Origin of the sequence: Clostridium sp. JS66, from assembly GCF_033561535.1 — a bacterium.
In the GTDB taxonomy this organism is placed as follows: Bacteria; Bacillota; Clostridia; order Clostridiales; family Clostridiaceae; genus Clostridium_AM; species Clostridium_AM carboxidivorans.
In genome coordinates this window covers 2825905-3287277 of record NZ_CP131467.1, presented here as the reverse complement: position 1 = coordinate 3287277, position 461373 = coordinate 2825905, and the positions used below count along the sequence as shown (strand labels likewise).

The following is a 461373-nucleotide window of genomic DNA, read 5'->3' as shown; positions in this document are numbered from 1 at the left end:
CTGGATATGATTCTGATTATAAAGAAAGTGATTATGCCAATTGATTTTAACATGTAAGGAGTAAAATTAAATGGATACTGAACTAACTATTGAAAGTAAAGCTTTGAAATATGTTAAAAATAAAAACTTATGTTTTGTAATAAAGCTTATAAGTAGATCTGTAGAATGTGAATGAAATGGTACTAGGACTCAGGCTAGGAGTCTAAACGTAAAAATTTACTATGAAGATGAAATTGAAAAAGAAAATTATGATGTTTTTGAATTTGAAGATGTTAAGATATTTGTATCTAAAGAACTTAAAATAAAGGAAAATATATCTATTTATAGGAAATTAAAATTGCCTTTCATGCAGCCAATATTTGGAGTGAAAGGTGTGGATTTGTATTAAGCACAAAATTTTAAATATAGTTATTGCATATATTGTCATTATATGAGATTATATATTTAAACTACTTACTTTAACTTACAATATAGAAAAGCTAAAGTTGTTTTGTAATTTTCAATAATACTAAAACGGAGAGAGGGATAAAATTATGAACACAAATATATTATTAGAAAGTGGTACTGGAGAAGTTGAAATACTAGAATTTGTAGTAAATAATAAGCATTATGCAATTAATGTTATAAAAGTTAAAGAAGTATTAGAAGTAGATAATTTAACCAAATTGCCACAATCACATCCTGCAATAGGCGGACTTATATTATGTAGAGATGAAATAATAACATTAATAAATTTAAAATACATATTAGAAAAACAAAGTGAAATAGAAGAAAAATCTAAAGTTATAATATCTGAATTTAATAAAGTTAAAGTAGGCTTTAACATAGATGATATTTTAGGAGTCCATCGTATTAGATGGGAACAAATAATGAAACCAGATGATATATCTGCAAATTCCTTAGTAATAGGAAATATTGTTTTAGATAATAAGATAATATTATTGCTTGATTTTGAAAAAATAGTTACAGATATCAATCCAAGCACAGGTATAAGTGAAGATAAAATTGTAAAAGTGGATTATAAAGATAGATCAAATGTTAAAATAGTCTTAGCAGATGATTCAGCTTTAATAAGAAAATTATTGAAGGATACGCTTACTAAGGCTGGATTTAAGAATTTATTAATGTTTGATGATGGTAAACAAGCTTTAGACTATTTAACAAACTTAGTAGAAGAAAAGAAAGATAAATTTGTAGATGATGTTCAAATGTTGATTACAGACATTGAAATGCCACAGATGGATGGACATACTCTTACAAGAAAAATTAAAGAACATCCTCTTTTGAAAAAATTGCCGGTTGTAATATTCTCATCATTAATAACAGGTGATTTGAAGCATAAAGGAATTTCTGTAGGTGCTGATGCTCAGTTGAGTAAACCAGAAGTAGGGGAATTAGTAAATGTTATAGATGATTTTACAGAACGTATAAAAGCAAATAAGTAAAAATTTAATTATTATGGAATGGTATAACTAACAATCATAGGGGATTATGAATATGCAAAAATTATTTTTAAGCATAGCTATGAAAAAAACCAGATGATTGTTAGTTTAATTTTTGGACATATTATAATATATCCATTTAATATCCTCATAAGTAAGAAGTATCTTACCCATGAGGATATTTTTAAGGCGTCTGAAATAAAATAGACTAGCAGGTGGACTTATTATTTTTGAAGATGCCTAAGAAGGAGGAGAAATAATGGCAACAATTATAGGATATATCTTAGTAGTTTTAGTTATAGGAACTATAATTACTTTAGGATCAAATTTTAAAGAAAACAAGGAAATTAAACATAGAATAGAAAATGAATGGGGAAAGGATGTAGAAAGAAAATATAGTGAAGATGATTTTAAAACTGTTTCTGAATATTTTAATAATAAAAAAGAAGATGAAAAAGATAAGTTTTTTATAGATGAAATTACATGGAATGACTTGAATATGGACAGCATATTTAAAAAAATAAATTCTACCGAAAGTAGTCCTGGCGAACAATATTTATATAATATGTTGAGAGAACCTTTATATGATGAGAAAGAACTCAAATTGAGAGATAGATTAATTAAGTTTTTTCAAAGTAATGAAAAGGAAAGAAAGAACATACAATATTTGCTTGCTAAATTAGGTAAAAAGAGAAGTTGTTTTATATCAGATTACTTTTACAACAAAGATAAAAAAAGAAATTCATCTTTAGTTTATTATAGAATTCTAGCTGCCGTGCCTATTATATCATTAGCTATTACATTTATAAATCCTCGCATTGGTTTTTTCATAATGTTTGCAGCTGTAGCTATAAACATGTTTACATACTATAGTGAAGAAAAGAAGATTAAGTATAAATTAGAAGCTTTTAAGTATATAGTGAAAATAGTTAAGTATGCACAATTGATTTCAAAAGAAGAGGTAGAAGAATTAAAGGATTATAATGAAGAGTTAAAGGAAGCTATTAAATCAATGAAGTCTATTAAAAAGGCATCATTTAATTCAAGTAATAGTGCTACAGATATGGGATTAGTAATGGAATATGTAAGCATAATATTTCTTACAGATTTAATCAATTATGAAAAAGTATCCAATATGCTTGTAGAAAAAAGTAGAGAATTTAAAATTATATTTGAAGCTATAGGTACTATAGATAGTTGTATATCCATTGCATCTTACAGGGAGAGAATTGGACAATATGTTACTCCTGAGTTAATTAATTGTAGTAAAAAGACAGAACAAATTAATATTTTTAAAGATATCAATCATCCGCTTATAAAGGATGCAGTAGTTAATTCCATAGAAATGCCAGATTCTATTTTGATTACAGGATCCAACGCTTCAGGAAAATCAACTTTTTTGAAGACTTTAGCTATAAATATTATTTTTGCGCAAACTATATATACCTGTCTTGCTAAGGAATTTAAATGCTGTTATTTTAAAATATATACTTCTATGGCGTTGAAGGATAACATATTTAATAATGAGAGTTATTATATTGCAGAAACTAAGTCGTTAAAGAGAATTATTGATAGTTTAAATGAAGATATACCAACTATATGTTTTGTAGATGAAATTTTAAGGGGAACCAATACTGTAGAAAGAATATCAGCTTCTTCACAAGTTTTAAAATATTTAACTTTAAATAATTGTGTATGTGTTGCTGCAACCCATGATGTAGAACTTACTCATATACTTGAAAGATATTTTTCAAATTATCATTTTCAAGAAAATATTGCAGATAATCAAATAACTTTTGATTATAAAATACATGAAGGAAGATCAACTACCCAAAATGCTATAAAGCTTTTAGGAATTTTAGGGTATACCGATGATATTGTTGAAAAAGCACAACAAAAAGCAAATACATTTTTAAAAGATGGTGTTTGGGAAGCAGAATAAATTTCTGCTTTTTTTAATGGAAATTTAAAATTTTTTATTTTTGAATTATAAATACTCTGGAAAGTTTAAATAAGTTTATATGATTTTTGCTTAAAATATCCACTTTAAATATTTAAGGATATTTTAAGTTTTGTTTAATGTTTAAGAAATAATAGTTATATAAAATTTAAACATAACAAACAGGAATCATAATATGAAATTTAATAAAATTGGATAAAGTGAGGACAAAAAAATTCTTCTAATATTTTTAAACTATAAAGAGTTTATTAAGTTTATTTAAAGCACTATAAAGTAATATATAATAAAAAATAAATGAGGAGTATCAAAAATACTCAAATGAATATGCTTCTAGATACTATATTACATGATGATATTTAGTGCATAAATTATATTTATTAATTCAAGGAGGAAAGCATGGAACAAGAACACAAAATTTCAAAGGATGCTGTTAAGGTTTTTAGAATTAAAGAATTTATTGGGGTAGTTATAATATTTTTAGTATTTGTAGCATTTTTTAAATTTGTACCTCATTTTAAATTTAAGAACATTGTATCAGGTATTTTTATTATAATTATAGTATTGAATTTTGTAAGTGCACTAATTTTTCCAAAGATAGAGTATAAAAATTGGTCATATTACATGGAAAAGGACAAGGTAATACTTAGATATGGAGTACTCATAATAAAGACTGTAGTAATTCCTATAAAAAGAATACAGTATGTGGATACATCTACAGGACCAATACTTTCACATTTTGAACTTACAAATTTAGCTATATACACTGCAGGAGGTAGGTATGAGATTCCAGCTTTAGTAGATGATATAGCAAAAGAACTTCAAAATGCTATAACTAGTTCTGTAGTAAGGAGTTTAGATGAAGATGAAATATAAGAAACAACATCCATATTTTTTTATAAGTAAAATAATTAATAATTTAAAGGAATATATAATTTCATTTTTAATTGTAATAGGTGCTGTAATTACTAAAGGAAAGAATGCTAAAATCTTATTTTTAATAATTGCTTTAATTGTACTAGCTATTGTAGTAACGACTATAGTAAGTTGGAAAAAGAATATATATGGTTTTGATGAGACTGGTATGCATGTTAAAGAAGGTCTAATAAGTAGAAAATCTAGATTTATACCTAAAGATAAAATACATACTATGGATATAGATTCTAAATTTGTTCAAAGGTTATTTGGAGTAGTTACACTTAAAATTGATACTGCAGGTGGTGGAAAAGAAACTGAGGTTAACTTAATTTTAAGTAAGGAAGAAGCAGAAAATATTAGGGAAGTTTTATTAAGCAGCAATAATATTGAGAAAAATGAAGAAGAAAAGGTTATAACAGGGCAGCAACAAGAAGAAATTTTTCATGATGATATAAAGTATAAGGCTTCAGTCATGGATTTGATTATTACTGCTATAACATCAAAATATATAATGGGGGGCATATTATTTATTTTTGTATTATATGACAAAATAAATAATATGATTCCAAAGAGCTTTAAGAATAAGCTTGATAGTTTTGAAAATAAAAGTGCTGAAAGTATAATGGCTTATAAATCAATTCAGTTAATAGCAGCACTTATAATAATAGCACTTGTAATAACATTTATAGTATCTATTATTACTACAGTTATAACATATTATGATTTTACTATAAAAAGAAACAGCAATAAAATAAATATAACTTATGGATTATTTGATAAAAAGTCAATTATAATTCCTGTTTATAGAATACAAAGCATATCCATTGTAGAAGGAATACTAAAGAAGCCTTTTAATGCTGTGTCTATTAACATTGAAAGTATAGGGTATGGTAAGGAAAAGGGTGAATCTACTATTTTATGTCCACTTCTTAAGAAAAGTCAAATAGATAAGTTTTTTAAAGAAGTTTTAACTGAAATAGAACCAAAATTTGAATTTTCTCATTCATCCAATAAATCTATTATGGGTTATTTAATTAGAGCTAGTATATTCCCATTAATAATAACACTTTTTATTACTTATAAGTTTAAATATGGTTTTTTTAGTTTGTTAATTTTACCTTTTTTCTTTCTATTAGGTTATTATAGACAAAAAAATGCAGGAATATGTATAAAAGAAAATGAATTAATTATGCAATTTAGGGTACTAGCAAAACACATAGTAATAATACAAAAGAAAAACGTTCAAAGTTCAATGAAGTCACAGAATATTTTTCAAAGAAGAAGTAATTTAGTTAACATAAAAGCGGCAGTTCAAGGGGAAATTGCTCAAAAGGAGTATGTTGTAAAAGGCATGAATAATTCTGAGTTTATAAAATTACAAAATTGGTTGCTAGAATAAAATGAGTAAAAGTATTGATATAAATACAATATAGTAATATAATTTAATAAAATATTATAGGTAAAGGGAAAGGAAAAAGTATGAAAGTAACTATTGATGAAAAAACAGTTGAAGTTATAAAAAATATGTTAAAAGAACAGAATAAGACTGCAGTAAGAATTGCTAAAACAGGCGCTGCTTGTGGTGGAATACAAAAGGAAATAGTTATGGATGAAGAAAAAGAAAATGATGATGTAGTGGTAGATCATGACATTAAAATTGTAGCAGACAAAAGTATTTCTTTCTTTTTTACAAGTGCATTAATAACACATAAAGAAGGCATTAATGGAATAAGGTTTAAAATAGTATAAAATTTAGTATTGACAATATGAATAAAACGGTATAATATATAAAACAAGTTAATTGTTTAAAACCGATGAGAAGAAAGAGTAGGTATAAGAAGTTTAGTTTAAGCGAGTTTGGAATGGTGAGAGCCAAATACTGTAGTCTATATTGAATGGGTCTTCAAGGTGTAATGCGAAATGGTAGTAGCAGTAGCCGGTAGTCTACCGTTAAAAGGACAGGGTATCGAGTAAAATCTGTACCTGTATGAGATAGTTTTGTATTTAGGTGGCATAACGAAATTTAGCATTTCGTCCTTTATGGATGAAATGTTTTTTTATTTTTCACTATAAATATAAGCTAATTTGGGTGGCACCACGGTCATTTCGTCCCATTTTTAGGATGAAATGGCCTTTTTTGTATTGAAATTATAATTAAAATCAAGAGAGGTGGTATAAAATAATGAATTTATCAGAAAAAGAATTTTATCATTATAAGAATTTGAAAAAAACTTTTCCTCTATTTATGAAAGTAAATGGAGATGAGATTACCCCCATAGGAATTTATTATAACTTAAATGGAAGAAATAAATTTTTGCTTGAAAGCATATATTCTGAAAATGAAATAGGAAGATATTCTTTTTCAGGAATGGATCCTTATATGAAGGTGAAGAGTTATGGAAAAAGCATAGTTGTAGAAGATGAAAGTGGATTAAAAAATGTAAAAGGCAATGTATTAGAGTATATAAAAAAATATTTAAATGAGAGCTATGAATCACTAGGACTTGATATACCATTTACAGGAGGAGCCATAGGATATGTTGGATATGACGTAATAAGACAGTATGAGAGACTACCAAATGAAAATGAAGATACCATAAAAACTCCAGAAACTTATATTATGTTTTACAAAGCTTTCATTTGCTATGATCATTTTAAACATGAAATTTATTTAATTTATAATGTTACTGCAGATGAAGAAAAGGATTATAAAGATATAGTAAGTTATTTAAAAAGGCTAAAAGATATTATAGTTAGGGGTAATACAATACATGAATTAAAGGAGGCAAATAATGAGAAAGATGTAATTTCCAATGTAACAAAAGAAAAATATTGTACTATGGTTGAAAAGGCAAAGGAATATATAAAAGCAGGAGATATATTTCAAGTTGTATTGTCACAAAGACTTAAAATAAAAAGCACATCAAAACCCTTTGATGTATATAGAAGATTGAGAACTAAAAATCCTTCACCTTACCTATTTTATATAGATTTTGAAGATTTTAAAATAGCAGGTTCATCACCAGAAAGTTTAGTTGCAGTAAAGACAGGAAGAGTAATTACCAACCCTATAGCAGGAACGAGAATCAGAGGAAAAAATGCAAAGGAAGATTTAAAATTAAAAGATGAACTCTTAAAGGATGAAAAAGAAAAAGCAGAACATTTGATGCTAGTGGATTTAGGAAGAAATGATATAGGAAAAATAAGCAAGTTTGGCAGCGTAAAATTAGATAAATTTATGGATGTAGATTTTTATTCCCATGTTATGCATATAGTTTCAAAGGTTTCAGGAAATATAAGAGATGATTTGCATTATTTAGATGCCTTAACTTCCTGTTTACCTGTAGGTACAGTATCTGGAGCACCAAAAATAAGGGCTATGGAGATAATTGATGAATTAGAAAATACAAAACGAGGAATTTATTCAGGTGCAGTTGGATATTTTTCACTTAATGGAAATATGGATACCTGTATTGCAATAAGGACCATATTGTTCAAGGATAGTTATGCATATGTTCAAGCTGGTGCAGGTATTGTTTACGACTCTATACCTGAAAAGGAATATGAAGAAACATTAAATAAGGCTATGGCTATGATAGAGGTGATATAGTGATACTTTTAATAGATAATTACGATTCGTTTACATATAATCTTTACCAATATATTGGTGAAATATATGAAAACATAAAAGTTGTTAGGAATGATGAAATATGTTTGGAGGATATAGAAAGCTTAAATCCACAGGGAATTATATTGTCACCAGGACCTGGAATTCCAGAAAACGCTGGAATATGTATAGAGACAATAAAAAGATTTGGTGAACGAATTCCTATTTTAGGTATATGCCTTGGGCATCAAGCTATAGGATGTGCTTATGGAGGAAAAGTAGTAAGAGCTAATAACATAATGCACGGAAAGACTTCTAAAATAAGCATAAAGCAAAATAAGTTGTTTGAAGATTTGGAAAGCTCTATAACAGTTATGAGATATCATTCTCTCGTAATAGAAAAAAATACATTTCCAGTAGAACTTGTTATAACAGGTGAAAGTTTAGATGATGGTGAAATAATGGCAATTAAACACAAGAAATACGAAGTTTATGGACTTCAATTTCATCCAGAATCAATTCTTACTGAAAATGGTAAAGTAATGATAAAAAATTTTGTAAAGGAGATTTGTAATGTTACAGGAAATAATTAAAAAGATTATAGCTCAGGAAAATTTAAAGGAAAAAGAAGCTTATGATGCTATGAATGAAATTATGTCAGGTAAGGGAACTAATTCTCAAATAGGAGCTTTTCTTGCAGGTCTTAGAATGAAAGGTGAAACTACAGAAGAAATAACTGGATTTGCAAAAGCAATGAGAGATAATGCAATTACTTTAAAACTCGAGTCAAACTATGTTATTGATACTTGCGGAACTGGAGGAGATGGAGGAAAGACCTTTAATATATCAACAGCAGTGGCATTAGTTGCTGCAGCAGCTGGAGTAAAGGTAGCCAAACATGGAAATAGAGCAGTGTCAAGTAAAAGTGGCAGTGCAGATGTACTTGAAAAATTGGGCTTTAACATAAGTTTAGAGCCTGAAGCAGCAAAAAACTGTATTAATGAAAAAGGAATGACATTCTTATTTGCTCAAAAGTATCATAATGCTATGAAGAATGTGGCTGCTCCAAGAAAAGAATTAGGTATAAGAACAATATTTAATTTATTAGGGCCGCTTACAAATCCTGCTTTTGTTAAAGGACAAGTTTTAGGAGTATATGATAAAAGCTTAACCCATACTATGGCAAAGGTACTTTTTAATTTAGGTTGTGAAAGGGCTATGGTAGTTTGTGGAGAAGATGGACTTGATGAAATAACTACTACATCACTAACTTATGTAAGTGAATTGAAAAATGGAGAAATATCAGATTATACAATAAATCCAGAAGATTTTGAAATAAGTCTAAGCAGCAGTAATAATATTTCAGGAGGCAGTTCCGAAGAAAATGCAGTAACAATACTTCAAATTTTACAAGGAAAGAAAGGTGCTAAAAGAGATATTGTAATACTTAATAGTGGAGCAGCTTTGTATGTTGGGAAAGTGTGTGAAAATATGAAGGAAGGAGTAAAAATGGCAGAAGAACTTATAGACTCAGGAGAAGTTTACAAGAAGATGAATGAATTAAAAAATTACAGTAATAAATTTTTGGGTTGACAATGAATATATATAAAATTAATTAAGTATCTGGAAAGGATTGATACAACAATGATACTGGATGAAATAGTAGCATATAAAAGTAAACAGATAGAATTAGAAAAAGAAATTATGCCCTTAAATAAAGTTATGGAAGGATGCAGTGATGTAGTTATACGAGATTTTAAAAAAGCAATTAGCAATGAAGATATATCAATTATTGCAGAAATAAAGAAAGCATCTCCTTCAAAGGGAGTTATTTTAGAAAATTTTAATCATATTGAAATAGCTAAAATATATGAAAACATAAGTATAGATGCAGTGTCAGTGCTTACTGAAAAGAATTTTTTTAAAGGAGATGATAGTTACATAAATGATGTTAAAAAAGTAAATTTAAAACCTATTTTAAGAAAGGATTTTATAATTGATGATTATCAAATATATCAATCAAAAGCTATAGGTGCAGATGCTATCTTGCTTATAGTTTCTATATTAAAGCATAAATTAAAAGAATGCTATGATTTAGCAAGGAGCCTTGGACTTCAATGTTTAGTGGAAGTGCATAATGAACAAGAACTTAAAATAGCTGTAGAAAGTGGTTGTTCAATTATAGGCATAAATAATAGAAATTTAAAAGACTTTACAGAGGATTTAAAAAATACAGAAAAACTTATAAAGAATGTTCCTTCTGAAATTTTAGTAGTATCTGAAAGTGCTATAAAGACTTCAGAGGATATAAGATATTTAAAAGGATTAGGTGTAAATGCAGTACTTATAGGAGAAACCTTTATGAGGAATATTGGAAATGTAAACAAGTTAAGTGAGTTTATTGAGCAGTCAAAAAAATTACTTTAGTGTATTTAGAAAAGGAGTATCATATGACTTCAGTAAAAGTGTGTGGAATAAGACGAATTGAAGATGTAGAATTTTTAAATGAATTAAAGCCTGAATATGCAGGACTTGTATTTTGCAAAAGTAAGCGGCAAATTAATCTAGAACTCGGAGCACAGCTTATAGAAAAATTAGATAAAAATATAAAAAGAGTTGGGGTTTTTCAAAATAATCCTTTGGAAGAAGTAAGAAATACAGCAGAAGTTTTAAAATTAGATGTGATACAGTTACATGGCATGGAAGATGAGAATTATATAAAGAAACTATTTCCATTTAAAATATGGAAAAGCATAAGTATTGATGTATCTCATAATCTAAAAGATGATGTTAAGATTAAGTTTTATGAAAATAAAATAAATAAAATATGCAGATATGATGTTGAAGCAGTAATTATAGACAGTGGTGTGAAGGGAAGTTCTGGTGGTACAGGAATGAGCTTTAATTGGGAGATACTCAATAATCTAAATATAAATAAGAAAGTAGTTTTAGCAGGTGGATTGAATTTTTATAATATTACTCAGGCTATAAAAATTGTAAAACCTTATGCAGTAGATGTATCAAGTGGTGTAGAGGAAAATGGAATAAAAAACTTTGAAAAAATAAAACAATTCATAGATAAAGTTAGAAAACATGGTATAGGAAAAGAAATTTAATATAAACATAAATGAAAGTGAGGAATTTTTATGAATGGAAGATTTGGAAAATTTGGAGGACAATATGTACCAGAAACTATAATGAATGCTCTTATAGAGTTGGAAAGAGAATTTAATGAAGCGGTACAAGATAAAGAATTTATGAATGAATATAAGTATTATCTTAAAGATTATGTAGGAAGGGAAAATCCATTGTATTTTGCAAAGAACTTAACTAAGGAGTTAGGAGGAGCTAAGATATATCTTAAAAGGGAAGATTTAAATCATACAGGAGCACATAAAATAAATAATGCTTTAGGACAAGTTTTACTTGCTAAAAGAATGGGTAAGAAGAGAGTTATAGCTGAAACAGGTGCTGGTCAACATGGTGTGGCTACAGCTACAGCAGCGGCTATGTTTGGTATGGAATGTGAAATATTTATGGGAAAAGAGGATATTGAAAGGCAAGCTCTTAATGTATTTAAAATGAAGATATTAGGTTCTAAAGTAAGTTCAGTAACCACAGGTACAGGTACTCTTAAGGATGCAGTAAATGAAGCTATGAGAGATTGGGTATCAAATATAGATAATACATTTTATGTAATTGGTTCTGTAATGGGACCACATCCATATCCAACTATGGTTAGAGATTTTCAAAGGGTAATTGGGGATGAAGCTAGAAAACAAATATTAGAGAAAGAAGGCAAGTTACCTGATTATGTGGTTGCTTGTGTTGGTGGTGGAAGTAATTCTATGGGAATTTTTTATCCCTTTGTATGCGATACTTCTGTAAAATTAGTAGGAGTAGAAGCCGCTGGTAGAGGTTTGGATACAGATGAACATGCAGCTACTATATCAAAAGGTTCTATAGGAGTGATACATGGCATGATGACTTATGTATTACAGGATGAAGATGGACAAATACTTCCAGCCTACTCAATATCTGCAGGGCTTGATTATCCAGGGGTAGGTCCAGAACATGCATATTACTATGATAGTAAAAGAGCAAGTTATGAAGCTGTGACGGATAAAGAAGCACTAGAAGCTTTTAATTATTTATCGCATATTGAAGGAATAATACCAGCTCTTGAAAGTTCTCATGCAATAGCTTATGTAATGAAATTAGCACCTAAGCTCAATAAGGATAATATCATTATTGTTAATTTATCTGGAAGAGGAGACAAGGATATAAACACTATAGCAAATGTAATGGGGGTAGAATTGTAATGAATAGAATAGATTTAAAATTTAATGAATTAAGAAAAAATGGAGAAAAGGCATTAATACCATTTATAACAGCTGGAGATCCTGATTTAGATACTACTATAGATATTGTACTTGCTATGGAAGAAGCTGGAGCAGATATAATAGAACTTGGAATACCTTATTCAGATCCTTTGGCTGATGGAGTTACAATACAAGCGTCTTCAAATAGAGCACTTAAAAATGGAGCTAAAATAGTAAAGATAATGGATACAGTAAAAAGAATAAGAAAAAAAACACAAATTCCTCTAGTATATCTTGTTTATTACAATTCAATATTTAAATATGGTATGGAGAAATTTATGAAAGAATCTAATGAGAGCGGCATAGATGGTATTATAATACCTGACCTCCCTATAGAGGAAAGAAAGGATATTATAACTATAGGAGAAAAATATGACGTGGATATTATTCCTCTTGTAGCACCTACGTCTAAAGAAAGGATAAAAAATATTGTTAAAGATGCCAGAGGTTTTGTATATTGTGTTTCTGTAAATGGAGTTACAGGTGTAAGAAATGATATAAGTACAAACGTGAAAGAGTACATGAATACAATTTCAGAATATACAAATCTTCCTAAAGCATTGGGTTTTGGAATATCATCATCAGAAATGGCTGCAGGATTTAAACCATATTGTGAAGGAATAATTGTAGGAAGTGCAGTAATTAAAAAAATAGAAAATGGAAAAAATAAAGAAGACATAATAAGCCATGTAAGAAAGTTTGTTGAAGAATTGAAGATGGCTTAATATATTAGTGATATCTTAAAATTAGCAATGAGCTGCAGTTGAAATCAATTGCAGCTCTATTTTGCTTTAGTATAGTCGTTATTTTATATACAAACAAATTAAAAAATAACAATAAATATCAAGAAAATATAGAATCTTTGTTAAACATGTTTTTACGAATATGTAAAATGAAATTATTCAAGAATACAGAAAAATGAATAAAATACACGAATAATAGTCATTATTACTATTACAAAAAATGCATAAAAGTGATAAATATTACCTATAGTGGACATTACAATTGTTAAAAAAATAACGATAAAAAAGTAAAAAATAGACGTAATTTGTAGAAAAATATACAAAAACAATGTTTTTTTCAAAAAAATAAAAAAATATTTGACAAATAATAAACTATAATGCATAATAATAAACAGCAAAATAAATGTCATAAAAAAGCAAAAATCATAAAAATGAATTAAAGTAAAACACATTACTTTTAATTAAAAGACTATTCTGAAAATATTTTGTTAAAAATAAGAAAGAGGTGTCCTTGATGAAAGTTACAAACGTTGAAGAATTAATGAAAAAAATGGCAGAAGTAAGAAGTGCTCAAAAGAAATTTGCTACTTACACTCAAGAACAAGTTGATGAAATTTTTAGACAAGCATCTATAGCAGCAAATAATGCTAGAATTCCGCTTGCTAAAATGGCAGCAGAAGAAAGTGGAATGGGAATAGTTGAAGATAAAGTTATTAAAAATCACTTTGCTTCAGAATACATATATAACAAGTTCAAAGACTTAAAAACTTGTGGTGTTATAGAAAGAGATGAAGCCTTTGGTCTTACTAAAATTGCAGAACCAATAGGAGTTGTTGCTGCGGTTGTTCCAACAACAAATCCAACATCCACGGCAATCTTTAAAGCTTTAATAGCATTAAAGACTAGAAATGGTATAATTTTTTCACCTCATCCAAGAGCAAAAAAATGTACTATAGCTGCAGCTAAGATAGTACTTGATGCGGCAGTTAAAGCTGGTGCTCCAGAAGGAATAATTGGATGGGTAGATGAACCAACAGTTGAACTTTCAGGAGTAGTAATGAAAGAAGCTGATATAATCCTTGCAACAGGTGGTCCAGGAATGGTGAAAGCTGCTTATTCATCAGGTAAACCAGCATTAGGTGTTGGTCCTGGTAATACACCAGCTATAATTGATGATTCGGCTGATATTAAAATGGCAGTAAACTCAATACTTCTTTCAAAAACTTTTGATAATGGTATGATTTGTGCTTCTGAACAATCAGTTGTAGCGGTTGATTCAGTATATGATAAGGTGAAAAAGGAATTTGAAGATAGAGGGGCTTATATTTTAAAGAAAGATGAAGTGTCTAAGGTTGGAAGCGTAATATTAATAAATGGAGCTTTAAATGCTAAAATTGTTGGACAACCTGCTTACAAAATAGCTGAACTTGCAGGAGTAAAAGTACCTGAAACAACTAAAGTTCTTATAGGTGAAGTTGAGTCAGTTGGACTTGAAGAACCATTTGCACATGAAAAGTTATCTCCTGTTTTAGGGTTGTACAGAGGTAAAAACTTTGAAGATGCACTTGCAAAAGCTAAAATACTTGTTGAACACGGTGGATATGGACATACTTCATCATTATATGTGGATGATATGAAAGAAAAAGATAAAATAGCAAAATTCGCTGCTACTATGAAGACTTGTAGAACATTAATAAATACTCCTTCATCACACGGTGGTATAGGTGATTTATTTAACTTTAAGTTGAATCCTTCACTAACATTAGGTTGCGGTACATGGGGAGGAAACTCTGTATCGGAAAACGTTGGACCACAACACTTAATAAATGTTAAGAGTGTAGCTGAGAGGAGAGAAAATATGCTTTGGTTTAGAGTTCCAGAAAAAGTTTACTTCAAATATGGATGCCTTCCGATTGCATTAAAAGAACTTAAAGAATTAAATAAGAAGAAAGCATTCATAGTAACAGATAAAGTTCTTTATCAATTAGGATATGTTGATAAAGTTACAAAAGTTCTTGATGAAATAGGTGTTGCTTATAAAATATTCACAGATGTTGAACCAGATCCAACTTTAGCTACAGCTAAAAAAGGTACTGAACAGTTATTAAGTTTTGAACCAGATACAATTATAGCTGTAGGTGGTGGATCAGCAATGGATGCTGCTAAAATTATGTGGGTAATGTATGAACATCCAGAAGTAGCCTTTGAAGACCTTGCTATGAGATTTATGGATATAAGAAAGAGAGTATTTACATTCCCTAAGATGGGTGAAAAATCTATGATGATATCAGTAGCAACATCAGCTGGTACTGGTTCAGAAGTTACTCCTTTTGCAGTTATTACTGATGAAAAAACAGGACAGAAATATCCATTAGCTGACTATGCTTTAACTCCTAATATGGCTATAGTTGATGCAGAATTAATGATGGGTATGCCAAGAGGATTAACGGCTGCATCAGGTATAGATGCATTAACACATGCTCTTGAAGCGTATGTATCAATAATGGCTTCTGAGTTTACAAATGGATTAGCATTAGAAGCTATAGAAACAATATTTAAATATCTACCACTTGCATATAACGAAGGTCCAACTAATAAAGAAGCAAGAGAAAAAATGGGTCATGCTTCATGTATTGCTGGTATGGCGTTTGCTAATGCATTCTTAGGAGTATGTCACTCAATGGCACATAAGCTAGGAGCACAGCATCACGTACCACACGGAGTTGCTAATGGATTATTAATAAATGAAGTTATTAAATTTAATGCAGTAGATAATCCAAGAAAACAAGCAGCATTCCCACAATATAAATATCCAAATGCTAAAGCTAGATATGCTAAAATTGCTAACTTCTTAGGATTAGGTGGAAAAACAGATGATGAAAAAGTTCAATTATTAATTAATGCTATAGATGATTTAAAAGCAAAGGTTAATATGCCAATGACTATAAAAGAAGCTGGAGTTACTGAAGAAAGTTTCTATGCAACTCTTGATGATATGTCAGAAAAAGCTTTTGATGATCAATGTACAGGAGCTAACCCAAGATATCCATTAATAAGCGAACTTAAACAAATATATATAAATGTTTTTGATAAAACTGCAGCACTTAAGGAAGTTGCAGTAACTAAAGAAAAAAGAAAAAATAAATAAGTGAATATAAAATGGTGTTTTAAAGAAATTTTAAAACACCATTTTTGTTGTTCTTTAAATGAATAACAACAAATAAGGAGAGAAACAATAAATTTGTATTAATTAAAATTTATTCATTTACATGATAATTTTATCTTACATTTAAGTAGAAAATGAGATTACAATTTTTTATTGTGAAAGAGGTGTTACTGTGAAAGTAAGCAATGTTGAAGAATTAATGAAAAAATTACAGGAAGTGAAGCTTGCTCAAAGAAAGTTTTCTAATTATACTCAAGAACAAGTAGATGAAATTTTTAGGCAAGCAGCTATGGCAGCTAATAATGCTAGAATAAAACTTGCAAAAATGGCAGTAGAAGAAAGTGGAATGGGAATTGTGGAAGACAAAGTTATTAAAAATCACTTTGCTTCAGAATATATATATAACAAGTACAAGGATGAAAGAACCTGTGGAATATTAGAAGAAGACAGAGCTTTTGGTATAACTAAAGTTGCAGAGCCAATAGGAGTTATTGCAGCAGTAGTCCCAACTACCAATCCAACATCAACAGCAATATTTAAGGCGCTAATAGCTTTAAAAACTCGAAATGGTATAATATTTTCACCACATCCAAGAGCAAAGAATTCAACTATAGCTGCAGCTAAGATAATACTTGAAGCAGCAGTTAATGCTGGGGCTCCAGAAGACATTATTTCATGGATAGATGAACCATCCATTGAACTTTCACAAATAGTGATGAGAGAATGCGATTTAACACTTGCAACTGGAGGTCCTGGAATGGTAAAGGCTGCTTATTCATCAGGTAAGCCAGCAATAGGCGTTGGTGCTGGAAATACACCAGCTATAATTGATGAAACTGCACATATAAAAATGGCAGTGAATTCAATATTGCTTTCAAAAACCTTTGATAATGGAGTGATTTGTGCTTCTGAACAGTCAGTAATAGTATTGGAATCAATATATGATGAAGTTAAGAAGGAATTTTATGAGAGGGGAGCATACATACTTGATAAAAACGAAGTAGACAAAGTGAAAAAAATAATATTAATAAATGGAAGTATAAATTCTAATATTGTTGGTCAACCAGCTTATAAAATAGGTGAAGTTGCTGGAATTGAAGTCCCTAAAACGGCTAAAGTACTTATAGGAGAAGTAGAATCGGTAGAACTTGAGGAACCTTTTGCTCATGAAAAATTATCACCAATTTTAGCTATGTATAAAGCTAAAAATTTTGATGAGGCTCTACTTAAGGCAGAAAGACTTGTAGAATTAGGTGGGTTCGGTCATACATCAGTGTTATATGCAGATGTTATGACATCAAAGGATAAAATAAAAAAGTTTGGTATAACAATGAAAACAGGAAGAACAATAGTAAATATGCCTTCATCACAAGGAGCTATTGGAGATCTATATAATTTTAAATTAGCACCTTCATTAACATTAGGATGTGGTTCTTGGGGTGGAAATTCTATAGCAGAAAACGTTGGACCAAAACATTTACTAAATGTAAAGAGTGTAGCTGAGAGGAGAGAAAATATGCTTTGGTTTAGGGTTCCACAAAAGATTTATTTTAAATATGGCAGTTTAGCTGTGGCTCTTAGAGAGTTAAAAGATATGAATAAGAAAAAGGTATTTATAGTTACAGATAAGGTACTTTATCAATTAGGATATATTAATGAAGTTGTATCTATTCTTGAGGAAATAGATATTGATTTTAAAGTGTTCATAGATGTAGAGCCAGATCCAACTTTAAAGACAGCTGGAAAGGGTGCTAAGGAAATGATGAATTATAATCCAGATACTATTATAGCAGTTGGTGGTGGATCAGTTATGGATGCAGCTAAAATTATGTGGGTACTGTATGAACATCCAGAAGTAAGATTTGAAGACCTGGCTATGAGATTTATGGACATAAGAAAAAGAGTATATGCTTTTCCTAAGATGGGTGAAAAAGCAATGATGATTTCTGTTACAACTTCAGCCGGCACAGGTTCGGAAGTAACTCCATTTGCAGTAATAACTGATGAAAAAACAGGGGTTAAATATCCACTAGCTGATTATGAATTAACTCCCAATATGGCTATAGTTGATGCTGAGCTTATGATGAATATGCCAAAAGGATTAACAGCAGCATCAGGTATAGATGCATTAACTCATGCTATTGAAGCTTATGTATCAGTTCTTGCATCAGAGTATACTAATGGTTTAGCACTAGAAGCCATTAGATTGATATTTAAATATTTACCTCAAGCTTATGAAGAAGGTACTACTAATATAAAAGCAAGAGAAAAAATGGCTCATGCCTCAACAATGGCTGGTATGGCTTTTGCTAATGCTTTTTTGGGAGTATGTCATTCTATGGCTCATAAATTAGGAGCAATGCACCACATACCTCATGGAATTGCTAATGGGTTATTAATAAATGAAACAATAAAGTTTAATGCAGTGAATGCTCCAGTAAAGCAGACAGCATTTCCTCAATATAAATATCCAAATGCTAAATGGAGGTACGCTAGAATAGCTGATTATCTACATTTAGGTGGAGATACTGAGGATGAAAAAATTAAATTATTAATAGAGGCCATAGATGAATTGAAATCAAAGGTAAATATTCCAAAGACTATAGAGCAAGCAGGAGTTACACGAAAAAGATTTTATGATACTTTAGATGAAATGTCAGAAGAAGCTTTTGATGATCAATGTACAGGAGCAAATCCAAGGTATCCACTAATAAGTGAAATAAAACAAATGTATGTAAATGTTTTTTGATGAGAGAGAAATAGTAATTATACTAAAAAATGTATAAAATACACCCTGCAGGATAGCACTAGTATATGTCTATCTTACAGGGTGAAGTTTTTTACATTATTGATATTAACAGTATAATTTTCTAAAGTTTAAATATCTTTATACTGTTTTCCAAATCTCCCGCTAAAGTTGAAAGATCTTGCACATTACGGGATATTTCTTGAAGTGCAGCAGATTGTTCTTGAGTAGATGCTGCTATTTCTTCTGTACTTGCAGCAGTGTTTGTAGATATATTTTGAATTTCATCTGCATTTTCATTTACTTGATTTATGCTATTGGTTGATTCTTCTACCATCAAATTAACTTTTTCAAGGTACTCTTTTGTATCATTAAAGGATTTTAGTATTTCGTGTAGAGATTCTCCTACTACTGTTACAATTTCTTCTCCTCTTATGGATTCCTTAGTTCCTTCTTCGATGGAGGAAAGAGCTTTTTCTGTTTTACTTTGAGTTGCAGCTATTAATTCTTTTATATTATTAGAAGATTTCATTGATTCTTCTGCAAGATTTCTTACTTCATCAGCAACTACAGCAAAGCCTTTACCAGCTTCTCCAGCTCTGGCTGCTTCAATTGAGGCATTTAAAGCAAGTAAATTAGTTTGATCAGCTATACCATCTATAAGTTCTACTATATTTCCTATTTGTTTAGAAGTTTCTTGAAGTTCTATAATTACCTTTGATGAATAAAGAACGCTATCTTTTATGACACCTATTTGGGTTACCATACTATTCATTTTGTCTCTTCCATCAGAAGCAAGATTGCTTGTATTTTCAGAAAACTCTACTACTGATTTAACTTGATCCCTTATAGATGTCATATTATCTACAGCTTTTTTTAAGGAAATAGATATTTCCTCTGTAGCTTTAACTTGTTTTTCTGCACCATCAGCAACTTCTTCTGTGGAGCTTGAGATTTCTTCTGATACTTCTGCTGCTTGCTGTGCAGATGACAAAAGATTGCTTGATGATGCTGCAATATTTTGTGACATGTTATTTATCTTATTATTAATATTTCTTAAGTTTTCAATCATGTTGTTAAAACTTGCAGCTACCATTCCTATTTCATCCTGTGACTTAATTTCTACGGATTTAGTAAGGTCTCCTTTTGCTGCTTCTTCTGCAACTTCAGCAAGTTTAGCTAAAGGCTTTAGATTATTAGATACTATTGTTATTATTATAAATCCTCCTAGTATAACTGCCAATAATGCTACCACTAAGGAGATTATAGCTATGTTTCTTAATGCTGCATTTTGGCTTGCCAAGGAAATTCCTATTTGTACAGCTCCTGCTACATTTTCACCACTATGTAATGGGATTGTAATATCATACACTCCATGTCCATTATAACTTTTCACATAAGAACTTATTTTTCCTTCTTGAATTGCAGATTTACTTCCTGTATCTGCTAAAATGGTTCCAGTTTTACTCTTATCACTATGGGCAGTAACCTTTGCATTTTTATCCATAGTAGCAGCATAAACTATATTTGAACCTTTTAATAATCTGTTAACAAGATTTTGTTCACTTATAGAATCATTAAGTTTTGCTATTTCGTTTGCTATAATACCTATTTGAGCTATTCCGCCGCCAGGTATGGCTACTTCACCATATTTATAATAGTTACCATCACCTATATATGAACTTTTTCTTATAGCTTCTACAGCTTTTTCCTGCTTTCCTTTCAATATTGCTTGCACATTGGCGTTATCTTTGTAATTGAAATTAATATTAGCAGGCATATTAGAATGTGTTATAATTCCTTGAGCATTAGCTATGTCTATTTCTTGAACACCTATTTTTGAGGCTATTTCCTTTAAATATTCATCGGATATTGATGGATTTTGACCTATTAAATAGCCTACTGAAGTCATTTTATCACCTAAAACAGTATCTATTTGATTTGACATAGCCTTATTAGTTTCCATTTCTGAAGTTATTTCTTTAACTAAGCTTATTCCTTGCTGTTCAACTTCGCTCTTCAGTTTGTTACTTGCAACATAAAAAATTATAGTAGTTAATATTGCTATAGCTACTAAAAGCACAACAACTGCACTGGCAGTTATTTTGACTTTCAATGAATTTTTTTTTGCCATACTTCCATTTTCCACAAAATCACTCCATTTTCATTATAGTATTGAATAATTTGTCATAATTGGACAAACACAAACTATATTTTACATCAACTATACTCAAAATTCAATAAGTTTAATTTTAAGTATAATTTAATTTTAAGTTAAATTATATTTATTTGCAGTATTGAGTGTATTACATTGTAATTTTTGTAAAAATAATTTTGTTCCAGAAAATGTTTTGTATGTTTAAGCAGATAACTATGATGAAAGTTTTGACAATAATATGTTTGTTAATTGATTTATAATATCCATAACCATATTAATTTCTTCAACTGTTATATTGTCAATATGAATACCGCAAGTTACAACTACATTTTTATTTAATTTTGAAGAAATGGTATGAGATACATATCTTGCAGCTTCATCATCTTTATGTCCCAATAAATTTAAAATAGATGTTGTTGCACTATTCTTATTAAAATCCGATAAACTAGGCCTAGGAACACTTAAAGTTACAGAACCTATGTGAGGGCTATCTCCGCCTGAAATTATAATACATAAATCTTTTCCTATTAAAATAGCTTTTAAGTTAATTTTTATTCTACCTTTTTCTATACTTAAATCGTACACTTATTAACCTCCGAATATTTAATAGATGGCGTTTTCTCCCCATCTATTAAATCCATTTACCTCAATGTGAAATTTATCTAGAATTTTACCAATAATGTGTGTATTCAAGTCTTCTATGCTAGCAGGTTTATTATAATATGACATCATTGGAGGTACAATAATTGCACCTAGTTCAGATAAGGAAAGTAAATTTCTTAAATGAATTGTACTTAGGGGACTTTCTCTAGGTACTAATACTAATTTTCTTCTTTCCTTAATAGTAACATCTGCAGCTCTCAAAAGTAAGTTGTCAGAATAACCACATGCAATACCGGCAGCAGTTTTCATACTACAAGGAATTATCACCATACCTTCAGTTCTAAAGGTACCACTAGCTATGCTTGCACCAATATCTTTTGGTGAATAAGTTTTATCTGCGAGGTTAATTACATTTGTTAATTTGTAATTTGTTTCTTCAAGTATAGTTTGTTCTGCACCTCTAGAAATTACTAAATGACTTTCCCAATCAGGATATTTTTTTAGTGTTTTTAATATTTCAATGCCTAATATGGCACCACTTGCACCACTCATACCTATTACTAGTCTTTTTTTATTAATTTTTAGATTATATTCCATAAATTTAAACACCTTTTTAATTAGTTTTTTAAAATTATTATTTTATATTTTTAAATAATTCTGGAGCAAAACGTCTTGGATCCACATCTTTAAATTTGGCTCTTTGGAATTTGTCTTTTAAATTGTAAGGTACTGTGCAATCAAAAATTACTTTACAAGAAATACCTTTATCTTTAAGTAGTGGATTATAATAAGGATTTTGAGAAGGATCTAATGGATGACAACGTACGCCGGGGATAAATACTGTATCAATATCACCTTGATAACGTGTATTAAGAGCCCACATTACATCATTACTGTCAAATGGGTCGACATCTTCATCAACCAAGATTACATGCTTAAGTTCAGAAAATGCTGAAAATGCCAATAATGCAGCTTGCCTTTGACGTCCTTCATCACTTGGTTTACTTTTTTTAAATTGTAAAATAGTCATATATTTGCCACCACCTGATGGATGTGCATAAACATTTAAGAGCCTGCCTGGCATGGCTTTTTCTATCATTTGTAGTATACTTGCTTCTGTTGGAATACCAGCCATACTAACATGTTCTTCACTTGGTCCAATACAAGTTTGCATTATTGGATTTATTCTATGAGTAACAGCTTTTACTTTAATTACTGGCAGTTCACTGCAAGCCGGTCCAGTGTATCCAGGAAATTCTGGCATGGCTTTTCCTGTATTTGTATTTTGATCTTCTCTAACACGTACATTAGGAAGTAGTTCTCCTTCTATAACATACTCTGCATTAGCAATAGCTTTTTCGTTAATTGTTAAACACTTAGTTAGTTTAACAGGTAATCCTCTAATGGCACCAGCAATGCTTAATTCGTTAAAGCCAAGAGGAGTTGTTGGTGGTTCAAAACATGATGCGATTTCAATAGCAGGGTCAACACCTATACTAATAGAAATTGGCAATGGTTTATTTAAAATTTCTGCTTTTTCGCGAAACACTTCTAAATGACGAGCACCTGGTACGAAGTACATTGAAATTTCATCCTTACTTTGTAAGCATAAACGATGTATTGTAATATCGGATTCACCACTTTCTGGATCAGAAGCATAGCACATGCCCATGGTGATATATGGACCAGCATCTTCTTCTGTATTAGTTGGTGCAGGTATCAATTTTCTAATATCAAAGTTTGGATCATCTGCATAATGAACAACTTCTTGACAGACTGCTTCAGTTTGAGGAATTGTTACAGGTGTAATTGGTTTTTTTACAGCTTCATTCAATAGAAATCCCAATTTTTCTGGTTTTGAATCAAGCATAAGGCCAACTCTCTCACGACTGGCTAAAAGTCCAATAATAACTCTTACATTTTTATGACCTTTAACATTATTAAAAATCATAGCAGGTCCAATTTTTGTTGGACGCATTACTGTTCCGCCAGCACCAATATAACGATAGACGCCAGATAGTTCTGCATGAGGATCTACAGGCTCATTAGTTTCAATTAACTGTCCTGGTGTTGATGCTAATAATTTTATGGCAGAACGCAAATCAGTTACTTTGTTTTTTTCATTCATATGTAATCCTCCTAAAATTAAAATATGTTAAATTTACCAAATTTTTTCTACAGGAATTTGTAATTGACAAAAGTCAACGTTTGTATTCTCATCATAAAAAGTAGTATCCAAAAGACACATATCAATTATATTTCCTGTAATTTTATAACTATTATCATTAATCCATTCTATTAATTGGTATAAAAACTTAGTATCATAAGGCATCCCATATTTATACATGCAAACATACTTTCCAGGTGGAAGAGTAATAATGTTTTCCATGTTATCATTATCAGAAGATATTATTGAAAATACTCCAGCACCCTGAAATATGTATTTTTTATTTAATTGATTTTTCATTATAATAGTACCAAATTTTCTGGGAGAAAGTATTCCGATTTTATTTAGAATATTGCATGCCTTCATACTAGTAAAGTGTAGTTCCTTTTTAGATATTTCATTTTCAAAAGGAATAAATAGTGCTTTTCTTTCACCAAATTCTTCTATTATAGGTTTGCAAAGTTCATCTTTAAATTGATCAACATTTGTATATACATTTAATCTTTGTTTAATAAGTTCACGAATGGATAACAAGCTTTTAATTTCTTCATCTACAAATTCTTTATGGTATTCCAATAAGGAAATAGCTGAAGTAAGATTTCTATGTTCTATATGTTTTTTTATATCATCAAGCTTAATGCCTATAAATTTTAGAAAACAAATTTCTCTTAAGAATGGAATCTGATAAGGACTATAGTATCTGTAGCCTTTGTCATCAACATCATTTGGCTTAAATAATCCTATTTTGTCATAATAAATAAGAGTTTGTCTTGAAATGTTATGTATTGAGGCCATTTCACTTATTGATAGATACTTTTTCAATATACTGCTCCTTTCTTTTTAGCTGCTTACTTAAGATTTTAAGGTGTATAATAACTATATAGTCAATACTAATTTTCAATTTCTTTCATATTCTGCTTCTGCAATTTAAAAATTATGCGATATAAAGGTACAGTGGAAGTTTGAATTTTAACTTTTACTTCATGATATATGATAAGTGTGTCATCACGGCTAAATGTTTTAATTATTCTAAAGTTCTAAGTTTTGGAAAGCCTAAGAACTTTGTCAAACTCGGTTCCCTCAGACAGGACTAAAGTTCTAAGGCTTTCCAAAACTTAGAACTAAGAATAATACTAAAACAATTTAGCTAATGGGATGACACACTTATCATATATCACTGCATAAAAGTTAAAATTCAAACTAGCAAGTTCAAGTGTACACATCTAATTACATTGTTATAAGTAATTTTAGTAAGCCAAATTATATTTATAATCATAAATTACAACGCCTAAAGATTAAGGCGCAGCCTGCTGTTAGTAATATATTTAGTTTGAAAAGCAGTTGCTTTCTATTATGTTGAAGTGTCTTATAAGATACTTATTATTTTTGCAGACTGTGACATAGGATACTATTAAAATAGCTGAAATATATGTAAACTAGATAATGAGCATTATAAAATCTACACTTTTTTCTGGAGAGCTATAATTATAATGTATTATAAGCAATTTATCATATTAGAATTACAATAGTTACTACACAACTTTTTAGGCATTAGAGCTCCTTAATGAACGGTTGGCTTTTATATACACCATATATTCAATGTGGACTCCACCTAAAAAGTTGTGTTGCAATATGCTTATATTAACCCCAAATTATATATGATAAAGTTGAGTTAATAATTATTTAATAGAGATAATATCTCCTTTTGTTATTTCAACTAAAATTTTTGGAGTTAATTTAAAAACAGCGTTAGGTGTACCAGCAGCAGACCATATTTCATCATATTGCATTAAATCTTCATCAATTAATGTAATAATAGAATCTTTATGACCGATAGGGGGAATACCACCTATGGCAAAACCTGTGTGTTCTAAAACAAAGTCAGCATCTGCTTTTTGAAGTTTTTCGCCTATATGTTCCTTAATGACTTTTTCATTTACTCTATTTGTGCCGCTTGCTATAATTAAGATAGGTTTTTGGGAAGCCTTACCTTTAAAAATTAATGACTTAGCTATTTGACTTACTGTGCAACCTATAGTATTTGCTGCTTCCTGCGCAGTACGAGTAGAATCTGATAACTCAACTACATTAAGTTCAAATCCAAATTCATTGAGTACATTTTGAACTTTTTGAGCACTTTTCTTTAAATTAGATGACATAAAGATTACCTCCTTTAACTTTAATTGTTATTTTTATGTTAAATCATTCTAGTAAATATTAAAACAATTATGTATAATATATTATACATATATACAATATAACAAACAATACATTGGAGGAAAAAAATGAAAGATTTTAATTTAATAATAGGAAAAAATTTAAACAATATTAGAAGACAAAAAGGATTGAGCCTAGATAAGGTTGCTGAACTTACTGGAGTAAGTAAGGGAATGCTAGCACAAATAGAAAAAGGTATTTCAAATCCAACAGTAACTACATTATGGAAAATAGCTACAGGATTGAATGTATCTTTTTCATATTTTATGGAAGAAGAAAATAGAGAAATTGTTTATGTTTCTCATAATAATATTAAACCAATAATAGAAAATGATAAAAAAATGATGGTGTACCCACTGTTTGCTTATGACAATACTAGGAGATTTGAAGTGTTTACTATTGAATTAGAACCAGGATGTGATCATAAATCTGTACCACATAATGAAGGAACAGAAGAATATATTGTTGTTGCAAAAGGAAAGATGGAAGTAGTGATAGGTGGTCTAGTGTATAAACTATCCTATGGAGATGCAATAAGATATTTTGCGAATAGATCTCACTGTTATAGAAATACAACAGATGAAACAGTAATTTTTCAGCATATAATTTATTATTCCAAATAGATATTTAAATTTACAATTATATAAAACAAGTTAAGGATATTATAAATTGAACGAAAATAATAGGAACTATATCTGAAAATTCTGTAAAACATGCTTCTGACATTTTTTATATAAAAGAAAATTTTAATGAATTTGGTAAAAGTATAGAAAATACGGCTAAAATGATGGACGAATTTGATATAATGGCAATTGATATTAAAGAAAGTAATAGTAAATTAAACTTATTGACAGATTCAATAAATGATATATCGTATCAAACTAACTTACTTGCATTAAATGCGTCTATAGAAGCATCTAGAGCAGGAGAAGCTGGAAGAGGATTTAGTGTTGTAACAGATGAGATTAGAATTCTTGCAGAACAATCAAAAATGTCCTCTCAGAATATTAGTGAACTTTTAAAAAATGTTTCTAAACAAAGTAGTAATGTTGTAACTGATACTAAAAATGTAGATTTTCAATTTTCAAATCAAATAGGTATTGTAAATAGTATTGCCAGTTCCTTTAGTGAAATAATTAGTGATATTGAAAAGTTGTTGCCAGGAATAAGTTTGGTTAATAAATCTATCATTGAAGCTAATAATAAAAAAATCTATAATAATAAATAGTTTAGAAAATTCATCTTCTTCTGCAGAAGAAATTTCTACATCTTCTAGAGAAATAGCTGCTCTAGCTGAAGAATTAAGCAGTTCTACTGAGGAAGTTGCTAATGCTTCTGAAAAATTGTTGCATATGATTGATAATGTAATGAACAATGTAAATAAGTTCAAAACATTAAAAGAAAATGAAAAATAAAGAAAGTTCTGTTGACAGAGAAATTGTTTGTTAGTATAATACAAATAATAAATTGAAAATTTGTTTATCAAGAGTGGTGGAGGGACTGGCCCAATGAAACCCGACAACCAGTATTATTTATAATACATTGGTGTCAATTCCTGCAGCTTAAGCTGAAAGATAAGGACAACGCTGTTTATTTAGTTCAAGGCTTTCCTTGAACTTTATTTTTTGTAAAATAATTACATAAGGGAGGATAAAAATGAGCACTTTAGGTAAAAAAATTGGATTTATTGGAGCAGGACAAATGGGAGAAGCTATAATGAGAGGGCTAATAAAAGCAGATCTTGTATCTTCTTGTGATGTATATGTTATGGATATTTTGGATTCTAGACTTCAATATATTAAAGAAAAGTTTGATGTAGTTAATTCAAGTAGTGATAAAAGTACAGGTTACAGTTATTTGGTAGATAACTGTGATATTATATTTTTATGTGTTAAACCACAAGTTATAAAGGAAGTTTTAGAACTTATACAGGATTGTAATTGGCATAAGGAAAATCAGCTTGCAATTTCAATTGTTGGAGGTATAAGTACTTCATTTATTGAAAAATATTTAAAGGAAGTCCCTGTGATTAGAGTAATACCAAATACACCTATGTTAGTTAATGTTGGAGCTTCAGGGGTGGCAAAGGGCAAAAATGCAAAGAATGAACATTCAGAATTAGCTCTTAAAATTTTTAAAGCTCTAGGAGTAACTTATTTAGTGCCTGAAAATTTAATTGATTCTGTAATGGCTATAAGTGGTTGTGGACCTGCATATGTTTATATGCTTATCGAGGCTATGGCCAATGGTGGAGTAGAATTGGGAGTTCCTCGTGAAATGGCTCAAACTTTGGCAGCACAAACAGTTATGGGAGCAGCTAAAATGGTTTTAGAAACTTGCGAACACCCAGGAAGTTTAAAGGATAAGGTTTGCTCTCCAGGAGGATCTACTATTGCAGGAGTTAGAGCTTTAGAACAAGGTGCATTTAGAGGTACCATCATGAATGCTATTGAAGCTGGCAAAGTACGTATGGAAGAAGTTGCAAAAAAATCAGAATAATGATCATGCTTTAAATAATGAAATAATTTAATAATATGGAAGGAAGATAAATTATGGGCAAAATAAGAAGTACCGATGAACCAGTAGGAAGAATGGCGAAGCTTATGGCTGAATTGCATTATTTTATGGCAAAGGAAATGATAGATAGATTAGGTGAAGAAAAAGGAAAAGAAGCAGTTAGAGCTGCCATAACTAAATTTGGTGAAGCAAGAGCTGAAGTTATGCTAGAAGAAGCTAAAGAAAAAGGACTTGAAATAAATGCAGAAACCTTTTCCAAGATAAAAGATATGCCATCAATTTCATGGGAAAAAGATCCAGAAAATCCTTGTGATATGACATATTGTCCTATGCATGATATGTGGGAACAATTAGAAGCTGAAGATATTGGAGCATTATACTGTGAAATAGATGATGTTTTATATAATAAGTTTAATTTAAATTTTGAAAGACCTTTGTGCAAAACTAATGGAGATAAATGTTGTAGATTTATAGTTAAAGATAGAAAATGATCATATAAAATTTATTTTTTAAAGCCAATAAATAAGAACATTATTTTTAAAACTTAAATAAATGCGGTTAAAGTTGGAATTTAAGTTGAAAAATATGTTCTTATTTTGTTTTTAAATAATTTATAGAAACTATTATATTTAAAATTCTATTTTATGTATTTAAAATCTTTATTTATATCTTCGATTTTATCTTTTAATCCTGATGAAGTATATATTTTATAATCAGATGTAGTAATTTCACAGTTTACTTTTGGTAAGTTTTCTACAAATTGAATACCTTTTTCTCTTCCTAATATAAATACAGTTGTTGACAGAAGGTCACAAATCATAGAATTATCATTAAGATTTCCATCAGCTATTATTGTATCACTGATAACACCATTATCTGCAGGATATCCTGTATGTGGATCAATTATATGATGATATCTTTTGCCATTTTTTATAAAATATCTTTCATAGTCGCCTGACGTAGATAAAGCTTTATTAGATATCTCAATGGTTCCAAGAAAATTATCACTGCTATTACTTCTAGGATGTTGAATTGCCACAGACCATGGAGACTTACTTTCATTTTGACCAACAGCGTATATACTGCTATTTCCTAAGTTTATAAGACCATTTTTTATATTGTACTTTTTATAAATTTTTAATACTTCGTCACAAGCAAAGCCTTTAGCAATACCTCCTAAGTCTATAGACATACCTGCCTTTTGAAGCATAATACTGCTGTCAGCTTCATTAATACTGATTTTGTCATACCCTACTAAAGTTAACTTGGATTTTATTTCAGAATCAGAGGGTACTCTCTCGTTTTGAGTTCCAATACCCCATAGTTTTATTAAAGGGCCAGTGGTTATATCCCAGGCACCGTTACTCAATTTTGAGTACTGAATTGATGCTTTAATCATTTTTAGTATCTCAGGATGAACTTTTACATAATTCTTACCAGCAGAATTATTAATCTTACTAACATCGCTAGTATTAATATTGGGGCTTGCCATTTTGTCTAATTCATCTATTTTTTTCAAAGATTCTTCAACTGCAATTTTAGCATTAGGACCATAAGCTTTTAAATCCATAAATGTATCCATTTTAATAGCATTTTGTTCATATAGAGTATTGTTATTAGAGCATGAAGTTAGAGAAAGTGTAATGAAAATACATACAAGTAATAGTGCACTGATTTTTTTCATATTATATATCCTCCTGGTTAAACAAGTTTAGTGAAAATTAGTCATATATGCTCCTCAATTATAGAAAAAGTATACAATTAAGTCAATGGAATTTGTTTAGTAAAAACTTAACTTTTGAAGTTTTTAAAAGAAGTTGCTTCATATTCATACTCATTATATTAAGTTAAAATTTTGTATGTGCGAAAGTTGAGTTAAGAATAATTGAATAAAATTGAGGGATTGGAAAATATATGTTATAATTTCACTTAAAGTAGCATTTGTATATGTATACTAAAGATATTTTTTATTATAAGCATTTTAATTATAAAGAAATTATTAAGTTTTATAAAATACAAAATACAAACTATATAATTAATATGTATGGGAGGAACTAATAGTGAAGGAAAAGCTACTAATAGTTGAAGATGATGAAGCAATTGCAAATATTCTAAAAGAACATCTTGAAAAAGAAGGTTATGAAGTTAATTGGTCATCAACTGGCAAGGAAGGATTGGAGGATTTTAAGAAGTATAAATTCGCATTAATAATGGTAGATATAATGCTGCCGGAAATGGATGGATTTACTCTTTGTAAAAATATAAGATGGATTAATGAAGATATACCAATAATGATACTCAGTGCAAAGCAAACAGATATGGATAAAGTAAAAGGATTAAAACTTGGCGCAGATGATTATATAACTAAACCATTTAGTTTAACTGAAGTTTCTGCAAGGGTAGAAGCGCATTTAAGAAGATATAGAAAAATGGACAAAACTTTACCATCAAATGGTACTTTGAAGTTTAAAAAAGATCTCATTATAATACCAGAAGAAAAGAAGGTTACTATAAATGGAGAAGAAATTCAAATGACATTAAAAGAATTTGAATTGTTACAACTTATGGCTCAAAATCCCAACAAGGTATTTTCAAAGGAAGAACTATATCATCACATATGGAATAGCATGGATTTGGATGGAAATAATACAGTAACAGTACATATTAAAGAAATAAGGGAAAAAATGGGAGATAGCAGTAAAAATCCAGTCTTTATTCAAACTGTGTGGGGGACAGGATATAAATTTATAGGAGAAAAAATATATTAAAAATATAAATAAGGGGGACAAGATAATGAAAGTATTTCTAAAAAAATCTAGCATTTTTATTTTAGCATTTTTTATGTTATTTTCTTCCTGTAATATAGCATTTGTAGGACAAACTGTTTATGCAGCAAATGAAGATATTACAACTACTGAAGTAGGTAAAAACTATTATGGATTCCAACTTACTTCAGTTAAGGAAGAGCCAAAGAGTAAATCCACTGTTATGATGTTTACTCATATAAAAACAGGTGCAAAGCTTATGTATATTAAAAATGATGATACACAAAGAGTTTTTGATATTACATTTCGCACACCTGTTACAGACAATACTGGAGTGAATCACATTATTGAACATTCAGTTCTTGATGGTTCTAAAAATTATCCAGTAAAATCTCCATTTAAAGAAATGCTTAAAGGATCACTTGGCTCATTTATCAATGCTATGACTAGTACTGATTATACTACATTTCCTGTAGCAAGTACTAATGAACAAGATCTTAAAAATCTTATGGGAGTATATTTAGATGCAGTATTTTATCCAAAACTAACTACTGATCCAAATATATTCAAACAAGAAGGTTGGAGATATGAGCTTCCATCAAAGGATTCACCTCTTTCAGTCAATGGAGTTGTGTATAATGAAATGAAAGGTAATTATTCTAATCCTCAGTGGCTTTTGCGTAGCGCAATAAATCAATCACTTTTCCCTGATACATCTTCTAAGTGGGACTCAGGTGGAAATCCAGATGTTATTCCTAATCTTACAAGGGAACAATTAATTTCAACTTATAAGAAAAATTATACACCTTCAAATAGTTATATATATTTATATGGTAAATTGGATGTAGGAGAATATTTAAAATTCATTGATAACAACTATTTAAGTAAATTTGATAAGGTTAATGTGGACACTTCCATTAAAACTCAAAAACCTTTATCTAATATTCCTGAGAAGGTAGTATCTTATCCTGTACCTAAAGATGGAGATACAAAAAAGAAAACATATCTTTCACTAAATTTTGTTACAGGTAATATAGATGATAAGGAAACAAATGTGGCACTTAGCTTTTTAGATTATTTGCTTATGGGAACAGATAATGCTCCACTAAAAAAAGCACTTAATGATGCTGGTATTGCAGAAAATGTAAGCTGTTCTTTTAGTATGGAAGGAGCTCAGCCTATATTTTCAATTAGTGCTATTAATTCTGATGAAGCTTCAAAAGAAGTTTTTCAAAAGACAATTTTTAATACTTTAGATAGTATTTCAAAAAATGGATTTGATAAAGATTTTCTTAAATCTGCCATGGCATCCTATGACATAAGTAATCGCTCTGAAAAACTTGCGACTCCTATGCTTGGTGGAAATGGATTCATTTTATCACAGACTGCACTATCTACATGGATATATGATAAGGATCCAGCAATGTATTTTGAAACAGATAGTGTTATGAAAAAAATTAAGGAAACAGATCAAAATAAGTATTTCCAAAATTTAATTAATAAATGTTTACTTTCAAATAACTATCATTCACTAGTTGTGTTAAAACCTGAAGCAGGACTTGAAAGTAAAAATGCTGAAAATATAGCTAAAAAGCTTGAAAGCTATAAGAGCCAAATTGGTGAAACAGGGGTTGCTTCTCTTTTAAAAGGTACTGAAGATTTCAATGTATGGCAGAAAACTGAAGATTCCAAGGAAGCACTTGAAACTTTACCAAAGCTTTCTCTTAAAGATGTTAAACCTGAAATGCCAAATTTGAATTATAGTGTTGAAAATCAATCAAGCATGAAGGTACTTACACATAATTCAGATTTGAATGGACTTTCAATTATAAATTTTTACTTTGATACATCTAGGGTTCCTCAAGATAAATTACAATATTTAAGTTTGCTTTGTTCATTACTTGGAAATGTAGATACTAAGGAACATAATTATAAAGGACTTTCAAATGAAATGTTGCAATATACAGGAGGAAATATAAGTTTTGTTCCTTCAGCAGTAGCAAATAGTAAAAGTCCTGATAATTACAATCCTAAAGTTACAGCATCGATTTTAGTACCACAGGATAGTATTTCAAAATCCTTTGATATGATTAGCGAAATCATAAATAGCAGCAAGTTTGAGGACAAGCAAAGAATAAAACAAATTATTGAGCAGAACAAATCAGCTCTACAAATGCTTTTAACATCGGGTTCAGGCAGTGCTGCAATTATGAGAATGAATGCATATATGAATGAAAGTGGAAGATATAGTGAAGCAATTACAGGACTTTCATACTATAAATTTTTGCAGGACTTAGACAACAATTTTGATGCAAAATGGGACAGTATTTCCAAAAATCTTAAGGATACATGTAATCTTGCATTTAATAGAAATGATCTTGTAGTAAGCTATAGTGGAAGTGAAGATGATGCTAAAGTATTTAGTAAGGAACTAGACCGTATAAGTCCTAAAATTAATTCACAAATACTTCCTCATCAAAAATATACTTTTGCTCAGCCTAGTAAGAATGTTGCTTTTTCTTCTACTGCAAAAGTACAAACAGTAATACAAGGAGGAGATTTAAAAAAGGCAGGATATACTTACAATGGAAAAATGATGGTACTTCAAAATGTATTGGATATGGGATATTTGTGGAATAAGGTGAGAACAACTGGTGGTGCTTATGGAGTTCAAAGTGCATTTTCATCTGATGGCAGAGTTATACTTGCTTCAATGAGAGATCCCAACCTTAAAGAAACTTTAGAAGCTTTTAAGGGTACAGTTGACTATCTTAAAAACTTTAAAGCTACAGACAGTGAAATGAATAATTATATTATAGGTGCTGTTAGACAATATGTTAACTTAAAAAGTAATGGACCCATTATGGAAAGTTCACTTTGTGATTCAATGTATCTTACTAATTCTTCTGTAAATGACTTGCTTGAGTATGAAAAACAAGCTCTTTCAACTACACCAGAGGATATAAGAAGCTATGGAGATATGCTTGATAAGATTTTAAGACAAAATATGTATTTTGTAGAAGGCTCTAAAGAAGCTATTGAACAAAATAAGTCATTGTTTAATGAAGTTATAGATACCGGAAAATAAAGGTGGTTATTGAAGGAGGAATGTTTTTCCTCCTTTAATATATTTGCAGATTTTTAAGGTAACCTTAAGATTTTAATAAGTTTAAATAAATGATATTATTATAAAATTAAAATAGAAAGCTGATAGGAGGATAAATGTGAATAATATAATAAATATATGTTTTACAGAAGGTGCAGGAGGGAAATTTAGAATTGCTATTAAGATGAATGAACTGGATAGCAAGCAAAAGGTTATAGTTCTTTCTGATGATCTTTCACATGGACCTATAAAAGTTGGAATAAATATTGAAGAGAGAATTAATTGGTGGAGAATTGCTAATGGAGATGAATATTTTCTTGAGTATGGTGCAGATGAGTTAAGAGAAAATTATAATACATTTCACAATGAAATTTCAAAAATAGATAGAAGCGATATTTTATACTTATGGTATGGTTCTAGTCAGGAGTTTTGTGGAATGTTATATGCCTTAGAACTTTTAAAGAATAAGGATTTAAATATATATTTAATAAATGTAACAGATACAGTTGTGGAGCATAAAGGAAATGTATATTTATCTAGAGATACTGGATACATTGTACCACAATATATAGAGAAATATGCAAGTGTAAAGCAAAAACTGGATTCAGATAAATATAGGGAACTTCTTAATATCTGGGAATTATTAAAAAGTGATAATTCAATGTTACGTGTTTTTAAAAATGAAAGGATAAGAAGTGTAGATGAAAATTATTTTGATATGGATATACTGAAATACGTTCCAAAAGAATTTAAAAATTCAGCTAAAATTGTGAGGTTGGTAGTAGATAACAGTGATGTGGAAATTTCATTTGATTATATAATCTGGAGAATAAAAGAATTAGTTAAGTTAGGAAAAATTGATTGCACATATGATAAAGTTTATCATGGTAAATTTGAGAGCCTTAAAATGAATATAAAAATAACAGAAGAAGGATTAAAGTATCTAAGCACTGATGAGAAGGCTATGAGTATTTGGAGAAATAGTAAAAAAGATTTAAATTCAGAAGAGTATATGATAAATGAATACATAGAAGAAGGTAGGCTGGAAGAGAAAGTGAATATAGCCCAAAGATTAAAAGATGTATTAGATGCAGAAACCATAGCAGAAAAAACAGGCTTAACTGTAGGGCAAGTTAAAAATTTATAATATAGAAACTGGCGTGTTTTAATAAATAATATCACAAAATTAAAAGTCATAGGGGGATAAACATGAACAGGATAATTAACATGTGTTTTTCAGAAAGTGCAGAAGGAAGTTTTAAGCATGCTATTAGTACTAAAATACTTAAAGGTAATCAAGAGATAATATTTTTTCTTGATGATCTTTCACAGGGATCTATAAAGGATGAAATAAATATTGAGGAAAGAACTAACTGGTATAATACTTTTACGAGAGAAAATCAATTAAGGCCAGTTGTTGATTATGATATAGATGATTTAAAAGAAAATTATAGCACATTTCATAATGAAATTTCTAAAGCAGATCATAGTGATATTTTATATTTATGGTATGGTTCTAGTAGAGAGTTTTGTGGAATGTTATATGCTTTAGAGCTGTTGAAGGATAGAAATTTAGATATATATTTAATAAATGTAAAGGACACAGTTATTAAACATAAAAAAATTGAATTTAAGGCTAGGTCTACTGGAGAAATTATACCAGAAGACATAGAAAAGTATGTAGCTGCTAAAAAGAATCTGAATTTAAATGAATATAGAGAACTTCTTGATAAATGGGAATTACTAAAAAAAGATAATTTTATATTACGTGTTATTAAAAATGGAAATTTAGAAAGTGTAGATGAAAATTATTTTGATATAGATATACTGAAATACACACCAAAAGAATTTATAAATCCCATAAGAACAATAGGAGAGGTATTAGGCAAAAGTGAAGAAAGAATTTCAGATGAATACATATTTTGGAGAATAAAAGAATTAATTAAAACAGGAAAAATAGAACACAATGGTAAATTTGGAGTTATAGGAATGGAAATAAAAATAACTGAAGAAGGACTAAAACATTTAAGTACTGATAAAGATGCCATGAGGATTTGGGAAGAGGATAGAAAAGAATCAGAAGAGGAAGAAGAGATTAGAAAAAAATATAGACAGCAAGGTATCATGAAAGAAAGAATAGATATAGCAAAAAAATTAAAAGATGTTTTAGATGATAAAACTATAGCAGAGAAAACTGGTTTAAGTATGGAACAAGTTAAAAGTTTGAAAGAAAGTTAATTAAAAATAAGTGTCTGAAGAAAAAATAAGTATGAGGGTAAAATTAAAAGGAGTAAAATTATGAATTATAAAATTGTTTTGGTGATTGCAGCTGTAGGGGTTATAATGTGGATATCAGCTGCTATAAGTCAGATGAGAAATGACAATATGAGAATGAATGCAACTTTAAATAAGATTGCTAGAAAAGTTGGAGCATTTGATGAATTAACAACTGAATTAAAAAAACTTATTTCAGAGCATGAAACCATTAAAGCAATTAGATTATATAGAGAGACTACGGGGTGTGGATTAGTTGAGGCTAAGGAATATATTGACTCCCTAAAAGAAGAATTAAAAATAGGTGAATAATGAAACAAGATTTATATTAAGTTTAAATTAGGTAAGGAGTTTTGAAAATTAAAAGCTGCTTGCCTTTTGTGTTGTTAAGAAGCATTTTCAAAGTAATCTATTTGCTATTTAAAATTTATAAAGAAACTATTAAGTCTAACAAATAGACAAAGAGTTCATATATAATGTACATATGAGATTATAAAATTTTGCAAGAAATTGAAGATTTTATGAGAGGATAAGTATAAAAAATAACAAATATATGAGGAATTATTAGATACATTAAAAGTATTAAATTAAATAGCTTAGGGGAGGAGTGTACATGAAACTTAAAAAGTGGCTTATATTGTCTCATTTAACAGTTATGCTGACACCAGTGATTTCAGGTTTGTTATTATATATAATTATAGGTAATTATAATAACAATAATCAAGTTTCAGATTATATATCTGCTATGAATAAATTTAAAACATATGAGCAACAATTGGACAATCCTGATATATATACTGAATACCCTTTAAAAGATAAAAAAATTATATCTAGCAAAGACAGCAATTCTATAAAGATAGAATTATACAATGCTGTAGGTCAGGAAATATATTCTTCAGATGATAATATAGCTGGTTTTATTTCAAAAGAGGTTGCATTTTCAGATTTATATAAAATACAAACAGGAGCTAGAGCATATACGCTAAAAATGGCTGTATTCAATAAGGATAGCGTACTGGTAGGGTTTTATAAAATAGCTATAGCAAGGGAAGATTTTATTCAAGGTATAAATTATAGAACCGTTATTACAGTTTTATTTTTTATAATTATAGTTTTGTGCATTTTTATATCAGTAGGACTTCTTTTAAACAAAAAACTTAATAGGCCCATTAAACTTCTAGTAGAAGGAATGAATAAGTTCGCTTTAGGAGATAAAAACATAGTAGATTATAAATACAGTGATGAGATAGGTGAGCTTATAAGCCATTTTAATGATATGAAGAAGGATATTGAAGAGAAAAGAGAGATTATTGAGCAGCAGCAAAAATCTAAGGAATATATGATATCTGCCATATCCCATGATTTAAAAACACCATTAACTGCAATAAGAGCCTATGCTGAAGCTATGATTAATGGTGAAAGTTTAGATATAAAGGATAATAAAAATAAGGCTTTAGTTATACTGAATAAAAGTGATTATATGAAAAATATGATAGATGATTTAATGATGTACAATCTTCTTACTACAGAGTATAAAATGAATTTTGTAGAACTTGAGGGTTCAGAGTTCTTCGAAATGCTGTTTTCAGGGTATGATGAATCCTGCGCACAAAAGAAAATAAAACTTACCATAGATATAAATGTTCAAGGTAAATACAAGGTAGACGTAAGGCAGATGACAAGGGTAGTAGATAATTTGATGGCAAATGCTTTAAGATATACGCCTGTAGAGGGGGATATATGTATGAGTGCAGTTTCACTAGATAATGAAATGCCAGATTGGTTGAAAATAGGCACAGAAAATAAAATAATTACCTGGAAAAAAGATGGTTTACTAATTGCAGTTAAAAATCAAGGTTATGGCATTATAGATAAAGAAAAGGAAAAAGTATTTATGCCATTTTACCAAAGTGATGATTCTAGGAATAAAAAGTTATGGAATGGTGTAGGACTAGGGCTTAGCATTGTTAAATTAGTAATTGAAAAGCATTATGGTGAAGTTAAAGTATTTTCAGAAGGAAACAGTACAATGTTTGTATGCTGGATACCCATAGACAGTTAAGTTTAGGTATATAAAAAAATGATAAGCCTACCTGTTAGTTTATTTTGTGTCATGCGGCATGGGAAGAACCCTTAATTGAAATTCATAATTTTAATATTATAAAGAAATTATTAAGTTTAATAAAAATAGAAAAAGTATTTATATAATGTATGCATAAGGTTAAAAAATTTAGTAAGAGATTAAAAGGAGATGTTTTATTGTGAAGAAGAGAATATTAGCAATGTTTACAGCAGCTTTAATAACAACAAGTTTATTTCAAGGTTGCAGCAGTTTAAAGAAGGATACAATAATACCAGGCGAGGTTATAAATAAAGCTATGAGTGCTTATGAGAAACCTAAGTCATATTATGGTGAAGCAAGGATGGAAATATATGAGAATAATAAATTAGATGAAACAGCTGCTATAAAGGAATGGGTAGACAACTCATCAAATAAAATAAGAAGACGTTATGAATCAAATTCTAATATTAGTGGGAAAACTATATTTACTAACGATGGTAATAAAGTGTTAGTATATATGGAAAAAAGTAAAAAGGCTATGTCTATGAAGGTAGAAAATAATTTATCAGAGAATAATAATGATTATAAATCTATACTTATGAAACAACTTAACAGCATATCAAAAACACATGATTTAACTTATAAAGGAGAAGAAAATATTAATGGATTTAAAACTTACCATCTTTATGCTAAACCAAAACAGAAAAATAGCATTTTAGGTGATATGAACTATTGGATAGATGAGGGCAGCTGGTTTGTTATAAAGTGTACATCGGAAAGTTCTAACGCGAAAACAGGTATAGAATATACAAAGATAAAATTTTCACCTAAGTTAGATAATAGTTTATTTACTCAAAATATTCCTTCTGATGTTAAAATAGAGGATATGGATAACAACAGTGAACTTAAAGAAAATAAAATTGATATGAAACAAGCAGAAAAAATAGCAGGAAAACCTATTTTAACATTAAAAGAAACATCTGGGTACAAGCTAAAAAGTGTAACTTATATGGATGCACCAGGAGTAAAGCATAAGGAAATAAATCAAACTTACGAAAAAAACGGGGCAGATCAATTAATTCTTACAACTATAGTTCCATATGATGATAAAGCTATTGAAAATGATGATACAAAAATTGATGGTGAAAAAGATATTACTGTAAGAGGAAAAAAAGGAATGTCTATGGAAGAACCTATAAAAACTATATCATGGAGTGAAGATGGATTTAATTATAATTTGTTAATTCAAGATCCTACATTAAATGTAGATAATGGTAAAAAACTAGTGGAAAGCTTACAATACTATAAGTAACAAATTGTTAGATAACTCAACTTTTGCAATTAAAAAATAATGTGACACAACTTTTCAGAGGGCAATTGTACTCTGAAAAGTTGTGTCGCAATGTGCTTATATTAAGCCGAAAAATTATATGTAAAAAATTCAATTATAAGATGATTGCATGGTTATCGAAGAGATTTTAATTTGCTTACCTCAGAATAAGGTATTTTTCGAAAGCCTTTATCTGTTCTATAAGCCTTAACCAAGCCTTTGTCACACCATTTAATCACAGTAATAGGAGCTACACTAAATATTTTTGCAAATTCAGAAGGTGTGAGCATTTCTTTTAATTTTTTATCTGTATAGCTCTTATATTTTGTAGTATATCCAAGTAATTCATCTATTTCTTTAGCAATGTAACCTTGCTCTTTTAACTTAAGTTTATAAAAGTCCCTTAAAGTTGATAAGGTAATATTAGTATAAGGACAATTTTTCCTAAATATCCAGCGTAGTCCAGCAGTTGTATATTTAGTACCTCTTTCATTTATAAAAAGATATTCTTCCATGGTGTATACTTCTTTTAAATACAACTTTAAGGAATTTTCTATACTAGAGTTCATAGGGACCTCTCTTTCATAAGAACCAGTTATATTCATAACCCTTTCATCAAAATCTAAATCTTTTAATTTAAGTTCTATAATCTCAGCAGATCTTAATCCAGAATATGCAATTAAACTGAGCATTGTATAATTTTTTATTCCATCATTGCAGCAAATTTGTTGAAGCAAGTTTTCTATGTATTTTTCATCTATATAATTGCTCTTCTTAACTTTAACTTTTGAAATTTTCACTCTCAGAGAATTATCTATTACCATTTTTTCTTGAATACCTTCACTTATTAAAAAGTTATTATAAGACTTAAAGAAATTAATGTAATTATTTATAGAACTTTCACTTATATTTAAGGAAATACTGTTAATATATTTTTTTACAGTATTTTTTTCTAATGCTCCAAATGGAGTTTTTATAACTTCCTCATACCATTTTAAGAATTTCCTTAAATAATATATGTACAAATATATAGAGCTGTCCTTCATATTTTGTTTTAATAAATAATTATTATATTTATAAAAATTCTTCATTTTTTGCTCCTAATTTAAGTATACTTTAATATAAATTATAACAAATTATTGCATGAAGAAAAATATGATATTTTGCACTAATTTAAAATAGAATTAAAATTCAAAAAATAATATATTGACAACTAATAGCAAATATTGCTATAATGTTCACAATTAAATAAAAAACCTTCTTATCAAGAGAGGCTGAGGGACTGGCCCTATGACGCCCGGCAACCTGAATATTTACTATTTAATGGTGCTAATTCCAGCTGGTTATATACCGGAAGATGAGGAGCTATATGGAAATTTGATCTTCTTGTAGTTCTATCTACAAGGAGATTTTTTTATATTAATAAATTTGGAGAGGAGAAAAGATATTATGAAAAAATTTACTTCAAAAGAAATAGTTGATATTGCACTTAAATGTGGAGCTTCATTAGCAGGAGTTGCAAATGTGGAAGATTTAAAAAAGGCACCAGCTTTTACTGTTGTATCTAAAATGCCTGAATATAACGGTGTTGGAACTTATATGAGAGGAAAAGATGATTCATTTTTGACAGGGGTAGTATGGCCTGAAGGAATAAGAAGTGTAGTTGTTTTAGCTTATCATCATCCTGTAGATGATCCTAAAATGGATTACTGGGTTGAAGGGGTTAATAATACAATAGGAAATAAGGAAATTATAGAAGTTGGAAAGAAATTTAAAGCTGTTATGTTAGATGCAGGAATTGATACATATTCATTTAATTATCATATAGAAAAAGGAGGAATATTTTTAAAGGATTCTTCGGTTGTAGCAGGACTTGGATGCATTGGAAAAAATAATTTATTGGTTACTCCAGAATATGGTTCTCATGTAAGGTTAAGAGCAATAGGTTTGAGTTTAGATTTACCATCAGATGGTCCTTCAGGTTATGATCCATGCTCTTCATGTGAAATAAAATGCTGGGAAAAATGTGCGAAAAGTGCTTTTGCAAAAAAAATATATTTTGAAGAGAAGCTTGGAAGAAGAGAACTTCCAGGAAGAATAGGAAATTTTGATAGAACTTTATGTAACATAGAAATGAAAGAAAATGAAGCTAATATGGAGCCTATGGAAGTATCAAAACTCACTCCTAATGGCCCTGAAAATACTATAAAGTATTGTAGAATTTGTGAATATTCATGTCCAATAGGAAAGTAATTGTAATAAAAATAAGTATAGAATTTTAAGACAAGCTTCATTATAAAAGCTAAAAATGATTGGGGGGCTATTATGAACACTAATTTGGAAACAAAAGATGTAGAAACAAAAGCTAAAGGACAGCTTCAGAGAAGCTTAAAAGCAAGGCATATGAATATGATTGCTATTGGTGGAGCAATTGGAACAGGTTTATTTTTTGCAAGTGGAAGTGCAGTTAGTACTGCAGGACCAGGAGGAGCATTAGTTGCATATACAATCATGGGGATTTTAGTTTATTTTTTAATGACATCACTAGGTGAAATGGCAACATTATTACCTATATCAGGCTCTTTTGAAACCTATGCTACAAGATTTGTAGATCCAGCTTTAGGATTTACTCTTGGATGGAATTACTGGTTTTGTTGGGCTATATGTGTTGCAGCAGAACTAGTTGCAGGTTCGCTTATAGTTAAGTTTTGGTTTCCAAATACAAATACTACTTTATGGAGCGTACTTTTTTTAATAATTATTTTTGCTTTAAACATTTTATCTGCAAGAGCTTATGCTGAGGGAGAATATTGGTTTGCAAGCATTAAAGTTGTTACTATAATTATATTTCTTGTAGTAGGTGTCCTCATGATATTTGGTATATTAGGAGGAAAATCACCTGGATTTTCTAATTGGGTATTAACAGATAACTCTGGTAAAAAAGGACCTTTTGTGGGTGGTATATTAGCAATTATCAATGTTTTTTTAGTTGCAGGTTTTTCATTTTCAGGAACAGAAATAGTTGGACTTGCTGCAGGAGAATCAGAAAATCCTGAAGAAAATGTTCCTAAGGCAATAAAAACTGTTTTCTGGCGTATTTTATTGTTCTATATGGGGGCAATTTTAGTAATTGGATTTTTGATTCCTTTTACTGATCCTAATCTTTTAAAAAGTGGTGCTGACAATATTGCATACAGCCCATTTACTATGGTATTTCAAAAGTCTGGATTAGCCATTGCAGCTAGCCTTATGAATGCAGTAATTTTAACTTCTGTTCTTTCTTGTGGAAATTCTGGACTCTATGTGGCATCACGTATGCTTTATTCTTTATCAAAGGAAGGTAAAGCACCTAAGTTCTTATCGAAGGTAAATAAAAGAGGGGTTCCCATGAATGCATTATATATTACAACCATAGTTGCTTGTTCAGCATTTTTTGCATCATTAATTGGTGATGGAAAGATATATTATATACTTTATAATGCTTCTGGTATTACAGCATTTTTTGCCTGGTTAGGTATAGGTATATGCCATTATAGATTTAGAAAAGCATATATTGCTCAAGGTAAAAAATTGGAAGATTTAAAATACAAGGCTAAATGGTACCCATTAGGACCTATTATGGCTATTATATTTTGTACAATTGTTATATTTGGATCTAACATATGGATTTTTCAAGCTGAAAAATTTAGTTGGTTTGATTTTATAACAAATTATGTATGTATTCCTGTATTTATATTATTGTATTTCGGATACAAGAAAGTTAAAAATACCAAAATAGTTCCTTTAAATGAATGTAATTTTGAATACAGTGAAGAAGAAAAAGTGAAAAGTTAGTAAAATGATAAAAGTATCCCTAATAATATAAATTTTAAACATTTGTGTCATGTGATATAATAAAAGGGTTAAAATTTAAGTTATTAGGGAGAAAATATGTTAAGAGAAGATATGTTGTTACAAATATTTAATGAAGAAACTAGTGGTAATAACTACAGCAAAGGTCAGAGAGTTTTAAGTAATGATTTAGTTTCTTCTATAGATATTACAGATTCAGATAATTTAATTCATATAGATGGTAATGTAATTTCAGAAAATCTTTTTAATGAATATAATACGAAAATTGAAATAGACACAGAGAAAAAAAGCATTTTTTCTACTTATTGCAGTTGTCTTGATTATGAAAAAAATGAGTTAAAAAAGAAAAATTATTGTTGCAAACATTTGGTGGCAACATTTTATAAGGCTTTACCTAGGTTAGCGGAGTATTCTATTTTAGATGAAAATGCATCCGATAAAGAAATTGTATTCAAAAGAAAAAGTAATATACTATCTATGCTTTTAGATGATAGTAAAAATAAGGAAAAAGTAAAAATAGAAGTATATATAAATAAAAATGGATGGACTGATAAACTTAAAGTTGAGTTTAAAATAGGATTGAATTTTATGTCTTCTAATAGTCTTTATGTTTTAAAGGATATAAATCAATTATTATTATGCATTTACAATAATATTCCTATAAAGTATAGTAAGAACTTTACTTTTAATATAAAAAATCAAAAATTAGCTACAAAGGATAGAAGACTTATAGATTTTATAAAAACACTAAAGGATATAGAGGAAAAGAACAATCTTGTTACTAAGAATAGGGAGAACTTTATAGAAGGAAAATATATAAATATTCCAGATTATTTTGTTAGAGAGTTTTTTGAAATTATAAAGGAACATAGAGTTTACTTAAATGAAGGATTTTTTTATAGAACTGTGGAAACGGAAATTTTGCATGATGTTCCACCTATAGATTTTGATTTAAAGAAGATAAAAGATGAATATATACTAAAATCCTCAGGAGGAATGCCAATAAGCTTGGATTCTAAAAATGAGGCTTTTTTATATGGAACAACTATATATCTTCCAGATTATGATTTTTGCTATAAGATAAGTCCATATCTTCAAATATTTAGCCAAAATAAAGTTATAACAATGGAGGATACTGAGGAGGAAATTATACTAAGAAAACTAATTCCTCATCTTAAACTTTTAACAGATAATATAAGTGTATCTAAAAATATAAAAGATAAGATAGTAATAGATGAGTGCAGTTTTAATTTTTATTTTGATAAAGAAGAAGGAAAAGTTACATTACTAGTAAAAGTAAATTATGGGCAATTTGAGTTTAACATTTTTCAGGACTATAAAGAAAAAATAATATATAGGGATTCTAAAAAGGAAAATGAGGTTATACAAATTGTAAGAAGCTTGGGCTTTGAAGAAATAGATGAAAAATTTTATTTTTTGAAAGATGATGATTATATGTTTAAGTTTTTTAAAAGCGAAGTTGAAAAGCTTCAACAAATGGGTGATGTATATTATTCTGAAAACTTTAAAGGAATAAAGCATTTAGGTACAAAAGGAATAAAGGGAGAAATTAAATCAGGAAAATACGATTATTTTCAAATGGATTTTAAAATATCGGATATAAGTCCACAAGAGACCAATGAAATTTTAAGAGCATTTAGGGATAATCTTAAATATTATAAATTGAAAAGCGGTGAATATCTTGATTTACAGGAATTAGAGCTTAATAAATTTTTAAAACTTTTAGATGTAATTTCTTATAATGAAATAGAAGAAAATTGTATAGAAATACCTAAAAATAAGAGTATTTTCTTAGAAAGCTTTATGCAAGAAAATAAAATTAGATACATAAAGGGTAAAAATCAATTAAAAGAGGTAAAAGATAAGTTTCATGATATAAAAAATATGAAATTTCAAATTCCAAGTGCTTTAAAGGGAGAGTTAAGAAAGTATCAAAAGGTAGGGTATAATTGGTTTAAAACTCTTCAATATTTAGGTTTTGGAGGCATTTTGGGAGATGAAATGGGCCTTGGTAAAACAATTCAAACCATTGCATTTATAGTATCTAATATAGAAAGTAAATCTTTAATTGTAGCACCTACATCACTCATATATAACTGGATAAGTGAGTTTGAAAAGTTTGCGCCTACTGTTAAGGTGGGGGCTGCATATGGTATAAAGTCGGAAAGAGAGGAAGTTCTTAAAAATATAGAAAACTATGATGTTATTATAACAACCTATAATTTATTAAAGAAGGATTTAGAAAGTTATGAGGTATTAGAATTTGACTTTTGTATATTAGATGAAGCACAATACATAAAAAATTCAAATTCTCAAAATGCAACAGCTGTGAAGAAGATAAAGGCACATAATAGATTTGCGCTTTCTGGTACTCCAATAGAAAATTCTCTTATGGAGCTGTGGTCTATATTTGATTTTATAATGCCAGGGTATCTATATGATGAAAAAAGATTTAGTGTGAGATATCACAAAAGGCTTAATGAAGCCCCAGAAGTTATAGAGGAATTGAATAAACTTATAAAACCTTTCATACTTAGAAGAAGAAAGAGTGAAGTTATAAAAGAACTACCTTCTAAGATTGAAAAAAGATTATTTGTAACACTGAATGATGAGCAGAAAAAGATATATAAGACTTATGCTAATTATGCTATGGAACTTATTAAGAAAAAGGTAAAGGATTTTGAATTCCAAAATAGTAAAATAGAGATATTAGCCTATATAACGAAACTAAGACAGTTGTGCTTAGACCCTAGAGTAATAATAAAAGATTATAATGGCGAAAGTGCCAAAATAGAAACACTAGTAGAGCTTTTAAGTAAAAGTATAGGGCAGGGGCATAGAATACTTGTGTTTTCACAATTCACATCTGTTCTCAAAAACATTGGAAGAAGAATTAATAAAGAGGATATACGTTTTAGTTATTTAGATGGCTCCATACCTTCAGAAAAGAGAATAAATTTAGTAAATGATTTTAATCAAGGTGAAAATTCAGTATTTTTAATAAGCTTAAAGGCAGGGGGAACAGGATTAAATTTAACGTCTGCTGATGTAGTAATTCATTTTGATCCTTGGTGGAATCCAGCAGTAGAAGAACAGGCTACAGATAGAGCTCACAGAATAGGCCAGAAGAAGGTAGTAGAGGTTATAAAGATAGTAGCTAAAGGCACCATTGAAGAAAAAATTATATCCTTGCAAGAAGAAAAGAAAAAACTTATAGGATCTCTTATAGAAGATGAGTCCTTTAATGGAAAGAAATTTTTAAGTTTAACAGAAGAAGATATAGTTGAATTGTTTAGTATGTAGTATAGAAATGTACAATTAAATTTATAATTATTTGATATTTTTAAGGAGAATTTGCAGGAATTTGGCAATAAATATTGAAATATATAATTTATAAATAATGCTTAAGAATAATTTCTGGAGGTGGACAGTATGAAACAATATTCAGAGTTGACAAGAAAGGATTTAGAGCTTCAATTTGAGGAAATGCCGGATTTTGATACTACTTGTGATGTAGAAAGTTATAATATGGTAATAGGTCAGAAAAGAGCAGTAGAATCCATAGAACTTGGATTAAACATGGATAGTAAGCAGTATAACATATTCATATCTGGTAAAACTGGCACAGGTAAAACAGGATATATTGTAAGAAAAATAGAGGAATATGCGAAAAAGATGCCTACACCACAGGATTGGTGTTATGTTTACAATTTCGAAAATTCCAATAATCCTATTTCGATTTCTCTTAATACAGGAACCGCTATTAAATTTAGGGAAGGTATGAATTCATTTATTAAATATATCATTAAAGAAGTTCCAGTTTATTTTGATTCTGAAAATTATGAAAACGAGAAAAATAGTATAATTGGCAAATACGAAACGATGCTTCTAGATTTATCCAGAGGGCTGAATATTGAAGCAAAAAAAAGAGGGTTTGCAGTAAAAAAGACATCAACAGGGGAATTTGTTTTTATTGCGTTAAAAAATGATAAGCAGTTAAGTGATGATGAATATGAAAATTTAACAGATGAAGAAAGAAAAGTTATAGAAAATTCAATAAATGAACTTAGAAATATATCCTCTGATATATTTAAACAGAGCAATCAAGTTCAAAAAAAGTTAGAAAGTGAATTGAAATATTTAGATGATAAAATTGCTGAAAATATAATTTCTGAAAAAATAGAAGAATTAGTGAATAGTTATGGATGCAGTGAAAAGGTTATAAACTATTTAAATGCAGTAAAAAAAGATATAATTGAAAATATATCCTATTTCTTTGAAGAAGATGATAATAATGAAGAAGTCAAAAATGTAAAAAAATTGTTTTTAAAAAGATATGAAGTTAATGTTTTAGTTGATAATAGTGAAAGTGAAGGAGCACCAGTTATTTTTGCAGATTCAGCTGCTCAGGGTAAAGTTTTTGGTAATATTGAATATGAAAATAAAATGGGTAGTCTTATTACTGATTTTACATTAATAAAGCCAGGTTATTTGCATAAAGCCAATGGAGGATATATTATAATTAAAGCACAGCAGCTATTAACTCAACCTTCTTCTTGGGAATTACTAAAAAAATGTATAAATCTAGAAAATATATCTATTAATAATTCAAAATACAATATAGAGGTACTTCCTATTTCAACACTTAGTCCGGAAGAAATACCTTTAAAAATTAAAGTAATATTAATTGGAAGTAATTATATATATTCAGCACTCTTAAATAATGATTTAGAATTTGAAAAGATATTTAAAATAAAAGCTGAATTTGACAATGAAATTGAAAAGGATAGAGGTAATATAAGTAATCTTGTAGGTTTACTAAACTATTATATCAATGAAAATAATCTTAAGCATATAAGAAGAGAGGGAGTTAAAAGACTACTGCAATTTTCTTCTAGACTTGCAGAAAATAAGGATAATTTTTCTGCTTCTATGAGTAATCTTTTTAAAATAGTTGATATTGCAAATTATTACGCTAAAAAAGATAACAGTGAAATTGTTGAAGATAAACATGTTGCAGCAGCATTAAAGGAACAAGAATCCATGCATGGACTTATCAGAAAGAAAATTCTTGACATGTATAAAAAGAAAAAATATATAACTGTGTTAAAAGGAAAAAGGGTTGGTCAAATTAATGGACTTTCAGTTTCAGATTATGGTGATTGTGTAATTGGGCAGCAGCATAGAATAACTGTTTCAACTTTTGCAGGGAGAAATGGAATAATAAACATTGAAAGAGAAGCTGATATGAGTGGAAATATTCACAGTAAAGGTGTAATGATCTTAGCTGGTTTTGTAGGGCAGCTTGTAGGAAGGGATATTCCCATATCCTTTAATGCCAATATTGTGTTTGAACAGCTTTATTCAGGAATAGAAGGAGATAGTGCTTCAGCAGCAGAATTATTAGCATTATTATCAAGCTTATCAGAAATTCCAATAAATCAGAGTATAGCAATAACTGGTTCAGTTAATCAAAGAGGAGAAATACAGCCAATAGGAGGAGTTAATGACAAAATTGAAGGCTTCTTTGACATATGTTCACTTGATGGTCTTGATGGAACACATGGTGTTATAATACCAAATACTAATGTGGATGATCTTGTGTTAAAGGAAGAAGTGTTAGAAGCAGTGGAACAAGGAAAGTTCCATATATATTCAGTAAACACCATTTGTGATTGTATCCAGATATTATTTAATGATAAAAATATAAATGATTCTAATAAAAATATTCTAGAATATGTAAAAAAGAAAATGATGAAGACTTTAAAAGAATATAATAATATTTTAAAGGAAGCTAATATTAATTAAGAGGAAATAGGCACTAATTTGAAAAAATTGGTGCCTATTTTATTAAAAGAAAATAACCGTGATTGTATAATATATTATATTTAAATTACAAGGTTAATATGTTATTGTGCTACATTTACAATTCTTCCAGATAAATCATCATTTGAAGGAATATACTGGTAAAAATCTCCAGATAAACCATGGTTACTCAAAAGGCAAATTGTATTTTTACATTTTACATTAATGGAGTTTGTTAACAATGCATAATTTTCGTTAGTGGATTTAAAATTAAATACAAGTGTATTTCCGGTTATTTTTACTGAGTCGGCTAGTAGATTTTTGCCATTGGTGCTTGTAAATATAAAATCATCGGGCCTTAGGCCGCTGGAAATGTAGAGAGGAGTATCATATGTTATATAAACATTTACACCATCAGATTCTTTTGTTGCACTCCAGTAATTTGGAGCAGTTCTTGGAGGTAATTCATCATCATATATTTTAGATTGCTCATCTGAAAGAGTACACGCCACGCTAGCACCAGTTTCATCTACTAGGCTGTTAGGATTTATAACAAGTTTAGCAGATGGACCTTGAGCTTTTATAATATCTATTTTAGTTGGACTAGTATTAGTTTTTCCGTTGGCATATGTTACTGGATGAGCTGATATTTCTGAAGCAGTAGGTAAAGATTCAGGTACAAATCTAAGTATTAACCTATCGTCAACTACAGATGCAGCATCTGGTCTTACACCGCCAAATGTAAAGTCCCTTGAAGTTATATCATCTAATTCCCCACTAAATGAGACATCAATAATTAAGTCATCTTTATCATAATAACCTTTAATGGAGTTGCTTTTTACATATGTGTCATATAATTTTGGCTCAGAAATTGTGCCTTTGTATGATGTATCCTTTAATATGTTTTGTGATGCATCTTTGACATTGGAAACTGTTAAGCCAATTATATCATTGGAATTACCAGTTTTTTGAGTAGTATTGGTTGATATATGATAAGAGGAAGGAAATTCTATTCTTGCACTTTTAGAAGTTTTCCCAATTATTATATTTGCAGCTTCTGGTAATGGATTCACATTTCCTAATCCATCTATAAATTTATAGTTATTTCTATTTGCAATTGTATCTACATCCATGGCTTCGCTAAAGTAAACAATAATTTTATTGCTAGTACTTGATGATATATTTTTATACATTCCTGTTACAGAAGGAGCTGAAAAATTAGCATCTAATATGCACGTATAAGTATCCATTGCATTGTGTATTGTTGATGTATCAATTATATTTTCTATTACAAGTGTGTATTTAGAGTCAACTAATTTCCAATCTTCATTTTTATTATATGGATTACAATCTTTTAATTTTATATCATAAGTATCTGTGTTTTGAGTATCAGACTGGTTTTGTGAATTGTAAATACCACTAATATGATTACTTATATCTATATTACCTGTATCTAAACTATTCAATAATTTATAGTTTGTTACATTTGTGGCATAATTATAATCAACTTTTTTGTTGAAACATACACGAATAGTTTTATTGTCAATTACTTTTACACTTTTAACAGTAGGTTTTTCAGATACTGTTTGTCCATTAATTAACAAATTACCAAAGCTATCAGTTGATACTGTATTAGTAGTCAATTTTATAGCTGGTGTATTAGCAGATTCAGTAAAGGAATTTAAATCAAAAGAAGTACCTTTTTGCATACAATTAGCTATTTCTTTAGATATGGTATCGGATTCTATATAGGATTTTTTTTTATCATCATAATAAGCTCTAACAGTCATTTTCCTCTGAAGAAAATCATTATACAATTTAGCACCTGGATAATTTGATCCATGGATTGATTCAGACACTAAAGATGCTTTTAATGCATCATATTGGTATTCATATATTTTACCATCAGTACTATTTACAGCTATTGCTGTAGTTTTTGCAAATGCTGTTGAATTTATTGTTGATATTAACAAGCCTGTTACTGCAGCAGTTGATAATACAGCAAGTATTTTTTTGTTTTTATACATTTTTACATAACGCCTCCATACTTCTAATTCTGTAATAAAAATAATATGTCAGAATATTGACTTCTATTATTCATATATATTATATGACCATATAATAGGAAAATCAACATTATATGTAATTTGCTAAATATATTTGTGTATAATCCTTATATATCTAATTATGTTAAAATTATAGGAAACAAAAGCATATAAATACTTTTATTAAAGTGAAAAATGTTATTATATTGAGTAATTATAGCAAGGATAGTAAAATGTTAAACAAGTGAATAGCAAAGTTAATAAGTTCATAGATAACTCAAATAACATTGTAGAAATACAAGCAAAGAGTCAACAAATAGTTGCTGATTCTAACAAATTAATAAGTAATGAAAAATAAATTTTTTATAATATATTCAATTACAAAAATACTGCATAATTAACAAAAAATAGTTGTACGTACAAGTTATGGGTAGTATAATAAACTTGTACATAATATTTTTGTTGAATTTTTAATTATGGGGGGTGGAATTTAAATGATTAATATTCCAAAAGTAAAGTTGGGGATTGTAGCTGTAAGCAGGGATTGTTTTCCTATAGAACTTAGCAAAAAAAGAAGTAACGCAGTAGTTGAAGCTTGCAAAAAAGAGAAAATTGAAATTTTTCAAGTTGAGACAATTGTGGAAAATGAAAAGGATTGCTTAAAAGCTTTAAAAGAATTAAAAGATGCAAATGTGAATGCTTTAGTTGTATACCTTGGAAATTTTGGGCCAGAGGGTCCAGAGACAATATTGGCACAAAAATTTCAGGGACCAACTATGTATGCTGCAGCATCTGAGGAAGCAGCAGATGGTCTCGTAGATGGTAGGGGAGATGCATATTGTGGTATGCTTAATGCATCTTATAATTTGGCATTAAGAAAATTAAATCCTTATATTCCACAATATCCTATAGGTACGCCAAATGAAATTGCTCATATGATTTCTCATTTCCATCAAGTAGCAACAGTTATACTTGGTATTTCCAAGCTTAAAATTTTCAGCTTTGGTCCAAGACCTCAAGATTTCTTAGCATGCAATGCACCAATAAAGCCTTTATATGATTTAGGTATAGAAATTATGGAAAATTCAGAACTGGATTTATTTGAAGCATTTAATAATCATAAAGATGATACAAGAATTAAAGATATTGTTAAAGAAATGGAAAATGAATTAGGTGAAGGAAATGCATATCCTGGTATACTAGCAAGGCTTGCACAATATGAAATTACGTTAAAGGATTGGATGGAAAATAATCTTGGAGCTTCAAAATATGCAGTGTTTGCAAATAAGTGTTGGCCTGCATTTCAAACGCAATTTGGCATGGTACCTTGTTATGTTAATTCAAGACTTACTTCTCTAGGAATTCCAGCAGCTTGTGAAACAGATATTTATGGAGCTCTTAGTGAATATATTATAACTTGTGCTTCAGAAATGCCTGCAACATTACTTGATATAAATAATTCAGTTCCACAAGACATGTTTAATGATAATATTGAAAGCTTCAAAGGGTACAAGCTTAACGAATTATTTATGGGATTTCACTGTGGAAACACTCCAAAATGCTGTATGAAAGATGCAGCTATGAAATATCAACGCATTATGCATAGACAATTGGAACCAGGCAAGGAACCCGATATTACACGAGGAACGTTAGAAGGCGTAATAAGACCTGGGGATATAACCTTATTTAGACTTCAAAGTACAGCAGGAGCACAGCTTAGAAGTTATGTTGCACAAGGTGAAGTAATAGATGTAAATCCTAATTCATTTGGAGGAATAGGTATATTTGCAATCAAGGATATGGCGAGATTTTACAGATATGTATTAATAGCAAAAAGGTATCCTCATCATGCAGGTGTAGCCTTTAAACATATAGGAAAAGTTTTATTTGATGCTATGAAAATGTTGGGGGTAGAGGATATTTCATTTAATCAACCAGAAAATATGCTTTATAAAAATGAAAATCCATTTAAATAGTTATAAGATCATAAAAGCCAAATTTACGATTTAAGTTAAATTTGGCTTTATTTACATAATAAAAATTATTTTATAGCCATATTATTATGCTTGGGATTTTTAGAAACTTTATTAATTGATTGAATAAGTTGATTTAATACATCTGTTGTAAATTGATATTCTAATTCATTCATTTTTGAATAAAGTATCCCTTTTTGAGAAGCAACATATAAAGGCATGAATTTATTTAAAGTCAAAGCTTTTATATCATCTATGCATTTTTCACAGGTGCATATATTTGGATATTCTTTTAAAACCTTTGGAAGCATTTTATTAATAATTTCTTCCATGTAATTTTCAATCATTTTTACCCTCCGTAAAGTTATTTAGTTAGCAAATTTTATATATGATAGCTTGTATGATTAATAGAATTAAAATAAAATTTTTAATTAAATATAAGTGCTTTAAAAATTGTCAACATTGGAATTATTTAATATAATATATATCGGCGAATTTATAGCATTATTTAGATATAATTAAAAAAATAATTAAACATTGTAAATTGTGAATGAAATATATTTTAAAAGTATCCTTTTAAAATATGATATTAACTTTGTAAATAAAAAAAGAATCATTTTAGATTCTTTTTTATTTACAGAAATTAGTAATCAGATCTTATTAAAGTTAATTGCTGAAGGTCTTCAATTAGCTTTCTTTTTTTGGCTGCAGAGGCTTTCAAGTTTTGTAATTCCTTTTCTAGGACAAGGTTTTTACACTGTACATCTTTCAATTTTAAGCTTAAATTCTTATTTTCTTTCATTTTTTCTTGCATTATTGGAAGATACATAGTATCTATAGCATTTTTATTTTTTAGAAAAATCTTGTAATATCTTATAATATATAATTTTAATCTTTTAAGAGCTTTTAAGAAGTTAGTTGTTGTTGATTCTCTTTTATTCATTTTGACATCCCCCTTATGTTATTTTATACTAATTTTAAGTAGAAATGCAAGGAGGGCAAAATGAAAAAAAAATATGGTTTATTATCCAGATACATAAGGTCTTACAGTAAATCTAAAAAGAAACAAATTAGTGAATTGGATAATAAAAAAGAAAATATAAAGGTTAAACTTGAAGAAGAATTAAGTAAATTTAATAATCTTCTAAATTTAAGAGAAAGGTTTAAAAAGGAAAATGAAAAATATAATGATGTATATAATTCTTTAATAGAAATATTGAAATCTAGAGGTATAATTTTCAATATAAACAATAAATCAGAGCTTCAGGAGTGGGAAAAATTGATTATAAGGGAGGTTAATTCTCTTTATGTATTAGTAAATAAGAAGGGTGAATCAGTACATAGTATAGATAAAAACTATAGCGATACAATAAAGTACATAATTAATAACTATTATTATAGTGTGACAGTTATAAGGAAAGATGGTAATTTAGTAAAAGCTCAGTTGAGAATTTTAGAAAAACTAAATTCAAAATAAAGGGGGAAAAGCTTTGCGTAAAGTAGTATTAACATTTTTATTTGTATTATTGATATTTATTGTTCCTACAAAAGTTATTGCTGAGGAAAAAAATTATACTATAGATAAATTAAATACTGTTGCAGAAATTACAGAAAAAGGAGATGCAGAAGTTCAAGAAGAGATAACTTATACTTTTAATGGAAGTTTTAATGGTTTTTATAGGAATCTTTCTAAAAATAAAACTGATGGATATGTAATATCAAAAGTAGCCATGAAAGATAAAAATGCTAATGTAACGCCAATTTCTCCTGGCAGCAACTCAAAAAATAATACATATGAAATTATTGAGTCTGATAATAACACTCAAATAAAAGTATTTTCAAAAAGTGTCGATGAAAAGAAAACTCTAATACTTAATTATACAATTCAAGGTGCTGCAAATAGATATAAAGAATTTGGAGAGCTTTATTGGAATTTTTATAAAGTTGACAGCAGCAAGTCAATTAAAGATGTAAATCTTGACTTATCATTAAAAAATTCAAAATTTGATTTGAACAAATTTAAGTATTGGGTTTATGTAGATGGAGGAGAATTTAAAACGAATTATGATAGTAGTAGTATTAATATAAAGGGAAGTAATCTTACTTCAATTTTAGGGGTAAAGATTCATTTTCAACCAGAATTTTTAAAAATTGATGAAAAAACCTATAAAGAAAATATGAAAAATAATAATGAAGGTACGGATCTAAAAGAAAGTAAAAAATCTAATAAAGAAGATTTTGGATTTGTTTTTTTTGGTGTTATTGTAGCATTATGTGCTTCTTCAATTATATTTTTTCATAATAGAAGTAATAAAAAGTTCAAACAAGCACTTCAAAAATATAGAGAAAAATTTCGGTTTTTTGAAGGAGAGACTTTAAATACTAAACCAGAAGATGTTCCTCCAGCTATGGTAAATTTATTATATCATGAAAAACATATTTCTAATTCTACTATTCCTTCTACACTATTTTATTTATGCAAAAAAGGATTTTATACTTTGGAAAAGGATAAAAGTTTAAGATCAAAAGCATCAAAGGAAAATAAAGAAGAAGACTTATGCTTTTTAAGAAATGCTGATATTACAAGCCTTAATTATTCTCATTTAAAATATTTTGTGGAATGGATGCAAGCTTATGAAGAAAATGGATTTTTAACTCTAAGATATATTAAAGAAAAAGTAAGTTCTAGAGAAGGTGCCTTAGAATTCAAAAAATGTTTTTCAAAATGGGAAAAATTAATAAAGGAAGAAGGAAAAAGACTAAATTTTTATACTACTATAGAAGGTAAGCAAGTATTGAACAATGAAACTTACAATGAGAAAATTAAATGGAATGCTTATAAAAAATACATTTTAGATTATCTTTCAAACCATGAAGAATATAAGAATGAGCTTAACAATGAAGATATTCTAATATATGCTTCAGCTTTAGAAATAGATAATAGTTATTTAGAAAAGTTTCATGAAAAACTTAATAACCTTTATTATAATTCAGGAGATTCTAACTATTATTATATGTATAATGATTATTCATATTACCTCATGAACTTATATCTTTGGGACAGTATAGATGATAATATATATAATAACACTAAAAATAATAATGACAGCAGTGGTGATGGTGGTTTTGGAGGCTTTTCTGGAGGAGGAGATTTTTCCGGAGGAGGCGGTGGAGATTCAGGAGCATTTTAAATTACTTTTTTACAAAATAAAAATATTGCGAAGCAAAGTTTCGCAATATTTTTATATTATTAAATTTAAGTTGACAATAAAAAGTCTTTTAAAACTTCCTCATACTTTTTTGGATACATAAAATATGAACCTACATGAGTTGAGTCAGGAAAGCTAACTAATTTGCTTTTACTGTTTTTGAAAGATTTTTCTATTTTTAAGCTTTCAGTATAAGGAATTGTAGTGTCTTTTTTTCCATGTATCAAAAGTATAGGTATTTTAGATTTACTAACGCTGTTCACAGGATTTACAGTATTGTAGTCAACTCCATAAATGAGCTTAAAATTCAATAGTACCATGGGTACGAAAGGAAAGTCAGGAAGACCTGTCCAAATCTTCATATTAGAATGTAAATAAGTTTTTAAATCACTAAAAGGTGAATCTGCAATAACAAAATTTATATCGTTTGTTTTATCTATAGAGCTTAATGCAGTAGCTGCTCCCATAGAAAATCCTATAACCCCTATAGTGTTTCCAATACCCTTTGATTTTATAAAATTTACAGCTCCTAAAAGATCTTGCTGTTCCTTAAAACCAATAGTAACACCATCTCTTCCAGCATAATCACCATGACCTCTGAAATCAAATAAAAAAGTGTTATATCCTTCCTTTAAAAATATATTGGATAGCTGAAGAGCATCTACTTTTACGGAAGAAGGGGTTCTTCCACCAACCATAAATTTAGAATCTCCATATCCATGGCATACTATAACAGTTTTTTTGCTATTGCCATTTTTTATAAGGTAGCCATTTAATTTCACATTGTCATTAAAACTATTAAAATTTACATTTTCATAATTTTTTATTCCATAGCTTTCAATGTTAGGATGAAGATTTATTGATTTAGGATGACTAAATTTAATTACAATATAAACTGAAAAAGCTTCTAAAAATAAAATAGCAATTAATATGAAAATTAATACTATTTTTATAGTTTTATTTAAGCTTAAAAGTGGAATTAAATTTCCTTTTAATAATTCAGTTTTGTTTTCCATAGTTTATTACTCCTTTTTAAGCTTTGATTAATTATATTATAGTTCACATTTAAGATTATAGCATAAGGATTACGTATAGCGAACTAAATAATTATACGTGAAAGGCATAATTGAACAAGTAGTAATTTATGTGTAATATATTTACATAAACATTTAAGTTGGAAGGAGATTTTTATGAGTAGATATTTTATTGAAGTATTTGGAAGAGTACAAGGGGTAGGATTTAGGTATTTTGTAGAATATACTGCAAAAGCTTTTCAGGTAACAGGATTGGTAAAAAATTGTGAAGGTGGAAGTGTTCAGATAGAAGTACAGGGAATAAATGATAATGTGATTTTGTTTATAGATAAGGTTAAAAAAGGCAATAGATTTGCTAAAGTTGAAGATATAACCTGTAGAGAAATAGAGCCTATTAATAAAGAAAAAACTTTTAGAGTTATTTACTAAATACTGATATTGTAATACACAAAAGTATATATTATACTTAGAATTGAACAAAGTTTATTTTAGGTGATTTTTATGCAGATTATTTCAATTTTGAAAATTCCACAAAAGCAAGCAATACAGTAACATTATTGTATGGAGTTTTAACAGTTATTTATCAAAAAATATTAAATTTAAATGGAACTTTCACAGAGGAGTGTGGTTTGTATGAAAACAGAACAAGAAAAAATGTTTGAGAATGTAATTAACAAAAAAACGGAAAAATCACCAAAAAAAACAGAAACAAAAAAGACCAATATGTTATTAGCTGCTTTTATGATGTTTATTTTACCAATAATGCTTATATTTTTAGGTGTATTCTTGGGAGGATACATGGGAAAATCTATGGGAGCATCTATTAGAACTTTTCAAATTGCAGGGGGAGTAGTAGCTTTTATTCTAGCTGTTATAATTATAAAATTATTTGATAAGTCTGCTGTGATAGATAAGGATGCAGAAGTAATTCATTGGGATGATATGTAAATATATTATTGAGTTGAAAAGAGGCTTTATGGCCTCTTTTATTAAAAATAAATATCTTAGGAGGGATCAATATGAATTTGAAAATAAGATCAAAATTAATTTTGGCATTTGGAGTAATTTTAGTATGCTTTTTGCTTAATATTATAATCAGTATTAGCTTCCTTAATAATAATGATAAAAGTATAAGTAAAGTAAGAAATTTTACATATAAACAATTAAAATACTCATCTAATATAAATGTTTCAGTAATTGAGGTTCAGCAATTTTTATCAGATGCTTCTGCTACTAAAAACATGGACAGCTTTAAGGAAGCTGAAAAATGTAAGTCAACTTTTAAGGATTCATTAAAACAGCTTGAAAGCATAAATCCTAATATTAAAAATGAAACTGAAAAGATAGATAAAGATTTTGATAAATTTTACGAACTTGGAGTAAACATGGCAAATGTTTATATAAAAGAAGGTCCGGACAAGGGTAATGTATTAATGGCTCAATTTGATCCTATGGCAGCTAATTTGTCTAATGAAATTAATTCATTAAATGATAATGCTGAAGCTTCCATGAATTCAGATTTGCAAAACATACAAAGCACTATGAATAGGAATAAAGGATTTTCAATAGCATTAGGAAGTTTCTCTTTAATTCTGGCAATTATAGTTATAATCTTATTACAAGGTAGTATTTTAAAGCCAATCAATAGCATGTTTGTTATACTTAAGGATATAGAAAATGGACAAGGAGATTTAAGTAAAAGAATAAAAATAAAATCGGATGATGAAATAGGTATAATGGCTAAATCCTTTAATAATTTTATGGATCAACTAGTTAGCATGATAGAAAATATAAAGGAAAATTCTATGCTTGTATCAAAAAGCTCTGAAGTTCTAAATGAAGGAGCTGAAAAAAGTATAGAAAGCATAAGGCAAATAAATGAAAATATGATAGAATTGAATAATGGAAGTGAAAATATTTCTAATTCAGTAAGTGAAGTTGCTGCAAGTTCTTCTAATATTGCAGAATCAACACAAATTACAGCTGAAGAGGTTGAAAATATAAGCATAATGACAGGAGAAATTAATAATATTGCTATGGAAAGTGGTAAATTTGTAAAGAGTACTAGAGAAGAAATGAATAAAATTGAAAGCATCTCTTCAGCCAATATGGTTATAAATGAAAAATTAGGAGCTAAAGCAGAAGAAATTAGAAATATAATTGATACTATTAAATCAATATCGGATCAAACTAACTTACTAGCTTTAAATGCTTCTATAGAAGCTAGCAGAGCAGGAGAACATGGCAAAGGTTTTGCAGTAGTGGCTGATGAAATAAGGGAACTTTCTGAAAATAATAATGAATCATCTAAAAGCATTGAAAATATAATAGTGGGCATAAATGAGATGATAAAAAATACAATAGATTCAGCAGCACAAGAAGCATCTAACATAAAAAAGGGAAATAAAATGGTTGAAGAGGTAGTTATACAGATTGAAAAGATTATAGAAGGAATAAATAGTATAAACAGTAAAATCCAAAGTATAGCAGCATCAGCACAAGAGCAAAGTGCTTCAATTGAAGAGCTTACATCTACTATGGAAGCTGTAAGTAGTAGTAATTCAGAAATATCCACTGAGATAAAGTCTATATCTAATGGCGTTCAATTACAAACTGATATAGTATCAGAATTTGCGGAAATGGCCGAAAGTCTAAGCAATTCATCAAGTCAATTGAATGATTTAGTAGATAAGTTTAAGATTAAATAAAAAGTTTTATGGTATCTAAAAAGGTTGCTTTTATGTGGCAACCTTTTTTAAAATTAAAAAAATTTAAGATTAAGTTAAGGTAGACGAAATAATAATTATGTAAAATTGTAGTATTAAGGAATTTTGTCTAGTGTATGCCAAAAGACGATTTTACCTATAATATTTTTTAAGGAGATGAGAAAAAAGTTGAAAAATAATACATGGAAAAAAGCTTTAGGATTAATTCTATTTTCTATAGCAGCAATACTTTTTTTTGTTTTTGCACCAAGTTCTCAAGGAGAATTAGATTTTAATGTGAAAATGGATAAGAATCAAGCCATAAATGAAACAAAAAAGCTTGCAGAAAAGCATGGATGGTCATTAAAAAATTCTAGAGAAACTGCTTCATTTTCTTTAGATGAAAAAGCTCAAACCTATTATGAACTTAAAGTAGGAAATTTTCAAAAATTAAATTCTCTAATAAATAAGGAAGAAGGATATATACCAGCTACTTGGACAGTTAGTATTATACCAAAAGGAGGAAATGAAAAAGTTGATGTATATTTTACACCTTCAGGAAAGGTTTATGGATTTTATAAAAATGTACTTGATGATGTAAAGGGACCAGCATTAAGTGAAGATGCTGCAAAAACTATTGCCGAAAAAGAATCAGTAAATAACTGGAGCTTGAATTTAAAAGAATACAAATTAGTGGATAAATCACAAAAAATACAAAGCAATGGAAGGATAGATTATATTTTTAATTACATAAGATATATGAATATAGGAGAGGCAAAGGATAAGGTAGAATTACAGGTAAAGGGAGATAAATTAGTTAAAGTTCAACATTACCTTGATGTACCAGAAAGTTTTACCAGGAATTATGAACAACAAAGAAGCAGTAATGACAATATTGCAAATACATCATCTTTTATATTTTACATATTAATTTTTATAGTTGGATTTTTTTGCTTCTTTTATTTAAATAAAAGAAAAATGATAGCATGGAAAAATCCGTTGATTTTTGTTGTATTTTTGATTTTTATGACTCTTATCAATGGAATCTTTAATATGAAACAGGATTTGACTTATATGGATACTACATATTTAACTCCAACTTTATTTTATATAGTTAAAATATTTATATCTCTTATGACAGGGGTTTTAACAGGAATATTTACTTTTATTTCTATATGTATTGGTGAAGGATTATATAAGAAAACATTTCCTAACCATCTGAACTTTTGGAAGATGCTTTCTGTAAGAAATTTTGGTTCCTGGCAGTTTTTAAATAGAGTAATTATTGCATACGTATTTGTTGCATTAATGCTTATATATGAAACTATTTTTTATGGAACTATGAATCATTTACCTGGTTGGTGGCAGCCAGCTTCAATGATAACAGATCCTAATATACAAGGAAACTGGTTTGCATGGGTAGGAAGCTTTGCAGAAGCTCTTAATGCAGGTGTATTTGAAGAATTTGCTTTTAGAGCAATGCCTATTTGTATTGGTGTTTTAATAGGAAACAAATATAATAAGCGAAAATTGTGTATAGTGATAGCATTTGTGTTTGAAATATTGGTATTTAGTTCTGCTCATGCTAACTACCCTGGATTTCCTGCTTATGCAAGATTACTTGAACTTTTAATTGTAGCTCTAGGTTTTGGATTAATGTTTTATTTTTGGGGAATTATATCAGGAATAATAGCTCATTTTACTTATGATTTTATACTTATGTCTATGATGATCATGATAACACCAGGTAAAGCGCTTATGTACCAAAAAATTTTAATACCAACCATTGTAATTTTTCCATTAATTTTAGCTATATATGGAAGAATGAAAAATGGGTGTTGGATAGATATAGAAGAAAGTGTATATAATTCTGCAAATATAGAAGAATGTGTAGAAAAATCAAATAAAAATATAGAAGAAACTAGGAAAGAGCATGTTTTAGATATTGAAGAAAGAGAAGCTGATAAAATAGAAAGTTTTATTGAAACAAAGAAGAAAAATACAATAATTACAGTGATTACAGCATTTTTAGCTATTTTTGCTATAATATCGTTATTTACTATTGATTCAGTAATACCTAAGTTTGCTATTGAAAGGTTACAAGCTGAAAGCTTGGCAAAACAGGAAATTGAAAAAGAAGGTTTTAAACTTTCTAATGATTGGAAGGTTATAAGTAATGTACAAGTTAAAGATATATTTGAAAATGATAATGGAGTATTTGTATCTCAAGATTTTATTAGGAAAGAAGGAAAAGATAAATATAAATCTTTAATAGGAAATTATATAAACCCATTTAAGTGGAAGGTGAGATTTGTAAAGTTTAATGGTGATATTAATGAAAGAGCTGAAGAATTTCAAGTTACAGTTATTGATAAAAAGCATAATATAAATGTTAAACATATTCTTCCACAAAACAAGAAAGGAGAAAAACTTACTAAAGAACAAGCAGAAAGAGTACTTTATAATTTTATAAAAAATAAATATGCAATAAATAGAACAGATTTAAAAGAAATTTCAGCAAAAGAAAATAAATTAGATAACCGCACTGATTGGGCCTTTACTTTAGAAGATAAAACCACTAAGCTTAAAATTTATAAGCCTGAAATAAATGCAGTAGTTTCAGGAAATGAAGTATTGCAAATAAACAAAACACTGCAGGTTTCTGACAGCAATCAGAGCCAAATGCTAAAGAAATATGCTTGGATATTGATTGTTGTAATTATATTAATAATAGCCTTTGCTATACCAATAATATGGATAGGAATAAAAGCTATAATTGCTTGGAGTAAAAATCAAATATCTAAACCTATATTTTTTAGATTGTTTTTTATACTATTAATCTTAAATATAGTATCCTTATTTTTAAATATGCCTGAAAAACAAATGGAGTTTTCAACTACCAGTTCCTTTGAATCACAATTGATAACTTCTGTAGCAGGAGGAATGTTTGGAAAAGTAATTGTTTCATTTATTCAAGCGTCAATAATTGCATATGCAAAGAACTTTTATAAGAAAACTTTAAAACATAACTATTTTAATGTAATGGCGATTTTTTGTATCGTTTTGATCCTCTTTTCTATTTCAAATATTTTTACAGGAAGAAATGTACTAGAAGTGGATAGATCTATATATTGCTCCTTAGGAGCTTTAAATAAATTTTTAGGACAATTAACTGCTATGTGTACCTCATATATAGGTAAAATAGCCTTGTTTTTTGCAATACTTATGGCCGTTAAGAATCTTAAAAATAGATGCAGCAAGATAGCTTTGGGTATTTTACTCATAGTACCTTATGGAATAGCAAGTTCTTTTTCATCTTCATCACCAGCAATGTTAGTGTTCTCATTGTTATGCGGAGTAATTTATATTTTGCTTTATAAATATTTCTTTCAGTATAATGCTGCACTTAGTGCTGTTTTTATTGGAATAATGTACATACTATCAAATGTTAAAGGTATTGTTTTAAATCAGTATCCTACTTTAAATGTAAGCGTTGGGCTTTCTCTAATAATTACAAGTTTTTTAATTATATATACTTATAATATTTTAGAAAAAGAATTTTAAAAAATAGAATTACTATTGACTACCATACAGTTTCAGTGTACTATGTACATATAACACTAAGACATAAGGAGGTAGAAAAATGGATATAAAGTTTGATGATAAACTTCCTATATATGTTCAAATAATGAATAATATAAAAAGGGATATAGTTTCAGAAAATTTGAAACCAGGTGATAAATTGCCATCAGTAAGAGAAATGTCAGCAAAGTTTAAAGTAAACCCTAATACACTTCAAAGAGTTTATCAAGAATTGGAAAGAGAAAATATAACTTATACACAAAGAGGTACAGGTACTTTTGTTAAGGAGGATATAGGTATGGTAAGTAAGTTAAAAAAGGATATGGCAAAGGAAATTATAGATAATTTTATAAATGGAATGAAAAACTTAGGGTTTAGCAATGAAGAAATAATGCAGATAATCCAGAATAGAATACAGGAGGACTAATAAAATTATGGAAGACTTTATTTTAAAAGCTAATAATATTGAAAAAAGTTATTTCAATAAAAAAGCATTAAATGGATTAAATTTAGAAGTTAAAAAAGGAAAGATAGTAGGACTTTTAGGTCCTAATGGTAGTGGTAAAACTACTTTTTTAAAAATAGCTGCAGGTATTTTAAGACAAAGTAGTGGAGAAATATTTATAGATGGACATAAACCAGGAGTATATACTAAATCTATAGTATCCTATTTACCAGATAAGGACTATTTATTTAAATGGATGAAGATCAAGGATGCAGTAGAATTTTTTAATAGCTTTTATAAAGATTTTGATAAAGATAAAGCTGCAGACCTTTTAAAATTTATGAATTTAGATGAGAATTCTAAAATTACAGCTCTTTCAAAGGGAATGTGTGAAAAATTATATTTAACACTTACTTTATCTAGAAAAGCAAAGCTTTATATATTGGATGAGCCTTTGGGAGGAGTAGATCCTACTACAAGAGAAAAAATACTAGATGCTATATTAGATAACTATAGTGAGGATAGTTCTATGATAATAACTACTCATCTTGTAAATGATATTGAAAGATTATTTGATGATGTAGCATTTATATCAAATGGAGAAATAGTGTTAAGTGGTAATGCTGAGGAATTTAGAAATGAAAAAGGAATATCTATAGATGAATTATATAGGGAGGTATTTAAGGATGCTTAATCTAATAAAATATGAATTAAAGGGGTATGCAAAAGAACTTATTATAAGTCTTGGTATAATTATTGTACTTAATTTGTTATTGCTCACAAGAATAAAAGCATGGTCAAATGAAGGAATAGTTTCTTTATCATGCATGATAACTTTTGCCATACTTATTGTGGTTTTTGTATGGAATATAGCCTTATTTAGTAAGGATATGTATAAGGATAGTGGATATTTGTTATTTACTCTTCCAGAAAGCGGTTATTCTATTTTAGGAGCAAAGCTTTTAACAGCTTTAATTCAAAATATAATAGTGGGATTAGTAGCAATTCTTTTTAATTTTATTATATTTACACAAGTTGCAGATGATTGGAAAGAAATTTTATCAAAAGTTTCAGGTTATCTTAATCCTGGGTTTGTTATACTTATCGTTGTAAGTGCTGTAGTATATATTGTATATTTGCTAACAATAATATATTTTTCAATATCACTAAGTAGGGTTGCAATTAGAAATAGAAAACTAGGAAAATTAAGTGCTTTTGCAATATTTGTTGTTCTTTCAATTATAATAGGCCAACTTTTAAGAATAACATCTAAAATTTTTCCCGAAACATTCAATGTGAATATAGTATCATCTAAACTACAAAATGTTATGGTTATGTATCAAATGCATGGAATTGACATCAATATAGCATCTTTAATTTTTGAAGTTATAATACTTATAGTTCTTTTTATAATAACTTCTTATATTTTAGAAAATAAAATAGATCTATAATTTTATAGTATTAAAAACAGTACTCAAAATATTTTGGGTGAAGTTGTCAACTAAAAGTAGACAACAATAAAAGCAATATTAACCAAAGCCTCGTTCAGTTCGATACTGAATGGGGCTTTGATAACTTAATGCATATGCTGGTCTATCATTATTGTAATAATGGATGTATCTGTCCACAAATTCAAATAGATCATCTTCTTCCCAAAATCTAAAATCAACTGCCATTTCATCTTTAATCCAACCGTTTATTGATTCAATAACTGGGTTATCTGTTGGAGTTCCTGTTATTAAGCAATTTATTTGCTTAATAACAGGTTCAAAAAAAGTAAATTATAATAGCCTTTCTTTTTACGTCAGATTAAATAATCTGACACAAAAAGAATAAGATTATTTAATCTGACTATAATTTAAAAATATAAAAAAATTTTATAGGACTGAAAAAAGTGATAGAAATAATAAAGATGCCTTACGGCATAAGAAAATATAATAAGCTTAATAAGTATAATAGGTTTCCCATAAAATATGGATGCGAAGCATGCGGATATGAAGGAAAACTATATAGACATGGATTCTACTATAGAAATTTGATTACATTTAACAAAGCTTATAGAGTAGTTATCATTAGATATAGGTGCAAATCATGCCATAAGACGTACTCTCTTATTCCAAGTTTCATAATACCTTATAGACAATACACCTATCATGTTATATTAACTTGCCTTATTATTATGTTTAAATTTAATTACTCATTTAGCAAAATTATTAAGTTTGTTAACTCTATAAATTGTATGTTATCCATAAACAAAACTCATTTATCATTTTGGAAAAGCAGACTAATAACTTCTTTAACGGCTATTCGCCTATTTTTTGCACAACTTAAAATATTTTGCCCTGATACCAAAAATGTTTTTCCATCCAATTTACTTACAATGATTACTGATTTTTCACGTTTAAGATATGATTTTAATTTAAGATTTTTCTTAGATATGCCTAAATATTTTTTCTGTAAACCTTAATTACAGAAGCTTTAGTTTTTTTGCCCTTTATCAAATTAAACACTTCTTATTTTTTTAATGCTTATTTACTTAAAACTTGTCTCAACTTTTAAATTTTATTTTGAAGTTCTTATATTTTTCCACACAACTTTTAACGGTTAAGGCTGATTATTGAGGTACATAATTAAAAATGAAAATAAACTCAAAGTTGAAGGAGGCATTTAATTATGATATCTCATGAATTAAGCCAAAAAATAGCTCTGTTTAGATACTCTCTAATTGCACCTATAATCACTAATACTTTTACTCAATCTTCTGTTAAAGAATATTTATCAGAAATTGCTGCTAAATCTTATACTATGCCTAACGGCGGAAGAAAAGAGTATTCTCCGGCTACAATTAAAGGTTGGTTAACCTTATATAGGAAACATGGTATAGACGGTTTATATCCTAAAACAAGAGATGACAAAGGTTGTTCAAGAAAAATTTCGCAAGAAACAAAGCAGTTCATTATAAACTGCAAAATTAATTCCCCCAAAAAAACTGCTAAACATATATATCATGAAGTTATTGCCAAAGGATTTGAAAATGAAAACAATATATCTCTTTCTACAATAACTAGATTCATAAAACAGGCTAATATAGCACCTCAAAAGCTGGCGCCTCAAGATAGAAGAGCCTTTGAATTTGAATATGCGAATGAATGTTGGCAGTCTGATGTATCTGTTGGACCTTATCTCACTATTCAAGGCAGAAAATATAAAACTTATATTATAGCTTTCCTTGATGATGCTAGTAGGCTTATTGTTGGATGTAAAGTATTTTTTAAAGATGATTTATTGTCTCTTATGGCTGTTTTTAAAGATGCGGTAGCATCTAAAGGTATTCCTAAAAAAGTTTTTGTTGATAACGGAAAGATATATAAAAGTGAACAGTTTCAACTTATATGTGCTTCACTTGGGTCTATTTTAAGCTTTGCTAGGCCATATTCTCCTCAATCGAAAGGTAAAATTGAAAGGTGGTTTCAAACAATGCAAAAACAATGGATGAATTCAATAAACTGGGGTGATTTTAAGTCAATAGACATTTTGAATGAATCTCTATTGACTTATGTTAATCACTATAACAAAACCTTTCATTCATCAATAAATTCTACACCCTTTGATAAATATATGAATAATATTGAAAATTTAAGGTTTGTTTCCTCTAAAAGTGAACTTGATCATTTATTTTTATATAAAGTTCAACGTACTGTTAAAAATGACTCCACAGTATCCATAGGAACTAAATTATTTGAAGTTCCATTAAAGTATGTAAGAGAAAAAATAAATATTCGTTATGATCCTACTTCACTTGATAAAGCATACATCTTCTCTGAAGATGCTAAGCTTACAGATACTATTTTCCCACTAAAAAAATTGATAACTCAAAGGTTAGAAGATCTAATAATGATTCTGTTGATTTTTCTGCCTTTAAAGCTAACTAACCGGAGGTTGATATTATGTATAAAACTTTTTATGGGTTAACCTTTGACCCATTTGATAAAAATATTGATTTAACACACAGCTTTAAATTCCAAGACTTTAATCACGCATTAAGCAGATTAGAATTTTTAAAATCTGTTTTGGGCATTGGTGTACTTACTGGTGAACCCGGAGTAGGTAAGTCTTTCCTACTCCGTTATTTTGTAAATTCACTCAACCCCAATTTATATAAATGTATATATATTCCTATTTCGACCTTAACGGTCATGGATTTTTACAGAGCTCTTTGTGATGGTCTTGGAATAATTCCTGCCTGTAAAAAAGTTACTATGTTTAAACAAATACAGGAAGCTATATACACTTATAGTCATAGTAAAAATATAACCCCAGTCATTATATTAGATGAATGTCAGTTTTTAAGCAATTCCATCCTTGATGATTTAAGAATTATATTTAACTTTAATATGGATTCAAAGAATTATGCTATGCTAATTCTTTCAGGTCAACCTAACTTTTTACTTCAACTCAGCAGACAAATTCATGAAGCGCTGCGCCAGCGAATTTTAATGAATTATTGCTTACGAGGGCTAACGCCAGAAGAATGTAAACCCTACATAATTTCAATGCTTAAAGCCGCAGGCTGCATAGAACCTATTTTTACTGATGATGCATTTGAACTTATGTATTCAACCACAAATGGCTCTATAAGACCTTTAAATTCTCTAACGAGAATGTGTCTTATTTCTGGTGCTAATCAAAAACTTTCCTCTATTAATGCTGAAATAGTTTATAAAGCTCAAAGCGAAATTGACCTTACAATTTAATTTTAAACACTGCTTACTTGGCAGTGTTTTTTTATACCTATATTAATTGTCTAATTTTCATATTTTATACATTGTGGATATTGTGAAGAAAGGTTGATTTAATTTGACTTTTTACATATTTTTTTCTATCGTAAGATTATTTAATCTGCATTTTTACCATATTATTACTTAATTTAGGTTGAAATAATTTGACTTTGAATAGCTTAAATAATTTGACGCGTAACAAGTTCCTACTCGCGACATAGAGCGAATTATGTTACAATTATTATGAGCTTTTGCGAATGCTCTTGAAGAATAGACTGCTCCTTGATCCGTGTGCAAAACGACTGGAGTTGTTTGTTCTTCAATTTTTTTCTTTAAATCTTTCAAACATAAAAAGTAGGTACGTCTATCACCGGGTTTAGATGTGAGGTGATGTGCAATAATCTCATTGTTGTATGTATCCATAATATACGTTAATTCGTATAAGCGGCCTCTATGTTTAAGGCAAGTCATATCTGAAACTACTAATTCTAATGGTTTTGAAGCATTCCACTTTCCTTTAACTATGTTTGGATAAACGATATTTTCATTCCCAGGTCTCCTATATTTATAATTTCTAACTTTGGATTTGATGCCACTGATTTTACAGCACTTATGTGCAAGATTATCTGAAAACGACCACCCAGTTTCCTTGCGGATGACTGCAGCGAGTCTATGATATCCATATGATTTATGTTTGCTATGAGCTTCTTTCAGTAAATCTGTAAGTAGTTCCCTATCTTTCTCATATCGATTCTGTACACCCTGACGGGATTTCCACTTGTAGTACCCAGAACGGTTAACCTGCATTAAAATACAAAGAGCCTTAAGAGAATATTTAACTTTTAAGTTGTCAATTATTTCGTACTCGGATCTTTTATAGAAACGAACTCCTTGTTTGCACCAACTCCTTTCACCATGTACCCTTTTTTTAACCTTTCAATTTCGATTTCTTGTTTTGCTACAATTAAACGAAGTCGATCTAATTCCTTCATTGATTTGCTTCTATGTAATGCTGCAAACTTATTTCCTGATTTCTTTTTATTTTCTAAGCCAGCTTCACCTTCATTTAAATATTTATGAATCCATGTTGCAATCATACCACTTGCGATACCTTCTTCTTTTGCTAAAGTTGGCCGACCAATACCTTCATCAAAATATCTACGGACAATACGGAGTTTTTCTTCCTTAGACCATTTTTTATTTTGACCACCTTTTGTTCTACTCATCATAATCACATCCTTCTAACTTGATTTTAACATGAAAAAAGTAGACATGCTTTTTTCATGTCTACTTTTATCTTACAACTTCACTCAAAATATTTTGGGTACTGTTTTTGTTTTAGTTTCTGCCAATATATCTACATACTAAATATTATGTAAACTAAACTTAAAGTAAACAATCTATATTAAATCATAAAATTATAAATATCATTTCAATATAATAATAAAAATTGTTAAACAATAAATAAAATCACTTTAAATTGTATAATGCATTGATAAAAATATTTATATTACTAGAGTAAAAAAACTTTAAAAGAGAAAAATAGTAAGGTAAAAATTTTTAGAAAAGGAGAATTCATATGAAAAAATTTGTTTGTACAGTTTGTGGATATGTCCATGAAGGAAATGAACCACCAGAAGTATGTCCTATTTGTAAAGCTGATGCAAGTAAGTTTAAAGAGGTAAGCGAAAACTTATCTTGGGCAGATGAACATAGAATTGGTGTAGCATCAGAGGTTGATAATGAAATAGTAGAATCACTAAGAGCAAACTTTTTAGGAGAATGCACAGAGGTAGGTATGTATCTTGCCATGTCAAGGCAGGCAGATAGAGAGGGGCTTCCTGAAATTGGTGAAGCATATAAAAGAATAGCCTTTGAAGAAGCAGAACATGCATCAAAATTTGCAGAACTTTTAGGAGAAGTAGTAAAGCCTAATACTAAGGAAAATTTAAAGGCAAGGGTTGAAGCTGAATATGGAGCTTGTGATGGAAAGAAAAAACTTGCAAGTCTTGCAAAGGAAAAAAATTTAGATGCTATTCATGATACAGTTCATGAAATGTGCAAAGATGAAGCTAGACATGGCAGAGCTTTTAAAGGTTTGTTAGATAGATATTTTAAGTAAAAGAAAAGGATTCCTACTTGTAAAGTTAAGGAATCCTTTTTTTATAAGAAATTATTTGTTTTTAAAAGTTAAACAATTAGTTTCTGTATACAAATTCACATTATCACCATTGACTTTTATAGAATCTGCGTTGCATATATTATTGGAATTATGAGTACAAGTTACTACATTACAAGTAATTGAGTCACAGCTATCTTTTGGATTATTAACGTTATTTGTAAGATGACTGTAAACTACAGAATCTAAAAAAGAGGCACAACAGGTTCCAGAATCACTTTGAGCACTTTTTCCACCAACATTTACAACATTAGCATAACAAATTCTTTCATCATTGTGTGAACAATTTATAACATCACAATTAATTCTTGACATAATATATCTCCCTTCTTGATTGATATATTAAGAAGTTTAACCCAAAATAAGATAAATTATTTAATACTAATACAAATTTTTATTGAATTAAATAATTTTTTAATAAAATAAATAATTGATATTTGTGTATAAAGCTTAGAATTGGTAGTGTCATGAATTATATGATATATCTAAAAATTGTGACCATTTTTTAGATGTATCATATAATAGTAGAATAGGATGTTTTAAAGGAGATGTTTATAATTAATAATAAACCTATTGAATTAAGAACATTTGAAGATAAAAAGAAGATAGCAGAAAAATTTTATTGTAAAGCATATTATTCAATTTACGATGATGAAAAAATTAAATTTTATACAATGGCAATAAATATGAATTCTAAATATATAGATGCTTATTTTAATAGAGGAGAGGTATTTAGAAGCTTAAAAGAATATTCTAAAGCAATAAAGGATTTTATGAGGGTAATAGAATTAAATCCTAAAGATAAAGAAGCTTATAACAATATGGCGGTTGCTTATTATGAAAATAGAGAATATGAGAAAGCTTTAGATAGCTATACTAAAGTAATAGAATTAGATGATGAAAATTATAATGCTTATTTTAATAGGGGGTTAACATATAAGGCTCAAAATAAATATCATAAGGCAATAAAAGATTTTTATAAAACAATTGTTTTAAATCCTGAGGATAAAGAAGCTTATTGTAATAGAGGAATTATGTATTATAGTATTGGAGAATACAATAAAGCAATTGAAGATTATAATAAAGCAATTGCAATAGATAGTAAATATGAAGATGCGTATAACAATAGAGGAACAGCATTTTACTTAATAGGAAAATATAAAGAAGCCATTGAGGATTATATAAAGGTTATAAAATTAAATCCTAATAGTTCAGAAACATATTATAACATATCATTAATATGTGGAGAAAAAAATATGTGCAATATTATATGTGGTGAAAATAAAAAATGTATTATTTTAAATTTCAAAGATAGAATATAACATATCTTTGAAATTTACAGCAAATGATAATTAATATTTATATGATGAAGATTGATAGTATTATATTGAAAAACAAATTATAAAATTTAGATGTATATTTTACTATCAATTTTCATCTAGAAAAAAAGCTTTTAGCAAACTTTTAATATTTTTTTACAGTAAGGTTCAAGATTTAAAGTTATTATTCCATTTACTAAAGTGTATTCCTTATTATTATCTAGAATATCTACTAAGTAAGTTCTCCAATTAGGAATATTAAATTTAAAGGAGCTAATTTCCTTATCTGATAAGTTTAATACAACTAAAATGGTTTCTTTATTGTAAATTCTAGCAAAGACAATTTGTTCATTCTTTATAACAATTTCCTTATATATTCCAAACTTTAATGAAGGATAAGAAGTTCTTATTTTAGAAAGTTGAGCTATTAAATTAAAAATGTCTTCATTTAATGTTTGATTTTTTATTTCACTTAAGCTGGGTCTTAAAGTTAAATCAGAATTCTTTTCTTTTTTTCCTTTAATACCATATTCACTGCCATAGTATACAGAAGGTATTCCAGGTATTGTGAAAAGCATAGTATATGCAAGATAAATATGATTTGGATTATTTAATATACTTGATATTCTAGTTACATCATGATTATCAATAAAATTATAAAGATTTAAATTTTTGTATATTCCATGTTCTCCAAACTGTCTATTAAGAGAATAATTTATTTCAAAATAGTTTTTATCATTTAAACTTGAATAAATACCTTTATAACATTCATAGTTAGTGATAGAATCTAACATATTTTCATTTGCCCATATATTATAATCACCATGTATTACTTCACCCATTAACCAAAAATCTTCTTTTTTGTTTTTACAGTAAAATGAAAGTTCTTTTAGAAATTTTATATCTAAGCAATTGGCAGCATCTAATCTTAAACCATCAATATTAAAATTTTCTATCCAATAAGATATAGCCTTAAATAAATGATCTCTTACTTCGGAATCTTGTAAATTTAGTTTTACTAGCTCATAATGTCCTTCCCATGTATCATATGAAAAGTTATCTTTGTAAGGACTTTCTAAGTTAAAATTAATATTTGAAAACCAATTGCAGTATTTGGAATTTTGCTTATTTTTTATGATGTCTTTAAATGCAAAAAAGTTTCTTCCTACATGATTAAACACTCCATCTAGTACTATTCTAATTCCATTTTCATGTAGTGATTTACAAAGGTTTTTAAAATCTTCATTACTCCCTAGTCTTTTATCAATTTTATAATAGTCAGTGGTATCATACCCATGAGTATTAGATTCAAAAATAGGACCTAAATAAACTGTATTTATACCCAAAGATTTCATATGTGGAATCCACTGTTTAATTTTCTCTATTCTATTTACAATTTGAATTTCAGAATTATTTAAAATAGGAGTTTCACAAAATCCTAATGGATATATATGATAAAATATTGATTCATGTACCCAAGATTTCATTTTGAACATTCCTTTCATTGAAATATAAATTATAATAATGCTTACAATTAGCTGTAACTATATAACTTAGATTTATATATTACATATTGATTTATGGAGTAGTATAATATATATTATGCCTATCTATGGTAAAATGGTCAAACTTAAATTATAATTTAAATCAGGATTGTGAATAGTTTAAATGTAAAAGAATATATTTGGTATTAAAAATATTTAATAATTATATTTTTGCGGGGGATGATTTATTTTGGAATCAAATATTATGTTAATTGTGATACTTATTGCATCAGTAGTAGGTAAAGCAAATTCTGTAGCAATAGCTACCTGTATTCTTTTAATGATTAAACTTTTAAATATAGAAGGATATATTTTCCCATTTATAGAGAAGAATGGTGTAACTATAGGATTGATAGTACTTATAGCTGCTATATTAATTCCCATTGCAAAGGGAACTATTACATCCAATAATGTAAAAAGTGTATTTACATCATGGATAGGTATAATTGCATTAATCTTATCCTTTTTAACTACCTATTTAAGTGGTCTTGGTTTAAACTATCTTACTGTACAGGGACATGGAGATGTTATGCCTGCAATGATTTTAGGATCAGTAGCAGCCGCAGCTTTTTTAGGTGGAGTTCCAGTAGGCCCACTGATTACATCAGGAATGCTTGCAGTAATTGCAAAATTAATACACAAATAATGAGGTGTTTATCTTGGATTTGATTATATGTTTTATTGTTACATTTTTACTGTTGATTTTAAGTGTTTACAAAGGAATATTTGTTGCATATCCTTTGATTATAGGCTTAATGATGTTTTTTGTAGCAGCAGTAAAAAGGGGTTACCCTGCTAAGGATGTTCTAATAATGGCTTATAAAGGAGGAAAAAAATCTGTTTTAGTTATAAAAATATTTGTGCTTATTGGGGCTATTACAGCAGTATGGATGGCTTCAGGTACTGTGTCTGCAATAGTTTATTATGGAATAAAATTATTAAGACCTAATATTTTTATTTTATGTGCATTTTTAATTAGTAGTTTTGTATCATTACTTATAGGAACATCTTTTGGTACTGTAGGTACTGTTGGGATAGCACTTATAGTTATTGCAAGAAGTGGTAGGGTTGATATTGCAGCAACAGCAGGAGCTATTATAGCAGGTGCATATTTTGGAGATAGATGTTCTCCTATGTCTTCTAGTGCAAGTCTTGTTGCCTATATTACAGGAACAGATATTTATGATAATATAAAAAATATGTTCAAGAGTTGTATAGTGCCTTTTTTTATTTCAATTATTTTTTATGCTGCTATATCACAAATATTTCCTTTACATAAATCTAGCAGTGCTATAAATGATGAAATATTAAAAGTATTTAGTGTAAATATAGTTGTTTTATTGCCTGCTTTAGTAATCATTATTTTTTCCTTATTTAAAGTGAATGTAAAAATTTCAATGCTTATTAGTATAATTACAGCCTTTTTATTAAGTGTTATTGTTCAGCATAATACTATTGTAAATTCAATGAAATATATAATTTTAGGATACAGTATGGATAAGTTTAATCCACTTTATTCAATAATAAAAGGTGGGGGAGTTATCTCAATGTTAAAAACATCTTTAGTGGTATTTATATCTTCTGCTTTTTCTGGAATTTTTGAAGAAACTGGAATGTTGAATATCATTGAAAATATAACTTATAAGGCAAATTCCAGGTATAAGCTTTTTAGAAATATGGTTATCACAGGAATACTCTCTTCAGCATTTGGATGTAGCCAAGCTATTGCAGTTATATTGACACATATGTTGAATAAAAAGGCTTATGAAAAAAACAAAATGAATAATGAAGCTTTAGCTGTTGATTTAGAAAATACAGCAATAATTATTTGTGCTTTAATACCATGGAATATTGCATTACTTCTTCCAATAGTGAATTTAGGAGCAGATGCTTCATGTATACCATATTTATTTTATTTATATATATTGCCTATTTTTAATTTAATATTTTTAAAATTTAAATCGAAACAAAAGTATTTTCTTTGCAAACATTGCACTTAATTTGAACAAAATTTCAGTTAGCTTTAGAAAATTTATCTAACAAATGGAGGTAAAAATGAATAAGAAAAAAATCATAATATTATTGATGATAATAATTATAATTGGTGTTGCATTTCATGTTATTATGACTAATCCAGATTCTAGAGGATTTGTTAACAAAAATATAAATAAAATTGAGGGAAAAACGCTAAATGAAAAATTTCAAACAAAAATTAAATCAGGTAATTTAGCTACAGATTATAAAATCGATGAGGCTATAAGTGATGTAGATAAATTTAAGTTAAATACTTTAAATGTTCCTGTTGTTGTAAACATAAAAGATTTGTCATCTAGTGATATGACAGTAGATAAAGCTAGTGAAGAGAAGGCAAAAAATTTGATAAAGAAACTAAAAGGAAAGAAGATAAATATAATATTAGAACCTTATCCATGGATAGATAATGGAAGTAAATATGAAACAGCTTGGAAACCTAATGATCTAAATACTTTTTTTTGGAATTGGAAAAGTAAAGTATTAAAAACTTTAATTGATGATATTGCAGTACCATATCATGTAGATGCATTGAATATAGGTTCAAGCTTTGTAAACATGGAATTTGCAGAAGGTTATTGGTGTGATACTATAGATTATGTTAGAAAATATTATAAAGGATTAGTAACTTATAGAATGGGTTGGTGGTATACAGCTAAGTGGAAGCCAGATACAATTACTGCTTATGAAAACAAGTTAAATAATAAAATGTTTTCAAAGCTGGATTTCATTTCTATTGCAGCTTACTTTGAACTTACAAATAGCAGTACTAATACTGCAGAAAATATATTTAGTGCTATAGAGAGCACACAAATATATGATAGAAAACAGAATATAAAGCAAGAAATAAAAAACTTCCATGATAAGTGGAATAAACCTATTTTTTTTGGAGAATTAGGATTTCCAAAAACTAATGATGCTTCTGTACATCCATGGAATCCATATCAAAATGATATAACCAATAATGTAGAGCAAGCTAATTGCTTTGAAGGTTATAGAAGAGCATTTGAAAAAGAATCCTGGTTCTTAGGATTTTCTATATTTGCAATAGGAGAAAATAGTATAGATAAAAGATATTATCCTAGTGAAGAAAGTACAAGAGTTATTAATAATTGGTATCAAGATAGTAAAAAATAATATTATAGAAAGGACAAATCAAGTTATAATATGATTTGTCCTTTTGTTTAAGAATTTAATGTTTTTTTGGAGATTTATTTAAATGAAATGTTTTTAGAATTTCTTCTACTTTACCATATAATAAAATATTGTCCCCTTTTTCTAATACATAATCTCTCTTAGGAAAACCTATAAATTGATTACCTTTATCTATATTTAAAATTATCATATTTCGGGGTTTTAAATTAGAATCTTTTAATGCAACACCAACTAATCCGCTATTTTCATCTATGACAATGTTATATACGCCATAACCTTTAGCTCTAGTAACAAGCTTGTACATTTTAGTTGGAGATTTATATTTTGAATATTTTTTTAATATTATTTTTTCTATAAGGTTGTCCAAATAGCCTATAAGTAGTTTTTCTCTTAAAATTAACCACATGAATATGAAAAATATTATCAGTATGGGAAGATTTTTTATAGACATAGAATGTTTAATTATATCTACTAAAAAAGATATACCAGTAAGAAAGCCTACATATCCTAAAATCATAAGTATTTGTGCTAATCTTCTTCTAGTTGGATGTTGAGTTATGAGTTCAGCTTCTTTTGTGGTAAATCCAGATCCTGTAAGTAGAGATATGACTTGAAATCTTGACTTTTCTTCAGATAAGCCTGTAAGTTTAAAAAAAACAGTAATTATTTCGACTATTAGTAAGAAGAGCATTATAGATAGTAAAAAGTATAATAGCATATTGTGACCTGCCTTTCATTATAGTTATTATAAATATATTTATTCCACCTTTTTTGAAATATTCCTTTTAAATGTTTATATAAAAGATAAGTGGATTGAAAAAAGTTAATACTTTATTAATACTTTATTAAGTAATATTTGATACCATTTATTAAAATGATATGATATAATATATCATATAGTAAGAATACATTATTTAAAAGATAGTAAATTAAAAAATATCAAAAATGAAAAGAGGTTTGTTAATTATGGATTTTGTAAATAGAAATTTTTCAGGAATCTTTAAAATAGCAATTGGGATAATAGTTTTTGTTTTATTTATTAGAATTTTGCCTTGGGTAGCATTGATTGGTGTTGTTTTTTGGGCATGTAGAAAAGTTATTAAAAAGTTTAAAAATTGGAAAAATCAAAAAGATATAAAAGAAGAAACATTTGAGAGAAATAGCACCATATATGATGAAAAAGATGAATTTGACCTTTCTGAAAAGAAAATTGTGGATGTAGATTATAAGGAAGTATAGCATACTAAATTTAAGTGTTACATTGCAAAATTTTGAAAATTCATGTATTATAGGTTTAAGAATATTACATAAATCTAAAATATAAATTTTCATTGTTAGGTGGGGATAAAATGATAAAGACAGCTATAATTACTGTAAGTGATAAAGGATCTAGAGGAGAAAGAGAAGATGGAACAGGAGAAGCATTAAAGAATATATTAGATCCAAATTATTATAGTATAGATTACTATAAAATTGTACCCGATGAATTAGATAAAATAGTAGAAGAGTTAGTATATCTTTCAGATGATTTAAAAGTAAACTTAGTACTGACTAATGGAGGCACAGGTTTTTCAAAAAGAGATGTAACCCCTGAGGCCACAATGAAAGTGATAAAAAAATATGTACCTGGTATAGGAGAGGTTATGAGAAGCGAATCCTTAAAAGTAACTCCTAAAGCTATGCTTTCAAGAGCAATTGCAGGTATAAGAAACGATACTTTAATTATTAATTTGCCTGGCAGCCCTAAGGGAGCAGTGGAAAATTTGCAAGCAGTACTACCTGCACTTCCACATGGAATAGATATATTGACAGGTAAGGCCTCAGAGTGTGCAAGATAGTATAAAAAAGGAGGAAGGACATGGAACTTACACATATAAACGATGAAGGAAGAGCTAAAATGGTTGATGTAAGTGAAAAAAATGATACCGAAAGGGAAGCAATAGCAAAAGGCTCTATATATATGAAAGAGGAAACTCTTAAAAGAATTAATGATGGGGGAATAAAAAAAGGTGATGTACTTTCAGTGGCACAAGTTGGTGCTATAATGGGAGCTAAAAATACGTCACATATTATTCCAATGTGTCATCCAATTATGATATCAGGGTGTGACATTAGATTCAATCTAGATTTTGAAAATTTGAAGATAGATATTGAAGCAGTAACTAAAACTGTAGGAAAAACTGGAATTGAAATGGAAGCTCTTACTGCAGTTTCAGTGGCTGCACTTACTATTTATGATATGTGTAAAGCCATAGATAGAGGAATGGTAATATCAGATATTATGCTCATGCGAAAAAGTGGAGGAAAATCGGGAGTGTTTCAGCGCTAATTTTCAAATTATATATGGGGAGGAATGAGGAAATGGCTAAAGTTGTTGCTGTAAATATAAGTGAAGTTAAGGGAGTTATAAAAAAACCTATAGAAAGAGGCTTTTTTAAAGAAAATTATGGATTAGAGGGAGATGCTCATGCTGGGGACTGGCATAGGCAGGTTAGTTTACTTTCGAAGGAAAGTATTGATAAAATGAAAGCTATGGGAGTAGAAGGATTAAGTAGTGGTAAATTTGCAGAAAACTTAACTACAGAAGGAATAACTTTATATGAACTTCCAATTGGAACTAAGCTTAAAATAGGTGAAACTTTAATGGAAGTGACTCAAATAGGAAAAGAATGTCATAAAGGATGTGCTATACGTAGTCAGGTAGGTGACTGTATTATGCCAAGGGAAGGTATATTTACAAAAGTTTTAAGAGGTGGTTATATAAAATCAGGAGATGTAATAGAAGTAGTTTAAAATAATTTAAGCAATCCTTTAATAGATTGGCATACTATTAAGGGATTTATTCATGTAAAAAGTATTCAGAAAGTAGTAACTTTGGGGGATCTTAAAAAATTAATGGATTTGGGGTAAAACTACTTTCTGAATATAAATGGATTAAGTATATTATATACAGTTTAATAATAAATATCAATAGATATCTATTATTAAACTATATATGTTAAAAATAAAACTACACTTAATTAGTTCGATAATAGCAATATACGATGAAGAATTGGAGGAAATAATTAATATGAGATACATTCCAGTACTATGCCTTAAAGAAGGTATGAGGCTTGGTAAAAACATATATTCTACTGAAGGTGTTGTACTTTTAGCTGAAGATGTAATTTTAACTGAAGAATATATAGCTAGTCTTATAAAAATAGGAGTTAATGGTGTTTATATAGACGATAGTATATCTTCTGATATAGATGTAAAGAATATAATTTCAGATGAACTTAGAATTGAAGCAATTAAATCTATTAAAAACATATACAATAATTCACGTAATGTAGTAAGAACAATAAGTATGGTTGAAAACATAGCTAAAAGTATTATGTTTGAAATCTTACGCAATAAAAATATAATGATAAATATGATAGATATTAAAACTTTTGATGACTATATGTATACTCATTGCTTAAATGTAGGTGTATTAGCAGCTGTGGTTGGAGTAGGACTTAATTTTGATACTAAAAGAATAGAAAAATTGACTGCTGCGGGATTACTACATGATATTGGCAAGGTGTTTATATCTAAAGATGTATTAAATAAAACTGGAAAATTAACAGAGGAAGAAGAAAAATTATTAAGGAGTCATTCTGAGCTTGGGTATAGGTATATAAAACAATATTATACTATACCTGTTACGTCTTATGTAGGTGTACTTCAGCATCATGAGAGATTTGACGGCAAAGGATATCCTGATGGTAAAAAAGGAGATGAGATATCAAAGTTTGGAAGAATTATATGTCTTTGTGATGCTTATGATAAATTGGTTACAGAATCACCTACAAGAAAGGCATGTATACCTTCAGAAGCCATAGAATACATAATGGCTAATAATGGACAAATGTTTGATCCAAAGTTAGTAAAAGTATTTCTTAGAAGAGTGGCACCATATCCTGTAGGATCAATTTTAAGATTGAGCAATGGAGAAAAAGTTATTGTAGTAGAAAATAATGAAGAATGTTCTATTCGCCCTAAAGTTAGAAATGTAGAAACTCAAGAAGTATATGATTTAACTTATGATTGGAATTTAAGGAATGTAACCATTGTTGCTGTAGAAAATATATAATGGAAATTATGAAATTAATTTTATATAAAAGCTATGAAATAAGGAAATAATAAAAATGTACCTAAAAATAGATTTTTAAAATCATCTACTTCAAGGTACATTTTATTATATTTTAGTTTTATAGCTTTCATTTTGTAATAATTTTAAAATATAGTTCATTATGAATTTGTCTTAAAATAATATGATGAGCTAATCATTTACTTTTACATCAAGTAAATCCAATATGAACATTACAAGTGGAATACCTATAAGTAATCCCCATACTCCCATAAAATGTTCTGAAGCTATAAGAATTATAAAAGTAAAGAATATAGGCAATTCAATTTTAGCTGACATCAATTTTGGGTTTAAAACATAACTTTCAAGTGAATGAACTACTGCTACCATAATTAGCACATATAAAACCTTAGTAAATCCACCTATTTTAAATGCAATTAAGGAAAGTGGTATAAGTGAAATTATAACTCCTGCTACTGGAACTAAACTTAATATAAATATCATAAATCCCAATGAAATTAATTGAGGGAATCTTAATATAGAAAGCATAATAACAGAAATTATGGTGTTTGCAAAAGCTATTACAATTTGAGCTTGTATTACCTTACCAAAGGAATTTAAAAAATTATTTCCAAAAAAGCTAAAGTATTTAAACATAACACTTACTTTGCTTGTTTTAAATTTTTCTAAGAAAGTAATAATTTTTTTCTTTTCCAGCATAAAGAATAAACTTAACATTATAGCAAGGAATACATTGGCACTCCATTTTCCTATATTGGCAGCTAGCTGAACTGTAATATCAAAACCTGATTTTACATACTTTTGTAAGTCAATTTGTTGAAATGCACTTACTAAGTATTTTTGAATAATGTCTGAATTAGAATTAGTATTAAAATCAAATATAGGCTGATTTAACAGAGATTTAGTTTCAGTAATAAGTAAAGGTATATAATTTACTATTATTAAAATTATAGAAGTAAATAATAAAGTGTACAAAAGAATTGTAATAAGTTTTTCTTTTACAGGAGTAATTTTTTTTAATTGCTTTACAATTATACCTTGCAAACTATTCATTAAGTAAGTAAATAGAAAAGTCAACAATAACATATTTAATAAAGATTTCACCAAATACAAAATTATTATTAAAACAACAAAAAATAGAAATCTCTTAGTAGATTCTTTTGAAAAAAATTCTTTTAAAAAGTCCATAAAAAGTCTCCTTAAATTAAAGTTTTAGTTTTTCTTCCTGTATATTCTAATATAATGTTATTTTTAAAAAATTACAATATATAATTTGTAATTTAAAAGAAAAATATAGTGGCAATATTTCATAAGTAGCATACTTAAAATGCAATATTTGATATGGATGTTGTATTTTAACATTAATATAAGATGAATGCATGTGATCACCTATATTCCACTATTGATATATATTAACAATATGATATATAATATACTTGATAACAAGGGAGGCGGCTAATTATAATGACTAAAATTGCGTTAGTTACAGATAGTACATCTGATTTAGATAAAGATATAGTTAATAAGTACAATATAAAAGTACTGCCATTAAGGATAGTTTATAAGGATAAAGAATATATAGATAGAGTAAATATAACACCTAAAGAAGTTTATGATAATTTAGGAAAAGAAATTCCGCATACATCATTACCATCTATGCAGGATATGGAAAAGCTTTTTCAACAATTAGAAACTGAAGGATATACACATGCTATTATAGTACCTATTTCTTCAGGGTTATCAGGTACATATAGCACATTAAAGTTAGTAAGTGAAAACTATCCTAATATTATAACTACAGTTTTTGACTCTAAGTCTTTAACTTTAGGTGCAGGAGCTATATTGATAAAGTGCGGTGAGCTTTTAGAAAGTGGTAAAACTTATGAAGAAATAGTGGAAGCTTTGCCTAAAATAAGAGACAGTATATCTGTATTTTATGCTGTTGATACATTAAAATATCTTATTATTGGAGGAAGAATAGGTAAGGTTTCTGGTACTGTAGGTGAACTTTTAAATATAAAACCAATAATATCAATAGATTCTTCTGGAATATACTATACTTATGCAAAGGTTAGAGGAAATAAAAAGGCTTTAAATAAGTTGATGGATATTATAAAGGACATATTAGCTTCTTCAAAATGCAGAATTTGGGTTATGCATGGTGGTGCTGAAAATGAATGCAAAAAAATGTATGAAGCTTTTAAATCATTACCTAATATAACTTTTCTTGGTATGGGAGATATAAGTCCTGTGGCAGGAGTACATACAGGACCAGGACTTCTAGGACTTGTAATAATGAAAGAGTTGAATTTTTGAGTAGGAGTATATAAAAATACTGCTTAGAGTTAATAAAAAAGTATGCAGAATCATAAGCTATACACAAAAAAATAATTAGATAATGCATATTGAAAAATAGCTAGTTAGCGTAGTTTTATGCTTGACTTGCTATTTTTTATATATTTTAAAGAGTAAATAAATTATTGATTTATTACTTAAATGATGATAATATTGTAGAAAAAATTGGCAATAAGTTTAACGAAAGGATGAAACATTTATGAGAAATATGTTACTTAAGAATAAAGATGGATTAACTGAAAAGGAGTTTTTAGAAGGTTATAAACCAGGAAATTATGAAAAACCATCTAATACTGTTGATATGCTGCTTTTTACAATGGATGATAAATTAGTAGATGATGATATAAAAAAATCATCTGAAAAAGAGCTTAAAATTCTTCTAATAAAAAGGAAAAATCATCCTTATATGGAGTGCTTTGCAATTCCAGGTGGTTTTGTAAATATAGATGAAGCTTTAAATGAAGCAGCTTACAGAGAATTAAAAGAAGAAACAAGTGTAGAAAATGTATATTTAGAACAGCTGTACACTTGGGGGGATGATGTAAAAAGGGATCCTAGAATGAGAGTTATATCAATATCTTATATGGCCTTAGTAGATAAAAACAGTATAAAGCCTAAGGCTGGAGATGATGCTAGTGATGTAAAATGGTTTTCTGTAAAAAAGGAATTTATGTTTTCCATTAAAGAAAAAGATGAAAAAAAGGATATATATAATTTAATATTAACGTCTGATGATGAAGAAAATAAAATAATATATAAGGTTACTGAAAAGTATGTTAAAAATGGTATTATGCCTAACAAAGAATCAGAATATGAACCTTTAAGTTTTAGTAAGGAAGAATTGGCTTTTGATCATGTGAGAATTATAGATGCTGCACTAGAAAGGTTGAAAAGTAAAATAGAATATGCACCTATAGCTTTTATGTTTTTGCCAAAACGTTTTACATTAACAGAACTTCAGAAGATTTATGAAGTTATTTTAAACAGGACTTTACTTAAGGAAAGTTTTACAAAGAAAGTTTTACCTATGGTAAAAGAAACAGACTGGATAAAAGAAAATCATCATCATAGTTCTGAAAAGTACTATGAATTTAATAAAGACTGGAAACACAATTTTTTAAATGAGTAAAAAGTGTTTTTATTATGTATACATCTAAGGGAGTGATTACACATGACGTTTATAAGTACATCCATTTATGTTGAAGCATATTCTTTCATAAAGAAGATGAATTTAAAAAAGGATTTAGAATGCCACAAATTTCAAGTGTTTAAAAATGACGATGTGGTACTTATAATTACTGGAGTAGGAAAAGTAATATCTGCAGTAGCAGTTACTTATTTATTTTTAAAATATAAAATAAAATCTGATGACATATTTATTAATATTGGCATTTGTAGTTCAAAAAATAAAAATATACATATTGGAGATATATTTTTGTGCAATAAAATTATTGATTATGATACTAAAAAAACGTTTTATCCAGATATTATTTTAAAGCATCCTTTTAAAGAAGAAAATATTGAAACTATATCTAAAGTAATAAATGATGAAAATATGAAAATTCAAAGTGAAATAATAGATATGGAGGCTTCAGCAATATATGAAGCAGCTTTAATGTTTTTACAGCCACATGAAATATTTTTTATAAAGATTGTTTCGGATCATTTGAATAATGAAAAAATAGATAGTAATAGTATTACAAATTTAGTTGAAAGTAAATCGGAAGAAATAATAAAATGGATAAGTGATATTAAAAATGTTTTTTTACATAATAAAAGCATTCTAGACCAGGAAGAGCAAAGAATTGTGGAGGACATAATTAAAAAATTAAGATTAAGTGTTACTATGGCAAATCAGCTAAAGCAGCTTTTAAAATATTATAAATTGGAAAAAGGCAAGTTTTATAAAAATATAAAAATGTACAGAAATGTACAGTGCACATCTAAAAAAGAAAGGATTGATTATTTTGAACAACTTAAAAGAGAAATCATTTAATCCTTTTTTTTCACATATATATATTGAAAAAGGAGCACTAGAACATCCCAATACAAGAAAAATACTTAATCATTTTAATCAAGCTGAAATAATTGAGATAAATCACTATAAGGATGTGTTTTCGAGAAGTCATCAAAACTTTGTGATTCAAAAGAAAAGCCCAAAATTAGTACTAGCTGTTAAGAAGAAAAATTTATTATATAAGGGTGCAGAAGTTTGCGAAGACTTTGGTAATGACTATTTTTACTATACTTCAAATATGATGAATTGTATATATGATTGTGAATATTGCTATCTTCAAGGAATGTATTCTTCTTCTAATATAGTTATATTTGTCAATATTGAAGATATATTAAAGAAAACTGAAAAACTTTTGGAAAAGCATAAAGTGTATATTTGTATTTCATATGATACAGATATTTTAGCTTTTGAAAATGTAATTGGATATGCTTCAACTTGGATTAATTTTGCTAAGGACCATAAAAATTTAACTATTGAGCTTAGGACTAAAAGTGACAATTTTAAAGCTATTGAATGTATAAAATCTGAAGAAAATGTGATTTTAGCTTGGACGTTATCACCAGATGAAGTTATAAATACATATGAACATAGAACTCCTTCAGTAAGAGCAAGAATCTCAAATGTAAAGAGTGCTATAAATAAAGGATGGAAGGTTAGAATATGTTTTGATCCTATGTTATATGTGGAATGTTGGAAAGAAAAATATAAAAATTTAATAGACAATACTTTTAAGGAGCTTGAAGCAGAAAAAGTAAATGATGTGAGTATAGGAGTATTTAGAGTTTCAAAAGATTATTTAAAAAAGATGAGAAAGCAGAGAAATGATTCCATTATATTGAACTATCCTTTCCAGACTGTTAATGGAATATGCAGCTATTCAAAGGATATGTCAAAGGAAATGATAGAGTATGCATATGAGCTTACAAGGAAGTATATGCCAAAGGATAAAATATACATATGAAAGGAAAGATTAGATGAAAGCTGCAGTTGTTACAGGAGCTTCTTCTGGAATAGGTTTTGAAATAAGTAGAGTGTTAATAGAATTAGGCTATAAAGTTTATGGTATAGGCAGGGATTTTTCAAAGGTTGTCATAAATGAAGCTAATTTTATTAAAATAAGTTGTGATATGACAAAAATGCATGTTCTTATTGAAGAAATAAAAAAAATAAGAAATAAGGAAGATGTACATATAGTTGTAAATAATGCAGGAGTTGGCTATTTTGGACCACATGAAGAGTTAAATCCTAATAAAATACATGAAATGATAACTGTAAATTTAGAAGCACCAATGTTAATAACACAACTTATGCTTAGAAATTTAAAGAAAAATTTAGGCTTTATAATAAATATATCCTCTATAGAAGCAAAAAAGTCTAGTACTTATGGTTGCGTTTATGGAGCAACAAAGGCAGGAATAACAGATTTTTCTAATAGCTTGTTTGATGAGGTTAGAAAATATGGAGTTAAGGTAATAGCTATACATCCAGATATGACCAAAACAAATTTTTATAGAAATGCAAATTTTAAAGAAGGAGATATTCCTGAAAGTCACATTACAGCTAAGGAAGTTGCTAATGCTGTAAAAACCGTTATAACTCAAAGAGAGGGAATGGTTATTACAGACATAACTATAAGACCTCAAAAACATTTAATAGGAAAGAAGATTTAACAAAGTTTAAATTGTATAAAATGAGGTTTTAGTATGGAAATGGATTTAATTTGTTCGGAAAATCTTAAGAGAATTATAGAAGAAATTCTTAGTAATAGAAAAATAACGATTAGTAAGGATTCTAAAGTATGCATAATTGAAAGAGGATTTGAATTAGAGAAAGGCAAAATAGGAATATATTTTGATATGGAATCAATAAATGTTTTGATGGATTATTTGGAGTATATGGCCTCGAATAAAGAAGATTTTAAAAATGTAATCACAGGAAAATGTGATGATGATGAGCTTAAAGTATTAACTTATGATGATATTTACTATTTTGAAGCTATGGGAAATGACGTTTTTTGCAGGACGGTGGATAAAAAATATAAGGTTAAAGAAAAGCTTTATGAGCTGGAAGAAAGATTGCAAAGTAAGGGCTTTATAAGGATAAGCAAGTGCTTTATTGTAAATATAGTTAAAGTAGATCGAATTATTTCGTGGTTCAACAGCAAACTTATATTAAAAATAATGGACATAGATGAAGAAATTTATGTTACAAGAAAATATTTAACTGAATTTAAAAAATTTCTTGGGTTTTGAGGTGTTTTAGTTATGAAAGAAAATTTAAAGGATTTCTTATTTAATTTATTTGTATCTTCTCTTATTGGGTTATTTGTTGGTATGCTTGAAGTAACTATTACAAATATGAGTAGTATGGTAGCAGCTACATTAATTACTGATTCTTTAATTGGTGCCTTTATTGGAACAATTTCAATGTTTGCTTTTATATACATATTTGAGATGAAAGAAATGAATATAAAAATAGCATTTATAGTAGTGTTTATGATAATAGGAATTATTTCTAGTTCACCGTCTATTTATTTATATTTTATCCAAAATATTAATATCTCTATAGTAAGGCTAACGTCAATTGTAATATCAGCAGAATTTTTTGGTATGAGTCTTTGTTATTATTCTTATAAAAAATGTTTGAAATTAAATTTAAAACTTATAAATAAGAAAAAACAGTTTTCACAAAAGTAAGATGGTTAAAGAATATCAAGTGATTTTTAGCAATGGTAGCGATCGGATAAAGGCTGTGGAGTTGTCCACGGCTTTTATATTTAAGTAAGCATTTTTAAAAAGTTTTTCATGGTATTGGACATATAACTATTATTTAACCAAACTAAAAAGGTTTCGGTGACTAAATTGGGATTAGTAATTTCTCTATATGTTAAATTTATATTTGGAATAAGATTTATAGTAGATTTAGGAACTATAGCTATCCCCATACCTGTAGTAGACCAAGTTAGCATAGATCTTACATCATCAGTTTCACAAAATATATTTGGAGTAAAATTAAGTCCGCTGCAAGCATCAACTATCATGGATTTAAATCTAACATGTATTATTAAAGGTAAATTTTTAAGATCAATTAAGCTAATCCTCTTTTTCTTTGTTGAAGACAAGAAATTACTATGTATTGCGGCCACCATGTGTTCTTTGGATAAAGATTTGTACTTAAGATTTTTAGAATCAAAAGGACATCTTACAATTCCTATTTGTATAATTCCATTATTTAAAAGATCTAATATTCTAGTACTATTTCCTTCTCTTATTTGAAAATTTACTTTAGGATAGAGTTTATGAAAGTCATTTATCTTTTCGGGTAGGATTGAAGCTGTAGAAGCAATGGTTCCAATAGCTAAAGTTCCCTCAATGCCTTTGTTAAAATCTTTTAATTCTTTAAGAGTGGTTTCAACTAATTCAACGATTTTTTCACTGCGATTATATAAGAATCTCCCTGCATCTGTTAATTGAGATTTTCTAGTAGTCCTTTCAATTAATTTTATACCAATTTCATTTTCAAGCATTTTTAATTGATAGCTTAGAGGAGGCTGAGCTATATGAAGTTTTTTAGATGCATTAGTTAAAGTGCCTTCTCTGGCAATGGTTAAAAAATATTTAAGCTGCTTAATATCCATATTAGTAATCCTTTCTATAATATATATAATTTATATATATATATTATATATTATAAGTATTTTTTTTATAAGTAGTATTTTGCTATACTAAAATAGTAAACATAAATAATTAAGTATTAAAAATATTTAGAAAAAAGTTTGATGTTTTTATGAAAACAATATTTTATGTAGGGGGTAATTTTTGTGAAACAGGGATATGTTAGTATTATTTTAGCAACAATTTTATTTAGCAGTATGGAGGTAGCATTAAAGTTAGTTTCAGGTCAATTTAATCCAATACAGTTAACTTTTTTAAGATTTTTAATAGGAGCAGTAATACTTCTTCCAGCAGCCTTAAAAGGTTTAAAAGATAGAGAAATCTCATTAAAAAAAGATGACTTTAAAGTATTTGCACTTTTAGGATTTATATGTGTTGTAGTAAGTATGACTTTTTATCAATTAGCTATTTTATATAGTAAAGCATCTATTGTTGCAATATTATTTAGTTGTAATCCAATATTTGTAATACTTTTTGCTTATTTTATGCTTAGTGAGAAAATATACAAAACTACAATTGCATCATTAGTTATAAGCATTATAGCAATTATAACTATTATGAATCCATTTCATATGACTAATAATATGTATGGCATTTTGTTTACTATTTTAGCTGCTGTTACTTTTGCTTTATATGGTGTGATTGGAAAGAAATATAGTAAGAAGTATGGTGGTGTGGTGCAAACTTGTTTTTGCTTTGTTATGGGAAGTGCTGAAATGTTTTTGATCATACTAATAAGTAAAATAAGTTTTTTAGCACAAATAATCCAGCAGTCTAAATTTAAGGTTTTCTCGGATATACCAATTTTAAAGGGAATTACATTATCTAGTATACCTGGATTGATTTTTGTAGGAGTGTTTGTAACTGGTTTTGGTTATACTTTTTATTTGTTAGCAATGGAGAAAACGTCTGCAGCTACTGCTTCTTTAGTGTTTTATATAAAACCTGCATTAGCACCAATACTGGCTTTAATTATTTTAAGAGAGGTTATTAATTTAAATACAATTGTAGGAATTGTTTTAATTGTCATAAGTTCATCTATAACATTTATATCTAATAAGAAGCGAACAGGATTAGAAACTGCCAAAGTAAAGGAAGAATTGGTATAAGGCATCTTCAAAAGCTATTTATAAAATAAAAGAGATTGTTATTTTAATTATAACAGTCTCTTTTAAATGTCATATGATATAATTTACTTATATGGTAAAGATAGTGTGGAATAGAAGGTGATAAACTATGAAAAGATCAGAGGATATTATATTTAAGTATTTGTATGATAAATGTAAAGAACAAAAAAGAAAAGGATTGACTGAAGTTTTAGGGTGCAGCACTAAAGAAATTGCGGATAGTTTGTCTCTTCAAAGAACAAATGTAAGCAGTATACTAAATATGCTATGTAAACAAGGAAAAATTTTTAAAATAAAGGGAAAACCTATTATATATTCTATAAATTTGTATGAAGGAGAACATGAAGATGATAAAAAGTTTAAAAGAAATTCTGCAAATTTTAATACCCTTATTGGTGGAAATAGAAGTTTAAAAAAATGTATTGAACAAGCTAAAGCTGCTATTTTGTACCCTCCTAATGGACTGCATACTTTGCTTTTAGGTCCAACTGGTGTTGGGAAAACAATGTTTGCTGAAGTTATGTATAAATTTGCAATAGAAAAAGGAGTTATTCCTATAAATAGTCCTTTTGTAGCTTTTAACTGCGCAGATTATGCCAATAATCCTCAGTTAATACTAGCACATCTTTTTGGAAGTAAAAAAGGTGCCTTTACAGGTGCTGATAAAGATAAAGATGGTCTTGTGGATAAAGCTAATGGAGGAATATTGTTTTTAGATGAAATTCATAGGTTGCCTCCTGAAGGTCAAGAAATGTTATTTATGTTAATTGATAAGGGAATATATACACCTTTAGGAGATATAGAGAAAAAGAAAATTAGTAAGGTGCGTATAATATGTGCAACTACAGAGAATGTGGATAGTGTGCTTTTAAGCACATTTAATAGAAGAATTCCTATAACTATAAATATACCAATGCTTAAAGACAGAAGCTTGGAGGAAAGATTTGAACTTATTTGTGAATTTTTTAGGACAGAATCAGAAAGGATTGGAAGAGAAATATTTGTATCAACTAACACAATAAGAGCTTTGCTTCTTTATAATTGTACAGGTAACATAGGACAATTAAAAGGTGATATACAGCTTGGATGTGCCAATGCATTTTTAAAGTATGTGTCTAAAGGTAAGAAAAAAATAGAAGTACACAGCACAGACTTTTTGAATAATGTAAGACAAGGATTATTATTATATAAACAAAATTCAGAAGTATTAGATAAAATAATTAATGAAGATATTGAATTGAATTTTAATTCTAAGATAACCAAACATAAGATCAAAATAAATGACAAATCCTTACCTAATAATTTTTATGAAAGTATTGAAAAAAGGATACAGGAACTTAAAGAGCGTGGTATAGAGGAAAATGATATTAATTTTTTAATGGCTTTTGATATAAAAAAATATTTTAAAAAATACGTAGGTGAATTTGAACAAGAAGTAAAAAAAGAAGAGTTATCTAAAATAGTAGATAAGAGAATAATCAATATAGTAGAAAAATTTTTAGACACTGCATCAAAGAAAATGAAAAAGGTTTTTCCAGCTAAGATATTTTATGGATTATGCCTTCATATTAGTTCAAGTATTGAAAGGATAATTCACAATAAAAATTTAATCAATCATAATTTAAATGAAATAGTAGAAAAAGATAGCGAAGAATATGAATTAGCATTAATTTTAGTAGATAAATTAGAAAACGAATTTAATATTAAAATACCATCAGAGTAAATAGAATTTATTGCTATGTTTTTATGTGTAGATGATTTGGAAGGAGATAAGGTAGCTTATAAACCTATCATCGTAGTTGCCATGCATGGAAAAAGTACAGCTTCATCTATGGCTGAAGTGGCTAATAAATTGGTAGGTGGTGACAATGTATATGCTTATGATATGACGCTAGATAAAAATCCACAAACAGCTTATATAGAGCTTAAAGATTTTATAATAACAAATCATCAAGGTTCAGGAGTAATGCTTTTAGTAGACATGGGATCTTTAGGAATGTTTGGAGAACTTATAAGTGAGGAAACGGGAATTGAAATAAGAGTAATTGATATGGTGTCTACATTGCTTGTTATTGAATGTGCAAGAAAAGCTCTTACTAATAATAATATAAATATTATATGTGAAGAAGCTAAACAATCAGTAAGTTTTTTAAATAGTTATAACATAAGCTTAAGTGAAACCTATATACCAAGAAAGGATAATATAATAATAACAAATTGTATTACAGGTGAAGGTAGTGCTATTAAGGTAAAAAACATGATTGAAGAAAAAATAAATTTAGCATCAAAGGATATACAAATAGTTCCATTATCAGCTAGTGATAGAAAAGAGATGTATAATACTATAAATATATTATCTAAAAACAAGAAAATAATTGCTGTAGTTGGAACTGTAAATCCTAATGTGTATGGAATACCATTTATACCTGTTTCGGAACTTTTTTTAGATTCTAATTATACAAGACTAAAAGATATAGTAAATAGAGTGAAAACATTAGAGAACTTCTATAATGAAATATTTCAAAGCCTAGAAAGCGAACTCAAGGAATTAAGTATGAGCGATTTTAGGCCTTTATGCATAAATTTTTTAGATAATGTAAGAGAAAACATAACTGATAATATAGATATATATATGGTTTCAGGATTAATACTTCATTTAGCTTGTGCCATAATCAGATTGATTAATAAAGAAGATACACCTAAATGTAGAACAAAACAAAAAGTAATGAGTTATTCCAAAGAGTATAATTTCTTGAAGGAATCATTAAGACCAATAGAGAGGTTTTATAATATCAAATTTTCGGATGATGAATTTTGCCATATATTAATTATAATTTTAAATATAGTAAATATATAAAAATTAGTATGTGTATAAAAATAACCTTGTATAAAAATATAATGTGTATAAATAAATACTATACACATTAATAAAAAACATCATGTGTATAATATTTTGAAAATGTGTATAAAGAGTAAAGAAAGCATAGGGCAAATTCCCTATGCTTTCTTATTTGGCATGTGTTTTGCTATATAGATAAGCAAAGATAAAAAACATTATTTAGGGGGAATTATTATGAATATTTTATTAGCATGCTCATCAGGAATGTCTACAAGTTTAGTAGTAAAAAAAATGCAGGAAGCAGCAGCAAAGAGAAACTTAGAGTGTAAAATTTGGGCTGTTGCTCAAGACAAAGTAGAAGAAGAAATGAAAAAGGCAGATGTTTTATTAATAGGACCTCAAATGAGATTTTTAAAACAGAAATTTGAAACAATGGCAAAAGAAATAGGTATAAATATGGATATTATTAAACCAATGGATTATGGAAGATGTGATGGTAATGCAATTTTAGATGCAGCTATAGATCTTATAAAAGAATGATTTTCAAGGAGCAAATTGATAACGTTTAATAGATAAAGGAGTGAAAGTTCATGAAAAAGTTTATGGAGATTATCGACAAATATTTGATGCCGATAGCGGAAAAAATGAATAATAATGTATACTTGACAGTTATAAGGGATGCATTTATGTTAACGTTACCTTTAATTATATTTGGATCTGTATTTGTAGTTATAGCAAATTTACCATGGTGGTCAAAGGATCAAATGACAGTATTGGGCAATTATTTAGGAGCAGCTAATAATTCTACAATGTCAATCATGACATTGTTTGTGGTGTTTGGCATAGGATATAACTTAAGCAAGCATTACAAAATAGAAGCAGTTTATGGAGCAGCTGTATCAGTTGCTGCATTTATCATATTAACTCCTACTGTAGTTAAAGGAAAAAAGGAGATTGTAGATTCAGTACTTGCATTTGATAGACTTGGTGCTAAAGGATTGTTTGTTGGAATGATTGCAGCATTTATAGCAACTGAAATTTATAGAAGAATTGTACAAAAAAATTGGACTATTAAGATGATAGAAGGAGTACCAGAAGCAGTGTCAAAATCTTTTGCTTCACTAATACCAGCATTTATAACATTAAGTTTTTTCTTAATCATAAGAATAATATTCATGTTTACTCCTTGGGGTAATATGCATGATTTTATATATAGATTTATACAAACTCCTTTAATGGCATTAGGATCTAGTTTACCAGCTACTTTAGTGGCAATTTTCTTTACTCAGTTATTCTGGTTCTGTGGGTTACATGGACAAATTTTAATAAATTCTGCTTTAGATCCAATATGGAGATCATTATCTTTAGAAAATTATCAAGCTTTTACTGCAGGAGCAAAACATTTACCTCACATAGTTACTAAACAGTTTATGGATACCTTTACTGTTTCAATGGGCGGAACTGGTATGACACTTGCTGTACTTGTGGGAATATTAATATTTGCAAGAAGTAAACAGCTTAAGGAGTTAAGTAAAATAGCTACTCCACCAGGAATATTCAATGTTAATGAACCTGTAATATTTGGATTCCCAATAGTTTTAAATCCAATGATAATAATCCCTTGGATTTTAGCTCCAATGATAGTAACAGTTATTACTTATTTTGCTATGGCGACAGGAATAGTTCCACAAACTACAGGAGTAGAAGTGTCTTGGACAATACCGATATTCTTCAGTGGAATGTTAGCTACAAATTCACTTAGAGGTGGAATTTTACAGCTTTTCAATTTTGCAGTTGTACTTTTAATATGGTTACCATTTATACTTACTATAGATAGACAATACAAAAAGGCTGAAAGAGAAGTAAAAGGAGCTATTGAAAAGAATAAAAATGAAAGTATAAACAATAAAAACAATTTAACAACTTAAACATAAATAAAGAAAAATTAGAGGTGTGTGAAATGGAAGAATTAGAGAATGTACCATTTGAATTAATATTATATGCGGGAAATGGAAGATCTTATTCTATGGAAGCAATACAAGAAGCTAAAAAAGGTAATTATGAAAAAGCGGATGAACTAATAAAGAAAGCATCAGAAGAACTTGGAAAGGCCCATGAATTTCAAACTAAATTAATTCAAGCTGAAGCAAATGGTGAATCAAAACCAGTAAATATTTTACTTGTACATGCGCAGGATCACCTTATGACAGCTATGACAGTTAGAGATTTAGCAACAGAAATAGTGGAACTATATAAAGTTAAGGTAGGAGAGACAATATGAGTATTAAATATAAATTTCCAAAAGATTTTTGGTGGGGAAGTGCAGCTTCTGCCACTCAAACGGAGGGAGCAGGAAGAGAAGATGATAAGGGATTAAGTATATGGGATTTATGGTATGAAAAGGAACCTGATAGATTTTTTCAAGGTATATCATCAGAAGTTGCATCAGATTTTTATCATAAATATAAAGAAGATATAAAACTGATGAAGGAAATAGGGCATAATTCATTTAGGTTTTCAATTTCCTGGTCTAGATTGATTCCAGATGGAACTGGAAGAATAAATGAAAAGGCAGTAGCGTTTTATAATAATGTAATAAACGAATTAATAAAAAATGATATAGAGCCTTTTGTAACATTATACCATTTTGATATGCCTCTAGAAATGCAGTACAAAGGTGGATGGGAAAGCAGGGAAGTAGTAGATGCATATAGTGAATATGCAAAGACTTGTTTTAAATTATTTAGTGACCGAGTAAAGGTATGGATTACACATAATGAACCAATAGTTCCTGTAGAAGGTGGATATTTACACGATTTCCATTATCCCAATATAGTAGACTTTAAAAGAGGAATTCAAGTAGGTTTTAATACTATGGTTTCTCACTGTAAAGCAGTTAAAGAATTTAAAAGTTTAAATATACAAAATGGTAAGATAGGTATAGTTCTAAATTTAACACCATCCTATCCTAGAAGCAGTAATATAGCTGATTTAGAAGCGGCTAATATAGCAGATTTAATATATAATAGAAGTTTTTTAGATCCAGTAGTAAAAGGAGAATATCCTAAAGAACTTATAGCATTGTTTAAAGAAAATGATTTATTACCTTGTGTAGAGAATGGTGATAAAGAATTGATAAAGAATAATCTAGTGGATTTTCTTGGAGTTAACTATTATATGCCAAGGAGAGTAAAAGCAAAGGAAAATATGCCTAATCCTAATGCACCAATGATGCCAGAAACCTTTTTTGACAACTATGAAATGCCAGGAAGAAAAATGAATGTTTACAGAGGGTGGGAGATTTATGAAAAGGGTATATATGACATAATGATTAATTTAAAAAATAATTATGGGAATATAGAATGTTATGTATCTGAAAATGGTATGGGTGTTGAAAATGAAGAAAGATTTGTTAAAGATGGCATTATTGATGACAGTTATAGAATAGATTTTGTTAAGGAACATTTAAAATGGCTTCATAAATCCATACAAGAAGGCTGCAATATAAAAGGATATCACATGTGGACATTTATAGACAGTTGGTCGTGGAGTAATGCTTATAAGAATAGATATGGATTTGTGCAATTAGATTTAAAAACACAAAAAAGAACTTTAAAGAAAAGTGCTTATTGGATAAAAGAAGTTTCTAAAAATAATGGCTTTTAAAAATATATGTATATTAACGTAAGAAATCAAAATATCTTAAATAATAAGAGGTATTTTGATTTCTATTTTTTATATCACATATTTTGCTGGTTTACCATAAAATTTACAATGTTGTCATTGTCTTTTCTTTGTAGTAAAGTATTCTATGTGCTTAAACTGTATTCAATAGTGTTCTAAAAAACTTTCAAATAAATTATATAAGGAGTGAAATATAAGGTGAATTTCGGTGACATTTATTTTACAGCAATGGATCGAGGTATATTAGCAATAATTTTTGTATTTATAGCATTTATGTCTAATTGGTTATTTTTTATATATGCAGGTTTTGTATCTAAAAATAAAAGACTAATATATGTAGCATTAGTGTATGCTATACCTTTTATTCTGACAATGCTTGATCAAGGAGATATAGCTTATAAAATTTGGTATATTTTTTGGATTATTAGTTTTGTACATGCCTTAAAAGCAAAATCAGAATTCTTAAATAGAAGAAATACTATAAGAAAGCTTAAATATATGAAGAAAAATTAGTAGAGAAAGGATATCGTAATGTTAAAAGGAAGCAGACATGAAGAATTTAGATCTGGATTATTTAAAACAACAAAAAAGAAAAATAAAAAGAAAATCTCAAAAAAATCAAATGAAGATTTACAAAGTGAAGCATTATCTTTAAATATTGAAGATAAATGGATAAAAAAGAAAGATATAGTTATATTAATAAGCATTTTATTACTTATTATATGTGCAATTGTTAAGGTACATAAATCTACTTATTACAATAATACCATATATTTGGATAAGAAAGTTACCACTTTGAAGGAAGCGCTTAAAATTACTGATGCTGAAGCTTTAAAAATTAATAAAAAAGCTAAATTAAATGGAATCAATGGGTATATAAATGGTTCAGAAAATATAATTAGCAAAAAACCTAGATTGAGTATGGAATATGTAAAAATTAATAAAGGCTTGATTAATAATATTGAACATAGGATTAGTATACCTATAGATCTTGATAATCAACAAATTTCAGGAATTTACTGCAGCAGAAATAAGAGTTATAGATTTGAGAAATATGATTTTTCATATGATAAAAGTAAACTAGATATAAATGATATATATGATATTATAAATAAAAAAGTAGATATGAATAAAGTTCTGAGTGGATACAAGCCAAGTATAGATTTTGATATGTATAACAATACTTGTTCAATATATGTAACTTACTATAAAGACAAGGATGCAGAGCAGGCTAAGAACAACTCTAGTGTTCAATATAGAATAGAAGTGGATTTAAGAACAAAGGAAATTAAGAATTTTAGTAAAAAGGAATAATAAGAAGTACTCTTTGTGGAAAAATTTTTTTATCGTTTAAATTGTTTCCCAAAAAAGAGTACTTTTTATGTGTAAAAGATATTAAACCTTATTTTCAATTTTTACTTAATCCATAAAAGATAGAAAATGCTTTTTAGATTAATCTATAAATAGAGAAATTTCATCTATACTTTTACGTATTTTATTTCTAAGCTTTTTATCAGCAGAATAGCCAATACTTACTACTAATCTAATTCTTTTAGATTTTGGTATGCTTAATAGTGTTTTTAATTCTTTTTCATTAAACCAACCCATGATGCATGTAGATAATCCCAATTCAGTAGCTGCAAGACATAAGTGAGCAGTTGCAATACCAATGTCTACAGAAGAGTAATCTTGATTTTTAATAGTTCCTCCAATGCGAGCTTTAATATCCGATTTTTCTTCTAATATTATAATAAATGCTGGACACTTATCTGTAAATTTATTCATAACTAAGTTTTGAAGACATTTTGCGACTTTAGGTGATAGTTCTTTATTGTTTACAACTATGAATTTCCATGGCTGACCATTGCAGGCAGAAGGAGCAATTCTACATGCTTCTATGCAAGCTATTAGCTTTTCTTTTTCAACTGGTTTATCTATATAATTTCTGCAACTTTCCCTTTTATTAATTAAATCAAAATAATTAGTCATAAATATGTTCCTTTCACAATTATTTTAGCAAATTTTTATTTTCGTACAACTATATTTTTTTCAGCCCAATTTACTATATATTCTATAGCATGTTCGTCATTAGAACTGCATTTGTAATTTATTTCAGCTAACAGTTTTTTATTTCCATTTGCTACGCAGAATCCATAACCTGACTTTTTTAAAAGCTCAAAATCATTCATATTATCCCCAACTGCAATGGTATTAGAAATATCTATATTTACAATTTTACATAATTTTTGTAGAGCATGTCCTTTGGATGTGCCTAGGGGAAGTATTTCTAAATAATTTTCTCCACTTCTAACTATATTAAACTGCCCAAATTTTGAAACAAAATTATGTTCAAATATATCTAATTGATTTTCTTCACCTAAAATTAAAATTTTTGTCCAATTTTCAGTCCAGAAGCTTTCTGGTATATCATAGTGGACATCTGATCTATTAGAAGCAAATCTTTTACTAAATCGACAGGTATTAAATATATAAACATTTTCCTTACAATATATTTCTAATCCCAAATAGGAATACTGCCTTTTTATTTGTTTTAATATATTTTTAACTTCATCTTCTAAAAACAATTCGTATATGGTTTCTTCTTTGCTATAATCATGAATTTTTGAACCATTATATAATATTACAGGTACATTTACATTAACTACATCCAAGTACTTTTTGGCAGATTCCAACATTCTACCTGTAGCAAAAGTGAATATTCCACCTTGAGCTACAAATCTATTTATAGCTTCAATGTTATTTTTAGAAATTTTTTTATTGGAATTTAGCAAAGTGCCATCCATATCAGAAATTAAAAGATAACCTTTAAACTTTTTATTCATACGATTCCTCATCCTTCTAATTTTTTAAGCATATGAAGTACAAAAATAAACCTAGTAAGTCAATTTATTTTTTTATATTTGAATGCAAATATAATATATATTTTATACTAAAAATTTAAATTGTCCAATATGTCAATAAAGGCACTTACTAAAAAACTTTTTTAAGAATAAAAATTGCAAAAATTAAACACAGCAAAAATGAAGATATTATAACAGTAAAAACTTTAAATGTAAACATAAAAGAAGGTATCAAATTATAAAGTATAGATGGTATTAAATACAAAAAAATACCTAAAAGGATGTATATCAAAAGATCATTTAAATTTAAGTTTAAGTTAAAAGTTTTTCTTATTTCATACAAATTTAAGATTAAAGTTGAAAGAGAAGTTAATATTAAACTTATACCACATCCATATATATTTATCCAGGATATACCTGTAAGGACATATAAGAGAACTAGTTCTTCCAAGGATACAATTAATGAATTTCTAAGGATAATATTTTGCTTGCCTAACCCATTTAATATTGCAAAAGTTGTTACAGCAGTGTAAGTAATCGGTGCACAAAGGCAGGCAAATCTTATATAGTATCCTAAGTCTGTTCTGAAAAAAAATAGCTTGCCTAATTCATTAGGAATAGTCATACAAATAGCCATGGTAGTAATTCCAAGAAGAAAAGCAATTTTTATAACTTGAGTTATTCTAGTTTCTATTGACCAGTAATCCTTTTTACTTAGCTTTTCAGATAAATCAGGTACAAGTACTGTGGATATAGAATTTACAATTGTAATAGGAAAAAATATTATGCTTAAAGTCATAGACTTAAATTTACCTATCATAGATAAAGCTAGAGAATATTCTATTCCTGAACTAACAAGTCTTCTTGGTATTATTAAAGCTGATATTGCAGATAATCCTGTAGTCAAAAATCCATTTATACACAAAGGAAAAGATATAATAATTATATTAAATAGAAGTTGAAGTTTATCTTCTTTAGTGTTAAAGGTGATTCCAAGTTGTAATTTCTTTTTCTTATAAAAAATATAAAGCAAAATTAGACTTATGCCTTCACCTAATGTCAAAGTTACAAAAGCAGCTGTAACGGTAGTTGAAACTTCTTTAAGGAATAATGTGGTTACTATGCTAAGAAATATAACTATTCTTGCAAATTTTTCAAATATGTCTATAATAGCAGGTATTTTAATATCTGAAACACCATAAAAATAACCTTTAAGTATTGAAGAAAGTGCTATAAAAAGCATTGCAGGACAAAAGGCTTGTATACAATGTATAGTTCTAGAATCTTCTATTATATTATTACCTATGTATGAAGCAGATATAAATATACAGCAAATAACCATAATTGACCAAATAGAATCAAACAGCATAGATATGTCTACAGATCTGTTTAAATTTCTAAAATCATTTTTACTATAATAAATTGCAGCAACCTTTGATATAGCAGTTACCATACCGCCACAAATAAGACATATAAATAAGTCATATATAGGCATTACTAGCCCATAAAGCCCCATACCTTCAGCTCCCATTTTTCGGGAAAGTATTATGGAAAATGCAAAACCAAAAATACCAGTAATTAAGTTAGACAGTATTAATGTTAGTGAATTTTTTAAAAATCTATCTCTTACCAAAATAAAACCTCATTTACATCAAATTATTAGTATTTATATATATGCTTTTAATTTAAAAAGTATAATAAGTGCTAAATTTTATGCTATACTAAAATTGAAAGTTATTTAGAAGGGGATGTTATTTATGGTTAAAATGACTTGCATTGTTTGTGGTGTAGAAATAAATGAAAAAAATTATAATTTTAATAAGGAAGCATTTATAAATTCAAATAGTAATGAAAAAATTATGTGTTGCCCGTTTTGTGGAGCACCAATAGAATATTTAATAGAAAATGGAGAAGAAATAAAATATGATAGGAATAAATTAGATGAGAATGCTTTGAAAATAATAGATCATGCAGTTAAATTGGAAGTTTTTAATGGAGATTTTTATAAGAAGGCTTCAGATATAGCAAAGGATGAAAATGTAAAAAATATGTTTAAGGCTTTATCAAGTATAGAATATATGCATGCTAGAATTCATAAGAAAATAGCTGGTATTAAAGAAATGCCAGTACTTAGGAATATGGATTATTCAAAATACAGCACTGATGAAGCTTTGCTTGCTGCAGCCTGTCAAAGAGAAAAACATGCTGTAGAGTATTATAAAAAGTATGTAAAAGAAATTCATGAAGAAAACATTGTAAAGATATTTAATGTACTTTCTAAAGTTGAAGAAGAACATATAGTGCTTACAAGTGAATAATTGAAATTTAATTATGAGTTTTATTTAAAGTTTTAATAAATAGCTTAGGAATATACATATACAGTAAATTTTAAAAATATATATATCTTAAAGAAATCTTGTATGAGGGGATGTATGGTGAAAAAGTTTTTTAAAATTTTACTGTTGTTTTTTTGTATAATTTTTATAATTATTATGATAAAGAAGCATTATTATAATGATTATAGTGTTAAAAATTTAAATATGAATGTCAAGGAGTTAAAATATAACATAAAATATAAAGGTTTAAAATCATCAGTGGATTTTACCACGGACAATAATGGAAATTATTACATAGCATACAAGGATAAAATACAAATTATAAAAGCTAATGGTAAAAGCTACTATTTGTTTAAAAATAGTAATTTAAATATTTATAGTATAGAATACTTTAATAATAAGTTGTATTTTTCATCAGATACTAGGATATATTGTTATGATATTAAAAATGACAAAACTTTAGAAATAATTAAAGATATACCTAACTATGGAGATTACAAGAATAGTATTATAAAAATAAGGGGCAACTATCTTTATATAGCAGTAGGAGCAGCTACAAATTCAGGTGTAGTGGGTGAGGATAATAAATGGATTAAAGAAAATCCATATAATCATGATATATCTCCAAAGGACATAACATTAAAGGGTATAAATTTTGGAAAATTTAAAACGGGAGCATATCAAAGTTACAAAACCAAAAGTATAAGTGGTCAAATAATTCCAGAACATTTCCCAGGTAATTCCAGTATACTAATATATAATCTGAATACTGGAAATATGGAAACCATGGCTTGGGGCATAAGAAATGTAACAGGAATGGATTTTACAAGCGAGGGTAAATTAATAGCAGCAATAGGTGGAATGGAAGACAGAGGAGTAAGATCTGTTAAAGGTGATACAGATTATATATATGAAATAAAAAGAAATACTTGGTATGGATGGCCGGATTACAGTGGAGGAGATCCGGTTACATCTCCTAAATTTAAAGGAAAAGCAAATTCCATGCTTCAATTTGTATTAGAAAATCATCCAACTACAAATCCTCCAGCACCACTTTATCAGCATAAAAATTTAAGCAGTATAAAATCATTAGCTGTAGATAATAATGGGATTTTAAGTGCTAAAAATGCTATGTACTTTTATGATATAAGTAATAAAATACTATATAAATTTAATGGTGCAGGAGCTGTTGAGGGAGAAGCTAAATTTAATAAAGGTGATGTTTGTAACTTAAAATTTTATGAAAAAGGTTTGCTCCTACTTGACGGAGAAGAAGGATATTTATATAGTATAGAAAAAGGAAATATTAACAATGCCTTAAAAGTAAATAAAAGCATTTATTTTTATTTATTAGCATTGGTTGTTGTTCTTATAATAATTTTATTAAAAGCTGAAAAAAACTAAGTTAAATTTTAAAAACAAAAGGGAGATAGAGTTATAAATGAAAGACAAATTTGAAAGTACGTATGGTAACGCATTAAAAGGTATAATGCATGCAGTTAATCCTCTTAAAAAAAAGCTTTTGAAAACTTATTGTACTGTTCACAAGTTTATAATAATACAGGCAATTGAAATATTAAAAAATGATGGATATAAAGAAGAAGCTAGTTTTTTTAAAAAACACATAGTTAGTCTTAATAATGGTGTAACATGGGCAGATCAAGATTTTAAAAGTTCAAACCATTTTTATCATGTAACTAGAGGTAAAGGATTATATGGATTTTCGGATGCTTTAACAGAATGTAAAAAATATTACAATAGATCAATAGCATTTATTGATGCTGGTGATGTATCTAAAGCATTATTTTATTTTGGGGCTGCTTGTCACCTGGTGCAGGATACTACAGTACCACAACATGTGAATAATAAACTTTTAAAGAGCCATAGAAAATTTGAACTATGGATTATAAGTAGGCTTATGACGGACTATTCTTTTATAGCTAAAGATGGTACTGTAATATATGATGAAATAGAAGATTATATAGTTAATAATGCTATTATGGCAAATAGCACTTATATTAAGAACTTGGCAATACATTCTAGAGATGAAAGATATTCTAGAATAGCTACTACAATACTAAAAGAAGCACAAAGAACTACAGCAGGTTTTATGGTTAAGTATTACAAAGATATAAACAAATATAAAATTCTTCCTTAATTTGGAGGAATTTTTTTTCTTTTGCAGAAAGTATATAAAAGGTGGTGATTGTATGAAAAAAGAGATTTTTTTGAATATGGAAAACCAAATTTTTAAAGGCAATGTGCTTGATATAGGTTTTGAAAACAATGGAATCATATATAATGTATGTAAAGAGGGAAGTGAAGATATAAACATTAATTATATAACTGGAAAGGAAGAAGAGACAAATGTAAAGAATAATTTTTATGATATCTGTATTTTATTCTTTTCTTTTAGTAGTATATGGTTTAAAATGAACAAGAAAAGTTTTATAAAAAATATATATAATTATTTAAATAAAGATGGAATCCTTTATATATGGGATATAGATAAAGGATACAAAAAAACATTTTCTGGTAATATAAATGTAACAATACCAGGAAATAAAATTAAACAAATAAAAATTAAGGATTTAAATATATTTAAAGACAATTCTAAAGATAATACAGTTAGTATTTTAGAGAATTATTTTGATATAATAGAAGGTAATGCTTTAAATGACATTTATTATATTAAAGCGAAAAAGAAAAGTAAAGTAAAAATTAATGCTTACAAAAAAGAAAGCTTGCAGGAAGGAAATGAAAGAAAAGATGAAAGTAGTATTAACAGCGCTTAATTCAAAGTTTATTCATAGTAATTTAGCCATAAGGTATTTAAAAGCATATACTAAAGATTTAAATTATGAATGTATACTTAGGGAATTTACTATAAATGATAGAAGGGAAAAGGTTTTAGAGCAACTTATAAAGGAAGAACCAGATGTAATAGCTTTTTCATGTTATATATGGAATATAGAATTCATACAAGGATTAGCAAAGCTTATTAATCTTGTTAACCCAAATATAAAAATACTTTATGGTGGACCAGAGGTATCCTATGACAGTGTAAGTTTTTTAAGAGAAAATGTTGGAGAATATGTAATTGTAGGTGAAGGTGAGGAAACTTATAGAGAATTTATAAATTGGCAATTGGAACGTGAAAAAGTAGAGAAAAATAGCTTTAATGAAGAAACTTTAGAAAAGCTTAAATCTATTAAAGGATTGAGCTTTAAAATTGGAGAAAAAGTTTATTTTAATGGAGATAGAGAGCTTATGGATTTAAACAAGGTTATTTTTCCATATAATGAACAAGATAATTTACAAAATAAAATAGTATATTATGAAGCTTCCAGAGGATGTCCATTTAACTGTAAATATTGTTTATCATCAACAACTCATGGAGTTAGATTTTTTGATATAAATAGGGTAAAAAAAGAATTGAGATTTTTAGTAAATAAAGAAGCTAAGCTTGTAAAATTTGTTGATAGAACTTTTAATTGCAATGTGAAATTTGCTATGGATGTATGGAAGTTTTTAATAGAATTAGATACAGAAGCTACTTTTCATTTTGAAATTTCAGCAGATATTTTAACAGAAGAAGAAATAAAGCTTTTGTCTAATGCTCCAAAGGGCAGAATTCAATTTGAAGTTGGAGTACAAACTACAAATAATGAAATTTTAAAGAATATAAATAGAAATGTTAATTTTGAAGATATAAGAGAAAAAGTAGAAGAGCTGGAAAGTATAAAAAATATAAAGCAGCATTTGGATCTTATAGCAGGGCTTCCAGGAGAAAATATTAAATCCTTTAAAAACTCTTTTAATGATGTGTATTCTATAAGACCTGAGGAAATACAGTTGGGATTTTTAAAGCTTTTAAAGGGATCACCTATGAGAGAAGAAGCTCCAAAGTGGGGAATGGTATATTCACCTTATGCTCCTTATGAAATTCTTAAAACAAAGGATATAAGCTACAATGAGATAATTATATTAAAAAGAATAGAAGAGGTGTTGGATAAGTATTATAATTCTAGAAAATTTGATAATGTATTAAATTATTTTTTACCAAAGTTTGAAACTTCTTTTGATTTTTATAAGAGTTTAGGAGAGTTCTTTTATGATAAAGGATATTTAAACAGAAATATATCTTCTGCAGAATATTATAGAGTTTTTATAGAATTCAATGAAGAAAGCCTTAAAGAAAATAGTAATAAATTAAAAGAGATAATAAAATATGATTATTTGAAATTTAATAAGAAAAAGTGGATTCCAGAATTTTTAGTAAGGGAAAGAAATAAGGAAGAAGAGAGAAAAATAAAAGAAAAAGTTATAAATGAAGAGATAAAGTTATCTAAAAATTATCATATGGAAAAGTTTTTTTTGGATATAAATAAGTATATCAATGAAAATCAATTGGAAGAAAAGCAGTGTTATATTTTATTTGATGAAAGTGATGAAAATGAAATACAAATAGATATTTAACATTTAAAATGCTTTTAGAAATTTTGTAATCATTTAACTGGTAAAAACAGAATATTTAAGAACTCCAGTAAATATATGCAGGAGTTCTTATTTGATGTCATAAAGATTTGTATTAGATAGAAAATAATTTTTAAAAAAATATTAAAGAGGGGTAAGATTATGGCAGTAAAAAAAATATTGCAATTTGGAGATAATATATTAAAAAGATCAAGTAGAAGAATAGAAAAAGTAGATGAAGAATTATTAAACCTTGTGGAAGATTTAAAAGATAGTTTATATAATGGTACAGGAATTGGACTAGCTGCTCCTCAAATAGGAGTATTAAAAAAAGTAATATTTATAGATCTTAGAGATGAAACAGAGCCTATACTACTTATAAATCCTAAAATTATTAAGAAAATTGGAAAAGAAGATAGTGTGGAAGGATGCTTAAGTTATCCTGGTTATGAAGGAATAGTGGTAAGACCTAAAAAGGTTATAGTGGTAGGAAAATCACTAAAGTGGGAAGATGTAGAATATACAGCAGAAGGACTTTTGGCAAAAGCCTTTTGTCATGAAATAGATCATCTCAGCGGAATTTTATATACTGATAGAGCAAAAAAAATGTATAGAATTAAAGAGGAAGAGTAAGAAAAAGCTGTTGGATCTTTTTGTGCACTAACATTAAAAGATTCAACAGTTTTTTAAATATATTTAATGGAAATTCCTTTACTACTAAATATATTACCAAATAAGGGAAGCTTGATTTTATGGTAAATAAGAATATTGTCCTCTAATATTAACCCCTTTTCTATAAAAACTTTTACGCTGTCATATTCATGAACATTGTAATTACTATTTCCTTTAAAGTCCTTTAAAAATTCAACAGTAATACTTTTAACGTCCATATCACAGCATCCACCAGAAGCAGAAACAGTTTTTACAACGAAACATCCTTTATTTTCTTTAGCATATTTAAGAGCCTTTTCATCAATATTTAGCATAAAATCATCTCCTATTTTAAATATAGTCCACTACTAAATTAAGGTTTTTAATATTTATATATAAAATAAGGTGTAAATTATATATTTGTAAAATAAAAAAACATTTATGTATTTAAGTTCCATGTTAATTTATACCTATACAGTATGTTATATAATTTTAATATATAACAAGTTTATTGTCAACATCAATGGCTATAAATCTTGACAATTAAGGGGGATTTACATACTATGTAGAATTAAACTATTTACATGTGCAAATATATACTGTATACTTGTGTATATACAATAGTTAACTTGGAGGTGTAAAGTAAAAATGAAAAATATAAAGAAACTTACTTATGCAGGTCTTTTGACTGCACTTGCCATTGTAATTCCATTAACTTTTGGATTTTTAAAAATTCAAGCAGGACCTTTTAGTGCTACATTAGCAGCACATGTACCACTATTTATAGCTATGCTTTTAGGACCTTTTGCAGCAGTTATGGTAGGAGCTGGATCTGCCTTAGGATTTTTGGTATCAGCACCAGCAGTTGTAGCTGCAAGAGCTTTTATGCATACTTTTGTTGGATTAGCAGGTGCTTTGCTTATAAAAAAGGGAGTATCCTTCAGTAAAGTGGTTCTTATAACAGCACCTATACATGCAATTTTAGAAGCAATAGCTGTAATACCATTTGGATTTACTATGTACAAGGTACTTGTAGTAGTAGGGGTGGGATCATTCTTGCACCATATGGTGGATGGAATTATTGCATTTGCTTTAGTTAAAGCTTTAGCAAAAAACTTAAGATTAGATTTGAGAAAATCAACAATCTAAGTGTAATTATAAAGATCCAATGTAAAATAAAAATTATTTTACATTGGATCTTTTACTTTTAAGGAAGAATTTATATGGTTATTATAAATTTCATGAATTAATCAGTTCCTTTTTTACTACACCACAAGTCGTTTCCAGGTCTTGATTCAGCAAATTTTTCCATGACCTTTATCCATGAAATAAGGCATTCTTCTCCAAGTTCATTAAAAATATTTTTAAGTACTCTGCTTTGAACATAAGAAAGCTTTTTCTCTAGTTCCTTACCTTCTTTTGTAAGAGTAAGTTGTCTTACACGAAGGTCTTGTTTTGAAGGTACACTGGTAATAAAGCCTTTTTCAATAAGTTTTCTTAATGGACTATTAAGTGCTTGTTTACTTATTTCTAATAGTGTTAATAATTCATTGATGCTTATTCCTGGAAAGCGTGCAACGAAATAAAGTATGCGATGGTGCATACGTTGAATTCCGTATTTAACCAACATATGATCTGGTTCTTCAGTAAATGTTTTGTACGCAAAGTAAAATAAGGCTTTTATATCATCTAGTTTCTTTTCAGTTTCTACAGTCATATATAATCTTCCTTTCAGTATTCCTACTAATTATTTTGCTTTAATTTTATCATTTACTTGGGTATATTTCCAGAGTGATTTAGGCATCTTCAAAAAATAATAAGTTCATCTGCTAACATATTTTGTGTCATGCGGTGTTGGCAGACACACTATCTGATGAACCTGACGTCTTACCTGACGCAAAATATTCTCTGTATCTGGACTAATTATTTTCTTTCAGATGACTTAAATAAATTGGTCAACATTATTGACATATATTATTACAGTATGATATCATGATAATAGGTCAATTAAGTTGACGTATTAATGATAACGTTTTAATAAAAAACTTATTTAAGTTTAATACTAAATTCTATAATGAATATTCACAGGAGGTGGTATTATGAGTAGGATTAGAATTTTTACAGGACATTTTGGAAGTGGAAAAACAGAAATATCAATAAATTATGCATTGAGTTTAGCTAAACAGGGTAAAAAAGTTGCAATTGTAGATATTGATATTGTAAATCCTTATTTTTGCACAAGGGACTTAAGAAAATATCTCGAAGAAAATGGTATTAGAGTAATATCATCAGATCCTAGTCTTTCTAATGCAGAACTAGCAGTAGTTCCAGCTGAAGTTTTAGCTATATTTAATGACAAAAGTTATGAAGTAGTTATAGATATAGGTGGAGATGATCAAGGAGCTATTGTTCTTGGACAATATAATAAATACTTCAAAGAAGAACCTTATGATATGTACTTTGTAGTAAATAATAACAGGATTTTGACCTCTAACAGTAATGAAACAGAGGAATTTTTACATTCCATTGAAAAGGTTTCCAGGTTAAAAGTAACTCACTTAATATCTAATACTAATATGTCTTATGAAACAAAGGTGGAAGACATATTAAGAGGAGATAAAGAAGTTACAAAATTAAGTAAAAAATTAAATATACCATATAAATATACAGTATGTAGAAAAGATTTAGTAGAAGAAGTAAAAAATAAAGTTAAAGGTGAAGTATTTTCAATAGATATATACATGAAACCACCCTGGAGGTAAAAACTATAATAATTAGTTATCAATAAATTTTATATAAATATAAATTCAATTACTTTATAAAAATAATATTTAAGAAAAGTTTTAAACTACCAAAATTTAAGGAGGGAACTTTCTTATGGCAAAGGTAACTTTTAGAGAAGAAAGATGCAAGGGTTGTGGACACTGCATAGAAGCATGTCCTAAAAAAATAATAAGCTTTGCAGATAGACTGAATGCAAAAGGATATCATCCAGCCACTGTTACAGAAGAAAAAATGAAGGAATGTGTTGCTTGTGCATCCTGTGGAAAAATATGTCCAGATTGCGTAATAACAGTTGAAAAGTAATAAGGAGGGATTCTTTGTGGGAGAAAAAGTATTAATAAAAGGTAATGAAGCCATTGGTGAAGCTGCCATAAGAGCAAATTGTCAAGCCTTCTTTGGTTACCCAATTACTCCTCAAACAGAAGTTGCAGCTTATATGTCAAGAAAAATGCCTAAAATAGGAAGAGTATTTATACAAGCTGAAAGTGAAGTTGCAGCAATAAATATGGTTTATGGAGCAGCAGGTACTGGAGTTAGATCTATGACATCATCAAGCTCACCTGGAATAAGCTTGAAAGCAGAAGGAATATCATATATAGCAGGTGCAGAACTACCTTGCGTTATAGTAGATATAGTTAGAGGAGGTCCTGGACTTGGAAGTATCCAGCCAGCTCAGTCAGATTATTTTCAAGCAACAAAAGGCGGCGGACATGGAGACTATAGAATGCCAATATTTGCACCAGCATCAATACAGGAAATGGTTGACTTAATTCAAGATGCCTTTGATACAGCAGATATGTACAGAACACCTTGTATGGTAATGGGAGATGGAATGCTTGGCCAAATGATGGAACCAGTAGAATTCAAGGAAAGACCAGCAAAGGAACTTCCAGAAAAAGGATGGGCTTCCAATGGATTGAATGGAAGAAAAGAGCATAATGTAATAAATTCGTTATTCCTAGAGCCAGAAACATTAGAAAAACACAATGAGAAGCTTCAAGCTAAATATAAAACAATAGAAGAAAATGAAGTTAGATACGAAATGTTTAACTGTGAAGGAGAAACAGATTTAATATTAGTTGCATATGGAACAACCTCAAGAATATGCAAAAATGTAATAAAGATGGCTGCAAAGGAAGGAATAAAAGTAGGATTAATAAGACCAATAACTTTATGGCCTTTCCCATTTGAAGCATTTGAAAAGACTGTAGGTAATACTAAACATGGATATCTATCAGTAGAAATGAGCTGCGGACAGATGGTTGAAGATGTAAGACTAGCATCTAATGGAAGAAAACCTGTAGATTTCTATGGAAGATCAGGAGGAATGGTTCCAGATCCTACAGACATTCTTGAAAAAGTAAAAACCATAGTAGGGGGTGCAAAATAATGGCAATAGTATATGAAAATCCAAAGGCATTATTGGATGTGCCTACACATTATTGTCCAGGATGTACACATGGTATAATTCACAAATTAGTTGCAGAAGTTATAGATGAACTTGGCATATTAGATAAAACAATAGGGGTAGCTCCGGTAGGATGTTCAGTTTTAGCATATAACTATTTTGCATGTGATATGTTTGAAGCTGCACATGGAAGGGCGCCAGCCTGTGCAACAGGAATAAAAAGAACAAATCCTGATAAAGTAGTATTTACATATCAGGGAGATGGAGACCTTGCAGCAATAGGAACAGCAGAAATTGTCCATGCAGCAACAAGGGGAGAAAATATAACAGGAATATTTGTAAACAACTGTATATATGGTATGACAGGGGGACAGATGGCACCAACAACACTGCCAGGACAAGTAACAGAAACAACACCATATGGAAGAGATCCTAAAATAGCAGGATATCCAATAAGAGTTTCAGAAATGATTTCAACATTAACAGGAGCATGTTATGTAGAAAGAGTATCTGTAGATTCAGTTCCAAATATAATAAAAGCAAAAAAAGCCATAAAGAAAGCCTTCCAAAATCAGTTAGAAGGAAAAGGCTTCTCATTAGTAGAAGTATTATCAATCTGTCCAACTAACTGGGGATTATCACCTTCAGAAGCAATGAAATGGCTAAAGGAAAATATGATTCCATATTATCCGCTAGGAGTTAAGAAGGATAATACTGAGGAGGTGAAATAAAATGGCATCACAACAAATAATTTTCGCTGGATTTGGCGGACAAGGTATATTATCAATGGGTAAGTTCCTAGCATATGCAGGAATGGATGCTAATTTAAATGTTTCATGGTTACCATCATATGGACCAGAAATGAGAGGAGGTACAGCTAACTGTTCAGTAATACTAACAGATGAAGCAATAGGCTCACCAATAGTAACAAAGGCTGATACAATAGTTGTAATGAATAGACCTTCTTTAGAAAAATTTGAAAATATAGTAGAGCCAAATGGTCTTATAATAATGGATTCAGATTTGGTAGATATAGTTCCAAAGAGAAAAGATGTAAAGGTAATATCAATACCAGCCCAAACAATAGCAGAAGAAATAGGAAGTAAAAAGATAGCAAACATGATACTTTTAGGAGCACTAGTAAAGGAAACAGGAATAGTTTCCATAGAAGCTTTATTAGATTCACTAAAGGCACATGGAAAAGAAAAATTCTTCGAGTCAAATAAAAATGCTATTCAAAAAGGAATAGATTTTGTAAAATAAATTGTAAAATAAAAAACTACTTAGTACGCGTACTAAGTAGTTTTTTATTTTACAATTTATTATTGACATGCATTTAATTTAAAGCTTTTAGACATATTAAAGTATATAAAGACTTAGAAATTGAAAGAAATATGTTAAAGTAAGTCATTGGAATTCATAAGGGGTGCTGAATTTGAAGAAATCATTACTTATTATTATTTCAATTGTATTTATATTTTTTATAACGATTTTTATAAATATAAGAATAAAAACTAATTTATCAAAAAAAGTTAAACAAAATACTAAAGTAATTGAAGAAGAATCACCTTATAAAAAATATGGACACAATATAAATAATGCTTTATCAAAATATAAAGGTAAATTAAAAAATTCAAATACACAAAAGATAAGAATATATTGTATAGGTGAATCCAGTATGAGAGGAGAATATTCCAGTGATGAGGTAAATAAGTCCTGGGTTGGTATAATGAAATCATCACTACAAAAACAATTTGGAAATGCTGGAGAAGGTTTTATTAGTATTTATGAAGGTGCTCTGCCTTCTGGTACCAAACCAAGATGGACATTAGGAAAAGAGTGGAGTGTGCCAGGGGCCTCTAATACTTTTATGTCTAATGTAGGAGGTTTTGGTGGATGCTATGGAACATCTAATAAAAGTAGTTCACCTGCAATCTTAACTTTTACTGGAACAGATTTAGATTTAATATATTCTAAGAGAAAGGATGGAGGAACAGCTCTTATAACAATTGATGATAAAAAAGTAGATACCATAAATTGTTTAGGTGAAGAAACAAGTTTTTCATACAGAGCTTCTTATTATGGATTATCACAAGGCATTCATAAATTGATAATAACACCAAATACAACATCAAGTGTTTTTATAGAAGGTGCAATTGCTTCGTCAAGTAAAACAGGTATAGAGATAGATAAGATGGCAATTTCAAGTAAACAAGCAAATTATTTTACTACAGACTTAAGCAAAAAAATTTGGAATACTTCAAAAGAGCCAGATTTAGTGATTTTATCTTTTGGTATTAATGATGCAGGAAATCATGTTCCTGTTGAAAAATATAAAGAAAGAATGATAGATTTAGTAACCTACTGGCAGGGAAGGGGAAGTAATGTGTGTATAATAGCAAATCAAAAACCTACAGATTTATGGACAACAAACTGGTCTGCTTATATAACGGCATTATATGAAATAGCAGATACTTATAATACAGGACTTATAGATATCTATAAGGCTTATTTTAAGGATTATGCTACTGCACAAAAGGCAGGATTATTTGGAATGGCAATTAATGATTATTCAGGAGCTAGTGGAACAAATACTGCACATTCAAGTGATAAAGGTTATAAATATATTGGAGATATTATTTATGATAATTTAAAGTAAATTTAGATAGAGGTGAAGATATGTTTGTACCAAAAAGAATTATATTTGAAAAAGATTCTCTAGAATATAGCATGGCTAAGAATATTCTCAATAGGTTTAAAAATAAGGATGGTATTGAAATTATAAAGCTAACTTCCAATAAAATAAAACAGCATATTCCAGGTGAGGACTTATTTTCTTATTATAGGGAAGGTAAGAAGACTTTAGTTGTTGGAGTTAAGAAAAGCTTAAAATTTCAATCCTGTAAACCTTCAGCTCATTACCAGCTCCCTTTAGTATCAGGATGCATGGGTCAATGTGAGTATTGTTATTTGAATACTAAATTAGGTGATAAACCATTTGTAAAAATTCATGTAAACATAGATGATATATTAAATCAAGCACAAAAATATATAGATGAAAGATTACCTGATATAACCATATTTGAGGGAGCAGCTACATCTGATCCTGTATCTGTAGAACCTTATAGTTATTCTTTAGAAAAAGCAGTAGTATTTTTTGGAGAAAGGAAAAATGCTAGATTTAGATTTGTAACCAAATATAATGATATAGATTCATTACTTGATTTAGAGCATAATGAACATACAGAAATAAGATTTAGCATTAATACATCTTCAGTTATAAATAAGTATGAACATTTTACAGCTTCTCGTGACAAAAGAATAGAAGCAAGCATAAAAGCTATAGAGGCTGGATATCCAGTTGGTTTTTTAATTGCGCCTGTATTTATTTATGATAATTGGAAAGAGGAATACCATGATTTATTGCTGCAATTAAGAAAAAAGCTTCCAAATGATTTGAAATTTCCAATAACCTTCGAAGTTATATCACATAGATATACTACAACAGCCAAAAATATAATAATTCAAGTATTTCCTAAAAATGAATTACCAATGAATGATGAAGAACGTAAATTTAAATATGGACAATTTGGATATGGAAAATATGTATATCCCAAGGAAAGTTTAGATGAAATAAAGGAATTTTTTATGAAAGAAATAGAAGAATTATTTAACAACAAAGAAGTTAAGTATATCATTTAATTATTTATTTTTGTGTTAAAATATAAGTCGTTTATAATGTATTATAATGGGCAAACAATGAAATAGCTATTACTGCAGAAGACAAAGATAAAATTAAAGATAAAGTTTCAAAAAAGTAAAAGGATGCTTCTCGCAAAAGCATCCTACTATAAAGTAAATCATTTTAAACCATGAATTAATACAAAACTCTCAACAGCTTCTTATTGATAGTATACCATATTTTAATGAGAAATAAACTAAAAGTTTAAAAAAAGTGAAAATTGGGGTGATTTTAAAATGTATGGTAACATTATAGCGTTGATATGTGTAGCTATTGGGGGTCTTGCTGCAATATATTTCATTGCTGTACGTTGCCTTAGAAAACATTGATAGAATTAAATATTTTAGTTCAATATTTAAGATTAAATTGTTAGTATGTCTGCAATATGGAAATTTGTTAAAACATCTCCGTTATTAAATATTCATTTTTCTGAAAATCATCTATATTTTTCCGTGGTATATATAAATACTTCAAAAATTTATAATTTCAAATAAATTTTATATTAAAAACAACAACTTACTAATATATTTAAAAATATGGAAGGAAATCAAGAAATTATAAAAAGGTGGTTAACCATGTTAAATAAAAATACCATTAAAGAAGTTTTAGATATATCACTTCCAGCAGTAGGTGAAAGTACTCTTTATACATTTATGTCCATATTTGATACCATGATGATTGGCAAATATGGAGGAAGCATTGCTGTAAGTGCTGTGGGAATAAGTAATGAAATATTGAATACTTGTGTAAATATTTTTATAGTAGTAGGTATTTCTGTAGGAATAACTTCTTTTGTTTCAAGAAGCATAGGTGCAAAGGAGAAATCTTCAGCTCAGGAATATGCGTCTATAGGTTTTTTCTTAGGGGTAATATTTTCTATTTTTCTATGTTACATATTATTTAAGTTTAGTAGAAATATATTATTTTTGGCTGGTACAAAGGGAAAGGTATTGGATTTAAGTAATGCATTTACCAAAATTACTGTTATAGCTATATTTTTTAATATGATGACTAATGTTATAAATTCTATATTAAGAGGATATGGAAATACCTACACTCCATTTTTAATAGCAGCTTTTATTACTATAGTAAAGTTGCTGCTAGATGTAATATTGATATTTGGAATAATTGTTCCAGAGTTGGGTATCATGGGTTCAGCAATAGCTTCTATATGTTCTCAAGCTGCTGGATTTATTGTTGTATTAATTTATTTTATTAAAGAATCCTATGTAAAAATAAAACTTAGATACATTTTTTGTTTAAAAGTATCAAAAATAAGAAATATTTTATTACTTTCTATACCATCTTCAATGGAGGATGCTGCATTTGGATTAAGTAGGTTACTTTGTACATTTATTATTATGCATTCAGGAAATATTGCCTTTGCATCTAATCAAATTGCAAATACTATTGAATCCCTTTCTTTTATGCCGGGTATGGGATTTGGAGTAGCTGCAACTACTTTAGTAGGAATTAAAGTAGGAGAAAAAAATTATAAAAAAGCAAGGGAGTATACATATGTATGTGCAATAAGTGCAGTATTAATGATGGGCTTTTTTTCAGCAGTATTTTTAGTGATGCCAGGAATATTGGTAAATTTATTTATAGATGAAGGGGAAAAGAAAATTATATATTTAGCATCTTTATGTCTTTTCATAGGAGCCTTTGAGCAGCCATCTATAGCGATATCAACAGTATTTTCTAGTGCGTTAAAAGGTGCAGGTGATGCTAAAACACCTCTTATAGTCTCTCTAATGACTAGTTGGATTATAAGATTGCCTTTAATATTTTATTTTATACATTTTTTAAAACTTTCCGTAATTTATGTATGGTGGGTTACAGTCATACAGTGGGGAGTTGATGCAATATTGATGCTTATATTATTTGAGAAAAAGCTAAATAGTAGAAATAAATTATTTTTTTCAAAAATTCATTAGATAATAATATGGTAGTAATGTGAAAATGTTTGAAATTTATACTATTAGCCATATATTGAAGTATTATAGAAAACATGATAAACTTTGTAAATAGTATGTACATAAATTATAAAAGGAGGTGAATCTTAGAGAATTTATAAAATTATTGTAAGTAAATTCTCTATGGATAGCTTATGAATAATATTGAATTGGAAGACGACAGACAAGGAAGAGTTCCTTATGAATACATACAAAGTATATTTGAAAAAGAAGACCCATTTCAAATATCTGAGCAATCAGGAATTTATTATAATAAAGATGAACACTATTTTAAAGTAAAGATTATGGGAAGAAACTATATTGTAAAGCATCCCTATGGAACTGTATATGATATGAAAATACAGAAGGAAATAAAAGCATATACTATAAAAACTTTAGTTTTAAGATATCTTGTAAATTCAAAAAATGTGCCTGCTTTTAATCAGGACATAACTTATAAGGAAATACCAGGTGGATTAGTTTATTATAGAAATTTCTATAATAGGACTATATTGAAGTTGGCTAAGATTTTTGGTAATGACTTAAAAGAGCTAGAAGAGAATACTATATCTATAGGTGGCAAATTGATAAAAAAGGGTGATGCAGCTTGTAGATTTGAATTTATAAATAATGTATATATAACATTTATAGTATGGCAGGGGGATGACGAACTAGAAGCTTCCTCAAATATACTTTTTGATAGAAATATACAGTATTACTTTAATGCTGAGGATTTAGCTGTAGTAGGAGATGTGGCTATAGAATTGTTGAAAAACAAGGGGGAAATACCTAACTGGATAGGGCTTTATCAAAAGAAAACTAAAGATGGGTATGAAATAAATTAAGCTGTAATAAAAAAATGTTATACAGTATTTCCTAAAATCGCCGAAATATATGGTATAAGGTTCCTGTAAAGACAAGGTAATCATTAAATTCAATTTAAATGATAATTAGGATAAATATGTTTTAGGTGTTTTTCACAATCTTTTATTTTTGTATGAATAAGTTAAAAATGATAACGTTTAGAGAATTTTAAATATGGGGGAATAGATTATGAGCAAAAAAGAATCACTGTATAACACTGAGAGTATAGAAAAAATTGAAAGCTATTTTGAAATAAAATTTCCAAATACATATAAAGAAATAGTAATTAAAAATGAGCAAATGTATCCAGAAATTATAGATTATCAAGTAGATATTCCTGGGTATGGATTAATTACTTTTAATTTTCAGAGGATGATAGAAGAAGAATTTGTGAATTTTAGTAAAATGTTCAATGATAGAATATTAGATACAAAAAAAATTATTCCATTTGCATCAACTTTAAATGGGGATGTATTACTATTTGATTATCTAGGAAGTACAAATGAGCCAGTTATATTATATATGGAACATGAAGAAGCTTTATGCATTGAGGATATTACACCATCACAATTAAAAGAAAGATCTTTAGAAGAGTGGATGGAGGAGAATTTTAGCTTTGTATCAAGTTCTTTTGAAAAATTTCGTAATATGGTTTGCTATAGTAGAGAAAAATTATGTAAAAAATAATTAATGAAAAATAATTAATGCATAGAATGGGTGCTTTTTCTAGAGCATATTCTATGCTTTTTTATTTTTTTGACGTTATAATATAAGTGTATCAGCTTACATAATTTTATGTTGCTGTAGTAAAAGTTTAAGAAAACAAAAAGGTAATTTAAAAGGTATTTGCAAAGTTAATTAATAGAAAAGTGAGGGAAAGTTTTAATGAAGATAATTCATACAGGTGATTGGCATATAGGTAAAATGGTACATCAGGTACAAATGATTGAAGATCAAGAGTATATTTTAAAAGAGTTTATAAAATTAATTGAAGAGGAAAAACCTGATGTTATAGTTATTGCAGGAGATTTATATGATAGATCAGTTCCTCCAGTTGCTGCAGTAGATCTTTTGGATAGAGTTTTTACAAAAATACTTGTAGATTTAAATGTTCCTATAGTTGCTATTGCAGGTAATCATGACAGTGGAGACAGAGTTGGTTTTGCCAGTCAAATTTTAAAAAATAAAGGTTTATATATTTGTGGCAGGTTAAGAAAAAGTTTTAATCCAATAGTAATAAAAGATGAATATGGAGAAGTTAATTTTTACCCAGTTCCTTATGCAGATCCAGCAGAAGTAAGACATGTAATGGAGAATGAAGATATACACAATCATAATGAAGCTATGAAAAGTATAATAGGTTCTATAAAAGAAACTATGAATGCAAACAAAAGAAATGTACTCATAGCTCACGGATTTGTAATAGGTGCAGGTGAAAGGGATACTTGTGAATCTGAAAGGCCTCTTTCTATAGGTGGAACAGAATTTATAGATATAGAAAATTTTAATTCTTTTAATTATACTGCATTAGGGCATTTACATGGCGCTCAAAAGGTAGGGTGTGATAAAGTTAGATATTCTGGTTCATTACTTAAATATTCTTTTTCCGAATTTAAACAAAAAAAATCTATTACTATAGTTAATTTAGATAAAAATGGAGAAGTAAATATAGAACTTAAGAGTCTTATTCCTCATAAGGATATGAGGGTTATAAAAGGAAAAATGGAAGATTTATTAAATCCTGAGGTTTACAAGGATACAAATATCAATGATTATATTTATGTAGATTTAACGGATGAGTGCGAACTTATAGAGCCTATGAGCAAACTTAGAACAGTTTATCCTAATGTGCTTAAGCTTACAAGAAATTCTTTTAATAGAAAAGTGGAAAATGGAAGAAATTCAATACAAGAAGACTATAATAATAAAACAATGTTAGAACTTTTTCATGAATTTTATACAAATATAACAGGAAGAGAATTTACTGAAGAAAAAAAGGAAGTTTTAATAAAAGTATTAAAAAGTGTAGAAAAGAAAGGAGTGAAGTAATAATATGAGACCTTTAAAATTGACTATGACAGCTTTTGGACCATATGCCAAGAAGGAAGAAATAGATTTTACTAAGTTAGATGGAAGAAACATATTTTTAATAACAGGTCCAACAGGAGCAGGTAAAACTACAATTTTTGATGGTTTAAGTTATGCTATATATGGAGAAGCCAGTGGGGAGGATAGAGATTCAGAAAGCTTGAGAAGTCAATTTGCAGATATTGATACTTTAACTTCTGTAGAACTAGAATTTCATCTTAGAGGTGTTGAATATTACATAAAAAGAATACCAAAGCAAGAAAAAAGAAAAGCTAGAGGACAAGGAGTAACTGAGCAAAAAACAGATGCTGAGATGAAGGTATTTGAAAAAAACGGTGATGTTAAAGTAATTTCAGGAGTAAGTAACGTAAATGAAAAAATAAATGAAATTATGGGTATAAATTATGAACAATTCAAACAAATTATGATGATACCTCAAGGAGAATTTAGAAAACTTCTAACTTCAGAAAGTAAAGATAGAGAAAAAATACTTCAAAAAATTTTTGGCACAGAAGCTTACAAATTAGTGGAAATAAAACTTAATGAAATGGCTGGGAAAATTAAGAGAAATGTTAATGAGCTGGAGCATAAGCAAAATGAAATCATAGGTACTGTGCAGTGTAATGATAATGCAGTATTAGTTGAATTAGTGGAAAGCGAGAATAAAAATGTGTCTTCTATTATAGAGGAATTAAAGCTATATATCGAAAGTAATAATGAAAGAAAGAATATTATTGAAAAGTCTATAAGTAAAAAGGAAAAGCTTTTAGAAGAAAAACAGAAAGAAATTTTAGAAGCAATAGAAAATAACAAAAAGTTTAAAGAAAAAGATGCCATAGAAATTCATAAAAAGTCTTTAGAAGATAAAGAAAGTACCATAGAAGAAAAGAAAACTATACTTTTAAAGGCTAGAAAAGCTGGTGAAATAGTTGGTATAGAAGAAAATTGTATTGAAAAGGAAAAAAGATTAGAGTCAAAAAAACTAGAACTTTTACAAAAGCAAGAGGGTATAAAGTTAGATGCAGAAAATTTAAAGAAGGCAGAAGAAAGTTTTAAATTTGAAAGTTCTAGGGAAGAGGAAAGAAAAAAACTTTTAGAAGATACAGCTATATTAAAAGGACATATAAGTAAAGTTAAGGATTTTGAAAAGAAAGCAGAAAGTTTGAAGATTTTAGATAAGAACTTAAAGTTAATAGAACAAGATAAACTTTTAAAAAAACAGGAAATAGAAAAGTTAAAGAAGGATATAGATGATAATAACAATGAATTAGAATTAGCTAGAAAGTCCTCAGAAGAGTTTATAAAATTAAATGCACAGCTTGAAAAAATTAATGAAATATATAGTAAAATTCATACTTTGGATTCAGAAAATAAAAAACTTGTAAAAATTAGAGGCGATTATTTAAAATATAGAAACAAGGCCGCAGAGGATAAAAAAATATTAGAAGAAGCAGAACTTAATTTTAAAGAATTAGAACGACTTTTTAGAGAAGGTCAAGCAGGTCTTTTAGCAAAAAATTTAGAGGAGGGAATGCTGTGCCCTGTTTGTGGAGCAGTTCACCATCCTAAATTAGCACTACTTGAGAAAGGTGTGCCTACAGAAGCTGAGCTAAAGATAAAGAAAGATTATTTGGAGGAAACATTAAAAAAGTTTGAAAGTAGTAATAAAAGTTTTATGGAAGCGGATGTTGAAGGTAGATCCCAAAACAATATTGTAAATAGATTGAAAGAGGAACTTCAATCATTAATAGAGGATGATATAGTGACACTTTCAAAAGATGAATTAACTAGCTTTATAAAGGAGAAACTTTTATACTTTGAAGAAAATAGAAAAAGTTTAAGCATAGAAGCACAAAGGTTGGAGAAAGAAAAAAATAATCGTGATAATTTGCTGAAACTTTTAAATGAAAAAAAAGATTTACAATTGAAATTAGAAAAAGATTTGGAGAAATTAAATAATAAATATCAATTGAGTTTAAGCGTAGTTGAAAGAGAGAAAGGCACATTAAATCAAATAGAGCAAGAAATACCTGAAAAGTTTCGTGGAGAAAAAAATTTAATAAATGCTATAACAGAAATGGAATATAAGCAGACTACTATGGAAAAAGCATTAAAAGAGTCACAGGAAAGATTTAATAATTTAAAACTTAAGTATGAAAAACTTGTTATAGAAAAAGAAGGAATAATAAAAGCTTTAAAAGAAGAAGAAATTTCTCTAAAGGATTCAGAAAACAAATTAAATGAAGCAATAACTAAAAGAGGATTTAAAGATTTACAGGATTATAAGGAATCAAAACTTACGGAAAGGAAACAAGAGGAATTAAATAAGTATATAAATGATTTTAATGAGGAATTAAAATCTATAAAAGATAGATATATAAAAATACTGAAGGATATAGAAGGGAAAAGTTTAGTTAATGTAAATACTCTTGAAAATGATTATGAAATTATAAAGAAAGAAAGAGAATTACTAGATAATCAAAAGGTAGCACTTCATGCAAAGATAGAAATAAATAGTAATGCGTTTTTACGTATAAGAGAATTAAATAAAGAAATTAAAGATAAAGAAAAAGAGTACAGCATAGTTGGAGATTTGTCAGAGGCCGCAAAAGGTAATAATAGTGAAAGGATGACTTTTGAAAGATATGTACTGGCTTTCTTTTTTGATAATATTATAGAAGCGGCCAATATAAGATTTGCTAAAATGAGTGAAAATAGGTATGAACTAGATAGAATTAAACAAAAAGGTAAAGGATTAACTCAAAGTGGACTTGAACTTCAAGTATATGATAATTATACAGGAAAGTATAGACATGTAAAAACACTCTCAGGTGGAGAAGGTTTTAAGGCATCATTATCATTAGCGTTAGGTTTATCAGATGTGGTTCAATGTTATTCTGGAGGTATAAGTTTAGATACAATGTTTATTGATGAAGGCTTTGGTACTTTAGATCCTGAATCTTTAGAAAATGCTATACAGTGTCTTGTGGATCTACAAAATACAGGAAGACTTGTAGGCATAATATCTCATGTTCCTGAACTTAAGGAAAGAATTGATGCACGACTTGAAATAATACCTAGTGCAGAAGGAAGTACTGCTAAATTTAATATATTATAGTTTTGAAATCTAAAATTCTAATGAGTTTTAAGTGAGTTTAAAATGACATTTTAATTATCATATAAGTCTTACTTAAAGCTCATAAATTATGTTGAATATAGATACATATTAAATATTATGTTAACTAAAATAAAAGTAAACTTAAAAAATATTAAATATTCACAAATAACATGAATAATACGCTTTTTCTTCCAAACAATAAGATAGAAAATAAAATTAGTTTGGAGGATTAATATATGGAAAAAAAAGTTATGAAGACCATGGATGGAAATGCTGCAGCTGCATATGCTTCTTATGCTTTTACAGAAGTAGCAGCTATATTTCCAATTACTCCATCAACACCTATGGCAGAAGGCGTTGATGAATGGGCAGCACATGGAAAGAAAAATTTATTTAATCAAACTGTTAAGGTTTCAGAAATGCAGTCTGAGGCAGGTGCAGCAGGTGCAGTGCATGGATCTCTTTCTGCAGGTGCATTGACAACTACCTATACTGCATCACAAGGATTATTATTAATGATTCCTAATATGTATAAAATAGCAGGAGAACACTTACCAGGAGTTTTTCATGTAACAGCACGTGCAATTGCTGCACATGCTCTATCAATTTTTGGAGATCATCAAGATGTAATGGCTTGTCGTCAAACAGGTTTTGCACTTTTAGCTTCTTCCAGTGTTCAAGAAGTAATGGATCTAGGATGTATTGCTCATCTTTCTGCAATTAAATCTAGAGTACCATTTTTACACTTTTTTGACGGTTTTAGAACTTCTCATGAATATCAAAAAATAGAAGTTATAGACTATAAAGAATTAGATAAAATAGTAGATTATAATGCTGTTAAGGAATTTAGGGATAAAGCCTTAAATCCTGAACATCCTGTAGTACGTGGAACAGCACAAAATCCAGATATTTATTTCCAAGGTAGAGAAGCTTCAAACAAATTTTATGAAGCAGTACCAGATATAACAGAAAGTTATATGAGAGAGATAGAAAAAATTACAGGAAGAGTATACCATCCTTTTGATTACTATGGATCACCAGATGCTGAATATGTGATAGTTGCCATGGGATCTGTATGTGACACTATAGATGAAACTGTAGATTATCTCATGAATAAAGGAGAAAAAGTAGGATGTGTAAAAGTTCATTTATATAGACCATTTTCAAAAAAATATTTTTTTAATGTTCTTCCAACTACAACAAAGAAAATAGCTGTATTAGATAGAACTAAAGAGCCTGGAGCATTGGCAGAACCATTATATTTAGATGTAGTTCATTTATTTTACAAAAATGATAATAAACCTTTAATCGTAGGAGGAAGATATGGATTAGGTTCTAAAGATACTACACCATCTCAAATATTAGCTGTATTTAATAATTTAAAAAGTTCTTCTCCTAAGGATAACTTTACAATTGGAATCACAGATGATGTAACTAATACTTCACTGGCCAATGGAGAGCCTATAGAAACTACACCTGAAGGAACTGTAAGTTGTAAATTCTGGGGACTAGGTTCTGATGGTACTGTAGGAGCTAATAAGAGTGCTATTAAAATAATAGGAGATAATACTCAGCTTTATGCTCAAGCTTATTTTTCTTATGATAGTAAAAAATCAGGTGGAACTACTGTTTCTCACTTAAGATTTGGTAAAAAGCCTATGAAATCTCCTTATTTAGTTTATAGTGCAGATTATATAGCATGCCATAATAAATCTTTTATATATCAACAGGATGTACTAAAAGGATTAAAAAAAGGTGGAACTTTTGTACTTAATTGTCCATGGGATGATAATGATTTAGAAGAAAAACTTCCAGGAACAATGAAAAAATATATAGCTGAAAACAATATTAATTTTTACACTATAGATGCAGTATCAATTGCAGGAAAAATAGGTTTAGGTGGAAGAATTAATATGATTATGCAATCTGCATTCTTTAAATTATCAAATATAATTTCAATAGAAAATGCAGTAAATTATTTAAAAGATTCTATAGAAAAAATTTATGGAAAAAAAGGCGAAAAAATTGTAGAAATGAATAAAGCTGCAGTAGACAAGGGAATAGAATCTCTTATAAAAGTAAATGTTCCAGATTCATGGAAAAATGCAAGTGAAGATAAAGAACAGCCTCAGGTTGATAACAAGTTTGTTAAGGATATTCAAATACCGATGTCAAGACATCAAGGAGATAATCTTCCAGTAAGTGCATTTTCAGGAATGGAAGATGGTTCATTCCCATTAGGTACTACTGCTTATGAAAAAAGAGGCATTGCAGTTATGATACCTCAGTGGCAAATAGATAAATGTATTCAATGCAACCAATGTTCATATATTTGTCCTCATGCTACTGTAAGACCATTCTTATTGAATGAAGAAGAAGTAAAAAATGCACCGGATACCTTTGAAACAAAAAAAGCTGCTGGTAAAGGTTTAGAAACATTTGAATATCGTATTCAGGTAGATCCATTGGATTGTACTGGATGTGGAAACTGTGCAGATATATGTCCAGCACCAGGAAAAGCGCTTATTATGGAGCCAGCAGAACATGAAATTGAAAAACAAGCAGAAAATTGGGAATATACAAATAAGATTACTTATAAAGATACTGTTATGGATAAAGGGACAGTAAAAGGAAGCCAATTTGCAAAACCACTTTTGGAGTTTAATGGTGCATGTCCAGGATGTGGAGAAACTCCTTATGTAAGACTTATTACTCAATTATTTGGAGAAAGAATGATGATTGCAAATGCTACAGGATGTTCTTCTATTTGGGGTGCAAGTGCTCCATCAGTACCTTATACTGTAAATGCAGATGGAAAGGGTCCTGCTTGGGGAAATTCACTTTTTGAAGATAATGCAGAGTATGGATATGGTATGTATTTAGGAGTTAAACAAATAAGGGAGAAACTTAAAGATTTAATGGAAGAATATATAGCTTCTCCAGGAACTGATAAAATAAAGGATGCATTTAAAGAGTGGATTGGAGCCATGAATGATGGAGAAGCATCAAAGGCGGTTTCAGAAAATATACTTGAAATTTTAAATGATCATAATTACAACAGCAATGAAATAATAAAGGAAATACTAGATAAAAAAGATTTTCTAGTTAAAAAATCTCAATGGATAATAGGCGGAGACGGATGGGCATATGATATTGGATATGGAGGATTAGATCATGTTCTCGCATCAGGTGATGATGTAAATTTATTTGTAATGGATACAGAAGTATATTCTAATACAGGAGGGCAATCTTCAAAAGCAACTCCAACTGCTGCTGTTGCCAAATTTGCAGCGTCAGGTAAAAAAATAAGGAAGAAAGACCTAGGAATGATGGCTATGAGTTACGGATATGTATATGTGGCACAAATATCCATGGGAGCTAATATGAATCAAACTATAAAAACACTTATTGAGGCTGAAAAGTATAAAGGACCATCACTTATAATAGCTTATGCGCCATGTATTAATCACGGTATAAGATCTGGTATGGCAACTAGTGTTATGGAAGGAAAAAAAGCTGTGGAATCAGGATATTGGCATATGTATAGATTTAATCCAGAATTAAGAGCTGAAGGAAAAAATCCATTTATAATGGATTCAAAGGAACCAACAAAATCTTTCAAGGATTTTATAAATGGAGAAATAAGATATACATCTCTTATGAATGTATTTCCTGATATTGCAGAGGATATGTTTAATGAAGCAGAAGAGCATGCAAAGGAAAGATATGAGACCTATAAAAGATTAGCAGAACAAAAATTTTAATATATTATAAATAGAAAGGGAGTCTTCTTTAGTTTAAGAGACTCCCTTCTTAATTAAAGCTATTTATTTTTGATTTGAATCAACCCATTCTTTTGCATTTCTAGTTTCATATTCATTGGGAATAGAAACATTGCTAACAGGTCTGGTTTCAGTAATGTTTGCCCAAGCTGCAGTGTCATGCTTTTCAATAGGAGTTTTAAAAGAACTATTTTTTATTGTTTCATTATTCATTGTTATCACCCTTTCAACATTATTATTTTCAAATTTATAAAAATTATTAGTTCGAAAATTTGCATCAATATTGAGATATCAAAAATAGCATAATGTTTTTAAAACTGATAAAAATGCTTTTAATACTTACTATCCTCCTAAAGTAACATCTTGAGTACTATACCAATTTAACGCATCCATTAGTTGAGATTTTTTAAAATCAGGCCAATAATCATCAATAATATAAAAATCTGAATATACAGATTGCACAGGAAGAAAACCGCTAAGCCTCCTTCTGCCGCCCCATCTTATTATTAAATCTACTCTGTTTATATCTGATGATTTTAAATAATGTTTAGTATTATTATCTAAATTGTGTACAGGTGATAAATCCCATTCCCAACCATAGTTCACTAAAAAATTAATTTTCATAGTACCTTTACCAAAAAACTTCCTTTTTGTGAAAGGCAATAATTCACGTGGAAACATAGGAGAAGAGGAGTTTCCCACTACTAAAAGTGAAGCATCTTCCTTTGTAAGCATTCTAACAGCTTCTACACATGCTGCAGTAAAAGCTTTAGTCTGCACTTTGGGTCTTTTAGTATTATCTACAGTGAATCCATAATAAGTTAATTCCTTAATTCCAAGTTCTTTACAAATTTTGAATATTTCCATACCAGGTTGAAGTCCCCAAGTATAACCAGCTTCTTTTTCTAATCCATGATTAACAGCCCAACGTCTATTGCCATCAGGTATAATACCAATGTGATTTGGAAGTCTCATCTAAATTCCTCCTTCTAATACCAGATATTAATGTAATTATTAACATAAGTTAGAAGATTTATTCTAAAATAGTATAACTATTTTAACTATGTTGTATACTTTCACAAATAGTTTTATAATTTAATAGTAATTTTCAAAGGAGGTGAGCTTTATGGAAGAAAGACTACAAAAATATATGGCAGCTTGCGGAATAGCTTCTAGACGAAAATGTGAAGAAATTATATTGCAAGCTAGGGTTAAGGTTAATGGGAAAATTGTGAATGAATTAGGAGTTAAAATAGATGAGGAAAAGGACTTAGTAACATTAGATGGTAAATTAATAAAGAAAGAAAAGAACAAAGTATATATTGCACTTAACAAACCAAAGGGATATGTTTCCACAGTGAAAGATGAAAAGGGAAGGAAAACCATTTTAGATTTAGTAGATGTTACAGAAAGAATATATCCTATAGGTAGATTGGATTATGATACATCAGGATTGATACTTCTTACTAATGATGGTGACATATATAACAAAATAATACATCCAAAACAAGAAAAAAATAAGACTTACATAGCATTAATTAAAGGAATTCCTACAGAAAATGATATAAAAAAATTTGAAATAGGAATAAATATAGATGGATATATTACAGCACCAGCAAAATTTAAAGTTATAAAAAAATTTAAAGATTATTGTGAAGTTGAGATAATTATACATGAAGGTAGGAATAGGCAAATAAGAAAAATGTGTGATTTTATAAACCATCATGTATTAGAATTAAAAAGAATACAAATAGGTGATATAAAACTAGGAAATTTACCTTTGGGAAAATGGAGATATTTAAGTAATAAAGAAGTGGAAAATATAAAATAATTGCGTAGTTTAAGATTGTATATATTTTAAAAATTTTATACAATCTTAATTTTAAATGAAAAATAATATTAACATATTTTATATTATGTTAATTAAAAATAAAAGTAAACCAAAAGAAAAAACAATTAAAGTATACTCATTCAACATTCAATTAGATGTTATTAAAAACTATAAAAAAAATCTAAAGAAAATACTATACTAATAAATGATTCTCACGAAAATTTTAATGTACATATAAATGAAGAAATTGATTGCTTGGTTTACAATCTAGGATTTCTTCCAGGTGGAAATAAAAATTTGACTACTAAAGCTTCTTCAACTCTAACAAGTTTAAACTGTGGTTTGAATAAATTAAAAAAAGGCTGACTAGTAACTATTGCAGTTTACAGAGGACATGAAGAGGAAAAAAAGAAGAAGCTGCACTCATGAACTTTGTTAAGAATCTTCCAAAAGATAAATATGAAGTAATGCTTCATTCTTTTGTAAATAGGGATATAAATGCTCCCGTTTTAATTGTAATAGAAAAAAAATAAACTTAGGAGGCAAAAAAATGAAAGATAAATTGGAATTAATAGCATCAAAAGAATTTGTACACTATGAAGATATGTATAAAATTGTAGATTTTATGAACAAAAACTTAAGCGAATATAATATTGTTTTAGGTGTAAGCGAAAAAGAGAACAAGAGCATTGTAAATATTTACAAAGAAAAATGATTAACAATTGAAAGATCTATTGAAAGTTTGTTCAATAGATGTTAAAATGAAATAAATATTGCAAAAGTATGAAGATGAGAAGAAGGGATTGAATAGTTATGGAAGATAATAATAAGCAAGATTTAATGAGAACCATTCAAGTTAAGTTTCCAAGGTTAAGTAAAGGACAGAAACTCATAGCTGAATACATTTTAAAACATTATGATAAGGCAGCATTTATGACTGCAGCCAAGTTAGGTGTTAGTGTAGGAGTAAGCGAATCTACAGTAGTTAGATTTGCAAATGAGCTTGGATTTTCAGGGTATCCAAAACTTCAAAAGGCTCTTCAAGAGTTAATAAAAAATAAACTTACTACAGTTCAAAGAATTGAACTTTCTAATGACTTTGTAAGTGAAGAAAGTGCTTTAAAGGGTGTATTAAAATCAGATATGGAAAATATAAGAGCAACTCTTGAAAAAATAAACCATAAGACCTTTGAAGATGTTGTAAATAGCATATTTGAAGCTAAAAAAATCTATATAATAGGTCTTAGAAGTTCTACAGCACTTTCTGAATTTTTAGGATTCTACTTAAATCTTATTTTGGACAACGTAAAAGTAGTTAGTTACGGTATAAGTGATATTTTTGAGCAAATGATTAATGTTACAGATCAAGATTTGGTTATAGGCATAGGATTCCCAAGATATGCGGCAAGAACTATTGAAGCGCTATCCTTTGCACAAAGTAGGGGTGCAAAAGTTACTGCAATTACTGACAGCTTACTTTCACCATTAGCTGCTAGAGCTGACTATACATTAATTGCTCAAAGCAATATGGCTTCTTTTGTAGATTCATTAGTTTCACCACTTAGTGTCATTAATGCACTAATAATTGCAGTAGGATTAAGAGAAAAAGAGAAAATATCTAAAACTTTTGCTGATTTAGAAGGAATATGGCAAGAATACCAAGTGTATTCCTTTAAGGAAAATGATTTATAAAGAAGTAAAAGTTGTATCTCGAGCTTGATAATAAATTAAAAATTTCAAAAATCATAAATTTTTTTTAAAATAAGAAGGAAAAATGAATTTTTTGTTGAATATTATATAGAGTAAAGGATATCATATAAATATATTTTAATTATCATGGGGAGGGTTTATAATGACAAAAGAAAATGTACAAAATTATATCAATGAGGTACTAGAAAAAGTAAAAAAGAGAAATAGTAATGAACCAGAATTCTTACAAACAGTAGAAGAAGTTTTAGCTTCTTTGGGACCAGTATTTGAAAAACATCCAGAGTATGTTGAGGAAAATCTTTTAGAGAGATTCTGTGAACCAGAAAGACAAATTGTATTTAGAGTTCCATGGGTTGATGATGCAGGAAAAGTTCAAGTTAATCGTGGATTTAGAGTACAGTTCAATGGATGCATAGGACCTTATAAGGGTGGCTTAAGATTTCATCCATCAGTGTACATAGGAATAATCAAATTCTTAGGTTTTGAACAAATATTAAAGAATTCATTAACTGGACTTCCAATAGGTGGAGGTAAAGGTGGTTCTGACTTTGACCCAAGAGGAAAGTCAGATAATGAAGTTATGAGATTCTGCCAAAGCTTTATGACTGAACTTTACAGACATATAGGACCAGATGTTGATGTACCAGCAGGAGACATCGGTGTTGGCGGAAGAGAAATAGGATATCTTTATGGACAATATAGAAGAATACGTGGAGCATTTGAAAATGGAGTTCTTACAGGAAAAGGAATGTCTTATGGTGGAAGTTTAATAAGACCAGAAGCTACAGGATTTGGTGCAACTTATTATTGTTCAGAAATGCTTAAACACGAAGGAACAGACTTTAAAGGTAAAACAGTTGCAATATCAGGATTTGGTAATGTATCATGGGGAATATGTACAAAAGTTTCACAATTAGGTGGTAAAGTTGTAACACTTTCAGGTCCAGATGGATATATCTATGACCCAGAAGGAGTAACAGGAGAAAAAATTGACTATATGCTTGAAATGCGTGCATCTGGAAGAGATAAAGTACAAGATTATGCTGACAAATTTGGAGTTAAATTCTTCAAGGGAGAAAAACCATGGGGAGTTAAAGTTGATATCGTAATGCCAGCTGCTACTCAAAATGATGTACAATTAGAACATGCTAAACAAATAGTTGCAAACGGAATTAAAATGGTTTGTGAAGTTGCTAATATGCCATGTACAAATGAAGCAGTTGAATACTTCCAGAAAAATGGCGTTATAGTAGGACCTTCTAAGGCTGCTAATGCTGGTGGAGTTGCTACTTCAGCTCTTGAAATGTCACAAAATAGTGAAAGATTATCATGGACAGCAGAAGAAGTTGATGCAAAACTTCATCAAATAATGGTTAATATATACAACAATTGTAAAGATGCAGCTGAAACTTATGGCTTTGGATATAACTTAGTTGCTGGAGCTAACGTTGCAGGATTTGTAAAAGTTGCTGATGCAATGCATTCACAAGGAAACTACTAATTTTAAGCAAGTTTAGATTTAAGAGACGAATTCATTTGTTGGATTCGTCTTCTTTTATTTGATTATGAATAATCTAAATTAAATTTAAGGAACGCTTCATGATATCAAATCTTTTATTTCCAATTTGCATAAACTATTTTAATACATTAATATTATAATTGATTAAATTTAAGGTGGTGAATTTATGTCAACAGTTATAGTAATTGGTGGTGGTCCTGCAGGCATGATGGCTGCAATAGCTGCATCTAAAAAACATAATACTATATTGATTGAAAAAAACGAAAAACTTGGAAAAAAATTATACATAACAGGAAAAGGAAGATGTAATGTAACTAATGCTAAAGATATAAATGATTTTTTTGATTACATACCAGGTAATTCTACTTTTTTATATAGTGCTCTTTATACATTTACTAATGAAGACACAATGAATTTTTTTAAAAATTTAGATGTTGAATTAAAAGTAGAGAGAGGAGATAGGGTATTTCCAAAATCCGATAAATCTTCCGATATAATAAGTGCATTAGAGAAAGCTTTACGAAAAAATAATGTGGATATAAGATTAAATACAAAGGTTAAAAAATTTGTATTTGAAAATAATATAATAAATGCAGTACAACTTGAAGATGGTTCAACTATTAAAGGTGATGATTTCGTATTGTGTACAGGTGGAGTTTCTTATCCTCAAACTGGTTCCACTGGTGAAGGTTTTAAAATTGCACAGGGGCTAGGACATAATGTAACAAATCTTATGCCTTCATTAGTTCCTATCGAAATAGAAGAAGATTGGGTAAAAGAACTGCAAGGTCTTTCTTTGAAAAATGTAGAATTAACTATTAAGGATAGCAAAAAGAAAATTCTTTATAAGGATTTTGGAGAAATGCTCTTTACTCATTTTGGTATTTCAGGTCCTATAGTTTTGAGTGCAAGTAGGATCATAAACAAATCTAATAATTTAAAAGCTATTATTGATTTAAAACCTGCACTATCAAATGAAGAATTAGATAAGAGAATACAAAAAGATTTTTCTAAATGTTTAAATAAGGATTTTAAAAATTCTCTAGATGAACTTCTTCCCAAAAAACTTATAAGTATAATAATTGCTCTTTCAGGAATAGATCCAATTAAAAAGGTAAATTTAATTACAAAAGAAGAAAGAAAAAATTTAGTGAATTTAGTTAAAAAACTACCATTAAATGTAAAAGGCCTTAGACCTATAGCAGAGGCAATAGTTACTGCTGGAGGTGTAAATGTTAAAGAAATAGATCCTTCTACAATGAAATCTAAAATATTAAATAATTTATATTTTGCTGGTGAAATTATTGATGTAGATGCCTATACAGGTGGGTTTAATATACAGATAGCCCTCTCAACAGGTTATTTAGCAGGTACTAAAATAGATGAATAAAGAAATTATTTAAATACAAGTGCTTAAATGAGTATTAAGATTTAATAGGTTTTTATTTAATAAATTATGGAATAAAATAAAGGATTTTATATTTTTTTATAGAATATATATAAGATATGTGTTATAAAGCAAATGACAAAATATATATATTTATGTTACTTTTTAGAAAGGCGGAATGAAAATTTGAGTATTTCTGTAGCAATTGATGGACCTGCTGGCGCAGGAAAGAGTACAATAGCTAATATTATAGCTACTAAATTTAATTTAATGTATATAAATACTGGTTCTATGTATAGGGCTGTTACACTAATGTGCTTAAGGAATAATATAAATTATAAAGATGTTAATTCTGTATGTGCTCTTACAAATTCTCTGGATATGTATTTTAAAGGTGAATCACTGATAGTTAATGGTGAAGATGTAAGCGAAGAAATTAGAAACATTGAAGTAAGCAATAATGTATCTAATTATGCTGCTATACCTGAAGTAAGAGAAATACTTGTAAAACTCCAGCAAGATATAGCAAATAAATATGATGTGATAATGGATGGAAGAGATATTGGTACTGTAGTTTTAAAAGATTCTCCTCTTAAGTTCTTTTTAACTGCTAGTGCAGAAGAAAGAGCAAAAAGAAGATATGAAGAGCTTAAGGAAAAGTGCATTGCTGTAGAATATAATAACATACTAAATGATATACTAAAAAGAGATTATATAGATTCTAATAGGGAAGTAAATCCTTTAAGAAAAGCTCATGATGCTGTAGAAATAGATTCTTCCAAACTATCTATAGATGATGTAATCAGCGTAATATCTGGTTACATAGAAAACTATATAAAAAATCAAATATGATTGAAGGTGATTGAAGGTGAAAATTGTTTTAGCAGATGAAGCTGGTTTCTGCTTTGGAGTAAAAAGGGCAGTGGAAGAAGCAGAAAATGTGCAAAAAAAGTATAATAAGAAAGTTTTTACTTTAGGACCTTTAATTCATAATAGTGATGTAGTTAATTACTTAAAAGAGAAAAATATATATCCAATAGAATTAAATACTATAAATGATCTAAATAAAGACGATATAGTTATAATAAGATCCCATGGCGTTCCAAGAAAAACTATAGAACTGCTGCAAAGCAAGTCTTTAAACATAATTGATGCTACATGTCCTTATGTAGCAAATATACATAAAAAAGTTGATGAATACTATAAACTAGGTTATTCCATACTTATTGTAGGTGATAAAAATCATCCAGAAGTTGTAGGTATTAATGGATGGTGTGAAAATAAAGCAATTATATCTAAGGATGGTTCAGATTTAAAAAATTTGCCCTCAAAAATATGCGTTGTTTCACAAACCACTGAAAAACAGGAAAATTGGAAAAGAGTTTTAAGTATAATAGTTAAAAATTGTAAAGAAATTGTTGCATTTAACACTATATGTAGTGCAACTGAGTTAAGACAAAATTCGGCTGAAAAACTTTCTAAAAAAGTAGATTTTATGGTGGTTCTAGGTGGACGAAATAGTTCTAATACTACTAAGCTTTATGAAATATGCAAAAATAACTGCTCAAATACTATTCATGTTGAAAATTCAGGAGAAATACCTGATGATATAATTAATTCTAAAATAAATACTATAGGTGTTACAGCAGGTGCTTCAACACCTCACTGGATAATAAAGGAGGCAATTTCAAAAATGTGCGAAGGGAAAAATCTAGAAATGAGTGAGCAGCTAGCTTACATGGAACAAAATGATAGACAAATAATAGTAGGTCAAGTAATTACAGGTACTGTAATTACAGTAAATGAAAAAGAAGCATTTCTAAATATAGGTTATAAATCAGATGGTTTACTTCCTAAATCAGAAGTAACAAAGGATGATAATTTAAATTTAGCAGATTTAATTCAAGTTGGAAATGAATTAGAAGTTAAGGTTATAAGAAGAAAAAACGAAGATGGTTATGTAGTTCTATCTAAAATAGAGATTCAAAGAGAAAGTTCTTTTAAAGAAATTAAAGAAGCAAGTGAAAATAAAAATTCATTAAAAGTATTAGTTAAAGATGCAGTAAAGGGAGGACTAGTTGCAACTTATAAGGGTATAAGAATATTTATACCTGCGTCACATGTAGAACTTTTTCATGTAAATGATCTTTCTTCATATATAGGCAAAGAACTAGAAGTAAATATAATAGAATTTAAAGAAGAAAGAAAAGGAAGAAGAATAGTAGCTTCAAGAAGAGAATTATTAAAATCAGAAAAAGAAGTTAAAGAACAAGGAACATGGAATTCACTAGAAAAGGATACTGTTGTAGAAGGTGAAGTTAAGAGATTAACTAATTTTGGTGCCTTTGTAGATGTACAAGGAGTTGACGGACTTCTTCATGTATCAGAAATATCTTGGGGCAGGGTGGAAAAGCCTGAAGATTCGCTTAAAATAGGAAAGAAAGTAAAAGTTTATATACTTGATATAGACAAAGAGAAGAAAAAGCTTTCTTTATCTATTAAAAAGACTATAGAGGACCCTTGGACTAATGTAGATATTAAATATCCTGTAGGAAATATAGTTCTTGGAAAGGTAGTTCGTTTTGCTAATTTTGGTGCTTTTGTTGAATTGGAACCAGGTGTAGATGCTTTGGTTCATATATCTCAAATAAGTCACAAGAGAATAAATAAGCCTGAAGATGCCTTAAAAATAGGTGAAGAAATAAAAGCAAAAATATTAGAAGTAAATAAAGAAAATAAAAAGATAGGATTAAGTATTAAAGAAGTAGATGAAATTTAATATTTTAGAATAATTTTTGTAAAATGCGTGTAATATAAAATATAGAGCACGCATTTTTTATATACATGTTGAATAAACCCTATAGTATTTAAGAGAGATTTTTAAATAACAAGAGTTTTTTTATGTATATTATGAAAAAATACCTATATATATTGACTTTTTTATTATATTTGATAAAATTTAATTGTTATCATTTTATATAAGGGGGTAAATACGGATAATGAATGAATTAGGACGTCATATTTTAGCAGAAATTTATGGGTGTAGTTCCGAAAGCTTAAATAATAAAGAATTTATTGAAAAAGTAATGGTGGATTCTGCATTAAAGGCAGGTGCAGAAGTAAGAGAAGTTGCTTTCCATAAGTTTAGTCCTCAAGGTGTTAGTGGGGTTGTTATAATATCAGAATCCCATTTGACAATACACACCTGGCCAGAGCTTGGATACGCCGCTGTTGACGTATTTACTTGTGGTGATAAAGTAAATCCATGGGATGCATGTAATTATATGACTGAAAAATTAAATGCAAAGAATATGACCGCTACTGAGGTCAAGCGAGGAATATTTGAACAACCTGTGTCAGTTAAAGCGTCAAATATATAAGAGATCATCGATAAGATGGTCTCTTATTCGTTTAAGATTAAATAAATGTAATTAAATTTCATCTATTTTAATATATTATTGTATATATGTTTTATAGGTGGTGAAAATGTAAATGGAAAATAATGATATTACGGCTGAAAATAACATGTCAAAAAAAGAAAAAAATATGATAAATTCAGTTCTTGAAAAATATGATTTTGAAGTTATAAATTATTCTAAAGTTAGAAGTGCATATAAAATAGAAACTAACAACGGTAACGTTTGTTTGAAGAGAATAAATCATGGAAAATATAAGCCTCATAATGGGAGCTTTTTGGTAGAAGCTCTTTCAGATAAAGGGTTTTTTAATACAGCTAAATATTATAAAACTAAAACTCAAGGTAAATATGTTAAATATAAAGATATACTGTTTTATGCTACAGAATGGATAGATGGAGAAGAATGCGATTTAAGTAATATGGAAGAAGCTATAACCTGTGTAAAATTATTAGCTCAATATCACAAAGCAACAAGTGGTATAGATACTACAGAACTTAAAATACGCAATAATTTAAAAAATTGGCCCAAAATTTTTAAAGATAACTTGAGAGATTTAGAAAAGTTTGAAAGAATTGTGAAAAATAAAAAAATTAAAACTGAATTTGATTCAATGTATTCTAGCTATTTAGATAATATATACCATAGGGCAATGATATCTTTAAATTTTTTAAACACTTCCGATTATTATAAGTTATCCAGGCAAGCAGAAAAAAATAAAACTATATGTCATGATAGTTTTTATTACCAAAATATCATAAAAAAGAATAATGAATATTATATAATAGATTTAGATAGTATTATTATAGACCTTCATGTTAATGATTTGGGTAAACTTATAAGAAGGTTGATGTTCAAAAGTTCTTATGAATGGGATTTTCAAAAAGCTAAAACTTTAATAGAGGCTTATAACGAAGTTAATAAATTAGAAAAAAACGAATTAGAAGTAATGCTTGCTTTAATAGTTTTTCCACATAAGTTTTGGAAACTTGGTAGAAAAAGATATATCAAATATAAAAACTGGGATGAAAGCAAATATATTCACAAATTAAACAGACTTATGAAATATAATGATATGCAGAATAAATTTTTAGAAGAATATTTAAATTATATTGAAATTTACTAACAAGATTATTAGTAAATTTGACTAAAAATAACTTAGGAATTATACTTAAAATAAAGTGCTATTAATAATTTTCAATTATGAGGATAATTAACATGTTTCAATGCGTAAGACTAAATAAAAAGAATTTTGATATTTTCAAAAAACTAAATACAAGTAATTCTAGTTTTAATTCTTTAAACAAAGATTTCTTTGAAGCTTATGATAAATGTAATTTTGCTAGCCAAATGTTTTTGAAACGAAAAGTTAAATTACTAAAAAAACAAGATGATTATATAGGATACATTTGGTTTGAGATGGAAGATAAAAATAATTGTAATATAAATTCTTTAAATGTACCTAAAGTACATAATCATTTGCCTTACAAGTTTTTAATAGATGCTCTAAGGCGTAATTGTACTATTTCATATTTGTGTGAAAATAACAATTATAATTTTGAAGTTTTGAAGAGTATAGGTTTTTATAGAAAGGATGGAACTTTAATACTTTCATACTGTATTGAAGATCATATACCATTAATACAAAAAGAAGGCTTAGAGTTTCAAATTTTTAGATTAGGTGTTGATGAGAAATTAAGATGCGATATACAAAATAAAATATTTAAAGATGATTCTAGAATACCATTAACATTGGAAGATATATATTTTGATGAGATGCAGAATTATTACGTTCAGAATGGCTCTATATTCTTAAAAAGAAATGAGGAATACATTGGGTATGGTCAAATAATATTAGAGGATGATATGCCAGTTATAGTGAATTTTGGTATACTTGAAGAATATAGAGGATGCGGATATAGTAAAGTATTGCTTAGATATCTTTTTAATATAATTAAATGCAATAATTTTACTGAAGTAAAAATAAAAGTGAAATCTTCAAATAAAGTAGCATTAAATTTATATAAAAGTTTAGGTTCTAAAATAATAGGACAAATATATAAATGGCAATTAAAAAAATAATCTCTGTTATAATACAGAGATTATTTTTTTATAATATTTTCAATTGGAACATAAGCTGATTTTAATTGAAACATGGATTCACACTGAATTTGTTGGAAATAGTTCCTATCTCCAATACATTCACATCTTACTAAATCCTTATCTTTTTCAAGTTGATCTGATTTTTTCATATCATGCATAAAATAGTCCCTCCTTTTAAGAGTAGTTTACCCTAAAAGGAGGGATTTATTAATTAATTTTTTAGATATTTTAGTAATATTTAGCAAGAACGGTACCTAATCTCTTTACTCCTTCTACTATTTTATCCTCAGGCATACAAGAATAGTTTAATCTAAAATAATTTGGATGACCACCATTAGGGAAGAATGAACCACCAGGAACATATGCAACATTTTCTTTTAAAGCTTCTTTTAATATTTCTGCAGCATCAAGTCCTTCTTTTAATTTAACCCATGTAAATAAACCTCCATAAGGATTTGTATGAGTTACTTCTTTAGGGAAGTATTTATCCAAACATTCAAGCATTAAAGTTCTACGTTTTCCGTAAACTTTTTTTATACTTTCGATATGTTCATCTAAATTATAAGTTTCCATAAATAATGCTGTTGCTCTTTGATCTAATGTGCTGCATTGTAAATCAGCACCTTGCTTTACTACTATATATTTTTCTAGTATTTCAGGTGCAGCACATATCCAACCTAATCTTAAACCAGGACAGAAATTTTTTGAAAATGTTCCAAGATAAATGACCCATCCTTCTTTGTCAAAGCTTTTTATAGAAGGATGTCTTGTTCCTTCAAATATAAGATCTCCATAAGGATTATCTTCGATTACAGGAATTTTGTATTCTGCTGCTAATTCAGCAACTTTCTTTCTTCTATCATCTGACATAGTAATTCCAGTTGGATTTTGAAAGTCAGGTATAGTGTATATCATTTTAGCATTAGGATTTGCTTTTAATGCTTTTTCTAAATCTTCCATTATCATACCATGCTCATCCATTGGTACTTCTACAAATTTTGGCATATATGCTTTAAATGCATTAATAGCGCCTAAATAACTAGGACTTTCACAAATAATTACATCGCCTTCATTTACAAATACTTTAGCTGAAAATTCTATTCCTTGTTGTGAACCTGTTGTCATAGCTATATCATCAGCAGTAACACTTACTTTTGCAGGAGTCATTCTTTGTTTAGCGATTACTTCTCTTAAAGGTTTAAAACCTTCTGTAGAACTATATTGTAAAGCTACTTTTCCATCTCTTTCTAAGACTTTTTGCATGATTCCTTCCATTTCTTTAACAGGAAATAATTCAGGAGCAGGTAATCCACCAGCAAAAGAAATGATTTCAGGCATTTCTGTTAACTTTAAAAGCTCTCTAATTTCTGATGCCTTTAGGCCATCAGCTCTTTCTGAAAAACGTATATCCATAAAAATCCCTCCGAAAAATTATATAATATTTGGTGTCTATATTAATATCTATTCTATAAAAAACAAAAAAATCCTTTTTATTTTATAGAAAATTGCATATTGTTTCAAGCATATACTATAATTGATATAAAATTCAGCTAATTTAAAAACGTTTTCAGAGTGGACAAAATGCTTTTTTATGTTAATAATATTACAATTTTTCATTCACTATTTTACTGATAATAAAGATTAAATATGGTGTTTTTTAAACATTAGGTATTTAAATTTGAAAAACGTTTACACAGGCTTACATCAGGTTATTTATACTAAATATTAAAAAATAAGAAAAATTCAAAATTAAAAGATGCAAATGTTTGATAATGAGTACGCTTCAATGTGAACTTATTATTAGTGAAGTAGAATTCATTTCATTTTGTATTAATGTATTTAAATTTTAAAAATTTAGTAGCTTTTTATATATATAAATAATATAAAATAGATATTAGTAAAAAAATATAGTATAATGTAAAAGGTTAAGTATACAACAATGAAATAAGTAGCATAAATGTAGAGGTGAAATAATTGAACAATGAATTAAAAGTTAAAGAAAAGAATAATAAGCTATTTTTTATAGAAACTTGGGGCTGTCAGATGAATGAAGAGGATTCTGAAAAGTTATCTGGAATGCTTAAAAAAATCGGTTATGAAAGAACTGAAGTAAAACAAGATTCTGATTTAATAATATTTAATACTTGCTGCGTAAGAGAAAATGCTGAATTAAAAGTATATGGAAATCTTGGTGCACTAAAAAAGCTTAAGGATAAAAAACCTGATTTGATAATAGCAATATGCGGATGTATGATGCAGCAAGAAGGAATGGCAAAGGAAATAGTAAAAAGATTTCCTTTTGTAGATATTATATTTGGAACTCATAATGCATATAAATTCCCAGAGTATTTAAATAGAGTAAAACAAGAACAAAATTCTATAATTGAAATTCAAAATAAAGAAGATGGAATTGTTGAAGGACTTCCAATAGACAGAAAAAGCGATGTTAAAGCTTTTGTTACAATAATGTATGGATGCAATAATTTTTGTACTTATTGTATAGTTCCATTTGTAAGAGGTAGAGAAAGAAGCAGAAAACCAGAAGATATCGAAAATGAAATAAAAGATTTAATATCAAAGGGTTATAAAGAAATCACTTTACTTGGACAAAACGTTAATTCTTATGGTAAGGATTTAGAGCCTAAAATAAGCTTTGCAAATCTTTTAAGAAGAATAAATGAAATAGAAGGATTAGAAAGAATTAAGTTTATGACTCCTCATCCTAAGGATTTTACACAGGATGTACTAGATGCTATTGCAGAGTGTGACAATGTGTGTGAACAAGTACATTTACCTGTACAATCAGGATCAAGCAGGATATTAAAAAAGATGAATAGACATTACACAAAAGAACAGTATCTTGATTTAGTACGCAGAATAAGAGAAACGATACCTGATGCAGCTATAACTACAGATATTATAGTAGGTTTTCCAGGAGAAACAGAAGAAGATTTTGAAGAAACTTTAAGTTTAGCAAGAGAAGTACAATATGATTCTGCATTTACATTTATATATTCAAGAAGAAAAGGAACCCCTGCAGATGAAATGGAAGAACAAATAGATGAAGATGTGAAGCATGAAAGATTTAATAGGTTAGTAGAAATAATCAATGCTTCTAGTGCTAAAAATAATAAAAAATACGAAGGCAGAATTGAAGAAATTTTAGTTGAAGACTTGAGCAAAAATGATGATACTAAATTGACTGGAAGAACAAGAACAGGTAAACTTGTTAATTTTCCTGGCAGTAAAGATAATATAGGAAAACTTGTTAAAGTTAAAATTATTAAAGCAAATTCATTTTCATTAATAGGAGAAGAAATTTAAAGTGGCAAGGGGATATTATTTCCCTTGCCACATGGTTTAGAGGAGGTTTTTAATTTGGGTTTAACTCCAATGATGCAGCAATATTTAGATGCAAAAGAAGGATGTAAGGACTGCATACTTTTTTTTAGATTAGGAGACTTTTATGAAATGTTCTTTGAAGACGCGGAAATAGCTTCTAAAGAACTAGAACTTGTACTTACAGGCAGGGATTGCGGTTTAGAAAATAGAGCTCCTATGTGTGGTATACCTTATCATGCTGCTAATAGCTATATAAGTAGATTAATAAATAAAGGGTATAAAGTTGCCATTTGTGAACAACTTGAAGATCCATCTCAAGCTAAAGGAATAGTTAAAAGGGGAATTATAAAAGTAATTACTCCCGGTACATATACAGATGCTTCTTTTTTAGAAGAAAATAAGAATAACTATATAATGTCTTTATACTTAGAAAAAGAAAAAAATATGTGTGCACTATGTTTTGCAGATGTGTCTACAGGAGAATTTAACTGCACAGATATGGAATTTAATTTAGCAACTTTGCTGGATGAAATTTCTAAGTATTCACCAAAGGAAATATTGACACAAGATAATTTAGATGAAAAGATACAAAAGGATATAAAGGAAAGATTTAGTTCATCCTTTACAAGTCTTTCTGAAGAGTTTTTTATTTTAAACTCAAAAGAATTGTTAAGCAAACAATTTAGCAGCTTTAAAGAAGATGATTATAATGAAACTTTAGTCAAATGTTCAAATGGTCTTTTGAAATATATTGTTGAAACGCAAAAAACTTCATTATCGCATATTAACTGTTTTAATTATTATAATGTAGTGGACTATATGGCTATAGATATAAATTCTAGAAGAAATTTAGAATTAACTGAAACTTTACGTGATAAAAGTAAAAAAGGATCTCTTCTTTGGGTAATGGATAGAACAAACACAGCTATGGGAGGAAGGCAACTTAGAAAGTGGATAGAACAACCTTTAATAAATAGCAGTTCCATAAAATTAAGGCTTGATTCTGTAGAAGAGTTATTAAACAATTTATCTGTTCATGAAGATTTAAAGGAAGCTCTAAAAGAAATTTATGATATAGAAAGATTAGTTGGAAAAATATCTTCTAAAAACGTTAATGCAAAAGAGTTGATATCTCTTAAGGGTTCCATAAAAAAAATACCAATTATTAAAAAAATACTTTCAAATTTTGAAACTACCCTTCTTCATAATATGGGCGTTAAATTAGATGAACTGCAAGATATATATGAAATATTAGATAAGGCTATAATAGATACTCCTTCTATATCTTTAAAGGAAGGTAATCTTATAAAAGAAGGATATAATGAAGAAGTTGATGAATTAAAATTAGCAAAAGCACATGGTAAGGATTGGATTGCTTCTCTTGAAAACAGCGAAAGAGAAATTACAGGTATTAAATCCTTAAAGGTTGGATACAACAAAGTTTTTGGATACTATATTGAGGTAACAAAGTCTAATTTAAGTTCTATTCCTGAAGGAAGGTACATAAGAAAACAAACTTTAGCTAATGCAGAAAGATATATAACTCCTAGTCTTAAAGAAATGGAAGATAAAATACTTGGAGCAGAAGAAAAGCTTATTAATTTGGAATATGACATTTTTATTGATGTAAGAGATAAAATAGAAAAGCAAGTAGATAGAATGCAAGAAACTGCAAAAATTATATCTGAAATAGACTGTTTAAGTTCTCTTGCTACTATAGCTTTAGAAAACAATTACTGCAAGCCAGAAATCAGCAGCAAGGAAGATATTTATATTGAAGAGGGAAGACATCCTGTAGTAGAAAAGATGATATCTTCAGGAAACTTTATATCAAATGATACTGTTATAAATACTTCTGATGAACAGCTTTTAATCATAACAGGTCCTAATATGGCAGGAAAATCTACTTATATGAGACAAGTAGCTTTAATTGTGCTTATGGCCCAAATAGGAAGTTTTGTTCCTGCTAAAAAGGCAGTAATATCTGTTTGTGATAAAATATTTACAAGAATAGGCGCTTCTGATGATTTAGCTGCTGGTAAAAGTACTTTTATGGTTGAAATGTGGGAAGTGTCAAATATATTAAAGAATGCTACAAATAAAAGCTTGATATTATTAGATGAAGTTGGAAGAGGAACTAGCACCTATGATGGTTTAAGTATAGCTTGGTCTGTAATAGAGTATATTTGCAACAGCAAAAAACTTAAGTGTAAAACATTATTTGCTACCCATTATCATGAACTTACCAAACTAGAAAGCATAATTAAAGGTGTAAAAAATTATTCAGTGTCTGTAAAAGAAATTGGCAGTGACATTGTATTTTTGAGAAAAATTATACGGGGTGGAGCAGACCAATCTTACGGCATAGAAGTAGCAAAATTAGCAGGTCTCCCTGATAAGGTTATTGAAAGAGCAAAAGAGATACTAAATTCCATTGAAAATGAGAAAAGCAGTGATATAGATGTTAATGAAATTTCAAACAATAATGTTCAAGTAAATAAAGAACATATAGCACATCCACAAAAGGAATATATAAGTGTTGATGAAGATATGACATCTAAAAAATTAAAAGGTAATAATTTGACAATTAAAGAAAATAAAAACGTACCTCTTCAAATGGGTTTTACTGATATAGAAAAGGAAAATTTAATAAAAGAAATAACTTCTCTTGATGTATTAAGTATGACACCTATGGATGGATTTAATAAGCTTTATGATATAATAAAAAAAGCAAAGGAACTTAACTAGGTACGTATAAAATATAGAAACATTAAAAATAAGTAACTGGATTTTTAGTTACTTATTTTTAATAAGTCATGTAGGTGGTGAAAATGATATTTTGAAAAGAGTAAATGTATTGGATTTAGAAACATCTAATAAAATAGCAGCAGGAGAAGTAGTTGAAAGACCTTTTTCAGTAGTAAAAGAATTAGTTGAAAATAGCATAGATTCAGGAGCCAAAAATATAACTGTAGAAACCATAGATGGTGGACAGAAAAGTATAAAGGTTTTAGATGATGGAGATGGCATCCATGCAGATGATATAGAAAAAGTTTTTATGCCTCATGCTACAAGTAAAATAAAAAATATAGAGGATATCTATAGTATAAATACTATGGGATTTAGAGGAGAAGCTTTAGCTAGTATTGCTTCTGTATCAAATACTGTTTTAAGAAGTAGAGCAGAAGAATTTGATTTCGGAAAAGAAATTTCAATAAGTGGAGGAAATATAAATTATATTAAAGATGCAGCTTGTAATTTAGGAACTACCATAGAAGTTAATGATTTATTTTTTAATGTTCCTGCTAGGAAAAAGTTTTTAAAGTCTTCTAGTAGAGAATCTGCTTATATAACAGATATATTAAATAGGTTATCACTGGCTCACAGCGATGTTTCTTTTAAGCTAATCAATAATGGAAAAAAAGTACTTACAACTTATGGTACAGGAAATTTATTAGATGCTATAAGATGTGTATACGGAAAAACCATATGTGATAATGTACTAACCTTTGAAAGACATACAGATATAATGTCTATATATGGATACATTGGCAATTCTGAAATAAGCAGAGGAAGCAGAAACAATGAAAGTATATTTGTAAACAAGAGATACATAAAAAATAAGCTAATAACAGCAGCAGTGGAAAATGCCTTTAAATCTTTTTTGATGATAAACAAGTATCCTTTTTTTGTATTGTTCCTAGATATATTCCCGGAATACATAGATGTAAATGTTCATCCTACTAAATCTGAAATAAAATTTAGAGACGATAGAGAAATTTTTAAAATTATCTTTGACACTGTTCATGCAGCTTTAAGAGATAGTATTAAGGACTCCTTTAATATTCCTGTTGAAGAAATTAACAACGATTTACCTGATATAGGAGATAAAAATAAAGGTGAAGATAGTTTGCCAAAGGATAGTTTAGGAAAAGTAGAAAATAAAAAAGATTTAATACAGCTTCCTATTGATTTAAATTCAAAATGGCAGCACAATTATGAAAGTCCAAAACCTGTCCAGGATAAAAGTTATATTAAAAATCAGATACAACAATATAATAGTAAGGATTTTCAATTATGCAAAGAAAATAGCGAACTATTAAAAATAGATAGTAATTGCAAAAATGAAAATGATGAAAAGAACATTGAAATGGAAGCTAAGTTCCCTAAGCTGAATGTAATAGGGCAATTTCACAATACATATATATTAGCTCAATATGGAGATACTCTTTATCTTATAGATCAACATGCTGCTCATGAAAAAATACTATTTGAAAAATATAAAAATAGCATTAAAGAAAATGATGTGATAGCTCAAATTTTAATAACTCCTGTAATTATTGAATTATATCACGAAGATTTCTTATATTATACAGATAATAAAGAAATTTTTTCTAAAGCAGGTTTTAATATAGAGGTTTTTGGCGATAATACAATAAGTATAAGAGAAGTGCCTTTGATATTAGGTAAGCCTGATGTGAAAAATTTATTTATGGATATATTAGAAAATCTTAAGAACATGGGCTCTGGTGAAACTTGGGCGATAAAGTATAATGCTATAGCTAAGCTGGCATGTAAGGCTGCAATTAAGGCTAATGATAATTTATCTAATATAGAAATGGATGCTTTAGTAGAAGATTTAAGGTTTATAGAGGATCCATTTAATTGTCCTCATGGAAGACCTACTATAATAAAATTTACATTAAATGAGTTAGAAAAGAAATTCAAAAGAATACAATAATTATGTTAAAAGATTTATTATGAAAATGCACTTTATTTTAAAGGAAGGTTTAAGTTGTTAAGCTAAACATTACTTAACAATATGACATCCATGAAAAAGGGGGGATTTTATGAAGGATTTATTTATATTAGCAGGTCCTACAGCTGTAGGTAAGACCGATATATCCATAAAACTTGCTCAAAAATTAAATGGAGAGATAATATCTGCTGATTCCATGCAAATTTACAAGTACATGGATATAGGTTCTGCAAAAGTTACAAAGGAAGAAATGCAAAATGTACCTCATCATCTTATAGATATAATAGAACCTAATGTAAATTTTAATGTTTCTGAATATAAAAAAATGGCAGAAAAAGAAATAGAATGTATAACTTCTAAGAACAAGTTACCTATGCTAGTAGGAGGTACTGGTTTATACATTAACTCTTTAATTTACAACTATGATTTTACAGAAGCATCTACAGATTATGAATACAGACAATATCTTCATAATTTAGCAGAAACAAAGGGAAAAGAATATGTACATAGCTTACTCAAAGAAGTAGATGTTCAATCTTTTAATAGATTATATCCCAATGACTTAAAAAGAGTTATAAGAGCTCTGGAAGTTTATAAACTCACAGGAAAAACCATAAGTGAATTTAATTTAGAAAATGATATATACGATATCCCATACAATGTTTATTATTTTGTACTTACCATGAATAGAGAAAAGCTTTATGAAAGAATAAATATGAGAGTGGATATTATGCTTCAAAATGGATTAATAGAAGAAGTAAAAAAACTAAAAGAAATGGGATATTCTGCTGAAATGCAATCGATGAAGGGTATAGGATATAAGGAAATTTTATATTATTTAGATAATAAAATTTCTTTAGATGAAGCTATATATTCTATAAAAAAAGGAAGCAGAAATTATGCTAAAAGACAACTTACTTGGTTTAGAAAGGACAAAAGAGTTATTTGGATAGACAAAGATAAATTTAATGAGGATAGTGAAATCGTAGATAACATAGTAGATATTTTTGCATCATTAAAGAAATTATAATAATTAAAAGGAATTTATAATAATTTATAGAATATATAAAAATAAAACTTACGACGGAGGGTGTAGATAATATGAGTAAAACAGTTAGCAACTTACAGGATATATTTTTAAATGGTGCCAGAAAAAATAAAACTGCAGTTACTATACATTTAACTAATGGCTTTCAACTTAAAGGTAATGTAAAAGGCTTTGATAGTTTTACCGTGGTTTTAGATTGCGATGGTAAGCAAATGATGATATACAAACATGCAATATCTACTATTACACCAGCTAAAACCATTTTATTTAACAATGTTCCTTGTGAAGAGAACCAACCAGAAAAGTAAGAAAATAGGCATGTCATTGCCTATTTTTTTTTTATGTGATATTATAAACATTGTGTTATAGAGAATCTAATTGATTTATAGATAAAATTAAAAGGAGCTTGATAAAATGATTGAAATGACAAAACAAAAGTTAAAGGATTATTATGGTATAAGTGATAAAGTCATTACACTTTATGAACAAACCATAAATGATATAAAAGATGAATTTGCAAAATACGATGAAATAAGAGAATATAATCAATTAAAAGTTTTAAATGCGTTGCAACAGGAAAGAATAAGCGATTCCCATTTTACTAATTCTTCAGGATATGGATATGGAGATATAGGAAGAGATTCTTTGGATAAGGTTTATGCTAGAATATTCAACTGTGAAAGTGCGTTAGTAAGACCTCATTTTGTAAATGGTACCCATGCATTAGGAGCTGCTTTGTTTGGAAATTTAAGGCCAAATGACACTATGATGTGTATATGTGGTACACCTTATGATACATTACATAATATTATAGGAATAAATGAAAAAGAAAATATAGGTTCTTTAAAGGACTTTGGAGTAAATTACAAACAGGTTGATTTAACTTGTGATGAAAAATTTAACTATGATAAGATTAAAAATGAATTAGAAAATGATTCTAGCATAAGATTAATACATATACAAAGATCTACTGGTTACGGATGGAGAAAAGCTTTATTGGTATCAGAAATTAAAGAAATAATAGATTTTGTAAAAGGTATCAAACCTGAAGTAATATGTTTTGTTGATAACTGTTATGGAGAATTTATAGATATTCAAGAACCTACAGATGTGGGTGCTGACTTAGTTGCAGGTTCTCTTATAAAAAATATAGGGGGCGGAATAGCACCAACAGGAGGGTACATAGCTGGAAAAGAAGAATATGTTACACAAGCTTCTTATAGATTAACAATACCAGGAATAGGTGGAGAATGTGGTTCAACTTTTGGAGTTATGAGACTTTTATATCAAGGATTGTTTCTTGCACCACACGTAGCTATAGAGGCACTAAAAGGGGCTCTTTTCTGTGCAAGAATAATGGAGCTTTCTGGCTTCGAAGTACTTCCGTCTTATAAAGACAAGAGAAGTGATATAATACAAGCTATCAAGTTTAATGATAAAGAAAAATTAATAAACTTCTGTAAAGGCATTCAACAAGGATCTCCAATAGATTCTTTTGTACAATGTGAACCATGGGATATGCCAGGTTATGCTGATCAAGTAATAATGGCAGCTGGTGCTTTTGTTCAAGGTTCTTCTATCGAACTATCTGCAGATGCACCAATAAGAGAGCCTTATATAGCTTACCTTCAAGGTGGTCTTACTTTTGATCATGCTAAAATAGGTATATTAATTGCTCTTTCTAAAATAATTTAATATTAATTAAGATAAATTTAAACTGCAAAATAAAAATAGCACCTCATATATTTATGGGTACTATTTTTATTATGTGTGAAAATATAATTTTAATAATTTCTATAGAGTCCAACTAGTTTACCTAGAACCTGACAATTAGGTACAATTATCGGATTCATAGTTTTGTTTTCAGGTTGAAGTCTTATATGGTCTTTTTCTTTAAAAAATCTTTTAAGAGTAGCCTCATTATCTATTAACGCAGCAATGATATCGCCATTTTCAGCAGAATTGGTCTTTTCGATTATACAAAAATCACCATTTAGTATTCCTGCATCAATCATGCTTTCTCCACTAACCTTTAACATAAAAAGTTCCTTATTGCTTTTTACATAATCTACAGGTAAAGGAAAGGTGTCTTCTATATTTTCTACTGCTAAAATAGGCATACCTGCAGTAATAGTTCCTATTATAGGAACGTTTATCATTTCTTTTCTGTTCAAAGAATTTTCTATTACTTCTATAGTTCTAGGTTTTGTAGCATCTCTTTTTATAAGACCTTTTTTCTCTAATCTTTCCAAGTGGCCATGAACTGTAGATGTGGAACTTAATCCAACAGCTGCGCATATTTCTCTTACAGAAGGTGGATAACCTTTTTCTTTAATTTGTTCCTTTATGAATTCATAAATTTCAATCTGTTTATTGCTTTTGCGTCCTGACATAAAAACACCTCTTTAAACACCTTTATTTATCTGAATTATATCATATAATGCTGTATTTATCAAACTTATGTTCTGTGATTTTTTTGCTTATACTATTTATTTTTACAAAATTACCAAAAACATTTAATGATCAAATTATGGCAGTTGTAAACAAAAATGACTTGGAATTTAATTTATATTGTGTATAATAGTATTTAGGCTTTAAATTATTAAGCACCAAATATAATATTTTATGTTGAAAAGGGAAGGAATTAATTGATGAATAAAAAGTGTATATTTAACTCTAATAAAGATTGTACTAATTGCGGGGAATGCGATAGATGCGATTTAAATTCAAACAAGAAATGTACTAATTGCGGCAAATGTTTGGAGTTAGAAGGCTATGATATGAAGGCAATAAAAGTTGATGAAATATTAGAAGATAAAATTGATACAGAAGAACTTCAACAAGAAAACGAAAATCATTATCATTTACATGACAAGAAAAGTGAATGTACTTCTGAAGATAGCGATTTAGAAGATGATAAATTTGAAAATATGGATGATAAGATAGAATATATAGACGATATAGAAGGCTTGAGAGAAATTATCGAAGATGAAGGTGCTTTTAAAGATTTGACCTATGAAGAGTTCCCAGGGCTTATAAGGTTTAAAGGCGATGAGAGGGAATAGAAATAAAAGGCTTGTCCTAAAACAGGGGACAAAGCCTTTTGTTTTTTAATCATCTTCTTCTTGACTTAAAGGGTTGAGTTTAACAGCATCTCTCAACTTTTCATCATCTACATGAGTATAAATTTGAGTAGTAGATACATTTTCATGACCTAATATTTTTTGAAGGCTTCTTATATCCACATTTCCATACTTATACATGAGTGTTGCTGCTGTGTGTCTCAACTTATGAGGAGTATACTTTTCTGAATCCAATTCTGCATTAATTAAGTGCTTTTTTAGCATAACCTCTACAGTTCTTTTGCTCATTCTTGTATGGTTTTTACTTATAAAAAGAACATCCTTATCAATTATCTTATCTATATTTTCGCTGCGAACCTTTAAATAATTATTTAAAGCTTTAATACATGCATTGTTTAAATAAACAGTTCTCTCTTTATTTCCTTTACCTATAACAGTTAATATATCTCCTTTAATATTGGAAATATTGATGCCGCATAACTCAGAAAGTCTAAGACCACAGTTTAAAAATAAAGTTATTATACAATAATCTCTTTCCTTATTCCTGCCGGATACAGCCTTTAAGAGAGATTTACTTTCATCTAAGGTAAGATAAGTAGGGTTTCTTTTACTTATTTTTGGCGATTCTAAATCTACAGCAGGATTTTCATCTATAACTTTAGCTCTGCTGCTTAAAAATTTAAAAAAAGATTTTAATGTAGCAACTTTTCTAGCTCTAGCATAAGCACTATTTTCTCTATACTTTTCTGTAAATGATAAAAATGCATAAAGATCTGGCAAGGTTATCTTTCTCAAAAGGGAATTATCTATATCACCTATAGGAATTTCCTCAAAATCAAGAGTTTCATCATTGATTAGACCTTTATAAATTTTTAAAAATCTAAAAAACATAGTTAAATCAATTTTATAGCCTTTTATAGTATTTTGAGATTTACCTTTTATTGTTTCTAAATAGTTTAGAAAATCTATTAAACTTTGAGGTAAAGCGTTATTTCTTATTGATGCTATATTATATTTCATAGTATTAAACTCCTTCCACTTCTTTTAATATTTGTGCAACCACTTTTTTTAAAGCATCTTCTTTGTTGCTTAGCGTTAAAATAGTATATCCTTTCGCTCTACTATTCTTATCATGAGAATGCTTTTCAATTTCAATTAGGAATTTGCTCATTGTTAGAGATCTTAATATAATCACAGGTATATCTGTTTCGAAATCTGAGATTCCAAGAGCAGTTACACCAATTATAACTTCATATTTCTTGAGTTCTTGTTCAAGTAGCATATTTAATTCATATCTTATATTATTTTCGTGAGAACAACCAAGTAATTGAGTAGGCATAGTACTGCCTTTTTTTATGGATTTATAATCTCTTTTAATTACAGCTATTTTTTGAGCTTCTTTTTGGGTTCTGTTTAGACCTAATTCTTTTAACCATATTTGTATTGTTCGGGGACCAACACCATATATATTTGCTATATCTGTAGTACTTATGTTTCTTTTTATCATCAGTATATATAGATCCTTTATTATGTATTCGTAGCCTCTATGAACGTGTAAAGACTCATAATTATTATGTATTTTTTTTAATTCCATTTCATCCTTAGAATTTAAATCTATGGATAATAGTTTTTTTACATGTTCATCATATTCAAAATGCTTATATTTAAATGTTATAGTTCTACCTCTAGCCATAAAAACCTCCTAAATACATTGTAATCGTTGGTTCTATTATACTATATAACTTCGCATAATTCAATATACGAAGTTTAATAAATGTATATTTAGCGCATATAATTTTATATGTGATGAAATAGTGGTTTTCCTTATATATAAATAAGTACTATTTGTATATAATCATGCTGCTATTTAATAAAGTATTTACTTATATATTGTATTTAAAAATTACAAATTCAATATATATTAATTCTAATATTATATATAAAATGACATTTATAAAGAAAACATGCACAAAACATCAAAATACAAATGGAAGTTAATCTTTTGCACATTTTTGTAAAAAAATCTGTTATTTTTATACAACCGTATTTCAATTGATAACATTATCAATTGCTGTAGTAGGGGAAAGTTAACATTTTTTATTCATTTCTAATTTCATAACATTCATAATAAATGTTACTAGTTATTAATTTCATATATTTCCACAAACTGGTGATAATTGTGTGGATTCAATTTTTTATTATCTTTTCTACTTTTCGCAGCAGGGTGCAGAAGTTACTACATTTATCATCAATAAATATCAATTTATTTAAAAAAACAAAAAATAAAAAAGCTCCAAACACAGAGCTGTAAAGTTTGAAGCTTTTTAAATTTTATTTTTTCAACAGAAAGAGTCAGGAAAGTATTGTAAAATCCAAGCAATAAATCACAAGTAAAACTACAGATAAAAAAATAAGACCAGATTTTGCTGGCCTTAAAACATGGATCCATTCCATCCCCAATCTTTTACTTCGGAAAAGGTTATATAAACGCTATCCTTAGAAATAGAAAGTTCATTTTCAAATAATTCACATATTTTAGATGTAATAGCTTCTTTGTATTTTCTTTCAGCAGTTCCAAAGATTTTAACTTCTACAAAAGCTGCCTTATCCATTTTATTTCCTCTAAAGAAAAGAGAATAGTTATCATTAAATCCTACCATTAACCATTCTTCACTTTTTCCTGGTATCTCACTAATTATTTCACCCATTTTTGATTTTATAACTTCTTTCTTTTCTTCAGATAATTTTACAGTTAAAGTTGAATTTATATATGGCATTAAACTTCACTCCTTTATATTTTCTTATAATATATTTTGTATTGCAAATCAAAAAACTTCATTTTTAAAATATTATTCTAACATCATGTATTTTATCATATTAATGATATAATCTCAAATTTTAGTCCTTATTTAGAAATGATGACCTGGATATAGAATTATCTCCATACTTATTTTTTATATTATCTATAGTTTTATCCAAGGACCTATTTTTTTCTAATTTTTTTTCATAACTTTTATCATCAAACAAACTAATCTGCTTTATTCCTTCTTTGCACAAATCTCCTAAAGTCACTCCAATTAGCCTTATAGGTTCCCTCTTCCATAACTTATCAAAAAGTTCATAGCTGCATTTTATTATTTCATCTGTGCAGTCTGTAGCTATATTCATTTTTTTCTGCTTTGAATATACTTCAAAACTACTGTTTTTTATAGAAACAGCTATAACATTACATAGAAATTTATTATTTCTCAGCTTCATAGCCGTATTTTCACATAAAGAAAGTATTATTTTATGTGCAGCTTCCCTATTTGTTATATCATAAGTTAGTGTAGTGGAATTACTTATACTTTTTGCAGCTTCTTTGCTTCTAGATCCTAATTTGGATTTATCTATACCATTAGCATAATTCCATAAAAGTTCTCCATAGCTCTTAAATTTATATTTCAAAAACTTTAAATCATAATTAGCTAAATCGCCTATGGTAAAAATATTCATTTCATTAAGTTTAGGTAAGGTAGCTCTTCCTACCATAAATAAATTTTCTACAGGAAGTGGCCACATTTTATTTTTTATCTCATTAGGAAAAAGCGTATGAATTTTATCAGGTTTTTCAAAATCTGATGCCATTTTTGCTAAAAGTTTATTGCAGGATATACCTATATTCACTGTAAATCCTAATTCCTTTTTTACTCTATTTTTAATAATATGTGCAAGTTTTATATATTCTTTTTCACCTGTTAAATCTAAAAAACATTCATCTATAGAAAATTTTTCAACAACAGGTGTATACTCATTCAAAAGACTGAACATAGCTTTGCTATATCTAGAATAAACTGAAAACAAAGGAGGTATTACCAAAATATTTTCACACTTCTTCTTAGCTTTTGCAATAGCTTCCCCTGTTTTTATTCCATACTTTTTAGCAGAAATAGATTTTGCTAACACAACACCATGCCTTTTACTCTCATCTCCTCCTATTATAGAAGGTATTTCTCTTAAATCTATTTTTTCTCCTTGACTCAATTTATATACTGCACTCCATGAAAGAAAAGCAGAATTTACATCTATATGAAAAATTATTTTAGAATCCATATGCTAAATTACCTCACATTTAATGACATAATAAATTGATATTATTTTGTTAACTTTAATTTTTATTTAAATAATATTTATTATTTATACAAGATTAAAAAATAAGCCTAATAAGTATATTGTACTTATTAAGTTTATTTAATAGTAAAAGATCATTTAACTAATTTACTTTCATCAATTGGCTTTATTTTGATATATCCATCTTCTAATTCTTCTACTACATGATTATTTTGCAAATCAATTGAACCAGCCTTTAATAATCTTTCATAATAAGACATATGGCGAAATGGATCTGCTAAATCTTGACGAGATAATTTATTTTGTTTAATTTTTAATTTTTTCATAAAAATCCTTCTCCTTTATATTAATAGTTTTTTATAATCGTTTCTATTTTTTTAAAGGCATCAGTAATTTTTACATTAATTAAATCCCAATTTCTTATCCTTGCAACATCATTATCATTTAACCGTATTCTTTTACCATAAACATCATAAATACCACTACCCTTATTAACTAGTTCTATTGTATCGAAATGTGTTCCCTTTTTATTAAAGGTATACCACCTTTGCAAACAATTGTTCTCTTTAGTATTATATATCCAATTTGCATCTATTTCAATACTAGAAATTTCATTTATCATATCCAGTATTGTTTCATATCTTTCATCAACATTAATATTTAGTGCTTTATTGATAATTTTTCTCAATTTTATGGGGATGTGTGGTAAATAAAATTTTCTATTAGGAAAATTGCCTTCAGTAATTGCTTGCCTTGCTTGACCTTTCGTATTCCAATATTTAAACATACTGTGAAAAACTTTATTACCGTTGCACATTCTATACAAGGTTATTCCTGATTGATAAATATCAGCTTTATTTGAAAAATCAGTATACTTATTCACTTCTGGCGGCATATGCAAATTGTACAACTTATTAGGTCTTGCTAATCCATAAGAATCTATATATTTTGCAAGGCCAAAATCAGTAATTACTGCCTTATTATTATCATCTATCATTATATTAGTAGGCTTTATATCAAAATGAATCAATCCTTTTGTATGAATATAATGTACTCCACTAAGAAATTCTAATGAGTATTTTATTATTTCTTTTACAGTTAAAAATTTCTTGTTTAATAAATTATTTAAAGAACCATTTTTATAGTAAGGCATTGAAATATATATATATTGTTCATCTTCACTTGCATACTTTATCGGCATAACATTAGGATGTTTTACATCATTTAATAATCTTGATTCATTAAAGAAATTACTTTCATCAGTATTGTTATAATCTTCATTAATAGCTTTTTTAGAAATTTTCTTTACAATTAAATTTTCATTTAATTGGGAATCAAATGCTTTATATACTGTAGAATTTTTTCCTTCCTGTCCTATTGCTTCAAGTAAATCAAATTTCAATTGAGTATAGCATAATTCCATAAAAAATCCTCCTATATACGACTTGCTGCAACAGCAGCAATAATGCTTTCTCTTTCTTCCTTACAATAAATTGACCATTGACTAATATTTTCGAAAATTTTTTTATTATTAATGCAATAAGTAATTTCCTGAATATCCTTCTTTAATATTAAAGCAATTTTTGATTTTACACCAATAAAGTATTTTTCTATAGAACTATTATATATTAACTCCTGTATTACACCTTCAATATAAATTTCTTTGATATCATAATTGAGAGCTTCCTCTAATATTCTAATTCCTGCATTTTTAACTTTGTACTCTAATATTATAGAAAATAAACAATTTCTAATAAAACCTAACCTTTCTGGCATATCTAATGCTTTTGGAACAGTTAAATTCGAACATACCAGTACTTGAAATTTCATATCATCACTATTTACAATAGAATAATAAACTTTTGCTGCTGTTACTCTAATTCCAATGGAATTCATAAATCTGTCCCCCTATAAAATGTAACATCATTATTATAGTATTCATCTCTAGCATAAATAGTAAATGTTTTTATTAATATAAATTAAATGATTACACAAAAAAACATTAGAATTTTCATTTTATTCTAATGTTTTTTATTTGCTATATACATTAAATATATTTATTTTGATTTTGAAATTTTATAGTTTATTTGTTTACTTTAGATTTAATTTACATAATATTTATTATTTATACTATAGTCAAATACTTTATATAGAAATATCATTAATAAATGACTTCTAGTTTATAAATATTTGCTTATATTTTTTACATGCTCATTCTCTTCTTCTATTAATTGAGATAATATTTTATAATTAGTACTATTTACAGATAAACTAGTCTTTGCAATTTTCCCTTTTATGTATATGAGCAGTGCAACATTTTCTTTTTCAAAATTAAATATATCCTTTAAAAACTCTTTAACACTATATTTATTAAATTCATGTATTTTATTTACGAACTCATATATAAGTGTAGATATTTTATCATAAGTCAGAAAATCTATTTCTATATTTTCATCTGCTGATATATCATTTTTAATTTGTTTAAAATAAACAGCATGTCTTCTTTCCTCATTACACATTACCTTTGATAAAATTTTTAAATTCATGTACTCTTCATCAAATTGTAAATTTGAAATGTGTTCATATATCGATGTCATATTTATTTCTATTTCAATTAATTTATCTAAAACATCCTTAATTGTATAGTTCATAATGATTTTCCCTCCTTGATTGTTTACCTCATTAGCCATATGAATAATTTACGTATAATACATCTTTAATTCACATTTTATCACAAATTTAATATAAATAATAATACCTGGACATTTATTAAATTTGTATTGCTGAACAATGTCTCTAATTACTCTTAAACAGAAACTATTTCATTCAACTAACTTTAGAATTACTTAATAATAAGTGCCAGGTATTATCATATTAATTTTTTTCTGTATTTTTGTTATCTTTGTTCATTGTCTTTTCTTTTGAATTAGGTTTTCTCTCGTTTGATGAATTTGAATTTTTTTGATTTTCTTTAACATTAGTGTTTCTGTTAGATTTTTTTAAGTTATCTTTATTTGGTACATCTTTATTATTTCCTTCAATATTTTTCTCACCTGTGCCGCTATCTTTAATATTTTTATCATTGTTTACAGTACTTTCACTGTTTATTAAATTATTATTCGTATTACCTTCTCCATTGCTTTTAATAGGTTCTTTTACTTTTTTATCTTCAACATTATAATTTTTACCGCTGTTTGTTTTATTAAAAATTACAGTTCCATTTTTATCTATCCTTAAATTCAGTTTTTCCTTATCTATCTCCTTTTTAAATCCAGATAGATCAACGTCTTTTTTTCCTTCTATATTTAAGGTAACAATTTTATTTTCTTTAGTATACTCTTCATTTATAAACTTATCTTTTTCACTTCTTTCTAAAATTTCCATAAGAGCTTTATCTGCTACATCATTTTTTATATTTATTTCTTTTAATAGTTTAACTCCATCCTCATTTAATGCTTTTACATCTATTACTCTATCCCACCTGTTCAATTTCATTTCCAAACTAGGATTTATATTAACTACTATTGTAGAAACTGGAGTATAATAAGCATAAGCAGATCCTCCTGATAAAATCATAAAAAATATTAAACAAGCAGCTATATACTTAAAAAGATTACTATTAAATGTACCCTTCTTAGTCAACAGGCCTTCATATTCCTCTCCTATATAAGGAATGTTCCTTTTCTTATCTACATATACATTCAAAAATTCTCCATCACATGTAAGTATAGAAACAAATTTCTTTTCAACAGAAATAACTATGCCTTTTTTACTTTCCATTTTTATCACCTACCTTTATGTTTAAATAAGAAGTTATATAATAATAGCTTTCATTAGATATAATTATTATTAAAGATAAAATGTACCTTCTCCACTGTTCTATAAATTTTCTATTACATCCTATAGTAATGGAAATTTGTTTCACAGGCAGTTTTTTATATTTATGAATATAATTTAATATGGAACTATCTTTTGAACATGCAAATGAAACATCCAATAGCTTGTCTCTTGTATCTTTGTGAGAAGGAGAGTTATTGACTAGGTCCTTAAAACTTACATTATACCTTTTAAGTTCTTCAGTAAGTACCTTTATTTCTTCACTTCTCTTTAAATTTTCTTGCTTTATTTCATACTCTGTTAAGGAATTTTTTAAGAAAGCATCCTTTAATTCTTCATTTTCTTCACCAAAGGATAATTGATACTTATTAGAATTTTTTCTAAAATAGTCTATGAGAGCATTCTTTATAAGAACCTTTGAATAACTAAAAAAGTTTCCTCTAGTTTCAACATAACTGTTACAAGCATTATTAAAAGCAATAAGTGCCACACTTAATTCATCGTCATTTTCCCATTGAAGTTTTTTCTTACATATTGAAAAGGTAACATTATAAATAAACTTCTTATTTTCCTCTATAAAGGTGTCTCTGTCTTTAATTAAATTTTCCTGTAAATCCATTTAGTTAACCACCTCATATATTTGTACGAATTAATTTTTTAATTTAAAGGGGTCCTTAATATAACTTTACATTAATATTTAATAAATTCAACTGGGAAGTATTTGATAAATTTAAAAAGGATAATACCCGTCTTCCACTAATTTTTCTTCCGTAAAAAATTATACTTTAAGAATTGGTATTATCCATTATTTATTTTTTATAAATACTTGTAATTAATAAAAAAACACTTTATGGCATTTTATTAATAGAAATGCTTTTTAAAGATTTTTTTATACCTTCCCTACTTTTATTTATACTGCTTTCTACAGCTGCAGTTACAGCACCTTCAACTAAAGCAGCATCCAAAATTTCAACTTTTTCCTTCATGTTATCTGGAAGAAAATCTACAGCCATTTCTGCATTCATAAAGGCACTTCCAAGATCAAATAGAACTAATACTCCATCTTCAGAGTAAACTTCATTTATAGCATTACTTATCTTTTCCATGTCAGTACCTATCCTGCCATCTGAAGTTCCACCTGCTGCAGCCATAGGTACTTCTTCAGCCATTTGCAGGGCAAGTGCTTTTACTCCTTCAGCAATTTTTTCGCTATGAGATACTATTACAATACCAACCATTTTTTAATCTCCCTTACTATATATCCTTATCCTATATATTAACCAGCTATGAGTAAAATGTATTTTTAACAATACATAATTTTCTCAAGAGTTTCTTTTACTACTTAAAATTTATATAACTTCGCTATCTAAAGTAATAACACCATATTCTCTTAATAACTATTTTTGAGAAATTTCTTTAATACATTCATATATAGTATTTAACATTAAATAGCTTGATGTGGCACCTGGGTCCTGATGTCCTATACTTCTTTCACCCAAGTAGCTGGCACGTCCTTTTTTAGCTATAATCTCTTTAGTATGAAGAACTCCCTTTAAAGCTGAATCCTTAGCTTTTTCCAATGCAATAACAGTATCCTCATTTGAAGATACTGATTCATTTAAGGATTTAATGGCAGGAACGATGGCATCTACCATGGTTTTATCCTCTAATTCAGCTTTTCCTCTCATTTTTATTCCACCTAAAGCAGCATTCATTACATTTAAGAAATCCTTTAAATCCATGGTCTTTGCATCCTTAAGCTCTGCAGCAGCCTTCATAAAAGCTGTACCATAAAGTGGACCTGAAGCTCCTCCTACATTAGAAACCAATGCCATGCCAGCTTTCTTTAATACATCTCCTATAGCAGATTCAGTATCATCTTTAATTTTGTCACTAACTGCTAAAAAGCCTTTTTCCATATTTATTCCATGGTCTCCGTCCCCTATTGCTGCATCCAATTCTGAAAGAAAAGCTTTGTTTTGGGACATAACATCAGTTATTTTATTTAATATTTTTATTACTTCTGCTGTATTAATACTCATTGATTTCAATCTCCTTATTATTTCCTGTATATGCTATTAATCTAATTTCAATTATTTTATACTCTTAAAAGCTGGTGTATTTGCTGGCTCATCCAATAAAGCTTTTAATTCATCATCTAATTTTAATATAGTTACTGAATAACCTGCCATTTCAAGAGATGTCATAAATTCTCCTACAAAAGTTTTATGAATCTTTATTCCCTTGCTTTGAAGCATTTCATTAACCTTTTTATTTACTATATATAACTCCATTAAAGGTGTAGAACATAAACCATTTACCATAACGGCTACTTCTTCACCTTTTTCGATAGTAATATCATCTAATATTTTATTAACTAAATGTTCAGTTATTTCATCTGCAGTTTTTATAGTTTCTCTATGAGTACCTGGTTCACCATGAATACCCATACCTATTTCAATTTCATCTTCTCCTAAAGTAAAATTTGGTTTTCCAGCTGCAGGTACAATACAAGAACTTAATGCCATTCCCATGCTGCGTACATTGCTTATTACTTTTTCTGCTACTCTTTTTACTTTTTCTAAAGAAGCGCCTTGCTCTGCCTTAGCTCCTGCAATTTTATGAATAAACACAGTTCCAGCAATACCTCTTCTTCCTGCTGTATAAGTACTGTTTTCTACTGCTACATCATCATTTACAACTACAGATTCTACTTTTATACCATCCATATCAGCCAAATCTTTTGCCATATCAAAATTCATTACGTCACCGCTATAGTTCTTTATTACAAGTAAAACTCCAGCTCCACCATCTACTGCTTTAACTGCCTCGTATACTTGGTCTGGAGTAGGTGAAGTAAATACTGCTCCTGCTACAGCTGCATCTAACATACCAGTACCTACATATCCCCCATGTGCTGGTTCATGTCCACTTCCACCACCACTTACTATAGCAACTTTTCCTTTTATAGGTGAATTTTTTCTAACTATTACATTAGCATTATCTAATTTTCTTATATATTCAGGATGAGCTGCCACCATTCCATCTAGCATGTCCTCTACAACATTATTTGGATTATTAATTATTTTTTTCATGTACATTTTCCCCCTTTTTCATTAATTTACTTAATAAAGTAAACTATTCTTAATTTACTTTCTATTTTATCACATTTTCGCCATAAATATTGAATAATATTTCATGAATTAGAAAAAAATATAATATAGTATATATTCTAGTTTTACATGGATTTATTTGAATTAAAAGTATGTATTAACCAACTTAACTATCAGCATAAAACAAGGAGTGTTTAATTTGAAAATTGGCATACCAAAAGGCTTATTATATTGCAAGTACCACCCATTTATAAATACCTTTTTCACAGAGTTAGGTGCAGATATTGTAACTTCTCCTGAAACCAATAAAGATATTTTAAATATGGGAGTAAAATATTCCGTAGATGAAGCTTGCTTACCTATTAAAATTTTTCACGGACATGTAGCTTATTTAAAAAATAAATGTGATATTATGCTTATACCACGTATAATGTGTCTTAATAAAAAAGAGTATATTTGTCCTAAATTTTGTGGACTTCCAGAAATGATATTAAATGATGTACCTAATATGCCAAAATGCATAACTTACCCCATTTATGCTTTTTCACATAGCTATTTTAAAATTTGTATTTTTAAAATGGGCACATACATAACTAAAAATTATTTTAAAATACAAAAAGCTTATAAAAGAGCTATTGAAGCTCAAATAGAATATAAAAATGGTATAAAAGATACTGGATTTAAATTAAATGTAGCCCTAGTAGGACATCCTTATAATATTTATGATAAATTTGCAAACATGAATTTAGTAAAAAAGTTGAATAGTCTTGGCATAGGTGTAGTTACAGAAGATTTTATACAAAAGGATAAAATAAATAGCCAAATTAAAAGCTTATTTAAAAAACCTTTTTGGACTTTTACAAGAAATTCTTATGGATTCTCAAGATATGTGGCGCTGAATAAAAAAGTAAATGGAGTAATATACATTTCATCTTTTGCTTGTGGAATAGATTCTGTAACAATTGAATTAATAAAAAATCAACTATCACATTTTCCATTTTTAATATTAAAAGTAGATGAGCAAACTGGCGAAGCAGGCTTTTATACACGTTTAGAAGCCTTTGCAGATATGCTTGAAAGGAGGTACATTTAAAATGAAAGTTACCTTTCCTCACTTAGGTAATACATGCTTTGCACTTAAAGCAATATTTGATGGACTTCAAATAGATTATATAATTCCACCTTCTAGCAATAGAAAAGCCTTAGAAATAGGTTCAAAATATTCTCCTGAAGAAATATGCCTTCCATTTAAAATAATGTTAGGGAATTATATTCAAGGCATTGAAAATGGTGCTGATACTATACTATCTGTAGGAAGTTGTGGTCCTTGTAGATTTGGAGAGTATTCTGAACTTCAAATGAATATACTCAAAAATTTAGGCTATAATTTAAATTTTGTAGTTTTTGATAAACCAAGTTCTATAGGGTTTATGGAATTTATAAATAGATTTAATAAAATATCATCTCAAAGTTCTATAGGACTTAAAGAAAAATTAAATATACTTTATAAAGCTTATAAAATTATAAATATAATAGATAGCATTGAATCATATTGTAAATTAGCTGTAGGTTACGAAGTTACTAAAGGAATTTTCAAAAAAATTTTAAATCAATGTAAGGATGAAGCATTTTATTGTAATACGCCTGATAATATGTTAAAACATTTTAAAAGGTATAAAGCAATTATAGAGGATATTCCTTTAGACAAAAGTAAAAAACCTCTTAAAGTAGCTATAATTGGAGAAATTTACACTATAATAGAACCATTTTCAAATCTATATATTGAAGATAAACTTATGAATTACGGTGTGTCAAGCATTAGACAGCTTTCCCCAAGTTGGTGGATTAAAAATACTATATTAGGTATTTTTAAAGTGAATTCATTAGATATAAAAAAGATTTCAAAAAATTATATTCCCATACCCATTGGCGGATATGCAAAAGAATGTATTGGTGAAGCTTTGCTAGCTGAAAAAAATGGTTGCGATGGAGCTATTCAAATTATGCCTATGGGCTGTATGCCAGAAATTGTTTCTAAGTCCATACTACCTAATATTTCTAAGGATAAAAATTTTCCTATTATGACCTTAGTGGTAGATGAAATGACTGGTGATGCAGGTTATTTAACTAGAATAGAAGCATTTTTAGATTTATTAGAAAGGAGACAAAGAAATGTATTATATGGGAGTTGATGTAGGTTCTGTAAGTACTGATATTGTTATAGTAGATGAAAATATCAATGTAGTTGAATCTTTATATTTAAGAACTAAAGGTAAGCCTATAAATGCAATTCAAGAAGGTTTTAAAATTTTGCAAAAAAAATACTGCAATGAACAAATTAAAGCTGTAGGTACAACTGGAAGTGGAAGACATATATGCTCTTTCTTAATTGGAGCAGATGTAATAAAAAATGAAATAACTGCTCATGCTGTAGCTGCTCTACATGTAAATAATAATGTAAAAACCATCATAGAAATTGGAGGACAGGATTCAAAAATAATAACTTTAAATGATGGTGTTGTAACTGATTTTGCTATGAATACAGTATGTGCTGCAGGTACAGGATCATTCCTTGACAGACAGGCAGAAAGATTAGATATTCCAATTGAAGAGTTTGGAAATTATTCTTTACAATCCAAAAATCCTGTACGTATAGCTGGGCGATGTGCTGTTTTCGCAGAATCAGATATGATACATAAACAACAACTTGGTTATAGTGAATCAGACATTATAAGAGGACTTTGTGAAGCATTAGTTAGAAATTATCTTAATAATGTTGGAAAAGGAAAAGAAATACGTTCTGAAATATTCTTTCAAGGAGGAGTAGCTGCAAATATAGGAATGAAAGCAGCTTTTGAAAATTCATTAGATTTAAAAGTTACAATACCTCCAAATTTTAAAGTTATGGGTGCTATTGGTGCTGCAATTTTATCTAAAGAATTATTATCAAAAACGAATTTTAAAACTAAATTTAAAGGCTTTAATTTATCAAATATGAACTTTAATTCTAAAAGTTTTGAATGCAAAGGATGTTCTAATAGATGTGAAATAATAAAAATCCAATCTGATGAAGCTATTTTAGGTTGTTTTGGTGATAGATGCGGAAAATGGAGCAACAATTTAGCTGGTTAAAATAATTAATTTAAATAAAATTATGTAATTTTAGTAACATTTTTTGATTTGCTGCATATGATACTAATGTAGTTAAGATTTTTGGAGGTATATACATGAGCAGCAAAAATGATAATCAAGATACTAAAAAGGACATCGTTGAGGAAGAAAATAAACAAAACACCGATGGAGATAATCTGAACCGTAATAATGAGGAAGAAAACTCTTCTAAACAAACATTTTATTGTCCTTACATGAATTATTGTTCAATGATGCAAAATCAATCGATGTTTATGTACCCTAGAGAAGATGATGAATCTGATTCTGAACTTGAAGGATATAGACATAGACGTCGCAGGCACTGCTGCAATTGTTGTTATCCATACTTTGGATGTTACCCATATTACCCATGTTATTGCTGCAGGTAAATACATTGTATGTAAATGTTATACATTCAAATTTAAAAATATAACTGCATTTAGAATTTGCAGTTATATTTTTTTACTTTAAAAGTTACTTTAATATTATATATACAAATATACTTTAATAATTTGCCATTTTTATTTATGTTTTATATTTCTTTTATTTTCATTTAAAACTTTATAAATAGCTGTAGATATAACTATAAGTATTATTATTAAAACTATAAGAGTACTTAAAAGTGCTTTTAAAAGCATAAGTAAACCTCCTAGATTAATATCATATAACTACACGATACTAATAATATACTTCTCAAAGCCATTTTATGTACTACTTACATTATTGGTTACTATTTTAACTGCTGTATCTTTTCCCAAAGATCTGAATATTTCTTTTTTAAATTTACTATTTTAAAATCTTTATCTATAAAAGTTTGTGTTGTTTTTCCTTTAGCCAAAAGCTTTCCATCCAATTCCCTTATAACGTTGTAATTAAAAATAACTTTTACAGGAGTAATTTTTTCTATAGAAGTTTCAATTATAATATCATCTTCATATTTTGCTCCTTCGTAATACTTGCAGTAACTTTCCACTAAAGGCATCATAAGTCCCAAGCTTTCCATTTCACTGTATTTCATACCAATTTTTTTAATAAAGTCTCCCCTAGCTAATTCAAACCATGGATAATAGTTAGAATGATGAACTATTCCCATTTTGTCAGTTTCTACATATCTTACAGTAAGTTTTGTTTCACTTGTGTACATCTTATCTCTCCTATCATTATGTAAAATTCTATATTTTAGCAGCTTAAAATTTCATTATATACTTATTTTACTATTATTAAAAACTTTGTCCATAGTATAGAATTTTATATAACTTAGAGAAATATTTATATTTCATATTTTTTATATAATTCCCAAGTATTATTGTTCCACTTATATAGTGAAATATTATCAAAATAGCTTTCAAAATTACATTCATGTTGATTTACATATTCCCATATTTCCTTAAATTTATCCCGAATCCTTCTAGATACTATGGTGCAATGGAAAATTTTATTTTTTCCTTCATTAGGTTTGAACTCAATCCAAGATATTTTTGACAGCTCATCTATGAGTTCATCATGAATTTTTTTAGCTTCATCTGACAACTCTAAATTCATATATACTACATCTTCTCTAAACTTTCCAAAGCCATCTATTTTAATAGGTGCTTTTTTTCTATCCTTTGAAAACTCATCTAAAACTTTAATCATTTCATCTATGTTATCTGTTTCAAAAGGAGCCTTTATAGTAAAATGTGCTGGAAGCTTTTGAGGCCTTTTATTAAATTTATAGCAAACATCACTTCTTATTTCTTTATGAAAATTTAAAATCTCACCACCTAGTACACATACTAAAACATATCTATTCATTTACTCTTCCTCCTATTAATTATTTTATTTTTTATTATTGTTTAATTTTTATTTTATATTTATTATATTATTTTTTTAATTTTGTAGTTTACTTTTATTTAGTTAACATAATATTTAGTATGTTAATATAACTCCCTATTTTTAGCCCCAAAAGCATTTATCATAAAATTTAATACCTTTAATTTATATTTAACATAAAAATGTTTTGAAAAAAGTTTACATAAAGTATATAATCTTTGTAAGAAATTCTTTGAGGAGGTTCATATGATTAATTTATCTTATGGTCAAGTATACAACAAAATAGTTAGAAAACTTGCAAGTATAAAATGGCTTCAAAAATGGAATGTAGATAAAACCTTTATAGATAAACATATTAAAACCAAAGAGTTTATTGATGAATTAAAAACTATTATAGAAACTGGAGATTTTTCTGCTAAAGCAGCTTTAAATTTATGTAAAAATATGCTTGAAGAAATGGCTGGTGATACTTCCCCTTCTGATTGGATTAATTACATATATCAATATACTCTCAATAAAACCTTTCCTGAAACTGTTTCTATAAGTTTTATAGAGAAATTAAATTCTCCTTGTGAGGTTTATTTAAGAATTTTTAGAGTTATATGTGAAACTCAAAAAAGTTCTAAGGATAATAGTTGGCAAAGTATTTATCCAATGAATTTTTTAACTTTAGAAGAAGAAAATGAATTAGAATATCCAGAGGAATATAGAAAATTTATTAAAGCTTTCAAAGATGATTTCATTTATGAAATGATGAAAATAAATGGAGAAATAACAGGATTCAATACTTTAGATCATGTATGTGGAGTTCATTATCTTTCTCTTTTCATAGCTCGTCAACTAAAAATTATAGGAATGCCTGTAGATTTAGGAAGAGTTTCAGGTGCCGCAGCTGGTCATGACATAGGAAAATATGGATGCAAAGGTGCTGAACTTAAACGAGTTCCCCGTCTTCATTATTACTATACTGATCAATGGTTTCAAAAATATGGCATAAATTACATAAGAAATATAGCTATAAACCATTCTACATGGGATTTAGAGCTTGAAAATTTATCTTTGGAATCTTTACTTTTGATATATTCTGATTTTAGAGTTAAAAATGAATTTAATAATAATGTTCCAAACATGAAGCTTTTTTCTCTTGAAAATGCTTTTTATGTAATCTTAGATAAACTGGAAAATGTAGATGATGAAAAATGTAAACGATACAAAAAGGTTTATTCTAAATTAAAAGACTTTGAAGACTTTATATTAAGTTTAGGAGCTGACATAGAACCTAAGACAAACTTTAACATTATAAAAAAAGAAAAACAAAACTATGCTCTTCTTCAGGGAGATGATATAGTTCAAAATTTAAAATATTTATCTGTAAAGCACAATATTAATCTTATGCATCATCTTCGTGATGAATATTCTCTTGATATCATATTAGAATTAGCTCGTAGTGAAACTGATTGGAAAAACCTTAGAGAATATATAAGAATCTTTCAAGAATACTCCACTTACCTTACTCAAAAACAAAAAACACAAACTATTAGGTTTTTGTATGAAAACTTAATACATCCCGAAGATGATATAAGAAGGCATTGTGCTGAACTAATCGGAAACCTTATTGCTCTTTTCGACGAAGATTACAGAAAGGAAATTCCTGAAAATGTACAATTTCACTATGGTTCAATAAGCAGTATTGATTTATTAAATGAATACTTAAGTCTTATGTTATGTCCAGGTCATAAAATCATTCCTTTACATAAATTTAATATTGGATACAGTATTAGCATAATGGTAAATTCATTATTCATGAACTGTAAAAAGTCATTCATTAACCATTACAAAAAGGCCATATTGGAGTTTTATAAAAATGATAATTATAAAAGTACAGATTGTGAACTATTTTTACTTGAAACTACAAAGTGTATACCGCTAAGTGATGATAATGATAATATAGAAATAATTTTTAATTATATTTTTTCTAAAATAAAAAAGAGAAATAGTACCTTAAGATTGGAAGCTTTAGAAACTATTTTGTGCCTTATAGAAAAACTACCAAAGAATAACCTTTTTATAAGAAAATTAAGCGAATATTTTTCTGTTATAAACACCAAAAGTAAAATTCCAGCTGAAAATTTACTTTTGCTTAAAATAAGTACTGCATTAAATTTATACAATAACATAAGTTTATTCAAGCATTACTGTGAAATTAGCAATAAAGCAGTTACGGATATATTCTTAAATAATTTGAAAACCGCTACAGATTGGATAAGAAAGAGGAATCACGTAGAACTTCTTTTACGCCATGCACTTAAAGCTCCTCAATCCAGTAGACTTCATACTGCTATACATTTTTGTAATTTATTAAAGGTAAGCGCAATTGAAAGTGTAAGAAACTGTGCAGGAAGTGCTATTTTAGAAATTATGCCCTATTTAACTTTAGCTGAAAGAAATGAAGTTGCTGTAGAATTGATAAGAGCTCTTGAAATAGAAGGTAATAAATTTACGGAGTATATACCAAGGTATACAGGTCAAGCTATTTTATGGCTTCAACCTAAAGAATTAGATGAAATCATAGATGATTGTATAATTAAAGTTAAAAGCTCTAATTCAAATTTAAAATCTCTCATATTAAAAACTGTTGGTATATGTATATCAAATTATAATATTTACAAAAATCGTTTTTATGAAAATGAAATTTTCTATTATGAAAGATTAAATAAAATGCTTGGAATTCTTCTAAATGGACTTGGAAATTACGATCCACAGGTTAAACAATCTGCATTTAGTGTTATAGGTAAATATATTTTCGGAAGTTCTTTTATGAATCTAGAAAAAAAAGAATTCATATTTAAGCTCATTGCAAAAAAAGTTCTTACTCTAATTACAGGTAATGATAGACATGAATTATTGTTTTTAACGAGATCAGCTAGTTTAAATCATATTTATAGATTTATATCTGATTTTACTTTTTCTAAAGGAAGTATAAATATGCCTATTCCACCTAAGGTAGCATTTTTCCCTGGAACTTTTGATCCTTTTTCTTTAAGCCATATGGAGATAGCAAAGCATATAAGAGATTTGGGATTTGAGGTGTATTTAGCAATAGACGAATTTTCTTGGTCTAAAAAAACACTTCCAAGTCTTTTAAGAGGAAATTTAGTTAATATTTCAATATCATCTGAATTAAATATATATATGTACCCGGATATATATCCTACTAATATATCAAATACTGACAATTTAAAAGTTTTAAAGGATAATTTTCCAAACTCCAAGGTATATATATGTATAGGTAGTGATGTATTACTTAATGCTTCCAGCTATAAACTTCCTAAAACAGAAAATTCAATACAAACTTTTTCTCATATAATATTTGAAAGAGGAAAAAGTTCAAAATTTAATGATGCAGTAAAAAACATAGAAGGTGATGTACTAATTCTAACTCTTTCTTCTAAGTATTCAGAAATAAGTTCTACACAAATACGAAATTATATTGATGAAAATAGAGATATATCCAGTCTTGTAGACCCTATGTCTGAGCAATATATATATAGCAATGGTTTTTATCAAAGAGAATCTCAGGATAAATCCTCAATTAAATCATTATGGTTAGACGCTGAAACAATAGAAGATTTTAATGAGGATATAATTAATAAACTATGCAGTTACACTGTTAATGCAGATAGTACCTTCAAAAAAACGTTGATGGATATAACTCTTAAGCCATCTGCCAAGATAGTACTTCTTAAAAATACTGTTACAGGAGAAATACTTGGTTTTTCAATTGTTCACTGGATTCGATCTGCTATGCTTTATGAAGAATTTAAAAATTCTCAAGTATCTCAATATATACGTGAAAAAAGTTCAGGTAGAATTATTTTAATAAGCGGCATATTTATAAATAATTTTGATAAAAACAAGCAGTTAGAACAAACTCTTTTAACTCAAACTCTATCTTCATGTATAGCTGAAGATTATGAATATGCTATTTACAAAAATATGTTTAATAAGGAACTGGCTTCAGAAAATATTTATAACTTGCTAAAGCATTATGGATTTGTAAAGGTTCCTTTTTGCGATGACAGCAATCCTGTTTACGCTGTAAACATGAGCAATCCTTGTATATTAAACTTAGATATACAAAATATAATAAAAAGTCCTTTTAGAACTAATCCTAAAGTTAGAAATGTACTTAATCAATCACGAAAAAGACTTATGGAAGCTATAACCAAGCTTTATCCAGGAGAATTAGTTCTCCCTTTCGATGTGAATTTTGTATATCAGTGCATGATAAGAAAAATATGCAAAGAAAATTTAGTACCTACAGAAAATTTAGTACCAAGAAAACTTGGTGATGCTATGTGTGTTCCTTATGGAGATATACTTGAAAGATATGTTATACCTAATACAGTTACTAAAGCTCTTCACACTGAAAAATTATTTTATCCTGATATGAAAAACTTTAATATTGGAGAGTTTCCTCATTATTTAAATTTAAAAACCCAAGTAAAAATGATTAAATCCTTTAGAAAACCAGTAATATTAGTTGATAATCTACTACACAAAGGATACAGGATTAAAGCTTTAGATCCAATTTTTAAGGGTGAAGATGTAAAGGTCAAAAAAATTATTGTAGGTGTGTTATCTGGAAGAGGAAAAGATCTTATGGATATGCAAAGTAGAGATGTGGAAAGTGTTTATTTTATACCAAGACTAAAATTATGGTTTAGTGAAAATTCCTTATATCCATTTATAGGTGGAGATGCATTATGGCGTGGAGTTTATCCTGAAAGAAATCTCCTTCCATCTATAAATTTAATATTGCCATACACTTATCCTACATTTGTAAGGAATACTTCAAAATCTGCTATATTTAATCTATCTAAAATTTCTATTGAAAATTCTATTTCAATACTGGAAGTTTTAGAAGATGAATATCATATTTTGCATGAAAAGAACTTAACTTTATCTTCTTTAGGTCAGGTTTTCACCACACCTAGGTGCCCTGACCATGGTGCAAATATAGATTATAATTTAAATTTAAATCCTTCCAGCTACTTGAAAAATGATTTAGAATTATTGCTTAGAATGAATCTTGCTTTTGATAATTAAATTATAATACATCTAAAAAATAATGGATAAATATATTGATATATATTTAATCTATTATTTTTTAGATATACTACAAAAAGGAGTGTTTTTAATGAATACTAATTTGTTTTACTATATTCTAGATAATAAATTGCTTATATCAAATGAACCTTACAATTTAAATGAAGTTTCTGAAGACTATGCCTATAATTATAAAGGTCCTATGTTTGCTTTAAATAAATTAGATTCTAACAAATCAAGAAGAAACTTTTGTGTTAGTTCTGAAGAAAATTTATTTATAAAGGAAGAAAATTTAGATTCACTTAAAAATACTAATTGTGGCAGCTCAAATTTGCCCTCCTTCATTCAAAATGCTATTAAAGAAAGAAGAGTCATATCATTAAATACAAATTATGATAATTGGCATGAAGGTCTAAATGAATCCTTTCCCGTTAAGGATAAAAATCAACATTTTAAAAAATGGAATGTAACAATAGTTGGTTTAGGTGATGTAGGAGGCACCTTAATTACAGGGTTGCGACTTTTAGGAGGAGATTGTATATCTCAAATTAATGTATATGATAAAGATGAAAATAAAATTAAAAGATGGTATTTTGAATGCAATCAAATACTCTCTCCTGATCCAACAATATTCTACCCTCCTGTAGTTCCAGCAGATGAAAAAGATTTATTCAACTGCAACATGTTCATTTTCTGCGTTTCTGTAGGTGTACCTGAAGTTGGTAAGGAATCTTCTGATGTACGCTTAATTCAATTTGATGGTAATTCAAAAATAGTTAGATACTACGCCAAACTAGCTAAAGAAAAAAATTTTAAAGGAATTTTTTCTGTTGTATCTGACCCTGTAGATTTACTTTGCAAAGCAGCATTAAATGAACATCTTTTACCTGAACAAATTAGAGGCTATGGACTTGGTGTTATGAATGCCAGAGCTTCATATTATGCTTCACAAAGAAATGACTGCATTCAATATTTAAAAGAAGGAAGAGCTTTTGGCCCTCATGGAGAACACCTTGTTATTGCAGATAGTATAGATAACTATAATGAAGAAATTTCTAAATATCTCACTGAAAAAACAATAAAATCTAATTTAGAAGTTCGTTCTTTAGGTTTTAAACCTTACATAGCCCCTGCCCTATCTTCTGGTGCTCTTTCAATTATTGCGACTATTAAAAGTGATTGGCATTATAGTGCTACTTTCTTAGGAGGTGCTTTTATGGGCTGTCGAAATCGATTACTAACTTCTGGTATAGAACTTGAAACTTATAAAAATATGCCTTCTAAGCTTTTTAACAGACTAGAAAATACTTATAACAAATTACTTTCTTTTGAAATATCAAATAATCATTAACTCTACAAGTGTAAAAATTTTGTAGATAACTGTAACTTAAATTATTAATCCATTTTAATAAATATTTTGCGTTATCTACTTTAAATATAATTTTATAAAAAATTAATTATTTATTTTTTTGCTGATTGGGGAGGTTTAATTATGGGGACTTTATATGTTATATCACCAAATGATGATTTGTCAGATAGACTTAAACTTATGACTGAAAACTTTATAAAAAACTTTCACTCTATCAAGTATATAAAAAATCTTACACATTCATTAGATTTAAAAAATAAAAAATTGCTATTTTTACTTGAGCTAGATGTTAATGGCTTTGACTTACCTATGCTTACATTTTTAAAAAAATTAAAACTTAATGATAAAAATGCTTTTGAAAATTCTATAGGTACACTACTTATAAACAGTAATTCAGAACTGGGAACTAAAAGGGCTGCTCAAGATGTTATCTTTATTTCCAATAACTTAGGATGCAAATTTTTAGGCCATCCTATAATTGAAGCTACTAAAAGCTTAAAAAACTTTTTAAATTGGCAAAAAAACCTAAACATCCCCTTAGAAGAAATTTGTTTAAAGTTATCCTACGATCTTGGAAAAAGGCTTTCAGAATATGAAAAGCCTATACTTTTAACGGAACATAAGAAAAAGATTACAGTTTTATACTCTTCTACTCACAAGTTTTCTAACACTTTAGATTTATGGCATATGATATCTAAACACTTAAATAATTTCATAATAAAGGAAATACACATTGAAAACGGTAAAATACTTGATTGTAAAGGTTGTTCTTATAAATTATGTTTACATTATGGTAAACAAAATAAATGCTTTTATGGTGGCTTTATGGTAGACAATGTAATTCCAGCTATAGAGGAAGCTGATGGAATAGTATTGCTTTGTCCTAATTATAATGATGCTATTGCTGCTAATTTAACTGCAGTGATAAATAGAATTACAGTACTGTATAATAAAATGAGTTTCCATAATAAATCTATGTTTGGTATAATTGTATCTGGAAATTCCGGCAGTGATTCTGTAGCCAAGCAACTCATTGGTGCCTTAAATATAAATAAGGGATTTATGCTGCCTGCCCATGCCATAATTACCGAAACTGCTAATAACCCAAAAGCTATATTTAAAATAGAAAATATAACTTCTAAAGCAGAAAATTTTGCAAAACGTCTAATTAACGGAGTATAATGATATATACAGTAAATTTTAACAAGTAGGTGATTTCATTGTACAAAAAAGGAGATTTTCATTTACACACTACAGCTTCTGATGGGAATTTTTCTCCTAAAGAGTTAGTTAACATGGCTTCAAAAGAAAATATAGATATAATGTCCATTACAGATCATGATACTATATATGGAGTTCTTGAAGCAGTACTTGAGGGCGAAAAACTTGGAATTAAGGTAATACCTGGATTAGAATTGTCAACTTTATACTTTAAAGAAAACATTCACATTTTAGGCTACTTTAATGACATTACACAAATAGACTGTAAATTAAAAGATTATTTAAAAGATATGAATGAATATAGAACTTATAGAGGTAAAAAAATAGTTGAAAACTTAGATAAATTTTTCAACATAAAATTAAACTATGAAAAAATATTAGATGATGCTGAAGGCATTATAGCAAGACCCCATATTGCTAAAGCAATAATAGCTGCTGGTTATAACTATAAATGGGATTACATTTTTAAAAATTTCATAGGCGAAAATAGTCCTGCTTATGTACCAAATAAAAAATTGAGTACTGAGGAAGGCATAAAAATTTTAAAAGATCATAATGCTTTAGTAGTACTTGCACACCCTATTTTAATAAAAAATATAGATGTTGCAGAACTTTTAAATATGCCTTTTGATGGAATTGAAGCTATTTATTCTATGAATGAACCTAGTGACACAAAAAATTTTAAAGCTTTAGCTAAAAAATATAATAAAATAATTACAGCTGGTTCTGATTTTCATGGTATGACTAAGGATGATTCAAAACATGCTTTAAAAATAGGTCAAGTTTTTTTAGAAGAAGAAGACATTAAAATATTTTTGCAAAAACTTGAAGAGATATAATATAAGCATAATGCGAAGCACTTTTTAGAGGACAATTATCCCCTAAAAATATTGCTTCGCAATATTTTTATTTACTGTCTTTATTTTCTTCAGTTTTCTTGTCATCAAGATATCCTTTTGATTCAGTCTGAGGGTTGTTCAAAATTCCTGCTGTTACTAAAATTGCAAGCAGCGCATTTACTACATCACTATAGTTTTTAGGAAGAACATCTATGCCAAAACTATTTAAGAGTAGCGGAATAAATGCTGCTATAGAAACCCACAAGCCATAATTCTTAAATCTATTATTGTTCATAACAAACTTCCTCCCAATGCATTGTATTCATTAGGAAAAGCTTTTGTTACTAATTTGTATCAATACAATTTTTCTTTTAATACTTTAATTTTTTCTAACCTTGATGTGAACATTTCCATTTCAGATTGCTTATCAATTTTATCTTTCCATATATTTTTGAATACTTCTATAGCCTTATTTATTACTCTAATCTCATCATCATATTTTTCTTGTTTTTCATATAACTCCATCAACCTTTCATATGAAACTATTTCTGTAAATCCTTCTTTAATGTTTAATTCATACAAGTCTATAGCACTATTTATATCACCTTGTGCTTCAAATTCTCTAGCCTTACAATTTCTTTTAACTTGTTTATTAAATAAAATATCTTTATATTCTATAATTAAAGATTTTCCTTTATTTGAGTTTTTATTTTTTACATTATTTATATCTTCTTCCAATTCAAATATTAATTCATTGTCAAGTACCCTTTTAGCCTTTTTTAAATATTTTTCTGCCTTGTCTATTTTTAATGCCTGTAAATTGTGTACTGAAGCTGATATATACATTCTCTGCCTGCCACGTTTACTGATAAACATATATAATATTGGAATAATAGTAACAATTAAAAATATAGGATTAACAAATCCAAAAAACAATGAAATACATATGGAAATCGTTAATAAAATATGACCTTTTCTTGCATCGATAACGTTTTCTCTGAATTTATTATTTTTTCCTCCAGAGCTCTTAATTGTATGCTTTACAGTATTTTTTTTATATTGTATTATTTCTTTATTTGATACATTATTTTTATTTGTTTTAAATTTACTATGTTTAGCATCTTTAGAAATACTTATTCCACTATTTTTGTTAAAATTAATTACAATATCCTTACCTATTTTAATACTCTTTTTAAAATTTAATCCCATATTTTCTCACCTCTCATAATAATTATACCATATTATTCCAAGACAAAAATATGCTATTTTTTCTTTTATTTCTTTTGTATATGGAAAATGCACCTTTAAATGTTAAATATAAAGCCTAACATTTAGGTGCATTTTAAGTTTCAAGTGTTATATTTTTAATAATTAAACTGTTTAATCTTTAAATTCTTAACTTTTATTACTTATACCTTTTTCTATGCTTCCAATAAAAAAGAATAATAAGCACGCATAGTTTCATATATATCTGCTTTACTTGCTATTTCCCATGGAGAATGCATATTGTGAAGTGCAACTCCACAATCTATAACTTCCATATTATATTGAGCAAGTATATATGCTATAGTTCCACCGCCACCTTGATCAACTTTTCCAAGTTCTGATGTCTGCCATGAAACATTATGCTTTTCCATTATAGCTCTTATTTGTGCTATATATTCTGGATTAGCATCATTACATCCTGATTTTCCTCTTGCTCCAGTATATTTGTTAAATACTATACCTTTGCCAAAATAAGCACAATTCTTCTTTTCCATAGTTGATGGATAATTAGGATCAAAAGCTGCGCATACATCAGAAGATAACATTTTAGAGTTAGTAAGAGCCCTTCTTAATTTTAATTCTGTATAATCTCCAGAAAGGTTCATAACTTCAGCCACTGTATTTTCAAAAAATCTTGAATGCATGCCAGTTGAACCTACACTGCCTATCTCTTCTTTATCTACAAAAAGTGCTACGCACGTTTTATCACTTTTCTCTAATTTAAGCATAGCTTCAAAAGAAGTATATGAACATATTCTATCATCATGTCCATAAGCCATAATCATACTTCTATCTAAACCATAATCCCTAGCTTTTCCAGATGGAACTATTTCAAGTTCAGCAGAAACAAAGTCTTCTTCAACAATACTATACTTTTCATTTAATATGTTCAATATGTTTCGTTTGACTCTATCTTTAGCTTCCTTATCTTCAATTGGCATACTTCCAACTAATACATTTAAATCTTCACCTTCAATTACCTTGTTTGCCTTTTTTTCCATTTGTTCAGAAGCTAAATGCACTAAAAGGTCTGAAACACCTAATACAGGATCATTGTCATCTTCTCCAATTGCTACATTTACTTTTGTACCATCCTTTTTTATAATGACACCATGTATAGCTAAAGGAAGTGTAACCCACTGATATTTTTTTATTCCACCATAATAATGCGTTTCAAATAAAGCCATATCAGTATCCTCATATAAAGGATTTTGTTTTAAATCTAGCCTTGGTGAATCCACATGAGCCCCTAATATTCTCATGCCATCCTCAAAGCTCTTATTTCCTATAACAAATAATGCTAGTCCTTTTCCCTTATTATTTGCATATACTTTATCTCCTGGCTTTAAAGTGCCATTTTTTGATACAATATCTTCTAAATTTTTAAAGCCTGCTTCTTCTGCTCTAATTATAAATTCTTCTACGCATTCTCTTTCTGTTTTACATTTTGACATAAAAGTTTTATACTTATCTGACAAGTGAAATACATCTTTCAAATCATCTTTAGAATATTTATCCCATGCATATTCATATTTTTTTGTTAAATCCTCGTTCATAACTAAAATCCCCTCTCGATATCTAGCATTCAAGGAACATTGTTCCTCATAACAATTATGTTTATATATTATATTAATTTAAAAAGCTTTCTTAATATATTTTACCATAAAATTTAGAATAATGGTTAAAATAAATCATATTTTTAAAAATATTACTCAAAATACCAATTCATTGAAACTTGTTAAATATTTTGTTACTAAAGCCATTTTTTCTTCTTAAAAATTCCCACAAGTATTAAAGCTATAACTAACATTATTACTACCATACAGTGATAACCATTTTCCATCTTTTCAAAAGGAATCCCCTTCATATTCATACCATGCATACTGGTTATTAAATTTAAAGGTAAAAATATTGTTGCTATAATAGTAAATACTTTCATAAGCTCATTTGTTTTATTGGCAATTTCAGATTCAAAGGCCTCTCTAACTAAAGCTAAATCTTGAACCAGACTTTCAAGTGCCATCATTAATTTATCTATTTTTCTATTCAAATTTATAAAATATATAATATTTTCCTTTTCTAGCACCATATTATCATTACTTACTAAACTATCCCCTATATATCTTAATGGATTTAAGTATTTTCTTATTTTATATACTTGTCTTCTTAAGTTTATAAGATTGTCTATTTGTTCGTGTTTAGGTTCCTTCAAAATACTTATTTCTATTTCATCTACTTGAGCCTCTAAAGCAGCTATTATGTCATAATTCTTAACTATTATTCTATCTAAAATATAATAAAGTAATATACAAACTTTAGGTTTTTCTTTTATTACAAAACAGTTTTTAGAATCCTTAATATCTTGAATAAATTCTTCTATTATATCTATATCTTCTTTATAAACAGTTATTATGTAATCTTTGCTTAAAAAAACATTTAATTCTTTTGAATTAATTGTTTCATTACAATAATTTAATACATTTAAATTCATAAAAATATATCCATCAAAAAAGCTTATTTTGGATGGTTGTGCAAACTTGCTACACTCTTGTATGCTTTCTTCATCTAACAAAATAAAATTTCTAAGTTTCCTTAATTCATTTGCTTTTATTAGTACCCAATAGTGATTCATACCTAACTGCAAACTTTCTTTAATTTCTTTAAAGTTATTAGCTATATCCAATACTTTCATAAACACACCCACTCATTTAGTAAACTTAATGGGAACTTAAATTATTTATAGGCCTTTAAAGAAATGAAAATTGAGAATCATTAAAGTAACTCTCAATTTTCATTTCAAATCTCTATTTATAGTTTGTGTGCTTTAATCTGTAATTATTCCATTAATAAAAACATCATGTTCTTCCATTGGCACTTCAGGAAATACTTGAAATTTATAAGCCAGCCCTATTTTTTTAGAATTTTTTCTTGTTTTTAATAAAAATCTATCGTAAAAACCACCACCATAGCCTACTCTTCCACCTTTTCTATCAAATGCCAAGCCTGGTAAATATGATAAATCTATATTATTTTCTTCAATCTTTAATTCATTATTAGCAGGTTCTAAAATACCATACGCACCTTCTTTTAAATCCTCAAAGCTTTTTATTTGTACAATATCCATGCCTTCTTCTTTAGATATTACTTTAGGAACACATAAAATTTTTCCATCCCTTAAAGCCTGCTTTATAATTTTATGTGTATCTACTTCATTATTATAACTTACAAATATAAATATTGTATGTGAATTTTTATAGTCATCACTATTTATTACCTTATGAAATATTATATTATCTAAATTTTTTCTTTCATCTTTAGAGAGAACATCTTTTTTTTCTTGTACTAATTTTCTTATGGATTTTTTACTTTCCACCTGATTCCCTTCCTTCAGCTTCTTCATTAATTCTCTGATTTATTATATCTACAGGAGTAATATTTGAAATAAAGCTGTATCTAAAGTTTGCTGCTGCTGCTTCTATTATTACAGCTATATTTCTTCCTGGTCTAATTGGAATTGTCAATTTTTTCAAAGGCACATTTAGTATATTAACATATTCATTGTCAATTCCTAATCTATCATAATTTTCACCTTCCTTCCATTGCTCAATATATACAACAAGATTAATTTTTCTTATTTTTAGTATAGAACTTATTCCATACAAAGCTGGTATATCAATTATCCCCATTCCTCTTACTTCAATCATACCTGAGGTTATATATGGAGATGTACCAAATAATTCTCCATCAATTTCTTTGATGTCTACAGCATCATCAGCAACCAATCTGTGCCCTCTCTTAATAAGCTCAAGAGCAGTTTCACTTTTACCAATACCACTTTCTCCAGTAATCAAAATACCTATACCGTATACATCTACAAGTACACCATGCAGCCTAGTTTCTGGCGCTAATTTATCATCTAGATAATTCATGAGCTTACTTACAAACCTTGTAGAAATAGTATTTGTTCTTAATATCCACCTTTTATTTTCTATAGCACTGTCCATAAATTCCTTATGAGGTACCAATCCTCTTGTTACTATAGTACACGGATTATCAAATTCAAAATATTTTTTTAATCTCTTTTTTCTGAGTTCTGGCTGCATTGCATCTAAAAAACTCCATTCAGCTTTTCCAACCACTTGTATTCTTTCATTAGCATAATAATTATAAAATCCTGCAAATTGAAGTCCAGGTCTATTTATATCACTTATATCTATTTTATTAATTCTTTCCCCTTTATTTATAACTTCAAGGTTAAAATCCTTTATTAGTTCTTTTACTGTTACTTCCATTTTTTAATGTTAACTCCTCTCAGTTCAATTTTTCATTAGATGGAACTTTTTTTATGCCATCTAGTTGAGCTCTAAAATTTCTTTTGATTGAATCAATATAAATTTGTCTTAATTCTTTTTGTTTAATTTTTTCTTCTTCTGTAAGTCCTTCATTTTGACTTTTCTTGTATAAAAAATTTATTTGTTCTATTACTTCATCCATTTTCATTTTATTCACTCCTGCCAAATTACTTATTCTCATTCTATATTATACTAAAATTTATGTAACTTATAAACAAAATAAATATTAAAACTTATTTAATTAAGTTAAATATGGAAATTGAAGAAATATAAAATATAAATATTTTTTATTGAATAATTATTCAATAAAATATTTGTAACCATAAAAAAAGAATGATAAGTTAAATTTAAATCACTTCATATTTAACCTATCATTCACATTTGAAATTTATTTTATCCGATCGCTACCATTGCTAATACCCCATCTTCTTCAAATTGGGGATAAGCACTGCTACGCGCCTGGATAAGTTCTTCTAAGACTCAGAGGTATTCCTCACAAGCAAACTCCACCTGAGTCTAAGAATCACTTCATTTTACAACTAAACTACTTCTTTTTAAATCATGATGAGCTTCTATAAATCTTATAGTACCTGTTTTTGCTCTCATTACTACACTATGAGTAGTTGCCCAATCATTTTTAGAAAATACTACTCCTCTTAATAAATCACAATCAGTTATACCTGTAGCTGCAAAGTAAACTTCATCATCCTTAACAAGATCATTTATAAGTAAAACTTTATTTAAGTCACTTATACCCATACTTTTACATCTTTCTCTTTCTTCATCTGTATGTGGTTCCAATTTAGCCTGCATATCTCCACCCATACATTTTATAGCTGCTGCTGCAATAACTCCTTCTGGTGCTCCGCCTGTACCCATAAATATATCTACTCCTGTATTTTCAAAGCCACAAGCAAGTACTGCAGCAACATCACCTTCACCAAAAAGTTTAACTCTAGCTCCTACTTCTCTAGCAGCTTGAACAATGTAATCATGTCTCTCCCTTTCTTGAACAATTACAGTCATTTCAGTTATATCTTTATTCAGTGCTTTTGACACATTTATTATATTTTCTTTAGGACTTTTATTTATATCTATGGCACCTTTTGCTCCTGGTCCAACTGCTATTTTTTTCATGTACATATCAGGCGCATGAAATAAACTTTCCTTAGGTCCCATAGCAACTACTGCTATAGCATTAGGTAATCCTTTAGCTATTAAAATAGTACCATCTAATGGATCAACAGCTATATCCATTTCAGGCATATCAACATTTCCTACACCTACCGATTGTCCTATATAAAGCATTGGAGCATTATCCAATTCTCCTTCTCCTATTACTACAGTTCCTCTAACAGGCATCATAGCAAAAGCCTTTTCCATTCCATCTACTGCAGCTTGATCTGCTGCTATTTTATCTCCTCTACCCATAAATTTTGAAGAGCAAAGTGCTGCAGCTTCTGTAACTCTAGCTAATCCCATTGCAATATCTGTATTAAGCATATAATTTACCTCCAACTTATCTTATATTAAGTATATTAATTGCTATTATAATTAAATATACTGTTTATTAATATATACTATTTTATATTTTTGAACATTATAGTTAAATATTATATCATATTTAACAAATAAAACAAGTTTTAAGCTCTTATTATGTATACTAATTATTTGCATATACAATTTTAGTTTTCATTAAAATTTTCATTAAAATTTCACTATAAGTTAAAAAACTTTTAGACAGCATTCTCTTTTTACATTTTTTTACAAACATTCTATTTAAACGTTCTTCGGACATATTTTCATGTTTTGCACATTTTTTCCACACTATAATCCACACGTTATCTACAGATATAATGTTAACTTATGTAATTTGATGTATGTATTTGACTTACAAAACCTCTGCATAAATATATTTAATCTGTTAAAATGTAATAGTGTTAATAATTTAAATCAATAAAATTTTATAATATTATTAGCACATTTAATTAACATATACTTGTAAGTATAAATTATAATTATGGGGTAATATAATTATGAATATTGATTTAAAAATTTTAGATTTGGAAATTAATTATTTAAAAGAAACTTTATATATGTTGTTAAACTGTAAGGAAATTACCAATACAGATGTAATTCAATGCAGTGAAGAGTTGGACAAGCTTATTTTGGAATATGAAAAAATAAGAAAATCAGATAGATTTTCAATTTAATAATTTATAAAATGAAAAGCCAATCAATAAAAACCTACAGAATCATATTCTGCAGGCTTTACATCTAAATTTTTATACTTTTGCCTATTTCAAATGCTTTTCTTTTAATTTCTTCATTTTTTTCTATAGGAACATTGTCAGTATTTATCGCATATATTCTATGAGAAAATTCCGAACCTGTTATGGAAAAAAATTGTTTTATTGCATATTCTATTGGCTCAAAAACATTTTCCATATTAGATCCTGCAGTCATAATGAGAACTCCAACTTTTTTATTTAAATGTATCTTAAAATCCTTTCTTATAAATTTTCCACTCCAGTTTACCTGCAGTCTATCTATAACTGCCTTTAGAGGTGCTGGTACAAATGAAAAATATACAGGAGAAGCTATAACTATATTATCACTATTTTCTATTTTTTTATAAATGTTTGTCATATCATCCTTTAATACACATTCTTTATGTTTATGACAATACTTACAATCAATGCAAGGTTTTACATTTACATTATATACATCGATAATCTCAACTTCACCTGAAATACCTTTTAAAAAATGATTTAAAAGTACTGCAGTATTACCATTTTTATGCGGTGATGCAATAAAAGCCAAAGTTTTCAACAATATCACCTTTCCTTTAAATTCAAGTTAGGGTTTTATTTTAATTAATCTTCTAATTCATCTAAAATTTTATCTAAATCTACATCTTTACCTTTTTCATAAAAGGCTGCTACGAATTCATTATAATCATAATTTTCTTTATCTAATTCATAAGTAGTGTACTGTGCTTCTAGATTTATTTCTTCCATAAAATCCTCTATTATTTCTCCAACATTATCCACTGATAAATCACTTAGGTAAGGGAGAAAATAATCATAATACCATTTATCACTTTCTGCTTCTTCTTCACTCTCGTCATTTGCATATGCTTTTGCAGCACTAAGTTCCTCATCGTCAAAATCATAAAAAAATCTTAATACTACTGCTTCATCATTGCAGCTTAACTCCTGTATATCATTTAAACCATTTTTAATTAAATATTGAACTATTTTTTCTTTATCCATAATAACATCTCCTTAATATTTAGAATATAATTCTAGTGTAACCATTTTATCATATGTTAAATATTTTATCTATTATAAGGACTTAATAAATTTATGAATATTTTTCATGAAAATTAATATTTTTAATACATTGTCTTTTTCAAAACTATTTTCTAATTTTTTTTATTAGTATATAATCAAGTAACATACGGTATAATTCATATATGGAGGTAATTTTAATGAATATTAGTTTAATTGGTGTGCCAATATTTTTTGGTTCTGACAAAAAAGGTGTAGAATTTGGTCCTGACAAGCTTAGAGAAAAAGGTATTATAGATACTTTGACCAGAAATAATCATACCATATATGATTGTGGAAATCTCTACGTTGAAAATATAAGTGAAGAACAAAAATTTAATTTTCATCCTACTATGAAATATTTAAAGCCCATTATGGATGTAAATAAAAATTTAGCTCATCAAGTTTACAGTGCTCTTACTTCTGACAGCTTTCCTTTGGTTATTGGTGGAGACCACTCCTTAGGTCTTGGAAGTATATCAGGTGTTAGTAAGTATGATAGTAGCACTGCAGTTATCTGGATTGATGCTCATGGTGATATAAATACGCATGAAACTAGTATAACTGGTAATATACATGGTATGCCACTTGCTGCCGTTATGGGCATAGGATTTAGTGAACTTACAGACTTATACTATAAAGGTACAAAAGTGGACTCTAAAAATGTATTTATTATAGGCGCAAGAGACTTAGATGAAGGTGAAAAAGCCTTAATAAAAAGCAAAAGTCTCAATGTTTACTCTACAGAAGATGTAAAAAATATGGGTATGGAAAGAATATCAGAGGAAGTACATTCTAAAATTAAAGAAATTGGGATTGAAAGAATTCATTTAAGCTTTGATATAGACTGTCTTGACCCTAGTTTAGTACCTGGTACAGGTACTCCAGTTAAAAATGGACTGGATTTAGATCATGTTAAATATCTTTTGAAATATCTAATGGAAACTAAGCTTGTAAAGTCAATGGACTTTGTCGAATTAAATCCTGTTTTGGATAAAAATGATTGTACTGCAGATATGTGCATAGATCTTTTAGATTGGACATTTAAGTATTTAAAATAAATTAAATGATAAAAAAATCAAACTAACAGCAGCTAAGCTATTAGTTTGATTTTTTATTTTTATTTTAATATTGTCATAAATTTATCTACAAATTCATCAATCTTTTTAAATTCATCTTCACTTGGAACAAATTTAAATCTAGCTCCTTCTTGAACTACATTAAACTTTAATGATTTTAATCTTTCAGTCATCATAGGAACACCTTCTCCGCTCCATCCATAGGATCCAAATGCACCTGCTGCTTTTCCTCTATTAGTAATAGCACATACTAAAGATAATACATCCCATACAGGTTTAACAGCATCCTGATTTATAGTTGGTGAGCCCATTAATATTCCATTAGATTTTTCTATTAAAGCTACTATATCATTAGTATCCATAGAAGTTATTTCATGAGCTTCTGCTTTAACTCCCTTGTCATTTATTTTCTCTGCTATATAATTTGCAACTTTTTCTGTATTTCCATAAGCTGATATATAAAATATTTGTACATTCTTTTCATTGGATTTTTCTACTTCCGCCCAAGTTTTATAAAGTTCAACATATTTTTGTACATCATCTATATGTACTGGACCATGGCTTGGCGCTACTATATCTATATTCAAATCCTTTATTCTATCAAGACCCATAAGTACAAATCTTTTAAATGGTCCCATTATCACATCAAAATAATATTTCATTTCATCAAAATAATCATCTGAACAATTATCAGTTATAGAATTTTCAGGACAATAATGGCATCCAAGGAAATCGCAAGTAAATAACACTTGTTGATTTTCTGCATAAGTAAACATAGTGTCAGGCCAATGTAAATTTGGTGCACTTATAAACTTAAGATTAGTTTTTCCAAGACTTAATTCATTTGGTGCGACCTGATTTTTAAATTTCATGTTAGCTATTTCTTCAGCATACATTATAGCAGCTTTAGAAGCTATGACAGTAGCTTCTGGATAAGCTTTTAGTAATTTGCCTAATGAACCGCTGTGATCTAATTCTGTATGTTGAACAATTACATAATCAACCTTTCTGTCTCCAATTATACTTTTTATATTTGAAAGGAATTCATCAAAGTATCCATCCTTTACAGTGTCAACTACTGCTACTTTATCATCGTCTATTAAATAAGAATTATATGTAGTTCCCTTTTTAGTTTCCATTATTATGTCAAATACTCTTAATTCGGGATTATTCACTCCAACCCAATAGATGTTATTCTTTAATTTTACAGTACTCATAAAATATCCCCTCCATTTTTAAAATTTGACTTTTGTTATTTCCTATTCTACCATAAAACGAAAATTTTTCAATACTAATAATGATTATTTTTTAAAAAAAGTTATCAAATAAGTTCAGATATAGATTTATTATAAAAAATATACTGTAAATGCAGTGCTCTAGTGAGACAAACATATAATATTTTCTTGTCTAATTCGTTATCTTTATAGTTATCCTTATTACAATTATATATAACACTACAATCAAACTCTAATCCTTTTGTCATATATGAAGGTACTATTATTTTCTCCAATTTTAAATTTTTATCTGTTTCCTTAACAAGCTCCCATTTATAATTGCTGTATTTTTTTAAATACTCTTTTATCTTTTTGCATTCTTCGTAAGTTCTTCCTATAACTGCTATACTCTTTTTACCCATAGTTTTTACTTCTTCTACTATAGAATCTAATTTTTCTGCAAACTCTCTATTATTATTAAACTCAATAATTTCCGGACATTTACCATGCCTTAAAACAGGCATAGCAGGTTTTAACTTATTTTTTTGTTTCTTAAGCACTTTATTTGCAAATTCTATTATTTCCACTGTAGAACGGTAACTTTGAGTGAGCTGTATATAAATAGCTTTATTTTTAAATACATCCTCTACTAAGCTTTCCCATCTCTCTATACCCTTATAATAATATATTCCCTGTCCTATATCTCCTACTATAGTTAAAGAATTATTTAAAACCATTTCATTTATTACAGCTATTTGAAACATACTATAATCCTGTGCTTCATCTATAACTATATGTTTATACTTATATTTTTCTGGCACACCTTCTATTTTGAATTTTAAATACATCATAGCTGCCAAATCATCACTATCAAAAATGTCATTTTCAAAATTGTAACTTAGTTCCTTTTTCATATACAAAGCAAGTTTTTTAGGTATTTTATCCTTAATAACTTCATTAAAAATTTCCTCTTCATTAAATAAGTCAAAATAAAATCTTTTAGTATCTGTTATTTTCCACTTATCAAAATAATCTTCAAAATTTTTGATGCTTGCTTGCTTTATTTGCACTTTCTTATTATCTCTTGCATCATATAATTCTATTAATTTCTTTCTTCTTAAAGGACCATCTTCCATGGTTTTCTTTACTCTTGCTATCATATATTCATAAGAAAAATCTATTTTATCTAGTACATTTCTTATCTTTTCATCTATTTTTAATGTAAAATATCTTTTAATTTCATCTTTTCTATTATTTAAAGATAAATTTACCATATCCTTAGAATATAATCTTTTTATCTCTTTTTTATCGAAAAGCATGTAGTTTTCAACCTTTATATCCTCTATATCTAAGTCTTTTAACTCTACATACTCTATATATTTATCCATAAGCAGCTTATATTCCATTGTACCTTTAATGTTACTGCTTTCAGTGATATACTTTAAGTTTTCACTATCTTTTGCTTCTAATATATCTGAAAGCTTTTTATCCTTTGTAATTAGTTTTCCTTTAAGCTTTAGTACTTCAAGTGCTGTTTCTTCAAAAGTAATCTGTTTAACAGTATTTATTCCAAGGTCAGGTAAAACTTCTGATATATAGTCTAAAAATAACTTATTAGGAGCTACAACTAAAATATCTTCTCCTTTAAGTTTTCCATTATATTTATATATTAAATAAGCTAATCTATGAAGTGCAACTGTGGTCTTTCCCGACCCAGCTGAACCTTGAACTATAAGTGCTGTATTCTTTTCAGCTCTTATTATATCATTTTGCTCTTTTTGTATGGTGGCAACAACATCCTTTAATTTATTGCTTACACTTTGCTCTAAATTGATTTTTAAATATTCATCCATTAGAACATTTTCTCCACCACCTGCTGCTCTTAAAATTATTTCATTTATGCCTTCATCAAAAGCATTTATAAGTTTACCTTCTTTAATTAAAAACTTTCTTTTAAGAGTTAATTCACCACTAACTATTCCCATAGGTGCTCTATAAAAAACTTCTCCATAGGTTCCACTATAATATAAATCAGCTATTGGTGATCTCCAGTCTATAACCTTTTCATCACCAGTTGTCATATCCATAAGTCCAAACTTTCCTATATAAAAAATCTCATTATCCCTTTTATATTCTCTAAAATCTATTCTTCCGAAGTATGGTTGACTTTTAGCTTCATTATATTTTTCTAAATTTTTATGGGTTATTTTATATAACTTTTCCTTTGTTTCTAATTCTTCATTATATTTACCTTTAGATTGTTTTCTAAGACCATCTATCCTCTTTTTTAATTCATCATCATTTTCCTTAATTTTTATTTCTTCATTATGGATCCAATCTTCCATTTCACTTAAATTATTTTTTTCCAATATAATATCTTCATCATTTAAAGCCATTAGAACACCCCCAAATATATATACAAAAATTAATTTTATATTTAAGCATATGATATGTCAAGTATAGCAACATGCTAATGGAAAATTTTTACTTGATAAACACATAAATTAAATGGTATATTTTATATGCATTACTATATTACTCTTATTGTAAAAATTGTAAACTAAGGTAATATGCTAAAATTTAAATAATAGAAAGAAGAGAGACAATTGATTAAAACATTAAAAAAACTTTTAATATTTGCAGGCATTGTTATGGCATATCAATTAAATTCTCATAATACAGTACTAGCTTACAATGTGCCTTCTGCATCTGAAACTCAAACCATTTCAACTAACGATAAAAATACTACTAAATCACAAGAAGATGCATCTAAAGTTTCAACAACACAAGATACTTCTAAAACTCCACTACAAAACAATGTATCTAATTCTTCAAATGTTGAAAACACTTTTGCTTTTTCGACATCTAATGTAGATAACATTAGCAATGTACCTTTAGATAAAATTTGGACGATACAATTTAATCAACCTATAAATTTATCTTCTGCTGAAAGCAGTATAAAAGTTATAGACAAAAAAAGTAATACAGAAGTGCCCTTAAATATATCACTTACAAAAAACAACTTTTGTGTAACTATATCAACTGTATCCCAATATAATTCTAATAATGATTATTTATTAAACATTGACAATACTTTGATTTCCACAAGCAATAAACACTTAGAAACTCCTTTCAGTATGAATTTTAAAACTGCTTCAAAATCAGCTTCTATAGATAAAATAACCTCAGTGGATAATATAGATGTATCTATAAATCAAGGCGATAGCTATAAATTGCCAGATACAGTAACTGCTGTTATGTCTTCCGGAAACAAAAATCAAGTAAAAGTTATTTGGGACAAGCCTTTTGATTCCTCTAGTATTCCAGGAAACTATATTTTTGAAGGAACCATTGAAGGATATAATAAAAAAGTAATTTTGAGTTTACTTGTAAATGCTCCTAATAAAAATAATCTATCTAGCATTAGCACTACTTCTGCATGGATATGGCAGCTTCAAAACTTAGTAGATAAATATGGCAGCATAGATAATTTAATTTCAAAATTAAAATCTTTAGGTATAAACAATGTTTGTATTAAGTATCATGAAGGTTCAAATCCTAGTGGAGGTGGCATGAATTTTAGAGATGATTTTTTGAAATATGAAAATAATTTTAAACAAGCAGGATTTAAAGTAGGTACATGGGGTTTCAATCACTTTACTGATGTTGAAGCTGAATCCAATCTAATAATAGATGCTATTAATCATAGTGATTATTATGTTCTTGATGTAGAAGATGCTGTAATAGGTAAAACTTCTGAATCTGAACAAGTATGCAGCATTGTAAGAAGTAAATGTCCAAATGCTATTATTGGTTATACTTCTTATCCTATAGCAAGTTATCATCAAGATATACCATATTCAGTTTTCAATAAATATTGCGATTTTTCTGCACCTCAATGCTACTGGGGTGAAATGAAATGGCCAATAAAAAAATGTATGGATAAAATGATTCAAGACTATAAAGATTATAAGTTGGACAAGCCTATATATCCTTTAATACAAACCTATGATGTATATTATAGCGATTACGCTGATTATGCAGCATATAAATTCAAATGTTCTGGATTATGGTCTTTCGATGAATTAGATGCTAAATGTTTAGACTTTTTAAAGTGTGAAGGAAGCAAATTGAACAACTAAATTTTATAAGTATATATTTTCTATATTAATTGAAATAGCAAAACAGATTGCCCAATTATTTATTATGGACAATCTGTTTTTTACACACCTTCAATATTTTCTCTCTGAATATCTATTATTTCTGCATCAGTATTATATTCTACAAAAGTTATAATATTTTCCATTGTAGAATCTGCTTGTGAGGAGCTTCCGCATATTCCTGCAATACCTATTACTATTATTTGATGAATATCCTGCTCATCAACTTCTGCCACTGATATATTGAATTTATTCTTTAACCTTTGAACAATACTTTTTACAATCATTCTCTTTTCCTTTAAAGAATGTACCCAGGATGCCCCCAAAGTAATTTTTATAAGCAAAATCTTCACGTATTTTCACCATCTCTTTTTTCTATAAATATAATTTTGTTTCAATTCTTCTATCATAATCTGACCAATTATTAGGTTCTGTTTTATCTTTTATTTGACAAATCTTATTCATAGTAGCATCTATTGAATCAGCATAATTAACTATAAATGATTCTTCCATTTTCATTGTCCTTGGAGAACCAAATTCAAGCTTTCCATGATGCTGAACAATACACCCTTTTACTCTTGTTATAAAATCCTCTGAATAAAATTCAGGTTTTTCTCTAATTGCTTTATCTATTAATTCCACTCCAATGACAATATGTCCTTCCATTTCTCCTCTATTAGTATATTTAAAAGGCCCATCATAATATAATTCATAAACTTTTCCAATATCATGAAGCTTTGCCGAAAGCATGGCTATTTCTGTCCTCCTGCATCCATATCTTTCACAAAGTATAGCTGTTAAATACATGACATTTAATGTATGTTCTGCAAGTCCACCTAAATAATTATGATGCATGGAAACTCCACCTATTCCCTTTTTGAATTTATTCAAAAATATTTCATTCTTAAAAAAATAGTCATTTAAAGCCTTAGCTTCTTTTGAAACAATGTATTCATTAGTATATAGTTCAATTTCATCCATAATTTCTTCAATAGGTCTTTTTACCGTTGGAAGATAATCTGAAATATTATATTCCAAAATCACTTCATACTTTTTAACATCCAGGTTTCCATCCTTTATGCCTTCAATTTCTATTACTATTCCTTCTGTTATATCATTATTTTTATTTGGTATATTAGCTTTTATTTCTCCACTTTTATCTCCTAATATACATACTATTTTATCACTATCCTTAAATATTACCTTCATTACCATTAATGATACTTTTATGCTACTGCTGCTTTTTATATCATTTAAAAAGTTCTCTTTTTTAATCATACCTTTTCCTCCAAATTAAGCATATTAAATAAGTATTAAAAACAAAAATCTTATTTTAAAAAATTCACTTATTTGCTTTTAACATGTTGTAAATTTAGTATATGTAAAAAATTTATTTATACTTATAATCGTATTTTATCATAAACTTCCCCACATTAATTAATTGAACTTAACCATTTTATAAAAAAGTTTTTATTAACACCATTATTAACAATTTTCATTATCAATTAATAATAAAATTTGTGTAAAATATTTTTCAGAAATACCTTTACATTTTCTCAATCTTAGTATATTATAATAACACATTAAATATTATCAATTGATAATATTCATTACAAATATTTATGTTTAAGGAGGATTTATATGGGCATTTTTTCTTTTTTCTCAAGAAGTTCAAGCAGACATCATGGCAGCGATTATTACAAAAGGAAACATCATAAAAAATCTGGCTTCTTTAGTTCAATAATTGGAAGTGTGTTTTCTTCCAGAAGCCATTCTCACTCCCGCAAACATTATTCTCATTCTGACCACCATCAATATCATCATAGAAGGCATCACCACAGCTCATGGTCTTAAATTTTTTTAAAAGAGATAAAATATATTTGCCTGGTGAACAAATTGACAAATATACCATAGTAAAAATAATTGGCGAAGGCAGATATGGAATTTGTTATTTAGTATCTAATAACAATACAAATTATATATTAAAACAACTAAAAAAAGAAATGCTAAAAAAGATAGAAAAAAAAGTCTGCTTTGAAGAAGAAATATTGAGTTCGATTAATCATAACTGTATACCACGATTTATAGAAAAAATAGAAAAAGATAAATTTTCAGGTTATATTTTAGAATTTAAAGAAGGCAAAACCTTTGAAGAAATAATTTTTAAGGATGACTATATTTTTAAAAGAAAAGAAATATATAAAATTTGTTTTCAGTTAATCAGCATTTTAAAGTATTTGCATAGTATGGGTATTGTTCATAGGGATATACGAGTACCAAATACACTATATAATAATGGTAAAGTTTATTTATTAGACTTTGGATTAGCTAGATGGATTAATGATGAACGCTATACTATAGATGTGGATTTTTCATATTTAGGTGATTTTTTGCTACACTTATATTACACATCCTTTGAAATTGTAAATAAAAAAAGTAAACCTTGGTATGATGAATTAAATTTGTATAAAGAAGAATTAATGTTTTTGAAAAGACTTATGGGTATTGAAAAAAAATATAAAAGTTTAGATGAATTAGAACATGATTTCTTATGCTTTAAACACTATGAAATATAATTGACCACATATTTAAAATATGTTAATAGGAAATAATTAAAATGCGTTGGTTTAAAGCTCTCTCTTTTATACCAACGCATTAATTTTCTTTTATGCAGAATTTTTCATTTTGCATAAAGCTGCTTTTATAGCAGTATAGCTTACCTCTTCTGGCAGCATTTCTTTTATGTTTCTTAACTTTGTACTATCTGACTTTTCTATAGCTTGAAAAATACTTTCTTCATACTTCTTTGGTATGAAGAAATCTAAATCTACATCCATTCCTTCCATGGCACATCTCATTATATGATCCTCAATAGTCATAAATTTTAAATTTCTTTCCTTACTTATTTCTTCTAATGATTTTCCTTCATTAAACATATTTAAAGTTACAACATGACTTGGAACATCATGTTTTTTGCACACATCTTCCTTTAGCTCTTTCTCAGTTTTATGCGAAACTTTTTCTGAAGGATGTTCTTCTATATAAGCTCTTATGGTACTTAAAAATTCTTCACCATACTTTTGAAGCTTTGATTCTCCAACACCTTTAATATCAAGAAATTCTTCATCATTTTCAGGAAGTTTTTCACTCATATCCCTTAAAGCTGCATCTGCAAAAATTATATAAGGAGGCACTGCCTCTCTTTCTGATATAGTTTTTCTAACAGATTTAAGCAGCAAAAAAAGGGAGTTTTCTTGAACAACTTTCTTCTTAGCCTTATGAATTTTTTGGAATACCGTTTCTTCACCTTTAAGAACACTTACTGCTTTTTCCTTAAGTCTTACCACAGGAAATTGACTTTCAGTAAGATATAAGTATTCATCTGCTATAAGTACATTTATTAAATCCTTTATTTCCTTTACAGTATAATTTTTCATTATTCCATAAGTAGAAAGTTTTTCAAAGCCGAAGTCTAACACCTTTTTATCTTTTGAACCTCGCAGCACCTGTGATACTAAAACTGTTCCAAACCTCTGCTTCATACGAGCTATGCATGAAAATATCTTTTGAGCATCTACGGTTATGTCTGAAAGCTCTGTCTCATCCTTACAAACACTACAATTATCACAAAAATCTGGCACATCAGTTTCCCCAAAATATTCTAAAATAAACTTTCTAAGACATTTAGTAGTATGACAATAATCAACAACATCCTGAAGCTTTCTATATTCATTAATTCTTCTTTCTTCTGAAAATATGCTTTGTTCTATGAGAAATTTTTGTAGTATGATATCCTGAGCTCCAAATAATAAAATACATTCACTTGGTTCTCCATCTCTTCCTGCACGGCCTGCTTCTTGATAATACGCTTCCATATTCTTAGGTATATTATAATGTATAACGTATCTTACATTGGATTTATCAATTCCCATTCCAAAGGCATTAGTAGCCACTATTATATTTACATTATCATATAAAAAATCCTCTTGAGCTTTTGTTCTAGCTGTATCACTCATACCTGCATGATATTTTCCTACAGAATAACCTTTCTTTTTAAGAGATTCATAAATATTATCCACTTCTTTTCTAGTTCCTGCATAAATTATTCCAACTTGATCCCTATTATTTTCTAAATACTTAAGTAAATAATCCTTTTTATTTTCTCCCCTAACCACAGAAAAATATAAATTTTTTCTATCAAAACCTGTAGTATACACATTAGACTCTTTAAGGCCTAGAAGTTTTACTACATCTTCCTTAACCTCATTAGTTGCTGTAGCTGTAAAAGCTGAAATTATAGGTCTATGGTCTAATTTTTTTATTAACGGTGCAATAGACCTATAACTTGGTCTAAAGTCATGCCCCCATTGTGAAACACAGTGACATTCGTCTATAGCAATCATTGATATATTAAGTGTCTTTATAAGTTCACAAAAACTTTCAGATTCCAACCTTTCTGGTGCAACATATAAAAGTTTCGTATATCCACTTACTGCCATTAATATTCTTTCTTGAAGTTCATATTGGTCCAATGAACTATTTATAAAACTTGCTTTTACTCCTATATCATTAAGAGCATCTACTTGATCCTTCATAAGCGATATCAATGGAGATATAACTATTGTTATCCCCTTCATTAAAAGAGCAGGTATTTGATAGCATATAGATTTACCTGCTCCTGTAGGCATTATAGCAAAGGTATCTTTTTCTTCCAATATACTATTTATTACCTTTTCTTGACCTTCTCTAAAACTATCATATCCATAATATTTCTTTAATAAAACCTTAGCCTCTTCAAGCATTAAAAGACAGACCTCCTGCATTTATTTGTATATCTTAACAATAATACTAACCTCTATAAATTAAAAATATTCAAATTGTAATATTTATTTTCTATTTCTAATGACAATAATACATCATCAAATCTATAACATCAAGTCCCCCTATACATGGTGAGCATTTTATATCCACCACTTTTCTTTTATTTTTTTGCAATGAGACTTTCAAAATTGACCAAAATATAGTATACTTTTAAAATGTAATTCAATTCACTCAAAAACTAAAGAGTAATTTTTTTATTATAAAAAGGAAGTGTTAAAATTGAAAAAATACTTTTTTATTGGACTTGGAGGATTTTTAGGTGCTATTTTAAGATTTCTAGTTAAAACTGCTCCTATTAATAATTTTGGAAATATGATTCCTGTAAACACTTTATTTATCAATGTTACAGGAAGTTTCTTATTAGCTCTTATAACTACTGCAGCACTGGAAGGCTTTAAAATAAGTACAGATTTAAAGCTAGGTATATGTACAGGCTTTCTAGGTGCTTATACAACCTTCTCAACCTTATGCAAAGAAAGCTCTGAACTCATTTACAAATCACATTTCCTTTATTCCTTAACTTATATATTGTATTCAGCATTTTTAGGATTAACTGCTGCTTATTTAGGTGTAATTATAGCTAGAACTGCCGTATCTAAATTATATAATAGAAGTGTTGAAAACTTAGGAGAGAATTAAATTATGGAAATCTTGCTAGTAGGTATTGGTGGTATTTTGGGAAGCTTAACCCGGTTTTCTTTAGGAAAATTTATAAGTAAATACTCAAAATCACCATTTCCTATAGGAACTTTTATTATAAATATTACAGGTGCAATTTTACTTGGCATAGTTAGCTATATAGGCATAAATAAAAATATGTATCTACTTATAGGTGATGGTTTTTTAGGTGCTTATACTACTTTTTCTACATTTATGTATGAAGGCTTTAATCTTTTTGAAAAGAATTTTAAACTCAATGCTATTACATATATATTACTATCTTTTATTCTTGGTATAATTGGGTACATAATAGGTATGAAACTAGGTTTATTATTACATTAAAAATATTTAGTGAGTATGTAGATTAAATTACATACTCACTTATTTTACTTTATAATTATATTTTTAAATAATAAGAAACTTTTTAAAGAGTATATGAAATAAAATTAAAGCTATCAATGTAAATGATAAAATTCTATGTATCTTTAACCAGTGTCCTCTCATATTTCTATTTATAAAAAATCCGTATATACCAAGTAAAGCTACTACAATCATCACTATTAATGCTGTAAGTCCTGGTATGGATAATCCCTTTGTCATATACATTAAATACAAATGTCCTAGTACTGCTATAGAAGCTATAATTCCTGCCATTTTATGATATTTCACAACATATTTCATAACCATTCTGTAAAAATTAGAATAGCTTTTTTTATCCTTAGGAAGCTTATTTATGTACTTTTTATTAATATATTTCATAAAAAAATTAAGTAAAGCTATTCCATACCCCCAAAAGCTTATCCACCCCAACATTTTTCCAAATTCCTTCACTTTATCACCTCCTGTAAAATTTATGTATATTATATCATATAAAGTTATTTTCCACAAATACTCTTTATTATTTAATAATATATATCTCAATTATTTTTAAATCAAAATAGTTAATCAAAAATGCTAAAATTATACGTTTTTTAGCGCTATTTACTTCATTGTAGCATTTTCATTTGCTGAGCATATATTATTTAATAAAACATAAGTAATCTTGTAATACTTAAGGAAAACAGGAGGCTATACAAAATGAATAAAGAGAAAGCAGCTCTTTTATCTATAGTATCAAATTCTACCCTTGTAATTTTTAAACTTGTAGCTGCTATATCCATAGGTTCTATAAGTGTTATGTCTGAAGCCATTCACTCTTCTATGGATTTACTAGCAAGCTTCATAGCATTTATTTCTATAAAAAAAGCTGCTATGGCTGAGGATGAAGAACATCCTTTTGGACATGGTAAATATGAAAATGTTTCTGGTTTTGTAGAAGCACTTCTCATACTTTTTGCAGCAATTTTAATTATTTATGAAGCTTTAAAAAAAGTAATTTATAGCTCTAGTATAGAAAATGTTGGCCCTGGTCTGCTAGTGATGTTTGTATCTGCTTTTGTTAATTTCATAATTTCTACTGTACTTATGAAAATATCAAAGAAAACAAACTCTATTGCTCTAGAAGCAGATGCTCTTCATCTATTAACAGATGTAGCCACAGCTTTAGGTGTATTTTTTGGACTTATACTTGTAAAAATCACTGGACTTTCAATAATAGACCCTATAGCAGCTATATTAGTAGCTTGTTTAATTATCAAAACTTCTATAGATTTGATAAAAAAATCTTTAAATGATTTAGTTGATAGTAAACTTTCTGATGAGGATATACAAAAAATTGTAATAATCATAAACTCTCATAGAGACATTGCAGGTTATCACAGACTTAGAACAAGAAAGTGCGGAGAAAATAAACAAATAGATATTCATTTAATAATCAACAGAAATTTTTCACTAATAGAAGCACATGATTTATGTGATAAGGTTGAAAGTGAAATAAAAGTATCCCTGCCTAAATCTTATGTATTAATTCATGCAGAGCCTTCATATAAATAAATTCCTAATTAAAAAATGAAATTTACTTATTCTGTTATGCTTAAAAATTATTATTTAAAATAAAGGACTTAACACTAAAATCAATTTTAATGTTAAGTTCTATTTTAATGCTAGTCATTGACACCTTTATGAATCATTTCTTCCAAATTTTCCTTATTCACTGGATATCCAATTTCCCTAGCAGTATCCATCATAGTTTGTATATTTTCTAAAGGTGTTTCTACAGGAAGACTACATCCTGACATTATAACATATCCTTTAGGACTATCATAACCTTCCATAACGCTATTTATTACAGCATTCCTTACTTCATTTTTTGTACCTGCATACATAACATTGGATGGATCTATATTACCTATTACCTTCATTTTGTCTCCTATAGCCTTTTTACAATCCGAAAGGCTTACTATATTATCCATACTAAAGCCACCTACGCCTATGGATGCCATTTCTCCTATGTCAGGCCATATTTTTTCTGTCTTTCCACATATATGCAAAACACAAGTTTTACCTTTTGAATTAATAAATTCTAAGAGTCTTCTCAAATAAGGAAGACAGAAAGTTCTAAAATGTTTAGGACTTATTATAGTAGAAGAAGACAGAGGTTCTGAAATAGTAGGTGAAAGTCCTATATCCATTATAACCTTAACATACTCTATACAAGTTTGAAGTGAAATTTCACAAAGCTTATGTACTGCTTCTGGATTTTTAAAAAATAATTTTGTCATTTTTTCAACACCTACAAGAAAAAAAGCATTAGTAAATGGACCTACAATACCTCCTGAACAAGGAACCTCTTTTTCCAAAGCATCTGATAAGTATTTCATAGCTTCTACAAATACTGGAAGTCTTCCATCTTTATAGGGATTAGCTACTTTTATTTTATCAATATCTTTTATATCACTGATTGCAGGTTTCAAAAGATCTGCCGTATTATCTTCAGGAAATAGAATTTTAGTACCCATGGCCTCTGCCCAAACATAAAGATCAGTAAAAACCCTAACTCCATCCATTCCAAATCTTCTGTAAGCAGCTATTTGTGCTTCAGCTATAGCTTTACCACTAGTATTGAATTCTGAAATTTTACAACCATAAATTCGTGCTACTCCATTAGCTATATTAGGATTACAAGGCAGTCTGTCTACAGCTTCTCCTTTACTTAATGCTATAGCTCTCTCCACAGGAGTCATTTGATCCTTCATATTTAAGCCTCCTGTACTAATTTGCTATTTAAACCGTTATCTTTCATTTTACTTACCAAATCTTTTGCAAATTTAGCAGCTTTTGAAGCATCTGTAGTATATCCATCAGCTCCTATTTTATCTGCATAGCTTTGTGATATAGGTCCGCCACCTATCATAACTTTTATTTTATCTTTTAATCCCTGTGATTTTAATATATTTATGACCTCAGCCATACCATCCATAGTTGTAGTCATAAGAGTTGATAAAACTATTATAGATGCTCCTACTTCCTTAGCCTTTTCAACAAAATTTATTGGAGGTATGTCTCTTCCAAGATCTATTACTTCAAAACCTTCTGTTTCCATCATAATTCTAACTAAATTTTTTCCTATATCATGAGTATCTCCTTGTACTACTCCTATTACTACTTTTTCCTTAACTTCATTTTCATCTTTCTTCAAATGAGGTTTTAATACATCAAGTCCTGCATACATGGCATCTGAACACATTAACAATTCTGGAATATAATATTCTCCTTCTTCATAAAGTTCACCTGCCTTGTTCATACCATTAGCTAGTCCTTTATCTATAGCTTCATATGCATTTATATCATTTTCTACACACTGTTTTGAAATTTCTACAGTTTCATCTTCCTCCATATCAACAACTGCATCTGATAACTTTTTAATTAATTCTTCTTTCATACTTTCATCTTCCTTTCAAAGTTTATATAATTCTATTTAGTCCACATCTTTACCCAGCATTTTTATTTCTATATTTAATTATGTATAAATTCTGCACCCTCTTTCTAAAAATGCCCTAAATTAATTGTATTTACTTTTATACCAATTAAACAACAATTATTTGTAAATTTAATAGACAAGCTTTCTTCAATTATTGTTTGTTATAATCATTATTTAAAATATAAAGTAAAAAAACAGCCTTTAATAGTACTTAAAAGCTGCTTTTGTTAATATATTAAATTATGCAAAATTTACAGGCACCTTAATTTCAACTTGTGCTCCTCCTGTGATAGGTGAATTTTCAATATGAAGTTCACCACCATGTTGCTTTACAATAGAATTAGCTATATACAATCCCATACCATAATGTGTTTTAGATGTTCGGCTTTTATCACCTGTGTAAAATTGTGTTATGGCAAATTTAAGATCTTTCTCTGAAAAACCTTTTCCGCTGTCTATAATTTTAAAACAAATGTTATCCTGCAAATATTCTACTTTAAAATATATCTTACTATTATCCTTTGAGTAATCTACTGCATTAGAAATAACATTCATAATTGCTCTATACATTAAATTATGATCAATATTAATTTCCTCTGGTAAAGATTTTTCTTCAAATTCAACTTGTAATTTTTTTATACATGCAAGAGCATTTAATTGACTATAAATATTATTTACAAATTCCCTTGTATTAACTTTTTCTAGTTGTATATTGAAGCCTTGTTCTGCTTTGGAAAGTTCAATAAGTAATTTTATATATTTTTCAATTTGATTGGCATTTTTATGAATAAAATTTGTATATTCTTGTTGCTCTTCATTTAAAGGCGAATCTATTAGTAGCTCAGCATTTCCTTTAATAACTGCAAGAGGAGTTTTTATATCATGAGCAAGAGCTGAAATTTGCTCTCTTTTTGCTTGTTCAATGCTCCATTTTTCGCTTAAAGATTTTTTTAATTCCTCTTTCATATCCGAAAGTGATAATAATACATCATTAAATTCCTTAATTCTAGAATTACCTGTTTCAAAATCTAAATCCTTTTCTTTAATCTTTTCCACTGCTTCAAGCAAAGGCTTTAACTGCTTTTTTATTTTTTTCCCATAAAGTGTTGAAACTACAAAAATAATAGTAACACATAAAAAAATAAATATTAAAACAAACATTGCTTGAGGATTAGGTAAATTACTGTTTAAAAATTCAGGACTATACCTCATTATAATATAATACTGCAGTACACATACGCCATCTTTTCTTGGTATGATATAATACTGTTTCGTCCCTCCACGGTAACCATAACCTTCTCCCCGTGCATATTTTTTTGCTTTCTCTAAGTCCTCAGAATTTAAATCCGTTTTAATTACTTTATAATTTTTATCAAAGACTACAAACTTACATCCTTTAGGGATCATACTTTCTGTAACACTTTGTGCTGATTGAATTTGAGATTTTGAAGTTTTAGCCAACCCTTCACTATAATTTGCAGGCAAAAATACATTGAACTTTATAAGCAAAAAAATCAATTCAAAATATAATGCTAAAAAAACAATAAATGATATAATCATAGTTAATAAATATCTAAAGAAAATCCTCCTCATAGTAGGTACTTTTTTACTTATTCCCATTTGTAGCCAATCCCCCAAACTGTTTCAATTGGAGACAATTCAAAAACAGCAAGTTTTGCTCTTATGTTTTTTACATGTTCTGCAATACCTGAGCTGTCACTTTCTCTTTCATATCCGTATACAGCTTCATAAATTTGCTCTTTTGTAAATACCTGTCCTCTATTTCGTACAAGAAATTCGCAAATAGCATATTCACTTTTTGTCATGGGAACTTTTCTATCCTGTATTATGATTTCCTTACTTGCCAGGTTAAATTTCATACCAGAAACAGAAATCATGTTGTGCTTTTCCCTGTTTTCTCTTCGCAAATGAGCATTAACTCTGGCGCGGAGTTCTCCTGTACCAAATGGTTTGGTTATATAGTCATCCCCACCTATTCCAAGTCCAAACATTATATCACTTTCCATAGTTTTAGCAGTTAAAAATAATATTGGTGAGTCTACTAAGTCACGAATTTTTTTGCATAATTCAAAGCCATCTATATCTGGCATCATCACATCTAATAAAATCAGATCATATTTTGTGTAATCATTAACTGACAATTCCTTTGCATAATTAACAATTGTAATAATATGACCATCTTTTGCAAGAACATTTTTAACAAGAACTAAAATATCTTTTTCATCATCTATTACTAAAATTTTTGCCATAATGCCAACCCCTTTCAAACTAAAAGACTATTCATCACACTTGCGGCCTTCCCAAAACTTAAACCATAAAAGTTGTAATATCAATATTCCCAAAGTGTATGCACCTGTAATAAATGCTGCTTTCTGAAAGTAGTATGAAAAGTCAGGAATTTCTTTATGCATGGCTGCAGCCATAAAATTTAAAGCAACAAAATTGCAAAATCTTACACTCCATGCCCATGGAAGATACATCCAGCATCTATCTCCAAGTCCTGTAATCATTAGAGCAGCAATAAGCATTCCTGCAATTCCAAGAAAAATAGATGCACCTCTACCAAACTTCAAACTAACCCAAAAACTCAATATATAAATAAATATATTACCAAAAGCAATCCATACAAATGCTTGAAAATATAGTGAATATGGAATATTTGATACATGTAAAAACAATTTTAATCCTAAAAGTACTATACCAAGGGCTAAAAATAGTGAAAACATTCCCATAAGAATCAAATTAAGCAGCTTGCTTAAGCATGTAGTAATCCTTGATTTTGTACTCAGCAATACTTGAAATTGACCTGCTTGTTCCTCCTGTGAAACAACTATACCACAAATTATTCCAATTAGTAGTGGAAACAACATGCTAAGACATTCAAAATAAAGCACATGTTTTTCTATGGTTTCTACACTGTTAAATAAATTGTAGCACATTAAAAAAAACAATGCACCCAATACAGGAATTACAATATGAATCCAAAATGTTTGGGTATGTTTTAACTTTTGAAAATCAGCTCTTAAAGCTCTAAGTAATGATATCATATTATATCACCTCCTGATTTTTAAACCAACGTGATGTAGCAATAAGTATCACAACAAATAGAATAATAGACAACATAATTCCTATAGGAACTACACCTGGATTAAGCATATAATCTTTTGCTGCTGGCATCTGCCCATTGGGAAGTATTCCAAGCATAGGACACATAAGCCGGCTAGTCCAGCTGTAAGGACATATCCACCAGATGGATTTTACAGCCATCATGCTGTTAAGAGTTATACCTACTGCAACATTCAAAATAACTGGTACAAAAAATCCAAATTTTTTAGCTAAAAATAAACAAAGAGGAATTTGCCATAATGATGTTATTGCAATGACAATAGCTGCTGTTATTGCATTTACAATTGGAATAGTAACTATGGAACTTAAAGCAAAACTTGAAATAATCTTTGGTAAAATATATTTTCCTACTAAGGCTGCTCCTAATGGCAAAATACTGCAACAAAATAAAACATAAATAGCTATAAGCATAACTTTTGAAGTCCAAACTTTTTTTAAGTCAATCGGCATAGAAAAAACAGCTCTATATTTAATTTTCTTTTCTTCTTTTTGATTTACAAGTGCACAGAGAAGTGCAATATTTCCTGGAAGCATCATCATATACCACCAATTAAATGTATTTAACTCATAATAAACTCCTGACATAACACCAAAAAACAATGTAACAATTGGGAAAATTAAAACAAGTTTCTTTGTCATCGTCTTTTTTAACTTTAAATTTTCTGCCTTTAAATATGAACCCATTTTAATTACCTCATTTCCCTTTTACTTTTTTTAACTACTTCCATAAAGAGAGTTTCCAGGTCTTCACCTTGATTAATTTTTCCTTCATATCCTAAAATACCATTGCTTATAATGCCAATATGATCTGCAATAAGTTCTACTTCTGACAATATGTGGCTGGATAAGATAACCGTTATCCCCTGCTCTGGAAAAGAACGAATTAGCACTCTCAAATCTTGAATACCTATAGGATCTAGTCCATTGGTAGGTTCATCTAAAATCAACAGTTTAGGATGATTAAGTAGTGCAATGGCAATTCCAAGTCTCTGCTTCATTCCCATAGAAAACTGCCCTGCACGTTTTTTTCCTGTATTTGTTAAATCAACAATTTGTAGTACTTCATCAATACGGCGTTCCTTAAGTCCTAAAAGTGTCGTTCTCACTTTTAAATTCTCTCTTGCAGTTAAATTTTCATATAGTGGAGGTGATTCAATTAATGTACCAATATCATTCAAATCTTTTCTGCACCATGGGTGTCCCTGAAAAGTAATTTTTCCTGAAGTTTGGTGAAGCATTCCTGTAATCATCTTTAATGTAGTGGATTTTCCTGCACCATTAGGTCCTAGTAGACCATAAATTGAGTTTTCTTTAATAGTAAGTGAAATATTATTTACTGCTCGTTGCCCTTTAAAATTTTTACATAAATTTTCTGTTTTTAAAATATAGTTTTCCATTATTATCAATCCTCTCATTCAACTAGTTTCCAATCAAGTGATTCTTAGGTTCAGGTGGAGTTTACTTATAAGGAATCCCCTCTTCTGAACCTAAGAATCACTTAATAACTAGCAATCCATTATTTTCTAAGATGTCTTAATTCATGATTTATTATAAACATCAATTTTAAGGATTTTATAAGGATTTTATAAAAAAAACTGTTCACTAACAATAAACTGACCTTATCTAATAGATCTTGTTCAGCTTATTGTTAATGAACAGCTTTTTATTCAAACATTTATCTATAATCATTCTTTTATGTCATCATCAAACTTGTTCTCAAGTTTTTCACTTCTGCGTTTACTTAAAATATTTAGTACAAAGAAAATAGCAAATACCTCTAATATTGAAATAATAAAAATAGTACTTAAATCCATTATACTAAGGCTGATTCCATGCCTTTTAAAATTTAAAAATTCAGATACCACTGTATTTACAAGTCCAATTACAACACTATTAATAATTATCATCTTATTTTTTATGTGCTTATCGATTCCAAAAGGACTATTACCAGCTAAAATATTTCTAATCATAATATAAAATGATGCTCCAAAGAAGGCAATAAACTCTATGGCATATTCTGAAAATGAAGCTTTAAATATAAATTGTTTTACAAGCACTGATCCAATAAGAAATATCATAATAAATATAAAAGCCTCATTTGCTATTTTTTGTTTTTCTGCTGCCACCCTCTCGTCTTGTATTACATTACTTTTCATACTTATTCCTCCCAAAATAATTCATCTAGTGTCTTACCAAGTGCCTTGCATATGGAAACACATAATTTAAGAGTGGGATTATAATTGCCAGATTCAATCATACCAATAGTTTGACGAGTAACACCCACTTCTCTTGCTAAGTCCTCTTGTTTCATATCACATTGAATACGAGCCATTTTCATACGTTTGTTCTTCATTGAAATCCTCCTCTTATAGCATATTGTAATATATATGTAACCTAATGTCAAACATATATTGCATTTAATTTAAAAATCATCGTATATTAAACTAATATCCCTTTATAATTATCTTATCTGCATTCATATATTCATTGATACCACCACAAGCTATCCATAAACTCAAATTTTAAAAACTTCCTATATAAAATGATCCTAGTAATTTTTATATTACCAGGATCATTCTTAAGTTATTTTCTAATAAAAACCTTTTATCTATGTTCTATTATTTTTCCTTTGTACATATCTTTTAGATTTATTTTTATATTAAAAGTCTTCTCATATTGCTTAATTAACCCCTGCTCTCTTTCTGTAAATATACATATAGATTTGCCAGCCTTACCAGCTCTAGCTGTTCTTCCTGCTCTATGTAGATAATTATCAGTATCTTCTGGTATATCGTAGCTAAAAATACACTCCACATCCTGTATATCAAGACCTCTAGCTGCTATATCAGAAGCTACGAGTAAATTAATTTTACCTGCCTTGAAGTCTTCTAGAGCTCTTTTGCGTACTTCTTTATCTGCGGTTCCATATATAGATTCTGATTTTATTCCATGATAATTTAGCTTTTCAGTAAGTATTTCTATTTCATCAGGTTTATTTACAAATACAATGGCCTTTTTAGGATTTAATATGTGAAAAACCTTTCTTAAAATTAGTATTTTATCTCTTTGCTCACATTTAAAACACATATGTTCTATATTTTCATTCATAGAAGTTTTTCCCTGTGTTCTTATAACTTCATATTCTTTCATTAAAGTTTTTGCTACATCTAAAGTTCTTTCATCTATAGTTGCTGAAAAAAACATTAATTGTCTATCCTTTAATGTAGTTTTTATTATAGCCTTAACATCTTCTACATTGTTTTTATCTAGAAGTTTATCTGCCTCATCAACTACAATGGTCTTTATCATATGTGCTTTCATTTTTTTTAGCTTAATAAGTTGAAGTATTCTACCCGTAGATCCCACTACTATATGAGGTTTATTGTTTTTTAAATTTTCTATTTGTTTTTTTATATTTATATTTCCTATTATAGCCGCTGATTTAACTGGTATTTCTGAATCTTCAGCTAAAGTTTTTATCACATCATTCACCTGAATTGCAAGTTCATGTGTAGGTGTAAGTATAAATGCCTGCACTGCTTTACTATTTGTATCTATATTTTGAAATATAGGAGCTAAATACGCTAAAGTTTTTCCGCTGCCTGTTTCTGCTTCCCCTACTATATCCTTGTTCAAAATAGCCTGTGGAATTGCTTCTAATTGTATTTCTGTTGCATATTCAATGCCTTCTTTTTTTAAACCTTCTGTTATTTTTTCATTTATACCTAATTCTTTAAATAAAGTTTTTGTCATGTGTTTTTAACTCCTTTTTATTTACTAGCTAATTCTACTTTAACTTTTTTTCCTTTAATAGTACCCTCACTAAGAGCCTTTAATACCTTCTCACCATTTCCTTCTAGTATATCAATGTAAGAATGTGTATCATGAATATCTATAACTCCTATTGCTTCGACAGTAACATCTGTAGTATTTAGAATAGCTCCAACGATATCACCTGGTCGAATTTTCTTTTTCTTTCCTGCATTTATATATATTTTAGTTATTTCACTGTTTAAGTCTGCAGTTTTTTCCTTTTTTCGTGTAGGATTTTCTCTATTTTTATTTAAAAAAGCATCCTTCTTTTCTTGTACCTGTTCCTTTGTTGGAAGTTCAAATTTAGGTATTTCCATTTGAATATAATCTTCTATTTCCTTTAAAAATCTATCCTCATGAGGAGTAGCAAAAGTTATGGCAATACCTTTATTTCCAGCTCTACCTGTTCTGCCTATTCTATGAATATAACTTTCCTTTTCCATAGGCAAATCATAATTCATTACATGGGTAACATTATCTATATCAATGCCTCTAGCCGCTACATCTGTAGCTACAAGAAACCTAAACTCTCCTCTTTTAAATTTATTCATGGTTTCTAATCTTTCATTTTGAAGCATTCCTCCATGTATTTTGTCACAAGAAAACTTTTCTGATTTCATCCTGCTTGCAACATAATCTACATTATTCTTTGTTCTACAGAACACAATAGCAGTATCAGGATTTTCTACGTAAAGCAAATCTTTAAGTAAAGAAAATTTATTTTTATCATCTATTATATAACATTTTTGTTCTATTTTATCTACTGTAAGCTTTTCCGGAGTTATTTCTACCTTAACTGGCCTTTTCATATATTTCTTTGCTAAATTTTCTATAGCCTCAGGCATAGTGGCTGAAAAGAGCATGTTTTGCCTTTTACTAGGAAGCCTTTCTATAATTTCGCTTACTTCTTCTATGAAACCCATATTGAGCATTTCGTCAGCTTCATCCAAAATTAAAAACTTTATATTTTCTAACTCCAAATTTCCCCTTTTTATGTGATCTAAGGTTCTTCCCGGAGTTCCAACTACTATATGTACTCTTTGTTTCAATTCCTTTTTTTGAGTATCCATAGGCTGCTTGCCAAAGATAGCTGTACATCTTATTCTCTTAAACCTTCCTATATTGCTTATATCTTCTTTTATTTGAACTGCTAACTCTCTAGTTGGAGTAAGCACTAAAACCTGAGCTTCATTATCCTCTACTTCTATTTTTTCACATACAGGAATAGCAAAAGCAGCAGTTTTTCCGCTTCCTGTTTGCGATTTAACTATAACATCTTCTTCTTCCATAACCAAAGGTATTACTTTTTCTTGAACCTTAGAAGGCTTTTCATATCCTATATTTTTAATAGATTTTAGTATATCTTGCCCTATTTTAAAATCTTCAAATCTCATTTTAGCATTTTCCTTTCACCATTTATATTAAAATTAAAATTCTTTCATATATAGCTTTACTATTATATCACACAATCATATTATATGTAATTTTATCTAATATTTACGTTAATTAATATTGTTATATTGACAAAAATCATGAAATAGTTTATATTTATCTTATGGATAAATATTATTTGTAAGCTACACGTATCCGAAAATAAACTATACTAATTAATAAATAATATTAATAAATTATATTTGGAGGTTTTATAATGTCAAATAACAAAACTTGTAAATCAGCAGATGCTGTATTAGAAAATTTTATAAGCTCCTTAGATGTAGAAACTTCTCATCACAGAGTGGAAAATCAAAAGATTAAATGTGGTTTTGGACAACTTGGAGTCTGTTGTAAGTTATGTTCTAATGGTCCATGCAGAATAACTCCTAATTCTCCAAAGGGAATATGCGGTGCTAATGCTGATACAATAGTTGCTAGAAACTTATTAAGGGCTGTAGCTGCAGGCTCCGGATGTTATATCCATGTAGTAGAAACTACAGCTAGAAATGTAAAATCCATAGCTGAAACTGGTGGAGAAATTAAAGGAATCAATGCACTTAATACACTGGCAGAACAATTTGGCATAACAGAAACTGATCTTCATAAAAAAGCAGTACTCGTTGCTGAAGAAGTATTAAAAGATTTATATAAACCAAAATTTGAAAAAATGGACATAGTAAACAAAATAGGATATGCTCCTAGACTTGAAAATTGGAATAAGTTAGACATAATGCCTGGAGGAGCTAAGTCAGAAGTTTTTGATGCAGTTGTAAAAACGTCTACAAATTTAAACAGTGATCCTGTAGACATGCTTTTAAATTGTTTAAAACTTGGAATATCCACTGGCGTATATGGACTTACTTTGACTAATTTGTTAAATGACATAGTTTTAGGCGAACCAGCAATAAGACCTGCAAAAGTTGGTTTTAAGGTTGTAGATACTGATTATATAAATTTAATGATAACAGGACACCAACAGTCTATAATATCACACTTAGAAGAAGAACTTATAAAAACTGAAGTGGTACAAAAAGCTAAAGAAGTTGGAGCTAAAGGCTTCAAATTAGTTGGATGTACTTGTGTAGGTCAGGATTTACAACTTAGAGGAAAACACTATGATGAAGTATTTTCAGGACATGCTGGAAATAACTTTACAAGTGAAGCTTTAATAGCTACTGGAGGTATAGATGCAATAGTATCAGAATTTAACTGTACTCTCCCTGGAATTGAACCTATAGCAGATAAATTCATGGTTAAAATGATATGCCTAGATGAAGTTGCTAAAAAAGCTAATGCAGATTATTTTGAATACTCTTTTGAAGATAGAGAAAAGATAAGCAATTATGTAATAGACAAAGCTCTTGAAAGTTATAAAACAAGAAGATCAAAAGTTAAAATTAACGTTCCAGAAGATCATGGTTTTGATGATGTAATAACAGGTGTAAGTGAAACCTCTCTTAAAGCATTTTTAGGTGGAAACTGGAAAGCTCTAGTAGACTTAATTGCTGCTGGAAAAATAAAAGGTGTAGCAGGAATAGTAGGTTGTTCAAATTTAACAACTAAGGGTCATGATATATTTACAGTAGAACTTGCAAAAGAACTTATAAAGAGAAACATAATTGTACTTTCTGCAGGATGCTCAAGTGGTGGTCTTGAAAATGTAGGATTAATGTCACCATCAGCAGCTGAACTTGCAGGCGATAGTTTAAAAGAAGTATGTAAAACGCTTGGCGTACCACCTGTTTTAAATTTTGGTCCATGTCTTGCTATAGGAAGATTAGAAATTGTAGCAAAAGAACTAGCAGAATATTTAAAAATAGATATACCTCAACTTCCTCTTGTACTTTCTGCACCTCAATGGCTTGAAGAACAAGCACTAGCAGATGGATGTTTTGGACTTGCACTTGGACTTCCTCTTCATCTTGGTTCATCTCCTTTCATAGGTGGAAGTAAAGTTGTAACAAAAGTTCTTACAGAAGATATGGAAAGCCTTACAGGTGGAAAATTAATAATAGAAGATGACATAATAAAAGCCGCAGATGAGCTAGAACAAATCATACTTAAGCGTAGACAAAGTTTAGGACTTAGTTAAGTAGATTGGAAGGTGTGCTTTATGAAAAGGATAATGATAAATAAGGACCTATGTACAGGATGTTTAAATTGTACCTTAGCTTGCATGTCAGAACATAATGAAAATGGAAAATCATTTTTAGATTTGGATTTAGAAGATACTTCTCTTGAAAGCAGGAATCATATATCCTTAGATGAAAAAGGTAATAAATTTCCTATTTTCTGTCGTCATTGTGATGAGCCTGAATGCGTTATGACTTGTATGAGCGGAGCAATGACTAAAGATCCCGAAAGCGGCATAGTATCCTATGATGAAAATAAATGTGCCAGCTGCTTTATGTGTGTCATGTCCTGCCCTTATGGAGTTTTAAAGCCTGATTCTAAAACTAAGAGCAAAATAATAAAATGTGACCTGTGTACTAATAAAGAAATTCCTAGATGTGTTGAAAATTGTCCAACAGGCGCAATTTATTTAGAAAAGGAGGATGGCGACTTATGCAATATTTAATAATAGGTGCCAGTGCTGCTGGAATAAATGCTGCTAAAACCTTGAGAAATCTTGACAAAAATAGTGAAATAACCATTATTTCAAAAGATAGCTCTGTTTACTCTAGATGTATGCTTCATAGAGCACTAGATGGAAGCAGAACATTAAAAGAGTTAAGTTTTATAGAGGAAGATTTCTTTGAAAAATATAATATTAACTGGATTAAAAATGCAGCAGTTTCTAATATTGATATAGACAATAAAAAAGTATTAATTGAAGATAAAACTAGTTATAAATTTGATAAGTTGCTCATAGCTTCTGGAGCTTCTTCCTTCATTCCTCCTGTTAAAAATTTAAGAGAAGCTAAAGGAGTATATTCTCTTAGAAACTTTGAAGATGTTACTGCCATAGAAAATACACTTAAAAATGCAAAAAATGTGGTAATACTTGGTGCAGGTCTTGTAGGAGTAGATGCAGTTTTAGGTATTATGGAAAAAAACATTAAAATTTCAATTGTGGAAATGGGCGATAGACTTCTCCCACTCCAATTAGACAAAAAAGCTTCCTCTATATATGAAAAGCTTTTAAAAGAAAAAAATATTGATCTTTTTACTTCTGTTAAATTGGAAGAAGTTATTTTAAATGAAAGTGGCTATGCACGCAAGGCAGTATTATCTGATTCAACCACTTTAGACTGTGATATGATAATAGTTGCAGCTGGAGTTAGACCTAATGTAAATTTTATAAAGGATAATAGAATAAAGGTTGAAAAAGGAATTGTAGTAGATGAATACTGTAAAACCAATGCACCAGACATATATGCTGCTGGTGATGTAACCTTTACTGCACCAATATGGCCTATAGCTATAAAACAAGGCATCACTGCAGCCTTTAATATGTCAGGTAATAACAAAGATTTAACTGATAACTTCGGCATGAAAAATTCAATGAATTTACTTGGTTTAGAATGTGTTTCACTTGGAAATGTAAATCCTCCAGATAATACTTATGATGTAAATATAATTGAAGGAAAAGGAATTTACAAGAAAATAATTCATAAGGATGGAATAATTTATGGCGCATTACTAGTTGGAGATATATCCTACTGCGGAGTTTTAGGAGAATTAATAAAAAATAAAATAAATATAGAGCATATTCATAAAAACATATTTGATATCGATTATTCTAATTTCTATAACGTAGATTTAGATGGTCAATATAATTACAAATTAATTTCCAAATAAATTAGAAATATTGTAATAGCAATTAAGTAAAGGGTTTAGTACTAAAATTAACTTTATTAGTACTAAACCCTTTTTGTATATTACTAAACTATAAACATCTGTCTACCTTAACAAAGTCTTTTAACTTACTAGTAAAAGCATTTTGTTTACTCTAATCCTTTTTCATAAGCTTCTACCATTTTCTTAACCATGTTTCCACCTATTGAACCAGCTTCTCTTGCTGTCAAATCTCCATTATATCCTTGTTTTAAATCTACTCCTACTTCTCTAGCTGATTCCATCTTAAACCTATTTAAGCCTTCCTTAGCTTCTGGTACTAAAACTCTATTACTACTACTATTGTTTGACATAAAAACATCTCCTTTATAAAAAATTTAATATATTTATGTGTGTATTAAGAGTTTGCTCAATTTTGATATTAATACCCTATTAAACTATATACAAAAATAGAAAACTTTTTCATAAAAAATATTTTAATATTTTTATGTATAAAAAACTCTCGTGTGGTTAAACTTTACTATATATTCATTATGTAATAACTCCTTTATAAAGTTATTCTAAGTTTAGGTGAAAGTTTTCCTATGCTAAATTTCCCTAACCCTTAGAATAACTTATCCACTAATAAATATTTATATTTGTTCCCATATATAGTTCAATTTAAATAAAATAGCCGAGATTAAATTCGAGGCTATTTTACTTTATATTTTAAAGAATAAATCCTTTTTAACTTCTATTCCCTTAGAATTAATAAATTTAATTTGCTGAAATTTTTCATAATTAACTTTAATTCCATCATCTAAATAAATAGACATTTTCCTAGCTGATAAATATTCTAAAAATTCTTCATACTCCTTACATTCTTCTATTTTTTTAAAAACTTTTTCAATATCTTTTTTTGCACTATTTACATCCTTAATTGAATAATCTTCTGAAGAAACTATAGTATTTAACTTATTCATTTGCTTTGTATACTTTTCTACAATTAAATGAACATAATTTACCCTAACACTTTGTATAATATTTTCATTATATCTATGCATATATATTAATGCACTAAAACCTTCATTTTTACCAGACTTTAATAGCCAATAAATAGGTTTTTTCTTATATATCTTTAAATGATCCTTATAAAAGTCTCTTAAAAAATATCTTTTTATGCACTGCCTCGAAGTTTCAAAGGATTTTCTTCCTATAGAATCTGCAATAAAGTCTAAATTTTCATTTAAAGTTTCTTTGCCATATAAAGCTTTAACAAAATTAATGAATCTTAAAACTATATCATCCTCAAAACATTCTTCTTCTGTTATTGGAATAATAATACTATCATCTATTCTTCCAGCACAAATAAGTCCTTTTTTATAACCAGAATATCTTCCAAACATACAACCTACTGCAAAAGATATAAAAGATTTAATATCTCTTTCTCTATCCGCTTTTTTAATAGTTATATCCTTATCTTTAACTTCAGGTGTTAATTCTTCCTTAAATCCATATATTTCAATAAGCATTCTATTTAATTCTTCTTCATTTTTCTTTAATTTTTGAAATTGTTTATTTGTAAAGGACTTCCAAACATCAAATCCACATGATATGTATTTATTACATAAACTTTTTTCGGCTTCACTTATGTCTGATTCTAGTTCTCCATTCTTAATTAATAAAAATGGATGCCATTTAAAGTCCCAAGAAGTTTCAAATGAATCCCATTCATTTTTACTTATAATTATATTTTCATGAACTAAATTTTTAATCTTATAACTTATTTCTTCCTGGAGCATCTTTTTACTTATGGGAACATTCTTTATATCACCTACCTGTATATTGTAAGTTGGATTCATTATATCCAAAAACATTTTAGATATCTTGCTACATAACAATGCCAAAACTATATTAATTTGTTCCTCTTTTTCAGTGAAAATAGATGAACCTGCCACATCAAATATAAATCCATTTTGACAATACCTTGCTCCTATGTCTTCTGATATAAATGTGTAAGTTAACCCTTTTTTAAAATAAAACTTTTCATTTTTTATAGTTCTGCTATAAGATTTATACAATTTAGCTGCATACTCTTTTACTTCTTTGCCATCATTTTCCCAATTTATTATAAATTCATTATTTCCATACCACTTTCTATATTCTCCACCTTTATTATATGGAAACCACTTTTTCCCTGAATTTTGTGCTTCTTCTGAGTTATTAGCATCAAATTTGATTTTATTAATATCAACTTCAAACCATTGTCTTAAAAATCTCTTATTATCTGAAGTTGCCATCCCCTGTCTTGGTTTTGCCAATTCGCTTAAAGGCTTAAAAGAAGAAAATACCTTCAATATGTTTTCGTTAACCCAGTAAGCAAAAGGCTTACTAGGAATTATAAATAATTGTTTCAAAGCCAGTTCATAAATTTCTCTTTTTGAAATATTACTGCATATCTCTTTTAATTTAATATTTTTTTCTTCACTACTATTTTCCTTTGTAAGATTTATCACTTTAGTTTTATATGAATAATTAGAATAATTTCTACTTACATATGCTACATTTTGAACAATAGTTCCAACATTTTCTTCAAAAGCTCTAGTGCCCAAATGAAGCATATTTATGAAAGTAGATTTATCCAAAAGCCAATTTCTAAATTCCATAAAACTAGATAAAAACATCCATGAATGCTGATTAATCATAGACACTATTCCATATTTTTTACTGTATTTTAAACATACTTCCATATAAACAGAAAATAAATCATATTTTGATATTGGAAAATTATTAATTAAAAAATCTGCTAATTTACTGTTTATTCCCCTAAGTCCCATGTAAGGTGGATTAGTAATAACCACATCATATTTCATGCTCATTATTTTCCCTTGTTTTATGAGCAGAGACATTTTATCTAAAATCAGTTTTCTATAATCTCCAAATATGAAATTATCCTCTTTTTTTATTTCCTCTATTCTACTCTCTAATGCTTCAAAGTTAATTTTCCTTACCTCAAGTATAGATCCATATTCTTTAGCATTATTAAATGTATTTACTAAATATTCAACATCTTTCCTTAAGTTATATTCTTCTACTTTAAGCCTATCCTGACTTTTGCCTACCCTTGAGTTTTTTACTATGTTCTTTGGACTTTTAACTTTGACATTTATACTTTTTTTCAACACTTGTGAACTACAAAAGTAATCTATTACTTCTTTGCTTATTTCATTACTTTCTTCTATTGAACAAATGTTTAACTTTAATCCATCTCTTTGTATGTCTTTAAATAATTCTTTGTTATAATATCTTGCTTTCATTTTCAATGCAAAGGAAGATAGTTTAGTTACTTTATCATCTATGTCTAAACCATATATATTATTTTTAAGTATAAGTTCTGGTATTTCTCTTCTATTATAGCCTGCATCAATGTATATTTCGTAAAGCAAGTCAAAAGCATAAACTAATATATGTCCACTTCCCATGCAAGGATCTAGTATTCTTATGTTTTCTGGTGATATATTATTTTCATATTTTCTAATTTCATCTAATTCTTTTTCTACTTCTAATCCTTGCTTGGATTCTTCTAAATAATATTGCCATTTTTCCTTTAATAACCCTATATGTAACTTTCCACCTTTACTGCTAGTACATTTTTCATTATCTATGTATTCACTATCCCCTTTAAATTTATCAATCCATAATCTTCCCAATGAATTTTCTACCATATATTTTACAATCCACTTCGGAGTAAACAGTTGTGTAGCTGCCGGTATATTTTCCTTCTCTATTTTCACATTTTCTTTTAAAGCTGCAAAAACTTCATCCTTTTTTTCTGATATGTAGTATTGGTACATCCATCCTATAACTTCTACTCCACATAAACCTTTGTAATCCTGTAAAAAATTATTTTCTTCCTTTAAACATTCTTCTTCAATATCTTGTACTAATCTTTTAATTATAGAATCTCCGTTCAAAAGGTTATCTGGAATCAAAATTTCCATATAATCGCTCTTATTTTGAAATATCTCAGGAATAATTTTTCCTAACTCATTGCATTCTTTGATTAAAATATATTTATATAATTTTGGCATATATTTTTGTTTGTCAATAGGAAACTTTTCTAATGGCAGATCTATTATTTTTTCTGGAAGATAATTATTAACCTCCATATATCTCAAAGCAATAAATCTAAAAAACCATGTACAAGCAACTTCTTCTATTATTTCTTCAAAGCCTTTTTGTTTTATATTATCAATTAGAGTTTTTCTGTATCTAACAGGGAAATCAATTATTTCTTCTTTTCCTTTTATTTTGAATCCATGCTGAAATTCTTCTACTTCTGAAATACTATTTTTTTCCACCCCTATTTTTAAAGCTCTTTTTGCTACTGCTTTTATCAAATTTCTTCTAGCCCAAACTGAAAAGGATTTTACTTTAGTCTTATCCATAAATATTACCTTTCTTTATGCTATATTTTCATAACAAATAATCCATAGACAAATTAAACTATGCTATGGATCTTACTCATTTATTGATCTGCTATTTGTAAATGTTCCCCACTATGTCCAATATAAATACAATCATCCTCTTTATGATAAATAAAGTACATTCTGTTATCTCCAAGTTTTATATGATAGCTCATTTTTATCTTTTTTCCATTAATGGTGACTTCTCTTTTTTTGCCATATTTATTCATAGTTGAATCTGATTCATGTGAAAATTCTATTCCATTAGTCTGTTTCTTAAACTCTTCTTCTATACTATCTTCAAAAAATCCTTGTAACTTTCCTTTTAAAAATGGATATACTAATGTTTCCAGTACCCTAAAAATATTTAATAGTTTCATAAAACCATACTGCTTATATATATCTTCTCGTGAATTTGCCGTTTTATATGCTCTATCTGTAAATTTTATATGCGGGAATTCCAACTCCGCTTTTTTAAAAACTTCATTTATATTTTTAGGTGCAGGATTAAAAATCAAATATTCTTCCAATTTACTCTTTCCAATAATATTTTTTACTATTTCAGTTCTTTTATTAATATTAACCTTATACTCTGAATTTACTATTTCATGTTCATTAGCTGAAGATAATATTATATTATTATCATATTTATGACATAAACTCATTAACTCAATAAAATAATAATTATCAATGAATGGATCAACTTCATCACAGTCTATTGTATTAACTCCATAAGTTTCTATAGGATCTAAGTATTTTAAAAATACTAATAATGTACTAATGGATTTATCAGCATTCAAATTTTTATAATCTAAATCAAGATTATCCTTAATACACAGCTTATAATTTTTAACTTTTAATAAATCATAAAATTGCTTTATCTCTTTTAAATTTTCTGCTACATTTTCTTTATCTACAATTAAATTGTTTTCATTAAGATAAAAATCCATATTATAATAATCCAAAGTTATCCTCTATGGTTACTTTATCTACAAAGTCATCTGGCCATAGATCTAAACTTCCCGTATCCTCTATTTCTATTTTTTGTATACTAGATTTTAAACTGTGATTTTCAAAGAAATAAAGCGATGTTTTATCTTTTAATTTATTATCATTTTTAACAGATAATCTTACCCTATTAACAATTTCTAAACTTTGAGTTTCAATCAATATGTTAACTCCAAATTTAACAGCATAATAAAATAATTCAACTAAATTGGTCTTCCACTTTGGATGCAGATGAACTTCTGGATTTTCAATTATAACTAAATCTCCCTTTTTAGCAGTTAAAATAGTTATTAAAATAGGAAGTATTTGAGTATTTCCAAATCCTATTTGTTGAAGATCAAACTCTATATTATTTTCTAAAGAAACAATTTTTCGCTTATTTTCCTCTATTTTTAATTTGAAATTTGAATTTAATATTTTATTCGTCCAAATATAGAATGCATCTATTAATCTTGTTTTATTATCAAAAATTATATTTTCTTTAAAGTTATCCAAAATATCGGCCATATTACCATTACTTCTTAATGCAGGTATATACTTTATTGAATTTTCATTTATATTTCCTAAATGTGCATTTACAGTTAGCAATTCCTTAAAGCCTTGTTGTAAAAATTGAGGTATAAAATTGGGATATAATCCTTTAACTAAAATTCCTTTTTGCAGCAAAATTCTTTTTTCTTCTTTATCATTTAAAATAATTTCATTTAAATCATAAGTTATTGGATTACTGTTATCTGTATTTATAACAAATTCATAATTTTTTACAAGTTCAGTGTTGTTTTTGAAATAAATGTCTATCCTTTTCAATATTGCTACATCTGCCATATCAACAAAATTTAGTTTATAATTGTATATGGAATCAAACTCCAATTCAACATTACAAAACTTTAGATTTTCTACTTTAAGAGATAATTTATACTTTATGCTTTCTCTTCTGCTTACTTCCTTATTTAAAGTTCTCTTAAAGTCACCTAATTCTGATATTTGTTCAAATGGCAATTTTGTATAACTAAATGAGTTTCTATTTATTTTTGAAAGAAGCCTTAAACTTTGAGTTAATGATGATTTTCCTGAGTTATTAGTTCCAGTTAAAATTGTTAATCCATTTAAGTTAAATATATATCCTGATTTATGAATTTTAAAGTTACTAATTGAATATTTACTAATCATTACTCTTCTCCTAACATTTTTTCCATGCAATTATCCCATATTTCAAATCTCTCATATGCTTTAGTTTTTGTAGTAGTTGATGCACCTACAATAGATTCTCTAAAAGATTCATTTTCCATTAAAAGCTTCTCCAATTTATCCTTTATACATTCCTTATTTTTTTCTATACAAGCAGAATCATATTTTGAAAAAGATACCATGAGTATTTCAAATAGTGCCACATTAAGCTTACCTTTTTTATTTTTGTTCTTTATTACAAATGCATCCTTTCCAAAAACATTATATATACTGTTTACTGTATTTAAGAACGTACTTTTAAATTCATTTTCTCTATGTCTATAGTCATCATAATTATCCAAAGTCTCATTGAGAAATTTTTTTAAATTTCCACCATAGGATTTAATTCCTCTATAATAAAACGACATAAATCTCAATACTAATTCTTGATCCTGCATTGAATTTATATTAACTTTCTTATCCTTTATTAATTTTCTGTAATCACTTTCCTTAACTAGCTGCTTTATAAATGGTATACCTTTGTTTCTATAAATACAGTTTCGCAGTTCTTGGGAATTTAATCTTACTGCACCAGTATTAATTCTTTCAAAAATTTCAAACTTTATATCTGGATTATTATCCTTTTTCACCACAAAAATTACAAGTTGAAAATCTTCAATTTTCCTTTGAATACTTGGTTCTAAATCTTTAAATAATTTATTTTCCTTAAATAGCACTGTATTTTGCAATTTAAACTTATTATTAACAAATTCCGTTATGGTCCTTATTCGCTGCTGACCATCTATTATTTCATATTTATAATTGTCATCTTCTGACAAGTAAATTGCTTGAATAGGAATATCTAAAATGATAGATTCTATGAGCTTAGACTTTTTATCTGGCAGCCATTTAAAATTTCTTTGAAATTCAGCTTCTAATTGAATATCCCCTCTTTCAACCTTTCTCACCGTTTCAAAAATTGAAAATGTCAATTGTGCTATATTTATATTTTGAGGTTTTAAATTTTCATTCATTCTGTAATTATAACCTCCATTTCAAACATTTAAACTTGACAATATTATATCACAATGGAAGTTTAATATGTATTATTCCAGTTTTGCTATCAATTTCTTATACACCTTCTGCATATGAGGTTCACTGCTGTGCATAATCACTTCTTCTATAGGAATCCATTTAACAGCACTATTCTCATCTTCTTTAACAATAAGTTCTTCATTTTCATCACCTTCTAATAAATAGGCAATTGATAAATGTAAATGAGGAGATACATACTGTCCTCTTTTTATATGACCTAATACTGTTAATATATCCATTGAAAATATACTTGAAGATAGTACTTTAAGTTTTTCCACTCCGGTTTCTTCTTTTACTTCTCTAACTGCAACAGCTAGCAAATCATCTTCTCCATCTGCATGACCACCTGTCCATGACCATGAATCATATATATTATGATATACCATTAAAACTTTATCCTTGCTTTTATTAATCACAAAAGCTGAACTGGTTAAATGAGCAATTTCATTTTTTCTGGTTAATACATCATCAAATTTATCAATACATTTTAAAATTACTTCTTTATCCTTTTCTTCTTGTTCATTACAAGGAACATATTTTTTTATAGACTCAATCCAATTCATATTTTTATCCTTTCTATATATCATATAGGTTTATATATTAATTAATTTATTTTATGTAAAAGTTTGCATTTCAAACTTCACATATCCCATATGTTTAAACTGTATTACAATATTATATCATAATTGAAATACAGTAGTTCTGCTATACACAAATGAATTTTTGTTTTTAACCTTGGAATAATAATTAGTAGCTTATTTATATAGAAGGAGATGATAATAATTAAATTTTTAAAATTAGGTTTTGAAATTTTTATTAGAAATGCAATTGCACTAATGCTGCTTTTTTCCCTTACAAGATTTATGGGTAAAAAGCAAGTTTCTCAACTTACTTTTTTTGATTATTGTGTTGGAATAAGCATAGGTTCCATAGCCGCATCCTTTTCTGTAGATGAAAATATACCTTATTTTGAAGTAATAGAATCATTAATCATATGGGGAGTTTTCCCTATACTTGTGTCTTACTTTTCTCTTAAATGTATGTTCATAAGGAGGAAATTTGAAGATACACCAACTATTCTTGTTCAAAATGGTAAAATTATAGAAAGAAATCTTAGAAAGGAACGCTTTAATATAAATGATCTTCTTGAAGAACTCCGATTAAATGGTGTATTTAATATAAAAGATGTAGAATTTGCAATACTTGAAACTACTGGAAAGGTTAGTGTTCAATTAAAACGAGAAAAGCTGCCACTAACTCCGTATGATTTAAAGATTCCCGTAGAATATGAAGGATTATGTGCTAGTGTAGTTATAGATGGCAAAATAATGTATTCAAATTTAAAGCTCATGAATCTTAATGAATCCTGGCTAAAAAATCAATTAAAAAAACAAAAAATTAAGTCTTTGAATGAAGTATTTTTTGCTTCTGTTGATACTAACAACAATTTATATGTAAGCTTAAAAAACAATAATATTAAAGATAAAAACATAATGGATTAGAGCATATTAATTCCACTCTAACCCATTGCCATATAAACGTAACTATTTAATACATTTCATTGTAAATTTACAATATTTCATCAATAACTCCACCGCCTACTAATAAATCATTATTATATACTACAACGGATTGACCTTTAGTTATAGCACGCTGTTTATTTTCAAATTCAACCTTTACTCTTCCATTATCTAAAGCAGTTATCCATGCTCTTGAAGGTTTTGCAGAATATCTAACTTTAGCTTGAACTTCCATTGTACATTGAAGACTGTCAAAAGGTATAAAGTTCATATCCTTTGCAATCAATTCTGTCTTAAATATGTCCTTTTCGCTTCCTAATACTACTTCATTTCTTAAAGGATTTATATCTGTTACATACATTGGTACACCAAAAGCTATTCCAAGTCCCTTTCTTTGTCCTATTGTATAATAAACTATTCCTTTATGTCTTCCTAATACATTTCCTTCTTTATCCACAAAATTTCCTGGTTTGACCTTACTCGGAACCTGCTTTTTTATGTATCCACCATGGTCATTATCTGGGATAAAACAAATTTCTTCACTATCCTTTTTATTATGAACTAATAAACCTATTTCTTTTGCTATTTCTCTTATTCTTTCCTTCTTGTAAACACCGCAAGGCATAAGAGTATGCTCTAATTGAAATTGAGTGAGATTATATAAAGCATAAGTTTGATCCTTTTTATCATCCTCAGATTTTCTTAAAAGATATCTATTATCATGCTTTTCTACTACAGCATAGTGTCCTGTAGCTACATAATCAGCACCTAATTCCATAGCCTTTTTTAATAATGCATCAAATTTTATAAACTTATTACAAGCTACACATGGATTAGGGGTTCTTCCCTGCATGTATTCATCAATAAAATAATCTATAACATTCTTTTTAAATATATCTTTAAAATTCATAACATAAAAAGGTATGTCTAACTTGTATGCTACTCTTCTAGCATCTTCTACAGCACTTAAAGAACAACATCCTCCTTCTACTGCTTCATATTCTTCATCTTCCTGCCACACCTGCATGGTCACTCCTATAACATCATAACCCTGCTGTTTTAAAAGATATGCTGCAACAGAACTATCTACTCCCCCACTCATACCAATTACAACTTTTTTATTCATATTTATCACCTTTTTCTAATATAATTACAATGACATATTTACTTACAATACTACATTTTATACTATAATCTATAGAATTCCAAGTGATTTTTTCTACTGCCACTTTTTCTTGTTATCTCTAATTTTATTTACTACTTCTTTTATTGTATTTACTACATATTCTACATCATCTTCTGTAGTTTTATATCCTAAAGTCAGTCTTAAGGAACCTTTAGCTAAATCCTTATTTAATCCTATAGCCATTAAAACATGAGATGGCTCCAAAGCACCTGCAGAACAAGCACTTCCACTAGAAGCACATATACCTTCACTATCCAGAAGCATAAGCAGCGTATCACCATCTACAGACTCAAAACTTACATTTACGTTTCCTGGCAATCTATTTTCTCCTTCTGCTCCATTTAACTTAGTTTCTGGCATATTTAAAAGCTCATTAATCATTTTATCTCTTAAATAGCTCAACCTTCTCTTTTCTTCTTTCATATTTTGATCTGCCAATTCTATGGCTTTTCCCATGCCAGCAATGGCCATAACATTTTCTGTACCAGCTCTTTTAGCTCTTTCCTGTGCTCCACCATGAATTAAATTATCTACTTTTATGCCCTTTCTCATATAAAGTGCACCCACACCTTTTGGACCATAAAATTTGTGTGAAGCCATTGAAAGTAAATCTATATTCATTTTTTTAACATCTATAGGTATACTGCCTACGGCTTGAACTCCATCTGTATGAAAAATAATTCCTTTACTTTTGCATATACTTCCTATTTGTTCTATAGGCTGTATGCTGCCTATTTCATTATTAGCAAACATTATAGACACTAATATAGTTTTATCTGTAATAGACTTTTTAACATCTTCCACATCTACTATTCCAAATTTATTTACAGGTAAATAAGTAATTTCAAAACCTAACTTTTCTAAATATTCACAGCTGTGAAGTATTGCATGATGCTCAATAGATGTAGTTATTATATGATTTCCTTTATCTTTATTTGCTAAAGCTGTACCTTTTAAAGCCCAGTTATCAGCTTCAGAACCTCCTGCAGTAAAATATATTTCATCTGCATTGGCATTTATGGCCTGAGCTATTCTCATTCTGCTTTCATCTATAGCCATTTTAGTTTTTCTAGATATTTTATATATAGATGAAGGATTACCAAAATAATCTGTTAAATAAGGCTTCATCTCTTCAATAACTTCTTCTTTCATATAAGTTGTAGCTGCATGATCCATGTAAACTTCTCTAGACATAAATTTATCGTCTCCCTAAACTTTTATTTAATATAGTAACAATTTCCAAAAATAATTCAGAGTAAATCACTATGATATTACTATTTTATTTTTAAAATTGCCTTTTGTCAATATGAAACGTATTAAGTCTATTTATTCTATATTTACAATAAATAATATAGAAAAATAATGCGAAGTTTTGCTTCGCATTATTTTTATTAAGTTCAACATTGATAGTTTTGCATTAAACTAACAATTACTTGATTTATCAATTTTCTTATCACTACTCTTCATGATAAAGTATAATGGAATTCCTATTACCATTGCTCCAAGTCCCCATATAATCTGAACTTTAGTTGCTTGAGTTAAAAGCCAAAAACTAATACCTACAGATAATATAGGAAGAACTGGTCCAAAAGGTACTTTAAAAGTAGATTTCATTCCTCTTTTTCTAAAAATTATAACAGCAAGACAAGTTGGTATGTATTGAGTAAATCTTGAAATTGCACTTATTGCTGCAAGTTGTGTAAAACTTCCTGTCATCACAATAGGAATAGTTAAAACTGCAGTTACTATACTTGCTATATAAGGAGTACCTGCTTTATTTTTTTTAGCTATAATTCTAGGTAAAAGTCCATCTTCAGCTAAAGCCACAGCTGATCTTGGAAGTATAAAAGATTCTGCTATATTTATACCACCTATGGATACTAAAGTACCAACTGTAACTAAAAGTCCTCCAAAACCTCCTAAAAATGTAGCTGCTGATTGTGCTACTGGAGTGCTGCTTGCTGCAAGCTTTGCACCTAATGTTCCTATAGATACTGCTTGAATTAGTATATATATTATTGATACCAAAAACATAGTTATCATAATTGCTATAGGTAAGTTCTTTTTAGGATTTTCCATATCCTCAGCTGCTACTGCTATAGCTTCAAAACCAGTAAAAGCAAAGAATATTAATATTGCCGTAGCACCAAAACTTGATGATGTTACTTTATTTGGAAACATAGGTACAAAGTTTCCTCCTTTTATGAAGAAAATACCTACTGCTATAAATAACACTAGTGGTACAAGTTTTGCTATAGTCATTATATTATTTAAATTTTTTGCAAAATCGACTCCTAAAATATTTATAATTGATAAAACTAAAATTATACCTATTTGTATTGAATTTTTAATTAAAGGATTAGATGCTGCTGGCCAAATATTAGATAGTGCGGTAGTAAATCCCACTGCAAAAGTAGCCCAAGCTATCATACCTACTACCAATTTCATAATTCCTACTTCAAATCCTACAAATTCACCAAAAGCTTCTTTAGCATAAATATATGGTCCTCCATTTTTATTAAATAAGCCTGCAACTTCTGCAAAACACAATGCCATAGCCATAACTAACGCCATGTCAAAAAAATACACCCAAATACTTCCCGGACCCATAAGTTTCATTGCTTTTCCTGGAAGTAAAAATATACCTGTACCTATTACACCATTGATACCAAGAAGTATTATACTCCATAGCCCTAATTTTTTACTATTTCCCATTTTTAATCCCCCTTATTTGATATTTCTACCAACTTTTTAAATAAACCAAGCATTATTTCATTGTCTTTTCTAGCCATCATTTCTGGGTGCCACTGGATACCTATAACAAAGCCTTCTTCTTTTTCTATGGCCTCTATAACTCCATCTTTTGCTCTAGCTGCTACTTTAAAGCCTGGTGCTAAATCCCTTACTGCTTGATGGTGAAAGCTATTTGTTGTTACTTTTTCTCCTAAAATATCATATAACTTTGTTCCATTTACAACTTCTACACTATGTCCAGCCACTTCTGGTCTGGATTCCTGTACATGTTTAATATAGCAGCCTCCTATTTGAGATAAATCTTGATAAATGGTCCCACCTAAAGCTGCATTTAAAATTTGTAATCCTCTGCAAATACCTAATATAGGTTTATTTAGCTCCATAGCTGCTTTAATAACCATAAGATCGTATTCATCACGCTCAGGACAAAGAAATCCCTGTTTTTGTGAAGGCTCATCACCATAAATTAATGGATTAACATCATATCCTCCAGATATTATTATGGAATCCACAGCTTCTATTTGTGTTTTTACTCCTTCATAATCTGAAATTAATGGTAATATTACAGGTGATCCTCCTGCTTTTGCAACTGATTGTACATAATCGTTATTTACATAAGCTCTTTCATATCCAGGAAACATTCCTCCTTGATCGATTAATAAATTTCCTACTATCCCTATAAGTGGTTTTCTCATAATGTCATCCCCCTAAATTTCTTATGCTATATTGTATAGCAATTTTTATGCCTAAAAAACGTAATTAAACTTCTATTTTACAATAAATGTATAGAAAATATTTTTAACAAACTAACAAATTATAGTTGAAACCATTGTATATTCAAGCGTAAATTTTGATTCAAAGCAAAATTTTCTTAATTATCAATCACAAAAAACACTTCAATATTTTTATTTAAAAATCTTTTTTGACTGAAAAATAAAATGTATTTAATATAAAAAAAGGAAGTAAAACTTAATTTTACTTCTCTTTTTAGGTTAAATAGGATATTAATCTATCCTGTTTTTTACCCATTCAATAAATTTTTTCCCTTTTACTGTTATTTCACTGCCTTTTCTTCCTACACTAGAAGTTATCAAATTTAATCCATTTAGTATAGTTAATATTCTCCTTACTTCAGCTTCTGTAACCGATATGTATCTTTCTTTTAAAATAGCTTCAATATTTTTTCTTCCAACTCCCTCATTTAAATGATTCTTTTCCTCTACTATTTTGATAATTTGAACAGCACTATTTAAGTTACATTTACTATTTATCATTTGGAATTCCCTTTCAAAATCCATATTCTTATTTAAAATATAAAAAGGTAAATTCTCCAAATTCACTGTGCTATCACTCATAAGTTCTATATATGCTGATACATTTTGAAGCTCCCTAACATTACCAGGCCATCTATAGTTTAGAAGAACATTTTTTACTTCATCAGAAATCTTAAGTTCCTTTCTTGTTATAAAATCTTCCATTGTACTTATAATATCATCTTTTCTTTCTCTAAGAGGAGGTATATTTATCGGAAGTACATTAAGCCTATAAAACAAATCTTCTCTAAACTTACCATGGTCAACCATTTCCATAAGCTTTCTATTGGTAGCAGATATTACCCTAACATTTATATCTATAACACTTTGAGAGCCTATTCTCATAACTTGTCTTTCTTGAAGAACTCTAAGTATTCTAGCTTGAAGCGACAGGGGCATATCTCCTATTTCATCTAAAAAAATAGTACCATTATTAGCTTGTTCAAATAAGCCTATTTTTCCTTCCTTTAAAGCTCCTGTAAAAGATCCACCTTCATATCCAAAAAATTCACTTTCCAAAAGGTTTTCTGGAAGTGCAGCACAATTTATAGCTACAAAAGGCTGTTTAGCTCTCGGCGATGCATTATGTATTGACTGAGCTAATAATTCTTTTCCAGTACCGCTTTCTCCAATAATCAATACTGTAAGGTCTGAAGATGCAATTTTTCTAGCTAAATTAATACATTCCTTCATACTAATAGAACAAGTTTTTATATAATCAAAATTGTACTTAGCCACTAAACCTTTATTTCTAAGCTTTTTGCTTAAATTTTGCTCTAACTGTTTAATATATGTAACTTCCTGCAAATTAAAACAAAATCCTATATTTTCCGACAATGATTGTACTACTTGTTTATTAGCATTTATCTTTTTATCTTTAAATTCTAAAATTTCATCCTTTAAATTTTCACATCTAAATGCTTCTGTAATATTTGTATCTAAAACTGAAGTCATTTTTTTGCCTTTTATATCTTCATATATATCAAAAATATTTTTAAAAGCATTATTGCAGAATATAATAGTTTCTTCATTATTTATAAGCAATACTCCCTCTTTAGATATATTTAATACCATATCCAGCTCTTCTTTTTTTACAAATAGTTCCTTATAACTATCCTTTATTCCTGCATTTAAGTTTATTAAGTTATCTGAATATTTTATAAGCCTTTCACTTACATTTTTATCTTCTATATTAAGCTTATTCATTATTTTTAAAAAAGTAGACATGTCTATATGTCTATTGCCTACATTGATTATAGTATTTATACAATCTGGTACATGTTCTTCTTCATCTGGAGTTATGGCTATTTTTATATCTTCATAATTTTTATCCTCTTCATAAGGAATAAGTTCTAAATCATTTACACCTATATGGTGAAGTGAAGATGCCATTTCCATCGTAGTTTCTCTATCATCATTTACTACCAACACTTTTGTATTCTTGGGAAGGGTAAATATCTTATAAATTTCACTGCCTTTTAATGTTCTTTCTATTACTATTATATTTTCTTTATTCAAAACATTTTTTTCGCATTGAAAACTCTTTTCTTTTGTCATAAACAAAACTACATCATCTTTTATAATATAATCATCCTTCAAATCACTTATATAATAATTATTTATTATTATAGTACTTTTAAATATATCTTCCAAATTTTTCCTTATAAAACTTGCTACAGATGATTTGTTATTTGTTACAATACCAATGGTTTTCATGAAATTTCTCCTTATAATTTTAAATATGATTATTTATCCACTTAATTCCATTGACATTCTTTATTCCAAGGCCACATTCATTACTCAATGTAATTTTTCTTTCATTAAATATAGCTCCACCCTCTACAGGATCTTCACTACAAAGTACTGGTCCATCTAAATCTATTTTAGTTATGATACTTTTAGCAGCTGCCAAGTGAACTGCTGCAGTAACGCTTACGTTAGCTTCCAGCATACATCCTATCATGCATGATACTCCATAGATTTCTGCCATTGAACAAATTTTTAAAGCATTATATATTCCTCCTGTTTTCATAAGCTTTATGTTCACTAAGTCTGCTGCCCTCATTTGCATTATCTTTAAAGCATCCTCTGGAGAAAATACGCTTTCATCTGCCATTACAGGTATGGACACATTATCTGTAACAAATTTTAACCCTTCAATATCATGAGCTTTTACAGGCTGCTCTACAAATTCTATTTGAAGCCCTGAATCCTCCATTTTTCTCAAAGTGTAAACAGCTTCTTTAGGCTTCCATCCTTGATTGGCATCTATTCTTATTCTAACATCATACCCTACTGCTTCTCTTATAGCCTTCATTCTTTTTATATCCATTGAAGAATCTACCCCAACTTTTATTTTTAAAGTATCATATCCTCTTTTTACTGCTTTTAAACTGTCCTCAGCCATTTCTTCAGGACTATTTACACTTATAGTTATATCTGTTTCTATTTCTTTTCTGTATCCTCCAAGAAGCTTGTACAAAGGCGCGTTATATCGTTGGCCATATAAATCATATAAAGCTATATCAACTGCTGCCTTAGCACTAGTATTTTTTACCATGCAGTTATTTAAAGTAATCATAATATCTTCAAAATTTTCTATATTCTTTCCTATAAGCAGCTTCTTTATATGATCTTCTATTGCTCCTATTATAGCTCCTGTTGTATCACCTGTTATTACTCCCGTAGGTGGTGCTTCTCCATAGCCTACGCTTCCACTATCCGTTACTATTTTTACTATTACATCTTCTACACTATTCACGGTTCTAAGTGCTGTCTTAAAAGGTGTTTTTAATGGAACTGATATTCTTCCTATTTGTATATCTTTAATTTTCATAATTAATTTTTCTCACTTTCTTAATTGTTTTTTTGAAAATAATCATATATTTGCTTTGAAGTTTTACATATTAATTTTCTAGCATATCCATCACTTTGTGCTTCATAAGTAAACATTACAAAAATATAATCTCCTACTTTTTCACTGTAGACTATACCTACATCATGCTTTAAACAATTTAAATCTCCAGTTTTATGAGCAATTTTTAAATCATCTAACATGTCCATTCTCATCATAGAAAAATCAAGCTGATGATTCAAAATATCTATCATAAGCTTATCTTCTTCTTCTCCTACTAAATTGTGATTATATAGCTTTTCCAAGAATGAAAATACATCATGAGCAGAAGTATAATTATCTTTTCCACATTTAACACCTTCAAAATCCATCATCTTTCTACCTAATACAGTATTTTTAAATCCTCTTTCCTTTATAAAATTGTTTATATTATCTATGCCTAAAAAATCTATAAGCACATTAGTTGCAGTATTGTCACTTTGAATTATCATAAGAGTAATTAAATCTTTAATGCTGTATTGTTCTACTGAATTTAGAAGAGATACTATACTAAAAGGCACTTTTTTATCATTATCTATTTTTATTATGTCATCCAAATTTAACTTTCCCATCTTCTTCTCGTTAAAAGCTTCTGCCATTATAAAAAGTTTTATAATAGAGGCAGAAGGTACCACTTGATGAGTGTTTATATAACAAGTGTCTTTACTTCTTAAATTTTTTACTGCCAGACTATATTTAGCTTCTGAATTTTTTAAACCATTTTTCAATAATTCTTCTAACATAAAATCCCCATCCCTACAATATAAGTTTTTTACCCTACACAGTTTCTAACATATCAAGTAATTCATCAAATCTCTTTATAGTATCCTCTAAAGGCTTAGGTGCAGTCATATCCACCCCTGCTTTTTTGAGTACATTTATTGGATAATCACTAGATCCGCTCTTTAAAAATCCCTTATAAGCTTCCACAGCAGATTCTCCATTTTTCAATATTGCATTGGCAAAAGAATGTGCTGCTGCATAACCTGTAGCATACTGATACACGTAAAAGTCAGAGTAAAAATGTGGGATTCTTGACCATTCCATATCTATTTCTTCATCCACAATCATATCAGGTCCAAAATATCTTTCATTTAAATTTCTCCAAATTTTACACAAATCTTCTCCTGTAAGCGGAGTTCCATTTTCTATACTTTCATGGGTAATTTTTTCAAACTCAGCAAACATGACCTGCCTAAATACAGTAGTCCTAATTTGCTCTAATTCTTGATTTATAAGGTAAAGTTTTCTTCTTTCATCCTTTTCATTATCAATTAAATAATGCATTAATAAGCTTTCATTGGTAGTTGAAGCTACTTCTGCACAGAAAAGAGAATAATCTGAATATATATAAGGTTGATTTTTTCTTGAATAATAAGAGTGTATAGAATGACCCATTTCATGTGCTAAAGTAAAAACATCCGTAAGCTTATAATCATAATTTAAAAGCACATAAGGCATAGTATCATAATCCCCTGTAGAATAAGCTCCTCCTCTCTTACCTTTGTTTGGATATATATCTACCCAGCCATCCTTTATTCCTTCATCAAATATATCCAAGTATTCTTTTCCTAAGGGCTTTAATCCTTCCTTTACTGTTTTAACTGCTTCATCATATTCTATATGTTCCTGCACAGTATCTATCAAAGGAACATATAAATCGTACATATGCATTTCATCAAGTCCTAACAGCTTCTTTTTAATACTTACATATCTATATAATGATTTTAAATTATTATTTATAGTATCAACAGTATTATTGTAAACCTCTATAGAAATATCATTAGGCTTTAATGAACATTCCATAGAACTCTTATACTTTCTAGTCTTTGATATAAATACAAAATTTTTTATATTTGAAGTAAGTGATGTAGCTAAAGTATTTTTATATTTCTTATAAGTGTTAAATAAAGCTTTAAATGCTTCTTCTCTAACTGTTCTATTTTTAGACCTTATAAAACTTGAATAGTTTACATCAGTAAGTTCAACACTTTCACCCTTTTCATCTTTTATTTTTGGGAAAGTCATATCTGCATTAGACAGCATGCTGTAAACTTTCTCTGGAGCATTCAAACAATCCGATACAGAAGCTATAAGTTCTTCTTGTTCTACACTTAAAACATGAGGCTTCTCTTTCAAAATTTCTTCTAATAAAAATTTATACATATTTAGTTCTGGAATATCTTCTATAAATTTATCTATTGTTCCTTCTTTTAAACTCAATATTTCAGGAATAAAAAAAGCTTCCATGCTTTGTATTTCAGCACTATATGCATATATTTTATCTCTTAAAACTTGAAAAGTAGGATTAGCAGTATCTTCATCACTTTTCATATGGGCAAAGATAGCTAGTTTTCCTGCCAATCTTGAAACTTCTTCATCCAACTTAAAATATTCTAAAAGCTTCTCACCCTTTAATAATTTACCAGCGTATTCACTTAATTTTGGTGCCATGGATTTTAACTTTTCAAAATCCTTTTCCCAGCTTTCCACATTTTCATATATTTTCTCTACCTTCCATTTATCTTGTTGTGATATTTCATCTCTTTTTTTTATCTGTGCCATATAAAATTCTGCTCCTTTTCTATAATTTAGTACTTAGGAAATTTCTCAATTAGTTTTCCCATTTTTTACTTTAATTATAGCATTAACAAGCTTTTTACTCCATATTATTACCTTATTCACTTTATAATGGTTTACATCAACTTAAATATAAAAAAGAACAATTAACATATACAATTTCTTAGAGTATAATAAAAATATTAATAAATTTTAGTTAATATGATAAAAAGGAGTTTAATTTAAAATGAAATTTAATTTTAAAGTTAAAAGTCATAATAAATGGATACAATTACTTTTAAAAATGCCTTCTTTATTTTTAGGATTTATACTTTTTTCTATAGCTACATTAGAAACAGTATATTCAAATCTAGGAGTAGCACCTTGGGACGTACTGCATATGGGAATTGTTTACAATACTCACCTTACTCTTGGTGAAATTTCTCAAATTGTTGGACTTATTATAATATTCATTTCATGCTTTCTAGGTATAGTTCCTGGTATAGGAAGCATTTTTAATATGTACTTTATAGGTATATTTATTGATTTCATTGATAAATTAGGAATTATAAGGACTCCAAATAGTATTCCAGAAAGATTTTTTATGCTTTTGTTTGCAATAGTCCTTACAGGCTTTGGATCATTTTTCTACTTAAGAGTTGAGCTTGGAGCTGGTCCAAGAGATGGCTTAATGGAAGGACTGGTAAAAAAGTTAAACAAACCAATTTGGGTAATAAGAGGATTTATTGAAATATCCGTGCTTATTATAGGATACTTTTTAGGTGGGCCTGTAGGTGTTGGAACATTAGTTATGGCATTCCTAGTAGGATTTTCTGTAGACACTGCCTTTAAAATTGGAAAATATGATTCCAAGACTACCAATCATATGGATTTGATTAAAATGTATAAATTTTTTACTACCAATAAAAATTTAACTTAAATTCAATTTAGAATTAGGATAAAACTTAAATATTATCCTAATTCTATTAAATTATCATATTTTAAATTTCTGTACCATACTATTAAGCTTCTTAGCAAGTTCAGCTTGTCCCTGAGCTGTTTTTTCTACTTTATTAATACCTTCAGCAGCTTCACTAATACTATTTTCTATAGCAACTATATTTTCAGAAGATTCTTGTGCATTTACAGCCATGCTATTTACTGCATAACTTACTTGACCTACAGTAACATTAATTTCTTCTGTCATAGATGCTATTTCTTCTGACATTTTGCTAACAAAGTCCGAATCGTTATAATATCGGTTACCCATTTCCCCAAAAGCTTTAAGTTGAACATTTACATCTTCATTTATAAATTTTAAAATTTCACTACTATTTCCAGAAAGATTTTTAAATGCTTCTTGAACTTTTAAAATGGTATCTTGAATACCTACTACCGACTCAGCTGATTGTTCTGCAAGAGTTCTTACTTCTTCAGCAACTACTGCAAAACCCTTTCCATTTTCTCCTGCTCGTGCTGCTTCTATAGCTGCATTTAAAGCAAGTAAGTTTGTCTGCTCTGCTATACTGCCAATAGTATCTGCCATTAATCTTATATTTTCTACTACTTTACCTGCTTCTATGGCATTAAGTATCCTTTCTTCCTTCTGTTCATATAATCTGTTTGTTTCTTCTATAGATGCACTGCCCTTTTTTCTTATATCAGAAGCTCTATCTTTAAATTCACTTGCATTGTTACTTCCTTCCACTGCTTTAGCAGATAACTCATTAATATTGGAATTAACTTCTTCTATAGAAGCACTGACTTCCTCTGAAGATGCACTTGTTTCCTGCACACCATTTGCTATACGTTTTGTTGCATTATTAATATTTTCAAATTTTGAGGTTATTTCTTCAACTGTAACTGAGAGCTTTTCACTAGAATTACTAATATCCTCAGTATTATTCATAATTGTAGTTACTAGTTCTTTAATATTATTTTGAGCCTTGAGAAGTAATCCAAAAGCTTTCCCAAATTCATCATTTCTAGTTTGTTTAAATTCATTAGATAAGTCATATTCAGCCAAACTTTCTGATAGATTCATCATCTTTGATAAGGCACTATTTATATCCTTTGACATAATAAATCCAAGTATTACAGCTAGGCCTAATCCAATCAATGTAAATATAATAATATTTCTATTGGCTGCAATAAATATTGAATGGTTATTTGTATTAGCTTCATTTGCATCCTTCAGATTGGAATTTATAACTGTATCCAAATTTTTAAACAAATCTTTACCAATAGGATTCAATTTTTCAAGCTCATTTGAAGCTTCCTGAAATTTATTTTCATCTATATATTTAACCACACCAGCTCTTGAAGTTCTCCACTGGTCTAAATCGCTTTTAAATTTAGGCCAATTTTGTTTTTCCGATTTATTCATGGAAAGTTTTTCATATTTTGATATATATCCATTATTTTCATCTACTTCTAATTGCAATTCTTTTTTTAAACTAGCTTTTTCTGAAGCATCTTTCACATAAATTAGTCTCATTAAATCATATTCAACTCTGGTTAAATTTTGCTTTATATCAGTAAGCATATAAACACTTTGTAAACTATTATTATACATATTATCAGAATTTGTTCCCACAATTGATAAATCTTTGGAACTGCTAAAACCTATTGCTATTATAAGCAGGTTTATTATTACAAAGGCTAAAATTACTTTTACTTTTACTTTTACATTTTTTAATAAATTCATAATAACTATATCCCCCTTAGTATAATTCGGAAAATAAATACAAATTAATTCCTTTTAAGTTAACTTTAGCTCAGATTTTATCATACACATAATTATTTATCAAACGCTCCTAATAGGTCAATTGCACAAATATTTTTTAGCATAATATCATTATCACAAATCATGAAAAAACTTTTAAGTAAACTTATATATAAACACTATATTTAATTACAAAAATTCCAATGCATTTATTAAATAGCACAAATACATTGGAATTTTGTACAGTAATTAATATATTAATTCTATTAATATCAGGTATAATATAAAATAATAGTTAATTAAAATTATGATAGCAAGGAGATGATATTATGAAATTTATGGAATATGTTAAAAATATCTTAGCTGGTCTGTATTTAAGTCTTAAGAGATTTCCTTTAACAATAATGTTCTCATTTTCTGTTTTCTTAACACTTATAATAATATCTGAAACTACTCCTAAAGAAAATACCCTAGCTAGAGTTGCTATGTCATTGGCACTAGGAATCCCCATTTCACTTTGCATAAAACTTTTCTTTGAAAAAACAAATGAAAAAAGCATGTTTAAGCTCGCTTTAGCTTACTTATGCGGAGTTTTATTTTTAATTGCTTATTATTTTTTATTTTTAAAAACTATAGATATGGTTCCTGTTACAAGATATATTGGTGTAAGCATTGCATTATATTTAGCTTTTCTATTCATCCCCTATTTTTTAAAAAAAGAACAATTTGAAATGTATGTCATAACCATATTTACGGGATTTTTTATCACCATAATCTATTCAATTGTATTATACTTAGGACTTTCTGCAATTTTATTTACAATGGATAAATTGCTTGGTATAAAAATCTTAGGAAAAATTTATTATTACACATGGTTATTTGTAGTATTTGTATTTTCACTATTATACTTTCTTTCAGGAATACCATTTAAACAGGAAGAAATATCCGTGAAATCTTATCCAAAGCTTTTAAAAATATTGCTTTTATATATTGTAATGCCTCTTTTAACTGTATATACAATAATATTATATATATACTTTGGTAAAATAATAATAACAAAACAATGGCCTGTTGGCTTAGTTTCACATTTGGTTTTGTGGTATTCAGTTATTGTTACAATAGTTTTATTTTTTATTACTCCTATAAAAAATCATAGTTCCTGGCAAAATAATTTTTTTAAAATCTTTCCTAAAATAATTTTACCTCTTATTGTAATGATGTTTATTTCCATATCTATACGCCTAAATGCCTATGGAGTAACAGAAAAAAGATATTTTGTCCTTATATTAGGTATTTGGTTATTTTTTATAATGTTGTATTTATCATTTATTAAAAAAATTAGAAACATATTAATTCCTTTTACTCTTTCCATAGTAGCTTTAATTTCAGTATTTGGACCTTTTAGTAGTTACTCTATTTCAAAAATCAGCCAAAATAATAGACTTGAAAAAATTCTTCTAAAAGATAATATGATCAAAAATGGAAAGATTCAAAGTTCTCCTGATATTTCTAAGGAAGATAAATCTGAAATTAGCAGTATACTTGATTATTTTAATAAAAATCATATCCTTGAAGAAGTTAAATATATTCCTAAAGGTTTTAAATTAGAAGATATGAACAATTTATTTGGATTTTCTTTTGTACCTCAAAATTATGGTTCCTATATAGGATACTTTAATTTTATAAGCAACCAATCAGAAAAATCCATTGATATAACTGGATATGATTATCTTTTTGATATGAGGAGTCTGGAAAATGGCAAAAGCACTTCTATTTCACCTTTAAGTGCTTCTTATAACTATGAAACCTCTGTTGCAAAGATAATTTATAAAGGCAATGAAATTTACTCTAAAAATTTAAGTTCTTTTGCAAAAAATCTCATTGATAAATATGGCATGCTTTCAAATGAAAATACATTATCACCTGATGAAATGACATTAACTGAAGAAAATGAAAAAGTTAAAGTTAAATTTATATTTTTGAATATATCTGGTAGCAAAAATGATTCAAATAGAGAAATTAATGCCAAAGAAATTAATTTTTATATACTTGTTAAAATTAAATAAAATTTATAATATTTTTTCTATACATTTAAATCTGTTGATGATACCTCATTAACAGATTTTTTTCTTTTGTTTATACCATTTACATTATATTGGATTTTGTAACACATGATATTGTAAATTCATAAATTATAATCATACAGTTTTATAATTTATTATTTAGGAGGAAAACGAAATGTGCGGAATTGCAGGCTGGGTAAACTTTCAAAAAAATATTTCAGAAAAAACGGAAATTATTAAAAATATGACTCGTACGTTAAAAAAAAGAGGACCAGATGATGAAGGTTATTATATATCTACAAATACCCTACTAGGTCATAGAAGACTTGTGGTGGTGGATCCTAGTGGTGGCGCTCAACCAATGACTAAAATCATAAATGGTAATAGATATGTAATCATATATAATGGTGAACTTTACAATACTGAGGATCTTAGAAAAATTCTTTTAAATGAAGGATACAAGTTCGATTCTTATTCTGATACGGAAGTGTTATTGGTTTCCTATATTCACTGGGGTGCGGATTGTGTAAAAAAGATAAATGGTATATTTGCATTTGCCGTATTAGACGAAACTAATGAAAGTATTTTTCTTGCAAGAGATCCTTTAGGTGTTAAACCTTTATTTTATACTTTAAAAGATAATTCTCTAATATTTGGTTCTGAAATTAAAACTCTTCTTGCCCACCCAATGGTAGAACCTATACTAACTAGAGAAGGTTTAACAGAAGTTTTTGCACTAGGACCAGCTCGAGCTTTAGGCAGCGGAGTTTTCAAAGATATACAGGAAGTTCCACCAGCTTACTGTTTAATGTATAATAAATATGGTCTAAAGCTTGAAGAATACTGGAAACTACACTGTTTTGAGCATAAAGAAGATGAAGAAGCTACAGCTTATCATTTAAGAAGTCTTTTAGTTGATGCCATAACACGTCAATTAGTAGCTGATGTACCTGTTTGTACTTTTCTTTCAGGTGGTTTGGATTCAAGTGCCATATCTGCCATAGCTTCAAAAGAATTTCAAAAGCAAGGTAATACATTAAACACTTATGCTATAGATTATGAAGATAACGACTTATATTTTGAAGCTAACGAATTTGAACCAACTTCTGATAAAGTATGGGCACAAAGAACTTCAAAATATATAAAGAGTAATCATCACGTTGTAGTCAATAGCAGCGAAGATTTAGCTTCAGCTTTAGTAGATTCTGTAAGAGCTTATGATTTGCCTGGAATGGCTGACATCGATTCTTCTCTATATCTCTTCTGTAAAGAAATAAGAAAACATGCTACAGTAGCAATATCTGGTGAATGTGCAGATGAAATTTTTGGTGGATATCCTTGGTTCAGAAGACCTGAAGACATTAGTGCCAATACGTTTCCTTGGTCAAAGTCTGTAGGTGCTAGAAAAGAGATATTATCCGAAGATTTAAAATCATTAGACTTAGAAGGCTATTTAGATTGTCAATATAAAAATTCTTTAAAGGAAGTTCCTTATTTAGATGGAGAATCAAAACTAGATCGTCGTATGCGTGAATTATTCTATTTAAACATTAAATGGTTTATGATTACACTTTTAAACAGAAAAGATAGAATGAGCATGTCAAATAGCTTAGAGGTAAGAGTTCCCTTTGCTGACTATAGATTAGTAGAATATGCATTCAATATACCATCTCATATAAAATTCTATAAAGATCGGGAAAAAGGTATTTTAAGAAAAGCCTTAAAGGGAATCTTACCAGATGATATAATCTATAGAAAAAAGAGTCCTTATCCAAAAACTCATAATCCTATGTATACTAAAATAGTTCAGCAATGGATGGCTGATATATTAAAGGATAAATCTTCTCCAATTATTCCTTTAATAGACAAAGAGGCAGTATCAACTTTAATAGAAACTGGCGGTGCATCCTTTAAAGCTCCTTGGTTTGGACAGCTTATGAGAGGTCCTCAGTTATTAGCTTATTTAATACAAATCAACACCTGGCTTAAAGAATATAAAATTAGATTAGACCTATAATTACTAAAATATTAAACTGTACCCTGCAAGATAGGCATATAAAAAACTGTGCTATCATACAGGGTAATTTTTATTAACAATTAAAGAAAATTCTTTGTTATGCTCAAGTTATATTTTTGGGTAAAGCTAAATAAAGTTTTGAAAATATAAAATATTGTCATTGTACCGTAACAGAACTGTAATAATTTTCTTTTATACTAAAGGAAGAATCTTTACTTAGAAAGTTTTAAATAAAAAAATACAAATGGGAGGCTTTTAATATGAAAAGAATAAGCAGATTTTTAATAATAGCTATTTGGACAGCTTTAATATATAAAATATTTAGATTAAATTTATTCACTGGAAATTTAGATGATTTAAATAAATTCTTTAGCAACTGCGGCAATTATAAAGCATTAATATTCATTACTTTATCTTCATTAAGAATAGTGGCATTAATTCCTAGTGCAGTATTTATGATTCTAGGAGGAATGATATTTACTCCTACCCAAGGGTTTGCTTTTACTCTTATTTCAGTTATACTAAGTGGAACTATTGTTTACATAACCTCAAAAATTTTAGTTAGTTCGGGTATTCAGAATTATCTTACAAAAAAATATCCTAAGTTTTACGAATTATTACTTAGAAACAACACAAAAATATTAGCTATAGGTATTTTATGTCCAATAGCTCCTTCAGATGCAGCTTGTTTCTTAGCTAGCTCCACAGGATTAAATTATAGAAAATTCATTTTAACAATAATAGCTGCTAATATACCAATGATGATACTTTATAGCTTTCTTGGAGATAGTATTATATCATCATCTAACAATACAATAATAATTTCAACTATTATAGTTTTGATAAGCATGTATTCTATCTACTTATGGAGTAAGGAACAAAAAAATGAAAAATTAGCTTAAAAAGAAGGTTTATTCAACCTTCTTTTTCATTGCAGATTTAAACATAATGATGGATGTAAATACAATTACGAACACTACCACCCATTTTAACATGGTAAGCGGTAATTCCTTAACAATGTAAGCAGCAATTAGAACACCTATAATACCAAAAAGATTTGTAGCCAAAGATACCTTTCTATGATAAGCTCCTTCTCTAATAAACTTTATAGCCGCTACAGGCTCAAGGAATGCACACGAACCCATCATTATAGGAAAAGCTACCTTAGGAGACATTCCTAGTGCAAACACTAAAGCCATACATGGCGCATAATTTCCTATTCCTATACACATTAAAGCTCCTAGTATAAAGTTACCTATAAGACCTACTATTAGTTTAACTCCTGTAAGTGATGTTGCTGTTCCTCCTATAGGCATTATATTTAGCAATCCGGACAACATTACAAATGCAACAATCAGAAGGGCTATTCCCATGCCAATCTGAACCTTTTTTTTCGGTAGCTTGGATACTATTCCTGCTCCAAAATAGGATCCTGCAGTAGCTGCCAAAATCATTGTAACCAATGTAGTTATATCCACTTTAATAACAGTCATGAATATAAGTGCTTCTGTCACTACTGGAACACAATTTGCAACATTCAAAGTACCTGGAATTATTCTGTCATCCACAAGCTTTAAAAATTTGTAAACTGCAGTGGTAGGTGCAAAGCTTCCAATTCCCAAGGTATCAAAGAAATTTGCTATTAAACCTACTATTCCATAAACTAACCAATTGCCGCCTTCCTCAAGTCTTCCTTCTTTCTTTGTTTTCATGTAATCTTGAAAAAAAACAAATACAAAAAACAAGGTAAAAGCCATAAGGATTCCTGAAACAATCTTAATAATCATGGCAAAATCTCCTTTTAATTTACATATAATACTTAACCTTGTTATAATTATACAATACTTTAGTAAAATATTAAAGGGAATATTGTAAAGTAAATTCAGTAAATTGAATTTTTAAATAAAATTTATTTATTTTTTTATTTTTAGTAATTTTCAAACTACTGTTTTTAACATCTTCTTTAGTTTATCTATATTTTGATATTGCAGCATTACTATACAATAAGTGCAAAGATGGATAAAAAACGTTTTATTAACGTTAAAAGACATGAAGAGCCAAAATTCTACAATATTTAAAGGAGAGTAAGAAATATTAATTTGATATATTAATTATGGTCATAAATTTTAATTAATTCTCTATAACTTCCATTCTATGTGTATAAACATTATGAACAAGCAATTCTCTATCCTTATGTTCATATTCCACCCAATAGGTTACATTACCAATTCTCATTCTTGCCAAATAATGTGAATTTTCTGTGTTTAAAAATCTCTCCTTATTTTCTTGTGCATTAATGATCGTTTTTTTTACATCCTCACAAAGAATTAATCTTTCTTCTATTTCATTTTGCACATCATCAGGTATTATTATTTTGAAATTACAATCTGTTTCTAAATCCTTCATTACACCACTCCTTTAATAAATTAATCTTAACACGAGTTCTATCTTAATTATTACCATTAAAATTATTTGTTATCATTGCTAAAGTTTTAATTTTATTAGAATTAGCATATTCTGTTTGTTGCTTAGGAACATTACCAGATAAATTTCCTTTAATATCTACAGTATGAGTGTTTGTAGCTATACTACTTATTGAACCAGCATTTTGTATCATTTTATTATAAGAAGATTTATCATCAGGGTAGTAATAGGTTGTAAATGCAAGCACTGTTTTACTTTTATTTTTTGGTATCTCTGCCGCATTCTTTTCTTTGTTATATTTAAAAAAAGCTGTAGTTGTAACCAAAATTATAAAAATCCCTACTAAAAGAATTTGCAATAATCTTTTTTTATTAACCATAATGTTATCCTCCCAAATTTTATACATATTTGCGTAAATAAAAATCACTAAGGAGTAATAAATACTTAGTGATCTTTTGTATGGTGATGATTATACTACTTTATTTGTAACTAGATGTCCATCCTGCTGGCATTTTCTTGTCAATTAGAGACTTACTCCACAAATTCAACATTTTTACATAATGTATCGAACTGAATAATTCATATATAATCTTGTAGTCTATAAACATAAAAGAAATGAGGATGATCAAAAATCATCCTCAGGCTGTTGATAAACATATTTTGTCAGCAGCTCTTTTAATTTTTTGCCCGATAGGGATTTTTTTGATTCAAAAAGGATTTTCTGTATAAATGTCGAATATATAATATAGATAAAATTAACCCGATAGGGTTTTTACGGAGGTAATATATGCTTACAAATAATTCAGAAAAACAAAATGAATTAGAATTAGTTTATATAGAAAATTTAGTTCCCAAAAACCATATCCTTAGAAAAATAGATAAATATATTGATTTTTCTTTTATAAGAGAACTAATAAAAGATTTATATTGTCACAATAATGGTAGGCCATCAGTAGATCCAGTAGTCTTATTTAAAATGCTTTTTATTGGATATCTATTTGGTATACGTTCAGAACGTCAGCTTGTTAAAGATATTGAAGTTAATGTAGCTTATAGATGGTTTTTGGGATATAATCTTACAGATAAAATTCCAAGTCATTCAACTATAAGTCAAAATAGAATAGCAAGATTTAAAGATACCAATATATATCAAAAGATATTTGATAATATTGTACTTCAAGCTATAAATAAAAAATTAGTAGATGGTAAAATTTTATACACAGATTCAACTCACTTAAAAGCTAACGCTAATAAAAATAAGTTTACTAAAGAAATAATTACTCAGTCAACTAAAGGATATCTTGAACAACTGGAAAAAGATATTGATAAAGATAGAATAGAACATGGAAAAAAACCTTTAAAAAAAAAGAAAAAATAGCTGAAACTAAAGAAATAAAAGTAAGCACTACAGATCCTGAAAGTGGATACATGGTTAGAGAAGGTAAACCGAAAGGTTTCTTCTATTTGGATCATAGAACAGTAGATGGCAAATACAATATAATAACTGATGTCTACGTAACTCCAGGAAATATTAATGATGTAGATCCTTATATTGATAGATTAAAAACACAAATAGAAAAGTTTAATTTTCACACAAAATATGTAGTTGCTGATGCTGGTTATTCAACTAATCCAATTTGTAAAAAACTTTCTGAGAAAAGTTATAAGGCCGTTTTAGGCTTTAGACTAGGACCGCACGTTAAAGGCAAATTTACAAAATATAGATTTCAGTATGTTAAAGATTTAGATGGTTATGTTTGTGAAAATAAGTACCTATTAAAATATAAAACAACCAATAGACAAGGCTATAAAGAATATGTTAGTAATTCAGATAATTGTACAAACTGTAAATATAGAGATAAATGTTTAACTTCAGATAAAGCAAGCTTTAGAACTATTAGACGCCATGTTTGGGAGGACTATAAAGAAGAAGTTTTTAAGTTTACCAAGACAGAAAAAGGAAAAAGTATATATAATAGACGAAAAGAAAAAATTGAGCGTAGCTTTGCAGATTCAAAAAATCTTCATGGTCTACGCTATGCTCGTTTGCGTGGAATCAAAAAAGTTTCTGAACAATGCCTACTTACGGCAGCAGTTCAGAATATGAAAAAGATAGCCAGAGTGCTATCGCACATTTTTTTGATTTTACGAAACAACTATTTACAAATATTTGAAGATGTTGATATTTTCTATAAATACTACCGCATAAATTAGAATCGATAATTTTACCCAGCACTTTTAAAAGTGCTGGGTTCTTGAACAATCTGAGGATGATCAAAAATCATCCTCATTTCTTTTTAATATTAACTTAATTCTGAAAGTAAATACTTCTCTGCTTCTGCACACCATAAACCATTATTCTTCTTTACTATTTCATCCAATTTTGCAAAAACAGGATTTTCCTTCCCCTTTTCTTCAAAATCATCTATTGCTGTAAGTTCTAAATCTATATTGGTATATATAAGTTTCTTTCCTCCTGGTATCTTTGGAAGATCTAAAGTGGCTTCTGATACTGAATTAAGCCCTCCTATATGAGTTACCATAACTGCAGGATTTATTAAGTTTGCCTCAGTCATTTTTAGAGATTCAATCATATCATCTGTGTTTCCACCGCTTGTACCAACAATATGAGTTGATGAATAGTGTACATTGTAAAAATTAAATTTTGCCGAGAACTTTGTGTCCGTTGGTCCTGCAAAGAAATTCAAGCAGCCATCTCTAGCTAATATCTTATCCGCTTGTTCTAACAGTGGCTCTACTGGAGCATAAACATATACGTCATCATAGCCTGTACCACCAGAAATTTCCTTTAGATATGCAGGAACATCTTCTATTTCTTTAGTATTAGCAAATATTAATTCAATACCATTTTTCTTTGCATTTTCATATATAGATTTTGCTCTTTCAATTCTTTTATTATCTATGTCTGTTACTACTAATAATGATGGTCTTCTATCACAATTAAGTATATATTCTACAGCGCCAAGTCCCATTGGGCCTGTCCCTGCAAGAATCGCCATCTTTCCACCTTCTTTGATTCCCATGCTGTACTCATATTTTCCTGGTGTTGTATGATAGTTAGCATGGAATGCTCCTATTATACAAGACATTGGTTCTGCTAATGATGCCTCATAATAGGATTCACCATTATAATGTAAAAGACATCCTAATTCCATAACCTCTTGAGGTATTATAGTATAAGTAGTATCTCCTCCAAAGTAAGAATATGAATATCCAGGTGATGCCTGGCTGCCCTTATAGTTTAAAGCTGGCTGTATAGCAAACTTTTCGCCTTCCTTAAATTTCTCTTTCCATTTAGCACCAACTTTTACTATATTACCTGCAAATTCATGTCCTATTATTACAGGATTCTTAGCTACATCATTAGGTACTCTCTTGTGATCTTCACCCTGAATGGCTGCTTTATATGAAGACATACATAAACTATCTGTAATAACTTGTACTAATATTTCATCATCTTTTATTTCAGGTAATTCAAATTCTTCTAATCTTAAATCCTTCTTGCCATAAAGTCTTACTGCTTTAGTTTTCATAATAAATTCCTCCTAATTTTAAGATAAATATTTTTAAATTTCTTTATTTGTAACTTGCTTTAAACTATACTTTTCTTAATAATTTATATATTGAAATTCAACCATATTTTCAAATGTGGTAATAGTATCAAGGTCTGCTGCCTGTGTACCAGATGTCATAACGCTGGCAGTACCACACGCCACTGAAAGTCTTACAGCTTTTTCAAAGTCGTATCCCTTATCTATTGCCAGTGCAAGTGCTGCTACCATTGAATCACCAGCACCAACTGTACTTTTAACCTCTACTTTTATCCCTTTTGCTAGAATTGATGAATTTTTTCTAACAAACAGCGCTCCATCAGCTCCAAGGGAAACCACTACAATTTCTATACCATAGTCAAGCAACCCTCTTGATAATTTTAATGTTTCATCTACACTATTAATTTTTTGTGCAAATAAAGCTTCGAGTTCGTTAATATTAGGCTTTACAAGATATGGCCCTGCTTTAATACCTTGTTTAAACAATTCACCATCAGCATCCAAAATTGTCTTTATTCCTTTATCCTTGGCTTGTTCAATCCATGTTTTATATATTCTTTTGTCAACGTTCTGTGGAACACTACCTGAGAAAACTATCAATGAACTTTTTCCCAAGTCCTTGTAAAGCTTATTACTTAACTTGTCAAGATTTTCATCAGATACTTGAGGACCACTTTCATTTATATCAGTGTTAGTATGTTTTACCCTATCCACCACTTTTGTATTAACTCTCGTTTCACCATCTATAAATACAAAATCATTTTCTATTTCCATAGAATCTAAATACTCTTTTATAAATCTTCCATTATTTCCAGCAAGTATCCCAACTGCTCTACTTCTGCCTCCTAAACTTTGTATAACTTTAGATACATTTATACCTTTACCACCAGCATCAAGCCTAGCTGATGAAATTCTATTTACAGTACCTACACAAAAATTATCTATTTCTATTGTTTTGTCAACAGCAGGATTGAGTGTAACTGTTATAATCATAATTTCACTCCATTCATTACTATTTTTTTAGATATCACATTTCATAATAATGTTTATCATTTTGCTTTTATCTTTTGACTCTATTAGTTTCTTTACATTTTCTTCATCGTGACATGCAATTGCTATTTTAGAAAGTATAGTCATATGATCATCATTTTTTCCTGCAATTCCTATAACAAGGTAAGCAGTATTCCCTTCACCAAAGTCTACTCCATTAGGATATTGAGCTATAACTATACCTGATTCCTTAATATACTTAACATATTGATTCATCCCATGGGGGATTGCTATACCATTACCAATATAAGTTGTTATGTCTGCTTCTCTTTTTTTCATTCCTTCTATATATTCTTTTTCTACATATCCATTTTGTACGAGAAGGCTCCCAACCCTCTCGATAGCCTCATTTTTTGTTTCTTTTGCTACATTTAACATAATATTCTTTTCATTTAAAACTGTTAATTCCATTTAAGTTTCCTCCTGATTTAATATTTTAATTATAGAATTACGTAGATCTTTAATATCTCCTAGTCTTAATATTTCAGTAAAATTTTTATCTTCAATTAAAGCAATGCTTATTTTCCCCATTTTCTCAAGGACATAGCTGTACTCATTCTTTCGTGCTAACAATACTATAAAGGTATCAACACTTTCATCTTCAAATCCACTGCTTTTTAGTTGTATAGAATGCTTTAATCTATATACTCCTACAAAAGGATTTTTTACAGTATCAGATCTGGTGTGCAGCAATGCTATATGAGAATTTGGAATAACCACACTTCCCAGTTCTTCTCGTTTAAATATTAAATTCTTAATTTCTTCTTCATTACTTATCAATTTATTATCAAACAAACTTTCCACTATTGACATAACTAACGTGCTGAAGGAATCAGTATCAATAAATTCAAGTTGTAGATTTTTCAGTATATTGTTAACCTGGTTGTATTCATCTATTATTATAGGATCTTTGATTTTTTCAATATCAGGTAAAGATGTAATATTGTTAAATATACTGTTATCCAAGTTTCGTTTCTTTATGAAGCTATTAATTTTATCTACATCTTCATTCTGTAAAAAAGGTGACACGGTTATTATATTTTGGTTATCCGCTTTACCATCAATATTAACTGTTGATAAAACTATGTCATAGTCACTATTTCCCTCTGGCCAATCTTTAAATGATGATATAGTAACTGATTCTACATTTGGTATTGCTGCCTTAATTTTATTAGATAATATTCTGGCAGTACCAATACCATTAGGGCAAATTACAAGTACTGATAGTTTATTATTTTGCACATTGCTTCTTTCTATAGCTGCACCTATATGCATAGTTATATAGCCTATTTCATCTTGAGACATAGTAACGTTATATTTTGAAAAAACTAATCTACAAGCATAATCAACTGCTTTAAACAAATCGCCATAATAGTTTTTGATTTCATCCACCAAAGGATTTTTAACCTGTATACCCATATTGATTCTATAAAGAGCTGGATTAAAATGTTGTGATAATCCTAAAATCAATTGTTCATCGCACTCTATTTTTATATTTAATTTTTTACCTACTTCATGAACAACTTCAGAAGACAAAATTTCCATAGGAATGTCTAATTCTTTAAATTTCCCACCGGTCTTATAAATGTACTTATTTCCCATAAGCTGAATAGCAACATAGGATAACTCACTATCTGCCAAATTTATATTTAAGGAAAATAAATACTTTTTTATTTCATGAATAAAGTAAAATTCTTTAGATGATAAAATATCTTGTATAAGATAATCCGGAAGTTCTATAGGAGAATTAAGCTTAGTCTTTTTTAAGGATAACAAAATGTGAATAAAGGATCCAAAATAAGCAATGTCATCCTTATTTGTTACTATTTCTTCACCAAGCAATTCCAATAAATTTTTTGAAATTGTTATAAGTTCTTCTCCAAAGACAGTTTTGAAGAAAGCATTTATAGCCTGATCTTTTTTGCTGCCGTATATAAATGCAAGTAATTCATCAATGGGTTTGTATTCATAAAGCACTTCAATAAATGAACTTCTTTTATTCCATTCTGAACCCTCAACAGCTATTCCATATCCTCTTTTTCTAATAAGCGAAAGATTACGAATATTTAACCATTGTTCAATTTTATCCATATAAAGACTTATGCTGCCTTCAACCACATTAAACTGATAACTAAAATAAGCAGATTTATATGGTTCATGTGCTAACAGCAGCTGTGCTGTTATAAGAAGCAATCTCTGCTCTTGCGATAACAACCACTGTAGTGGAATGCCTCCTAAGGATTGTTGAATACTTTTCAGAGCTTCCTTTTCACCTTCTATATATAAACTTGATTTATTCTCATTTACATATACATTTCTATCAGATAAAAATTTGTTAATTACCACAATATCTCTTGATATGGTTCTGCTACTTACATCAATTTGTTGGGAAAGGTCCTTAATACCTAAGGAACCTTTCTCTATTATTGTATTTAAGACAAACTTCTGTCTGGCAGTTAAGTCAATCATAGTTTCCACCGCCATTCATTTTATTATTTTTTTAGTGAATCAATAAATTGACTATAAGTTGTGTTATCTAGGAAATTTTTAATAGTAACAATTTTTGCATTAGGTACAACCTGTACAGCTCTTGCAGCAAGGCTTTCCTGTGTAAATACCACTTCTGCTTCCTTGGGGATTTCATTAACAGCAGAGTGTTTAACAACTATATTCAATCCTGCTTCCTTAATTTTTTTCTTAAGTATAGATTCTCCCATTGCTGACGAACCCATACCTGCATCACATGCAAATACTATAAGGTTGGGAATTTCTACAGGTTTTTTTTCTGTTTTTTCAACATTCTGAACTTTTTGCCCTTTACTTTCTGTTTTCAAATCTGCTACTAAATTCTTAGCATTATCAAATGAATCATCATCAACTTCAGTATTACTTCTTTTAAGAATAATCGATGCTATAAAAAACGATACTACTGTACCTACAGCTATACCAGTTATAACTGGTAAGAAACCACCTTTTGGACACATTGCAAGTTCTGCAAAAATACTACCTGGTGAAGGAGGTGCTACAAGTCCAGCTTTTGTGATAACAAATGTTAAGTCTGCAGCTGCTCCACCGCCTATTACAGCAAGAATTAATATAGGATTCATTAAAACATATGGAAAATATATTTCATGAATACCACCAAGAAAATGAATTATCGCAGCACCAGATGCCGATTGCTTTGCATTTCCCTTGCCATAAAACATATAAGCTAATAGTAACCCTAAACCTGGGCCTGGATTAGATTCAAGTAAGAAGAAAATTGATTTTCCGGCAGTTTTTACTTGATCAATACCTAATGGTGAAAACACACCATGATTTATTGCATTATTTAAAAATAATATCTTACCTGGTTCAACTAATATTGCAATAAGAGGTAATAATCCCTTGTGTGTTATCCATAAAGCAGCTCCACCTATAGCAACTGACACATTATTTACAACCGGTCCAATTATAGATGACGCCAGTAATGTAAGTAATCCACCCAAAATTCCTGCTGAGAAGTTGTTTATAAGCATTTCAAATCCAGCTGGAATCTTACCTTCAACTATTTCATCAAATTTTTTAATCAAATATCCACCTAGTGGACCCATTATCATTGCTCCAAGGAACATAGGTATGGATGCTCCTATAATAACTCCCACCGTTGCTACTGCACCAACAACACTTCCTCTTACACCATAAACAAGTTTACCACCTGTGTAACCTATCAATATAGGTAACAAATACGTAATCATAGGACCAACTAGTTTAGCAAAAGTTGCATTAGGCATCCAACCAGTTGGAATGAAAATGGCTGTTATAAGTCCCCATGCTATGAAAGCTCCTATGTTAGGTAGAACCATACCTGAAAGAAATCCACCAAATTTTTGCAACTTGGCTTTGCTGTTGCTATTTTTACTTAGTACTGACTTTGATGTTTTATTAGATAATTCCATTGCTTTTATACCTCCCTCGATTTAATTTTGCTCGATGACTATACTTTAAAGCAAAGAAAACGTTTTTTCAATATGCACAACTTTAATGTTGGCCATGCAATTTTATGACAATTTTAAAATATGCAATTTACAATTTTGCAAGATACAGTGCTTCAATTTTGACATTTTACCTGCAGGACAATTTTGAAGTATATATATCTCTATGTATATTGACGAAAATGCTTTTTTAAAAATATAATTAAAGCATGACTCAATTAAGAACAAATAAAATAATTTATATTATTTGAGGTGAATTTAAAGTATATACATTAAATTAGAGCGCCAGAACTTAAGTTCAACTAACCAAGCTGAAGATTTGGAATTTTCTATGGAAACTCGGCTTAACCGCCGAGTAAGTTTGACTAACCAAATCGAAGATTTGGAGTTTTCTATGGAAACTCGGCTTAGTTGCCGAGTAAGTTCGATTAACCAAATCGAAGATTTGGAATCTCACTTAAGTTGACGAGGATAGGGTTTATCGATTATTCGGCGGATACCCTACGGTATTAAGTGCTACCGTTAACAATTGACAAAACTATGAAGTAATTCTTAGGACAAATCAATTAGGTGCTAATAACTTTATTAATTTATTTTTCCTTTTTTGAGTCAAATTTCTATAAGAACGTGTAAAAAGAAAGGAAGATGTTTATGTGTGGTATAGTTGGTTATATTGGAAAAAAAGAAGCTTCATCAATTTTAATTGAAGGTCTATCAAAGCTTGAGTATAGAGGCTATGACTCAGCTGGAATAGCAGTTATTGATAAAGGGATAATAGAAGTTTCTAAATGCAAAGGAAGATTAGCAAATCTTCAAGAAAAGTTAAATTTTACTCAGGTTAAAGGTAAAATAGGAATTGGTCACACAAGATGGGCAACTCACGGGGAACCATCTGACATTAATTCACATCCACACACCAGTGAAAATGGTAATATAAGCGTTGTGCATAATGGAATAATTGAAAACTATCTTCATTTAAGAGAATGGCTTTCTTCAAAAGGGTACAAATTCTATTCTGAAACTGATACAGAAGTTATTCCAAATTTAATTAATTATTTTTATGATGGTGACTTATTAGATGCAGTTATGAAAGCTGTTTCAAAAATGGAAGGAAGTTATGCACTTGGAGTCATATCCTGCAGCGAACCTGACAAAATAATTGCAGTAAGAAAAGATAGTCCTCTTATAGTTGGCGTTGGACATGACGAATACTTTATAGCTTCTGATGTTCCTGCTATTTTAAACCAGACTAGAGATGTTTATTATTTAAATGACAAGGAATTTGTATTATTAACCAACCAAGGAGTAAAAATTTATTCACATGAAGGTGAAGAAATAAAAAAGGAACTTTTCACTGTAACTTGGGACGCTGATGCTGCTGAAAAAGCTGGCTATGAACATTTTATGATAAAAGAAATTCATGAACAACCAAAGGCAATTAAAGATACCATGACCTCTAGAATCATCCCTGGAAAACCTATTTCTCTTGACGATATAAAAATGACAAAAGAAGATATTGAAAGAATTGATAAAATTTACATAGTAGCCTGTGGAACTGCCTATCATGCTGGGGTTGTAGGAAAGTATGTTATTGAAAAGCTTGCTAGAATACCTGTAGAAGTAGACATTGCTTCAGAATTCAGATATAGAAATCCAATTATGAATAATCGAACACTAATGCTTGCTTTAAGCCAATCTGGCGAAACTGCAGACACTTTAGCAGCTTTAAGAGAAGCTAAATCTAAAGGTGCTAGGGTTATTGCAATAACTAATGTTGTTGGAAGCTCAATTGCAAGAGAAGCTGACGACGTTATATATACTTGGGCAGGTCTTGAAATAGCTGTTGCCTCAACTAAAGCATATACTACTCAATTAATTTTAATGTATATAATTTCTCTTTATTTTGCACAATTTAAAAATACATTAACATTAAATGAATTGGAAAAAATAAAAAATGAACTTGTTATTCTTCCTAAAAAAGTTGAAGAAGTATTAAAGCATAAAGAAGTACTTCAAAAATTTGCTTTAAATAATTATATGCATAAGGACATGTTTTTCCTTGGTAGAGGTCTTGATTATGCTATTGCAATGGAAGGCTCTCTAAAAACTAAGGAAGTATCATATATTCATTCAGAAGCTTATGCTGGTGGAGAATTAAAACATGGTACTATTGCTTTAATAGAAGATGGAACTGTTATCATTGCTATTGCAACCCAAGAAGATTTATATAGCAAAATGATAAGCAATATTAAAGAAGTAAAAACAAGAGGTGCCAATGTTCTTGGCTTTACCTTTGAAGGTAATATATCAATAGAAAACATAGTAGACTCAGTTTTCTATTTGCCAAAAACCATAGACATATTAGCACCAGTAATTTCTGTCATACCACTTCAGCTTACCGCCTACTATATGGCTATACAAAAAGGCTGCGATGTTGATAAGCCAAGGAATTTAGCAAAATCCGTAACTGTTGAATAGAATAATTTACCTTTGAACCCTATTAACTTTAACTCATAAATAAAAAACAAAAACTTAAAAGAGCCTTCTAATTTAGAATATTGTATTCTTGATTAGAAGGCTGTCCTATTTTAGATTAAATAATTATAACATATTAATAGTGTCAACAATTAATTTACCACCATGCTACTATTCATTTATAAAGTACTAAATTACAAAGCTATGAGTAATATTTCTTGATTGTGACCTTAACTCCTATCTACATAATCATAATTTAGCTTTAATAACAGACCAATAATCTGCGTTTTCAAGACCAAGTCTCCAAATAGCTATTCCTGATAAATTATTATCATTGACAATGTCCAATTTGTAAGAAAGGCTTGTACTATTTTCAAACCACACAATATGATTAACTCCTAACTTATCCTTATATTTAAAGAATGGACTTTTATAAGCATCACTCCATTCTATCTTTGAATTATAAGATTCAGCTAATTTAGATACCGCATCAATACCATAAGCTTTTGCACCATTTTTAGACCAATCATAGCCATAACTTGCCACTCCTAAAACTATTTTAGAAGCCGGCATTTGTGATGTGGCATATTTAATAGTATTCTTTACCCAACCAATAGAAGCCACAGGTCCGGACGCTCCATCTGGGGAGTGCTCATCATAAGTCATTATTATAACTTGATCTGTATACTTTGCTATTTCCTTATAATCATATGCACCACTCCAAGCAGCCTTAACATTATCCTCAGTTTTTGCTGGCACTGAAGCCGTAACAATAAAACCTTTAGAATTAAGTTGTGTATATAGCTCCTTTAAAAAGCTTGTATAATAATTTCTATCATAATAATAAACATTTTCAAAATCTATGTTTACTCCTTTATAATTATTTACCTTTAATGTATTTAGAATGTTATTTATAAGTAAACTTCTATTAGTTGAATTTTCAAGTAATGATTTAACTGTATTACCATTAAAATTATTTGTTATCATGGCTAAAGTTTCAATTTTATTAGAATTAGCATATTCTATTTGCTGCTTGGGGACAGTACCAGATAAATTTCCTTTAATATCTACAGTATAAGTGTTTGTAGCTATACTACTTATTGAACCAGCATTTTGTATCATTTTATTATAAGAAGATTTATCATCAGGATAGTAATAGGTTGTAAATGCAAGCACTGTTTTACTTTTATTTTTTGGTATCTTTACTACATTCTCTTCTTTGTTATATTTAGAAAAAGCTGCAGTTATAACAAAAATCATAAAAATCCCTATTAAAAGAATTTGCAATAATCTTTTTTTATTAACCATAATGTTATCCTCCTAAGTTTTGTACATATTTATATAAATAAAAATCACTAAGAAATAATAAACACTTAGTGATTTTCTGTATGGTGATGATTCTACTACTTTATTTGTAACTAGATGTCCATCCTATCATGCTGGCATTTTCTTGTCAATTAGAGATTTACTCCATAAAATCAACGTTTTTACATAATGTATTGAAATGAATAATTCATATATAGTGTTAATTATCTCTTGAAATAATATAAAATCTTATAGTCTATACATATAAAAAAGAGTTTATGTGGTATTTAAATACGGCACATAAACTCTTTTTCATTAATACAAAATTAATTTATTTTATAACTAATATCACCAAACTTGTATATAGGAGGTACTGATGATATTTAATTATATTATCCTAAAAACATTTTTATATCATCATCTACGTTTGTTATTCCATCTATTCCAAAGTTTTCTACTAAAACTTTAACCACATTTGGTGAAAGGAATGCTGGCAAAGTTGGTCCTAAATGGATATTTTTAACTCCTAAGTGAAGTAATGCCAACAACACTATAACAGCTTTTTGTTCATACCAAGCTATATTATATGATATAGGAAGTTCATTAATATCTTCTAGTCCAAATACTTCTTTTAATTTAAGTGCTATTACTGCTAATGAATATGAGTCATTACATTGTCCAGCATCTAATACTCTTGGAATTCCTCCAATATCACCTAAATCAAGCTTGTTATATTTATATTTAGCACATCCTGCTGTAAGTATAACTGTGTCCTTTGGAAGCTTCTTAGCAAAATCTGTATAATAGCTTCTACTCTTAGCTCTTCCATCACACCCTGCCATAACAAAGAATCTCTTTATAGCTCCTGTTTTAACTGCTTCTACAACTTTGTCAGCTAAAGCTAAAACTTGATTGTGTGCAAATCCACCAACTATTTCTCCTTTTTCAATTTCCTTTGGTGGCTGACATTTCTTAGCATGTGCAATTATAGCTGAAAAGTCTTTTGCATTTCCATTTTTCCCGTCTGGTATGTGTTTAACTCCAGGAACACCTGTTGCACCAGTAGTATACATTCTATCTTTATATGAATTCTTAGGAGGAACAATACAATTTGTAGTCATTAAAATTGGGCCATTAAAGCTTTCAAATTCTTCAGTTTGCTTCCACCATGCATTTCCATAATTTCCTATAAAATGCTTATATTTCTTAAATGCTGGGTAATAATTTGCTGGAAGCATTTCACTGTGAGTATATACATCTATTCCTGTACCTTCTGTTTGTTTTAATAATTCTTCCATATCCTTCAAGTCATGTCCACTTATTAATATTCCAGGTTTATTTCCAACCCCTATATTAACTTTTGTTATTTCTGGATTTCCATAAGATTCAGTATTTGCCTTATCAAGTAGTGCCATAGCATCTACTCCATATTTGCCTGCTTCAAGTACTAAAGCTATTAATCCATCTACTGCTATACTATCATCCAAAGTTGCAGCTAATGCTTTTTGCATAAAACCATGAAGATTTCCATCATCATATCCTAAGTTATTAGCATGCTTAATATATGCAGCCATACCTTTTAATCCATAAACTAAAAGTTCTCTTAATGATCTTACATCTTCATTCTCAGTAGCTAGTACACCTACTTTTTCTGCTTTTGCATCAAAAGCATTTACATTATCAGCAAACCATACTGCTGCTTCTGGTAGCTTAAGATCTTCTTCATTTTTTGCTCCACCAAGTCCAAAGATTTTTTTAAGCCATGAAGTATTTTCCTTTGTTCCAGTAAGTTTCCCACCAGCTTTTACATATTGCTCTCTAACTTCTTCTCTTAATTGTAATCCCTTTTTTATTCTCTCTATAAATATATCTCTATCAAAATTTGCATTAGTTATAGTTGCAAATAAACTTTCTACTATAAATTTATTTACTTCTTTGTTGTCTACTCCTAATTTTCTTGCTTTTGTACTGAATACTGAAATTCCTTTAGTTATATATATTAATAAGTCTTGTGCCTTTGCTAAATCTTCTGTCTTTCCACATACACCTTTTATTGTACAGCCTTTACAATTAGCTGCTTCTTGACATTGGTAACAAAACATACTCATTTAATAATTCCACCTTTCAATTTTAAAATTTATATTTATATTTATATAATTTATTTTTTATTTTCTGTGTTATTTCCTTGCTATGTTTATATATTACTAAAATGTTCAGATTAAATCTGTAACAATTGTTACGATATTAAAAAAATATAAAAAAGGCGGTTGTTTTTACCGTCTTAAAATTTAATTTACTTGTAAGTTTAATCATTACACCAATTCATTGATCTTTTTACTGCTTTTTCTCCTGTATTAATTAATATAAAACAGCCAGTGCCATAAGTATTTTTAGCTTTCCCCTCCTGAAAACAAACTTGTCCGAATAGTGCTGCTTGCTGATCTCCTGCATCCCCACATATTGGAATAGGTTCACCAAATAGAATTTTATCCGTTTCTCCATATATATAGCTAGATGGCTTAACTTCTGGAAGCATAGATTTAGGAATATTCATCACTTGTAGCAATTCCTCATCCCATGTCAAATCATATATATTATAAAGCATAGTTCTAGAAGCATTAGTATAATCGGTTATATGAACTTTTCCCTTAGTCAAATTCCAAATTATCCATGTATCTACATTTCCAAATAGTAAATTTCCTCTTTCAGCTTCCTCCCTAGCACCTGGTATACTATCTAAAATCCATTTAATCTTTGTAGCCGAAAAATAAGTATCTAACATTAATTCCGTTTTTTCTCTTATTATTTTATCAATTACATTTTTTCTTAATTCATTACAAATTTCTGATGTTCTTCTACACTGCCAAACTATGGCATTATATACTGGAATTATTTTAACTTGTCATTTCTTTAAAAACCCTTTAACTACTATTAATAATACAATATATTTTTGAAAACCTTATCAAACTATTTTGTTATATTTATGTACATTTTTGTTCAATATTGAAAATTTAATAACTTTTCAATTTCTACTTTTGTGCTACAAATTGTATTTTTTTGTACCAACCTTGCTTACATTATTTTACTTTGAGTATTTTTCCTAAACCCGCTAAACATTTAATTTCAATGCCTTGCAACACAATTTTTTAATAAAAGAGCTTTAATTCCTGCTAAACAAAAAATACAGCTTTTTATAATAATCTGTATAAGATTAATTGAAGCCCTATATGTTTTAAAAACATATAGGGTCAATCTATTACTTATTGTTTTATGCAGTAATATAATATATGGATTAATTATAATAATAAATATTACTTAAAGAAAGAGGAAAGCACAGCCCCCCATTGCCAAAGAAGCTGTGCTCATCCAAATATCAAGATTGAAAAGTATATTTTATATTTAACCATAAAAAAAGTAAAAAATATGTTGTTTGAACAACATACTTAGTAAAAGTTTCATATTATTCATAAATTACAAATACTAATACAATATTTCATATAGAAACATTGGAATATGCATTTTCAATCAAAGATATTTTCACTGCCAAAGTTAATTAGAAACAAATTTTGAATCAGTTCTACTTTGGTAATGTTTGTGAAGCTTTTTTTAAGATCATAATTGCTAAAAATATAACGCTATAATATAATTTTTATTATAGGGTTTTCATGTCATACTCTAATTTACTTATAAACTTTATATTTTAAAGGATAATAAAATCTTTAAATAAGTTAATCTCTCAACTAAAAAAACTATAAGTAAAATAAACCTAATAAGGATGGTATGTTATGGATGACATTGTAAAATTATTGGTAAAATCTAGATTATTCTGCGATGTTGGTAAAGAAAAACTAAGTTCTTTGTTTTATGACCTTCATGGCACTATAAAGTACTACTATAAAGGAGAAACGATTCTTGGCGAGGATGACATTGTCAATTACATAGGTGTTATTTTGCATGGTAGCCTATTTGTTACTAAACTATTTTTAGATGGAGAACATAGCATTATTGAACACTTGAAGCCTCTTTATATGGTTGCAGCTGATATAGCATGCTATAGCATGCACACATACAAAGAAAAGTCCATATTTCATATATGCAAAAGAGGACACTTCTATATTTTTTATTCCATTTGAAATAGTAGAAAAGCAAGGAAAAATAAATGAAGAAATTCGTTTATGCATGATGAAAAATATACTAAAAACTATCGCTCACGAAAATATCCGTAGATATTATAAAATAGAAATATTATCCCGTAAAAGCATAAGAGAAAGGATACTAATATATTTAACTATACAGCAAAAAATGAATAAAGCAGACACATTTTTTATACCATTTAACAGAGAGCAGCTAGCCGAATATCTTTGTGTTAATAGAAGTGCTCTCTCACATGAACTGAGTCTTATGCAGAAGGATGGAATATTAGAAACTAAACGTAATAAAATTACAATAATTAAGAAAATATATTAAATGTATATAAATTCTTAATAAAATTCTCAAACAAAATTACTTAAAATCCAATCTATCCATAGATTATGACGGCTTCTAATAAAAAGTTAACCTACATCCTAAATTACTAAATAAAATAAGATATAGGATAACTGTATATTTTAATTTGACTAATTATCTCTACATTGTTTTGTGCTTTTTTTATCTTCATACATCCTCTTATCTGCAACCTTTATTAATTCCTCAAAAGCAACCCCATCCTTGGGAAATAGTGAATATCCACAGCTTATTCCCGTATTTTTTTCTGGTACTATTTGAGAAACAGAAGATTTTATCTTTGAAATAATTTGTTGTAATTCTTCAATATCTACATAACTTAAAAGTATAACAAATTCATCTCCTCCGATTCTTGCAGCTTTACCTTTTAATCCTATAGCATCTGTTATAATTTTAGTTGCACTATTAATATATTTATCTCCATAAATATGTCCAAAATCATCATTAACTCTTTTTGTTCCATCTAAGTCACAAAGAATAACATAAAAACAACTTCCAGCTTCTGAAACCATTTTATAACTATTTTCTATTCCCTTTCTATTTAGCATGCCCGTCATAGGATCAGTTAATGCAAGTTCCTCAAATTTTTCAATAGTTTTCTTTGTATAATCACTCCACAATATTACACCTAACACATATATAATTGCACCTAAAGTAAAACCTATTTTTATTACCATATATGCCAAATGAGAACCTTGAAAATAGTTAATCATATCAACAAAAGTGGCAATATTAATTAAGCTTAATCCTCCAATTAATATAATGAAAGTATATGTTCTAAATTTCCATCTCTTCTTTGTAAAAATTAATAACCTTGCCATATAAAAAAGAAGCATTGTAGTAACTAAATAAACTAGAATTTTTTGAAGCTCAATCATAAGTGACCTCCAGTCTTAGCTTATATCTTGTTTTGAAAAGTATTTTTTAATTTTATATTTGAATGAGAATTATTTTTCATCTTACGAAACATAATTATTAAAACTGCCAAACTTGAAATTAGTAAAAATACAGGTATAAATAAGAGCACAGCTTTAGTACAATATTTTATAGAAATTATCCCGCCAAGTAAAGGAGCCACAGCAAAACCAATACTTCCTACAGTTCCTTGAACGCCAAATAGCAATCCTCTTCTGTTAACAGGAGTATCTTCCGTTGTAATTGACATTATTACAGGTTCAACCCCTCCTGTAATAAAGAATACCATACCAAAAATGCCTGTAAATATCCACAAGTTATTTATATATGCAAGGGGTATAGAAAATATAGCACCTAGCACTAAATATACTAATAGTAATTTCATTTTATTGTATTTATCACCTAATCTGCTTAAAGTTAATCCAGCTAAAGCTGTTGTTAATGCTAAAAATCCATTTATAAGTCCTGTTATTCCAGCTATACCCTTAGTAGTATTTTTAATTTCTTGTACATATATTGGAATATAAGGATTAAATACAGTACGACCTATTCTTATAAAGAGAAGCACTATAAGCATTGATACAGCTGTTGCCGTAAAAATAGAAAGCATTGGCACTTTTTCTTTTTCCTTCTTTTCTTCACCTTTCACAGCAATTTCTTTTTCTTCCTTTACAATAAATAAAACCAGTAAAAAGTCCAAAAACATAAGAATACCACCAACTATAAAACTTATACGGTATCCAACGAATTCTGCAACAATACCACCTATTACTGGACCAATAGATTGTCCAATAAATGTGGAAGATGATAAAAATCCAAGGGCAAAAGAAAGCCTGTTTTTAGGTGTATTAGCTGCAACTAAAACTATAGCTGCCGTAACAGTTCCAGTAAATATGCCTTGTAAAAGCCTTAAAATTATTAACTGATTTACATTAACAATCAAACCCATACCTGCAATTATAAATGAAGCAAATAACATGGCCCTTATAAGCATAAGTTTTCTACCATATTTGTCCGAAATGATTCCCCAAATTGGAGACATAATAGCCATAGTAACTGCAGGTGCTGCATTTAAAATGCCTGAGTATAATTTAACATCATTAGGTGATGTAATTCCAAGCTGTTGTATATAGAATGGTAAAAAAGGCATTCCAAAATTAAAACTCATTATGGACAAAATTTGTGAAAACCAAACAGTATAAAGATTTATTTTCCATCGTTCCATTATTGATTATTACCTGATCTCAAAATTATAACAAATAGTAATATATATTAACCTTAAAATTTCAATATTTCCTTGCTACTCGCTAAATATTATCAGGTTCTCACTTCCTTTCCTATTATGCTAATTTTCGACTTATATATTAGTTATTATATCATCAACTGTTTGTATTTAAAAGTTTTGCAAATAAAATACCTTCACTTGTTAATTATGAAAATTTTGTTGTTATTATTTTATAGATAGTCTGTATTGCTAATGGAATAATATTCTCATCAAAATTAAATTTTGAATTATGCAGAGGGTAATTTTTTTCACCTTCTATTTCTGCAAAAAAAACTACTCTTGCACCCTTTACTTTTTTAAAATAAAACCCCGCATTATCCCCTGCAAGATATGGTTTAATTGAAGTGGTTACATTCTGCTTACCAAATATACTTTTTCCAACCTCTCTACCTATAGTTACAAGCTCATCATCATTATAAACACTAGGTATTTTAGGCATTGTCTTAATTTCTATTAGACTGCCACTTTCTTTTTGTAACTTTTCCTGCATTCTACTCAAAAGCTTACAAATATTAACTCTATCCCTTTCATCAAAAGTTCTTAAAGTTCCTTTCATTTCAACGCTTTCTGCAATTACATTGGTCTTTACTCCTCCTCGTATAGTTCCAATACCAACCACAAAAGGCATTTTTGAATTATATATATCATTTATTTCACTTACAGCACAAATAACTTTTCCAGCTACTTTAATAGCATCAATACCTTTATTTACTTCGCACCAATGGCTTGCTTTTCCTCTAATTTTAATATTTAAAGAACTTATTTCGCATGTAGATACATTTTTTCGAATTTCCATTCCTAGAGGTAATGAATTGGCCAAATGAAAAATCAGTATTCTATCAACCTTTGGCTTTAATAGTGCACCACCTTTAATCATTGCCTTTGCACCCTTCCCTATTTCTTCCCCAGGTTCAAATATAAACTTTATATTACATTTTAAATTTTCCTTAGTTTGATAAAGTACATGGGAAAGTCCAAGAGCAATTGCAACTATAGCATCATGGCCACAAGCATGCATAATATTTTCATTTTTTGATGCATATTCGCAAGATGTTTCTTCTTGTATTGGCAATGCATCCATTTCAGCACGAATGGCAAAAGTAGGATAGTTTTCATCATTTATAATTTCTGCAACAACTCCTGTCTCTGCCACTATTTTATAAGGTATACCAATTTTCTGCAGAAAACTACAAATAAGTTTACAAGTTTCAAACTCTTGTAAACTTAATTCTGGATACATATGCAGCTGTCTTCTTATTTTAATTATTTCAGGTGTTATTTTTTCTATTAAATTTATATAATTATTATCCATTTATATATAAATCCATCTCCATTTCAGTTTTCATAATTTTTTTCCACTTTTCATTCCACTGTTCAAAATTTATTCCTTTTACTTGTTCTAAAGTTTTTCCATCCAAAGATGTAAAGTTTGTCAATATATTAGAATTAATACGAGAATATCCCCCTATTACTGTACCCTCTGATACCATAACATATACACTTACGCCATTTTTAAAATTTATATGTTTCTTCTCTAATGGATGATTGGTAACTATAAATCCATATACATATATTTCTTTTCCTAAATAGCTATCAGGCTCAGTTTTTTGCAATCCCCATATTTGCTTCAGCGGCACAATTCCCACTGTTTCTGAAAATCTACTCTTTTCTAAAGTATATTTTTCTAACTGACCACTAGAGGAAATTATCTTATATCCTTGTGACTTGATATACTGTTGTGCTATTTTTTCATTATCTGCAACATTTATTTTATTGCCATAACTAAATAAAATAAACACAGCAATAGCACTGAATATATATATGACTTTTTTCAAATATTCTTCCTCCTTAAATAATTATTACCTAACTTATTAATCCTTATAATTATTTAATGCTTCAAATATCCTTTTAGAAATAGCATCATATCCTTTTCCATTAGGATGAAATTTATCAATAGCAAGATAATTATCCGTATTGTACTTAAATAGGTCATAAGTTGGAATAAATATAGATTTAGAATCTGATGATACAATTTTATTGGTTTCATAATTCCAATTGTCAAGTAAGTTTATTTTATCTGATGCCAAATTTTTACCAAATGGATTATACAAACCAACAAATATTATCATACATTTAGAATTCTTACTTCTTATAGCTTTAAAAACATTTTTAAGATTATTCAAATACTTTTCCTGTGTAATTTTAAGAGCATTACTATTTGAAACTGTTGAAGTTGAATCAAAGTTTGTAAAATTTTTAATTTCATTTCCTCCAATGGAAATAAGTACAATATTGGAACCTTCTATATATTTCAATGTTTGTTCTTCACTTACAATATTAACAAGTCCCGAAGAAGTATCCCCTATAACTGAAACGTTAGTAACTTTTACGGGCTTTGTTTCTTTAGCTTTCCAAAGATCAGCAAAATCACCTGCAAACCCTTTACCCTTCTCATCTCCAGTGCCTTTTGCAAGAGAATCACCCATAACTAAGATATTATATGATTTATTATCCACTTCCTTCATTTTATCCTCTTTTTTATTATCATTAGAAACTTGTTTATTATCTTCAGCTTTAAAAGTATTTTTAGCACTGGATGTTCCTGTAATAAAAATAGCTGATACAAAACCTACAATTAATATAACTGCTGTTATCATTGATATGGTTAGTATGACTCTCCATTTAAATTTTTTATACATAGCTTTCCTCCCTGATTACTGCTTCATATTATTATTTTTATATTCTAAACCAGTACATCTTCCTTTGAAAATACTTTAAAGCTGATGATTAAAGATATAAAAGCCCATGCACAAAGTACTAATATAGAAAAAACAAGACTCATTCCATTTACAGGTTCATAAGATCCTGTTAAATATTGTGGCAAATTTAAATTAACTGCAAAAAAATATTTAACTAAAGGCCAATCTGATAAATAAAATTGAAGAAACTGTCCTCCAATTATAGAAGCCATAATTATACCAATAGAGGTTGCTGTATTTTTTACTAATACTGAAATCATAAAGGACAAAGTTGCAATGCACATAGCAGAAAACCATCCTAAAGAATATACTAATATTGCATACTGCCATTGATATAGTCTTACTACTCCAGAAGTATCTATATTACCATTCACAGCCTTAAAACCAGTTATAACAGGCTCTAACCATGCAGAATTATGAAACATAAAAGTTGATATTAAAATACACATAGCTGCTGTTTCTAAAATAACAATACAAGATAAAATTAAAACAGCTACATATTTACTCAATAATATTTTCCATCTAGGAACTGCTCTCGTTAAAAGTACCTTTATAGTTTTTGCTGAAAATTCACCCGAAACAATATCACCAGATAAAATTATTATTAAAAGTGGAAAAAACAAATAAACCGCTTGCTGCATAAATTCCACAGTAAATTTTCCTGCACTTGGAGTAATAGGATTTATATTATGATCTACATAATACTGCAATTGTTCAATTTGTATACTTATAGAATTTTTTCTATTTTCACTTATGTTTGGCCTGTTTATCATAGTTTTTAAATCTGTTATTTGCTGATTGGCCAGCGATTTCCAGTTGTAGTTTTGAGTTTGACCACTGCTCTTTATATATCTTTGTATGGTATTTTGATAAGAATGCATTTCTCCATAAGCAAAAAGTGATACTAATACCAATAAAATGGCTGTTATAAGCAAAAGTTTCCTTTTAGAAAGCATTTTAATAACTTCATTTTCTATTAACTTTAGCAAATTTCTCACCTTATTTCCTTAAACAATTTTATTATTTTCTGTTATACTTAAAAATAAATCCTCCAAAGTTTTATGTTTGTTATCTACAAATTTTAACATTAAACCTGCTTTAAAAAAGCTTTCATTTATCTCTTCTACTTTGGATAAATCAACTTCTGCTTGAAGTTTTCCATTAACTATTTTGCTTTCAATCTTCCAAACATTACTTAGTATTTCTATTCCCTTTTCATTATCATTAAGCATCCAAAATACTTCTTGATTATTTAAGAGCTCACTTACATTTGCATTTTTTAAAATGTCTCCATTCTTAATTATAGTTACCTTATCACACATAAGCTCTATTTCTGAAATAAGGTGACTTGATACAAGCACAGAAATGTTTTCTTCCTTAGCAAGTCTTTTTATTATGTTTCTAAATTCTGTTATTCCTGCAGGATCCAATCCATTGGTAGGTTCATCTAAAATGAGAAGCTTAGGCTTATTAATTAACGCTTGAGCAAGTCCCAATCTCTGCTTCATTCCCAAAGAATAGGTACTTACTTTATCATATATTCTATCTTCAAGTCCTACTAATTTCACTGCATCAATAATATCATCTTTTTTTACATTATTACTCATTGCAGCTAGCATATCAAGATTATCCATTCCACTCATATAGTTATACAAGTCAGGTCCTTCTATAATACATCCAACCTTTTCCATAGCTTTTACATAATCTTTAACAATGGAATATCCACATATCTTAATATTTCCGGAGGTTGGTCTAGAAAGTCCTACAATCATTCTCAAGGTAGTGGATTTTCCTGCTCCATTAGGGCCAAGGAAGCCTAAGACTTCTCCTTCCTTTATTGAAAAGCTTATATCTTTTATAATTTCTTTTCCCTTTATAACCTTACTAACCTTATCTAGTAATAAAATTTCCCTTTCCATGATAACAAACCTTCTTCCCTTATATCGTATCCTGAAAAATGTATTTACTTTATCTCTTTAAACTTAATTTTAATATTAACTATTTCAGCTTTTGTTCCTATTCTTATAGGTGGTCCCCAGGTTCCATAACCAGAAGTAACTATTAAATTAAAATTGTCTTTTTTTAAATATCCATAATCATCTTCATATATCATTTTTGTAATAAAATTATTGGGGAAAAATTGTCCTTTGTGAGTATGCCCTGAAAGTTGAATGTCCACTTTTTCTTTTTCATCTTCCTGCAAATTTGTAGGTCTATGATTTAGTACTATAATTGGAAGTTCCCTATTAACATCCTTTAGTATTTTATCAAGTGGTTTAATACTTTCTTTTTCTCTGTTAACTCCTGCTGGATCATCCCTTCCAACCACATAAAAACTATTATCAATTTTTACTGCACTATCATGCAGCATCTTAACATTGCCATTTTTTAAATAATAAAGAGTTTCTGGCAAGTCTTTTTCTATATATTCATGATTTCCGGTGATACCATACACTCCGTACTTTGACTTTATACTTTTGAAAGCATTTGATGCATAACTTTTCAATTTTGTAGTACTGCTTTCATCCATTATATCACCACAAAAGAAAACTATGTCGGGATTCAGTGAATTGATTGAAGTTACCATTTTATCAATGCCTTTTTCTTTAACACCTATTCCCATATGCACATCTGCAACCATTACTACATTAAGTGAATTGATTTTGCCAGCTTTTTTATTAACAGTTAAATTATAGTTTGTAACTACTACATGAGCAGCATTCCAAAGTCCAAAGCCTATTATCATAAATACCACTATGAAAACTGATACTCCATTTCCATACAATCTGCTTAAATAATTTCTAACTTTTCCCTTATATCCTATTTTATTTAATATAAACTTGACAATATCTACTATAGGAAACAATATAAGAAGATAGCATGTAATAGCAAGACAAATGGCTCCTATTGCTGTAAATATTGAGGTTAATAAATTATTTGCAGATAAAAAACTTCTAAGTAAAACACTTATGATGTATGAAAGTGATAAACTCCAAAATATAAACCAATATAATTTACTTCTTATTTTTTTATTTTTATATGAAAATACCCCTTTGCCTTTTACTCCAATATAGTAACATGACATCACATATAAAAACACAAAAAACAAAAGCAAGAGTATAGTTCCAATAGATATCAATATATGCATTTAATACTCCTCCATTTGAAAACTGTGACTTTTCATCATAGATTTCTTTATTGCTGTGCAATTTATCTAATTATGCATTAGTATCATATGTACATAGTACATTTTAGATATGTCATAGTCAACATCAAAAATTTAATTGTACTAACTATAAAAGTTCCAATTAACTTTTCACTCTTTTCATAATATTTAGTAACAATTACTACACCTTAGTGTCACTTTATGTTAAAATCATAAAAAGACATTTAATTTAAGCTTGTAATAATTTACATATCAATAATTAGTAATATTATTTATAAAGGTAATATACAAGTTTCACTTGGCTACAATTAATTTTTTAGGAGGTACATTATTATGAATTCAATTAGTTATGAAGCCTTATTACACCAGTTAAATGCAGGAAAAAGAGCTGTTATGGTTACAATAGTTAATGATGAAAATAGTGAAAGTACAACTTTTTCTAAAAAAATTCTTTTAACTGAAGAAGATTTGAAGAGCAGTAATAACAATTACAATTTTGATAGTACATTTTATGAAAAGGTGAAATATGCTCTAGAATCTGGCAATTTACAATTTGAATCCTCTGGAAAAGAAATATATTTAATTGAACCTTATTTTCCTGAGCCTAAACTAATAATTTTAGGTGGAGGACATATTGCTAAACCTTTAGTAGAATTTGGAGCAAAAGTTGGATTTTCAGTTACTGTCATTGATGATAGACCATCCTTTGCTAACAGTAAAAGATTTCCCGATGCTGAAAATGTAATTTGTGAAAGCTTTGAAAAATGCTTTGACTTGATTAACTTAAATCCATCGACTTTTGTAGTAATTGTAACTAGAGGTCACAGACATGATATGGATTGTTTAAGACAAGTATTAAAATATGACACAGCCTATACTGGAATGATTGGCTCTAAACGTCGAGTTAATGGTGTCATGAATCAATTATTAAGTGAAGGTTACTCTAAAGAAAAGCTTGATAATGTCAATGCTCCTATTGGTCTTGATATAGGTGCAGTTACTCCTGAAGAAATAGCCACTTCTATTATAGCTCAAGTTATTAGCTATAGGAGACTTGTTGCTTCAAAAAATGGTATCAAAAAAGTTACAAAGGCTAATTGGCCAGAATTTGACCGTGATGTGCTAATTGCACTAAGTAAAGAAGAAAAAGAGCCTAAAGCAATTATTACAATCATTTCTACTAAGGGTTCTGTTCCAAGAAAAGAAGGGGCAAAAATGATAGTTTATCCTCATGGTAAAATTCTAGGAAGTATTGGTGGTGGCTGCAGTGAAGGTTCAGTAATCAATACAGCTCGTTACCTATTAAGAAATGGCGGCTGTAAGGTTGAAAGTATAGACATGACAGGCTATGTTGCTGAAGAAGAAGGTATGGTTTGTGGCGGAATAATGGATGTATTTATTGAGCCTTTTTAAAATCAAGATAAAGCCAGTACAAAATCTTATCAAAGGTTTGTGCTGGCTTTATCTTATATAAAATGTAAATTAATTTTCTGGATAATTTAAATTTTTCTCATTTACATTTAATAAAACTTCATTTAAAAATTTGTTTCCTATATATTTTGCCATAGGAAGATTCATATCTAAATAATTTCCACAATCTCTAGCTGCAGCACCAGGTACATCACCTTCAAAATTTGCAATGAATTTGTACATTTCTATTAATAAATCAACAATATCTTTTGATTTATAATCTCCACTTAAAATTAAATAAAAACCTGTTCTACATCCCATAGGTCCAAAATATACAGTTTTTAAACCATATACGCTATGATTTCTTAAAAAAGTTGCAGCAAGATGCTCAATAGTGTGCATTTCAGCAGTATTCATAACCGGCTCAAAATTCGGTCTTGTCATTCTTATATCAAAAGTAGTAAGAACTACTTCTCCAAATTTATCTTTTCTTGAAACATAAACACCTGGAAGTAGTTTTTCATGATTAACTGTAAAACTTGCGATTTTTTCCATTTTCATTACCTCCTATAAATCCAATCCAATCTTAACATTTATATATTTATACGTCAAGTAACCCTATAGAAACGTTTGTGTCACTATCTTTGCCTACTAAAATTATATTCTAAGTATAAAAAACAGAAACTACCTAATAAATTAATATAATTCCAATTTCAACATTTTTCATAAAAATATAAAATTTTATTAATTTCGTATTTTTATGAAAAACGTTATATATTTGTATAAAAAATATTTTTTTTCAATATTTTAAAGGATTTTTCAATTATTTGTCGAATTGTTATTAATGATATATTTAATCTAAATTAGGAGGCAGAAATTTATGGAAATTAACAACGCATTAGTAAAAAAAAATCATTTACTAAGAAAAGCAGCAAGAGAACAACTGAAAGGTAACTGGGGTAAAAGTATATTATTATGCTTTATATGTAATCTTATAATTGCATTACCTAATATTATTACTAGAATTGCTAGTTTTAATGCAGAATCTAATATTTTATTAAGTTATGATCCTTTAGCCGTTATAAGAGGTATATTAATAAGGGCATTTATTTGTTTTTTAATAACATTATTATTATATGGACCAATTAATTTTGGACTTGCTTCATGCTTCATGAAGCTTGTTAGAAAACAACCTTTTAGATTTGAAAATATTTTTGATGGATTTCAATATTTTATATCTACATTCATATTAGTATTATTGCAATTTTTATTCATATTATTATGGTCATTACTTTTCATAATACCTGGAATTATTGCTGGTTATAGATATTCTATGGCATTCTATATATTAAACGATAATCCTGAAATAGGTGCATATGAAGCCTTATCAAGAAGTAAGGAAATGATGGTTGGCTACAAATGGAAATTGTTTTGTCTTTATTTTAGTTTCTTTGGTTGGGCTATACTTTCTTGTCTTACCTTAGGAATAGGTCTTTTATGGCTAATTCCTTATATCAATACATCTATTGCTAATTTTTATGAAAACTTAAAAAATGCATCTGAAACAAACTCAAATATAGAATAACAATAAAATGGGACTGCTGCATCAAAAGTAAATACTATAATATATTGTATTGTTTTTTAATTTACCAAACAATGTATTATATATTACTTAGTGCACAGTCCCATTTTTTTATTAAATTTCTAACTAAAAACACATAATAAACTTAATGAAATTGTTATAAATTGTTTATAAATTCTTTCCATTCATCCAAAATCCCTAATTCTTCAAATCTTTTTGTAAAATGACATTTTAATTCTTCTCTCAATTCCGAGTAATTGTCCATACTATTCTTACGTTCAAAATACTCTCTAAGTAATTGATTTTCTTCATTTGATATATAATAGTTAAGATTTTCATTAACCCTTCCTACATTATTAAGTGTAATTGGACGGCTTTTATTTTCTTCAGTTATAACAATAGTAGATGCAGCAAAATCTCCTAATCTTTTATGTTCTTTTGAAAAAAACATAAGTATAATCCCCACACCAAAGGTATCTATAAATATTCTGAATAAATTTCTTATAGAAGAATGTTTTAATGTTAAAGGTTGTCCATTACATCTAATAGTTCTTAGTTTAAGAACTTTTTTTCCAAGGGTCTGTCCATTCATATTAAGCTCTGCATAAATAAAATAGCCATAATTTATTAGCATACTTATAATTATTGATATTCCAATAATCCAACCATAGCAGTCAGTCCAAAATTCAATAGAAAAATATTTTATAAGTAATATAGCAATAATAAGAATTATATAAACTAGACATTGAAATGCAATATCAATAACTGCTGCACCCACACGAGAGGCTACATCTGCTAAAGTATATTCCACTTCTATATTTTCAGGGGTTGTAATTTTAATTTTTTTCATAATATCACTCCAATACATGTATACACAATTTAATACTTATCTGGTAAAATAAATATGAGGTGAAGTCATTGAAAGAAGATCAATTTATTAGTACTCATTTAAACACTTGGAAAGAACTTGAAAAACTTACTACAATAATTAGTAAAAAAGGATTTAAGGCATTAACATCAAAAGAAATACAAAGATTTTTGTATGTTTTTAGACAAAGTAGTCATCATCTAGCTTATGCTAGAACACATTATTCTCAAAGTAACGTAGTAGAATACTTAAATTCCTTAATTAGTAAATGCCATTCACATGTTTATGCAGTAAAAAAAATATCATCAGGATCTTTTATAAAATATGTACGTTGCGACTTTCCAAAACTTATAAAAGAATACCGCTGGTTTGCTATTTGCTCCTTCAGTTTTTTTATCATTGGATTTTTAGTAAGTTTGCTAATGGTATTATATAACGTAGATAACTCCAGCTTATTTCTTCCTTCCAACTTAGTGGAAAATATAAAAAGAGGAACATCTGGAGAAGGTCAATGGAATTATCCTCTAATGTCTAGTTCTATTATGACAAATAATATTGCAGTATCATTAAAAGCTTTTGTTTTCGGCATAACGCTAGGACTTGGAACAATATATGTACTGTTCTTCAATGGTGCCATGTTGGGAAGCCTTACTGCTGTGACTTATCTTTATGGTAATCCAACAAAGTATTGGTCTCTTATACTTCCACATGGAATAATTGAACTTACTGCAATATTTATTTCAGGAGCAGCAGGGCTAATTATTGCTAAAAGCATATTAATTCCAGGAGAATACAGTCGTAAATCTTCATTAGTAAATGCAGCCAAACAAGCTTCTTCTTTAATATTAGGTGTAATACTTATGCTTATAATTGCTGGCATTATAGAAGGTTTCTTTACTCCCCTTAAAATTTCTGCAGTAATTAAACTTTTATTTGCTGCTATAACTGCAATAACTTTAATATTATACTTCTCTACTGCCTATTTAAAAACAAACACGAGAAAATTTTTTCAATAACATTGAAAAATACAAATGATTTTCTTTAACTTAAATTAAAGGAAATCATTTTTATATAGTTTTTAGTTCTAATAGTCAACTTTTAAATTTGAAAATACTATAAATACATTTGATTTTTAACCTGTATATACTTATTTACCACTGCATACTCAAAACTTTCTCCAGTACATTCTATACAAAAAATACCTTTTCTATTTAAAAGCTTTATTATTTTAGATCTTTCATTTAAAAGTTCTAACGCAACACCTTTATTAAATAAATCCTCTTCATTTATAACATTTTGTGAACCTATTTTTTCTACACTTTCATTCTTTATAAGCATCATAATTACTATATTGTTTCTTGAAATAATAGGTAACATCTTAATCATATTTTTAGCTTCTTCTACAGTATCAAAATCAGTAAAAATAAATATAATACTTCTATGACGTTCTTTTTTCTTTAAATAATAAAATGCATCATCATAGTTCGAAATTTCATTAGTAGAATTAATATGATAAAGAGTTTCCAATATGTTGTTCCTATGGGCTACTCCTTTACCAGGCATTACAACTTTATTAACCTTAGTATTGAATAATAATAAAGCTGACTGATCCCCTCCATCATTAACTACATCTGATAACACTATTGCCGCATTTATTACCATATCAAGCTTTCTGTGTCCTCTTACTGTATAACTCATAGGTTTACCTGTATCTATAAGAATATGTACATGCTGATTTTTTTCTGGTTCATATGTATTTACAATTGGCTTATTAAGCCTAGCTGTAGCTTTCCAATTAATTTTTCTATACTCATCTCCAGTTATATATTCTCTTAAACTTTCAAAAGAAGTACCTTTTCCAATGATTCTCAAGTTTTTTTGTCCTTGTTTTAGTAATCGATTATTACATATATTCAATTTATATTTACGAAGATTTTTTAAGTTAGGATATACCTTATATTCCTTACATAAATTTATTTTAAAAATTTTCATACATAGCTTTAGTTTTCCTTCACATTTTATATGAACATTTCCAAACTCAAAAGCTCCTCTTTTTTGTGGTATTATAAAATATTTAAAAGTCTTTTTTTCATAAGGTTCGATTTTCCCACTTATAATTCTATTTTCAATGTAAAAGTGAAAATCTGGTATCTCATCCTTAATCTCAATATAAATTTTATAATCATTCTTATTATAAACCTGAAAGCATATAGATTCTTTTTCATATATAGATAATCGTTCTTCATCACATCTTTCTATAACTATAGATTCTACCTCGGCAGACATAAAATAATCTGCCACAAGTAACCCTGCACACACTAAATTATATAATATAAAAATGGTAAGAGAGTTGTTAATTAATCCACCTAATCCAAGAAATATAATTCCTAAAGACAATAAATATATAAATCGTCTAGTAATACTCAAATTTTTCTCCTTTCTATGCTATCTAGGTACTTTTATCTTAGAAAGTATATCATTTAACACTTGTTCAGATTTCACACCTTCAAGTTCTAACTCTGGTTTTAAAACTATGCGATGTCTTAATGTTGGTATCGTCATCTTTTTTATGTCTTCAGGAATTACATAATCTCTTCCAAAATAAGCAGCACAAGCCTTAGAACATTGAAGCATCGAAATAGATCCCCTTGGAGAACTCCCTATTTCAATAGTTGGATTATTTCTAGTTTCTGCATTTATATTTACTATGTATTCCATAAGAGCATCATCAATTTTAACATTATTGACCTCTTCCTTGCATCTAGTTATATCTTCTAATGAACAAACTATTTCTATATTACATTTATTTAAATTTGTGCTTGAAAATCCTTGATTACAACGTTTTAGAATTTCCTTTTCGGCTTTAAATGATGGATAACCTATAACAATTTTCATGAGAAATCTATCCACTAATGCTTCTGGTAAAGGATATGTACCTTCATATTCAAGTGGATTTTGAGTAGCAAAAACCATATAGTTAGAAGAAAGTTTAATCATTTCTCCATCTATAGAAACACTATTTTCTGCCATTGCTTCTAAAAGTCCTGCCTGAGTTTTAGGTGGTGTTCTATTAATTTCATCAGCAAGAAGAAAATTAGTAAATATAGGTCCTTTCTTCAATTCAAATTCTCTTGTATCCATATTAAATATTTTTGTACCAGTCACATCTGCTGGCATTAAATCAGGTGTAAACTGAATTCTTTTAAAGTCTAAATCAAGAGTTTTTGACAGAGTTTTAACCATTAGGGTTTTTGCAAGCCCTGGTACACCTTCTAGTAGAACATGCCCTCCTGAAATTAAACTTATTAATGATTGTTCTATAAGTTCGTCTTGTTCTACAATAACTTTTCTTAATTCTAGACTTATTCTCTCCATAATATCTTTTACTGAGTTTTTTTCAGAGTTTTCCAATATAAATCTCTCCTTTTTTCTAAAGCATTAGTTAACTTTTCCAACATGTTCACTATTTCAATATATTCCTTTACTTTTGCTCTCGACTGCTTAATATTCATAAATTCATAAACTTTTTTAGCCTTATCTATATAAGGGAGATTTTCTCTATTCCAGTATTCCAACCATTCATCATTAGAATAGTTAATCTTTCTTAAAAAGTTTTTATAATAATTTTCAGCCATTATATCCCAACATTTCGCTTGCCTATAAAGAGCTGCTGCTGAATATAAATATTCATTTTCGCTTCTCTCCTCTTCCACATATAAAGGCACAACTTTTCCAAAGCGTTTACCTTTATAATAAAAAAATGCAACCAAAACTACAATAAACTGATATACTAAATATTTAATTTCCATAGGTATAGAATCCCATAAAGATTTTTTATCTATTGATGTATAAAAATATGCTTCATTAAAACATATTTTTTCATATTTATAATTGTTTATTTCCTTAAGCAATTCGTAAGCTTGGCTTGTATTATTTATAAGTGTTTCATTTGTCAAATAAGATGCATTTAACATAATAATTGTCCCTTTATCATATTTATATATTTTCATTTTTCCATTTACTTTGCTACTTTTATTATATTTAGTACTCAAATTATTTTGAGTACTAAGATACACCAACACACCGCCATTACTTACCCATTTCTCTACATTTGCATCATTAATATTAAAATTTCCACCTTGAGCTACAATTTGTATGCTATTAGTATCAAAATCTTCAATAAAATTTAAGGTTCTATCTACAGGAATATTAAGTTTTTTCAAAGTTTCAAAAAACACGCTATATCCTGCCTTTGATTTATTATCTATAGAATAATATGGTACTTTATTATTTAGGCTATTTGAAATACTCAATGTGCACCAAAGAAAAAGAGGAATAAATATGAGAAATAATACTAAATCTTTACTTACTTTTATTTTCATAAGTTACCACTCCACTCCATAACTTATTTACGTATTTAGTCCAACTATCATATAAATTTTCTTCACATATTTTATGACCATACCAAGACGAGTTAAAAATATTCATTAAGTATTCAAATACTGAAATCATAGAAAATTCATTTTTTCTTAAATAATTATTGATTTCTTCATTGGTTTTAGTTTCATCAAGATAAATTAAGTTTTTTTCATGCATTAAAAGTAAAAGAGCAATAAAATCATATCTAATAGCTTCTCTAAATTCTCCTTCTTTTTCAAAGTTATCTGCTTTTTGCCTTAAACTATCTGGAGTGGTTCGTTCATCAATTTTCTCACCTAAGATTTCCCTAATTTTAGCATCTTTATTAAAAACTTTACTTGCTTTTACAATTATAATAACTATTATTGTAAAAATAAGTAATAATCCTACAATTATAAACAATGTAGAAATGTTATTGGATATTGAATGTACAGACCCTTTGCTTAAAAATATACCTTGCAGCATCTCTGAAACTTTCTTTTCTATGATTTCCTTTATCTTATCAATAAAATTCGTAATATTATCCTTTGGATGATTATACTCAGAGCGTTGAAGCACATCATATACAGCTCTATCAAATTCATCTCTAGAAGGATTTATTACACTAAATACCATCAACTTGTTTTTTCCTTTCATGATTTTTTTGTATTTTCTTTAATCTTAAAATCATATCATAACCTTCTTTTTTATATCTTTGATTAAAATACATATTGCACATCATTATTGTACTTAATGGATATATAATTAGCCACATCAATATATTCATAGGAACTTCAATATACCGAGAAGCACTAATAATAAAATCAGTATAATTTATTTGCATATTGAAAAAGTTTGCAATTAAATATATTATACTTAAAAAAGCTTCTATAAAACCAGTCAAAGAAACCCTTACTGCTAAAATTGTTACAGTAAATAATATACTACATCCAATTATCTTCCAGAATTCATTTTTAATTAACCTGTAACTACATTTTAATGCTGAGAAACCATACTTTTTTTCTATAACAACAGCATTTAAGGAAAATGAAATAAAAGTTGCATATAACCAAAATATACCAACTGCAATAATAATTATTAGTAAAGCAATTATTAAGCCTACATATCTCATAGAACTAATACCATATGCAATTGTTATAGAATCAATAGAATACTTTAGACCTTTAGAAATTAAATATAATCCTATGCCAAAAACAACTATAACTGGAATAAAAAAAATTGTAACTATAAGTACAATGCTGAAAACTTTGAAAATATTTTTAAAAGATGCACCAATAGCCTCGTCTGCATAAACCTGGTCACCTAAAAAATCCTGACTTGCAATTTTGATTACCCCTACATTATAAGTTAATAAAAAAGCAAAAAGAAAACTACCTAATAAACCTAAAATTATACTAGGCAGTACAAAACTTTTATATAAAAATTCATATGCTACTGTTCCCAAAATGGCTGCAACAACAATTAAAACAACACTACCGATTCCACAGATTGCACCATATCCTAAAGTAAATAGAAATATAGTTTTTATATACTTTTTCAGAACGTCAATGGATTTATCCATTATTTCTGAAAGATTCATTATACCCATAATCAATCTCCTTCAATTTATAATTTGCACAATTTATGTATTTATAGATTAATATGTAAACTATATATATGTCAAGAAAATTTTACCTTGATATAAAATCTATAATGTATAAAATCCCCATTTAATTATACTGGAGATTTTGTACATTAATATATTTTTTGTTATACCAATATTTCTACTCCATTTTCTGTAACAACTATAGTATGCTCCCATTGGGCTGATAATGAACCATCTTTAGTAAGTACTGTCCAATCATCATCAAGAGTAATACATTTATAATCTCCTTCATTTATCATAGGCTCCACAGTAAATACCATACCTGGAATCAATAGTACTCCTTTCCCCTCCTTAGCAAAATGGTCTACATGAGGTTCTTCATGGAATTTCAATCCTACACCATGTCCTCCTAAATCTCTTACTACAGAATATCCTAATTTGTTACAATAATTTTCTATAGCTGTTCCTACAGCATTAAGGCTGCCATAAGGTTTTACTGCATCAATACCTATATACATAGCTTTTTTTGTCTCTTCTACAAGTTTAACTGCATTTTCACTGGCTTCACCTATTATAAACATTCTGCTGGCATCAGAATAATATCCATCCAATATAGTACTTACGTCTATATTAATTATATCTCCACTTTTTAAAACTGTATTGTCTGGTATGCCATGGCATATAACATCATTTATAGAAGTACAAACGCTTTTGGGAAATCCAAAATAATTTAATGGAGCAGCAATGGCACCTCTTTTTGCAGTATGCTCACTAACCCAATCATCTATTTCACTGGTAGTTACTCCTTCTTTAATTCTCTCTGCCACAATATCCAATATCTCATTAGTAACTACACCACTTTTCCTTATTCCTTCGATTTGTTCTGGTGTTTTTATTAAATCAAAAGAAGGAATTGTGAAACCTTCTTTTTCATATTCGAATAGTCTAGCATCTTGCTCCATGTGACATTTCTTATATTTTTTACCACTTCCACACCAACATAAATCATTTCTACCCGGTTTTTTCATCAAATACATCTCCAATCAAATATTTAGCCTATTAATATAATACCAGTCTTTTCTAATAATTTAAACATAATTTTCAAAACATGCTTTTTAACTTTAGTATAATCAATAATATATTTATATTCAACAATTGAATTTAAATAAAAAAATTAGCAACATAAAATAATTTATGCTGCTAACTTGTCCACTTCTATTTCAATTTATTTAACTCTTTTAGCAGTTAAATAATCTCCTCTAGTAAGAGGTGAAACTTTAACCACATCGCCAGTTTGTGGTGCATGAATATACATTCCATTTCCTACATATATTCCAACATGGTGAGGATTGCTTGATGTTCCAAATAAAACTAAATCTCCTGGTTGAAGCTGATCCCTTGATACCGTACTACCATCATTTATTTGTTCATAAGTGGTTCTTCCAAGTCCAACACCAAAATGTGCATAAACATATTGAGTAAATCCTGAACAATCAAATCCTGAAGGTGAAGTTCCTCCCCAAACATAAGGAGTTCCTATAAAACTATAAGCATAATTTACTACTGCATTGCTTCCTAAAGATACAGATGCTCCTCTTGATAAGCTAGCTTTAGAAACCGCTGCTGAAGCATATAAGCCTTGTGTTTGCTGAGATTGAGCAGCTAACTTCTTAGCAGCATCCTTATCTGAATTAAGCTTGGCAATCTTTTTTTCCGTATCTGATTTTAAACTTAGCAATTTAGTACTCTTTTCACTTAAGTTCTTTTTTTCTGTTTCCATTTTGCCCTTTTTATCATTTAAAGAAGCAATTGTTTTGTTATCAAAGGCTACAATTGTCTTTATTGCTTCCATTCTAGATAGAAAGTCTGAAAAATCTTTTGAATCCAATATCATTTCAATATATCCATCAGATCCATTTATGTATGCTGCTCGTACTCTTTTTTTCAATATGTCTTTGTGCTGAGTTATGTCATTATCATTATTTTTTATCTGTTGTTCTAATGATTTTATGTCATTTGAAGTTTTAGTTATTTCCTTATTGTTGCTATCCAATTTTACTAAAGCATTTTGTATGTCATTATCTAGTTTTTCTATATTGACATTAACATTTCCGTCTTGTGAGGGGTCATTAGCTGCTGGTTTTGCAAAAACCGTATTTCCCAGTAAGAATACTGCGGTTAAAGTTCCCGTAATAAACTTTACTATTTTTTTCACTAATATCTCTCCTTTATACTTTTCTTAATTATTTTTACTCTTTCCCCAATTACATATTATAATAGGTTATAATATGCAAAATGAAAAACAATCTTTTTCATTATACCATAAATTTAAGAAATTTTGAAATTTATTTTTGTATTTTTTAATTTTATAGTTTATTTTAGAAAATTAAATGCCTTACTTTTAATAAATTTATATGATATTTTATTATAAATAGACTATCTTACTTAATCTTAATCTTTTTAAATTCTGTAATTAAGTCCATCAATTAACTAATCAAAGATGCTAGTATATTTTGTGTTACTGAATATATATTCTCAATTACAATTGTTTTATTCTTTTGAAAAAAATATTTCACAAAATATACTAACTCATCTTCTAGTTGTTTTTAATACATCTTATTCCACTGAAATTGCATTTACAGGACATTGATCTGCTGCTTCTTGTGCACTACTTTCTTGCCCAGATGGTACTTCATCTCCCATAGCTTTTGCTTTACCATCATCGTCCATTTGAAATACTTCTGGACAAACATCGGGACATAATCCACAACCTATACAAGTATCTTTATCAACATTAGCTTTCATGATATTATAGGACTCCTTTCACTTTATAATTTAGATAGTTCATAACTTATTTTCCCGATTTTTTAAATTTCAATTCATCAATATTAAAATATTATTTAATTATTATATTAAATTTTCAACTAAAACTTTAAATTAAATCAAAAAAATTTTTAAATTAAATCAAAAAAGACTTGAACTTTTTTATTTATATGATATAATAATCTAACAAATAAAGTTTAGTAATAAAACTTATTCAAAAATACTTTTTATTATTAAAAATAAATTTTTATAAGGAGGTGCAAAATCAATATGGAAATAAAATTCGAAATTCCTATAGACGTTATCGAAGAATGCTTAGTATACTTAGATTAAAATATTATACTTTAAGAAGGGATGATTTAAATGAAAAAGTCAAAGAAATGTATGACTCAAAATTTAAGTTTCACTATTAATGTTAATGAATTAGCTTTAAATTCTAGGAAATTTGATACCAACGAAATTTCTAGAGGTACTGGCATTCACAAACCAAAAAAAGGTAAAGGTTCATATACCCGTAAGAATAAAAATTTGGAATATTCTTACGGGTATTAATTTTTTATTTAAACATTGCTCCTGATATAACCATTTTTTGAACTTGATTTGTACCTTCATAAATTTGAGTTATTTTAGCATCTCGCATCATTCTCTCTAATGGATAATCCTTCATATATCCATATCCACCTAAAATTTGAACTGCTTCTGTAGTAACATACATTGCTGCATCAGTAGCCGCAAGCTTTGCTCTTGCTGCTGATACTGAATATGGTATGCCATTATCCTTTTCCCAAGCTGCTTTATATACTAAATTTCTAGCCTGTTCAATTTTCATATCCATATCTGCCATCATCCATGCTAACCCTTGGAACTTATATATTTCTTTTCCAAATTGCTTTCTTACCTTTACATATTTAATTGTTTCCTCTAGTGCTCCTTCTGCAATTCCAAGTCCTTGAGCTGCTACTCCTATTCTTCCACAATCTAGAGCCTTCATAGCTATTTTAAATCCTTCTCCTTCTTTTCCAACTAAATTTTCTTTTGGAACTCTACAATTTTTATATAGTGTTTCTGATACTTGAGCTGCTCTTATTCCCATCTTATCTTCAAGCTTTCCAATTGAGAATCCTGGAAAATCTTTTTCCACTATAAATGCTGACATACCTTTTGAACCTTTAGTTTTATCTGTCAATGCAAAAAACATAAGAGTATCAGCAATTGGTCCATTAGTTGTAAACTTTTTTTCTCCATTTAATATATAATAATCTCCATTTAAAACTGCAGTAGCTTGTCCTCCAGAAACATCTGTACCTGCATTAGCTTCAGTTAAGCCAAATGCTCCTATTTTTTTACCACTAAGCAAATCAGGTAAGTATTTTTTCTTTTGACTTTCTGTAGCAAACATATATATAGGTGATGCACAAAGTGATACATCCACGGAATAAGAAATTCCTAAAGCCGCACAAGCTTTTGATATTTCTTCTACAGCTATTACATATGATAAATAATCGCCATCTGCTCCTCCATACTCGCTGGAAAATGGTAATGCAATAAGCCCCATGCTTGCCATTTTTTTAAATACTTCCATAGGATACTCACCTGTTTTATCTGCTTCTCCAGCAATAGGCTTAATTTCATTTTCTGTAAATTCTTTTACCATAGTCCTTATACTTTCCTGTTCTTTTCCTAACCTAAAATCCATATATATTCCCCCTATAAATTAAATTTTTATACAATTCTACTTTGTTTAAATTTCAAAATGCTATATACCTTTCATAAACTATGATAACATTGTAATAAGTGGAAATATATGTATTAATTGAATAGATTTTTTAAACTTTTTTACTAATTTTTATATAAATAAAAACAGTATAAAATTTTCATATACTTATTTTAAGTACATAAAAATTTTATACTGTTAAACTTTCTTCACCTATAATATTTAAAAGTTATTAAAATTTTTTATAAGATAGCCTAAGTAAAATTCAAACTTAACCTTTGTATCTGTTAAATCCTTTTTTAAAATTTCCTGTATTTTATTGATCTTGTACATCAATGTATTTCTGTGCAAATAAAGCTTTTTTGACGTTTGTATATAATTTCCGTTCTTTTCTATAAACACATAAAATATATGCGTAAAATCTGTATCATTTTGAGCATCATATTGCTCAAGTATGCCTACAGTCTCATCGTAGTATTCCTTTAATAAAGTTACATTTTTTATTTCACTGAGCAATTTATAAGCTCCTATATCTGAATAAAACATATTTTTGTCAATACTACCTTCTGACTTTATCACTTTTAGAGTTTTCAAAGCTTCTAAATAACTTGTCTTTATTTCAGAAAATTTAGTATATGCATTTCCAACTGCTATACTCAAATTAATATCTAAAAAGTTCTTTTTACCATTTTCTCTTATAACCTCCAAAAGTTTTCCTAAATTAATAAGCTTATCTTTTTCATTTATCATGAGAAAAACTACAGATTCATTTTCTAAAAAGCTAATAGGTTGAAATTTTGCATCCCAAATTGAACTATTCACACATCTTAAAAAACTACTTTTCATATGAAGTATACTTTGTTCATCCTTAATATTTTTAGAAGGTAAATATTCTTGAAACCTGTCTATTGATACAATAATTATTCTAAATGATTTAAATGAAGTATACCCAGAATCTGAAAGCCTTTTTGTAAAATCTTCATAGGTTACTTTATCATATATTATATTCTTTAATAAATTTTCATAAGGAAGTTCTTCTAGATATACTTTTACTATGTGATTGCAAATAACCTTAGTAACTTCTGATAAACTAACCTTCCAGGGAATTTCAAAAACAGGAAAATTATTTTCATCAGATATGTTCTTTATATAGTCAGGTACCTTTGAAAAATACTTTCCAACATTTACAATTAACCCTGCTGCATCCTTTTTTATTAATCCCTTTATTAATTCAACAAACCCATCCTTATCATCAAAAATTGCTACCCCTGTAAGTATTATTAATTCACCACTTTGTGCATAACTTACTATATCAGGAGTTTCCATAATATGTACCCATTTTACCCTTCTAAAAATCCCCTTGTTTCCACTTACTAATTTCAAATCCTTTAATTCTGGCAAGTTTATTAACTGATCAAATGTAATCTCCATAATTAACTCTCCCCCATCAAAGCCTATTTCAAACTTATTCAATTATATTTTAATGCTTTTAGTTCCAAAAAGATATATTAATGGAATAAAATGTTTATTCCATTATATGAACCTATAAATATTTATATTAAAAATTAAATGAAATTATAATAAAAATAGGGTTCAATACTGAATCAGTATCAAACCCTATTTTTATTGTTAACCGAATTATTTTTCAGGTACTTCATAAATGGCTGTAGCTTCAACTGTCATAACAGGATCTTCGTAAACATTCACAGCAGAGTCTTGCCTTAACATTCTAGCATTTTCAGCTATTTTAAAAGCTCTTAACTGTACTTTTCTTTTATTTCCACATTCTCCTATTATTCGTCCATCTACCTCTATAAAGTCTCCTGCATAAGTAGGAAATGTATATCTAATTTCATCATAACCTAAGCATGTACCCTCATTGCCATCACGCATAATCATTAGGTTAGTTGCAACGTCACCCATTAATTCTACTGTATGAGAACCATTAACTAATTCCCCTGCATAATGTGCTTCACCTGAAGACATTCGAGTACGTATCATAGTTTCATAATTTTTTTCTGGTTTAACAAAAGTATCTGACATTATAAGCGCCTCCTAATTTTATAATATTATTCCCATTTATTTTTTATAACACCCTCTGGTTGAATTCCTCTTTGACAATTTTTCTTAACAACTAAAGTTCCTATTGCTCTTGCTACCAAAACTGGGGGATCTAGAACGTCAACATCATTTACTTTAGCATCAGGTTTTCCATTAAGTCTAGCAGGAGTAGCTACCTTATATGTTTCAAATTCACACTTGCGGGAAGAATTTCCGACTTTAATTATACGTCCATGACACTCAATATAATCTCCTTCATAAACTGGTTTTAAAAATTCTACCTTTTCATATCCTGCAAATAGTGATTCATCACCATCTTGAAGAACACAAAGTTCAGTTCCTACATCACCATATATATCTAAATGTTTATTGGGTTTCATAACCCCACCTAAATAATGTGTACTGTCAGGATTTACCCTGTATCTAAGAATAGATTCTCTAACCATAAAAAACACCTCCAAAATGTTTTGTAGTAATATAAAAATTTAATTTCTTTATATATTTTAATTTACAAATAATGTATCTTCCTTTCATTATTATAGTAACACCTTATTAAATTGAAATATATGTATTAAGTTAACAATCTTTTTGGGCTTTTTTACCAATGGAATTTTAAATAAAAAATAAAACTCCCTAGCTTATATGCAAAGAGAGTTACCTTTATAAAAACTTTTATTTAATTATTATAAAAATAGCTTAATTAACAATGAAATATGCATTAATCATACACTTCATCAATTAATGCTATTTTCAGAATTTGCTGGGCTTAATTGTTCAAGCACAACGAATTGACCTCCATTAATAGAACTTAAGTAGAAAGGTATTTTCGTATCACCAAGCTTATCTATATAAAAACTATCCATTATTCCTCTAAAATCACCATTTTTTAAAATTTGTTCCTTTAAACCTTTTTTCTTTCCTTCAGTTCTTTTAAGGGCATATGTAAGCATTGAAGCAGCTTCATAACCAAAAGCAGCTCCAAATGAAGGCTCATTTCCAAATCTAGTTTTATATTTATCTTGAAAATCTTTAAAAACTTGAGATTTACTATTAGGAACATAACATTGTTCAACCTTCATTCCTTCAACTGCTGTACCGCCATTAATAATTAAAGTTGGTGTTTGTGCCCAAGATGAAGCATACAGTGGAAGTGACAAATTCATAGCTCTAATTTTCTGAGCAATCATAGCTGTATCAATGTCTGATGCAATTATGAATATTCCTTGTGATTTACTATCATTTAATTTAGATAATAATGAAGAAAAATCTGATTGACTCTTAGAAGAAAAACTAATTTCTTCATTTATGTTACCACCTAAAGATTTAAATTTATTTTCAAAAATTTCAACATAATCCTCTGAATATGCTTTATTATCTGTATCATAAATTATACACATTTGCTTTACATTATTCTTTTTATAAATATATTCTGAAAAAGCTTTTGAACTCTCGTTAAAGGAAGGATACACATGAAAAAAATAATCATCTATTCCAGTTAATTTTGGAGTAGAGACAGTTGGTCCTACCATTATTTCTTTAGCATCATTTGCCATCTTAACACCTGCTAAAGTTTCTTCACTAGTAGCATGTCCAATAATCGCAACAGCACCTAGTTTAATGAGATCCGAATCCATTTTTTGTGCCTGCTCTGGCATTCCAAGATCATCACGTATCATCAATTGTATTTTTCTTCCGTTAATACCACCTAATGCATTAATCTTTTCAACTGCAAGCTGAACTCCATTTCTCTCTTGTACCCCAATTTCAGACTGTTTGCCTGTAAGCTGAGCATCAAAACCAATAATTATAGGTTTTTTACTTGCTGTTTTCATAAAAATAGTCCATGCTGTAAAAGCAAATAAAAGTATACAGATGGATGTAACCACTAATCTCCTAATAAACTTTTGTTTTCTAATACTCATTTAAGCATCCCCCTTAACTGGTTTTATATCTTTTATTCTAGTTGAAATTTTTTCCATAAAAACATTATACTTCAAATTTAGAGATACTTAAACACATATTTTTTTGTTTTACAAAAATACCAACCTCAATTTATGAGTTTTACAATTGTATACTATTACAAAACGCCACTTTTACATTATGAAATTTCATATTGAGGTCCATTTATCACTATTTCCAATTCATATCTAAGATCTCTATAAACTTCCTCATTTGATTTATTTATAAGTTTAAGTTTAGGTCTTAACGGAAAATTAGGATATACTTCTTCAACTACTGCTATTTCTCCATTACTCAAATTAACAATAGTTCCTTCAGGATATGGCACTATACATTTACTAAAAGCTTTTACTACCTCATAGTTAAATTGCTTATCTCCACCAGCCATAATATATTCCACTGCATCATTGGGACTTAAAGCTTTTCTATGAGGACGATCAGAGGTTAATGCATCATATACATCCGCTACAGCTACTATTTGAGCTAATATATTTACTTCATCTCCTTTTCTCCCTTCCGGATATCCTTTCCCATCATCTCTTTCATGATGCTGAAGGGTAACAATTCTAGCTGGTGCAGATATATCCAAACTACCCTTAAGAAAATCATAGCCTCTTATTGGATGGTCCTTCAATGTATTTTTTTCTTCTTCTGTAAGTTTTTCTTTTTTATATAATATATCATGCGGTATAAGTGCTTTTCCAATGTCATGAATTAATGCACCTAAACATAAATCATATAATTGTTTTTTTTGAAGCTGTAATTGTATACCAAGTACTAAAGATAATACTGCTACATTGACACTATGCTGATAAGTATAATTATCCATACTTTTTATATCTACAATATTAATTAAAACCGTTTTCTTGGAAAGGAGTTCTTCCATAATTTCTTTTACAATATCATTTATATCTTCAAAATACTTTTCTCGCTCGGCCATAAGCATTTTATCATTAAATGCATTCTTTCCTACATTTAAATTAAACTTTTCAAGACTATAAAATGTTTCTTTTATGGTTTTAATTGCCTTTTGCCTTAACTCTGGTTTTATTACATCCTCAACTTCTTTTTCACTGTATTCATCATTTATATACATACTAAACATACCAAGTTGTGTTATTCTTTTTATATAACCAGCTGTTAGTTTTACACCCTCTCTTAGTAAGATACTTCCTTTATCATCATAAATGGTTTTGGCCAAAAAACTTCCAGTCTTTACATATTGTATTGGTACGAGTCTCATTTTACTCACACTCCCCATATATACTATGAACATCTGATATACTTATAGCATATATGGTAATATATATCAACAATTTTCATTATATTTTTTAAATTTCATACAATTATTATCATTTTTCGTCATATGTTCTCAATTGCATTTTAAAACACCCTGTAAAATACTTTATATAAGTAAATTTACAGGGTGTTTTAATTTTATGAAATGTTTTTCTTATATTTTACAAATTCACTAACAGTTAAGAATGTTTTATCAAAGCCCAATTTTTTACAAAACTTAGTTATGTGAGGTGCTTCTAAATATGCTTTCTTAAGTTCCTCTTCTCTTGAAAAAATCTCCCTTGTTGTGCCATCCAATAACATTTTCCCTTGAGAAAACACAACAACTCTTTCAAAGCATTCTGCTACAAAGTCCATATCATGAATTATGGTTATAACAAGTTTATTTTTTTCTTTTAATTTTAATATTATATTTTTAATTTTTTCTTTTCCTTCATAATCTTGCGCAATTGTTGGTTCATCAAATATTATGATATCTGTATTCATAGAAACTATTGAAGCTATACTTATAAGCTTTCTTTCAGATAAACTTAAATCATAAGGATTGCTGTGTTCTAAATGCTCTAACCCTACCGTTTTTAAAGTATTCATGGAATTTTTATAAGCTTCCTCTCTACTTTGTCCAATATTTAGTGCTCCAAACATAACTTCATCTATTACTTTATTTTTAAATATTTGATCATTAGGATTTTGAAAAACCAATCCTATTTTTGATGATAAGTTAGCTACAGTTGCTTCTTTAGTATTTATACCTTCTATAAGTACATCTCCTTCTGAAGGTTTTAAAAGACCTTTTAGTAGTTTGACAAAAGTAGTTTTTCCTGCACCATTTTGACCAATTATAGCTGTACTTCTGTTATCTAACTGTAGATTTATTCCTTTTAAAATTTCCTCTTCTTTGCTATATGAAAAATGAAGATTTTTAACTTCAATTTTTTTGTTCATTTGAATTCACCACCAAATCATAAGCTTCTTCTAATGTTGCTGGATATAATCCAGTTTTAGGATTTATTATAGATAATTCTTTACACATTTCTGTATAAGAAGGTTCTTTAACACCATAGCTTCTTAAATCTTCTCTTGAAAAAACTTTTTCTGGTATATCAAAATCTATTAACTTTCCTTCACTTAAGAGCATGATTCTATCAGAATACTTAGCTATCTTTTCAATTTTATGCTCTACCATTATTACAGTCATGCCTTCCTTACTTAATTTATGAACTGATTTAAATACTTCTTCTGAACCTTCAGGGTCAAGCTGTGATGTAGGTTCGTCTAAAACTATTATATCTGGCTTCATTGCTATTATACTGGCAATTGCCATTCTTTGCATCTGTCCACCTGATAGTGCAAAAGGATTTCTATCCTTAAATTTTTCTATGGATAAAAGCTTTAAAGAATACTCTATTCTCTCTTTCATTTCTTCTCTTGAAAGTCCCATATTTTCAAGTCCAAAGGCAATTTCTTCGTATACAGTAAGTTTAGAGCCTGTAACTTGAGTAAAAGGATTTTGAAAAACTATACCAACCTTCAAAGATAAATCGCTTATAGGAGTTTTTCTCACTTCTAGTCCATCAATTAATACTTTTCCTCCATATCCACCAAAGAAAAAATTAGGTACTAACCCTGTCAATGCCTGACATAAAGTTGATTTTCCCGCACCATTTCTTCCTACAATACCTATAAACTCTCCTTCTTCTATTTCAAATGATACACCCTTAAGCGCCAAATCCTTTGAAAGAGGATATTTATATTTTAAATTTTCTACTACTATTTTCTTCATAAAGCTACCCTCCATACTACTGCTGCAGCTATCATCAAAATCATACATATTCTAAAAAATCCATTAAATTTAGGATAAATTCTCTCATTTAAAAAGCTCTTTTTTCCATTTGAAGAAAATCCCCTTACTTCTAAAGCCATAGCTCTTTCTCTAGTTGCTATTAATGAATTCATAACCACAGGACCTATAAGAGGAAAAAATGCCTTTAGTCTAACTATAAGTTTTCCTTCAGTTTCCATCCCCCTTGACTTTTGTGCATCCATTATAGTTCCCATAGTTGATGTCATTTGGGGGATTATTTGTAAAACGGAACTTAAAACATATCCTATTTTTGGTGATAATCCCTTTTTAACAAGCTCTTCTATTAAATCAGAAGGTTTAGTAGTTAAAATTAGTATGGCAAAAGCACAAAGTATATTGATTACTCTAAAACATATAAGAATAGCGTGAGATAAACCTTCTTTATAAAAATTCACTTTTCCTAAAGTGAATGCAACATTTTTATTTTCTTGGAAAAATAATCCTTGAATTATAACTATAGATATAAGAATAAGCAAACTAAAATTTATAAGTGGAATAACCTTTTTAAAAACTTTAGCAAAAGCTATTAATATAAAACTTACTACTATGCAAGCTAAAGCTGACATTTTATTTGGAATTATTACAGCAACAGCTATAACTGTAATTATATATAAAATTTTATTAATAGGATCTATGTTATGTACAAAACTATTTCCTTCTGTATATAAACTTAAATTTTTCATGTGACCACCTCACCTTAAAAATGACTAATCCAAGTCATAAACTTCATTATTTTGATATAAAACTGTGAGAGCCTTTGGAAGTCCCTTAAATATAGCATAACTTATTAAAACTGTAGCTATTTTATCTGGAATATCTACTGCCAGTTCATCTATAAATGAAGCTATCCAAATTGGTTGACCTTTAGCAGTTAAAATTGCATATAAAGCATCTCCCCATAAGTTACCTGTTTGTCCACCCCAAAATGCTATATTTATTGGTGTAGATACGCAAGCTGCTACTAAAGCTACAATTATTCCTGCAATTACTGCTGTAAATGCATTTTTTACAAAACCTTTGTAGCTTAAAAAACCTAAAACAAGTCCAACTGAAATAGACGTTAAAGCATATATAAATGATATAGGATCCATAGTCAATCCATAAATAACATTGTTAATAGCTCCACTTACAGCACCAACCACTGGGCCCGCCAATATACTAGCAAGCATGGTTCCTATAGCATCAAGCCATAGTGGCAATTTTAATATTCCTGCAAAAAGTTTACCTATATAATTTATACCTACTGCTGCTGGTATTAAAACTAAAGATGTAGTTGAAAGCTTTAAAGACCATCCTTTATTTTTACTCATAATATCACCTCCATTTAATTTTTATTACTATAAGCATAAATTGCTTCCAGTGCTGTCAATATTTCTTTTTTCTCTCCATCTAAGGTGCCATTTTCTCCATCAACATAACCATTTATGTCTTCTTCTAAATTGCCATCAAATTCTACAACTACATTTAAAATTGATGCAGTTTTTAATCCTCTTAAGCCTCCTATGACAAATAATGCTGCACTTTCCATATCAGCACCTAAAACTCTTTTTTTACTCCAATAATTATCTATATTTTCTTCCTCATCAGTATAAAAACTGTCATGACTTCTTGTTATGCCTACATGGTAAGGAAATCCTTTCTTTTGTGCACTATCAATAATATTGAATAAAAGTTCAGTATCAGGTACTGCTGGGTATTTCTCTTCAACATAAGCTCTTGAAGCTCCCTCATCCCTCACTATTCCATTAGGTATAATGAGATCTCCTATTCTTATTCCATTTTGTGTAGCTCCACAGCTTCCAATTCTTATTAAAACTTCAAGACCTATATTTTTAAGTTCTTCTACAGCTATACCAGTAGATGCTCCTCCCATACCTGTAGACATGGCAAGTATCTTTATTCCTTTATAATATCCTACTAAAGATTTATATTCACGATTAAATTCTACATCTTCTACATCTTCTAAAAATTCTGCTATTCTATCTACTCTTTTAGGATCTCCTGGAAGTATAGCATATTTTACTTCTAAATCCTTTGAACATCTTATGTGTGGTTGAATAAGTGTCATAAATAAGCCTCCATTTAAATATTCTTCTTTGTTAAATTTTTTAATTTATTCAAATCATTAATGAAAACTTGAGAATTGCTTATTTCAAGGATACCTTCTTTTCTAAATTCCATAAAAGTTCTATTTAAGCTTCTTTTTGTTACTGCCAATTGTGCAGCTAAAGTATCCTTGTCTATTTTTATATTGGTTTTAAAACTTTTACTATATTCTTCTAAAAGATAGTTGCATATTCTTTCTCTTAATGTGTACAAGGTATCTTCTGCTGATTTTTGTGAAAGAGTGTAAAATGCAAAACTCATTTGTTCTGTAATATATCTAGATATATTTTTGTCCATGTCATACCACTTTAAAAAATACTCTCTTTTTAAAGCCAAAAGCTTAATATCTGTTATTGCTTCAATGGAACAACTAAAGGGAATGTTATTGAATATTTCCAATTCACCAATGAAATTACCCTTTGTATATATTGATTGAGAATATCTTTTTCCATTATGAGACATAATGAAAATATTAGCTTCCCCTTCAATTATTATAAAAAAGTATGGATATATCTCACCCTGTTTCAAAAACATTTTTCCTTTTTTATATTTAAATATCTCCCACTGCTTAAGTATTTCATAAGGACACGACTTTAAAATATTGTAAATAGTTTTTTCTTTTTCAATAACCTCTACTAGCTTTAAAATGCTCATCTCTCGTTCTCCTTTATAATAATAATATAATTAAACCTTTACATACAGGACATATGTCCCATTTAAAATTATAGCAATGATTTTAAATAAATAAACTGATAAAAATTCAAGACAAACTTCCTAAAATATAAAATAAGCATAATTTAATTATTATTTTAATGCTTATAAATCACTCATATTAATTATTAATGTGATGAATATAACTATTCAAGGAATTAATTATGATACTCTATATAGATAAATATATACAATTAATTGTAGTATAGATTCTACTTATAACTTAAAAAGCTATGGAATATAATTTTAACTTATTAATTCCATAGCTTTCATTTTCATATATTAACTTATTTTAAAGTACTTAAAAATATTTTATTAAACAATTTCTACTTTATTACGCCCACTACTTTTAGCTTTATATAATGCTTCATCAGCTTGCCTTATAATTTCATCACTTTTTAAATCTTTAACGTTCTCCTTAAAGCAAGCACCTATACTTATGGTTATTTTTACTTTATCATTACCTATTTCAAACTCATTATCCTGAACATTTTTTCTTAATTTTTCACATAAGTTATATAAAACTTCTTTATCTGAATTTGTAAATATAATCCCAAATTCCTCTCCACCATACCTGCCTGCAATACCAAAATTAGCTACTGATTTTGATAAAATATCAGAAAGTCCCTTTAATACTTTATCTCCAAATAAATGACCATAAACATCATTTATCTTTTTAAAATGGTCAATATCTATCATTGCAAAAGAAATACTAGAAGATTTTTTTTCATGCTTTCTAATTTCTTTTTCCAATATTTCTATTAAAAAGGTATGATTATACAATCCAGTAAGACCATCCTTAATAGCCATAGCCTTTAACTTTTCTTGATATTCATTATATCTCAAAACAGATTTAACTCTAGCAGCTAATTCCACTTCATCTATAGGTTTTTTAATATAATCAAAAGCTCCTAGCTCCAATGCCTTTTTTACATCACTACTATGAGTTCTTCCTGTTATCATAATAATAGGTATATCTTGAGTCTGAATATCTCCCTTTAACATTTTACAAATTTCAAATCCATCAATTTCTGGTAATATTATATCTAAAAGTATTGCAGATGGTTTGATCAAATACACCATTTCTAATATAGAACTTCCATTATCAAACGGATAAACCATATATCCTTCAGCTTTTAAAATATCTGTCATAAGTGTCAAACTTAATTTATCATCATCAACCACTAATATTTTCGCGTTTGCCATATTATTTTCCCCTTCTATTTTTGTAATTAACATTAAGAAAATCCAGGTTCATTGTAAAATTTAATTTCATTATCCAACTAAAAGTAGACTATATCTTGAATTATATTAGAATTCAAGCGTTTCATCAAGGAAAATAATTTTAATTTCTATATTTTATAGAAATTGAAATTAAATATTATGATTTATAATATATAACTTGTAACTGATTTTACAAAATCCATGTTCACTTATTATAATATACAAAATAAGGAACTATGAAATTACACCATAGTTCCTTAGCTATTCTTAATAAATTATGTATGATAAGTACCACATATCAATTAGCTTTCTATACCCTAAATTTCATTACCATTTCATTAAGCTTTTGTGCAAGGTCAGATTGAGTTTGTGCTGATCTTGCAACATCTTCTATTGCAGTTGACACTTCACCTATACTGCTTAATATTTCTTCAGAGCCTGCTGCAGATGTTTGTGCAGTTGAAGCTACATTATCAATAGCTCTTGTTACTTGACCTACTGTTTTACTCATTTTTTTTGTTGCTAAAGCTATTTCTTCTGACATATTATTAATAAATTCAGAATCCTTTTCATAAGCTACACCAGTTTTTAGTAATAATTCATAACTTGGCTTTACACTATCATTTATATAATCCAATATATCTTTTGCACTGTTGGATAAATTGTTAAATGCACTCTGAATTTGTGCTACCATATTCTGAATTTGTGTAACAGCACTTGCAGATTGTTCTGAAAGCTCTCTTACCTCTTCAGCTACTACAACAAATCCTTTTCCATGTTCACCAGCCCTTGCTGCCTCTATAGCTGCATTTAAAGCCAATAAATTTGTTTGTTCTGATATATCCGCTATTGATTCAGCCATTTCTCTTACTTTACCTACTACTTTTCCTTCTTCTATAGCTTTTATTATATTATTATATTTTTCATCGTAAATTTTACTTCCATTTTCTATATCTTTTTTAGCTTTATCTTTTACCTCAAATGCTCGTGATTTTATTTCCTTTACAGATAAAGCTGCTTTATCAGCTTTATTTGATAATTCAATTGTAGTTGAATTTATTTCCTGTATAGAAGCATCTACCTGTTCTATTACATCACCCAAATTTTCATTTCCCTTTGCAATTTGTTCAGTTGATTGGGTTACATTTTGGGTATTAGCAGAAACTTCCTCTGTTGTTGCTGATAATTCCTCACTAGAAGCACTTATATCTGATGCACTACTATTAATTTGAGAAATTAAATTCTTTATATTTTCTCCTGCAGTATTTAAAGCTTTAGCAAGGTTTCCTATTTCATCTTTACTATCAATATCAATTTGCTGTGTCAAATCCCCTTCTCCAAAGGCTTCTCCAAATTTTAATATTTGCTTCAATTGTTTAGATATTATGTTAGCTATTATTCCACATAACACCATAGCAATAATTAATGCTAAAACACTTACAAATCCAATGGTTATTAAAGAACTTACAGTTGTTTGTCCATTGCTAACATCTTTTTCTTTAGCCATTTTTTCATTTAATTTAATTATATTCTCAATTTGTTTACTTACTTTTTCTCTAGCAGTTCCAACCTTAGAGAAGAATTTCACAGCTTCGTCATATTTTTGTTCATCTACAAGTTTTATAAGTTGGTCACGAGTTTCTTTATAGTCAGTTATTGACTTTTGAAGTTCTGTATACATCTTCATATCATCACTTGTAGTGGAACCTTCCTTATATGTATTTAGTGCATTACTAGTTTCCTTTTCCAAATCAGATATCTCTTTTTTCACATCTTCAAGTTCACTTCTATCTCTTTTGTATACAAGTAAAAGCAAATCTGCTCTAATTTGTGTCTGATTATCTTTTATGGTCCTAATAGCATTTATTCCAATAAGATTATCAGAATACATTCTATTTGAGTTAATTCCTATCTTTTTTATATTAACAGCTCCAACTACACCTACTATTATTATAAATATTGACATAAAGACAGATAAGCTTGCTATTTTTTGCCATATCTTCAAATTATTAAACCATTTCATCAAAACTTGTCCTCCTTTGATTAATACATATATTTTTATATTAAATTGATTTATAGTGTTATTATTAACTTAGCATATTATTCTACATATATAGACAATTTTAAGTCAATTATAATGCAAAGTTCCTCCTTCACCAAGTTTTTTTGATGTTTTTGCTAATGTTATAAAAAAGCACTTCTAAAATTAAAACCACTATTATCGTAAATGGAATGGGATTGTTCATAGCAATTTAAAAATCACTAATTCAACAACCCCTTAGAAAACTAATTTTAAAAATTCTATATTTAATATAATTTTAGTAATTGTAAATATACTTTAATCACTAAAAGCTATGAAGTAGTAACCTTATAACATATTCTTGCAGCTGTTGCTTTTAATTTACTTATTAAATAGTAATTTCATCAGAACACTGGAGAACTTGTTTTACATTATAACCTTCTTTAGAAAAGTCTGAAAAAAGGACTTCATATTTATTAGGTGTAACCCTTATAACATTTAAATAAATAGACATATTTTTTAAATTTTCTATATTCAACCCCCTTTTTTTCATGACAGTATTATATTCATCACTAAATCTTTCTACTAATTTAGCAATACCTGAAATTTGAACTCCGGCTAAACTTTTAAAGTCCTTATGATTTTCATATATTGCTATAGAAACGTGAGGATTTACATAGATATGTGCATATTTTTCACCTCCTTCGCTGATAAAATAAATTGCTTGATTTAAATATTTATATTCAATAGGTGTAGCTCTTACTTTATTTTCATGTGCAGTACATAAGGTACATGTATCATGCCTTAGAAGAAATTCTTCAATTTTCGCTTTTAAAATATCTGCTGGCATATCACTATTATCTTTAAAGATACTTTTTATTTGTAAAGCTTTATTGGAAATTTCTGATTCATCCATAAGTGATGGAAAATGTTCTGAAAAAATTATACATTTTCCTAGTATATTACATACCTTTTTCAGAAGTTCATCTGAATTTATAATATTCAAAGATGTACAAAGAATTGCAACTCTCTTATTTTCTAACTCATTAGCATTTGCTTTTATAAAATTTACATACTTGCAAAAATCATCTTTTGAATGAACTGACATGACAATAACTACATTGGAATAATTTTTAAAGCTGCCTCTGAATTGTCCAAATAACATGATTTTAGCTGGTCCAAGAGTACAACTTAAAACCTCGGCAAACTTTTTAGTAGTATATCCTTGGTTTTTATAAATGACCAATGTACTATCCATTTAACCACTTCCTAAACTTATTTACACTACAATTTTATCACAAAAATGTAAAGCACTTAACTTATTTCACTAAACTAAATATTCTAAAAATAAATCCTAATATAATAAAAACTGTTATCAAAATTAACTTTACATTGATAACAGTTTTTCATATATTATATTTTTATACAATAAAATTTGATAATTAAATTCATGAAACATATTTGTCATCATTTGTTAATTGATAACATTACAATTTTGACTAAATTTATAATTTAAATTAATTGATTATTTGCCATAATATGCTTTTTTAAAAATACCACATATATCATCCTCATTAGGAGTTCTTGGATTTCCTTGTGTACAAACATCTTCCATAGCAACTTTGCACATTTCTTTTAATGAATTTGAGAACTCATTTTCATCAATTCCTAACTCACTTATGCAAATAGGAATATTTAATTTTCTATTTAAAACTTTTATTGCTTTTATAAGCATTATTACGCCCTCTTTAATATTTGCTTGTGGAAGACCTACTAATCTTGCTATATCAGAGTATTTTTCTGCAGCATCAAAACTAATATATTCTTTTTCATCAAATAAGCCTGAATTATATTTTATAACATAAGGTAATAATATTGCATTTGCTTTTCCATGAGGTATTTTAAATTTTGCTCCTAATATATGAGCCATACTATGATTTATTCCTAAGGAAGAATTCTCAAAGGCTATCCCTGCCATGCAAGATGCACTATGCATTTTTTCTCTGCTTATTTTATCCATTCCAGTATTATAAACTCTTTCAATATACTTAAATACATATTCTATTGCCATTTTTGCCAAGGCACTAGTACAATCTGACCCTCTTTTTGAAACAAAAGCTTCAATAGCATGAGTTAATACATCCATACCTGTATCAGCCGTAACTGAAGGTGGTACTGTTTTTGTAAAATCGCAATCAAGTATAGCTACATCTGGATACATTTCTTCACTTTGCAGCGCTATTTTTTTATGAAGTTTTTTATCAGTTATAACTGCATATGAACTTACCTCTGAACCAGTTCCACTAGTAGTTGGTATTGCTATAAAGTGTGTGTGATTTTTAATTTCACTAGAAGTTTTTTTAAGCATTTCTTTCAAAAGATATATAATAGCTTTTGACGCATCAATTACCGAACCACCACCAACAGCAATTAAAGTTTCTGTACCATACTCAGAAAAAATTTCTAACCCTTTAGTTACTACTTCTAAAGAAGGTTCAGGCTCAATTTCAGAAAATATCTTATAATCAATATGTTGTTTTTCAAATATTTCTTTTATTTTATCTAACATTCCAATTTTAACCATAACACCATCTGTAACTATAAAAACCTTACTACATTTCAAACTTTCTAAATAGTTAATTGCACCATCTTCATAATATATATCACATGGAACTTTGAATTTTTTCATTTTAACCCCCCATATTCAGTCAGCATATTCTTAAATTAATTAAATTTTCATATTTATTTTACTGCCTCAATTACAAATTAACAAGCACTGCAGCATATATTGTCATTTTAAAACCATTAAACTATTAAAATATTAAGACTTTATTTACATTTATGACAAAATTGACTTATCATAAAAAGTAAAATAAAAAAGCAGAGAACTATTAATAAATTCTCTACTTTCTAAAAAATACATTAACCTATTATATTTAAATAGATAGGCATATCATTACTATCCTTAAGAATTTTCTTTACTTCTAAAGATTTACTTACAATTTTTGAAATTTCCATATGTCTTGATAAATCTAATAATCAAACTCCTTATTTTTAAAAACACTTTTACCTATAAAATAAGCTAATATTAAGTATATAACTGATGCTAGATTAGCCATAAGTAAAGCATTTAATGTTATACTGCTTCTTGCTCTCTCCATAATAGATATCACTCCAATAGGTGAAAAATTACGGGTAATTGTTAATCTATCAGAAACAGTTAAAAATACTGAAATAATAATACCTAAAGTTACGCTTATTGTTTTATTATTTATAAACATAGACATTATTCCTATAATCAGTCCAAAAGAAGTAAGAGGAATAATTGAGGAAGCATAAATACATATAATTCTACCTAATCCATGGAAGCTAACTTTGAATGCAAAGGAACTAATAATAAAACCTAAAATTATATTAATAGCTACAACTAAAATTGAATAAATAATCAAAATTAATACTTTAGATTTAAAAATATTAGTAGCACCTTTATCTAATCTTGCAAAATACTTCATATTTCCACTAAAAAAATCTTGTCCAAAAATTTCTACTGAAAATACCACCATAAAGAATGCAAAATATGGCACCACCGGTCTAAAAATAAATTCCGTACTAAACATTTTCAAAAATATAACACTATTCATATTTAAAACATCCATTTTAATTTGTTTAGTATATTCTCTAGTTTTAGGTGCATTATTTATTATATTATTTTGATCTAAATGCATCATATAACATATGGCTAAAATCATAAATGTTACAAATGCTAATAATATGTATATCTTTTTTGAATGTATCATCTTTATAATTTCATTTTTTAAAAACTTAACCATCAACGTATCAACTCCTTTTTACTAAATAATTTCATATTAAATAATATAAAAACTACTATATATACTAAAAATAAGATAATAGAAAATGTATCAACTTGTTTTTCTAATAAGCAATTCCATAAAAATCTTCTGGGAGTTATCTCTCCAATAGTTTTAGGAATAAAATCTGACATTATTGGTAAAAGGAATATTAATAATGATATAATAGTACTACTTTTACACAGTATAGAAATTAGCACATATATAAGTAAAATAGGTATTAATGTAACTAAAAACATTATACTCATTTTTATATCTTCTAATATATTAATCCCAATTCCAAATTTTGCAATGTACACTATATTTAAAATAACAAAAGTAAATATAATTAATGTGCCTGTTATAAGAATCAAAGAAAATATTTTATAAAAAAGTACCTCTTCTCTTTTTTTATAAATAAGAAAAAATTTCATGCATCCACATTCATAATCATAGGTAAAAATCTCTGAAACTATTGGTGCTAAAATTATTGGTAACATAAATACTAAGGATTTCATATCACCATATAATAAATCATGAAAATTTACTATTCCAGATGGTTTATCTGCAAATATCACATCAGATATTAAAATAAATATTAATATAACTCCTCCATATATTGCTGTTTTTAGTGGAGTAAAAAATTTTATAAATTCATTTTTTATCATGTTAATCTCTTACCTCGTTTTTCAATAATTATTGGTGTCAGTTAAAATTTCCCCATAAAGACATCACTCTTCATAAAATAACATTTAAACATTTTATCCTGAACCATAGAAGAACTTAGATATACGTCCTATATTATAGTGATAAATGTCTCATAAAATAATCCTCTAAGGAATTACTATTTTTAGACATGCCTGAAACTTCAATATTATTATCTAATATCAACTTATTAATTAATTTAAATTCTCCCTTATTAATTTCAACAGAAATTCCATTCTCTATATCTGACATTCTTAAAACCATACTACCTAATATATGCCTTAATTTTTCTTTTTCCTCTGAAATTATACTGTATTCTTCTTTATTAGTATTTAATAAGTTATCCATTGAATCTTCAACAATTATCTTACCTTTATTTATCATAGCTACCCTATTACATAAGTTTTGAACTTCATTTAAAATATGAGAACAATATATAAAAGTTGTATTGTTATCCTTTGCTAGATCTTTTATTAATTCTCTCATATCCTTTACCCCTTCTGGATCTAATCCATTAGTAGGCTCGTCTAGTATTGCAATTTTAGGCTTGGTTAAAAATGCCCTTGCCACTGCTAATCTCTGTTTCATACCCATAGAATAATTGCTTACCTTTTTATTTTTATCCTCTGTTAATCGTACTAATTCTAAAACTTCATTTACTCTCTTATTACTTAAATTTAGAACATTGGCATATAACATTAAATTCTTATATCCCGATAAATTTGGATAAAAGCTTGGATAATCTATCATTGCACCTATACTTGAAGGATTGTTTTCCCTATCATTTAAAATATTTTTTCCATCTATGTATACCTCTCCGCTTGATGATTTAATCAAACCTAAAATTGTTTTAATTGTAGTAGTTTTTCCAGCTCCATTAGGTCCTATAAAGCCATATATATCTCCCTTAAATACTTTCATATTAATATTGTGAAGTACATCCTTCTCTTTATACTTTTTACTTAAATTTCTCACTTCTAAAATTGGTTCCATTTTTTTCTCCTTCTTTTCAAATCTAAAATATGTGTTTAAATATTAGTCCTAATCTTCTCTTACATATTAGCAAAACTATCATTCATTTTTTCTATCCTAATCCAAAGTAACAGTTATGAATTCACAAGTAACATTATTGCTTACGGTTATGCTTAAAAACTTTACGTTTAAGAAACTACTCTCCTATTTAAATATCAAATAATTCTTAAACCCAGGTGGAGTTTTCTTGTACCGAATAGTTACAGATGGTATCCATCAAATAAAAATATCCTATAAAATAAACTTTTTGCTTGCTTATTTTATAGGATACTTTTTATTTCAATATATTTATTTTGCTATTTGTTTTCTAAATGACTTAATATTTTTAACCCACAACTCCTGTATAAACATGTTACCCTCAATAGATGTATTTATAAACACATTATCATACTTTGTATCTATAATATTTTTAACCGTATATAATCCTAAACCTCTTCCACTTCCTTTAGTGGAAAATCCCTCTTTATATATTTTATGAATTACAGGCTTTTCACCATAAAAGTTATTTTGCACTGCTATAACCACATACTCTTCCTTATTTATAATGCAAAGAGAAAGCTTTGGATATTCACATTCCTTTGCTGCTTCACTAGCATTATTCATAAGTATTCCCATTACTCTGCATAAATCTATTATGTTCATAGAAACTTCAGAAATATCCTCTACTATTTCTACTTTTATATCTATATTCATAGATAATGCTTTTATAAGTTTTGTTGATAATAGTGCTTTTAAAGCTGTAATTTTAATGTATTTTAACTTATCTATATTACTATTACTCCACTTTATGTCTTTATCCATATCTATAACATTATCATAAAAAAATTCCTTAAGTTTCTCCATATCATTATTATCTATATACTCTTTAAGTGGTGTAAGCATATTTATATAATCGTGCTTAAACCTCCTGGTTTGGCTATACATTTCTTCTACCATATGAGCATATTCTTCTATTTGATATTTCTCTTCAATTTCTCTCTTTAAAAGTACTTCACTTTTTACACTTTTATCATAATTATAAATTACTATAAGTATAAGTATTATAGAAACTAATGGAATCATAAGTGGAATAAAAGAATCTATCACAAAATAAATTGATTTATCTCTTGTTAAATCTACAAAATGGTATAGCAATTGTATACTTATAGCTATAGGTATACAAATACCTATAATCATTCTATTTCGTATTTGTAATGAAGAAAGTTTTTTTAAATTTATTGTTTTATAATAAACTACATTTATAATTTTACATGTTAAAAACACTATAATTAGCAACACTGCCAATTCAACAGTATAATGCTTAATTGATGTAATATTTTTTTCATAAAAGCTTGTACCCCAAAATGGTATAGGAATAACAGCCAAAAAATATATTGTAAAAATGGCTATAAGATTTTTTATAGTTATATTTATATTTTTACTATTTTTCAATTCTAATATAACCACAATTGAAAGCAGCGGAAGTACCAATATATATGAACCTGTTCTAAGAATCATTCCTACTATAAATGAAATAAAAAAGTATTTCTTAATTTCACGTAAATTAGGTTTGTTTCTACCTAAAAAATATACTGCAGCGCAGCAAAGAATACTTATAGGTAAAGGTGGAAAAATAAGTTCCTTTAAAAACATACTAAATGTAAATTTTTTTATTATCATGATAAGAGTCCCTTCTTATATCTAAAAGAAACATAACATTCTTCATCATTTGTCATAATGATTTTATTATTTTTCATATCTATTTCTTTAATTTTATCTTTATTTACAATATAAGATTTATGACATCTATAAAAATTTGATGTAAGCTTTTCCTGTATATCTTTAAGATTACCATAAAATTCAATCTGCCTATTTTCCTCATGTACTCTTATTTTATGAGCTATATTACTAGTTTCAATAAACAAAATATCACAAAGTTTTATATTTATCACTCTAGAATCTTCATTTATTGAAATAAATCCTTCCTTATTATTTTCTTTATAATATGTATTATAAGCTTTCATAATACAGCTATTTATTCTTTGTTTATAATCTTCTTCATCCTTAATTACATAATCCATAGCTTCAACCTTATACTTAAAGGCAAGGTAGCTCATTTCCATGTGTATAGTTGTAAATATTATAAACCCTTTAGGATCTAAATCTCTTATTTTTTCTCCTAATCTTATTCCATTTATGTTACTTTTTAAATCTACATCTAAAAAATAAATTCCTGTAATGCTGTTCTTTTCAGTGTATTTTATTATATCTTCAGGATTTTCCGTGCATAAGGCTATACTTAAATCCAAATTTTCTCTTAAAATAGTATTTTCAATAATTTGTTTAATTTTATCTCTGTAAGATGAATTATCATCGCAAATTAGTACTTGAAGCATGTTTTTTTCCTCATTTCTTAATTAATAACATTATAATTATATCATAAAGGTAGTACAGTGGATTATGGAAAAGAACATTCAAATAGAGCTGATCCTGCAAGATATGGTAGAACTTATCCAAGAGTATATCCTACTTGGAGTACTCTGTCTAATTCAAATGAAATTCAAAAGATTCAGTACAATGGCTCAATGCAAAAAGGCGTTTGGAATTTATATTGGATTGATAAAATCTGTAGACCACCTTAAGGTAGTTCAAATGACACAAAAACGTCAGTGACTTGAAAATAAATACTTTGACTTTATAAGAATGCTTAAAAATTAGGCGGAGCCTGTTGTTTTAATATATTAAATTCATGGAGCTACAAACCTTTTGAAATAATCCTATACGCAATACACTAAGAAGAAACGTTAAGCTGTATGAAGACTGATATACAGCTTAACGTTTCTTCGATTATTTGCAGTTATGTGGAATTATTTTTAATATTCATTACAACATTACCCTAAAGCTTTTCACCTATTTGTTGTATTATTTGAGCTGTATTGCTAAGCTCACTTATACTGCTGTTAATTTCTTGAACACTGGCAGCTTGAGTTTCAAAAGCACTATTGTTTTCAGAAATGCTATTTGTAACATTTTCAATTGAAGTTTTCAATTTAGTCAAAACATTATTTATTTCACCTATAGATTCACTACTTGAATTTGATAATTTTCTTATTTCATTAGCAACAACACTGAAACCTTTTCCCATTTCTCCAGCTCTTGCTGATTCTATTGCTGCATTAAGTCCTAACAAGTTAGTTTGCTTTGATACATTCTGAACAAAGCCTATAATTTCATCTGTTTTCTTCATGTCTTCATTTGTAGCATTTATTTCTTGTAATATATCATTACTGTTTTTAGCTACACCTTGTATTCCAGATGCTACGTTATCAATAACCTTGGAAATTTCTGAAAAAGATTGCACAAAAGTCTTAGAGTGTTCTTTAATATCCTCTCCCCAATTTCTCTTTCCTATAGCAATACTTCCTACTATTTGTCCATCTTTGTTTTTTATTGGAGATGCTACTACTTTAATAGCTATACCTAATTGTTCTTTAGATATATCTTTTGTGACAATTTTTCCTTGCTGCATGCATATATAAGCTGGCATTTCATGAGGTATATCATCACCTTCACTATAATTACCTCCATCACCAACTCCAAATTTAATAATTTTAACTATTTTTTCCCTGTCAGTAAGAATAAAACTTATTTCATTATCAAATAATAAACTAATGCAAGGTAATACATAACTAATACTTAAAATCAAATTGCCGTCATCCAAATTTTTCATTTTTAATAAACTCCTTTGTTATGTTTTTGTAATTTACTTAATATAATTAAATTATTAATTTTCATAGCCAAAACTCTACATATTTTTCATAACACTATTCTATCCTTTAATTCTAAATAATTCAAGGTAATTATTTAAATTGTATAAACATACTCTCAATATGCATTACGTATTCTAAAAACTAACCACCTAAATAACTAAAATGCATGTAGTCTTTTGGATTTTTGAAGTTACCTCCCCAATCCCATTTGTATTTTTGAAACACTTTAACTATTTCTGGTGTTATAGAATATGGGTCTTCACTTGGCTTGTAATAATTTCCAACTTGAGATTGCACTTTTCCATCCTTATCTAATTGAATATAATAATTTTCATCTGGATTTATATCAATGGCAGCGCCTGCCGGATGATTAATACATGAATCTGAATCTCTAAATCCACCTACATCATCTATTGGAAATTGCTGAGGAAGTGCATATATTTCATCAAAAATTTGTTTTACAACTGACGATAATTTTTTGTTAACCTCAATGCTTTTAATTACGGTTTTCTTACCCCTACTTTTATCATTTTTATCTACATAATCCCATACCTTAATATTGATACTTTCTATATTTTGCTGCTTTGCTTCTTTAGTTGTGTATTGCCAACTGCCATTGAGTTTAGCAAATGTTCCATCCTTTTCTGCATCGCCAATGAGAAACTGTCTTCTATTAGGTGCATTTGTAGCATCATTATCATCCTTATCCACTACTACCTGCTGCTGAAATAAGTTATTAACTTTTGATATAGGAAGTACACCTTCTCCGCCTAATATAACTTTATTTTCAACTACCTCTTCTTGTAATAGCTTATTCATGTGATTGTTATCACTATTTCCTGCAAATATTATTGGATTACCATTTTTTACTGCTAATCCTACAGCACTTAATGCATCTGCAAAGCCTTCACCTGATGTTATATAAATGGTATTAAAATTTATATCTGCTTTAAAATTATCTATAATATTTTCATTCAATGAATAAGGTGCATTTCCTGATATTCTCTTAACTCCTGTAAATTCATTTGCTACTGCTTCTGATATTAAGCTTTCATCTCCCAATACATATGTGTTTTTTACATTATGTTCTTTAAGATAGGCTTGTACAACATTGGGAACTTCATCTTTAGAAACTAATAACACTGGAGCATTATCTTTAGCTGACATAGGTGCTGCAGATAAAGAACCAGAAAAATCATCTCCATTTGCTATGAAAATTTCATCTACATCTCCTAATTCCTTTGCTATATTTACAGCTGTAGAATATCTATCCTGTCCTGATAATCTTTTTAAATTATAACCACTTTTTTTAAGTGAATTTTCAATATCGTTAGAAACAACGCCTTTTCCACCTAATATTATTATATTTTTAGGCTTTAGCCTATTTAGTTCACTTACTAATACAGGGTTATCCTGCATAGAATTTCCCTGAACTAATATTATAGGCGCTTTATATTTATATGATAATGCTGAAGCACCTAATGCATCTGGATAATTTTCACCATTCGCTATGATAACGTTCTCCGCCGTACTCCAACCACTTGAGGAAACTGCTTTACATGTATCATAACGAGTTTGTCCAGCTAACCTTGTAGTATTACCTTGTGCATCTACACTAGTTGTTATTATTCCAGCCATAAAAATTCCTACTAGTATTGTTATTACACTTTTATTCAAACCCTTCTCCCCCTTAATTTCAATTGCTGTCTTATAAATTATTACATATTAGTACATTTTTCTTTACATATTTAATTTTACCATATAATTTATCCGATCGCTACCATTGCTAATACCCCCATCTTTCTTTATATGAAACTCCTTCTCCTGTTGTCGAAGGAGTAAGTGATTCGCACAAAATCATAGATTTTGGCTCTCTACTTAACTGAGGGATAAGCACTGCTACGCGCCTAGATAAGTTCTTCTAAGACTCAGATGGGTAAAATGTCTAAATGACATTTTACGAGCTTTTGCTCAGGTAAGAGGTATTCCTCACAAGCAAACTCCACCTGAGTCTAAGAAGAACTTGATTTCGTTTAAACTTACTGTTTCTTTAAAATATGCAAAAATAAAAACAACAAATTAGTAAATTATTTTCATTTTATACTAACTTGTTGTTTTTACTTTTATAATAAACAAAAACTTCTTTTTGAGATTATTATATATTGCTTATCTCTAGCTCCACTTTAACTTTAGCTCCACCTTTTTTATTATTTTCAGCTTCAATTTTTCCATTAAATTTATCCACTAAAGCTTTTACTATATATAGTCCAAGCCCTGAATGTCCCTTTTCCTTTGATCTTGATTCATCCCCTTGATAAAATTTTTTAAAAATGTTTGCGATATCTTTTTTTGAAAATCCACATCCTGTGTCTGAAACACAAAGAAACATTTTTTCTTCGGTTAAACCTAAATTAAGTTCTATATTTCCTCCTTCTTTAGTAAATCTTAGACTATTAGAAATTAAATTATCTAATATTTCAGATAGCGCATAACAATCCATACTTACTAAAGCTTTGCTTGTTCTTTCATCATTAATTATATATTTAAAACTTATTTTTTTATCTTCTGTAAGTATATTATAATCAAAAGACTTTTCGTTCATAAATTCAATTATGTTGCATTTTTTATATTTAAGAGTAAAATCCGACTTTTCAATTTTAGTTAAAATGTTCATTTTTTCTATTAATTTAGTCATTCTATCTGCATTGTTATCAATTAAATTTAAGTATCTATAAACTTTATCTTCATCGAATCTTTTACTATCTATAAGACCTTCAACATGACCTTTAATTATAGTAATTGGTGTTTTTAAATCATGAGCAATGGCAGATACCATTTCTTTTCTTTCTTGTTCCATCTGCCACTGCTGATTTAAAGATTTTTTAAGCTCAGATCTCATTTCCTCAAAGGACTTACAAAGTCTTCCTAATTCATCTTTACTTTTGTAATCTATAGTAAAATCTAAATCTTTATTTTTTATTTTTTCAGCACCATCCATAAGCTGCTTTAAGGGTATTTTTAATTTTTTATTAAGCCTGGATGCAAAAATAGCAGTAAAAATTGTAATATATATAAATGGAGATAAAAGTATTATATTTTCTGAATACTTAACTATCCAATTATATTTAGGGTTAGAAGCACTACTTCTTACACAGTATTTAAAAATAACCATTCCTTGTACTTTATTGTTATATATAATAGGTACATATTTTATCATCTTTGGTGAGCTGCTTTTATCAATTTCAGCTTCTTTTATCAATTTAACTGGGGTATTTACTATACTTTCTTTAAAATAGCCATATAATAATTCTCCTCTTGAATCCACAACTTCATATTCTATACCTTGAAGAGGGATTACCTTTTCCAAATTGTCTTTAAAATTCTTATTTAAAACTCTATCCTTATTTTCACTTATATACTTTTCAATATCTGGTACAATGGATTCATAATAATTTGGTCTTAATATTATGTTTTTTTCTGTTAACTTTAAATCTATATAAATTCCTGCAAAAGTAAACAACATACTCAAAGTTAGTACTGATAATATAGAAAAAATAAATCGTCTTTTAAAAGTAATATTTTTCATTTAAACTCTACCTCTATTAGTTTGGAATCAAATAATTTGGTTCAGAATGAGTTGTCTTATCTATATATATTAAACCATCATAACTTTCATTTAAAGTAGTATTTACATAGCTTTTATCATCTCCATTGAAATCAGCACCAAAATCACGACAACTTTGTGATGAAGATATAAAATCCTTAATGTATTTATTTTCTTCTGCTGTTTTAAAATCTATAAAAAACAAAGGACTAACTTTAGATAAAATATATGGTGCTGATTCTTTGTTTGCTGCTTTAAGTGTACATTTTTTAAGAGCATTTGGCTTAGAAGTTTTGTCCACTGCTATGGCACTTCCTTCATTAAATTGAAACCCAATAACATATAATTTGTCCTTGTACATATCATATAAATTTGCTCCCATCCTTTTTACATTATAATCCTCATTATTTAAATTATCTTCCTGCTTGTCTACATGTGTATTATGTGCCCAAAGCATAATTTTTGCATCCTGACCCTCAAAATCTAATATCCATTTAACATTTTCAGCCATATATTTATCTCTCTTATTCTCCATTTCAGCATCACTTTGTTTTCCATGAAGCATATCATAAGCTTGATATATAATATTTAAATTTTGTTTAAAAATTTCATAATCTTCTTTAGATGATTTGTTAATATAATCATTTTTATTTTTTTCCATCATATTGATTATTTCTTTAACTTTATCTCCTGGCAGCTGTACATCTTTATTATCAAATACATTTGGACTTCTAAACTTTCCAAGTACAGTATCTATTTGACTTTCATAAACTGGATCTACTTTTTTCAAATATTCTGTAACCTTTGTTGATGCTACATAAGATGATTGCATATCAAAACCATAAAACTTAACTTTTTTATCATGATTTTTATTATATTCCCTCATCCATTTTACCATATCTACTACTTCTTTCGTATCCCATGTCCAAAATCCCATTCCACGTACAACCTTCTCAGCATCCCCTTTTCCATATAAAACATAATCATTGACAGCCATGCAGTTACTCATACATGCTTCTATTCCAAAAACATTATATCCCATTTCTTCAACTAAAAATTCAAGCATTCTATGTTTCATTTGAAAGAATTCCTTTGTTCCATGAGTAGCCTCTCCCATAGCTACAATTTTCTTATCTACTAGTGTACTTTTTAAAGGCATTAAATCCTTAAAATCATTCCCTGCTTTTACTGCATTTATATCTACTTTTTTACTTTTTAAAGCCTCCACAACTTTACCCTTTTTATATTCTTCATATTGATTATTTACTACAAAAACTCCAAAAATTAAAATTAAAGCACAAACTATTATAGTCATTATTTTTTTCATTTACATCATACCTCGAATTTTTCATATTTTACCTTAATAAAGGTAGTCTTTTTTTATCCATATTACTATCCCCATAACAAGTCCACACACAATTAAAGCCAATACAGCAATATGCTCACTTGCAGGTACTGTATGACCTAAAGTGTAAAATCCATATTTCACATTTCTCCATAAGAACTCAAATACATTTGTAAAATGTGTTAAAATTGCAATTGATCCAATTACAGATAAAATAGAAATTACAGAGTTAGATATTGTAACTGAAATAATAGATGCTATAGAAAGAATGCTTAATAACACTAAGAGCTGTATCATATAAAATTTTACAATGTATAATAAGGCACCTGATGCATTAAATTTATGCTGTATATTATAGAAGGTAACAGTTGATACCTTAGGCATAAACAAATATCCAAAAATGGTACTGATTATAAACACTACAAAAATTAGTATAAATGTAGTTAATACTAGGCTTATCCATTTTGATATCATAAATTCATATTTTTTGTAAGGCCTTATCATATACATTCTAAAAGCTCCTGCAATTTGTTCATAATTCATTGAATCAATAAATATAATTGGTAATACTATATACAATAAAATCAAACTAACTTCCTGATATATAAAAGGCGAAAAATTTAGTGAGTTCAACGCTACCGTATAATTTTTTGCATCATAAGAACCACTTGGACACTTTAATCTAAATATACAACTAAGTATTGTATCTAATATAATGAGCATTAATAATATTCTTGTTTTTTTATTAATCCATATCCTTTGAAATTCAGCTTCTATCAATCTTTTCATAATAATTCCTCCCTAAATATAACAATCCTTATCATTAAACAAATTGACTGCAATCAAGTAAAATACTCCTATATACAAAGCAATTATAAATATTATCAAACCTATATCCTTTGGATTTTGTGCAAGTATAGTTAATATACCGTGGTCTTGAATTGATACTAAGGACGAAAGGTCTACTATTTCACTTACCTTATTTGTAAATACTGAATACATAGTTGGATATAATGCTGATGCTGCTATGAAAGTTAAACTTCCTCCAACTGCTCCTGTAGTTGTCCTGCAATTTATGCATATAACCATAATAACTGCAGCTGCAGCAATAAGCGTTATAAACGCAATAATGTAATACTTAAAATTGTATAAAACTGCTTCATTTAGTGTAAAAGCATAATTATAAGTTCTAAATTTAACTTTTTCATGTGGAAGAAATAAGTACCCTAGTATATAACTTATAATTAAATGACTAGTTAATAACAAAAACAGCATGCTTACAATTGCCAAAAATTTTGCCTTTATTATATCCTTAAAGGATACTGCTCTTATCATAATCATTCTAAGCTCACCTGTTCTATATTCACTAGTTATAGATATGATTATTAACAAGATAGCTATGATGTTAAAAAATAGAGTAAGATTCATTTGAAGCACTGTACTTGGAAAATTTAAAAATGTAGTATATTTAGTACTGCTTGATGTAAATTTAAGGTTTAATTTAAGATAATATTTAACAAAGTTAAACAATATTATAGGTACTAACCCAAAACAAAGCCATGTTGATTTTCGTTTCCACATTCTCTGCCATTCACTCAAAAATAATTGTTTCATCCTTTTTCCTCCTTAATAGCCACTTACTAAGTTTATAAATGCATCTTCTAATCTTCCGCCTTCTCCTGTATTTTTTAATAAATTTTCCTTACTTCCCTGCCATATAATTTTTCCTTTATTTATTGCAATAAATCTATTACACATTTGCTGAAGTTCATCTAAAAGATGGCTTGATATAAAGAAAGTTATATTTTTCTCTTCTCTAAGTTTCAAAATAAGATTTCTTAAATCTCTCATTCCTATAGGATCAAGTCCATTGGCTGGTTCATCTAAAATAACTACTTCTGGATTATTTAAAAGTGCTTGAGCAATTCCTAGTCTCTGCTTCATTCCCAAAGAATAAGTCTTAACCTTATCATCGCCCCTATCTTCAAGATCAACTATTTTTAATACTTCTTCTACTTTTTCTTTTTGTTCTTCCTTTGACATATCAGGATTTAGCATAGCTAAATTTTTTAAATTTTGCCTGCCTGTCATATATGAGAAAAATATGGGTTCTTCAACAATTGCTCCAAGCTTAGTAAGTGCAATTTTTCTATTTTCATCAACATTTACTCCAGCTACACTTACTTCACCTTCTGTAGGCGATATCAAATTTGTTATAACTCTTATTAAGGTAGTCTTTCCTGCACCATTTGGACCTATAAAACCGCATATATCTCCTTCATATATATCAAAAGAAACCCCACCTAGTATAGTTCTCTTTCCTATTTTTTTAGTAACATTTTTAACTTCAATTTTCTTGTTTAACATATTGATTGCCTCCTATAAATTCAAGATTACCAAACTTTTCTTTACTACCCTTTAATTCTAAAATCCATTTATAAACTTTTTATAAAGTTTTTAAAAAATTTAATTCATAGGAAGCTATTAACAAAAATATAAATGCATAAAAAAACCATGAAATTAGGACATTATCCCTATATTTCACGGTTTCTAAATATCAATCAATTTTTCATTAGTACTCAAAAAAACTTTACTTTTCCCACTTATATCCTACACCCCATACAGTGGAAATATATTCTCTATCTTTATCATGTTTTTTCAACTTATATCGTACCTTCTTTATATGTTCTGTCACTGTTGCTGAATCCCCATCTGCATCATAACCCCATATCTTTTCATATATTTGTTCCTTGGAAAATACTTGTCCACAATTTACTACTAAAAGCTCTATTACTCCAAATTCCTTTTTAGTCAAAGGAATAGCTTCACCCATACAAAAAACAGTTCTTCCTTTTAAATCTATATTTAAATTTCCAAAATATAAATTGACTCTATTTTCACTATTAAAGCTTCTTTGATCTCTCCTTAAATGTGCGCTTATTCTTGCTTTTAATTGTCTTAAGCTAAAAGGTTTAGAAATGTAATCATCTCCACCTACTCCTAAGCCTGTAATTAAATCTTCCTCTTCACTTTTTGCAGTCAAAAAGATAATAGGACAATTCACTATATCTCTTATTTCTCTACATACTTCATATCCATTTTTACCTGGCATCATAACATCCAGCAATATTAAATCAGGATTAAGCTTTGCCTTTTCAACAGCTTCTGTGCCACTATATGCCACAAAAACTTCATAATCATCCTCTTGAAGAGAATCCTTTAAAAACGAAATTATATCTTCTTCATCATCTACAACTAATATCTTTTCATTCAATACTTAACATCTCCAACTTCACATAAAATATCTTTCTTAATGAAGTGAGTTTTTCTTCACAACATATATCAGCCGGAATACAGTTGAAAGTTACTTCGCTTACATTTGCTTGTGTCGCAATATCTTTAGACTAACAAAATCAGGTTATTATAAATTATCCTATCATAATATATGACACTATTCAAATATAAACAAATTGATAAACTAAAGAAGACAACATATAAGCAATCAGAAAATACTAATATGTTGTCTACATTTAAATTATATTATATATAATTATCTATGATTTACTGTAAGCATCAACAACCTCTGCTACATAATCATCATATCCAGATTTAGCTACCACTACAATAGACCCTGGTTCACCTTCTATTTTTACTTTATATCCTTGCGCTTCATCCGTATCAAAATTGCTATTTCTATTTATATCTATTTTATTTCTATCTGCAACCCCATAATCCTCCAATATTCCAACAATCCTATTTTCTAAATTTCCTGTTGCACATTCAAGTGTCTTAATTCTATCAATTGCTTCATTTATTTTTTTCATTATACTATCCTCCTGCATATTAGTTATATTTTGTATTATGTCCCCTTATTTTTTATTGATTCCTGTTACATCTATCTGAAAAATAAACATAAAATCTACTTTGTTTATATAAAGCAAAATGATTGAGTTATAATATGAATAATGTGTTATAATCTCCATAATTAGGTTAATCAAACTAAAACATATAATCAAAGGCAATAATTACAATATAATATGCTAATTTCTTACAAAATACATAATAATTAAAAATTTTAAAGATAGAATAGGAGAAAAAAATGGATAATTCAATAAAAGGTTTATTAAATGACAATAATATTAAAATTCCAAAACATATTGCTATAATTTGTGATGGAAATGGACGATGGGCTAAGGAAAAAGGCTTACCACGCTCTTTAGGACATAAAGCTGGTACAGATCCAATTAAAACCATCACTAAGGCTTGTTCAGAATTAGGAGTTAAAGTATTAACTTTTTACGTTTTTTCTACTGAAAACTGGAATCGCTCAAAACAAGAAGTAAATTTCTTAATGAATCTTTTTATAGAGTTTTTTATAAAATTACAAAATGAAGCTGGAAAAAATGTTAAAGTAAAACATATAGGCAATATGGATAGTCTTTCTTCTAAACTGATAAATGAAATTAAAAAAACAGAAAAGCTAACAGAAAATAATTCTGGTATGGTATTAAATGTTGCACTAAATTATGGAAGCCGCTCAGAAATAACAAATGCTGTTAAAAGTATTATTTCTGATATGAATAATAAAAATCTTAAAAATGATAAAATAGATGAAACTCTAATTAATAGCTATATGTCCACTTCTGGATTGCCCGATGTTGATTTAATCATTAGAACAAGTGGTGAAATGAGAATAAGTAATTTTTTACTATGGCAGTCTGCAAAAGCAAAGCTGTGGGTTACTAAAGATTTTTGGCCTGACTTTAAACTTGGCCATCTAAATGAAGCAATTAAATTTTACAATGAAACTGATGATTAAAAATGCTTAGGTGTGAAAAGTCACACCTAAGCATTTTCTTTCAATAAAATTTTATTTAGAATAATTCAATGTATAAATAGTCACTATTCCAAGGACATTGAATTAATCCCCATTTCAAATATTTGTATTTCCATTTCATATTCATACTTGTTTTTTGCCTTTAAGTCAAAACGTTCAAAAATTTGTATAGCCGTATCGGATAACTTAATTCCATTATTATCCGCAAATTTAATAATTTCAGATATAACTTTACAAGAAAGTTTTTCAGAATATCGAAATTTACAGCATAAATAACGACCTTCAGGTAAATTAAAATATTCTACATTTTTAAGACGCTTATCTGTAAAATATCCAATCTGTGATACTAATAAATCATTTACTTCAGGCTTATAATCCTTTTTTTTATAAATATAACACATTACATTTCCTTCAACTGAAGTATCATTTTCAAATAAATCTTCATTTCTTCTACAGTATAAATCTATATCATAAATAGAAACATTAACATTTTTAACTGCAACACGACGAGGCATAAGGTATTGCTCATATATTTGAAACTCCATAGCATTATTATTTTTATTTTTTAGGCTATCAATGGCATCTGAAATAACTTTACTGGAATATTGCAATTCTTCAATTTTTTTATCAACGGATGCTTTATGTTTGGATAAACAAGATAAAAGAATTTCATAATCATCAGAAGAATTCAGCATCAATTTAATCTCTTCTAAGGGTACTCTTAAACATTTATTCATATAGCGAATCAAATCAATATAAAAAAATTGATTGTACACATAATAACGATAATGTGTATTTTCATCAATGTGAAAAGGTTTTAATATATCCATTGAATCATAAAGGCGTAGTGCTTTAACTGGTATATTCATTAGTTTAGATACTTCACCAGTAGTATATAAATCTTTCAATTTTAGTACCTCCATACAAACAAATCCTTATTAATGCCTATTATATAACGGTTTATTGGCTTAAGCAAATTATTTAAAAAAGTTATAAAAAATATGTTGACTCTTCCCCAGGGGAAGACTATATATTTGAATTGTTAAAACAATAACTTAACAAGTTCATAAAATACTATGAAAATGGAGTGAAAATAATGAATACGGTATTAATTACAATTGATGGCCATACGTTAAACGTAGAACCAGAAAAAAGCATTTTAAATGCAGCATTAGAAGCAGATATATATATACCTCATTTATGTCATCATCCAGATTTACCTGATATTGGAGCATGTAGATTATGTGTTGTTGAAATAGACGGATGTGACGAAATAAAAACAGCATGTACTACCAAGGTAGAAGATGGAATGATAATACATACAAAAACAGAAAAGTTAAATGCAATGCGCAGATTGTCAATGGAATTAATGTTGGCTAATCATGTTGATGATTGTACTACATGCCCTAAGTATTTAAAATGCGAATTACAGTCACTAATTCAATATTTAGGAGTAAGTACTTCTCGTTTAAGAAGAACATTAAACAGTGTACCTGTAAATACATCTAATCCACTTATTGTAAGAGATTTAAATAGATGTGTATCTTGTGGAAGATGCGTAAGGGTATGCAAAGAAGTTAGAGGCGTAAATGTTCTTGAATATGGAATAACAGAAGATGATAGAATTATGGTTGATATTCGTAATCACAATTCTTTGGAGAATGAAAATTGCCGTTTTTGTGGAGCTTGCGTAGAAGTATGTCCTACAGGAGCGTTACAGGATAAAGAAGGAGTATTCAAGAAAAATTTAAATCGTGAACTAGGTCTTATTCCATGCAAAGCAGAATGTCCAGCAAATATCGATGTTCCAAAATACGTAAGATATATTAAAGAAGGCAAATATCAAGATGCTATTGCAGTTATTCGTGAAAAAGCCCCTTTTCCACATTCACTAGGATATGTATGTATGGCATTTTGCGAAAGTGCATGTAGAAGAAAAGAAATTAATAAAGCCCTATCAATAAGAGAATTAAAGAGATTTGCAGCAGAGCATGATAAAGGCTTATGGCGTGATAAAGTTACCTTTAAACCTAAAACCAATAAAAAAGTTGCAGTTGTAGGTGGAGGACCTTCGGGTTTAACAGCAGCATATTATCTATCAAAATGTGGACATGAAGTTACAGTATTTGAAAAGTTACCAGTGGCTGGAGGAATGATGACAACTGGCATTCCAGAATATCGTCTTCCAAGGGAAGCTGTTCAAGCTGAAATTGCAGAAATAGAACGTGCAGGAGTTACTATATTGACTAATGCTAAAGTAACTTCACTTGAGGATTTAAAAGGTAAAGGTTTTAATAAAATTTTATTAGCAATAGGAACAGGAAAAGGTGTACGATTACCAATTCCAGGTGCTGACTTAGAAAATGTATATGAAAATATAGAATTTTTACAGATGGTTTCTCTTAAAAAGCCAGTTACTGTAGGAGAAAAGGTAGTAGTTTTAGGCGGTGGAAATGTAGCATTTGATTGTGCAAGAGTAGCCAAAAGACTTGGTGCAAAAGATATTACAATAGCTTGCTTAGAAAGTAGAGAAGCTATGACTGCAAGCGATGATGAAATAGAAGAAGGAATAGAGGAAGGAATCAAAATTCTCAATTCAAGAACTTTTGTTTCTATAGAAAGTAATGAAAACACTGCTGCAGGAGTAAAATGTCAAGAAGTAGCATCATTTAGGTTTGATGAAAATAAAAGACTACAACTTCAAATAGCACCTGATTCAGAACATATAATACCAGCAGATACAGTTATTTTTGCTACTGGTCAAAGAGCAGAAGTACCAAAAGAATGGAATTTAACTACTGGTCGTGGAAATTCAATTGTCACCGAAGATGGAATGAAAATTAGTGACAGTGATATCTATGCAGTTGGTGATGCAGTATATGGAACAAACTCTGTAATCAGAGCCATTGCAGCTGGACGTAAAGTTGCATCTGCCATAGATATTGCACTAGGTGGAGATGGCATAATTGAAGATAAACTAACAGAAGATGTTATTCCAAATCCCTACATAGGTAAAGATGAAAGCTTTTTATCTATTGAAAGAGCTAAAAATGAATGTGAAGGTGCCCTGAGTCGTATTGTGAATTTCAAAGAAGTAAATCATTGCTTAAGTGAAACTTCTGCTTGCAAGGAATCAAATAGATGTTTGCAATGTGATTTACGTACACAAATTACAAAGCCAAAATTATGGGCTGAGTACAAAATTAAATAGAAAGGAGTGGGAAAGTATGGCATTAATTCAAAGAAAGTTATGGAAACAGATATCTTCAGAAGAAATAAAGGATTTTGTAATTGAAGAATATAAAAAACAGTCAGAAAATCCATGTCCTGTTGATAAAATGAAAAAATTTACTGATAGTACAAGGCGTACAAGTTGTGGAGAATGTGTAATTTGCAGAGAAGGAATACTTCAGCTCAATGTAATAGCAGAAGCAATTTCTGAGGGCAAAGGACGTGATGGCGATATTGAGATTTTAACTGAAATATCAGATGATCTAACCATAGGATCATGTTGTGATTATGGTAAAGAAGTTGGAAAAATTACTAAAAAAATAATTGAAGAAGGAATCGAAGAGTTTGAAAAACATATAAAAAGAAAAAGATGTGATGCTTTAATATGTAAGAAATTTTTCAGTTACTATATTGCACCAGAAAAGTGTAATGGCTGTAATAAGTGTAAAGAAGAGTGTCCTCAAAAGGCAATTGCTGGAGATAAAGATTTGATCCATGTAATAAATTCAGATATTTGCGATAGATGTGGAAAATGTACAATAATATGTGAAAAAGCAGCAATTCAAAAGGCAGGCGCAGTGGTACCTAAACTTCCACAAGAGCCAGTGCCAGTTGGAACTTTTAAGGCTGAACCACAAAATGGTGGTGGATTAATGGCTGCTAGAAGACGTAGAAGAAGTTAATAATATAAATTAATATATAAATGACAATATTAAAGGAGGAGTAAAAAATGAGAGAATTTGAAACAGACGTAGTTGTAGTTGGTGGAGGAGCTTCAGGACTTGCAGCAGCAATTACTGCTGCTGAAAAAGGTGCAAAAGTAATGATACTTGAAAAAGCTAATACTACAGGTGGTTGTGCTAACATGGCAATGGGACCTCTTGGTGTTGAAACAAGAATGCAAAGAGAAAGACTTATAGATATCTCTGTTGATAGAGCATTTAATAAGTTCATGGAATATACTCACTGGAGATCAGATGCAAGATTGATAAGAAGATATTTAGAGCAATCAGCAGGAACTATTGAATGGCTAGAAAACATGGGAGTAGAATTCGCATTACCTTCAAAATACTTTCCAGGTTCAGAAGCAACTTGGCATATTGTTAAACCTAAGACTGGAAAACCAGGACTTCGTGCAGCTGCTACTATGATTAAAATTATGACTGAAAGAGCAGAAGAATTAGGCGTTAAAATACTATTAGAAACACCTGTAAAGAGTATTATTAAAGATCAAGATGAAGTAATTGGCGTAACAGCTAACGATAAAGATGGTGAATTAGAAGTATATGCTGGTGCAGTTATCATTGGTACAGGTGGATTTGGTGATAACCCAGATTTCATTAAAGAGCATGTTGGACTTGAATGGGGAAAAGACTTGTTCTCATATAGAATTCCTGGATTAACTGGAGATGGAATTCAGATGGCATGGGATGCTGGTGCTTCAAAGGATTTTATGACTATGGAAATGGTCTTCTTTGCTCCTAACACTGGTGGATATGCTCCTATAGAGTTACCTTTCCGCCAACCTAATCTTTTAGTTAACTTAGATGGTGAAAGATTTATAAATGAAGAAGTTATAGAAAATCCTGTATTTACTGCAAATGCTATTGAAAAACAAAAAAAGAAAATTGCATATTCTATATTAGATGAAGAAATAATCAAGCACTATGAAGGAAAAGGCTTGGATCTTATAAATGTTGTTACTTCGGGCATGGATATGAGTTATTTTAGACAAGAAGAAGAAGAAGCAAAGAAAAATGGTAGTGATGTATTATTTATTGCTGATTCTATAGAAGAATTAGCTGAAAAAACTGGCATTGATGCAGAAAACTTAAAAAATACCATTGAAACTTATAATTCTTATTGTAATTCAAAAGATGAGTTATTCCATAAAAATCCTAAATACTTATTACCAATTAACGGTTCCAAATATTATGCATTAAAACTTGGTTTAAGTGCATATGGAAGTGCTGGCGGTATAAAAATAAACTATAATACTGAAGTTCTTAATGATGATTTAAATGTTATAAAGGGACTTTATGCTGCTGGAACTGATGCTAATTCACTATATAATCCTGATTATGCTTTTGTACTACCTGGAAATTCTCTAGGTTTTGCTTTAAACAGTGGAAGAATATCAGGTAATAGTGCTGTGGACTACATTAAAACATATCTTGTTGAAGAATAATAACTGTTTATTAGTAAAAGAATAAAAGTTTACTTAAAAAGCCCCAGTCTTTAATTTTCATAAGACTGAGGCTCTTTAATCCTTTTAAATTATTTTCTTTCATCTAACACTTCTTTTAAAATATTTGTTCCATTTATGGCAGATGGAAAACCAGCATAAATTGTCATTAAGAGCATTATTTCTTTTACATCATCAGCTGTTAATCCTATATTAAGACCTGCATTAATATGAAATTTCAATTGAGGCTTAGCATTGCCTAAAGCAGTTAATGCAGCAATAGTAGCAATTTGCCTATATCTCTTATTTAAATTATTTCTTGAAATAGTATCTGCATAACTTTGTACTACTAATTTCACAAGATCTGGTGAAAAATTGTTATATGCATTTTCAAGAATTTCTACTTGATTACTGTCTAATTCTGAAAGTTCAGCTGCACCAACCTCATATCTATCCTCAGAAGAAATTTTATTTGTTGCCTTCTCCCCTATAGAATCTTTTATTCCTTGCTTTTCACGTTCACTTAAAACATCCTTTAATGCATTCATAGCATTTATGCATGTTGGAAAACCAGAATATGCTGACATTTGAAGTATTATTTCTTTTATATCATTGATAGTACATCCAACATTTAGTGCTCCATTTATATGAACCTTTAATTGAGGCTCAGCATTTCCAAGTGCTGTTAGTGATGCAACAACAGCAATTTCCTTTGATTTTAAATCCAATCCATCCCTTGAATATATGTCTCCAAAGGAATATTCAATCATATATTTTACCAAATCAGGCGATATATCATTTAAACTATTTTTTACCTCTTCACCTGCTTTCCCATCAATTTCTTGTAATTTTCTATATCCTCTTTCTAATCTACTTTCTTCTCTCATTAATTTTTTCCTCCATCTCACTATAAATTTTAACTTTTCTTTCAACATAATCCTTTGCTTCTAGCAATTTTTCAATTTGCTGTTCTATAAATTTTAAATGTTCTTCCATAATATTCTTTCTTTCTGTAATAGTTTCATCTCCTATATGCCTTAAGTTTGCATATTCTTTCATCTTAGCTATATTCATTCCTGTTGCCCTAAGCCTGTTTATTACCTCAAGCCATTTTAAATCCTGTTCACTATAAACTCTTTTTCCTGCAGAATTTCTCTTTATATCTCTAATTAATCCAATATCCTCATAATACCTAAGAGTATGTGCTTTTAATTTAGTTATCTTTGATACTTCACTTATTTCCAATTCCAAGCTAAAATCCCTCCCGCTTTCCTTATGTTGCCTTAAATGATCATTTATACTATCTTGTCTCCCAATAACAAAATAATAGCACTTAAAGTGCACTTTAAGTCAATAGCAAATTATAATTTTTACCCTAAAATGAAAAAGTAAATTCTTGTTTGAAATGGTAAATTCATGTCTGATGATTTTAGTCCTACAAAATCATACTTTCTCTAAAATCAAGAATTTAACTTTTCATTTAATGAATTATACCTTTATATATATCAATGATAGTCCAATGACAAAAATAATTGACTCAGTCCATTAATTGTTTTACAATATATTCATGGACTATGTCCACCATCATTAGATATAAGGAGTATAAAAATTATGGATAATAAAAATGCTGTTAGCGAAATTAGAAGTTTTAACCGCTTTTATACAAATGTGCTTGGATTACTTGATCAACACATTTTAGATAGTGGCTATTCTTTGACAGAAGTTAGAGTTTTGCTTGAAATTAGCAAGTTGAATCAATGCACTGCAAACATTTTAGTAAACAAGCTCAAAATTGACCGCAGTTATATGAGCAGAATAATAAAACACTTGGAAAAGAATGAACTTATAACTAAAATTCAATCTAAAGAAGACAATCGTATAAATTTCGTTTTAATAACAGAAAAAGGTACTAACACTATAAATATTCTTAGCAAAAAATCAGATGAACAAATTGAAAATTTGATTGAACATTTAACTGAAGATGAGCTTACAAAAGTTTTAGATGCAATGAAGATTATAAAAAACAAATTTTCAGAAACAGTTAATCCAATTAGTATAAGAAACTTTATTAAAAATGACATAATTAATATCATCTTACAACATAAAATTTTATATGCAAAAGAATACAACTTATCACCTATTTTTGGTGATTATGTAGAAAAAGGCGTTCATGAATTTGTACAGAATTATGATAGTGAAAAAGAATGTATGCTTATACCTGAGATGAATGGTAAAGCTGTTGGAAGTATCGCCATTTCTAAATTTGATAACCAAACAGCACACTTGAGATATTTCCTGCTTGAACCTGAAACCCGATGCAGAGGCTTAGGTCATAAACTTGTTGATATGGCACTTAATTTTTGCCGTAAAAAAGGTTATAAACATGTCTTTCTTGAAACAATTTCCTGTCTTAAAACGGCTAGACATATTTATGCCAGCAAAGGATTTAAAATAACACAAACTCATGAAAATACAACTTGGGGAAAAGATATTTTAGAAGAGCGCTGGGATTTAGATTTATAAGTGACTTACTTTCTAATAAAAAATTTATATCAACCTGATCTTCAATTTTCATTGTTAAAAATAAAAGCTGGTATAAACCATTAGTTTTAGGTTATTCCAGCTTTAACTTTGTATTATTTATTGTTCATAATTTTAAGCATTCCATAAAGTATTGCCTGTGGAGATGGTGGACAGCCTGGTATAACCAGGTTAACTTTCAATATTTCATTTAGATCTTCACAAACGCTGTATCCATCCTTAAATATGCCTCCACTGTAAGCACAGCTGCCTACTGCTATAACAATCTTAGGATCTGAAATAGCATCATAAGTTTTTATTAATGCTTCCTTCATATTTAAGGTAACAGGCCCTGTAACCACTATTCCATCAGCATGTCTTGGAGATGCTGCAAACTTAATACCATATCTTGATAAATCATAGTACGTATTTTGTGTATTAGATGCTTCCATCATACATCCATTACAAGACCCTGTATCAACAGATCTTAAAACCAAGGATCTTTTAAATTTGCTGTATATTTTTTCTTTAACTTCCTGTCCTAATATCTCAATGCTTGCCATTTTATAATCATTACTGCTCTTTAATGCTTTAGATGGACATGCATCAACACAATTATTACAATAAATGCATTTTTTTAAATCTAATTCTATATCAAATGCTTTATCTATATTAACTTTGTTATGTTCAGTATTTTTTTTAATGGAAATAGCATCAACCAGACACTCCTGTACACATTTGCTACAGCCTGTACAATTATCATTACAAACTTCTATCCTTCCATAACTATATGGATTGTCCGTAAGAGGATTTTTAACGGTATCTTTTCCATTTTTTATTCTATCTAATAAAAACTTCATTTCATCACCTACTTATCATTTTCAGAATAAGACATATTAAAACTCTTATTACACAAAGGAAAATCTGGTACTATTTCTCCAAGCACTGCATAAGTTAAACCATTCCAGTTAGTAAGGGATGGTGTTTTAAAATATATTCTATTGAATTTATTATTTTTACCAACTTGTCCATACACAATAAGTTCACCCTTTACTGTTTCCACAGCAGTAAGTGCTTCAGTTCCCTCTATCAACTCAAATTCGGTTTTAGTTTTTAAAATGTCTTTATTTATGAGATCTAATGAAGCAAAAATAAAATTATAAGCATCATAAATTTCTCTAATTTTTAATTTGTACCTTTCAAAAACTCCACCAATTTCCTCTATATTATTACTCTTTTTTAAAGTACCATATATTTCATAAGGAAAACTTTTCCTAACATCATAATTAATTCCGGAAGCTCTTCCTGCGATACCAGTCATATAAAGCTTTTTAGCCGTTTTATTACGTACTATTCCAGTATTTTCAACTCTATCTAAAAAAGAAACAGAATCTAATGTAATTTCTATAATCTCATTCATTCTTTTTTTCATACCATTTAAAGTTTTTTTAATATCTTTAATATGTTCATTTGTAAAATCTACATTTATACCGCAGGGAATAACAACATTTCTCATAAACCTGCTTCCAGTTATTCTTTCGCAAAGCTTGTGGATTTGCTCTCCAAAAGCTCCAAATCTTTTAGCAGGATAACTAAATCCAATATCCACACATATACCAGATATATCACCTAAAAAATTATATATTCTTTCTAATTCCAAAAGTACTACTCTTAATGCTTTTATTTCTTGAGGCGTATCATAAGATAATAATTTTTCAACTAAAAGAGCATAACTTTCAGCATAAGCTACAGAAGATTCACATGCCATTCTTTCAAATACAAGATTAAGCTTATTTGCATCTACATTTTCACAAATTTTTTCTATTCCCCTATGCTTATAATTAAGCCTAAGTTCTAGATTCTCAATAGCTTCACCTATAACACTAAATCTAAAATGTCCTGGTTCAATTATACCTGCATGAACAGGTCCTACAGATATTTGATAAGCTCCATCTCCAAAAGCTTCCTTGCATTTATAAGGTGAGATTTCATTTTTTTCTTCTAATTTAGCGCCATAAGGGAAGCTTTTTCTTAAAGGATATACATCCTCAGGCCATTTTTCATGTTTAACAATTTTCCTAGTATCTATACCATCTTTTATTTTCAAACCAAATAAGTCGCACATTTCTCTTTCAAATAAATGACTTTGAAACAAAATATCCTGGAAAGTTTTAATTTCTTCTTGGGTCTTGTATCGTACTATTACAAAATACCTTTTCTTACTATTAGAAAGTATAATGTTAATCATAAAATCATTTTGGGAATTTTCTTCATTACTATTATCAACGCAAAATTGTGCAATAAATTTCAATTTATATTTTACTAAAAATAAGCTAATTAACGATTTAACATGGGAAATTCCAACGTCTACATAAATCTCATTTTTATTTTTAATCTCACTATTATATTTAAGATTGCTTAATTCTTCTTTAAATAAATCAATGTTCACTATTTTCACATCCTTCTATTAATAAACTTGTTACTGCATAGGATTAATAATTAAAACAGCTTTATTAATTAATGAAGCTATTTCGTATCTAGAGAAAAAACTTAGAATAATTATTATGAAAAATATAATAATTAATGGAATTATATTTTCCTTATCCTTTTCACTTCTTGTATTAAAGTCCTTATCATCGCTAAATATCATATTAATAAAAACTTTTAAAAAACCTGCAAAAACTATAAGAAGGCATAAAGCGTAAATACCACATACAAGATAATGACCATTTTTTATTGATGCAGCAAGTATATTATATTCACTAAAAAATGATGGAAATGGTGGTATACCTGTTATAACAAGAACCCCGCAAATCAAAAGCACTGAATTTATAGGCATTGTTTTTATTAAATTATTTACCCTATCTATACGTTTTGTTTTATAAACACTTAGTATATTGCCTGATATCAAAAATAACAGTGACTTTCCATACGCATGTATAATAGAATGAAGCATTGAACCGTACAAAGCAATCGGTCCGCCTATACCAAAACCTAATGTAATAATTCCCATATTTTCTACAGAAGAAAAAGCCAACAATCTTTTATAGTTTTTTTGATTCAATATACTGAAGGCTGATATAATCAAAGATATCAATCCAAATACTATAAATAAGTATTTCATTTTTTCTAGTCCACTTATGAGTTTAACTATTATATAAAATCTTAAAACTACATAAAGTGCAAGATTTAAAAGCACTCCAGACATCATAGCACTAATTGGAGATGGCGCTTCACTGTGAGCATCTGGAAGCCAGGTATGCATTGGAGCAAGTCCAGCTTTTGTGGCTATACCTATAAAAATGAAACAAAAACCAAATTTAACTATACTCTTATTTAGTAGAGAATAATTTTTAACAAGGTATGTCCAATTTAAAACCTTATTAGAAGGATCTCCAGATGAATAAATAAATAAAATTATTCCTATCAAACCTAGTACTATACCAATAGAACAAATAATAATATATTTCCATGCAGCTTCTAATGAAAGCTTATGCCTATTAAAACCAATTAAAAATGCTGTGGAAAGAGTGGTTGCTTCAAGGCTTATCCACATTAATATTATGTTGTTGCTTATTGCAACTGCAATCATTGATAATACAAATAAATTAAATAAGAAATAATAAATTTTAGCAAAATTAATACTTATTGAACCATTCTGTATTTCTTCTCCTATGTATTTATGAGAATACAACGCTGCAACTAATGATATAGTGCTTATTAAAATTAGCTGAATTATATTTAAACTATCTATGTATATTAAATTATTACAAAAATTAAGTGAATCTTGTAATTTAAGATTTTTATAAAATACTAGCGAAACTGCTGCAAGCATAACCATATTTAAAATTGTTAAAATAGATATTGCTTTAGTACTTTTAAGAAGTATGTTTAATAAAATAACTACTGCAAATACAATTGGACATATAGATAATACCATTTTCTCACCTCTATTCTTTTAAATTTGAAAGGTAGTCTGTATTTATAGTGTCAAAGGTTTTATTAATATTAAATATCATTATCCCCATAAGAAGAGCAAGAACTAAAACTTCTAGGGCCATCCAAGCTTCTAAAATAAGTGAAAGCTTTACTACTGACATTTCAAATAAAATAATCCCATTCTCTATAGTTAAAAAACCTATCATTTGAGTAATTGCTTTTTTTCTACCTATCATAAGGGTTCCACCAACAAGTGCCAGAAACACTGCTGTTTTTAAATAAGTATTATCATAACTTCTAAAGAAAGCAAAAACAATTATTATAAAGAAACCCGAAAGCACAAAGGAATTAACTGCATTTATAATCAAATCTAATTCTCTTTTCACTTTTAAATATCTAGTAGATTTATTTATTATATAAGGTATTATAATCACCTTTATTATTAATGTTAAAAGTCCCATTATGTAGTAATGAATTTCTTTTGTATTGTATCCTAAAATAATACATATAAAAGTTATGGCAAGGGATTGGAATGCAAAGCTTAATACTAAAAGCTTAACTCTTCTAAGTCCACATATTAAAATCCCAGATAATATCACAATAGCAAGTAAAAGCTGTACCATTTTTTATTCTCCTCTCTATACCTTGTTCAAAGCTTATGCTAAATCACTTAATAATTAATTATAAAAAATAGTTTAAAGATATAGCTGCAATAGCAATAGCTAATGCTGCTGATAAAAGTTCTGGCACTCTAAACAATCTTGATTTTGTCATTGAAATTTCAATAATAGAGATACCAAATAAAATAACTAGAATCTTTATAAAGAAAACTGCAGCAGCTTTCAATATAGTAACCGCACCTAGCATTGTTGCTGCTCCAAAAGGCATAAAAAGATTTATAAAAATGGTTAAAAATATCATGAGTTTAATTTGTGAAGCCATTTCTACAAAAGCTAAATCCGTTCCTGATAAATCTAATATCATTGCTTCATGTATCATAGTAAGCTCTAGATGAGTTTCTGGGTTATCTATAGGAAGTCTTGCATTTTCCGTAAGTAACAATATAAAAAATGAAATTGCAGCTAAAATATGTCCTATACCATAAAAAGCTCCTGCACTATTATTGAAGGATATAGTGAAAATATTAAAGGATTTATTTTCAAAATATAAAAACATAATAGTAAGAAACATTACTGGCTCTGCAAGCATCGACAGGAAAAGCTCTCTGCTTGTCCCCATTCCTCCAAAGGTACTGGCACAATCTAATCCTATTAATGTATTTAAAAATTTTACAATGGACATCATAAAAATAATAAGAAATAAACTTCCTAAGTATGTTTCTCCACTGCTGAAAAAAATAGGAATCATAAAAACAACAGTTATGCTAGCCCCTAAACTTAATATAGGTCCTATTTGTGTTATAAAACTACTGTGACTGCTCCTTATCCTTCCTTTGCTAAACAACTTTTGGTAATCATAATATACTTGAAAAATACTACTTCCCTTATATCCTCTTAAAATAGCCTTGAATTTTTTAAGAATACCCATAAAAAGAGGAGTTACTATAATAAGAAGCATACTTTGTAAAAAATTAATTGCTATGTACTTCAAGATTTTTACCTCCTTAAATCAATGAATCCTGCCATCATATAAACATGTTAACAATTAAAACTGTAACTAAAAGTGAAACAAAAATATATGATACATATACCTGTATCTTACCAAAATGAATTTTGGTAACACGTAATGATATATAATAAACGACCTTAACTACTGATCCATAAATGTATTTTTCTATGTTATCAAATACCTTATCCTTTAATAATATTGAGTAACCATTTTTCACTTCTTTTTCATATCCAACTATTTTTCCAAAGATTCTTGTTGAAGGCTGGCTTAGTCCATTTGCACTATACTGCATATTAGACTTTACATTATTAAAACCACATCCCCAAGTTTCTTTTATTTCTACAGTTTTTTTACTATTTAATACTTTTGATATTAAAGCTAAAATAGCTGTTATAATTACAAAAATACTGGATACGATTATTATTTCATTATTTATTTCACTATTCACCAAAGGTAAGTTTGTATTTAAAATTGAATTTGAAACCTTTGATATTAAATTAATTATAAAAGGTGAAAATACTCCTAAAATTATACATAGTAAAGCTAAAATTCCAAGCCCAATATTCATTGATAGTGGAATTTTATGTGCATTTATTGCTTTTTCACTTCTTGGTGCTCCAAGATAAGTTATTCCAAAACTCTTAACAGATGCATATAATGTAACTCCACTAGTTAGTGCTATAATAAGTCCGCTAGCTATAATGATTAATGCAGTCCATGTACCTTTAATTGAAGCAGTTCCAATTATAAAGCACTTAAATATTAAAATTTCACTGGCAAAACCATTTAAAGGAGGAATTGCTGAAATAGCTGCAGTACCAATAAAGGCACATATAGCTGCAAATTTCATTTTCTTATAAAGTCCCCCTAGCTCGTTCATATTCTTTGTTCCTGTAGAATATAAAACACTACCTGCACTAGCAAAAAGCAGACTTTTAAAAATAGCATGATTGAATATATGAAATAAAGCTGCAATTAAAGTTAGATTAGCAAAGGAATTTAAATTCAAATTGTAAAATACTAAAGAAAGTCCTAAAGTTGAAATTATTATTCCTATATTTTCAGCACTGGAATAAGCCAGTAGTTTTTTAATATCTTTTTGAACTAATGCATTCAATACTGAAAAAATTGCGGTTACTGCTCCTAAAAGTACTAATAAAAGAGCTGCTTTTAAAGGAAGTAGTTTAATAAATGTAAAAGTTACTCTTATTAATCCATAAATAGCAACTTTAAGCATAACCCCAGACATAAGAGCTGAAGCATTGGATGGTGCACTAGGATGAGCTTTGGGCAGCCAGCCGTGAAGTGGTATAAGTCCTGCTTTTGCACCAAATCCTAAAATAGCAAAAGTGAAAATTATATATTTTTGACTTATTGTAAAATCATTTGATAACTGATAAAATTTATCAAAGCTTATGCTGCCTGTGTATTTATATAAAAATGCAAACATAATCATTAGGAATAACCCGCTAATATGTGTCATTATAAAATACATTATTCCTGACCTTATATTTTCCTTATTTTTATACTCATAAACAACAAGAAAAAATGACACAGCACTCATAACTTCCCAAAATACAATAAAAGTAATGCTATCTCGTGCTAGTACTACACATAACATTGATGCTGCAAATAAGAGCATTAACATAAAATTATATTTAACTGAATACTTACCCTTATATTCTGCAGTATAACCTATTGAATATATAAAAATAGGTGCAAAAACTACAAAAATTATAATTGCAAAAAATATAGAAATTGGATCGTTCATAACACCATTACAAAAAAATGTTGGTAACAAAATACTTTTCACTCCTTTTTAAATTATAATTAGCACTCGAATATTAAAATAACTATGTACTTTTTTATTTTTTGTATTAGAATTTAATTATGTCAAATTTTTAATATAGTTAGTATTCGAATATTAGAATGCGACACGAAATCTATCATATCACTTTATTGTCGAAAATACAATATATTTGACTTTTACTTAATACTACATCTTGTAAAAGTAAAAACTCAAAATGTTTAACTTGTACTATGGAGGGCTTCACATTGAAAAATAAAAAATCACTTGATATACATACATTCTATAATTTATCTAGATATTGCTTTTTAAATATAGAATATAATTATAGTTCTGTTGTAGAACAAACTGGAATAACACTACCTCAACTAAGAATTTTATGGATATTAAAAGCCTTTCCTGGAATATCCCTAGGAAAGATTGCAACTATAGGATATTGGACATGTCCTACAGTAACTAATATTTTAAAAATTCTAGTTGACAAAAAATTAGTTATAAAAGAAGATTCAGTAAATAAAAAAGTTTATAAGCTAAATGTTACTGAAGAAGGAGAAAAATACATTAATATAAATAAACAAAATAAATCTAAGAATTTTCATCTCTTTGATTTAATGAATTTATTCTCTGAAGAAGAGCTTGATCTTATTGTAGATTTTTATAAAGATATTGTTATTAAATGTGGTAAGGATTATATTTTCCAATATGTAGACAAAATTAATTCATTAAGTTTAAAAGTAGATTATACTGATTTTTCTGAAGATGAGACTAAAAAATTAAAAAAGCTTGTATTTTTTTATAACACTTTAAGAATATTTATTTTACATGTAGAACATGATCATAGGCTCTTATTAAAAAATTTAAATTTGACTTACCCTCAATTAAGAGCCTTATGGATAATTGAAGCTTTTCCTGGAGTTACGTCTAGAGCGTTAAGTTCTCTAGCCTTCTGGTCTCCTTCAACAGCAAGTTTAATTGTAAAAAATTTATACACTAAAGACCTTATTTATAAAGAAAAAGCAGCAGTAAAAAACTCTCTTTATCTTTTTATAAATTCTAAGGGAGAACAAACCTTAATAGAAGATTTTAAACTAAATAATCATAGACTAATTATTAATGATTATTTGAAAGATACAGAAGAAAAAACTTTAAACGCAATAAATAATTGCTTATATTTGATTAATAAAAAACTTAAAAATGACATGGTAGAAACCTACATTGAAAAGATTCACGAAATATTAGAAAGCTACCATGATAAATTTAGATAATTTAGAAGAAAAACTGCTGGCAAAACATTTTTGTCAGCAGTTTGTAAAAATACAGAGATTTTTTTGCTATGAATTAAATAATTTTACTTAATCTATCTTTTAACTCTACTTCCTTATCAATTAGCCATCCTTCTTCCTCACAAGTACTTCCCCACTGAATTATATCATTTATCTCATCCTTAGTTAACTCAACAGATATTTTATCAATAACTTTTAAATTTTCCTCATAATATCCATTATACATTTTTAAGGCATTAGTTTCTCCTTTTAGTCCTAATGAATATATAGGTGTTCCTTTTGCATCTTTATGATGTGCCACAACATAAAGTCTTACTCCTTTATTCTTCTTATCTGCTTCTGAGTCAATATGTTTTACCTCAACCAAAGTCCCCAATGGTATATTATACTTATCCATGATTTTACACATCCCCTTTTGAATATAACTTCTACATAAAAGCTAAATTTCCTTTATTTTCAGAAAAGTAAATAAAATACCATTAATAATCTAACACATAATTTTCCTCTCCTAATTTCTATTTTTCCAATACCACTTTGGAAATGTAATGCAAAATATTAAAAGTAATGGACTTGATATATTGGCATAAAAAGTGCTTATTGTATAATATGAACTCATAGATACTGTGTATAAAAGTACAACTCTCAAGGCTGCTTGGCTTATATTTAAAATAATCCAAGAAATAGTAAGAATTCTCCATGCAGATTTGTATTTTGGTTTTTTCTTAAGTTCTTCTGGAGCATTTTTTAAATAACTTTGTTCTACTATTATTTGAATAAAAGATCTTTTCCAGAATAATGACCAAAAGAAAATTAGTGCATATAAGATATCCTGAACTATTGGAGATATTAAATAAAAAGTAGGATTTTTTGAAATAATTGTTACTACTAATCCAACACCAGAAAAAACTGCTGCCATTGATGCAAGTGCATTAATTTGATGCTCTTTAATAAAATTAATAAAAACCACACCTATACTCCACACTCCAGATAAAATTACTCCTTTAAGAGTCATTCCCATTTTATCAAAAACTGAGAATATTATAATAGGAACAATAGCACTTACAACAAAATCTTTATTAAATACTTTGCTTAATATTGAGTTATTTCTAACTGATTTTTCCATAATTATTTTTCTCCTTATATCTCCAAATTTTTGTTCAATAATTACCTGCTCCTATACTCTACCTTTTTCAAAGCAGTATAAAGAGATATCTTTCCTTGGATAAGTTTAACTAAAGCTCACTTGATTTGCATTTTTCACATAAGCTTCAGGATCAATAACATCCTTATCAAGTACAGCTTGAGTTTCTGATTTTATATATCCATCATTTACTATTTCTTTTCCTGCACTTTTTAGTGCTGAAAAAAATTCAGCATACATTTTTTTTAACATATCGTTACTATTAACAGCTCCAAGTATTCCTCCTTGTGCACATAAAATTGTACCTACTAAATTTCCTTTTGTCATAACTTTAAATGTTTCAACTAAACCTGAAAAATTATATTTACCAGGAAAACCACAATTTGAAATTAGTACACTCTTAGCAGGTGCTTTTTCAAAACGCCTAGGGTGTATATAATTTCCACCTTTTTTAACAATTTCTTTATTACTTAATGGCAGCATACGGTCCATAAAATCTTTCATTATACCTGTTACAGTATAATAATATAGTGGAGTAGCGTAAACCATTATGTCAGTTTGTAATATTTTATTTAGTAATTCTTCCATATCATCCTTATGAATACACTTTCCTGGAGTTTTTGTCCAACAAGTAAAACATCCACTGCAGTGCTTTATATTTTTGTCTTTAAGGTATACTATTTCTGTTTCCGCACCAGCTTCCTCACACCCTTTAAGAAATGGCTTTAAAATAACCTCTGTATTTCCTTTTTCTCCTCTTGGACTTCCGTTTATAGCTAAAATTTTCATATTAAAATATCTCCTCTCATTTTATCAAATTACTAATAAATACTTTATAAATTAAATTTTACTTTATAAATCTTTTATAGTTTCTAAAGCTTCTAATGTTTCCTCACACCACTTTAATTTTGCTTCACAATCGTGCATTCCAAAATTAACTGTGCTGATCCATAATATTGAATTCTTTTTATTTATTTTGTTTGAACTCAGTAATTTTTTAATTTTTGAATATACTTGAAGTTCTTCTTCACATTCTTCCTTTATCTTTCTAACCTTTTCAATAACATTTTTAACTGGTATATCCTTTGAACAAAATATTTTAAGTAAGAGCTCTGATCTAGCAGGTTCCTGCTCTACAGGAAGCATAAGCCATTCTTCTAATTCTTTCTTACCTTCTTCTGTAATAGAATATATATTTTTTGATGGTCTTCCTTCTGTTTGTTGAACTTCTTTTGTTATTAATCCTTCCTCTTCCATCTTTTTTAGTACAGGGTATATGTGTCCATAATTTTCATGCCAAAAGTGTCCTATAGATGAATCACAAAATTTTTTAATATCATATCCTGAACCTGAACTTAAAGTAAGCACTCCTAAAAGAGCATATTTAGTTTTATTTATCTTTGCCAATTTAATTTCGCCTCCAATTTATGCATCATTGTTTTATATATCACCGTGATATATATAATTATATCAGAGTGATATATAAAGTCAATATATTTTTGCCAATAAAATAATTTTTATCCGATGGCTACCATCCGTAACACTCCCATACTCTTAAGGTGGAAGATAACGGCTGACACGCCCCTGGATAAGTTCTTCTAAGACTAAGATGTAGAGGTATTCCTCATAAGCAAGCTCCATCTGAGTCTAAGAATCACTTGATTTTAGTAATCGAATTTATTAATATACAAAAATAAGAAGAACCTCTTAGAATTTACACCTAACTTTTTAAATTAGATATAAATTCTAAGAGGCTCTCCTTAAAAATCTATAAATTTATTGATATATTTTCTTAATTTATTTTATTCTCCCTGCAACTTCATGCTATTAATTTTATTATATGCATACAAATTAACAGCAAAAAAAAGTACACATAAAGCAACTAAATTAAAGTGATTTGTAACTATGGCTTTAAACACTAGAATGCAATTTAAAATGTTATTTAAAATATAAATTAAATTACGATTTTTGTACAAGAAGTTTGTATATACCATATTAGTATTCTCTCCTTTGATAATTAAGATTCAACATACCATATAATAACACATTTTGGATTAATAAAAATGAATAAATTATTAATAAAACTTTATGGTTTTGAAAACAAAATAAATCTTATTATCTAATCTTCTTTATCTCCATCTATAACTACATCTATTTTCCCTGTTTCTGAATCCATAATTAATCCATGTACTTTAATATCTTTAGGAATTAAAGGGTGATTTTTTATCATTTTAACACTTTCTTTTATAGATTCTTCCACTGATTCAAAACCATGAAGCCACTCTTCAACATGAACACCTGCATTATTTAATGTATCTATAGTATCTTTCCTTATTCCTCTATTTATCATTTTATTAACAAGGCTTTTAGTATCTAAATTACTCATTCCACAGCCAGAATGCCCTACTATAAAAACATCTTCTGCTCCAAATTCATATATTGCAACCATTATACTCCTAGCAACACCGCCAAAAGGATGAATAACTGTTGCTCCTGCATCTTTTATTATTTTAGCATCACCATTTTTTATATTCATAGCCCTTGGTAATAACTCTGTCAATCTAGTATCCATACAAGATAATACAACCATCTTCTTCTTTGGAATTTTGCTAACTACATATGGTTCATATTCATTATTACTTACAAAATTCTCATTGTACTCTAATATTTCCTCTAATCTGCTCATTTTGTACCCCCAAATAATTTACATATAAATATATATTTTAGATTATATTAGATATATTATACTACGAAAATTCCTTTTATCAAATATCTATATACCTCTAAATGGGAAAATTTAAATAAAATAAGTTATCAACAAAAATCATAATTTGTTACCTGGAATACATCTGCATCCATTCATCTTTAAGAATTCCATAAACAATGTGACTAACATAATGATCATATAGCCATTCTGACTCTCTTAAAGTGCCTTCATTTTTAAAACCCAGCTTTTCTGGAATATGTCTACTTTTAAAATTTTCTTCAGCACACCTAATTTCCACTCTATTTAATCCCAACTCTTTTATAGCATAATCTACTAAAACCTTGCAGGCTCTTATCATAATACCCTTTTTTTGAAATTCTTCTCCAATCCAATAACCAATGCTTGTAGACTTATTTGACCAATCAATATTGTGATACCCAATTATACCTGCCATTCTTTCCTTATACCATATTCCACATTGAAATCCATCATTGTTTACAAATTGCTCTTTAGTAATCTTTATAAATTTTGCCACATCTTCAAAGGTCTTAATTCCATCTACCCAAGGCAGCCATTGTTTAAGATAAGAACGATTCCTCTGTATTAGTGCAAATTGTTCTTCTATATAGCAATTTTCTAGCAATTTTAATTCTAAATCATCATTAATTACATACTTAAACAAATATAATTCACTTCCCAGTTTTGTATTTTATTTTGAATATTCATTAACCCAATTAATTATATCATTAACAACATAATCAGGCACATTAGCAGCTTTTCCATACCCTTCCATTGATTTAGAGTTTGTTTCTATAAAAAAGTGGTTTAATTTATCATAAGATTTGTAATTTACATTTTGCTTATTTTTCAATATATTTTTCCATTTATCTAAATTAGAAACATCCACTTGATAATCCATTTTTCCTTGAAGAATAAGAATAGGTTGTTTTATACTTACAGCATCATTTACTTGAGTTGAATTCTTAACGCTTAACCAATAATATGGGTAAGCGCCAAAAATCGGTGTATTTTCAGGTAAATTTCCTGGAAAGTCTTTATTTTTTATTGTACTATATAAACTTTCTACACCCTTTAACTGATTTTCATTCATACCCCCTATTGTATTTAAATATTTGCTTTGTTCTAAAAGAGTATCAAGAAAATCTACAGGTCCAGCCATCATTATGCCTCCAGCTGCTCCATTATCACCACAATCTTTTATTATTGTTGATGTAAGCATAGCTCCTTGGCTGTGTCCTAAAACAAAAACTTTATTTGAATCGATGCCTTCAGTTTTCTTTAATAAGTTTACAGCATCCACTGCATCATTTACCGTTTCTCCATTTAAATCAATTTTTGTATCTACTGAACTTAATACTCCATAATATTTTGATCTTTTATCATAGCGCAATACTGCAATTCCTTTTGAAGCAAGTCCCGCTGATATATCTCTGAATACCTTTGTATCTCCATAGGTTTCATCCTTATCATTAGCACCACTGCCATGAACAAGTACTACTGCTGGAAATGGGCCTTTCCCTTTAGGCATACTTAATACCCCTGGTAATTTATATTTTCCATCACCTATGGTTACATTCTTTTCAGTAAAGTTATCTGTATTTGCATAACTTGGCAGTTTATACTTACTATCAACTGGAGTATTTTCAAATACTAAATCATATATTTGTCCATCATTATCATATTTTATTTTTACATCAACAGTGCTAGAAATTCCTTCAACTTTATAAGTTAGTGTAATTACATTTCCAAGTGGTGCTTCTTCTTGATTTACATCTATTGGTTTTGTATCAACTCCCTTAAAGCTTACACTTGAAAGATAATTTTTCATTATGCCTTCTCCATAACCTGCCTTTAAATCACTACTTAATTGTTTTAAAGCTTCATCCATATTCTTATTTGATAAATTACTTACAAAACTTTCAGCTTTAACTTTTAAATCTTTAGATAAATTTGTATCTTCATTAGAACTTAAAACACTTTCTACATTTTTTGAAACTACACCTTCTCCTCCAAGTATTATTATTTTTTTAAACTTCCTATTTTCTATATATTCTTTAACGGTATTAATATTATTTCCATCCGTTATTACTATAGGTGCTTTAAATTTAGCTGAAAGAGCAGTTCCAGAAAGTGCATCTGGGAAAGCTTCTCCACTAGCAATCACTACATTATCTAGATTCTCATCAAAATATTTGCATATATTCATAGAGGTTTCATATCTATCTTTACCCTGTATTCTTACTACATCCTTTGATATTTGTTTTAATTTATCCTCTACTCCACTACTTATTGAACTGCTTCCTCCTATAACATATATTTTAGAAGGTTTAATTTCCTTTATTTTTTCTTCTGTTTTACCTGGCAAATTATTAAATGGAGTTATAAAAACAGGATATCCCTTATACGCTGCTATGCTGGATATACTTAAAGCATCGGGAAAATTATCGCCGTTTGCTATAACTATTGGGGTACCTTCCTTTACATTAGATTGATTTACTATTTTTATATTAGTTTCATATCTATCATTTCCACCTAGTCTTATTATTCTATTAAACCCTTTTTGTTTAAAATATTTCTCAAACCCACTATTTACAGAAGCTTCCCCTCCTAAAATATATATAGTACCCTCCTTCTTTAAATGATTTTCAATATAATTTATAGTTTTACTGCTATTTTGTATATTATCTCCTAGTAGCATTACAGGAGAACCTCCAAGCCCTTGAAGTGAGCTGCTTGAAAGTGCATCTGCAAATCCATTACCACTAGTAACAACAACACTATCCAATTGCCCAGCTTCATAATAATTAGCTATGCTGGCAGAAGTCTCATATCTATCGTTACCATTAAGTCTTTTTATACTGATATTTCCATCTGCATAAACCGAAGAAGATATAAAAGTACATGCTGTAATAGCCAAAATTAAACTTAATCTAACATTTCTATTTAACATATTATTCCTCTTTTCTATTGATATATTTATTATATCTGTTATACATTAATTATAACAGATACTTTATAAAAAGCAATATGTTATGGTTTTTTATGTAAAACCATTTGCTGCTTCATATAAGGAGCATTAACCAATAATTTCTAAATATTGTATTAAGTCTTCTAAATATTCTTCGATATTGAAAATATATACAAAATGTAAGAAGGGATTATTATGGATTCAATTGTAATAAATAAATCAATATCTTATGAAACTAATACTAGTGGACATAAAAATTCACTTAACAATAATAAACATAAAAATGAAAATTCCAACAATAATACTATTTTTCAAAGTACAGATGATTCAAACATATCTAATGATGCCATAGTTAGTTATAAATTTTTAAATCGCATTGAAAGTTCTATAAAGGATGTTACTAAATCTCCTTTCGTAGAAAAGTATAATTCAGAATATGAAAATATAAAAAAAGAAATTAATTCTGGTATTTATGGTAACAATACAAATAAGTATATAGACCTACTTGATAACGCATTTAAGGGTGCATTAAATTATGCTTCTAATATTTTACTTAAATCCTCTACTAAATCTGATAATATGAAGCTTTCTTCATCAACTTTAACTAAGAATCAAAAACAATATGAAACAGCTACCAGCCTTGTTTGGATATTCAAAGCAGAACACAAAAAAGTTTTAAAGGAAATAGAAGAATACAAGAAGAAAAAAAATCATGAAAAAGTAGCTTCATTAACTCAACTCAGTAATACTTATAACCATGTGATAAACAATATTTCTTGTACTATAAACTTTATACAAGAAAACATTAATGAATCCTTTGAGAAGGATTCAGAATTGCAAGGTGAACAGTACTCTTCAATATAATTTTAAATCTATAATAATTTATATAAAATAATAAAGTCTATTTTTAAAACAAAGGCATTGCATTTTTTATAAATTTTTTATAAACTTTAAATGATGAATAAGGTTGTTTATGATCTTTATTCATATAAAAAGCTTATTGAAGGAGTATGCTATGGAAGCCAAACAAGTCTTGGAAATTTCCCTTTGTGCAGGACAAATGCTTTTAAGCAGCGGTGCAGAATCCTATAGGGTTGAAGAAACAATTGAAAGAATATGTAATGCATATAATCTAAAATGTGAATGTATGGTTACTGCTAAAGGAGTATTTATTTCTATAATAGATATTAATAATGAAAAAGTAACTTCATTAAAAAAAATCAGAACAAGAAATGTGGATTTATATAGAATAGAATTAATTAATTCTTTTTCAAGAGACATTCAACATGAACCTGTTTCCTATGAAATAGCTAAACAAATACTAAAAGATATAGAACAAGCTCCTTATTTTAGCTTTCCATTAAGATTATTTGCTGCTAGTATGACTTCATTTATTTATTCACTATTTTTTAATGGTAGTATATGTGATTCAATAGTTTCTGTAATTATAAGTATAGTTGTTTATTTCATACTAGAAAAAATATCTGGAATTGTTTTTCTGCAATTTTTTCTTTCAGGTTTTATCATAGGTATTGCTAGTATAGTTGCTCAAAACTCATTACCTCTTGTAAATAAAGGTAATGTCATAACTGGATCAATAATGATATTATTACCAGGAGTTCCTCTCACCAATGGCATAAAAGATATTATATCTGGTGACTTTGAATCAGGTATAACTAAATTTGGTGAAGCAATGCTTATTATAACTGCAGTAGGAGCAGGAATTGGATCAGCATTAACTATTGGGATGGGTATAAAATTATGATAAAACAAATATTATTAGCATTTTTAGGCAGCATATTTCCTGTTATTCTTTTTAATATTGATAGGAAAAAAATAATATGGGCTGGATTTTGTGGTGCTATTGGTTGGGCTGCATATCTTGCAGCTTATAAGTATACCTACAGTCCTGTTTCTTCATCCTTTGTAGGAGCATTTTTTGTAGGCATATACAGTGAATTAATGGCAAGAATACTTAAAACACCTGCTGTACAATTTTCAATACCAGGAATATTTCCTCTAGTACCTGGTATAACAGCTTATACTACTATAAACAGTATTGTAGAACAAAAGTATTCTTTAGCATCCTCTGAAGGTATGCAAACCGTTGCTGTAGGAGGAGCAATTGCATTTGGAATAATGCTTTCTACAACGGCTTTCCGTTTCATTTCAAAATTAGCTAAACAAAAACTTAAGTAACTCAACTTTCACAGTTTAAAAATAATGCGACGCAAGGGTACTAGTAGAAGTTTGGATTTTAACTTCCACTATACTCTTGCATCGCATTCTGCTTATATTTAGTAAATAATATATTAAAACTTACAATATCTTTGAAATCAATTATGCAACCTTATTATTTAATTTGAGATTAACTTTTTCTTTTTCACTACTCTTGAAACTTGGAGCTTTTATAGTAGCAACTATAAAAATTGAAATTATACATAATACTCCAACTACCATGAATGTTGGTTTAAATCCACCTACTGCTGTAGATATAAACGTTCCTGAAAGAGCTCCTATTCCAAATCCCTGATACACAATTCCATAATTTTTTGTTTGATTATTTACACCAAAGAAATCTCCTACAATTGGAGGAAATACTGTAATGTTTCCACCAAAACAGAATGCTATTGCTGAAACACAAGCAAAGAATATCGTAAAATTTAAATGTACAAAGCTCAATACGAACACTGATACCGCTGTCACTGCCATAGTGCCTAATACAACTTTTAATGCCCCTAACTTATCTGATAATGTTCCTAATATAATTCTTCCTGCAGTATTAAATATAGCTACCATAGCTACTGCATTTGCTGCAACTACAGGAGTTAATCCTGCTAATTTAACACCAATATCTTTAACAATGCCTATTAAATAAAGACCGCTCATGCATGCTGTGAAAAATACTATAAACAGAAGATATACTTCTTTGGTAGCTAACATTTCTTTTACAGTAAAATTGTGTTTCTCTGATATAATATTATTAGCATTTTCTACATTAGGAGCATCTTTCAAGAATTGAGCTCCTATAAATACTAAAATCATAGCAATTATACCCCAGTATAAAAAAGCCATTGATACTCCTTTTGAAGAAATCATACTTGCATTGACATATTTAAATATTAAACTTCCTGTTCCATAAGCACCTACACAAATACCTGACATAAGACCTTTTTTTTCAGGAAACCATTTAATACAATTGGAAAGTGTAGTAATGTATCCTATACCATCAGCTGCTCCAACAATTACTCCTGCTGTAATATAAAGCATAGATATTGAAGTTGCCCTAGATGTTAGTAAAAGTCCAATTCCTAATGCTATGCCTGATAATGATATCAGTTTTCTCATTCCTAACTTGTCCTGCATCTTTCCTGCAAATAATGTTGAAAAAGATAAAGCAAAACTTGTTATAGAAAAAGTAATTGCCACTGTACTTAATCCCCACCCAAATTTATCTGAAATTGGTTGATTAAATAAACTCCAAGTATAAATTGTTCCTAATCCTAATTGTGCAATTACGGTACCAAGTACCACTAACCAAGGATGTTCTGACGTATTTTTCATTTTATACACTCCCTTTATTAAATCTTTAATGCTATACCATGAAAACTTTTGCTAGTGCTTAAGCTTTACTATAGCCTAATTATATATTCATAAAATATATAATTAGCAATTTAGGAATGAAATGCATAAAACTTTACATGAAATACACTTATATATTCATAATTTGTTTAAATTCTTTTATATTGCTTCTACTTACTGGTACTTCATAATCTATATCTTGAAGTCTTAAATTATATGTATTATTAAACCATGGTATTATTTCTCTTATCTTAGTTATATTTACTATGTAAGACCTGTGACTTCTAAAAAATTTGTCCTTTGGTAAAGTATTATAAAATTCTGATATGCTAACATTAACAGAGTATTCTTCATTCTTTGTAAAAACACAAGTTATTCTTTCCTTAGCAGCACAATAATATATATCATCCATATCCACAACTATTATTTTTTCATTTTTCCATAAATTTATCTTATTACTAATAGGATTCTTATGTAAGCTAACATTTTGATGATTATAACTCACTTCTAATTTTTTAAGCATGGACATTATTCTAGATTTAGAATAAGGTTTAAGTATATAGTCAAAAGCTTCTATTTCAAATGCTTCTACAGCATGTTCTCTATATGCTGTTATAAATACTATATAAGGTTTTTTAGAAAATTTACTTATATTTTTAGCAAGTACTACTCCATCTAATGATAGTATGTTTATATCTAAAAATATAACATCAACCTCATTTTGTTGAATAAACTTTAGTACCTCTATGCCATCTTCAAATTCGTCTACTATTTCTATATTACTATAATTTTTAATAAAGTATTTAAGTTCCTCTCTAGCTAAAAATTCATCTTCAACTATTATACCTTTCATAAAATCACCTCGTTACATAGAATTCTATTTTAGTCCCTTTTTCTAGTTTTTTTATTTTAAGTCCCTCTCCATAAATAAGCTTTAATCTTAAATGCACATTGTATAAGCCTATCTTATTTTTAGGAATATCATCCTTATAAACTTTTTCTATTATGCTATCATCTATACCAACACCACTATCTACTATTGATATCTTAATCTTTTCCTCTTTTTCTTTTACACTTATAGTTACTGTACCTGTCCCTTTACCTTTCAAAATTCCATGAACTATAGCATTTTCAACTAGTGGTTGTATTATAAGACTAGGTATATTAACATGTATATCGTCTATATCATAAATTACATTTAGCTTATTTCCAAATCTTGCTTTTTCTATTTCTACATAATCATTAACTTGTTTTAATTCTTTCTTTATATCTATAAATTCATCGTTTAACTCCAAATTATATCTTAAGTAATTGGATAAGTTTATTATAAGTTCCCTTGCCTTATCTGGATTTATTCTTATGGATGAAGCCACAGCATTTAATGCATTGAATAAAAAATGTGGATTTATTTGAGTTTGAAGTGCTTTTAATTCTGCCTTATTTGCCATTTCTTTTATTTGTTCAACTTTAGATACCTCCATTAGTGTTGATATAATTTGTGAAAGTCCTACTGCAAGAGTTTGCAATGGATATGTTATTTTATGATCCTTTACATAATATATCTTTAAGCACCCTGTAATCTCATTCTTATCTTCAAAAGGTATTATTATAGCTGATTTTAAGGCTGCATATTTATGATCTATACCATCATTTTTTATAATTATTTTACCACTCGCAATTGCATCTTTCGTATCTTCTGTTATTATTTCATGCCCTATATTATAATATTCCTTTCCAAGTCCAACATAAGCAAGTATATTTTTTTTATCAGTTATGGACACTGCATCAGCCTCTATATCTTCTTTAATAATATCACATATTTTATTTAAAGCATCAGTATTTATATTTCTAAAATACGGTAAAGTCTTATTTGCAATATCAAGAGCAAGCTTTGCCTGCTTAGCTGCTATCTTTTCCTTTTCATTTTCCACACTTTGAACTAACAAAACTATGAATCCAACACTAATTTCACCAAGTACCATTGGAATCCCTATTTTAGATACTATATCAAAACCTAGAGAATGAGGTTTACTCAATATTAATATAAGCACCATTGTAAGTATTTCACAAAGCATACCTGCAGCTATACCTGCCAGCCATGTGTATTTCTTTTCAACCTTTTTATTAATATATCCAGATACTATTCCTGCAGTAATACTGCTTATTAAACAAGGAATAGATGTTATACCATGTATGTCTATTAAATACCTATGAATTCCAGATACTATTCCCGTAACTACTCCTACAACTGGACCAAATATCACTCCTCCAGATACTATGGTAATTATCCTAACATTTATTAATGAACCTTCTACATTTAAACCTGTATAGGTTGCTAATACTGAAAATATCGAAAAAACTATACAAATGATTACATAATCTTTTTTCTCATAGTTGTCTTTTAAAAAAATCTTTCTAAAACTATGTATTCTAGTTATAATAAATATACATATAAGAAGTAATGTAGCCCTATCCACAAATTGAAATAATAAATCATACAATGTTAATTTCTCTCTTTCATAATAATATTTTTGCATTATAATTGTATCATTTAATTAAAACTATATCTATATACAGTAAATATGTGCATAATAAAATTTCATAAAAAATAGGCTTTACTACTAAAAAATAATTTTTTAAATAGTAAAACCTATATATTTTTCATATCTATATAATATGACATGCCACAAAATGATCTTTTTCTACTTCTTTAAATTCTGGCGTTTTTTCCTTACACTCGGACTTTACAAATCTGCATCTTGAAGCAAACCTACAACCAGGTTTAGGATTTATTGGACTTGAAACCTCACCTTCAAGCATTATTCTGTTCCTCTCTTTTTCAACTTTAGGATCAGGAATAGGAATAGCTGAAAGTAGTGCTTTAGTATATGGATGAATGGGATTTTCATATAATTCATGGCTGGACGCCAATTCTACTATCTTTCCTAAATACATAACACCAACTCTATCAGATATATGTTTAACCATTGAAAGATCATGAGCAATGAACAAATATGTTAGTCCCAGCTCATTTTGAAGTTTAATTAAAAGATTAACTACTTGAGCCTGTATTGAAACATCTAGAGCTGATATTGGTTCATCACATACTATGAATTGTGGATTTATAATAAGTGCTCTAGCTATTCCTATTCTTTGCCTTTGTCCTCCTGAAAACTCATGTGGAAATCTAGATGCATGCTCTTTATTCAATCCAACTAAATCTAATGCTTCATATATCTTATCCATTCTCTCTTTTCCTCTATACATACTATGTATGTCTACGCCTTCACCAACTATATCTCCAACTGTCATTCTTGGATTTAAAGATGCATAGGGATCTTGAAATATCATTTGAGCTTTTTTTGTAAAATCTACTTTTTCCTTTGCCTTTAATTTATGAATATTAGTACCTTGAAATAAGACCTCACCATCTGTGGCTGAATATAATCCTAAAACAGTTCTTCCACAAGTTGTTTTTCCACATCCTGATTCTCCAACAAGTCCTAAAGTCTCACCTTTTTTTATATTGAAGCTTACATCATCTACTGCTTTAAGCACAGCACCTTTTCCTACATTAAAATATTTCTTAAGATTTTTTATTTCTATTATATTTTCATTCATATTATTTTGCCCCCTTGTTTAATAATAATGGATTTTCTACTTTAGGTGCATCAGGGTGCTGCAGCCAACAAGCCACTTCATGAGTTTCACTGATTTTTGTATATTCTGGTAACTCTTCTTTACATATCTGCATACAATATTTACATCTAGAAGCAAAAGCACATCCTGCAGGCGGTTTTAATAAATCTGGAGGAGTTCCTTGTATAGAATAAAGTTTGTCTTTATGTGCAGTATCTAATCTAGGAACAGACTGTAAAAGTGCCCAAGTATATGGGTGCTGTCCATTATAAAATATTTCATCTGTTAAACCTCTTTCAATTATTTTGCCTGCATACATTACTTGTATTCTGTGTGCTATATCTGCAACTACTCCTAAATCGTGAGTAATCATTAATACTGCTGTTCCATATTTATCTTGAAGTTCTTTTATGAGATCTATTATTTGAGCTTGTATTGTAACATCCAATGCTGTAGTTGGTTCATCAGCAATTAAAATTTTAGGATTACAAGCAAGTGCAATAGCAATCATTGCTCTTTGTCTCATACCACCTGAAAATTCATGTGGATACTGATTAACTCTTTTTTCAGCATTAGGTATATTAACTACCTTTAACATTTTTTCAGCTTCTTTTAGAGCTTCAGCTTTTTTCATTCCTCTGTGTATGATTAAACTTTCTGCAATTTGATTTCCAATTTTGGCTGTAGGATTTAAAGATGTCATAGGGTCTTGAAAAATCATGCTTATTTCTTCTCCTCGTATTTGCCTTAGTTCATTTTTAGACATATCTAAAACACTTTTACCATTAAGTAAAATTTCCGAACCTTCTTTTATTTCACCTGGTGGAGTCTCTATTAATTTCATTAAAGATTTAGCTGTTACAGTTTTGCCACAACCTGATTCTCCAACTACAGCCAATGTTTCACCCTTATTCAAATGAAAATCCACTCCCCTAACAGATTGAACTTCACCTGCATAGGTATGATATGACACTCTTAAATTTTTAACTTCTAAAACTCTTTCCATATTCTGCTTACCTCCAATTATTGACGTAATCTTGGATCTAGTGCATCTCTTAATCCATCACCTAAAAGATTAAAGGATAACATTGTCAAACTTATAAATAGTGATGGAAAGAAAAGCTGCTCCGGATAAAACATTAAATACTGCTGAGCTGATGAAGCTATGGCTCCCCAGCTTGTATTTGGCGATTGTATTCCAAGACCTATAAAACTTAAAAATGCTTCACCAAATATAAATGAAGGTACATCAAAAGTTATAGCAACAATGATAACCCCGATAGTATTAGGCAGTAAGTGTTTAAGTATGATTCTCATTGAGCTAGCCCCAAGTACCTGCGCTGCCAATACATATTCCTGTTCTTTTATTTGAAGAACTTGTCCTCTTATAAGTCGTGCCATACCAACCCAACCTGTAATTGTCATAGCAATTATAAGTGCCAACATACCTTTTCCTAAAACTAAAGATATCAAAACAACAACTAGTAAATATGGTATACTTATAAGTACTTCAACAATTCTCATCATTATAACATCTACTTTTCCACCAAAATATCCTGCAATGCCTCCATACAAAACTCCAACAGTAGTATCTATAACTGCACCTATTAAACCTATTATTAAAGATACCCTACCTCCAACACATACTCTTGCAAACATATCTCTTCCTAAGTCATCAGTTCCAAAATAATGCTTTCCATTTGCTGCCATATTTATTATACTGGAATCCACCGTTTGGAATTTATAAGGAGTTAAATGAGGACCTACAATACATAAAAATGTTATTATCCCAAGTATTATTAAGGAAAGTATGGCAATCTTATTTTGCTTTAATCTCCTCCATGCATCCTGCCAATATGTCATATTAGGTCTTACTATGGTTTCTCCTTCGGAATTACCACAACCTACAATTTTAAACTTTTCTTTTCTTAACTCAGCCATGTATTCTTCCTCCTATCTCTTTCCACCATCAACTCTTATTCTTGGATCAGCCAGTGCATAAAGAATATCTACTATAAGAAGTGCAACTATATATAACGCAGCATAAAAAATAGTCATTCCCATAATCATAGAAAAATCTCTATTATTTATACTTGTTACAAAATTTGATCCAAGTCCTGGTATTGAAAAAATAGTTTCTATAACAAATGAACCTGTAAGTATTGCTGCTATTTGCGGTCCTAATATTGTTATAGCTGGAAGTATAGCATTTCTTATTATATGCTTCCATATTAAATTAAAATCTGATACACCCTTAGCTCTAGCTGTAAGTACATAATCTTGTCCTATTACTTCTAAGCAACTTGTCCTCATATATCTTGCATAAGTTGCAAGAGCTGCAAAGCTTAAAGCAATAGCTGGTAATATTGAAAATTTAAATCCCCCCCACCCTGTAGTTGGTAATAATGTTGCTTTAACTGTTAAAAAATACTGAAGAAGTGCCGCAAGCACAAAGCTCGGTATAGATACTCCTAAAAGTGCTATAAATATGACCACATAATCTGGACTTTTATTTCTGTTAAAGGCTGCAATAACTCCTAAAGTTATGCCTATAGCAAATCCCATAGCAATTGCTTGTACTCCAATACGCCCTGTTACTGGTAATTGAGTTATTATTGTATTTTTAACATCTCTTCCTGGATTTGTAAGCGACTGACCAAAATCACCCTTCATTAAATTTTTTAAATAAACCAAATACTGCTGCGATACAGGTTTATCCAATCCATATTTAGCATAGTAATTAGCTTTTATTTGAGCAGGCAGTTGTCTTGCTAAACTAGCTAAAGGATCCCCTGGCATAGCATGCATTAATACAAATGTAGCAGTAATAACTACCCATAATGTTATAAACATATATACTATTCTCTTTAGAATAAATTTAAGCATCATTTTACCTCCATTTGAATTATAAGAAATTTATTTGAATCAAGTTTCGTTTAATATAAAACTTGATTCAATTTTAATTTTAGTTAGTATCTCTTCCTTCAGTGTATGCATATTTAAATTCTTGTCTTGTTCCAAATAATGGATATTGCATGCCTTTAACATATTTTTTCATAAAGAATGTTTTTACTCTATAATCCTCTGGAGCTATTGGTGCTTCATCAACTAAAAGTATTTTTTCTGCTTCTTTAAATGCTTCAAATCTAACCTTTTGATCCATAGTTTTTGATGCTTTTTCTATAAGTGCATCATATTGGGCATTTGACCACTTAGGATTGTTCATATCTGAAGTTGATGTCCATAAATCAAACATTGTCATAGGATCATTATAGTCACCTACCCATGCTTGAGCTGCCATTTGATATTGTCCTTTTCTTGTTTTATCCTGATATATTGCCCAATCCATATAATCTATTTTAATTTTACATCCCAAAACACTTTCGTAATTTGCCTGATCCTTTTCATACATTTGTTTTGCATTAGCATCTGTTCCTGATGCAGTTATAGTAATAGTTAGTTTTGATGGCTCTGCGTCCATTCCTAATTCTTTCAAACCTTCTGAAAGCAATGTTTTAGGATCTTTTACTTCTTCTTCTAATTTTTTAAGAGGTTCTTCTCCTACTTTCTTTCTAAAGTCTTCTTCTCCTATTTTCACTCCAGGAGGGCAGAATGCATAAAAAGCTTTTCTTGTTTTTGGAAACAATGTTTTTACACGATCTTCTCTATTTAGTGCTAAAGCAAATGCTTTTCTTACCTTTGCATTTGAAAATACTTTATCTTTACAATTAAAATAAGAATAATCTGTTTCTGGATCAATTCCTGTTATATATGTTAAATCTTTTTTAGTACTTAACTTATCAATCCATTCTGTTTTTTCCACTTCAGCTAAATCAAGAGAACCATTGTACGTTTCATTCATTCTAGCTTGATTATCATCTATAATCTTTAAAGTTACTTTATCTAATTTAACTTTATCTTTATCCCAATAATTTGGGTTTTTCTCCAATTCCATTTTATTCTTATGAATCCAATCTTTAATTACAAAAGGGCCAGATGAAACTAATGTGTTAGCTTCTGATCCAAATTTTTCTCCGTTTTTTTCAACTATGTCTTTTCTTTCTGGAGTAAATACTCTAAAATAAGTTATTTTCATAAAATATGCACAAGGATATGCAAGTTTTATTTCCAAAGTTTTATCATCTAAAGCTTTTACACCTACATCTTCAACCTTTCCTTGTCCCTTATTATATTCCTTTGCTCCTTTTATCGGATAAAGTATATATGAATATTCTGAAGCTGTATTAGGACTTAATGTTCTCTTTATTGAATATTCATAATCTTGCGCTTTTACCTCTTGTCCATCTGACCATTTATTATTTCTTAATTTAAATGTCCAAGTAAGTCCATCTTCAGATGTTTTCCAACTTTCAGCACCTGCTGGTTTAATATCTTCTTTGCCATTATTATTTTCACATCTTGTTAAAGCTTCTTGAGTATCTGTTATAACTGTATTACTGTAATCGTCTGTAGCTCTTGATGGATCTATTGTTTTTGGTTCTGCTCTTAAAGCAAGATTTAAATGTTGGTCCTTATCCGCTTTTCCACTTGATCCTTGTGTCTCTTGACTGCTCCCCCCACATCCAACAAATCCAGTAGTTGATACTATCATTGCTGTTAATAAAAATGTCATTAATCTTTTACTCTTCACTTTTACTCCCCCTTATTTTTGTTGCAAATATATAATTAGAAAATTTTATTGTACCCCCAACGTATAGTATGTAAAATAAATAATTTTCAGTAAATTCCAAATATAGTATATTTTATGTTTTACTATTTATTTTATTCTTTGTAAATTTATGTTAATAAATTCTGTTTTTATGATTTTTCATGATTTATTTGTAATCTGTAAATATTAAAATAAGCAAAATATTATTTTTTTAATATAATGTATAAATTAGTATCTAATTTGTTAATTTTACACTCTACAATTATAGTTTTGATTTTTTTAATTGTTTTGCAGCTATTTTACTTTTAAATAAAAAATTTTGCTTATTTTTATTTAAAATTTAAAGGTGGCATAATTTTCTTTCCAAATTGATACCACCTTATTTACACTGAATTTTTATTAAAATTTGTTAATTTGGAAGTTCATCTAAAGTCTTAAATTCATAACCTTCATTCTTCCATTCTTTAATCAAACTATCTAAAATAGCAACATTAGTCTTAGACATAGCATGGAGAAGACAAATCATACCATTACGTGTGTTTTTCAAAAGAACTGCCTTAGATTTTCCTGGATCAGGCTGCTTATTTGCATCATAATCTTGATGTGCAAGAGCAAAAAATATAGATTTATAACCAATCTTTTGAGTATAGTAAAGAGATAATTCACTAAAAGTGCCTTCTGGTGGTCTGAAATATTTTGACATCTTGCAACCAGGAATACTATTTACCACAGACTCTACTCCAGTAATTTCATCATCAAAGGCTTTCTCATTTTTGAATGTAGGCATAGATTTATGATGTACAGAATGATTTCCTATTATATGTCCTTCAACCTTCATTCTCTTTAATAAACTAGCATTTGGAACTCCTTTAAAGCTGCCAGTTGCAAATGGCTTAGTTACAAAGAAAGCTGCATGCACATTATTTTTCTTTAATGTATCTAAAATACTAGATGTATACCCATTTTCATACCCTTCATCAAAGGTAAGATAAATAACTTTTTTTGAAGTATCTCCAAAAGCATATCCTTTATATTTTGATAATAGTGATGCATTATCTCTTGGTGAATACATCCACGACCAGGATATAGCTTTAGTGCTAAGGGATGAAACATCTGACAACACTAAAGGAGTAAAAGCTTTTCTTTCCGTTTCAGACTTATCAATTTCTTTTTGCTTGTTTTCAGAATCTTTACTGGTAGAATTATTATTTTTATCGTTCATAGTAGTTTCATTTTTGTTCTCTGTATTTTTTGAAGCATTTTTATTTGCTGTCCCACATCCTGAAAAAAATAAAACTAAAACCATGCTTAAAGCTAAGTTCTTTTTAATCAATTTTATCCCTCCAAATATCTGTTAAATTACAGCATTTCACCCTTTTTGATTATAATTATTCTATGTAAATTTAATTTTTCAATAAATTTACAAAAATGCTATTACAATTATTATAACAGATTTTTTCAATATATTTCCATATTTTTAAAATTTATCATAAATTCAACTTATCAATATGAATAATTAAGGAGCTGTTACACTAAGGAATTTATCTACAATATGGTGTTTTGTAAATTAAAAACTAGCACAACACATTGTAGTATTTATTCTTAGTGCAAAGCTCCATTTCTATTACTAAATTTCCTCTTTTTAATGTAATTATAAATAATTCTTAGGCATCCCAAAATATTTTATACCATTATATTGAGGATAAATAGATTCAAATCTAACCATTATTGGTGAATTTTTTAGAAATTGATGTACTTCAAAAAGCTTTCTATCTCCATAACAAATTGCTTCTAAAGCTAATGGCAATTCTCTTATAAAGATTTTATATCTTAAAGCAGCTTTATCCTTATTGTTTTCACCTCCAACATGGCAAAATACATTTAAAACATATTGATTGTTCACAAATTTCCATTCTGCTAATACTTCATCCCTTTCAGATGTTATATTTTCATAAGCATATGTTAACCCTATTACTAGAAAAAGTTCTGCTGTTTTATCCGAATGTGTTAGTGTATATCTTCTTAGTATAATCGGACTTACACTGTTAACTCCATCCTTAAACTTTACAAAAAGCTTTTCTGGATTTAATTTTTTCAAATTTATCCTTCCTTTTAATAGCTCTCTTTACTATAGTATTCATATTATTTTTAAACTGTGAAAATTGAATAATTTAAATATACATTATATAATGTGTTCAAAGCACAAGAAACAAAACTATAGTTTATAAATAGGAGACATATTATGGACAAGAATAATCTTTATTTTCATATTCATTATTGTACTCACAGAGAAACTTATGAGGATTGGAAACGGAAACACAAGAAAAAAATTGCTAGAAAAATTAATCACCATGAACTCTTTCTTGTAACTGGTGGTAAAGGTTATATATCAACTGAAAACAGAGAATTCTTTGTAGAGAAAGGAATGTTATTTTATTTAAAACCTGACGTTTTTCATTCAATAGAACCAAATTTAAGTGAACCTCTTAGTTTTTTATCTGTTCATTTTAGCTTTATTTGTGTAAATTTTTGCAATGATAAATGGAATTTATCTACTGAAATTAAATATCTAAAATTTCCTATAATGCAGAAGTTTAAAAACTACTACCCACTTTTCCATATATTTAAAAAACTTGTTGAAACATGGAGTACAAAATTACCTGATTACGAATTTTCCTGCAAAATAATTCTTGAAGAACTTTTGTTAGAAATACATGATAATTTAAAAATACAAAATACAAATTATTCATCAACTGTTAAAGTAGAAAAAATTATAAAATACTTACATGAAAATATAAATAAATCCATTACATTAAAAGAATTATCAGGTCTTGTTTCTCTTTCTCCTAGCTATCTTTCAAGGACATTTAAGGATACAACAGGATATTCAATAATTGAATTTTTTAACAAGATGAAAGTAGACAAGGCTGAATCACTTATTATAGTTGGCGATAAAAAAATTAAAGAAATTTCTGAAATCTTAGGCTTTAAAGATGAATTTTACTTTAGTCGGCTATTTAAAAAAATCAAAGGTATAAGTCCTAAAGAATTTTACAGCAAAAATGTCCATGAATATTAAAATACTTCATGTAATTAAGCCTTCTTTAAGCTTATAATTAAAGTATAATTGTTAATTGCGAAAGAAGGTTGACACTATTGAAAATTTGGAAAAAGAATCTAATTGTATGTTGGTTTGGATCATTTGTAACTGCTTTAGGACTGAGCCAAATAGCACCTATAATGCCACTTTACATTAAGCAGCTTGGTGTTCACAATATCTCTGCTGTTGAACAAATATCTGGAATTGCATTTGGAATTACTTTTATAGTTTTAGCAATATTTTCACCAATTTGGGGATATGCAGCTGATAAAATGGGTAGAAAACCTATGCTTTTACGTGCAAGTCTCGGTATGTGTCTTGTAATTTCGACTATGGGGTTTGCGCAAAATATATATCAGCTTATTGCCTTGAGAATGCTCCAGGGAATTGTAGCAGGTTACAGTACAGCTTGTATGACATTAGTTGCAACTCAAACTGATAAAGAACATTCTGGTTGGGCATTAGGTGTTCTATCCACAGCTTCTATTTCCGGTTCACTACTTGGTCCGCTTATTGGAGGATATCTAGATGAAATTTTGGGGTTACAATTCACTTTCTTCTTTACTGGTGCTCTTATGTTAGTTGCTTTTATCCTAACTTTACTATTTGTAAAAGAAGATTTTGCAGCATCTGATAAAAAAGTACTCAGTACAAAAGAGGTTTGGAATAAGCTGCCTGATTCTCATTTAATTATTGTTTTATTTGCTACTTCTTTTATTTTGCAGCTTGCATTTTTTTCTATAGAACCAATAATAACAATATATATCTCTGAGTTATCCCGTAATTCAGCTCATATTGCCTTAATTTCTGGAATGGCTTTTTCTGCTTCAGGTGTTGCCAGTATTATCTCAGCTCCAAGACTTGGGAAGTTATCAGATAAAGTTGGACCTCAAAAGGTTATGCTTGCATCCCTTATTATAGCTGGTTTAATATTTATACCTCAAGCTTTTGTAAAAAATTCCTGGGAATTAATAATATTAAGATTTGCATTAGGTTTTGTAACAGCAGGTCTAGCACCATCAATTAACACCTTATTAAAGAAAATAACACCAGACGTTCTTACTGGAAGAATGTATGGTTTTAATATGAGTGCATTTTATTTAGGAACCTTTTCTGGTTCTCTACTTGGTGGACAAATAGCTTCATATTTTGGCATAAAATATGTGTTTTTTATTACTAGCACATTACTTATTTTAAATGCTATACTTGTTTACGAAAAAATATGTAAAAAATTAAATTCAGGCACTGCTCCTTTATTAAAAGGACATATGATTTAATAAATCTTTTAAATTTTACACAAATAAAATTATTAGGTATAAAATTATATGTAGACAAATCTACTTATAACTTTATACCTAATTTAATAACCTTTTAAATTAACCACTAAACTATTAATCATTATCAATAATAGTTTATTTTCCAGCAATGGATACATCAAATAGTTCTAATGCCTTTGGTCCTTCAAATCCATTATCTTTTTGTATTTCCTTTGAAAGATACATATTACTGTGAAAATCCTTCATATTTCCAGATACAGAACCTCCAGTTATAGGAGTAGTTTTTATTCCATCAAAGTACCATCCAAGCCTTATTTCTCCTCCAAAATCTCCAGTAAGCTTATCTATTTGAAAATCAGAAAATTCAGCAAGTTCCATATAAGGTTCATTTTTCATTTCTTTATAAGCTTTGCTTCCTCCATCTACTATGAAATTATTAATAATTCCTGTAGGTTCTGCTTCTAAATAGAAGCTGTGTCTAAAATCTCCATGATAATTTTTAAGTACACCTTTATCAAATATTTGAACTTTTGATAAAGCAATTCCATCTTCATCAAAAGGAACTGAATAAGATGAGTTTTCTAACGCTGGATCCAGCGTTATACTTAACAAATCCCCTTTTACATCATCACCTTGTATATTTTCATTTAGCCTAGCTATAGACATATTGTTGTAAACTGCTTCTACATTTCCTTGATACACATAATAGGAAAGAAGTTCTTTAACAGGCGACCCTGTAAATATGACCTTATATTTTCCAGCCTTTGGCATATCTTTTGCCAAAGCTCTCTGCTGTGAAACAAATAGCATTTCATTTACAGAAGACACAATTTGCTTTTCATCAAAATTTGAAAATCCTATGGATTTATACAGTTCTATTTCTTCTTTTTCTCTCCAATTGGTTATAAATTCAATAGTTCCCTTATAATTTTCAAAACTAACATCTACTCCATTTGAATTTACAATTCTTTTATATACTTTTTCTAAGAAAAGTTCTGATGAATTTATATTTCCTTTTTCTTTATTGTCAGCTTCATAAAGCTTTTCTGTTAATTTTTCCATCCAATAAGAAAGTGTATTGCCTTTAAAACTGCATTCTTTAATCTTCTTATTTTCTTTTTTAGCCTTTTTAGGAAGATCATAATATTGATTTTTAGCAAAGTTAGCAGCAAAGGCCGCATCTTCCAAAGACTTTTTAATTTCTTCATCATTCATGGTAGGATGAATATTTAATACAGAAGATCCTTTATATTTCATTTTATTTTCTTCAAAATCCTTATAAACTGTAACTTTAAAATGGTGAACATCTTTACTTCTATTCATGTCCAAATTTTTCTTTATGAGAAATAACTCTTCTGAATTTACCTTTGTTTCAACTATTTTATATCCATCAACATCCAAAGTTTCTAATACACTTTTTATTCTGTTTATCATTTTATCCAAGCCTCACTTTCGCTTTAATATATGGTCCTCCAGAAGATACCTTTACAAATTCCTTATATCCCTTGCCACAAGCACCAGAACCACAAAGTTCTACTTTATCTGAAACCATGGATATAGATTTTAAAAGATCAGGTACATATCCTGTTAAAACTACTGGAGATACAATATTCCCTGTGAGCTTTCCATTTTTTATTTCAAGGCCATAATTTACCATGCATTGTATTCCCCAATTCTTAGGATCCTCCATACCACTCATTGGACAATCTAATAAATATCCAAATTCTATTGAAGCTATCATATCCTCAAGCTTACTAGATCCAGCTGCAAAATAAGTATTAGTCATTCTTGAATAAGCTTTTCTTTCAAAAGACTGTCTTTTACCATTTCCTGTTGGAGTAGTAGCTAACTTTAAAGCTGAAAGTGTATCTGATATACCTTTCTTAAGGATTCCTCTATCTATAACTACAGTATCTGTTCCTAAAACTCCTTCATCATCAAATAAATAGGAAGAAACATCTACAGCTGAAGCAGCTCCATCATGCATAGTTACAAGTGGAGATGCTATTTCCTTATCCATATATTCAGCTGCTTTAGCTCTATTTTTCACAAACATGTCCATTTCTACACCATGACCAAAAGCCTCATGTGCAATTATTCCTGAAACATCTGGAGAACATATGCATTCATATTCTCCAGGGGTAACTGGCTTTGAATCTAGAAGTTTTATAGAAATATCTACAGTTTCATCTACCTTTTCTGAAATTTCATCTAAAAGTTCAGAAGCTTTAAGCCCAGAAAAAGGACTATATGAATATTTAGTCTTATTTTCTCGTCTTACAATACTAAATATTGATCCTTCACTCCATATGTAACTTTGAGCTAAGTCCTTATTATTAGAAACAAAAATCTTTGATACATGAACTTGTTGGTATCTAACTCTTAAATCTATTAAAAGATCACTTAAAGAAAAAGCCTTATCCTTTATACTTATCATTTTTTCTACTATTTCTTTATCGCTTATTTGTTCTGGAAGCACTTTAACTTCTCCTATAAAAGTTTTTTCTATTTTTTCTTCATTTATCAAATCATAAGCATTTATGTTCACTTTATTTTTTAAGGATTCAATTTGTCCTTTTATTTTTTTTCTTATGTTTTCTGCTGTAATTTCAATGTCATTTTCATTTATTTCATTAAAAGAAATTTCAGAATAACTAATTCCATTATGAACCTTTACTACAAAACCTCTTTCACTCCAAAATGAATCCTGAATGGAAATTCCTGTTCTTTGAACAGAATATAATTTTCCACAAACGTCACTACCTAAAACTGATACATATTTGAAATCCTTAGATAGGTTTTTTATAAGTTTTTTTATACTTGGTTTTGTGTTATTTAAAAAATTGGACATTTTAACCTTCATATAAATTCCTCCTTATTTTTATCCATTCTATATTTTACCATTACAAATAATAAAAATATAGCACTACTTGTATCAAATAACAAGTAATGCTTACAAAATTAAAGCCATTATTTTATACTACTTTAGTCATTTCTCTAAAAATCTTGGTTTTAGTTGCTTTTAAATACAATACAGCCTCTAACACTGCCCCGCCAATACTTCTAGCTTTATCAGAAATTGTATAACAATTCTGCTTTTCTTCAATTCTAGGATCAATGTCTGCTATTTTAAGTCCTTTGGAAATTTTACTTTCATTTCTTATTAATCCTCTTAATACTCCATCAATAGTAGCTTTAACTTCTATTCCATCCACATAAGCTATAACTTCTCCAGCTTTAACTATATCTGCAATTTCTTTTATATTGTCAATAATACCACTAGCAGGACTGTGTATTACTCTTTCTTTTGAATAACCAGCTATTTTTCCAGGCACACCAGTATTTTTCATAGCCATACCACTAAATATCAACCTTCCTAAATTATGACCTCTCATAGTTTCTACAACTATATCTACATCTTTTCCAGCTTCAAATCCAGGCCCCACTGCTATAGTCATAGGTGCCATGTTCATATTTGTTCCTAAATTCTTCTTTGCTATTATTGCATCTATAACAATTTGAGGTTTTATTATATCTATATATTTGCCTTCTGGATCTACAATAACAGGTACACTGCCTTCAGACCAAGCCTTTTTAATTTCATATATATTTTTTACAAGTACAGATTTTATACCTTCCACAATCACATAACTATCAAATATAGCTTCGCTAAAACACACTTTTCTTCTAATGGAAGTAGGCTTTTCTACTTCTGCTATTAAAACCTTGAATCCACTTCTATATAACTTTTGTACTATACCAGAGGCAATATCTCCTCCGCCTCTTATTATAACAATATCTTCAATCATATTTTAACCCCTTGTAATTTTCTCATAATCCTGCCAGGTATCTATATCTACCATCGCATACTTATTTTTAACATCTACAGTTATTACATTGTTAATGTGATTATTAATAACATTCTTTCCGCCATTATCTCCTTGAAGCAATTTAAGTTCATCTATAAACCTTTTTGGAAATATTACAGGACTCCCTTTTCTATTTTCATGGATAGGAACAATTATACAATTATTATTTTTTTCAAATACATCCATTAGAAGTTTTATAGTATCAACATCCAGCAAAGGCTGATCTGATGTAAAAAACATATATCCATGAGCTTCTTCTGAAGCACTTATTCCAAGTTTTATGGACTCACTTTGACCTTTAAATGCATTGCTATTTTTTACAACCTTAATACCATTTTTTATGCCTATATTCAGTACTTCTTCATCTTTAGCCACAAGGATTTTGCTGCAAAAATCACAAGCCATGACTTTTTCTATAATGTGTTCAACCATAGCTTTGTTTTTATAAGGCAGTAACAGCTTGCTTTTACCCATTCTCTTTCCAAAACCAGATGCCATAATAATAGCACTAATCATTTTTATCACCCTTAAACATTGTATTAATTCATATAAATATTTTTATTTTGTAAACTTAAACTACTAATTGGTATTGCTTATTTTTTAAACTTCCAATTATAATTTTATCTACATAGTTATGATTGTTTTCTAAAATATTAGCTGCTAACATTTTTGCTAAAATAAGCTCATTTTCTCCATCTACCTTATTTATAAATAAAACTTTCTCTCCTTTAGAATCTTTAAACAAACCCTTATTATGAAGTACTAAAGAAGTTAAATGTTTTTCAGTTACAATTTCATTCTCTTTTGAATTAGTTATACTCTTGAATTCACATAATCTATGAACATTTTCAGCATTTACTTTTTTACCTAAAGCATCTATGCTTAAAATGCCTATAGTTTTATGGGTATTTTGGCTTATTACAGGTTCATCATCTTTCCATCCCTTAATGGACTTTCTCTTAGAACCATCTGCTTCTACTAAAACATAGTCAAAATACGGTAACTGAGCTTCTAAAAGCTCAGTATCCAATCCAATTATTTTATTTTCTTCATTCAAATAACTTCCATATAAATATATACCATTAGTTTTTTCATAATTATAATTATTAAAGTTACTTTCATTTATAGTTATAAAATCATAATATTTTTTATTGGGCATATAAATTTTTGTAGTAGTTGTTACAAGTACTTTATTTTCACCTCTTAATTCCTCTGCTAAAGAATACATGAAAGTGGTTTTTCCGCCAGCACCTACAATGGATATTACATCACCTTTTTTTAAGTTTAATAAATCCTTTAAATTCATATTGCACCTCAAAAATTAATTTATCCTTCATGTTATAATAACTGTAGCATTTTTCAATAAGGCTTTATATTAATCAAAAACTTCTATTTATTATCTAATTGCTGCATTGCCATAAACACTTTTTCTGATGTCATTGGAAGAGATGTCATTCTAACTCCTACAGCATTATAAACTGCATGTGCAATTGCTGGTGATGGAGTATTTACAACAACTTCTCCTATGGATTTTGCTCCAAAAGGACCTGTTGGCTCATAGCTTTCTTCAAAATCCACTATTATACTTCCTACATCTTTTCTACAAGGAATTTTATACTGCATAAATGTATTTGTTTCAAGTCTTCCTTTTGAGTTAAATTTAATATTCTCATATAATGCCATTCCTATTCCTTGAACAATTCCACCTTCTACTTGAAGTCTTGCTAAATTTGGATTAATGATAGTTCCACTATCAGCTACTGCTACATAGTTTATTACATCCACTTTTCCTGTTTCCTTGTCTACTTCTACTTCTGCAAAGCCTGCCATAAATGGTGGAGGTGATACCTCACTTCCATAAGTAGCATTACCAACTAATTGAAGCTTTCCTGTACCTAAAACCATAAGTTCAGCTAATTTTTCTAAGCTCATAGATTTCTTTCCATAAGCAGCCTTTATATTTTCTCCATCAAATTCTACATCTTCAAGAGACAATTCGAGTAATCTAGCTCCTGTTTCAATAATCTGCTTTCTAAGTGATTCTGCTGCTTTCACTACAGCCATTCCTGTAACATAAGTTGTACTTGAAGCATAAGAACCTGGATCATAAGGAGAAATATCCGTATCTGCTGCATTTACTATGATTTTTTCCATTGATGTTTCTAAAATCTCAGCAGCCATTTGCGATAATATTGTATCACTTCCTGTTCCCATATCTGTAGAACCTATAAGAAGTGTATAATTTCCATCATCATTTAACCTTACTTCTGCAGATGCAGTATCTATACATGCAATTCCTGATCCCTGCATGGTTACTGCCATACCAAGAGCTCTTACTTTAGTCTCTCCTATTTCTCTTCTTGGATATTTTTCATTCCAGCCTATTAACTCTTTACCTTTTTTTATACATCTATGAAGAGCTGAACTTCCTAAAATCTTTCCTTCAAAAGCAAGAGAAGTTTCTCCTTCTTTAATTAAATTTTTGAGTCTAATTTCTGTTGGATCCATATTTAACTTTTCTGCTAATTTGTTAACTGTTGATTCAACAGCAAAGGCTCCCTGTGTTGCTCCATAACCTCTAAATGCTCCTGCTGGAGTTTTATTTGTATAAACTACATCTCCCATAAATCTAACAGCTTTTGTCTTATTATATAAAGGAAGTGTTTTTTGCCCTACAAGTCCAAATACTGTAGAAGCATGTTCACCATAAGCCCCTGTATCTGATAAACATTGTATGTCTATAGCTCTTATATATCCTTCTTTGTCTGCACCTAATCTAACCCTTGTTCTCATAGCATGACGGCTAGTTGTACATTCAAAGGTTTCTTTTCTATCATATATTATCATAGATGGTTTACCTGTTTTCATAGTAACTATTGCAGAAAAAATTTCTACTGCAACAGTTTGTTTACCTCCAAAACCGCCACCTATTCTTGGTTTAATTACTCTTATTTTGCTTGATGGTATGTTAAGGGCTCTAGCTAATTTTCTTCTAACATGGAATGGAATTTGTGTTGAACTTATAACCACAAGTCTTCCTGCATGATCAATATAATTAAAAGAACGATAAGTTTCCATCATACAATGAGCTTGTGCTTGATTGTAATAAGTATCTTCTACTACTACATCACACTTATCAAATTCGCTTTCAACATCTCCATACTCCATCTTTTGTCTAGAAACAATATTTTTATCCTTCTGCATACCAATGTCAAAATTACAATGAAGGTCCTCTTCATGAACTGTTGATTCATGCTCTTCTGCTTTTTCAAAATCCAAAACAGGCTCAAACACTTCATATTCAACCTTTATAAGCTTTATAGCCTTTAAAGCTGTCTTTTCATCTACAGCAGCTACAATTGCAACTTCATCTCCTACATATCTAACAACTTCATCTAATATTAAACGATCATAAGGTGATGGTTCAGGATAAGATTGTCCGGCTAATGTAAATCTCACATTAGGAACATCTTTATAGGTTAAAACACACTCAACACCATCTATTTTTTCTGCTTTTGATATATCTATAGATTTTATTCTTGCAAAAGCATGTGGGCTTCTTAGTATTTTTATTACTAAAGCATCTTTTACCGCTAAATCTTCTGTATAAACAGGCTTACCTGTTGCAATAGTCATTCCATCTATCTTTGAAATACCTTTACCAACTATTCTCATGTTTATGCTACCCCCAGATATTTTTTAATTGCTCTTAACTGACCCATATAGCCTGTACATCTGCACAAGTTACCAGTTAAGTAATGAATTATTTCTTCCTCTGTTGGATTTTTAAGTTCATTTTTCATGGCAATTACAGTCATTATAAAACCTGGACTGCAAAACCCACATTGTTCAGCACCTTCTGATACAAGAATTTTGGCAAATTGCTCTGATTCTTCTTTTAATCCTTCTATAGTGGTAATATTTTTTCCATTAACTCTTATAGATAAAGTTGAACAGGATAAAGTTGGCTTTCCTTCTATCCATACTGTGCAAAGACCGCAGCAAGTTGTATCACAGCCTTTTCTTATACTTAATATTCCATTTTTTCTTAAAGTATCAGCTAAAAATTCATCTTTTTCTATTTCAAAATTAACTTTTTTATCATTTAAAATAACTTCTATTTGCACTGTAATACCTCCATTATCGCTCTTTTTACAAGAACCTTGCACATAGATTTCCTGTACTGGGCTGAACCTCTCATATTGCTTCCAAAATGCAGCTCTTCAGAAGCTATGTTTGCCACATTTTCTACATTTTCAATGCTGAAATTTCCATTGGCTAACGCTTCAGATGCTCCTTTTGCAATTTTAGCATGTAAAGGCCTAGCTCCTACAACTACAGTCCATTTATCACCTAATCTAGAAACAGATACATTTAATATAGGATAATCACTTATAGCATTTCTTAAATTTCCATAAATAGCTTTTCTATTATTTTTCTTTATAAATATTCTAGTTAAAATGTCCTTTTCATAAGGTCTTTCTAAAAACTCTTCTAAAGACATTCTATTTCCTTTGTATAATTCCACTTCTGTATCTAAACACAATAATGCTGTTATCAAATCTGAAAATCCATACTTTGAGTATACAGTAGCACCTACAGTTACTATATTTCTAAACTGAACTCCTATTATATTGCTAACTGATTTAGGTAATATTCCATTAAAGTATTCTTTAAATAAAGGGCTTGTCTCAATATCTCTAAAGGTGGTCATAGCTCCTACTTCTATATATTCATCATCTTCTTTTATATAATTTAAATTAAGCTTTGATAAATCCACAGCTGTACCTATTCTTTTAGCACCCATCCTTAAAAAAGCACAACCTCCAAGAATAGTATTACTTTTTTTATCTACAAGTACTTTATATGCTTCGTCTATTGTATTTGGTTGAACTAAATCTAGTATTGTAAACATCTTAACCTCCTTATAATCTGTATTTTCACTTTCAGTATAGGAATAAAAATACTTTAATTTTGTATATTATTTTAATTTAAACAAAAATTTATCAAATTGTTAAATATTTACCATGAATCTAAATATTGTTCACAGTTTTCCATTTTCACAAAAGCTATTATATCATATTTTTCAAAAAAGTCGAACATTTATTTATTTTTTACAGAAAATTTTCGTCAATGTCCAGCATTTGCTAATATTATATATATTTTTACACATATTGTACATTAATTGATTTAAAGCAAACTAAGTCATAAATATTATTTTTTACATATATTTGTAGAATTCATATAAAAAAACTCCACAAGAAATTCACTTTCTTATGGAGCATTCTAAATCGTTATATATTCCATTTTACTACTTTATTTATTTTTACAGTACCACCCTTAGCAAAAAATTTTATATCTCTGCTATTCTTTTCAGGATAAATCCTACTTGTAAAAACTTCTTCCCCATCATTTATAAATATTTCTATCGAGGAAGTATCCATGAAAATATTTAATTTTAGCTTTTTGCAAAAATCCATTTTACATTTTCTTATTCCCTTATAGCCTTTTCCACTATTATCTCTATCCAGTATGAACTTACTATTACATAAATCATAACACAATCTAGTATACTCTTCATTGTCCTTTGAACATCTTACTTTTATACCTATTTCTTCTAAATTACTTATTTCATTTAATTCAAATTCCACATAAAGCTCTAAAACATCCCCTTGAATATTTTCAAGCTGAATTTCTTCATTATCTATTATCATATCATTATATGAAATTTCTTCTTTTCTAAGTGATTTCATTTCTTCTATGGGATTTTGATACAATTTCTCACCTTTAAGCTGTAATACTCTTGGAATAGTCATTGTATGCAACCATCCATGTTTTACTGTAGGATGTTCATCCCTTTCTGGCAACCCCATCCATCCTATTAAAATTCTTCTTCCCTTATCATCTATAGTTGTTTGAGGTGCATAAAATTCAAAGCCTCTATCTAATTCTACAAACTCCCCATGTTCCATTTTTCCAGTATCATAGTTTAATTTTCCTATAAAATATCCTGATTGATATATATTATTGTATAAATCGCCTTTAGCCTCTAACCCTTGAGGACAGGCTATTAATACATCCTTACCATCTAAATGAAAAAGATCAGGGCACTCCCACATATATCCAAAATCTTTCAAACCATTTATATTGGAGCCTGTAACTTCTCCTATGAGCTCCCACTTTTTTAAGTTTTCTGATTTAAATAATAAAACTCTACCTTCCATTTCTATAGTTTGAGTGCCTAATACTGCATACCATAAATGTCCATTCTTCCAAACCTTAGGATCCCTAAAATGTCTAGTATATCCCTCTGGCTGATTATTAATTACTGGGTTATTCTCATATTTTTCAAAATTCATACCATCCTTGCTCATAGCTAAGCATTGATAAGTTTCTCTATTTCCTTCTTCATCTTTAACATTTCCAGTATACATAATAGTTAAAACACCATTATCATTAACTGCACTTCCAGAATAACACCCATGAGTTTCATAGCAATTACTTGGAACCAAGGCTATAGAAGCATCACTCCAATTGACTAAATCCTTACTTTTAACATGTCCCCAATGCTTTGATGCATGCTTTGTATCAAAGGGATTTAACTGATAAAACAAATGATACTCACCATTCATATATATAAAGCCATTAGGATCATTTAAAAGTCCTGCTGGAGGCATTATATGATATTTTAGCCTGTAATAATCAGCTTGCACCAAAGGCTTCATTTTTTCCATACTCTCATAAGCCTTTTTTAATAATTCTTCATTTCTATTCATATTTAACACCATTTCTCTATTTTGCATAAAATCAATAATATTCTTTACAGTTTTTCTATTTCTCCTAACGTTGGTAATGATGCTATAGCTCCCAATTTTGTACAGACAACAGCTCCTACCTTATTTGCAAAAGCAGTTATTTCTTCTATCTTCTCGAAATTTTCTATTAAAGACTTAGGATCTTCAAGTTCAGCTGCTTTATATAAAAATGCTCCAACAAAAGCATCTCCTGCACCTGTAGAATCTATAGATTTTATTTTTATACTACCAACTGTAGTATAATCTTTACCATTTGATATTAAAGTTCCTTCTTTTCCTAAAGTTACAGCTACAATTTTAGCTCCTAGTTTATGAATTACCTCTAGTCCTCTATTTAAATCATCTTCTCCTGATATAATTTTTATTTCTTCATCACTTACCTTTACCAAATCAGCATACTTCATGCAAAACTTAGATGTTTCTATAAATTCTTCTGTTCTTCCTTTCCACAGATCTACTCTATAATTAGGATCAAAAGCTATAAATATATTTTGTTTTTCTGCAACCTCCATAATTTTTAAATAAGTTTCTTTTGATTCTCCACCAAGAAGTGCTGTAGCAGATCCAAAATGTATTATCTTTGAAGCTTTTATTTTTTTCTCTTCTAACTCTTCATACTTTAATAATCCATCTGCACCTCTATTGAATATAAAGTCCCTTTCACCATTAGATTTTAAAGAAACAAAAGCTAGTGTAGTATTTGAATTATCATCCATAATTAACATAGAAGTATCTACACCTGCTTGATCTAAAGTATCCTTTAAAAACACTCCAAAGGCATCCTTTCCAACCTTACCTGCAAATAAAGCCTTTCCACCTAATTTAGCTATAGCTGCTGTAACGTTGGCAGGTGCTCCCCCTGCCTTTTTAACAAAATTACTTCCTGCTGATAAACTAGAGTTAACATCTGAACAAATAAAGTCAATAAGCAATTCACCTACACATAATATGCTGTTATTCATAACTATTCCTCCTAAAATTGCAGTTGCAACGATTTACAACTTAAAAATTATCCATACCAATGTAATTAACTGTGCACACTTGAAGTTACTAGTTTGAATTTTAACTTTCACTGCACTTTAATCTTTAGTATTTCCTACCAATATAAATTCATCATTTAATTCTACTTTTCCTTCTTTTACACCTTTAATAAAATTAAATTTTTCTGAATTTGTCACAACTACAGAAGTTATAGGTGATTTTGCCTTTTCTTTTACTAAATTTAAATCTACTTCTAATAATTTATCTCCAGCTTTAACATTGTCACCACTTTTTACAAAAGCTTTAAAACCTTCTCCATTCATTTTTACTGTATCTATTCCAATATGAATTAATATTTCAATACCAGATTTACTTTCTATAGCTACAGCATGTTTTGTTTCAAATAAATGAGCTATTTTTCCTTCTATAGGAGATACAACTACACCATCTTCAGGATCTATAGCCATACCTTCACCTAATAATTTTGCTGCAAATGTTTTATCTGGTACTTCTGTTAAATCTATTGATTTTCCCTTCATTGGAGCTGCTAGTTTTTCTACACTATCCAAATTATTAATAGCTTTTTCTAAATCTTTTTTAGATTCATTATCATCATTGTTCTTATTATCTGCTTCAATTTCATCCTTAAAACCAAGTATTATTGTTATTATAAAGGCTCCTCCAAAAGCTAAAACTAATCCAATTAAATAATTAATTATTGATCCTTGTTTTACAATAGCGGTTCCAGGAATGCCTGTAACTCCAACTGCAGTCATAGCTACTTTAGTAAATGCCATGTAAGCACCACCTATAGCACCACCTGCAGCAGCTGCAATAAATGGTTTTCCAAATCTTAAGTTTACTCCAAATATAGCTGGTTCTGTAATTCCAAGCAAACAAGATATTGATGCTGGAACTGCAATGGATTTTATTTTTTTATTTTTTGTTCTAAAGTATACTGCTAAAGCCGCTCCACCTTGTGCTACATTAGCCATAGACCAAATTGGCAACAAGCAATTCTTACCGATATGTGGATTAGCTAAAAGTCCTGCTTCAATGGCATGAAAGCTGTGATGTACCCCTGTTATTACTATAGTAGAATATAATCCTCCAAGTATAATACCTGCAAAAAATCCTGCTCCATTATATAATGATTGGAATCCTAATGATATTCCATCACCAATAAGCCTTCCTGCTGGTCCTATAATAAACATTGAAAAAAATGCAGTAATCATTAAAGTTAAAAATGGAGTTACAAGTATATCTAACACATTTGGAATTACTTTTCTAAGTGACCTTTCTATATATCCCATTACCCAAACTGCTATAAGTATAGGTAAAACTGTTCCTTGATATCCAACCATACTAAGATGTAAACCAAAAACTGTTATACTATTTTTTATTCCTTCACCTAATGTCCATGCATTTTGTAAACTAGGGTGAATCATAATTCCACCTAAAGCTGCTGCTAAAAATGGATTTGTATTGAATTCCTTAGCTGCACTAAAAGCTATCAAAACTGGTAAAAATACAAAAGCAGCATTAGAAAACATATCTAGAAGTACAAACATTCCACTTTTTGAATTTATCCATCCAAAAGTACTACACATTCCTAAAACACCCATTAAAAGTCCACTAGCTACTATGGCAGGTATAATAGGAACAAATATATTAGATAAAACTCTAGCAAATCTCTGCAGAGGATTCATATTTTTCATAGCTGCCTTTTTTGCTTCTCCCATGCTGGCTTTTGAAATATTTGTATTTGATATTAAAGCATCATAAACCTTGTTAACAGCTCCCTGACCTATAATTATCTGAAGTTGACCTGCACTTTCAAAAACACCCTTAACCTCTTCCATGACTTCTAATTCACTTTTATTAGCCTTCTTATTATCTTTTAAAACTAAACGCAATCTTGTAGAACAATGAGCTGCACTTTCAATATTTTTTTCTCCACCAACTAATGGCAAAATTTCTTTTGCTACTTTATTATAATCCATATCAATTTTCCTCCTTATATAACATTTTTAATAAATAACATTAAACTTGCGGCGCCTACAGCTTAATGTTTTAATTTTTAATTTAATATAAAAAAACCCAAATTGATTAAAATACATTAAAGCATAATTTAGCTTAAATATATATTAATTCAATTTAGGTTTTGCCTGACAACAGTAACAATCCTAATTTATTAATTTTTCAAAGCAGATATAACTCTCTGCAAATGTAAGGTTAAATAAACTATTTCTCCATCACTTACCATATAATCATAATTCTTTTCTATATATGCTTTAATTTTTAAAGTACACTTATAAGCATTTTCATAATTTTCCTTTACTAACTTTAAAAATGAAACTTCTTCTTCTGTTAAATGCTTTTTACTCATAACTCTTTGAGCAAAATATTTTAAATGTGTTACTAGTCTATCATAAGAAATATCATTCTCTACAAATTCTATGGTAAAATAATATTTAATTATATTTAATATATCCTGTACTATAGAAGTTATATTCATAGTACCTGTCATATTCTGCCCTATAGTTGCATTAATTAAATGTAAAGCTATGAATCCAGCTTCATCTTCTTTCATTTCAATATTTAACTCATCTTTTATAAACTTTAAAGCCCAAAGTCCAATATCATATTCCTTTTTATGAATTCTTTGTATTTCCCAAAGTAAATGATTTTCTATATATATGCCTGATATTGATCTTTTTATAGCAAAAGCTAAATGGTCTGTTAAAGCTACATATATATGATCATCTAACTTATTATCTAAAACTTCTCTTGCATGACTTATTATCTTTTCAGATACTTTTATGTATTCAAGTGGTATTTCATTTATGAGCTTTTGAAACTTTACATTTTCATTTTTATTTTCTATAGAAAACACTTTTTCAATTTTTGACTCATCTAAATTTTCTCCAACATTTTTTTTAAAAGCAATTCCTCTACCCATAATAACCTTTTCTAAACCAGTAGATTCATCTATAACAGTAACTACATTATTATTCAGTATCTTTTTTATTACCATATATATCCCCCACTACTAAAGTATACTATATAAAATAACAAAACCTAAATTAAAATAAACAAAAATGCTGTTTACTTTAATTTAGGTTTTGCCTGCATAACCAGTAACAATCCTCAATTAATTTATTATGGAATAATGATAACATTTTCACTAAAGCTTGTCAATACTAGTTAGTAAACTTTTATCCTATTAATAATACTATAAGTTCTATACAATTTAAAAACATTGCGAAGCTTTGCTTCGCAATATGCTTATTTTGTAAAGACCACATTTTAAAATTTTAAATATGTGTTTCCATCTAATGGTATTACAACTTGCAACTTAGGTTCCCTATTTACTAACCCAACTGCATAAATAGTATAAAATTTATTAGGTCCAAATCTAGTATTAGGTAAAAGTAATATTTTTTCATCTATACCTGCAGTTTTTACTTGAAGATTATAACTTCCTGGACGAACCTCTTTATATCCAGTAACTTCCTTATAGGATACATTTTTAAAAATTACATTTCCATTAGGTAATGTAATATCCACAGCAGGTGCATTTGGAGACAGATGAATAAACCTTACTTTAGATCTTCCACGTCTTAAAGGTTCTAAAGTATCTTCTATTGCTTTCAACTCCAAGTTAGGCATTATACCTATTGCAGCTAAAGTAAGTATTCTATTTTCAGGTATAATTATATCTCTATCTATTAGTGGATTTTTTTGAGTGCCTTGCTTAAAAACCCTAAATCTATATTTTCCTTGTGGTACTCTTATATATTGTGAAAATCCTTTAAATTTAATATTTGATACAATAATAGCATTATTAGCATAAACATCAACTGCTGGAGCATCTGGTGCTGCATGAAAAACTCTAATATATGAATATCCTGAACTTTGTCTAAAATAGCCATAATAATAAGAACAAAATGGCATTTAAATCACCTTTTAATATTACTACACTACATTATTATATGTGATTATAACTTTTTTGTTACTAAAAATACCTATTTTACTGTTACTCTCATAACTTCTTCTATGGATGCTAGGTGTTTAATTATTTCGGATTTTCTTACATGTCTTGGTATTAATATGGTATATAGACTCTTCATACACCCATCTTCACATCCATCCACTTCTTCAATTAAAAACTCAATATTTTTTATTTTTATACTTTTTCCTTCAAAATATCCATTAACCATTTGTACCATTCCTTGTTTATCCATATATTCTATTTCCAATTTTACTAAATTAGTCTTGTCAATAAATTTTGCTTCAAATTTTTTCAAACTAACAAGTGCAATAACTACAGCAATAGTTGACAAAATGCTTAGCACATAATAACCTAATCCAACTGCAAGTCCAATACATGCAACTACCCATAAGCTAGCAGCAGTAGTAAGTCCCTTAACAGAACCTTTCTCATGAAGTATAGTACCAGCACCTAAAAAGCCTACACCACTTACTACTTGAGCTCCTATTCTACCTATATCTGCCTTTAACGCACTACTCAATTGTGGATTTTGCCCTATCATTTCAACAGTTTTTTGAACATCATATAGTTGTATCATAGATATCACACAAGCACCTATACATACAAGTATGTGTGTTCTAAATCCTGCTGGTCTATTTTGATATTCCCTTTCATATCCTATTAATCCTCCAATAATTATAGCCAATAGCAGTCTAAATGCAACTTCATAAACTCTCATTTGATCTACTCCCTAATTTATTTGTAAATTTTCATCTTATTATAACAAACTTTAAGTTAGTATAACATAATAAATTATTATTAAGAAATTTTAAAAGTTTTTCTATATTTAATTATTTTGTTATTGAAATCATTTTAATATACAAATATAATATTGTTAAAATTTTCTTGTTGGATTATTTTTGATTTTACCTTAGCAGTTTAAAAATAATGCGACGCAAGGGTACTAGTAGAAGTTTGGATTTTAACTTTCACTGTACTCTTACATCGCATTCTGCTTATTTTACGAAATTAAATTTTTTTCTAATCAGGAATTACAACACGTTTAGGTTTACCAATAATAAATATATAAGAAAATGCTCCTAAAATACCCATGGCAGATACAAAAACTAATGCAGAAGAATATGATCCCGTTCTAGCAACTAAATATCCAACTATAGCTGGAGATAAAGTTCCTCCCAAATTAGTTATAAAATTATAAGTACTGCCACACAAACCTACTAAATTTTTGGGCATTATCTCGGATAACAGTGCCCAAGATATGGCTGATGCCATTCCCTGTCCAAAAAACGCTATGGACATAAATGCAATTATAGTATTAACATCATTTGAATAATTAGCTCCTATAATTACAGAAGACAATAATAATCCAGTAATAACAGGAAGTTTTCTCGATATACTCATTCCCATATTTTTAGAAACCATCCAGTCTGACCATCTTCCAGATACAAGAACTCCAGCAATTGCTGCAAAGTAAGGTAGTGCTCCATAAATTCCAACTTTTAATATAGGCATATGTTTTTCACTTACAAGGTATGATGGAAACCAAGTCATGAAAAAGAATAGTATTGAAGCAATTGAAAAGCCACCTATATACATCCCCCATAATTGACGGTTTGAAAATAAATATTTTAAATCTTTCACACTAATTTTTCTTTTTTCTGCTACAGTATCTGAAAGACCTCCTCCATTTTTAATAAGGTCAAGTTCTTCCTTATTAATACCTTTTGTTTTAGCAGGATCGCTATAACAAGCAAACCAAACAAAAGCAAATAAAAGTCCCAATGCTCCTGTAACTATAAATACAGCTCTCCATCCAAAATTTATCATAATCCATGTAATTATAGGTGTACAAAGTGCAAGCCCTATATATTCAGCACCAGTATAAGCTCCTATTGCAAGTCCACGTTCCTTAGAAGGAAACCATGTAGTAACAATACGTCCATTAGCCGGAAAAGCAGGTGCTTCAAAAAATCCAAGTCCAATTCTGCAAGCAATTATGTTTGCAACATTGTATGTAATAGCCATCGCTCCAGTAAAGATTGACCATCCACAAAGTGCAATTCCATATATCAATTTAGTTCCAAAACGGTCAAGAAGAAATCCACAAGGAATTTGCATACAAGTATATGACCAGCCTAATGCTGAAAATATTAACCCCATTTGTGCAGGATTTAAATGAAGATCTTTTGATAAAAACGGTGCAGCAACAGAAAGATTAGCTCTATCCAAATAATTTATAAAAGTTATTGTACATACTAAAAGCAGTATAAACCATCTTTTTTTAGTTGGTTTGTTTTGTAAATTGTTCATATTACTTTCTTTCATCAATACTCCTCCAATTCCAATTAAACTTGTCTAAATTGGTTTGTTAAATATTTGTAATTGCATTTTTGAAATTTTCAGACAATTATTCTTGTAATTTTATTTCTATTGTATTATACAAATGATCTTTTTCGTATACTTAAAATTGATTTTCACTATACTGCTTTAATATATAATAATTTATGAATTCCTTTTTTTGTTAATTTATTAACTTTTCTATTTTAATAATTGGGTTGAATTTGAAAATTCAACCCGTATGTAACTTATTGGTTACATAATATAATTCAATTTTTAGTATTCTCATAATTTATTTACTATACACATATAAATTTTAATTAGTATTTAATATCTAATACCTTTTTCATATGTTCTATAGGCATATCTTTTCCTGTAAACAATTTAAATGCAGCAGCTCCCTGGAATAACATCATTCCTAAACCATTCATTGTTTTACATCCAACTTCTTTTGCCATTTTTAACAATGCTGTTTCTCTTGGTGAATAAACAACATCTACTACAATTAAATCTGGTCTTAAGAAACTTGGATCTGGAATATAAGTTTGTCCCTCTAAAGGTTTCATTCCCATTCCAGTTGCATTTGTAAATATATAACTATCCTTAATTTCTTCCTTTAATTTATCAAGATCTGCTAAATCATATAAAGTTGCTTTACAATTTGTTTTTTCATTGATATCCTTTATTGTCTTTTCAGCACGAGCATAGAATTCATCCTTACGATTGAAAATTGATATTTCCTTTACTCCATCTAAAGCTGCTTGTATTTCTATTGCTGTAGCTGCTCCACCTGCTCCTACAATGGTCATTTTTTTACCAATAATATCGATACCAGCATCCTTTAATGCTTCCATATATCCAATACCATCTGTAATATGTCCAATTAAAACACCATTATCATTTACAATTGTATTAACTGCACCACAAAGCTCTGCTGCTTCTGATACTTTGTCAAGGTACTTGTGAACAACTGTTTTATTTGGCATTGATACATTTGATCCACGAACTTTCATTGCTCTGAAGCCTTTTATAGTATCTTCTAAATCTTCATTACCTACTTCAAATGCAAGATAAGCATAATCCAATCCTAATTTTGCAAATGCTTCATTATGCATTGCTGGTGAACTTGAATGTCTAATTGGGTATGCTATTAATCCTATAAGTTCTGTGTGTCCTGTAATTCTTTCTGCCATAATAATTCTCTCCTTTAAATTTAAAATTTTTATATATTATTGTAATCAGCCACTAATTAATATAAGTTTCCAGTAATCGTTATCTTAAAGGATATAAATAATTATTTTATATAATTTTTAAGTAAGTAATTTTACAAAAAGTATTTTTTTTTACTATCATTACTCACCATTTAATATATAGTTATTTTTTTAACATTTTGTGTTTATATTATACTATTTATATTTTAACAATTCTAATACATATTTTTATAATTATTAATAGCTTTTTTCTATGTATTGTAATCCCCTTCATAATTATTCCTTATTTTGGTACGAAAAATTTTATATTATGCAAAAAGATGACTTCTAATCAACTTAGAAACCATCTTTTCATTATAATTACTTACGCATAAACCCACTAAATTTTAAATATTTATTCTTTACATGAAATGCCGAAAACTTTATGATGCCGAATGTTAACAATTATTGCTAACAATACACCTATTCCTGTTATAACTATATTAAGTAAAATTATGTTGCTAATACTTGTTTTTGATATTATACCTGTCGCAACTGGTATAATAAAGAATGCAGCACTACATGCAGTATTAACCATACCTGTAGCTTTTCCTTTTCCTCCAGGGAAAAATTGTGCCATGGTAGTTATGGTCAATTGAAGAACCCCTCCAGCTGCTGCAAATCCAATCATAAAGCCGCATATAATACAAGTAGTAGGTGAAGGTGTTAACCATAAAATTAAAAGAAAAATCAATGAAATTAGTGGATAAACAAATAAAACTGTTACAGGTTTTATTAAACTTTTTACTAAATAAGCAGTAATAAACACTGAAATAAGTGAGCCTATACTATAATAACTTACAAGGGCCAGTGAAGCAGTTTTTGACATTCCAACTACTTCTTGTCCATATGTTGGCAGCCAAACAGAAATTAAATAGAATGTTGTTGTACAAGTAAATCCTATGGCAATAAGAGTAATTCCTTCTATTGAAAATCTAGGTTTACTAATAAAATTATTAGTTTTTTCAACAGAAGTATTTTCTTTATCATATTGATTTTTATCATATGATTTGTTTCGTTTTTTGTCTTCATCGGCAAATGGCAATTTAAACATAAACAGTCCAAGAATTACATAGCCTATTATGCAGAATATAAATGAATATCCAAAATATAAATTGTGGCTAAGCAAATATCCAACCATCAAAGGTAAAATGAATTGACCAGCTGCTATAAATGCCTTTATTAAAATATTTGCCGTACCTGCTGATTCAGGAAACGCATCCATTAAAGCAGGATATGTACCTGCATCCAAAAATGAATTTGCCATGCCTCCTATTATGGCAAATATAAATGCCACTATTACGCTTTTAGAACATAAAATGCCAACAAAAAATACTATAAATACTCCTATTCCCAAATTAACAAATAATCTACGTCCATATTTGTCGCTTAACACACCAGCAATAAGTAAGACAGCAATTTTACCTATTCCAAGTCCAGAAATAACGTATGCAACTCCAGATTTATTTGTTCCAAGTTGCAGCATAAGAGGTGCCATGCACTGTGCTAATATAATATTTTGCATTCCATCAAATAAGTAATTTAAATATAATACAAGTGCAGTAGGATAGTATCTCTTTTTTGTTATAATGTTATTCATAATATTCAGCCTCCATTTCATGCAAGAAATATATAAAATATTTCTTGCATATATAGTCCATTTGATATTTAACTATTAAAATACTTATGTACATTATTTTTTGTCATTCACTATGATAATTTACATTAATCAGAAATTATAATACGTTCAGGTTTTCCAATTATAAATATATAAGATACAGCACCTATAATACCCATTATTGATATGAAAACCAATGCTGAAGAATATGAACCAGTTCTAGCAATTAGATACCCAACTATAAGAGGCGATAATGCTCCTCCCATATTAGTTATGAAATTATAAGTAGCTCCGCATAAACCTACTAAATTCTTTGGCATTATTTCGGAAAGAAGTGCCCAGGAAACAGTTGATGCCATACCTTGTCCAAAGAAACCAATACACATAAAAGTTATAACAAGGCTAATATTATTTGTATAATTACCACCTATAATCATAGCAGATAATAACAAACCAATAATAACAGGCATCTTACGAGATATACTCATGCTAAGTCCTTTTGAAAGCATCCAATCAGACCATCTTCCAGCTACAAATACGCCAGCAATAGCTGCAAAGTATGGTATTGCACCATATATACCAAATTTCAATATAGCCATATGTTTTTCATTTACAAGATAAGATGGAAACCATGTCATAAAAAAGAATAATATTGAGGCAATTGAAAATCCACCTATATACATGCCCCACAATTGTCTATTACTAAAAAGATACTTTAATTCTCCCAAGCTAATTTTTCTCTTCTCTTTTATAGTATCAGAAAGTCCACCACCATTTTTAATGAGATCAAGTTCTGCTTTATTAACACCTTTTGCAGAAGCAGGATCATGATAAAAAGCAATCCAACCTATAAAGCATAATACTCCAAGTACACCAGTAGTAATGAAAATCGATCTCCAGCCAAATGTTACCAAAAGCCATGTGAGAATTGGAGTACAAAGCGCAAGTCCTACATATTCAGAGCCAGTATAAGCTCCAATTGCCAAGCCACGTTCGTGAGACGGAAACCAAGTAGTAACAATACGGTTATTTGCTGGAAAAGCTGGTGCTTCAAAAAAGCCAAGACCAATACGGCAAGCTATCAAACTACTTACTCCAGAAGCAAAGGACATAATTCCTGTAACTAAAGACCAGCCTAAAAGAGCAATTCCATATACTAATCTAGGTCCAAACGTGTCAAGAAACCACCCACATGGAATTTGCATACAAGTATATGCCCAGCTCATAGCTGAAAATATCAATCCCATTACTGCAGGATTTAACGCAAATTCTTTTGATATTGATGTTGATGCTACTGATAAATTCGCCCTATCAAGATAATTTACAAATGTTATTACACAGACTAATAATAATATAAACCATCTCTTGCCAGTTGCTTTGCTTTTTTCTTTCTCCTCAATTACTTCCATCATTTTTCCCCTCCTGTATAAATTATTTTTCATAATTTATATTTTCAATAATTTAAAAGTTAACATACAGCATGTAAGAATAACTATTATATCCATCATTCACCATTTATTTTGCATATAAGTAATATTCTTATCATAAATACATATTGGAGTTAATTATAAAGTTCTATATTTAATATATTCTTTTCGCTTATAAGCTAATCTAAAAAATAAGTCATAAAAAATGCTGTTGAAACAGCTATGTATCCAATAATAAAAATCATCTTTTTAGTTGATTTTTTAAAATTACTAACTTTATGTTGTTGCATTACTATTAACATATTCTTAGTAAGCTTGATTGAGTTAATTTTAACTTTCACAATTTAAAATCCATAATTTTCAAACAATTATTTTTCAAGAAATAGATGTAACTTAATTGCAGATATTATAATATCTGCAATTAAGTTTACTTAGTATGTTCTATTCTATTATGCTACTGCATGTTTTGCATATTGTCTGTTTACATATAAAGCTAGTACTACACCAATAATAGTAATTACTATATTAAATAAAACTACATATTTTGGTCCATTTGTACCACCAGATTTTGTTATAGCACCAGCAGCATTTAAAATAACATAGTTTGCTGCACTAGATGCAAGCATAACTATAGAAGTAATTTTACCTTTATTTGCTGGAAACATTGAGTTTGCTGTAGATACAGCTAACTGAAGTACTCCACCTGCTGCTGCAAATCCAATTACAAATCCGCCTATTAAACAAATAGTTGGGGTTTGTACAAAGTATATAATCAAAAGCATTATTGTGGAAAGTAAAGGATAAAGAACAAGTACTTTAACTGGTTTAAGGAATTCCTTTACTAGGGCTGCTGTTACGAGTACTGCAACCATTGATCCCATTGCATAATATGATTGAATTTGAGCTGGCTTAGCAAGACCATATAACTTTCCTAATTCCTGGTTACAGTTTAACCATAATTGGAATGTAGATGTACATGTAAAACCAATAAGAATAACTGCAATACTAGTTGGTGTAAATTTCATCTTTTCTTCCTTAGGCTTATCACTTTTAGCACTAGTGTTCATTGGAGGGAAAGGCATAAATGCAATTAAAATACCATCTATAGCAAGTAAAATGCCTGTTACAATAAAAATAGTTTTATAAGTCATATGATTTGCTGCAACAATACCTATCATAAATGGAAGTAAAAACTGAGATATAGATATAGAGAACTTAGTAAACATGTTAGCAACATCACCAGAATTTACAAAAATCTCTAAACATGATGGAGTAACACAGGTATCCAAAAATGCATTAGCTGCACCACCAATTAATGCAAATATATAAGCAACATACATATTTGGTGCTGCTATAAGACCGAAGAAGTAACACACATAAAGTACTATACCAATTAATCCTGAAACTCTTCTTCCGAACTTATCTGAAATAGGTCCTGAAAAAGGATATCCAATAAGACGTCCTAGTCCAAGTGCAGCAATAACAGCAAGTACTATACTTACATCAACACTACCATTAGCTAAAACATGTCCTCCCCAAGCAGTAGCAAAATCCTTTTTATATTGTCCTAAAATTGATACTCCAATACCATGTACAAAATAGGTGAAATACAATGCTAAGGCAGTTGGATAATATTTTTTATTATTCATTTCTTTTCTCCTCTCATTCTTCATCTAAAAGTTTTATTAATTAAGAGCATATTTTTATATATTAAAATTTCGTCCACAATTTGTTGCTAATTTGTTAATTTTTATATACTTTTTTTGTTAATTTATTAACTTTTGTGTTTTAACAATTGGGTTGGATTTTTAAATCCAACCCAATTGGATATTAAATGTTAGCCATTACTTAAAGTATAATTCCTTAACTTCTTTTGCTGGCATTTCTAATCCAGTATATAATTTGAAAGCTTCTGCTCCTTGCCATAATAACATTCCTGTACCATCTACTGTCTTACATCCAGCAGCTTCAGCATCTTTTAAAAATTTAGTTTGTTTTGGATTATATACTGTATCTGATACAACTAAATCTTTTCTAAAAACTGTACTATCTTTTATTGGAGATTCATCTTCATGAGGATGCATTCCTACTCTTGTTGCATTTACTAAAATATTAGAAGATGCAATTTTTTCTCTAAGTTTTTGTCTATCTTCTAAGTCATATAACTCTACAACGCACTGTGGTACTTCTTGCTTTAATTTTTCGATAGTTTCTTCAGCTCTTTTATAGAAATCATCCTTTATATTGAATATGGAAATTTCCTTAGCTCCATCTAAAGCACATTGTACTTGAATAGCTGTTGCAGCACCACCTGCACCAATAATAGTTATATTTTTACCTTTTACATCTACTCCATTTTCTTTTAAGCTGCGTACAAATCCAACACCATCTGTAATATTTCCAGTTAATTTTCCATTGCTATTAACAATAGTATTTACTGCTCCTACTATACGGGCAGCTGGGGATAACTCATCCATAAATTTAACTACTTCACTTTTACATGGCATTGTAACATTTGATCCTCTAATATTCAAAGTCTTCATAGCTGCAATAGCATCAGGAACTTTTTCTAGAGAAATGTCAAAAGCTAAATATGCAGAATCTATTCCTAACTTTTGAAAGCTGTAATTATACATAGCAGGGGATCCTGAATGTCCTACTGGTGTACCTATTAAACTATATAAAGCTGTTGTTCCTGAAATTGTTTTTTCCATAATGTAAGCCCCCTAAAATTGTTATAGTGCTATAGCATTATATTTGTAATGCTGCATCTAGTGCTTCTTTTGTTGCATCTAATGCTCTACGTGCTCTTGTTGCATCTCCAACAACATAAGTTTCTTTTACAACTTTTTTAACTTCTTCACTTAATGGATCGTAGTTACGTGATCCCATAGCAAGAACTACTGAATCAAAGCCACAAGCACTTTGTTCTACACCATCTGCAAGTGTATAAGCTACACCGCCTTCAAAGAATTTTGCAACTTTTGCTCCTGTAATAGTTTTAATTTTATATTCATCAAAATCTTTCATTAAGTATTTACGATGTTCTGATATTACATCAGCTCCTACTTCATCACGAAGCTCTATAACAGTAACATCATGTCCAAGTTCTCCTAAGAAAGCAGCTGTTTCACATCCAACCATACCGCCTCCTACAACAAGAACTTTTTTGCCACAAGCTTCTTTTCCATCAAGAAGATCAACTGCATGTATTAGTCCTGAATCGTTGATTCCTGGTATAGGAAGTACAAGTGGTGTTGCTCCTGTAGCTAGAACTACTGCATCAGGTTTTTCTTCTGATATTATTTCAGAAGTTACCTTTGTATTCATATGGATTTTTACACCATATTTGTTACATTTGTTGATGTAACTACGTACCATATTTGTAATATCGCCTTTTCCTGGAGGATAAGCTGCCAAACGCATTTGTCCACCAAGTGTATCAGTTGCTTCAAACAATGTTACATCGTGGCCTCTCTTAGCACATACCCATGCTGCAAGCATACCGCCAACTCCGCCTCCAACAACTACTACTTTTTTACTAGTATCTGCTACTTTTAATTCATCTTCTCTTCCAAGTAATGGATTAACAAGACAAGTAATTGGATTTCCCTGATACATGTTACAAACACATCCCTGTAAACAAGCAATACATGGAGTTAATTCATCCAAGCAGCCAGCTGCAGCCTTGTTAGGTGTTTCTGGATCAGCTAAGCTTTGACGTCCAAAAGCTACTAAATCGCATCTTCCTTCACGAACTAATATTTCTGCATAATGAGGTTCTGTAAAACGTCCTACAACAATAACAGGAATATTTACTGCTCTTTTTATTTCTGTAACTAATTCAGCATTGAAGCCACCATGTATAACTGTAGGCGCCCACATATACTCATCTTTAAGATGTACAGCACGTGAAACATGAAGTCCATCAATACCACATTCTTCTAAATAGGCCGCAATTACTGCACTATCGTGAACATCTAATCCGCCTGCAACTTCATCACTAGAATTGATACGGCATATAATAGCTATAGAATGTCCAACTTTTTTATGAATATTTTCAATAACTAGACGAGGAAGTCTCATTCTATTTTCAAAGCATCCTCCAAATTCATCTACACGTTTGTTTGTTCTTGGAGAAAGAAAACTACTAATTAAATATCCATGTGCACAGTGTACTTCTACTGCATCAGCTCCAGCTTTCTTTGCACGTACTGCTGCATCACCATATGCTTCAATTAATTCATAAATCTCTTCAGTAGTCATAGCTTCAGGTATATTACGTCCTAATGCTGATGGTATTGCTGAAGCAGATTTCAATGGATATCCAGCAACCTTTGCATTACCTTCAGGTCCTGCATGTTGAAGTTGAATAGATATTTTTGCACCATTTTCATGACAAGCATCAATTACACGTTTAAAGCTTTCCACAGTGCTGTCATCAAATAAGCAAGGTTTTCTAGGACCTCCCTTAGCTTCTTTATGCACAACTGTAGCTTCAAAAGTTATTAATCCAAAACCACCTTGAGCTCGTTTGTTATAGTAGGCCAATGATTTGTCACTCATGGTTCCATCTGTATTTGCAAAATTGTTTCCCATAGGTGAAACTACAAAACGATTTGGAACTGTCATAGGGCCAATTTTTATTGGTGTAAACATGGATTTAAACATCATAAAAAATCTCATCCTTTCGTTTTTTAAAATCCATTAAAACTTATAATATATTATGTTTTACTATTTTGTCTTTGGGGAAACTTCTGGCCAAGCTTTATCCAATACTTTTATAGTATTGTCATATGTGTGCTTAGCTGCTTCAGCAACACCTTTTGCCAAAATAGCATCACTTATTACTTCAACACCGATACATGCAGGTTTGATACCTTTTTCTTTGATCATTTTAACAAAACCTTCTGTTACATTGATTCCAGTACCTGGTGCAAGTCTGTCATGCATTGACTCATCTCTTAATATAGATTTTGCATAAGGTCTTTCATAAACATCATTGATCTGTATAGATACAATTTTATCAGCTGGAATACCTTCTAATAATTTAATATCATTTTCCTGATTTGCTCTTGCCCAATGCCATGTATCTAATATAAGCTTAGCATTGTCGCAGCCAGAAGCTTTAACTACTGCCCAGCCCTTTTTAACATCTGGAATACCACTGTATGGCATAGGTTCTACACCAATAACATATTTACCAGCTCTTTGACATAATTCTTTTAATTTTTGTGCAGTATGTTCTACACTGTAAGTTTCCATTAATCCAATATTTATATGATTAACACCGAATAATTCACACATATGGAAGCACATTTGTTCTTTATATTTTTGTTCATAAGAACGGTTATCTTCAGCCCAAAGTGTAATATATTCAACTTCAGTAACCTTCATATCATATTTTTTAAGAATGTCAAGTATATCAGCATCAAATAAACCTTCATTTAATGCATCTACATAAGTTTCAGCACGAAGACCTATTCCTTCATAACCTGCTTCCTTTGCTGCTTTAACTCTTTCTTCAAATTTGCATTGATCTCCTAATGTCCATGAACTAACTGTAATTGGTGGGCATTGATTTTTCATAGTATAATCCCCTTTCAAGTGAAAAATTGTTATTAATTTAGCTTAGTTTTCAATTTATGTATAAAACATTTAACTTAATCAATCTAGTTTCTACCGGTAGATTTTCTATTAAAATAGCCTAAATTTCAATTAAGTAATCGATTTAAGTGAAATTTATAAATTCATTATATTATATAAGTTTTTATAAAACAAATTGATAATTTCCTAACAATTCATAGATTTTATGTATAGTTTATGTTATAATTGTGCCAATCATATTTTGAAAGCGAGGTATGAAATTGAATTTATATCATTTACGATATTTTGTAACTTTAGCACATTTAGAACATTATACAAAGGCTGCTGAAAAATTAATGATTACTCAGCCAAGTTTAAGCCATGCAATATCCTTATTAGAAAATGAATTAGGTATTTCTTTGTTTGAAAAAGACGGCAGAAACATTGTTCTTACCAAATATGGAAAAATATTTTTAAATAATGTAGAAAAATCCTTAGAAATTCTTGATTCAAGCATTAAAACTTTAAAACTCATTGGCAGTGGTGAAGGTAAAATTCATGTAGCCTTTCTTCGCACATTAGGAACAGATTTTGTGCCAGATATTACTCGAAAATTTCTAGAAGCCTACAGACAAAAATCAATAGAATTTAATTTTCACACTATAGCAACTTCTGTTGATATCATTCAAGGTCTTAAGGAGAGAAAATATGATATTGCTTTCTGCTCCAAAATTGGTAAAGAACAAGGTATTGAATTTATACCAGTTGCTAGTCAAGAGCTAGTATTAATTGTTCCTACTAACCATCCACTTGCAGATAAAAACTCAATAGATCTAATTGATACGATTCCGTATCCTCAAATCTTTTTTACAAGCAAAAGTGGACTTAGACCTATAGTTGATGATTTGTTTGCACAAATTGGTAAGCAGCCTAAAATTGCTTATGAAGTTGAAGAAGATCAAGTAATTGCTGGACTTGTTGCTAAAAATTTTGGCATTGCAGTTTGTCCTAACATGCCTATTTTGAATTCTATGAATTTGAAAGTAATTGAAATTTCAAGTCCAAGTTTTGAAAGGTTATTTTATTTAGCAATGTTGAAAGATGGTTACCTTGCACCAGTTGTTCATGAATTCAAAAATTTTGTTATAGAACATACTCAAATATAAAGTTTAGTTGTATTTTAATGTGAACTGTATACATATAATCAAGTGATTCTTAGACTCAGGTGGAGTTTGCCTGTGAGGAATACCTCTCTACATCTGAGTCTTAGAAGAACTTATCCAGGCGCGTAGCAGTGCTTATCCCCAACTTGAAGAAATATGGGGGTATTAGCAATGGTAGCGATCGGATAAACATTAACACACTTGAATTTGTGTATATGTTATGTTTATTATATGTATATAAAATCTTAATTAATATTTAATGTTTAATACCTTTTTCATGTGGTCTATAGGCATTTCTTTTCCAGTCCATAGTTTGAAAGCTGCTGCTCCTTGGAATAACATCATTCCAAAACCATTCATTGTTTTACAGCCTACTTCTTTTGCCATTTTTAACAATGCAGTTTCTGCAGGTGCATAAACTGTATCTGTTACAATTAAATCTGGTCTTAAGAAGCTTGGATCTGGAATATAAGTTTGACCTTCTAAAGGTTTCATTCCAACACCAGTTGCATTAGCAAATAAATAGCTATCTGCAATTTCTTCTTTTAGTTTTGCAAGATCATCTAAATCATATAAAGTTGCTTTACAGTTAGTTTTTTCATTAATATCTTTTACTGTTTTCTTTCCTCTTTCGAAGAATTCATCTTTACGGTTAAATATTGATATTTCCTTTACTCCATCTAAAGCTGCTTGTATTTCTATTGCTGTAGCTGCTCCACCTGCTCCTGCTATTGTTATTTTCTTACCAATAACATCAATTCCAGCATCTTTTAATGATTGCATATAACCAATACCATCTGTGATGTGTCCAGTTAAAACACCATTGTCATTTACAATTGTATTAACTGCACCGCAAAGTTCTGCTGCTTCTGATAACTTGTCAAGATACTTATGTACCACTGTTTTATTTGGCATTGATACATTTGATCCACGAACTTTCATTGCTCTGAAGCCTTTTATAGTATCCTCTAATTCTTCATTACCTACTTCAAATGCAAGGTAAGCATAATCCAAACCTAATTTTGCAAATGCTTCATTGTGCATTGCTGGTGAACTTGAATGTCTAATTGGATATGCTATTAATCCTATAAGTTCTGTGTGTCCTGTAATTCTTTCTGCCATAATAATCGTCTCCTTTATATTTAAATTATATTTTTATATAGTTTTTTTGTTATAATAACTATTTGTTAACACTAATAAGTGAAAGTATTTTGCACAATTCATTTGCTTCCAATTGTCCTGGAGCTGATGCAACTTTTGCTGATCCAAAAGTAAGCGCTGATCCAAAAGCTTCACCTGCTAAACGACTTATAACTCCTAGAGGTCCCATGGACATAGTTATAATTGGTGTTCTATCATGATCACGTGTCATTTCATTTGTAGCTGTCAACAATTCAATTACATCTGTGCTGCTTAAAGGCATTACTGCTATCTTAGGTACATCTGCTCCCAATTCTTGCATTTTGCACAATCTTGCTATTATTTCATTTTTGCTAGGTGTTTTATCAAAATCATGATTAGACATAATTACTTTAACATCATGTTCATGTGCTGCTTTTACAATTTCTTTTACAGTTTCTTCATCACCAATAAATAATTCCACATCAATCATATCTGCATTTCCTGTTGCTGCTATTGCCTTTTGTAGTTCTACATAATATTCTAATGTGATTTCCTTTGCTCCACCTTCTTTAGCAGTTCTAAAAGTAACTAATAAAGGTGTATCTCCTAAAACTTTTCTAACCTCAGCTAAAATTTCTTTTACTTTTTCAATTTTATATACATCTTCATAAAAATCGATTCTCCATTCTGCAACATCCAGCTTAATTTCTTTTAAATAAGCTACATCTTTCATAATTTCTTCATTGTTGCGTCCCATAAATGGAACTGCTATTTTAGGAATTCCCTGACCTAATTTCATATTTCTTACTTGAACTATACTTTTCATTTTTTCCTTCCTTTCTTAACTTTTCAAATTATTAATTAAGATTAAGTAATCGTTATCTTAAAGAATCAAAAAATTTATTACTTATAAATTTTAACAGATAATATTGTACAAAACACTACATAATAAAAGTTTTTCTACTATAATTGTATATTATATAACAGTTTAGTTATTTTTTTAACATATCTTGACTTTATTATACTGCAATGTATTTGATAATTCTAATACATATTTCTATGATTATTAATAGTTTTTATCTATCAATCATGGTATACTATATATTATTCTGTTTAGGAGGACTAATTTATGAACTTAAGTCAATTGTATTATTTTAGAAAAATTGCTCAATTAGAACACTTTAGACAAGCAGCTTTAGAGTTAAATGTATCTCAACCTAGTTTAAGTAAATCAATGCTAAATTTAGAATCAGAACTTGGTATTTGCTTATTTGATAAAGAAGGAAGAAATATTCATCTAACTAAATACGGCAAAATATTTTTACAATATGTAGAAAACATATTAAACGAATTAGAAAATGCCAAAAATAAGATGAATCAATTAGCAAGTAGTGAACATGGCCATGTTGATATAGCATATATTTCCCCATTAGCACAATATTATATTCCTAATACAGTACGTAGTTTTTTAAATATAGAACAAAATAAAAATGTTACTTTCACATTTAAACAAGGTTTTTCTTATGAAATGCTCGCGGAACTAAAAAATGATAAATACGATTTAATTTTTTGTTCTCATATAGAAAATGAACCTGATATTATGTTTGTTCCCATTATTAAAAAGGATTTATTTGTAATTGTTCCTTTTGATCATCCACTTTCAAAATTTGACAGCATTGATTTGAAGGACATTGAACCCTATCCTTTAGTAGCATATGATAAAACCTCTGCTATGGGAAGAACTACTTTAAAATTATTGAAAAGTGTTAATTTAAATCCAAAAATTATTTGTGAAGCTGCTGATGAATATGCTATTTCTTCACTAGTTGCTGCAAACTTTGGAGTAGCTATTATATCTGAAGCACCTGCTCTTGCACATGCTAAAGTTAAAAAAATAAACATCAGCAGCCCAAGATATTCTCAAATAATATATCTTGCATACAAAAAGAATAAGTACTTTCCTCCTGCTGTTATCAATTTTATTTCATACATAAAGGAAAAAAGTTCTGTAAGTGAATCATTATAAAAATAGCCGATTAAGATGAACTTAATCCACCTTAATCGGCACTATTTTCACTTAATTTAATTGTTACTTAAATGCACCCATAACCTCTAAAGTTTTAACTACATTTCTGCCTTCTTCAACACCAGATATTATTCTTCTTGCTCTTACACTATCACCAATGTTAAGAAGTTTTACATCCTTTTCTGAAGCATATTCTTCAACCATAGGGAATTCAGCATTTTCTGATCTCATTCCTAGGCATACAAAACCATAATCGAAGTTTATATCTACAACAGCTCCTTCTGGATTTTTCACTGTAAACGAACTATCATTAACAGCCTGAAGTGCAGTATTTGCAAGCTGTTTAACATTATTTACTTTCATCATATGATACACATCAAGTTTTGTATTAGTGTCTAAATCTTTTCCTATTACTGGCATCATTTCTATGACAGCAACATCTGCTCCTCTTTCAGCAAAGAACTCTACAACATCAAGTCCTACTGCTCCTCCACCTACTACTACAACCTTCTTGTCTTTGCAGTCTTTATCAAAATCTTTGATATTATTAATGAATCCAAATGTTGATTTAACCTTTGATCCAGCTTTATCTACACGATCCAATAATCCTGCTATTGGAGGAAGTAATGGTTTTGATCCTGTTGCATTTATTATAATATTGGGATTTAATTCATCTAATACTTCTTTTGAAGCTTTTGTGTTAAGTCTTACTTTAAGGTTAGGAAGTTCTTTTACTCTATTTTCTAAATATTCTACAAAATAGTGAATTCTTGCTTTTGCTGGAATCGTTCCGATCATCCAAGCTAATCCGCCTAATCTGTCCTTTTGTTCTAATAATGTTACATTACAGCCTACTTCTGCAGCAGTACATGCAGCTTCCAGTCCTGCTGTACCTCCACCAATAACTACAACATTAACAGGTTTCTTTACTTGTTTTTCTTTATAAGCATCTTCAAATAAAAGATCTGGATTTATACTGCAACGGATTGGTTGTGATTTTGCTAAACGGTGATCAGCACATCCTATATTACAAGATATACATCTTCTAAGAAGGTGTTCCTGTCCATTAGCAACCTTGTTAGCCCAATATGGCTCTGCAATTAAACCACGACCCATAGCAAGAAGATCTGCATCTCCTTTAGCAATGATTTCGTCAGCAACCTTTGGAGAACGAATGTTTCCTGAAGTTATTACTGGTTTATTGAATTTTTCTTTGAAAGCCTTAGCCATATAGCTTCTCCAGCCTTCTGCTAAACTCATTTTATCATGTTGAAGATATAAAGTATCATTTTGTGCTATAGAAATATTTAAGAAATCTACTTTTTCCTGCATGAATCCCATCAATTCTAGAGAATCTTCAAGAGTGTTACCTCCCTCAATCATATCATCGGCACTGATTCTTATAGAAATTGGAAATCTAGGACCTACTGCAGCTCTTACGCTGTCTATAACCATTACAGCAAATCTTGCTCTATTTTCAGCACTTCCACCAAATTCATCAGTTCTATCATTAAATAAAGGTGATAAGAACTGATTAAGTAAATAAGAGTGACCTGCATGAATTTCAACTGAATCAAATCCTGCTAATTGAGCTCTTGCAGCAGATTCTCCATATTTTTTTGCAATATCTTTCATTTCCTCTACAGTTAAAGGTCTTGGAATTGCTCCACCTGTTTTTGAAGGAATATTAGAAGCAGAAACTGCTTGTACACCACCCAATCTTGCAGCATAAGCAGATGCTCCAGCATGGTTAAGTTGAATTGATACTTTAGCTCCATAAGCATGAAGTCTTTCCACTAATGTATAAAGTCCAGGTACATATTGATTATCATCAATTCTACACTGTTTTGTTCCATTAGTTCCCATTGGAAAATCAACACAAGCATTTTCAACTATGATAAGTCCTGTGCCACCTTTTGCTCTTAATTCATAATATTTAATCATCTCTTCAGATACTTCTGCACTAACAGTAGCAAAATTACTACCTATTGGTGGCATAACAGTTCTATTTCTAAGTGTCATTCCATTTATAGTAAGTGGTGACAAAAGATTTGGATATTTGCTTTTCATTTTTCTTCCTCCATTTTTATATCTATTTTATCTTTATAGTAGAATTTAGAAACAATATGAAAAATTTTTCTTTTAACATATTGTATTTATATCGTGTTTGTATCAATAATTGGATTTTCACTACATTAAATACTTTTTTTAACAATACAACTAAACTTAAATGAATGTGTTTGCTAATTAACATTCATCTTGTGATTCATTATAGCAAAACCGTTATCATAAATCTAATTCATATTTTCCTTCAAAGCTATAGAATTTATTTATATATTCTATTATAATTAATACTATAAACGATAAAAAATTCTAAAAAAAGTAGTAAAATAACAATATAGAAAGAGGTGAGTTAAAATGAATTTAAAACAGCTTCAATACTTTCGTGTTTTAGCACAAACTGAGCATTACACAAAAGCAGCTGAAAAATTATACATAACACAACCTAGTTTAAGTTATAGCATTTCAGAATTAGAGAGGGAATTTGGTACTCAATTATTTGAAAAGGAAGGTAGAAATGTAAAACTGACAAAGTATGGACGTTTTTTTCTTTCTTATGTAGAAAAAGCCCTTGATGAATTGGATTTAGGTAAAAATCTATTGTTAAAAATGGTAAGCCCTACGGAAGGAAAAGTTGACCTAGCCTTTATTTACACTTTAGGTTCCAAATTTGTACCTAATATAGTTCAAAGCTTTTTAAATGAAACTAGTTATAAAAATGTAGAATTTTCTTTTGCTCAAGGAAACACTCAATATTTAATTAATAACCTTAAGCAAGGAAAATTTGACCTGGTTTTTTGCTCTTTTGTCGAAAATGAACCCAATATTGATTTTATTCCTATAGCACAAGAAGAATTAGTTATCATTGTACCTAAAGATCATCCTCTTTCTAATTATAAAAGTGTAAGCTTAAATGAAACTGCACCTTATCCTTTTGTTTTCTTCAGTAATGAAAGTGGTTTGCGCCCACTCATAGATAAAATGTTTAAAGATTCAAATATCGTACCTAAAATTGCATGTGAAGCTGAAGAAGATAGTGCTATAGCTGGCTTTGTAGCTATTAACTATGGAATCGCAATTATCCCAAATATACCATCTTTAAAAAATTTTGATGTAAAAATACTTAAAATTAAGCAGCCAAATTACAAAAGATTTATTTATGCAGCTACTGTTAAAGATCGCTATAATACTCTTGCTACAGATTCTTTTCGCTCATTTGCAATTAAATATGGTAAAAAAAATTATTTAGATGTAAATAAGTGCATATAAGATCTTTTAATTTTTATATGCACTTTACAATCTATAGAATTGTTCTATTGATTATACATAAAAAAACTATTAGATATTTTAAAAGATGAAATATATAATTAAATTGTTAAATAAAATTAATAATAATTATTAACGATCATAGATATTAGTAAGTTCATCTTATTTCATTAAAATTTTAATGCTTTTGACAAAATAGACATATGAAATAAATAGCAAGTTAAGAATATACTTAAATGTCTACTAGTTATTTTCTTCATATGCCTAAATCTTGTGAAATTATAATTTTGTATTTTTTATTTGGCTAATTCTAGTATTTTTTCAATTACATCTTCAATTTTACCATTATTTTCAATTTGAAAATCCGAATACTTTTTGTAGAGTTCATATCTTTCATCTAAAAGTTCATATAATTTTCCTACTCCATCTTTCAAAAGAGGTCTACTTAATACATTTATATCCTTCGCAATATTTTCTACAGGTCTATCTATAAAAATCACAATTCCATTTTTCTTAAGATTTTCTATATTTGAAAGATTTTTGATTACTCCACCACCAGTGGATATTATAGCTGATTTTTTTCTACTTACTTCACAAACAGCTTCTTTTTCTAGTTTCCTAAAGTACTCTTCTCCATTTTTGAATATATCCGGTATAGTTTTTCCTTCTCTATCTTCTATATAATCATCCATATCAATAAAATCCGTTCTCAATTTTTCATATAAAATTTTTCCTATAGTTGTTTTTCCGCTGCCTGGCATGCCTATCAATACTATATTTTTACTCATCATATTTATAACACCTTTCATTCTTCATATTTTATTTAAAAATTTAGCAATTATATTTTTTTGTAACTTCATAAATATGCTTTTTAATTTCCTGGCTAATTTTCATTTCTTGCCAAATTTCTTGAGATGCTATAGCTTGGGCTACTAACATATAAAGCCCATTTACAGTTTTTACTCCAATTTCTCTAGCTTCTCTTAAGAAAATAGTTTCTATAGGGTTATATATTAAATCCACTGCTGAACTAAATTTACTTAATATACTTTTATCAACTGAACAACTTTCTACTTTAGGATACATTCCACAAGGAGTGCAATTTATAATTATATCCTTACAGTTAAGCTTATCCATATCTTCATAAGATATAACTTTAAAATCTTTAAGCTTATCCTTAGTATTTTTAGGAATTCTACTCACAAAAATGATATCATTTATCCCATTATCCAATAAATAGTGAAATACTGCCTTTGAAGCTCCACCAGTACCTAGTATAACAGCTTCTTTATTATGAACCTCTATTTTTTCTTTTTTAAGTGACTCACCAAAACCATAATAATCCGTATTATATCCTACAAGTTTATTTTCTTTAAAATCTATAGTGTTAATGGCTCCTATTTTTGATGCTTCCTCGGATACATCATCTAAGTATTGCATAATGTTCACTTTGTGAGGTATAGTTACATTTATTCCCTTAGCTCCAAGGGCTTTTAATCCAATTACAGCTTCTTTTAAATCCTCATTGTTTACTTCAAATAAATTATAAAAACCATTTAAATTTAAACTTTCTAATATTAAACTGTGTATTTTAGGAGAAATGCTGTGTCCCAAAGTTTTTCCAATTAGTCCATATAAATTGCCCATCTATATTTAACTCACCTCACCTTTGTAGTTTCCCAAAAACTTATAATATAAACTTTCTTCTTCTATACTCCTTAAAGCGCTTTTTGTATTTTCATTTAATATATTTCCTTGAAAATCTATATAGAAAAAGTATTGCCATGATTTACCCACAATTGGTCTTGACTCTATTTTCATCATATTTAAATTGTTATCTGAAAAATGCTTTAAAATTTTATACAAGGCTCCTACCTTATGAGATATTGATAAAATAACACTTATCTTATCACAACTAACATCACATTTTTCTTTTCTTCCTATAATTATAAACCTGGTATAATTGTTACTATTGTAATTTATATTTTTCTTCAAAATTTTTAGTCCATAAAATTCTGCTGCCTTTTTGCTTGCCACACAAGCTTTATTTTTCAAATTTTCCTTGCTTACATACTCTGCGCTTTTAGCAGTATTAAAATATGGAATTAATCTCCAATCACTGTGATCATCAAAAAATTCTTTACACTGTAAAAAACCTTGTGTATGTGAGTAAACTTCATTTATATCACAAATTTCAGCATTCTCAGTTCCCATTAGATTATGATCTACCTTTACACATTTTTCACCAACTATATAAAATCCATATTCCCTCATAAGATCGTAAACTTCAGAAATACCACCTGTTGATGAATTTTCAATAGGTAAAACACCATATTTTATATCACCTTTTTGTACTGCTTCAAAAATATCTTTAAAACTCTTAAAATGCTCTGACTTTACATTGTTACCAAAATACTCATTTACTGCTTGATGACTAAATGAAGCAGGAACCCCTTGAAACCCTACTTTAAATTCACTATCTTCATCCGCCTCACAATTACACGATGCCTTAGAGAGTATTTCCTTTTGGGATTCTCTGCTTATACTCATTAAATCTTCAAGAAACTCTTTTAAATAGTTTTGTAAGGTTTTATCTTCAACCTTCTTCAAATGCTTGTTTATAATTTGATTTTCTCTACTACTATCCAATACTTCCATGTGGTTTTCTATTTTATAATGAGCTACATTAGAAACTACCGACATTCTCTTTTTAAAAAGTTCTACTAATGCTTCATCTATTTCATTAATTTGCTCTCTCAAATAGTTTAAATCTTCCATGTTTATCACTTTCCTTAATCTATAAATTGAATTATTGCTATTGCAACTGCAGCTTCCACCACTGGAAGTGCTCTAGGTATAATACAAGGATCATGTCTTCCTTTTATCTCTATTTTAGTATTTTCTCTCTTTTGTATGTCCACTGTATCTTGAATTCTTGCAATGGATGGTGTTGGTTTTACAGCTGTTTTAAATATTAAAGGCATTCCATTTGTAATTCCACCTAAAATTCCTCCATTATTATTGCTGTAGGTTTTTATTTTTTCATTTTCAATATAAAATCCATCATTGGCTTCTGAACCCTTCATTTTTGATATATTAAAGCCTTCACCAAATTCTACTCCTTTTACTCCTGGAATAGAAAATAACAAATGTGATAAAACACTTTCTACAGAGTCAAAGAAAGGTTCTCCAAGACCTACTGGTAAATTATTTACTGCTGTCTCTATAACTCCACCTAAAGAATCCATTTCTTCTTTAGCTTTTACTATGCTGTTTTTCATATTAATACCTATTTCTTCAGTTAAAACAGGAAATTTACTTTCATTTAAACTTTTTAAGATTTCATTTTCTATTTCAGTCATATTAAAGCTTACATCCTCTATTTTAGCTATACTTTTTATATGACTTCCAATAAATATACCTTTTTTCTCTAATATTTGTTTGCAGATAGCACCTGCAAATACTAAGGGAGCAGTTATCCTTCCTGAAAAATGCCCTCCTCCTCTATAGTCATTAAAACCTTCATATTTAACATGTCCTGTTAAATCTCCATGGGAAGGTCTCATTAAATTCTTGGTTTTTTCATAATCCTTGGAATGTTGATTTTTATTATAAATAATAGCGCACAAAGGTGTTCCTGTAGTTTTTCCATTAAAATATCCACTTAATATTTCAAAATTGTCTTCTTCTTTTCTAGGAGTAGAAAGTTCACTTCCTCCTGGAGCCCTTCTTTTCATTTCTTTATTTATATAATCTAAATCTAATTCAATACCTGGCTGAAGACCATCAACATTTATTCCTATAGCTTTTCCATGGGACTCTCCAAAAATAGAAAGCTTTACTTTACTGCCCCAAACTCCACTCATCTATATTACCTCCTAAAGTTCTGAAATGCTGCCAAAAATCAGGGTACGATTTTTTAACACAAGATGCATCTTTTATTATAACAGGTTCCGTGCACTTTATAGAAGCTACTGCTAGTGCCATAGCTATACGATGATCGTTCCAGCTTTGAACTTCTCCACCTTTAAGACTTTCTTTTCCTCTTATTATAAGTCCATCTTCTTTTTCCTCTATGTCTGCTCCAAGTCTATTAAGTTCTGTACTTATTGCACTTAATCTATCAGATTCTTTGATTCTAAGTCTCGCTGCATTAACTATTTCTGTAGTGCCTTCACTTAATGCTGCCAGTGATGTCAATACAGGTACAAGATCTGGGCACTGAGAAGCATCTATAATTGTTCCCTTTGTTTTAGAAGGTATAGCTTTTACTTTATTTCCTTCTATAGAAATTTTTCCATTCATACTTTCTATTATATTAAGTATAGCTTTATCTCCTTGAAGAGAATTTATATCCAGTCCTTCACATACTATATCACTTCCAAGTAATCCTGCTGCAAGCCAAAAGGCTGCTTGAGAATAATCTCCTTCTACTTCACAATCTGATGATTTATAGCTTTGATTTCCTTTTATAATAAATTCTTTATATTCTCTATTTTCTATTTGTATGCCGTACTTTTTAAGCATATCTATAGTTAAGTCTACATAAGGTTTTGATTCCAATTCTGTAGTAATTATTATTTTTGAATCTCCATCTAAAAGTGGAAGAGCAAACATCAATCCACTGATAAATTGAGAACTTACATCTCCTCTAATTTTATATTCATCTGATTTTAATTTACCTTTTATAGTTAATGGAAGTTTTCCACCTGCATTGTCATATTTAAGTTTTTGTTCATCAAATATATTGTAATAGCATTTTAAAGGTCTTTCTACAAGCTTTCCTTTTCCTTTAAAAGTAAGTTTTTCTCCTGTTGTTGCTCCTATAGGTATTAAAAATCTAAGTGTTGATCCAGATTCGGAACAATCCATGCTAGAATTTACAGGTTTCAACTTTTCTAATCCCCTAACTTGAAGAGAATCTTTTTCTTTCTTAATTCTTACTCCTAAGTTCTTCATTGCTTCACAAGTAGCCTCTACATCTTCTGAAAAGACTACATTAGAAATATTGCTAATTCCATTTGAAAGACCTGCACAAATTACTGCTCTATGACAAGCACTTTTTGAAGTTGGAACTTGCACCTTTCCACTGAGTTTACTTGGATTAATCATTACATATTTCATAAAATTTAGCCCCCTATTTTTTAAATATAATTTTCTATTTCTCTAATGGACACTTTTTTTATAAAACCTTCACCTATTTTATTTAGAAGAATTAAATTAATATTTTCCCCACTACTCTTCTTATCCAACTTTATTGTGTGAAGTATTTTTTCTTTGTCCATTTCTATTCTTTTGTATGGTAATCCATACTTCATAAGCATTTTTTCTATAAAATTATGAGTGCCAATTTTAGTAATGTTAAGTTCTTCACTTCTTCTAGTTATTTCAGCCATGCCTATGGCAACAGCTTCACCATGAGTATATTTGCTGTAATTGAAATATTCTTCTACAGCATGACCTAAAGTATGACCGAAATTTAAAATCATTCTTTCACCTAAATCCTTCTCATCACTCTCCACTACTTTCTTTTTTATACTGCAGCATGTGTATATTATTTTTTCTATATTATCCAAAAGTTCTTCATCATCCTTATAACTCATAAGTGCTCTAAATATACTTTCATCTCTTATGCATCCGTATTTTATTACTTCTGCTAATCCATCATGTAAAAATCTTTTATCCAAAGTTTTAAGTAATTCTGGATCTATGAAAACAGCTTTAGGTTGATAAAAGCTTCCTACTAAATTTTTTCCCCAAGGTAAATCTACAGCAACTTTACCACCCACACTGCTATCTACTTGAGCTAAAAGTGATGTAGGTATTTGTATATATGGTACTCCTCTTAAGTATGTAGAAGCTGCAAAACCACCTAAATCACCAACAACACCACCGCCAAAGGTTAATATTAAATCTCCTCTTGTGAGATTAAAATTAGTAAAATCCTCATACAATTTTTTTAGTGTATCTATGGATTTACTTTTTTCTCCTGGTTCTATTGAAATAATCTTTGTTTTAAAATTTTTATCCTGTATAATTTTATTTAAAGCTTTTACATATAATTTTTCCAAATTTTTATCCGTTATTATAACAACTTTTTTATTTTTATGATTTTCTTTCAAATAAACTGCCATCTTTTCAAAAATATTTTTTTCAATATAAATTTTATAACCATTATCTTTAAGCTTTACTTCAATTATTTTCATAATCTATACCATCTTCTTTCTCCTGGCAGTAGCATTTTTAAATATATGTTTTAGAGTATTTTCATCCTCTGACATTATAGCATTTTTTATTTTTTCTATAGATTCTTGAAATCTTTCTATCTCAGTAATCAAATTATCTGAATTAAGGAAGAATAATTCTGACCACAAGGTAGAATTTATAACTGCAACACGAGTAGCATCTTTAAAGCTTCCTCCAGTAAAAGTTTCTATATTATTTTCTGCAAAATCTGAATCCATAAGTGATACTGCTATAACATGTGGAAGCTGACTTGTAAATGATATTATCTTATCATGTTCTTTAGGTGATATACTTATTACTTTCTTACATCCTATAGCTCTTGCCATTTTTTCTATTAATATTATATTTTCCTTACGATTTCTTTCTGTAGGAGTAATTATATAATTAGCATTATTAAAAATATCATCAGAAGCAACCTTAATACCTTTTGATTCTTTGCCTGCCATTGGGTGTCCTCCAACAAAATCCAGTTCATCAGGCAAGAAGGAATTTATAATATCTATTAATCCTTCCTTTATTCCACAAGTATCAGTTATTACAGCCCCTTTTTTAAAATTACCTATATTGTTTTTCATAAATTTTACAATCTCTTCAGGGTAAGTGGCCATAATAACTAAATCTGCTTTTTCTAATGCTTCTTTTCCATCTGTGAATCCTTGATCTATTATTCCCCTATTTGCAGCTTCTTTCAATGAGTTTTCATCTACATCTATACCACATATACTTAAAGGATTTAATTTTCTTAATGCCATAGCATATGATCCACCTATAAGACCTAATCCAACAATAACTATATTAAAGTCAAAACCACATTCGTCCAATGTAATCACCCCCAATTTTTAGATTGCCTTTTTCTCTATTTTAGCTATTTGTGCTAGTTCCTCCATAAGTTCTTTAAATCTTTCTGGTTTTATAGATTGTTGTCCATCACACTTAGCATTAGCTGGATCATTGTGTACTTCAATGATAAGTCCATCTGCTCCTACTGCTAGAGCTGCTTTTGCTAAAGGTTCTACCATCCACCACATTCCTGCTGAATGACTTGGATCAACTATGATAGGTAAGTGACTTAATCTTTTTATTGCGGGTATAGCGCTTAAATCTAAGGTGTTTCTTGTATATGTTTCAAAAGTTCTTATGCCTCTTTCACATAATATTACATTTTCATTTCCACCCGCCATTATATACTCAGCAGACATGATTAATTCCTCAATAGTTGCGGATAAGCCTCTTTTTAAAAGAATTGGTTTTCTTGTTTTTCCGAGTTGTTTTAATAAATCAAAGTTTTGCATGTTTCTCGCACCCACTTGAATAACATCTACATTTTCAACAAATGTATCTATCATATCAGGAGACATTATTTCTGTTACTATAGGAAGCCCTGTTTGTTTTCTTGCAAGCTTAAGAAGTTCTAATCCTTCTTGCTTAAGTCCTTGAAAGCTGTATGGTGAAGTTCTAGGTTTGAAAGCTCCTCCTCTTAAAAAGCCAGCTCCACTTTCCTTTACAGTTTTTGCAATTTCTAAAATTTGTTCTTCACTTTCTACTGAACAAGGTCCTGCCATAATAGCTATCTTATCTCCACCTATTACTTGATCATTAACTTTTATTTCTGTGTTACTTGGATGAAATAATCTATTTGCTAATTTAAAAGGTTGTTGTACCTTAGTAACTCTTTCTACACATTCATTGGCTTGAATTTTATCAGGATCAAGCTTTGTAGTATCTCCAATAATTCCTAATATGCATTGATTTTCTCCTTGTATTAAGTTCACCCTGCAGCCCTCCATCTCTATTCTCTCTTTTATTCTTGCTATTTCCTCTCTTGTTGCATCGCATCTCATAATTACTACCATAAAATAAACCTCCTTAAAATTTTAAAAATATTATTTTGTATATTGCTTTTTATATATTAAATAATTTATTTGCCGGCTTAAAATTATTTTTATAAATTTTGGATTAAATTGTTATTTTTTCACAAAATATATGGTATTATTGAGTACTTTACCTCATTATGGATAAAAAAAAGTAAGGCTCTAATGAGCCTTACTAATAAATTAAATGTATAGTGCTATACACATAGCATTTCTTTACACCAATTAAATTTCGATCTATTAAACTCATTGAAAACAGGAATATATAATTTTTTGCAGAAAAAGTAACCAGCGCTAAAATAGAGATAGCCCCAGCTAAAGTAAAAATAAAATTTTCCGCTTATTCCCTTTCCAATGATATTTTTCATGATTTTTCCCTCCAAAACAATTTTTATTGGTTTATGTTAAAATTAACTTGATATTAGTTGTAATTATAACATATATTTTTATGATGTCAATAAACAATTTTACTTTTTTTAAATATTATGATTTTTCATAGATATTTAATTCAATATTTTATAGGCTATTCACTAAAACATAACAACTACTATACCAAAGTAAAAACCAGCTTTTATACGCAATGTTAACTATTTTTTTGTACATGCTGCAATTTGCTTTAAATTGAGAAGTTTTAACAACAATTGAACTTTGTACTTTCTTTATTACGTAGTATAATATACCTCATAACACATAGTAAATTACTCCTTTATGTGAATAATTAAAAAATTTATAAATATATGAATTTGGAGGTTTATTTTTATGATAATCTTAACAATACTTTTATCTGCTGTAGTATTTATACTCTTAGGTTCAGTACTTGCTGCAGTAGCCCTACCTATATTCGCATTTATTTTTGCCATAGGTATAGTAATTTCAATTTTTGCATTAATATTTAAAATAATTTTTGCTGGACCTTTATTTATATTAATGATAATTATAGCATTATTTTATTTTTTCAGAAGGTAAAACAATACCATAAGAAATAAGACTTTGCATTTCATTTGCAAAGTCTTATTTTTTTTTTTAAAAGTTGTAACTATTTTTTACTTTTTTAATACTATATATAGTGAAGATAGATTTTACGGAGGTATGTACATGTACTATCAAAATGATAGCGAGAATATTAATACTGATATCGACGTTAATGTTGATGAAAGCCGCGGTCATCGTCGTCGCTGCAGAAATAGGTGCTGCTGTATTCCTTTTTTCCCTTGGATGAATAACTGCTGTTTCCCTTGGATGAATAGTTGTTCTCCTTGGATGGGTGGCGGATTCCCTGGAATACCATTCCAAGGTGCTGCACCATTCCAAGGCGCTGCAATGCCATACCAGGGTGCTACAATGCCATTCCAAGGAAGTCCTTACTATCCAACAATGCCATTCCAGGGTGCTCAGGCAAATGCAAATGCAAATGCAAATTGTTCTTGTGGAATGGGAATGCGCAGCGAAGATGACGATATTGACGTTGATATTGATGTTGATGAGGATAGAGTTTACCCTTATCACCACTATCATCATAAGTATCCACATTACCCTTATTATCCTTATTACCCATATTATCCTTACTACCCTTATCATCATAAAAAATACCATCATAGAGAAGATTTACCTTGGTAAAACAAAGATAAATTTATCAAAATCTCTAAATAGAGCACTTGAAATTTATTCAAGTGCCCTATTATATATTTAAATTTAAAATAAAAATGTTTATTATTTATAATTACTGGATATATTTAGTTTAATTCCACTTAATAAGTTTTGTAAAATTTTTCATATTTATAATTAGTCTAAAACACTTTTCCAGTTAAAATAATTTTATTTATTAATGAATGTTCTTCTTCTTTCTACTGCTTTATAGCCTTTTCTTTAATATAAATCTAATTTTTATCATTTATCATAAACTCCAATATTTTGCTGCATACATCTTTAAATTTCACCTGTAAGTCATTACTCAATCCTATATTCATATCTATTCTTCCTACTTCTATTCCTACAAAATAACCTTTTACTTCTATTCCATATATATCAATTAAATCCATTAACCCTAAAGAATGTACAGCACAATGCTTTCTTATTTTTTTTACTTCTTTAATTTTCTTAAACGTCAAAGTGCCAGGAATCTTACCAGAAAAATAGGAATCCACAATATAAAATTCATCAACATTATTTAACTTGGAAAAGCAGAAATCCACATCTGTTTCTCCAATTATAACTTCTATACCATTATACTCCAAATCATTTTTTATATTTTGAAGCACAAAGATAGCTACACCATCATCCAGCATAAGTTTATTACCTATGCCTATTACTTTTTTTTTCATATTAATATTTTTCATTGGCTTTTTGTAAAATCCAATTGCATAATTCATCTATACCCTTATTCTTAGTACAGGAAGTCTCAAAAATTTTAATTTTAGAATTTACTGTATTGATATCCTTATAAAATTCCTCACTACTAAAATCGGTAAAAGGTATTAAATCTATTTTATTTAAAATCAATGCTTCACTTTTTTCAAACATAAGTGGGTATTTTAAGGGTTTATCATTTCCTTCTGTTACACTGAGTACACATACTTTCATATCTTCTCCTACTTCAAATTCTGCAGGACACACTAAATTTCCTACATTTTCTATAATAATCATATTTAAGTTTCTCAAATCTAAATTAAGCGCTGCATTTCTTATCATATCTGCATCTAAATGACAAGCTCCTGAAGTATTTATTTGTACAACTGGAACTCCTTTAGCTTCTATTCTGTCTGCATCCTTAGTAGTATATATATCACCTTCTATTACTGCTATATTTAAATGCTTTTTAATGTTGCAAATTAACTTTTCAAGTATAGAAGTTTTACCTGAACCCGGAGCACTCATTAAATTTATTACAAATATATCTTCATCATCAAAAATCTTTTTATTTTCTAAAGCAATTTCTTCGTTAGTATGAAGCATGTTTACAATAACTTTAATTTCACTCATATTTCACTCTCCTTCTATGGAATATAAATATAATTCATATCCACTTACAATCTTTGCAGGAAACTCTGCACAAATGGGACAAAATTTATTAAAATGATCTATATCATAATTTATATCACAGTTTTTGCAATAAGCTTTTGCTTTTATTTTATCTATACAAAGCTCTGCATCCCTTAGCATAGAGTAATTTTTAAGCTCATTAAACGCAAAATTTAAAGCCTCATCCATTACTCCTGACAACTCCCCAATTTTTAATGTAACTTTTCTTATAGTCTTAAAGTTACATTCCCCAGCCTTTTTAAGTACAATATCTATAGTGCTTTCCATTATGGATATCTCATGCAATTTTACCATCTCCCCAAAAAATACACATCATATTTTGAGCACATTGCGACGCAACTTTTAACAATATCCTACGGCATATCCTACAAAAATAATATATTTGTTAATTATTAAATATGTTTAAAATATCTACATGTTTTGATATTATATTTTTCAACAATCTAATAGATCAATCTCTTTCGAGGTATTTCTATAAAATAGAAAACAACTGATTTTTAAACTCAATATATTAGTACATCAACAGGCTCCGCCTTAATTTTAAGTGTTATAAGTTATGACTAAATATAATTTTGAATTACTAAAATTATCTATGACAATGTAATTATATGTGTACACTTGAAGTTATTAGTTTGGATTTTAACTTTTAGGTAGTGATATATGCTAATTGTGTCATCACATTAGCTAAATTGTTTTAGTATTATTCTTAGCTCGAAGATTTGGAAAGACTTAGAACTTTAGTCCTGTTTGAGGGAACCGAGTTTGACAAAGTTCTTAGGTTTTCCAAATCTTCGAGCTTTAGAATAATTAAAACATTTAGCCGTGATGACACAATTAGCATATATCACGGACTAAAAGTTAAAATCCAAACTTCCACTGCACACTTGCGCCGCATAATTTTTAAATTGCCTTATACAATTTCAATATTATAGTCTTTACAGCAATCTGTAGTTACATGAGTTGCACAAGATATACAAGGATCAAAAGAACGAATTATTCTTCCTATTTCCACAGGACTTTTTACATTTTCAATTTCAGTACCTATTAGTGATTCTTCAATAGCTCCATGCTGTAACATACTATCTTTAGGTGAAAGATTCCATACTGTTGGCGTGATTATATCATAATTTTTTATAACTCCATTTTCTATTTTTATCCAATGTCCAAGTGCTCCTCTTACTGCATCATAAAGTCCTTTTCCTTCTGCACTTTCAGGAATTATATATTGATTTTGAACTGCATTTGTTGGGGTTATAAAATCCAAAAGCTTAAGCATTTTTTCTGATAATAACTTTCCTTCCAGTACCCTAGCAATTAATCTGTCCATAGTTGATACGCTGTATTTATAGTTATCAGATAAAATCATACGAGCTAAGGGACCTACCTGTGCAACCTTACCTTTATATCTAGGTGCTTTTACAAAGGTATAAGCTCCAGGTTTCTTAATATCTAATTCTGAAGGTTTTTCAGAAGGCACTGTGTTGGATTTTGTATTCTTATACCAGGAATATTCTACACCTTCTTTTATAGCATCTACATCCAAGCTACTTTTTTTATCATCAATATATACAGAAGGATAAACATAAACTAATTCCTTTTCAGGCAAATCATTAAATAAACCAAATGTCAAAAGATTCTTTGTTCCTGCTCCCATTTTAAAATATTCCGGATAATATGCTGATATAATATTTATATCCTCAATCATATCTGTACATATAAATTCATAAATTTGCTGCAGCAAATATTTAAGTCTTATTATTTTAGAAGCATCCAAATTTGCAGTAGTTCCTCCTACAAATACACCATGACTATGAGGAGCTTTCCCTCCAATAATAGCTACCATTTCATGAGCAAAGCGACTATATTCTAATGCTTTTAAATAGTCCTCGCTAATTTTTCGTGTTAACTTATCTGGAAGTCTAAAATCATAATCTATACTTCCTGGAACCTCCTTTATTTTAACATAATCAGGAAATACAAAAAGGCAAATCTGCCTTATGATATTTTGAATAAAGTCAGCTCCATGAGCAAAATCTCTTACCCTTACTCCATTTTCATCTGGTTTTACCTTTAAAGCATCTTCAAGAGCTAAACTTGCCACCACTCCATGTGCAGTTGAACATATGCCGCATATTCTTTCAGTAAAATATACAGCATCTAAAGGAGGCCTTCCCTCTAACATACTTTCAAAACCTCTAAACAATACTCCACTGCTTTTAACATTTACTATTTTATTCTTTTCAATTTCAACTTCTATACTTAAAGGTCCACTAATTCTAGTTATTGGTTCTATAGTTATCCTTGTAGCCATAACAGCTTCCCTCCCTTAATACCTTACAAAAGGCTCTGTACCATCTGGAAAATATTCATTAGCACAACCTATACAAGGAGTATTATTTTCTACAGGCCAATTCATTCTTGAATTCCACTTTCCTAAAGGACAATAAGCTTTTGTTATAGGGCCTCTACATCCAAGCTTAAACATGCATTCGTGCTCCCCAAGTTTTTTTGCAAATATATTATTATCAAAATATGAACGTCTTTGACAATCAGTATGATTGGTTTCTCTATAAAACATTAAAGGTCTTCCTTTGGCATCCACATCCACGTCACCATATAAAATTAAACTAGCAATAGTACCTATAACCCATAAAGGATTTGCTGGGCATCCAGGAACATTTATAACCTTACTATTTAAAAATCCACTTAAACTCATACAACCAGTAGGATTTGGTCTTGCAGCAGATATTCCTCCAAAGGAAGCACAAGTCCCTATAGCTATTATTTTTTTTGTCTTTCCTGCTGCTAAGCTAACTCCTTCTGCTGCAGATATTTGTTTTCCATTATAATATGCCATCAATGTATAAAATCCACTATCTTTTTCTGTAATAGCTCCCTCTACTCCAAGTATAAAATCTGTATCCAATGTTTCTAGAAAATTTTCATAAGCTCTTTCTCCATCGGGCTGCATTAAACTATTGCTGTATTTTAAATTTACCATTTCATTGAGAAAATACTTAAAATCTGGTTTATCTGCATTGAGAAAAGAAATTATATTTCCCTCACATCCAGTACATTCAAGCCAAATAAAATTAGGTTTCTTAATTAATCCTCTATTGATTTTATCTATAGCTTCATATACAAGTTTCATTAAAGGCAAAATTTATACCCCCTATGCATTTCTCTGATAAAATTAAATTTATTATAAATTAAAACATTCACTTAATTCTGCCTACAACTGGAAGGTTTTTTAATATTTCGACTTTATTACCATGGCAACTCTTAAACTCCTTTGAAAGGTCCCTACCTGCATACAGTCCAAAATGAGTTCCTCCTCCCCAAACACTGATAAGACTTAAATCATAAACTATACCATTTACTGCCACATAGGCAGGTTTTCCCATAGAACCATCATATTTAGCTAATTCTTCAATAGTAAATTCCTTTGATGATTGAGTCACCATTTCCCTTTCCATATCTTCATCCATATTTATATTATCTAAAATTTCTGTTACCTTGTAGGCTATTGTATTTATCAAACGTATTTTTTCATAAGGGCATATAGAAGCATTAATCATTTTTTTATAACGATTTATTTCTTGAAGCATATTCTTAAGTTCTTGAGAAGTTCGTTTGTTCATAAATTTCCCCCTCTTATAATCTTCAATGTAAATATATTTTAAAACCTTAAATTTATTACTGAAAATTCAATTCATATTACTAGTAATTATTTTTCAAACATAAGGCATCTTCAAAAAAATAAAAAATTATTATGCCTTTTTAAATGGTATAAAGTTTTTTAAATTTAAATAAGTATAAAGTAAACTGTAAAGTTTTAAATTTAATCTGTATATTATACAAGTATTAAATAATATAATTTGGAGGTTATATATGTGTTTAGCTGTACCAGGTAAACTTATAAACCGTAAAGAAAATAGAGGAACAGTAAAAATAGGTGCACTGCAGCGTGAAATATTTATTCACTTAGTACCTGATGTAAAGGTTGGTGAATATGTACTTGTACATGCTGGCTGTGCCATTGAAATTATAAATGAAAAAGAAGCTTTTAGAACATTGCAAATACTCAAGGAGATAGGTGAACATGAAATTTGTTGACGAATTTAGAAATAGTTATTATGCTAAAAAAATTATAAAATCCATTGAAAATATAGCAAATGAAAAAATAAACATCATGGAAGTGTGTGGTACTCATACTATGTCTATATTTAAATATGGACTTAATGATGTACTGCCTTCAAATATAAAATTAATATCTGGACCTGGTTGTCCTGTTTGTGTCACTCCTGAAAATTACATTGATGCTGCAATAAACCTCTCTCACATTGAAAATGTTATTATAGCTACCTTTGGAGATATGATGAAAGTTCCTGGAAAAAACTCTTCATTAATGGAAAGAAAATCAGAAGGTGGCGACATAAGAATTGTTTATTCTCCTATGGATGCTTTAATACTAGCTAAAAAAAATCCTTTTAAAAATATAATTTTCTTATCTGTAGGTTTTGAAACTACAACTCCTATGACAGCTGTAACAGCTATTGAAGCTAAAAATAATAATATAAAAAATTTATTTTTTCTAACTTCTCATAAATTAGTTGTTCCTGTACTTAAAAATTTACTAGAAGATAGGAAAATTAATATAGATGCATTTCTCCTTCCAGGTCATGTAAGTGCCATTATTGGAGAAAAGCCCTATAGTTTTTTATGTGCTAACTATAAAATACCTGGAGTTATAACGGGCTTTGAAGCTACAGATATGCTTATAAGTATAAAAATAATCTTACAATTGATTCATAATAACACCCCTAAAATAATTAATGGCTATAAAAGAGTTGTTAAATATGATGGAAATATAAATGCTTTAAAATACATAGAAAAAGTTTTTAAAGTAGTAGACAGCAATTGGCGTGGATTTGGAGTCATTGCTAAAAGTGGATATGAGTTCAATGAAAACTATGAAATGTTTGATGCCATGAAGCATTTTAAAATTGAATTGCCTAATTGTACTAAAATTAGCAAATGCAAATGTAGTGATATATTAAAGGGAAAAATCACCCCTATTCAATGTGAGCTTTTTGAAAAAATATGTACTCCCGAAAATCCTGTAGGTCCATGTATGGTATCTTCTGAAGGTACTTGTGCAGCTTATTATAAATATCATAATTGGAGGAAATAAGATGAAAAATAAGATTTCACTGATTCATGGAGATGGTGGAAAAGCAACTAACAATTTAATAGATAATTTATTTTTAAAATATTTTAACAATAATGTATTAAATGAATTAAACGATTCTGCCTTGCTCAATATAAACAATAAAAAAATTGCATACACCACTGATTCTTTTGTAATAAGTCCTATATTCTTCAATGGAGGAGATATAGGCAAGCTATCTATATGTGGTACAATAAATGATCTAGCTGTAAGTGGAGCTAAACCTATGTATCTAAGCAGTTCCTTTATAATTGAAGAAGGTTTTTCCATAGAAAATTTAGAAATAATAGTAAAATCCATGGCTGAAACCTGCAAAAAAGCTAATGTACAAATTGTTGCTGGTGATACAAAAGTAGTTCCCAAAGGCAGTGCAGATGGTATTTTTATTAATACTTCAGGAATAGGATTTATTTATGATAATGTAAATATAAAAGCTTCAAATGCTGAAATTGGAGATATAATTATTGTTAATGGGACTTTAGGCGATCATGGTATAGAAATTATGTGTGAGAGAAATAATTTAAAATTCTACGGTAATTTATCAAGTGACTGTGCTCCTTTAAATTTTCTAGTTAGTGAAATGTTAGACATATGTCCTTACATACATGTAATTAGAGATGCTACACGAGGAGGCCTTGCTGCAGTACTAAATGAAATTGCAGAAGCTAGCAATATATCTATTGAACTAGAAGAAAATTTCATTCCTATAAAGGAAGAAGTAAACGATGCTTGTGAAATACTTGGAGTTGATCCTCTGTATCTTGCCAATGAAGGAAAACTTTGTTGTTTTGTACCTGAAAAATATGCTTATGCAGTTTTATGTAAAATGAAGCAGCACCCTTTAGGAATCAATGCATCTATTATAGGGAAAGTATTAGCTGAAGACTCTGCAAAAGTATATATGAATACTTTTATAGGAGGGAAAAAAATTATAGACATGCCATCTGAATATGTGTTATTAAGCAATTTATTTGCTTAATAACAGGTTCAAAAAAAGTAAATTATAATAGCCTTTCTTTTTACGTCAGATTAAATAATCTGACACAAAAAGAATAAGATTATTTAATCTGACTATAATTTAAAAATATAAAAAAATTTTATAGGACTGAAAAAAAGTGATAGAAATAATAAAGATGCCTTACGGCATAAGAAAATATAATAAGCTTAATAAGTATAATAGGTTTCCCATAAAATATGGATGCGAAGCATGCGGATATGAAGGAAAACTATATAGACATGGATTCTACTATAGAAATTTGATTACATTTAACAAAGCTTATAGAGTAGTTATCATTAGATATAGGTGCAAATCATGCCATAAGACGTACTCTCTTATTCCAAGTTTCATAATACCTTATAGACAATACACCTATCATGTTATATTAACTTGCCTTATTATTATGTTTAAATTTAATTACTCATTTAGCAAAATTATTAAGTTTGTTAACTCTATAAATTGTATGTTATCCATAAACAAAACTCATTTATCATTTTGGAAAAGCAGACTAATAACTTCTTTAACGGCTATTCGCCTATTTTTTGCACAACTTAAAATATTTTGCCCTGATACCAAAAATGTTTTTCCATCCAATTTACTTACAATGATTACTGATTTTTCACGTTTAAGATATGATTTTAATTTAAGATTTTTCTTAGATATGCCTAAATATTTTTTCTGTAAACCTTAATTACAGAAGCTTTAGTTTTTTTGCCCTTTATCAAATTAAACACTTCTTATTTTTTTAATGCTTATTTACTTAAAACTTGTCTCAACTTTTAAATTTTATTTTGAAGTTCTTATATTTTTCCACACAACTTTTAACGGTTAAGGCTGATTATTGAGGTACATAATTAAAAATGAAAATAAACTCAAAGTTGAAGGAGGCATTTAATTATGATATCTCATGAATTAAGCCAAAAAATAGCTCTGTTTAGATACTCTCTAATTGCACCTATAATCACTAATACTTTTACTCAATCTTCTGTTAAAGAATATTTATCAGAAATTGCTGCTAAATCTTATACTATGCCTAACGGCGGAAGAAAAGAGTATTCTCCGGCTACAATTAAAGGTTGGTTAACCTTATATAGGAAACATGGTATAGACGGTTTATATCCTAAAACAAGAGATGACAAAGGTTGTTCAAGAAAAATTTCGCAAGAAACAAAGCAGTTCATTATAAACTGCAAAATTAATTCCCCCAAAAAAACTGCTAAACATATATATCATGAAGTTATTGCCAAAGGATTTGAAAATGAAAACAATATATCTCTTTCTACAATAACTAGATTCATAAAACAGGCTAATATAGCACCTCAAAAGCTGGCGCCTCAAGATAGAAGAGCCTTTGAATTTGAATATGCGAATGAATGTTGGCAGTCTGATGTATCTGTTGGACCTTATCTCACTATTCAAGGCAGAAAATATAAAACTTATATTATAGCTTTCCTTGATGATGCTAGTAGGCTTATTGTTGGATGTAAAGTATTTTTTAAAGATGATTTATTGTCTCTTATGGCTGTTTTTAAAGATGCGGTAGCATCTAAAGGTATTCCTAAAAAAGTTTTTGTTGATAACGGAAAGATATATAAAAGTGAACAGTTTCAACTTATATGTGCTTCACTTGGGTCTATTTTAAGCTTTGCTAGGCCATATTCTCCTCAATCGAAAGGTAAAATTGAAAGGTGGTTTCAAACAATGCAAAAACAATGGATGAATTCAATAAACTGGGGTGATTTTAAGTCAATAGACATTTTGAATGAATCTCTATTGACTTATGTTAATCACTATAACAAAACCTTTCATTCATCAATAAATTCTACACCCTTTGATAAATATATGAATAATATTGAAAATTTAAGGTTTGTTTCCTCTAAAAGTGAACTTGATCATTTATTTTTATATAAAGTTCAACGTACTGTTAAAAATGACTCCACAGTATCCATAGGAACTAAATTATTTGAAGTTCCATTAAAGTATGTAAGAGAAAAAATAAATATTCGTTATGATCCTACTTCACTTGATAAAGCATACATCTTCTCTGAAGATGCTAAGCTTACAGATACTATTTTCCCACTAAAAAAAATTGATAACTCAAAGGTTAGAAGATCTAATAATGATTCTGTTGATTTTTCTGCCTTTAAAGCTAACTAACCGGAGGTTGATATTATGTATAAAACTTTTTATGGGTTAACCTTTGACCCATTTGATAAAAATATTGATTTAACACACAGCTTTAAATTCCAAGACTTTAATCACGCATTAAGCAGATTAGAATTTTTAAAATCTGTTTTGGGCATTGGTGTACTTACTGGTGAACCCGGAGTAGGTAAGTCTTTCCTACTCCGTTATTTTGTAAATTCACTCAACCCCAATTTATATAAATGTATATATATTCCTATTTCGACCTTAACGGTCATGGATTTTTACAGAGCTCTTTGTGATGGTCTTGGAATAATTCCTGCCTGTAAAAAAGTTACTATGTTTAAACAAATACAGGAAGCTATATACACTTATAGTCATAGTAAAAATATAACCCCAGTCATTATATTAGATGAATGTCAGTTTTTAAGCAATTCCATCCTTGATGATTTAAGAATTATATTTAACTTTAATATGGATTCAAAGAATTATGCTATGCTAATTCTTTCAGGTCAACCTAACTTTTTACTTCAACTCAGCAGACAAATTCATGAAGCGCTGCGCCAGCGAATTTTAATGAATTATTGCTTACGAGGGCTAACGCCAGAAGAATGTAAACCCTACATAATTTCAATGCTTAAAGCCGCAGGCTGCATAGAACCTATTTTTACTGATGATGCATTTGAACTTATGTATTCAACCACAAATGGCTCTATAAGACCTTTAAATTCTCTAACGAGAATGTGTCTTATTTCTGGTGCTAATCAAAAACTTTCCTCTATTAATGCTGAAATAGTTTATAAAGCTCAAAGCGAAATTGACCTTACAATTTAATTTTAAACACTGCTTACTTGGCAGTGTTTTTTTATACCTATATTAATTGTCTAATTTTCATATTTTATACATTGTGGATATTGTGAAGAAAGGTTGATTTAATTTGACTTTTTACATATTTTTTTCTATCGTAAGATTATTTAATCTGCATTTTTACCATATTATTACTTAATTTAGGTTGAAATAATTTGACTTTGAATAGCTTAAATAATTTGACGCGTAACAAATATGCTCTTCCAAGAATATGTTAAAATTTATATAGGCACTTGAAATTCAAGTGCCTATTTTGCTGCCACCTTGTGTATCCCTGCTGTGGCACTAAATACTTTTGTATTTCTAATTATAGACAACTTTGCACTATTTAATCACTTAGATAATGCTTGACTCTTTTCTAATTGAATCTTATTGTCTATAAGTTGAAGATTGTTCTCCTTTATTATTTTTATCACTAAATCTGCATAAATTTCGTTACCTTTTTTATCTTGTACAGTACTATATCCAGCTTTTTCTATAGCTTCTGCTTGATCTTTATAATTTAAAGCTGACAAAACACCTTTGTCCTTATATCTTTTATTTTTATAAAGAAAATCGCCATAATCCTTTAGTGACTCACTTTTACTAGCATAAACTCTAAAGGAATCCTTTATAATTTTATTATAATACTCAGAAGTTTTCATAATTATGCTTTTTCCCTTCCAACTGCTGTCAGCTTTTATACCAAATAAATTATTAGATTTGGAAGTAAGTTCTGACTTTCCCCAACCTGACTCTAATATTGCTTGTGATATAGTTACAGAAGGTAAAATACCATATTTATTATATATGTCAATTGCTTCTGGAGTTAACTCATCTATAAATTTTTTATAAGAAGGATCATCCTTTAATTTGCTATTTAACGCTACAGAATCTAAATCTTTTAAATATCTATATACCTTTTCCTTTTCACCCTTTTTTAAAGATAACTTGTCCAAAACTTCATCTAAACTTAAAAGTTTATATTTACTATTTCCAACATTATGCACTGATGTATTCTTTACTAAAAACATACTTGCCAGTTTCGTTATATTTTCTCCACTCACCTTTGAAAAATCATTTTTATACCTAACACCATCAATAGCAGCAAGTTGTTTCCAATTTACTTGAAGTTTATCTTTACTTACATTATCTGTAGTATCAATATAAAGAGTCATATCAATATTTTTTATGTTTATATGATCATGTTTATATATATAATATTTTGCTATACCAAAAATCCCACAAAATAAAACTATCACAACAATTATTTTAATTAAATTATTTATTTTTTTTCCCATTAAGCTTCTCCTGTCTTTAAATTTAAACCCATATTAGTATACTACATAATGAGAATACTTTGTACCAGTTAAATTAAATTATTTACAAAAATTCTTTAAATTCTCTCTTCAATCCACTTATGTATATCCTCTATAACACCATCTTTTTCCTCTTTTTCACTTAGTATCTCATGATAACATTTTGGATATATCTTAATAGATTTATCATCAGAGTGTATATTACTGAACATCCATTTAGAAGCTTCATTTTTAACTATTCTATCCATTTCTCCATGAAGTATAAGGCATGGATACTCATAGTTTTTAACATTCTCACTAATCCATTTAGAGCCTTTTATAAATGCTTCTCCTAAAAGTTTTATGTTAGTTTCTTTAAGTACAAGAGGATCATTATCATAATCTTTAACTACATTCTCATCCCTACAAATAAATTTAGATAAAGCATTAGGTGATTTTTCTCTTGGATGTTTTTCAAAATAGTTATCCTTTTTTAAGTCTTTAAAAGCATAAGGTTCTGTAATTGCAGCCCCTGATAATATTTGGCCCTTTAATTTATTTTTATATTTCATTCCATAACCTACTGTAATAAAGCCTCCCATACTGTGCCCAAACATAAATACAGGCAATCCTTCATTTTCTTCTAAAGCCATATCTACTAATTCATTTGCATCCTTAAAAAAATCTTGGAAATTTTCTACATAGCCTCTTTCTCCTCCAGATTTTCCATGACCTCTATTATCAAATCTATAAACTGTATAACCAAAATCATTTAATTTTTTTGTAAAATAATTATATCTTTCTAAATGCTCACAAAGGCCATGCACTATTATAACCACTGCCTTTGCAGAATCTACTATATCCTTACTATAAAATAGTTTGATACCATCAAATGTATTAAATTCACCTTGCAAATTATTTAGCATACATCCCACCTCCGTAATAAGTTATTCTACAAAAGTTTTCACTTTCCTTTAAAATATTATATAATAGTGCTAATATAAAGTTTTTTTTTAAAACTACGATAAAATTATAATACGATATAATATTTTTTACAGGTTGTGAAAACTATGGATAAATTTACAGATGAATTAAAAGCAAAAAAAGTTATAAATAGAGATGATATTCAAAATTTTAAAAATTATATTGATAAAAAGTATGCTAAAAATCAAACTAAAGAAAGAGCTAGTATGCTTTCAAACACTATTCATCATATACTATACACAAAATTGGAAGGAATACCAGATGAATATAAGTCTTCTATAAAAGTAAATATACTAAAAAATACCTTTGCCAAAAATAAGACCTCAATTACTATGTATGATGTTTTCAATTGCTGTTTGATGGAAAATAAATTGAAAACTAATTGTACAAGCCTATTAACAAACTGGGTTAACTTAAATATAGACAACCCAATTAAAGATGAAGATTTGAAGTCATATTTAGGTGTTAAAGAAGAAGTTAAAGATAAACAAAAAGTTAAAAATACTGATGATAATGAACTGATGGTTAATATACCTGACAACACCATTAATGTTGAAAATAATACTCCTCTTTACAAATTTTCAAATACTCCTTTAAAATATTTGAAAAAATTGAAATTTAATAGCAGAGTTATTATTACTTTTGGCGGTATAATATTTCTTATTATGTTTTATCCTATAAGTAAAGTTGCTTATAGTATGAGTTCTAAAAGTAATTTTAAATTTTACTCTTTCAAGGAAAAAAGTATTTCTCAAGGTTTGCTGCAAAATACTAATAGTAAATTTTCAAATGCTCATCTTCCTGATTACATGAAATATAAAGATATAGATGAAGTAAAATTAAAAAGGTTTTTAACTCTACATAAATCTTTACTTGTAAAGGAGCCTTATTTTTCTACTATTATGTCCGTTGCAAAAGAATTTAATTTAAATCCCTTAGTACTCTTTGCAATAACTGGACAAGAACAAAGCTTTGTACCTGAAGATACAAAGTTTGCTTCTAAAATTGCCAATAACCCTTTTAACGTTTTTCACAGCTGGCAGGAGTATAATACAGATATAAAAGATGCTTCAAAAATAGCTGCAAGAACTGTTATCAATTTATCTAAAGATATGCCTAAAGATTCAGATCCATTTTTATGGGTTGGTAAAAGCTATGCTGAAGATAAAAATTGGGGTAAAGGTGTAGAAGCTATATTTAAAGATTTAAGTGAAAAATGCAAGTAATTACGAACAGGAGGATTCCAAAAGGAATTATACTTTAAAAAGTATATAAACATGAACCATGAAAATTTTTTTATGTTATATATTACTTATAAATTTATATGGAATATTTTTGATGCATTCTGATAAAAGTAAATCTCAAAAAGGCAAATGGAGAATACCTGAAAAAACTCTCTTTATCACAGCACTGCTTCTTGGAAGTCCTGGCATACTTACAGGCATGTATTTATTTAGACATAAAACCAAGCATAAAAGATTTACAATTGGAATACCTATAATACTTATTATTCAAATACTTATATTTGCTAAGTACTTTAGTTTTTAGTTAAGGTGCTTAGTATTTTCATTTTTAAATATTAATCAATAAATGAAAGGTGGGTTGATTATGGGAGTAGGTACAAAAATGTGTAATTAGCAAAGCTATTGCACATAATAACTTAATATAAAAAATGTATGAGGTAGCTCTAATATTTACACAATGATACAATCTAAATGTAAATATTAAGAGAGGTGATGATTGACATGTCATATTTTAAGTACAACAACAAAAATATTTATTATGAAGAAGTAGGAATAGGTACTCCCCTGTTTTTGCTGCATGGAAATACTGCTTCTTCAAAAATGTTTGAAGCTGTCCTTAATTTGTATAAAGATAAATATAAGTTGGTTTTAATAGATTTTTTAGGATATGGACGTTCCCAACGCTTAAACAAATTTCCTGTAAACTTGTGGTTTGATGAAGCAATGCAGGTAATACAACTTATAGAGCATTTAGGCTATAAAAAAGTAAATATTATAGGTACAAGCGGTGGTGCATGGACTGCACTAAATGTATGTCTTGAAAGACCTGACCTAGTTATGAAAGTAATTGCTGATAGCTTTAATGGAGAAACTTTAGAACCAAATTTTTGTAATCAACTTAGAGAACAACGTGAATTATCAAAACAAATTGATAAAGCAAGATATTTTTATTCTTTATGTAACGGTAACGATTGGGAACAAGTTATTGATAATGATACAAATGCTTTTTGTGAGTTTGCCAAGGAAAATACTAAATTATTTGGAAAACCGCTAACAAGTCTAAAACCCGAAATATTACTCACTGGAAGTAAAAAAGATGAAATGTTAGAAAAGGATTTTGAAAAAAAATATTCAGATATAATCTCTAAAGTTAAAAACGGGAAAATGCATTTGTTTGATGCCGGCTTTCATCCTGCTATAATTTCAAACGCTGTTTCTTTTGCTAATGTAGCAAATTCTTTTTTTAGCTTAGATGTTACCAAGTAAAATATAGACTTTATAAAAATATTGCGACATAAAGGTGCAGTGGAAGTTTGAATTTTAACTTTCATTCCGTGATATATGATAAGGGTGTCATCACGGCTAAATGTTTTAATTATTCTAAAGCTTGAAGATTTGGAAAACCTAAGAACTTTGTCAAACTCGGTTCCCTCAAACAGGACTAAAGTTCTAAGGCTTTCCCAATCTTCACGCTAAGAATAATACTAAAACAATTTAGCTAATGTGATGACACCCTTATCATATATCACTGCATAAAAGTTAAAATTCAAACTAGCAACTTCAAGTGGATGTACATAATTACATTGCTATAAGTAATTTTAGTAAGCCACAATCATATTTATGACTATAATTTATAACGCTTAAAATCAAGGCGTAGCCTGATGTTGGACTAGTATATTTAGTTTAATTCTATTCTGTGGAAATGTCTTAAAAGAGACTTATCATTCAGATTGTTGAAAAATATAACGCAAAAACATACAAGTATTTTAAATACAGTTAATAATCAATCAACTTATTATTTTTGCAGGCTGCGCCATAGAATATTATTAAAACAGATGAAATATACATAAACTAGATTATAAGTATTATGAAAGCTACGCTTTTTTCTGAAGAGCTATAATTATAATGTATTATAAGCAATTTTTCATATTAGAATTACAATAGTTACTACACAACTTTTTAGGTGGAGGGAACTTTGAATATACGGTGTATAAAAGCTTTTGAGAGAATTTAGGAGCTCTTATGCCTAAAATTTAAGAAATCTCGTAATTTGAATCAGGAGGATTCAAGCCGCAAAAGGCCCAGGACGGAACATTTGAGCGGGTAGAGATTTTTTAAATTTTAAGCATTAGAGCTCCTTAATAAACGGTTGGCTTTTATACACCGTATATTCAATGCGGACTCCACCTAAAAAGTTGTGTCGCAATATGCTTATTATATAAATTATGAGCTTTATTTACTTTTCAATTACAAACTCCATATTTACAGGAGCAATAAGCTTAGCTGGCGTTTTATCTTTTTGAACAGACTGAATATCTTTTATAAATATGGTATACTTTTTACCCTTTTCATAAGAATCAACTGGTGCCACTTTAATAGCCTTATTGTTTTTATCATAAGATACATTCACCTTAATCTGTTGATTTTTATCATTTAATACATATACATTAGCAGTATTTACTGTTACTTCATCTAAATCTTTTGCAAATTTAAATGTCCATGTTTTATTTGAAGATACATTTTCTTTCTTCTCCATATTTATTATATTCCCTTTTTCTTCTTTAGAAGTTAATACATTTTTTATAGTCATAAAATTTTTCTTACTTTCTTCTATCTTTGTTTCTCCACCTACAACACAAAGATAATTTTGCTTTAAAACTGCATCCATAACTGGTGCAAAATTCCTTATATCTTCTGCTGTTGTAGATATAAGCTCTTTTCTCTCCTTTTCTAAATCTGACTGCTTAGTTCCTGTTAAATACAAGTCATCAGCTATAATTCCGTCAGCAGCAGCTCCATAATATTGATTTAATTCACTATATTTATTATCCTCCTGTCCTACTGTACCTATTATATAATTAGTCATTTGTTTCTCATCGGCATTGAAATTCTTCAAAAATTCAGGTGTTTGATTAAAGGTATCTATGGTCTTTTGAAGATTAGGATCTCTATAAGAAAAAAACATAACTTTACCATTATCTACTCCCATATAAGCTCCATAAGCTCCATCTCTCTCCCTTATAATAGGAGACAAATAATCCATATTTAATATGTTTTCAAGGACCTTAAATTTACCATTTTCAGTATAACCTGACTTTTTAAGATCTCCACCTTTATACACATATTGAACAGTTGAAGGAATAATTAGCCCTTCATTTATTGTTGAACTATCAAAACTATATTTATATTTTTGAAGATTTTCATTTTTCAAATCAGATAAAAAAGGTTTTAAATTATCAGCAAAGTTTTTATAATTTTCTTCGTTGCCAGTGAAACTCACTATTAAATCTTTTTTGTTGAATACAAGATCCCTAACTTCCTTCAAATTTTTTATAATTTCATCACTTTTGCTATCAAAGTTTTTATCTAAGTCACATAATAAAGAATAAAACCCATCATCTTTATAAGCATTATATTTACCAGATTCAGACATATACGATAATAGTTTTTCTCTCCCCAATAAATTTCCATTATACGCTAACTGCTGTTCTCTTTGAATTTTTAAATTGCTTATTATTTCTTTTAAACGAGATTTATCATTTAAATTACTGTTGAATATCATCTCATTTAAAATGTCAAAACCATTTTTCAAATTTTCATTTAAAGGCATCAATGTAATTGTCATCTTTGGATAATACAAATTACTATCTTCATGATTCACTACACATCCTGGAGAAAGCGTAATTCCTCCACTATTAATTAAAGTTTGTTCTCTTAAATCATCTTTAGAATAGTTTTTTGTAGCTATATTACCAAGAACATTACTTAGCAAATAGACATATCCAAGTTTGTCTTGAGGTACTGTACTGGTATCAAAATATAATGTAGTAAAATCTATACCATTAGTATATACAGGATGTTCTAAAACCTTAACTCCACTTTCTGTTTTTTCCACTGTTTTATATTCTTTTGTATTCGTACTTATATCTTCTCGAGTAAGAGTCGGAAGAGTGTCTAGTTCTTCTTTAGTAGGTGGTGTATTTTGCCACTTTTTTAGATCCTGAGTACTTTTAACTAATGAATCAAGTTTATCTTTAGAAAGTGATGCTTTATATGCTGCAAGTTTAGACTTTAACTCGGATTCTTTCTTATTTTCAAGACCTGTCACTGGTTTTAAAACTACTAAAGATGAACTTTTATTATCTAATAGATAAGTCTTTATAAGCTCTTTAAAATGTTCAGGTTTAACTTTTTCTTTTATATTTGCAATATCAGAATCTACATTTAAATAAGCAACAGGGTCTCCTCCATGCATCCAGCTCCTCATAATAAGCACATCATAAGCAAGAGCATAATCACCTTTTACCATACGATTATTTAATTCATATACTTTATAAATTGAATTTAATAATTGATCATCAAAACCATTTTGTACTATATTTTTTAAGCTATCATTTACAACCTGCTTAAACTTATCCTTTTGATTTTCATCTACATTTTCTGCAATTATACTAAAAACTGGTTGAATTCCTGAAAAATCAAATTTAACGCTGACATTTTCACCAAAACCATTATCCTTTAATGCTTTTTTTATTGGTGAAGATGGTATTCCACCAAGTAAAGTTTGAAGGAAAGAGAAGGCTTCTACTACATCCTTATTTGTATTTTTATCAATTACATAATTCAAGCTCAAATAGCTTTTATTTTTGGTAGAAGCTCCTTCTGGCAAGGAGTATTCTACAGTTTTTTCTACACTTTCAGTAAAAGGCCTTTGAAGTGTCAATTCAGTGTTTACATCTTTTTTATCAAAATTGTTTAGATACTTTTCTCCTATAAACTTTAATGTTTTATCAATGTCCATTTTTCCATATAAATAGAAATAACTATTTGAAGGGTTATAATTCTCATTATAAGTCTTTAAAAGTTCCTCATAAGTTAGATTAGGCATTTCATCAGGAACACCTCCAGATTCATATTTGTATGAAGTATCTGGAAAAAGTGATTGATTTACAGCTCTACTTAACACCCAATCAGGAGAAGAATAGTTTCCCTTCATTTCATTATATACTACACCATTATATGTTAAATCATCATTAGGAGAGTTCAATTCATACCTTATACCCTCTTGTTCAAAAATTCTTTTATCTTTTAATACATTAGGATAAAAAACAGCATCTAAATATATCCCCATTAAATTTTGAAAATCTTTATCATTTTTACTTGCTACAGGATATAATGTACTATCACCTGTAGTCACAGCATTCAAATATGTAGTTAAGGATTGTTTAGCCATTTCGGATAAAACATCTTTAACAGGATAATTTTTAGAACCATAAAGAACTGAATGTTCTATTACATGATTAACTCCTTTATTATCCTTTGTAGGTGTTCTAAAATTTACGCACATCATTTTATTATCACTATCATTTTGCAAATATATAAGCTGAGCTCCACTTTTAGCATGTTTATAAATACATACATTGGATTTTAAATCTTCAATCCACCTTTTAGAAACTAATTGAAATCCTCCTAAGGAATCATTAATAGTACTGCTTACTTGCACATTAGAACCTTCTGCTTTCACATTGTTTGATAGTTCCATAAGAAAAACCTGTGAAGACAGCATTGTTACTACTGTTAACGCTATTATAGACTTTAACCTTTTATTCATTTTAAATCCCCCTTGTAAAAACTGGAATAGTCTTATTAATTATATATTATACTAGTTTTTTCTAATTTCTAAATACAATACTGTTAAATTATACATATTATGTGTTCAATTGTCGCCATATAACATTAAACAAATTACTCAACTTTCATAGTATAAAATATTGCGAAGCAACTCATTTTCAGAGGACATTGGTTGAGTAAATTAATAATTTATTTTATTTAGAATCAGAAGAAAACTTTTAAAATATATTAATATAAAGATAATTTTAGTATGTACTAAATACTCATAATGTTTCTTAAAATTTCTTATTTAAATATTACACTTGAAGTAAAATTATGCTGCAAAATATTATGGCAAATATCATAAAACATATTGACAATTATTATGTTAAATAGTATTATATAACCTATAAAGTGATAAAAATATTAATAATTTAGGGGGAGTCATCTATGACTGTAGATAATTACATTTTTAAAAATTCTAAAGAATTAAGGGAATTAGCTAGAGAAAAACTAAAAGAAAATTGGCTTAAAGCTATGCTTGTTTGCTTCATATGCTGGTTTGTTGCTGATTCTTTCTCAAATATATCAAATGTTAATGATGGAATTCAGCACATTTCTTTCTTAAATAATCACATTCACTTAAACTTTATGAACAATTCATCAACTGACAATATACTTACTTTTGTAAGTTTCTTATTTAGTGGTGCATTATATGCCGGTTCCTCTTTATTTTTCCTAAAACTAATAAGAAACCAAAATGCTTTAGTTGAAGATTTGTTATATGGTTTTAAAAGCTTTAATCTTTTTGGAAAACTCTTTTTATTAGAACTTATAAAATCTCTATTTATAATTTTATGGACTTTACTTTTAATAGTTCCTGGAATCATTGCATCTCTTAAGTATTCTATGGCTTATTATATAATAATTGATAATCCTGATTTAAGTGTTACAGATGCTATAGATTTAAGTACTAAAATGATGGATGGACATAAAAGCAGATTATTTTGTTTAGTAATGAGTTTCTTTGGATGGTTTTTACTAGGAATATTAACTTTAGGAATAGGGTTTATATGGATTTCACCTTATTATGAAACTTCAAAAGCTAATTTTTATGAAGAATTAAAAGAATCTTATATTGATTAATAAACTTAAAGCACTGCTAAAAAATTCAGCAGTGCTTTAAATATCTTAATCAGCTATTTTAACTTTTTGTCCATCCTTTAAGAAAATTTGACCTTCTGTAATTACATCATCATCAGCTTTAATTGAAGAAGATGTTATTTCTGTGTACTTGCTATTAAATATACCTGTAGTGACTAAATTCTTCTTAACTTTTCCATTTACCACCGTATAAACATAACCTACTCCACTTTCATACTTTATAGTTTCATTAGGTACTGTTATTACATTATTTTTTGTGTCAGAAGGCAGTGCTACTTTTGAAAACATTCCAGGTTTAAAATCACCCTTTGAATTATCAATTTTTACTTTTACTAAATAGGATTGAGTTTTACTATCTGCTTCAGGTGTTATAGTCTCTATAGTCCCTGCTGCAGTTTTCTCAGATGAATCAGCTATTTTTACTGTAACACTTTGTCCTACCTGAATTTTTGATACTAAATTGCTAGGAACGTTTATTTGTGCAAATAATATATTAGGATCTATAACAGTAACTGCTGATGTTCCTGAAGAAGAAATTTCTCCTACATGTACATTTACTGCAGATACTATACCTGTAATAGGGGATGTAACTGTATAATTACTTATCTGTGTCTTTACTGAATCCACTCCTGCTTGAGCTTGCTGTAATTGAGCTTGAGCTACAGACACTGATTCAGGTCCAACTTTTTGCTGTATTAAATTCAAATTATCTTGAGCAGCATTTAAAGCTACTTGTGCACTATTGAATTTAAGTGCAGCATTATCTAAATCCTGCTTAGATACAGCACCAGTTTCATATAACTTTTGCATCTTTTCATAATAACTTTTCGCATCATTATATGTTAATTGTGAACTTTGATATGTTTGATTAGCTTGTACTACTTGCTGTGCCAGAGAAGAGTCCTGTGTTTTTTGTAAATTAGCTTGCTGTTGATTTAAATTAGCCTGCTGTTGATCTAACTGCGCTTTCAATTCTGATGAATCCAACGTAAATAAAATTTGACCTTGTGTAACTTTATCAGAAACTTTAACATTTATAGCAGCAACCTTACCTGCACTTTTAGGTGCAATAGATATTTCTTGGTTTGGAACTAATTTACTGGCATATTCTATTTCTGAAGATATTGATCCAAAAGAAACCTTTACTGTTTTTACATTGGTTGTTTGATTCCTATTTTGTAATGTTTTCTTTTTGCTTAAACTGCTGTAGCTTCTATAACCTAATAATGCCGCTATCACAATTAAAGCAATAGCTATTAACAACTTTTTTCTTTTTACTAATGCATTAGATATATCAAACTTCAAAGTTCTACGCCTCCTCTATCTGTAATATTTGTTTATACTTCCTAGAAATAAAATGTTTCAAATCATCCATTAGTGTATACACTATAGGTAATATAATAGGTGATAACAACGTTGATGTAATCATTCCTCCTATTACTACCCATGCCATTCCCGATTTCATTTCACTACCATCTCCCAAAGCTAATGCTGATGGCAACATTCCCACAATCATTGTAGCAGTAGTCATTATAATTGGTCTTAACCTGGTTGTTCCAGCTTCTATAAGTGCTTCTCTCAAATTAAGTCCCCTACTCATAAGAGTATTGGTATAGTCAATAAGCAGAGTACCATTTTTAGAAGCCAAGCCATCCAGCATAATCAATCCTATCATGGACATCATATTTAGAGTTTTGCCTGTTAATGCTAATATTCCAAAGGCTCCAATCATTGCACATGGAAGAGAAATCATTCTTATAAATGGTGTTAAGAAAGATTCATAAAGTACTACTAATATCATATAAACTAATACAAAAGAAGCAAATAAAACTTCTATAAGAGGAGTAAATGCTTGTGCCATTTGTTTTTGTTCTCCTCCAAATTTTATTGAATATCCTTCTGGCAATGTTAATGCTTTTAATCTTGTATTAATCTCATTATTAATATCGCCTAATGCTCTTCCCTGCATATTAGCTGAAAGAGTAACTACATCCTCTCTGTCTTGTCTTGATTCAGTAACAGGACTATCATTTTGTGTAACAGAAGCTACCTGCCCCAATGATATTAGTTGTCCTGATGAATTTAAAATTTTTATAGAAGCAATATCTGCAGGACTCTTTATTTGTCCATCTGCAAATCCTACATTGATATCATAATCAATATCATTTTGAGTATAAGTTCCTGTAGTTGAACCTTGAACAGCCATTCTTATAACTGATGCTATATCCGATGTAGAAACCCCATATTCAGAAGCAGCAAGCCTATTTATTTTAACTTGTATTTCACTTTGGCTTGTTGTGGTTGAATTACTTACATCTGTAACACCTGGAACAGATTTAAGTATGCTTTCAACCTTATCTGCAATAGTTTTTAAAGTATCCAAATCATCTCCAGCTACATTAATAGACAAACGCGAATTACTTCCACCGCCGCCGCGGCCAGCACCAGGTACCCCGCTTGATTCTGATACAGAAAATCTTACACCTGTCATCCTCATACCAAATGCACGTACCTGACTTGCAATTTGCGTTTGAGTTTTATTACGTTTATTTTTGGGTTTAAGCCTCACAACTATATTTCCAGAAGCAGTATCGCTATTACCTCCAACGGTTGAAGAATAACTCTCTATCCCTGGAATCTTTTGTAGAACCTTTTCTACCTGCTTTACTTTTTCATCTGTTTGCTTCAAAGTAGATCCTGGATTAAGAGATAAGTTAACAGTGAATCTACTCTGATCTGATTGAGGCATAAACTCTGTACTTATAATGCCTAACTTTACTAATGAAATACTTAAAATTACTAATATTGATGTCACTATTAAAACTTTAGCCCTATTATCCAAAGACCAAACAAGAAATTTACTATAAGCTTTAGTAACTTTATTAAAGAAAGTTGAAAATCTAGCAAAAATTCTTGAAATAGGATTGTTTCTAAATTTTCTAAATAATCCTATTTGTAAATTTGAGTCCTTTTTCTTAAGCAAACGTGATGCCAACATAGGGGTAATGGTAAAAGATACAAAAAGAGAAAATAAAGAAGCAACTGCAATAGTTAATCCAAATTCTCTAAAATATTTTCCTACCATACCAGATATAAATGCTACAGGCACAAATATTACTACATCACAAAGAGTAATTGCAATTGCAGCCATACCTATTTCATTACGGCCTTGTATTGCTGCGATTTTAGGATCTTTTTCAAACCCTAAATGTCTTTGAATATTTTCAAGTACAACTATAGAATCATCCACCAGTATACCTATACATAAAGATAATCCCATTAAAGACATCATATTCAAGGTAAAATGTAATTCATACATCATAAAAAAGGTTGATATAAGAGATGTTGGTATGGCTACTAAAACAACTAAAGATGAACGCCAGCTGCGTAAAAATAAAAGAAGCACTATGGCAGTAGTAATTATTCCCTCTACAAGATTGTGTTTAATCTCTGAAAGTGATGAAGTTATAGTTGTAGTGGTATCATCTGCTATGACTAGATTTACACCTTTAGGAAGTTGTTTTTGTATTTTTGCAATTTGCTGTTTTGCATTATTTACAGCTTCAACTACATTTGCATCACTTTGTTTTTGAAGATCAATTCCTATAGTACTTTTAGAATTAATTCTTCTTAATTGAGTTTCATCTGGATAATCTAATTTAATTTCAGCTATGTCCCTCAACCTAATAATTGCTCCATTAGCAGTAGGAACAGTTATATTCTTTATGTCATCTATATTCTCAAATTCTCCAATAACCCTCAATGTTTCATTCATATTTTCTTGTTTAATCTGTCCTGCTGGTATGTTTGCATTATCACTTTTAATTTTACTTAAAAGTGAATTTATATTTACTCCATAATATTCTAATGCATTTTTATCAAGCTTTATAGTTAATTGTTTTGGATTACTTCCTTGCAAGGTCACATTACCTATACCAGGAACCTTTTCCATAGCTTGTTGTACTTTATCTGCTTCACTGCATAGTTGTTCATATGGAACGTTACCATTCAAAGAAAGAGTTAAAACTGATGATGCATTTAAATCTACTTTAGATAATACTGGTTTATCAGCATTAGCAGGAAGTTTTCCCTGTACTTTTTCTACTGCTTTTTCCACATCAAGAAAAGCTGAGTTCATGTTTGTTTCACTGGTAAATTGTATTACAGTTTGTCCAGATCCTTCTCTAGCAGTAGATGATATAGTATCCACTCCGCTTACGCCAGAAACTGCATCTTCAATAGGCTTTACCACATCCTTCTTTATTGCATCAGCATTTGCACCAGTATATGTAGTCCTTATAGTAATTACAGGTACATCCATAGATGGCATTAAATCTGCACCTAAATTTTTATACCCAAATATCCCCAAACCTATAAGGAAAGCTATTACCATTGTAATGGCAGCAGGCCTTCGCACAGATATCTCAGTTATATTCATTTTTTAGCCTCCTTTTTAAAGTATTATGTAAATTCTTTTTTAAATTATTTATTAATGTCCTATCTCCCCCTTAATAAAACCAATATTCATAGTTTAATACTGTAAATTTTTAACTTAATATAAATACTCATAATCTTTTCTAATTATAAAAGCCAATTGTGTCAACTGTGTTACAAATGCATACTTTTACTATTTATAATTTTTTATTTTTAAGGAATAAAAAAATTTTGTTAATTTTCAACTATTGTGATATACTAGAAGAATAAGCGAACTATTACTAATACCATTTAATATTTAAGAATGCTAGGTTTATTTTTGAGTAGAAAAAATTAAAGATTTTAAAATTTTTAACATCATAAAAGGTTAGAACTTTAAAATGTTAGAAATCTTAATATTTTATCTACATTAAATTTTCCATCACCTTTACAAGGTGTTTTTTTATCTTATAAAGCTTTTAGCCCTATATTCTAATTTTATCTTAATATATACAAATATCTTTTAAAGTTGCTATAGGAACTCTTTTGCTTAAGCAGTTAGAGTTCTTATGCCGTGTATAATTCTTTTTATGTTTTAGATTATTCAAGCTAAAACATTTACTTTATTTTGTATCTAAAAAACTTCAATAAAGAAGTTTTCGTAATTTAAGGAGGATTTATTAATGAGAAAAAATTATAAAATAAAAAAAACTATATCAGTAAAACATTTTATCTCAGAATTTGGAGAAAATTTTTCTGAACATATGAAGGAAAGACTATTAGATTTAGAAGTAAGATGTGTTTTAACAAGAAAAGAAGAAGAAAATATACTTGATTTAAAACATGTTGAACATACTAAGTATGATTGTCCTTCAGATAATACTTCAAAAGAATATGTGTATGGAGAATTTTTAGCAATAGATGGTTCTTTATATTTTTCAGAAAAATGTATAGAAGGCGATGAAGTTATGCAGTCTCCAATAACAAATGTTATATATAATTCTTTAAGCAGCACAGATATGATTTTTGATGAAGATAACAATGCAAAAAAAATTGATGATAGCAATATCGACTATGTCATAGATACTATACTAACAGTATGCCCTGAAGTATCTCAAAGATATTTAGATATTCTAGCAGAAATGACTTCACATTCAGAAAGTAAACTATCAAATACAATTTATACTAAAACTTATCATTAAATTGTATTTGTAATATTAATATCAGATTGGACAAAAGTTTTTAATGAAATCCAACCGTACTGATAAAGCAGTATGGTTATGGATTATCATTTAATTTAACACTTTTCTTAAACAAAAATACTAATGGTATAGATGCTAACATGATAAATAAGGTTAGCATAAAAGCATCATCTATTCCATGCAAATAAGCTTCTTTTCCTAAATATGAATAGGCAAGATACAACCCTCCAGTTTGAGGGTTTATTGAATCAAAACCTTTTCCTAATATATACTCTTTAGCTGAATTTAAAAAATTTAAACTTATAGGACTTATACTATTAAACTGCTCAGCTAATCTATAATAATGTAAATTTTGCCTATGCTGAAGGAATATTGTAAGTATAGTTATGCTTAAAGATCCCACTACTTGTTTTACAGTATTTTGAAGAGAAGATCCTCTTCCTACTAATTCCTTAGGCAAGGCATTCATCCCCTCATTTTGAATCAATATAATACACATTCCTACTGAAGCTCCTCTTAAAAATACTAATAAAGTAAAAATACTGTTACTTGTATCCAAGTTTAAGAAATATAACTTGTAAGTTGAAACTGACATTAAAATCATGCCTAAAATGATTAAAGGTAAACCTCCAATTTTACTTGAAATTTTGCTACTTATCATCATAAATAAAGCTGATCCAAATGCATAAGCCATCATCATAATACCAGTTCTCACAGCACTCAAGCCTACTAAGTTCTGTAAGAATAATGGCATTAAAAGTAATAAACCATATATACCAAACATTATAATACTTGTTACCATTAAACTTAAGGTATATTTATATATTTTTAATATTCTTAAATCTAATAAAGGATTATCTGTGGTGAGTTCTTGTACAACAAAGAGTATAAGATTAGCGCTTCCAAATACAATTAGTAATGGATATTTTATTTCTCCCCAATCTATATTAGATCCCTCACCTATAACATAAAGAATACTTACTAATCCTAAAGTTGAAGTTATTACTCCAATATAATCCAACTTTTGTCCTTTCATTCCTTTACTATCTTTTATAATTACTATAGCTAAAAAGGTTCCAATAATTCCAATAGGGACATTGACTGTAAAAATCAAATTCCAAGTTAAATATTCAACTATATATCCACCTAAAGTTGGTCCAATAGCTGGTGCTGCCATTGCTGCTATTCCGTAAATTGCTGTAGCTATTCCAATTTTATCTTTAGGCATTATTTTATATACCATAGACATGCTAACAGGCATGATCATTCCTCCACCTATTGCCTGTACTACTCTTGAAAATATCAAAACATTTATGTTCCATGAAATTCCACACATAAATGATCCAATTGTAAAAACAATTAGGGAGAATACATACACTTTTTTCATTCCAAAAGTATCCTCTAAATATCCAGTGAGAGGTATCACTGCTCCTGATGCTAACATATATCCAGTTAAAACCCATTGAGTTCTATCTAGAGTTGATCCAAAAGAAGACATTATTTTAGTTACGGCTATATTTACAATACTAGTATCAAGAAATGCCATGAAGGTTCCAATAATTACTATTCCTAAGCATAACCATTTGTAAGAAGGAGCTTCTTTTTCTTCCACACTATTCACCTACCTTTATAATTCTTTCTTTTACTTTATGTGTATATTAACTACTACATTAATACCTGGTAAAAGTTTAACATTACTATACTTATCTAATTTAATTTTAACTGGTACCTTTTGTACAACTTTTGTAAAGTTAGCACTGGTTGACGTTGGAAGTAAAGAAAATGTAGCAGTAGATGCTTCACCAATAGAATCTATTTTCCCAGTAAACTTTTTATTTTTATATTTATCTATAGTAATATCAACTTTTTCACCTGACCTCAATTTAGTTAATTTTGTCTCTTCTATATTAGCTGTTACATATATATCATCCTGATTTATTACATAAGCAAGTGTCTGACCTGCTGTACACATTTCTCCTACATTCGCTTGCTTTTTTATAATTATTCCATCTATAGGAGAACGAATAATAGCATTTTCTAAGGTATCACTAGTTTGTCCAGCTATATCCTGTCTTCCAATTATTTGATCTTTATTTACTTTGTCTCCTTCTTCAACACTAAATTCTAAAAGTTTGCCAGATATTTGAGGACTTACTTTTAATAAATCTGCATTAAGCTTAGCATCTTCTGTAGAAACAAAATGAGTACTATTATACCAGTAATATCCTACTATTCCCACTATAGTTACCATCATAAGTATTAATATACTGCTCATTATTATCTTCTTTTTTGATTTCATATGCTTTTTCATCTCCTCTACTCTTTAAGTCCTATTTCTGTAATCATTCCTGGTTTTAATATGTCAGCTCCCTCTTTTAAAGTAACTCTAACTACATTTTTCCCATTAGAACTAAGTATAGGATTTATTACAGATATTTCACCTTTAAATCTTCTATCTGGTATATCATCTGCTTTAACCACTACCTCTTCACCTACTTTAATTTTTTTAAACACATTTTCAGGTACATATCCATCTATATAAAGCTGATTATTGCCTACAATTTTAACTAAGGTAACACCTGTTCCTGCAATTTCTCCTACATGTATATCACATTCACTTACTGTGCCAGTTATTGATGAAGTTATTATTCCATTATTTACTTGACTTGCAGCTGAATTTACTGCAACTTGTGCTTCATTCACCAAAGCCTGGGACGAAGCTATATCCTCTTTTGTAGCACCATTATTAAGCTTATCTAAAGTACCTTTATCTGAAATCAACTTATCTTTAGCAGTATTTAAGCTTGCTTCCATTTGTTCTAAATTTTGTTTTGTTTCATTTCCAGTATCATATAACTTCTTTATTCGATTATAATTATTAAGGGCATTTTCATAAATTTTATTATCATTATCTATAGCTGCTTCTGCTATGGATATATCTTCAGGTCTTGCTTTGCTTTGCATTTTATCCAAAGCAGCCTTAGCTGTATTTACTTTTGCTTCTGCTTGATTTTGTTGATTTTTTAAATCTGTGGTATCTAGATACACAATTGGATCTCCAGCATTAACTTTACTTCCCACTTGTACATTAACTTTCGTAACCTTAGAAGGTGAAATTTTGGAAGACAAATTCACAGAATTATCAGCTTGAATTTTTCCAGCAAAAATAAAGACTTCCCTTGGAACTGCTGCTGTACTAATACTTTCTTTTTCATTTGATTTATAATAACTGCATCCATTCAATAATATTGGAATTATAAATAATATCGGAATTAATTTTTTTGTATAATCCTTCATTTTATCCCTCCTCTTAAAAATATATTTACTCTCTCTTGCAAATACCATGTTTTATTATTTCTATAAAACATATAAGTTCTTTATTCATCATCTCTAATTCTTCTATCACTTCTTCCTCTTTTAATTCACTTTGAATAAAAGAATATTTTTTTAAATATCTCATTGTAAGTGCTTGAAATATAAATGAAAACATATCAAATACCTTATTTAAATCCACATTTTCATTAAAATCTGACTTATCTATGTTATTAAGCATAACTTTTTTCATTCTTTGTATTAAGCTTTGAGTTTTTTCAGTTGCTATAGGTTGCAATTCATTGGGTAAATTACACAAAAGTGCATTTGAAATAATAATTCCTAAATACATTTCACCTTTAAGCCATTCTGTTCTCTCTTCTAATAATTGATTAAACTTCTCAAATGCACTATTATAATATTTTTCACATATTTCTTTTGTCTTTTGAAAATATAATTCAGCACAATAGTCTAAAATGTATAAATATAAATTCTTTTTATTTTCAAAGTAGTGAAATATCATTCCTTTAGATATACCTGCTTCTTTTACAATATTATTAGTAGATGCCTCTTCATAGCCTTTTACAGCAAACTCTTTTAAAGCTGCTTTAATAATTCTATTCTTTTTTTCTTCTGATATTTTTTCAAAATTCTCGTACATTTTATCACTCTCCAAAAATTTTACTTTATTGACCACATGGTCGATAAATATATTATAATACCTGTTGACCACATGGTCAATAGGTGCGTTATAAAAAATTCCCCAAATTATTTTAAAGATAATTTGAGGAATTTTTTACACCAAGGCATATTTCAAAATATATAATATCTTAGTATATCTACTTTTTCCTTTTACATTCATCATTATATTCAACATATATAAATCTAATTGCAAAAAACAAATTAATACATAATGCTGCTATTATTAAATGACTATTGACACTTAGTCTTTCAAAAAAGGATATTATTATAAGATTAAAATAAATAAGAATTGGAAGAAGTTTACGTTTTCTATTGGTTTTAATACATTCTAGTATAATAGGAATCATAACTAAAGCAAGAAGCATTAAATCAAATATAAAATTCATTATTAGACTAACCCCTATAAATTATTTATACACTTCAATTGTATGTGATACCATAAATTTTTATAATATCAGCTACTTAAAATTAACATTATTTTCAAATCCAAATATAAATAACTTTTTTCAATATTAAAATATGCACTTTTATTTTTTAAGTTTACTATTAATATTTATTTTCAAACTTTAATTATTTAAAATTTAAAAACAAATTTCTTAATATTTTAATGTATTTCGAAAAATCATTTACTTAATTTAACGTTATATGTAAAATTACATTAATGTAGTAAAAAAGGAGGTTCATTTATGGATATCATAGATTTGAAAATCATTGATGCTTTGAAGGAAAATAGTAGGTCAACTTCTTCAGAAATAAGCAGAAAAGTAAACCTTTCTATTCCTGCAGTAGCTGAAAGAATAAGAAAGCTGGAGGATGGAAATATAATCGAAAAATACACTATAAAAATCAATAGAGAAAAAATTAATTATAAACTTTTAGCCTTCATTTTCGTAAACATTGACAAAACAGAAAACATAGAAAACTTCAGAAAGTCTATAGTTCAATATAATTCTGTACTGGAATGCCATCATGTTGCTGGTGAATATGATTATGTTTTAAAAGTATTAGTAGAAGATACAAAGTCTCTAGAATATTTTTTATCAAATACCCTGAAGAAAATTAAAGGTGTACTTAAATCCAATACAATAATCGTACTTTCTTCTTTAAAAGAAAATATCAATGTTTAAGAGGTGCTAAAAATGATTTTTAAAGGTTTTAAATTTGGTATGATGTTACAATTTGCCATAGGTCCTGTTTGCATCTTTATATTTCAAATAGCATCATCAAAAGGTTTTTACACTGCAGAAACAGGTGTATTAGGTGCTGTTTTAATTGATGGATTATTCATTTTTGCTGCTACTATTGGTATATCTTCTATAATTGAAAAGCAAAATATAAAATTCATTTTAAAGATATTTGGTACTGTAATTTTATTTATTTTTGGACTCAGCACAATTCTAAACCAGTTTAATATAGACTTTTTACCAATCTTAAGCATCCAAAATACTAGTAATATAAATAATGCATTTTTTCATACGCTTATAATTACTGCTTCAAATCCACTCACTATAATCTTTTGGTCCGGTGTATTTTTATCCAAAATTACAGAAGAAAATACGAAAAAAACAGACATTTACCTATTTGGTTTTGGAGCACTGTTATCCACAATATTTTTTTTAACTTTAATTTCTTTATCAGGAAACTTTGCAAATAGCTTTCTATCTGTGGGTATAATACAAGCTTTAAATATAATTGTTGGTTTTTTATTGATATACTTTAGTATTAAAATGTTTTTAAAAAAGGCATAAAAAATGAGATTGCCGCATTAAGAAATTTATATGCAATATACTGCAATATTCATTCTTAGTACGACATCCTCATTTCTAAAATATATGTGATTTAATTTAGCCTAATAAATCATCCATATTATATAATCCTTTATCTTGATTAACAAGATATTGGGCAGCTTTCACTGCTCCTTGAGCAAATATATTTTTTGACATTGCAGTATGTTTTATTTCTACTATTTCATCCATTCCTGCAAATATAACAGTATGTTCACCTGCTATAGTGCCTCCACGAACTGCATGTATGCCAATTTCATTTTTTTCTCTTTTTCTTATTCCTTCTCTGCCATATATGAACCTTTTTGAGTTATTTAATTCATTATTTATTGCATTAGCTATCATATAGGCAGTTCCACTAGGTGCATCAACCTTCTTATTATGATGTTTTTCTATAATTTCTATATCAAAGCTTTCACTTAAGACAGCTGCTGCTTTTTTTACCAAACTAGTTAACACATTAATTCCAAGTGAAGTATTTCCTGATTGAAATACAGCTATTTTTTCAGAAGCTTTTTTAATACCATCTATATTTTCAGAAGAAAGCCCTGTTGTTGCTATTACTATTGGAGTTTTTGTTTCAATTCCATAATTTAACAAGCCTTCTAAGCCAGCTGGATTAGAAAAATCAATGATGACATCTGCATTTCCTTTATAATCAGATATTTCACTGTAAACCTCATAATTATTTTTACATCTATCTACATTTTTATCTATGCCTGCAGCTATTTCAGCATCTTCCATTGCTTCTATAGTCTTAGTCAAAACTTGTCCCATAGCTCCATTGCATCCACTTATTATTACCTTTAACATCTTATTTCTCCTTTACTTCTATACCGTATTCTTCCATGTTGCCTATTAATACCTTCTTATTTTTATCTTCCATAGTAGTTAAAGGCATTCTCAATTTTCCAACATTCATTCCCATAACATTCATAGCAGTCTTAACAGGAATAGGATTTGTTTCTATAAATAATGCATGTATAACTCCATTCATTTTAAGCTGCAGCTTTCTTGCTTCTTTAACATTGCCATTTAAATATTCCATAACCATGTTGTGAGTATCCTCTGGTAATATGTTAGCAACTACTGAAATTACACCTTTTCCTCCAAGAGATAATATAGGAACTACCATGTCATCATTTCCACTATAGATAGAAAAATCTTCTCCGCACAATCTAGCAATATCAGCTGCCAAAACTATATCACCACTAGCTTCTTTTATAGCTACTATATTTTCAACCTTTGACAGCTCATATACTGTTTCTGCCTTTAAACTCATTCCAGTTCTTCCTGGAACATTATATAAAACAGCTGGAACTTTTATACTACCCACTATAGCTTTAAAATGTTCTATAACACCTTTTTGAGTACTTTTGTTATAGTAAGGAGTTACAAGCAATACTCCATCTACTCCCACTTTTTCTGCATATTTACTTAATTCTATAGAATAAGCTGTGTTATTACTTCCTGTACCTGCTATAACTGGTATTCTCTTATTTACTCTTTTAACTGCAAATTCTATGGTTTCTTTTCTTTCTGCATCTGTCATAGTTGCAGCTTCTCCAGTAGTTCCGCATATAATTATTGCATCTGTTTTGTTTTCTATTTGCCAATCTATTAATTCACCTAATTTTTCATAGTCTATACCACTTTCTGTATATGGAGTAACTATAGCTACTCCTGATCCTTCAAATAAACACATAAATAACCCTCCTAAAATAAATTAAAGATTTTTAACTAATACTTCTGCTATTTGAACTGTATTTGTAGCTGCGCCTTTTCTTATATTATCAGCTACAACCCATAAATTAAGCCCATTTTCTATGCTAAAGTCTCTTCTTATTCTTCCAACATAAACTTCATCAGTTCCTTCAGCATTTATTGGCATTGGATAAACTGTATTTTTAACATCATCCTGTAAAATTATTCCGTCAGCATTTCCTAAAATTTCAAATACCTTATCTAGTTCAAAAGGTTTTTCAAATTCCAAATTTATAGAAACACTGTGTCCATATCTTACTGGAACTCTAACTGTAGTTGCTGTTATCTTTAAATCATAATCATTTAATATCTTTTTAGTTTCTTCTATCATTTTAATTTCTTCTTTTGTGTATCCATTCTCCATAAATACATCTATATGAGGCAGACAATTGTAAGCTATTTGATAAGGATATTTATTAGATGCTTCTCCCTTTATACCATTTTCTAAATCCTTTATTCCACCAACTCCTGATCCAGAAACTGCCTGATAAGTAGAATAAATTATTCTCTTTATTTTAAATGCATCATGCAATACTTTAAGTGGTACTACACATTGGATAGTAGAACAATTAGGATTTGCAATAATCCCTGTATTCCAATTTACATCTTCTGGATTTACTTCTGGTACTACTAAAGGAATATCCTTATCCATTCTCCAAGCACTGCTGTTATCTACTACTGTTACCCCATTTTCTTTTGCTATAGGAGCAAATTTTTTACTAATATCTCCACCAGCAGAAAATAATGCTATATCTATATCTCTTTTAAATGAATCTTCATTTAATTCTTCTACTATATATTCTTTACCTCTAAATTCCATTTTACTTCCAGCCGATTTTTTTGATGCAAAAAGGTATAAATTATCAATAGGGAAATTTCTTTCATCTAATACTTTTAAAAATGTTCTTCCAACCATTCCTGTTGTTCCAACGATAGCAATATTCGCATTTCTCATTTCAATCACCTCATACATATTTTTAGTTAATAGTTAAAAGCTAATAATTATTAACTTCTACAAGTTTAATTTTTGTGCTAAAACTGTTACTGCTTTTTGTTTATCTTTTGAATCTAAAGTATAAGATATACTTATTTCTGAAGTAGTTACTTGCTTAAATTCAATATCATTTTCTGCAAATATAGTGAATATAGAAGCTGCAACTCCAGACTGCTTCATCATACCTATTCCAACTACAGATAATTTTGTAATATCTGATTCCTTAGAAACTTTAATACCTTGTATTTCAGCCCTTAATTCTTTTTCAACCTCATTGATTGTACTTACATCTTCCTTTGATGCAGTAAAGGAAACATTTATATATCCATTAAATGGTGCTGTTTGACTTATCATATCAATATTCACATGATGTTTAGCCAATTTGTCAAATATTATTGATATATTTTTAGAATTATATGGCACATTGTTAACTGTAACCATAAGAACATCATCACTAATTGAAAGGCCTGTTATTACTTTTTCTTCCATTGTTTCATCATACTCCTTTATATAAGTTCCTTTTTGATTTCCATGCGTTGATGCTACATAAATAGGAATTTTATATTTACATCCTATTTCCACTGCTCTTGTTTCCATGACACCAGCTCCTAAGCTTGCCATTTCCATCATTTCTTCATAGCTTATATAATCCAACTTCTTTGCATTAGGCCAAACCCTTGGATCAACACCATATATTCCATCTACATCTGTGTATATTTCGCAGGTACAATTAAGCTTTGCAGCTAATGCTACAGCAGTGGTATCTGAGCCACCTCTTCCTAAAGTTGTTATATCTCCATTTTCATTCATGCCTTGAAATCCAGCAACTACTACTATTTTTCCATCCTTTAAATGATTCTCTACATTTTGAATCTCTATATCAAATATTCTATTTTTAGTATGAACTCCTCCTGTTTTTATTCCAGCTTGGAATCCTGTTAATGACACTGAATCATATCCACTTTCTTGAAATACCATAGATAGTAGTGCAATTGTCACCTGCTCTCCAGTTGATATTAACATATCCATTTCTCTCTTATTAGGATTATCAGAAATTTGTTTTGCCATATCTATAAGCTTATCTGTGGTCTTACCCATAGCAGAAACCACCACTACAATGTCATTACCTTCCTTTTTTCTTTCTATTACTTTCTTTGCAACAGCCTTTATTTTATCTATAGTTCCTACGGATGTTCCGCCATATTTTTGTACTATTGTAGCCAAATTCATTACCCCCTTCATTAAAATAATATATCGTTTCTAATAATATCTTCATAAGTTTCTCTTTTTACTGCTATTTTTGCTTCACCTTCTTTAACAAATACTACTGCTGGCTTAGGTATTCTATTATAATTGCTAGACATGCTGTAATTATAAGCTCCAGTAGTTAGAACTGCCATAATATCTCCTCTTTCAACTTCTGGAAGTTGAATTTCTTTTATTATTATGTCTCCAGATTCACAACACTTTCCTGCAATAGTATATATTTCACTATTTTCGGAATTAACTTTATTTGCAACTACAGCCTCATATTTTGCATCATATAATGCTGTTCTTGGATTATCTGCCATACCTCCATCTATAAAAACATACTGTTTACCACCATAAGTTTTTTTAGTACCACCTACATTATAGAGAGTAGTACCTGCATTAGCAATTATTGATCTACCTGGTTCTATCATAACTTTTTTAATATTTAAACCTGATTTTTGTGATTCTTCTTTAAGTATTGAAAGCATGTTTTTAAGACAACTATTTAAATTAACAGGTTTATCTCCTTCAGAATAATATACTCCAAAACCTCCTCCTAGATTTAACTCTTCAGTACTAAATCCACATTGATTTTTTATTTTTTCTAAGAACTTAATCATATCTGATACTTCTGAGTAAAATGATTTTTCTTCAAAAATTTGAGATCCTATGTGACAATGAAATCCCTTAAAGTTTACACTTTCACTATTTTGAAATCTGTTTATAATTTTACACATATCTTCATCAAATATAGATTCTCCAAATTTTGAATCGTTTTTTGAAGTTTGGATATATTCATGAGTATGAGCTTCTATACCTGGATTTACTCTTAATAAAACATCAACTTTTTTATTTAAGCTTTTACATAAATATTCAATTACTTCTAATTCATTTCTATTATCTACTACTATTCTTCCTATTCCTGCTTCAATAGCCATGCTTAATTCGCCTTCTGTTTTATTATTCCCGTGCATATAAATTCTACTTACAGGAAAATTTGCTTTTAAAGCTGTATAAAGTTCTCCACCAGATACCACATCTAAACTCAATCCTTCTTCACAGATAACTTTGGCAATTGCCAAATTCAAAAATGCTTTAGATGCATATATAACTTCACTTTCAATACCTTCTATTTCAAAATTATTTTTAAATTCTCTGCAAGTGCTTCTAACTAAATCTTCATCTACCACATATAGAGGAGTTCCAAATTCTTTTGCTAGTTCAGTGGTATCGCATTTTCCTATTTCTAAATGTCCTTTACTATTCACATTCATAGTTCCAAATAATTTCATCTTATCTTCCTCTTTTCATTAATTTTAAATATGTAAATTTTTGCTTAATTATCAATATATTAAATTTGTGTAAAATAAAAGCAGCTGTGAGCAAAAGGTACTCTCAACTGCATGTACAATACAAAGCCTTTTGCCCCAATATGATAAGCACTTCTTTAAAAAATCGGGCAATTTCCTAAAGACAGTACTATACTTGTTCAGCATAGTCCCAGTATACAAACATTAAAGCTTGTAAACTTCGGCGGATGACCCTTTCCTGTATTTTAAATATACATTACTTATGACAACCGCAACCTCTGTACCATATTGTATATATTAAATTTAGTGTTTTTTGGTAAATAAAAAACAGTTGTGAGCAAAAGGCACTCACAACTGCTGTGTATCACAACAAACCTTTTGCCCCAATATGACAAGCACTCCTTTAAAAAATCGGGCAATTTTTCAAAGACAGTACTATACTTATTCAGTATAATCCCAATACATAAAACTAAATTTTATGTATTTCGGCGAGTGTTCCTTTCCTGTAGCCAGTACTTATAACAACCGCGGCCTCTATGTCACATTGTTTATATATTCGTTTTTTATTTTCATCTGGTATACTTAGGAGTTTAACAAATTATATTCACTTAGTCAACTACTTTTTTTATATTTTTGTATATTTATACTTTTATTTCATTTTTAATATATGCAAATAACCAGCTATTTACTGGGTTTCCACAGATATCTTTAAAATTAAAAAACAAATATTTTTATATTTCAATCTTTCGCAATATAAAAACCTTATTTACACCTTATAAATCAAACGTAGTTTTAAAAACTACGTGTTATTATATTGGTATTTATAGCATTATTAAGTATTTTTAAGAAATTCATTAAAAAATAATTAATTAGCTTTCATTTTCATACTTATTCTAAATTGAAATTTTATGTATTAGTTATATAATATATATAATGACACATAATAAAGTTATACATTAAATTTAATTAAATGCAGTGAAATTTAATTTAATTGGCATTTATGCATGGATTTAATAGATACTTTCAAGCTTATTATATGGAGGTAATGTTATGAAAAAAATTTTTAGAGAACCTGTTAATGGTTTTACTCACGTATTTGGAGCCGTTGTATCACTGGTAGGGTTGATTTTGCTTATAGTAAAAGTTATATTTTCATCCCCATCCATAAGCGGTCTTAAACTTACAGGGGTTATAATATTTGGATTAAGCTTAATATTTTTATATACAGCAAGTTCTGTTTATCATTTAGTAAATTCTTCAGAAAAAGTAATTAAATTTTTAAGAAGGTTAGATCATTCAATGATATTTATACTTATTGCTGGAACATATACACCTATATGCTTAATCGCTTTAAGTGGTACATTAAGATGGGTTTTATTTATCACTGTATGGTCAATGGCCGTAGCTGGGATACTATTTAAAATGATATGGTTTAATCTCCCTCGCTGGATATCCACTTCATTTTATATAGGTATGGGATGGCTTGCAATCTTTGTTATATCACCTATTTCTAAAGTTCTTTCTATAAGTGGAGTAGCATGGCTGGTACTTGGTGGTATATTCTATACTGTTGGTGGCATTATATATGCTGCTAAATGGCCAAAATTGAACTTAAAGTTATTAGGATTTCATGAAATATTTCACATATTCGTATTACTTGGAAGTTTTAGTCACTATATATGCGTTTTAAAATATGTTATATAAAAAACAAGTGTTGAATTAATTTATCTTAATTCAACACTTATTTTTTTATTAATCTTCATATGATTCCTTGTGATATTATTTGTGTATACATTCTCTCATAAATGCTGCATATGATTTTTGAACCATAAAAAGTTTCTCCAACTATTCTCGCTTTTTTAGATTTATATTCCAAACTACATCTTGTATAATATCTAAAATACTCTTTTAATTCATTTATGCTGCCAACACTAAACTTATTACCAACCGTATTATCTTTGCTTAATATTTCTCTATGACATTTAGTATCTGATAAAATTACTGGAAGCCCACAATTTAGTGCTTGTAAAACAGATACTGATAACTTTTCAGATTTAGATGAAGATATAAAAATATTTGCACACTTTAAAAATTCTCTTAAATTGTCAACCTTGCCTTTTATCACAATACCTTCACTATTATACTTTTTACACTTCTTTAAAAGTGGTTCATATCCAAGTAAAACAAGAGTTGCAAAATTTGAAATATTAGCTCTTTGAAATGCATTAATTATTGTAAGAGGATCTTCAATTTTACTCATTGATGCAATTGAAATAAAAATTCTCTTTGTAGTATCTAATCCCAGCTTTTCTCTACGTCTTGCTATTTCTAATTTATCTACTGGTGAAAAATATATTTCGTCTACTCCATTTGGTATGTTATAGGCATTAACATCATAACTTTCTTTTAATTTTCTTCTTAAGCTATATGAGGATACAATAGGACAATTCATTTTAAATAGATATTTAACATATCTCTTATCTCTAATTTTTCCTATTATTTTACCCAATGCCGTAGTATACCCTTCATATGGAAAATTGCAAATTGTACTGCAATGCTTAAATTTGCTTAAATACTTTACAGCAAGTATATCAGAATCATATCCTATGGTGTGTATAATATCTGGCTGCAGCTCTTCACAAGTCACAGCCAAAATCCTTTTCCCTTTTAACCACAATTTTGTTCTTGATAAACCTAAAGAATAAATATCAATTTTTAGCCTTTCAAAATCTTCATATACACTATCTTCAGGTTCCTTTAATAAAGTAATAATTTTAGGTCTAAATTCTCTTCTATTAATGTTTCTCAATATATTATATAGCTGATTAGTTATTTCAGATGCTCCAAGATTTGAGACTATATACAAAATCATTTTTGACATATTTTATAAGTCTCTCCTTCATTACCTTGCTAAATATACCTTTCCAAATCATATTTACATAACCCTTTTAATTACTTACTTTACTATAAATCATGGTAATTTGATATTATTCACTTTTAATCACACCTTATTTCATTTTTGTCTTAGTATAATTTATATTACATTTCAATAAAAACATTCCTCAAAAACTCAATTTAATCTTTTAGTAATACACTATAGTTCTAACTATTTCACTATTCTTTTCACCTATACTAGTAAATTTAAGTATATTCTGTAATTCTTCATTGCCTTTTGTTACTGCCAATAAATCACCTTCACTTAAATTAAAATTCTTACCGCTATTTTCATTAATTTCTACTTGTCCACTCACACAATAAAATACTTCTGTTAGCATAGAATAATCTTTACTTTGTAATTTTTCTAGTATTATTTCTTTAATTTCTTCTCTACTAATCTCAATAGCTTCCACTTTTCCACTACAGCCCTCAGCCATCATTAAATTGAAATCTGTTACTTTTCCATAACTCTTGGTATTCCAATCTCCACTAAAGCTGTCCTGATCAAATTTTTTTAATACTATATTATGATGATTTTCATGATTAAGAACAAGTTCTCCTTTTAAAATCATTATTATCCTGGATATCCTCGGTAAATGTGTAAATGTAGATTCCTCTATTTGAACCTTTGCAGAACTCAAACGCCATTTAAAATTTCTTTCACTATATACAGCTTCCTTTGGATAAATTAAAAGCTGAGTTGTTGTCCCTCCTGACCATTCACTGGTTTTATGGTTTTCTTTTTTAATAATTTCATAAATCATTATATTTATCCCCCTATTCATATATACTGCAGACTATGCTGCAAAAAATTTATCCAATAGACACCATTTCTTATGTATAAATCTAAACAATATTTATATCAAATTTAGACTTTATCTCAAATTAAATTTTAAATATTAAAAACATCATTATAAAAACTTTTTTCTTCTTTTATTTTAGATATTTTATCTAAAATAATTGGAATTCCACATTTTATATTTTCTGAATTAGCTCTTGATATACTTATTTTTAGAATATTATCATTGAAATAATCCTTCAAATAATTTTTTTCTACATCTTCTAAATATATATTACTACTGTATCTAAGCTCTTTAATAATATTACTTACATTTACATTCTCTATTAATTCAATACAAGCAAAAAATCCAGTATCAGGTACATGACATTTTAAATAAGGCATATTTGCCTGTGCTAATTCTTTTTTTACTAAATTCATTCTTTCAGAATAAGTTTTTCTAATTTTTTTAACATGTGCTTTAAACATACCACTTTTTATATAAATTTCCAAGGCTCCTTGAGATAATACTGAAGTGCTTAAATCTGCCCACTTCTTATATTCTTTAAACACATTTGTTAAAATTTTAGGCAATACTACTGCTGCAATTCTAAGCCCTGGTAGTAATATTTTTGAAAAACTTTTTAAATATATTACTCTTGAGGAAATATCATCATAATACATAGGGTAAGAATTGCTCTTAATTTCTAAATCAGCAAGGTAATCATCTTCTATTATGTATACATCGTATTTTTCTGCCAGTTTTAAAATTTGTTTTTTTTCTTCACTAGAATAGCTTGTTCCTAATGGATTATGAAATCTTGGTATGGTATAAAAACACTTTATATTACAATTTGCAAACCTTCTTTCAAGTTCATCTAGATTTATACCTTTAAAGCTCCTCTGAATACCAATAATACGATCACTGCTAAATTCTAATGATTTCAATGCACCATTATAGGTAGGTTGTTCTACAAGCACATTATTTTTTCCATTAGGAAAAGGCATGTTAAATAAAATATTTATTGCTTGTTGAGAACCAGAAGTTATAAAAATATTTTCTTCACTGCAAAATATTTGATATTCTTGAAACTCCCTTTTAAGTACACTTACTAAATTGGGAAGTCCTTTAGAATCTGAGTAATCAAAAAGGTTTTGCTTATACATGTCTATTGCTTTGTTTAAACAGTGTTGAAATTCCTCATAAGGCAATATTCCTTTATCTGGAGCTGCTGAAGAAAAGTTTATTATGTCAGTGTACAAATTTCTATTTAATTCATCATTATTTTCTACTAAATAATATCCACTTTGTGGTATTGAATATACTACGTGTTCCTTTTCCAGCTCAGCATAAGCTCTAACTACTGTTGCTTTACTGCAATTAAAATTTTCAGATAACATTCTCACTGTAGGAAGCTTTTGTTTGTATTTCAAATTTTTGTTTTCAACTTCACTTATTATGTAATTTACAATATCATTATATTTGCTCATTTACACACCTCCCTCTGCATTTTGTACCAGTACAATCATTATTTTCATCTATTGTATTATATTTAATTATATTTTACACTTTAATTGTACCACATTAAAGTATTATGGAAGGTGATGTTTATGGATAATTTTGAGTATATTCAAGGTGGAAGTGAACTGTTAGATTTAATACATCCATTATGGAAAAAATTAAATAAACATCATGAAAATAAATCTATTTATTTTAAATACAAATTTAAAAACTTCACATTTAAAACTAGAAAAAATAAATTTATAAGTAGTGATAATATAAAAATAAAAGTAGATTTAGTTAAATATAAAAATTCATATATTGCATACTGCATTAGCACAATAAATAAGGAACTTACTGGAGAAATTGATTCACTTTATGTTGATGAGACATATAGAAATCTAGAAATTGGTGATAAGTTAATGACTAGATCCCTATCTTGGTTAAATAATAATAAGGTAAAAAGAAAAATAATAGGAATATCTGCTGGAAATGAATCTGTGTTTAAATTTTATAAAAAATATGGATTTTTTAAGAGAACTATTACTTTAGAACAAATTTCTTAAATTAGGAGGTACTAACATGCTTAATGAAATAAAAACACGTAGAAGTATAAGAAAATATCTTAATAAACCTATAGAAGATGAAAAAATTATTGAATTACTTGAAAGTGCAAGACTTGCACCTTCTGGCAGTAACACTCAACCTTGGCATTTCATTGTGGTAAAATCTGAATCCATGAGGAAAAAATTAGCTGAAGCATCCCACAATCAAAAATGGATGCTGTCTGCTCCTGTTTTTATTGTATGTGTTGCAGATATAAATTGTAGAATAAAAGAAAGCACACATATGAATTTAAACGAAAATAGCGCTGAAGAAGAAGTTAAACAAATAATCAGGGATACTTCTATTGCTATAGAACATATTGCTCTTCAAGCTACCAATTTAAATTTAGGTACTTGCTGGGTAGCATGGTTTACTCAAGAGGACATTAGGCCAATACTAAATATACCTTCTGATAAATATGTAATCAGTATTCTTACTGTTGGGTATGCATATGAAGAACCTAAACCACGTCCAAGAAAAAAACTTGAAGAAATAGTGCATTATGAAAATTGGTAAAGTCAACATTAAAGGAGGTAATAAATTTATGTACATTTTACTTTTAAAATATATAAAACCTATTGAAGAAGTTGAAAAAGCATTAAATTCTCATATAAATTATTTAGAAAAATATTATTCTCTAAAAAAATTTATATGTTCTGGAAGGCAAAATCCACGAACAGGTGGAGTTATACTATGTAATGCAGAAAGCCTCAGTGAAGTGAATGAAATAATAAAAGAAGACCCTTTTTGCTCACAAAAGATTGCTAATTATGAAATAGTTGAATTTTTACCTACAAAATATGATGAAAGATTTAAATGTTTTATAAGTGAATAAAAGGAGGCTATTTTATGATAAAAAAGATGAATTTTAACCATATTCCTGAAATACAAAGAATAGATAAAATATGTTTTAAAGCTAGTGCTCCAAGAAGAACTGAAGGAATTAAAGCTTATATAGAAAAAAGTAATAGTGCTAGCATTGTATATGAACTTAACAATAAAGTTGTAGGATATAATTTCATACACACTTGGGGGAATTTTGGATGGTTTGGTAGTTTTGGTGTCGATCCTTTATATCGCGGGCAAAGTATTGGTAAAGAATTGCTCAATTATACAATAAAATTTTTAAAAAAAGATGTAAAAGTTCAAAATATTGGTCTGTACACCATGCCTGAATCCAGTTATAATGTGGGATTGTACATGAGTATGGGATTTAAACCACTTAAACTTTCTTTAAACATGAAAAAAGAACTTGATGATTGTTGTAATCATTCTTACTTTCCTAAATATGAAATAACAAATATAGATGTTTCTAATGAATCAAATTATTTAAAACTGAAAGAAGCTATAAAAGCTCTTTCCAATAAAATATCAAATGGTTTGGATTTATCTTCTCAGCTTTACTTAATAAAATATAAGGATTTTGGAACTGCTTTTGTATTAAAACAAAACGATGAAATTAAAGGCTTTGCTTTGTGTCACCGTAAAAGCATAAGGGAAAATACCACTGATTGTTTAGAGATAATCCTTCTTTCCATAAGTTCTGATGTTAACTATAAAGATGCTTTAGATTCCCTACTATATCACTGTATGAAATATGCAAAAAGTATAAATTACAAAAGCATATCAATAGATTGTACTACTTACAACTATGATATCTGTACTTATTTGCTTCATAATCATAAATTTAAAATAGAGCAGCCTAGACTTATTTTAATTATGGGAAATGAAAACTACATTAGTGATTTCAATGGTATCATTCTGTGCAGATGGGCTGGATAAAAATCACCAATTACAACAGTGGTTTAAGGTAATTTCTATTAGTTTACTCATTGGTTGAGATATTTTTTTATCTTTATGATAAATAAGTTGGGTATGGAAATCATTAGATGACTTAGAAAGTTCCACTCCTTTAAGATTTCCTTGCTCAATTTCACTTTCAACAGTATAAAATGGCAAGAATGATATTCCAAGACCATTCATGACACACTTCTTTGTAGCTTCTATGCTTGAAAATTCTAATGGATTTGCATATTTAATTTTCTTTTGTTTTAAATAATTTTCAAAAAATATTCTAAAGCTGCATCCCTTTTCACTGAATATAATAGGCTCTTTTGATCTATTATTTTTAGCATTTGGATATAAAAAATTTAAATCTACTTCTGGTGCTGAAATAAACATCATCTTCTCATCTTTTAAATTTCTAATCACTAAATCCTCATCTTTAATTTGCTGTTCAATAGTAAAAATAACATCTAGTTCACCATTGTGCAGCCTTTTTCTTAAATCACTACAAATTGAATTTTTTAAAATAATATTTACTTTAGGAAAAGTTCTTCTATATTCCTTTAAAATTTCTCCTAATCTATATATAGATAGAGACTCCCCAGCTCCTATAACTAAATTACCAGATATACAATTACTGCTTTCTGTTATATTCTTAATTTCCTTATAAAACTCTAACATTTCTCTTACTTTAGGAACTAATCTTCTCCCTACATCAGTTAAAACAATTTTCTTACCCAAACGATCAAATAGTACTATACCCAGTTCACTTTCTAATATTTGAATATGAGATGTTATAGTAGATTGGGCATATCCCAAATGCTCAGCTGCTTTTGTAAAACCACCTAATTCAGCAATAGTTATAAAGGTCTGTAATTGACGTATTTCCATTATTTTTTAGTGAAAAATGTATTTTTATTATACAAACTCACTAAATGGTCACTTCCTTCCTATAAATTTTATTTTTTATATAGTTAATCATAGTATGTATATTCTATAACTATCGTTGTAAATATATCATATTAACAATTCTTATTACAATTTATAAATCTAATATCATCAACTAATAAGTAAATTCCATTTTAACAAATTCTCCATAACCAATAGGTGTATCTTTTTTATAAGTATCTACTACTCTAAATCCTGCCCTTTTATAACATTTAATCGCTCTTTCATTAAAAGACCGAACTTCTAAAACAATTTTCTTACCTGGATATAATTTACTACACTGTCGTTTAACTATTTGCATTAAATCATTTCCTAATCCTTGTCCACATACACATGGTTTTAGTCCAACTCCAATAAGAATATATGTACCTTTATTTACTAATCTTATATACCCATATAAAATATTTTGATCATCAATTATAGCATTAAATTCATTTATTCTCTTTTTCTCTATTGTAATAGCCCATTTTTCATCAGATATCCTACTCCACTCTGGATAATTATATATAGAATATTCATCATTATATTTCCAATTACAAATTTCTTTTGCACACACTTCTGTAAGATTTGTAACTTTCAACTTCATTACCTTCACCTCAAACTAACATATTTTACAACGTACCTGCTATTTCTCTATTACTATATAAGTAATTTTTTACTAATCACAATGGTATTTTCTTATTTCTTTTGCTCACATGGTATACTTTTCTAATATCATATTATCATATATTTAGATTATTTACTTCGATTATTTCAATTTTACTGATAATACACTTCAATGTTATACTCTAACCATGTTAGATCATGATCTTCACATAGCATAATAAATTATTAAGGAGATGTTTTACAATGAAAAAAATATTGTTACTTTTAGCCAACGGATTTGAAGCAGTAGAAGCTAGCGTTTTTACAGATGTGCTTGGATGGAATAAACTTGAAGGTGATGGCACTACAACTTTAGTAACTGCAGGAATGAGAGAAAAATTAAAATGTACCTGGAACTTCACAGTAATTCCTGAAATGCTATTAAGCGAAGTAAATGTAGAGGAGTTTGATGCTCTTGCTATTCCAGGTGGATTTGAAGAAGCTGGCTTTTATGAAGATGCTTTTAGTGAAGATTTTCTAAATTTAATAAGAGAATTTGACAAGGCAGGTAAAATAATAGCCTCCATTTGTGTTGCTGCACTACCTATTGGAAAAAGTGGAGTTTTAAATGGTAGGAATGCCACAACCTATAATTTAGGTAAAAGGCAAAAGCAATTATCTAAATTTGGGGTAAATGTTATTCCTGATAAGCCAATTGTTATAGATAAAAACATAATAACTTCCTATAACCCTTCCACTGCTTTTAATGTAGCTTTTAAGCTTTTAGAATTACTTACCTCCAAGAAAAATTGTACTAATGTAAAAAGCTTAATGGGATTTTAATAAATTTTTAAAAGAATATTCTAATCTTCTAGATAAAAACTAGGGACTTTTGAAAGACAAAATTTCAACAAAAAATCTTTCAAAGTCCCTATATAATTATCACAAAATTTTATTTTACATAATCATCACTATTTATTTCTTGTCTGGAAACCTCTTTTCCATCCACATAAGTAACTTTATATGCCTTTGCTGTGCATATGGTTTTATTACCTTTATTTACTGTTTTAACATTGTTTACAAGATCATAAGTCTTATCATTTGATTTTGAATTAGAGTAAATATTAAAGGTTATATCTTTATCCTTTACTACACATTCTATATATATGGGATAATCCAATGTATTTTTAAACTTATAATCTATATTGCCATAATCCACAGTCGCATCCATTCCAAGGCCTACATAACTAACAGGCATATTGTGATGGTCTCTTTCTGTTGGTGTTATACCTGCTCTTACTATAGCGTTATGAAGGGTACTTGATACTTGGCATACTCCTCCACCTAAACCAGATTCTAATTTGTCACCTACAATAACAGTTGCAGCTTGATATCCTCTTTTTTCTGTTCTTTCTCCTACTATATCATTAAAACTAAATTTACCCTTTGGCATTATGGTAGTTCCATCTAAAGCCTTTGCAGCTACATTAATATTATTAACTCTATTATCTGATGAAGAAGAAAAGTTTGTGGTAAAGCTAGATATTTTAGTATCGATTTTTTGTAAATCTGATTTTTTTGCAGAAGGTTGTACTTTTTTCAATGAAGCATTAACCACTACATCCTTAATGGCCTTGTTGCTAATTCCTTCATCAATATCCTTAATGAGCTTGTCTTTATCTAACTCTTGCCCATCTTTTTCTGCAGTAATCTTAAATTCATCATCTTTATCCTTAGTTATCTTAGCATCTACTGGTTTTTTATCAAATTGCTGTTGAATTTTAGATACAGTATCTTCAATTTCCTTTTTATCATAATTATACTTTAAGCTAAACTGCTTTTCCTTAGCACTTCTTATAATTTTATATTTATCATTAGTATTACCTTTGTCTTTTCCATATTTAAAGGCATCTTTTACAGTATCCTCTATATTATAATTTATGTTTAGCTTTGAATAGTTTATTGTATATACTTTATCTTCAATTTTAATCACTATATTTTTCTTAAATATTTCATTTACATAGTTACGCTTTAATGCAGCTACAGCTTCTTCATTAGTCTTTCCACTTAACTTTATACCTTCTACTTTAACCCCTGGATATATAAGCTTATCATACTTATTAACCCAAAAATGTATCCATGATATACGTATAATATAAATTAATACAGCAAGTATACACAAGGACCTTGCCATTTTCTTCTTATTTATCTTCAATTTTGGCTTTTTAGCACTTTTACCGTTATTGTCCATACTTTCTACCATCTATTACTACAATTCCTCCTACAAATTAAAAATCAATTGAGATGGAATTTTACTGAAAATTATAGGTAAAATTCCATCAAATTATATTAATTTCATTAATATACATTATATTATACTACTATTGGACAACTTTTTCTTTAAGTTTATTGAATTCTTTTGTTGAAGGATATCCTTTATTTAAACTTAAGCCCTTTTCTATTGATTGTAGTGCAGCTTTTTTATCCTTGGCCTTTATTTGCGCATCTGCTAAATAATACCAATAAAATCTTGCTTCAGGCATTGTTTTTACCTTTTGTTCATAGTAAGGTACAACTGATTGTTTGAAATAATTATCATAAGAATCTTGTGCTGGAACAAAAGCTTTTCCATCCCATTTCAAAACATCTACTTTATAAGCCTCTCCAGTATCATGCATCCATGTAGATATAGCTTTTGAATTTTTTCCTGGAATACTTAGTATATCTAACTTAGAATATTGCACATCTTCATTTGAAATTTTATTTAACAAATTATCTTTCAATTTGTATACAGAAAGCTGTGCTAAAGTTCCTCCAAGTCTCTTACTAATAAGCACTTCATCTTTGCCATCTCCATCTATATCTGCAGTTATAACTGATTCTATTTTATATCCTTCAATGGGCTCATCTAAAATTTTAGTCCAGCTTTTTCCTACCTTCTTCAAAGCTATTATATTTATTTTTTCATTTTCTCCATCTAATTTGTAGGCACTTATAATCTCACTTCTGCCATCATTATCTAAATCTTTTACAAAAACATTATCAACTTCTTTTGTAGTTTCTGTAATTGCTATGTGTGAATTTTTAGGCAAAAATTCTTTAACTATATTAACATAATTTTCTTTGTTTTCTTTCGCCTGCAATAAATTTTCTTCATTTTTCAAGGTAGTTGCCTTAGTAGGTGAATTAGTTATACCAACCATACCCAAAGCTACCAAAATGCAAATTGGTATTGCTGTCCATTTATATGATGTTCTTTTAAAATTTTTTATCATAATTATCCTCCTCTTTATATTTGATTCACTATTTATTATTCCTGTGGTTCCAGGAATCCATTTATTACGAGAAACAAAGCTTGCTAAACTTATAATTGTTTTTCCATATTGTTTTTGTTCTTCATTTTCTAAATGAGATAGTACATAAGCGTCACAAGCTAACTCACAATCTTCCCACATTTTATGAAAAGAAAACCATATTATAGGATTAAACCAATTAACTACACCGCAAAATATCATTACCCAACTTGTAAATACATCTTTTCTTCTAAAATGTGAAAGTTCATGTAGAAAAATAAATTTTTTTTCTTCAAAAGAAAGTTTGTTTATTAAATCTGGGTTAATTAAAACTTTAGGTTTAATCAATCCAAAAAGTGCTGGTGTACCTACATATCTATCATAAACAATTGGTATAAATTTAGAAATCTTCATAATAGATTTGCATTTTTCGAATACTTTCATTGTATTTGGCTCTTTACAAATAGGTTGTTTATTTACTTTTACAAAAAGTAATCCATTTATGAAGAATATGACAATTGATGCTAAAACAACTCCTATAATCCATACTATACTTGCTATATTAAAGTAGTATTTAAAATCCTTATCCTTTGTTTCTTTCAAATCACTTTTTGTTTCCGTTTTAGCTTTTGAAACTTTGTTGCTATTTTGGGTATTATATTCCTGATCATTGCTATTTTTTAGTAAACTTTGAGATATTTCAACCCTTTCAGTTACCACAACCATATTAAATTTACTTAGTGGAGTTTCAAATCCACTAGGTACAATCAACCTTATGATAAGTAAAAACCAGATGTAATACTGCCATGTAACGTTGATCTTTGTTTTAAATAGCTTTTTTACAATTAAAATTATAATTGCAATTACACTAGCTGTAGCTGATGATAAAGCCACCATTTTAAATACAGAAGAAAGCTCCATAAAAAATCACCTCCTTCTATTTCTTTTTTTCATCTAATATTTTTTTCAATTCTTCTATCTCTTCTCCTGACAATTTTTCATCCTTTAAAAAATTAGAAATTAATAAGTGTATTGAACCATCATAAACTTTTTTAATAAAAGACTTCGTTTCCACTCTCTTACATTCCTCTTCAGATATCTTAGGAGAATATAAATAGAAAGGTTCAATCTTTTTTACTTCAATGGCATTTTTATTTACCAACCTGCTAATAAGAGTATGAATGGTCTTAGGGCTCCATGAAATGTACTCTTTTAAAGTTTCAATTATTTCACTGGAAGTAATTGGAGACCTCTTCCATAAAACTTTCATCACCTCCCATTCTGAATCTGATATTTTAGGCATTTCCTTCAACATTTTCCCCTCCTTTCCGTACTACAAATGTAGTCTTTATTTTATAATTTCATACTACACTTGTAGTCTCTACTTGTCAATACATTCTATTAAATTATTTTTGTTTCTTTTTATTAAATGAATTCCAAATTTTAAACTACAGTTTTTAAAATAATTTATTGAACATTAAAGGGATTGAAAGTAAATTGGTTCTCATGCCAATTTACCTTCAATCCCTTCTACAATAATGATTTTAATTTTTATTCAAATCATATAATTCAATTGAATTTCTTTGTTCCTTCATATTAGATTTACCATTACTTTTTTGATTTTTTGAAGAAACATTATTTTGCCATTGAGTATTTGGAACAAGTTTTCCATTTTTCTTAACCCAATTCATTATATCACTATTGGAACCATTCCTTGAAGCACCAGCTTTACCATCAGTTCCATTTACAATAGCATATCTTATTTCTCCATTTTTAACTATTTTTTTAAATTGATCCAAAGTTATTATTTTATCTGATCCACTAAATCCACCTATGGTCATTACGGGTTCTCCAGTTTTCAGTATTATATCCGAAGCATAATTCATAGCACTAGGTACTGCCACTAAATACTTTTCATTTCCTTTATTATTTTCTAAGAATTCTATTAGCTTTGAATTAGTACTTGAACTAAAATTTCCAATCTGCTTATTACGTGAAAGTTCTAATCCTGCTGAAGGGCTGCTTCCATTCATCTTATAGAACATTGGTGTAAATGACCAAACTGTTGGTGCTACTAAAATACCTATAAAAGCTATAACAACTACTGCTTTATTCAATACCAAATTCTTATTTCTAATTATTTGAAGTAATGCTAAAATTAATGAACTTAGAATACACAAAACTCCTACTACTATAATTATTATCTTATAACTTGTTGTCTTATAGTTATAACTTAATAATCTTATTTGAATAACACCATTTATCATAAGTGAAATTGGTAAAAGCCATGCTGCTTTGCTGCCTTCTTTATACAATTTCCACATAGACCAAAGTCCAATTCCAGTTAAAGCAGCAATTGATGGTGCCATGGTAGTTAAATAGTATGTGTGGAAAGATCCTTTTGTGAAACTAAAATATATAAATTCAGGAATTAACCATGTTGCCCATAATATTAATGATAATTTTCTTTTGTGATCAAAAGGTGCTTTCAAATTTTCCTTTATTGCTGATGCTAAAAAACCAAACAATGCAAAAGGCAATAACCATGATATTTGATCGGACATATTATTATAGGAAAATAATCTCGCAATACTGGCTTTTGAAGTATTTCCCATGCCGCCAAAGTTTGCATTGTTTTCTGGAATATCTCTATTTTTTAAATTAGCATTATCTCTAAAATTATTATTGCTTTCCATCCTTGAAAAATTTTCTGGTAATTTTTTCGATTTGTTAGATGCTTTCTCTGATGTATTTTTATTTTTTGAACTAACTAAATTTCCTATTTTCAAACTTTTTCCTAATCCAATTCTCTCTAAACCATTATGTCCAATTATCAGCTCCATAACTGAATTATTAGTACTGCTGCCTACAAAGGGTCTATTTGCTGCAGGTGTTAAGTCCACTGCCAAAGCCCAGGAAAATGATACTGCCAAAAGCACTATACTTCCTAAAATAAGATGCTGTATTCTCTTTTTTAGAGATAATTTAGAAGAAAAAAGATATGTTATATATATAGCTGGTGCTGCCATATAAGCTTCCACCATTTTGATGTTAAAGCCTATACCTACAAATACTAAACTCAATATAAGATAGCTAAATTTACCCTCTTCAGCTGCTTTTGAAATAGCTAAACAAGCAGCTAATAAAGCTAAAACTAATAAATTATCTATAGTATTATTTCTACTTGCAGCTACAAATATAGGAGTTACTGTAAGGCTTAGTGCCGCAATCAATGCTGGTATACTTCCAAAAGTTCTTTTAACTAAATAGTACATAAGCCAAACTGAAATTATTCCAGCAATAGCCTGAGGTAAAATTATACTCCATCCACTAAACCCAAATATTTTTGCAGATATGGTCTGTATCCAAAAACCTAAAGGTGGTTTGTCTATAGTTACAAAACCAGATGGGTCAAAAGACACAAAAAAGAAATTTTTTAAGTTCATCAGCATGCTTTTTACACCAGCAGCATAATAGGTATTAGCATAGCCTTCTATACCTATATTTGTAAAGTTTAACACTGCTGAAAAAATTAATATAATTGATATAGCTAAGTTTTCCTTAGTAATTTTTAATTTTTTATTCAAAATTCATTACCTCCTCAATCAAACTGTTGTAATTTCAATTTTCCTTAAGTCTATTAAAATTCAATAACTTATAGATATGTACACATTTTTACATTTTTTTGTGTCAGTTTAATATCAGATTGGTTACAATTTTGTTAACTCTTTTCTTCAAAATTAAAAGGATTGAATGTAAATTTGCTCTTATGCAAATTTACACTCAATCCCTTCTATATCTATGGATTTAAATCCTCTTTCAAGAGCAGTTACACCTGTTCTCACAATTTCCTTAATGCCATAAGGTTTCATTAGATTAATAAAAGCTGATATTTTTCCTTCATCCCCAGTTATTTCAATAGTCATGCTTTTATTATTCAAGTCTACAATATTAGCTCTAAATATATTAACTGTTTCCGTAATAGAAGATTTAGTATTCATATCCACCGTTACTTTTACTAAAGCAAGCTCTCTATAAACAGATTTATTTGTATCCAATTCTACTACTTTTATAACTTCCACAAGTTTATTTAATTGCTTGTTAATTTGCTCTAACATATATTCATCACCTATAATAACTATGGTCATACGGGATATTTCAGGATCTTCTGTAACTCCTACAGTTAAACTGTGAATATTATAGCCTCTTCTGCTGAATAATCCTGAAATTTTGCTTAAAACCCCTGAATGATTTTCTACCAGTACTGATAATACATACTTATTTATAATAATCGCCCCCTTTAAAAAGTGCTTTCCAATGGATCAACTTCACATTCTATAACAAAAGTCCTATTAGATTTCATAGCCTCTTTAAGAGCTTTTTCAAAAGCTTCATTAGAATCAACTTTTCTTCCTGCAAAACCATAAGCTTCAGCTATTTTAATAAAATCTGGATTACAGCTTAAGGCAACTCCATAATTTCCTTCATAAATTCTATTTTGTATTTCCCTAACCATTCCAAGTCCTGAATTGTTAAACAATATTATTATTAAATTCACATTGTTTTGAGCTGCAGTCCCAAGCTCAAATAAACTCATTTGGAATGATCCATCTCCCATAACAGCAACTACTCTTCTATCAGGCTCCGCTATTTTTGCACCTACTGCTGCTGGAAGAGAATATCCCATAGTTCCAAGTCCTCCAGAAGTTAAAAATCTTCTTTCACCTTTTACAGTAAAATTTCTAGCGCACCAAATTTGATTTTGACCTACATCTGCTGTAATAATTGCATCATCTTCTATAATTTCTGATAAAATCTTTAAACAGCATTTAGGATTAACCTTATTTTCAAAGTTACCAATATTTTTTTCTTTTTGCCAGCTTCTTATCTCATCAATCCACTGCTCTGTGTTCAAAGGTTCTATACCTTTAATTAATTCTTCTAATATATTTTTGCAATCTCCAACCACAGGAATATTAGTTCCTAAATTTTTTCCTATTTCTGCTGGATCAATATCAATATGAATAATTTCTGCATCTTTTCCAAAATATTTAGATCCTGCTGTAGCTCTGTCTGCAATTCTAGTACCAATAAGTATTAAAACATCAGCTTCAGATACTGCTTTATTTGCATAACTAAATCCATGAGATCCAATAAGCCCTATATAATAAGGATTGTCTCCCTGCACACAATCTTTGCCCATTAGAGTATGTACAATTGGAATCTTAGATTTTTTAACAAATTCCATTAATTCTTTTTCTGCTTTAGCACATCCAATACCGCCCCCAGTACAGATGAGAGGTTTTTTACTACTTTTAATCTTATCTAAAGCTCTTTTTATTTGCCCCTTATGCCCAATAACTGTAGGTTTGTAACCTCTAATGTTTACTTCTTCTGGATATTCAAAATCTATATCCTGTTCTTGAATATCTGATGGTATATCAATTAATACAGGTCCTGGTCTTCCCGTTCCTGCTATATAAAAAGCTTCCTTTATAATACGTGGAATATCCTCAGCACTTTTTACTAAATAATTATGCTTTGTGAAAGATTCCACTGCCCCAGTAATATCCGCTTCCTGAAAAACATCTTTTCCAATTAAATTGGATTTAACCTGCCCCGTAATAATAACCATTGGTATAGAATCCATATAAGCTGTAGCAACTGAAGTTATAACATTAGTAGCACCGGGACCAGAAGTTACAATGCAAACTCCTGTAGTTCCTGTAGCTCTTGCAAATCCACTGGCACTATGTCCTGCTGCTTGTTCATGTCTAACTAATATATGTTCAATTTCCGATTCTCTTAAAGCTTCATACAAAGCTACCACTGTAGCACCTGGATACCCAAATACAGTTTTTACATTTTCTTTTATTAAACATTGAATAATAGCTTCTGCAGCTTTCATTAGTTTACCCCCTTATTTATTCATTTACTATCACTTAAGGTATAAGGAAAATTCCCCAAATTATATATGAAAAGCCCCCTTTTCATTTATCCCATTTCATACCCGCTCTATTGAATTTCTTGTGTTATAAGTTCTCCCATCTTTTCTGTTCCTACTGATATTTTTCCCTGTTCCATAATATCTGATGTACGATAGCCTTTATCTAAAACCTTTGAAACTGTATTTTCTATATCTACTGCTGCTTCCTCCATGTTAAAGCTGTATCTAAGCATCATAGCAATACTCATAATAGTTCCAATAGGATTAGCTTTGTCGCATCCTGCAATATCTGGAGCTGATCCATGAATAGGTTCATACATACCAACTTTTCCTTCTCCCAAACTTGCAGAAGGAAGCATTCCCAAGGATCCTGTAAGCATAGATGCTTCATCACTTAAAATGTCCCCAAACATATTTTCAGTGACTATAGTATCAAATTGCTTAGGATCACGAATAAGCTGCATAGCTGCGTTATCCACATACATATAATTTAACTCTACATCTTTATAATCCTCTGATATTTTATTTGTAACTTCTCTCCAAAGCCTTGAACTTTCAAGTACATTGGCTTTATCTATTAATGTAAGCTTTTTGTTTCTTTTTCTTGCAACCTGAAAGGCCATTTTTACAATTCTCTCTATTTCAGGAGTAGAATAAACAATAGTGTCCCAAGCTTTTTGTCCTTCTTTTATATCTACTCTCTTTTTTTCTCCAAAATAAGCACCACCAATTAGTTCTCTAACAATCATAATATTTAAACCATTGCCCAATACTTCTTCTTTCAAATTTGAAGCAGATTTAAGCTGAGGAAATAAAATAGCTGGTCTTAAATTAGCAAACACTCCTAAAGTCTTTCTTATACCTAAAAGACCTGCTTCAGGTCTTAAATTTCCTGGAAGTTTATCCCACTTAGGTCCACCCACAGCACCTAATAGCACTGCATCACTATTTTTACAAATTTCTATAGTTTCATCTGGCAGTGGAGATCCTGTTTCATCTATAGCAGCTCCACCTATTAATGCTTCTTTAATTTCGAAATCACATTTATATTTATTTGAAATTGCCTTTATTACCTTTATTCCTTGTTTAATTATCTCTTTACCTATTCCGTCTCCTGGCATTACTGCTATTTTCATTATTCATTCACCTCTTGCTTAATATAATTTATAAGTCCATCTGCATCTACAATCTTCTGCATAAATTCTGGAAAAGGCACTGCAGTATAAGTCTTATTCTTAGTAATATTAGTTATTATTCCTGTAGAAACATCTATAGATACTTCATCATTTTCTTCAATATCTTTTGCTGCTTCAGTACATTCCATTATAGGAAGTCCTATATTTATTGAATTTCTAAAAAATATTCTTGCGAAAGTTTCTGCTATAATACATCCTATGCCTGATGCTTTAATAGCAATAGGTGCATGTTCTCTTGAAGAACCACATCCAAAATTCTTTCCTGCTATCATAATGTCTCCAGCTGATATTTTATTTTTAAAATCCTTATCTAAATCTTCCATACAATGAGCTGCTAGTTCTTTTGGATCACTTGTACTTAAATATCTTGCTGGTATAATAACATCTGTATCTACGTTATTTCCATATTTAATTGCTTTGCCCTTAATCATTATTTTGCTACCTCCTCTGGAGATGAAATTTTTCCTGTAATTGCTGATGCTGCCGCTACTGCTGGACTTGCTAAATATACTTCACTTTCTGGATGTCCCATTCTTCCTACAAAATTTCTATTAGTAGTTGCAATAGCTCTTTCTCCTTTGGCTAAAATACCCATATGTCCTCCAAGACAAGGTCCACAAGTAGGTGTACTAACCACTGCTCCAGCTTCTATAAAAATTTCTAAAAGTCCTTCTCTTAAAGCTTCAAGATAAATCTTCTGAGTTGCAGGGAATATAATTGCTCTTACTCTTTTATTAACTTTGTTTCCTTTAAAGACCTTAGCTGCTGCTCTTAAATCTTCTATTCTTCCATTAGTACAAGAACCTATAACTACTTGATCTATAAAAACCTCTCCAACTTCATCAATAGTTCTTGTATTTTCAGGTAAATGTGGAAATGCAACTGTAGGTCTAATGGATGACAAATCTATTTCTATAACTCTGCTGTACTCTGCATCTTCATCTGCAGTATAAACAGTATATTCTCTATTTGAATGCTCTTTTACATATTCTATAGTTTTATCATCTACTTCAAAAATTCCATTTTTAGCACCTGCTTCAATAGCCATGTTAGCCATAGTAAAACGATCATCCATAGATAAATTTTTTAAACCTTCTCCTGTAAACTCCATAGATTTATAAAGGGCACCGTCTACTCCTATCATTCCTATAATATGAAGAATAACATCTTTTCCACTTACCCAAGGTGCCATTTTTCCCTTTAATACAAACTTTATAGCTTCTGGAACCTTGAACCAAGCTTCTCCTGTAGCCATACCTGCTCCCATATCAGTACTTCCAATACCTGTAGAAAATGCACCTAAAGCACCATAAGTACAAGTATGAGAATCTGCACCAATTATTACATCTCCACAAACAGCTAAACCTTTTTCAGGAATAAGTGCATGTTCTATTCCCATTTGTCCAACTTCAAAATAATTTTCAATTTCCATTTTACACGCAAATTCCCTTGTGCACTTACACTGTTCAGCAGATTTTATATCCTTATTAGGTGTAAAATGATCTGGAACAATAGCTATCTTTTTCTTGTCAAACACCTTTTTTACTCCTATTTTGTCAAATTCCTTAATAGCCACAGGAGTGGTTATATCATTACCTAGTACCAAATCCAATTTTACCTTTATCAATTGTCCGGGTTTTACACTTTCAAGTCCTGCATGAGCAGCTAAAATTTTCTGTGTCATAGTCATCGCCATATTATTTGCCCCCTATCTATGTGTTTAAGTTAACATTTGTATCTTAAATAATATTATAAAACTTATTTTATTGTATTCTTTAACCTATTTATAGGTGTAAAAATCCAATTTTATTAACAAATTATAGTTAATGAAAGTTATCCTAAATGATTTATAGTTTTCATATAAATATATTCATTTTTATTGTACTTGCTTAATTTCATTGGTGTCATAATTCATTTCATAATGCATTTTATTAATAGCATTTATAAAAGCTTTTGCACTGGATTCAATGACATCTGTGCTAATTCCTTTGCCAGAGTAGATTCTATTATCTTTTTCAATCTTCAAAGTCACTTCTCCTAATGCATCCTTTCCACTACCAATGGCCTTTAAGAAATAATTCTTTAATATCACATCAATTCCAATAGCTTTTTCAATGGCTTTAAAAGTTGCATCTACTGGTCCATCACCTAATGAAGCTTCTTCAAGCTTTTTATCCTCAAATCCAAGCTTCACTGTGGATGTAGCCAAAGTACTGTTTCCACTGGAAATTTGAAAATACTCAAGTTTAAATAATTCTGGAATTTGAAAAGCTTCTTGTATAACTAAAGCTTCAATATCCTCATCTGAAACAGATTTTTTCTTATCTGCTAAATCCTTAAACTTTATAAAAGCTTCATTTATCTTATCCATACTTAAATTAGCATATCCCAATTCTTTTAATCTTTCTTCAAAAGCATGTCTTCCTGAATGTTTACCAAGCACTATAGAGTTTTTCTTTAAGCCTACGGATTCTGGAGTCATTATTTCATAAGTTTCCCTGCAATTTAATACTCCATGTTGATGTATACCTGATTCATGAGCAAAAGCATTAGCTCCTACAATAGCCTTGTTATGTTGAATTTCTACACCTGTCATATGACTTACTAAATTGCTAGTTTTGCTTATTTGCTCTGTAACTATATCTGTATAACAATTAAAATTATCTGATCGTGTTTTGATAGCCATCACAATTTCTTCTAGTGCTGCATTACCAGCTCTTTCTCCTAATCCATTTACTGCACATTCTACTTGTGTTGCTCCATTTTCAATAGCTGCCAAAGAATTTGCCACAGCTAAACCTAAATCATTATGACAGTGAACACTTATAATTACTTTTTCAATATTAGGAACATTTTCTTTAATTCCCTTAATAAATGCACCATATTCATTTGGTGTTGAATATCCTACAGTATCAGGTATATTAAGTATATCAGCTCCAGCATCTATTACAGCTTCTAGTACCTTATATAAAAATTCAGGTCTTGTTCTTGTTCCATCCTCTGGTGAAAATTCCACACTTGGACACAATGATTTGGCATACTTAACCATTTCTACAGCTGTATTTAATACTTCATCTGGTTCCATTTTTAATTTATGCTCCATATGAAGATCTGAAGTAGCTATAAATGTGTGTATTCTAGGTTTTTCAGCATATTTAAGAGCTTCCCAAGCACGATCTATATCTTTCTTTGATGTTCTAGCTAGGCCTACAATAACAGGTCCCTTTACATTCTTAGCAATTGCTTTAACTGCTTCAAAATCTCCTTTTGAAGCAAGGGGGAACCCTGCTTCAATGACATCTACACCTAATTTTTCAAGCTGCTTTGCTATTTCTAACTTCTCTTGAAGATTTAAACTAACTCCTGGTGTTTGTTCCCCATCCCTCAAAGTTGTATCAAATATATATATTTTCTTATCCATAAAAAGACCTCCCTATAGTGCTAAATTTACTACTTTTTATTCCAAGTCATCATTTTTCTAAGTTCTTCACCAACAGTTTCTATTTGCTGTTCTTTTTCTTGTCTTCTAACAGCATTGAAATTTGGACGATTTATTTGATTTTCAAGAAGCCAGTTTCTAGCAAAAACTCCATCTTGAATATCCTTCAAAATTCCCTTCATTCCCTTTTTACTTTCTTCTGTAATGACTCTCTTTCCACTTACATAATCCCCATATTCAGCTGTATCGCTTATTGAATATCTCATATAGCCTAATCCACCTTGATTTATAAGATCTACAATCAATTTAAGTTCGTGACAACATTCAAAATATGCACTTTCAGGTTGATAACCAGCTTCTACTAAAGTTTGGAATCCAGCTTTTATAAGTTCACAAACTCCTCCGCATAGTACTGCTTGTTCTCCGAAAAGATCTGTTTCTGTTTCTTCCTGGAATGTAGTTTCCAAAACTCCTGCTCTAGAACCACCAATTCCCTTTGCATAAGCTAAAGCATATTCCTTTGCCTTTCCACTATAATCCTGGTGCATTGCAATTAAGCAAGGTACTCCTTTTCCTTCTTTATACTGACTTCTTACAGTATGTCCCGGCCCCTTTGGAGCAACCATCAATACATCCACATCAGCAGGTGGTTTTATTTGTCCATAATGGATATTGAAGCCGTGAGCAAACATTAAAGTTTTTCCTTCTGTAAGATTTGGTGCTATACTTTCTTTGTAAAGTGCTGCTTGCTTTTCATCAGGTATTAATATCATTATAAAATCAGCTATTTTTGCTGCTTCTGAAGCTTCCATTACTTTAAGTCCTGCTTCTTCAGCAATGCCCCAAGATTTGCTGTCTTTATACAATCCTACACAAACATCCACACCACTGTCTTTTAAGTTAAGTGCATGAGCGTGTCCTTGACTTCCATAACCTATAATCGCTACCTTTTTTCCTGCTAATAATTCTAAATTTGCATCCTTATCGTAATACATTTTTGCCATTTCCGTTTCCCCCTAATTTATTCATGAGTTTTTTTATTTAATATACTTTTGTTAATACAATTTTTCTTAAATTTTAAAATGTCATAAAAGATGTTGAATAATCACAAGTATCATTGAAATCTCCATTTTTCATGTCTCTCAAATATTCATAATATGCCCCACCATTTTGAGAAACTAAAACTTCTGTATTATCTACTGAACTATTTTTATTCCATTCTTCAGACATTGATTTAACCTCCTTTTTAATATAATTCTTTTAACTTTTAAAATGTCATAAAAGATACTGCATA

Annotated in this window: 418 protein-coding genes, 3 pseudogenes, 4 riboswitches and 1 other annotated feature (2 of these 426 cut by a window edge); of the genes and pseudogenes, 176 read left to right on the top strand and 245 right to left on the bottom strand. The window is 28.7% G+C overall.

Annotation, left to right across the window (positions count from 1 at the left end; genetic code table 11):
• The 15 genes from Q6H37_RS15335 to adhE (Q6H37_RS15265) all read left to right on the top strand — a co-directional run.
• Positions 1-44, top strand: partial view of a YARHG domain-containing protein gene (locus tag Q6H37_RS15335; RefSeq protein WP_318733668.1) — the final stretch only. The gene continues 799 nt to the left of window position 1, outside the view; 44 of the gene's 843 nt are visible here — the last part of the coding sequence; the start codon falls outside the window, past its left edge; the stop codon is at positions 42-44.
• A gap of 489 nt (positions 45-533) precedes the next feature.
• Entirely contained in the window at positions 534-1445 is a 912-nt protein-coding gene (locus Q6H37_RS15330; RefSeq protein ID WP_318733666.1) for a chemotaxis protein, read from the top strand.
• Positions 1446-1701: 256 nt separating this feature from the next.
• Complete coding sequence (locus tag Q6H37_RS15325) at positions 1702-3384, top strand: MutS-related protein (protein WP_318733664.1); 1683 nt, start codon at positions 1702-1704, stop codon at positions 3382-3384.
• Between the two features lie 414 nt (positions 3385-3798).
• Positions 3799-4275, top strand: a complete 477-nt coding sequence (locus Q6H37_RS15320; RefSeq protein WP_318733662.1) for a PH domain-containing protein — start codon at positions 3799-3801, stop codon at positions 4273-4275.
• Complete coding sequence (locus Q6H37_RS15315; protein ID WP_318733660.1) at positions 4265-5716, top strand: PH domain-containing protein; 1452 nt, start codon at positions 4265-4267, stop codon at positions 5714-5716. The genes Q6H37_RS15320 and Q6H37_RS15315 overlap by 11 nt, the downstream gene beginning before the upstream one ends.
• A gap of 80 nt (positions 5717-5796) precedes the next feature.
• Positions 5797-6066, top strand: a complete 270-nt coding sequence (locus Q6H37_RS15310; RefSeq protein WP_318733658.1) for an iron-sulfur cluster biosynthesis family protein — start codon at positions 5797-5799, stop codon at positions 6064-6066.
• A gap of 56 nt (positions 6067-6122) precedes the next feature.
• Positions 6123-6434 (top strand) — a binding site (T-box leader).
• Between the two features lie 62 nt (positions 6435-6496).
• Positions 6497-7927 (top strand): anthranilate synthase component I, encoded by a 1431-nt coding sequence (trpE, locus tag Q6H37_RS15305; protein WP_318743035.1) that lies wholly within the window; start codon positions 6497-6499, stop codon positions 7925-7927.
• Positions 7927-8517: an aminodeoxychorismate/anthranilate synthase component II gene (locus tag Q6H37_RS15300; protein WP_318733656.1), complete on the top strand. Its 591-nt coding sequence runs from the start codon at positions 7927-7929 to the stop codon at positions 8515-8517. Before trpE ends, Q6H37_RS15300 begins: the two co-directional genes overlap by 1 nt.
• Complete coding sequence (trpD, locus tag Q6H37_RS15295) at positions 8498-9517, top strand: anthranilate phosphoribosyltransferase (protein WP_318733655.1); 1020 nt, start codon at positions 8498-8500, stop codon at positions 9515-9517. Before Q6H37_RS15300 ends, trpD begins: the two co-directional genes overlap by 20 nt.
• 51 nt (positions 9518-9568) lie before the next feature.
• Positions 9569-10351, top strand: coding sequence for an indole-3-glycerol phosphate synthase TrpC (gene trpC, locus Q6H37_RS15290; protein ID WP_318733653.1), 783 nt, complete (start codon positions 9569-9571; stop codon positions 10349-10351).
• A 23-nt stretch (positions 10352-10374) separates the two neighbouring features.
• Positions 10375-11040: a phosphoribosylanthranilate isomerase gene (locus Q6H37_RS15285; RefSeq protein WP_318733651.1), complete on the top strand. Its 666-nt coding sequence runs from the start codon at positions 10375-10377 to the stop codon at positions 11038-11040.
• 30 nt (positions 11041-11070) lie between these two features.
• Complete coding sequence (gene trpB / locus Q6H37_RS15280) at positions 11071-12246, top strand: tryptophan synthase subunit beta (protein WP_318733649.1); 1176 nt, start codon at positions 11071-11073, stop codon at positions 12244-12246.
• The gene (gene trpA / locus Q6H37_RS15275) at positions 12246-13031 is read left to right on the top strand and encodes a tryptophan synthase subunit alpha (RefSeq protein ID WP_318733647.1); all 786 of its coding nucleotides are present in this window, start codon (positions 12246-12248) and stop codon (positions 13029-13031) included. The genes trpB and trpA overlap by 1 nt, the downstream gene beginning before the upstream one ends.
• A gap of 532 nt (positions 13032-13563) precedes the next feature.
• Entirely contained in the window at positions 13564-16197 is a 2634-nt protein-coding gene (gene adhE, locus Q6H37_RS15270; protein WP_318733646.1) for a bifunctional acetaldehyde-CoA/alcohol dehydrogenase, read from the top strand.
• Positions 16198-16387: 190 nt separating this feature from the next.
• Complete coding sequence (gene adhE / locus Q6H37_RS15265; protein ID WP_318733643.1) at positions 16388-18964, top strand: bifunctional acetaldehyde-CoA/alcohol dehydrogenase; 2577 nt, start codon at positions 16388-16390, stop codon at positions 18962-18964.
• A 121-nt stretch (positions 18965-19085) separates the two neighbouring features.
• Here the strand turns inward: adhE (Q6H37_RS15265) and Q6H37_RS15260 are convergent, their stop codons facing one another.
• From Q6H37_RS15260 to Q6H37_RS15235, 6 genes are all read right to left on the bottom strand, one after another.
• Entirely contained in the window at positions 19086-21110 is a 2025-nt protein-coding gene (locus Q6H37_RS15260) for a methyl-accepting chemotaxis protein (RefSeq protein WP_318733642.1), read from the bottom strand.
• A gap of 222 nt (positions 21111-21332) precedes the next feature.
• Positions 21333-21704 (bottom strand): hypothetical protein, encoded by a 372-nt coding sequence (locus Q6H37_RS15255; RefSeq protein ID WP_318733640.1) that lies wholly within the window; start codon positions 21702-21704, stop codon positions 21333-21335.
• A gap of 18 nt (positions 21705-21722) precedes the next feature.
• On the bottom strand, positions 21723-22319 hold the full coding sequence (locus Q6H37_RS15250) for a UbiX family flavin prenyltransferase (protein WP_318733638.1): 597 nt from the start codon (positions 22317-22319) through the stop codon (positions 21723-21725).
• A gap of 37 nt (positions 22320-22356) precedes the next feature.
• Positions 22357-23850 (bottom strand): UbiD family decarboxylase, encoded by a 1494-nt coding sequence (locus Q6H37_RS15245; protein ID WP_318733635.1) that lies wholly within the window; start codon positions 23848-23850, stop codon positions 22357-22359.
• Positions 23851-23883: 33 nt separating this feature from the next.
• Positions 23884-24711: a MerR family transcriptional regulator gene (locus Q6H37_RS15240; RefSeq protein WP_318733633.1), complete on the bottom strand. Its 828-nt coding sequence runs from the start codon at positions 24709-24711 to the stop codon at positions 23884-23886.
• An 857-nt stretch (positions 24712-25568) separates the two neighbouring features.
• Positions 25569-26048, bottom strand: a complete 480-nt coding sequence (locus tag Q6H37_RS15235) for a YbaK/EbsC family protein (RefSeq protein ID WP_318733631.1) — start codon at positions 26046-26048, stop codon at positions 25569-25571.
• A 126-nt stretch (positions 26049-26174) separates the two neighbouring features.
• Between Q6H37_RS15235 and Q6H37_RS15230 the strand changes: the two genes are divergently transcribed.
• The 5 genes from Q6H37_RS15230 (at position 26175) to Q6H37_RS15210 (ending at position 29114) form a co-directional block, all read left to right on the top strand.
• A complete protein-coding gene (locus tag Q6H37_RS15230) occupies positions 26175-26729 on the top strand; it encodes an XRE family transcriptional regulator (RefSeq protein WP_318733629.1) in 555 nt (184 codons plus the stop codon).
• 161 nt (positions 26730-26890) lie between these two features.
• Complete coding sequence (locus Q6H37_RS15225; RefSeq protein ID WP_318733627.1) at positions 26891-27334, top strand: methyl-accepting chemotaxis protein; 444 nt, start codon at positions 26891-26893, stop codon at positions 27332-27334.
• Complete coding sequence (locus Q6H37_RS15220; protein WP_318733625.1) at positions 27297-27521, top strand: hypothetical protein; 225 nt, start codon at positions 27297-27299, stop codon at positions 27519-27521. Before Q6H37_RS15225 ends, Q6H37_RS15220 begins: the two co-directional genes overlap by 38 nt.
• Positions 27522-27582: 61 nt before the next feature.
• A riboswitch (SAM riboswitch) is annotated at positions 27583-27687 on the top strand.
• 75 nt (positions 27688-27762) lie between these two features.
• Complete coding sequence (gene proC, locus Q6H37_RS15215) at positions 27763-28605, top strand: pyrroline-5-carboxylate reductase (RefSeq protein ID WP_318733623.1); 843 nt, start codon at positions 27763-27765, stop codon at positions 28603-28605.
• A gap of 53 nt (positions 28606-28658) precedes the next feature.
• A complete protein-coding gene (locus tag Q6H37_RS15210) occupies positions 28659-29114 on the top strand; it encodes an L-2-amino-thiazoline-4-carboxylic acid hydrolase (RefSeq protein ID WP_318733620.1) in 456 nt (151 codons plus the stop codon).
• Between the two features lie 146 nt (positions 29115-29260).
• Here Q6H37_RS15210 and Q6H37_RS15205 read toward each other — a convergent pair whose 3' ends face one another.
• Positions 29261-30307: an FAD:protein FMN transferase gene (locus Q6H37_RS15205; protein ID WP_318733618.1), complete on the bottom strand. Its 1047-nt coding sequence runs from the start codon at positions 30305-30307 to the stop codon at positions 29261-29263.
• Between the two features lie 376 nt (positions 30308-30683).
• Between Q6H37_RS15205 and Q6H37_RS15200 the strand changes: the two genes are divergently transcribed.
• The 7 genes from Q6H37_RS15200 to Q6H37_RS15170 all read left to right on the top strand — a co-directional run bounded on the left by Q6H37_RS15200 (position 30684) and on the right by Q6H37_RS15170 (position 40142).
• Positions 30684-31391, top strand: coding sequence for a response regulator transcription factor (locus tag Q6H37_RS15200; protein ID WP_318733616.1), 708 nt, complete (start codon positions 30684-30686; stop codon positions 31389-31391).
• 25 nt (positions 31392-31416) lie between these two features.
• Complete coding sequence (locus Q6H37_RS15195) at positions 31417-34476, top strand: insulinase family protein (protein ID WP_318733614.1); 3060 nt, start codon at positions 31417-31419, stop codon at positions 34474-34476.
• A 136-nt stretch (positions 34477-34612) separates the two neighbouring features.
• Positions 34613-35641 carry a DUF1835 domain-containing protein gene (locus Q6H37_RS15190; protein ID WP_318733611.1) on the top strand — a complete coding sequence of 343 codons (1029 nt, stop codon included), beginning with the start codon at positions 34613-34615 and terminating at the stop codon, positions 35639-35641.
• A gap of 62 nt (positions 35642-35703) precedes the next feature.
• Positions 35704-36732: a DUF1835 domain-containing protein gene (locus Q6H37_RS15185; protein ID WP_318733609.1), complete on the top strand. Its 1029-nt coding sequence runs from the start codon at positions 35704-35706 to the stop codon at positions 36730-36732.
• Between the two features lie 60 nt (positions 36733-36792).
• Complete coding sequence (locus Q6H37_RS15180) at positions 36793-37080, top strand: 50S ribosomal protein L7/L12 (RefSeq protein ID WP_318733607.1); 288 nt, start codon at positions 36793-36795, stop codon at positions 37078-37080.
• A gap of 301 nt (positions 37081-37381) precedes the next feature.
• A complete protein-coding gene (locus Q6H37_RS15175) occupies positions 37382-38830 on the top strand; it encodes a HAMP domain-containing sensor histidine kinase (RefSeq protein ID WP_318733605.1) in 1449 nt (482 codons plus the stop codon).
• Positions 38831-39029: 199 nt separating this feature from the next.
• A complete protein-coding gene (locus tag Q6H37_RS15170; RefSeq protein ID WP_318733603.1) occupies positions 39030-40142 on the top strand; it encodes a hypothetical protein in 1113 nt (370 codons plus the stop codon).
• Positions 40143-40294: 152 nt separating this feature from the next.
• On the opposite strand, the gene Q6H37_RS15165 is transcribed toward Q6H37_RS15170, so the two are convergent.
• Entirely contained in the window at positions 40295-41251 is a 957-nt protein-coding gene (locus Q6H37_RS15165; RefSeq protein ID WP_318733601.1) for a tyrosine-type recombinase/integrase, read from the bottom strand.
• Positions 41252-41418: 167 nt separating this feature from the next.
• Positions 41419-41524: riboswitch (SAM riboswitch) on the top strand.
• 85 nt (positions 41525-41609) lie between these two features.
• Here Q6H37_RS15165 and Q6H37_RS15160 point away from each other — a divergent pair.
• The 4 genes from Q6H37_RS15160 to Q6H37_RS15145 all read left to right on the top strand — a co-directional run bounded on the left by Q6H37_RS15160 (position 41610) and on the right by Q6H37_RS15145 (position 49841).
• On the top strand, positions 41610-42413 hold the full coding sequence (locus Q6H37_RS15160) for a hypothetical protein (RefSeq protein ID WP_318733599.1): 804 nt from the start codon (positions 41610-41612) through the stop codon (positions 42411-42413).
• Positions 42414-42485: 72 nt separating this feature from the next.
• Positions 42486-43994 (top strand): amino acid permease, encoded by a 1509-nt coding sequence (locus tag Q6H37_RS15155; RefSeq protein WP_318733597.1) that lies wholly within the window; start codon positions 42486-42488, stop codon positions 43992-43994.
• 96 nt (positions 43995-44090) lie between these two features.
• Positions 44091-47336 (top strand): DEAD/DEAH box helicase, encoded by a 3246-nt coding sequence (locus Q6H37_RS15150; RefSeq protein ID WP_318733594.1) that lies wholly within the window; start codon positions 44091-44093, stop codon positions 47334-47336.
• A 129-nt stretch (positions 47337-47465) separates the two neighbouring features.
• Positions 47466-49841 (top strand): ATP-binding protein, encoded by a 2376-nt coding sequence (locus Q6H37_RS15145; protein ID WP_318733593.1) that lies wholly within the window; start codon positions 47466-47468, stop codon positions 49839-49841.
• A 101-nt stretch (positions 49842-49942) separates the two neighbouring features.
• On the opposite strand, the gene Q6H37_RS15140 is transcribed toward Q6H37_RS15145, so the two are convergent.
• The gene (locus Q6H37_RS15140) at positions 49943-51865 is read right to left on the bottom strand and encodes a cell surface protein (RefSeq protein WP_318733591.1); all 1923 of its coding nucleotides are present in this window, start codon (positions 51863-51865) and stop codon (positions 49943-49945) included.
• A gap of 512 nt (positions 51866-52377) precedes the next feature.
• Between Q6H37_RS15140 and Q6H37_RS15135 the strand changes: the two genes are divergently transcribed.
• Entirely contained in the window at positions 52378-53859 is a 1482-nt protein-coding gene (locus Q6H37_RS15135; RefSeq protein WP_318733589.1) for a fucose isomerase, read from the top strand.
• A 65-nt stretch (positions 53860-53924) separates the two neighbouring features.
• Here the strand turns inward: Q6H37_RS15135 and Q6H37_RS15130 are convergent, their stop codons facing one another.
• Entirely contained in the window at positions 53925-54203 is a 279-nt protein-coding gene (locus Q6H37_RS15130) for a late competence development ComFB family protein (RefSeq protein WP_318733587.1), read from the bottom strand.
• 296 nt (positions 54204-54499) lie between these two features.
• Positions 54500-54799 (bottom strand): hypothetical protein, encoded by a 300-nt coding sequence (locus tag Q6H37_RS15125; RefSeq protein WP_318733585.1) that lies wholly within the window; start codon positions 54797-54799, stop codon positions 54500-54502.
• A gap of 60 nt (positions 54800-54859) precedes the next feature.
• Here Q6H37_RS15125 and Q6H37_RS15120 point away from each other — a divergent pair, with 60 nt between their 5' ends.
• Both Q6H37_RS15120 and Q6H37_RS15115 read left to right on the top strand, forming a co-directional pair.
• Positions 54860-55333, top strand: coding sequence for a hypothetical protein (locus tag Q6H37_RS15120; protein ID WP_318733583.1), 474 nt, complete (start codon positions 54860-54862; stop codon positions 55331-55333).
• A gap of 13 nt (positions 55334-55346) precedes the next feature.
• A complete protein-coding gene (locus Q6H37_RS15115) occupies positions 55347-57047 on the top strand; it encodes a DUF2207 domain-containing protein (RefSeq protein ID WP_318733581.1) in 1701 nt (566 codons plus the stop codon).
• A gap of 65 nt (positions 57048-57112) precedes the next feature.
• On the opposite strand, the gene Q6H37_RS15110 is transcribed toward Q6H37_RS15115, so the two are convergent.
• Positions 57113-58081, bottom strand: coding sequence for an alpha/beta hydrolase (locus Q6H37_RS15110; protein WP_318733579.1), 969 nt, complete (start codon positions 58079-58081; stop codon positions 57113-57115).
• 174 nt (positions 58082-58255) lie between these two features.
• Here Q6H37_RS15110 and Q6H37_RS15105 point away from each other — a divergent pair, with 174 nt between their 5' ends.
• From Q6H37_RS15105 to Q6H37_RS15075, 7 genes are all read left to right on the top strand, one after another.
• On the top strand, positions 58256-58528 hold the full coding sequence (locus Q6H37_RS15105; RefSeq protein WP_318733578.1) for an acylphosphatase: 273 nt from the start codon (positions 58256-58258) through the stop codon (positions 58526-58528).
• A 204-nt stretch (positions 58529-58732) separates the two neighbouring features.
• Positions 58733-59047, top strand: coding sequence for a SoxR reducing system RseC family protein (locus tag Q6H37_RS15100; RefSeq protein ID WP_318733576.1), 315 nt, complete (start codon positions 58733-58735; stop codon positions 59045-59047).
• A 71-nt stretch (positions 59048-59118) separates the two neighbouring features.
• Positions 59119-60807: a HAMP domain-containing methyl-accepting chemotaxis protein gene (locus Q6H37_RS15095; RefSeq protein ID WP_318733574.1), complete on the top strand. Its 1689-nt coding sequence runs from the start codon at positions 59119-59121 to the stop codon at positions 60805-60807.
• 186 nt (positions 60808-60993) lie between these two features.
• Positions 60994-64368: a hypothetical protein gene (locus Q6H37_RS15090; RefSeq protein ID WP_318733572.1), complete on the top strand. Its 3375-nt coding sequence runs from the start codon at positions 60994-60996 to the stop codon at positions 64366-64368.
• Between the two features lie 79 nt (positions 64369-64447).
• Complete coding sequence (locus Q6H37_RS15085; RefSeq protein WP_318733570.1) at positions 64448-64813, top strand: GntR family transcriptional regulator; 366 nt, start codon at positions 64448-64450, stop codon at positions 64811-64813.
• Between the two features lie 7 nt (positions 64814-64820).
• Positions 64821-65525 carry an ABC transporter ATP-binding protein gene (locus tag Q6H37_RS15080; RefSeq protein ID WP_318733568.1) on the top strand — a complete coding sequence of 235 codons (705 nt, stop codon included), beginning with the start codon at positions 64821-64823 and terminating at the stop codon, positions 65523-65525.
• Entirely contained in the window at positions 65518-66282 is a 765-nt protein-coding gene (locus Q6H37_RS15075) for a hypothetical protein (RefSeq protein WP_318733566.1), read from the top strand. Before Q6H37_RS15080 ends, Q6H37_RS15075 begins: the two co-directional genes overlap by 8 nt.
• 78 nt (positions 66283-66360) lie before the next feature.
• On the opposite strand, the gene Q6H37_RS15070 is transcribed toward Q6H37_RS15075, so the two are convergent.
• Positions 66361-66570 carry an IS3 family transposase gene (locus tag Q6H37_RS15070; RefSeq protein ID WP_318743032.1) on the bottom strand — a complete coding sequence of 70 codons (210 nt, stop codon included), beginning with the start codon at positions 66568-66570 and terminating at the stop codon, positions 66361-66363.
• A 173-nt stretch (positions 66571-66743) separates the two neighbouring features.
• Here Q6H37_RS15070 and Q6H37_RS15065 point away from each other — a divergent pair, with 173 nt between their 5' ends.
• From Q6H37_RS15065 to Q6H37_RS15055, 3 genes are all read left to right on the top strand, one after another.
• Positions 66744-67298 (top strand): DUF6431 domain-containing protein, encoded by a 555-nt coding sequence (locus Q6H37_RS15065; protein ID WP_318742904.1) that lies wholly within the window; start codon positions 66744-66746, stop codon positions 67296-67298.
• Between the two features lie 206 nt (positions 67299-67504).
• Positions 67505-68803 (top strand): DDE-type integrase/transposase/recombinase, encoded by a 1299-nt coding sequence (locus tag Q6H37_RS15060; RefSeq protein ID WP_318733564.1) that lies wholly within the window; start codon positions 67505-67507, stop codon positions 68801-68803.
• A complete protein-coding gene (locus tag Q6H37_RS15055; RefSeq protein WP_318733562.1) occupies positions 68779-69585 on the top strand; it encodes an ExeA family protein in 807 nt (268 codons plus the stop codon). The genes Q6H37_RS15060 and Q6H37_RS15055 overlap by 25 nt, the downstream gene beginning before the upstream one ends.
• 168 nt (positions 69586-69753) lie before the next feature.
• Here the strand turns inward: Q6H37_RS15055 and Q6H37_RS15050 are convergent, their stop codons facing one another.
• Positions 69754-70416, bottom strand: a complete 663-nt coding sequence (locus Q6H37_RS15050; protein ID WP_318733557.1) for a DDE-type integrase/transposase/recombinase — start codon at positions 70414-70416, stop codon at positions 69754-69756.
• A 47-nt stretch (positions 70417-70463) separates the two neighbouring features.
• Positions 70464-70838, bottom strand: a complete 375-nt coding sequence (locus tag Q6H37_RS15045) for a transposase (RefSeq protein WP_318733555.1) — start codon at positions 70836-70838, stop codon at positions 70464-70466.
• A gap of 350 nt (positions 70839-71188) precedes the next feature.
• Here Q6H37_RS15045 and Q6H37_RS15040 point away from each other — a divergent pair, with 350 nt between their 5' ends.
• On the top strand, positions 71189-71731 hold the full coding sequence (locus Q6H37_RS15040) for an NADH peroxidase (RefSeq protein WP_318733552.1): 543 nt from the start codon (positions 71189-71191) through the stop codon (positions 71729-71731).
• Positions 71732-71782: 51 nt separating this feature from the next.
• Here Q6H37_RS15040 and Q6H37_RS15035 read toward each other — a convergent pair whose 3' ends face one another.
• The gene (locus Q6H37_RS15035) at positions 71783-72103 is read right to left on the bottom strand and encodes a DUF1540 domain-containing protein (RefSeq protein WP_318733550.1); all 321 of its coding nucleotides are present in this window, start codon (positions 72101-72103) and stop codon (positions 71783-71785) included.
• Between the two features lie 233 nt (positions 72104-72336).
• Between Q6H37_RS15035 and Q6H37_RS15030 the strand changes: the two genes are divergently transcribed.
• The gene (locus Q6H37_RS15030; RefSeq protein WP_318733548.1) at positions 72337-73110 is read left to right on the top strand and encodes a tetratricopeptide repeat protein; all 774 of its coding nucleotides are present in this window, start codon (positions 72337-72339) and stop codon (positions 73108-73110) included.
• A 131-nt stretch (positions 73111-73241) separates the two neighbouring features.
• On the opposite strand, the gene Q6H37_RS15025 is transcribed toward Q6H37_RS15030, so the two are convergent.
• Positions 73242-74594, bottom strand: a complete 1353-nt coding sequence (locus tag Q6H37_RS15025) for an alpha-amylase family glycosyl hydrolase (RefSeq protein WP_318733546.1) — start codon at positions 74592-74594, stop codon at positions 73242-73244.
• A 247-nt stretch (positions 74595-74841) separates the two neighbouring features.
• On the opposite strand from Q6H37_RS15025, the gene Q6H37_RS15020 reads away from it, so the two are divergent.
• Genes Q6H37_RS15020 through Q6H37_RS15010 form a run of 3 tightly spaced genes read left to right on the top strand, consistent with a single transcriptional unit; the run spans position 74842 to position 77819 of the window.
• Positions 74842-75297, top strand: coding sequence for a DUF441 domain-containing protein (locus Q6H37_RS15020; RefSeq protein WP_318733545.1), 456 nt, complete (start codon positions 74842-74844; stop codon positions 75295-75297).
• 13 nt (positions 75298-75310) lie between these two features.
• On the top strand, positions 75311-76651 hold the full coding sequence (locus tag Q6H37_RS15015; protein ID WP_318733543.1) for a Na+/H+ antiporter NhaC family protein: 1341 nt from the start codon (positions 75311-75313) through the stop codon (positions 76649-76651).
• A gap of 55 nt (positions 76652-76706) precedes the next feature.
• Positions 76707-77819 (top strand): glycoside hydrolase family 113, encoded by a 1113-nt coding sequence (locus Q6H37_RS15010; RefSeq protein ID WP_318733541.1) that lies wholly within the window; start codon positions 76707-76709, stop codon positions 77817-77819.
• A gap of 55 nt (positions 77820-77874) precedes the next feature.
• Here the strand turns inward: Q6H37_RS15010 and Q6H37_RS15005 are convergent, their stop codons facing one another.
• Positions 77875-78555 (bottom strand): TrkA C-terminal domain-containing protein, encoded by a 681-nt coding sequence (locus Q6H37_RS15005; RefSeq protein ID WP_318733539.1) that lies wholly within the window; start codon positions 78553-78555, stop codon positions 77875-77877.
• A gap of 248 nt (positions 78556-78803) precedes the next feature.
• On the opposite strand from Q6H37_RS15005, the gene Q6H37_RS15000 reads away from it, so the two are divergent.
• The 5 genes from Q6H37_RS15000 (at position 78804) to Q6H37_RS14980 (ending at position 81954) form a co-directional block, all read left to right on the top strand.
• Entirely contained in the window at positions 78804-79076 is a 273-nt protein-coding gene (locus Q6H37_RS15000; RefSeq protein WP_318733538.1) for a hypothetical protein, read from the top strand.
• Positions 79077-79186: 110 nt separating this feature from the next.
• On the top strand, positions 79187-79675 hold the full coding sequence (locus Q6H37_RS14995; protein ID WP_318733536.1) for a MogA/MoaB family molybdenum cofactor biosynthesis protein: 489 nt from the start codon (positions 79187-79189) through the stop codon (positions 79673-79675).
• Positions 79676-79695: 20 nt separating this feature from the next.
• Positions 79696-80166 (top strand): cyclic pyranopterin monophosphate synthase MoaC, encoded by a 471-nt coding sequence (moaC, locus tag Q6H37_RS14990; protein ID WP_318733534.1) that lies wholly within the window; start codon positions 79696-79698, stop codon positions 80164-80166.
• Positions 80167-80198: 32 nt separating this feature from the next.
• On the top strand, positions 80199-80630 hold the full coding sequence (locus Q6H37_RS14985; protein WP_318733531.1) for an MOSC domain-containing protein: 432 nt from the start codon (positions 80199-80201) through the stop codon (positions 80628-80630).
• A gap of 277 nt (positions 80631-80907) precedes the next feature.
• A complete protein-coding gene (locus Q6H37_RS14980; protein WP_318733529.1) occupies positions 80908-81954 on the top strand; it encodes an HD-GYP domain-containing protein in 1047 nt (348 codons plus the stop codon).
• Between the two features lie 189 nt (positions 81955-82143).
• Here the strand turns inward: Q6H37_RS14980 and Q6H37_RS14975 are convergent, their stop codons facing one another.
• On the bottom strand, positions 82144-83160 hold the full coding sequence (locus Q6H37_RS14975) for an AI-2E family transporter (protein ID WP_318733526.1): 1017 nt from the start codon (positions 83158-83160) through the stop codon (positions 82144-82146).
• Positions 83161-83436: 276 nt separating this feature from the next.
• On the opposite strand from Q6H37_RS14975, the gene Q6H37_RS14970 reads away from it, so the two are divergent.
• The 7 genes from Q6H37_RS14970 (at position 83437) to Q6H37_RS14940 (ending at position 89040) form a co-directional block, all read left to right on the top strand.
• Positions 83437-84288: a DegV family protein gene (locus Q6H37_RS14970; RefSeq protein ID WP_318733524.1), complete on the top strand. Its 852-nt coding sequence runs from the start codon at positions 83437-83439 to the stop codon at positions 84286-84288.
• A gap of 238 nt (positions 84289-84526) precedes the next feature.
• Positions 84527-85456 carry an NUDIX hydrolase gene (locus Q6H37_RS14965; protein WP_318733521.1) on the top strand — a complete coding sequence of 310 codons (930 nt, stop codon included), beginning with the start codon at positions 84527-84529 and terminating at the stop codon, positions 85454-85456.
• Between the two features lie 42 nt (positions 85457-85498).
• Positions 85499-86323, top strand: coding sequence for a hypothetical protein (locus tag Q6H37_RS14960; RefSeq protein ID WP_318733519.1), 825 nt, complete (start codon positions 85499-85501; stop codon positions 86321-86323).
• Positions 86295-87305, top strand: coding sequence for an SPL family radical SAM protein (locus Q6H37_RS14955; RefSeq protein ID WP_318733517.1), 1011 nt, complete (start codon positions 86295-86297; stop codon positions 87303-87305). Before Q6H37_RS14960 ends, Q6H37_RS14955 begins: the two co-directional genes overlap by 29 nt.
• Positions 87306-87318: 13 nt before the next feature.
• A complete protein-coding gene (locus tag Q6H37_RS14950; protein WP_318733515.1) occupies positions 87319-88014 on the top strand; it encodes an SDR family oxidoreductase in 696 nt (231 codons plus the stop codon).
• 33 nt (positions 88015-88047) lie between these two features.
• The gene (locus Q6H37_RS14945; protein ID WP_318733513.1) at positions 88048-88596 is read left to right on the top strand and encodes a LytTR family DNA-binding domain-containing protein; all 549 of its coding nucleotides are present in this window, start codon (positions 88048-88050) and stop codon (positions 88594-88596) included.
• Positions 88597-88608: 12 nt separating this feature from the next.
• Positions 88609-89040, top strand: a complete 432-nt coding sequence (locus Q6H37_RS14940; RefSeq protein WP_318733511.1) for a hypothetical protein — start codon at positions 88609-88611, stop codon at positions 89038-89040.
• Positions 89041-89120: 80 nt separating this feature from the next.
• Here Q6H37_RS14940 and Q6H37_RS14935 read toward each other — a convergent pair whose 3' ends face one another.
• The gene (locus tag Q6H37_RS14935) at positions 89121-89981 is read right to left on the bottom strand and encodes a LysR family transcriptional regulator (RefSeq protein ID WP_318733509.1); all 861 of its coding nucleotides are present in this window, start codon (positions 89979-89981) and stop codon (positions 89121-89123) included.
• A 183-nt stretch (positions 89982-90164) separates the two neighbouring features.
• On the opposite strand from Q6H37_RS14935, the gene Q6H37_RS14930 reads away from it, so the two are divergent.
• The 9 genes from Q6H37_RS14930 (at position 90165) to Q6H37_RS14890 (ending at position 98982) form a co-directional block, all read left to right on the top strand.
• Positions 90165-91127: a DMT family transporter gene (locus Q6H37_RS14930; protein WP_318733507.1), complete on the top strand. Its 963-nt coding sequence runs from the start codon at positions 90165-90167 to the stop codon at positions 91125-91127.
• A gap of 127 nt (positions 91128-91254) precedes the next feature.
• Complete coding sequence (locus Q6H37_RS14925) at positions 91255-92868, top strand: sigma-54-dependent transcriptional regulator (RefSeq protein ID WP_318733505.1); 1614 nt, start codon at positions 91255-91257, stop codon at positions 92866-92868.
• A 15-nt stretch (positions 92869-92883) separates the two neighbouring features.
• Positions 92884-94002 (top strand): PRD domain-containing protein, encoded by a 1119-nt coding sequence (locus Q6H37_RS14920; RefSeq protein ID WP_318733504.1) that lies wholly within the window; start codon positions 92884-92886, stop codon positions 94000-94002.
• 216 nt (positions 94003-94218) lie between these two features.
• Positions 94219-94524, top strand: a complete 306-nt coding sequence (locus Q6H37_RS14915; RefSeq protein ID WP_318733502.1) for a PTS sugar transporter subunit IIB — start codon at positions 94219-94221, stop codon at positions 94522-94524.
• A gap of 50 nt (positions 94525-94574) precedes the next feature.
• Positions 94575-95912 carry a PTS cellobiose transporter subunit IIC gene (gene celB, locus Q6H37_RS14910; RefSeq protein WP_318733500.1) on the top strand — a complete coding sequence of 446 codons (1338 nt, stop codon included), beginning with the start codon at positions 94575-94577 and terminating at the stop codon, positions 95910-95912.
• Between the two features lie 32 nt (positions 95913-95944).
• The gene (locus tag Q6H37_RS14905; protein ID WP_007061608.1) at positions 95945-96265 is read left to right on the top strand and encodes a PTS lactose/cellobiose transporter subunit IIA; all 321 of its coding nucleotides are present in this window, start codon (positions 95945-95947) and stop codon (positions 96263-96265) included.
• Complete coding sequence (locus Q6H37_RS14900) at positions 96262-97650, top strand: glycoside hydrolase family 1 protein (RefSeq protein ID WP_318733491.1); 1389 nt, start codon at positions 96262-96264, stop codon at positions 97648-97650. Before Q6H37_RS14905 ends, Q6H37_RS14900 begins: the two co-directional genes overlap by 4 nt.
• Positions 97651-97866: 216 nt before the next feature.
• Positions 97867-98181 carry a hypothetical protein gene (locus Q6H37_RS14895; protein ID WP_318733488.1) on the top strand — a complete coding sequence of 105 codons (315 nt, stop codon included), beginning with the start codon at positions 97867-97869 and terminating at the stop codon, positions 98179-98181.
• 18 nt (positions 98182-98199) lie between these two features.
• A complete protein-coding gene (locus tag Q6H37_RS14890; RefSeq protein WP_318733485.1) occupies positions 98200-98982 on the top strand; it encodes a hypothetical protein in 783 nt (260 codons plus the stop codon).
• A 138-nt stretch (positions 98983-99120) separates the two neighbouring features.
• Here the strand turns inward: Q6H37_RS14890 and Q6H37_RS14885 are convergent, their stop codons facing one another.
• The 3 genes from Q6H37_RS14885 to spoVB form a co-directional block, all read right to left on the bottom strand.
• Positions 99121-99657 (bottom strand): nitroreductase family protein, encoded by a 537-nt coding sequence (locus Q6H37_RS14885; protein ID WP_318733483.1) that lies wholly within the window; start codon positions 99655-99657, stop codon positions 99121-99123.
• A 35-nt stretch (positions 99658-99692) separates the two neighbouring features.
• The gene (locus tag Q6H37_RS14880) at positions 99693-100511 is read right to left on the bottom strand and encodes a Cof-type HAD-IIB family hydrolase (RefSeq protein WP_318733481.1); all 819 of its coding nucleotides are present in this window, start codon (positions 100509-100511) and stop codon (positions 99693-99695) included.
• 148 nt (positions 100512-100659) lie between these two features.
• The gene (spoVB, locus tag Q6H37_RS14875) at positions 100660-102162 is read right to left on the bottom strand and encodes a stage V sporulation protein B (protein WP_318733479.1); all 1503 of its coding nucleotides are present in this window, start codon (positions 102160-102162) and stop codon (positions 100660-100662) included.
• 124 nt (positions 102163-102286) lie between these two features.
• On the opposite strand from spoVB, the gene Q6H37_RS14870 reads away from it, so the two are divergent.
• The 6 genes from Q6H37_RS14870 (at position 102287) to def (ending at position 107974) form a co-directional block, all read left to right on the top strand.
• The gene (locus Q6H37_RS14870) at positions 102287-102847 is read left to right on the top strand and encodes a ferritin-like domain-containing protein (RefSeq protein ID WP_318733477.1); all 561 of its coding nucleotides are present in this window, start codon (positions 102287-102289) and stop codon (positions 102845-102847) included.
• A 114-nt stretch (positions 102848-102961) separates the two neighbouring features.
• On the top strand, positions 102962-104269 hold the full coding sequence (locus Q6H37_RS14865; RefSeq protein ID WP_318733475.1) for a hypothetical protein: 1308 nt from the start codon (positions 102962-102964) through the stop codon (positions 104267-104269).
• A gap of 37 nt (positions 104270-104306) precedes the next feature.
• Positions 104307-105023, top strand: coding sequence for a zinc dependent phospholipase C family protein (locus tag Q6H37_RS14860; RefSeq protein WP_318733473.1), 717 nt, complete (start codon positions 104307-104309; stop codon positions 105021-105023).
• A gap of 52 nt (positions 105024-105075) precedes the next feature.
• The gene (locus tag Q6H37_RS14855; RefSeq protein WP_318733471.1) at positions 105076-105660 is read left to right on the top strand and encodes a class I SAM-dependent methyltransferase; all 585 of its coding nucleotides are present in this window, start codon (positions 105076-105078) and stop codon (positions 105658-105660) included.
• Positions 105635-107344, top strand: coding sequence for a B12-binding domain-containing radical SAM protein (locus tag Q6H37_RS14850; protein WP_318743029.1), 1710 nt, complete (start codon positions 105635-105637; stop codon positions 107342-107344). The genes Q6H37_RS14855 and Q6H37_RS14850 overlap by 26 nt, the downstream gene beginning before the upstream one ends.
• 159 nt (positions 107345-107503) lie before the next feature.
• Positions 107504-107974, top strand: coding sequence for a peptide deformylase (def, locus tag Q6H37_RS14845; protein WP_318733469.1), 471 nt, complete (start codon positions 107504-107506; stop codon positions 107972-107974).
• A 53-nt stretch (positions 107975-108027) separates the two neighbouring features.
• On the opposite strand, the gene Q6H37_RS14840 is transcribed toward def, so the two are convergent.
• Positions 108028-108327, bottom strand: coding sequence for a hypothetical protein (locus tag Q6H37_RS14840; RefSeq protein WP_318733467.1), 300 nt, complete (start codon positions 108325-108327; stop codon positions 108028-108030).
• Positions 108328-108640: 313 nt separating this feature from the next.
• Here Q6H37_RS14840 and Q6H37_RS14835 point away from each other — a divergent pair, with 313 nt between their 5' ends.
• The gene (locus Q6H37_RS14835) at positions 108641-109141 is read left to right on the top strand and encodes an ECF transporter S component (RefSeq protein ID WP_318733465.1); all 501 of its coding nucleotides are present in this window, start codon (positions 108641-108643) and stop codon (positions 109139-109141) included.
• Between the two features lie 97 nt (positions 109142-109238).
• On the opposite strand, the gene Q6H37_RS14830 is transcribed toward Q6H37_RS14835, so the two are convergent.
• Positions 109239-109709: a MarR family winged helix-turn-helix transcriptional regulator gene (locus Q6H37_RS14830; RefSeq protein ID WP_318733463.1), complete on the bottom strand. Its 471-nt coding sequence runs from the start codon at positions 109707-109709 to the stop codon at positions 109239-109241.
• 382 nt (positions 109710-110091) lie between these two features.
• Between Q6H37_RS14830 and Q6H37_RS14825 the strand changes: the two genes are divergently transcribed.
• From Q6H37_RS14825 to nifJ, 13 genes are all read left to right on the top strand, one after another.
• Positions 110092-110754, top strand: a complete 663-nt coding sequence (locus Q6H37_RS14825) for an ATP-binding protein (protein ID WP_318733462.1) — start codon at positions 110092-110094, stop codon at positions 110752-110754.
• Positions 110755-110869: 115 nt separating this feature from the next.
• Positions 110870-111079, top strand: a complete 210-nt coding sequence (locus Q6H37_RS14820) for a 4Fe-4S dicluster domain-containing protein (RefSeq protein WP_318733460.1) — start codon at positions 110870-110872, stop codon at positions 111077-111079.
• Between the two features lie 16 nt (positions 111080-111095).
• Positions 111096-112166 carry a 3-methyl-2-oxobutanoate dehydrogenase subunit VorB gene (locus Q6H37_RS14815; protein ID WP_318733458.1) on the top strand — a complete coding sequence of 357 codons (1071 nt, stop codon included), beginning with the start codon at positions 111096-111098 and terminating at the stop codon, positions 112164-112166.
• Positions 112166-112915, top strand: coding sequence for a thiamine pyrophosphate-dependent enzyme (locus tag Q6H37_RS14810; protein ID WP_318733456.1), 750 nt, complete (start codon positions 112166-112168; stop codon positions 112913-112915). Before Q6H37_RS14815 ends, Q6H37_RS14810 begins: the two co-directional genes overlap by 1 nt.
• Before the next feature lies 1 nt (position 112916).
• A complete protein-coding gene (locus tag Q6H37_RS14805; RefSeq protein WP_318733454.1) occupies positions 112917-113447 on the top strand; it encodes a 2-oxoacid:acceptor oxidoreductase family protein in 531 nt (176 codons plus the stop codon).
• Between the two features lie 163 nt (positions 113448-113610).
• A complete protein-coding gene (locus Q6H37_RS14800) occupies positions 113611-114843 on the top strand; it encodes an SGNH/GDSL hydrolase family protein (protein ID WP_318733451.1) in 1233 nt (410 codons plus the stop codon).
• 20 nt (positions 114844-114863) lie between these two features.
• Complete coding sequence (gene splB, locus Q6H37_RS14795) at positions 114864-115886, top strand: spore photoproduct lyase (RefSeq protein ID WP_318733449.1); 1023 nt, start codon at positions 114864-114866, stop codon at positions 115884-115886.
• Positions 115887-116501: 615 nt separating this feature from the next.
• Positions 116502-117863 carry an MATE family efflux transporter gene (locus tag Q6H37_RS14790; RefSeq protein WP_318733447.1) on the top strand — a complete coding sequence of 454 codons (1362 nt, stop codon included), beginning with the start codon at positions 116502-116504 and terminating at the stop codon, positions 117861-117863.
• Positions 117864-118036: 173 nt separating this feature from the next.
• Positions 118037-118726 carry a DUF3786 domain-containing protein gene (locus Q6H37_RS14785; RefSeq protein ID WP_318733445.1) on the top strand — a complete coding sequence of 230 codons (690 nt, stop codon included), beginning with the start codon at positions 118037-118039 and terminating at the stop codon, positions 118724-118726.
• Between the two features lie 208 nt (positions 118727-118934).
• Entirely contained in the window at positions 118935-119432 is a 498-nt protein-coding gene (locus Q6H37_RS14780) for an SMI1/KNR4 family protein (RefSeq protein WP_318733443.1), read from the top strand.
• Positions 119433-119630: 198 nt separating this feature from the next.
• Positions 119631-120794, top strand: coding sequence for an exonuclease SbcCD subunit D (locus Q6H37_RS14775; protein WP_318733441.1), 1164 nt, complete (start codon positions 119631-119633; stop codon positions 120792-120794).
• Positions 120795-120798: 4 nt separating this feature from the next.
• Positions 120799-123951, top strand: a complete 3153-nt coding sequence (locus Q6H37_RS14770; RefSeq protein WP_318733439.1) for an AAA family ATPase — start codon at positions 120799-120801, stop codon at positions 123949-123951.
• Between the two features lie 236 nt (positions 123952-124187).
• Positions 124188-127715, top strand: a complete 3528-nt coding sequence (gene nifJ / locus Q6H37_RS14765) for a pyruvate:ferredoxin (flavodoxin) oxidoreductase (RefSeq protein WP_318733437.1) — start codon at positions 124188-124190, stop codon at positions 127713-127715.
• Positions 127716-127778: 63 nt separating this feature from the next.
• Here the strand turns inward: nifJ and Q6H37_RS14760 are convergent, their stop codons facing one another.
• Positions 127779-127946, bottom strand: a complete 168-nt coding sequence (locus Q6H37_RS14760) for a CDIF630_02480 family spore surface protein (RefSeq protein ID WP_007061036.1) — start codon at positions 127944-127946, stop codon at positions 127779-127781.
• Between the two features lie 129 nt (positions 127947-128075).
• Positions 128076-128708 carry an undecaprenyl diphosphate synthase family protein gene (locus Q6H37_RS14755; RefSeq protein WP_318733429.1) on the bottom strand — a complete coding sequence of 211 codons (633 nt, stop codon included), beginning with the start codon at positions 128706-128708 and terminating at the stop codon, positions 128076-128078.
• Positions 128709-128859: 151 nt separating this feature from the next.
• Here Q6H37_RS14755 and Q6H37_RS14750 point away from each other — a divergent pair, with 151 nt between their 5' ends.
• The 12 genes and pseudogenes from Q6H37_RS14750 (at position 128860) to Q6H37_RS14700 (ending at position 139678) form a co-directional block, all read left to right on the top strand.
• Complete coding sequence (locus tag Q6H37_RS14750; RefSeq protein ID WP_318733427.1) at positions 128860-129564, top strand: pseudouridine synthase; 705 nt, start codon at positions 128860-128862, stop codon at positions 129562-129564.
• Between the two features lie 192 nt (positions 129565-129756).
• A pseudogene (locus tag Q6H37_RS29585) lies at positions 129757-129930 on the top strand (class I SAM-dependent methyltransferase); the annotation flags it as partial.
• A gap of 47 nt (positions 129931-129977) precedes the next feature.
• Positions 129978-130097 (top strand): annotated as a pseudogene (locus Q6H37_RS14745) (class I SAM-dependent methyltransferase); the annotation flags it as partial.
• Positions 130098-130114: 17 nt separating this feature from the next.
• Complete coding sequence (locus Q6H37_RS14740) at positions 130115-130279, top strand: DUF4264 family protein (RefSeq protein WP_318733425.1); 165 nt, start codon at positions 130115-130117, stop codon at positions 130277-130279.
• 98 nt (positions 130280-130377) lie between these two features.
• Positions 130378-131256, top strand: coding sequence for a MurR/RpiR family transcriptional regulator (locus Q6H37_RS14735; protein ID WP_318742877.1), 879 nt, complete (start codon positions 130378-130380; stop codon positions 131254-131256).
• 160 nt (positions 131257-131416) lie between these two features.
• Positions 131417-132775, top strand: coding sequence for an NADP-specific glutamate dehydrogenase (gene gdhA / locus Q6H37_RS14730; protein WP_318742875.1), 1359 nt, complete (start codon positions 131417-131419; stop codon positions 132773-132775).
• 184 nt (positions 132776-132959) lie between these two features.
• Positions 132960-134183: an NAD(P)/FAD-dependent oxidoreductase gene (locus Q6H37_RS14725; protein ID WP_318742873.1), complete on the top strand. Its 1224-nt coding sequence runs from the start codon at positions 132960-132962 to the stop codon at positions 134181-134183.
• A 183-nt stretch (positions 134184-134366) separates the two neighbouring features.
• Positions 134367-135032 carry a (d)CMP kinase gene (cmk, locus tag Q6H37_RS14720; protein WP_318742871.1) on the top strand — a complete coding sequence of 222 codons (666 nt, stop codon included), beginning with the start codon at positions 134367-134369 and terminating at the stop codon, positions 135030-135032.
• A 16-nt stretch (positions 135033-135048) separates the two neighbouring features.
• Positions 135049-136959, top strand: coding sequence for a bifunctional 4-hydroxy-3-methylbut-2-enyl diphosphate reductase/30S ribosomal protein S1 (locus Q6H37_RS14715; protein ID WP_318742870.1), 1911 nt, complete (start codon positions 135049-135051; stop codon positions 136957-136959).
• Positions 136960-137179: 220 nt separating this feature from the next.
• On the top strand, positions 137180-137560 hold the full coding sequence (gene speD, locus Q6H37_RS14710; protein WP_007061045.1) for an adenosylmethionine decarboxylase: 381 nt from the start codon (positions 137180-137182) through the stop codon (positions 137558-137560).
• A gap of 112 nt (positions 137561-137672) precedes the next feature.
• Positions 137673-138722, top strand: coding sequence for a CotS family spore coat protein (locus Q6H37_RS14705; protein WP_318742867.1), 1050 nt, complete (start codon positions 137673-137675; stop codon positions 138720-138722).
• Between the two features lie 92 nt (positions 138723-138814).
• Positions 138815-139678 (top strand): GNAT family N-acetyltransferase, encoded by an 864-nt coding sequence (locus Q6H37_RS14700; protein WP_318742865.1) that lies wholly within the window; start codon positions 138815-138817, stop codon positions 139676-139678.
• Positions 139679-139698: 20 nt separating this feature from the next.
• Here the strand turns inward: Q6H37_RS14700 and Q6H37_RS14695 are convergent, their stop codons facing one another.
• Both Q6H37_RS14695 and Q6H37_RS14690 read right to left on the bottom strand, forming a co-directional pair.
• Complete coding sequence (locus Q6H37_RS14695) at positions 139699-139857, bottom strand: hypothetical protein (RefSeq protein WP_318742863.1); 159 nt, start codon at positions 139855-139857, stop codon at positions 139699-139701.
• Positions 139858-139927: 70 nt separating this feature from the next.
• Positions 139928-141112 carry a PLP-dependent aminotransferase family protein gene (locus Q6H37_RS14690; RefSeq protein ID WP_318742861.1) on the bottom strand — a complete coding sequence of 395 codons (1185 nt, stop codon included), beginning with the start codon at positions 141110-141112 and terminating at the stop codon, positions 139928-139930.
• 561 nt (positions 141113-141673) lie between these two features.
• On the opposite strand from Q6H37_RS14690, the gene miaB reads away from it, so the two are divergent.
• From miaB to Q6H37_RS14660, 6 genes are all read left to right on the top strand, one after another.
• Positions 141674-143023, top strand: coding sequence for a tRNA (N6-isopentenyl adenosine(37)-C2)-methylthiotransferase MiaB (gene miaB / locus Q6H37_RS14685; protein WP_318742859.1), 1350 nt, complete (start codon positions 141674-141676; stop codon positions 143021-143023).
• 54 nt (positions 143024-143077) lie between these two features.
• Positions 143078-145789, top strand: a complete 2712-nt coding sequence (gene mutS / locus Q6H37_RS14680) for a DNA mismatch repair protein MutS (RefSeq protein ID WP_318742857.1) — start codon at positions 143078-143080, stop codon at positions 145787-145789.
• Positions 145790-145880: 91 nt separating this feature from the next.
• On the top strand, positions 145881-147782 hold the full coding sequence (gene mutL, locus Q6H37_RS14675) for a DNA mismatch repair endonuclease MutL (protein ID WP_318742855.1): 1902 nt from the start codon (positions 145881-145883) through the stop codon (positions 147780-147782).
• A 109-nt stretch (positions 147783-147891) separates the two neighbouring features.
• Positions 147892-148830, top strand: a complete 939-nt coding sequence (gene miaA, locus Q6H37_RS14670; protein ID WP_318742853.1) for a tRNA (adenosine(37)-N6)-dimethylallyltransferase MiaA — start codon at positions 147892-147894, stop codon at positions 148828-148830.
• Positions 148831-148901: 71 nt separating this feature from the next.
• On the top strand, positions 148902-149156 hold the full coding sequence (gene hfq / locus Q6H37_RS14665) for an RNA chaperone Hfq (RefSeq protein WP_318742851.1): 255 nt from the start codon (positions 148902-148904) through the stop codon (positions 149154-149156).
• 106 nt (positions 149157-149262) lie between these two features.
• Positions 149263-150543, top strand: coding sequence for a methionine gamma-lyase family protein (locus tag Q6H37_RS14660; RefSeq protein ID WP_318742850.1), 1281 nt, complete (start codon positions 149263-149265; stop codon positions 150541-150543).
• A gap of 89 nt (positions 150544-150632) precedes the next feature.
• Here the strand turns inward: Q6H37_RS14660 and lexA are convergent, their stop codons facing one another.
• Positions 150633-151241: a transcriptional repressor LexA gene (lexA, locus tag Q6H37_RS14655; RefSeq protein WP_318742848.1), complete on the bottom strand. Its 609-nt coding sequence runs from the start codon at positions 151239-151241 to the stop codon at positions 150633-150635.
• Between the two features lie 258 nt (positions 151242-151499).
• Here lexA and Q6H37_RS14650 point away from each other — a divergent pair, with 258 nt between their 5' ends.
• The gene (locus Q6H37_RS14650; RefSeq protein ID WP_318742846.1) at positions 151500-151913 is read left to right on the top strand and encodes a hypothetical protein; all 414 of its coding nucleotides are present in this window, start codon (positions 151500-151502) and stop codon (positions 151911-151913) included.
• A 45-nt stretch (positions 151914-151958) separates the two neighbouring features.
• On the opposite strand, the gene Q6H37_RS14645 is transcribed toward Q6H37_RS14650, so the two are convergent.
• The 13 genes from Q6H37_RS14645 to dhaK all read right to left on the bottom strand — a co-directional run bounded on the left by Q6H37_RS14645 (position 151959) and on the right by dhaK (position 162973).
• Complete coding sequence (locus tag Q6H37_RS14645; protein ID WP_318742844.1) at positions 151959-152951, bottom strand: tyrosine recombinase XerC; 993 nt, start codon at positions 152949-152951, stop codon at positions 151959-151961.
• A 4-nt stretch (positions 152952-152955) separates the two neighbouring features.
• Positions 152956-153624, bottom strand: coding sequence for a hypothetical protein (locus Q6H37_RS14640; protein ID WP_318742842.1), 669 nt, complete (start codon positions 153622-153624; stop codon positions 152956-152958).
• 739 nt (positions 153625-154363) lie between these two features.
• On the bottom strand, positions 154364-154708 hold the full coding sequence (locus Q6H37_RS14635) for a phenylpyruvate tautomerase MIF-related protein (RefSeq protein ID WP_318742840.1): 345 nt from the start codon (positions 154706-154708) through the stop codon (positions 154364-154366).
• Positions 154709-154829: 121 nt separating this feature from the next.
• Positions 154830-156023: a DNA polymerase IV gene (locus Q6H37_RS14630; protein ID WP_318742838.1), complete on the bottom strand. Its 1194-nt coding sequence runs from the start codon at positions 156021-156023 to the stop codon at positions 154830-154832.
• Between the two features lie 152 nt (positions 156024-156175).
• Positions 156176-156367 (bottom strand): hypothetical protein, encoded by a 192-nt coding sequence (locus Q6H37_RS14625; RefSeq protein ID WP_318742836.1) that lies wholly within the window; start codon positions 156365-156367, stop codon positions 156176-156178.
• Between the two features lie 20 nt (positions 156368-156387).
• Positions 156388-157464, bottom strand: a complete 1077-nt coding sequence (locus Q6H37_RS14620; protein ID WP_318742834.1) for a serine/threonine-protein kinase — start codon at positions 157462-157464, stop codon at positions 156388-156390.
• 11 nt (positions 157465-157475) lie between these two features.
• Positions 157476-157937 (bottom strand): hypothetical protein, encoded by a 462-nt coding sequence (locus Q6H37_RS14615; protein WP_318742832.1) that lies wholly within the window; start codon positions 157935-157937, stop codon positions 157476-157478.
• Positions 157938-158221: 284 nt separating this feature from the next.
• Complete coding sequence (locus tag Q6H37_RS14610) at positions 158222-158692, bottom strand: hypothetical protein (protein WP_318742830.1); 471 nt, start codon at positions 158690-158692, stop codon at positions 158222-158224.
• Positions 158693-158915: 223 nt separating this feature from the next.
• The gene (locus Q6H37_RS14605; protein ID WP_318742829.1) at positions 158916-159821 is read right to left on the bottom strand and encodes an anti-sigma factor domain-containing protein; all 906 of its coding nucleotides are present in this window, start codon (positions 159819-159821) and stop codon (positions 158916-158918) included.
• Positions 159811-160497 carry a sigma factor gene (locus tag Q6H37_RS14600; protein WP_318742827.1) on the bottom strand — a complete coding sequence of 229 codons (687 nt, stop codon included), beginning with the start codon at positions 160495-160497 and terminating at the stop codon, positions 159811-159813. Before Q6H37_RS14600 ends, Q6H37_RS14605 begins: the two co-directional genes overlap by 11 nt.
• A gap of 229 nt (positions 160498-160726) precedes the next feature.
• Positions 160727-161116, bottom strand: coding sequence for a dihydroxyacetone kinase phosphoryl donor subunit DhaM (gene dhaM / locus Q6H37_RS14595; RefSeq protein ID WP_318742825.1), 390 nt, complete (start codon positions 161114-161116; stop codon positions 160727-160729).
• 159 nt (positions 161117-161275) lie between these two features.
• Entirely contained in the window at positions 161276-161920 is a 645-nt protein-coding gene (gene dhaL / locus Q6H37_RS14590) for a dihydroxyacetone kinase subunit DhaL (RefSeq protein ID WP_318742823.1), read from the bottom strand.
• Positions 161921-161971: 51 nt separating this feature from the next.
• Positions 161972-162973, bottom strand: a complete 1002-nt coding sequence (gene dhaK, locus Q6H37_RS14585; RefSeq protein ID WP_318742821.1) for a dihydroxyacetone kinase subunit DhaK — start codon at positions 162971-162973, stop codon at positions 161972-161974.
• 217 nt (positions 162974-163190) lie between these two features.
• Between dhaK and Q6H37_RS14580 the strand changes: the two genes are divergently transcribed.
• The 4 genes from Q6H37_RS14580 to Q6H37_RS14565 all read left to right on the top strand — a co-directional run bounded on the left by Q6H37_RS14580 (position 163191) and on the right by Q6H37_RS14565 (position 166530).
• Positions 163191-164084, top strand: a complete 894-nt coding sequence (locus Q6H37_RS14580) for an acyl-CoA dehydratase activase-related protein (RefSeq protein ID WP_318742819.1) — start codon at positions 163191-163193, stop codon at positions 164082-164084.
• Between the two features lies 1 nt (position 164085).
• The gene (locus tag Q6H37_RS14575) at positions 164086-165183 is read left to right on the top strand and encodes a 2-hydroxyglutaryl-CoA dehydratase (RefSeq protein WP_318742817.1); all 1098 of its coding nucleotides are present in this window, start codon (positions 164086-164088) and stop codon (positions 165181-165183) included.
• Positions 165164-166123 carry an acyl-CoA dehydratase activase gene (locus Q6H37_RS14570; RefSeq protein ID WP_318742815.1) on the top strand — a complete coding sequence of 320 codons (960 nt, stop codon included), beginning with the start codon at positions 165164-165166 and terminating at the stop codon, positions 166121-166123. Before Q6H37_RS14575 ends, Q6H37_RS14570 begins: the two co-directional genes overlap by 20 nt.
• Before the next feature lie 95 nt (positions 166124-166218).
• Complete coding sequence (locus Q6H37_RS14565) at positions 166219-166530, top strand: hypothetical protein (RefSeq protein WP_318742813.1); 312 nt, start codon at positions 166219-166221, stop codon at positions 166528-166530.
• A gap of 341 nt (positions 166531-166871) precedes the next feature.
• Here Q6H37_RS14565 and Q6H37_RS14560 read toward each other — a convergent pair whose 3' ends face one another.
• On the bottom strand, positions 166872-167285 hold the full coding sequence (locus Q6H37_RS14560) for a thioesterase family protein (RefSeq protein WP_318742811.1): 414 nt from the start codon (positions 167283-167285) through the stop codon (positions 166872-166874).
• 125 nt (positions 167286-167410) lie between these two features.
• Complete coding sequence (locus Q6H37_RS14555; protein WP_318742809.1) at positions 167411-167935, bottom strand: 2'-5' RNA ligase family protein; 525 nt, start codon at positions 167933-167935, stop codon at positions 167411-167413.
• A 264-nt stretch (positions 167936-168199) separates the two neighbouring features.
• Between Q6H37_RS14555 and Q6H37_RS14550 the strand changes: the two genes are divergently transcribed.
• The 4 genes from Q6H37_RS14550 to Q6H37_RS14535 all read left to right on the top strand — a co-directional run bounded on the left by Q6H37_RS14550 (position 168200) and on the right by Q6H37_RS14535 (position 176491).
• A complete protein-coding gene (locus Q6H37_RS14550) occupies positions 168200-173062 on the top strand; it encodes a cytidyltransferase (RefSeq protein ID WP_318742807.1) in 4863 nt (1620 codons plus the stop codon).
• 91 nt (positions 173063-173153) lie between these two features.
• Positions 173154-174413, top strand: a complete 1260-nt coding sequence (locus Q6H37_RS14545; RefSeq protein ID WP_318742805.1) for a lactate dehydrogenase — start codon at positions 173154-173156, stop codon at positions 174411-174413.
• A 141-nt stretch (positions 174414-174554) separates the two neighbouring features.
• Complete coding sequence (locus Q6H37_RS14540; RefSeq protein WP_318742803.1) at positions 174555-175613, top strand: NAD(P)H-dependent oxidoreductase; 1059 nt, start codon at positions 174555-174557, stop codon at positions 175611-175613.
• 38 nt (positions 175614-175651) lie between these two features.
• Positions 175652-176491 (top strand): PHP domain-containing protein, encoded by an 840-nt coding sequence (locus Q6H37_RS14535; RefSeq protein WP_318742800.1) that lies wholly within the window; start codon positions 175652-175654, stop codon positions 176489-176491.
• A gap of 67 nt (positions 176492-176558) precedes the next feature.
• On the opposite strand, the gene Q6H37_RS14530 is transcribed toward Q6H37_RS14535, so the two are convergent.
• From Q6H37_RS14530 to glpX, 8 genes are all read right to left on the bottom strand, one after another.
• Positions 176559-176786: a holin gene (locus Q6H37_RS14530; RefSeq protein WP_318742798.1), complete on the bottom strand. Its 228-nt coding sequence runs from the start codon at positions 176784-176786 to the stop codon at positions 176559-176561.
• 59 nt (positions 176787-176845) lie between these two features.
• Positions 176846-177700, bottom strand: coding sequence for a hypothetical protein (locus Q6H37_RS14525; RefSeq protein WP_318742796.1), 855 nt, complete (start codon positions 177698-177700; stop codon positions 176846-176848).
• A gap of 212 nt (positions 177701-177912) precedes the next feature.
• The gene (locus Q6H37_RS14520) at positions 177913-179313 is read right to left on the bottom strand and encodes an aminopeptidase (RefSeq protein ID WP_318742795.1); all 1401 of its coding nucleotides are present in this window, start codon (positions 179311-179313) and stop codon (positions 177913-177915) included.
• Positions 179314-179510: 197 nt separating this feature from the next.
• A complete protein-coding gene (locus Q6H37_RS14515; protein ID WP_318742793.1) occupies positions 179511-180449 on the bottom strand; it encodes a magnesium transporter CorA family protein in 939 nt (312 codons plus the stop codon).
• A 132-nt stretch (positions 180450-180581) separates the two neighbouring features.
• Positions 180582-181130, bottom strand: coding sequence for a 5-formyltetrahydrofolate cyclo-ligase (locus Q6H37_RS14510; protein WP_318742791.1), 549 nt, complete (start codon positions 181128-181130; stop codon positions 180582-180584).
• On the bottom strand, positions 181120-182049 hold the full coding sequence (hprK, locus tag Q6H37_RS14505; protein WP_318742789.1) for an HPr(Ser) kinase/phosphatase: 930 nt from the start codon (positions 182047-182049) through the stop codon (positions 181120-181122). The genes Q6H37_RS14510 and hprK overlap by 11 nt, the downstream gene beginning before the upstream one ends.
• 19 nt (positions 182050-182068) lie before the next feature.
• The gene (locus tag Q6H37_RS14500) at positions 182069-182257 is read right to left on the bottom strand and encodes a DUF896 domain-containing protein (RefSeq protein WP_318742787.1); all 189 of its coding nucleotides are present in this window, start codon (positions 182255-182257) and stop codon (positions 182069-182071) included.
• A gap of 380 nt (positions 182258-182637) precedes the next feature.
• Positions 182638-183612, bottom strand: coding sequence for a class II fructose-bisphosphatase (gene glpX / locus Q6H37_RS14495; protein ID WP_318742786.1), 975 nt, complete (start codon positions 183610-183612; stop codon positions 182638-182640).
• Positions 183613-184145: 533 nt separating this feature from the next.
• Here glpX and Q6H37_RS14490 point away from each other — a divergent pair.
• Entirely contained in the window at positions 184146-184322 is a 177-nt protein-coding gene (locus tag Q6H37_RS14490; RefSeq protein WP_318742784.1) for an aspartyl-phosphate phosphatase Spo0E family protein, read from the top strand.
• A gap of 64 nt (positions 184323-184386) precedes the next feature.
• Here Q6H37_RS14490 and Q6H37_RS14485 read toward each other — a convergent pair whose 3' ends face one another.
• The gene (locus Q6H37_RS14485; RefSeq protein WP_318742780.1) at positions 184387-184950 is read right to left on the bottom strand and encodes a flavodoxin family protein; all 564 of its coding nucleotides are present in this window, start codon (positions 184948-184950) and stop codon (positions 184387-184389) included.
• A 35-nt stretch (positions 184951-184985) separates the two neighbouring features.
• Positions 184986-185384: a hypothetical protein gene (locus Q6H37_RS14480; RefSeq protein ID WP_318742778.1), complete on the bottom strand. Its 399-nt coding sequence runs from the start codon at positions 185382-185384 to the stop codon at positions 184986-184988.
• A gap of 218 nt (positions 185385-185602) precedes the next feature.
• On the opposite strand from Q6H37_RS14480, the gene rocF reads away from it, so the two are divergent.
• On the top strand, positions 185603-186502 hold the full coding sequence (gene rocF / locus Q6H37_RS14475; protein WP_318742776.1) for an arginase: 900 nt from the start codon (positions 185603-185605) through the stop codon (positions 186500-186502).
• Positions 186503-186561: 59 nt separating this feature from the next.
• Here the strand turns inward: rocF and Q6H37_RS14470 are convergent, their stop codons facing one another.
• On the bottom strand, positions 186562-187737 hold the full coding sequence (locus Q6H37_RS14470; protein ID WP_318742774.1) for an FprA family A-type flavoprotein: 1176 nt from the start codon (positions 187735-187737) through the stop codon (positions 186562-186564).
• Between the two features lie 104 nt (positions 187738-187841).
• Positions 187842-190130, bottom strand: coding sequence for an RNA polymerase recycling motor HelD (gene helD / locus Q6H37_RS14465; protein ID WP_318742772.1), 2289 nt, complete (start codon positions 190128-190130; stop codon positions 187842-187844).
• Between the two features lie 210 nt (positions 190131-190340).
• Here helD and Q6H37_RS14460 point away from each other — a divergent pair, with 210 nt between their 5' ends.
• Positions 190341-191876, top strand: a complete 1536-nt coding sequence (locus Q6H37_RS14460; protein WP_318742770.1) for an Ig-like domain-containing protein — start codon at positions 190341-190343, stop codon at positions 191874-191876.
• Positions 191877-191956: 80 nt separating this feature from the next.
• Here Q6H37_RS14460 and Q6H37_RS14455 read toward each other — a convergent pair whose 3' ends face one another.
• Together Q6H37_RS14455 and Q6H37_RS14450 are read right to left on the bottom strand one after the other, a co-directional pair.
• Positions 191957-192247 carry a DUF503 domain-containing protein gene (locus Q6H37_RS14455; protein ID WP_318742768.1) on the bottom strand — a complete coding sequence of 97 codons (291 nt, stop codon included), beginning with the start codon at positions 192245-192247 and terminating at the stop codon, positions 191957-191959.
• A 22-nt stretch (positions 192248-192269) separates the two neighbouring features.
• Positions 192270-193172: a 3'-5' exoribonuclease YhaM family protein gene (locus tag Q6H37_RS14450; RefSeq protein ID WP_318742766.1), complete on the bottom strand. Its 903-nt coding sequence runs from the start codon at positions 193170-193172 to the stop codon at positions 192270-192272.
• 566 nt (positions 193173-193738) lie between these two features.
• Here Q6H37_RS14450 and Q6H37_RS14445 point away from each other — a divergent pair.
• Positions 193739-194470: a protein kinase family protein gene (locus Q6H37_RS14445; protein ID WP_318742764.1), complete on the top strand. Its 732-nt coding sequence runs from the start codon at positions 193739-193741 to the stop codon at positions 194468-194470.
• Between the two features lie 90 nt (positions 194471-194560).
• On the opposite strand, the gene recQ is transcribed toward Q6H37_RS14445, so the two are convergent.
• On the bottom strand, positions 194561-196696 hold the full coding sequence (gene recQ / locus Q6H37_RS14440) for a DNA helicase RecQ (protein WP_318742762.1): 2136 nt from the start codon (positions 196694-196696) through the stop codon (positions 194561-194563).
• Positions 196697-196985: 289 nt separating this feature from the next.
• On the opposite strand from recQ, the gene Q6H37_RS14435 reads away from it, so the two are divergent.
• Entirely contained in the window at positions 196986-197414 is a 429-nt protein-coding gene (locus Q6H37_RS14435) for a fluoride efflux transporter FluC (protein WP_412523921.1), read from the top strand.
• A 3-nt stretch (positions 197415-197417) separates the two neighbouring features.
• Positions 197418-197777 carry a fluoride efflux transporter CrcB gene (gene crcB, locus Q6H37_RS14430; protein WP_318742758.1) on the top strand — a complete coding sequence of 120 codons (360 nt, stop codon included), beginning with the start codon at positions 197418-197420 and terminating at the stop codon, positions 197775-197777.
• Between the two features lie 63 nt (positions 197778-197840).
• On the opposite strand, the gene Q6H37_RS14425 is transcribed toward crcB, so the two are convergent.
• A complete protein-coding gene (locus Q6H37_RS14425) occupies positions 197841-198266 on the bottom strand; it encodes a hypothetical protein (protein WP_318742756.1) in 426 nt (141 codons plus the stop codon).
• 246 nt (positions 198267-198512) lie between these two features.
• Here Q6H37_RS14425 and Q6H37_RS14420 point away from each other — a divergent pair, with 246 nt between their 5' ends.
• Positions 198513-199367, top strand: a complete 855-nt coding sequence (locus Q6H37_RS14420; protein ID WP_318742754.1) for a cation diffusion facilitator family transporter — start codon at positions 198513-198515, stop codon at positions 199365-199367.
• A 110-nt stretch (positions 199368-199477) separates the two neighbouring features.
• On the opposite strand, the gene Q6H37_RS14415 is transcribed toward Q6H37_RS14420, so the two are convergent.
• The 11 genes from Q6H37_RS14415 to Q6H37_RS14365 all read right to left on the bottom strand — a co-directional run bounded on the left by Q6H37_RS14415 (position 199478) and on the right by Q6H37_RS14365 (position 209648).
• Positions 199478-200569, bottom strand: a complete 1092-nt coding sequence (locus tag Q6H37_RS14415) for a uroporphyrinogen decarboxylase family protein (RefSeq protein ID WP_318742752.1) — start codon at positions 200567-200569, stop codon at positions 199478-199480.
• A 2-nt stretch (positions 200570-200571) separates the two neighbouring features.
• Positions 200572-201255: a corrinoid protein gene (locus Q6H37_RS14410; RefSeq protein WP_318742750.1), complete on the bottom strand. Its 684-nt coding sequence runs from the start codon at positions 201253-201255 to the stop codon at positions 200572-200574.
• A 279-nt stretch (positions 201256-201534) separates the two neighbouring features.
• Entirely contained in the window at positions 201535-202914 is a 1380-nt protein-coding gene (locus tag Q6H37_RS14405) for a HAMP domain-containing sensor histidine kinase (RefSeq protein WP_318742748.1), read from the bottom strand.
• Complete coding sequence (locus Q6H37_RS14400) at positions 202905-203564, bottom strand: response regulator transcription factor (RefSeq protein ID WP_318742746.1); 660 nt, start codon at positions 203562-203564, stop codon at positions 202905-202907. Before Q6H37_RS14400 ends, Q6H37_RS14405 begins: the two co-directional genes overlap by 10 nt.
• Before the next feature lie 27 nt (positions 203565-203591).
• A complete protein-coding gene (locus Q6H37_RS14395; protein ID WP_318742744.1) occupies positions 203592-204362 on the bottom strand; it encodes a lantibiotic immunity ABC transporter MutG family permease subunit in 771 nt (256 codons plus the stop codon).
• A 1-nt stretch (position 204363) separates the two neighbouring features.
• Positions 204364-205125 (bottom strand): lantibiotic immunity ABC transporter MutE/EpiE family permease subunit, encoded by a 762-nt coding sequence (locus tag Q6H37_RS14390; RefSeq protein ID WP_318742742.1) that lies wholly within the window; start codon positions 205123-205125, stop codon positions 204364-204366.
• A 5-nt stretch (positions 205126-205130) separates the two neighbouring features.
• Positions 205131-205838 (bottom strand): lantibiotic protection ABC transporter ATP-binding protein, encoded by a 708-nt coding sequence (locus Q6H37_RS14385; protein WP_318742740.1) that lies wholly within the window; start codon positions 205836-205838, stop codon positions 205131-205133.
• A 288-nt stretch (positions 205839-206126) separates the two neighbouring features.
• Positions 206127-206597, bottom strand: a complete 471-nt coding sequence (locus tag Q6H37_RS14380; RefSeq protein WP_318742738.1) for a DUF6773 family protein — start codon at positions 206595-206597, stop codon at positions 206127-206129.
• A 2-nt stretch (positions 206598-206599) separates the two neighbouring features.
• Positions 206600-206794: a helix-turn-helix transcriptional regulator gene (locus tag Q6H37_RS14375; RefSeq protein ID WP_318742736.1), complete on the bottom strand. Its 195-nt coding sequence runs from the start codon at positions 206792-206794 to the stop codon at positions 206600-206602.
• A 251-nt stretch (positions 206795-207045) separates the two neighbouring features.
• The gene (locus Q6H37_RS14370) at positions 207046-208194 is read right to left on the bottom strand and encodes a DEAD/DEAH box helicase (RefSeq protein WP_318742734.1); all 1149 of its coding nucleotides are present in this window, start codon (positions 208192-208194) and stop codon (positions 207046-207048) included.
• Positions 208195-208211: 17 nt separating this feature from the next.
• Positions 208212-209648 (bottom strand): DEAD/DEAH box helicase, encoded by a 1437-nt coding sequence (locus Q6H37_RS14365; protein WP_318742732.1) that lies wholly within the window; start codon positions 209646-209648, stop codon positions 208212-208214.
• Positions 209649-209902: 254 nt separating this feature from the next.
• Between Q6H37_RS14365 and cooS the strand changes: the two genes are divergently transcribed.
• The 3 genes from cooS to Q6H37_RS14350 are packed head-to-tail and all read left to right on the top strand — an operon-like array spanning position 209903 to position 213489.
• Entirely contained in the window at positions 209903-211780 is a 1878-nt protein-coding gene (gene cooS, locus Q6H37_RS14360) for an anaerobic carbon-monoxide dehydrogenase catalytic subunit (RefSeq protein ID WP_318742730.1), read from the top strand.
• Between the two features lie 21 nt (positions 211781-211801).
• Positions 211802-212266 carry a 4Fe-4S dicluster domain-containing protein gene (locus Q6H37_RS14355; protein WP_007060642.1) on the top strand — a complete coding sequence of 155 codons (465 nt, stop codon included), beginning with the start codon at positions 211802-211804 and terminating at the stop codon, positions 212264-212266.
• Positions 212254-213489, top strand: coding sequence for an NAD(P)/FAD-dependent oxidoreductase (locus Q6H37_RS14350; RefSeq protein ID WP_318742727.1), 1236 nt, complete (start codon positions 212254-212256; stop codon positions 213487-213489). The genes Q6H37_RS14355 and Q6H37_RS14350 overlap by 13 nt, the downstream gene beginning before the upstream one ends.
• A gap of 146 nt (positions 213490-213635) precedes the next feature.
• Here the strand turns inward: Q6H37_RS14350 and Q6H37_RS14345 are convergent, their stop codons facing one another.
• The 6 genes from Q6H37_RS14345 to Q6H37_RS14320 form a co-directional block, all read right to left on the bottom strand.
• On the bottom strand, positions 213636-213839 hold the full coding sequence (locus Q6H37_RS14345; RefSeq protein WP_318742725.1) for an alpha/beta-type small acid-soluble spore protein: 204 nt from the start codon (positions 213837-213839) through the stop codon (positions 213636-213638).
• 348 nt (positions 213840-214187) lie between these two features.
• Positions 214188-217913, bottom strand: a complete 3726-nt coding sequence (gene pglX, locus Q6H37_RS14340; RefSeq protein ID WP_318742723.1) for a BREX-1 system adenine-specific DNA-methyltransferase PglX — start codon at positions 217911-217913, stop codon at positions 214188-214190.
• A gap of 80 nt (positions 217914-217993) precedes the next feature.
• Entirely contained in the window at positions 217994-218896 is a 903-nt protein-coding gene (locus Q6H37_RS14335; protein ID WP_318742721.1) for a hypothetical protein, read from the bottom strand.
• Positions 218883-220109, bottom strand: a complete 1227-nt coding sequence (locus Q6H37_RS14330) for an AAA family ATPase (RefSeq protein WP_318742719.1) — start codon at positions 220107-220109, stop codon at positions 218883-218885. The genes Q6H37_RS14335 and Q6H37_RS14330 overlap by 14 nt, the downstream gene beginning before the upstream one ends.
• Positions 220109-221140, bottom strand: coding sequence for a DUF262 domain-containing protein (locus tag Q6H37_RS14325; protein WP_318742717.1), 1032 nt, complete (start codon positions 221138-221140; stop codon positions 220109-220111). The genes Q6H37_RS14330 and Q6H37_RS14325 overlap by 1 nt, the downstream gene beginning before the upstream one ends.
• Before the next feature lie 72 nt (positions 221141-221212).
• On the bottom strand, positions 221213-221764 hold the full coding sequence (locus Q6H37_RS14320) for an NUDIX hydrolase (RefSeq protein WP_318742714.1): 552 nt from the start codon (positions 221762-221764) through the stop codon (positions 221213-221215).
• A 210-nt stretch (positions 221765-221974) separates the two neighbouring features.
• Here Q6H37_RS14320 and Q6H37_RS14315 point away from each other — a divergent pair, with 210 nt between their 5' ends.
• Positions 221975-222703, top strand: coding sequence for a DUF421 domain-containing protein (locus tag Q6H37_RS14315; protein ID WP_318742712.1), 729 nt, complete (start codon positions 221975-221977; stop codon positions 222701-222703).
• 67 nt (positions 222704-222770) lie between these two features.
• Here Q6H37_RS14315 and mnmA read toward each other — a convergent pair whose 3' ends face one another.
• The 8 genes from mnmA to pepF all read right to left on the bottom strand — a co-directional run bounded on the left by mnmA (position 222771) and on the right by pepF (position 233432).
• Positions 222771-223847: a tRNA 2-thiouridine(34) synthase MnmA gene (mnmA, locus tag Q6H37_RS14310; RefSeq protein WP_318742710.1), complete on the bottom strand. Its 1077-nt coding sequence runs from the start codon at positions 223845-223847 to the stop codon at positions 222771-222773.
• Positions 223848-223940: 93 nt separating this feature from the next.
• The gene (gene nifS / locus Q6H37_RS14305) at positions 223941-225101 is read right to left on the bottom strand and encodes a cysteine desulfurase NifS (RefSeq protein WP_318742708.1); all 1161 of its coding nucleotides are present in this window, start codon (positions 225099-225101) and stop codon (positions 223941-223943) included.
• A 228-nt stretch (positions 225102-225329) separates the two neighbouring features.
• Positions 225330-226622, bottom strand: a complete 1293-nt coding sequence (locus Q6H37_RS14300; RefSeq protein ID WP_318742706.1) for an APC family permease — start codon at positions 226620-226622, stop codon at positions 225330-225332.
• Positions 226623-226624: 2 nt separating this feature from the next.
• Complete coding sequence (locus tag Q6H37_RS14295) at positions 226625-227356, bottom strand: gamma-glutamyl-gamma-aminobutyrate hydrolase family protein (RefSeq protein WP_318742705.1); 732 nt, start codon at positions 227354-227356, stop codon at positions 226625-226627.
• Positions 227357-227665: 309 nt separating this feature from the next.
• Positions 227666-229690: a sigma-54 interaction domain-containing protein gene (locus Q6H37_RS14290; RefSeq protein WP_318742703.1), complete on the bottom strand. Its 2025-nt coding sequence runs from the start codon at positions 229688-229690 to the stop codon at positions 227666-227668.
• Positions 229691-229709: 19 nt separating this feature from the next.
• On the bottom strand, positions 229710-230810 hold the full coding sequence (locus Q6H37_RS14285; RefSeq protein ID WP_318742701.1) for a dipeptide epimerase: 1101 nt from the start codon (positions 230808-230810) through the stop codon (positions 229710-229712).
• Between the two features lie 20 nt (positions 230811-230830).
• Complete coding sequence (locus Q6H37_RS14280) at positions 230831-231610, bottom strand: serine hydrolase (RefSeq protein WP_318742699.1); 780 nt, start codon at positions 231608-231610, stop codon at positions 230831-230833.
• Between the two features lie 34 nt (positions 231611-231644).
• Entirely contained in the window at positions 231645-233432 is a 1788-nt protein-coding gene (gene pepF / locus Q6H37_RS14275) for an oligoendopeptidase F (protein ID WP_318742697.1), read from the bottom strand.
• Between the two features lie 241 nt (positions 233433-233673).
• On the opposite strand from pepF, the gene Q6H37_RS14270 reads away from it, so the two are divergent.
• Positions 233674-234366 carry a membrane protein gene (locus Q6H37_RS14270; RefSeq protein WP_318742696.1) on the top strand — a complete coding sequence of 231 codons (693 nt, stop codon included), beginning with the start codon at positions 233674-233676 and terminating at the stop codon, positions 234364-234366.
• 54 nt (positions 234367-234420) lie between these two features.
• Here Q6H37_RS14270 and Q6H37_RS14265 read toward each other — a convergent pair whose 3' ends face one another.
• Positions 234421-236133 (bottom strand): methyl-accepting chemotaxis protein, encoded by a 1713-nt coding sequence (locus Q6H37_RS14265; protein WP_318742694.1) that lies wholly within the window; start codon positions 236131-236133, stop codon positions 234421-234423.
• Positions 236134-236480: 347 nt separating this feature from the next.
• Here Q6H37_RS14265 and Q6H37_RS14260 point away from each other — a divergent pair, with 347 nt between their 5' ends.
• The 3 genes from Q6H37_RS14260 to Q6H37_RS14250 all read left to right on the top strand — a co-directional run bounded on the left by Q6H37_RS14260 (position 236481) and on the right by Q6H37_RS14250 (position 241133).
• Entirely contained in the window at positions 236481-238217 is a 1737-nt protein-coding gene (locus Q6H37_RS14260; protein ID WP_318742692.1) for a DUF4153 domain-containing protein, read from the top strand.
• A gap of 172 nt (positions 238218-238389) precedes the next feature.
• Complete coding sequence (gene asnB / locus Q6H37_RS14255) at positions 238390-240231, top strand: asparagine synthase (glutamine-hydrolyzing) (RefSeq protein WP_318742690.1); 1842 nt, start codon at positions 238390-238392, stop codon at positions 240229-240231.
• Between the two features lie 260 nt (positions 240232-240491).
• On the top strand, positions 240492-241133 hold the full coding sequence (locus tag Q6H37_RS14250) for a TVP38/TMEM64 family protein (RefSeq protein ID WP_318742688.1): 642 nt from the start codon (positions 240492-240494) through the stop codon (positions 241131-241133).
• Positions 241134-241142: 9 nt separating this feature from the next.
• On the opposite strand, the gene Q6H37_RS14245 is transcribed toward Q6H37_RS14250, so the two are convergent.
• The 3 genes from Q6H37_RS14245 to Q6H37_RS14235 all read right to left on the bottom strand — a co-directional run bounded on the left by Q6H37_RS14245 (position 241143) and on the right by Q6H37_RS14235 (position 243034).
• Complete coding sequence (locus Q6H37_RS14245; RefSeq protein ID WP_318742686.1) at positions 241143-242018, bottom strand: sulfite exporter TauE/SafE family protein; 876 nt, start codon at positions 242016-242018, stop codon at positions 241143-241145.
• A 343-nt stretch (positions 242019-242361) separates the two neighbouring features.
• Complete coding sequence (locus tag Q6H37_RS14240) at positions 242362-242637, bottom strand: hypothetical protein (protein ID WP_318742684.1); 276 nt, start codon at positions 242635-242637, stop codon at positions 242362-242364.
• A gap of 43 nt (positions 242638-242680) precedes the next feature.
• The gene (locus Q6H37_RS14235; RefSeq protein WP_318742682.1) at positions 242681-243034 is read right to left on the bottom strand and encodes a hypothetical protein; all 354 of its coding nucleotides are present in this window, start codon (positions 243032-243034) and stop codon (positions 242681-242683) included.
• Between the two features lie 408 nt (positions 243035-243442).
• Between Q6H37_RS14235 and Q6H37_RS14230 the strand changes: the two genes are divergently transcribed.
• Positions 243443-244869 (top strand): IS1182 family transposase gene (locus tag Q6H37_RS14230; RefSeq protein WP_412523864.1). Its coding sequence is split into 2 segments (ribosomal slippage): positions 243443-244031 and positions 244031-244869, totalling 1428 coding nucleotides; the frame shifts between segments, so codons are not numbered across the junction.
• 89 nt (positions 244870-244958) lie between these two features.
• Here the strand turns inward: Q6H37_RS14230 and Q6H37_RS14225 are convergent.
• From Q6H37_RS14225 to Q6H37_RS14205, 5 genes are all read right to left on the bottom strand, one after another.
• Positions 244959-246209, bottom strand: coding sequence for a zinc-binding dehydrogenase (locus Q6H37_RS14225; protein WP_318742680.1), 1251 nt, complete (start codon positions 246207-246209; stop codon positions 244959-244961).
• A gap of 75 nt (positions 246210-246284) precedes the next feature.
• Complete coding sequence (pfkB, locus tag Q6H37_RS14220; protein ID WP_318742678.1) at positions 246285-247220, bottom strand: 1-phosphofructokinase; 936 nt, start codon at positions 247218-247220, stop codon at positions 246285-246287.
• A gap of 27 nt (positions 247221-247247) precedes the next feature.
• Positions 247248-247688, bottom strand: coding sequence for a PTS sugar transporter subunit IIA (locus tag Q6H37_RS14215; RefSeq protein ID WP_318742675.1), 441 nt, complete (start codon positions 247686-247688; stop codon positions 247248-247250).
• A complete protein-coding gene (locus Q6H37_RS14210; protein WP_318742673.1) occupies positions 247689-249746 on the bottom strand; it encodes a BglG family transcription antiterminator in 2058 nt (685 codons plus the stop codon).
• A 23-nt stretch (positions 249747-249769) separates the two neighbouring features.
• Positions 249770-251224, bottom strand: coding sequence for a PTS mannitol transporter subunit IICB (locus tag Q6H37_RS14205; RefSeq protein ID WP_318743027.1), 1455 nt, complete (start codon positions 251222-251224; stop codon positions 249770-249772).
• Between the two features lie 678 nt (positions 251225-251902).
• On the opposite strand from Q6H37_RS14205, the gene glmS reads away from it, so the two are divergent.
• A complete protein-coding gene (gene glmS, locus Q6H37_RS14200; RefSeq protein ID WP_318742671.1) occupies positions 251903-253729 on the top strand; it encodes a glutamine--fructose-6-phosphate transaminase (isomerizing) in 1827 nt (608 codons plus the stop codon).
• 246 nt (positions 253730-253975) lie between these two features.
• Here the strand turns inward: glmS and Q6H37_RS14195 are convergent, their stop codons facing one another.
• The 3 genes and pseudogenes from Q6H37_RS14195 to Q6H37_RS14185 form a co-directional block, all read right to left on the bottom strand.
• Positions 253976-255034, bottom strand: coding sequence for a glycosyl hydrolase family 18 protein (locus tag Q6H37_RS14195; RefSeq protein WP_318742669.1), 1059 nt, complete (start codon positions 255032-255034; stop codon positions 253976-253978).
• Positions 255035-255423: 389 nt separating this feature from the next.
• The gene (hcp, locus tag Q6H37_RS14190; protein WP_318742667.1) at positions 255424-257139 is read right to left on the bottom strand and encodes a hydroxylamine reductase; all 1716 of its coding nucleotides are present in this window, start codon (positions 257137-257139) and stop codon (positions 255424-255426) included.
• Positions 257140-257366: 227 nt separating this feature from the next.
• A pseudogene (locus tag Q6H37_RS14185) lies at positions 257367-257921 on the bottom strand (FGGY family carbohydrate kinase); the annotation flags it as partial.
• Positions 257922-258816: 895 nt separating this feature from the next.
• On the opposite strand from Q6H37_RS14185, the gene Q6H37_RS14180 reads away from it, so the two are divergent.
• Both Q6H37_RS14180 and Q6H37_RS29580 read left to right on the top strand, forming a co-directional pair.
• Positions 258817-259164 (top strand): hypothetical protein, encoded by a 348-nt coding sequence (locus tag Q6H37_RS14180; RefSeq protein ID WP_318742665.1) that lies wholly within the window; start codon positions 258817-258819, stop codon positions 259162-259164.
• A 46-nt stretch (positions 259165-259210) separates the two neighbouring features.
• The gene (locus tag Q6H37_RS29580; RefSeq protein ID WP_412523920.1) at positions 259211-259498 is read left to right on the top strand and encodes a Crp/Fnr family transcriptional regulator; all 288 of its coding nucleotides are present in this window, start codon (positions 259211-259213) and stop codon (positions 259496-259498) included.
• 149 nt (positions 259499-259647) lie between these two features.
• On the opposite strand, the gene Q6H37_RS14175 is transcribed toward Q6H37_RS29580, so the two are convergent.
• From Q6H37_RS14175 to Q6H37_RS14140, 8 genes are all read right to left on the bottom strand, one after another.
• Positions 259648-260412, bottom strand: a complete 765-nt coding sequence (locus Q6H37_RS14175) for a GGDEF domain-containing protein (RefSeq protein ID WP_318742663.1) — start codon at positions 260410-260412, stop codon at positions 259648-259650.
• Positions 260413-260432: 20 nt separating this feature from the next.
• Complete coding sequence (locus Q6H37_RS14170) at positions 260433-261674, bottom strand: MFS transporter (RefSeq protein ID WP_318742661.1); 1242 nt, start codon at positions 261672-261674, stop codon at positions 260433-260435.
• 205 nt (positions 261675-261879) lie between these two features.
• A complete protein-coding gene (locus Q6H37_RS14165) occupies positions 261880-263046 on the bottom strand; it encodes a M20 family metallopeptidase (protein WP_318742660.1) in 1167 nt (388 codons plus the stop codon).
• Positions 263039-263569 (bottom strand): hypothetical protein, encoded by a 531-nt coding sequence (locus Q6H37_RS14160; protein ID WP_318742658.1) that lies wholly within the window; start codon positions 263567-263569, stop codon positions 263039-263041. The genes Q6H37_RS14165 and Q6H37_RS14160 overlap by 8 nt, the downstream gene beginning before the upstream one ends.
• A 36-nt stretch (positions 263570-263605) precedes the next feature.
• Positions 263606-264433 carry an SGNH/GDSL hydrolase family protein gene (locus Q6H37_RS14155; RefSeq protein WP_318742657.1) on the bottom strand — a complete coding sequence of 276 codons (828 nt, stop codon included), beginning with the start codon at positions 264431-264433 and terminating at the stop codon, positions 263606-263608.
• A 44-nt stretch (positions 264434-264477) separates the two neighbouring features.
• Positions 264478-265482: an ABC transporter permease gene (locus tag Q6H37_RS14150; protein WP_318742655.1), complete on the bottom strand. Its 1005-nt coding sequence runs from the start codon at positions 265480-265482 to the stop codon at positions 264478-264480.
• 18 nt (positions 265483-265500) lie between these two features.
• A complete protein-coding gene (locus tag Q6H37_RS14145; protein WP_318742653.1) occupies positions 265501-266412 on the bottom strand; it encodes an ABC transporter ATP-binding protein in 912 nt (303 codons plus the stop codon).
• A gap of 44 nt (positions 266413-266456) precedes the next feature.
• Positions 266457-267641: a metallophosphoesterase gene (locus Q6H37_RS14140; protein ID WP_318742651.1), complete on the bottom strand. Its 1185-nt coding sequence runs from the start codon at positions 267639-267641 to the stop codon at positions 266457-266459.
• A gap of 351 nt (positions 267642-267992) precedes the next feature.
• Here Q6H37_RS14140 and Q6H37_RS14135 point away from each other — a divergent pair, with 351 nt between their 5' ends.
• Positions 267993-269072: an XdhC/CoxI family protein gene (locus Q6H37_RS14135; protein ID WP_318742649.1), complete on the top strand. Its 1080-nt coding sequence runs from the start codon at positions 267993-267995 to the stop codon at positions 269070-269072.
• A gap of 69 nt (positions 269073-269141) precedes the next feature.
• Here the strand turns inward: Q6H37_RS14135 and Q6H37_RS14130 are convergent, their stop codons facing one another.
• Positions 269142-269624, bottom strand: a complete 483-nt coding sequence (locus tag Q6H37_RS14130; protein WP_318742647.1) for an S-ribosylhomocysteine lyase — start codon at positions 269622-269624, stop codon at positions 269142-269144.
• A 325-nt stretch (positions 269625-269949) separates the two neighbouring features.
• Between Q6H37_RS14130 and Q6H37_RS14125 the strand changes: the two genes are divergently transcribed.
• A complete protein-coding gene (locus tag Q6H37_RS14125) occupies positions 269950-270654 on the top strand; it encodes a DUF975 family protein (RefSeq protein WP_318742645.1) in 705 nt (234 codons plus the stop codon).
• A gap of 154 nt (positions 270655-270808) precedes the next feature.
• Here the strand turns inward: Q6H37_RS14125 and Q6H37_RS14120 are convergent, their stop codons facing one another.
• A complete protein-coding gene (locus Q6H37_RS14120) occupies positions 270809-271501 on the bottom strand; it encodes an RDD family protein (RefSeq protein ID WP_318742643.1) in 693 nt (230 codons plus the stop codon).
• Positions 271502-271569: 68 nt separating this feature from the next.
• Here Q6H37_RS14120 and Q6H37_RS14115 point away from each other — a divergent pair, with 68 nt between their 5' ends.
• A complete protein-coding gene (locus Q6H37_RS14115) occupies positions 271570-272535 on the top strand; it encodes a stage II sporulation protein M (RefSeq protein ID WP_318742641.1) in 966 nt (321 codons plus the stop codon).
• 97 nt (positions 272536-272632) lie between these two features.
• Here the strand turns inward: Q6H37_RS14115 and Q6H37_RS14110 are convergent, their stop codons facing one another.
• The 8 genes from Q6H37_RS14110 to Q6H37_RS14075 form a co-directional block, all read right to left on the bottom strand.
• Positions 272633-273946, bottom strand: coding sequence for a DUF58 domain-containing protein (locus Q6H37_RS14110; protein WP_318742639.1), 1314 nt, complete (start codon positions 273944-273946; stop codon positions 272633-272635).
• Positions 273947-273964: 18 nt separating this feature from the next.
• Positions 273965-274930 (bottom strand): MoxR family ATPase, encoded by a 966-nt coding sequence (locus Q6H37_RS14105; protein WP_318742637.1) that lies wholly within the window; start codon positions 274928-274930, stop codon positions 273965-273967.
• Positions 274903-275901: a DUF4350 domain-containing protein gene (locus Q6H37_RS14100; protein WP_318742635.1), complete on the bottom strand. Its 999-nt coding sequence runs from the start codon at positions 275899-275901 to the stop codon at positions 274903-274905. The genes Q6H37_RS14105 and Q6H37_RS14100 overlap by 28 nt, the downstream gene beginning before the upstream one ends.
• Positions 275882-276556 carry a hypothetical protein gene (locus Q6H37_RS14095; RefSeq protein WP_318742633.1) on the bottom strand — a complete coding sequence of 225 codons (675 nt, stop codon included), beginning with the start codon at positions 276554-276556 and terminating at the stop codon, positions 275882-275884. Before Q6H37_RS14095 ends, Q6H37_RS14100 begins: the two co-directional genes overlap by 20 nt.
• On the bottom strand, positions 276543-277526 hold the full coding sequence (locus Q6H37_RS14090) for a hypothetical protein (RefSeq protein WP_318742631.1): 984 nt from the start codon (positions 277524-277526) through the stop codon (positions 276543-276545). The genes Q6H37_RS14095 and Q6H37_RS14090 overlap by 14 nt, the downstream gene beginning before the upstream one ends.
• 161 nt (positions 277527-277687) lie before the next feature.
• Positions 277688-278551 (bottom strand): methionyl aminopeptidase, encoded by an 864-nt coding sequence (locus Q6H37_RS14085; RefSeq protein WP_318742630.1) that lies wholly within the window; start codon positions 278549-278551, stop codon positions 277688-277690.
• Between the two features lie 197 nt (positions 278552-278748).
• The gene (locus tag Q6H37_RS14080) at positions 278749-279738 is read right to left on the bottom strand and encodes an NlpC/P60 family protein (RefSeq protein WP_318742628.1); all 990 of its coding nucleotides are present in this window, start codon (positions 279736-279738) and stop codon (positions 278749-278751) included.
• Between the two features lie 401 nt (positions 279739-280139).
• On the bottom strand, positions 280140-280328 hold the full coding sequence (locus tag Q6H37_RS14075) for a ferredoxin (RefSeq protein WP_318742626.1): 189 nt from the start codon (positions 280326-280328) through the stop codon (positions 280140-280142).
• Positions 280329-280709: 381 nt separating this feature from the next.
• On the opposite strand from Q6H37_RS14075, the gene Q6H37_RS14070 reads away from it, so the two are divergent.
• Positions 280710-280898 (top strand): hypothetical protein, encoded by a 189-nt coding sequence (locus tag Q6H37_RS14070; RefSeq protein ID WP_318742624.1) that lies wholly within the window; start codon positions 280710-280712, stop codon positions 280896-280898.
• A 4-nt stretch (positions 280899-280902) separates the two neighbouring features.
• On the opposite strand, the gene Q6H37_RS14065 is transcribed toward Q6H37_RS14070, so the two are convergent.
• The 21 genes from Q6H37_RS14065 to Q6H37_RS13965 all read right to left on the bottom strand — a co-directional run bounded on the left by Q6H37_RS14065 (position 280903) and on the right by Q6H37_RS13965 (position 303264).
• Entirely contained in the window at positions 280903-282042 is a 1140-nt protein-coding gene (locus Q6H37_RS14065) for an acyl-CoA dehydrogenase family protein (protein ID WP_318742622.1), read from the bottom strand.
• A gap of 240 nt (positions 282043-282282) precedes the next feature.
• On the bottom strand, positions 282283-283491 hold the full coding sequence (locus tag Q6H37_RS14060) for a PucR family transcriptional regulator (protein ID WP_318742620.1): 1209 nt from the start codon (positions 283489-283491) through the stop codon (positions 282283-282285).
• 207 nt (positions 283492-283698) lie between these two features.
• Positions 283699-284103, bottom strand: coding sequence for a hypothetical protein (locus Q6H37_RS14055; RefSeq protein WP_007061276.1), 405 nt, complete (start codon positions 284101-284103; stop codon positions 283699-283701).
• Positions 284104-284129: 26 nt separating this feature from the next.
• A complete protein-coding gene (locus Q6H37_RS14050) occupies positions 284130-284567 on the bottom strand; it encodes a hotdog domain-containing protein (protein ID WP_007061277.1) in 438 nt (145 codons plus the stop codon).
• A gap of 288 nt (positions 284568-284855) precedes the next feature.
• Positions 284856-286043, bottom strand: coding sequence for an ABC transporter substrate-binding protein (locus tag Q6H37_RS14045; protein ID WP_318742617.1), 1188 nt, complete (start codon positions 286041-286043; stop codon positions 284856-284858).
• 176 nt (positions 286044-286219) lie between these two features.
• Complete coding sequence (locus Q6H37_RS14040; protein ID WP_318742615.1) at positions 286220-287323, bottom strand: HD-GYP domain-containing protein; 1104 nt, start codon at positions 287321-287323, stop codon at positions 286220-286222.
• 194 nt (positions 287324-287517) lie between these two features.
• Positions 287518-288324 (bottom strand): ABC transporter ATP-binding protein, encoded by an 807-nt coding sequence (locus tag Q6H37_RS14035; protein ID WP_318742613.1) that lies wholly within the window; start codon positions 288322-288324, stop codon positions 287518-287520.
• The gene (locus Q6H37_RS14030; protein WP_318742611.1) at positions 288308-289162 is read right to left on the bottom strand and encodes an ABC transporter ATP-binding protein; all 855 of its coding nucleotides are present in this window, start codon (positions 289160-289162) and stop codon (positions 288308-288310) included. Before Q6H37_RS14030 ends, Q6H37_RS14035 begins: the two co-directional genes overlap by 17 nt.
• Positions 289159-289926, bottom strand: a complete 768-nt coding sequence (locus tag Q6H37_RS14025) for an energy-coupling factor transporter transmembrane component T (protein WP_318742609.1) — start codon at positions 289924-289926, stop codon at positions 289159-289161. The genes Q6H37_RS14030 and Q6H37_RS14025 overlap by 4 nt, the downstream gene beginning before the upstream one ends.
• A 24-nt stretch (positions 289927-289950) precedes the next feature.
• On the bottom strand, positions 289951-290553 hold the full coding sequence (locus tag Q6H37_RS14020) for a membrane protein (protein ID WP_007061282.1): 603 nt from the start codon (positions 290551-290553) through the stop codon (positions 289951-289953).
• A 14-nt stretch (positions 290554-290567) separates the two neighbouring features.
• Positions 290568-291311 carry a nucleoside phosphorylase gene (locus Q6H37_RS14015; protein WP_318742606.1) on the bottom strand — a complete coding sequence of 248 codons (744 nt, stop codon included), beginning with the start codon at positions 291309-291311 and terminating at the stop codon, positions 290568-290570.
• A gap of 14 nt (positions 291312-291325) precedes the next feature.
• Positions 291326-292003, bottom strand: a complete 678-nt coding sequence (locus Q6H37_RS14010; protein WP_318742604.1) for a Crp/Fnr family transcriptional regulator — start codon at positions 292001-292003, stop codon at positions 291326-291328.
• A 372-nt stretch (positions 292004-292375) separates the two neighbouring features.
• Complete coding sequence (locus Q6H37_RS14005; RefSeq protein WP_318742602.1) at positions 292376-293266, bottom strand: diguanylate cyclase; 891 nt, start codon at positions 293264-293266, stop codon at positions 292376-292378.
• A gap of 328 nt (positions 293267-293594) precedes the next feature.
• Entirely contained in the window at positions 293595-295307 is a 1713-nt protein-coding gene (locus Q6H37_RS14000; RefSeq protein ID WP_318743025.1) for a methyl-accepting chemotaxis protein, read from the bottom strand.
• 385 nt (positions 295308-295692) lie between these two features.
• Positions 295693-296562 carry a pyridoxamine 5'-phosphate oxidase family protein gene (locus Q6H37_RS13995; RefSeq protein WP_318742601.1) on the bottom strand — a complete coding sequence of 290 codons (870 nt, stop codon included), beginning with the start codon at positions 296560-296562 and terminating at the stop codon, positions 295693-295695.
• Between the two features lie 267 nt (positions 296563-296829).
• Entirely contained in the window at positions 296830-297993 is a 1164-nt protein-coding gene (locus Q6H37_RS13990; RefSeq protein WP_318742599.1) for a 1-propanol dehydrogenase PduQ, read from the bottom strand.
• Between the two features lie 343 nt (positions 297994-298336).
• Positions 298337-299134 carry a hypothetical protein gene (locus Q6H37_RS13985; protein ID WP_318742597.1) on the bottom strand — a complete coding sequence of 266 codons (798 nt, stop codon included), beginning with the start codon at positions 299132-299134 and terminating at the stop codon, positions 298337-298339.
• Positions 299134-299820, bottom strand: coding sequence for a hypothetical protein (locus tag Q6H37_RS13980; protein ID WP_318742595.1), 687 nt, complete (start codon positions 299818-299820; stop codon positions 299134-299136). Before Q6H37_RS13980 ends, Q6H37_RS13985 begins: the two co-directional genes overlap by 1 nt.
• A 133-nt stretch (positions 299821-299953) precedes the next feature.
• Positions 299954-300850 carry an ABC transporter ATP-binding protein gene (locus Q6H37_RS13975; RefSeq protein WP_318742593.1) on the bottom strand — a complete coding sequence of 299 codons (897 nt, stop codon included), beginning with the start codon at positions 300848-300850 and terminating at the stop codon, positions 299954-299956.
• Positions 300851-301177: 327 nt separating this feature from the next.
• Complete coding sequence (locus Q6H37_RS13970; protein ID WP_318742591.1) at positions 301178-302548, bottom strand: GHKL domain-containing protein; 1371 nt, start codon at positions 302546-302548, stop codon at positions 301178-301180.
• A complete protein-coding gene (locus Q6H37_RS13965) occupies positions 302545-303264 on the bottom strand; it encodes a LytTR family DNA-binding domain-containing protein (protein ID WP_318742589.1) in 720 nt (239 codons plus the stop codon). Before Q6H37_RS13965 ends, Q6H37_RS13970 begins: the two co-directional genes overlap by 4 nt.
• Before the next feature lie 57 nt (positions 303265-303321).
• On the opposite strand from Q6H37_RS13965, the gene Q6H37_RS13960 reads away from it, so the two are divergent.
• Positions 303322-303510 (top strand): hypothetical protein, encoded by a 189-nt coding sequence (locus tag Q6H37_RS13960; protein WP_318742587.1) that lies wholly within the window; start codon positions 303322-303324, stop codon positions 303508-303510.
• 254 nt (positions 303511-303764) lie between these two features.
• Here the strand turns inward: Q6H37_RS13960 and Q6H37_RS13955 are convergent, their stop codons facing one another.
• The 9 genes from Q6H37_RS13955 to Q6H37_RS13915 form a co-directional block, all read right to left on the bottom strand.
• A complete protein-coding gene (locus Q6H37_RS13955) occupies positions 303765-304598 on the bottom strand; it encodes a methyl-accepting chemotaxis protein (protein ID WP_318742585.1) in 834 nt (277 codons plus the stop codon).
• A gap of 181 nt (positions 304599-304779) precedes the next feature.
• A complete protein-coding gene (locus tag Q6H37_RS13950) occupies positions 304780-306315 on the bottom strand; it encodes a cell wall-binding repeat-containing protein (protein ID WP_318742583.1) in 1536 nt (511 codons plus the stop codon).
• Positions 306316-306793: 478 nt separating this feature from the next.
• A complete protein-coding gene (locus Q6H37_RS13945; RefSeq protein ID WP_318742582.1) occupies positions 306794-308224 on the bottom strand; it encodes a HAMP domain-containing sensor histidine kinase in 1431 nt (476 codons plus the stop codon).
• 16 nt (positions 308225-308240) lie between these two features.
• On the bottom strand, positions 308241-309569 hold the full coding sequence (locus tag Q6H37_RS13940) for an erythromycin esterase family protein (protein WP_318742580.1): 1329 nt from the start codon (positions 309567-309569) through the stop codon (positions 308241-308243).
• A gap of 33 nt (positions 309570-309602) precedes the next feature.
• Positions 309603-310376, bottom strand: a complete 774-nt coding sequence (locus Q6H37_RS13935) for an ABC transporter permease (protein WP_318742578.1) — start codon at positions 310374-310376, stop codon at positions 309603-309605.
• Between the two features lie 12 nt (positions 310377-310388).
• Positions 310389-311201: an ABC transporter permease gene (locus tag Q6H37_RS13930; protein WP_318742576.1), complete on the bottom strand. Its 813-nt coding sequence runs from the start codon at positions 311199-311201 to the stop codon at positions 310389-310391.
• A gap of 12 nt (positions 311202-311213) precedes the next feature.
• Positions 311214-311954, bottom strand: a complete 741-nt coding sequence (locus Q6H37_RS13925) for an ABC transporter ATP-binding protein (RefSeq protein WP_318742574.1) — start codon at positions 311952-311954, stop codon at positions 311214-311216.
• Between the two features lie 223 nt (positions 311955-312177).
• Entirely contained in the window at positions 312178-312861 is a 684-nt protein-coding gene (locus tag Q6H37_RS13920; RefSeq protein WP_318742572.1) for a response regulator transcription factor, read from the bottom strand.
• A 280-nt stretch (positions 312862-313141) separates the two neighbouring features.
• Complete coding sequence (locus Q6H37_RS13915; protein WP_318742570.1) at positions 313142-313411, bottom strand: hypothetical protein; 270 nt, start codon at positions 313409-313411, stop codon at positions 313142-313144.
• 275 nt (positions 313412-313686) lie between these two features.
• On the opposite strand from Q6H37_RS13915, the gene uppS reads away from it, so the two are divergent.
• Positions 313687-314406, top strand: a complete 720-nt coding sequence (gene uppS, locus Q6H37_RS13910) for a polyprenyl diphosphate synthase (RefSeq protein WP_318742568.1) — start codon at positions 313687-313689, stop codon at positions 314404-314406.
• An 83-nt stretch (positions 314407-314489) separates the two neighbouring features.
• On the opposite strand, the gene Q6H37_RS13905 is transcribed toward uppS, so the two are convergent.
• Positions 314490-315332, bottom strand: coding sequence for a MerR family DNA-binding transcriptional regulator (locus tag Q6H37_RS13905; RefSeq protein ID WP_318742566.1), 843 nt, complete (start codon positions 315330-315332; stop codon positions 314490-314492).
• A gap of 188 nt (positions 315333-315520) precedes the next feature.
• Between Q6H37_RS13905 and Q6H37_RS13900 the strand changes: the two genes are divergently transcribed.
• Genes Q6H37_RS13900 through Q6H37_RS13890 form a run of 3 tightly spaced genes read left to right on the top strand, consistent with a single transcriptional unit; the run spans position 315521 to position 319843 of the window.
• A complete protein-coding gene (locus tag Q6H37_RS13900; RefSeq protein ID WP_318742564.1) occupies positions 315521-317635 on the top strand; it encodes an FAD-dependent oxidoreductase in 2115 nt (704 codons plus the stop codon).
• 16 nt (positions 317636-317651) lie between these two features.
• Entirely contained in the window at positions 317652-318338 is a 687-nt protein-coding gene (locus tag Q6H37_RS13895) for an NADH-ubiquinone oxidoreductase-F iron-sulfur binding region domain-containing protein (protein WP_318742562.1), read from the top strand.
• A 47-nt stretch (positions 318339-318385) separates the two neighbouring features.
• Positions 318386-319843, top strand: a complete 1458-nt coding sequence (locus tag Q6H37_RS13890) for an FAD-dependent oxidoreductase (RefSeq protein ID WP_318742560.1) — start codon at positions 318386-318388, stop codon at positions 319841-319843.
• Between the two features lie 89 nt (positions 319844-319932).
• On the opposite strand, the gene Q6H37_RS13885 is transcribed toward Q6H37_RS13890, so the two are convergent.
• Positions 319933-320727, bottom strand: a complete 795-nt coding sequence (locus Q6H37_RS13885) for a carboxymuconolactone decarboxylase family protein (protein ID WP_318742558.1) — start codon at positions 320725-320727, stop codon at positions 319933-319935.
• Positions 320711-321091, bottom strand: coding sequence for a MerR family transcriptional regulator (locus Q6H37_RS13880; RefSeq protein ID WP_318742556.1), 381 nt, complete (start codon positions 321089-321091; stop codon positions 320711-320713). The genes Q6H37_RS13885 and Q6H37_RS13880 overlap by 17 nt, the downstream gene beginning before the upstream one ends.
• A gap of 360 nt (positions 321092-321451) precedes the next feature.
• On the opposite strand from Q6H37_RS13880, the gene Q6H37_RS13875 reads away from it, so the two are divergent.
• Complete coding sequence (locus Q6H37_RS13875) at positions 321452-322363, top strand: helix-turn-helix domain-containing GNAT family N-acetyltransferase (RefSeq protein ID WP_318742554.1); 912 nt, start codon at positions 321452-321454, stop codon at positions 322361-322363.
• A gap of 113 nt (positions 322364-322476) precedes the next feature.
• Here Q6H37_RS13875 and nuoB read toward each other — a convergent pair whose 3' ends face one another.
• Genes nuoB through Q6H37_RS13845 form a run of 6 tightly spaced genes read right to left on the bottom strand, consistent with a single transcriptional unit; the run spans position 322477 to position 329729 of the window.
• The gene (gene nuoB / locus Q6H37_RS13870) at positions 322477-323220 is read right to left on the bottom strand and encodes an NADH-quinone oxidoreductase subunit NuoB (protein ID WP_318742552.1); all 744 of its coding nucleotides are present in this window, start codon (positions 323218-323220) and stop codon (positions 322477-322479) included.
• Between the two features lie 8 nt (positions 323221-323228).
• The gene (locus Q6H37_RS13865; protein ID WP_318742550.1) at positions 323229-324809 is read right to left on the bottom strand and encodes an NADH-quinone oxidoreductase subunit C; all 1581 of its coding nucleotides are present in this window, start codon (positions 324807-324809) and stop codon (positions 323229-323231) included.
• A gap of 30 nt (positions 324810-324839) precedes the next feature.
• Positions 324840-326300: a proton-conducting transporter membrane subunit gene (locus Q6H37_RS13860; RefSeq protein ID WP_318742548.1), complete on the bottom strand. Its 1461-nt coding sequence runs from the start codon at positions 326298-326300 to the stop codon at positions 324840-324842.
• Positions 326301-326310: 10 nt separating this feature from the next.
• A complete protein-coding gene (locus tag Q6H37_RS13855) occupies positions 326311-326922 on the bottom strand; it encodes a hydrogenase (protein WP_318742546.1) in 612 nt (203 codons plus the stop codon).
• 58 nt (positions 326923-326980) lie between these two features.
• Entirely contained in the window at positions 326981-327910 is a 930-nt protein-coding gene (locus Q6H37_RS13850; RefSeq protein ID WP_318742544.1) for a respiratory chain complex I subunit 1 family protein, read from the bottom strand.
• 34 nt (positions 327911-327944) lie between these two features.
• Entirely contained in the window at positions 327945-329729 is a 1785-nt protein-coding gene (locus tag Q6H37_RS13845; protein ID WP_318742542.1) for a proton-conducting transporter membrane subunit, read from the bottom strand.
• Positions 329730-329983: 254 nt separating this feature from the next.
• On the opposite strand from Q6H37_RS13845, the gene Q6H37_RS13840 reads away from it, so the two are divergent.
• The gene (locus tag Q6H37_RS13840; protein ID WP_318742540.1) at positions 329984-331000 is read left to right on the top strand and encodes a MarR family transcriptional regulator; all 1017 of its coding nucleotides are present in this window, start codon (positions 329984-329986) and stop codon (positions 330998-331000) included.
• A 73-nt stretch (positions 331001-331073) separates the two neighbouring features.
• Here the strand turns inward: Q6H37_RS13840 and Q6H37_RS13835 are convergent, their stop codons facing one another.
• The 7 genes from Q6H37_RS13835 to Q6H37_RS13805 all read right to left on the bottom strand — a co-directional run bounded on the left by Q6H37_RS13835 (position 331074) and on the right by Q6H37_RS13805 (position 337837).
• Positions 331074-331415, bottom strand: a complete 342-nt coding sequence (locus Q6H37_RS13835) for a hypothetical protein (RefSeq protein ID WP_318742538.1) — start codon at positions 331413-331415, stop codon at positions 331074-331076.
• A gap of 111 nt (positions 331416-331526) precedes the next feature.
• On the bottom strand, positions 331527-332141 hold the full coding sequence (locus Q6H37_RS13830) for a VC0807 family protein (RefSeq protein WP_318742536.1): 615 nt from the start codon (positions 332139-332141) through the stop codon (positions 331527-331529).
• A 105-nt stretch (positions 332142-332246) separates the two neighbouring features.
• Positions 332247-332948, bottom strand: coding sequence for a flavodoxin family protein (locus Q6H37_RS13825; protein WP_318742534.1), 702 nt, complete (start codon positions 332946-332948; stop codon positions 332247-332249).
• 63 nt (positions 332949-333011) lie between these two features.
• Complete coding sequence (locus Q6H37_RS13820) at positions 333012-333566, bottom strand: PadR family transcriptional regulator (RefSeq protein WP_318742532.1); 555 nt, start codon at positions 333564-333566, stop codon at positions 333012-333014.
• Between the two features lie 712 nt (positions 333567-334278).
• The gene (locus Q6H37_RS13815; protein ID WP_318742530.1) at positions 334279-334845 is read right to left on the bottom strand and encodes a carbonic anhydrase; all 567 of its coding nucleotides are present in this window, start codon (positions 334843-334845) and stop codon (positions 334279-334281) included.
• 148 nt (positions 334846-334993) lie between these two features.
• Complete coding sequence (locus Q6H37_RS13810; RefSeq protein ID WP_318742528.1) at positions 334994-335548, bottom strand: GNAT family protein; 555 nt, start codon at positions 335546-335548, stop codon at positions 334994-334996.
• Positions 335549-335575: 27 nt separating this feature from the next.
• A complete protein-coding gene (locus Q6H37_RS13805; RefSeq protein ID WP_318742526.1) occupies positions 335576-337837 on the bottom strand; it encodes an alpha/beta fold hydrolase in 2262 nt (753 codons plus the stop codon).
• A 213-nt stretch (positions 337838-338050) separates the two neighbouring features.
• Here Q6H37_RS13805 and Q6H37_RS13800 point away from each other — a divergent pair, with 213 nt between their 5' ends.
• The 3 genes from Q6H37_RS13800 (at position 338051) to Q6H37_RS13790 (ending at position 340054) form a co-directional block, all read left to right on the top strand.
• Positions 338051-338719: a hypothetical protein gene (locus tag Q6H37_RS13800; RefSeq protein ID WP_318742524.1), complete on the top strand. Its 669-nt coding sequence runs from the start codon at positions 338051-338053 to the stop codon at positions 338717-338719.
• A gap of 151 nt (positions 338720-338870) precedes the next feature.
• Positions 338871-339620, top strand: coding sequence for a threonine/serine exporter family protein (locus Q6H37_RS13795; protein ID WP_318742522.1), 750 nt, complete (start codon positions 338871-338873; stop codon positions 339618-339620).
• On the top strand, positions 339617-340054 hold the full coding sequence (locus Q6H37_RS13790; protein ID WP_318742520.1) for a threonine/serine exporter family protein: 438 nt from the start codon (positions 339617-339619) through the stop codon (positions 340052-340054). Before Q6H37_RS13795 ends, Q6H37_RS13790 begins: the two co-directional genes overlap by 4 nt.
• Before the next feature lie 141 nt (positions 340055-340195).
• Here the strand turns inward: Q6H37_RS13790 and Q6H37_RS13785 are convergent, their stop codons facing one another.
• The 10 genes from Q6H37_RS13785 to Q6H37_RS13740 form a co-directional block, all read right to left on the bottom strand.
• Positions 340196-341419 carry an OFA family MFS transporter gene (locus Q6H37_RS13785; protein WP_318742518.1) on the bottom strand — a complete coding sequence of 408 codons (1224 nt, stop codon included), beginning with the start codon at positions 341417-341419 and terminating at the stop codon, positions 340196-340198.
• A 148-nt stretch (positions 341420-341567) separates the two neighbouring features.
• Positions 341568-342290, bottom strand: a complete 723-nt coding sequence (locus Q6H37_RS13780; protein ID WP_318742516.1) for a LytTR family DNA-binding domain-containing protein — start codon at positions 342288-342290, stop codon at positions 341568-341570.
• A gap of 4 nt (positions 342291-342294) precedes the next feature.
• Positions 342295-343938, bottom strand: coding sequence for a LytS/YhcK type 5TM receptor domain-containing protein (locus Q6H37_RS13775; protein ID WP_412523919.1), 1644 nt, complete (start codon positions 343936-343938; stop codon positions 342295-342297).
• A gap of 166 nt (positions 343939-344104) precedes the next feature.
• Complete coding sequence (locus Q6H37_RS13770; protein WP_318742512.1) at positions 344105-345058, bottom strand: oligopeptide/dipeptide ABC transporter ATP-binding protein; 954 nt, start codon at positions 345056-345058, stop codon at positions 344105-344107.
• Between the two features lies 1 nt (position 345059).
• Positions 345060-346082: an ABC transporter ATP-binding protein gene (locus Q6H37_RS13765; protein ID WP_318742510.1), complete on the bottom strand. Its 1023-nt coding sequence runs from the start codon at positions 346080-346082 to the stop codon at positions 345060-345062.
• 17 nt (positions 346083-346099) lie between these two features.
• Entirely contained in the window at positions 346100-347017 is a 918-nt protein-coding gene (locus Q6H37_RS13760) for an ABC transporter permease (RefSeq protein ID WP_318742508.1), read from the bottom strand.
• A 12-nt stretch (positions 347018-347029) separates the two neighbouring features.
• Positions 347030-347962 carry an ABC transporter permease gene (locus Q6H37_RS13755; protein ID WP_318742506.1) on the bottom strand — a complete coding sequence of 311 codons (933 nt, stop codon included), beginning with the start codon at positions 347960-347962 and terminating at the stop codon, positions 347030-347032.
• A gap of 79 nt (positions 347963-348041) precedes the next feature.
• The gene (locus Q6H37_RS13750; RefSeq protein ID WP_318742504.1) at positions 348042-349727 is read right to left on the bottom strand and encodes a peptide ABC transporter substrate-binding protein; all 1686 of its coding nucleotides are present in this window, start codon (positions 349725-349727) and stop codon (positions 348042-348044) included.
• Between the two features lie 427 nt (positions 349728-350154).
• Positions 350155-351078, bottom strand: coding sequence for a polysaccharide deacetylase family protein (locus Q6H37_RS13745; protein WP_318742502.1), 924 nt, complete (start codon positions 351076-351078; stop codon positions 350155-350157).
• A 318-nt stretch (positions 351079-351396) separates the two neighbouring features.
• The gene (locus Q6H37_RS13740; protein ID WP_318742500.1) at positions 351397-351843 is read right to left on the bottom strand and encodes a staygreen family protein; all 447 of its coding nucleotides are present in this window, start codon (positions 351841-351843) and stop codon (positions 351397-351399) included.
• Between the two features lie 144 nt (positions 351844-351987).
• Between Q6H37_RS13740 and Q6H37_RS13735 the strand changes: the two genes are divergently transcribed.
• Both Q6H37_RS13735 and Q6H37_RS13730 read left to right on the top strand, forming a co-directional pair.
• Complete coding sequence (locus Q6H37_RS13735; protein WP_318742498.1) at positions 351988-352824, top strand: AraC family transcriptional regulator; 837 nt, start codon at positions 351988-351990, stop codon at positions 352822-352824.
• Positions 352825-352901: 77 nt separating this feature from the next.
• On the top strand, positions 352902-354122 hold the full coding sequence (locus tag Q6H37_RS13730) for a multidrug efflux MFS transporter (protein ID WP_318742496.1): 1221 nt from the start codon (positions 352902-352904) through the stop codon (positions 354120-354122).
• A 135-nt stretch (positions 354123-354257) separates the two neighbouring features.
• Here the strand turns inward: Q6H37_RS13730 and Q6H37_RS13725 are convergent, their stop codons facing one another.
• The 23 genes from Q6H37_RS13725 to Q6H37_RS13615 form a co-directional block, all read right to left on the bottom strand.
• Positions 354258-355556 carry a metallopeptidase TldD-related protein gene (locus tag Q6H37_RS13725; protein WP_318742495.1) on the bottom strand — a complete coding sequence of 433 codons (1299 nt, stop codon included), beginning with the start codon at positions 355554-355556 and terminating at the stop codon, positions 354258-354260.
• A gap of 1 nt (position 355557) precedes the next feature.
• On the bottom strand, positions 355558-356985 hold the full coding sequence (locus Q6H37_RS13720; RefSeq protein ID WP_318742493.1) for a TldD/PmbA family protein: 1428 nt from the start codon (positions 356983-356985) through the stop codon (positions 355558-355560).
• Between the two features lie 112 nt (positions 356986-357097).
• The gene (gene yqeB / locus Q6H37_RS13715; protein WP_318742491.1) at positions 357098-357931 is read right to left on the bottom strand and encodes a selenium-dependent molybdenum cofactor biosynthesis protein YqeB; all 834 of its coding nucleotides are present in this window, start codon (positions 357929-357931) and stop codon (positions 357098-357100) included.
• Positions 357932-357934: 3 nt separating this feature from the next.
• The gene (mocA, locus tag Q6H37_RS13710; protein ID WP_318742489.1) at positions 357935-358507 is read right to left on the bottom strand and encodes a molybdenum cofactor cytidylyltransferase; all 573 of its coding nucleotides are present in this window, start codon (positions 358505-358507) and stop codon (positions 357935-357937) included.
• A 55-nt stretch (positions 358508-358562) separates the two neighbouring features.
• A complete protein-coding gene (gene yqeC, locus Q6H37_RS13705) occupies positions 358563-359297 on the bottom strand; it encodes a selenium cofactor biosynthesis protein YqeC (RefSeq protein ID WP_318742487.1) in 735 nt (244 codons plus the stop codon).
• An 83-nt stretch (positions 359298-359380) separates the two neighbouring features.
• A complete protein-coding gene (locus Q6H37_RS13700; protein WP_318742485.1) occupies positions 359381-361666 on the bottom strand; it encodes a xanthine dehydrogenase family protein molybdopterin-binding subunit in 2286 nt (761 codons plus the stop codon).
• 2 nt (positions 361667-361668) lie between these two features.
• Complete coding sequence (locus Q6H37_RS13695) at positions 361669-362118, bottom strand: (2Fe-2S)-binding protein (protein WP_318742483.1); 450 nt, start codon at positions 362116-362118, stop codon at positions 361669-361671.
• Positions 362109-362906: an FAD binding domain-containing protein gene (locus tag Q6H37_RS13690; protein WP_318742481.1), complete on the bottom strand. Its 798-nt coding sequence runs from the start codon at positions 362904-362906 to the stop codon at positions 362109-362111. Before Q6H37_RS13690 ends, Q6H37_RS13695 begins: the two co-directional genes overlap by 10 nt.
• A gap of 379 nt (positions 362907-363285) precedes the next feature.
• Positions 363286-364767, bottom strand: coding sequence for a sucrose-6-phosphate hydrolase (locus Q6H37_RS13685; RefSeq protein ID WP_318742479.1), 1482 nt, complete (start codon positions 364765-364767; stop codon positions 363286-363288).
• 44 nt (positions 364768-364811) lie between these two features.
• On the bottom strand, positions 364812-365768 hold the full coding sequence (locus Q6H37_RS13680) for a carbohydrate kinase (protein WP_318742477.1): 957 nt from the start codon (positions 365766-365768) through the stop codon (positions 364812-364814).
• Between the two features lie 117 nt (positions 365769-365885).
• Positions 365886-367790: a sucrose-specific PTS transporter subunit IIBC gene (locus Q6H37_RS13675; protein WP_318742475.1), complete on the bottom strand. Its 1905-nt coding sequence runs from the start codon at positions 367788-367790 to the stop codon at positions 365886-365888.
• Between the two features lie 191 nt (positions 367791-367981).
• On the bottom strand, positions 367982-368824 hold the full coding sequence (licT, locus tag Q6H37_RS13670) for a BglG family transcription antiterminator LicT (RefSeq protein ID WP_318742473.1): 843 nt from the start codon (positions 368822-368824) through the stop codon (positions 367982-367984).
• 272 nt (positions 368825-369096) lie between these two features.
• Positions 369097-369744 (bottom strand): DUF4397 domain-containing protein, encoded by a 648-nt coding sequence (locus Q6H37_RS13665; RefSeq protein ID WP_318742471.1) that lies wholly within the window; start codon positions 369742-369744, stop codon positions 369097-369099.
• Between the two features lie 71 nt (positions 369745-369815).
• Positions 369816-370520: an MgtC/SapB family protein gene (locus tag Q6H37_RS13660; protein WP_318742470.1), complete on the bottom strand. Its 705-nt coding sequence runs from the start codon at positions 370518-370520 to the stop codon at positions 369816-369818.
• Positions 370521-370822: 302 nt separating this feature from the next.
• Positions 370823-372127 carry an MFS transporter gene (locus Q6H37_RS13655; protein WP_318742468.1) on the bottom strand — a complete coding sequence of 435 codons (1305 nt, stop codon included), beginning with the start codon at positions 372125-372127 and terminating at the stop codon, positions 370823-370825.
• Positions 372128-372459: 332 nt separating this feature from the next.
• Entirely contained in the window at positions 372460-373332 is an 873-nt protein-coding gene (locus tag Q6H37_RS13650; RefSeq protein WP_318742467.1) for a shikimate dehydrogenase, read from the bottom strand.
• 412 nt (positions 373333-373744) lie between these two features.
• Positions 373745-374989, bottom strand: a complete 1245-nt coding sequence (locus Q6H37_RS13645) for an MFS transporter (RefSeq protein WP_318742466.1) — start codon at positions 374987-374989, stop codon at positions 373745-373747.
• 125 nt (positions 374990-375114) lie between these two features.
• Positions 375115-376419 carry an MFS transporter gene (locus Q6H37_RS13640; RefSeq protein ID WP_318742464.1) on the bottom strand — a complete coding sequence of 435 codons (1305 nt, stop codon included), beginning with the start codon at positions 376417-376419 and terminating at the stop codon, positions 375115-375117.
• A 194-nt stretch (positions 376420-376613) separates the two neighbouring features.
• Positions 376614-376775, bottom strand: coding sequence for a hypothetical protein (locus tag Q6H37_RS13635; protein ID WP_318742462.1), 162 nt, complete (start codon positions 376773-376775; stop codon positions 376614-376616).
• A gap of 108 nt (positions 376776-376883) precedes the next feature.
• Complete coding sequence (locus Q6H37_RS13630; protein ID WP_318742460.1) at positions 376884-378083, bottom strand: MFS transporter; 1200 nt, start codon at positions 378081-378083, stop codon at positions 376884-376886.
• A gap of 195 nt (positions 378084-378278) precedes the next feature.
• A complete protein-coding gene (locus Q6H37_RS13625; protein WP_318742458.1) occupies positions 378279-379148 on the bottom strand; it encodes a shikimate dehydrogenase in 870 nt (289 codons plus the stop codon).
• Between the two features lie 37 nt (positions 379149-379185).
• Entirely contained in the window at positions 379186-381108 is a 1923-nt protein-coding gene (locus Q6H37_RS13620; RefSeq protein ID WP_318742456.1) for an FAD-dependent oxidoreductase, read from the bottom strand.
• Between the two features lie 60 nt (positions 381109-381168).
• Entirely contained in the window at positions 381169-382023 is an 855-nt protein-coding gene (locus Q6H37_RS13615) for a sugar phosphate isomerase/epimerase (protein ID WP_318742454.1), read from the bottom strand.
• A 278-nt stretch (positions 382024-382301) separates the two neighbouring features.
• On the opposite strand from Q6H37_RS13615, the gene Q6H37_RS13610 reads away from it, so the two are divergent.
• Positions 382302-383186, top strand: coding sequence for a LysR family transcriptional regulator (locus Q6H37_RS13610; protein WP_318742453.1), 885 nt, complete (start codon positions 382302-382304; stop codon positions 383184-383186).
• A 246-nt stretch (positions 383187-383432) separates the two neighbouring features.
• Here Q6H37_RS13610 and Q6H37_RS13605 read toward each other — a convergent pair whose 3' ends face one another.
• Positions 383433-384305 (bottom strand): shikimate dehydrogenase, encoded by an 873-nt coding sequence (locus Q6H37_RS13605; protein ID WP_318742451.1) that lies wholly within the window; start codon positions 384303-384305, stop codon positions 383433-383435.
• Positions 384306-384363: 58 nt separating this feature from the next.
• Positions 384364-385131: a type I 3-dehydroquinate dehydratase gene (aroD, locus tag Q6H37_RS13600; protein ID WP_318742449.1), complete on the bottom strand. Its 768-nt coding sequence runs from the start codon at positions 385129-385131 to the stop codon at positions 384364-384366.
• Positions 385132-385434: 303 nt separating this feature from the next.
• Here aroD and Q6H37_RS13595 point away from each other — a divergent pair, with 303 nt between their 5' ends.
• The gene (locus Q6H37_RS13595) at positions 385435-386331 is read left to right on the top strand and encodes a LysR family transcriptional regulator (protein WP_318742447.1); all 897 of its coding nucleotides are present in this window, start codon (positions 385435-385437) and stop codon (positions 386329-386331) included.
• 63 nt (positions 386332-386394) lie between these two features.
• Here Q6H37_RS13595 and Q6H37_RS13590 read toward each other — a convergent pair whose 3' ends face one another.
• A complete protein-coding gene (locus tag Q6H37_RS13590) occupies positions 386395-388401 on the bottom strand; it encodes an FAD-dependent oxidoreductase (RefSeq protein ID WP_318742445.1) in 2007 nt (668 codons plus the stop codon).
• Between the two features lie 348 nt (positions 388402-388749).
• On the opposite strand from Q6H37_RS13590, the gene Q6H37_RS13585 reads away from it, so the two are divergent.
• Positions 388750-389661, top strand: coding sequence for a LysR family transcriptional regulator (locus Q6H37_RS13585; RefSeq protein ID WP_318742443.1), 912 nt, complete (start codon positions 388750-388752; stop codon positions 389659-389661).
• A 293-nt stretch (positions 389662-389954) separates the two neighbouring features.
• Here Q6H37_RS13585 and Q6H37_RS13580 read toward each other — a convergent pair whose 3' ends face one another.
• The 8 genes from Q6H37_RS13580 to aroF are packed head-to-tail and all read right to left on the bottom strand — an operon-like array spanning position 389955 to position 397757.
• Positions 389955-390449: a shikimate kinase gene (locus Q6H37_RS13580; RefSeq protein ID WP_318742441.1), complete on the bottom strand. Its 495-nt coding sequence runs from the start codon at positions 390447-390449 to the stop codon at positions 389955-389957.
• Between the two features lie 40 nt (positions 390450-390489).
• Positions 390490-391305: a shikimate dehydrogenase gene (gene aroE, locus Q6H37_RS13575; RefSeq protein WP_318742439.1), complete on the bottom strand. Its 816-nt coding sequence runs from the start codon at positions 391303-391305 to the stop codon at positions 390490-390492.
• Positions 391306-391311: 6 nt separating this feature from the next.
• A complete protein-coding gene (locus tag Q6H37_RS13570; RefSeq protein ID WP_318742437.1) occupies positions 391312-392436 on the bottom strand; it encodes a chorismate mutase in 1125 nt (374 codons plus the stop codon).
• A gap of 14 nt (positions 392437-392450) precedes the next feature.
• Complete coding sequence (aroC, locus tag Q6H37_RS13565) at positions 392451-393524, bottom strand: chorismate synthase (protein ID WP_318742436.1); 1074 nt, start codon at positions 393522-393524, stop codon at positions 392451-392453.
• Complete coding sequence (gene aroA, locus Q6H37_RS13560) at positions 393502-394782, bottom strand: 3-phosphoshikimate 1-carboxyvinyltransferase (RefSeq protein ID WP_318742435.1); 1281 nt, start codon at positions 394780-394782, stop codon at positions 393502-393504. The genes aroC and aroA overlap by 23 nt, the downstream gene beginning before the upstream one ends.
• A gap of 20 nt (positions 394783-394802) precedes the next feature.
• Positions 394803-395864, bottom strand: a complete 1062-nt coding sequence (gene aroB, locus Q6H37_RS13555; protein ID WP_318742434.1) for a 3-dehydroquinate synthase — start codon at positions 395862-395864, stop codon at positions 394803-394805.
• A 3-nt stretch (positions 395865-395867) separates the two neighbouring features.
• The gene (locus tag Q6H37_RS13550) at positions 395868-396725 is read right to left on the bottom strand and encodes a prephenate dehydrogenase (protein ID WP_318742433.1); all 858 of its coding nucleotides are present in this window, start codon (positions 396723-396725) and stop codon (positions 395868-395870) included.
• A gap of 18 nt (positions 396726-396743) precedes the next feature.
• Positions 396744-397757, bottom strand: a complete 1014-nt coding sequence (gene aroF / locus Q6H37_RS13545; RefSeq protein ID WP_318742432.1) for a 3-deoxy-7-phosphoheptulonate synthase — start codon at positions 397755-397757, stop codon at positions 396744-396746.
• Between the two features lie 777 nt (positions 397758-398534).
• On the opposite strand from aroF, the gene Q6H37_RS13540 reads away from it, so the two are divergent.
• Together Q6H37_RS13540 and Q6H37_RS13535 are read left to right on the top strand one after the other, a co-directional pair.
• A complete protein-coding gene (locus Q6H37_RS13540; protein WP_007060912.1) occupies positions 398535-398741 on the top strand; it encodes a hypothetical protein in 207 nt (68 codons plus the stop codon).
• A 129-nt stretch (positions 398742-398870) separates the two neighbouring features.
• The gene (locus tag Q6H37_RS13535; protein WP_318742431.1) at positions 398871-399392 is read left to right on the top strand and encodes a hypothetical protein; all 522 of its coding nucleotides are present in this window, start codon (positions 398871-398873) and stop codon (positions 399390-399392) included.
• Positions 399393-399652: 260 nt separating this feature from the next.
• Here Q6H37_RS13535 and Q6H37_RS13530 read toward each other — a convergent pair whose 3' ends face one another.
• From Q6H37_RS13530 to Q6H37_RS13505, 6 genes are all read right to left on the bottom strand, one after another.
• Positions 399653-400096, bottom strand: a complete 444-nt coding sequence (locus Q6H37_RS13530; RefSeq protein ID WP_318742430.1) for a hydrogenase maturation protease — start codon at positions 400094-400096, stop codon at positions 399653-399655.
• Position 400097: 1 nt separating this feature from the next.
• Positions 400098-400754 (bottom strand): hydrogenase nickel incorporation protein HypB, encoded by a 657-nt coding sequence (gene hypB / locus Q6H37_RS13525; protein WP_318742429.1) that lies wholly within the window; start codon positions 400752-400754, stop codon positions 400098-400100.
• Positions 400755-400757: 3 nt separating this feature from the next.
• Positions 400758-401108 carry a hydrogenase maturation nickel metallochaperone HypA gene (locus tag Q6H37_RS13520; protein WP_318742428.1) on the bottom strand — a complete coding sequence of 117 codons (351 nt, stop codon included), beginning with the start codon at positions 401106-401108 and terminating at the stop codon, positions 400758-400760.
• A 616-nt stretch (positions 401109-401724) separates the two neighbouring features.
• A complete protein-coding gene (locus tag Q6H37_RS13515; RefSeq protein WP_318742427.1) occupies positions 401725-403125 on the bottom strand; it encodes a nickel-dependent hydrogenase large subunit in 1401 nt (466 codons plus the stop codon).
• Positions 403126-403140: 15 nt separating this feature from the next.
• Positions 403141-403965: a hydrogenase small subunit gene (locus tag Q6H37_RS13510; protein ID WP_318743022.1), complete on the bottom strand. Its 825-nt coding sequence runs from the start codon at positions 403963-403965 to the stop codon at positions 403141-403143.
• Positions 403966-404032: 67 nt separating this feature from the next.
• Positions 404033-404455, bottom strand: coding sequence for a cytochrome b5 domain-containing protein (locus Q6H37_RS13505; protein WP_318742426.1), 423 nt, complete (start codon positions 404453-404455; stop codon positions 404033-404035).
• Between the two features lie 250 nt (positions 404456-404705).
• Between Q6H37_RS13505 and Q6H37_RS13500 the strand changes: the two genes are divergently transcribed.
• The 6 genes from Q6H37_RS13500 (at position 404706) to Q6H37_RS13475 (ending at position 410020) form a co-directional block, all read left to right on the top strand.
• Positions 404706-404930 (top strand): HypC/HybG/HupF family hydrogenase formation chaperone, encoded by a 225-nt coding sequence (locus Q6H37_RS13500; RefSeq protein ID WP_318742425.1) that lies wholly within the window; start codon positions 404706-404708, stop codon positions 404928-404930.
• A complete protein-coding gene (hypD, locus tag Q6H37_RS13495; protein WP_318742424.1) occupies positions 404917-406008 on the top strand; it encodes a hydrogenase formation protein HypD in 1092 nt (363 codons plus the stop codon). The genes Q6H37_RS13500 and hypD overlap by 14 nt, the downstream gene beginning before the upstream one ends.
• A gap of 1 nt (position 406009) precedes the next feature.
• A complete protein-coding gene (gene hypE, locus Q6H37_RS13490; RefSeq protein WP_318742423.1) occupies positions 406010-407023 on the top strand; it encodes a hydrogenase expression/formation protein HypE in 1014 nt (337 codons plus the stop codon).
• Between the two features lie 154 nt (positions 407024-407177).
• On the top strand, positions 407178-407732 hold the full coding sequence (locus tag Q6H37_RS13485; protein WP_318742904.1) for a DUF6431 domain-containing protein: 555 nt from the start codon (positions 407178-407180) through the stop codon (positions 407730-407732).
• A gap of 206 nt (positions 407733-407938) precedes the next feature.
• Entirely contained in the window at positions 407939-409198 is a 1260-nt protein-coding gene (locus tag Q6H37_RS13480) for a DDE-type integrase/transposase/recombinase (protein ID WP_318734736.1), read from the top strand.
• A gap of 15 nt (positions 409199-409213) precedes the next feature.
• A complete protein-coding gene (locus Q6H37_RS13475) occupies positions 409214-410020 on the top strand; it encodes an ExeA family protein (protein ID WP_318733562.1) in 807 nt (268 codons plus the stop codon).
• 365 nt (positions 410021-410385) lie between these two features.
• Here Q6H37_RS13475 and Q6H37_RS13470 read toward each other — a convergent pair whose 3' ends face one another.
• Together Q6H37_RS13470 and Q6H37_RS13465 are read right to left on the bottom strand one after the other, a co-directional pair.
• Positions 410386-411333 (bottom strand): glycoside hydrolase family 73 protein, encoded by a 948-nt coding sequence (locus tag Q6H37_RS13470; protein ID WP_318742422.1) that lies wholly within the window; start codon positions 411331-411333, stop codon positions 410386-410388.
• A 95-nt stretch (positions 411334-411428) separates the two neighbouring features.
• Positions 411429-412256, bottom strand: coding sequence for an alpha/beta hydrolase (locus tag Q6H37_RS13465; protein ID WP_318742421.1), 828 nt, complete (start codon positions 412254-412256; stop codon positions 411429-411431).
• Between the two features lie 144 nt (positions 412257-412400).
• On the opposite strand from Q6H37_RS13465, the gene Q6H37_RS13460 reads away from it, so the two are divergent.
• From Q6H37_RS13460 to Q6H37_RS13450, 3 genes are all read left to right on the top strand, one after another.
• Positions 412401-413540 carry a hypothetical protein gene (locus tag Q6H37_RS13460; RefSeq protein ID WP_318742420.1) on the top strand — a complete coding sequence of 380 codons (1140 nt, stop codon included), beginning with the start codon at positions 412401-412403 and terminating at the stop codon, positions 413538-413540.
• A gap of 58 nt (positions 413541-413598) precedes the next feature.
• Positions 413599-413862 carry a DUF1294 domain-containing protein gene (locus tag Q6H37_RS13455; protein WP_318742419.1) on the top strand — a complete coding sequence of 88 codons (264 nt, stop codon included), beginning with the start codon at positions 413599-413601 and terminating at the stop codon, positions 413860-413862.
• A gap of 197 nt (positions 413863-414059) precedes the next feature.
• The gene (locus Q6H37_RS13450) at positions 414060-414824 is read left to right on the top strand and encodes an alpha/beta hydrolase (protein WP_318742418.1); all 765 of its coding nucleotides are present in this window, start codon (positions 414060-414062) and stop codon (positions 414822-414824) included.
• A gap of 970 nt (positions 414825-415794) precedes the next feature.
• Here the strand turns inward: Q6H37_RS13450 and Q6H37_RS13445 are convergent.
• Complete coding sequence (locus tag Q6H37_RS13445) at positions 415795-419169, bottom strand: insulinase family protein (RefSeq protein WP_318742417.1); 3375 nt, start codon at positions 419167-419169, stop codon at positions 415795-415797.
• Between the two features lie 449 nt (positions 419170-419618).
• Between Q6H37_RS13445 and Q6H37_RS13440 the strand changes: the two genes are divergently transcribed.
• Positions 419619-420314 carry a DUF975 family protein gene (locus Q6H37_RS13440; protein ID WP_318742416.1) on the top strand — a complete coding sequence of 232 codons (696 nt, stop codon included), beginning with the start codon at positions 419619-419621 and terminating at the stop codon, positions 420312-420314.
• A gap of 45 nt (positions 420315-420359) precedes the next feature.
• Here the strand turns inward: Q6H37_RS13440 and Q6H37_RS13435 are convergent, their stop codons facing one another.
• Together Q6H37_RS13435 and Q6H37_RS13430 are read right to left on the bottom strand one after the other, a co-directional pair.
• Complete coding sequence (locus tag Q6H37_RS13435; RefSeq protein WP_318742415.1) at positions 420360-421637, bottom strand: efflux RND transporter periplasmic adaptor subunit; 1278 nt, start codon at positions 421635-421637, stop codon at positions 420360-420362.
• 4 nt (positions 421638-421641) lie between these two features.
• On the bottom strand, positions 421642-424770 hold the full coding sequence (locus Q6H37_RS13430) for an efflux RND transporter permease subunit (RefSeq protein WP_318742414.1): 3129 nt from the start codon (positions 424768-424770) through the stop codon (positions 421642-421644).
• A 658-nt stretch (positions 424771-425428) separates the two neighbouring features.
• Here Q6H37_RS13430 and Q6H37_RS13425 point away from each other — a divergent pair.
• On the top strand, positions 425429-425947 hold the full coding sequence (locus Q6H37_RS13425) for a hypothetical protein (protein WP_318742413.1): 519 nt from the start codon (positions 425429-425431) through the stop codon (positions 425945-425947).
• Positions 425948-426023: 76 nt separating this feature from the next.
• Here Q6H37_RS13425 and Q6H37_RS13420 read toward each other — a convergent pair whose 3' ends face one another.
• The 5 genes from Q6H37_RS13420 to Q6H37_RS13400 form a co-directional block, all read right to left on the bottom strand.
• The gene (locus Q6H37_RS13420) at positions 426024-427559 is read right to left on the bottom strand and encodes a DHA2 family efflux MFS transporter permease subunit (protein ID WP_318742412.1); all 1536 of its coding nucleotides are present in this window, start codon (positions 427557-427559) and stop codon (positions 426024-426026) included.
• A gap of 30 nt (positions 427560-427589) precedes the next feature.
• On the bottom strand, positions 427590-428246 hold the full coding sequence (locus Q6H37_RS13415; RefSeq protein ID WP_318742411.1) for an HlyD family secretion protein: 657 nt from the start codon (positions 428244-428246) through the stop codon (positions 427590-427592).
• 17 nt (positions 428247-428263) lie between these two features.
• The gene (locus Q6H37_RS13410) at positions 428264-429244 is read right to left on the bottom strand and encodes an HlyD family secretion protein (RefSeq protein ID WP_318742410.1); all 981 of its coding nucleotides are present in this window, start codon (positions 429242-429244) and stop codon (positions 428264-428266) included.
• Between the two features lie 25 nt (positions 429245-429269).
• The gene (locus Q6H37_RS13405) at positions 429270-429920 is read right to left on the bottom strand and encodes a TetR/AcrR family transcriptional regulator (protein WP_318742409.1); all 651 of its coding nucleotides are present in this window, start codon (positions 429918-429920) and stop codon (positions 429270-429272) included.
• Between the two features lie 178 nt (positions 429921-430098).
• On the bottom strand, positions 430099-430347 hold the full coding sequence (locus Q6H37_RS13400; RefSeq protein ID WP_318742408.1) for a hypothetical protein: 249 nt from the start codon (positions 430345-430347) through the stop codon (positions 430099-430101).
• A 300-nt stretch (positions 430348-430647) separates the two neighbouring features.
• Between Q6H37_RS13400 and Q6H37_RS13395 the strand changes: the two genes are divergently transcribed.
• On the top strand, positions 430648-431088 hold the full coding sequence (locus Q6H37_RS13395; protein ID WP_318742407.1) for an Lrp/AsnC family transcriptional regulator: 441 nt from the start codon (positions 430648-430650) through the stop codon (positions 431086-431088).
• A gap of 12 nt (positions 431089-431100) precedes the next feature.
• A complete protein-coding gene (locus Q6H37_RS13390) occupies positions 431101-431709 on the top strand; it encodes a LysE family translocator (RefSeq protein WP_318742406.1) in 609 nt (202 codons plus the stop codon).
• A 96-nt stretch (positions 431710-431805) separates the two neighbouring features.
• Here Q6H37_RS13390 and dapB read toward each other — a convergent pair whose 3' ends face one another.
• The 5 genes from dapB to lysA are packed head-to-tail and all read right to left on the bottom strand — an operon-like array spanning position 431806 to position 437046.
• The gene (gene dapB / locus Q6H37_RS13385; protein WP_318742405.1) at positions 431806-432558 is read right to left on the bottom strand and encodes a 4-hydroxy-tetrahydrodipicolinate reductase; all 753 of its coding nucleotides are present in this window, start codon (positions 432556-432558) and stop codon (positions 431806-431808) included.
• Between the two features lies 1 nt (position 432559).
• Positions 432560-433450 (bottom strand): 4-hydroxy-tetrahydrodipicolinate synthase, encoded by an 891-nt coding sequence (gene dapA, locus Q6H37_RS13380; RefSeq protein ID WP_318742404.1) that lies wholly within the window; start codon positions 433448-433450, stop codon positions 432560-432562.
• 21 nt (positions 433451-433471) lie between these two features.
• Positions 433472-434464 (bottom strand): aspartate-semialdehyde dehydrogenase, encoded by a 993-nt coding sequence (locus Q6H37_RS13375; RefSeq protein ID WP_318742403.1) that lies wholly within the window; start codon positions 434462-434464, stop codon positions 433472-433474.
• A 57-nt stretch (positions 434465-434521) separates the two neighbouring features.
• A complete protein-coding gene (locus tag Q6H37_RS13370) occupies positions 434522-435727 on the bottom strand; it encodes an aspartate kinase (RefSeq protein ID WP_318742402.1) in 1206 nt (401 codons plus the stop codon).
• Between the two features lie 17 nt (positions 435728-435744).
• A complete protein-coding gene (gene lysA, locus Q6H37_RS13365; RefSeq protein WP_318742401.1) occupies positions 435745-437046 on the bottom strand; it encodes a diaminopimelate decarboxylase in 1302 nt (433 codons plus the stop codon).
• 137 nt (positions 437047-437183) lie between these two features.
• Positions 437184-437354: riboswitch (Lysine riboswitch) on the bottom strand.
• A gap of 95 nt (positions 437355-437449) precedes the next feature.
• Positions 437450-437610, bottom strand: a riboswitch (Lysine riboswitch).
• Between the two features lie 504 nt (positions 437611-438114).
• Between lysA and trhA the strand changes: the two genes are divergently transcribed.
• Entirely contained in the window at positions 438115-438768 is a 654-nt protein-coding gene (gene trhA, locus Q6H37_RS13360; RefSeq protein ID WP_318742400.1) for a PAQR family membrane homeostasis protein TrhA, read from the top strand.
• 55 nt (positions 438769-438823) lie between these two features.
• Here the strand turns inward: trhA and Q6H37_RS13355 are convergent, their stop codons facing one another.
• The 3 genes from Q6H37_RS13355 to Q6H37_RS13345 form a co-directional block, all read right to left on the bottom strand.
• Entirely contained in the window at positions 438824-439945 is a 1122-nt protein-coding gene (locus Q6H37_RS13355; RefSeq protein ID WP_318742399.1) for a glycosyltransferase, read from the bottom strand.
• A 202-nt stretch (positions 439946-440147) separates the two neighbouring features.
• The gene (locus Q6H37_RS13350; RefSeq protein ID WP_318742398.1) at positions 440148-440765 is read right to left on the bottom strand and encodes a HutD family protein; all 618 of its coding nucleotides are present in this window, start codon (positions 440763-440765) and stop codon (positions 440148-440150) included.
• A gap of 128 nt (positions 440766-440893) precedes the next feature.
• Positions 440894-442270 (bottom strand): PLP-dependent aminotransferase family protein, encoded by a 1377-nt coding sequence (locus Q6H37_RS13345; RefSeq protein WP_318742397.1) that lies wholly within the window; start codon positions 442268-442270, stop codon positions 440894-440896.
• A gap of 120 nt (positions 442271-442390) precedes the next feature.
• Between Q6H37_RS13345 and Q6H37_RS13340 the strand changes: the two genes are divergently transcribed.
• From Q6H37_RS13340 to Q6H37_RS13325, 4 genes are read left to right on the top strand one after another with little or no spacing between them, the layout of a single operon-like run.
• Entirely contained in the window at positions 442391-442846 is a 456-nt protein-coding gene (locus Q6H37_RS13340) for a GNAT family N-acetyltransferase (protein WP_318742396.1), read from the top strand.
• A gap of 16 nt (positions 442847-442862) precedes the next feature.
• On the top strand, positions 442863-443402 hold the full coding sequence (locus Q6H37_RS13335; RefSeq protein ID WP_318742395.1) for a nitroreductase family protein: 540 nt from the start codon (positions 442863-442865) through the stop codon (positions 443400-443402).
• A 28-nt stretch (positions 443403-443430) separates the two neighbouring features.
• On the top strand, positions 443431-443721 hold the full coding sequence (locus Q6H37_RS13330) for a YciI family protein (protein ID WP_318742394.1): 291 nt from the start codon (positions 443431-443433) through the stop codon (positions 443719-443721).
• 14 nt (positions 443722-443735) lie between these two features.
• Positions 443736-444668 carry an N-acetyltransferase gene (locus Q6H37_RS13325; protein WP_318742393.1) on the top strand — a complete coding sequence of 311 codons (933 nt, stop codon included), beginning with the start codon at positions 443736-443738 and terminating at the stop codon, positions 444666-444668.
• Between the two features lie 3 nt (positions 444669-444671).
• On the opposite strand, the gene Q6H37_RS13320 is transcribed toward Q6H37_RS13325, so the two are convergent.
• Both Q6H37_RS13320 and Q6H37_RS13315 read right to left on the bottom strand, forming a co-directional pair.
• The gene (locus tag Q6H37_RS13320; protein WP_318742392.1) at positions 444672-445562 is read right to left on the bottom strand and encodes a LysR family transcriptional regulator; all 891 of its coding nucleotides are present in this window, start codon (positions 445560-445562) and stop codon (positions 444672-444674) included.
• A 172-nt stretch (positions 445563-445734) separates the two neighbouring features.
• Positions 445735-446205 (bottom strand): GNAT family N-acetyltransferase, encoded by a 471-nt coding sequence (locus tag Q6H37_RS13315; RefSeq protein WP_318742391.1) that lies wholly within the window; start codon positions 446203-446205, stop codon positions 445735-445737.
• Between the two features lie 263 nt (positions 446206-446468).
• On the opposite strand from Q6H37_RS13315, the gene Q6H37_RS13310 reads away from it, so the two are divergent.
• A complete protein-coding gene (locus tag Q6H37_RS13310) occupies positions 446469-447047 on the top strand; it encodes a DJ-1/PfpI family protein (RefSeq protein ID WP_318742390.1) in 579 nt (192 codons plus the stop codon).
• Positions 447048-447156: 109 nt separating this feature from the next.
• Here Q6H37_RS13310 and Q6H37_RS13305 read toward each other — a convergent pair whose 3' ends face one another.
• The 13 genes from Q6H37_RS13305 to Q6H37_RS13245 all read right to left on the bottom strand — a co-directional run.
• The gene (locus tag Q6H37_RS13305) at positions 447157-448467 is read right to left on the bottom strand and encodes a VanW family protein (protein WP_318742389.1); all 1311 of its coding nucleotides are present in this window, start codon (positions 448465-448467) and stop codon (positions 447157-447159) included.
• Between the two features lie 118 nt (positions 448468-448585).
• Positions 448586-450418, bottom strand: coding sequence for a M56 family metallopeptidase (locus tag Q6H37_RS13300; protein WP_318742388.1), 1833 nt, complete (start codon positions 450416-450418; stop codon positions 448586-448588).
• Between the two features lie 16 nt (positions 450419-450434).
• Positions 450435-450809, bottom strand: a complete 375-nt coding sequence (locus Q6H37_RS13295; RefSeq protein ID WP_412523941.1) for a BlaI/MecI/CopY family transcriptional regulator — start codon at positions 450807-450809, stop codon at positions 450435-450437.
• A gap of 232 nt (positions 450810-451041) precedes the next feature.
• Positions 451042-453084, bottom strand: coding sequence for a glycosyltransferase family 39 protein (locus tag Q6H37_RS13290; RefSeq protein ID WP_318742386.1), 2043 nt, complete (start codon positions 453082-453084; stop codon positions 451042-451044).
• A gap of 180 nt (positions 453085-453264) precedes the next feature.
• On the bottom strand, positions 453265-453783 hold the full coding sequence (ilvN, locus tag Q6H37_RS13285; RefSeq protein WP_318743019.1) for an acetolactate synthase small subunit: 519 nt from the start codon (positions 453781-453783) through the stop codon (positions 453265-453267).
• Positions 453784-453797: 14 nt separating this feature from the next.
• On the bottom strand, positions 453798-455405 hold the full coding sequence (ilvB, locus tag Q6H37_RS13280; RefSeq protein ID WP_318742385.1) for a biosynthetic-type acetolactate synthase large subunit: 1608 nt from the start codon (positions 455403-455405) through the stop codon (positions 453798-453800).
• A gap of 107 nt (positions 455406-455512) precedes the next feature.
• Positions 455513-456580: a 3-isopropylmalate dehydrogenase gene (gene leuB / locus Q6H37_RS13275; RefSeq protein ID WP_318742384.1), complete on the bottom strand. Its 1068-nt coding sequence runs from the start codon at positions 456578-456580 to the stop codon at positions 455513-455515.
• Positions 456580-457071: a 3-isopropylmalate dehydratase small subunit gene (gene leuD, locus Q6H37_RS13270; protein ID WP_007059933.1), complete on the bottom strand. Its 492-nt coding sequence runs from the start codon at positions 457069-457071 to the stop codon at positions 456580-456582. Before leuD ends, leuB begins: the two co-directional genes overlap by 1 nt.
• Positions 457071-458336: a 3-isopropylmalate dehydratase large subunit gene (gene leuC / locus Q6H37_RS13265; RefSeq protein WP_318742383.1), complete on the bottom strand. Its 1266-nt coding sequence runs from the start codon at positions 458334-458336 to the stop codon at positions 457071-457073. The genes leuD and leuC overlap by 1 nt, the downstream gene beginning before the upstream one ends.
• Positions 458337-458516: 180 nt before the next feature.
• Positions 458517-460061 (bottom strand): 2-isopropylmalate synthase, encoded by a 1545-nt coding sequence (locus Q6H37_RS13260; protein ID WP_318742382.1) that lies wholly within the window; start codon positions 460059-460061, stop codon positions 458517-458519.
• A 29-nt stretch (positions 460062-460090) separates the two neighbouring features.
• Positions 460091-461083: a ketol-acid reductoisomerase gene (gene ilvC / locus Q6H37_RS13255; RefSeq protein ID WP_318742381.1), complete on the bottom strand. Its 993-nt coding sequence runs from the start codon at positions 461081-461083 to the stop codon at positions 460091-460093.
• 73 nt (positions 461084-461156) lie between these two features.
• Positions 461157-461309, bottom strand: a complete 153-nt coding sequence (locus tag Q6H37_RS13250) for a hypothetical protein (RefSeq protein WP_007059937.1) — start codon at positions 461307-461309, stop codon at positions 461157-461159.
• A 37-nt stretch (positions 461310-461346) separates the two neighbouring features.
• On the bottom strand, positions 461347-461373 hold the 3' portion of the coding sequence (locus Q6H37_RS13245) for a hypothetical protein (RefSeq protein ID WP_318742380.1). Its footprint extends 180 nt past the window's final position; 27 of the gene's 207 nt are visible here — the last part of the coding sequence; its start codon lies beyond the right edge, outside the window — the gene reads right to left on this strand; it ends in the stop codon at positions 461347-461349.

What these genes read in the sequence shown, in the direction of transcription:
- aroB (WP_318742434.1), bottom strand. Translation starts at nt 395,864, where the DNA reads ATGAAAATAATTGAAGTAAAGCTTAAAGATAATGGTTATAAAATTTAT.
- Q6H37_RS14130 (WP_318742647.1), bottom strand. Translation starts at nt 269,624, where the DNA reads ATGGAAAAAATCGCAAGTTTTACAGTTAATCATGAAAAACTACTTCCA.
- Q6H37_RS14950 (WP_318733515.1), top strand. Translation starts at nt 87,319, where the DNA reads ATGAAAGCTGCAGTTGTTACAGGAGCTTCTTCTGGAATAGGTTTTGAA.
- Q6H37_RS14985 (WP_318733531.1), top strand. Translation starts at nt 80,199, where the DNA reads ATGGCTAAAGTTGTTGCTGTAAATATAAGTGAAGTTAAGGGAGTTATA.
- Q6H37_RS14170 (WP_318742661.1), bottom strand. Translation starts at nt 261,674, where the DNA reads ATGGAACGATGGAAAATAAATCTTTATACTGTTTGGTTTTCACAAATT.
- Q6H37_RS14280 (WP_318742699.1), bottom strand. Translation starts at nt 231,610, where the DNA reads ATGTTAGAAGAATTATTGAAAAATGGTTTAAAAAATTCAGAAGCTAAA.
- Q6H37_RS13415 (WP_318742411.1), bottom strand. Translation starts at nt 428,246, where the DNA reads ATGAAATCAAAAAAGAAGATAATAATGAGCAGTATATTAATACTTATG.
- Q6H37_RS14975 (WP_318733526.1), bottom strand. Translation starts at nt 83,160, where the DNA reads ATGGACTTTTTAAAAGAATTTTTTTCAAAAGAATCTACTAAGAGATTT.
- Q6H37_RS14250 (WP_318742688.1), top strand. Translation starts at nt 240,492, where the DNA reads ATGAAAAGAATAAGCAGATTTTTAATAATAGCTATTTGGACAGCTTTA.
- Q6H37_RS15160 (WP_318733599.1), top strand. Translation starts at nt 41,610, where the DNA reads ATGAAAAAATTTACTTCAAAAGAAATAGTTGATATTGCACTTAAATGT.
- Q6H37_RS14905 (WP_007061608.1), top strand. Translation starts at nt 95,945, where the DNA reads ATGGAAGAATTAGAGAATGTACCATTTGAATTAATATTATATGCGGGA.
- Q6H37_RS14410 (WP_318742750.1), bottom strand. Translation starts at nt 201,255, where the DNA reads ATGAAAGAAGAATTAATTAAAAAGTTATCAGATGCAGTTGTTGATATG.
- Q6H37_RS13980 (WP_318742595.1), bottom strand. Translation starts at nt 299,820, where the DNA reads ATGATAAAAAATGAATTTATAAAATTTTTTACTCCACTAAAAACAGCA.
- Q6H37_RS14450 (WP_318742766.1), bottom strand. Translation starts at nt 193,172, where the DNA reads ATGATTAAAAAAGAGAACTTTTTAAATGATATAAAAAGCAGCAGTAGC.
- Q6H37_RS14125 (WP_318742645.1), top strand. Translation starts at nt 269,950, where the DNA reads ATGGAAATTAACAACGCATTAGTAAAAAAAAATCATTTACTAAGAAAA.
- Q6H37_RS13780 (WP_318742516.1), bottom strand. Translation starts at nt 342,290, where the DNA reads ATGAAAGGTATAATAGTTGAAGATGAATTTTTAGCTAGAGAGGAACTT.
- helD (WP_318742772.1), bottom strand. Translation starts at nt 190,130, where the DNA reads ATGGCTTTAAATGATGAAGATATTATATTGGAAAAAAATAATTTAAGT.
- Q6H37_RS14195 (WP_318742669.1), bottom strand. Translation starts at nt 255,034, where the DNA reads ATGGTTAATAAAAAAAGATTATTGCAAATTCTTTTAATAGGGATTTTT.
- gdhA (WP_318742875.1), top strand. Translation starts at nt 131,417, where the DNA reads ATGACAAAAGAAAATGTACAAAATTATATCAATGAGGTACTAGAAAAA.
- Q6H37_RS15075 (WP_318733566.1), top strand. Translation starts at nt 65,518, where the DNA reads ATGCTTAATCTAATAAAATATGAATTAAAGGGGTATGCAAAAGAACTT.
- Q6H37_RS14320 (WP_318742714.1), bottom strand. Translation starts at nt 221,764, where the DNA reads ATGAATTGGATTGAGTCTATAAAAAAATATGTTCCTTGTAATGAACAA.
- Q6H37_RS13330 (WP_318742394.1), top strand. Translation starts at nt 443,431, where the DNA reads ATGTACATTTTACTTTTAAAATATATAAAACCTATTGAAGAAGTTGAA.
- Q6H37_RS14605 (WP_318742829.1), bottom strand. Translation starts at nt 159,821, where the DNA reads ATGGAAAGTAAAAAAGGCATAGTTATTTCTGTTGAAAAGAAATTTGTT.
- Q6H37_RS13685 (WP_318742479.1), bottom strand. Translation starts at nt 364,767, where the DNA reads ATGAATAGAAATGAAGAATTATTAAAAAAGGCTTATGAGAGTATGGAA.
- Q6H37_RS15315 (WP_318733660.1), top strand. Translation starts at nt 4,265, where the DNA reads ATGAAATATAAGAAACAACATCCATATTTTTTTATAAGTAAAATAATT.
- hprK (WP_318742789.1), bottom strand. Translation starts at nt 182,049, where the DNA reads ATGGAAGTAACAGTAAAAGAACTAATAAAGGATTTTAACCTTGAAGTT.
- Q6H37_RS14135 (WP_318742649.1), top strand. Translation starts at nt 267,993, where the DNA reads ATGAATTCAATTAGTTATGAAGCCTTATTACACCAGTTAAATGCAGGA.
- Q6H37_RS14445 (WP_318742764.1), top strand. Translation starts at nt 193,739, where the DNA reads ATGGTCTTAAATTTTTTTAAAAGAGATAAAATATATTTGCCTGGTGAA.
- dapB (WP_318742405.1), bottom strand. Translation starts at nt 432,558, where the DNA reads ATGTTAAAGGTAATAATAAGTGGATGCAATGGAGCTATGGGACAAGTT.
- Q6H37_RS14840 (WP_318733467.1), bottom strand. Translation starts at nt 108,327, where the DNA reads ATGCTAAATATTGATGAAAAGGCTCTTAAATATGCTAAAGAAAATAAA.
- Q6H37_RS13400 (WP_318742408.1), bottom strand. Translation starts at nt 430,347, where the DNA reads ATGAATTTTATATTTGATTTAATGCTTCTTGCTTTAGTTATGATTCCT.
- Q6H37_RS14850 (WP_318743029.1), top strand. Translation starts at nt 105,635, where the DNA reads ATGAAAGTAGTATTAACAGCGCTTAATTCAAAGTTTATTCATAGTAAT.
- Q6H37_RS13505 (WP_318742426.1), bottom strand. Translation starts at nt 404,455, where the DNA reads ATGAACAAACGAACTTCTCAAGAACTTAAGAATATGCTTCAAGAAATA.
- Q6H37_RS14300 (WP_318742706.1), bottom strand. Translation starts at nt 226,622, where the DNA reads ATGGGAAATAGTAAAAAATTAGGGCTATGGAGTATAATACTTCTTGGT.
- Q6H37_RS15065 (WP_318742904.1), top strand. Translation starts at nt 66,744, where the DNA reads ATGCCTTACGGCATAAGAAAATATAATAAGCTTAATAAGTATAATAGG.
- dapA (WP_318742404.1), bottom strand. Translation starts at nt 433,450, where the DNA reads ATGTGTTTATTTGAAGGATCAGGAGTAGCTATAGTTACTCCATATACA.
- Q6H37_RS14865 (WP_318733475.1), top strand. Translation starts at nt 102,962, where the DNA reads ATGGTGAAAAAGTTTTTTAAAATTTTACTGTTGTTTTTTTGTATAATT.
- Q6H37_RS15130 (WP_318733587.1), bottom strand. Translation starts at nt 54,203, where the DNA reads ATGATTGAAAATTACATGGAAGAAATTATTAATAAAATGCTTCCAAAG.
- Q6H37_RS13355 (WP_318742399.1), bottom strand. Translation starts at nt 439,945, where the DNA reads ATGTCAAAAATGATTTTGTATATAGTCTCAAATCTTGGAGCATCTGAA.
- Q6H37_RS13530 (WP_318742430.1), bottom strand. Translation starts at nt 400,096, where the DNA reads ATGAAAAAAAAAGTAATAGGCATAGGTAATAAACTTATGCTGGATGAT.
- glmS (WP_318742671.1), top strand. Translation starts at nt 251,903, where the DNA reads ATGTGTGGTATAGTTGGTTATATTGGAAAAAAAGAAGCTTCATCAATT.
- Q6H37_RS14770 (WP_318733439.1), top strand. Translation starts at nt 120,799, where the DNA reads ATGAGACCTTTAAAATTGACTATGACAGCTTTTGGACCATATGCCAAG.
- Q6H37_RS13930 (WP_318742576.1), bottom strand. Translation starts at nt 311,201, where the DNA reads ATGAAACAATTATTTTTGAGTGAATGGCAGAGAATGTGGAAACGAAAA.
- Q6H37_RS13675 (WP_318742475.1), bottom strand. Translation starts at nt 367,790, where the DNA reads ATGGATTATAATAAAGTAGCAAAAGAAATTTTGCCATTAGTTGGTGGA.
- aroE (WP_318742439.1), bottom strand. Translation starts at nt 391,305, where the DNA reads ATGGGCAATTTATATGGACTAATTGGAAAAACTTTGGGACACAGCATT.
- Q6H37_RS13320 (WP_318742392.1), bottom strand. Translation starts at nt 445,562, where the DNA reads ATGGAAATACGTCAATTACAGACCTTTATAACTATTGCTGAATTAGGT.
- Q6H37_RS14100 (WP_318742635.1), bottom strand. Translation starts at nt 275,901, where the DNA reads ATGAAAATAAAAGTAAGTAAAGATTTAGTATTATTTCTCATATTTATT.
- Q6H37_RS14945 (WP_318733513.1), top strand. Translation starts at nt 88,048, where the DNA reads ATGGAAATGGATTTAATTTGTTCGGAAAATCTTAAGAGAATTATAGAA.
- Q6H37_RS14545 (WP_318742805.1), top strand. Translation starts at nt 173,154, where the DNA reads ATGAATACTAATTTGTTTTACTATATTCTAGATAATAAATTGCTTATA.
- Q6H37_RS14695 (WP_318742863.1), bottom strand. Translation starts at nt 139,857, where the DNA reads ATGCATGATATGAAAAAATCAGATCAACTTGAAAAAGATAAGGATTTA.
- Q6H37_RS14935 (WP_318733509.1), bottom strand. Translation starts at nt 89,981, where the DNA reads ATGGATATTAAGCAGCTTAAATATTTTTTAACCATTGCCAGAGAAGGC.
- nuoB (WP_318742552.1), bottom strand. Translation starts at nt 323,220, where the DNA reads ATGAAGTTTTTATTAGATAGAATAAAAAATGGAAAAGATACCGTTAAA.
- Q6H37_RS15165 (WP_318733601.1), bottom strand. Translation starts at nt 41,251, where the DNA reads ATGAAGAATTTTTATAAATATAATAATTATTTATTAAAACAAAATATG.
- Q6H37_RS15245 (WP_318733635.1), bottom strand. Translation starts at nt 23,850, where the DNA reads ATGAATGAAAAAAACAAAGTAACTGATTTGCGTTCTGCCATAAAATTA.
- Q6H37_RS15125 (WP_318733585.1), bottom strand. Translation starts at nt 54,799, where the DNA reads ATGAATAAAAGAGAATCAACAACAACTAACTTCTTAAAAGCTCTTAAA.
- Q6H37_RS15040 (WP_318733552.1), top strand. Translation starts at nt 71,189, where the DNA reads ATGAAAAAATTTGTTTGTACAGTTTGTGGATATGTCCATGAAGGAAAT.
- ilvC (WP_318742381.1), bottom strand. Translation starts at nt 461,083, where the DNA reads ATGGCAAAAATGTATTACGATAAGGATGCAAATTTAGAATTATTAGCA.
- Q6H37_RS13335 (WP_318742395.1), top strand. Translation starts at nt 442,863, where the DNA reads ATGCTTAATGAAATAAAAACACGTAGAAGTATAAGAAAATATCTTAAT.
- moaC (WP_318733534.1), top strand. Translation starts at nt 79,696, where the DNA reads ATGGAACTTACACATATAAACGATGAAGGAAGAGCTAAAATGGTTGAT.
- Q6H37_RS13310 (WP_318742390.1), top strand. Translation starts at nt 446,469, where the DNA reads ATGAAAAAAATATTGTTACTTTTAGCCAACGGATTTGAAGCAGTAGAA.
- lexA (WP_318742848.1), bottom strand. Translation starts at nt 151,241, where the DNA reads ATGTCAGGACGCAAAAGCAATAAACAGATTGAAATTTATGAATTCATA.
- dhaM (WP_318742825.1), bottom strand. Translation starts at nt 161,116, where the DNA reads ATGGTTGGTATTGTAATAGTATCTCATAGCGAAAAAATTGCTGAAGGA.
- Q6H37_RS13445 (WP_318742417.1), bottom strand. Translation starts at nt 419,169, where the DNA reads ATGAATAAAAGGTTAAAGTCTATAATAGCGTTAACAGTAGTAACAATG.
- Q6H37_RS14780 (WP_318733443.1), top strand. Translation starts at nt 118,935, where the DNA reads ATGAGCAAAAAAGAATCACTGTATAACACTGAGAGTATAGAAAAAATT.
- Q6H37_RS13755 (WP_318742506.1), bottom strand. Translation starts at nt 347,962, where the DNA reads ATGCTTAAATTTATTCTAAAGAGAATAGTATATATGTTTATAACATTA.
- Q6H37_RS13940 (WP_318742580.1), bottom strand. Translation starts at nt 309,569, where the DNA reads ATGAAAAAAATAATGACTATAATAGTTTGTGCTTTAATTTTAATTTTT.
- Q6H37_RS13660 (WP_318742470.1), bottom strand. Translation starts at nt 370,520, where the DNA reads ATGAGAGTTTATGAAGTTGCATTTAGACTGCTATTGGCTATAATTATT.
- Q6H37_RS14065 (WP_318742622.1), bottom strand. Translation starts at nt 282,042, where the DNA reads ATGGATTTTAGGTTAGGAAAAGAACAGGAAAGTATAAGGACTATGGTA.
- hypE (WP_318742423.1), top strand. Translation starts at nt 406,010, where the DNA reads ATGAAAAATAAGATTTCACTGATTCATGGAGATGGTGGAAAAGCAACT.
- Q6H37_RS15185 (WP_318733609.1), top strand. Translation starts at nt 35,704, where the DNA reads ATGAACAGGATAATTAACATGTGTTTTTCAGAAAGTGCAGAAGGAAGT.
- Q6H37_RS14870 (WP_318733477.1), top strand. Translation starts at nt 102,287, where the DNA reads ATGGTTAAAATGACTTGCATTGTTTGTGGTGTAGAAATAAATGAAAAA.
- Q6H37_RS13615 (WP_318742454.1), bottom strand. Translation starts at nt 382,023, where the DNA reads ATGAAAAATCAATGCCCACCAATTACAGTTAGTTCATGGACATTAGGA.
- Q6H37_RS13690 (WP_318742481.1), bottom strand. Translation starts at nt 362,906, where the DNA reads ATGTTTACAATACTAGATTTAGTTCAACCAAATACAATAGACGAAGCA.
- Q6H37_RS15155 (WP_318733597.1), top strand. Translation starts at nt 42,486, where the DNA reads ATGAACACTAATTTGGAAACAAAAGATGTAGAAACAAAAGCTAAAGGA.
- Q6H37_RS15320 (WP_318733662.1), top strand. Translation starts at nt 3,799, where the DNA reads ATGGAACAAGAACACAAAATTTCAAAGGATGCTGTTAAGGTTTTTAGA.
- Q6H37_RS14390 (WP_318742742.1), bottom strand. Translation starts at nt 205,125, where the DNA reads ATGGGTTCATATTTAAAGGCAGAAAATTTAAAGTTAAAAAAGACGATG.
- Q6H37_RS14860 (WP_318733473.1), top strand. Translation starts at nt 104,307, where the DNA reads ATGAAAGACAAATTTGAAAGTACGTATGGTAACGCATTAAAAGGTATA.
- glpX (WP_318742786.1), bottom strand. Translation starts at nt 183,612, where the DNA reads ATGCTTAATACAGATATTGCAATGGGATTAGCTAGAGTTACAGAAGCT.
- Q6H37_RS15110 (WP_318733579.1), bottom strand. Translation starts at nt 58,081, where the DNA reads ATGGAAAACAAAACTGAATTATTAAAAGGAAATTTAATTCCACTTTTA.
- Q6H37_RS14520 (WP_318742795.1), bottom strand. Translation starts at nt 179,313, where the DNA reads ATGAACGAGGATTTAACAAAAAAATATGAATATGCATGGGATAAATAT.
- Q6H37_RS13500 (WP_318742425.1), top strand. Translation starts at nt 404,706, where the DNA reads ATGTGTTTAGCTGTACCAGGTAAACTTATAAACCGTAAAGAAAATAGA.
- Q6H37_RS13795 (WP_318742522.1), top strand. Translation starts at nt 338,871, where the DNA reads ATGGAAGCCAAACAAGTCTTGGAAATTTCCCTTTGTGCAGGACAAATG.
- Q6H37_RS13595 (WP_318742447.1), top strand. Translation starts at nt 385,435, where the DNA reads ATGAACTTAAGTCAATTGTATTATTTTAGAAAAATTGCTCAATTAGAA.
- Q6H37_RS14540 (WP_318742803.1), top strand. Translation starts at nt 174,555, where the DNA reads ATGGGGACTTTATATGTTATATCACCAAATGATGATTTGTCAGATAGA.
- Q6H37_RS15210 (WP_318733620.1), top strand. Translation starts at nt 28,659, where the DNA reads ATGGGCAAAATAAGAAGTACCGATGAACCAGTAGGAAGAATGGCGAAG.
- Q6H37_RS13785 (WP_318742518.1), bottom strand. Translation starts at nt 341,419, where the DNA reads ATGAAAAATACGTCAGAACATCCTTGGTTAGTGGTACTTGGTACCGTA.
- Q6H37_RS14735 (WP_318742877.1), top strand. Translation starts at nt 130,378, where the DNA reads ATGGAAGATAATAATAAGCAAGATTTAATGAGAACCATTCAAGTTAAG.
- Q6H37_RS13480 (WP_318734736.1), top strand. Translation starts at nt 407,939, where the DNA reads ATGATATCTCATGAATTAAGCCAAAAAATAGCTCTGTTTAGATACTCT.
- trpC (WP_318733653.1), top strand. Translation starts at nt 9,569, where the DNA reads ATGATACTGGATGAAATAGTAGCATATAAAAGTAAACAGATAGAATTA.
- Q6H37_RS14365 (WP_318742732.1), bottom strand. Translation starts at nt 209,648, where the DNA reads ATGAGATTTGAAGATTTTAAAATAGGGCAAGATATACTAAAATCTATT.
- Q6H37_RS13655 (WP_318742468.1), bottom strand. Translation starts at nt 372,127, where the DNA reads ATGAAAGAAAGTAATATGAACAATTTACAAAACAAACCAACTAAAAAA.
- Q6H37_RS13990 (WP_318742599.1), bottom strand. Translation starts at nt 297,993, where the DNA reads ATGAAAAAATTCAAAGTTCCATGTGATATATATTATGAAGATGGTGCA.
- Q6H37_RS15330 (WP_318733666.1), top strand. Translation starts at nt 534, where the DNA reads ATGAACACAAATATATTATTAGAAAGTGGTACTGGAGAAGTTGAAATA.
- Q6H37_RS13590 (WP_318742445.1), bottom strand. Translation starts at nt 388,401, where the DNA reads ATGAAAAGCAAATATCCAAATCTTTTGTCACCACTTACTATAAATGGA.
- Q6H37_RS14575 (WP_318742817.1), top strand. Translation starts at nt 164,086, where the DNA reads ATGAAAGTTACCTTTCCTCACTTAGGTAATACATGCTTTGCACTTAAA.
- Q6H37_RS15000 (WP_318733538.1), top strand. Translation starts at nt 78,804, where the DNA reads ATGGATTTTGTAAATAGAAATTTTTCAGGAATCTTTAAAATAGCAATT.
- Q6H37_RS13570 (WP_318742437.1), bottom strand. Translation starts at nt 392,436, where the DNA reads ATGGAAGATTTAAACTATTTGAGAGAGCAAATTAATGAAATAGATGAA.
- mocA (WP_318742489.1), bottom strand. Translation starts at nt 358,507, where the DNA reads ATGATTAGTGCTATTATTATGGCATCTGGTTTTGGAAAGAGAATGGGT.
- Q6H37_RS14260 (WP_318742692.1), top strand. Translation starts at nt 236,481, where the DNA reads ATGAAATTTATGGAATATGTTAAAAATATCTTAGCTGGTCTGTATTTA.
- Q6H37_RS14295 (WP_318742705.1), bottom strand. Translation starts at nt 227,356, where the DNA reads ATGAGAAAACCACTTATAGGGATAGTAGGAAATTTATTAATCGATCAA.
- Q6H37_RS14790 (WP_318733447.1), top strand. Translation starts at nt 116,502, where the DNA reads ATGTTAAATAAAAATACCATTAAAGAAGTTTTAGATATATCACTTCCA.
- Q6H37_RS13665 (WP_318742471.1), bottom strand. Translation starts at nt 369,744, where the DNA reads ATGCCATTTTGTTCTTATTATTATGGCTATTTTAGACAAAGTTCAGGA.
- Q6H37_RS14645 (WP_318742844.1), bottom strand. Translation starts at nt 152,951, where the DNA reads ATGAAATATAATATAGCATCAATAAGAAATAACGCTTTACCTCAAAGT.
- Q6H37_RS14965 (WP_318733521.1), top strand. Translation starts at nt 84,527, where the DNA reads ATGAGAAATATGTTACTTAAGAATAAAGATGGATTAACTGAAAAGGAG.
- Q6H37_RS15105 (WP_318733578.1), top strand. Translation starts at nt 58,256, where the DNA reads ATGAGTAGATATTTTATTGAAGTATTTGGAAGAGTACAAGGGGTAGGA.
- Q6H37_RS15050 (WP_318733557.1), bottom strand. Translation starts at nt 70,416, where the DNA reads ATGCAGGTTAACCGTTCTGGGTACTACAAGTGGAAATCCCGTCAGGGT.
- Q6H37_RS14040 (WP_318742615.1), bottom strand. Translation starts at nt 287,323, where the DNA reads ATGAGACTCGTACCAATACAATATGTAAAGACTGGAAGTTTTTTGGCC.
- Q6H37_RS15035 (WP_318733550.1), bottom strand. Translation starts at nt 72,103, where the DNA reads ATGTCAAGAATTAATTGTGATGTTATAAATTGTTCACACAATGATGAA.
- Q6H37_RS14210 (WP_318742673.1), bottom strand. Translation starts at nt 249,746, where the DNA reads ATGATTGACTTAACTGCCAGACAGAAGTTTGTCTTAAATACAATAATA.
- yqeB (WP_318742491.1), bottom strand. Translation starts at nt 357,931, where the DNA reads ATGATTGAAGATATTGTTATAATAAGAGGCGGAGGAGATATTGCCTCT.
- Q6H37_RS14175 (WP_318742663.1), bottom strand. Translation starts at nt 260,412, where the DNA reads ATGATTGAGCTTCAAAAAATTCTAGTTTATTTAGTTACTACAATGCTT.
- Q6H37_RS15045 (WP_318733555.1), bottom strand. Translation starts at nt 70,838, where the DNA reads ATGATGAGTAGAACAAAAGGTGGTCAAAATAAAAAATGGTCTAAGGAA.
- Q6H37_RS14810 (WP_318733456.1), top strand. Translation starts at nt 112,166, where the DNA reads ATGGCAATAGTATATGAAAATCCAAAGGCATTATTGGATGTGCCTACA.
- Q6H37_RS14830 (WP_318733463.1), bottom strand. Translation starts at nt 109,709, where the DNA reads ATGACTGTAGAAACTGAAAAGAAACTAGATGATATAAAAGCCTTATTT.
- Q6H37_RS15145 (WP_318733593.1), top strand. Translation starts at nt 47,466, where the DNA reads ATGAAACAATATTCAGAGTTGACAAGAAAGGATTTAGAGCTTCAATTT.
- Q6H37_RS13830 (WP_318742536.1), bottom strand. Translation starts at nt 332,141, where the DNA reads ATGGAAAAATCAGTTAGAAATAACTCAATATTAAGCAAAGTATTTAAT.
- Q6H37_RS13625 (WP_318742458.1), bottom strand. Translation starts at nt 379,148, where the DNA reads ATGGAAAAAACAATTTCAGGAACAACAGCTTTATATAGTTTAATAGGT.
- Q6H37_RS13535 (WP_318742431.1), top strand. Translation starts at nt 398,871, where the DNA reads ATGTACTATCAAAATGATAGCGAGAATATTAATACTGATATCGACGTT.
- Q6H37_RS13315 (WP_318742391.1), bottom strand. Translation starts at nt 446,205, where the DNA reads ATGAAGTTGAAAGTTACAAATCTTACAGAAGTGTGTGCAAAAGAAATT.
- Q6H37_RS13860 (WP_318742548.1), bottom strand. Translation starts at nt 326,300, where the DNA reads ATGGTATTATCTATATGTCCAATTGTATTTGCAGTAGTTATTTTATTA.
- trpA (WP_318733647.1), top strand. Translation starts at nt 12,246, where the DNA reads ATGAATAGAATAGATTTAAAATTTAATGAATTAAGAAAAAATGGAGAA.
- Q6H37_RS13405 (WP_318742409.1), bottom strand. Translation starts at nt 429,920, where the DNA reads ATGTACGAGAATTTTGAAAAAATATCAGAAGAAAAAAAGAATAGAATT.
- Q6H37_RS14920 (WP_318733504.1), top strand. Translation starts at nt 92,884, where the DNA reads ATGTTTTTATGTGTAGATGATTTGGAAGGAGATAAGGTAGCTTATAAA.
- Q6H37_RS13515 (WP_318742427.1), bottom strand. Translation starts at nt 403,125, where the DNA reads ATGGCTACAAGGATAACTATAGAACCAATAACTAGAATTAGTGGACCT.
- Q6H37_RS14155 (WP_318742657.1), bottom strand. Translation starts at nt 264,433, where the DNA reads ATGTATAAAAAATTTAAATGGAGAGTCATACTAACCATATCAATGATA.
- Q6H37_RS13630 (WP_318742460.1), bottom strand. Translation starts at nt 378,083, where the DNA reads ATGAATAATAAAAAATATTATCCAACTGCCTTAGCATTGTATTTCACC.
- Q6H37_RS15100 (WP_318733576.1), top strand. Translation starts at nt 58,733, where the DNA reads ATGAAAACAGAACAAGAAAAAATGTTTGAGAATGTAATTAACAAAAAA.
- Q6H37_RS14180 (WP_318742665.1), top strand. Translation starts at nt 258,817, where the DNA reads ATGGATGACATTGTAAAATTATTGGTAAAATCTAGATTATTCTGCGAT.
- Q6H37_RS14030 (WP_318742611.1), bottom strand. Translation starts at nt 289,162, where the DNA reads ATGAAGAAAATAGTAGTAGAAAATTTAAAATATAAATATCCTCTTTCA.
- Q6H37_RS14070 (WP_318742624.1), top strand. Translation starts at nt 280,710, where the DNA reads ATGAAAAAGTCAAAGAAATGTATGACTCAAAATTTAAGTTTCACTATT.
- leuC (WP_318742383.1), bottom strand. Translation starts at nt 458,336, where the DNA reads ATGGCGATGACTATGACACAGAAAATTTTAGCTGCTCATGCAGGACTT.
- Q6H37_RS14615 (WP_318742832.1), bottom strand. Translation starts at nt 157,937, where the DNA reads ATGAATTCCATTGGAATTAGAGTAACAGCAGCAAAAGTTTATTATTCT.
- Q6H37_RS14880 (WP_318733481.1), bottom strand. Translation starts at nt 100,511, where the DNA reads ATGAATAAAAAGTTTAAAGGTTATCTTTTAATTTCTGATATGGATGGC.
- Q6H37_RS14750 (WP_318733427.1), top strand. Translation starts at nt 128,860, where the DNA reads ATGGAAGAAAGACTACAAAAATATATGGCAGCTTGCGGAATAGCTTCT.
- Q6H37_RS15325 (WP_318733664.1), top strand. Translation starts at nt 1,702, where the DNA reads ATGGCAACAATTATAGGATATATCTTAGTAGTTTTAGTTATAGGAACT.
- Q6H37_RS14705 (WP_318742867.1), top strand. Translation starts at nt 137,673, where the DNA reads ATGGAAAATAATGATATTACGGCTGAAAATAACATGTCAAAAAAAGAA.
- licT (WP_318742473.1), bottom strand. Translation starts at nt 368,824, where the DNA reads ATGGTAATAAAAAAGATACTGAATAATAATGTAGTTACTGTTATAGAT.
- Q6H37_RS14325 (WP_318742717.1), bottom strand. Translation starts at nt 221,140, where the DNA reads ATGAATGAAAATTTAAAACCTCAAAATATAAATATAGCACAATTGACA.
- Q6H37_RS14000 (WP_318743025.1), bottom strand. Translation starts at nt 295,307, where the DNA reads ATGAAATGGTTTAATAATTTGAAGATATGGCAAAAAATAGCAAGCTTA.
- Q6H37_RS15080 (WP_318733568.1), top strand. Translation starts at nt 64,821, where the DNA reads ATGGAAGACTTTATTTTAAAAGCTAATAATATTGAAAAAAGTTATTTC.
- Q6H37_RS14285 (WP_318742701.1), bottom strand. Translation starts at nt 230,810, where the DNA reads ATGAAAATTAAAGATATACAAATAGGAAGAATATCAGTTCCATTAAAA.
- Q6H37_RS15180 (WP_318733607.1), top strand. Translation starts at nt 36,793, where the DNA reads ATGAATTATAAAATTGTTTTGGTGATTGCAGCTGTAGGGGTTATAATG.
- hcp (WP_318742667.1), bottom strand. Translation starts at nt 257,139, where the DNA reads ATGAGTATGTTTTGTTACCAATGTCAAGAAGCAGCTAATTGTAAAGGC.
- ilvB (WP_318742385.1), bottom strand. Translation starts at nt 455,405, where the DNA reads ATGAAAGCTGCAGAAGCTATTATTCAATGTTTAATAAAAGAAAATGTA.
- Q6H37_RS14970 (WP_318733524.1), top strand. Translation starts at nt 83,437, where the DNA reads ATGACTAAAATTGCGTTAGTTACAGATAGTACATCTGATTTAGATAAA.
- Q6H37_RS14755 (WP_318733429.1), bottom strand. Translation starts at nt 128,708, where the DNA reads ATGAGACTTCCAAATCACATTGGTATTATACCTGATGGCAATAGACGT.
- Q6H37_RS13925 (WP_318742574.1), bottom strand. Translation starts at nt 311,954, where the DNA reads ATGTTAAACAAGAAAATTGAAGTTAAAAATGTTACTAAAAAAATAGGA.
- Q6H37_RS14515 (WP_318742793.1), bottom strand. Translation starts at nt 180,449, where the DNA reads ATGAAAGTATTGGATATAGCTAATAACTTTAAAGAAATTAAAGAAAGT.
- Q6H37_RS13470 (WP_318742422.1), bottom strand. Translation starts at nt 411,333, where the DNA reads ATGGGAAAAAAAATAAATAATTTAATTAAAATAATTGTTGTGATAGTT.
- Q6H37_RS13720 (WP_318742493.1), bottom strand. Translation starts at nt 356,985, where the DNA reads ATGAAGGTTAAAATGTCCAATTTTTTAAATAACACAAAACCAAGTATA.
- Q6H37_RS14090 (WP_318742631.1), bottom strand. Translation starts at nt 277,526, where the DNA reads ATGGGTATAATGAATCTTTCAGAAATAATGGATAAATCCATTGACGTT.
- cooS (WP_318742730.1), top strand. Translation starts at nt 209,903, where the DNA reads ATGTCAAATAACAAAACTTGTAAATCAGCAGATGCTGTATTAGAAAAT.
- Q6H37_RS14005 (WP_318742602.1), bottom strand. Translation starts at nt 293,266, where the DNA reads ATGGCAAACGCGAAAATATTAGTGGTTGATGATGATAAATTAAGTTTG.
- Q6H37_RS13915 (WP_318742570.1), bottom strand. Translation starts at nt 313,411, where the DNA reads ATGAAAAAAATAAATGAAGCAATTGATAGAATTAAGACACTTGAATGT.
- Q6H37_RS14900 (WP_318733491.1), top strand. Translation starts at nt 96,262, where the DNA reads ATGAGTATTAAATATAAATTTCCAAAAGATTTTTGGTGGGGAAGTGCA.
- Q6H37_RS14835 (WP_318733465.1), top strand. Translation starts at nt 108,641, where the DNA reads ATGAAAAATATAAAGAAACTTACTTATGCAGGTCTTTTGACTGCACTT.
- Q6H37_RS14345 (WP_318742725.1), bottom strand. Translation starts at nt 213,839, where the DNA reads ATGTCAAACAATAGTAGTAGTAATAGAGTTTTAGTACCAGAAGCTAAG.
- Q6H37_RS13465 (WP_318742421.1), bottom strand. Translation starts at nt 412,256, where the DNA reads ATGCTAAATAATTTGCAAGGTGAATTTAATACATTTGATGGTATCAAA.
- Q6H37_RS13735 (WP_318742498.1), top strand. Translation starts at nt 351,988, where the DNA reads ATGGACAAGAATAATCTTTATTTTCATATTCATTATTGTACTCACAGA.
- trpD (WP_318733655.1), top strand. Translation starts at nt 8,498, where the DNA reads ATGTTACAGGAAATAATTAAAAAGATTATAGCTCAGGAAAATTTAAAG.
- Q6H37_RS15095 (WP_318733574.1), top strand. Translation starts at nt 59,119, where the DNA reads ATGAATTTGAAAATAAGATCAAAATTAATTTTGGCATTTGGAGTAATT.
- Q6H37_RS13340 (WP_318742396.1), top strand. Translation starts at nt 442,391, where the DNA reads ATGGATAATTTTGAGTATATTCAAGGTGGAAGTGAACTGTTAGATTTA.
- Q6H37_RS15285 (WP_318733651.1), top strand. Translation starts at nt 10,375, where the DNA reads ATGACTTCAGTAAAAGTGTGTGGAATAAGACGAATTGAAGATGTAGAA.
- Q6H37_RS14550 (WP_318742807.1), top strand. Translation starts at nt 168,200, where the DNA reads ATGATTAATTTATCTTATGGTCAAGTATACAACAAAATAGTTAGAAAA.
- Q6H37_RS13815 (WP_318742530.1), bottom strand. Translation starts at nt 334,845, where the DNA reads ATGAGCAGATTAGAGGAAATATTAGAGTACAATGAGAATTTTGTAAGT.
- Q6H37_RS13700 (WP_318742485.1), bottom strand. Translation starts at nt 361,666, where the DNA reads ATGAGAATAGTTGGTAAAGGTATTTCAAAGATAGATGGAATGACTATT.
- Q6H37_RS13250 (WP_007059937.1), bottom strand. Translation starts at nt 461,309, where the DNA reads ATGTCTGAAGAATGGAATAAAAATAGTTCAGTAGATAATACAGAAGTT.
- Q6H37_RS13855 (WP_318742546.1), bottom strand. Translation starts at nt 326,922, where the DNA reads ATGGTACAGCTTTTACTTGCTATTGTGATATTATCTGGGATTTTAATA.
- Q6H37_RS14060 (WP_318742620.1), bottom strand. Translation starts at nt 283,491, where the DNA reads ATGGAGATTACATTTGATCAGTTAATAAACTTGCCAGAATTAAAGGAT.
- trhA (WP_318742400.1), top strand. Translation starts at nt 438,115, where the DNA reads ATGAAAAAAATTTTTAGAGAACCTGTTAATGGTTTTACTCACGTATTT.
- Q6H37_RS14385 (WP_318742740.1), bottom strand. Translation starts at nt 205,838, where the DNA reads ATGGAAAACTATATTTTAAAAACAGAAAATTTATGTAAAAATTTTAAA.
- Q6H37_RS14055 (WP_007061276.1), bottom strand. Translation starts at nt 284,103, where the DNA reads ATGTCAGATACTTTTGTTAAACCAGAAAAAAATTATGAAACTATGATA.
- Q6H37_RS13390 (WP_318742406.1), top strand. Translation starts at nt 431,101, where the DNA reads ATGATTTTTAAAGGTTTTAAATTTGGTATGATGTTACAATTTGCCATA.
- Q6H37_RS14525 (WP_318742796.1), bottom strand. Translation starts at nt 177,700, where the DNA reads ATGGGATTAAATTTTAAAAAGAGTATTAAAATAGGTAAGGATATTGTA.
- Q6H37_RS14630 (WP_318742838.1), bottom strand. Translation starts at nt 156,023, where the DNA reads ATGGATTCTAAAATAATTTTTCATATAGATGTAAATTCTGCTTTTCTT.
- Q6H37_RS14480 (WP_318742778.1), bottom strand. Translation starts at nt 185,384, where the DNA reads ATGGATAAAGAAAAAATAGTTCAATATTTAATTAAAAATGGTTTAAAT.
- Q6H37_RS13835 (WP_318742538.1), bottom strand. Translation starts at nt 331,415, where the DNA reads ATGGATAAGTATAATATACCATTGGGGACTTTGGTTGAGGTAAAACAT.
- Q6H37_RS14820 (WP_318733460.1), top strand. Translation starts at nt 110,870, where the DNA reads ATGGCAAAGGTAACTTTTAGAGAAGAAAGATGCAAGGGTTGTGGACAC.
- Q6H37_RS14400 (WP_318742746.1), bottom strand. Translation starts at nt 203,564, where the DNA reads ATGGCAAAAATTTTAGTAATAGATGATGAAAAAGATATTTTAGTTCTT.
- rocF (WP_318742776.1), top strand. Translation starts at nt 185,603, where the DNA reads ATGAATATTAGTTTAATTGGTGTGCCAATATTTTTTGGTTCTGACAAA.
- Q6H37_RS13520 (WP_318742428.1), bottom strand. Translation starts at nt 401,108, where the DNA reads ATGGTAAAATTGCATGAGATATCCATAATGGAAAGCACTATAGATATT.
- Q6H37_RS13375 (WP_318742403.1), bottom strand. Translation starts at nt 434,464, where the DNA reads ATGAGAAATGCGAATATTGCTATCGTTGGAACAACAGGAATGGTTGGA.
- Q6H37_RS14165 (WP_318742660.1), bottom strand. Translation starts at nt 263,046, where the DNA reads ATGGATAATAATTATATAAATTTAATAGAAAAAATAACACCTGAAATA.
- Q6H37_RS14415 (WP_318742752.1), bottom strand. Translation starts at nt 200,569, where the DNA reads ATGAAGGATCAAATGACTCCTGTGGAGAGAGCTATAGCATTAAGTAAA.
- Q6H37_RS14650 (WP_318742846.1), top strand. Translation starts at nt 151,500, where the DNA reads ATGAATAAAAAGTGTATATTTAACTCTAATAAAGATTGTACTAATTGC.
- Q6H37_RS14805 (WP_318733454.1), top strand. Translation starts at nt 112,917, where the DNA reads ATGGCATCACAACAAATAATTTTCGCTGGATTTGGCGGACAAGGTATA.
- Q6H37_RS14570 (WP_318742815.1), top strand. Translation starts at nt 165,164, where the DNA reads ATGTATTATATGGGAGTTGATGTAGGTTCTGTAAGTACTGATATTGTT.
- Q6H37_RS14380 (WP_318742738.1), bottom strand. Translation starts at nt 206,597, where the DNA reads ATGAAAAGTAATGTAATACAAGACGAGAGGGTGGCAGCAGAAAAACAA.
- Q6H37_RS13645 (WP_318742466.1), bottom strand. Translation starts at nt 374,989, where the DNA reads ATGAATAACATTATAACAAAAAAGAGATACTATCCTACTGCACTTGTA.
- Q6H37_RS14620 (WP_318742834.1), bottom strand. Translation starts at nt 157,464, where the DNA reads ATGGAATTATGCTATACTCAATTGAAATTTGATTTACTTGAAGCAATA.
- trpB (WP_318733649.1), top strand. Translation starts at nt 11,071, where the DNA reads ATGAATGGAAGATTTGGAAAATTTGGAGGACAATATGTACCAGAAACT.
- hypD (WP_318742424.1), top strand. Translation starts at nt 404,917, where the DNA reads ATGAAATTTGTTGACGAATTTAGAAATAGTTATTATGCTAAAAAAATT.
- Q6H37_RS15310 (WP_318733658.1), top strand. Translation starts at nt 5,797, where the DNA reads ATGAAAGTAACTATTGATGAAAAAACAGTTGAAGTTATAAAAAATATG.
- Q6H37_RS14395 (WP_318742744.1), bottom strand. Translation starts at nt 204,362, where the DNA reads ATGATATCATTACTTAGAGCTTTAAGAGCTGATTTTCAAAAGTTAAAA.
- Q6H37_RS14700 (WP_318742865.1), top strand. Translation starts at nt 138,815, where the DNA reads ATGTTTCAATGCGTAAGACTAAATAAAAAGAATTTTGATATTTTCAAA.
- Q6H37_RS14825 (WP_318733462.1), top strand. Translation starts at nt 110,092, where the DNA reads ATGAGTAGGATTAGAATTTTTACAGGACATTTTGGAAGTGGAAAAACA.
- mnmA (WP_318742710.1), bottom strand. Translation starts at nt 223,847, where the DNA reads ATGAATAAAAAAGTTGTAATTGGTATGAGTGGGGGAGTAGATAGTTCT.
- Q6H37_RS13965 (WP_318742589.1), bottom strand. Translation starts at nt 303,264, where the DNA reads ATGCTTCAAGTACTAATTTGCGATGATAATTCATCTTACAGAGATAAA.
- Q6H37_RS13640 (WP_318742464.1), bottom strand. Translation starts at nt 376,419, where the DNA reads ATGATGGAAGTAATTGAGGAGAAAGAAAAAAGCAAAGCAACTGGCAAG.
- Q6H37_RS13895 (WP_318742562.1), top strand. Translation starts at nt 317,652, where the DNA reads ATGGCATTAATTCAAAGAAAGTTATGGAAACAGATATCTTCAGAAGAA.
- dhaL (WP_318742823.1), bottom strand. Translation starts at nt 161,920, where the DNA reads ATGAGTATTAATACAGCAGAAGTAATAAAAATATTAAATAAAATAACT.
- Q6H37_RS15235 (WP_318733631.1), bottom strand. Translation starts at nt 26,048, where the DNA reads ATGTCATCTAATTTAAAGAAAAGTGCTCAAAAAGTTCAAAATGTACTC.
- pglX (WP_318742723.1), bottom strand. Translation starts at nt 217,913, where the DNA reads ATGGATAAGACTAAAGTAAAATCCTTTTCAGTTTGGGCTAGAAGAAAT.
- Q6H37_RS14020 (WP_007061282.1), bottom strand. Translation starts at nt 290,553, where the DNA reads ATGAGTAAAAATAAAGGATGGTCTTTAAAGCTTTCAACTACATCTTTA.
- Q6H37_RS14560 (WP_318742811.1), bottom strand. Translation starts at nt 167,285, where the DNA reads ATGTACACAAGTGAAACAAAACTTACTGTAAGATATGTAGAAACTGAC.
- speD (WP_007061045.1), top strand. Translation starts at nt 137,180, where the DNA reads ATGAATGAATTAGGACGTCATATTTTAGCAGAAATTTATGGGTGTAGT.
- Q6H37_RS13935 (WP_318742578.1), bottom strand. Translation starts at nt 310,376, where the DNA reads ATGAAAAGATTGATAGAAGCTGAATTTCAAAGGATATGGATTAATAAA.
- Q6H37_RS15250 (WP_318733638.1), bottom strand. Translation starts at nt 22,319, where the DNA reads ATGGAATATAATCTAAAAATTAATAAAAAAAGACTAGTAATAGGTATG.
- Q6H37_RS15055 (WP_318733562.1), top strand. Translation starts at nt 68,779, where the DNA reads ATGTATAAAACTTTTTATGGGTTAACCTTTGACCCATTTGATAAAAAT.
- yqeC (WP_318742487.1), bottom strand. Translation starts at nt 359,297, where the DNA reads ATGAATTTAAAGGATTTATTAAACTTAAAAAAAGGTGATGTAATATCC.
- Q6H37_RS13970 (WP_318742591.1), bottom strand. Translation starts at nt 302,548, where the DNA reads ATGATAATAAAAAAATTTACATTTAGTATGTTTTTAAAGGAACTTATT.
- Q6H37_RS13995 (WP_318742601.1), bottom strand. Translation starts at nt 296,562, where the DNA reads ATGGATAGTACATTGGTCATTTATAAAAACCAAGGATATACTACTAAA.
- proC (WP_318733623.1), top strand. Translation starts at nt 27,763, where the DNA reads ATGAGCACTTTAGGTAAAAAAATTGGATTTATTGGAGCAGGACAAATG.
- Q6H37_RS14370 (WP_318742734.1), bottom strand. Translation starts at nt 208,194, where the DNA reads ATGACAAAAACTTTATTTAAAGAATTAGGTATAAATGAAAAAATAACA.
- Q6H37_RS14600 (WP_318742827.1), bottom strand. Translation starts at nt 160,497, where the DNA reads ATGGATTTACAGGAAAATTTAATTAAAGACAGAGACACCTTTATAGAG.
- Q6H37_RS15085 (WP_318733570.1), top strand. Translation starts at nt 64,448, where the DNA reads ATGGATATAAAGTTTGATGATAAACTTCCTATATATGTTCAAATAATG.
- Q6H37_RS14760 (WP_007061036.1), bottom strand. Translation starts at nt 127,946, where the DNA reads ATGAATAATGAAACAATAAAAAATAGTTCTTTTAAAACTCCTATTGAA.
- Q6H37_RS14775 (WP_318733441.1), top strand. Translation starts at nt 119,631, where the DNA reads ATGAAGATAATTCATACAGGTGATTGGCATATAGGTAAAATGGTACAT.
- Q6H37_RS15120 (WP_318733583.1), top strand. Translation starts at nt 54,860, where the DNA reads ATGAAAAAAAAATATGGTTTATTATCCAGATACATAAGGTCTTACAGT.
- Q6H37_RS13425 (WP_318742413.1), top strand. Translation starts at nt 425,429, where the DNA reads ATGAGAAAAAATTATAAAATAAAAAAAACTATATCAGTAAAACATTTT.
- Q6H37_RS14420 (WP_318742754.1), top strand. Translation starts at nt 198,513, where the DNA reads ATGAATAAAGAGAAAGCAGCTCTTTTATCTATAGTATCAAATTCTACC.
- Q6H37_RS14565 (WP_318742813.1), top strand. Translation starts at nt 166,219, where the DNA reads ATGAGCAGCAAAAATGATAATCAAGATACTAAAAAGGACATCGTTGAG.
- Q6H37_RS14625 (WP_318742836.1), bottom strand. Translation starts at nt 156,367, where the DNA reads ATGAAAAAATTAAAAATTAAACAAAATAAATTATCTCGTCAAGATTTA.
- Q6H37_RS14610 (WP_318742830.1), bottom strand. Translation starts at nt 158,692, where the DNA reads ATGAACTATACAATTAAGGATGTTTTAGATAAATTAATTGAAATAGAA.
- hfq (WP_318742851.1), top strand. Translation starts at nt 148,902, where the DNA reads ATGAGTAAAACAGTTAGCAACTTACAGGATATATTTTTAAATGGTGCC.
- Q6H37_RS15175 (WP_318733605.1), top strand. Translation starts at nt 37,382, where the DNA reads ATGAAACTTAAAAAGTGGCTTATATTGTCTCATTTAACAGTTATGCTG.
- asnB (WP_318742690.1), top strand. Translation starts at nt 238,390, where the DNA reads ATGTGCGGAATTGCAGGCTGGGTAAACTTTCAAAAAAATATTTCAGAA.
- Q6H37_RS13450 (WP_318742418.1), top strand. Translation starts at nt 414,060, where the DNA reads ATGTCATATTTTAAGTACAACAACAAAAATATTTATTATGAAGAAGTA.
- Q6H37_RS13770 (WP_318742512.1), bottom strand. Translation starts at nt 345,058, where the DNA reads ATGAATGAAAATATAATAGAAATAAAAAATCTTAAGAAATATTTTAAT.
- nifS (WP_318742708.1), bottom strand. Translation starts at nt 225,101, where the DNA reads ATGTCTAGAGAAGTTTACATGGATCATGCAGCTACAACTTATATGAAA.
- pfkB (WP_318742678.1), bottom strand. Translation starts at nt 247,220, where the DNA reads ATGATTATAACAGTTACACTCAATCCTGCTGTTGACAAAACAATAGAA.
- Q6H37_RS14855 (WP_318733471.1), top strand. Translation starts at nt 105,076, where the DNA reads ATGAAAAAAGAGATTTTTTTGAATATGGAAAACCAAATTTTTAAAGGC.
- Q6H37_RS14500 (WP_318742787.1), bottom strand. Translation starts at nt 182,257, where the DNA reads ATGAAAATGGATGAAGTAATAGAACAAATAAATTTTTTATACAAGAAA.
- Q6H37_RS14640 (WP_318742842.1), bottom strand. Translation starts at nt 153,624, where the DNA reads ATGGCTAGAGGTAGAACTATAACATTTAAATATAAGCATTTTGAATAT.
- Q6H37_RS14015 (WP_318742606.1), bottom strand. Translation starts at nt 291,311, where the DNA reads ATGACACTTATTCAACCACACATAAGATGTTCAAAGGATTTAGAAGTA.
- Q6H37_RS13765 (WP_318742510.1), bottom strand. Translation starts at nt 346,082, where the DNA reads ATGGAAAGAGTTTTAGAAGTTAAAAATTTAAGAGTGTCATATCATACC.
- Q6H37_RS13725 (WP_318742495.1), bottom strand. Translation starts at nt 355,556, where the DNA reads ATGATAAACAGAATAAAAAGTGTATTAGAAACTTTGGATGTTGATGGA.
- leuB (WP_318742384.1), bottom strand. Translation starts at nt 456,580, where the DNA reads ATGAAAATAGCAGTAATGCCAGGAGACGGAATAGGTAAAGAGATAATT.
- Q6H37_RS14245 (WP_318742686.1), bottom strand. Translation starts at nt 242,018, where the DNA reads ATGATTATTAAGATTGTTTCAGGAATCCTTATGGCTTTTACCTTGTTT.
- Q6H37_RS29580 (WP_412523920.1), top strand. Translation starts at nt 259,211, where the DNA reads ATGATGAAAAATATACTAAAAACTATCGCTCACGAAAATATCCGTAGA.
- Q6H37_RS14025 (WP_318742609.1), bottom strand. Translation starts at nt 289,926, where the DNA reads ATGAAAAATTTAAGTTTATATACAGAAGGAAATAGTTTTGTACATAAC.
- Q6H37_RS14315 (WP_318742712.1), top strand. Translation starts at nt 221,975, where the DNA reads ATGATAATAATTAAATTTTTAAAATTAGGTTTTGAAATTTTTATTAGA.
- Q6H37_RS13605 (WP_318742451.1), bottom strand. Translation starts at nt 384,305, where the DNA reads ATGGCAGAAAGAATTACAGGACACACAGAACTTATAGGATTAATAGCA.
- Q6H37_RS14995 (WP_318733536.1), top strand. Translation starts at nt 79,187, where the DNA reads ATGATAAAGACAGCTATAATTACTGTAAGTGATAAAGGATCTAGAGGA.
- def (WP_318733469.1), top strand. Translation starts at nt 107,504, where the DNA reads ATGGCAGTAAAAAAAATATTGCAATTTGGAGATAATATATTAAAAAGA.
- Q6H37_RS13510 (WP_318743022.1), bottom strand. Translation starts at nt 403,965, where the DNA reads ATGAAACTTGTATATGAAGCTATAGATAAAATCAATAGAGGATTAATT.
- celB (WP_318733500.1), top strand. Translation starts at nt 94,575, where the DNA reads ATGAAAAAGTTTATGGAGATTATCGACAAATATTTGATGCCGATAGCG.
- Q6H37_RS15060 (WP_318733564.1), top strand. Translation starts at nt 67,505, where the DNA reads ATGATATCTCATGAATTAAGCCAAAAAATAGCTCTGTTTAGATACTCT.
- Q6H37_RS14635 (WP_318742840.1), bottom strand. Translation starts at nt 154,708, where the DNA reads ATGCCATATATAAATTCAACTTTAACTGTAAAATTATCTGAAGAAAAG.
- Q6H37_RS14045 (WP_318742617.1), bottom strand. Translation starts at nt 286,043, where the DNA reads ATGAGTATTAGAAAACAAAAGTTTATTAGGAGATTAGTGGTTACATCC.
- hypB (WP_318742429.1), bottom strand. Translation starts at nt 400,754, where the DNA reads ATGAGTGAAATTAAAGTTATTGTAAACATGCTTCATACTAACGAAGAA.
- Q6H37_RS14885 (WP_318733483.1), bottom strand. Translation starts at nt 99,657, where the DNA reads ATGACTAATTATTTTGATTTAATTAATAAAAGGGAAAGTTGCAGAAAT.
- uppS (WP_318742568.1), top strand. Translation starts at nt 313,687, where the DNA reads ATGGATAATTCAATAAAAGGTTTATTAAATGACAATAATATTAAAATT.
- Q6H37_RS13955 (WP_318742585.1), bottom strand. Translation starts at nt 304,598, where the DNA reads ATGAAAAATTTGGATGACGGCAATTTGATTTTAAGTATTAGTTATGTA.
- Q6H37_RS13975 (WP_318742593.1), bottom strand. Translation starts at nt 300,850, where the DNA reads ATGGAACCAATTTTAGAAGTGAGAAATTTAAGTAAAAAGTATAAAGAG.
- Q6H37_RS13985 (WP_318742597.1), bottom strand. Translation starts at nt 299,134, where the DNA reads ATGGTTAAGTTTTTAAAAAATGAAATTATAAAGATGATACATTCAAAA.
- Q6H37_RS15195 (WP_318733614.1), top strand. Translation starts at nt 31,417, where the DNA reads ATGAAAGTATTTCTAAAAAAATCTAGCATTTTTATTTTAGCATTTTTT.
- Q6H37_RS13410 (WP_318742410.1), bottom strand. Translation starts at nt 429,244, where the DNA reads ATGAAGGATTATACAAAAAAATTAATTCCGATATTATTTATAATTCCA.
- Q6H37_RS14010 (WP_318742604.1), bottom strand. Translation starts at nt 292,003, where the DNA reads ATGAGCATTTTAAAGCTAGTAGAGGTTATTGAAAAAGAAAAAACTATT.
- Q6H37_RS13460 (WP_318742420.1), top strand. Translation starts at nt 412,401, where the DNA reads ATGGATAAATTTACAGATGAATTAAAAGCAAAAAAAGTTATAAATAGA.
- Q6H37_RS14925 (WP_318733505.1), top strand. Translation starts at nt 91,255, where the DNA reads ATGAAAAGATCAGAGGATATTATATTTAAGTATTTGTATGATAAATGT.
- Q6H37_RS13825 (WP_318742534.1), bottom strand. Translation starts at nt 332,948, where the DNA reads ATGAAAATTTTAGCTATAAACGGAAGTCCAAGAGGAGAAAAAGGAAAT.
- Q6H37_RS14980 (WP_318733529.1), top strand. Translation starts at nt 80,908, where the DNA reads ATGAGATACATTCCAGTACTATGCCTTAAAGAAGGTATGAGGCTTGGT.
- Q6H37_RS13260 (WP_318742382.1), bottom strand. Translation starts at nt 460,061, where the DNA reads ATGGATAAGAAAATATATATATTTGATACAACTTTGAGGGATGGGGAA.
- crcB (WP_318742758.1), top strand. Translation starts at nt 197,418, where the DNA reads ATGGAAATCTTGCTAGTAGGTATTGGTGGTATTTTGGGAAGCTTAACC.
- Q6H37_RS14225 (WP_318742680.1), bottom strand. Translation starts at nt 246,209, where the DNA reads ATGAAAACTAAAGCAGTAAGACTTTATGGCAAGAAGGATTTAAGATTA.
- Q6H37_RS13430 (WP_318742414.1), bottom strand. Translation starts at nt 424,770, where the DNA reads ATGAATATAACTGAGATATCTGTGCGAAGGCCTGCTGCCATTACAATG.
- Q6H37_RS14290 (WP_318742703.1), bottom strand. Translation starts at nt 229,690, where the DNA reads ATGAAAACCATTGGTATTGTAACAAATAACAAATCATCTGTAGCAAGT.
- Q6H37_RS13620 (WP_318742456.1), bottom strand. Translation starts at nt 381,108, where the DNA reads ATGATGTTTAAATCCATGTTTACACCAATAAAAATTGGCCCTATGACA.
- Q6H37_RS14690 (WP_318742861.1), bottom strand. Translation starts at nt 141,112, where the DNA reads ATGGATATACGTTTTTCAGAAAGAGCTGATGGCCTAAAGGCATCAGAA.
- Q6H37_RS14265 (WP_318742694.1), bottom strand. Translation starts at nt 236,133, where the DNA reads ATGAATTTATTAAAAAATGTAAAAGTAAAAGTAAAAGTAATTTTAGCC.
- Q6H37_RS14085 (WP_318742630.1), bottom strand. Translation starts at nt 278,551, where the DNA reads ATGAAAAAACCGGGTAGAAATGATTTATGTTGGTGTGGAAGTGGTAAA.
- splB (WP_318733449.1), top strand. Translation starts at nt 114,864, where the DNA reads ATGTTTGTACCAAAAAGAATTATATTTGAAAAAGATTCTCTAGAATAT.
- Q6H37_RS14330 (WP_318742719.1), bottom strand. Translation starts at nt 220,109, where the DNA reads ATGATTAGTAAATATTCAATTAGTAACTTTAAAATTCATAAATCAGGA.
- Q6H37_RS13790 (WP_318742520.1), top strand. Translation starts at nt 339,617, where the DNA reads ATGATAAAACAAATATTATTAGCATTTTTAGGCAGCATATTTCCTGTT.
- Q6H37_RS14490 (WP_318742784.1), top strand. Translation starts at nt 184,146, where the DNA reads ATGAATATTGATTTAAAAATTTTAGATTTGGAAATTAATTATTTAAAA.
- Q6H37_RS14350 (WP_318742727.1), top strand. Translation starts at nt 212,254, where the DNA reads ATGCAATATTTAATAATAGGTGCCAGTGCTGCTGGAATAAATGCTGCT.
- Q6H37_RS14120 (WP_318742643.1), bottom strand. Translation starts at nt 271,501, where the DNA reads ATGAAAAAAATTAAAATTACAACCCCTGAAAATATAGAAGTGGAATAT.
- dhaK (WP_318742821.1), bottom strand. Translation starts at nt 162,973, where the DNA reads ATGAAAAAAATAATTAATAATCCAAATAATGTTGTAGAGGACATGCTA.
- Q6H37_RS14270 (WP_318742696.1), top strand. Translation starts at nt 233,674, where the DNA reads ATGAAATTTAATTTTAAAGTTAAAAGTCATAATAAATGGATACAATTA.
- Q6H37_RS13395 (WP_318742407.1), top strand. Translation starts at nt 430,648, where the DNA reads ATGGATATCATAGATTTGAAAATCATTGATGCTTTGAAGGAAAATAGT.
- Q6H37_RS13760 (WP_318742508.1), bottom strand. Translation starts at nt 347,017, where the DNA reads ATGGCTGAGTTAAGAAAAGAAAAGTTTAAAATTGTAGGTTGTGGTAAT.
- Q6H37_RS14035 (WP_318742613.1), bottom strand. Translation starts at nt 288,324, where the DNA reads ATGAACAAAAAAATTGAAGTTAAAAATCTTCATTTTTCATATAGCAAA.
- Q6H37_RS13440 (WP_318742416.1), top strand. Translation starts at nt 419,619, where the DNA reads ATGACTGTAGATAATTACATTTTTAAAAATTCTAAAGAATTAAGGGAA.
- Q6H37_RS14915 (WP_318733502.1), top strand. Translation starts at nt 94,219, where the DNA reads ATGAATATTTTATTAGCATGCTCATCAGGAATGTCTACAAGTTTAGTA.
- Q6H37_RS13580 (WP_318742441.1), bottom strand. Translation starts at nt 390,449, where the DNA reads ATGATGAGTAAAAATATAGTATTGATAGGCATGCCAGGCAGCGGAAAA.
- Q6H37_RS13800 (WP_318742524.1), top strand. Translation starts at nt 338,051, where the DNA reads ATGGATTCAATTGTAATAAATAAATCAATATCTTATGAAACTAATACT.
- adhE (WP_318733646.1), top strand. Translation starts at nt 13,564, where the DNA reads ATGAAAGTTACAAACGTTGAAGAATTAATGAAAAAAATGGCAGAAGTA.
- Q6H37_RS15150 (WP_318733594.1), top strand. Translation starts at nt 44,091, where the DNA reads ATGTTAAGAGAAGATATGTTGTTACAAATATTTAATGAAGAAACTAGT.
- Q6H37_RS14785 (WP_318733445.1), top strand. Translation starts at nt 118,037, where the DNA reads ATGAATAATATTGAATTGGAAGACGACAGACAAGGAAGAGTTCCTTAT.
- leuD (WP_007059933.1), bottom strand. Translation starts at nt 457,071, where the DNA reads ATGATTAAGGGCAAAGCAATTAAATATGGAAATAACGTAGATACAGAT.
- Q6H37_RS13485 (WP_318742904.1), top strand. Translation starts at nt 407,178, where the DNA reads ATGCCTTACGGCATAAGAAAATATAATAAGCTTAATAAGTATAATAGG.
- recQ (WP_318742762.1), bottom strand. Translation starts at nt 196,696, where the DNA reads ATGCTTGAAGAGGCTAAGGTTTTATTAAAGAAATATTATGGATATGAT.
- Q6H37_RS13540 (WP_007060912.1), top strand. Translation starts at nt 398,535, where the DNA reads ATGATAATCTTAACAATACTTTTATCTGCTGTAGTATTTATACTCTTA.
- Q6H37_RS13680 (WP_318742477.1), bottom strand. Translation starts at nt 365,768, where the DNA reads ATGAATAACAGCATATTATGTGTAGGTGAATTGCTTATTGACTTTATT.
- pepF (WP_318742697.1), bottom strand. Translation starts at nt 233,432, where the DNA reads ATGGCACAGATAAAAAAAAGAGATGAAATATCACAACAAGATAAATGG.
- Q6H37_RS15225 (WP_318733627.1), top strand. Translation starts at nt 26,891, where the DNA reads ATGATGGACGAATTTGATATAATGGCAATTGATATTAAAGAAAGTAAT.
- Q6H37_RS14470 (WP_318742774.1), bottom strand. Translation starts at nt 187,737, where the DNA reads ATGAGTACTGTAAAATTAAAGAATAACATCTATTGGGTTGGAGTGAAT.
- Q6H37_RS15025 (WP_318733546.1), bottom strand. Translation starts at nt 74,594, where the DNA reads ATGAAATCTTGGGTACATGAATCAATATTTTATCATATATATCCATTA.
- Q6H37_RS13900 (WP_318742564.1), top strand. Translation starts at nt 315,521, where the DNA reads ATGAATACGGTATTAATTACAATTGATGGCCATACGTTAAACGTAGAA.
- nifJ (WP_318733437.1), top strand. Translation starts at nt 124,188, where the DNA reads ATGGAAAAAAAAGTTATGAAGACCATGGATGGAAATGCTGCAGCTGCA.
- Q6H37_RS13350 (WP_318742398.1), bottom strand. Translation starts at nt 440,765, where the DNA reads ATGATTTATGAAATTATTAAAAAAGAAAACCATAAAACCAGTGAATGG.
- Q6H37_RS14235 (WP_318742682.1), bottom strand. Translation starts at nt 243,034, where the DNA reads ATGGTTAATAAAAAAAGATTATTGCAAATTCTTTTAGTAGGGATTTTT.
- Q6H37_RS13875 (WP_318742554.1), top strand. Translation starts at nt 321,452, where the DNA reads ATGGATAATAAAAATGCTGTTAGCGAAATTAGAAGTTTTAACCGCTTT.
- Q6H37_RS13945 (WP_318742582.1), bottom strand. Translation starts at nt 308,224, where the DNA reads ATGAAAAATATTACTTTTAAAAGACGATTTATTTTTTCTATATTATCA.
- Q6H37_RS14940 (WP_318733511.1), top strand. Translation starts at nt 88,609, where the DNA reads ATGAAAGAAAATTTAAAGGATTTCTTATTTAATTTATTTGTATCTTCT.
- Q6H37_RS14405 (WP_318742748.1), bottom strand. Translation starts at nt 202,914, where the DNA reads ATGGGAATAAGTAAAAAAGTACCTACTATGAGGAGGATTTTCTTTAGA.
- Q6H37_RS15030 (WP_318733548.1), top strand. Translation starts at nt 72,337, where the DNA reads ATGTTTATAATTAATAATAAACCTATTGAATTAAGAACATTTGAAGAT.
- Q6H37_RS13885 (WP_318742558.1), bottom strand. Translation starts at nt 320,727, where the DNA reads ATGAGAGAAGAAAGTAGATTAGAAAGAGGATATAGAAAATTACAAGAA.
- Q6H37_RS13475 (WP_318733562.1), top strand. Translation starts at nt 409,214, where the DNA reads ATGTATAAAACTTTTTATGGGTTAACCTTTGACCCATTTGATAAAAAT.
- Q6H37_RS13300 (WP_318742388.1), bottom strand. Translation starts at nt 450,418, where the DNA reads ATGGAGCTTTCTTCTGTATTTAAAATGGTGGCTTTATCATCAGCTACA.
- aroA (WP_318742435.1), bottom strand. Translation starts at nt 394,782, where the DNA reads ATGAAATATGTAATGATTAATCCAAGTAAACTCAGTGGAAAGGTGCAA.
- Q6H37_RS14355 (WP_007060642.1), top strand. Translation starts at nt 211,802, where the DNA reads ATGAAAAGGATAATGATAAATAAGGACCTATGTACAGGATGTTTAAAT.
- Q6H37_RS14240 (WP_318742684.1), bottom strand. Translation starts at nt 242,637, where the DNA reads ATGAAGGATTTAGAAACAGATTGTAATTTCAAAATAATAATACCTGAT.
- Q6H37_RS13650 (WP_318742467.1), bottom strand. Translation starts at nt 373,332, where the DNA reads ATGGCAGAAAGAATTACAGGACACACAGAACTTATAGGATTAATAGCA.
- Q6H37_RS13345 (WP_318742397.1), bottom strand. Translation starts at nt 442,270, where the DNA reads ATGAGCAAATATAATGATATTGTAAATTACATAATAAGTGAAGTTGAA.
- aroC (WP_318742436.1), bottom strand. Translation starts at nt 393,524, where the DNA reads ATGAGTGGAGTTTGGGGCAGTAAAGTAAAGCTTTCTATTTTTGGAGAG.
- Q6H37_RS14145 (WP_318742653.1), bottom strand. Translation starts at nt 266,412, where the DNA reads ATGGAAAGGGAAATTTTATTACTAGATAAGGTTAGTAAGGTTATAAAG.
- Q6H37_RS13455 (WP_318742419.1), top strand. Translation starts at nt 413,599, where the DNA reads ATGAAAATTTTTTTATGTTATATATTACTTATAAATTTATATGGAATA.
- Q6H37_RS14960 (WP_318733519.1), top strand. Translation starts at nt 85,499, where the DNA reads ATGACGTTTATAAGTACATCCATTTATGTTGAAGCATATTCTTTCATA.
- Q6H37_RS13585 (WP_318742443.1), top strand. Translation starts at nt 388,750, where the DNA reads ATGAATTTAAAACAGCTTCAATACTTTCGTGTTTTAGCACAAACTGAG.
- Q6H37_RS14215 (WP_318742675.1), bottom strand. Translation starts at nt 247,688, where the DNA reads ATGGAATTAACAGTTTTAAATGAAAAGAATATTATGTTAAATGTAGCA.
- Q6H37_RS14890 (WP_318733485.1), top strand. Translation starts at nt 98,200, where the DNA reads ATGTTAAAAGGAAGCAGACATGAAGAATTTAGATCTGGATTATTTAAA.
- Q6H37_RS15205 (WP_318733618.1), bottom strand. Translation starts at nt 30,307, where the DNA reads ATGAAAAAAATCAGTGCACTATTACTTGTATGTATTTTCATTACACTT.
- Q6H37_RS14530 (WP_318742798.1), bottom strand. Translation starts at nt 176,786, where the DNA reads ATGAACAATAATAGATTTAAGAATTATGGCTTGTGGGTTTCTATAGCA.
- Q6H37_RS15135 (WP_318733589.1), top strand. Translation starts at nt 52,378, where the DNA reads ATGATTAATATTCCAAAAGTAAAGTTGGGGATTGTAGCTGTAAGCAGG.
- Q6H37_RS13805 (WP_318742526.1), bottom strand. Translation starts at nt 337,837, where the DNA reads ATGTTAAATAGAAATGTTAGATTAAGTTTAATTTTGGCTATTACAGCA.
- Q6H37_RS14740 (WP_318733425.1), top strand. Translation starts at nt 130,115, where the DNA reads ATGAAAGATAAATTGGAATTAATAGCATCAAAAGAATTTGTACACTAT.
- Q6H37_RS15005 (WP_318733539.1), bottom strand. Translation starts at nt 78,555, where the DNA reads ATGCTATTATACTTTTTACTATCTATAATGCTCTTCTTACTAATAGTC.
- Q6H37_RS15230 (WP_318733629.1), top strand. Translation starts at nt 26,175, where the DNA reads ATGAAAGATTTTAATTTAATAATAGGAAAAAATTTAAACAATATTAGA.
- Q6H37_RS14555 (WP_318742809.1), bottom strand. Translation starts at nt 167,935, where the DNA reads ATGAATAGATATGTTTTAGTATGTGTACTAGGTGGTGAGATTTTAAAT.
- Q6H37_RS14075 (WP_318742626.1), bottom strand. Translation starts at nt 280,328, where the DNA reads ATGAAAGCTAATGTTGATAAAGATACTTGTATAGGTTGTGGATTATGT.
- Q6H37_RS14050 (WP_007061277.1), bottom strand. Translation starts at nt 284,567, where the DNA reads ATGGTTAGAGAATCTATTCTTAGATACAGGGTAAATCCTGACAGTACA.
- miaA (WP_318742853.1), top strand. Translation starts at nt 147,892, where the DNA reads ATGAAGGATTTATTTATATTAGCAGGTCCTACAGCTGTAGGTAAGACC.
- Q6H37_RS15140 (WP_318733591.1), bottom strand. Translation starts at nt 51,865, where the DNA reads ATGTATAAAAACAAAAAAATACTTGCTGTATTATCAACTGCTGCAGTA.
- aroD (WP_318742449.1), bottom strand. Translation starts at nt 385,131, where the DNA reads ATGAAAAGTATAGTTCAAGTAAGAAATATGAAATTAGGTCAGGGAATT.
- aroF (WP_318742432.1), bottom strand. Translation starts at nt 397,757, where the DNA reads ATGGTAGTAATTATGAGATGCGATGCAACAAGAGAGGAAATAGCAAGA.
- Q6H37_RS13890 (WP_318742560.1), top strand. Translation starts at nt 318,386, where the DNA reads ATGAGAGAATTTGAAACAGACGTAGTTGTAGTTGGTGGAGGAGCTTCA.
- Q6H37_RS14140 (WP_318742651.1), bottom strand. Translation starts at nt 267,641, where the DNA reads ATGCATATATTGATATCTATTGGAACTATACTCTTGCTTTTGTTTTTT.
- lysA (WP_318742401.1), bottom strand. Translation starts at nt 437,046, where the DNA reads ATGAAATTATTTGGAACTATGAATGTGAATAGTAAAGGACATTTAGAA.
- Q6H37_RS13305 (WP_318742389.1), bottom strand. Translation starts at nt 448,467, where the DNA reads ATGGTAGAAAGTATGGACAATAACGGTAAAAGTGCTAAAAAGCCAAAA.
- Q6H37_RS14660 (WP_318742850.1), top strand. Translation starts at nt 149,263, where the DNA reads ATGATTGAAATGACAAAACAAAAGTTAAAGGATTATTATGGTATAAGT.
- Q6H37_RS13325 (WP_318742393.1), top strand. Translation starts at nt 443,736, where the DNA reads ATGATAAAAAAGATGAATTTTAACCATATTCCTGAAATACAAAGAATA.
- Q6H37_RS14725 (WP_318742873.1), top strand. Translation starts at nt 132,960, where the DNA reads ATGTCAACAGTTATAGTAATTGGTGGTGGTCCTGCAGGCATGATGGCT.
- Q6H37_RS14375 (WP_318742736.1), bottom strand. Translation starts at nt 206,794, where the DNA reads ATGAAGAACAAACGTATGAAAATGGCTCGTATTCAATGTGATATGAAA.
- Q6H37_RS15010 (WP_318733541.1), top strand. Translation starts at nt 76,707, where the DNA reads ATGAATAAGAAAAAAATCATAATATTATTGATGATAATAATTATAATT.